We start from the raw sequence: 461,373 nt of genomic DNA, 5'->3' as shown, positions 1-461,373 counted from the left end.
CTATTCCAAATGGCGCAATCATTAAGTAATCATGCTTTAAATTAGGAGGATAATCATGTTAATTGATACACATGTACATTTAAACGATGAGCAATATGATGAAGATTTAAATGACGTCATCACTCGTGCAAGAGAAGATGGTGTTGATCGTATGTTTGTAGTTGGTTTTGATACACCAACAATTGAACGTACAATGGAATTAATTGATAAATATGATTTTGTTTATGGTATCATCGGTTGGCACCCTGTAGATGCCATCGATTGTACTGAAGAAAGATTAGAATGGATAGAAAATTTATCAAAACATCCAAAAATTATTGGCATCGGTGAAATGGGATTAGATTATCACTGGGATAAGTCACCTGCCGATGTTCAAAAAGAAGTCTTTAGAAAGCAAATTGCTTTAGCTAAACGTGTACAATTACCAATTATTATTCACAATCGTGAAGCAACACAAGACTGTATAGATATTCTGATGGAAGAGCATGCTGAAGAAGTTGGAGGCATTATGCATAGCTTTAGTGCATCTCCAGAAATCGCTGATGTTGTCATCAATAAGCTAAACTTTTACGTTTCTTTAGGTGGCCCAGTCACATTTAAAAATGCGAAACAACCCAAAGAGGTTGCTAAACATGTACCGATGGATCGATTATTAGTCGAAACAGATGCGCCTTATCTATCACCACATCCATTTAGAGGTAAGCGTAATGAACCCCAACGTGTAACATTAGTAGCACAACAAATCGCTGAATTACGTGATATGAGTTATGAAGAAGTATGTCGTCAGACAACAGAAAATGCAGAGAGATTATTTAATTTAAATCAAGCATAATTACTATATTGAGAAAGGTATCATTTATTGGATATCTTTCTCATTTTTTATTAAATTAAGACTGAAGGCAGTGTTATTAATGAAATTTTGTTAGAATAAGATGAATCAAGATTTTCATTAAAATGAAGAAGGAATTAAAAATATGAAAATAAATGAATTTATAGTCGTAGAAGGTAGAGATGATACACAACGAGTTAAATCTGCGGTTGAATGCGATACAATAGAAACGAATGGTAGTGCTGTTGATGATGATGTGATAGCTGTTATTAAACAGGCACAAGAGACACGTGGTGTTATTATCTTAACCGACCCAGATTTTCCAGGCGACAAAATAAGAAATACGATAAAAGACCGTGTACCTGGTGTAAAACATGCATATATAGACAGAGAAAAAGCTAAAAACAAAAGAGGGAAAATAGGTGTTGAGCATGCACATGTAGATGATATAAAAGAAGCACTCATGCATGTTAGTTCTCCTTTTGAAGAAGCTGAAGAATCCATTGATAAAAATGTATTAATCGAATTAGGACTCATTATAGGACATGATGCTCGTAGACGGCGAGAAATTCTAGGTCGAAAATTACATATTGGACATTCTAACGGTAAACAACTTTTGAAAAAATTGAATGCCTTTGGATACACAGAAGAAGATGTACGACGTGCATTAAACGAAGATAAGGGAAGTGAGTAAAGATATGGAACATAAAGATATAGCTACACCATCGCGTACAAGAGCATTATTAGACCAATATGGATTTGATTTCAAAAAAAGTTTGGGACAAAACTTCCTAGTAGACGTTAACATTATTAATAAGATCATCGATGCTAGTGATATTGATGAAACTACAGGCATAATAGAAGTAGGACCAGGTATGGGTTCATTAACTGAACAATTAGCAAAACATGCTAAAAAAGTAATGTCATTTGAAATTGATCATCGATTAATACCAGTATTGAAAGATACTTTGGCACCATACGATAATGTCACAATTATCAACGAAGATATTTTAAAGGCTGATATCGCTACAGCAGTAACTGAACATTTAAAAGACTGCGATAAAATTATGGTTGTGGCTAATTTACCATATTATATAACTACACCTATATTACTTAATTTAATGCAACAAGACATACCGATAGATGGTTATGTTGTGATGATGCAAAAAGAAGTTGGAGAGCGTTTAAATGCAGAGGTAGGTACGAAAGCTTATGGCTCGTTATCGATTGTGACGCAGTATTATACTGAAACAAGTAAAGTCCTAACAGTGCCTAAAACTGTATTTATGCCACCACCTAATGTAGATTCCATAGTGGTTAAATTAATGCAAAGATCAACACCGTTAGTAGATATCGATGATGAAGAAGCATTCTTTAAATTAGCAAAAGCTGCATTTGCACAACGACGAAAGACGATTAATAACAATTATCAAAATTTCTTTAAAGAGGGAAAACAACATAAAGAAAGTATATTGAGTTGGTTAGAAAAAGCGAATATTGATCCTAGACGAAGAGGTGAAACACTGTCAATTCAAGATTTCGCTCAACTTTACAAAGAATTAAATAATTTCCCTGAATTAATAAATTAAATTGTTGACAAACCCCAATTACCTTGATAAAATTCTAGTTTTATTTGACAAAATCGCTATAAACATGGTAATATAACACTTGTAGCGAGGTGGAGCAATATGCCAAAATCAATTTTGGACATCAAAAATTCTATTGATTGTCATTTAGGAAATCGTATTGTACTTAAAGCCAATGGTGGTCGTAAGAAAACAATCGAACGTTCTGGTGTTTTAAAAGAAACATACCCATCAGTATTTGTCGTTGAACTTGACCAAGACAAGCATAACTTCGAAAGAGTATCTTATACATACACTGATGTGTTAACTGAGAACGTACAAGTTTCATTTGAAGAAGATAATCATCAAGAAGCAATTGCACACTAATAAGACATATGGCATAGATGTAGATATATCTACTCTATCAATTTAAGTTTTATATCATATTAAGGTGAGTATTGAGCAACATGTTCAATACTCTTTTTTTGTACTTTTAAGTGAAAACACATTTTAGAGCTATAGGAAAAAATACATTAATAACTAACATACTGTAATTTAATAGTTTTTTATTATATTTCAATAATGAATGATATAATTATTTGTGAAAAAAATGAACATTATCTATCAAATCTTTTATCCCTTTATGTTAAAATCATCTTATTAAGATTACGAAGAGAGGGCGGAAAAATGATATATGAAACGGCACCTGCCAAAATAAATTTTACGCTCGATACACTTTTTAAAAGAGACGATGGATATCACGAGATTGAAATGATAATGACTACCGTAGATTTAAACGATCGATTATCTTTTCAAAAAAGAGATGATAGGAAGATCGTTGTTGAAATCGAACACAACTTTGTAACTGACGATCATAAAAATTTAGCATATAAAGCTGCTGAATTAATGACGAAGACATATGATTTGAAACAAGGTGTAACGATTACAATTGATAAAGATATTCCAGTATCGGCTGGTTTAGCAGGTGGCTCAGCAGATGCGGCAGCTACGATGAGAGGTATGAATCGCTTATTTAATTTAAATTTATCTTTAGATGAATTATGTGCACTTGGTAGTCAAATTGGAACAGATGTTTCATTTTGTATATACAATAAGACTGCCTATTGTACAGGACGTGGTGAAAAAGTGAAGTTTTTGAATAAACCTCCTTCTGCTTGGGTTGTTTTAGCTAAGCCTAATTTAGGTATCTCATCACCGGACGTATTTAAAGCCTTGGATTTAAATTTCACGCATAAAGTATTTACTCAAAACTGTATAGAAGCTTTAAAAAAATCAGATTATAAGAAGTTATGTACAAGTTTATCTAATAGATTAGAACCGATTTCTATGGAGATGCATCCAGAAATCAAAAAGATTAAGGAAAACATGATCCAATGTGGCGCAGATGGTGCATTGATGAGTGGAAGTGGCCCAACAGTTTATGGATTAGCACAAAAAGAAAGTCAGGCTAAAAATATTTATAACGCAGTGAATGGTTGTTGTAATGAAGTATATTTAGTTAGATTATTAGGATAGAAGGGTTGAAAATAATGAGGTATAAAAGAAGTGAACGGATTGTGTTTATGACACAGTATTTGATGAATCACCCAAACAAACTGATTCCTTTAACATTCTTTGTAGATAAATTTCAACAAGCGAAATCGTCAATCAGCGAAGATGTTCAAATTATTAAAAGTACTTTCCAAAAAGAAGCATTAGGTACGGTCATTACTACTGCTGGCGCAAGCGGTGGGGTAACGTACAAACCGATGATGAGTAAAGAAGAAGCAACAGAAGTGGTTAACGAAGTTATCTCCCTATTAGATGAAAAGGATAGACTTCTGCCTGGTGGCTATTTATTCTTATCTGACTTGGTTGGTAATCCTACACTATTAAACAAAGTAGGTAAAATGATAGCAAGTATATATATGGATGAACAATTAGATGCAGTTGTAACGATTGCTACTAAAGGTATATCGCTTGCCAATGCAGTTGCAAACGTATTAAATTTACCTGTAGTGGTTATTAGAAAAGACAATAAAGTAACTGAAGGATCTACGGTTTCTATTAATTATGTTTCAGGTTCATCTCGAAAAATAGAAACGATGGTATTATCCAAGCGCACATTAGCTGAGAATTCTAATGTTCTCGTTGTTGATGATTTTATGAGAGCAGGTGGCTCAATCAACGGTGTTATGAATTTAATGAATGAGTTTAAAGCACATGTAAAAGGGGTATCAGTACTTGTAGAATCGAAAGAAGTAAAGCAAAGATTAATAGAAGATTATACTTCCTTGGTAAGACTATCAGATGTCGATGAATATAATCAGAAATTTAAAGTAGAGCCAGGCAACAGCTTGTCTAAATTTTCTTAAAGGAGCGAATCACATCATGGAAATTATTAACACAAACAAAGCACCGGAAGCATTAGGACCTTATTCACATGCTACAGTAGTAAATGGTCTAGTATACACATCAGGTCAAATTCCACTTAATTTAGAAGGGGAAATTGTAAGCGATGATGTAAAAGATCAAACTAAACAAGTTTTAGAAAATTTATCTGTGGTACTTAAAGAAGCAGGTTCAGATTTAGAAAATGTTGTTAAAGCAACTATTTTTATTTCTGATATGAATGATTTTCAATATATAAATGAGGTATATGGAAATTATTTTGATAAACATCAACCAGCACGTAGTTGTGTCGAAGTAGCGCGACTACCTAAAGATGTTAAAGTAGAAATTGAATTGATTAGTAAAGTTAAATAAAGGATATAATTTTTCTTTTAAGCAATTGTCAAGCTTCTAATAAAACAAAGATATACTAGGGGGGCTCACTACATGAAAGTGACAGATGTAAGACTTAGAAAAATAGATACAGATGGTAGAATGAAAGCACTTGTTTCTATCACGCTAGACGAGGCATTCGTAATCCACGATTTACGTGTGATTGAAGGAAATTCAGGTCTATTCGTCGCAATGCCAAGTAAACGTACACCAGATGGTGAATTCCGCGATATCGCGCATCCAATCAACTCAGACATGAGACAAGAGATTCAAGATGCAGTGATGAAAGTATATGATGAAACTGATGAAGTGATTCCAGATAAAAATGCTACATCAGGCGAGTCTGACGAATCTAACGAAGCTTAAATATAAAAATTACATTGCAGAGTCGACATAACAGTATGTGTTGACTCTGTTTTTACATTTTCGTCATCTTTTAAATGAGCCCCTAATCCCCCTTTTCTCATTAAGTTGAATTGATTTCTCCAATTTTGAACGCGATTTGTCAAAAGTAATAAATATGAATTTAAATAAATCGAGTCATCCTGCATATAATAAAAATATTAAATAGTCATATGATTGGGTGATTAAGACTTGGTAGGTTATATGTTGAAAGAGTGATAGCGGTTAAATTATAATAATAACGAAGTGTATATTTAATGGAGGGTTAGCATTCATGCAAAGACATGCAATAATATTGGCAGCGGGTAAGGGCACTAGGATGAAATCAAAAAAATACAAGGTGCTACATGAAATCGCTGGCAAAACTATGATAGAACATGTGGTTGAAAATGTTCAACAATCAGGTGTGAACCAATTAATTACAATTGTTGGTCACGGTGCTGAAAGTGTAAAAGACACATTGGGTGATCAATCACTATATAGTTTTCAAGAAGAGCAACTTGGGACGGCACATGCAGTAAAAATGGCACAATCTCATTTGATAAATAATGAGGGAACAACACTAGTTGTGTGTGGCGATACACCACTTATTACATCAGAAACACTTACATCTTTAATCGAGAGACATGAAGCATCTCAGTCTCATGCAACAGTTCTAACTGCCACAGCAATCCATCCAACAGGTTATGGCAGAATTGTCAAAGATAGCGAAGGACATTTATTACGAATTGTAGAAGAAAAAGATGCTAACACAGAAGAAAAGGCAATTACTGAAATAAGTTCCGGAATCTTTGCGTTCGATAACAAAACTTTATTTGAAAAGTTAGAACAAGTTAATAATGATAATGCACAAGGAGAATATTATTTACCAGATGTCATTTCTTTAATTATTAATGAAAATGGTAGAGCAAGTACATATCACACTGATGATTTCGAAGAGATTATGGGTGTGAATGATAGAGTAATGTTAAGCCGAGCTGAAAAGGCATTACAGAAACGTATCAATCTATTTCATATGAGAAATGGTGTGACAATCATTGATCCAGATAGCACATTTATTGGACCAGATGTAAAAATTGGTATGGATACAATCATTGAACCTGGCGTAAGAATTAATGGTTCGACTGTAATTGGAGAAGAAGTTACAGTTGGACAGTATTCAGAAATTAATAATAGTGTGATTGCATCACATGCACATATTAAACAATCAGTAATCAACGATTCGGAAGTGGGCGAGCACACGAATGTTGGTCCATTTGCACAGTTAAGACCAGGGTCTCAACTAGGTGCAGAGGTTAAAGTAGGCAACTTTGTAGAAGTGAAAAAAGCTGAACTTAAAGACGGAGCTAAAGTATCACATTTAAGTTATATTGGCGATGCGGTTATTGGCGAACGTACAAATATTGGTTGTGGCTCTATTACTGTTAACTATGATGGTGTGAATAAGTTCAAAACTGTGATTGGTAAAGATGCGTTTATTGGATGTAATACAAACTTAATTGCACCGGTAACAGTTGGAGATCATTCGCTTATAGCAGCAGGATCAACAATCACTGATGATATCCCAAATGAAAGTTTAGCACTGGCACGAGCAAGACAAGTTAATAAAGATGGTTATTTAAGCAACAAAAATAAATAGCTGAAATGAATATGTAAAATTAGTATTTAGACTTTGGCATAGTAATCAAGTTTAATTTTCTATATAATAGTAGTTGTGTAAGTAAATAATTGGAGGACTATAAATGTTAAATAATGAATATAAGAATTCATCGCTAAAGATCTTTTCACTCAAAGGTAATGAACCTTTAGCACAGGAAGTTGCAGATCATGTAGGGATTGAATTAGGTAAGTGTTCTGTTAAGCGTTTCAGTGATGGAGAAATTCAAATCAATATCGAAGAAAGTATTCGTGGTTGCGATGTTTTTATTATCCAACCTACTTCATACCCAGTTAATCTACATCTAATGGAATTACTTATTATGATTGACGCTTGTAAACGTGCATCAGCGGCAAATATTAACATCGTAGTACCTTATTATGGGTATGCTCGTCAAGACAGAAAAGCACGTAGTCGTGAACCGATTACTGCTAAGTTAGTAGCTAATTTAATTGAAACTGCAGGGGCTAATCGCATGATTGCTTTAGATTTACATGCACCTCAAATCCAAGGTTTCTTTGATATTCCAATTGATCATTTAATGGGCGTACCTATTTTAGCGCAACATTTCCAAAATGATCCTGCCATTAATCCAGAAGAATGTGTTGTTGTTTCTCCTGACCATGGTGGTGTAACAAGAGCACGTAAATTGGCAGACATTTTAAAAACTCCAATTGCAATTATTGATAAACGTCGTCCTAAACCAAACGTAGCTGAAGTAATGAATATTGTGGGCGATATTGAGGGCAGAACAGCCATTATTATTGATGATATTATTGATACAGCTGGAACTATTACATTAGCAGCACAAGCATTAAAAGATAAAGGTGCTAAAGAAGTATATGCATGTTGTACACACCCTGTATTATCAGGTCCAGCTAAAGAACGTATAGAGAATTCAGCTATTAAAGAACTTATCGTAACAAATTCAATTCAATTAGAAGAAAGTCGCAAACCTACAAATACTAAAGAACTTTCAGTTGCTGGTTTAATTGGTAAAGCCATTATCCGAGTATACGAAAGAGAATCAGTAAGTGTATTATTCGACTAAAATTGTTAAATGAGTTTGACGAAAGCAATATAAGCGTGTATAATACATTCGTTCGTGATTATACGAATAAATAAACACTTGCAAGCAACGAATGATGTTGATGGGTAAGTGAGGAGCTCGTAAAAGAGCGAAAAATGAAAGGTGGAAATAGAATGACTTCATTAAAGTCAATCATCCGTCAAGGTAAACAAACACGTTCTGACCTTAAACAATTAAGAAACGCTGGTAAAGTACCTGCAGTTGTATATGGTTACGGAACAAAAAATACTTCAGTTAAAGTTGATGAAGTTGAATTTATCAAAGTTATCCGTGAAGTAGGACGTAACGGTGTTATCGAATTAGGTGTTGGTTCTAAATCAATCAAAGTAATGGTATCAGATTATCAATATGATCCATTGAAAAACCAAATCACTCATATCGATTTCTTAGCTATCAACATGACTGAAGAACGTACTGTAGAAGTACCAGTTCAATTAGTTGGTGAAGCAGTAGGCGCTAAAGAAGGCGGCGTAGTTGAACAACCATTATTCAACTTAGAAGTTACTGCAACTCCAGATAATATCCCAGAAGTAATTGAAGTTGATATCACTGAATTAAATATCAACGATAGCTATTCAGTTGCTGATATTAAAGTATCTGGTGACTTCACTATTGAAAACGAACCAGAAGATTCTATCGTAACTGTAGTACCTCCAACAGATGAGCCTACTGAAGAAGAAGTAGAAGCTATGGAAGGCGAAGCAGCTACTGAAGAACCTGAACGTGTTGGTGAAGAAAACGACGACGAAGAAGAAGAAAATAAAGAAGAAGAATAAGATTTTATTTTAACGAATAAGGTTTTATAAAGTTTCTTAACTTTCTTAACGGGCACTATGCTTATACTAATAAGCATAGTGCTTTTTGTGTTATTATAGGGGATGATTATAAATTTGTGGCTAAGATATTAGGAGATAAAGCATACGTAAAATGACAGATAAATGAAATGATTGAGTATGTAAATTAAAGAAGTCACTTAATAAATAAAGAATAAACATGGAGGTAACGACATATGAAATGTATTGTAGGTCTTGGGAATATTGGTAAACGATTTGAATTAACAAGACACAATATTGGCTTCGAAGTCATTGACTATATACTAGAACGACATAATTTCACCTTGGATAAACAAAAATTCAAAGGTGCATATACAATTGAAAGGATGAATGGTGACAAAGTTCTGCTTATTGAACCTATGACAATGATGAACTTGTCTGGTGAAGCTGTAGCACCATTGATGGATTACTACAATATTGACGTAGACGATTTAATTGTATTATATGACGATTTAGACTTAGAACAAGGACAAGTACGTTTACGTCAAAAAGGTAGTGCAGGCGGTCATAATGGTATGAAATCAATTATCAAAATGCTTGGCACTGACCAATTTAAGAGAATTCGTATTGGTGTTGGTCGACCAACGAATGGTATGTCTGTTCCTGATTATGTACTTCAACGTTTTTCTAAAGAAGAAATGACTACAATGGAGAAAGTTATTGAACATTCAGCTAATGCTGTAGAAGCATTCATTGAAACATCTCGATTTGACAATGTGATGAATGAATATAATGGTGAAGTGAATTGAGACAAGTTATTTCTAATTATGTAAAAGAAGATAAACGTTTTCAGGAATTAGACCAGGTTTTTGGCCAAGATAATATTTTAGTTACGGGTCTATCACCTTCAGCAAAAGCAACCATTATTGCTGAAAAATATTTAGCTGATCAAAAACAAATGTTGTTAGTAACTAATAATCTGTATCAAGCAGATAAAATCGAAGCGGATATATTACAATATGTCAGTGGTGAAGAAATTTATAAATACCCAGTTCAAGATATCATGACCGAAGAATTTTCTACACAAAGCCCTCAACTTATGAGTGAGCGTGTTAGAACGCTAACCGCTCTTGCTCATGGGGAAAAAGGGTTATTTATTGTTCCGTTAAATGGATTGAAAAAGTGGTTAACACCAGTAGAAATGTGGCGCAATCATCAAATGACGTTAAATGTTGGTGATGATATGGATGTTGACGATTTTCTGAATAAATTAGTCAATATGGGATATCGTAGAGAAAGTGTTGTTTCTCACATTGGTGAATTCTCACTTAGAGGTGGCATTATAGATATTTATCCTTTAATTGGAGCCCCTGTTAGAATTGAATTATTTGATACAGAAATAGATTCAATTCGTGATTTCGATGTGGAAACACAACGCTCTAACGATAACTTAGAATCAGTAGAAATTACTACGGCAAGTGACTATATTATTACTGATGAAGTGATTAATCATCTACAAACACAATTAAAGACCGCTTATGAAGATACAAGACCAAAAATTGAAAAATCTGTGAGAAATGACTTAAAAGAGACATATGAAAGTTTCAAACTTTTTGAATCTACGTTCTTTGATCATCAATTATTACGACGATTAGTGGCATTTATGTATGACCAACCATCAACGATTATTGATTATTTTGCGAATGATGTTGTGATAGCTGTTGATGAATATAATCGTATTAAAGAAACAGAAGAAACGTTAACGACTGAAGTTGATGATTTTATTAATAACTTAATTGAAAGTGGTAATGGATTTATTGGTCAAAGTTTTATGCAATATGATGGCTTTGAAACTTTATTAGAAGAACGACCTGTGGCTTATTTTACACTTTTCACTTCTTCAATGCCTGTTGAATTAGATCATATTATTAAATTCTCATGTAAACCAGTACAGCAGTTCTATGGTCAATACGACATTATGCGTTCAGAGTTCCAAAGATTTATCCATAATGACTATGCGATTGTAGTATTGGTCGAAACAGAGACGAAGGTTGAACGTATACAATCAATGCTTAATGAAATGCATATACCAGTCGTAACACATATTGATCAGGCTTCAACAAGTGGCCAAGCAGTTGTTGTAGAAGGCAGTCTGTCTGAAGGTTTTGAATTACCCTATATGCAGTTAGTGGTTATTACAGAAAGGGAATTATTTAAGACCAAGCAGAAAAAGCAACGTAAACGTACTAAAACAATGTCGAATGCAGAAAAAATTAAGTCATACCAAGATTTAAATGTTGGAGATTATGTTGTTCACGTTCATCACGGTGTAGGACGATATTTAGGTGTAGAAACTTTAGAAGTTGGAGAACAACATAGGGACTATATCAAGTTACAGTACAAAGGTACAGACCAATTGTTCGTTCCGGTTGATCAAATGGATCAAGTTCAAAAATATGTTGCTTCCGAAGACAAATCACCTCGCTTAAATAAACTAGGTGGAACTGAATGGAAAAAGACGAAAGCTAAAGTTCAACAAAGTGTTGAAGACATAGCAGATGAATTAATCGATTTATATAAACAAAGAGAAATGTCAGTTGGCTATCAATTTGGTCCAGACACTGAAGAACAGTCTACGTTTGAATTAGACTTCCCATATGAGCTAACACCAGACCAAAGTAAATCTATTGATGAAATAAAAGGGGACATGGAACGTGAACGTCCAATGGATCGCTTATTATGTGGTGATGTAGGTTATGGTAAGACTGAGGTTGCTGTTCGTGCCGCTTTCAAAGCTGTCATGGAAGGTAAACAGGTCGCATTCCTTGTACCTACGACGATATTAGCTCAACAACATTACGAAACATTAATTGAACGTATGCAAGATTTTCCAGTTGAAATTCAATTGATTAGTAGATTCCGCTCAACTAAAGAAGTGAAAGAAACTAAAGAAGGACTCAAATCTGGTTATGTAGATATTGTTGTAGGTACACATAAGTTATTAGGTAAGGATATCCATTACAAAGATTTAGGCTTACTCATTGTCGATGAAGAACAACGTTTTGGTGTGCGTCATAAAGAAAGAATTAAGACGCTGAAAAATAATGTAGATGTGTTAACGTTAACAGCTACGCCGATACCAAGAACATTGCATATGAGTATGCTTGGTGTGCGTGATTTATCAGTCATCGAAACACCACCTGAAAATCGTTTCCCAGTGCAAACTTATGTTTTAGAACAAAATACCAACTTTATTAAAGAAGCATTAGAACGAGAACTATCTCGTGATGGTCAAGTATTCTATTTATATAATAAAGTTCAGTCCATCTATGAAAAGAGAGAGCAACTTCAAATGTTAATGCCAGATGCCAACATAGCTGTCGCACATGGACAAATGACTGAACGAGATTTAGAGGAAACAATGCTCAGTTTCATCAATCATGAATACGATATCTTAGTGACTACGACAATCATTGAAACTGGTGTCGATGTACCAAATGCGAATACATTGATTATTGAAGAAGCGGATCGCTTCGGTTTAAGTCAATTGTACCAATTACGTGGACGTGTAGGTCGTTCAAGTAGAATAGGGTATGCTTATTTCCTTCATCCTGCAAATAAGGTATTAAATGAAACAGCTGAGGAAAGACTACAAGCCATTAAAGAATTTACCGAATTAGGTTCAGGATTTAAAATAGCGATGCGCGACTTGAATATTAGAGGGGCAGGTAATTTACTTGGGAAACAACAACATGGATTTATAGATTCAGTTGGTTTCGACTTATACTCTCAAATGCTTGAAGAAGCGGTCAATGAAAAACGGGGTATCAAAGAGGAAGCGCCAGATGTTCCTGATGTAGAAGTCGAACTGAATTTAGATGCCTATTTACCGGCGGAATATATTCAAAATGAACAAGCTAAAATTGAAATTTATAAAAAACTACGCAAAGTGGAAACAGAAGATCAACTCATGGATATTAAAGATGAACTCATCGATCGCTTCAACGATTATCCAACTGAAGTTGAACGTTTATTAGATATTGTAGAAATCAAAACGCATGCACTTCATGCAGGTATTACAAAAATTAAAGATATGGGTAAACAAATTCAAATATTCTTATCTGAGAAATCAACTGCTGATATTGACGGAGAGGCATTATTTAAAAATACACAACCGCTTGGAAGAACGATGAAGGTCGGCGTAGAGAATGGTGCAATGAAAGTGACACTCACTAAATCTAAACAATGGCTAGACAACTTAAAATTCTTAGTGAAATGTATTGAAGAAAGTATGAGCATTAAAGATGAAGCATAAAGCGGCATTTAATGGTGTAGTGATATTAACGCTTGCGTTAGTCATCGTTAAAGTATTAAGTGCGATATATAGAGTACCCTATCAAAATATACTTGGTGATGAAGGATTGTATGCTTATCAACAAGTTTATCCTATTGTTGCTTTAGGTATGATTTTATCTATGAATGCTATTCCAAGTGCAGTGACGCAAAACTTAGGTTTGGACCACCGTTCACAATACTATTCTAAAGTGCTACTTATTATACAAAGTGTAGGTATTGGTATATGTTTAGTTGTATTTGCGAGTGCAGGCATTATTTCCCGCTTAATGGGTGATGGACATTTAGCACCTATGATTAGAATGGCTAGTTTTAGTTTCGCATTTGTTGGTGTGTTAGGTGTATTAAGAGGATATTTTCAATCTAGACAAGAAATGAATGTGCCAGCTATTTCCCAGGTTATAGAACAATTCATTCGAGTGGGATTTATTATGGTAGCTATTTTCCTATTTTTGACACAACATTGGACGATATACCAAGCTGGCTCGTTATCAATCATTGCTTCTTCAATCGGATTTTTAGGTTCAACACTTTATCTAGTATCTAAACGACCGTTTAAGTTGAAATTAGCTTCTAAAGGAACCAAAATTCAATGGACCCAGTTACTTATTGCTATTCTTATTTTTGCTTTGAGTCAGTTAATTGTTATTTTGTGGCAAGTCGCAGATAGTTTTACTGTCATCCATACTTTGAAAATGACAGGCCTGCCATTTGAAGAGGCTATTAAACAAAAAGGTGTATATGATAGAGGGGCTTCTTTTATTCAAATAGGCTTAATTGTAACAACAACGTTTAGTTTTGTCCTAATTCCTTTATTAACCGAAGCCATTCAAAATAAGCAATCGATTCAAATGTATAGATATGCGAACGCCTCATTAAAAATTACAATATTGATTAGTTCGGCAGCAGGCATTGGTTTGATGAATGTCTTACCGCTTATGAATAAAGTGTTTTTCAAGACAGATAGCGAGACAGTAACGTTATGCGTTTATATGTTGACGGTTATTGGTGTATCATTGATTATGATGGATATTGCATTATTACAAGTACTCAATCAAATCAAACCGATAGTGATTGGCTTTACATTAGGTTTATTATCTAAAGCTATATTCAATATAGTTTTCATATATCAACTTCACATTTTAGGCGCTAGTATAAGTACAGTATTATCGTTGATTATTTTTGCGAGTATACTTCACCGCGCCGTCTTGAAATCTTATCATTTTAATCAAATGAACAAATTTATTATAAAATTAGTAGGCGGGTTGTTTATAATGTCAGTTATTGTCCAACTGATGATGACTATCTTACCTTCTAGCGGACGTTTAATTGGATTAATATCTTTATTAATCAGTGCCATAGTTGGTGTAGGTGTATTTATGATATACGTCGGTATTTTTAATGTCCTAAGTTATAGGGAATTGAAATTTTTACCTTTAGGAGACAAGTTATATCACTTTAAGAAAGGAAGACGTTCATGACGCATACGATTACGATTATTGGTTTAGGGAACTATGACATCGATGATTTGCCTTTAGGTATATATCGATTTATTCAAAAGCAAGATAAAATATATGCACGCACTCTTGAACACCCTGTAATTAAGTCACTTAAAAATGAAATTGATTTTGAGGGCTTTGATGATATATACGAAGCAAATGATCAGTTTGAAGCTGTTTACGATCATATTGTAGAACAGTTGATTAATAAAGCACACCAATCGGATATTGTATACGCTGTGCCTGGACATCCTCGTGTTGCTGAAACGACGACTGCTAAGTTAATGGCGTATCATAATCAGAATGAGGATATAGAAGTGAAGGTATTAGGTGGAAAAAGCTTCATTGATGATGTATTCGAAGCGGTTGCAGTTGAACCTAATGATGGGTTTACCTTACTAGATGGTACCGCACTAGAAGAAGCGAAACTAAATGTTCGCACTAATACTTTGATAACTCAAGTATATAGCGCAATGGTAGCAGCAGATATCAAGTTGACGTTGATGGAACGTTATCCCGATGATCATATTGTAAAAATTGTTACAGGTGCACGTAGTGGTGAAGCACAAGTAACTGAATGTGCTTTATTTGAGCTAGATCATTTTGACACTGCTTTTAATAATTTAACAAGTGTCTTTGTGCCTAAAATAGTAGCAAATGAATCACTATATAATGATTTTAATTTTGCTGAACAAACGATTGATTTACTTGTTGATGATGAAAAAGGTTGTCCTTGGGATAAAGTTCAAACACATCAATCATTAAAACGTTATCTGTTAGAAGAGACGTTTGAACTATTTGAGGCTATTGATAATGAAGACGACTGGCACATGGTGGAAGAATTAGGAGATATACTATTACAGGTATTATTGCATACAAGTATCGGTAAAAAAGAAGGTTATTTTGATTTAAAAGAAGTAGTCGCAAGTTTAAATGCTAAAATGATTCGTCGTCACCCACATATATTTAGTGATGAATCTGCTGAATCCATAGAGGATTTAAAAACGATATGGGCAACTGCTAAATCTAATGAAGGTAAAAAACCACGTGTGAAATTCGAGAAAGTATTTGCAGACCATTTCATGTCATTGTATGATAAAACAAAAAATAAAGATTTTGACGAAGTGGCTCTTAAACAATTTTTAGAGCAAGGAGAGACTCATCAATGAGATTAGATAAATTTTTAAAAGTGTCTAGATTAATTAAACGTCGTACATTAGCTAAGGAAATTAGTGACCAAGGACGTATTACGATTAATGGTAATGTAGCAAAAGCAGGTACAGATGTTAAAGTTGGAGATGAACTCGTTATTCGTTTCGGCCAAAAACTTGTAACCGTCAATGTAACCGGATTAAATGAACATGCATCTAAAGAAAATGCTAAAGGTATGTATGAATTAGTAAAAGAAGAGCGTATTAATGAATCTGAATAGACAAAGTGAGGTGACAAGCTATGAATAATAAAGTTGAAAATATCGGTAATCAATATACATCTAAAGAGAACCAAAAAAAGCAACGACAACGTAAAAAGATGCGTGTAGTACGTCGAAGAATCGCGTTGTTTGGTGGTATCATGCTAGCGATTATCATTTTATTATGCATTATGCTTGTCTTCCAAAAACACAGTAACGAAAAAGATGCAGTCGAAAGAAAACATAAAGAAGAGCAATTTCAAAAGCAACAAGATGAAGAAATCGCATTGAAAGAAAAACTAAATAATTTGAATGATAAAGATTATATCGAAAAAGTGGCGCGAGATGATTATTATTTAAGTAATAAAGGCGAAGTGATTTTTAGATTGCCAAATGATAATAAATCCTCTAAGGCTAAATCTTCAGATGAGAATAATTAATTAAAGAGAAATAAAATAATCGCATTATAGCATTGTGAAATTGCTTCAACAGGAATATAATAAAGTTAAAATCGAATGAAATCGGGAGGATTTATTTAGAATATGTCAATCGAAGTAGGAAATAAGCTTAAAGGTAAAGTCACTGGTATTAAAAAATTCGGTGCATTCGTTGAGTTACCTGAAGGAAAAAGTGGCTTAGTCCATATTAGTGAAGTGGCTGACAACTATGTTGAAAATGTGGAAGATCATTTATCTTTAGGTGATGAAGTAGAAGTTAAAGTACTTTCAATCGCGGATGATGGCAAAATTAGTCTTTCAATTAAAAAAGCGAAAGATCGTCCACAACGTAAACCACAGCACAATAATAAATCACATCAAAGTAAACCAGCTCCAAAAGGCGAAGACTTTGAAAAGAAATTAAGTAACTTCTTAAAAGATAGTGAAGATAAATTAACTTCTATTAAACGTCAAACTGAATCTAGACGTGGTGGTAAAGGTTCAAGACGTTAATTTCATAAACCAAGTCTGTTGTAATAACTTAACATAGCTTTTGTATTGCTAATTACTTTGAATAACAGACAATCTAAGACTGTTTCTTGATGAAGGAGCAGTCTATTTTTATTGTAACAATGTATTGATGATAGGTTATTTAAATGCTTGGAGGTGAAAGGTATGATGGAACTTGATGCTACAGGGTGGTCCAAACAGGATCATATTGTATTAGCCGTATCAACAGGTATAGATAGTATGTGTTTACTACATCTTTTATTAAATGAATATCAACATACATATAGCAAACTGACATGTATTCATGTAAATCACGGGTTAAGACAAGCATCCATAGAAGAAGAGGCATTTTTTAAAACGTATTGTGAAGAACATCAAATCGAGTATTTTATCAAACGATTAGATTTATCAGAAACAGTTGAAGCGGGGAACAGTATTCAAAATGTATCTCGCCAATACAGGTATGATTGGTTTGATAGTATCATGAAACAACTTGGGGCCAATGTGTTACTAACTGCACATCATCAAGATGATCAAATCGAAACTATCTTTTATAGATTGTTTACTGGTAGATTTACACGTAGTCATTTAGGTATTGCCTATACTTCTCAACGTAGTAGTTACCAACTTATTCGTCCGATGCTAGACATCTCAAAAGCTACTATCAAATCTTATCAAAATCAATATAACATTCCGTTTTTTGAGGATGTATCTAATCATAAAAATGTATACGTCAGAAATGATATAAGAAATCGTATCATACCAGCAGTAATGGATAATCAACAACTAGACGTAGCGCACTTATTAAAATTAAAATCTTGGCATGACCAAGAGTTAGCTACACTTAGAAAATCGGCACATCACTTTATCAATGAAGCAGTACAAGTATCTGAGAATCAAGATAAAATAGTGATTCCTAGAGGACGATTTAATCGATTGACAGATAATTTGAAAGTACATGTGCTAGATCAATTATTTGAAAAGACAACACTGTCTAAAACGATATCTGATAAAATGTATCAAACATGGTTTAATCAAATTTCAAATCAAAAATCACAATTCACAATTGATATAACAGATAAATGGATAATTCAAATTGCATATGATACATTAATAATAATGGCTAATACAGAAATGAACGACGTGAATTCAACACAAGTCATCGAAGTACCTCATACATATCGTTTTGGTGATTATGAGATTGAAATACAACCTGACTTTCCATTAAATCAGTTCCCATTAACAATAAGACAACGTCAAAATGGCGATCGTTTTTTATTAAATGGATATACTGGCAAACATAAAAAAGTAAGTCGATTGTTAATAGATAAAAAAATCGATGCTATTGAACGAAATCGTTTACCAGTTGTTATCAATGCAGAAGGTAAAATAATTGCTGTAGGTCAATTGTTTATGAACAAAGACTATAAACATTATATAAATATTAGAAATATTGGAGATGAATAACAAATGCACGAGGATATAAAAAGTAATGTATTAAGTGAAGAAGATATTCAAACGATTTGCAAGGATTTAGGACAACAGTTAACTAAAGATTACCAAGATAAGCCCCTTGTTTGTGTGGGTATCTTAAAAGGGTCAGTTATGTTTATGGCAGACTTAATTAAGCGAATTGATACACACTTATCAATCGACTTTATGGATGTTTCAAGTTACCACGGGGGTACTGAATCTACAGGTGAAGTTCAAATTATCAAAGATTTAGGTTCATCAATTGAAAATAAAGATGTACTCATTATCGAAGATATTTTAGAAACTGGTACTACATTAAAATCCATCACTGAATTATTAGAATCACGTAAAGTCAACTCATTAGAAATTGTTACTCTATTAGATAAACCAAATCGTAGAAAAGCTGATATTGAAGCTAAATACGTCGGCAAAAAAATCCCAGATGAATTCGTAGTCGGATATGGATTGGATTATGGTGAGCATTACAGAAACTTACCTTATATTGGTACTTTAAAACCTGAAGTTTATTCATAAGATATAGATTAGATTAAATCGAAACGTTGGACACGATGTTTTTTTGCTATGATTCAACATCAATATAGTGTAGACTCGATTTAAATCGTAAAAATATAATTAAATTAGATATTTTGCAATCACGATATTATGAAAAATAAAAATCTCTATAGTGGAAATTGACTAAAATTGATAAACCAATACTAAAGTTGAAATAGTAGCCTGCTAAAGATGTATTGTGTTACAATTTTTGTTAGTTTTATTATTGGAAGTAGGAGGAAATGTCACATGCAGAAAGCGTTTCGCAATGTGCTAGTTATCGCAATTATAGGCGTTATCATATTTGGCCTGTTTTCTTTCTTAAATGGTAATGGAAATATGCCAAAACAGCTTACATATACGCAGTTTGTTAATAAATTGGATAAAGGTGATTTAAAATCATTAGAAATCCAACCTGAGCAAAATGTATACATGGTAAGTGGTAAAACAAAAAATGGTGAAGATTATTCATCAACAATATTATTTAATAATGAAAAAGATTTACAAAAAATCACTGATACAGCGAAAAAACAAGATGGATTGAAATTTACAGTTAAAGAAGAAGAAGAACAAAGTGTATTTGTTAGTATCTTAACAACATTGATTCCAGTTTTAATCATTGCTTTATTATTTATTTTCTTCCTTAGCCAAGCCCAAGGTGGGGGCGGCGGTGGTCGTATGATGAACTTTGGTAAATCCAAAGCGAAAATGTACGATAGTAGTAAACGCCGTGTTCGTTTCTCAGATGTTGCAGGCGCAGATGAAGAGAAACAAGAACTTGTTGAAATAGTAGATTTCTTAAAAGACAACAAGAAATTCAAACAAATGGGATCTAGAATTCCGAAAGGTGTTTTACTTGTAGGTCCTCCAGGTACTGGTAAAACATTACTTGCACGTGCAGTTGCAGGTGAAGCTGGTGCACCATTCTTCTCAATTAGTGGTTCAGACTTTGTTGAGATGTTTGTTGGTGTTGGTGCTAGCCGTGTGCGTGATTTATTTGAAAATGCGAAGAAAAATGCACCATGTATTATTTTCATAGATGAAATTGATGCAGTAGGTCGTCAACGTGGTGCTGGTGTTGGTGGTGGACACGATGAACGTGAACAAACATTGAACCAATTATTAGTCGAAATGGATGGCTTTGGTGAAAATGAAGGTATTATTATGATTGCTGCAACAAACCGTCCTGATATTTTAGACCCAGCGTTATTACGTCCAGGTCGTTTCGATAGACAAATTCAAGTAGGTCGTCCAGATGTTAAAGGTCGTGAAGCCATTTTACATGTTCATGCGAAAAACAAACCACTTGATGAAACTGTTGATTTAAAAGCTATTTCTCAAAGAACACCAGGATTCTCTGGTGCGGATTTAGAAAACTTATTAAATGAAGCATCGTTAATCGCTGCTCGTGAAGGTAAGAACAAAATTGATATGCGTGATATCGAGGAAGCAACAGACCGAGTTATTGCTGGTCCTGCTAAAAAATCACGTGTCATCTCTGATAAAGAACGAAACATTGTTGCGCACCATGAAGCAGGTCATACAATTATCGGTATGGTGCTTGATGAAGCAGAAGTTGTACACAAAGTAACAATTGTTCCAAGAGGACAAGCTGGCGGTTATGCAATGATGCTACCTAAACAAGATCGTTTCTTAATGACTGAACCAGAACTATTAGACAAAATCTGTGGTTTATTAGGTGGTCGAGTTTCAGAAGATATTAACTTTGGTGAAGTATCAACTGGAGCTTCTAACGACTTTGAAAGAGCAACTCAAATTGCACGTTCTATGGTTACTGAATATGGTATGAGTAAAAAGCTTGGACCATTACAATTCTCTAGTAGCGGTGGCGGTCAAGTATTCTTAGGTAAAGACATGCAAGGTGAACCTAACTATTCTGGCCAAATCGCTTACGAAATTGATAAAGAAGTACAACGTATCGTTAAAGAACAATATGAGCGTTGTAAAGAAATCTTATTAGAGCATCAAGAACAATTAAAACTTATTGCTAAAACTTTACTTACAGAAGAAACATTGGTTGCTGAACAAATCCAATCATTATTCCACGAAGGTAAATTACCTGAGGTTGACTACGATTCAGCTGAAGTCGTTAAAGAAACTAATTCAGAATTTGATGAAGGTAAATATGGCAAATCATACGAAGATGTTCGTAAAGAGCAATCGTTAGATCATAAAGGTGAAGACAATCATAATGAAGATGAGTCAGAAGATGAACCAACTGGTCATGAACAATCACCGAATATAGACAAACCATATAATCCTAACGATCCAAATCATAGACAGTAAAGAAGCACATAGTTTAATCTCCCTACTATCACACATATAGTAGGGAGATATTTTTGTATAAATAAAGCAATGTGTATTTTTGTAAATAATGTTTGTATAAACAAACAACCAAATTTATCTAAAAACAAATCATTTCATGAAAGTAAACAACAGATGTATAATAGTTATTCGAAAATGATATTAATTAAAAGAAACGAAGCATCGTAAAGATATATAAAAGGAGTAATTAAATAATGACACATGACTATATTGTTAAAGCACTAGCGTTTGATGGTGAAATTAGAGCATATGCAACATTAACAACAGAATCAGTACAGGAAGCTCAAACAAGACACTATACGTGGCCAACAGCTTCAGCTGCAATGGGAAGAACGATGACTGCTACTGTAATGATGGGAGCAATGCTAAAAGGAGACCAGAAATTAACTGTAACGGTTGATGGTCGTGGTCCTATTGGCAGAATTATTGCAGATGCAGATGCTAAAGGTAATGTACGCGCTTATGTGGATCATCCACAAACACATTTTCCATTAAACGAACAAGGAAAATTAGATGTTAGACGAGCAGTAGGGACAGAAGGTTCTATACAAGTAGTTAAGGATGTAGGAATGAAAGATTATTTTTCCGGTTCAAGTCCAATAGTTTCTGGTGAACTAGGAGAAGATTTTACGTACTATTATGCGACAAGTGAACAAACACCATCTTCTGTTGGTTTAGGAGTACTTGTTAATCCAGATAATACGATTAAAGCAGCAGGCGGATTCATTATCCAAGTGATGCCTGGTGCCAAAGAAGAAACAATCAGTAAATTAGAAGAAGCAATTAATCAAATGACACCAGTATCTAAACTCATTGAGCAAGGATTAACACCGGAAGGAATTTTAAATGAAATTCTTGGAGAAGAACATGTCCAAATTTTAGAAACATCACCTGCACAATTTGAATGTAATTGTAGTCATGAAAAATTCTTGAATGCTATTAAAGGTTTAGGGGAAGCAGAAATCACAGATATGATTAAAGAAGATCATGGTGCGGAAGCAGTTTGTCACTTCTGTGGAAATAAATATAATTATAGTGAAGCTGAGCTTAACCAATTATTAGAATCAATGGCATAAATTCAACAGAAGTTTATTACAAATTAAATTAGGGAATTTATTAAATGTATGTCGATAAATATGCACAAGATTTTGTAGGATATATTTGTTTTTTTAGAAAATTCTGATAGAATATAAATATCCGATAAAAAGACTAAGTTTTATTAATTCTATCTATAAGGAGTGTTTGGAATGGCACAAAAACCAGTAGAAAACATTACACAAATTATTGGAAACACACCAGTAGTTAAATTGAGAAATGTTGTTGATGAAGATGCGGCAGATATTTACGTTAAATTAGAATATCAAAATCCAGGAGGTTCAGTTAAAGACCGTATAGCTTTAGCTATGATTGAAAAAGCTGAAAAAGAAGGTAAAATCAAACCTGGAGATACTATTGTGGAGCCGACAAGTGGTAACACAGGCATTGGTTTAGCATTTGTATGTGCAGCCAAAGGATACAAAGCAGTGTTCACTATGCCTGAAACAATGAGTCAAGAACGTCGTAACTTATTAAAAGCATATGGTGCAGAATTAGTATTAACACCTGGATCAGAAGCAATGAAGGGTGCAATTAAAAAAGCCAAAGAACTTAAAGAAGAGCATGGTTACTTTGAACCCCAACAATTCGAAAACCCAGCAAACCCTGAAGTTCATGAACTTACAACTGGTCCAGAATTAGTTGACCAGTTTGAAGGTAAAACAATCGATGCATTCTTAGCTGGCGTAGGTACTGGTGGCACATTATCTGGTGTCGGTAAAGTTTTAAGACAACAATACCCTGATATTGAAATAGTTGCTATCGAACCAGAAGCATCACCAGTTCTAAGTGGTGGAGAACCAGGGCCACATAAATTACAAGGTTTAGGTGCTGGATTTGTTCCGGATACGTTAAATACAGACATTTACGATAGTATTATTAAAGTAGGCAATGAAACTGCTATGGAAATGGCACGTCGTGTTGCAAAAGAAGAAGGTATTTTATCAGGAATTTCTTCTGGTGCCGCTATTCATGCAGCTATTCAAAAAGCTAAAGAATTAGGTAAAGGTAAAACAGTAGTAACAGTATTACCAAGTAATGGTGAACGTTACTTATCTACACCTTTATACTCATTTGATGACTAATTATATAAGCTACCAAAGCGAAGTCGTATAAATCGACTTCGCTTTTTTATTGGTTACATACGTATGAGTATAGCCAATTCATTTTTACTATTATTTAGAGTAGTTTATTTAATTTTTACCACTGAAATTATGTTGAAAGTAGTGATATCATTATAAGTGATATGAAAAAGCATGAAATATTTCAAAATAGAAAAGGTGATTAAATGTCAAAAACTAAAATTATGAGCATACTTAACGTGACGCCAGATTCATTTTCAGATGGTGGGAAATATAATTCTGTTGAAAAAGCAGTTTCACGAGCGAAAGAAATGATTGATGAAGGTGTTGATATAGTTGATGTAGGTGGTGTTTCAACTCGGCCTGGATATCAAGAAGTTACTCTAGAAGAAGAGTTGGATAGAGTTATACCAGTTGTTGAAGCATTGATAGGGCTTAATATACAAATATCAATTGATACATATAGAAGTGAAGTAGCAGAAGCTTGTTTGAAGTTAGGCGCTACAATGATTAATGATCAATGGGCTGGTTTGTACGATCCTAAAATATTGAAAGTTGTTGCTCAATATGATGCAGAAATTGTTCTAATGCATAATGGGGATGGTAAAAGAGATAAGCCAGTTGTAGATGAAATGCTTGTTACCTTATTAGCACAAGCTAATAAAGCTGAAATGGCAGGCATCCCACATTCTAAAATTTGGCTAGATCCTGGTATAGGGTTTGCTAAAACTAGAGATGAAGAAAACGAAGTGATGGCTCGACTTGATGAGTTAGTTGCAACAGATTATCCGATTTTATTGGCTACTAGTCGTAAAAGATTCATTAAAGAAATGATGGGTGGAGATTCAAAAGCCATTGAAAGGGACGAAGCTACAGCAGCAACAACTGCTTATGGTATAATGAAGGGCGTTCAAGCTGTGAGAGTACACAATGTTAAACTTAATTCACGTATTGCACAAAGCATGGATTTTCTAAAGGAGAATGAAAATGAACGACATCATATTTCTTAATGGAATGCGATTTTATGGTTATCACGGTGCATTGCCGGCAGAAAATGAAATAGGTCAAATATTCATAGTAGATATTACTTTGAAAGTAGATTTACATGATGCTGGTCAATCAGACGATGTGAAAGATACGGTACATTATGGAGAAGTCTTTGAAGATGTTAAAGAGATTGTTGAAGGAGAACCCTCTAATTTACTAGAACATCTAGCAGAACGTATTGCCAAACGTATAAATTCACACTATAATCGTGTAATGGAAACGAAAGTTAGAATAACTAAAGAAAATCCTCCAATACCAGGACATTACGATGGGGTAGGTATAGAAATAGTGAGGGAGCGTAATTAAATGGTTAAAGCATATTTAGGCTTAGGAAGTAATATAGGTGATAGAGCACATCAATTACAACAAGCCATCCGAATTATTGACCAATACCAATACATTGATGTTACCTCTATATCTCCTATCTATGAAACAGAGCCAGTTGGTTACACTGATCAACCACAGTTTCTTAATTTATGTATAGAAATAGAGACAACATTAAATCCTCAGGAATTATTAAAGAGATGTTTAGAAACGGAAGAAGCACTTCACCGTGTAAGGAAGATTCGATGGGGGCCTAGAACACTAGATGTAGATATTTTACTGTATGGAAATGAAATCATTGAAGAAGATAATTTAATCATTCCTCACCCGAGAATGACAGAACGCGCTTTTGTGCTTATTCCATTGAATGATATCGCATCGAAACACATTGAACCCCGTTCCCAAAAATTGATTGAAAACTTAGTAATAGCAGATAGTACTGTTAAAAGATATATGTCTTAATGAGTAACGAAGAGATTGATGATGTGAGACACTACATAGTGACTTAAATTATTTAATTCTAGTTGTTTTTGAAAATTGATTAAGTTTTAACAGTTAAAGATAAAGTAGTAAATACTTTATTAGAACATTACCGTTTAGTAAAATGATATGGTGAGAAGATAGATGTTATGAAAAGATTTAGCACGCTTCTTGGCATCGCTATATTTAGAGTAGATAAAAGTGACTCTAAGATAACAAAGAGAAATGATTGATATACCTAAACATTTCTAACAAAATGTATAAAATAAATAATTGAAAAACAAGAAGCAAAAGGAGAGAAAGTTATGTCAGAAGAAATGAACGACCAAATGCAGGTACGCCGACAAAAACTACAAGAATTAAGAGATTTAGGAATTGATCCATTTGGTCAACGATACGATCGTTCTGCTTCAGCAGCTGAATTAAAAGCGGCTTGGGACGAATTCTCAAAAGAAGAATTACATGAAAAAGAAGAAGAAAGTCATGTTGCGATAGCAGGTCGTATTATGACTAAACGTGGAAAGGGTAAAGCAGGATTTGCACATGTGCAAGATCTTTCAGGACAAATTCAAATTTATGTTAGAAAAGATCAAATTGGAGAAGAACAATTTGATTTGTGGAAACATGCCGACCTAGGAGATATTGTCGGTGTTGAAGGTGTAATGTTTAAAACTAATACTGGTGAATTATCAGTTAAAGCAAAATCATTTACACTATTAACTAAAGCTTTAAGACCATTACCAGATAAATTCCACGGATTACAAGATATAGAACAACGTTATCGTCAACGTTATTTAGACTTAATCACAAATCAAGATAGTACACGAACATTTATTAATCGTAGTAAAATCATTCAAGAAATGCGTAATTATCTAAATCAAAAAGGTTTCTTAGAAGTAGAAACACCAATGATGCATCAAATTGCTGGAGGAGCTGCTGCTAGACCATTTGTGACACACCATAATGCACTAGACGCTACTTTGTATATGCGTATAGCTATCGAATTGCATTTAAAACGTTTAATCGTAGGCGGATTAGAAAAAGTATATGAAATTGGTCGCGTATTCCGTAATGAAGGTGTATCTACACGACATAACCCTGAATTTACAATGATTGAATTGTATGAAGCTTATGCAGATTACCATGATATTATGGACTTAACAGAATCAATGGTTAGACATATTGCTCAAGAAGTACTTGGATCAGCTAAGGTTCAATATAACGGAACTGAGATTGATTTAGAATCATCATGGAAAAGATTGCACATTGTTGATGCTGTGAAAGAAGCTACAGGTGTAGATTTCTATAATGTGAAATCTGATGAAGAAGCCAAAGCACTAGCGAAAGAACATGGAATTGAAATCACTGACAATATGAAATATGGTCATATTTTAAATGAATTCTTTGAGCAAAAAGTAGAAGAGACATTAATCCAACCAACATTCATATACGGTCATCCAATTGATATATCACCATTAGCTAAGAAAAACCCAGAAGATCCTAGATTTACAGATAGATTTGAATTGTTTATCGTAGGAAGAGAACATGCTAATGCCTTTACTGAGCTTAATGATCCTATCGATCAAAAAGAACGTTTTGAAGCTCAATTAGTCGAAAAAGAGCAAGGTAATGACGAAGCGCATGAAATGGACGAAGATTATATCGAAGCATTAGAATATGGTATGCCTCCTACAGGTGGTCTAGGAATCGGAATTGATAGATTAGTTATGTTATTAACTGATTCACCATCAATTAGAGACGTATTATTATTCCCTTATATGAGACAAAAATAATTTATCGAGAAACACCAATCACAATTGTGATTGGTGTTTTTATGTAATCTAATTGTTGAAAAAGTGAGATGAAATTAATTTTCCTCTTAAATTAATGTTACTTTTGATAAATAAAAGTAACTTATTTACTGATAGAAAGTAATAATACCTATAGTTAAGGAAAATGATGTGTGGTAGAATAGATCAAGTGGAAAAGGCGAAGGAATTGAAATTACGTCTTTCGAAAAAAATCAAAACAAACTATTGACTTTCTTAAGTTAATGAAGTAATATATAAAAGTCGTCAAAAACACGTAGTTCAGTTAACAGAATGTAAAATTAATTTTAACAAAGTGTAAAATTAACTATTGAAAAGTCATTAACAAACGTGTATTATTAATAAAGTAAGTTAATTTGTCTGGTGGCAATAGCAAAGAGGTCACACCTGTTCCCATGCCGAACACAGAAGTTAAGCTCTTTAGCGCCGATGGTAGTCGGACTAACGTTCCGCTAGAGTAGGACGTTGCCAGGCAATAGATAACAGGAGAATTAGCTCAGCTGGGAGAGCATCTGCCTTACAAGCAGAGGGTCGGCGGTTCGAACCCGTCATTCTCCACCATTTAATAGCCGGCCTAGCTCAATTGGTAGAGCAACTGACTTGTAATCAGTAGGTTGGGGGTTCAAGTCCTCTGGCCGGCACCATCTTTTGAGCCATTAGCTCAGTTGGTAGAGCATCTGACTTTTAATCAGAGGGTCAGAGGTTCGAATCCTCTATGGCTCATTACGATTTTATTTAAATTTTCTAAGCGAAATAATGCAGAAGTAGTTCAGCGGTAGAATACGACCTTGCCAAGGTCGGGGTCGCGGGTTCGAATCCCGTCTTCTGCTCCATTATTTTGCCGGGGTGGCGGAACTGGCAGACGCACAGGACTTAAAATCCTGCGGTGAGAGATCACCGTACCGGTTCGATTCCGGTCCTCGGCACCATCTTTAATAAGCGCCCGTAGCTCAACTGGATAGAGCGTTTGACTACGGATCAAGAGGTTATGGGTTCGACTCCTATCGGGCGCGCCATTTTTAAAGAATATAACTACATACGGGAAGTAGCTCAGCTTGGTAGAGCACTTGGTTTGGGACCAAGGGGTCGCAGGTTCGAATCCTGTCTTCCCGACTTCTTAATAAATGGGGGCTTAGCTCAGCTGGGAGAGCGCCTGCTTTGCACGCAGGAGGTCAGCGGTTCGATCCCGCTAGTCTCCACCATTATTTATTTCATTAAATGAACATTGAAAACTGAATGACAATATGTCAACGTTAATTCCAATAATGTAACGAAAGTTACAATAATTAATTTAGTTTTATGAGCTAATCAAACATCATAATTTTTTATGGAGAGTTTGATCCTGGCTCAGGATGAACGCTGGCGGCGTGCCTAATACATGCAAGTCGAGCGAACAGATAAGGAGCTTGCTCCTTTGACGTTAGCGGCGGACGGGTGAGTAACACGTGGATAACCTACCTATAAGACTGGGATAACTTCGGGAAACCGGAGCTAATACCGGATAACATATTGAACCGCATGGTTCAATAGTGAAAGGCGGCTTTGCTGTCACTTATAGATGGATCCGCGCCGTATTAGCTAGTTGGTAAGGTAACGGCTTACCAAGGCAACGATACGTAGCCGACCTGAGAGGGTGATCGGCCACACTGGAACTGAGACACGGTCCAGACTCCTACGGGAGGCAGCAGTAGGGAATCTTCCGCAATGGGCGAAAGCCTGACGGAGCAACGCCGCGTGAGTGATGAAGGTCTTCGGATCGTAAAACTCTGTTATCAGGGAAGAACAAATGTGTAAGTAACTGTGCACATCTTGACGGTACCTGATCAGAAAGCCACGGCTAACTACGTGCCAGCAGCCGCGGTAATACGTAGGTGGCAAGCGTTATCCGGAATTATTGGGCGTAAAGCGCGCGTAGGCGGTTTTTTAAGTCTGATGTGAAAGCCCACGGCTCAACCGTGGAGGGTCATTGGAAACTGGAAAACTTGAGTGCAGAAGAGGAAAGTGGAATTCCATGTGTAGCGGTGAAATGCGCAGAGATATGGAGGAACACCAGTGGCGAAGGCGACTTTCTGGTCTGTAACTGACGCTGATGTGCGAAAGCGTGGGGATCAAACAGGATTAGATACCCTGGTAGTCCACGCCGTAAACGATGAGTGCTAAGTGTTAGGGGGTTTCCGCCCCTTAGTGCTGCAGCTAACGCATTAAGCACTCCGCCTGGGGAGTACGACCGCAAGGTTGAAACTCAAAGGAATTGACGGGGACCCGCACAAGCGGTGGAGCATGTGGTTTAATTCGAAGCAACGCGAAGAACCTTACCAAATCTTGACATCCTTTGACCGCTCTAGAGATAGAGTCTTCCCCTTCGGGGGACAAAGTGACAGGTGGTGCATGGTTGTCGTCAGCTCGTGTCGTGAGATGTTGGGTTAAGTCCCGCAACGAGCGCAACCCTTAAGCTTAGTTGCCATCATTAAGTTGGGCACTCTAAGTTGACTGCCGGTGACAAACCGGAGGAAGGTGGGGATGACGTCAAATCATCATGCCCCTTATGATTTGGGCTACACACGTGCTACAATGGACAATACAAAGGGCAGCTAAACCGCGAGGTCAAGCAAATCCCATAAAGTTGTTCTCAGTTCGGATTGTAGTCTGCAACTCGACTACATGAAGCTGGAATCGCTAGTAATCGTAGATCAGCATGCTACGGTGAATACGTTCCCGGGTCTTGTACACACCGCCCGTCACACCACGAGAGTTTGTAACACCCGAAGCCGGTGGAGTAACCATTTATGGAGCTAACCGTCGAAGGTGGGACAAATGATTGGGGTGAAGTCGTAACAAGGTAGCCGTATCGGAAGGTGCGGCTGGATCACCTCCTTTCTAAGGATATATTCGGAACATCTTCGTAGAAGATGAGGAATAACATTGACATATTGTATTCAGTTTTGAATGTTTATATAACATTCACATATCTTCTTTTTCAAAGAAAGCGATTCGTAGACAATGCGTTGAGTTACTTTAATTGGAGTTTACTAGAGTAAATGAGTATTTAAAGTAATGATAACAAAACAGTATGCAAACGCTTGACTGGAAATAGAACTTGTACATTGAAAACTAGATAAGTAAGTAAAATAGATTTTACCAAGCAAAACCGAGTGAATTAGAGTTTTAAAGCTTGAATTCATAAGAAATAATCGCTAGTGTTCGAAAGAACACTCACAAGATTAATAACGCGTTTCCTGTAGGATGGAAACATAGATTAAGTTATTAAGGGCGCACGGTGGATGCCTTGGCACTAGAAGCCGATGAAGGACGTTACTAACGACGATATGCTTTGGAGAGCTGTAAGTAAGCGTTGATCCAGAGATTTCCGAATGGGGAAACCCAGCATGAGTTATGTCATGTTATCGATATGTGAATACATAGCATATCAGAAGGCAGACCCGGAGAACTGAAACATCTTAGTACCCGGAGGAAGAGAAAGAAAAATCGATTCCCTGAGTAGCGGCGAGCGAAACGGGAAGAGCCCAAACCAACAAGCTTGCTTGTTGGGGTTGTAGGACACTCTATACGGAGTTACAAAAGTATATATTAGACGAATCATCTGGAAAGTTGAATCAAAGAAGGTAATAATCCTGTAGTCGAAAATATATACTCTCTTGAGTGGATCCTGAGTACGACGGAGCACGTGAAATTCCGTCGGAATCTGGGAGGACCATCTCCTAAGGCTAAATACTCTCTAGTGACCGATAGTGAACCAGTACCGTGAGGGAAAGGTGAAAAGTACCCCGGAAGGGGAGTGAAAGAGAACTTGAAACCGTGTGCTTACAAGTAGTCAGAGCCCGTTAATGGGTGATGGCGTGCCTTTTGTAGAATGAACCGGCGAGTTACGATTTGATGCAAGGTTAAGCAGCTAATGTGGAGCCGTAGCGAAAGCGAGTCTGAATAGGGCGTTTAGTATTTGGTCGTAGACCCGAAACCAGGTGATCTACCCTTGGTCAGGTTGAAGTTCAGGTAACACTGAATGGAGGACCGAACCGACTTACGTTGAAAAGTGAGCGGATGAACTGAGGGTAGCGGAGAAATTCCAATCGAACTTGGAGATAGCTGGTTCTCTCCGAAATAGCTTTAGGGCTAGCCTCAAGTGATGATTATTGGAGGTAGAGCACTGTTTGGACGAGGGGCCCTTCTCGGGTTACCGAATTCAGACAAACTCCGAATGCCAATTAATTTAACTTGGGAGTCAGAACATGGGTGATAAGGTCCGTGTTCGAAAGGGAAACAGCCCAGACCACCAGCTAAGGTCCCAAAATATATGTTAAGTGGAAAAGGATGTGGCGTTGCCCAGACAACTAGGATGTTGGCTTAGAAGCAGCCATCATTTAAAGAGTGCGTAATAGCTCACTAGTCGAGTGACACTGCGCCGAAAATGTACCGGGGCTAAACATATTACCGAAGCTGTGGATTGTCCGTAGGACAATGGTAGGAGAGCGTTCTAAGGGCGTCGAAGCATGATCGCAAGGACATGTGGAGCGCTTAGAAGTGAGAATGCCGGTGTGAGTAGCGAAAGACGGGTGAGAATCCCGTCCACCGATTGACTAAGGTTTCCAGAGGAAGGCTCGTCCGCTCTGGGTTAGTCGGGTCCTAAGCTGAGGCCGACAGGCGTAGGCGATGGATAACAGGTTGATATTCCTGTACCACCTAGTATCGTTTTAATCGATGGGGGGACGCAGTAGGATAGGCGAAGCGTGCTATTGGATTGCACGTCCAAGCAGTAAGACTGAGTGTTAGGCAAATCCGGCACTCATAAGGTCAAGCTGTGATGGGGAGAGGAAATTGTTTCCTCGAGTCGTTGATTTCACACTGCCAAGAAAAGCCTCTAGATAGATAACAGGTGCCCGTACCGCAAACCGACACAGGTAGTCAAGATGAGAATTCTAAGGTGAGCGAGCGAACTCTCGTTAAGGAACTCGGCAAAATGACCCCGTAACTTCGGGAGAAGGGGTGCTCTTTAGGGTTAACGCCCAGAAGAGCCGCAGTGAATAGGCCCAAGCGACTGTTTATCAAAAACACAGGTCTCTGCTAAACCGTAAGGTGATGTATAGGGGCTGACGCCTGCCCGGTGCTGGAAGGTTAAGAGGAGTAGTTAGCTTCTGCGAAGCTACGAATCGAAGCCCCAGTAAACGGCGGCCGTAACTATAACGGTCCTAAGGTAGCGAAATTCCTTGTCGGGTAAGTTCCGACCCGCACGAAAGGCGTAACGATTTGGGCACTGTCTCAACGAGAGACTCGGTGAAATCATAGTACCTGTGAAGATGCAGGTTACCCGCGACAGGACGGAAAGACCCCGTGGAGCTTTACTGTAGCCTGATATTGAAATTCGGCACAGCTTGTACAGGATAGGTAGGAGCCTTTGAAACGTGAGCGCTAGCTTACGTGGAGGCATTGGTGGGATACTACCCTAGCTGTGTTGGCTTTCTAACCCGCACCACTTATCGTGGTGGGAGACAGTGTCAGGTGGGCAGTTTGACTGGGGCGGTCGCCTCCTAAAAGGTAACGGAGGCGCTCAAAGGTTCCCTCAGAATGGTTGGAAATCATTCATAGAGTGTAAAGGCATAAGGGAGCTTGACTGCGAGACTTACAAGTCGAGCAGGGTCGAAAGACGGACTTAGTGATCCGGTGGTTCCGCATGGAAGGGCCATCGCTCAACGGATAAAAGCTACCCCGGGGATAACAGGCTTATCTCCCCCAAGAGTTCACATCGACGGGGAGGTTTGGCACCTCGATGTCGGCTCATCGCATCCTGGGGCTGTAGTCGGTCCCAAGGGTTGGGCTGTTCGCCCATTAAAGCGGTACGCGAGCTGGGTTCAGAACGTCGTGAGACAGTTCGGTCCCTATCCGTCGTGGGCGTAGGAAATTTGAGAGGAGCTGTCCTTAGTACGAGAGGACCGGGATGGACATACCTCTGGTGTACCAGTTGTCGTGCCAACGGCATAGCTGGGTAGCTATGTATGGACGGGATAAGTGCTGAAAGCATCTAAGCATGAAGCCCCCCTCAAGATGAGATTTCCCAACTTCGGTTATAAGATCCCTCAAAGATGATGAGGTTAATAGGTTCGAGGTGGAAGCGTGGTGACACGTGGAGCTGACGAATACTAATCGATCGAAGACTTAATCAAAATTTATGTTTTGCGACGCAAAATCATTTTACTTACTATCTAGTTTTGAATGTATAATACATTCCATTTGTCTGGTGACAATGGCAAGGAGGTCACACCTGTTCCCATGCCGAACACAGAAGTTAAGCTCCTTAGCGCCGATGGTAGTCGGACTAACGTTCCGCTAGAGTAGGACGTTGCCAGGCAATACCTATATTTGGCCGTGAGGTCATTTTTTTGTGAGGTATATACGATTAAAAATTATTTATAAAAAGTTATTGACTTTCGAGTTGATAAGGCGTATAATTAATTCTTGTCGGTAAAAGAAATGAACATTGAAAACTGAATGACAATATGTCAACGTTAATTCCAATAATGTAACGAAAGTTACAACAATTAATTTAGTTTTATGAGCTAATCAAACATCATAATTTTTTATGGAGAGTTTGATCCTGGCTCAGGATGAACGCTGGCGGCGTGCCTAATACATGCAAGTCGAGCGAACAGATAAGGAGCTTGCTCCTTTGACGTTAGCGGCGGACGGGTGAGTAACACGTGGATAACCTACCTATAAGACTGGGATAACTTCGGGAAACCGGAGCTAATACCGGATAACATATTGAACCGCATGGTTCAATAGTGAAAGGCGGCTTTGCTGTCACTTATAGATGGATCCGCGCCGTATTAGCTAGTTGGTAAGGTAACGGCTTACCAAGGCAACGATACGTAGCCGACCTGAGAGGGTGATCGGCCACACTGGAACTGAGACACGGTCCAGACTCCTACGGGAGGCAGCAGTAGGGAATCTTCCGCAATGGGCGAAAGCCTGACGGAGCAACGCCGCGTGAGTGATGAAGGTCTTCGGATCGTAAAACTCTGTTATCAGGGAAGAACAAATGTGTAAGTAACTGTGCACATCTTGACGGTACCTGATCAGAAAGCCACGGCTAACTACGTGCCAGCAGCCGCGGTAATACGTAGGTGGCAAGCGTTATCCGGAATTATTGGGCGTAAAGCGCGCGTAGGCGGTTTTTTAAGTCTGATGTGAAAGCCCACGGCTCAACCGTGGAGGGTCATTGGAAACTGGAAAACTTGAGTGCAGAAGAGGAAAGTGGAATTCCATGTGTAGCGGTGAAATGCGCAGAGATATGGAGGAACACCAGTGGCGAAGGCGACTTTCTGGTCTGTAACTGACGCTGATGTGCGAAAGCGTGGGGATCAAACAGGATTAGATACCCTGGTAGTCCACGCCGTAAACGATGAGTGCTAAGTGTTAGGGGGTTTCCGCCCCTTAGTGCTGCAGCTAACGCATTAAGCACTCCGCCTGGGGAGTACGACCGCAAGGTTGAAACTCAAAGGAATTGACGGGGACCCGCACAAGCGGTGGAGCATGTGGTTTAATTCGAAGCAACGCGAAGAACCTTACCAAATCTTGACATCCTTTGACCGCTCTAGAGATAGAGTCTTCCCCTTCGGGGGACAAAGTGACAGGTGGTGCATGGTTGTCGTCAGCTCGTGTCGTGAGATGTTGGGTTAAGTCCCGCAACGAGCGCAACCCTTAAGCTTAGTTGCCATCATTAAGTTGGGCACTCTAAGTTGACTGCCGGTGACAAACCGGAGGAAGGTGGGGATGACGTCAAATCATCATGCCCCTTATGATTTGGGCTACACACGTGCTACAATGGACAATACAAAGGGCAGCTAAACCGCGAGGTCAAGCAAATCCCATAAAGTTGTTCTCAGTTCGGATTGTAGTCTGCAACTCGACTACATGAAGCTGGAATCGCTAGTAATCGTAGATCAGCATGCTACGGTGAATACGTTCCCGGGTCTTGTACACACCGCCCGTCACACCACGAGAGTTTGTAACACCCGAAGCCGGTGGAGTAACCATTTATGGAGCTAGCCGTCGAAGGTGGGACAAATGATTGGGGTGAAGTCGTAACAAGGTAGCCGTATCGGAAGGTGCGGCTGGATCACCTCCTTTCTAAGGATATATTCGGAACATCTTCGTAGAAGATGAGGAATAACATTGACATATTGTATTCAGTTTTGAATGTTTATATAACATTCAACGTGATGGGCCTATAGCTCAGCTGGTTAGAGCGCACGCCTGATAAGCGTGAGGTCGGTGGTTCGAGTCCACTTAGGCCCACCATTCATTTATTTGTACATTGAAAACTAGATAAGTAAGTAAAATAGATTTTACCAAGCAAAACCGAGTGAATTAGAGTTTTAAAGCTTGAATTTATAAGAAATAATCGCTAGTGTTCGAAAGAACACTCACAAGATTAATAACGCGTTTCCTGTAGGATGGAAACATAGATTAAGTTATTAAGGGCGCACGGTGGATGCCTTGGCACTAGAAGCCGATGAAGGACGTTACTAACGACGATATGCTTTGGAGAGCTGTAAGTAAGCGTTGATCCAGAGATTTCCGAATGGGGAAACCCAGCATGAGTTATGTCATGTTATCGATATGTGAATACATAGCATATCAGAAGGCAGACCCGGAGAACTGAAACATCTTAGTACCCGGAGGAAGAGAAAGAAAAATCGATTCCCTGAGTAGCGGCGAGCGAAACGGGAAGAGCCCAAACCAACAAGCTTGCTTGTTGGGGTTGTAGGACACTCTATACGGAGTTACAAAAGTATATATTAGACGAATCATCTGGAAAGTTGAATCAAAGAAGGTAATAATCCTGTAGTCGAAAATATATACTCTCTTGAGTGGATCCTGAGTACGACGGAGCACGTGAAATTCCGTCGGAATCTGGGAGGACCATCTCCTAAGGCTAAATACTCTCTAGTGACCGATAGTGAACCAGTACCGTGAGGGAAAGGTGAAAAGTACCCCGGAAGGGGAGTGAAAGAGAACTTGAAACCGTGTGCTTACAAGTAGTCAGAGCCCGTTAATGGGTGATGGCGTGCCTTTTGTAGAATGAACCGGCGAGTTACGATTTGATGCAAGGTTAAGCAGCTAATGTGGAGCCGTAGCGAAAGCGAGTCTGAATAGGGCGTTTAGTATTTGGTCGTAGACCCGAAACCAGGTGATCTACCCTTGGTCAGGTTGAAGTTCAGGTAACACTGAATGGAGGACCGAACCGACTTACGTTGAAAAGTGAGCGGATGAACTGAGGGTAGCGGAGAAATTCCAATCGAACTTGGAGATAGCTGGTTCTCTCCGAAATAGCTTTAGGGCTAGCCTCAAGTGATGATTATTGGAGGTAGAGCACTGTTTGGACGAGGGGCCCTTCTCGGGTTACCGAATTCAGACAAACTCCGAATGCCAATTAATTTAACTTGGGAGTCAGAACATGGGTGATAAGGTCCGTGTTCGAAAGGGAAACAGCCCAGACCACCAGCTAAGGTCCCAAAATATATGTTAAGTGGAAAAGGATGTGGCGTTGCCCAGACAACTAGGATGTTGGCTTAGAAGCAGCCATCATTTAAAGAGTGCGTAATAGCTCACTAGTCGAGTGACACTGCGCCGAAAATGTACCGGGGCTAAACATATTACCGAAGCTGTGGATTGTCCGTAGGACAATGGTAGGAGAGCGTTCTAAGGGCGTCGAAGCATGATCGCAAGGACATGTGGAGCGCTTAGAAGTGAGAATGCCGGTGTGAGTAGCGAAAGACGGGTGAGAATCCCGTCCACCGATTGACTAAGGTTTCCAGAGGAAGGCTCGTCCGCTCTGGGTTAGTCGGGTCCTAAGCTGAGGCCGACAGGCGTAGGCGATGGATAACAGGTTGATATTCCTGTACCACCTAGTATCGTTTTAATCGATGGGGGGACGCAGTAGGATAGGCGAAGCGTGCTATTGGATTGCACGTCCAAGCAGTAAGACTGAGTGTTAGGCAAATCCGGCACTCATAAGGTCAAGCTGTGATGGGGAGAGGAAATTGTTTCCTCGAGTCGTTGATTTCACACTGCCAAGAAAAGCCTCTAGATAGATAACAGGTGCCCGTACCGCAAACCGACACAGGTAGTCAAGATGAGAATTCTAAGGTGAGCGAGCGAACTCTCGTTAAGGAACTCGGCAAAATGACCCCGTAACTTCGGGAGAAGGGGTGCTCTTTAGGGTTAACGCCCAGAAGAGCCGCAGTGAATAGGCCCAAGCGACTGTTTATCAAAAACACAGGTCTCTGCTAAACCGTAAGGTGATGTATAGGGGCTGACGCCTGCCCGGTGCTGGAAGGTTAAGAGGAGTAGTTAGCTTCTGCGAAGCTACGAATCGAAGCCCCAGTAAACGGCGGCCGTAACTATAACGGTCCTAAGGTAGCGAAATTCCTTGTCGGGTAAGTTCCGACCCGCACGAAAGGCGTAACGATTTGGGCACTGTCTCAACGAGAGACTCGGTGAAATCATAGTACCTGTGAAGATGCAGGTTACCCGCGACAGGACGGAAAGACCCCGTGGAGCTTTACTGTAGCCTGATATTGAAATTCGGCACAGCTTGTACAGGATAGGTAGGAGCCTTTGAAACGTGAGCGCTAGCTTACGTGGAGGCATTGGTGGGATACTACCCTAGCTGTGTTGGCTTTCTAACCCGCACCACTTATCGTGGTGGGAGACAGTGTCAGGTGGGCAGTTTGACTGGGGCGGTCGCCTCCTAAAAGGTAACGGAGGCGCTCAAAGGTTCCCTCAGAATGGTTGGAAATCATTCATAGAGTGTAAAGGCATAAGGGAGCTTGACTGCGAGACTTACAAGTCGAGCAGGGTCGAAAGACGGACTTAGTGATCCGGTGGTTCCGCATGGAAGGGCCATCGCTCAACGGATAAAAGCTACCCCGGGGATAACAGGCTTATCTCCCCCAAGAGTTCACATCGACGGGGAGGTTTGGCACCTCGATGTCGGCTCATCGCATCCTGGGGCTGTAGTCGGTCCCAAGGGTTGGGCTGTTCGCCCATTAAAGCGGTACGCGAGCTGGGTTCAGAACGTCGTGAGACAGTTCGGTCCCTATCCGTCGTGGGCGTAGGAAATTTGAGAGGAGCTGTCCTTAGTACGAGAGGACCGGGATGGACATACCTCTGGTGTACCAGTTGTCGTGCCAACGGCATAGCTGGGTAGCTATGTATGGACGGGATAAGTGCTGAAAGCATCTAAGCATGAAGCCCCCCTCAAGATGAGATTTCCCAACTTCGGTTATAAGATCCCTCAAAGATGATGAGGTTAATAGGTTCGAGGTGGAAGCGTGGTGACACGTGGAGCTGACGAATACTAATCGATCGAAGACTTAATCAAAATTTATGTTTTGCGACGCAAAATCATTTTACTTACTATCTAGTTTTGAATGTATAATACATTCCATTTGTCTGGTGACAATGGCAAGGAGGTCACACCTGTTCCCATGCCGAACACAGAAGTTAAGCTCCTTAGCGCCGATGGTAGTCGGACTAACGTTCCGCTAGAGTAGGACGTTGCCAGGCAAATAATAGGATGCGATGAGCCGCATTGAGACCGCAAGGTCTCTTTTTTTATGTTTAAAATAAGAAAGAGTCAGTTTATCCATTTATCTTTAATTATATTCCTCAAGTTAATTATAAATACAATAGACTAGCGTCAATTGCATAAGTAACACTAACTTTTTCAAAAGAAAAAGAAGTGTTACTTTATAATTAACGAATTGATGAGTGCTTCCGTATGAGAAGCTAATCGTTTTTTAGGAATACCACCGAAACCTATAATAAATTTTGGAGGATTCAAATTTGAGTTTTCTTCAAATTCATATGGATGTAATTTCAGTGAATGTTCTTTAGCGCGTTGTAAGCATTCTTCCATGTTTAATCCGTTTAAAACAGTTAGAGTAAAATGCATGCCCGTGAGTGCACCGTCAACTTTCAATTGATTTTCGTATGGTGACAAAGCATTTAAAATAAATTGCAATTTTTCTTTATAAATTTTTCTCATTTTATTTAAATGACGCTCAAAACTACCACTACTCATAAACTGTGCAATCATTCTTTGGATATGAACTGGAGCTGTATTGGCTTCTTTATAATGATAATGATGATATTGTTCTAACAATTTCGGTGGTAATACAATATATGCGATCCTACAACTTGGATAAATAGATTTTGAAAAGGTACTTAAATAAATGACTTTATCTTGGGAATCAAGACTCTGTAATGCAGGGATAGGTTTACCAAAATATCTAAATTCTGAATCATAGTCATCTTCGATAATGTATCTATTATCTTGTTGTTGAGCCCAATTGATGAGTTGGGTTCTTTTTTTTAGATTCATGACATGGCCAGTAGGAAACTGGTGTGAAGGTGTAATATAAATAATGTTATGTTCTGATGATAAAATAGGATGAGTTTGTATTCCATTTTTCTCGACTGGGACTTGTAAATAGTTGAATTTCTTTTTATCTAATACTTGTTTAATCGGAGGATAACTGGGTTTTTCTATAGCAAATGACGCATCTTCAAGTATATCAGTCAACATATTTAATAATTGCTCTGTTGAAGACCCTATTACGATTTGATCTGGATGAGATGTTACTCCTCTACTATTGAATAAGTAATGCGCAATTTGTTGTCTTAATTCAAATTCTCCTTGATTGTCTCCTCTTTGTAACAGATCAAACTGATTATCTTCAAATACATCTTTTGCATATTTTCTAAATAAATGTGTGGGAAAATATTCTGCATCGATTTCAGATAAGTTGAAAGAATAATTATAATTTGTTTTCTCTATCTCCGTATTGTCATTATTGATGTATGTAGTTGTGGGCAAAACATATTGTTTGGGAAGTACAGGTAATGATTCGATATCGGATACGTAATAACCTGATCGGGGTTTAGAGTAAATAAACCCTTCATCTAATAGCAATTGATAGGCATGCTCAATTGTTGTTTGGCTTAAAGATAAATGCTCACTTAATTGGCGTTTTGAAGGGAACCTGTCATTTGACTGATACTGACCTTCTATAATTTGCTTTTTTAATTTTTCGTATAAATCAATATAGAGTGATTGTGTCTCTCTCATTTATCTGACCCCCTTTATAATAAATAAATTGAACCTTTTTAAATATCAGTTTATCCTTTACAATAAATTTAATCAAGAAGTAAAGGGGTAGAATTTATGTCTAAAATAGTTGGATCTGAAAGAGTTAAACGAGGAATGGCTGAAATGCAAAAAGGCGGCGTTATTATGGATGTTGTCAATGCAGAACAAGCTAAAATTGCAGAAGAAGCTGGTGCTGTTGCAGTTATGGCATTAGAAAGAGTACCTTCTGACATCCGTGCAGCAGGTGGCGTTGCACGTAGTGCTAATCCTAAAATTGTTGAAGAGGTAATGAATGCTGTATCTATTCCAGTAATGGCTAAAGCACGAATTGGTCATATTACAGAAGCACGTGTATTAGAAGCAATGGGTGTGGATTATATTGATGAATCAGAAGTATTAACACCTGCTGATGAAGAATATCATTTACGCAAAGATCAATTCACTGTACCTTTTGTATGTGGTTGTCGTAATTTAGGTGAAGCTGCTCGTCGTATTGGCGAAGGTGCTGCTATGTTAAGAACTAAAGGCGAACCAGGAACAGGTAACATTGTCGAAGCAGTAAGACATATGAGAAGAGTTAATGCTGAAGTCAGTCGTTTGACTGTTATGAATGATGATGAAATTATGACATTTGCTAAAGATATTGGAGCACCATATGAAGTATTAAAACAAATCAAAGATAATGGTAGATTACCGGTTGTTAACTTTGCAGCAGGTGGCGTTGCAACACCTCAAGACGCTGCTTTAATGATGGAATTAGGTGCAGATGGCGTATTTGTTGGATCAGGTATTTTCAAATCTGAAGATCCAGAAAAATTTGCTAAAGCAATTGTGCAAGCTACAACACACTATCAAGATTATGAGCTAATTGGTAAATTAGCTGCAGAATTAGGAACTGCCATGAAAGGTTTAGATATTAATCAAATTTCATTAGAAGAGCGTATGCAAGAGCGTGGTTGGTAATATATGAAAATAGGTGTATTAGCGCTTCAAGGTGCAGTTCGTGAACATATTCGTCATATAGAATTAAGTGGCCATGAAGGTATCCCAATTAAAAAAGTAGAACAATTAGATGATATCGATGGTTTAATCTTACCTGGTGGCGAATCAACAACATTAAGAAGGTTAATGGATTTATATGGTTTTAAAGAAAAGTTACAGCAATCAGATTTACCTATGTTTGGTACTTGTGCAGGTTTAATCGTATTGGCTAGTGATGTTGAAGGTGAAGAAGGCTATTTAAATAAATTAGATATTACAGTTGAACGTAATTCGTTTGGTAGACAAGTCGATAGCTTTGAATCGGAATTAGATATCAAAGGCATAGCTAAGGATATAGAAGGTGTTTTTATTAGAGCACCTCATATTGCGAAGGTAGCTGACAATGTTGAAATATTAAGTAAAGTTGGCGATAAAATCGTTGCAGTTAAACAAGGTGAATATTTAGGTGTATCATTTCATCCAGAATTAACAGATGATTATCGTGTAACTGATTATTTTATAAACCATATGATTCAAAAATAAAAATAAGGCAATGTATGATTGAGTTTAAATGCTCTTTCATACATTGCCTTTGTTCATTAGATGAAGAATCCAGCAATTGCTGCTGAAATAAATGATACTAATGTCGCACCGAATAATAATTTTAATCCGAATCTTGCAACAACGTCACCTTTTTTATCATTTAATGATTTAATAGCACCAGAAATAATACCAATCGAGCTAAAGTTAGCAAATGATACTAAGAATACTGAAGTAACACCTTTAGCGTGTTCTGAAATGCCATTTAACTTACCTAATGCCTGCATTGCAACAAATTCATTTGATAATAATTTAGTTGCCATAACAGAACCTGATTGTACTGCGTCGTTCCATGGAACACCTGCTAAGAATGCAAATGGAGCAAATACAAATCCAATTAAAGTTTGGAAGTCCCATTTGATTGCGCCATGTGAAAGTAAACTGAAAGTACCACTTACTAAGCCATTTAGTAACGCGATAATTGCGATGTATCCGATAAGCATCGCACCTACAATGACTGCCACTTTAAATCCATCTAGAATATACTCCCCAAGCATTTCAAAGAAAGATTGATTTTTCGTTTCACTTTCGGCTACTAATAATTTATCATCCTCTTCATTAACTTGATAAGGGTTAATGATTGAAGCGATGATGAAACCACCGAATAAGTTTAATACAACAGCTGTTACAACGTATTTCGGTTCAATTAATGTGAAATAAGCACCTATAATTGAAGCAGATACTGTAGACATTGCAGATGCTGTTAAAGTATACAAACGTTGTTTAGGTATATAAGGAAGTTGTTGTTTTAAAGAAATAAACACTTCAGATTGACCTAAAATTGCTGCTGCTACTGCATTGTATGATTCCAAACGTCCCATACCATTGATTTTTGAAATAAGGAAACCTAATACGTTAATTATAAATGGTAAAATTTTAGTGTATTGTAGAATCCCAATTAATGCTGAAATAAATACAATTGGTAATAAAACGTTAAAGAAAAATGGTGGATTTTTAGGATCTACATATTTAAAACCACCGAAAACGAAGTTAACGCCTTCTGCTGCTTTAGATAGCAAATAACCAAAACCATTAGCAATACCACCAATGACTGTAATACCAATGTTTGTTTTTAATAAAATGAAGGCGAAAATTAATTGAATAACTAATAATAGTCCAACATATTGCCAACGAATATTCTTTCTATCTGAACTAAATAAGTACGCGAGTGCTAAGAAGAAAATAATTCCAATAATCCCAATGAGAATGTGCATGTTTTTTCATTCCTTTAATTTATTCTATTGTCTATCATACAATAAAAAATAAGCGCTAACATCATAAATTTTAAAAATTTAAAATCAAATTAATTGAAAATGGTCAAAGTTGGTCATATAATATAGTCAAAGAAGGTCAAAAAGAGGTGATAATCATGCATAATATGTCCGACATCATAGAACAGTACATTAAACATTTATTTGAAGAAACCAATGAAGATGTGGTGGAAATTCAAAGAGCAAATATTGCTCAACGTTTTGACTGCGTCCCTTCTCAATTAAACTATGTGATTAAAACTAGATTTACAAATGAGCATGGTTACGAAATAGAAAGTAAACGTGGTGGTGGAGGATACATCCGAATCACGAAAATTGAAAACAAAGATGAAACAGGTTATATTAATCATTTACTTCAATTAATAGGTCCTTCAATATCTCAACAACAAGCACTTTATTTAATAGATGGCTTGTTAGATAAAGGACTTGTGAATGAAAGAGAAGCAAAAATGATTATTGCTGCTATTGATCGAGAAACGTTAAAAATGGATATTGTTTCTCGAGATATTATTAGAGCAAATATTCTTAAACGAATTTTACCTGTCATAAATTATTACTAGAGGAATTGAGGTGTTGCTTTTTGCTTTGTGAAAATTGCCATTTAAATGAAGCTGAAGTTAAATTAACTGTTAAAAGTAAAGATGGTATGCAAGAAAAATGGGTGTGTAGTACTTGTGCGCAAGGTGATAACCCATGGACACACCAAGAGCAATCATCCTATCATCATCAAGATGATATAGAAGAAGCATTTGTTGTAAAGCAAATATTACAACATTTAGCAACTAAACATGGTATTAATTTTCAAGAAATGGCATTTCAGGAAGAAAAAAGATGTCCAACTTGTCATATGACGTTAAAAGACATAGCACATGTAGGCAAATTTGGTTGTTCTAATTGCTATGCCACATTTAAGGATGACATCCTAGACATAGTAAGACGTGTGCAAGGCGGTCAATATGAACATGTAGGAAAGGTACCTCAATCTTCTTATCATAAGCTTGCACTTAAAAAGAAAATCGAAGAGAAAAAGCAATATTTACAACAATTAATAGATGAACAAGATTTCGAACAGGCAGCTATTGTTCGAGACGAAATCAAATCGCTAAGTGAAGAGAGCGAGGTGCAACATGATGAGTGACTTAGAACCTAACATTAGTGAGTGGATGAAAACGAATAAAGAAGCACCAGTGGTCATTTCTTCAAGAATTCGCCTAGCAAGAAATCTTGAAAATCATGTTCACCCACTCATGTTTCCGACAGAACAAGATGGATTTAGAGTAATAAATGAAGTACAAGATGCATTACCTAGCATGACTTTAAAAAGACTAGATATGATGGACCAACAAAATAAAATGAAATTGGTAGCTAAACATTTGGTAAGTCCAGAGTTGATCAAACAACCAGCATCGGCTGTTCTACTAAATGATGATGAATCTATTAGTGTCATGATTAATGAAGAAGATCATATTAGAATTCAAGCGCTTGGTACAGATTTATCATTAGAAAGATTGTATAAAGAAGCGTCAGCACTAGATGATGAAATCGACCAACAACTTGATATTAGCTATGATGAACATTTAGGGTATTTAACCACATGTCCTACTAATATCGGAACTGGTATGAGAGCAAGTGTGATGTTGCATTTGCCTGGTCTTTCTATCATGAAAAGAATGTCAGGTATAGCACAGACCATTAACCGATTTGGTTTTACCATTCGAGGAATATATGGTGAAGGCTCACAAGTTTATGGCCACATTTACCAGGTTTCAAACCAATTAACATTGGGGAAAACAGAAGAAGAAATCATAGAGAATTTAACAGAAGTAATCAATCAAATTATAAATGAAGAACTTCAAATCCGATCAAGATTAGATAAACATAAACATATAGAAACATTAGATAGAGTCCATCGTTCATTAGGAATATTGCAAAATAGCAGACTTATCTCTATGGAAGAGGCATCTTATCGATTGAGTGAAGTTAAATTAGGCATAGATTTAAATTATATCGAACTTGATAATTTTAAATTCAATGAATTTATGGTTGGTATTCAAACACCATTTTTATTTGATGAAGAAGATGAAACACCAGTCAATGAAAAGAGAGCGAATGTTTTAAGAGAACATATAAAATAGGAGGTAACAAATCATATGCTATTTGGTAGATTAACTGAACGTGCGCAAAGAGTATTAGCTCATGCACAAGAAGAAGCAATTCGATTGAACCATTCAAATATTGGAACAGAACATCTTTTATTAGGTCTAATGAAAGAACCTGAAGGTATCGCAGCAAAAGTATTAGAAAGCTTTAATATTACAGAGGATAAAGTTATTGAAGAGGTTGAAAAACTTATCGGTCATGGTCAAGCTCCTATGGCAACATTACATTATACACCTAGAGCTAAAAAAGTGATTGAATTATCAATGGACGAAGCACGTAAACTACATCACAATTTTGTAGGAACAGAACATATTTTACTTGGCTTAATCCGTGAAAATGAAGGTGTAGCGGCGCGTGTATTTGCTAACCTTGATTTAAATATTACAAAAGCACGTGCACAAGTAGTTAAAGCATTAGGTAGCCCAGAAATGAGTAATAAAAATGCTCAAGCAAATAAATCTAATAACACACCAACATTAGATAGTTTAGCACGTGATTTAACAATTATTGCTAAAGATGGCACATTAGATCCAGTTGTGGGTCGAGACAAAGAAATTACACGAGTTATAGAAGTATTAAGTCGTCGTACTAAAAATAATCCTGTATTAATTGGTGAGCCAGGTGTAGGTAAAACAGCTATTGCGGAAGGTTTAGCTCAAGCTATAGTAAATAATGAAGTACCGGAAACACTTAAAAACAAACGTGTCATGTCACTAGATATGGGTACTGTTGTAGCTGGTACAAAATACCGTGGTGAATTTGAAGAACGATTGAAAAAAGTAATGGAAGAAATTCATCAAGCTGGCAATGTGATTCTATTTATTGATGAATTGCATACATTAGTAGGTGCAGGTGGTGCAGAAGGTGCAATAGATGCTTCAAATATCTTAAAACCAGCATTAGCACGTGGCGAATTACAATGTATTGGTGCAACAACGTTAGACGAATATCGTAAAAACATTGAAAAAGATGCTGCGTTAGAGCGTCGTTTCCAACCTATTCAAGTTGATGAGCCTACAGTTGAAGACACTGTATCAATTTTAAAAGGACTTCGTGATCGCTATGAAGCGCATCATCGCATCAATATTTCAGATGAAGCTTTAGAAGCGGCTGCTAAATTAAGCCATCGCTATGTGTCAGATCGATTTTTACCAGACAAAGCGATTGACCTTATCGATGAAGCAAGTTCAAAAGTAAGATTGAAAAGTCATACAACACCTAATAATTTAAAAGAAATTGAACAACAAATTGAAAAAGTAAAAAATGAAAAAGATGCAGCTGTCCATGCACAAGAATTTGAAAATGCAGCTAATCTTAGAGATAAACAAACAAAATTAGAAAAACAATATGAAGAAGCTAAAAATGAATGGAAAAACTCACAAGATGGGGTAAGTACATCATTATCAGAAGAAGATATTGCTGAGGTTATTGCAGGTTGGACAGGTATCCCATTAACTAGAATTAATGAAACAGAATCAGATCGTTTACTAAATCTTGAAGATACCCTACATGATAGAGTTATTGGTCAAAAAGATGCCGTGACATCTATCAGTAAAGCTGTTAGACGTGCAAGAGCAGGCTTAAAAGACCCTAAACGTCCAATTGGTAGCTTTATATTCTTAGGACCTACAGGTGTGGGTAAAACTGAATTAGCTCGTGCTTTAGCAGAATCAATGTTTGGTGAAGATGATGCTATGATTAGAGTTGATATGAGTGAGTTTATGGAAAAACATGCTGTCAGTCGTTTAGTCGGAGCCCCTCCAGGCTATGTTGGACATGATGATGGCGGTCAATTAACTGAAAAAGTAAGACGTAAACCATATTCAGTTATCCTATTTGATGAAATTGAAAAAGCACATCCAGATGTATTTAATATACTTTTACAAGTTTTAGATGATGGTCATTTAACGGATACCAAAGGACGTCAAGTTGACTTCCGAAATACAGTTATCATTATGACATCAAATGTTGGTGCTCAAGAATTACAAGATCAACGTTTCGCTGGTTTCGGTGGTGCAGATGATGGTCAAGACTATGAATCTATACGTAAAACAATGATGAAAGAGCTTAAAAATGCTTTCCGTCCTGAGTTCTTAAACCGTGTGGATGATATTATTGTATTCCACAAATTATCTAAAGAAGAACTTAAAGAAATCGTCACTATGATGGTGAATAAATTAACATTGCGTTTATCAGAACAAAATATTAATATCAAAGTTACTGAAAAAGCCAAAGAAAAAATTGCTGAAGAAGGATATGATCCAGAATATGGTGCAAGACCATTGATTCGTGCAATTCAAAAAACAGTTGAAGACAATCTAAGTGAATTGATCTTAGACGGAAATCAATTGGAAGGTAAAGAAGTAACAGTAGATCATGACGGTGAAGAGTTTAAATATGACATTCAAGATAGAAAAGAAGATAAAGCATCTACTGAAGCGTAAACCATCATAAACTTAATCATACAATAAGAGGTGGGAACCGAAATGTTCCTACCTCTTTATTTATATTTCAATAACCATTATTCTTTATTTCCAATGCTTCCTAAATTGAGTTGTGACATAATAGGAAATAACATTGTTAAAATAGTATTAATATATCGATAATTAAAGAAAAGCATTAATTAATAAAAAATAAAATTTACATATTAAGACGAAAAAATGACTTTATCGTATTGAATTATGAATACTTTTAAAAAATTAATTAAAGCATTAACATTTAATTTGTCATTATGAAATTGTCAGTTTAAAATAGATTTGTTCTTAAATATAACGGAGGTGCGAAATTGGCCAAGAAAAAGATAATATTTGAATGTATGGCATGTGGCTATCAATCTCCAAAATGGATGGGAAAGTGTCCTAATTGTGGTGCATGGAACCAGATGGAAGAAATAGTAGAAAAAGCTGCCAATCCTAAACATGGTGTTAAATCTAAAGAAACAGCAGGGAAAGTACAAACATTAGATAGTATCAAAAATGAATCTACACCACGCGTTCTTACAGAATCTAAAGAATTTAACCGTGTACTAGGGGGAGGAATAGTTAATGGATCATTAGTATTAATAGGCGGAGATCCAGGTATTGGTAAATCCACGTTACTACTACAAATTTGTGCCTCACTCTCACAATCTAAAAATGTTCTATATATCACAGGTGAGGAATCAATCAATCAAACAAAATTACGTGCAGATCGTTTGGAAGAAGACTCGAGTAAATTACAAGTATTAGCTGAAACGGATTTAGAAGTCATTTATCAAACAGTTAAAGACATTAATCCGGATTTACTAGTAGTTGACTCTATTCAAACAATATACCATCCAGAAATTAGCTCTGCACCAGGATCTGTGTCACAGGTTAGAGAAAGTACGCAAAGCTTAATGAATATAGCTAAACAAATGAACATAGCTACATTTATTGTTGGGCATGTTACAAAAGAAGGACAAATTGCAGGACCTAGATTACTTGAACACATGGTGGATACTGTATTGTATTTTGAAGGTGATGAGCATCATGCTTATCGAATACTACGAGCAGTTAAAAACCGTTTTGGTTCGACTAATGAGATGGGAATATTTGAAATGAAACAAAGTGGTCTAAAAGGTGTGCTAAATCCTTCAGAGATGTTTTTAGAAGAACGTTCAACTAATGTGCCAGGTTCAACAATTGTTTCAACTATGGAAGGTACAAGACCACTACTTATTGAAGTACAGGCGCTTGTAACACCGACAACATTTAATAATCCGCGTCGTATGGCTACCGGTATCGATCACAATCGTTTAAGCTTATTAATGGCTGTTTTAGAGAAAAAAGAAAATTATCTATTACAACAACAAGATGCTTATATTAAGGTTGCTGGCGGCGTGAAATTAACTGAACCTGCAGTTGATTTAAGTATCATTGTAGCTACAGCTTCAAGCTTTAAGGACAAAGCTGTAGACGGCTTAGACTGCTTTATTGGCGAGGTTGGTCTAACAGGAGAAGTAAGACGTGTAGCTAGAATAGAACAACGTGTTCAAGAAGCAGCAAAGTTAGGATTTAAGAGAGTTATTATTCCTCAAACTAATATAGGTGGTTGGACTTTCCCGGAAGATATAAAAGTAGTAGGTGTTTCATCAGTACATGAAGCATTAAAATACGCATTTAATTCATAAGTGATTTGAAGGAGAGGAGGTAAAAAATGAATCCATTAAGATTAATGGTTGTAGCCATTTATATGATTATAGGTGCTACTTTAGGAATTATTATTATCCCTGAAGTTGTAAATGATTTAGGATTTAGTCAATATCCCATTTTGACGAATCATTATATAGACGGACTCATTGGGATTATTGTATTTTTTATTATTTTTGGTTTCTTTATCAAACAAATTACATTTGCTTTTAAAGAGCTAGAACATACAATTATGAAACGTAGCGCTGTAGAAATATTATTTGCTACAATTGGCTTAATTATTGGACTACTCATCTCTGTAATGATTTCATTTATTTTAGAATTGATAGGAAATTCAGTTTTAAATCATTTTATTCCGATTATTATTACAATGATTTTATGTTATTTTGGTTTCCAATTTGGCCTAAAAAAGAGAGACGAGATGTTAATGTTTTTGCCAGAAAACATCTCACGTTCAATGTCGCAACATTCGTTTAAGGCAATCCCAAAAATTATCGATACAAGTGCCATCATTGATGGAAGAGTTATAGATATTATGAAATGTGGGTTTATGGACGGAGAAGTGCTTATTCCACAAGGTGTGATTAATGAATTACAAGTAATTGCTGATGCTAATGATAGTGTTAAACGTGAAAAAGGACAAAGAGGTTTAGATAAACTTAATCAAATATATGATTTAGATTATCCAACGCGTGTTATTCATCCCACAAAATCGCATAGTGATATAGATACTTTGTTGATTAAATTAGCAAAACAGTACCATGCACACATTATTACAACTGATTTTAATCTTAATAAAGTTTGTCATGTACATGGAATAAGTGCGTTAAACGTTAATGATTTATCAGAAGCTATTAAACCAAATGTACACCAAGGAGACCATTTAAATATCTTATTAACTAAAATGGGAAAAGAGCCAGGACAAGGTGTCGGTTATTTAGACGATGGTACTATGGTTGTTGTTGATAATGCTAAGAAATTAATAGGACAACATGTCGATTTAGAAGTGATTAGTTTATTACAAACGTCATCAGGACGTATTGTCTTTGCTAAAAATTTAAATGAAATAACAGAAGAATGATTATTGAATATGGCAAACCAGTTTCATGTGAAACGAGTTGAAAACTTATTGGTATGAATACACGAAAAATGAATGCTAGTAACTTATCAAAGTAGCGTAGAAGTGCTACAATTGTTTCTGACACAATTTGTATTAACAATGATTCATTTTTGGTAGATAGAAATAAAATTTATCATAGAGACTTAATCATGGATAATCATTCGTTACATATTCAATAAGGAAAGTTGAATAGATATTGTTACAAATTAAAAATATCAATAATTAAAAACTACAGGAGTGGATAAAATGAGTGAACGCGTAAGAGTAAGATACGCACCAAGTCCAACAGGATACTTGCATATCGGCAATGCACGTACGGCTTTGTTTAACTATTTATTTGCTAAACACTATGGCGGCGATTTTGTAGTACGTATTGAAGATACTGATAGCAAACGTAATTTAGAAGATGGCGAATCTTCACAATTCGATAACTTAAAATGGTTAGGATTAGAATGGGACGAATCAGTTGATAAAGATAAAGGTTATGGACCATATCGTCAATCTGAACGTGCAGATATCTATAACCCACTGATTAAGCAATTATTAGAAGAAGACAAAGCTTATAAATGTTATATGACTGAAGAAGAATTAGAAGCAGAACGTGAAGCTCAAATAGCACGTGGAGAAATGCCAAGATATGGTGGTCAACACGCTCATTTAACAGAAGAACAACGTCAACAATTCGAAGCGGAAGGTCGTCAACCATCAATTAGATTCCGTGTACCTAAAGATAAAACATATACTTTTAACGATATGGTTAAAGGTGAAATTTCGTTTGATTCAAATAATATGGGCGACTGGGTTATCGTGAAAAAAGACGGTGTGCCAACGTATAACTTTGCAGTAGCAATTGATGATCATTACATGGAAATCAGTGATGTTATTCGCGGTGATGACCATGTTTCAAATACGCCAAAACAATTAATGATTTATGAAGCATTTGGATGGGAAGCACCAAGATTTGCTCATATGTCACTTATTGTTAATGAAGAACGCAAGAAACTAAGTAAACGTGATGGGCAAATTTTACAATTTATCGAGCAATATCGTGATTTAGGTTATTTACCAGAAGCGTTATTTAACTTTATTACATTATTAGGTTGGTCACCTGAAGGTGAAGAAGAAATTTATTCTAAAGAAGAATTTATTAAAATCTTTGATGAAAAACGATTATCTAAATCACCTGCATTCTTTGATAAACAAAAATTAGCATGGGTCAATAACCAATATATGAAACAAAAAGATACTGAAACAGTATTTGAATTAGCACTACCACATTTAATTAAAGCTAACTTAATCCCAGAAAACCCTTCTGAAGAAGATTTAGATTGGGGACGTAAACTTGTAGCTTTATACCAAAAAGAAATGAGTTATGCTGGAGAAATCGTACCACTTTCAGAAATGTTCTTTAATGATATGCCTGAATTTGGAGAAGAAGAAAAAGAAGTAATCAATGGTGAACAAGTGCCAGAACTAATGACACATTTATATAGCAAATTAGAAGCACTTGAACCATTCGAAGCAGCGGAAATTAAAAAAGCGATTAAAGAAGTACAAAAAGAAACTGGCATTAAAGGTAAACAATTATTTATGCCAATTCGTGTTGCAGTTACAGGACAAATGCATGGCCCTGAATTACCAAATACAATTGAAGTGCTTGGTAAAGACAAAGTATTATCACGATTGAAAGAATATATTTAAGCATATAGAGAAAATCAAAAAAATTAAAATTCACACTTGAAAAATTACAATTTAACACATAATATTGAATGTAATAAGTGAATTAAAACAAAGGATTAGTAATTAAATAGTACATGATGCAGAGAGTGTGCGGTCGCTGCGAGCACAACATGGAAATTAATGAATGCACCTTTGATTGTTAAATTATATATGGATTAAATGAGAGTAAATCTATGTGATATAAACCTGTGAAATGATTTATATACAATAATTTACTGAACGAAGAGTGGAACCGTGCTTATGCGCCTCTAACAAAAGATGTTAGAGGCGCATTTTTTTAATTTTATTCAAATATACAAATTAAAGAACTAATATTAGTTGTAAAGCTAAGGGGGAGAATGTTTTGTTAAGAAGAATGAGAGACGATATAAAAATGGTGTTTGAACAGGATCCAGCGGCGCGCTCAACTATTGAAGTTGTTACAACATATGCAGGATTACATGCTGTATGGAGTCATTTGATCGCACATAAATTATATAATAATCAACGTTATGTAGCTGCTAGAGCTATTTCACAAATATCTAGATTTTTTACAGGTATTGAAATTCATCCTGGGGCTAAAATTGGGAAACGCTTATTTATCGACCATGGTATGGGCGTAGTTATTGGTGAAACGTGCACGATTGGAGATAACGTAACGATATATCAAGGTGTAACTTTAGGTGGGACTGGTAAAGAAAAAGGTAAAAGGCATCCAGATATCGGTGATAATGTCCTTATCGCAGCTGGATCAAAGGTTTTAGGTAATATTCAAATTAGTTCTAACGTAAATATAGGCGCGAATTCAGTAGTGCTACAATCAGTACCAAGTTATTCTACAGTTGTAGGTATACCAGGCCATATTGTAAAACAAGATGGTAAACGTATTGGTAAAACATTCGATCATCGTAATTTACCTGATCCATTATATGAACAAATTAAACACTTAGAAAGACAACTTGAAAAAACAAGAAACGGAGAGATTCAAGATGATTACATTATATAATACGTTAACACGTCAAAAAGAAACATTTGAACCAATAGAACCAGGTAAGGTGAAAATGTACGTTTGTGGTCCAACTGTTTATAACTATATCCATATTGGAAATGCAAGACCGGCGATAAATTATGACGTTGTACGTAGATATTTTGAATATAAAGGTTATGAAGTGATATATGTATCTAACTTTACAGATGTCGACGATAAATTAATCAAGCGTTCAAAAGAATTAAACGAAAGTGTTCCTGAAATTGCAGATAAATATATTAAGGCATTCTATGAAGACGTAGGTGCACTGAATGTTAAAAAAGCAACATCAAATCCGAGAGTTATGAATCATATGGATGAGATTATTGATTTTATCAAAAAATTAGTAGATGAAGGATATGCATATGAAAGTAATGGGGATGTCTATTTTAGAACACGTCAATTTAAAGACTACGGTAAGTTAAGTCATCAATCAATTGATGATTTAAAAGTAGGTGCACGTATCGAAGCAGGCGATCAGAAGGAAGATGCACTTGATTTCACTTTATGGAAAAAGGCTAAGCCAGGTGAAATTAGTTGGGAAAGTCCATTTGGAGAAGGTCGACCAGGCTGGCATATAGAATGTTCAGTAATGGCGTTTCATGAACTTGGTCCAACTATTGATATTCATGCAGGTGGATCAGATTTACAATTCCCTCACCATGAAAATGAAATTGCACAATCTGAAGCACATAACCATGCCCCATTTGCCAACTATTGGATGCATAATGGCTTTATCAATATTGATAATGAAAAAATGAGTAAGTCATTAGGCAACTTTATTTTAGTACATGATATTATCAAAGAAATTGACCCAGACGTATTACGATTCTTTATGATTAGTGTTCATTATCGTAGCCCAATCAACTATAATTTAGAACTTGTGAGTGCTGCTAAAAGTGGACTTGAACGTATTAGAAATAGCTATCAACTTATCGAAGAAAGAGAAGCTATTGCGACAGATATAGATAATCAAGAAGAATATATCAATCAAATTGATCAAATATTAGAGAACTTTGAAGCTGTAATGGATGATGATTTTAACACTGCTAATGCAGTGACTGCATGGTATGATTTAGCCAAATTAGCGAATAGATATGTTTTAGAAAATGTAACATCAACTAAAGTAATTGCTAAATTCAAAGAAGTATATCAAATATTCAGTGACGTCTTAGGTGTTCCGCTAAAAGGCAACCAACAAGATGATTTATTAGATGAAGAAATAGAGCAATTAATAGAAGAGCGAAATGAAGCTCGCAAAAATAAAGACTTCGCACGTGCTGATGAAATTAGAGACCATTTAAAAGAGCAAAATATTATATTAGAAGATACCCCTCAAGGTGTTAGATTTAAACGTGGATAATATGAATATTAAATTACTGAACCCGTTAACATTAGCTTATATGGGAGATGCCGTTTTAGATCAGCATGTTCGAAAATATATCGTACTCAAATTGCGAAGTAAACCCAATCGATTACATCAAATGTCTAAGTTATATGTCTCAGCTAAAAGCCAAGCGCAGACACTTGAAACACTTATTGAGGAAGCATGGTTTACTGAAGAAGAAATGGATATATTAAAGAGAGGGCGCAATGCTAAAAGTTATACTAAAGCTAAAAATACAGACGTTCAAACGTATCGTAAAAGTTCTGCATTAGAAGCGGTAATTGGCTTTTTGTATCTAGAACATAGAGAAGAAAGATTAAAGGTATTACTAGATAAAATCATAGAAATAGTTAACGAGAGGTCGTGAGTACGTGGAAGATATAGTCATCGTTGGTAGACATGCAGTAAAGGAAGCTATTATTTCAGGTCATTCTATAAATAAAATTTTGATTCAAGACGGTATAAAAAAACAACAAATTAACGACATTTTAAAAAATGCAAAAGATCAAAAACTAATTGTACAAACAGTACCAAAATCCAAATTAGATTTTTTATCAACTGCACCTCATCAGGGCGTAGCAGCATTAGTAGCACCATATGAATACGCAGATTTTGATCAGTTTTTGAAGCAACAACAAGAAAAAGATGGTTTATCTACCGTTATCATTCTAGATGGGTTAGAAGATCCACATAATCTTGGATCAATATTAAGAACGTCTGACGCATCAGGTGTGGATGGGGTGATTATCCCTAAACGTCGTTCTGTTTCATTAACTCAAACTGTTGCTAAAGCATCTACAGGTGCTATTCAACATGTGCCAGTGATTAGAGTGACAAATTTAGCCAAAACGATTGATGAATTAAAAAACAATGGTTTTTGGGTTGCAGGTACCGAAGCGAATAACGCAACGGATTATAGAGATTTAGAAGCTGATATGTCATTAGCAATTGTAATTGGTAGTGAAGGGCAAGGTATGAGTAGATTAGTAAGTGATAAATGTGATTTTTATATTAAAATTCCTATGGTCGGTCATGTGAATAGTTTAAATGCATCTGTTGCTGCTAGTTTAATGATGTATGAGGTATTCCGTAAAAGACACTCGAACGGAGATAAATAATGAAAGAACGTTATTTAATAATTGATGGGTATAACATGATTGGCCAATCACCAACATTAAGTAAAATCGCCAAAGAAAACTTAGAAGAGGCGAGAGAGCAACTCATTGATGCAATAGCAAACTATAATGCTGTTATTGCCGATGAAATTGTTTGTGTCTTTGATGCGTATGAACAATCTGGCATAGAAAGAGAATACATGTATCATGGCGTGAAAACTGTATTTACTAAAGAAAAGGAAACAGCAGATAGTTTTATTGAACGGTATGTATATGAATTATACGATAAACATACAACGCATATTACAGTTGTGACGAGTGATATGAGTGAACAACATGCTATTTTTGGTTCAGGTGCTTATCGCGTATCTTCGAGAGAAATGTGGAGAGATTTGAGAGAAAATCAAATAACGGTGAGTAAATCCCTCGAAGATATTACAGAAACTAAACCAAGAACTCGAATTCCGCTATCAGAAGATATACTTGCAGAATTTGAAAAAATAAGAAGAGGAAACCATAAAAAAGACTGATTTAGCAATATTGTTATTTAGATAGTGTTTCATATAGAATAGCCTTAAAATTTTGAAAGGCAACTAAGATATGACACATAAGAATAACAACTTGAAACAACAATTATTATTGTCAAAGTCACAACAATTAGATATAGAATTAAAAGCGATACTTCAACAATTCAATTCTTTTATTATGAGAAGAATTAATTATATTTCTCAAAATGATTTTGAAAAAGACGACCTTTATCAAGAAGTGCTCATCAAAATATATCTAGCGCTTGAGCGCCATCATTTTCAATATGATGATTCGTTTATAAAATATATATCGCGGCTCATCAAATCAGTTAAATGTGATTACTATCGACGGCATTACACTCAACAGAAGCGATATACGAATGTAGTTAATGATGCTGTGGTTGAATATCAAACGAACCTGCTTAATAGAGATCGAGTTGAAAGAGAAATATTAACATGTGAAGCAATCAAACTATTGAACGCGGCGTGTGAGAAATTAACTAAACAAGAACGAGAAGTATTTGAATTTTATAGTAAAGGTTATAAACCAAAAGAAATCGCACATTTACTAGGTATAAAAGACAAAGTAGTTTACAATGCGATACAACGTTGTAAAATGAAAATAAGACATCATTTAGAATATAAATTAAAATAATAGTGTAGTGCGACAACAGTCTATACCCACAAATACTTACTGTGATAGTCATTTATCAGTTTGACATTCATATTTAGATTTATGTATAGTAGACTGGTATATTAATGAGTAAAGGTGAATGAAAGTGAAAAAAGTACCCTTGAATTGTGAAGAGTGTGGCAATAGAAATTATCATGTACCCAAAAAAGAAGGTTCAGCAGTACGATTGACCCTTAAGAAATACTGTTCAAGATGCAATACTCATACAGTACATAAAGAATCAAAATAAACGATATTCAAATTTTAATGACTATTGTTGAAAGATTTGGAGGTTTTATTAGTGGCTAAAAAAGAAAGCTTTTTTCAAGGTGTAAAATCAGAAATGGAAAAGACGAGTTGGCCAACTAAAGAAGAATTGTTTAAATATACTGTTATTGTAGTATCAACAGTAATATTCTTCTTAGTCTTTTTCTATGCCTTAGATTTAGGAATTACAGCATTGAAAAATTTATTAATAGGTTAGGAGTGGCGACATGTCTGAAGAAGTAGGCGCAAAGCGTTGGTATGCAGTGCATACATACTCAGGATATGAAAATAAAGTTAAAAAGAATCTTGAAAAAAGAGTAGAATCAATGAATATGACAGAACAAATCTTTAGAGTTGTCATACCTGAAGAAGAAGAAACACAAGTTAAAGACGGTAAAGCAAAAAAACTTGTGAAGAAAACATTCCCTGGTTATGTACTAGTTGAACTTGTAATGACAGATGAGTCATGGTACGTAGTAAGAAATACACCAGGTGTGACTGGATTTGTCGGTTCAGCTGGAGCTGGTTCAAAACCTAACCCATTACTTCCAGAAGAAGTTCGCTTTATACTTAAACAAATGGGATTAAAAGAAAAAACAATCGATGTCGAGTTAGATGTTGGAGAGCAAGTACGTATTAAATCTGGACCATTCGCAAACCAAGTCGGAGAAGTTCAAGAGATTGAAGCGGAAAAATTCAAATTAACAGTATTAGTTGACATGTTTGGACGTGAAACACCAGTAGAAGTAGAATTCGATCAAATCGAAAAATTATAGTGAGATAAATTAACGTTTTTAAATGTAAAAGTTGAAATTTTACTATTGCTTTTTGAAATAAAAAAGTGTTAAAATAATGTGGTCGCGCTTTTAGAGCGTTCATTTCGTCACGAAATGTTAAGAGTGGGAGGGCAAAACTGAGCCCTGTGACCACATCACGATATCAAGGAGGTGCACATCGTGGCTAAAAAAGTAGAAAAAGTAGTTAAATTACAAATTCCTGCAGGTAAAGCAAATCCAGCACCACCAGTTGGTCCAGCATTAGGTCAAGCAGGTGTGAATATTATGGGATTCTGTAAAGAGTTCAATGCACGTACTCAAGAACAAGCAGGTTTAATCATTCCGGTAGAAATTAGTGTATATGAAGACCGTTCATTTACATTCATTACAAAAACTCCACCGGCTCCAGTACTACTTAAAAAAGCAGCTGGCGTTGAAAAAGGTTCAGGCGAACCTAACAAAAACAAAGTTGCTTCAGTAACTAAAGATCAAGTACGTGAAATTGCTAACAGCAAAATGCAAGACTTAAATGCTGCTGACGAAGAAGCAGCTATGCGTATTATCGAAGGTACTGCTCGTAGTATGGGTATCACTGTAGAATAATAAGCAATCAAATTTAATTTGAAATGAACTGATTTAGACGATAAAAGCAGGTAACAGAATAGGTAAACAATCCATATTGTCTATGACATCTTATTGTACTTTGGTCTCTATGACTGATTTGAATGAGAAACTATCTGTTATCTGCTCTTAACTTGTGGCTAACACAAGTAAATGTGGGAGGAAATTCCGCTAAAACCACTAAAGGAGGAACAATAAATGGCTAAAAAAGGTAAAAAGTATCAAGAAGCAGCTAATAAAGTTGACCGTACTCAATACTATAGTGTTGAAGAAGCAATCAAATTAGCTAAAGAAACAAGCATTGCTAACTTTGACGCATCAGTTGAAGTTGCATTCCGTTTAGGAATTGATACACGTAAAAATGACCAACAAATCCGTGGTGCAGTCGTGCTACCAAACGGAACTGGTAAATCACAACGTGTATTAGTATTCGCAAAAGGTGACAAAATCACTGAAGCTGAAGAAGCAGGCGCAGATTACGTAGGTGAATCTGATTACGTACAAAAAATCCAACAAGGTTGGTTCGACTTTGACGTAGTAGTTGCTACTCCAGACATGATGGGCGAAGTTGGTAAACTTGGTCGTGTATTAGGACCTAAAGGTTTAATGCCAAACCCTAAAACTGGTACTGTAACTATGGATGTTAAAAAAGCTGTTGAAGAAATCAAAGCTGGTAAAGTTGAATATCGTGCTGAAAAAGCTGGTATCGTACATGCTTCTATCGGTAAAGTTTCATTTAGCGATGAAAAATTAGTTGAAAACTTCAAAGCCTTACAAGATGTATTAGCAAAAGCTAAACCATCTTCATCTAAAGGTACTTACTTCAAATCTGTTGCTGTTACAACAACAATGGGTCCTGGAGTAAAAGTTGATACTGCTTCATTCAAACTATAATTTAAATATATTTAAATTACATTAAGCCTAGAACAGTTTATGTTCTAGGCTTGATTTTTGAAAAAAGATAATTGATAATTTTTATAAGCAGTGTAAAATAATTGTATTCGAGTTAATGCTATGCAGGAGATGCTAGAATTATTCCTAAAATCGACAAGCATTAAATTGCACTGAATTAAGGAGTGCCTGAGCATAGCTCATGCATAAGAAACTCTACGCATTAAAATGCATTGAATTAAGGAGCGCCTGAGCAAGGCTCATGCATAAGAAACTCTAAGCATTAAAATGCAAAGAGTTTCTAAAAATATATTGACATATTACAATTAAACGGTTATATTAATTATTGTGATTATTTTACCTAAGACAGTAGGAGTTATTTGATAACTTAAAAACCGATCCTGCCGAGGCTAAAATTGACTTGAACGTGACTATTAAACTTTCAAGCACTTTTTGCCGTGGGTAGAAAGTGCTTTTTTTATTAATCTTAAAAAAAGCACCGAAAAATACTAAATGGAGGTGTCTGAATGTCTGCTATCATTGAAGCTAAAAAACAATTAGTTGATACTATTGCTGATCAACTTAAAAACTCAGTTTCAACAGTGATCGTTGACTACCGTGGATTAACAGTAGCTGAAGTTACTGAATTACGTAAACAATTACGTGAAGCTGGTGTTGAGTATAAAGTATACAAAAACACAATGGTACGTCGCGCAGCTGAAAAAGCTGGAATCGAAGGCTTAGATGAATTCTTAACAGGTCCAACTGCTATTGCAACTTCAACAGAAGATGTTGTAGCTCCAGCAAAAGTTATTGCAGGATTTGCTAAAGAACATGAAGCTTTAGAAGTTAAATCAGGCGTTATGGAAGGAAATGTTATTTCAGCAGAAGAAGTTAAAACTGTTGGTTCATTACCTTCACACGACGGTCTTGTATCTATGCTTTTATCTGTATTACAAGCTCCAGTACGCAACTTCGCTTATGCGGTTAAAGCTGTTGGAGAACAAAAAGAAGAAAGCGCTGAATAATTGCGCATAAAAAATTAAAAATAACGGAGGAATTATAAAATGGCTAATCAAGAACAAATCATTGAAGCAATTAAAGAAATGTCAGTTTTAGAATTAAACGATTTAGTAAAAGCAATTGAAGAAGAATTTGGTGTAACTGCAGCAGCTCCAGTAGCAGCAGCAGGTGCAGCTGGCGGCGGAGAAGCAGCAGCTGAAAAAACTGAATTTGATGTTGAATTAACTTCAGCTGGATCTTCAAAAATCAAAGTTGTTAAAGCTGTTAAAGAAGCAACTGGCTTAGGATTAAAAGATGCTAAAGAATTAGTAGACGGAGCTCCTAAAGTAATCAAAGAAGCTATGCCTAAAGAAGACGCTGAAAAACTTAAAGAACAATTAGAAGAAGTTGGAGCTACAGTAGAATTAAAATAGTTCTAGTTTCCTAACTAAATAATATGGTTATTGATTTTTAAATCGTAATCACATTCTTTGAGAAGTTAAAAACCCCGTTATCGCGATAACGGGGTTTTTAATTCATTTATAGCTAAATTTAGAATGATAGGAATGCAAAAGACTGATAGAGGTGAAGACATGAGTCATTACTACGACGAAAATCCGGAAGTAAAAAGTGATGAAAAACAAATTACTTATGAATGTTATCAACATTCTATTAATTTAACAACAGATAATGGTGTGTTTTCTAGAGATAAAGTGGATTTTGGATCTGATTTACTAATCCAAACATTCTTGAAAGCAAATCCTCCTGGACCGAGTAAAACAATTGCTGATGTAGGTTGTGGATATGGTCCAATTGGACTAATGATTGCTAAAGTATCACCACATCACCATATTACAATGTTAGACGTCAATCGTAGAGCATTAGAATTAGCTAAAAAGAATAAAAAGAAAAATCATATTGAAAATGCGGATATTTTCGAAAGTGATGGCATGACTCAGGTTGATAATAACCAATTTGATTTTGTGTTAACAAATCCGCCAATCAGGGCGGGCAAAACTGTCGTTCATCGTATTTTTGAAGAAGCGTATCAAAAATTGAAAAGTAATGGCGAATTATTTGTTGTTATTCAAAAAAAGCAAGGTATGCCTTCAGCTAAAAAGAAAATGGATGAATTATTTAACAATGTGGAAGTTGTGAATAAAAGCAAAGGATACTATATATTGAAAAGCGTAAAAGCTTGATTTACTAGTATTATTCTGATATAGTTATAAAATGTAAAAATTTATGTTCAATAAGTGTGTACTTTTACGCAAAAACAAATAAGTAAATCAAGATAAATATAGAATAGAAAATGGTGTCATCTGAAGTGTTGCCGTTTTCTTTTTGTCTTTAAATCTTGTGGCACTCTTTGTTTTATTAGTAAAAGCAACCCACACAATTTTTGAGGGGTGAATCTGTTTGGCAGGTCAAGTTGTCCAATATGGAAGACATCGTAAACGTAGAAACTACGCGAGAATTTCAGAAGTATTAGAATTACCGAACTTAATAGAAATTCAAACAAAATCTTACGATTGGTTCCTTAAAGAAGGTTTATTAGAAATGTTTAGAGACATTTCTCCGATTGAAGATTTCACAGGAAACCTATCTTTAGAATTTGTAGATTATAGATTAGGTGAACCAAAATACGACTTAGAAGAATCAAAAAACCGTGACGCTACTTATGCTGCACCTCTTCGTGTAAAAGTACGTCTTATTATTAAAGAAACTGGCGAAGTGAAAGAGCAAGAAGTATTTATGGGTGATTTCCCATTAATGACTGATACAGGTACATTTGTAATTAATGGTGCAGAACGTGTTATCGTATCACAATTAGTACGTTCACCATCCGTATATTTCAATGAAAAACTTGATAAAAACGGACGTGAAAACTACGATGCAACTATCATTCCTAACCGTGGTGCATGGTTAGAATATGAAACTGATGCTAAAGATGTAGTTTATGTACGTATTGATAGAACTCGTAAATTACCATTAACTGTATTGTTAAGAGCATTAGGTTTCTCTAGTGACCAAGAAATCGTTGATTTACTTGGCGACAGTGAATACTTACGCAATACGCTTGAAAAAGATGGTACTGAAAATACTGAACAAGCATTATTAGAAATTTATGAGCGTTTACGCCCTGGCGAACCACCAACAGTTGAAAATGCTAAAAGTTTATTATATTCACGTTTCTTCGATCCAAAACGTTATGACTTAGCAAGCGTTGGTCGTTATAAAGCTAATAAAAAACTTCACTTAAAACACCGTTTATTCAATCAAAAATTAGCAGAACCAATTGTTAATAGTGAAACGGGTGAAATTGTTGTTGAAGAAGGTACAGTTCTTGATCGTCGTAAGTTAGACGAGATCATGGATGTATTAGAAGCAAATGCTAATAGTGAAGTGTTCGAACTAGAAGGAACAGTGATTGATGAACCAGTTGAAATTCAATCAATTAAAGTATATGTTCCAAATGATGATGAAGGTCGTACAACTACAGTGATCGGTAATGCGTTACCGGATTCTGAAGTTAAATGTATTACACCAGCTGACATCATTGCTTCAATGAGTTACTTCTTTAACTTATTAAGTGGTATTGGTTATACAGACGATATTGACCATTTAGGTAATCGTCGTTTACGTTCAGTAGGCGAACTATTACAAAACCAATTCCGTATTGGTTTATCAAGAATGGAGCGTGTGGTACGTGAAAGAATGTCTATTCAAGACACTGATTCAATCACACCACAACAATTAATCAATATTCGCCCAGTTATTGCATCAATAAAAGAATTCTTTGGTAGTTCTCAATTATCACAATTCATGGACCAAGCTAACCCATTAGCAGAGTTGACACATAAACGTCGTTTATCTGCTTTAGGACCTGGTGGTTTAACACGTGAACGTGCACAAATGGAGGTACGTGACGTACACTATTCTCACTATGGTCGTATGTGTCCAATTGAAACGCCAGAGGGTCCAAACATTGGATTAATCAACTCATTATCTAGTTATGCACGTGTAAACGAATTTGGTTTCATTGAAACACCATATCGTAAAGTGGATTTAGACACTAATGCGATTACAGACCAAATTGATTATTTAACTGCTGACGAAGAAGATAGTTATGTTGTTGCCCAAGCGAATTCACGTTTAGATGAAAACGGACGTTTCATAGATGACGAAGTAGTTTGTCGTTTCCGTGGTAATAACACAGTAATGGCTAAAGAAAAAATGGATTACATGGACGTTTCACCTAAGCAGGTTGTTTCAGCCGCTACAGCTTGTATTCCATTCTTAGAAAACGATGACTCTAACCGTGCATTAATGGGTGCGAACATGCAACGTCAAGCAGTACCATTGATGAATCCTGAAGCACCATTCGTTGGTACAGGTATGGAGCATGTTGCTGCGCGTGACTCTGGTGCGGCAATTACAGCTAACCACAGAGGTCGTGTTGAACATGTTGAGTCTAATGAAATCTTAGTACGTCGATTAGTAGAACAAGACGGTCAAGAGTATGAAGGTGAATTAGATCGCTATCCATTAGCGAAATTCAAACGTTCAAACTCAGGTACATGTTACAACCAACGCCCAATTGTTGCTGCAGGTGACATTGTTGAATACAACGAAATCTTAGCCGATGGTCCTTCAATGGAATTAGGTGAAATGGCCTTAGGTCGTAACGTAGTTGTAGGATTCATGACATGGGATGGTTACAACTATGAGGATGCTGTTATCATGAGTGAGCGTCTAGTTAAAGATGACGTATACACTTCTATCCATATTGAAGAATATGAATCAGAAGCACGTGATACTAAACTAGGACCTGAAGAAATTACTCGTGATATTCCTAACGTTTCTGAAAGTGCACTTAAAAACTTAGACGAACGTGGTATTGTATATGTCGGTGCTGAAGTTAAAGATGGAGATATCTTAGTAGGTAAAGTAACGCCTAAAGGGGTTACAGAGCTTACAGCTGAAGAAAGATTATTACATGCTATCTTTGGTGAAAAAGCACGTGAAGTACGTGATACATCATTACGTGTACCACACGGTGCTGGCGGTATCGTATTAGATGTTAAAGTCTTCAATCGTGAAGAAGGAGACGACACATTATCACCAGGTGTTAACCAATTAGTACGTGTTTACATCGTTCAAAAACGTAAAATTCACGTCGGAGATAAAATGTGTGGTCGTCATGGTAATAAAGGTGTCATCTCAAAAATCGTTCCAGAAGAAGATATGCCATATTTACCAGACGGACGTCCAATTGACATCATGTTAAACCCACTAGGTGTACCATCACGTATGAACATCGGACAAGTTCTTGAATTACATTTAGGTATGGCTGCTAAAAACTTAGGCATCCATGTTGCATCTCCAGTATTCGATGGTGCTAATGATGATGACGTATGGTCAACTATCGAAGAAGCTGGCATGGCACGTGACGGTAAAACTGTATTATACGATGGTCGAACTGGTGAACCATTCGACAACCGTATTTCAGTAGGTGTTATGTACATGCTTAAACTTGCACACATGGTTGACGATAAATTACATGCGCGTTCAACTGGTCCATACTCATTAGTAACGCAACAACCACTAGGTGGTAAAGCACAATTTGGTGGACAACGTTTCGGTGAGATGGAGGTATGGGCACTTGAAGCATATGGTGCTGCATACACATTACAAGAAATCTTGACTTATAAATCAGATGATACAGTAGGTCGTGTTAAAACATATGAATCTATTGTTAAAGGCGAAAATATCTCTAGACCAAGTGTTCCTGAATCATTCCGAGTATTGATGAAAGAATTACAAAGTTTAGGATTAGACGTCAAAGTGATGGATGAGCAAGATAACGAAATCGAAATGGCCGACATTGAAGATGAAGATGTAACAGAACGCAAAGTAGATTTACAACAAAAAGATGCGCCAGAATCACAAAAAGAAACTACTGATTAATATGCACTTAAGATAATTAGAATGATAGAGGTGGAGCGATTTTAAATGTCGCTCCTACCTTTCTCAAATTCTATATACTATAAATGTAAATCAATCAAATAGCACAGCTAATCTAAATTGAAGGAGGTAGGCTCCTTGATTGATGTAAATAATTTCCATTATATGAAAATAGGATTAGCTTCACCTGAAAAGATTCGTTCATGGTCTTATGGTGAAGTTAAGAAGCCTGAAACAATTAACTATCGTACGTTAAAACCTGAAAAAGACGGTCTTTTCTGTGAAAGAATATTTGGACCAACTAAAGACTGGGAATGTAGTTGCGGTAAATACAAACGTGTACGCTATAAAGGTATGGTTTGTGATAGATGTGGTGTTGAAGTAACGAAGTCTAAAGTACGTCGTGAAAGAATGGGACACATCGAATTAGCAGCACCAGTATCACACATTTGGTACTTCAAAGGTATTCCAAGCCGTATGGGTCTTTTATTAGATATGTCTCCAAGAGCATTAGAAGAAGTTATTTATTTTGCTTCTTATGTTGTTGTTGATCCAGGCCCAACAGGTTTAGAAAAGAAAACTTTATTATCTGAAGCAGAATTCAGAGATTATTATGATAAATATCCAGGTCAATTTGTAGCTAAAATGGGTGCTGAAGGTATCAGAGACTTATTATCTGAAATTGACTTAGATGAAGAATTAAAAATCTTACGTGATGAATTAGAATCTGCAACAGGACAAAGACTTACTCGTGCTATTAAACGTTTAGAAGTTGTTGAATCATTCCGTAACTCTGGTAATGATCCAGCATGGATGATTTTAGATGTACTTCCTATCATTCCACCTGAAATCCGTCCAATGGTTCAATTAGACGGTGGACGTTTTGCTACAAGTGACTTAAACGATTTATATAGACGTGTTATTAACCGTAATAACCGTTTGAAACGTTTATTAGATCTTGGTGCACCTGGAATCATTGTTCAAAACGAAAAACGTATGTTACAAGAAGCTGTTGATGCTTTAATCGATAATGGTCGTCGTGGCCGTCCTGTAACTGGACCAGGTAACCGTCCATTAAAATCATTGTCACATATGTTAAAAGGTAAACAAGGTCGTTTCCGTCAAAACTTACTTGGTAAACGTGTTGACTATTCAGGTCGTTCCGTTATCGCAGTAGGTCCAAGTCTGAAAATGTATCAATGTGGATTACCTAAAGAAATGGCGCTTGAATTATTTAAACCTTTCGTTATGAAAGAGTTAGTTCAACGTGAAATTGCAACAAATATCAAAAATGCTAAAAGTAAAATTGAACGCATGGATGACGAAGTTTGGGACGTTTTAGAAGAAGTTATCGTAGAACACCCAGTACTACTTAACCGTGCGCCTACGCTTCACAGATTAGGTATCCAAGCATTCGAACCAACATTGGTAGAAGGTCGTGCAATCCGTCTACACCCACTTGTTACTACAGCATATAACGCTGACTTTGATGGTGACCAAATGGCGGTTCACGTTCCATTATCTAAAGAAGCGCAAGCTGAAGCACGTATGTTAATGTTAGCTGCTCAAAATATCTTAAACCCTAAAGATGGTAAACCAGTTGTTACACCATCTCAGGATATGGTATTAGGTAACTACTACTTAACACTTGAACGTACAGACGCAGTTAATACTGGTACTATCTATAATGATACAAACGAAGTATTAAAAGCTTATGCAAATGGATATGTTCACTTACACACTAGAATTGGTGTTCATGCAAGTTCATTCAATAATCCGACATTCACTGAGGAGCAAAATAAGAAAATCTTAGCTACATCAGTAGGTAAAATTATCTTTAATGAAATCATACCTGATTCATTTGCTTATATTAACGAGCCAACTCAAACTAACCTTGAGGGAACAACACCGGATAAATACTTTGTTGACCCAACAGAGTTAGGTGAAGGCGGATTAAAAGAATTCTTTGAAACTAAAGAATTAATTGAACCATTCAATAAAAAATTCTTAGGTAATATCATCGCTGAAGTATTCAACAGATTCAGTATTACTGATACATCTATGATGCTTGACCGTATGAAAGACTTAGGATTCAAGTTCTCATCTAAAGCGGGTATTACTGTTGGTGTATCTGATATCGTGGTATTACCAGATAAAAAAGATATCCTAGATGAACATGAAAAATTAGTTGAACGTGTGACTAAACAATTCAATCGTGGTTTAATCACTGAAGAAGAAAGATACAATGCTGTCGTTGAAATTTGGACAGATGCTAAAGATCAAATTCAAGGTGAATTAATGCAATCACTTGAAAAAACAAACCCAATCTTCATGATGAGTGACTCTGGTGCCCGTGGTAACGCATCTAACTTTACTCAGTTAGCTGGTATGCGTGGATTAATGGCTGCACCATCAGGAAAAATCATTGAATTACCAATCACTTCATCATTCCGTGAAGGTTTAACAGTGTTAGAGTACTTCATCTCTACTCATGGTGCGCGTAAAGGTCTTGCCGATACAGCACTTAAAACAGCTGACTCAGGTTACCTTACTCGTCGTCTTGTTGACGTTGCGCAAGATGTTATTGTACGTGAAGAAGATTGTGGTACTGACCGTGGCTTACTTGTTTCTGACATCAAAGAAGGTACAGAAATGATTGAACCATTCATTGAACGTATCGAAGGGCGTTATTCAAAAGAAACAATTCGTCACCCTGAAACAGATGAAGTTATTATTCGCCCAGACGAATTAATTACTGCGGAAATCGCTAAGAAAATTACTGATGCTGGTATCGAACAAATGTACATCCGTTCAGCATTCACTTGTAATACACGTCATGGTGTATGTGAAAAATGTTATGGTAAAAACCTTGCAACAGGTGAAAAAGTTGAAGTTGGTGAAGCAGTTGGTACAATCGCTGCCCAATCAATCGGTGAACCAGGTACACAGCTTACAATGCGTACCTTCCATACAGGTGGGGTAGCCGGAAGCGATATCACTCAAGGTCTTCCACGTATCCAAGAGATCTTTGAAGCCCGTAACCCTAAAGGTCAAGCGGTAATCACTGAAATCGAAGGTGTAGTAGAAGATATTAAATTAGCGAAAGACCGTCAACAAGAAATTGTTGTTAAAGGTGAAAATGAAACTAGATCTTATCTAGCTTCAGGTACTTCTAGACTTAAAGTGGAAGTAGGACAATCAGTTGAACGTGGTGAAGTATTAACAGAAGGTTCAATCGAACCGAAAAACTACTTATCAGTTGCTGGTTTAAATGCTACAGAAAGCTACTTATTAAAAGAAGTACAAAAAGTTTACCGTATGCAAGGTGTTGAAATTGATGATAAACACGTTGAGGTTATGGTTAGACAAATGTTACGTAAAGTACGTATCATCGAAGCAGGAGATACTAAGTTATTACCTGGTTCATTAGTTGATATTCACAACTTTACTGACGCTAACAGAGATGCATTTAAAGAACGTAAACGCCCTGCAACTGCTAAGCCAGTATTGCTTGGTATTACAAAAGCTTCTCTTGAAACAGAAAGCTTCTTATCTGCAGCTTCATTCCAAGAAACAACTCGTGTTCTTACTGATGCAGCTATTAAAGGTAAACGCGATGACTTACTTGGTCTTAAAGAAAATGTTATTATTGGTAAACTTATCCCAGCTGGTACAGGTATGAGACGTTATAGTGACGTTCAATACGATAAAAATGTAGCGCCAGTTGCTAGTTCTGAAGAAGAAGTAGAAGTTACTGAATAATTGATATAACGATCAAGAGGTTAGACTTAGTTCTAACCTCTTGATTCTTATTTATTTCATAAAAACACGAATAAATATTGACTATTGTACTGTAACAATGTTAATATATTATAGGTTGATGCAAGCAGAACTTTGGAGGATATTGAACATGTCTAATGAAAAAGTTGCACGCTTTAACAAACAACAATATGTAGTTGGTCTTAAGGAAACGCTCAAAGCGTTGAATAAAGATCAAGTTACATCATTGATTATTGCTCGAGACGTAGAAGTTCATCTAATGACTCGCGTGTTAAGCCAAATCAATCAAAAAAATATACCATATACACTTTTCTCATCTAAGAAAGAATTAGGAGAATATGTAGGTATCAATGTAAATGCAACAATCGTTGCTATATTGAATGAGAATTAGTAAGTGTCTGCTTACTAAATTTTATTTAACCTTAAAATGAACCACCTGGATGTGTGGGATTAAAAAATGAAGAGAGGAGGACATATTCAATGCCAACTATTAACCAATTAGTACGTAAACCAAGACAAAGCAAATCAAAAAAATCTGATTCACCAGCTTTAAACAGAGGTTTTAACAGTAAGAAGAAACAATTCACTGAATTGAATTCTCCACAAAAACGTGGCGTATGTACTCGTGTGGGTACTATGACACCTAAAAAACCTAACTCAGCGTTACGTAAATATGCACGTGTGCGTTTATCAAACAATATTGAAATCAACGCATACATTCCTGGTATCGGCCATAACTTACAAGAACACAGTGTTGTACTTGTACGTGGTGGACGTGTAAAAGACTTACCTGGTGTGCGTTACCATATTGTACGTGGTGCACTTGATACTTCAGGTGTAGATGGACGTAGACAAGGTCGTTCATTATACGGAACTAAAAAACCTAAAAATTAATTTTTAAGATTACGTAAATTTTAAAAATAATTAATCACAATATACTATAATAGGAAGGGAGGATTTACATTATGCCTCGTAAAGGATCAGTACCTAAAAGAGACGTATTACCAGATCCAATTCATAACTCAAAATTAGTTACAAAATTAATTAACAAAATTATGTTAGATGGTAAACGCGGAACAGCTCAAAGAATTCTTTATTCAGCATTCGACCTAGTTGAAGAACGTAGTGGTCGTCAAGCTATTGAAGTATTCGAAGAAGCAATTGAAAACATTATGCCAGTATTAGAAGTTAAAGCTCGTCGTGTGGGTGGTTCAAACTACCAAGTACCTGTTGAGGTACGCCCAGAACGTCGTTCTACTTTAGGATTACGTTGGTTAGTTAACTATGCGCGTCTTCGTGGTGAAAAAACTATGGAAGAACGTTTAGCTAACGAAATCTTAGATGCAGCAAATAATACAGGTGGTGCAGTTAAGAAACGTGAGGACACTCACAAAATGGCTGAAGCTAACAAAGCATTTGCTCACTACCGTTGGTAAGATTAAAGCTTTTACCCTGAGCGTGTTCCGTAACATTGGTTTACCAATAATGGCTCATGCTTAGGGCATCGCCATATCTAAAGTACTTATTCAGTAATAACTGGAAGGAGAAAAAATACATGGCAAGAGAATTTTCTTTGAAAAATACTCGTAATATCGGTATCATGGCTCACATTGATGCTGGTAAAACTACTACGACAGAACGTATTCTTTATTACACAGGTCGTATCCACAAAATTGGTGAAACACACGAAGGTGCTTCACAAATGGACTGGATGGAACAAGAGCAAGACCGTGGTATTACTATCACATCTGCAGCAACAACTGCAGCTTGGGACGGCCACCGTGTAAATATCATCGATACACCAGGACACGTAGACTTCACAGTTGAGGTTGAACGTTCATTACGTGTACTTGACGGTGCGGTTACAGTACTTGATGCTCAATCAGGTGTTGAACCACAAACTGAAACAGTTTGGCGTCAGGCTACAACATACGGGGTACCTCGTATCGTTTTCATCAACAAAATGGATAAATTAGGTGCAAACTTTGAATACTCTGTAAGCACATTACATGATCGTTTACAAGCTAATGCTGCACCTATCCAATTACCTATCGGTGCTGAAGATGAATTCGAAGCTATCATTGACTTAGTTGAAATGAAATGCTTCAAATACACTAATGACTTAGGTACAGAAATTGATGAAATTGAAATTCCTGAAGATCACAAAGAAAGAGCTGAAGAAGCTCGTTCAACATTAATTGAAGCAGTAGCTGAAACTAATGATGAATTAATGGAAAAATATCTTGGTGATGAAGAAATTTCAGTAGAAGAATTAAAAAATGCAATCCGTCAAGCTACAACTGACGTAGAATTCTACCCAGTTCTTTGCGGTACTGCATTCAAAAACAAAGGTGTTCAATTAATGCTTAACGCTGTAATTGATTACCTACCATCTCCTTTAGATGTTAAACCAATCGTTGGTCACCGTGCTAATGATCCTGAAGAAGAAGTAATTGCTAAACCAGACGATTCAGCTGAATTCGCTGCATTAGCATTCAAAGTTATGACTGACCCTTATGTTGGTAAATTAACTTTCTTCCGTGTTTACTCAGGTACTTTAAGCTCAGGTTCTTACGTGAAGAACTCATCTAAAGACAAACGTGAACGTGTAGGTCGTTTATTACAAATGCACGCTAACTCACGTCAAGAGATTGACACTGTTTACTCAGGCGATATCGCTGCTGCTGTAGGTCTTAAAGAAACAGGTACTGGTGATACTTTATGTGGAGAGAAAAATGACATTATCTTGGAATCAATGGAATTCCCAGAGCCAGTTATCCACTTATCAGTTGAACCAAAATCTAAAGCTGACCAAGATAAAATGACTCAAGCTTTAGTTAAATTACAAGAAGAAGACCCAACTTTCCATGCACATACTGACGAAGAAACTGGACAAGTTATCATCGGTGGTATGGGTGAATTACACTTAGACATCTTAGTTGACCGTATGAAGAAAGAATTCAACGTTGAATGTAATGTTGGTGCGCCAATGGTTTCATATCGTGAAACATTTAAACAATCAGCACAAGTTCAAGGTAAATTCTCTCGTCAATCTGGTGGTCGTGGTCAATACGGTGATGTTCACATTGAATTCACACCTAACGAAACAGGTGGCGGTTTCGAATTCGAAAACGCTATCGTCGGTGGTGTAGTTCCTCGTGAATACATTCCATCAGTTGAAGCTGGTCTTAAAGATGCAATGGAAAACGGTGTATTAGCTGGTTATCCTTTAATCGATGTTAAAGCTAAATTATTTGATGGTTCATACCATGATGTCGATTCATCTGAAATGGCCTTCAAAATTGCTGCATCATTAGCACTTAAAGAAGCTGCTAAAAAATGTGATCCAGTTATCTTAGAACCAATGATGAAAGTAACAATCGAAATGCCTGAAGAATACATGGGTGATATCATGGGTGACGTAACTGCTCGTCGTGGACGTGTAGACGGTATGGAACCTCGTGGTAATGCACAAGTTGTAAATGCTTATGTACCACTTTCAGAAATGTTCGGTTATGCTACATCATTACGTTCAAACACTCAAGGTCGCGGTACTTACACTATGTACTTTGACCACTATGCAGAAGTTCCAAAATCAATTTCTGAAGAAATCATTAAGAAAAATAAAGGCGAATAATATAACTTGTCATTACTAGCTATGCTAGGTTAAAATACAGGTTGAGCTTAGTTATAGGCTAATCGTTTTTATGAATTGATTTTTGTGGGTAAATGCATTATAAAGGAAATATGAATTAAGTAGTATTTCTTTTAGACTCAACTTAATCAAACATCTTCTCATGATGGTGAGAAACTATCATGAGAGATAAATTTGAAAATAACTTTTATTAAGAATAGGAGAGATTTAATAATGGCAAAAGAAAAATTTGATCGCTCAAAAGAACATGCCAATATTGGTACTATCGGTCACGTTGACCATGGTAAAACAACTTTAACAGCTGCTATCGCAACTGTATTAGCTAAGAATGGTGACACTGTTGCACAATCATACGACATGATTGACAACGCACCAGAAGAAAAAGAACGTGGTATTACAATCAATACTGCACACATCGAATATCAAACTGACAAACGTCACTATGCTCACGTTGACTGCCCAGGACACGCTGACTATGTTAAAAACATGATCACTGGTGCTGCGCAAATGGACGGCGGTATCTTAGTTGTATCTGCAGCTGATGGTCCAATGCCACAAACTCGTGAACACATTCTTTTATCACGTAACGTTGGTGTACCAGCTTTAGTTGTATTCTTAAACAAAGTTGATATGGTAGACGACGAAGAATTATTAGAATTAGTAGAAATGGAAGTTCGTGACTTATTATCTGAATATGACTTCCCAGGTGACGACGTACCTGTAATCGCTGGTTCAGCATTAAAAGCTTTAGAAGGCGACGAAAAATACGAAGAAAAAATCTTAGAATTAATGCAAGCAGTTGATGACTACATTCCAACTCCAGAACGTGATTCTGACAAACCATTCATGATGCCAGTTGAGGACGTATTCTCAATCACTGGTCGTGGTACTGTTGCTACAGGCCGTGTTGAACGTGGTCAAATCAAAGTTGGTGAAGAAGTTGAAATCATCGGTTTACATGACACTTCTAAAACAACTGTTACTGGTGTAGAAATGTTCCGTAAGTTATTAGACTACGCTGAAGCTGGTGACAACATCGGTGCTTTATTACGTGGTGTTGCTCGTGAAGACGTACAACGTGGTCAAGTATTAGCTGCTCCTGGTTCAATTACACCACATACAAAATTCAAAGCGGAAGTTTACGTTTTATCTAAAGACGAAGGTGGACGTCACACTCCATTCTTCAGTAACTACCGCCCACAATTCTATTTCCGTACTACTGACGTAACTGGCGTTGTTCAATTACCAGAAGGTACTGAAATGGTTATGCCTGGTGATAACGTTGAAATGACAGTAGAATTAATCGCTCCTATCGCGATTGAAGACGGTACTCGTTTCTCAATCCGTGAAGGTGGACGTACTGTAGGATCAGGCGTTGTAACTGAAATCCACGAATAATTTTATTATTCGATATATCAAAGACCCCATTACGGGGTCTTTTTTTATTTCTATAAATACATAACCTTACCGTCGATTTGTTTACCATTAAAAAATCCACTTTTTACCTTTGATTTAGGTAATAAGTGGATGACTTGTGTGATAAATGTTAAATATTTACAAGGTTATATTTTAAAATACATTTTCAAGTTCTAAAACTTTTAAAAATTCACTGGCAGCATATTTAAATGATGATTCATCGATATCGAAATAAGGATTATGATGAGGTGCAGTAATATTTTTATCTTGATTACCACATCCTGTTAAGAAAAATGCGCCTGGTCTGACTTTTAAATAGTGAGAGAAGTCTTCTCCAATCATCATTAAATCAGATTCATTAAAGCGTAAATGCATATCATTGGCTGCTTGTTTAACAACTTCATATGCTTGTTGATGATTATGAAGTGGTAAATAACCTTTAATGTAATTAAAATCATAAGTGATATCGTTAGCTACCGCTAAACCTTGTAATAATTTGTCCATCTTAGTTTTGATATGGTTTTGTAAATTAGTGTCGAAGGTACGTACTGTTCCTTTGCAAAACGTACTATCAGGTATCACACTATCTGAAGAGCCTGCTTGAACCATACCAAACGTTAATACCGCTTGTTTTACTGGATCGATGGTACGAGAAACTATCTTCTGAGCACTTAAAATAAATTCAGCCATAATGACAATAGGATCAATGGTTTCTTGAGGTTTAGCACCATGACCGCCTCTGCCTTGTATCGTGATACTAAATTCGTCAGGTGAGGCCATAATGGGTCCTGGACGAGAATAAATAGTACCTGTTGGATAACCGCTCCATAGATGTGTGCCATAAATCTTATCAACGTCTTGTAAGCATCCATCATTAATCATTTCTTGTGAACCACCGGGCATAATTTCTTCACCGTATTGGAATATGAAAACAACATTACCTTTTAATAAGTGACGATGTTCATTTACGATTTCTGCAACGCCTAATAATATAGCTGTATGTCCATCGTGTCCACATGCATGCATGCAACCATCATTTTTAGATTTATAAGGTACATCGTTTAATTCTTGAACAGGTAGTGCATCAAAGTCTGCTCTAAAGGCGATGGTTGGCCCTTCACCTTTTCCTTTAAAAGTAGCTTTAATACCGTTTCTACCTACTGGCGTTTGAATGTCACATGACAATTGGCTAAGTTGGTTAACTATATAGTCATGTGTTTGCTTTTCTTCAAAAGAAAGTTCAGGATATTGGTGTAAATAACGTCTTAATTGAATCATTCTCTTTTCTTTTTTACTAGCCAATTGAAACCAATCAAACAAAACTATCACTTCTTCCGTATTATTATGATAATTAGTATATCATTATCTAATAAGACAAAATAGTTCAAAATGAATATTTAGTATTAAAAATACAATAAGTGATAAGGCTTTCATGAATGGCGAAATTAAGGTATTATAAAGGTAAATAGAGATACAAGGGGGATATGGTTGTGGTTCAATCATTACATGATTTTTTAAATGAAAATATTAACTACTTGAAAGAGAATGGATTGTACAATGAAATCGATTCAATTGAAGGTGCAAATGGTCCAGAAATTAAAATTGATGGTAAAACTTACGTTAACTTGTCATCAAATAACTATTTGGGATTAGCAACAAATGAAGATTTAAAAGAAGCTGCTAAAGCTGCCATTGATTCACATGGTGTTGGTGCAGGGGCTGTTCGTTCAATTAATGGTACATTAGATTTACATGATGAATTAGAAGAAACACTAGCGAAATTTAAAGGTACAGAAGCAGCAATTGCTTATCAATCTGGTTTCAATTGTAATATGGCTGCGATTTCAGCAGTAATGAATAAAAACGATGCTATTCTATCTGATGAACTAAATCATGCTTCTATTATAGATGGTTGTCGTTTATCGAAAGCTAAAATCATTCGTGTTAACCACTCAGATATGGATGATTTAAGAGCTAAAGCTAAAGAAGCAGTAGAATCAGGTCAATATAACAAAGTAATGTATATTACTGATGGCGTATTTAGTATGGATGGCGATGTTGCCAAATTACCAGAAATTGTTAAAATCGCAGAAGAATTTGGTTTATTAACTTATGTTGATGATGCACATGGTTCTGGAGTAATGGGCAAAGGCGCTGGTACAGTTAAACACTTTGGTTTACAAGATAAAATCGATTTCCAAATTGGTACATTATCTAAAGCAATTGGTGTTGTAGGTGGCTATGTAGCGGGTACTAAAGAACTTATTGATTGGTTAAAAGCACAATCTCGTCCATTCTTATTCTCAACTTCATTAGCACCTGGAGATACTAAAGCAATTACAGAAGCAGTTAAAAAATTAATGGCTTCTACTGAGTTACATGATCAATTATGGGAAAATGCGCAATATCTTAAAGATGGCTTAGCTAAGTTAGGATTTAACACTGGTGAGTCTGAAACACCAATTACTCCTGTGATTATCGGTGATGAAAAAGATACTCAAGTATTCAGTAAACGCCTTAAAGAAGAAGGTATTTATGTTAAGTCTATCGTATTCCCTACAGTGCCAAAAGGTACAGGTAGAGTTAGAAATATGCCTACTGCAGCACATACAAAAGAAATGTTAGATAAAGCTATAGAAGCATATGAAAAAGTTGGTAAAGAACTTAACATTATTTAATCGATTTATTCAACAAATTAAGCACTCGTATTTTGCGGGTGCTTTTTAATTTTATTGGAGTGGAAACAATGGGTGAAATTCGACAACTTACATATGATGATGAATCACAATTTCTAAAGTATATTAATGAATGGTATGAAAATGAAGAAAAAATTGTCCCTGGTAATATAGATTTTAAAAAATATACAGGCTTTAAAGAAATGGTAGATCATATTAATAAGCCTAAGCCTAGAGAAGATTGGGTGGAAACAAGTACAATGTTTTACTTTAAAGATGAAGCGATTGTAGGCGCGGTTAATATTCGCTATCAACTAAATGAATCGTTAACTCGGATAGGCGGACATGTAGGCTATGGTGTAGCATCATCACAACGCGGTAAAGGCTATGCAAAAGAAATGTTGGGTCATGCTTTAGATATATTGAAAACAAAACAAGTTAAATATGTATTAATGACATGTAATCCTAAGAATTTCAGCTCTCAAAAAGTGATCTTGTATTATGGTGGCTATGAAATAGAACCATATATCAAAAAGAATGGTGCACCTGTAAAACGGTACCATATTCCAATCAATTAATTATATGCAAAAAAACATTCCCCAAAATAAGAGAATGTGTGTCGTCAAAAGTTAAATTAAATAGTTTTGTTTAAATAAACAAAATCGCAGAGATGGTAAAGACATTTGTCTAACTATCTCTTTATTTATGTTTTTAAGAATAGCATGAATATGCGTGCAGAACAATATAAACTTTAAATTACCGACATTTTTCATTAAAATATCGGGTAAAGATGAGTATAAATGTATGAAGATACGATAATTATGTAAGATGGAGGACAGAATATGTTATATTTAACTGAAAATGATCAACAGCAATTACTCAATATGCGTGAAGTGATAGATGAAGTAGCAGAATCACTCAAAGCCTTTTCTGAAGGTAAAACTGAAACGCCATTACGCTATTCGATTCCGTTTAATGAGGATAATAGATATTTAGTCATGCCTGCGCTATCTGATGCGCTAAAAATTGTTGGATTAAAGACAGTGACCTTTGCACCTAAAAACCCGGAAAAAGGTAAATCGACCATAAGTGGCTCAGTTATTTTAAGTGATTATGAAACAGGGGAAACTTTGTCTGTTTTAGATGGTGGATATTTAACTAAAATAAGAACGGGTGCCATATCTGGTGTTGCAACAAAATATTTATCTAGAGAAGATGCAAGTGCTTTATGTGTAATTGGTGCCGGCGAACAAGCTGAAGGACTAATTGCGGCTGTTTTAGCAGTTAGAAAAATTAATACGATTCATTTTGCTAGTAGAACGACGGAGAAAGCAGAAAGATTAGCAAAACAAACAAAAGATTTATATGATGTTAATGTTGAAGTATTTGAAGATGCAAATCAGGCAATTGAAGGGACAGATATCGTTGTCACTGCTACTAATTCATCAACTCCGGTTTTCGATAGAACATTAGATCCAGGTGTTCATTTAAATGCGGTAGGTTCTTTTAAACCTGACATGCAAGAGTTACCAACAGAATCTATGATGGTTGCGAATAAAATTGTCGTAGAATCAACAGAAGCAGCAATGGAAGAAACAGGAGATTTAAAAATTCCCGAACAAGAAGGCGTATTAACACAAGATATGTTACACGCAGAGCTCGGGGATATTGTGGCAGGTCGTAAACAAGGTAGAACAGATGAGAAAGAAGTCACGCTATTTAAATCAGTGGGACTAGCAATTGTAGATATTGTCGTAGCTAATTACTTTTATAAAAAAGCACAGAAATAAAAGAAATCAGGCTAGGATATAAATATATATTTCAATTTACATTCATATTTAGGTCGTAGTTGACTTACACATGAGTATTGACTCATGTGTTCAAATTAAGCTTTAGAGGTATACATGAACTAAAGTTCATGCATAAAACCGTCTAAGTAATAAATTACAAAGACGGTCTAATGTACCAAGATTTTTTATTTCTAGTCAACCTTGCCGGGGGGCGGGGACGGGCCCCCAAACATAGAGAATTTCGAAAAGAAAATCTACAGACAATGCAAGTTGGGGATGGACAACGATAAATAAATACTTTTCTTTAGAAATTAGTATCTCTTATGCATGAGTTTCACTCATGTATTTCTATTTTAAAGTACACATTAGCTATGGCTAATGCGTAAGAACCACTACATAATATATGATTAGTGGTTCTTTATTTTTTCTGTCCCACTCTTATTATCTTTATCATTATTTTCGATTTAATAAGGTCTGCGTTTATAATTATGGATGAATGACTTTATATTAATCATTAAAAAGACAATAAATATAATTAAAGATCCACCGGCTAATGCCAAAGGCAACCATTCATCTTTACTTAATATCGTACGTATGTCTGAAATGATAAATAACATAAATATTATACTAGTAATTATTACAGTCGTTTGCTTTGATTTGTATGTTTGCAAAGGCTTTTGATTATTCATAGCATCACCCTCATTCAATAAAAATATGACTAAGTAAGACTATCCGCAGTATCCTCGCAGACAAACAGAAGACTTACCATTTAAAGTGTATAAATGTGAAAGTGCTTACTTTCTTTATAACATTGATTAATGGTACTTTCAATATAATGAAAGACTCATTTATTGATAATCTTTAGGGTCGATAGCAATCACATTTGGAATGGTCTTCTTATACTCATGTAAGTCTTCGTGATGATCTGTGATTAAAGCAGTAATTTTATGAATAGGACATACTTGGTAAAAAGCAATTTTATTCAATTTAGAACTGTCTGTAAGCATATATACTTCTTTTGATTGATTTACCATTTGACGTTTAGCATCTACAAATTCCTCACTATAGTGAGTCACACCTTTGATCGCATCTATAGCAGGAGTAGCTAAAAAAGCTTTCATCGAGTTAAATGATTGAAGTGTTTGTGTCGTAATTAAACCATTTAGTACATAATTGTTATGATATAGAGTACCGCCAGTTACGATGACTTTATGGTTAGAAGAACGAAGTATCGAAGCGATATGAATATCATTTGTAATAATGGTTAAATGTTGCTTATGCAGTAAAGCTTTAGCAAATAATAATGTGGTTGAACCTGAGTCGATAATAAGTGTATCTCCATCTTCAACGAACTCAGCAGCTTTGTATCCAATACCTAGCTTTTCGTAATAATATTCTGTTTGTCTTTCATCGAAATTTAGCTCACTATATACATTTTCATTATTTAACACCACACCACCATGTGTACGTCTAATTTGGTTATATTGCTCGAGTTTAACAAGATCGCGACGAATTGTGGCATCGTGTACATTAAATTCTTTAGCTAATGTGTGAACTGAGGCAGTTTTGTATTTAGTTAAATAGGATATAATTTTTTGTTCTCTTTCGGCAGGTAACATATTCACCGTCTCCATCTAGTAATTTTGTTCAAATTATATAAATAATCCATGATTTATGTATGTTTATTATAGTATATCAAATACATAATAAAGGCTGTAGATGAAAGTATGACAATGAAATGACCATCTTATACTTAGCCTACAGCCTCTATATTATTGAGTTTTATTCTGTTTCACCGTATTGTTGACTTTTCGGCATTTTAATGAAGTAAGTTAGTATTGTACTAATGAAGTATAATACGCCTAAAATCCAAATAACACCTAAGTCACCAAAAGGTTCTAAGAAAATTCTTACAATCATTGGTCCTACGAATACTGGTAAACCAGCACCTAAGTTTAAAATTGAAAGGGTAGCACCTTTATCCTTCTTCACTAATGAAGGAATTAAAGCAGTTAAAGGTACATATGCTGCGATAAAGATACCCCAAGCAACACCAACAATTGTAAGTAAAATGATATTTCCGTGTGACCAGATTGGTACATAGCCCATTAATAGACATGAGATACCACTACCGATACCACCGAAAATCATAACAGTATTACGCCAACCAATTTTATCTCCGATAATACCCCAAATAAGGTTAAAGACGATATTTCCGAAGAAAATCGCTGACCAAACAGCTAACCATTTAGAAGTTGGGATACCGTAAGATTCTAAGTAAAGTGGTAAGAAGATTGGGAAAGCGAATTGTGCAGTGGTATTAATAACACGTACAATACCACCTACTAATACTTTTGGCTCTTCAACAACGATTGTGAATCCTTTTAACATTTCAGCTAATTTTGCTTTTGCATTGCTTTTATCAGTAGGCAATTTATCTTTATTTAGGACGATAGCTAAGAATCCACCTAAAACTACCCAGAATAATGAACTCCACAATGTTCCAATATGACCTAAGTATTTAATCGCAAAGATAGAGTAAAATGCACCTAACACATTTAATCCACCAGTAAATACGAGCCAGAACCAACCTACAGCTGCACCTAACGTACGTTGTTCAGAACGATATGAAATCCAAACTAAGAATGAATAAGCAAATAAAGGATAACCTAAACCTCTTAATGCATAAGCAGGATACATAATTGCTAAATTCTCAGAAGGTAGTGCCACACCAACAAAGAATATTGTTCCAATAATGTACAATACTAAACCGATAAACATTGTACGTTTACCGCCTAATGCTTCAGCTAAAACGCCACTGAACCAACTTGCAATTGCAACTGTAATACCATAGCACCCAAATAACCAACTTACTTCATTTGAGCTAAATCCATTGTGTTGTAAATAGGGGCTTAGCCAACCAATTTCTAGGCCGTCTCCCATCATAAATATTAATATCCCAATGTAACCCCATACGATTTGTTTGGGCATACCTAAAAACGTTGTCTTGTTCATCATTATGTTATCTCCCCTTAGATATCACGGTTTATGACCAGTGATATCTTAAATATGTTTTTTTCCAACCTTTATGTGCTGCAGTATCATCCATCGCCTTTTTAAGATCCTCTGTACTATAGATATCATAGTAATCATCAGGGATTAATTTTTTAAGTGCTTGTTGATAATCTTCGTTTTCGAATGAAGCAATGAGTTGTTCAAATTCATGTTTTGTACTTCTTGAACTACCTGAAAGTGTTAAACCTTTTTCTAATACGTCACGTGTATTAATACCAACTAGGTCTTCAGTAACACCCATTAAAACAATTTGACCTTGTCTATCGATTAAATCAATCGCTTGGTTAATTGCAGATTCAGAGAATTTACCACCACAACATTCAAATACAGTATGAACACCTTTATGACTGTTGAAATCATAATCAAATACAAGATGTGTTGTAGCAAAGTTTTCGAATGATTGAAGTTTTTCTTCGATAGCACCGAAAACAATTAAATTTTCTTTTTCAATACCATATATATAATGAAGTGCAGTTGCTGCTAAATAACCAACTGGACCATCGCCGAATACTGCAACTTGTGGAGAAGATTTAGTAGTGATCTCTTTAAGTTGATTGATTGGGAATAATGACACTGAACATAATTCAGCTAATAAAGCGACGTCTTCATCTAATGTGTCTGGAATTTTCACGATGTTATCTCCAGGTACCACCATTCTATCTTGGCAAATACCATCATAGCCGCTACCCATAAATACGGCATTTTCATCGTAATTATCTAATAAATCCGTTTCTTCGAATTCACCAGCTCTTAAACGAGAAGGGATATTCGGAACGATAACTACTTTGTCTTCTTTTTGATAATCAGGATGTTTAGAATCTTAAATAGTACCGATACCTTCATGGAATAAAGCCATAGGTAATTTTTTGTCTAATGCTTCTTTTCTTCTATTACCTGTGTAATATCTTAAATCAGCATGACAAACACTTGCTTTTGAAGGATTAACAATAACATCACCATCTCTAAACTCATGATAAATTGTTGTATATTCAAATTCGCCTGGTTGAATTAGGCGATAAGCTTTTGACTCAATGCTCATTTTTGTTCACATCCCTTTAATACTTGTTCACTTTTATTTATGTAAACAATAGTAAACGCTTACAGTTGCTTGTGTCAATGATTTTTTGTACGAAAATGTTCATTTTGGTTCTTTTTGAACTTTTATGATTGATTTATTGTTCATTTATGCGTATTATTTAGGAAAACGCTTACTTAAAGAGATGTAGATAAAGTATGGGGGTATAACTATGAGTTATAGCATTGGAGTAGATTACGGAACAGGCTCAGGAAGAGCTTTTTTAGTTGATACAAGAAATGGAAAAATAATAGATAAATATATAAAGCCATATACACATGGCACAATTGAAAAGAATTTAAATGGAGTTAAGTTACCACATAGCTTCTCACTTCAAAATGGAAATGATTATATGGAAGTTTTAGAAGAGGGTGTGCCATATTTAATTGAATCTTCAGGTGTAAACCCAGAAGAAATTGTAGGTATTGGTATTGATTTTACTTCTTCTACAGTTATGTTTACAGATGAACATTTAGAACCTATTCATAATTTACCAGGATTTGAAAATAATCCACATGCATATGTAAAACTATGGAATTATCATGGTGCTCAAGCAGAAGCGGATCAACTTTTCCAAACGGCATTAGATAATAAGAGTAGATGGTTAGGCTACTATGGATTTAATGTTAGTAGTGAATGGATGATTCCTAAAATTATGGAAGTAATGAACAAGGCACCAGAAGTGTTAGAAAAAACAGCTAATATCATGGAAGCTGGAGATTGGATTGTTAATAAATTAACAGGACAAAATGTTCGCTCTAATTGTGGTTTAGGTTTTAAATCATTTTGGGAAGAAAATGAAGGATTCCATTATGATTTGTTTGATAAAGTAGATGATCAATTATCAGATGTTGTACGTGAAAAGGTGGACGCACCAATTGTTAAAATAGGCGAAACAGTTGGCCAAATTTCTGAAGAGATGGCAGAGAAATTGGGTCTTTCTACCAAAACAAAAGTAAGTCCGTTTATCATAGATGCACATTCTAGTTTATTAGGTATTGGTTCACAACAAGACAAGCAAATGACAATGGTAATTGGAACAAGTACATGTCATCTTATGTTAAATGAACAACAACATCAAGTGCCTGGTATTTCAGGTTCTGTTAAAGGTGCAATTATTCCAGATTTATATGCTTATGAAGCGGGACAATCAGCAGTAGGTGATCTTTTTGAATATATTGCAAATCAATCACCGAAAGCATATGTCGATGAAGCGAATGAAAGAGATATTTCAATTTTTGAATTATTAAATGAGAAAGTAAAAGATCAAATGCCTGGCGAAAGTGGTCTGATTGTATTAGATTGGCATAACGGTAACCGAAGTGTGTTAAGTGATAGTAACTTAAAAGGGTGTGTATTTGGCATGTCGTTACAAACGACACATGAAGAACTTTACCGTGCATACTTAGAAGCTACAGCATTTGGTACTAAAATGATTATGCAACAATACCAAAGTTGGAATATGGATGTTGAAGATGTCTTTGCTTGTGGTGGTATTCCTAAGAAAAATCCACTAATGATGGACATTTATGCAAATGTACTAAATAAAAAAGTAACCATAATAGATAGTGAATATGCACCTGCTATTGGTGCAGCAATTCTTGGTTCAGTTTGTGGTGGTGCACATCAAACGTTAAATGAAGCAATTGAGTCTATGAAAGAACCTGTTTTATATGAAGTAACGCCAGATCCTGAAAAAGTGAAACGCTATAAGAAACTATTTAGCGCGTATAAAGAATTGCATGATATTCATGGTTATAAAAAAGCGAGAATCATGCGTAATGTGGGTAAATTAATGGAAGTATAAAAATAGATTTTAGCACTTAGTGAATTGGAGAAGTTGAATTCACTAAGTGTTTTTTGTATCAATAAGTTTATTTATGTGGTTAGAAGTATTAGTCTTAAATAAAGGAGCTGACTGAAATGAATATAATGTTAACAGGTGCTACAGGAAATTTAGGTCATCATATTACTAGCCAAGCCATCGAACATGGTATTGACCGATTTTATATAGGGGTAAGAAATTAAGAGAAAGTTCCAGAACAATGGAGAGATAATGTTTCTGTAAGGCAATTAGATTATTTTGATGAAAAAAGTATGATTACAGCATTTCAAGATATGGATACGGTCATTTTTATACCAAGTATCATACATCCATCTATTAAAAGAATTCCAGAAGTAGAGAATCTAATTAGTGCAGCAAAGCAAAGCGGTGTTAGTCATATAATTTATATTGGATATTATGCTGATCAACATAATAATCCTTTCCATATGAGTCCTTACTTTGGATATGCTGAACGTCTTCTTGCTTCAAGCGGTATTGATTATACATATGTCAGAATGGCAATGTATATGGATCCATTGAAACCGTATCTTCCAGAATTAATGGATATGCATAAGTTGATATATCCAGTAGGTGAAGGACGAATTAATTATATAACTAGACATGATATTGCAAGAGGTATCATTGCCATCATAGAAAATCCTGATACATGGGGAGAACGTTACTTATTATCAGGATATAGTTATGATATGTATGAGCTTGCAGATATTTTATCAGATGTATCTCAAACAGAAATTAAATATGAACCTGTTTCATTAGAGACGTTTGCAAATATGTATGATGAACCAAAAGGATTTGGAGCACTTTTAGCATCCATGTATGAAGCGGGTGCAAGGGGATTACTGGATCAACAATCTAACGATTTTGAAAACTTAGTTAACGATAAACCACAAACATTTAAAGATTTTTTAATGGAATAAAGATTGTAATAAGAAGGTCATGAGACATGCAATACTGTCTCATGACCTTCTTTATATTATGCAGATTTTTTACGTGAATATAATAAAGTGATACCAGTTATCGCTATTAATAGCGCGATAACATCAGAATGATTACTATCTCCTGTATTAGGAAGTACAGTTGAAATTGTATGTTTCGATTGTTGAGAAGGCTCTCCATTATACATGTTTTGTATATCTTTAGTGTTAGATTTTACGATATCTAAATTTGATTGAGTGTATGATGTTGCGTGTCTCAGATAAGCTGATTGTGTATTAAACATATTAGTTTTGTTTTGTTCATAGCTTTGATTTGATGCTTCAATCTGCTTTTTATTTAATGGCTTATTATTCTGATGCGTATTGTTTTGAGTCGCTGCAGTTATTTTACTGCTAGGTTGATAGGTACCGATACGACTAACCGGATTGCGTGACGACTTATCTGAGTGGTTTCTTTGATGTGATGAGATTGTCGCTACATTATTTCCAGGGTAATAAGTCGTTTTAATGTCTTTTGTTTTTGGAAGTGGAACGACTTTGTCATTATGTTTATTATTTTGAGACAGTTGACCATTGATGATTCTTTCAGGTTTGTTGGTATCATATTTAGATAAATCAGCATTTTTAATGTATTGAGCAACTACTTCATCTAAAGAAACACCTTCTTCTCGTTTACCGCCAAACATGTCATAGCCATCACCTTTATTAGCGGTGAAATCATTTGTTGCTACATAATATGTTTTATTTGGGTCTAACTTTTCGAATTTTCCAGTATCATGATTAAGAATTTGAATATCCGTAACTCTATTGCCTGACTTTTTAGTAATATCGAATCCAATACGAATAGATTTAGATACTTGTAAGAAGCCGCCATTTGCCGTTAATTGTGATTTGCCATCTTTTGATTCTGTAGGCGCACTTAGACTATGTTCAAAAGCTTTTTTAACATCGGAACCTTTTACTTTTATTTGAGATATTAAGTTTCCGAAAGGTAAAACAGTAATAATATCATTTTGTGTTACTTTGACTTTATCGATAGATGCTCTAATGCCTCCACCATTTGTAATAGCAAAATCAGGGCGATGGCTAAATTTCTTAGAAGCATAATCCTCCATTGCATCAGTAATTAAATTACCTAAATTTGTTTCTTGTGTACGGGCAACATTGCGTTCACCATTAAGTTTCACTTTGTTATTAGGAATAATGACTGTTGATGTCGCTTTTAAGAAGTCATCATTCGCTTTGTTTACTTGTTTTTCAATTTTAGTGTCAGGTTTAATATTTTTTGTGTCAGCGACGTTGATTAAATCCGCTTTAAGATTTTTGGTTTGATTATTCTCTCTATTGAATCGGATGCGTCCGACATTTTCTAAGGCAGTTCCAGTTTGAGCTAATACATTTTTACCATAAGATTTACCGTTTTCAATGACAGTATGAGAGTGTCCATCTAATACAATGATAGATTGTTTAAATGATTTATCTTTCGATAATTGATCTGCTAAATAGTCGCCACGCCATTCTTTTTTAGTATTAGGATCTACACCTAAATGAGATAAAATGACAAAAACATCTACTTGATCTTTAATGTCATTCATAGCATGTTTTACACTTGTCAGTGGATCTTTAAATTCAACACCTTTAACAGCCGATGGTGAAGTTTTAGTTTTAGTCTCTGGTGTTGTTACTCCAACAATGCCATAACGGACGCCATTTTTTTTGACAATTGTTGATGGTTTGAAGTCACTCTTACCATTTTTATAAACATTTGAAGTAATCATTGGAAAGTTAAGTTGCTTTTTTAATTTAAGTAGTTGGTCATATCCAAAATCAAATTCATGATTGCCTAGGGTCATGGCATCATAGCCGGCACTATTCATAGCCTTTGCCATTTCTTCGCCTTTAGAGTTATTAGAGACAGGTAAGCCTTGGAAAGCATCACCAGAATCTAATAACAAATCGGGCTTTTCTTTATTTTTAAGACCTTTAACCTTAGGCATGCCAATAACTTTTCCATCATCTTCAACAAAGCGGCCATGGATATCGTTAGTATGTAAAATTGTATGTTCATTTTTGTTAGTACTTTCTGTTTTCGAGCTGTCATGATGTTTAGCTTTTTCTTGTTTTTGTGTAGAAGTTATATATAGTTGCTTGTTCTGATCAGCCTGCTGTTGATGATTTTTATCATTGTTACTTTGATTTTTAGTTGAAGATTGCTGTTCTTTTAACTGTTGCTTTGGTGCATTTGAATTCTTGTTAATATTTACTACTTGTTCCTTGGTATTTGAATTTGGTTGTTCGTGTTGTGTATTTGAATGATAAGAAGTTATGTTTGTAGTATTTTTATTACTCTTAACTGTTGAATTGTTGTCATCTCTATGAGTATTTGTATCAATTGCTTTATTTTGATACTTAGCTAGTTCTTCATTATGTACAGAAATATTTTGCTGATTTTCATGGTTATTATTAGAAGACGTTTTATTAGTTTTATCTTCAGGTAACGATGTCGTAGTATCATCTTTTGAAGGTTGCTGTTCTGTGGTGGCTTTTGGCCTTGATTCTTGGCTACTTGTATTTATTTGTTGAGTTGATGTGGTATTACTCTTTTGATTGTCACTTTGATTTTCAGCTGCTTGTACAGGATGATTGATAAATCCTAAACAAATCAACGTGATTAAAATAAATGAAAAAAATAGACGCTTCATATTGGCCTCCTTAATAATCAAAAATATAACAAGTCAATTTTAGCATATAAAATTTAAATAAAAATATTGCATAAACATAATTTACTGTAATTTTAAGGTTTATTAATATTTGATTAACGTATATGACATTGTACCTAAAAAATTTAAATTTATAACTAGATATTGGTTTAATATCAAAAATTAGAAATTCTAACTTTGTACTCACTATATATACAAGAAAACGCTTTTATATTATAATATAGATGTAAATCGAGAATTTGTTCACACGAGAAAGACAACGAATTTTCTATAAACACAAGGGGAGATTTATAATGAAAAAAATTATGATAACAGGTGCTTTAGGACAAATAGGTACAGAATTAGTAGTTAAATGTAGAGAAATTTATGGTACAGATAATGTACTAGCTACGGATATTAGAGAACCAGAAGCTGATTCGCCAGTAAAAGATGGACCATTTGAAATTCTAGATGTAACAGATCGTGACAAAATGTTTGAATTAGTTAAAAATTTCGAAGCTGATACGTTAATGCATATGGCTGCTTTATTATCAGCTACAGCAGAGAAGAACCCTATGTTTGCTTGGGATTTAAATATGGGTGGATTAATGAATGCTTTAGAAGCAGCACGTACATACGATTTACATTTCTTCACGCCAAGTTCAATCGGCGCATTTGGTGATTCAACACCTAAAGTGAATACGCCACAAGTAACGATTCAACAACCTACAACAATGTATGGTGTCAATAAAGTTGCTGGAGAATTATTATGCCAGTACTACTTTACTAAATTTGGTGTAGACACACGTAGTGTAAGATTCCCAGGATTAATTTCACATGTTAAAGAACCAGGCGGCGGTACTACAGACTATGCTGTAGAAATATACTTTAAAGCAGTTAGAGAAAATCATTATACAAGCTATATTGATAAAGGTACATTTATGGATATGATGTACATGGACGATGCAATTGAAGCTATTATTCAATTAATGGAAGCTGATGGTGCTAAATTAGAAACTAGAAATGGTTATAATTTAAGTGCTATGAGTATTGATCCAGAAATGGTTAAAGAAGCTATTCAAGAACATTATCCAGACTTTACGTTAGACTATGATGTGGATCCTGTACGAGAAGGTATTGCTAAAAGTTGGCCAGATAGTATCGATACAAGTTGTGCACGTGGAGAATGGGGCTTCAATCCTAAATATGATTTAGAAAGTATGACTAAATTAATGTTAGATGCTATTGAAGCTAAAGAAAAAGCAACAAAATAATCTGCTTATTAAATATAACGTAGTAAATGTTAGTTTTACTCCTTCTAATTATTTTTACATTAGAAGGAGTGATTTTTTATCTTCGAGCAGTTACTTGACTTGTAAGATAAAAGCGATAGTGTTTTACTTAAGATATATTATACATATTAGTATTTAGTTTGAATTTTCGGAAAATTTATTGAATAGTATATATACGATTGCTATAATCTAGTATAACTATTTATATTGGTAGCAATATTAGGAGGCCGTTATCATGACAGAACAAGTTAAATTTGAGAAACGAGATACTTTAAAAGAAAAACCAGATAATTCGAATTTAGGATTTGGTCAATACTTTACAGATTATATGTTGAGTTATGATTATGATGCTGATAAGGGTTGGCATGATTTAAAAATAGTGCCTTATGCACCATTTGAAATTTCACCAGCTGCTCAAGGTTTACATTATGGTCAAGCTGTATTTGAAGGTTTGAAAGCATATAAATATAATGATGAAGTTGTTTTATTCCGCCCAGATGAAAACTTTAAACGAATTAATAATTCTTTAGCACGTTTGGAAATGCCAGAAGTGGATGAAGATGTCTTATTGGAAGGTTTGAAACAATTAGTAGATGTTGAACGTGATTGGATCCCAGAAGGTGAAGGCCAATCATTATATATCCGTCCTTTTGTATTTGCGACTGAAGGTATTCTTGGCGTAAGAGCATCTCATTCGTATAAATTATTAATTATCTTATCCCCATCAGGTGCTTATTATGGTGGTGACACATTAAAATCCACTAAAATTTATGTAGAAGACGAATATGTACGTGCCGTACGTGGCGGTGTAGGATTTGCTAAAGTAGCAGGTAACTATGCTGCGAGCTTATTAGCACAAACGAACGCTAACAAATTAGGTTACGACCAAGTGCTTTGGTTAGATGGTGTTGAACAAAAATATGTTGAAGAAGTAGGTAGTATGAACATCTTCTTTGTTGAAAATGGAAAAATTGTTACACCAGCATTAAATGGTAGTATTTTACCAGGTATTACACGTAAATCTATTATCGAGTTAGCGCAAGATTTAGGATATGAAGTTGAAGAACGTCGAGTTTCTATTGACGAATTATTTGAAGCGTACGACAAAGGTGAGTTAACAGAAGTATTTGGTACTGGTACAGCAGCAGTGATTTCACCAGTAGGTACTTTACGTTATGAAGATAGAGAAATTGTTATTAACAACAATGAACCAGGTGAAATTACGACAAAACTTTATAATGAATATACAGGTATTCAAAATGGTTCGCTAGAAGATCGTCACGGTTGGCGTTTTGTAGTGCCTAGATACTAAAATTTTAAATTATTGCTAGGAGCCTTTATTAAAGGTTTCTAGCTTTTTTAATAAACAATAATACAGCGATTATATGCGTTAAAGTTATAATATTATTCGTATAGTTAAAATAATTATTTTTAATCCAAGAAGCGACTTAAAAGTAACTTTCCTACATTTTTAACTATGGTTGTACTACAATAATACGTATTGAAACAAAAATAAAATATGGAGTGTAGTGATATCAATGGAATGGATACTGTTTGATAAAGATGGCACGTTAATAGAGTTTGATAAGAGTTGGGAAAAAATTGGTATACGTCTTGTTGATAAATTGTTAGATACATTTCCTGTTCATGATAAAGAAGTAGCGCACAGACAATTAGGCATACTAGATGATAAGATTGTTCCAGATTCTGTAATGGGTTCAGGGTCGCTAGGCGAAATGATTAAATCCTTTGATGATGTTACTGGTCAAGATACTTCTGAATGGACAAGAAATACGAGCCAAGAGTTAGTAGACTCAAGAGAGCCAGAAAATCATTGGATAGATGGTGTTTATGATACGATTGTAGCCTTACGTCAAGATGGCTATAAAATAGGTATTGTAACAAGTGATACCAACAAAGGAGTTACTCAATTTTTAGAAGCAACCCAATCAAAAGATTTATTCGATTTAGTTATTTCAACAGAAACACATGCTGAAGAAAAACCGAGTCCCAAAGTATTAGACCCATTATTCGAAGCTTATGATGTTAAACCAGAACAAGTAGTGATTGTAGGAGATACCGCAAATGACATGAAGACTGCAATTAATGCACATTTAGGATTGAGTATTGGTGTGTTATCGGGTATCGCTAAAAGAGAAGAACTTCACGAAGCGGATGTCATCATTGAAAGTGCTAAAGAAGTTAAACAAGTGCTTGATAAACAATAATGTTAGTATTTATTAAATAAAAAAAAGCTCCCGACTTTGTGGCCACTATAGATGTGGTTACTAATGTTGGGAGCTTATCTATTTGGTTTTTGGTTATCTTGGGTCAAATTGACGATACGTATCGATAACATGTGCAATTTTATCGATAATAGGATTTAGTGTGTCGGGGTCGTTATGAATATCATATTCATTGATATTCACGCGAACGACTGGACAAGCATTAAAGTTATTAATCCAATGATCGTAACGGTCAAATAATTTTTGCCAATATTCAGGGTTGGTATCAATTTCTATTTCACGACCACGTTGTTTGATACGTTCAATGACTTCATCATAATCACATTCCAAATAAATAAGAACATCTGGTTTTGGAAAATAAGGTGTCATGACCATGGCATTAAATAGTTCTGAATAAGTTCTGAAATCATCTTTACTCATAGTTCCTTGTTCTTCATGCATTTTGGCAAAGATACCTACATCTTCATATATAGAACGGTCTTGTACAAACCCGCCGCCATACTCAAACATACGTTTTTGCTCTTTAAAACGTTCTGCTAAAAAGTAGATTTGTAAATGAAAGCTCCAACGCTCAAAATCTTGATAGAATTTATCCAAATAGGGATTATGATCTACGTTTTCAAATGAGGTTTTAAAATTTAACTTATTTGCTAAAGCTTGAGTGAGGGTAGACTTACCGACACCAACTGTACCTGCAATTGTGATTATGGCGTCTTGTGGTATGTTAAATGAATTCATTTTATTTATCTCCAATCATTGATTTTACCTGAGTAAGTATCTCTTGATAATCTTTGTCATTAGTGACAAAATCCATATTTGACGTGTTGATGTGTAATACTTGAACATCACTATCTTTTAAAGAACTATAAAAAGTATGATAGTCACGTTTCAAAGCAAGTAAATAATCATCTTCGATTTGATGTTCGAAACTACGATTTCTTTTAGCAATTCTGTGTTTTAATACATCTAATTCTGCATCTAAAAAGATTATTGTATTTGGCATTGTTAAATCTTCGGTTAAAATGTCATATATACGTGAGAATTTATTGAATTCATGACGGTCTAATGTATTTTTAGCAAAGATTTTATTTTTATAAATGTGATAATCACTTACTATACCTTTGTGAATTGACTCGATATCTTTAAACTGTTTATATCTATTACATAAAAAGAACATTTCTGTTTGGAAACTCCATTTTGAAATGTCATCATAAAAGTCAGATAAAAATGGATTTTCATCGACAATTTCTTTTTCTTCATAAAAATCTAAGGATTGACTTAATTTGTGAGCAAGAGAAGATTTTCCAACACCGATTGGACCTTCAATTGCGATAAATGGTTTATTCATATTCACTTCTCCAAATGTTAAGATAGACAGTGAGTATTGTAACACAAGTGAGGTGTCTGGACACGAATGGAAACTGATGAATATTATATGAAAATTGCAATCAAAGAAGCTAAAAAGGCCGAACTACTAGAAGAAGTTCCTATAGGTGCAATTATAGTTAAGAATAATCATGTTATAGCAAGAGCGCATAATATGAGAGAAACGTTGCAACAACCTACAGCCCACGCTGAACATTTAGCTATTGAACGAGCAGCAAAAGTATTAGGTAGTTGGCGTCTTGAAGATTGTACTTTATATGTCACACTAGAACCTTGTGTGATGTGTGCAGGCACTATTGTGATGAGTAGAATTCCATATATTAAATATGGCGCAGCAGATCCTAAAGGGGGATGTTCGGGAAGTTTAATGAATTTATTGAATCAACCGGATTTTAATCATAGAGCACAAGTGGAAAGTGGATTGTTAGAAGAACAATGTGGTGATTTACTAAGAAACTTCTTTAGAAAGTTAAGAGAAAAGAAAAAATCCGACAAACGGGCTATACTAAATCATGAATCGGATTTGTTAGAATAGAGTAGTAAGGTAAGTCATTGTCAATCCACGAATCTTTAATATAATGAATACTATATAGTATGAAACGAGGTTAACGAATGATTAAGTTAATAGCAACAGACATGGATGGTACGTTATTAAACGCGGCACACGAAATTTCAGAAGAAAATCAGCAAGCAATTCGATATGCCCAAGAACAAGGTATTACTGTAGTCATAGCGACAGGAAGAGCATTTTATGAAGCTAACACACCAGTAGCTGAAACAGATTTGAAAGTGCCTTATATTTGCTTGAATGGGGCAGAGGTTCGAGATGAAACATTCAATATAATGAGTACCTCTCATTTGAATCATGAATTAGTACACAAAGTTACTTCAAAATTAAAAGAAGAAGGTATTTATTACCAAATCTATACTAATAGAGGTATTTATACTGAAGATCCACAACGTGATTTGGATATTTATATTGATATTGCTGAGAGAGCAGGTCAAAAAGCAGATGTTGAAAAAATTAAAAATGGTATTCAAAAACGTATTGATAATGGAACTTTAAAAGTTGTTGATAGCTATGATGCGATAGAGGACATCCCTGGTGAGTTAATAATGAAAGTGTTAGCCTTTAATCCTGATTTAGGAAAAATGGATCGTGTTGGGCAAGAACTTGCAACGTCACCTAACTTAGCTATATCGTCTTCTTCAAGAGGGAATTTGGAGATTACCCACTCAGATGCACAAAAAGGTATTGCGTTAGAAACAATCGCAGAACGTTTAGGTGTGAAAATGGAAAACGTGATGGCGCTCGGTGACAATTTGAATGATATGTCTATGTTAGAACGTGTTGGCTATCCTGTTGCAATGGAAAATGCTGCACCGGAAGTGAAAGCAATTGCAACATACACTACTGACACTAATGAAAATAGCGGTGTTGGTAAAGCTATAATGAAATTGATTGATCAGAAAAAATAATATAATCGACAAAGGAGATATAGATAATGAAAGGACTAGCAATTATCGGCAGTGCACAATTAGGATCTCATACACACGCATTGTCCCAATATTTACAAGGTCAATTCGAAGAACATGGTGTAGAGTTGGAGATTTTTGAATTAGCGAAAAATCCTATACATCAACTTGATTTTGCAGGGACAACACAAGCGACTGAAGAGATTAAAAATAATGTTGATTTACTACAAAGTAAGGCTATGGAAGCGGATTTCTTCATATTAGGAACACCTAATTACCACGGTTCATTTTCAGGTATTTTAAAAAATGCATTAGACCACTTGAATATGGATTACTTTAAAATGAAACCTGTTGGATTGATTGGAAATAGTGGTGGTATTGTAAGTTCTGAACCACTATCACATTTAAGAATTATCGTGAGAAGTTTATTAGGCATAGCTGTACCTACACAAATTGCTACGCATGATAGTGATTACGCTAAATTAGATGATGGCACATTATATTTAGAAGATGATGAATTCCAGTTACGTGCCAGATTATTTGTAGATCAAATTGTTTCTTTCGTAAATAATAGTCCATATGACCATTTAAAATAAAAGCACAACTAAAATAGAAAATGATTAAAAGCAACTCAAACAAGTATTAAATAGATATTAAAGATTAGGTGGAAAATATACTAATTTCTAAATATCTACATTATATAAAACTTGTTTGAGTTTTTTGTTGTTTATAAGAATTGATAATTTTTATTTGTTAAATGCAATATTTCAAAACCTTAAGTATAAACGATATTATAAAATATAGTTTTAAATAATTTCAAATACAAAAAATACAAAAAACTCAAAATTTATTATAATATTTACAAAATAATATATATTGCAAAACATTGATTGGTATATTATCATGTTGTGTAATAAACATAAGAATAAAATGTTTATTACATATAAATATATATACTTTGGAGGGAAGTAAATGAATAAAAGAATGGATTTTTTACCAAACAAACTTAACAAATATTCAATTAGACGTTTTACAGTGGGGACGGCATCAATATTAGTCGGTGCCACATTAGTATTCGGTATTGGTAATAATGAAGCACATGCTTCTGAGAAGACAAGTACTGAAGAATCTACTCAATCTAACGAAGATACAGCCTCTCAAGATAGTGTTAAACAAAAAGGTGGCGTCCAAACAAATGAACAAGCAACTAACAATAATGTCAACCCTGAACAAGTTGATGTAACAAATGAAGCAATTACTTCAGAAGCGTTAACAACAGCAGAAGAACCAAAAGCTGAGAAAACAAAAGAAGCGCCAGCAACAGCAGAAGAACCAAAAGCTGAGAAAACAAAAGAAGCGCCAGCAACAGCAGAAGAACCAAAAGTTGATACAACAAAAGAAGCGCCAGCAACTGCGGAAAAACCAAAAGCCGACACGACTAAAGAAGAAGAAACAACCAAAGAAGCACCAACAACAGAAGAAGAACCAAAAGCTGAGAAAACAAAAGAAGCATCAACATCTAAAATAATTACAGATCAAGCTCCAGAATCGAACCAAACTTATTCTCAAGAAACGACTACAAAACAAGTATCTCAACATACAACTCAATCTCAAAAATCATTAGAAACAAATACAACACAAGATTTTGATACAGTAGTAAATGATATTCAAAAGGCATCAACAACTCAAGATAAACAAGAAGCGTTAACAAACTATATTGCTAATGTAAATAATACAAGTCAAGAAGAAACAAAGGCACAAGTTGAAAAATTAGACTTAGATTATAATAATCTAGACGAAGACACATTAGTAAGTGCTTTAGCACAAGATTATTCCAATAAAAAGGAATCAGAAAATACTTATGTCACAACACGTTCAATTGAAGGTACTTCAAAACCAAATAATAGAATAGAAATGAAAAGATTGACAGCTGAAACTAGTGGAACAAATGTAAATAATAAAGTGAGTGTTGATCAATTCAATTTCGATAATAAGACAATTGATCCAAATCATAGTGGAAATACTAAGTTGAACACTTCCTTCAACATAGAAGATAGCGTTAAATCTGGAGACTATTTTACCTTTAAAATACCAAAAAACATAACTATAGATGGAGACATCGATTATAGTAATGCAAATAATACTATGAAGTTACCTGACTTAAAGAATGCAAATGGAGATATTGTTGCTACTGGAACTTACGATACTTTAAATAAAGAAGGAAAATATATATTTACTGATTTTGTAAATAATAAACAAAATGTAAAAGGTAGATTTGAGCTACCAATTTGGACAGATAGAAAAAATACACCTTTTAGTGGGGAATATCCTTTAAATTTTGAAATTGCAGGAGAAAATTATGAATCAAGTATAAATATTGAATATAGTTCTCCAGTTCAAGGACAGAATGACGTGCAGGGTGCAAATATAAGTTCATTCATCACTAAGATCGATAAAACATCAGGTTTGAATGAGTATAAACAAACTATCTATGTTAATCCAATGGAACATAATCTTAGAAATATGAATGTAAATATTCAGGGACATACTGATAATATTGATGAAAGTAGTGCTAAAGTAAACATAGAAAACACAAATATTAAAGTTTACGAAGTTAAAGATGTCTCTAAATTAGCAGAGAGTTACTATGTTAACCCTCAAGATACCAATTTAGTAGATGTTACTAGTGATTTTGATGGGTGGATTTCAGATACTGGAAATAATTCAATAAATGTTAAATTTGGAGATACAAATAAAGCATACATTATAATAGTAGATGGACATTATGATGAAAGTAATAATAATGTTAAAACACGAGTAACCGAAACGAATTATGATAATAATAATAATTTCAGATCTTATTACTGGGATAATGAAAATATAATGAAACATGGAAACGGTTCTGCTGATGGTGATGACAGCGACGCTGATGCCGACGCCGATGCAGATTCTGATGCGGACGCCGATGCAGATGCAGATGCAGATGCTGATTCTGATGCGGATGCCGATGCTGATTCTGATGCGGATGCCGACGCGGATGCAGATTCTGACGCCGACGCGGATGCCGATGCGGATGCAGATGCCGACGCCGATGCGGATGCAGATGCCGACGCAGATGCGGATGCTGACGCAGATGCCGACTCTGACGCAGATGCCGATGCTGACGCCGATGCGGATGCAGATGCCGATGCAGATTCTGATGCGGATGCTGACGCAGATGCGGATGCTGACGCAGCTGCGGATGCTGACGCCGACTCTGACGCCGATGCAGATGCCGATGCAGATTCTGATGCGGATGCTGACGCCGATGCCGACTCTGACGCCGATGCCGACTCTGATGCGGATGCTGATGCAGATTCTGATGCGGATGCCGATGCAGATTCTGATGCGGATGCCGATGCCGATTCTGATGCGGATGCCGATGCAGACGCCGATGCGGATGCAGATGCTGACTCTGATGCGGATGCCGATGCCGATTCTGATGCGGATGCCGATGCCGATTCTGATGCGGATGCCGATGCCGATTCTGATGCGGATGCCGATGCCGATTCTGATGCGGATGCCGATGCCGATTCTGATGCGGATGCAGATGCCGATGCCGATTCTGATGCGGATGCAGATGCCGATGCCGATTCTGATGCGGATGCCGATGCAGACGCCGATGCGGATGCAGATGCTGACTCTGATGCGGATGCCGATGCCGATTCTGATGCGGATGCAGATGCAGACGCAGATGCGGATGCTGACGCAGATGCAGATGCCGATGCCGATGCAGATGCAGACTCTGATGCAGATGCAGATGCCGATGCGGATGCAGACTCTGATGCAGATGCAGATGCCGATGCGGATGCAGACTCTGATGCTGATGCGGATGCTGACGCCGACGCCGATGCAGATGCCGATGCGGATGCAGACTCTGATGCAGATGCGGATAAAGATAATGCGGATGATGAAGCATTACCGGAAACTGGTGAAAATTCAAATCAAAATAGTGCTACTTTATTCGGTTCATTATTCGCTGGATTAGGATCATTATTCTTATTCGGTAGACGCCGTAAAAAAGATGTAGACAACAAATAATAATTAATATTATTCAACATATAAAATGTTGATAAAGCCAGGTCTATTAGACCTGGCTTTATTTAAAATTTTAATAAAGAACTATATAATTAAGTTATAGTTGTTATAATGAATAATACATACATAAATGTTGAAAATGGAGGTAAATATGGGAATTGAGAATAATATTAAAAATTTAATAGAAGAAATTAATAGTAAAGAAAGTATTGAAGGTTATGTGTTTATAAGCTTGGGGAAACCATCTATTAAAGCACAGGTAAAACTTTTGAAAAAAACTAATTATTTGGAACGCGAAATTAATAAGCTATGTCAAAAATTCAAGAAAAAAGCAGGTGAGTTACCAACTTGGATTAAAGTGGATATAGTAACAAATTATGAATATATACCATTTGACATATTAAAAAAAGAATTGGTTAATACTAGACGTAATTATATTGACTTTGGTATTGCTCTAGATCAAAACTGGAACATTGCATTTTTACCAGAAGAAATAAATGTAAATGCTTTTGTTAGACCAAATAAAAAATCGAAAGAATTATTTTTATCCGAAGACAATATTAACAATTACATGAGAAAATACACAAATTACAAACGTGTGTATTCACATGAATTATATGATTCTAAAACTGTAATTAAATTTTTTACTAAATCATACTTTTTAGATGATGGAAAAGTTTATGAGTTACATTCAAAAGGTTATAAAAAGGGATTAAGAAAAGTAGATAATTTAAGTGAAGAAATTGATGGAATGATAGAGAGTAGTGCACACTTTTTAGAAAATATGATGGAAGATAGTGGAAAATTTAATTACGGGTATTTCCCTCATTTTGATAAAGAAATAGGCTTTTACAATATTTTACGTCATTCGTCATCCACTTATGCGTTAATTGAAGGATTAAACTATCTAGGAGAGCCATTAAATTCCACAGAAAAAGCTATTAATTACGTTATTGAAAATCATATTTATGAAAGTAATGGCAATGCGTATGTCTTTGATGATACAAAAAATGTAAATGAGATTAAATTAGGACAAAATGCATCATTTATATTTGCAGTATGTGAATATTTGAAAAACCACAATAATGAAAGATTCCTTGAAGCAGCACAAAAGGTAGCAAATGGTATCTTAGCAATGATAGATGAAAACACATGGGATACTACGCATGTATTAAATTATCCTGATTTATCTGTTAAAGAAAAGTTCAGAATTGTTTATTATGACGGTGAGGCAGCTTTAGCTTTGATGCGATTGTATCAACAAGATCACAATGAAAAATGGTTGAATACAGTTAAAAGCTTAGTTGATCAATTTATTGCTAAAGATTATTGGAAGTACCATGACCATTGGTTAGGTTATTGTACAAATGAATTGGTACAAATTAACCCAGAAGCTAAATACTTTGAATTTGGAATTAAAAATGTAAGTACAGAACTAGATTATATAAAAAATCGTGAAACAACCTTCCCTACATTTTTAGAAATGCTCATGGCAACATATAGATTGATACAAAAAGCTAAGTCCGAAGGGTATAGAGAGCTAGTTGAATCATTGATTGATGAACAGAAATTGATTGAAATTATCCATATTAGAGCAGATTATCAAAGAACAGGCTTTTTCTATCCAGAATTAGCTATGTATTTTAAAAATCCAGCTAGAATATTAGGTAGTTTCTTTATAAAACATCACGGTTATAGAGTTAGAATTGATGATATAGAACATTATGTCTCTGGTTATGTTCAATATCAAAATATATTTAAATAATAGTTGGTAGTTTTATAGACAGATAGAACAATACTATAAATCCGAATGAAAAATAATATTCATTCGGATTTATAGTTAATTTAATTAATTTTATTATTATTTTCGTCTAAAGTGAATTGCCCACTTGAATTTAGACCATTAGTATTAAGGACTTGAGTGAATCCTTGCTTATCATTAACAAAGTTATTATCAAGATATTTTAAATATTCTTCTAATGTAGTAGCTTTACTCTCTTTCATTGTTATATACAATAAGCCATCTGATAATTTTTCGAGGTCTTGATTAGAGTAATTTCTTTTATCTCCAAAAACATCTTTAGCTACATTATATTTATCTTCTTTTCCTTCTATATTATTATCTAAGTCATACAAATCTCTTATAACATGATATACGGTAGAGTTAGTTGATTTGCCAAACAGTTGATCTTTTTTTCCATATTGAGGATCTTGAATTTTATCCTTCTGAACCATGGTATCCAATTTTACATTCATATTATATCCCCATGTATATCTATTCGCTTGAAAGACGCCCCATCCCTCTTTATAACTAATACGTTCATCACTATTAAAACTATTATGGCTTTGATAATTAGTACTTGGCATTCCTTCTCGTCCTATTACTTGAAACATATTCCAATGTGCCCATTCATGAGCTAAATTAATTTTTATATCTTCAAGCTGCTTAGAAAATTGATAATTATTTGAAATAGGTGGATTATTAATTAGTAAATATCGTTCATCTTTCTCAAGTATTCCCTTTTTATCCTCATTATTCTTAGTTAGAGCTCCACTTGGTTTTTCAGAATTTTTATACATTATTTTTATTGGATTTGAAGAAAAAGGTGTATATATTTTGTCTTTATATTTATTGAGTTCATTAACAGTGAAATTTATGTTATTTTCCTCTTTAGTTTTTAAAGTTTGAAATGCGTTCCAAGTTTGTACGTATGTAAAACTTTGGTTAGCTTTATCTTTGCCACCAAATAAGTAATTAGTCTTTCCATTTATTACATTATTATTAGGAATACTTATACTAGAAATTAAACTTTTCTGTTTGCCATTTTCATCTATGACACTGTTCTGCGATTTATCTATTAAATTGTGGTTAAAGTACAATCGTTTAATATTTTCAGGAACAGTTATGGAAATATTATTAATTTCGCCATTATCATCACTATAGGTTTCATTTAAATCAATTTTCTTTCCATTTTCATCATAATAAAATAAGTTGGTTTTACTATTAGGTAAAATACTATGCCCCGTATTATCAGAGGTAGTAGCGTTAACTGTGTAATTGGTTATTTTAATTTCTTTGTTTTTTGCGTGGACTTGATTAGTAATACAAATACTCAAAACACTAAAGAATAAAAATAAAGTTGTTAATTTTTTATACATTATTAATCTCCTATTAAATTAGTGTGTGTTATTTTAAAGATAATTATACAATATATATTACATTTAAAACATAAAATCTTTAAAATTATTTTAAAATTCTAACTATTTATGGTAGCGCTTCCAATTATAACTGTGCTACACTACTAACGAGTGTAAAAGTTCATGAAGGGGTGGGACATAATGAAGCGTTATCGCTATTTTATTATTACGATGATTGTCATCATGACAATGATTAATTATATTGATAGGGGTGCTATTTCATACGCTCAAGAGGATATTATCAAAGAATTTGGTTTTGATACGATTGCTTGGGGCTCTATTCTAGGGTATTTTGGTTATGGTTATATGTTTGGTTCGCTGTTAGGGGGTATTACAGCGGATAAAAAAGGACCGAAATTTGTATGGATTGTAGCAGGAACTGCTTGGTCATTAGTAGAAATTGCTATGGCATTTGCCGGTGAACTAGGTATAGCCGTATTTGGAGGTTCTGCTTTAGCAGGATTCGGCATGTTGCGTGTCATGTTTGGCGTGGCTGAGGGGCCTATTTTTTCTACAATTAGTAAAACCAATGCCAATTGGGCTGCACCTAAAGAAAGAGGTTTATTATCGGCATTAGGATTAATTGGGGTGCCATTAGGTGCATTAATTACAGCACCCATTGTTTCAGGTTTTTTAACAATTTCTAACTGGCAATTACTATTTATCTTGCTAGGTATATTAGGCCTGATTTGGGTAGTTGTTTGGTCTATGGTATTTACAGATTATCCTGAAGATAATAAAAGAATTTCTGAAGAAGAATTACGATCTATTCGCTCTACTGAAGATAGTTTAAATGTCGAAAAGACAGTTGATACAGAACAATCTAAAGAAAAATGGTATCATTTTTTTACAAGTACAACGTTAATTTGTAATATGTTAGGTTACTTTGGTTTCCAATATGTTAACTTTCTTATTTTAACTTGGACGCCTAAATATTTACAGGATGAATATCATTTTGAAATCCATTCATTATGGTATTTAGGTATGATTCCATGGATTGGGGCAGTTTTCACAGCGTACTTCGGTGGTCAATTATCAGATTGGCTTAGAAAAAAGACAGGAAGTCTACGTATTGCGAGATCTGGCCTTTCAATAGCAGGTATGATTTGTGCTGCTACATGCTTTTTAATCATTCCATTTACACATAGTATTGTAGCGGTCATGATTTTAATGATGATTGGAAACGCATTTATTTTCTTACCTAATGCCGTATATTGGGCTGTAATCATTGATACAACACCTAACAATACAGGTACATACGGTGGTATTACACATTTCTTTGTTAATACTGCAACGGTCATTGCGCCAACATTAACAGGCTATTTAGTAGCATCTTATGGCTACTCTTCAATGTTTGTATCTGCAGTGGTTGCATCATTAATTAGTATCATTGCAATGTGCTTTGTTAGACCAGGTGAAAAGAAAATGCATATGACAAAATAAAAAATGCAGTACTTCCAAAATTGATATATTTGGAAGTACTGCATTTCTTTTATTATTTTCTATATTTTAAACGTGCAAAAGCATCATGTTGATGTATGGATTCTTCGTTACGACATTCGATATCAAAGCCTTCAATCCAATCAAATTCAACTAAATCAGCTGCTATTAATCGGATTAAGTCTTCAACAAAACGTGGATTTTCATAAGCACGTTCCGTGACACGTTTTTCGTCAGGTCGTTTTAAAATTGGATAAAGTACGGAGCTTGCATTTGCCTCCATCGCATCTAAAATTTTATCTTTATAATCATCAATGACAATGTCATCTTTATTTAAATAAGTTTTCACTGTAACGATACCACGTTGATTATGTGCTGAGTATTCACTGATTTCTTTTGAACATGGACATAACGTCGTAACGGCAGCTTGAATCGTTAATTCTTTGCGCGTTACGTTAGTACCTTCAATTGCTAAACCATAAGTGACATCAGCATTTCCAATGGCTTTAATTTGGGTTACCGGACTAAAGCGGTCAAAGAACCATTTGCCACTAACATCCACACCTGCTGCGTTTTGGTTCATCTTTTCTTGTAATGTTCTCAATACTTGATAGAGCGTATTAAATTCTAATTCAATACCATTGTTATAATGCTTTTCAACACTTTCTAAAATACGGCTCATATTAATGCCTTTTTCATCTTTATTTAAACTTGTTGAAAAGCTAAATGTACCTGCTGTTTGAAATTGATCAATCAATACAGGATAGGTTAAATTTTTAATACCTACTTCTTCTATTTCAAATAAGAAGTTTTTGTGTGTGCTTTGTAGATCAGTCATTTCATTTTTGGTAGTTGGTTTCGTACCTTCGATAGGGTCAACAGAACCAAAATGTTTCCATCGGCCTTCTCGTGTAGATAAATCAAATTCTGTCATTGTTAACCTCCATTAAGATTCGAAATGATATGTCCAAAATGGTTCGATTTCTAAAAAGCTATGAACTTGTCCATCTACTTGTGGACTCGCTAATTCTTTTAAGAAAGGCCCAGTTTGTGATGCATGTGCTTCAAAAGCTTTGATTTTTATATCTTTATATTTAGAAATATCGTTTTGGATGTCTGGTTCGCCTAAAATATCTGGGGCATCATTACTGAATGCAACTAAAGTCAATCTTGGACGTTCATTTTCAGGCATGCGTCCAACGGTTCTTACTACAGCTTCGCCAGTTGCTTCGTGATCAGGGTGAACAGCGAATTTAGGATAGAACGAAATAATTAATGAAGGATTAGTTTCATCAATTAAATTTTTAATCATGTCATCCATTTGATCATGTGGTTCAAATTCTACTGTTTTATCTCGCAATCCCATTTTACGTAAATCTGTAATTCCAATAGCCTTAGCAGCATTTTCTAATTCTTTTTCGCGAAAATCAGGTAATGATTCTCTTGTGGCAAATGGGGGATTACCTAAATTTCTGCCCATTTGACCGAGTGTTAAACAAGCGTAAGTTACAGGAATGCCTGCTTCAATATAGCTTGCAATGGTTCCCGCAGATGAGAAGGTTTCATCATCTGGATGAGGGAATATCACGAGTACATGTCTTTCATCTGTCATGATTTTGACCTCCTCTATATAGTAAATGGCTTTTCGCTAATTTCTAATGTAGCAGCCAATTGCCCTTCATAATTAAATCCTGCTATGAGACATTCGTTATCTTGGTTGACTTCGTAATGTGTTAGTCCCTGAACATAAACCCAACCGCCATCGCGAAGTTTTAAACCGATACGGTATGGATCTTTATCTCCGCCTTTTAGTTGTGCGTGTTCATAAGTCACTTGTATATTTCTTAAAAAAGTACCTGCATTAAATACACGTTCATCAAAATGGTTAGCATATGCACCATTTGTCGTCTCAACATGTAGGTAAACGGGTTTATTTTCATAAGATGTGAGTAATTTCATCACTTCTTCATATTTGATAGGTTCCAACACGTTCACTCCTTACACCATTCAATGTGTTTATCAGTCTATTTTACTAAAAACAACGCAATAAATGTACATCTCTGCTCAATTTCTTTTATGAAATTTAAAATTATTTCTATATATTAGTATTTTAAAGATGGCATATCACTTTAGTACTAAATAAATGTTGTATCGTGTTATAATCCAAATGTAATTAAGGGGTTTGTTTTTATGTTGGTTGATAGCAAATTTTTGAGGTGATTAATTATGAAAATTATTAATTTAGGTTCTAAAAAATTAGCATCATTTTATGTTGCCTGTGAGTTATTTAAACAAATGGACTATAGCCCAGATAGTAAATTAGGTTTAGCTACAGGAGGCACTATGACAGATGTCTATCAAAGTCTAGTTACACTATTAAAGAAAAATCAAATAGATGTCTCACAAGTGACTACGTTCAATTTAGATGAATATGTTGGTTTAGAACCTGAGCATGAACAAAGTTATCATTATTATATGGATGACATATTATTTAATCAATATCCATATTTTAATCGCCAACGGATTCATATCCCTAATGGAGACGCGGTTGATTTTGAACAAGAAGCAAGACGCTATAATCAATTAATTGAATCTGAAGGGCCAATCGATATTCAATTGTTAGGCATTGGCGAAAATGGACATATCGGATTTAATGAGCCAGGAACATCTTTGGAAAGTGAAACACATGTCGTGGATTTAACAGAAAGTACAATTAAAGCAAATAGTAGATATTTTAACGATGAGTCAGAAGTACCTAAGCAAGCCATATCAATGGGTCTTCAATCAATTATTAAAGCTAAAAGAATCATTTTATTAGCGTTTGGAGAGAAAAAGAAACAAGCGATAAATGACTTGTTGAATCAACCGGTAAGCAAAGATATCCCATCTACAATATTAAAGACACATCCAAATGTAGAAATCTATGTTGATGACGCGGCTGCACCAGACTTAAAGAATAGCTAAGCTATTTTGAAAATTATATTTCGTTTAAAATAAAAGTGTACAGGGTAATTCATTCAATGAGATAGATAAATACAGATAAATTTGAAAGGATGAATTATAGTGGAATTACAATTAGCTATTGATTTATTAAATAAAGAAGAAGCAGCAGAATTAGCGAAAAAAGTAGAAGAATATGTTGATATTGTAGAAATTGGTACACCAATTGTGATTAACGAAGGTTTACCTGCCGTTCAACATTTAAATGAAAATATAAGCAATGCTAAAGTATTAGCAGACTTAAAAATCATGGATGCAGCAGACTATGAAGTAAGCCAAGCTGTTAAATTCGGCGCTGATGTTGTAACAATTTTAGGTGTAGCTGAAGATGCGTCAATTAAAGCAGCAGTTGAAGAAGCGCATAAAAATGACAAACAATTATTAGTAGATATGATTGCTGTTCAAGATTTAGAAAAACGTGCGAAAGAATTAGATGAAATGGGTGCTGACTATATTGCAGTGCACACTGGTTATGATTTACAAGCTGAAGGACAATCTCCATTAGATAGCTTACGTAAAGTTAAATCAGTAATTAAAAATTCTAAAGTCGCAGTTGCTGGTGGTATTAAACCAGATACAATTAAAGAAATTGTTGCAGAAGAACCTGACTTAGTAATTGTTGGTGGCGGTATCGCAAATGCTGATGACCCTGTAGAAGCAGCTAAACAATGTCGTGACGCTATTGAAGGTAAATAATGATGGCAACTTTTAATCATTATCAATTAATTTTAGATGAGTTAAAGGGTACTTTATCTCATGTTAAAGATGAAGAGTTTGATGGATTTGCATCAGAAGTAACTGAATCATCACGCATATTTGTTGCAGGTAAGGGTCGTTCTGGATTCGTTGCAAATAGTTTTGCAATGAGACTCAATCAATTAGGCAAGCAAGCATTTGTTATTGGCGAATCAACAACACCATCAATTCAAAAAGGTGATTTATTTATTGTGATTTCCGGTTCGGGTTCAACAGAACACCTTCGCTTATTAGCAGATAAAGCGAAATCAGTTGAAGCAGAAGTGGTATTACTAACAACTAAACTAGATTCTGCAATTGGTGAAATTGCAGACACAGTAGTTGAATTACCAGCAGGTACAAAACACGATGCCACTGGGTCTGATCAACCGTTAGGTAGTTTGTTTGAACAATCATCACAAATCTTTTTAGATAGTGTAGTTATTGGATTAATGGCACAATTAGACGTCGATGAAACGACAATGCAAAATAATCATGCCAATTTAGAATAAATCATAAAAAGTAACTCTCATGAATTGAGAGTTACTTTTTTGTTGGAATGATCAAAAGAGATTCTAGATATTTTTTTAAACTAGAAATTATTATTAAATTTAACTGTAATTAATACTTTTCTAAAAAATAGATATATATTGACAAGAAAAACATCTATTCCCTTAACACTCAATGTAAAATTAAGAAATTAAATAAAAAATGAATGAAAAAAGTGTTGTAAATCTATATAATGAAAGATATCAACATAAGGTTAATCATAAACATATAAAATTAATTAAAGTAAAATAACTAATTAAAAGGTGTTAAATGTTTAAAATATAATAAAGGGGAATTTTATGAATTATAATAAAAAGACAATAGAACAAGCTCTGGAAGGTTATTGGTATCGTGAACCTTCTGAAGACTGGTACGCAAATAATATTGACATTAATAAGCAAAGTACAAAGCGTTTTAGTCAACAAGGCTATAAAGTTCTCTTCATTGCTATGGATACTGAAACGTGGGATAGAGGAACTCAAAATATTGGAAGTTTTGGGATTTGGCAAGATACACATAAGAATTTACACGACTTCCAACCATACATAAGTGGTGTGATTGCAGCTCGGCCAATCGAATATTTGGATGACAGCATCCCACAATTTATAGTAGAAAATTCATATAATGCAATCAAATATTTAGCGAAATTTTCATATGATCATTTTGAAGGTAAAATGATTGGGATTACTGGTTCAGCAGGAAAATCTACAACTAAAAGTATGCTGCAAAGCTTATTAAGTATTGATCATGAAGTTACTGCGACAAAAGGAAATCATAATTCACGCACAGGCGTACCTATAACTGTTGCTTGTGGTATTACTAATCCTGATTATATGGTTGTAGAGGCTGCTATTTCTAGCTTATGGATGAAAGCTGGGGGCGTGATGAAAACGTATGTACCTGATATAGCCATGATTACTTCTATCGGATCAACACATCAAAGAGATATTCATCAAACTGCAATACTAAAATCAAGAATTGCTGAAGGTATGAATAATCAAGGAACTGTCGTCTTAAATAGAGATATGAATGAATTTGAAACAGTTTATCAAACGGTAAGCCAATATAATAAAAATATTATTATTTATGGTTTTCATGAAGAGTCGCATAGTTTTATTAAATCATTTGAAGAAACACGTGATTCATCTAGGATCACTGCTAATATCCTAGGGGAAGAGATTAAAGTAACGACACAACTATCTGGTAAAGCGATGGCACAAAATGTGGTTGGTGTTTAACGATTGTTAAATTGTTGGACATACCATTAAGTAGTGTCTTAGAAAAATTAAAATCTTACCAACCTAATAAAGGCGTGCAAAATATTAAATCTCATCAAACACATAAAGGCACAAACTATACAGTGATTAATGATTCATGGAATGCTGTTGGTATTTCTATGATTGAAGGAATAGAAACTTTAAATTATAAGTCACAATTTTATAAAGGCAGAAAAATTGCTGTGTTAGGTCGTTTAATGGATTTGAAAAAAGAAGAGATTAAACCGCAACATGAAGCTATAGCTAAAGTACTTATAGATAATAATATTGATTTAGTATTTGGATACGGTGAAGAAATTAAATATACTTTAAAACAACTTCCTAAACAAATGGTGGCAGGTTATTATGATGATCATGAGGAATTAGCTAAAGAAGTATCTAATATTATTGAAGAAGATGATTTGATATTATTAAAAGGTTCTACTAGTGGAGGAAAATTCCCAAAAGTGAATGACCGATTAGTATATTATTCACAAAACTTTATTAAACCAACGCGTAGTAGTAATCCAATTCCCAGTGACGGCTATGGTGTAGCAACATTTAAAGTTTCGACAGGGGAAAAAGTATCTTCTATTGGTAGACAAGATGTTGTACAAAATCAGGGTGTGGGTAGTTTATTACTAATTAATAGAATTTTAAATATGACTTTTGCCAAAAAAGTACAACTAAGTGATTTGTTTGAAGCAGATAATCAATCGATTAAAGAAAGTAAGAATCCACGGTCAATACCATTGAATTCAGGAGATAAACTTAAGTTAGATACTATTTTATCAGCTGCTATAGTTACTGCTTCACCTAATGCGATATTAATGTTAGCGAATAAGGTTGTTGGTTCGAATAAAGATAGTATGAATCAAATTAAAAATGAAGTTAAATCTTTAGGAATGAAGCCAGAAACTGCCTTAAATATTACAAGTCGTCGTATTAGTCATGTAAAACAAGAATTAACATTAGATGACTTATTTAAAGTAAGTCAAATTTTGTTTAATAAATATCCATTTATCAAAGATTTATTAGGACGTACATCTTATAGTTTTAAAGATCAATACTATAAAACAGAATCGAATTTATTTTCTTACGGCTTGATTTCTCATGGATTATTTTATGGACAAGGTAATTCGATTGGTACCGTCTTGTCTAAAATTGATGGTGAAGAATACATTACAGTAGTTCTAGGTGCTAAAGATGCGTTTCATAGAGATGCATTAATAGCAAATAGTATTAAAAAAATAAATGAAAAAGATGAATATAAAGAAGAAATAGAAGAGTATAAAATTAATAATAATGGTAACCCAGTGAAAATAAATATTATTGGTGATACTTATTTTGGAGAATTTTATACCAATATTAGAAAGAGACAAGGGAAAGATGATGCATTAGCTACAGAAGGAAGAAATTACAGTTTTGACAAAATACGACCATTGATTTCTGAAGGGGACTTTAATATTTGTAATTTTGAAGCGGCTATTTCCAATGATGATAATCAATATTTAAAACAAAGAAAGCCGTTTGTATTGCATGCATCCGAAGAACACACAGTTCATGCGTTGAAGCAAGAAGGAATTCAATTAGTAACATTAGCTAATAATCATTTAATGGATTGTGGTATAAAAGGTTTGAAAAATACAGTTAAATCGTTTAATGATGCACTAATTTCTACAATTGGAGCAGATACAAATCAAGAAAAAGCTGAAAGACCATTTATTATAAATAAAGATGGTGAAAAGATAGCTATTTTTAATGCCTATTGGTATAGAAGACCGATGTATCGTGAATTTGATTTTTATGCAATCGGTGATGAACCGGGTGTTGCATGTATTAATCCTATGATGTTCGAAAAAATTAAAGAATGCAAAGAAAAATATGCTATGAAAGTAATTGTTATTTGTCATTGGGGGGTTGATTTTCAACGTACATCTACAAAGCAACGTGAATATGCACGCTCAATATCTGAAGCAGGTGCGGATTTAATCATTGGTCATGGTGCACATTTAATGCAGAGTATTGAAAGAATTGGCACAACTACAGTAGTTTATAGTATTGGTAATGGTGTATTTAATAGTAATGGAGAATATGATAAAAGATTCGTTCCACCATATAGTTTTATTGCCCAACTAGAACTACATTATAATAATAATTCGAAACTTAAACTATATCCTATTTATGGTAATAACTTAGAAACATATTGGCAACCTCGTTTTTTAACTGAAAATGAAGCTAATCATTGTCATGCACAGTTAAAACAAATGGGAGCAATTTCCAAAATGACATTAAAAAAAGATGATCAATATTATTTTGAACTTCCAGTTAATATCTAATTGAAATAGTATTGCAAGGTATATTATCATTAAACGTGTAATATGTACTTTAGAGGTGATCATCATGAATTTTGACAACTATATTTTTGACTTTGATGGAACATTAGCGAATTCTAAGCAGTGTTCGATTGAAGCAACTAAAGAAGCTTTTGCACAATTTGGGTTATCTGAACCAAGTGATGCAGATATTGTACATTATATGGGTATTCCTATTGAAAAGTCATTTATAGAAATGAGTGACCGTTTTTTAACAGAAGATGCATTAAATCAATTGTTAGAATTATTTAGGGAACAGTATCGTCAATTAGAAACAACATATTTATGCTCGGTAATCGGTATATTTGAAACATTAGAACAATTATTACGAAAAAAGAAGCAGGTGTTTGTGGTTTCTAGTAAAAAAACAGATGTGTTGTTGAGAAATTTAGACCATTTAGGCCTTGGTAGATTTATTCAAGAAGCTATTGGTTCTGATAAAGTAACACGTTATAAACCAGATCCAGATGGTATCAACTATATTATTCAGAATCATCATCTTAATCCGGCACGCAGTATATATATTGGCGATGCTATTCATGATATTCAAATGGCTAAAGCAGCTGGTATTAAGTCTTGTGGCGTGACGTGGGGCGCTTTTGACGCAAAGGCATTATTAAGAGAAAATCCAGATTATATTTTAAATGAAGCGGATGAAATCAATACCATACTATAAATAGATTATCTTAATGCCAGTGAAGTGTTATTACTTTGCTGGCATTTAGAATGTTCAAAGTAAATTTGAAACTATTAAAGAAATACAAAAAGGGCAAGATTTATTTTGCTTCTACATAAACTAAATCATTATTTTAAAATTATAGAATTAATATACCAATAATAATAAATTTGTTACATAGATTATTTAAAAAGCGATTTTACGGGAAATTTTGAGAAAAAGAGAGGCAAAAAACATCGAAATTTAGCAATGATTCTAAATTAATAAAAATAACTGAAGATGTATATATATTTAAAATGTATTTTTTGTCCAATTGATTATGAAAATGAAGCTATGGTGAAATCAAGAAGCATTATTATGAAATGACACCGATATCAAATTAAAAGAAATTTTAATTTGATAAAGTGAATGGTGGCGCTATTTATTGAAGATAGTACAAGTTTGTTGCCTTAAAACCATTGATATCATTAATGATTGACAAATATGTTTATTTTAAACGGTTTGGATCAAGAAAGAGAGGGTAAAACTACCTATATTTAAAAATAGATAAAAAAATAATCATTTCAAAATATTATTTGCATAACGCTTAGTTAATCCTATCGGGTTCAAATGTTAAATAAAATATTCTGTAAATTGAATAAACTTGTATTTTTGAAAAGAATTTATTTTGAATTAATTTGACATTGATATTTAACTGAGTATAATTATGTAACATATAAAAGGGAGTGTTTAAATTCATGGATTTCGAAAAAGAAAATATTAACATGGTCAACGCTCAAAAAGCGAAAAAAACCGTTGTCGCAACCGGTATTGGTAATGCCATGGAATGGTTTGACTTTGGTGTTTATGCTTATACGACTGCATACATAGGAGCAAATTTCTTTTCTCCAGTGCAAAATCCTCAAATACAACAAATCTTTACATTTGCTGCACTAGCTATTGCATTTTTACTTAGACCTATTGGTGGAATAGTATTTGGTATTATTGGAGATAAATATGGACGTAAAGTTGTATTAACAACGACTATTATTTTAATGGCCCTTTCAACATTAACAATCGGATTACTACCGAACTACGATACGATTGGAATATGGGCGCCTGTCCTCTTACTATTGGCACGTATCTTGCAAGGTTTCTCAACTGGTGGGGAATATGCAGGTGCTATGACTTATGTGGCTGAATCGTCTCCGGATAAAAAACGTAACAGTTTAGGTAGTGGACTTGAAATTGGTACGTTATCAGGTTACATTGCAGCATCAATTATGATTGCGTTATTAAGTTTCTTCTTAACACATGATCAAATGCAATCTTGGGGTTGGAGAATTCCATTTATTTTAGGATTATTCTTAGGATTATTTGGATTATACTTACGTCGTAAATTGGAAGAATCACCAGTTTATGAAAATGATGTAGCAACAACACCGAAACGCGATACAATCGGTTTCTTTGGTATTATTCGCTATTATTATAAAGATATTTTAGTTTGCTTTGTTGCTGTAGTATTCTTCAACGTTACAAACTATATGGTAACAGCTTACTTACCAACCTACTTAGGTCAAGTAGCGAAAGTAGACGAAACAACGACAAGCGTTATTATCACTTGTGTGATGGCTATTATGATTCCTTTAGCATTAGGATTTGGTAAAATGGCCGACAAAATCGGAGAGAAAAAAGTATTCTTAATCGGTACTGGTGGACTTACATTATTAAGTATCGTTGCATTCTCATTATTAGCAACTAAATCTTTACCGTTTATTATTATTGGTGTACTTATCCTAGGTTTCTTCTTATCAACATACGAAGCAACAATGCCTGGATCATTACCAACAATTTTCTATACACACATTAGATATCGTACGTTATCAATCACATTCAACATCTCAGTATCAATTTTTGGTGGTACAACACCATTAATCGCATCATGGTTAGTTGAATCTACTGGTAATGTATTAGCACCAGCGTACTATTTAACAGCTATTAGTGTGATAGGTTTCTTAGTAATTTTATTACTTCATGTCACTACAGCTGGTAAGTCACTTAAAGGGTCTTATCCAAACGTAGATAACGAAGAAGATAGAGCATATTATGAAGCACACCCTAAAGAAGCATTATGGTGGGTTAAAGAAAGACAAGATAAAGAAAACTTTTAATTTAAAATGGTGACTATTTTAGCTCGTCATTGCTAGTTCCATTTTAAAGTAAAATAGAGTAGTCATACTCATTAAAGAAAGGCTAAAAGGTGAATTTTGAATTTCATCTTTTAGCCTTTTTGTGTTTCTATGAAAGAGTTACCTTAAATTGATTATCTTTCGAATATCATTTTAGGTGAAGCGCCAATAGCATTGATATTTATTAAATTGAAAATGATTTTATTTGGATTGATAATGCATATTTCAATCACAATAGATAAAGTGGATTTTTCAGTTAGTACAATGGTCCGTTGATTAGTATCTAATTTGGTACAGTAATAACTGGGTTGCATTGTTTCATTAAATACGAATTTAAGAGGTGCTGTATCAAAATTTTTAGGAAACCAATTACCCTCTAAAACGTTAAGGAATGAACTATTTGGAGAGTAGGGATTTACATCTATAATATTAATTATTTCGAATTGAGTCATATATTCCCACTAACTTTCACTTTATTAGTAACCATAAATGGAAGCATTCCATCTAAAATGTGTACCATCAGACACAGGTATCACATTACTGTCAGCTGATTGCGTAGTTAAACCATTATCCTACGGATTCCAAATGAGAATAACACGTTGGTTATTATTTAATACAGCATTACCAGCAACGGCCATAGCATGACCTGCATGAATACCGTTTCTAGGTTCTACACTAGAACTGATTAAAGCAATACCTTTATTTTGTTTAGTTAATCTATCGACTTCATTAAATTGAGGTATTCTATTTAAATAATTGACATTTCTACCTTGAGATTGCCCATATCTCATCATTTCTTGAGGTGTTAACCCTGTGAATTGGAAGGCTTGGCCACTTAGATTTGGATGTAATGCTCTCATAATCATCTCAGCATTATAATGTCCAGTATTATACGTAGCATTTAATAAAAATGCCATAGTGTAACCTGCACACCATCCATTTTGTCCTTGAGTTTCTCTAATTTGCATATTTTTAAGGGTATTAACATATTGGGGTTGTTGATTAATAGCTGTTTGATACTTAGTAATTGGATTTGCGATATGGCTTGTTTGATTAAATGCTTTACTATATCTAACGGCTGATTCTTTGGTCAGATTTCTATCTGATTTAGCATCTTGTCGAGGTGTTTTTAATACTAAGTGAGGTGCTTTATCTTCACCCATTATAAAGTATCCTTTTTTACTAGTGAAGATAGTTACCTTTTGATTTTTATAGTTATTTAATGCTTTTGAAATGAAAGGGGAAACGTTAAGTGAATATTTTGATTTGTTAGAAGGATTAGGAGAAATGGCAACGATATATTTTACATCGCCACTTTTATTAATGACGGGATAATAGAAGTTGCCATCACTTTGTTTATTGAGTTTGTAAATTTTGAAGGGCTCACCTAAAGTATAAGCACTTTTTGTAGTGTGGGATGCTTGATCTAGCAAACTAACATGCGATAGGAAATTTTTCTTCGCTAAACGGTCAACGTCTTTAGGTATGTCCTTATTTTCTACTTTAACTTGAGTACCATTGGATTGTGCAGTTGCTTGATTTACATTTGAGTTTGCTTGTGCTTGATTGAGAAAACTAAAGATACTTAATCCCATTAAAAACAGTAGTATCAAAGTTATGACATTGCGACATTTGGTTATCATATAAACACTCCTTTTCTATTTATTTAAAGGTAACTCTTTCATAAATTAATATAACATTATATTTTATATTTAATTCATAAAAATCTAGAGTGATATAAATACATACAAAATCGTTAATTAAATTAATGAAATTATAGATCACTTTGCTTGAATCATGGATTTTTATGCTTATATGTAAAATGGTTCAACAAAGAAAAGCACTATTGTTAGCATAGCTCAAAGTTTCTCTCTGAGCGCCAAAGGGGACAACTTTGGCTAACAATAGTGCTTTCTATCAATATTAAGATGAGTATTTTAGGGATGTGGCATTTAAAGTATACATTAGTTAGGGGACAAGTAACTTTAAAACCATCATTTTGGGACAGTTATACAATATGGAATGCTTAATGTCTTAATGTTCAAACGCAAATGATGAATCTCTTCTTGGTGTTGAAAATAACACTCATGTTTGTCTGAATTGCATAGTGTCTATGTCATTTTCTAGTAGAGAGAGCAAGCGATAGATATCATTGTCATTTAAAGTTTCATCAAATTTAACTGTGATTGTCTTGAACTTTTTCGTGATGATTTCATACATAGGGACACCGTTTTGTATATCTTGTTTATGAATAATCATGTTGTATTGCCTCCTTTGTCTCTCTACACTTTATATAGTACATCTCTTTTAGCTAAAAAACATGAGGCTCTAGTATCAATTTTGTATCGGTCGAACATTGGAGTCCAAACTACGACTTTAAGCGTAGTCAGTATTCAAAATGTATGTCGATATAAAAAGCCCAAAATGAACGTTAATGTTCATTTTGAGCTTAAAAGCAATAATATATTCTATACTTCAGTAACTTGTACGTCGATTTGTTCAACTCGACGATTAGCACCGTGATCAACGGGTCCTACAAAATCGTTCATTTTCCAACCATTTTTAATAGCTGAAGCAACGAAAGCTTTGGCTGCAATGACAGCTTCTTTTGGTGATTTACCGTTTGTAAGGTAAGCTGTAGTAGCTGCTGCAAATGTACAACCAGCACCATGATTGTAACTTTGTTGGAACATATCAGTTGTTAATTGATAGAATGTTTGACCATCGTAGTATAAATCGTATGATTTATCTTGGTCTAATGCTTTACCACCTTTAATAATGACATGTTTAGCCCCTTTATCAAAAATGATTTGAGCTGCTTTTTTCATGTCCTCGATAGAAGTAAGTTTACCTAGGCCAGATAATTGTCCAGCTTCAAATAAGTTAGGTGTCACAACCGTTGCTTTAGGTAATAAATATTGAATCATTGCATCAGTATTTCCTGGGTTAAGTACTTCATCTTCCCCTTTACATACCATGACAGGATCAACAACGAAATAGTCTGCACCGGATTGTTCGTAAACCTCGCCAGCACGTTTAATAATTTCTTCAGTACCTAACATTCCTGTTTTAATTGCATCTGGACCAATTGAAATTGCAGTTTCAAGTTGTTTTTCAAATACGTCCATAGGTAGTGGTGTCACATCATGAGACCATGTTGCTTTATCCATTGTAACGATAGCTGTTAAAGCGACCATACCATAGACATCTAACTCTTGAAATGTTTTTAAATCTGCTTGCATTCCTGCACCTGCGCTAGTATCTGAACCAGCAATTGTTAATACTTTTTTTAATGCCATTTTGTATTCACTCCCAATGTTTTCTAATACACGTACCATCATATCACGATTCAAGTATGATAAAAATAAAATTGTGCTATGGTTGGCTTGGCTAATTGTTTTAATTCAATTGTGTAATGGTCAACTGATGATTAACATCTATAAAAGTCATGTCTTCTTTAGTAAGCAAATGTTCATCTAAGTGTATTTTAAATATTTGGTTGGTGAAATAGGGTTTGATGTAGTACGCACAGTCCTTACTATCCATTACTAATTGATATTGTGTATAATGCGTTTCTTCAGCATCAACGACTGCACCTTGAGGGATACTCACTGAGTCTAACACTTTAAAGCAATTCATTAAATTTACACTTTCATCATTTGATTGAGGCAAATGATGTCTTAAATAAGTTGCTCTAACAAAGCGTTCAGTAGATGTATAGCCGCCTGGTAAACCGTTGGTACCTGCTTCACAACCCATAGAACGCACAAGAACTTTACCAACTAATTGATTGGTAGACTTCTCAGGTGATAAAAAGGCATAATTTCTTAAGTTTTCAACATGCCATTCTAATTTCGGGGCATTGGTAAGTACCTTTACATGATTATCTTTAACAATAAGCAGGCCGTTATGTGGTTCGACTGATACGGTATGTCCTTCACGGTCAGTGATAATAAAATGAAGGGGAGGTACAATATTTAGCGTTTCATTTTTCTCGTTCATAATATTAACTTTTTTAACTTTTTGCTTTAAGTCTTGGATGCTTTTAGTGAAACCTAGAACCCAAATAATAAATTCTTCGGGAGCCATATTGAAATAGCCATATCTCTTATGTTTACTGTAGGATGCTTCACCGGTGAAATAGTGATTTGAAATCGCTACACCGCATTCATTAATACCATCTCCGAATCGATAGCGGCCCACCTTTAAATTGGTTCCTACAAAACCATAGGTCAATTTCATTGAAGGTTCTAAATCGAATTGATACTCAAATTTTCTAGGTATAACAGTTGGTACGCCGTTAAATTCAAATGCAAAGTCCATCGTTCTAGCTAAATAATGATGATGTTGTTGAGTGAAAAAAGAAAATCCTGTACACATATACGTCGCTCCAAACTTAATTCATCTTAATATGCACTATATACAAAATAAATAATTTTGTAAACTTAATAATTGATATAGTTTACATTTAAGAGGCGATATAATTTATAGAGATAGTTATGTTAAAATACCATTGAGGTGAATAGGATGGAATGGTCTGAAGTATTTCACAATATAACAACAAAACATGATTTTAAAGCAATGCATGACTTTCTTGAAAAGGAATATACAACACAAGTCGTATATCCAGATAGAGAAAATATCTATCAAGCTTTTGATTTAACACCATTTGAAGATATCAAGGTAGTAATTTTAGGACAAGATCCTTATCACGGCCCTAATCAAGCGCATGGTTTAGCTTTTTCAGTTCAACCAAACGCGAAATTCCCACCGTCGTTAAGAAATATGTATCAAGAATTGGAAGACGATATCGGTTGTCGACGTCAATCACCTCATTTACAAGATTGGGCAAGAGAAGGTGTCTTACTTTTAAATACGGTCTTAACGGTAAGACAAGGAGAAGCGCATTCTCATAAAGATATTGGATGGGAAGTATTTACAGATGAAGTGATTCGTACAATTTCCGAAGAACGTGAAGACGTCGTCTTTATTTTATGGGGCAAACCAGCCCAACAAAAAATAAAGTTAATAGATACCTCTAAACATTTTATTATAAAATCACCACATCCAAGCCCATTATCAGCCTATAGAGGTTTCTTTGGCTCCAAACCTTATTCTAAAGCAAACGCATATTTAGAATCCAAAGGGCGAACACCAATTCAATGGTGTGAAAGAGAGGATACAACACATGGATAAAGAGAAAATTATTCAATTAATTGAGCGTGAATTAGTTCAAGCTGATGAATCATCATCACAACATGAATTTGAGAAACATATGTATGCCATACATACGATTACATCTCTGTACACGTCATCTACGCAAAACAATATGAATTCGCAAAGTTTACAACATAATGATTTTACACATACAGATATTGATACACAGAATAAGTTGATGAAGACAACAAATCAGCAAAAGTCGTATGATGATGTAACACCAGAAGAAATTCAAGCAATGGGTGGAAAGGTGACGCATACAAATCATTCTAATAAAGGTCAATCATCCTCAACGTTATCTAATTCTAATTTAATGACAACAGATGATGAAATTGGTAACGGTGAATCGATATTTGATTTTTAATAATAAAGGAGAACGTAAATTATGATGAAATTATTTATTATTTTAGGTGCCTTAAATACTATGATGGCAGTAGGTACTGGTGCATTTGGGGCACACGGATTAGAAGGTAAACTGTCAGACAAATACATGTCTGTTTGGGAAAAAGCAACAATGTATCAAATGTATCATGGCTTAGCATTACTTGTCATTGGTGTGATTAGTGGTACAACGTCTATTAATGTGAATTGGGCAGGTTGGCTCATCTTCTTCGGTATCGTATTCTTTAGTGGGTCATTATATGTTTTAGCGTTGACTCAAATTCGTATTTTAGGTGCCATTACACCAATTGGAGGCGTCTTGTTTATCGTAGGTTGGTTAATGCTTATTATTGCTACATTTAAATTCTCAGCATAATGTTTGATGATTTTACAAATTACATGTAAATTTGATAACAATAATTTAATAATTAAGTTACATGACTCACCTTTTCGGGTATATGAATATCTCGAGGTGAGTTTTTAATTATGGAAAATGACAAAAATAAACAGGTAGATAGAGGCGACCTCAAACAAAACTTATCAGAGAAGTTTGTTTGGGCGATTGCATACGGTTCGTGTATTGGTTGGGGCGCATTTATTCTTCCAGGTGACTGGATAGGACAATCAGGTCCCATTGCAGCATCCATCGGTATAGTAATAGGTGCCTTACTTATGATTTTAATAGCAGTAAGTTATGGCGCTTTAGTAGAAAAATTCCCTGTATCAGGTGGGGCGTTTGCATTTAGTTTTTTAAGTTTTGGTAGATATGTGAGTTTCTTTTCTTCATGGTTCTTAACCTTCGGGTATGTCTGTGTAGTAGCTTTAAATGCTACCGCATTTAGTCTATTGATTAAATTCCTATTACCCAATGTATTGAATAATGGGAAATTATATACTGTCGCAGGTTGGGATGTCTACATAACAGAAATCATTATAGCCACAGTATTATTACTTGTATTTATGTTTGTAGCTATTAGAGGTGCAAGCGTATCAGGATCATTACAATATTATTTCTGTGTAGCGATGGTTGTTGTCGTATTACTCATGTTCTTTGGTTCATTCTTTGGTAATAATTTTGCTTTAGATAATTTACAACCATTGGCAAATTCAGATCAAGGTTGGTTTATCTCAATTATTACGATTGTATCGATTGCGCCATGGGCTTATGTAGGATTTGATAATATTCCACAAACCGCTGAAGAATTTAACTTTGCGCCAAACAAGACATTTAAATTAATCGTATATAGTTTACTTGCAGCATCAATGACTTATGTAGTGATGTTGTTATATACAGGATGGTTAAGTACGAACCAGAAAAGTTTAAATGGCCAACTATGGTTAACTGGTGCTGAAACACAATCAGCATTTGGTTATGTTGGACTAGCCGTTTTAGCCATTGCCATTATGATGGGTATCTTTACTGGATTAAATGGTTTCTTAATGAGTGCTAGCAGATTGCTTTTCTCAATGGGACGTTCTGGCATTATGCCACGCGTATTCAGTCGTATTCACAGTAAATATAAAACACCTTATGTAGCAATTATTTTCTTAGTAGGTGTATCATTAATTGCGCCATGGTTAGGACGTACAGCGTTAACATGGATAGTTGATATGTCATCAACAGGTGTTTCTGTTGCATACTTTGTAACATGTTTATCAGCTACTAAATTATTTAGTTATAATAAACAAAGTAATACGTACGCACCTATATACAAAACATTTGGTATTATCGGTTCAGTCGTATCGTTTATCTTCTTATGTTTATTATTAATACCAGGAACTAAAGCTTCATTATCATTACCATCATACATTGCATTAGGCGTATGGTTAGTATTAGGATTAATCTTCTTTGCGATTCGCTATCCTAAACTTAAAAAAATGGATAATGATGAATTAAGTAGATTAATTTTAAATAGAAGTGAAGACGAAGTAGAAAGTATGGTTGAAGAACCAGCAAATCAAAAATCATAAAAAATAGTCATGGTGAGTGAAGAGAGAAACTCTTATACTCATCATGACTTTTTTACTTATATAAAACTTATAAGATTTATAATTTCTTTCTCGTTCTATCGAAGCCAGAGATAATAATTTTTGAAATCTGATCTGCGAAAAGTAATCCAAGCGCAATTGCACCTGCGATTAATGTCACCTCTAGCATCGTATTAATAGCTTTATTGAAATGTAAAAGGACTAAACTCTTTGTAGCATCATAGGCAAGGCCTCCAGGTACTAATGGAATGATGCCAGTGACCATAAAGATAATCGCTGGTTCTTTCTTATAACGCGCCATATAGTGACTCAATAATCCTAACGCAAGACTTCCAAAGAAACTTGAATATATGGTATGTACATGTAAGCCATTATAGAAGAGAATATATATCATCCATCCACAAGCACCTACAACACCACAAGAAAGATATAATTTTCTAGGAGCATCAAATATCACGCAGAAGAACAGCGATGCTAAAAAACTAAATATAAAATTTAATATCCAAAACATATAACAGCTCTCCTAGACTAAAATTAAAATTGAACTAACACCAGCACCGATACCAAAGGCAGTGACGAGTGCTTCTAATGATTTAGTGGTAAACATGAGCATATGGCCACCAAATAAATCTTGAATGGCATTTGTGATTAATACCCCAGGTACAATAGGCATGACTGAAGCAATAATAATTGTTGCAAGATCACCGTGAGGTATGAGCGTATGTCCAGCAACAGCTATAATGGCTATTACGACAGATCCTATAAATTCAGGGATGAATTGTGCATGTAACTTTCTATCTAGTATTTCAACGACTAGATAACCAAGACTTCCTGCAAGTAAGGCAGTCAAAATATCTATAAGCGAACCACCTTGTAAATATAAAAAGCTAATAGCAATCATTGCTGCTGCAAATCCCTTGAAGGGGAGACTACTATCTCGTTTAGCAACATATATTTTCTCTAATTTTTCTTTAGCTTCTTCTAACGTGATAGCGCCTTTAGTGATCAAACGAGAAATTTCATTTGCTTGGGAAATCTTAATTAAATTTGTATCTCGCGCATTAATTCTGAACATGCGAGGTGTTGATTCGTTATGTAAATGGAATTGAATTACTGTATTTGTAACAAAGCTATTACTCTCTTGATAGCCTAATTTTTTGGCGATGCGATTCATTGTATCTTCGACTCTTGTACCTTCAGCACCAGATTCTAGTAAAATGCGCGCTGCCAACATGACAACATCTTTAATAAGACGTTCATGATCGTTTTCATTCACTACTTTTGTCATCTAATCACCAATTTTTTAAAATTTTGAATTTAGATTTATTATAGAGGATGTATTGAGAAAAAACCATTATATAAAGTTAACGGTGTCTTAATAAAAATTGAAATGCGATATAAATAAGACAGGAAAGAGGATATATTATAGTTGTCTAAATATATAATGTAGATTGATTTTATGTTGGACGGTATTTGATAAATTTTGGAAAATGTAGGTTTTACAGGTTGAATTGTCAACTTATATAAACTTATTACATCTTTTATATAAATAAACACTAAAGTTATGTTTCAAATATTTCAAAATGGTTAAAATAATATTAGTTAACTATTACAGAATATATTGGGTAGCGACAATATATTTTTTGTAGTTAACTTATACGTAGTAGTGATTAAAGTTCTCCCAAGGATACTACTCGTCGGAAGTACACTTTGCATGCAAAGTGTACTTTTTTATTGCAATTAAAAAAGATGAATCCCTATTTAATAAGGATTCATCGATAAGGCTTATATTTAAATTTTGAAAAATTGATTAAAGTCTTCTGATTTTAAGATATGGCCAACATAGAAACTTCCGAATTCGCCGTAACGTGCAGTCGTTTCATCAAAACGCATTTCATAAACAATTTTTTTGAATTGAAGAATGTCATCAGAGAATAATGTGACACCCCATTCAAAATCATCAAAACCGACAGAACCTGTAATAAATTGTTTGATTTTACCAGCATATTTACGACCAATCATACCATGGTTATACATCAATGATTTTCTTTCTTCCATTGGTAACATGTACCAGTTATATGTTTCGTTTCTACGTTTATCCATTGGATAGAAACAAATATATTCTGCATGAGGTAATTCTGGATATAATCTAGCTTTTACATGAGGATTTTCATAAGGATCCTCATCAGATTTACCTGCTAAATAATTACTTAATTCGACTACAGACACATATGAGTATGTTGGAATAAAGAAATCTGCAATACGTAGTTTATTAAGCTCGTTTTCAATAGCATTGAGTTCTTTCATTTCAGGACGTAAGAACCATAATAATAAATCTGCTTTTTGACCAGTAATATTATAAACTGCTTGATCGCCAGTATGTGTTGTTCTTGCCTCAGATTGAGTGTTCACGAAATTTTTAAATTCAGTAATCATAGTTTCGCGTTCTTCTTCTGGCACTAATCTGAATGTTACCCAATCAATTGCGTAAAATAAATGTAAACTGTACCAACCGTCTAGTGTTTCGGCTGCTTCACTCATGTTTATCGCTCCTTTAAAACTATATGTTCAATTCATACTAAATTTTATCATAAACAAATAGCTAACTACTAAGTAAATGATTACAAAAGAGTGAAATGGCATTCTATTTTAAAATGACGTATAATTAGTTTTGTAAACGTTATTATGAAAAGAATTTCAAGGAGGACATTATGGCTAATCTATTAAACGTATTAGAAGACAAATTAGCAGGGAAAAATGTAAATATTGTATTACCTGAAGGGGAAGATGAACGTGTGTTAACTGCAGCAACGCAATTACAAGCGACTGATTATGTAACACCAATCGTTTTAGGTAATAAAGATAAGATTCAATCTTTAGCAAATGACAAAGGATTAGACCTTGCCAATATAGAAGTCATCGATCCTTCAACAAGTGAATTGAAATCAGAGTTGGTAGACGCATTTGTTGAACGTCGTAACGGTAAAGCGACAAAAGAGCAAGCTGAAGAATTATTAGACAATGTTAATTACTTTGGAACTATGCTTGTATATACTGGTAAAGCTGCAGGATTAGTAAGTGGTGCAGCACATTCTACTGGAGATACAGTACGTCCAGCATTACAAGTTATCAAGACTAAACCAGGTGTTTCTAAAACATCAGGGATTTTCTTTATGATGAAAGGTGAAGAACAATATATCTTTGGTGATTGTGCAATTAATCCAGAATTAGATGCACAAGGTTTAGCTGAAATTGCAGTAGAAAGTGCAAAATCTGCACAAAGTTTCGGCATGGAACCCAAAGTTGCTATGTTAAGTTTTTCAACTAAAGGTTCTGCTAAATCAGACGATGTGACTAAGGTTCAAGATGCATTGAAATTAGCACAAGATAAAGTAGCTGAAGAACAATTAGATAATGTTGTTATTGACGGTGAATTCCAATTTGATGCGGCAATTGTACCAAGTGTAGCTGAGAAAAAAGCACCAGGTGCAAAAATTCAAGGCGATGCAAATGTATTTATTTTCCCAAGTTTAGAAGCGGGTAATATTGGCTATAAAATTGCACAAAGATTAGGCGGCTATGACGCTGTTGGTCCGGTTCTTCAAGGACTTAATTCTCCTGTAAATGATTTATCCCGTGGATGCTCTATCGAAGATGTCTATAATTTATCAATTATTACTGCTGCACAGTCATTACAATAATGGATTTAGGTAACAAATATTTTAATGATATTGAATGGCGCTATGTAGATCATTCTAGTGGCTTAGAACCTATGCAATCATTTGCTTTTGATGATACGTTTTGCGAAAGTGTAGGCAAAGATATGTCACCTAATGTAGTGAGAACATGGGTTCACCAACATACAGTGATTCTAGGCATTCATGATTCACGATTACCATTTTTAAAGGATGGTATTGCCTTTTTAACAGATGAAAAAGGTTATAATGCAATCGTCCGTAATTCGGGAGGTCTAGGGGTTGTCTTAGACCAAGGTGTACTCAATATTTCATTGATGTTCAAAGGACAGACAGAGACAACAATAGATGAGGCATTTACAGTCATGTACTTATTGATTGCTAAAATGTTTGAAGATGAAGATGTGGACATCGATACACATGAAATTGAACGTTCATACTGCCCTGGTAAATTCGATTTAAGTATTGATGGTAAGAAATTTGCCGGTATTTCTCAACGACGCGTGCGTGGCGGAATTGCTGTACAGGTATATCTGTGTGTAGAAGGCTCTGGTTCTGAACGTGCTTTAATGATGAAAGATTTTTATGAGCACGCACTTAAAGGTGAAACAACAAAATTCACTTACCCAGACATTGAACCCAATTGTATGGCTTCACTTGAGACGCTACTAAATCGAAAAATTACAGTACAAGATGTCATGTTTTTACTATTGTATGCTATCAAAGATTTAGGTGGACGCTTAAATATGGACCCGATCACTGATGAAGAATGGCAACGCTATGAAGGTTATTTCGATAAGATGATTGATCGTAATGCGAAAATGATTACAAAAATGAATGAAAAGTAGTATAAATTAGATATTAAAGACAACAAAATAGTAATAACCGTCTTATTCAGACATCTTTTGTCATCATAACTATGTGCTTTAGACTAACGACTCAGTCTTAGCTTATGATGCATTTTGAATAAGACGGTTTTTTACGCGTTAATTATTCACGAAACCTAAATTTTATGTATTAAACTTGCTATATTATATATAAATCTGTGTATTCCAAGAAATATTTGTAGTATTATAGTTGAGGTGGAAAAATTTAAGAATAAATAGCAAACGGTTTATATATTATTTGAAAAATGTTTACAAAATCTTATTTAAAGGTAAATATATGCATGATTTTGAACAAAATTATAAAATAATGCGTTGGCTATTAATGATAATCTTAATAGTACTAATAAAAGAACGGGCATTAATATTACGAAACAGATTAGTGAAGGTATATTAAAAGGTGATAATAACATGACGAAAAAAGGATACGGGGAGTCTACCGGTAAAATTATTTTGATAGGTGAACACGCAGTAACTTTTGGTCAACCTGCTATAGCTATTCCATTTAATTCCGGTAAGATTAAGGTTTTAATTGAAAGTCTTGAAAAAGGGAATTATTCAGCTATCGAAAGTGATGTTTATGATGGACTATTGTATGATGCACCAGAGCATTTAAAGTCTATGGTAACGCGCTTTATTGAGAATACAGGTGTAGAAGAGCCATTATTAGTTAAAATACAAACGAATTTGCCGCCTTCTAGAGGCTTAGGCTCAAGTGCTGCTATAGCAGTAGCATTTACGAGAGCGAGTTATGATTTCTTAGGCAAATCGTTAAGTGACGCAGAATTAATTGAAGAGGCCAATTGGGCTGAGAAAATTGCTCATGGTAAACCAAGTGGTATTGATACACAAACTATTGTCTCTAGCAAACCTGTTTGGTTCCAAAAAGGACATGCAGAAACGTTAAAAACATTACAATTAAATGGTTATATGGTTGTCATTGATACAGGTGTAAAAGGTTCTACAAAACAAGCAGTCGAAGACGTTCACCAATTATGCGAATCACCAGAATATATGAAACATATTGAACATATTGGGAATTTAGTATATCAAGCAAGCCAGGCAATAGAACATCACGATTTTAATCAGATTGCCCGTATTTTCAATGAATGCCAGCAAGATTTAAGAAATTTAACAGTGAGTCATGATAAAATAGAAGAGTTGTTAGAAATCGGTAAAGCACACGGTGCCATTGCAGGTAAATTAACTGGTGGAGGCCGAGGTGGCAGTATGTTATTACTTACTGAAGATTTAAAAACAGCTAAAAACATTGTAGCTGCAGTTGAAAAGGCTGGGGCAGCACACACATGGATTGAGAATTTAGGAGGTTAACCCATTGGCAAAGAGTGGTAAAGCACGCGCACATACAAATATCGCATTGATTAAATATTGGGGTAAAGCTGATGAAAAATTGATAATACCTATGAACAACAGTTTATCAGTATCATTAGATAAGTTTTATACGGAGACGGAAGTCACATTCGATAGCGATTACCCTGCTGATCAATTGATTTTAAATGGTAAAGTAGCCAATGAGAAAGAAACTAAAAAGATTCAATCATATATGGATATTGTTAGAGAAATCGCAGGTACAGATTTACATGCACGAATTGATAGCCAAAACTTTGTACCAACAGCAGCTGGTCTAGCGTCATCTGCAAGTGCTTATGCAGCATTAGCGACTGCATGTAATGAAGCGTTACAACTTAATCTATCAGATAAAGATTTATCACGTTTAGCACGACGTGGTTCTGGCTCAGCTTCACGCAGTATTTTTGGTGGATTTGCGGAATGGGAAAAAGGTCATGATGATGAAACATCTTATGCACATCCTATAGATGCAGATCACTGGGAAGATGAACTTTCAATGATATTTGTGGTCATTAATAATCAATCGAAAAAAGTATCAAGTCGATCTGGGATGTCATTGACACGTGATACGTCACGTTTTTATCAATATTGGTTAGATCATGTCGATGAAGACATTAAAGAGGCTAAACAAGCAATTGAAGCTAAAGACTTTCAACAATTAGGTGAAGTGATAGAGGCCAATGGTCTACGTATGCATGCAACGAACCTAGGTTCTCAACCACCGTTTACATATTTGGTTCAAGAAAGTTATGATGCGATGGCTATCGTTCATGAATGTCGTGAGATGGGAGTGCCTTGCTATTTCACTATGGATGCAGGCCCTAATGTAAAAGTCCTTGTTGAAAAGAAAAATAAACAATTAGTCATCAATCAATTTTTAAAACATTTTGAAGCATCACAAATTATTGCGAGTGATATTATCGCTACAGGCGTTGAAATAATTAAGTAAGGAAATGATAGAATGATTCAGGTCAAAGCACCCGGTAAACTTTATATAGCTGGTGAATATGCAGTTACAGAACCAGGGTATAAGTCTGTCTTAATTGCACTAAACCGCTTTGTTACAGCTACTATTGAACCTTCTACACAAGTTGAAGGTACGATACACTCAAAGACATTACATCATGAACCGGTCACTTTTTATAGAGATGAGGACAGTATTGTCATTTCTGATCCTCAAGCAGCCAAACAACTTAACTATGTAGTTACAGCAATAGAGGTATTTGAACAATATGCTAAAAGTTGTGACATTCCGTTAAAACACTTTCATTTGACGATAGACAGTAACTTAGATGATGCGAATGGTAACAAATACGGACTTGGATCGAGTGCAGCAGTATTAGTTTCAGTAGTTAAAGTATTGAATGAATTTTATGAACTAGAACTATCCAATCTTTATATTTATAAATTAGCTGTTATTTCTAATATGAAATTACAAAGTTTAAGTTCTTGTGGCGATATCGCAGTAAGTGTTTATAGTGGTTGGCTAGCGTATAGTACATTTGATCATGATTGGGTGAAACAACAAATAGAAACGACATCGGTCAATACAGTTTTAGAGAAAAACTGGCCTGGGTTGCATATCGAGCCGTTGCAAGCACCAGAAAACATGGAAGTTCTGATTGGATGGACGGGATCACCTGCATCGTCTCCGCATTTAGTAAGCGAAGTTAAACGACTCAAATCCGATCCGGCTTTTTATGGTGAGTTCTTAGATCATTCACATCAATGTGTCGAATATTTAATTCATGCATTTAAGACGAATAACATTAAAGGCGTTCAAAAAATGATTCGTCAAAATCGTGCTATTATTCGTAAGATGGATGATCAAGCATCAGTTGATATTGAAACAGATAAATTAAAATCATTATGTGATATTGCAGAAAAGCACGGTGGTGCTGCTAAAACCTCAGGTGCTGGTGGTGGCGATTGCGGTATAACGATTATTCATCAAAATGTAAATAAGCAAAAGATTTACGATGAATGGTTAAAGAATGATATCAAACCATTACAATTTAAAATCTATCACGGACAATAATCAAACAACCTTAACAATGATTACTAATGATCATCTATCTTATCGTTCAGATGGTCATTGAGCTTTTCATTTAAAAAAGGTTGTTTTTTTATGTTCTAATATCGTGTTGAATAAAATTGACCTTGAATTTTTAAATAAAAAGAGTAAAATAATTAGAGTTGATAATTAATAGAAACGATTGGTACAAAAGTGATAGAAGAACGTTGAACACTAGCTCATGTGTTCTTAATAAGGAACATAATAGTAATGTGTATACATAAGAAATACTAATATTTAATGAAAAATTAGTATTTTAAAAGCCATTATTGGCCGAACATAATGAGATAATCAGGCTAGGACATAAATATTATTTCTGTCCCTCTCCCAGACAAAATAATTGGACGTTAAATAGTAGTGTAGGAATAAAGCAAATGAGCAGAAAGGTGGGAAGCAATATGAAGAATAAATTTTTAATATGTGATGAATGTCAGGCTGTAAATATTAAAACATTAAAAAAGAAATTAGAGAAACTTGATCCTGAAGCAGAAATAGAAATTGGTTGTCAGTCATATTGTGGTCCTGGTAGACGAAAAACCTTTGCATTTGTGAATAATCGTCCACTTGCCGCTTTGACTGAAGAAGAATTAATGGAAAAGGTTACGAAACAACTTAAAAAACCTAGAGATCCTGAAGAAGAAGAGCGACTAAGAAAGCGAAATGAAGAACGTAAACGTCGTAAAGAAGAACAAGATCGTAAATTAAAAGAAAAGCTAGCTAAGAAAAAAGCAATTAAATAATATAAAATGAATGAAGAGGTCGGGACAAAATCTTGTTTTTGGAATACCCTTAAAGGGGGTTCAAATGAACAAAACGTTTGTCAGATCTCTTTTTTGTTTGTGAAATAAAAGCGATTTCCTTATGAATGATTAGATTTAATTTAGGGTAAATATATAATCACTAAAGGAGAGATGTCTAGTATGGCTAAAGAAGTCACTTTAGGTAAATCAGATGTTAAAGTTTTCCCTATTGCATTAGGTACAAATGCAGTTGGTGGGCACAACTTATATCCAAATTTAGATGAAGAACAAGGTAAAGAAGTGGTAAGAAAAGCAATTGATCATGGTATTACTTTACTTGATACAGCCTATATATATGGGCCAGAACGTTCTGAAGAATTAGTTGGAGAAGTAGTCAAAGAATATCCAAGAGAACAGGTTAAAATTGCTACAAAAGGATCTCATTATTTCGATGAAGAAGATAATGTACAACAAAATAATGACCCTGAATTTATTAAGCAACAAGTTGAAAACAGTTTAAAGCGTCTACAAACTGACTATATTGACTTGTATTATATTCATTTCCCAGATGATAATACGCCAAAAGACAAAGCTGTCGCTGCTTTACAAGAGTTGAAAGAAGAAGGGAAAATCAAAGCTATTGGTGTATCTAACTTTACATTAGACCAATTGAAAGAGGCCAATAAAGATGGTTATGTAGATGTTGTACAATTAGAATACAATTTATTGCATAGAGAAAATGAAGATGTAATGCAATATGCAGCAGAAAATCAAATTACATTTGTACCATACTTCCCATTAGCATCTGGTATTCTTGCAGGTAAATATGATGAAGATACAACATTTGATGATCACCGTGCGACTAGAAGAGACTTTAAACCAGAAGTGTTTAAAGATAACGTCCGTCGCGTTAATCAACTTAAAGATATCGCTGAAACACATCAAACTTCTATTGCTAATATTGTTTTAGCATTTTATTTAACTCGTCCTGCATTAGACGTTGTTATCCCTGGAGCTAAACGTGCAGAACAAGTGATAGAAAATATTGATGCAGCTAATGTCGAATTATCTCAAGATGAAATTAATCAAATTGATGCATTATTCCCGATTAATAAATAATATTGAAAGTCATGAAATCATTTGAGTCACTAACTTTTTTAGAATATGCCCGTAAAGGAACTAGCACATAGTTTTTTACGGGTATTTTTTTAATGGAAAAATTATCTTTGGATAATAACAGTATTTTGCTCAATACATACATAAAACTTTTATAAACGGGTAAGGAAAGATATTGAATAAATGAAAGCGTTTCAAACTGAAATGATATAGGAGGAATAATGAATGATTACGGTATTATTTGGTGGTAGTCGTCCAGAAGGCAATACTGCACAACTCACAAAATATGTTCTAGAAAATGTTGAACACCAGTGGTTAGATCTTACTAAATATCAATTGAATCCAGTAAGAGATGTGCGTCATGATAATAAAAATATTGAGACATATTCTGATGACTACGAACAACTCATACAAACTGTATTAGATAGCGATGTCGTTATCTTTGCGTCACCGGTTTATTGGTACAGTGTATCAGCTTCAATGAAAGCTTTTATTGATCATTGGTCTGAATCGATGGTAGATCCAAGATATTCAGATTTTAAAGAAGTGATGTCTAAAAAAGAATTTAGATTAATTTTAGTGGGTGGCGATTGTCCGAAAGTTAAAGCCAAGCCATGTATTGCTCAAATGAAATATACATTAGAATTTATTGGTGGCGAATTAGCAGGCTATATTGTTGGCACGGCCGAAAGACCTGGAGACATTATGAAAGACACCTACGCTTTAGAAAGAGCTAAAGAATGGAATAACAAATTTAGTCAAAGCAATTCTTAAGATTGTTTAAATAGGTAATGACTTAATACACCCCCTTTACTATAACTTAATGTATCGGGGGGTCTTAATATTTTATGAGTCGTTTCAACAGTAGAGGCATCATTAAAAAAACGATTTATAAAAATGATAGATGTTTTCATAAATACTTTTAAAAAATATATAAGTACAAAACGTTTAATTCACTCTATTAAATGAATAGGATATATATGTGATATAATACATTTATTAATAACTTGGAATTGTTAGGGGAGACATACATGTATAGAGTTAGAGAAGCAACAAGTGCCGATGCGGTAGCAATTAGAGATGTCGCAACAAAGGCTTGGTACAATACGTATTTAAATATTTATGCTGCAAGTACGATCAATGAATTATTAGCAGCTTCATATAATGAAGAACATTTGAAGAAACGCATGCAAGAACAACTATTTTTAGTTGCCGAAGAAGATGAAGAAATTGTTGGCTTTGCCAATTTTATTTATGGAGAAGAATTATATTTATCAGCACATTATGTACATCCTGAATCACAACATAAAGGATATGGGACACATTTATTAGAAAAAGGGTTAGAGGCATTTAAAGGAAAATATGATACGGTTTATTTAGAAGTAGATAATCAAAATAATGAAGGCATTCACTTCTATAATGAACAAGGATTTGAAACGGTTCGCTCATATCAACCTGAAATGTATGGCGAAGTTATGAATTTGGCTTTAATGAAAAAGACGTTCTAAGACATTTGTCATAAATATATATCAAAGACAGAGACATTGATGAAAGTCTCACATAAAAAGGAGGTATTACATGACACAATCATCGTATACAACGAGTAAATTAGCAGAGGAAAAGGTATTTAAAGATCCTATACATAGGTATATCCACGTTAAAGACCAGTTGATTTGGGATTTAGTTAAGACAAAAGAATTTCAACGATTACGTAGAATTAAGCAACTTGGCACATTATATCTTTCCTTTCATACAGCTGAACATAGTCGTTTTGGTCACTCTTTAGGCGTTTATGAAATTGTTCGCCGCATGATAGATGAAACGTTTGAAGGTCGTGACGCGTGGGATAACAATGATCGTCCTCTTGCTTTATGTGCTGCATTGTTACATGATTTGGGTCATGGACCTTTTTCTCATAGCTTTGAAAAGATTTTCAATACCGATCACGAAGCATTTACTCAGGCAATTATCACCGAGGATACTGAAGTAAATGAAGTGCTAAGTCGTGTGTCAGATACATTTCCTCAAGAAGTGGCAGATGTGATTAATAAAACACATCACAATAAACTAGTTATTTCTATGATATCATCTCAAATTGATGCTGATAGAATGGACTATTTACAACGAGATGCGTATTTTACAGGCGTGTCTTATGGTGCGTTTGATATGGAACGTATATTACGATTAATGCGCCCATCAAAAGACGAAGTGTTAATAAAAGAAAGCGGCATGCATGCCGTTGAAAATTTTATCATGAGTCGTTATCAAATGTATTGGCAAATTTATTTCCATCCAGTTAGTCGTGGTGGAGAAGTATTGCTTAATAATTGTTTAAAAAGAGCAAAGCAATTATATAATGAAGGTTATCAATTTAAAAAGTCACCTGAAGATTTTATTCCATTCTTTGAAGGTACAATGACGATTCAACAATATGTAGATTTAGACGAAGCGGTTGTCTTATATTATTTGAAAAAGTGGATTGATGAAGATGACGAGATTTTAAGTGATTTATCACGTCGTTTTATTAATCGTGATTTATTTAAATATATTCCATTTGATGGTTCAATTATTACCATTTCTGAACTTCAAGAACTATTTGAATCGGGTGGCATTAATCCAGATTATTATTTTGTAAGCGAATCATTTTCAGACTTGCCTTATGATTATGATAGACCGGGTTCCAATCGTAAACCGATTCATTTATTGAGACGAGATGGTACGATAAGAGAAATAAGTAATCAATCACTAGTGATAAATAGTATTACAGGTATTAATAGAGAAGACTATAAATTGTACTATCCAAAAGAATTAGTTTTAAATATTGAAGATGACATGATTAAAGGCTCTATTATTAATCTATTAAATGAATTAAATTAATGATTTGATAGAATGTGATCGCTCATTTAATATAGTAATCAGTTGAAAATTGTATGAGGAGGTACCGATGGTGACTGAGAAAAAAGGATTTAATTTTAACATCATAAAAAATGACCCATTAGATGGCCATAAAGGTACAAATATCGGTTCAATCAGTCTAGATAATATTGCGCCTGTCTTTATAGATGTTGAAAATCAAGAAGCCTTTGTTGATATTGGTGGTATGCATGCCCGTGCTAAAGTTGAAAAAGGTGTAAAATGGATAACAGATAAATCAGAAGTAGAAGGCGAAGAAGCTAAAGAATACTGGCTATGTTGGGTTACAACTGAAAGAGGCGAAAATGGCCCTTACTATGCAGGTGTAACAGCATGTTACTTATTAGTAAACAAAAGTATAAGACGTGGTTATAAGAGCATGCCAGAACACGTTAATATGATGGATAAATCAATGAAACATCAAATTATTATAGACCATATTGGTGAAGACAATAAAAAAGTATTAAAAACATTTTTACAAAATCATAATGAAGAAATGTGGAATAACTCTACCGAAGCATTGTTTAAGGCATTGGGATAAACCCAATTGTAAATGTAAATGAATTTTATCTAAACAATTAGAGCTTTAACTTAGTATTAATTTGATATTATAGGTTACTTTTCCTTATAAAAAATATAGGAAGAAGTAACCTTATTTTTATAAGGGTATTAATATTTAAAGTATTATTTTTGAAATATATTAATAAAATGTTTGAAAGTATTAACAAATTCATCAAAAAAATGTATATTTAAATTAAATAAAAAAATAAGGAGGTATTATATGTCTGAACAACAAAAAGATAACAATGCGTTAGTTTTTATAATCCTTGGATGGGTCTTTTCTGGGTTATCACTAATTATACTGCCAATTATATTTGGTCCAGCAGGTGTTGTTTTTGGTGCTTTAACAATTAGTAAAGGTAAAAAAGTACATGGTATAGTTATTATCATTGCTGCAATTGTTTTTGCATTAATTGGATTTACATTAGGCTATATTATTGCTTCGCAAGCAGGTCTTTAAATTTTATAAATAATTACATAAAACTATAAATAAGCTACTCATTTCTATATAGAAATGAGTAGCCAGTTTTTTAAAGTAATCATTATCGATATACAATCAAAAAGAGAATAGGGGATGGGTTTATGCAATTCAAATTAAAAGAAGAGGAACTGATTGATTTTTTAGAGTTGAAATTTCCGGAACATAGCTTTGTTAAAGGTAGGCTTTTAGTGGGGCAGCATAAGCAAGAAGATTTGCATGTCTATTATTTAGGGGAAGAAACGTTGGCGTGTTTAACCATTGCATTTAAAACATTTGAAATTAAAGATGCTGATATTTTAGATTATGAGCCATTAAAAGAAATTCGTCTTAAAGATGGTTTGCTGTTTAGAAAAATGCAAATCATTACTGACGGTGGCATATTAAAATATGGTACATCTAAAGCGTTGTTAACTGACTTCCAAAATGACAATTACAATCAATTTATTGGTGGTAATAAGGAAAAAGTGATCTATAAAGACGGCGCCTTTCAATAATTAATAAGCGTGGATAAATCGTGTTTACTCATAGTTGTGATAATGATAATATAAAAAAAGAAATAAATATCATTATAGAATATGAGGTAAAAAAATGAATAAATTAATATTCATGACAGCATTGATTTTTGGCAGCGTATATTTCTATAAGTATCAACTTGAAAAACGCAAATATCAAAACCATATTGTTGACATAGAATCATTAGAAGATGTTATTGAGGCTAGATAGGATAAAATGAGTGGATAAGCTATTTTTGGCTTATCCACTCATTTTATATTTATTAATAAATTCAATTGTCCAATACTACAAGCAATAGGGCAATTATGCTATAATATCATGTATTATTGTGTAGGATAAGGGAGTAGTAAATTGGAAAATAATGTTAAAATCCAAACGAAACAGATAATTAAACAAAATGGCGAAAAAGAGAAGTTTGATTTTACTACTGAAGGATCATGGCACAAACGTCAATCTCACATCATTAGATATACTGAACATATAGATGATGCCAACGTGAACGTAACCATTAAAATAGAAGAAGATGGCGTGAAATTGATTCGAAAAGGCGATATTAATATGAACTTTCATTTTGTAGAAGGTGCTGAAACAACTACATTTTATGATATACCTGCAGGCCGTATTCCGTTAAATGTTAAAACGTTAAGTATTCTACATTTTGTTACCCCAGATGGTGGTAAACTGAAAGTACATTACGAATTATTTCAAAATGAAGAGAAAATGGGTTCATACCAATACGAAATAAATTACAAGGAGTTAGGCTAATGAACATAATAGAACAAGTCAAACAGACGCTAGTTGAAGAAATTGAAGCAAGTATTAAAAAAGCTAAATTAGCAAATGACATTCCAGAAATTAAAATAGAGATTCCTAAAGATGTAAAAAATGGCGACTATTCAACGAATATTGCAATGGTACTTACTAAAATAGCTAAACGTAATCCACGTGAGATTGCACAAGCTATCGTGGATCATTTAGATGCTAGTAAAGCGCATGTTAAAAAGGTTGATATCGCTGGGCCAGGATTTATCAATTTTTATTTAGATAACCAATATTTAACAGATATTATTCCAGAGGCTATTCAAAAAGGCGATCAGTTCGGTAAAGCAGAAGAATCTAAAAATAAAAATATTTTACTTGAATATGTATCAGCTAATCCAACAGGAGACTTGCACATTGGTCATGCACGTAATGCGGCAGTTGGTGATACATTAGCTAACATTTTAATAGCAGCAGGTTATCATGTGACACGTGAATATTATATTAATGATGCTGGTAACCAAATTTCAAATCTTGCACGTTCAATTGAAACACGTTTCTTTGAAGCATTAGGTGATGACAGTCATGAAATGCCAGAAGATGGCTATAATGGTAAAGATATCGTTGAAATCGGTAAAGATTTAGCGGACAAACATCCGGAAATTAAAGACTATAGTGATGATGAACGTCTGAAGACATTTAGACAGCTTGGTGTAGATTATGAAATGTCTAAATTGAAGAAAGATTTATCAGACTTCAATACGCATTTTGATAATTGGTTTAGTGAAACGTCTCTATATGAAAAAGGCGAAATTAAAGAAGTGTTAGCTAAAATGAATGAATTAGGTTACACATATGAAGCGGATGGTGCAACTTGGTTGCGTACATCAGATTTTAAAGATGACAAAGACAGAGTACTAATCAAAAAAGATGGCAATTACACTTATTTCTTACCAGACATCGCTTATCATTTTGATAAAGTACAACGTGGTAATGATATTTTAATCGATTTAATGGGTGCTGACCATCACGGTTATATCAACCGTTTGAAAGCGTCACTTGAAACATTTGGTGTAGATAGTGATCGTTTAGAAATTCAAATTATGCAAATGGTACGTCTAATGCAAAATGGCGAAGAAGTAAAAATGAGTAAACGTACAGGTAATGCCATTACATTACGTGAAATTATGGATGAAGTCGGTGTCGATGCGGCACGTTATTTCTTAACAATGCGTAGTCCTGATACACACTTTGATTTTGATATGGAATTAGCGAAAGAACAATCGCAAGATAACCCAGTTTATTATGCACAATATGGTCATGCACGTATTTGTTCTATCTTAAAACAAGCTAAAGAACAAGGTATAGACATTAGTACGGACGTTGATTTTTCAAAAATCACTAATGAAAAAGCAATTGAATTATTGAAAAAAGTGGCAGAGTTTGAACCAACAATTGAAAGTGCAGCAGACTCAAGAGCACCACATCGTATGACAAATTATATTCAAGATTTAGCGTCACACTTCCATAAATTCTATAATGCTGAAAAAGTATTAACAGATGATATTGAAAAAACAAAAGCTCACATTGCGCTTGTAGAAGCAGTAAGAATTACTTTAAACAATGCATTAGCATTAGTTGGCGTATCTGCTCCAGAGTCAATGTAATTTAAAATGTGATTAAACCCTTATAGCTACTACAGTTATAAGGGTGTTTTTATGACTATGTAAATGGGGGATATTTTGTTACAAACAGAAGAATTATATAACATTTTATATCAAAACATGGGACCCCAACATTGGTGGCCTGCAGACAGTAATATTGAAATGATGTTAGGAGCAATCCTTGTTCAAAATACCAATTGGAGAAATGCTGATTTAGCTTTACAATCATTAAAAGAAGCAACGGATTTTAACCCAAAATATATATTAAATATGCCATTAGAAAACTTACAAATGGTGATTAAATCAAGTGGTTTCTATAAAAATAAGGCTAAAGCGATTCTTGCATTATTCTCATGGTTAGATCAACATCATTTTGATTATGACCGTATTGTTACACAATATAGGGATGATCTTAGAAAAGAATTATTAAGTATACGAGGCATTGGTAGTGAAACAGCGGATGTATTGATCGTGTATATTTTTGGTGGGGTAGAGTTTATCCCAGATAGTTACACGAGACGATTATATGCCAAACTCGGTTATGCGAATACGGATAGTTACGATAAATTTAAAAAAGAAATACAATTACCTTCAACATTTACCAATCAAGATGCGAATGAATTCCACGCATTGTTAGATAACTTCGGTAAAAATTACTTTAATATTAAGAATGGTACACATTATACATTTTTAGATACTTATTTTGAATCATCTGTAAATGATTAGACGACCAAAATGTATTGGTTCTTTTAAAGTAAATTTGTTTTTTAATTAATTGAAAAATTCTAGTCATATTGAATGATAATTGATAAATTATATAATAGATATTGAAATAAATTTTTGTGAAAGGGGTAGAAAATGTTAAGGTCTTATAAAGCGTTTTGGCAAAATGCATTGATATTAGAAGGTAGGACACGAAGAAAAGATTTTTGGTGGCCGGTTTTAATTAACATGATTTGTTTATTAATGATTGCGATTATTGCATCGTTAATATTAGTACCACTTCAACATGGGAAAATCATTTATGACATAGTCTTTTATATCGTGTATCTCATTTTTACAGTACCGATGTTTACAATTTCGGTAAGACGATTTCATGATATTGGAAAAGGTAAAACGATACCCGTCATCTATTTAGTATTAACCCTTTTAAATCCGATAAATCAAATGGCAAATGACTATGGATGGTTTTCTCAACTAGAGCATTTAAATATTGTTGTCATCATTGTATTAGCAATTATGGCAATTATATTTGCCATTGGAAGTATTGTTATTTCAATTATGGCATTAGTGTATTGTATTCAAGACAGTGAAAAAGGTACGAACCAATATGGACCAAATCCTAAAGAACACATGTATGAAGCATAAAAGATATCAAATGAACTTCAATCTACTGCATTACAAGTTTGTCTACTTGTAGTGCAGTTTTTTATTTTGTATGGCTTAATTTCTCATATGGGTTAAATTGACATGATATATGGGAATAGATATCATAAATGAATTGATATATGAAAAGTTACAAATACAAAGGGGTTGTCTGAATGCCGAGTAAACAACGTGATTTTACACATGGCAATATATTCAAAGGTTTGGTTTTGTTCTCAGGTCCCATCATGTTAACCAATCTACTTCAAACCTCGTTTCAAATTATAGATAGTTTATGGGTTGGGAATTTATTAGGGGCTCACGCGCTAGGCGCTGTGGCGATTTCTACTACTATTTTAATAACGATACTTTCATTTATTTTAGGTTTAAATAATGCAGTTTTAACGATATTATCTCAATATTACGGTAAAAAGGATTATAGGGGGCTTAAGCAATATTTAAATGCATTTGTTGTTGTAATGACGTCGATGGCATTGATATTTGGTGTGATTGGATTCATATTTTCAAAACACTTACTATTATTAATCGGTACGCCAGCTACTTTATTAGGACAAGCAACGACATATTTACAAATTAGTTTTTTAGGTATTTTATTCTTATTTGGTTATAACTTTGTAAATACGGTATCTCGCGCACTTGGAGATAGTAAGACACCCATGCGTATTGTATTTTTAGCAGTAGTACTTAATGCTATTTTAGCGCCATTATTTATTGGTGTTTTTCAATTAGGTATGGTTGGTGCCGCATTATCGACAGTCGTATCACAAGGCCTAGCTTTTCTGTATAGTTTATATCATTCACTTAAGCATCAACTTATTCCTTTTACAGTCCCTAAACTGCCTCAAAAAGATGAAGTCATCTTAATTTTGAAATTAGGTATACCCGCAGGCTTACAGATGGCAGTCATTCAAGGTGGCAATGCTGCTATACTTAGTGTGGTTACCCAATTTGGTGGTGATACAGTAGCAGGATTTAGTGCTTCTCAAAGGTTAGACAGTTTAATTATGTTACCGGCAATGGCACTTGGAACTGCAGTGAATAGTATGGCAGGTCAGAATATAGGTTTCGGTAATTGGAAGAGAGTTCGTCAAATAGCTAAAGTATCAGCATTATATAATTTTGCTATTATGATTAGCATTGCTTTAGTTGTAATGGTAGTAGCTGAATTTGCTATTAAATTCTTTATTCAGGATCAACAAGCTGTTGATTTCGGTAGTCACTATTTACGTATTGTAGCGCTTTGTTATCCATTTTTAGGATTGAATTTTGTATTAAATGGTATCGTAAGGGCATCTGGAGCAATGTACCAAGTGTTAGTGTTAAATATTATTTCATTTTGGATACTACGTTTTCCATTAACAGAGGTATTCTCAAAAATGTTTGGTCAAACAGGTATTGGTATGGGCATGGGTATAGGTTTTATCATAAGTAGTTTATTTGCATTTGCCTATTATCAATTTGGGAAATGGGACCAAAAAATTATACTTGAAGATCATGATTAGAAAAGGTTAAAAAATAACATTAAAATATCAATTATCATACTTGGAATATCCTATTACTATAAAGCATAGTGATGGGATATTTTTATTAAAAAATTTAAAATGATTAAAAAGCTAATGAAAAATATGTGGAATTTGATATGATAAAATGAAGTAATATACATATTAAAATAAAAATGAATGGAATGAGTAAACATGAAACGTAATTTCTGGTTAATTATTATATCATTAGTAATCATTCTTGCAGGATGCAGCCAAAATGATCAGCATCAATCAGACAAAGGTTCTAAAAATCAATCTAATACAGGTAAAACGCCGTATCACCGTATTGTTTCATTGATGCCAAGTAATACTGAAATTTTATATGAACTTGGACTTGGAAATCGTATTGTGGGTGTGTCTACCGTCGATGACTATCCTAAAAGTGTTAAAAAAGGGAAAAAGCAATTTGATGCGATGAATTTGAATAAAGAAGCCTTGTTAAAGGCAAAACCTGATTTAATATTAGCACACGAATCTCAAAAATCATCTTCGGGCAAGGTTTTAGATGCTTTGAAAAAAGAGGGTGTTAAAGTCGTTTACGTTAAAGATGCACAATCACTGAAAGAAACATATGAAACGTTTAAATCAATTGGGAAGTTAACCCATCGTGAAAAGCAAGCCAATCAATTAGTAAAAGAAACTAAAGATAATGTCGACAAAGTGGTTCAATCAATTCCGAAACATCATAAGCAACCAAAAGTATTTATGGAAGTATCATCTCAACCAGAAATATACACTGCCGGTAAACATACATTCTTTGATGATATGTTAAAACAATTAGATGCTAAAAATAGCTTTGAAGATATTGATGGTTGGAAATCAGTCAGTAAAGAAAGCATCGTCAAACACAATCCAGATATTTTGATATCTACGGAAGGAAAGTCACAGGCTGAATATGAAAAAATCATTGCAAAACGTGGTGGTTTTGATAAAACGAATGCTGTGAAACATCATCGTATTACAACAGTTAATGGTGATGAAATATCACGTCCTGGACCAAGAATAGACGATGGTTTAAAAGAACTAAGAGATGCTATTTATAAAAAATAATGATTTCTAAAAGTACTAGTACACATGATGCAGATCTAAAATGAACGATGTCAGTTAGCTATGTCAATGTGAGACTAGTACTTTTTTGATTTAAAGTTTGTTATGATGGGCACAATAACGAAAAAGTAATTAGAAAAGAGCGTATTATGAAAAAGATAAAGGTTATTTTAATTTGGACATTGATTTTAATTGGCACCATATTAATGAGTTTAATGTGGCAAATTGGTGATCTGTCTGATCCATTTAACCAAACGATTTTATTGAAAGTAAGACTATCTAGGGTGTTAGAAGCATTGCTTACCGGAGCGACATTAACATTGGCTGGGCAAATGTTTCAGACGGTACTCAATAATCCACTTGCAGATAGTTTTACATTGGGTTTAGCCAGTGGTGCTACGTTTGGCTCAGGATTAGCCTTATTTTTAGGGTTGAGTTTTTTATGGATCCCATTCTTTTCTATAGGGTTTAGCCTCATAACGCTAATTATTGTATTAAGTCTAACAATGACGTTATCTACAGGTTATCCTGTCCGTGTATTGATTCTACTTGGGTTAATGATAGGGGCATTATTTAATGCTTTATTATATATATTGATATTGATAAAACCGCAGAAGTTAAATACAGTGGCGAATTATTTATTTGGCGGCTTTGCTTCTGCAGAAATTGAAAATGATATCATCATAGCCATTGTATTGGCATTGTCAGTTATGGGGCTAGGATTATTATTACGTCCAATTAAATTATTGCAACTAGGAGAGTTGAAAGGTCAATCGTTAGGTTTAAATGTACAACGTATGACCTTTATGGTACTTACCATAGCCTCTGTTGTCACAGCTGTTGTAGTCGCTTATGTAGGCATTATTGGCTTCATTGGCATGATTGTGCCTCAATTGATTCGACGTTATTATTGGCGTTTTGAGCTCGGAATGCAAATGGTTTTAAATATCATCATTGGTGCAATAGTGATGGCGTTAGCTGATTTTATAGGTAGTATTTTGATACATCCAATACAAGTGCCGGCTAGTATTATTATGGCGTTATTAGGTATTCCGGTATTATGTTATATTTTATTATCGCAATCTAAAGTATTACGCTAATGTCATTCATTTGCTAAAATAAGAATTAATAAACGATGAAGAGGTTAAAAAGATGGATTTGAGTCATATAAAAGCAATTGTATTCGATTTAGAAGGCACATTGCTAGATAGAGTAAAATCACGTGAGAAATTTATTGAAGAACAATATGAAAGATTTCATGATTATTTTGTACATGTACAATTAGCTGATTTTAAGAATAAGTTCATTGAGTTAGATGATGATGAAGACAATGACAAGCCAGATTTATATAAAGCTATTATTAAACAATTTCATATCGATCGTTTAACCTGGAAAGACCTATTTAATGATTTTGAGATGCATTTTTATCGTTATGTATTTCCATATTATGACACGTTATATACACTAGAACGATTATCTAAAGCAGATTATCTTATTGGGGTCATTGCAAATGGTAAATCTAAAATTAAACAATTTAGACTACACTCATTAGGTATCATGCATGTCATTAATTATTTATCGACATCTGAAACTGTAGGGTTTCGTAAACCACACCCAAAGATATTTGAGGATATGATTGATCAATTAGATGTCAAAGCAGATGAAATTATGTATGTTGGAGACGATGCTTTAAACGATGTTGCACCAGCACGTGCAATGGGAATGGTAAGTGTTTGGTTCAAACAAGAAGATGCAGAAATAGAACCGCTTGAAGAGGAAGTTGATTTTACCATTACCACGATTGAAGAATTACTGGATATTTTGCCGAAGAATTTTAATTTAGAAGGAGAACGATCTAATGGATTTATTTACTAGAAATGATGGTACAACACTACATTACAATAAATTAGGTGAAGGATACCCAGTTGTGTTGATTCACACTGCTTACGATAATTATACGGTATTTAATGACGTAGCTAAAAAGTTAGCGAAGTCATTCCAAGTGGTACTGATTGATTTAAGAGGTCATGGGTATTCTGACAAACCGAGACATATCGCATTCCAAGAATTTGCGGATGATATTATCGCATTACTAGACTTTATATATATCGATCAAGCCGCTTTTATTGGACACGAAATGGCTGCCATGATTATTGCAGATTTATCAGTAAGATATCCTGGCTATGTATCTTCATTAACATTTGTTAATCCAACGTCAGTTGAAGGAGAGCTACCAGAAGAGCGTTTGTTTAGAAAATATGCCCATACCATTCGTAACTGGGATGATGAAAAGCAATCGAAATTCTTAAATGATAAAAAATATTACAAACCACGTAAAATGAACAAGTTTTTAAAACATGTCGAAGACACAAATTCAATTTCAACTAAAGAAGAAATTCAAGCAATAGAAGATGTATTTAAATCAACAGGTATTTCCGATGTTTTTTCAAAAGTAGCGGCGCCTACATTAATTATTGCAGGAGAATACGGCGAAAGAACGACAACACTTGAAGCTAAAGAAGTTGTAGATTTAATCGAACATGGTGACTTTTTAGTATATAATACTTCAAGTTTATATCCATTTGTAGAAGAAGAACAACGATTTATTGAGGATGTAACGCAATTTATTACTGACCATTGCCCAATTAGAAAAAATCATAATTAATGATTGAGGTTTGATAGATAACTACGACTTAAGTATTAAAATTTGTAACATTTTTGTAATGATGTTGTCATATTAGTAATATTTGTAGTATACTGTGATTAAGCACAAGAAAGAGATATTGATATAAAGGAGAGAGTGCTTATGAAAAAGTTAATGGCATCATTACTTGTTTCAGGTCTAGTTGTCACAGGAGTAAACGTTAATCACGTTGAAGCAGCAACTGGTAATTCAATTCAAACAGTTCAACAAATCACACAAGGTGATCAATCATTAGAAAATGTAAAATTAGGCGAATCAATGCAAAGCGTCTTAGGTAAATATAGCAATCCTATTTATTCTTATAATGAAAATGGTTCAGAACATTACTATGAATTTAGAACAAATAAAGGTGTATTATTAGTAACAGCAGATGGGAAAAAAGATAGAGGTCATGTGACACGTGTATCTATGACTTATAATAAAGCTAATGGGCCAACATATAATGCAGTTAAACGTAGTGTAAGTCCAAATGCTTCAAGTCGTGTCCACTATAATCATGTCACTGGTAATTTTGGATATATCAAAGATAAAAATGCTAGCTATCAATTTAGTTCAAATTCACCTAAAGATAAAAATGTTAAACTTTATAGAGTAGATTTAGGTAAATAATAAGTCATCAATCATTTTTAAATATGAATAGCCGACAAACTGATGTTGAGTTACTTTTTTAAGTCTCTCAAAATGTTTGTCGGTTATTTTGTGTGTAAATGATTGATTTCAAGATTAAATCATTTTATAGGATAAAGGTTCTTTTTTTGATATAAAATAAAATGAAGGTTAAAGAAATAGCAATTCAATTATGTTACAATGCTATATTGATAGAAAGAAAAAGTAATTATGATGGATTTCGAAAGTAAAATACGGATAGAAAATGAACGCCGTAGTTGAAGTTAAGATAACAAAGCATCTAGAAAGCGTAATTAAAGGAGCTTAACATGAGGACAAATGATAAAGTACTACTCGAAAATATTAATGACTACTTTAGTCATAAGGGAATGTCGCCAAACCTTATAGATGATATTAAAGAAAAGTTTCGTATAGATATTCAAAAGTCTGAAGCAAAAGATCAAGATTACATAGAGTATAGAGAAAAATCGCCAGCACAAATTATTTTAATCATACAGCGTAATCTATTTGCACTCGAACTAAATCCTATCATCTTTTTTATTATTAATTTTATATTGATTTCATATTTATATGACAAGCAATATGTGCAATTTCAAGCGATTACAGGTATTAGTTTGTTTTACTGCATAGTGATTTTTCCAATATCCATTTTGATTTATCATCGAATCAATAAAAAGAATTATTTGTATAGTAACCGATACGAAATGATAGGCGGTTTTGTTATCGCCGCAATAGCGTTGATACTTATTATTATGCAAGGATTCTATTTCAATTGGTCGATTATACCAATATCCATGTATGGTCATCAATTTGTTTTCTTTGTCGGTATTATTTTATGTATTGCAGGAATCTATTTAAAAAAATTAGAGTTTACTGGATTAGGATTGTTAGTTTGTCAAAAAACGATTGATGCAATGGTATCCAATCCAGATATCGCTCAAATATTCTCATTAGTTATTTGGATTTTATTAGTGATATTAATTATTTACTGTACGATTAAATTATCAGAGAGAACAAAAAGTTAATAAAGCGGGGTGAAGGTCTTCATTTGTTTTCAAATGGAGACTTTTTATATTGTAAAATCATTCTCTTTCTTTAGAAATTAGAAATTTCAGAGTTACACCCTAAGAAGTTCTAAGCAATTTCTTGCAATAAGGTAGGAACGCCTGAGCTGAAGCTCATGACACACAGTAGATGACTGATATCAATGGACGTTACACTAATTGATATCTAGTCATCCTTGCGGGGGTAACACTAAGAATTTAGAAATTTCAGAGTTACACCCTAAGAAGTTCTAAGCAATTTCTTGCAATAAGGTAGGAACGCCTGAGCTGAAGCTCATGACACGCAGTAGATGACTGATATCAATGGACGTTACACTAATTGATATCTAGTCATCCTTGCGGGGGTAACACTAAGAAATTAGAAATTTCAGAGTTACGCCCTAAGAAGTTCTAAGCAATTTCTTGCTAAGAACTTCTAAATATTGGCGTAAAGTTATTTTCAAGTGGGTATAGTACATACTAAAGGGAGGTGCCACTATGGACAAAATTCTATTAGGCAATGGTATTGAAATTGCTTATCGTGATGTAGGGCAAGGCATTCCCATCGTATTAATTCATGGATTAGATGGCAACTTAGCAGCATTTAAACAATTATCACAACAGTTAAGTGATCGCTATAGAGTCATAACTTATGATGTACGTGGTCATGGGAAATCATCGAGATGTGAGGCTTTTGATTTAGAAGATCATATCGAAGATTTATATATATTAATGGAGAGATTAAATATAAGTTCTGCACATATTTTAGGACATGATATGGGTGGATTAATCGGTAAAAGATTTACTGAAAAATATCCATTTAAGACCATTTCATTAACTGCAGTCGCTTCAAAAAGAGAGGATATTACCCACGGATTCACTAAATTAATGGTAGAACACCAAGATTTAGTTGCAGGATTTAATAAATCCGAGGCAGTTCTATTACTATTTCCTATTTTATTTAAAGAACAAGATAATACTATGAAATGGTTTCAAGATCAAAGAATGTATTATAGGCAAACATCAGAGGAAAGTGCTATTGCTATAAGAGCACTAATCTCTTATAATGCACAGGAACAAGAAGAACGTCCTTTAGTCAATGTACCAACATTAATCATTAATGGATTTTATGATCCTCTGATTAAGGATAAAAATAATTATTGTGTAGACGATCATTTTGAAAATATTACTAAAATGGTATTTAATGACTCAGGTCATGCACCACATATCGAAGAACCAGAAAAATTTGTAAAAGTATATACGGACTTTATTAGTTCAATTGAACATTGGATTGAAAGATAACGACTTATTCAAAAAAGGGATTTTATCACACGTGCAAATGGCACGAGGATGAAATCCCTTTTAATTTCAGACACGTTATATTTTTTTTCAAATCTAGTCATCATTAAAAAATACCTATCTTTTAAAAGATAGGTATGAGATGGGTAGATATTTACATTCAAATCTATTAAGTTGTTAGCTTAACTGTTTATATCTATCTCGTTTAAAATATCCTCACTTACTTTAAAGCTTATACTTCGTTTTCGTCGTTAGCTTCAGTGATTCGTTTGTTAACACGTTTTAATAATTCATCGATTTTTTTACGTTGTTTAGTATTAACTAAAATTAATACTGTTCTTTCGTCATGTTCATTACGTTTTTTATCGAAATAATCTTCTTGTGATAAGTTTTTAACAGCTTTTACAACTTGTGGTTGTTTGTAGTTTAAGTGGTTGATAATATCTTTAAGATAGTATTCCTCTTCTTTGTGTTCACTAATATAAGTTAAAACTGCGAATTCCTCAAAACTAATTGAGAATTCTTTTTTAATAATACTTTTTAATTTGTCAGCATAAGTGACCATTGCTAGTAATTCGAAGCAATCATTTATTTTTGAAATAGCCATTACTGAAACCTCCCTATTATATACACTTACATATACTTCTATAAGTGCTTTTACCCGATTTTATCTATTTATATCTTTTTTTGAAAAATACGAAGTGTCTGTCATAATTTAGTATTAAATTAATTTAAAGAATTATATTTAATGCTATATTATTTAGTTAATTATAACTAAATAAAATTAAGAAGTAAACAAATAAGTGTTTATAAAACAAATTATTGATTGTGATATATCTTTTTTTCTTAAAAATAGCATTTTTCTAATTCAAATTTATCATAACAAATTCAAATTTTCTGTAATTTAATAAAAAAACAACTAAAAAGTAAAGTTTTTGAAATGATTATTACAAATAACTTATTTGAAAGACTTTTTTAAAGTCATCGAAGGTGCGACAATAACGTCTTCATTTAACATTAACCCTTGTGTAACATTTATATACCCATTTTGTTTGGCTATATTGTATTTAACCTCACGTTTAACTATTTTATTTTTGAGTTTAACGAGGACATATTTGTTATCTATTAATGTACTTTTAGAGATACGTATATCATTGGAAAAAAGTTTGATTTTGAAGTGGGTGCCGATAACATAATGTGGTCGAGTCGATATTTCAATTTGATACATAGATGTTTGCTTATTAATCTGTTTTGGGACATTTGAAATATATTTTATTTTTCCAATGAAACGATTTTTATCATTAGAATAGATTGAAATATTTTGATTTATTTTTAATAAATCCTTTTCGGATTCTGATATAGTAGCACGAATAATACGTTCTTTGCTATTGATTTGCATTATGGGTTGATTATTTTTAGAAGGAGATTTATTTAGTATATGTACATAACCGCTAATAGGGGCGTAAGCTTGTGTATGAATTTCTGATTTATCTTTAAAGAATTGTGATTGGTGAAGTGTTCTATCAGTGAGCTGTTGTTGATGTGAAGATGATAATTTAGGGAAGGTTTGCTGAATTTGTTTGAACGTCAGTTGTTGATCATCAAGTTGTGTTGCCTTCGATGGATTGAAATATTCTAAAAGTGGGGAATTCTTTTTAGCGTAAGTAAGAGGTTTAACGAAGAATTGATGAATATAGCCATACTGTTTGTCGTAATAAAGAGTAAAATTTTCGACAGCTTCTTGTGTGCCAATAGTGGAAAGTAAGGTTTCATGTTTTGTCTTAATCGTTTTAACATGGTTAAGTTGATTGGGAGAATGAGAAGAACGATAAAGATAAAAACCGAATCCTGGGGAAATGATTATGAATAGGAGTATTAAAGGAAATAAAATCGCTTTGTTGAAGTTCAATATGTTCACCTCTGGGGATAAGATGGCATTATTATACTACACAATAAGAACGATAAAAATATTAAAACGAAATATTATTGAAATAGATGTTGTTACTATTAGGTAGTGTTGCAGAATATGAAAAATACACAACAAGAATGATAAAAAACTGAGTTCCTAAAATAAGAACTCAGTAGCAATTTAAACGTTAAAATAAACGTAATAATATAATGCCTATAGCAATACAACTCAAACCAATACATTTTCGAAGTGTGATTCTGTTTTTAGGTGTACCTAGTAAACCAAAGTGATCGATTATTACGCCCATTAACATTTGACCGAGCATACCTACAATCGTAGTTAAAGCAGCACCTAGAAATGGCATTAGTATGACATTAGAGGTAACAAAAGCCATACCTAAGATACCTCCCACAAAGTATATTGGTTTGATATGACCAAAATCTGGATGTGTTTGGTGAATTTTTAAGCTTCTATGGAAGATTAATGTCAAAATGAGTAAAGCGATTGTACCTATCGTAAACGACACTAATGAAGCAAAGAATGATGAATGGACTTCTTTTGCCAATGCACTATTGATTGTCGTTTGGATAGGGGGTGCACATCCGAAAATAAAGCCAATGATTAACCATATATATAAATTCGAATGAGATTGATGTAAAAGTTTGTCTTTAGGAATTTGATTCATCAGTAAAATACCTATAAGTAAAAGAACAATGCCCACTGCTTTGAAAAAAGTGAACGGTTGTTGACTTGCACCAAACAAGCCTAATGTATCAATGACAACACCCATCATAATTTGACCAGCTACTGTAATGACAACGGTAAGTGCTGCACCTAATCTAGGTAGTAATAATAAGTTGCCTGTTAAGAAACATACGCCTAATAAGCCACCTACAAACCAGTGATAATTAAAGGTTTGTTCAGTAAAAAAATGAGGAGTGAGCATATGAGGGTTGATTATTAAATTCAGGATGATTAAACATACGGTTCCCACACCGAAAGATACTGTTGAAGCATAAAAAGATGATCGGGTATATTGACTTAGTCTTGAGTTTACGGATGTCTGTATAGGAATTAACATACCAACAAAGATACCTAAAAAATATAGTAAAGCCATAATTAATGTCACTCTTTTCTCGTCATAGTGAATCAATTATATCGAAAATGACACTATTATAAAATAGTAGATTAGACTTGAATAAAATGTCTTAAATATATTTATTCAAATAGAAAGACCCTATACCCAATGTGATAAATATCAGAGGGTATAGGGCGTCAATCAATTATTTATTTTCAAAAAGGATTTGGGTATTTTTGGATACAATATAGGCAGCGTAGACTTTGTTGATTGAACCAACGGTTGATTTTAAAATATCTAATTTTAATAATTGATTCATACTTTCTTTTACGACTTGTTCGGTTAGTGCGCTATCATTTTCGGGTATTTGTAACTTTATTGGTTTGTCTAAGTCACTTTTAAAAACAAGGTCTAATGTAGTTTTCATATGCATTCTCCTAAACTATTGATTGTGTTCTAATGGCTTCAACTTTATCAAATGATTCGCCAGTCAAGCGTTCAATAATAGTTGAAAATGTTTTGATTTGTTCGTCAGTGGTAGCGGGTTTTAAATTTGAAAAACGGCGTTTATGTTGGATTGCTTTACCTTCTGAATCATAAGTAATACGAGTTAAAACAACCACCAGTTGATTTACTTCATTCATTGTTATAACCTCCTTTCACTATATATATCGAAATAAAAATTAAAAAGGGTCACAATTTAATAAATAAATTTAAGCAGATTGCTTTAATGTTACTTAAACATGATTTATCATTAAATAAGAAACTTAATAAGGAGGACGTATGAATCAAGTAGAGCCGATTAGAAGAACAGAAGATATACAAAAAATGTATAGTGTGTTGCGATCTCGTTCTCAAAGAGATTATTTATTATTTAAATTTGCAATACATACTGGAATAAAGTTATCAGAATTGTTAAATATGAGTGTTCAACGACTGAAATCAATTGAAAGTGGGAATATAAAAACAACTTGGATTGATGACGGAGAACTAACGATTCAAATTTTATTACCACCAGATTTAAGAAATGAGTTGCAAGACTATATTGACTATTATGAGATTAAGGAAAATGATCTTGTATTTCAGTCAATACGGACGGGGAAAGGATTATCAAGACAACAAGCATATCGTATTATTAATAAAGCAGCTGAAGAGTTAGACATACCACATATCGGATTAACTACATTGAGAAAAACCTTTGCATATCATGCATACCAATCGGGAATATCAATTTCAATAATCCAGAAGTATTTAGGGCATCAAACAACGCATGAAACAATGAAATTTATCGGTATTAAAGATAAAATGCATAATCGTACTGTCATTGCGTTAAATCTATAAAATATATAAAAGGAGGCTTTTGATGGTCTTGATATACCTAATGGTTATACTGTTAGCCATTATGGGCTTGGTGCTAGTAACCATGTCACATCGCAAATTAAATGCATGGTCTGGTTATGTTGCACTAAGTGCCCCCATAATTACATCAATTTATTTTATCTCGAAGATTCCACAAATTGTGCAACAACAATTTATAGCAGTTCAAATACCTTGGATGACTTCGCTAGATATTAATGTTGACTTGAGGCTAGACGGGCTTAGTTTAATGTTTGCTTTAATTATTTCACTAATTGGTGTAGCAGTATTTTTCTATGCTACACAATACTTATCACCTCAAACAGATAACCTACCTAGATTTTTCTTCTATTTACTATTATTCATGTTCAGTATGTTAGGTATTGTTCTTTCCAATAATACAATTTTAATGTATGTCTTTTGGGAATTAACTAGTGTGTCATCGTTTTTACTTATTTCATATTGGTACGATAACGGTAATAGTCAATTAGGTGCTATTCAATCGTTTATGATAACGGTATTTGGTGGATTGGCATTACTAACAGGATTTATTATGTTGTTTTTGATGACAGGTACAAACAGGATTACGGATATTATAGATCAACGTCATCATTTGATTAACCATACTTTATTCATACCAATGATGTTGATGATTTTATTAGGCGCTTTTACGAAATCAGCACAATTTCCATTTCATGTATGGTTGCCTAAAGCGATGGCTGCACCGACACCAGTTAGTGCATATTTACATTCAGCTACGATGGTCAAAGCAGGTATTTTCTTATTATTCCGCTTCACGCCAGTCTTAGGTTTAAGTGATGCTTATATTTACATCGTCACTTTTGTAGGATTAATCACAATGCTATTTGGTTCGTTAACCGCATTAAGACAATACGATTTAAAAGGTATTTTAGCTTATTCTACAATCAGTCAATTAGGTATGATGATGTCAATGGTAGGTATTGGTGGCGGTTATGCGCAACATCCATCTGATTCATTAACAGAGTTTTATGTTTTAGTTTTATTTGCTGGTTTATTTCATTTAATGAATCATGCCATTTTTAAATGTGCTTTATTTATGGGTGTAGGTATTATTGACCATGAAGCGGGAACAAGAGATATTCGTTATTTAAATGGAATGCGAAAGCTTTTCCCTAAAATGCATATAGCTATGTTGATTGCAGCGCTATCTATGGCGGGTGTGCCATTTTTAAATGGATTTCTAAGTAAAGAAATGTTCTTCGACTCATTAGTGAAGGCGAGTCACTTAGATCAATTTGGCATCACGCTAACAGTAATTGTGGTCACAATAGGCGTAATCGCAAGTATCTTTACTTTCACGTATGCACTTTACATGGTAAAAGAAACATTTTGGGGCAAATTTAATACGTCTTATTTTACGAAAAAAGATATTCATGAACCTTGGATGTTTAGTTTACCTTCATTAGTTTTAATCATACTTATACCAATCATATTCTTTATTCCGAATCTTTTCGGTCAAAATATGATTTTACCAGCTCTTAGATCAGTTACAGACGCAGGTTCGAAAATAGATACGATAGCACCACATATTTCGCAATGGCATGGGGTTAATTTACCGCTTATTCTAAGCGTGACTGTCATTGTTGTAGGCATTGTGTTGGCCTTATCAATAGATTGGAAGTCATTGACACATCGAATCATTAAACATGCTTCGATAACGAATTCGTATCAACAAGTTTATCGACAGTTCGAGTCATATTCTGGATATAGTATTAGAATGTTGATGAAAAATAAACTCAATCACTATATCATCATTACATTGCTGATCTTTGTAGCCATCATTGTCTATGGTTACATTAGTGTCGGCTTTCCACATGTACATCAATTGCATGTGTCTCAATTTGGACCGTTAGAAGTTATTTTATCTATAGTGACATTAATTATCGGAATTGTACTCATCTTTATTCGTCAACGTCTTACAATGGTAGTGCTTAATGGTGTGATTGGCTTTGCAGTAACATTATTCTTTATTGCAATGAAAGCGCCCGATTTAGCATTAACACAACTTGTGGTTGAAACGATAACGACCATTTTATTTATTGTGAGTTTCTCTAGATTACCTAACGTTCCAAGATCTAAGCCAAATATGAAAAAAGAAGTTGTGAAAATTGTTGTGTCACTGATTACTGCAATTACAGTGGTCTCACTGATATTTATTACCCAACAAGCAGACGGTATGCCAACGATTTCTAAATTCTATGAAAATGCGGATAAATTAACAGGCGGTAAGAATATCGTTAATGCCATTTTAGGTGATTTTAGAGCATTAGATACATTGTTTGAAGGCCTTGTACTCATTATTGCAGGTCTTGGTATTTATACATTATTAACTTATAAAGATCGGAGGGGACAAGATGAAAGAGAATGATGTCGTATTACGAACTGTAACTAAAGTCGTTGTGTTTATACTATTAACGTTTGGATTCTATGTTTTCTTTGCAGGACATAATAATCCGGGCGGTGGCTTTATCGGTGGTTTGATTTTTAGTTCTGCTTTTATTCTGATGTTCCTTGCATTTGATGTTAAGCAAGTGCTTATCAGTTTGCCGATCGATTTTAAAAAGTTAATGATCATAGGTTCTTTGATTTCTTTAGCCACAGCTATTGTCCCTACATTTTTTGGTAAACCGTTTTTATATCAAACTGAAGCCAATATCGCGTTTCCCTTATTAGGTCATGTACATGTCACAACGGTTACACTCTTTGAATTAGGTGTGTTATTAGCCGTTGTGGGTGTCATCGTTACAGTGATGTTGTCGATAAGTGGGGGTAAATCATGAATCTTATATTATTACTAGTGATTGGCTTTTTAGTATTTATAGGTACGTATATGATTCTATCTGTTAATTTAATTCGTATCGTCATTGGTATCTCGATTTATACTCATGCAGGTAACCTTATCATCATGAGTATGGGTCATTATGGTGGACATATGACAGAGCCATTAATTACAGGAGGGAAGGCTTACTTTGTTGATCCTTTATTACAAGCCATTGTTTTAACAGCTATTGTCATTGGATTTGGTATGACTGCCTTCTTACTTGTATTAATTTATAGAACATATCGAGTAACTAAAGAAGATGAAATTAACGTATTAAGGGGTGAAGATGATGATGAGTAATTTATTGATTCTACCTATGTTACTTCCATTTCTTTGCGCTTTAATACTTGTCTTTATCAAAGATAAAAGTAAAGTATCTAAATTCTTATGTATTGGCACAATGTTGGTAACAACACTGATATCGTTGTCATTATTAATTTATGTTATGAATGAAAAACCAATTACATTAGATTTCGGTGGATGGAAGTCACCATTTGGTATTCAATTTTTAGGAGATTCATTGAGTTTACTAATGGTAACTGTTTCATCATTTGTCATTACGTTGATTATGGCTTATGGATTTGGGCGTGGAGAGCAACGTGTCAATCGTTTTCATCTTCCATCATTCATTCTATTTTTATCTGTAGGTGTCATTGGTTCGTTTCTAACTTCAGATTTGTTTAATTTATATGTCATGTTTGAAATAATGCTACTTGCTTCGTTTGTACTAGTGACATTAGGACAATCTGTTGAACAATTACGTGCAGCAATTATCTATGTCGTATTGAACATTATCGGATCATGGTTTTTACTTTTCGCGATTGGTTTATTATATAAATCGGTAGGAACACTTAATTTTTCTCATATTGCATTAAGATTAAATAACATGGAAGATAATCAAACCGTGACGATGATTTCACTTATATTCTTGGTGGCATTTAGTTCGAAAGCAGCGTTAGTCATCTTTATGTGGCTACCTAAAGCATATGCGGTTTTAAATACAGAATTGGCCGCACTTTTTGCAGCACTAATGACGAAGGTCGGTGCATATGCATTAATCCGCTTCTTCACTTTATTATTTGACTCTCATGAAGGAGTCACACATCCATTGCTTATTTTTATGTCATGTCTAACAATGATTATTGGTGCTTTTGGTGTTCTAGCATACAAAGATATTAAGAAAATTGCTGCCTATCAAGTCATATTGTCGATTGGTTTTGTCATTCTTGGTTTAGGTACACACACATTTTCAGGTGTTAATGGTGCGATTTTCTATCTAGCTAACGATATTGTTGTTAAAACATTATTATTCTTTATTGTAGGTAGCTTAGTGTATATTTCGGGTTATCGTCAGTACCATTATTTAAGTGGACTAGCCAAGCGCGAACCATTCTTCGGTATAGCATTTATTATTATGATTTTTGCGATTGGTGGTGTACCACCATTTAGTGGATTCCCAGGTAAAGTATTGATATTTAAAGGTGCCATTGAAAATGGAAACTATATTGGTCTAGGATTAATGATTGTAACGAGTCTTATTGCGATGTATAGCTTATTTAGAATACTATTTTTAATGTACTTTGGTGACCAAGACGGTGAAGAGGTTGAATTTAAAAAAATACCTAAACATCGTAAAGGAATTCTAGGTATTCTTGTAGTAGTCATATTATTAATGGGAATCGGTGCACCAGAAGTATTAAATGTCACTGAAAATGCGACTAAGATGAATATGGATGAGCATCAGTTCCATCAAATTGTGAATACGCATTTGAAGGAGGGAGATAATTAGATGAATCAAGTCGTTCTGAATATTGTGATCGCGTTTTTATGGGTTTTATTTCAAGATGAGGACGAGTTTAAATTCACGACCTTCTTCTCTGGGTATTTAATTGGTGTGATCGTCATCTATATTTTACATCGTTTCTTTGGACAAGAGTTTTATTTGAGAAAAATATGGGTTGCCGTTAAGTTTTTAGTTGTTTACTTATATCAATTAATTACATCTAGTATTAGTACAATTAATTATATTTTGTTTAAAACGAAAGACATGAATCCTGGATTGTTAACGTATGAGACCAATTTAACTAATGATTGGGCAATTACCTTCTTAACGATATTAATTATCATAACGCCAGGTTCAACTGTGATTCGTATATCTAAAGGAACAAATAAATTTTTAATTCATAGTATTGATGTAACGGATAAGGATAAGAAAAATTTATTGCGAAATATTAAACAGTATGAAGATTTAATCTTGGAGGTGACACGATGATACAAGCTATGACACAATTTTTTATTATTGCAGCTTTGGTTATTTTTGGTATTGCATTACTAGTATGTCTTTTGAGGTTAATTAAAGGACCTACTACTGCTGACAGAGTCGTGTCATTTGATGCAACGAGTGCCGTTGTCATGTGTATTGTTGGGGTCATGAGTGTGATTATGGGCACCGTTTCATTCCTAGATTCAATCATGTTAATAGCCATCATCTCATTTGTAAGTTCGGTGTCTATTTCTAGATTTATTGGAGGGGGGCGCGTTTTCAATGGAAGTAGTAAAAGAAATCGTTAGTCTCATCTCTGCAATATTCATCTTTCTAGGTAGTGTGATTGCATTAATCAGTGCGATCGGCATCGTGAAATTCCAAGATGTCTTTTTGAGAAGTCATGCTTCCACGAAAAGTGCCACGTTATCAGTATTACTAACGATTGTTGGCGTATTAATCTATTTTGTTGTGAATACAGGTTTTTTCAGTGTTAGATTACTATTATCACTGATCTTTATTAATTTGACATCACCTGTAGGCATGCATTTAGTTGCACGTGCAGCATATCGAAATGGTGCATACATGTATAGAAAAGATGATGTACCAAGACAGTCTTCTATATTGTTAAGTCAAAATGAATTTAATTCACCCGAAGAATTAAAAACACGTGCAAAACTACGTGAACAACGAAGAGAAAAATTGTATTATAAAGAGAATCAAAAGCTAAATAAATAATACCTAAGATTAAAATAAAGCTATCGTGTATCCATAAAAATGGGTGTGCGGTAGCTTTTAATTTATATTAGAAAAAGTTATTGGTTTAAGGTGCGATTTATTTAAGTAATACTCAAAATAGTGATAAAATATTGTACAAGGAAAATTATGAATTTAAGTAGTAAATTTATTGAAAAGGGATAAAAAGATATTTTATGTGTTTGGAACTTTAAAGTATAACTTTGGGATAATGAGTACTGCGTAGTTAATAATGTATTACGTTACTTTAACATTCCAAAACCATAAAATGTGATGGTACTAGGTAACTTTTCAATTCATGTTCAAATGATTGATGTATGGATAACCTAACATTATGATAACTGAGTTGAGCCCTCCTCATAACATCTATATTAATAAATTCAATTGTCATTTAACAATTTGATAAAGCTTATTATTTAATGATTGCTTCTATATTAATTAACCTCTAAAGTACATCAATTCCAATACGTGTTACTTAATTTTCATTCCAAAACAATTCATTAAAGAGGTGAAAGTTTGGAAATATTTGAAACATTACTCATATTTATCGGCGTCGTTATTATTAGTTCATTCGTTCACACGTTTATGCCGAAAGTACCACTAGCGTTTATTCAAATCGCTTTAGGTATGCTGTTATTTATTACTCCTATTCCTGTTGAGTTTAATTTTGATTCCGAATTATTTATGGTTGCCTTAATCGCACCACTTCTATTTGTAGAAGGCGTTAATGTCTCACGGGTGCACTTAAGAAAATATATTAAACCTGTGATGATGATGGCATTAGGCCTAGTCATTACAACTGTCATTGGTGTAGGCTTTTTCATTCATTGGATTTGGCCTGAACTACCTACGGGCGCAGCTTTTGCGATTGCTGCTATTCTATGTCCAACTGATGCAGTAGCGGTACAAGCAATTACGAATGGTAAAGTATTGCCAAAAGGTGCAATGACTATTTTAGAGGGCGAGTCATTGTTAAATGATGCGGCAGGTATCATTTCATTTAAAATAGCGGTTGGTGCATTAGTAACAGGCACATTTTCTATTATGGAATCCGTCGAACAGTTTTTAGTTGCTTCATTAGGTGGGGCCATCGTAGGTTTGCTCATTGGTATGGCGTTAGTTCGATTTAGATTAACGTTAATGCGTCGAGGCATTGAAAACATTAATATGTTTACATTTATACAATTATTGACGCCATTTGTTACATACTTAGTTGCAGAGTTATTTCATGCATCAGGTATTATTGCAGCAGTAGTGGCTGGACTTGTTCATGGATTTGAACGTGATAGAATCGCACAGACACGTACAAGATTGCAAATGAGTTATAACCATACATGGAATATATTAGGTTATGTATTAAATGGATTTGTTTTTTCTATATTAGGATTTTTAGTACCTGAAGTTGTGATTAACATCATCAAAACTGAACCACATAATTTACTGTTTTTAGTGGTGATTACTGTACTAGTAGCATTGGCCGTGTACCTATTTAGATTCTTATGGGTATACGTATTATATCCTTATTTCTATTTAGCTGTCAGTCCATTCCAGAAAATGATTAGCCAAGATGACGACGGCAATAATACAACGGAGAAACCACCTAAACGAAGTCTGTATGCACTTATAATGACGTTATGTGGTGTTCACGGAACGATTTCGTTAGCTATCGCATTAACGTTGCCTTATTATTTAGCCGATCATCATGCATTTGATTATCGTAATGACTTGTTATTTATTGCATCAGGTATGGTGATTATCAGTTTAGTTGCGGCACAATTATTACTACCATTTGTTACTGCCAATGCACCTGAAGTAAAAGTGGGTAGCATGAACTTTAAAGAAGCTAGAATTTACATTTTGGAACATGTCATTGATTATTTAAATCAGAAATCAACGTTCGAAACCAGTTATCGTTATGGCAATGTTATTAAAGAATATCATGACAAATTAACATTCTTGAAAACGGTAGAGAAAGATGATGAAAACTCTAAAGAACTTGAAAGACTTCAAAAGATTGCGTTTAATGTGGAAACGAAAACGCTCGAACAGTTAGTAGATGACGGTAGTATCACAAATAGTATACTTGAGAACTATATGCGATATGCTGAACGTACACAGGTATATAAACAAGCATCATTAATTCGTCGTTTGATTGTATTATTTAGAGGTGCACTATTAAAACGACGGGTGAAGACAACTATTAACTCTGCATCATCTTTAAGCGTGACAGATAACTTGTTAGAATTAGTTAAAATCAATAAAATCGTTCACTATAATGTAGTAAGACGATTAGGACAAGAAGCTAACAATGATAACAAGTTAGAGGTAGGTATGATATGTGATGGCTATCTTATGCGTATAGATAACTTAACGCCAAATAATTTCTTTAATTCTCCTAGTGAAGATACATTGACTCGTATTAAACTAAACGCACTACGTGAACAACGTCGTATTTTAAGAGAGTTAATTGAAGATGAAGAAATTACAGAAGGTACGGCTTTAAAACTTAGAGAATCAATTAATTATGATGAAATGGTTATCGTAGATAGTATGACATAATTATATTAAACAATAGGAAAGCTCGTGAGGTAAGACCTCACGAGCTTTTTCCTGTATATAAAGCAGACACTCGTAAAACTCATCGGGTGAAATATAAGTTCTACGACCTACATTTATGGAGAGAATAGGCCATAAATGTTGAATCATTTGAGATTGAACCATCAGTGCATGGATTCTATACAACCTGTTCAACAGCGTCCTATAGTGAAATCCAATTCAATCTCAATGTTATAGGGATGATTTTATAACTTTGACAGATATATAAATGGATGAAAAGGAAACGTAATTCATGCCATTTTTATTATATTCTGTCAGTTTGAAACGATTTGGTAAAGGGGGATGAAATGATACCTTTACCACTGGGGAGTTAAGATAATGTATAAGCCCACTACATAAATGAGATGAGATAGACTAACACCACCATACCGTGCGTGAGAGAACGATTTTATATTTTAGGAGGATAATATAAAAATTCACGCACGATATGAGACTATTAGCTATATCATAGAGACTTAATAGGGAGGCTGAGTGTGATTCAAGTTATATCTTAATCACTCAGCCAATGGTTCTATTAAGTTATGTTGTCAGTTGTGCGATGAGCATTATTTCATACTACCATGTATTGTATCGATATTTGATTTCATCATTTTATAATAAGAATCACCTTTTGAGCCTTTTTTACCAATTGAATCAGTAAATACCTCTCCGTATATATTTTTATGTGTTTCTTCAGATAAGCTTTCCATCGCTTTTTTATCTACACTTGTTTCGACTAATAGATGCTTAATGTGATTTTCTTTTACAAATTGAATAGCATGTCGCATTTGTGAAGGTGTACCTTGTTTTTCTGTGTTGATTTCCCAAATATAGCCAGGTTTCACATCATATTGCTTAGCAAAGTATTTAAATGCACCTTCACTAGTAATCATGGCTCGTCGTTCTTTTGGAATGTCATTAAATTTGTCTTTACTTTCTTTATTAAGTTTTTCTAATTTAGATAGGTATTGATTACCTTGATGTTTATAATCTTTTTGATTTGATGAATCATATTTGATTAAACTATCTTGTATCGTTTTGACATATTTAATACCATTTTCAATACTTAACCATGCATGAGGGTCTAATTTATCTTTGTTACCTTCTTCTCCATTTAGATAGATAGGTTTAACATCTTTAGAAACAGCGATAACTTTTTTATCATCCATCGATTTACCAGCTTGATCTAACGCTTTCTTGAACCAGCCATTACCAGTTTCTAAATTTAAACCATTATAGAAAATAACATCTGCATCGGTTAACTTTTTAATATCCTTAGGTTTAACTTCATATTCATGTGGGTCTTGTCCAACTGGAACAATGCTATGGACGTCAACGTGATCACCACCTACATTTTTTACCATGTCATAAAGAATAGAGTTTGTTGTGACAACTTTTAATTTATGACCATCAGCATGTTGTTTGTCTCCATTAGATTGACTGCAGCCAACCAAGACGATAAAAATGGCTAACAATAAGGGAATGATTTTCTTCATTTAAATTACGCCTCTTCTCTGTTTATTTTTTAATGTTGTGATACCTAAAGTGACAACGTAAATCGCAAATGTACAAAGTACAATAGCTGCGCCACTAGGTACGTTATATATGTAACTAAAATAAAGTCCTATAATTGAACTGATTACACCAATTAAGCTTGCGACTGCCATCATGCCATATAAATTCTTGCATATAAGAAAGGCAGTGGAAGCGGGTGTGACTAATAGTGCGACGACTAAAATAATGCCTACGGTTTGGATACTCGCAACAGTTACTAATGCAAGGAGTAACATGACAAAATAATGTATTAGCTTAGTATTTAAACCATTCATTCTACTAAATGTATTATCAAACGTAGAAATCATTAACGGTCGATAGAATATAATGATGAGACTTAATACAAATAGTCCGATGATTACGGTAGTCCAAAACGTTGTATGCGTAATGGCGAGTAAATTACCAAATAAAATATGGTATAAGTCCGTCGTGCTATTGATAATACTAATTAAAATGACACCTAATGCGAGGAATGCTGTGAAACTAATGCCTATAGCTGCATCTGGTTTTGTTTTACTTTTAGAAGTAATAAATCCGATTAACATACTTGCAATCATTCCAGTTATTAACGCACCAACAAACATGGGTATGCCGAATAAGAATGATAATGCCACACCAGGTAATACAGCATGACTCATCGCATCACCCATTAGTGATAATCCTCTTAATACAATTAAGCTTCCGACAGTGCCACAAACAACACCAACAATCATTGAAGTGATCAGTGCTCTATTTAAAAATTGATAATTTAAAAGATGTGTGAAAAAGTCATTCATATCTAGGCACTTCCTTTCGATGAAACATCGACATGACTGTTCTGTGACATAAAGGTATCGTTTAACAACGTGTCGCTATTCATTGCCTCTTCTGCATTGCCAAAATAGCGTAATGTTTGATTGAGTAACATAATCCGATCAAAGTACTGGGAAGCCTTAGTTAAGTCATGATGAACAATAAGAATCAACTTACCTTGTGCTTTTAGTTGTCTAATTTTATTCATTATGAGTTGCTCACTTTTAAAATCAATACCGACAAAAGGTTCGTCGAATAAATAAAGTTTACTTTTAGACATGAGTGCTCGAGCAACAAGTACACGTTGCAGTTGACCACCACTTAAGGCAGAAATCTGCTTTCGTTTTAATGATTTTAAGTCTAAATCATCTAATAATTGATTCAATTGTATTTTAGTCTCATGTATAGGTTTGCTAAACCAACCGATGTCGCCATAACATCCTGAGAGAATCACTTTTTCCACATTTATTGGAAAATCCAAATCAATATTTGATTTTTGAGGTATGTATGTCATGTATTTCAATTGAGTATGTATCGGACGTTGATAAAGTAATTGAGTGCCAGTTGCTTGGAAATCTCCTATTAATGACTTCAGTAAAGATGACTTTCCAGCACCATTCGGACCCATAATACCTATCATTTCACCGGCAATAGGAATTTTAAAATCAATATCTTTTAAAATATGCTTATTACCTAAAAAAAGATTTAAATTACTAACTTCTAACAAATATTAATACCTCCTAATTAAAAGTTTAGGTTAACCTAATTTATTTTATAATAAACCGAGAAGTTTTAACATGTCAAGTAGATTCGTGATACAATAAAGTGAATATGTGTGAGGTGAAATGATGTTAACTGAAGAAAAAGAGGATTATCTCAAAGCAATATTAACGAATGACGGCGATGTATCCTTCGTATCAAATAAAAAATTATCTCAATTTTTAAATATAAAACCACCATCAGTTAGTGAAATGGTTGGGAGATTAGAAAAATCGGGCTATGTAGAAACAAAGCCGTATAAAGGTGTTAAATTAACAGAAGAAGGTTTAAATCACACTTTAGATATCATTAAAAGGCATCGATTACTCGAATTATTTTTAATAGAAATTTTGAAATATAATTGGGAAGAAGTGCATCAAGAGGCTGAAATTTTGGAGCATAGAATTTCAGATTTATTTGTCGAACGTCTAGATAATATTTTAAATTACCCAGAGACGTGTCCACATGGTGGCGTGATTCCAAGAGATCATCGTTACAAGGAAAAATATACAAAGACAATACTAGAATTTGAACCTGCGGATGTTGTCACAATTAAACGTGTTAGAGACAAGACAGAGTTGTTAGTTTATCTTTCAAGTAAGGATATATCTATTGGCAATGAGGTTGAAATTGTTTCCAAAGATGACACTAATAAAGTTGTCATTATTAAGCGCAATGATGTGGTTACCATTTTAAGTTATGAAAATGCTATGAATATTTTTGCCGAAAAATAATACTACATCAACTTGAGCCCTAAACTGAATCGTGTGGTGGTTAAGATAAAATGTCTTAACACCATATTGATCAGAAGGGCTCAAGTTTTTGTTTATTATAATCTTTGATAAAGATAGGTTAACCTTTTAAGTTTTAGAACAATAGTAATTTGATTAATATATACACAGTATATAGATTAATCGCAATCCAAATAGAGCTATAGATGACTGTTGGCATTTTACTGATATCAGTTAAGGTACTACCGTCCCAACTTTGTTTAGGTCTTTGGAATGTCAGTCTGAAAATTGTCCAAGACGACTGAAGCACTTCGCCAAGTAATACGCCTAAAATCAAATGGTAACTAAAACTTACAATTTGATGAATAACGAGTAGATCATCGCTTTGGAATAGGAAATACAAGAGTAAAGACATAGCGATAATAATGAGTATAGGTGATAATTTACGTGACGTTAAAATGAGAAAATAAATAAAAATTCCTAAGTAAATGAGAATGAAAAAGCTTGGATGATTATAAAAGACTGTAATGATACCTATCCATAACATAATTGGTGGCATGATATAGCCACCTAATGTAGTGAACCATTGTCCAAGATAACTCTTAGATTGCGTAATTGCATAACCTTGTTGTAAGGTAGCTTCTCTTTCAGACGGTCGTGTCACAATAACTAAATCTTTAGCATGGCCACCGGATAATTTATTAAAAAGAACATGTCCAAATTCATGAGTTAATACTGGGATATAGTTAAGTATAATTGCAAAGTATCGATAGTAAGATTTATAGCGATTTTGATGGACGAAAATGTAGATGATACTTATGATTAATATGATATAAATATTTAAATGGATATGAGTAGTTAAGAATGATTTGAATTGTGTCATATTAAAGCTCCGTATTTAGAATTAATCAATTGACGCACGGTCAGACTGATTTTGTAAGTTAACATCTATTATACGTTAATATCTAGAAATTATCCTTTAGACTAAAGGCGTAAATTGTATGAGAGATGAAGGTTTTGCGAATAATAATATCTAGATGATTATTGATGTGTTAAAATAAGCGTACATTTTGGTTAAAATTAAAACAATGACAATATATGATTTAACTTGATATATCAGTTGAAATAACTGATCAAGTAGGATAGGAGATTTATTTTATGACATTAAAAGGTCAGCATAATAATAAAGTTGATATATTAGGCGTGAATTTTGACCATACTACGATGTTACAAATGGTTGAAAATATTAAAACATTTTTTATGTCATCTACGACAGATAATTTATTTATAGTTACAGCTAATCCTGAAATTGTAGACTATGCATCAGAAAATCATGACTATCAACAACTCATCAATAGTGCTGATTATGTCATCGCTGATGGTACAGGTATCGTGAAAGCATCGAAACGATTGAAACAACCGTTACCACAAAGAATTCCAGGAATAGAATTATTAGAAGAATGTCTAAAAATTGCACACGTGAATCAACAAAAAGTTTTTATTTTAGGTTCAAAGAATGAAATTATTGAAAAGGCAGAGCAACAATTAAAAGCTAAATATCCACGAGTGACATTTGCACATCACCATGGTTACATTAATTTAAAAGATGAAACAGTGATTAAGCGTATAGAGACATTTAATCCAGATTATATATTCGTTGGTATGGGTTACCCTAAACAAGAAAAGTGGATTGCACGCCATAGTAAAGCTTTTCAACATACAGTGATGATGGGTGTTGGTGGTTCGTTTGAAGTGTTTAGTGGTGCTAAAAAAAGAGCGCCCAAATTCTTTAGAAAGTTAAATATTGAATGGGTTTATCGCTTGTTAATTGATTGGAAACGTTTAGGACGATTGAAGAGTATCCCTAAATTTATGTTTAAAATTGCCAGACAAAAAAGACAACGTTAAAAATATGAACATAAGAAAAGGCAATCATGTGTTATGTAATTAACACAGTGATTGCCTTTTTATTGGTGTTTTAAGTTGATTATTTAACGACAAAGCGAGACGCATCTAAATCTCTTCTAAACGCCTTTTGATCATTTTTAGATTTTTTCTTAAATTCTTTCAAGAATTTTTCATAATTTGGTAAAACATCATCTAATTCGCCAAACTCTTTAAGTTTACCGCCTTCAATCCATGCGATTTTCGTACAGAATTCTTTAACTTGACGGATGTTATGGCTTACGAAAAAGATGGTTTTATTCGCTTCTTTAAATTCATAAATTTTATCTAAACATTTCTGAGTGAAGGTTTGGTCACCAACTGATAATGCTTCGTCAATAACTAAAATATCAGGGTTAACTGTTATGTTAATAGAGAAACCAAGTTTGGCACGCATACCACTAGAATATTTTTTTACAGGTTGATATATAAATTCACCTAATTCACTAAATTCGATTACTTGAGGCATTAATTCTTTAATTTCTTTACGTTTGAATCCCATACACAACATTTTGAATTCAATATTTTCAACGCCTGTTAATTGACCATTTAATCCAGCATTGATTGCAATAACACTCACATCACCTTTGCGATCGATTTTACCTGATGTAGGGGACAGAGAGCCGCCAATCATATTGCTTAATGTAGATTTCCCTGATCCGTTAATACCAACAAGACCAATCACATCTCCTTCATGCGCTTGAAGAGAAACATCATCTAATGCGAAGAATGTTTTGTTTTTATTTTTAGGTATTAAGGCATCTTTAATACGGTCTTTATTCGTTCTATATATACGATATTCTTTAGTTACATGTTCTATATTTACCGATACGCTCATAATTAGTCCTTCCTTAATTACATTTATATAGATTATAATATACTACTCATCAGTTGTTAAATTTATTAACCTAGTGTAAAGTGAGTAGAAGATTTTGTTTAAAATTGAGTAAAAGTTAATTTAACACGATAGACTATGTCTAATTATAGACAATCAATGACATTATTGTCTTTTTAAGGTACTTTATTATGTTTAATAACTTAAATGATTGTATAATAAGATGAGAATTTAATAAACTAATATCTTTTACTATGTTATATAGTTTGGTATATTTTATTCAATTAAAACAAATTTACATATTAAAAAACAATGAGTTTGAGATATGATTATCATCATTTCTGAAGTATTTGTTTAACTTAATTTACACCGTTGATATCATATATAGTGTGGATTGAAAGAAACATAGTACGCCAAATGACAGGTTGTATCTCATTATCAATTGTATATACATTAAATGTTTGAAAGTGTGGTTTAATTCAATGTCAGCAGTAGTTACTGTATTTAAAGAACACATCAAAAACTTTTATTTAATCCAAAGACTGGCACAATTCCAAATTAAAATTTCGAACCATAGTAACTATTTAGGTATGGCTTGGGAACTATTGAATCCAGCGCTACAAATTATGGTTTATTGGTTAGTGTTTGGTCTAGGAATCAGAAGTAACCATCCGGTACATGGTATTCCATTTGTATTTTGGTTACTCGTAGGTATCAGTATGTGGTTCTTTATTAACCAAGGTGTACTCGAAGGTACAAAATCTATTTCCCAAAAATTTAATCAAGTCGCTAAGATGAATTTTCCATTGTCTATTATTCCAACATATATTGTAACAAGCAGATTTTATGGACATATTGGATTACTTGCCATCATTATCATAGCGTGTATGTTTAGAGGTATTTACCCATCTATTCATATTATACAATTATTGATTTATGTGCCGTTTGCCTTTTTATTAACGGCGTCAGTAGCATTATTTACATCAACGTTAGGTATTTTAGTAAGAGATACTCAGATGGCGATGCAGGCATTAATGAGAATATTATTCTATATGTCACCCATTTTATGGATACCTAAAAACCATGGCGTAAGTGGCATTGTGCACCATATTATGTTATTTAATCCAGTATACTTCATTGCTGAATCATATCGTGCAGCAATATTGTTCCATCAATGGTATTTCATTGATCACTGGAAATTAGCCTTGTATAATGTCATGATCATTGTCATATTCTTTGTTTTGGGTTCTATTCTTCATAAAAAATATAGAGATCACTTTGCTGATTTCTTATAAGAATAAAGTGCGTCAAAAGACACATACTAGTAGACCGACGATATAATGTTGGTCTACTTTTTTATTTTATGGACAATAAGTAGAGAGAGAATTATTTTCTATCAATCTTGGAATCGTATATAATTTATGAATAAAGATAAAACGAAATAAAGACGGTGAATGAAATGAGAGTTTTAATCAAAAAAATATATATGATCGTCATTACGATATTTAATGTCATTTTTAGAGGACTAAAAGTTAAAAATAGCAATATTGTTGTTATGATGACATTTCCTAAAGATGTATTGCCGATAATCGAACAATTAAGGACTAAAGGATACAAATTAACGGTTATCACGACAGACAAGCATGCGCATCATATTCAACATTTATCAAATGTGACATATATTAAAGCAGGAAATAAAAATGTTATTCAACATATTAAAGCGCTAAGCACAGCAAAAGTAATTCTCATAGATACTTATTATTTAATTATGGGTGCATACCATAAAAAAGCGCAACAAACTGTTATTCAAACATGGCATGCTGCTGGTGCTTTAAAAGATTTTGGGTTAACAGATCATCAAGTGGATTCGAATAATCAAGCAATGGTGAATCAATATCAACGAGTATATTCAGCTACAGATTTATATTTAGTAGGTGGAGAAGAAATGGGGCATTGTTTTAACGAATCATTTGATGCACACCCTTCACAAATGTTACGTTCTGGACTTCCTAGATTAGTTGAATATTTAAATATTGATATTAAAGAAGAACAACAACGATTAAAAGAGCAATATGGTATCCAAGGAAAATTAGCAGTCTATATGCCAACCTATAGGGAAAATCATCAAGCTAACAGACAAATTAATAAAACTCTATTTGAAAAGGCATTGCCTGAATACACATTGCTTAGTCATTTTCATCCGTCTATCAAAAAAGATAAAGAAGAGCACGACTTAGATTCAACATCATTACTTATCATGGCAGATTTAATTATTAGTGATTATAGTTCAATACCAATTGAAGCGAGTTTACTTAATAAACCAACGCTCTTTTATGTGTATGACGAAAAGGAATATGAAAAGGTAAGAGGACTTAACCAATATTATTATGATATTCCTAATACGTATAAAGTGACGACGGAAGAAGCACTTATTGAAAAAATTAAGCAAGATGATAAGCAATTCAAGTCATTATTTAATCACTGGCATAAATACACTACACAAGAAACATTGAATCAAGTAACAAACTATATAGATAAGTTGGTGAAATCATGAAATTAGCGATTATAATGCCTGTATATAACGGACAAGATACAGTAAGAAGAGCGGTCACGTCGATTGATACTAAAGTAGAATTTGAAATTATTTGTATAAATGATGGTTCGACAGATAATACAAAGCATGAATTAACTGAATTACAAAAAGAATTTCCTAATATTAAAGTCATTCATCAAGAGAATCAAGGTGCTGCTAGAAGTCGTAATGTTGGATTAGCAGCTATGGATGACGATACGGATGCATTTATGTTTTTAGATGCAGATGATCAATATTTACCAAGTCGTATAGATGCAATGATACAAACATATGAGAATCACGAGGAAACCGACATTGTGATAGGCCAAATTGGTCGCGACGTTCATGGCGAATGGAAAGTATTTCCTACACATGAGGAAATTAAGAGAGATGAAGTTGTAACACTCGAAAGAAACCCAGAAATACTTCAATCTATAGGTCCTGGTGGCAAGTTGTTTAGTGCAAAATTTGTTTCTTTAAGGTTTGATGAAGATGTTGTATTTTGTGAAGAGCATACATTTATGGTACGTGCTTTTTCTAAAGCACGAGATATTAACCTTATGTCAATCATTGCATATGGCTATAATGAACGAGAAGGCTCGGTGACAGATAGACGTGCAGATACGTTCTTACCATATATGGAAGATGCTATGAAAGTGCGACAACGCGTAATGGAATTATTACTATTAATGAATGAAAAAATTTATTACAGCTATCGTATGGATAATCTTATTGTAAGTTATTTAATCCAAGCACATTTATTAAAAAATAGTGCGATTACGCCATCATTTATAGACAGTGTGACAAAGTATATTAATTTGATGCAAGAGACAAATTATTCAGGTGATGCAATGTTTAGAATTATAGAAGCGGTTGAACAGGGCGGAACACAATGGACTAAAGATCTCTATCAACCATGGAGGCGTACATTGGCAAATGTAGGTATTGGAAGACCAGGATATGTTCGATTTTTAGCACAGACTTTTCCTAAAAAATCAGCATTTTCTGGAAAGCAAAAGTTAAAAAAAGTATTAAAGAAATAATGGTCAATCATCGTATAGATTTTAAAGAGTGACATGATGTTTTAATGAATTAATGGTAAGCCTATACAATTTATGCTACATTAAGAATATAAATTTTTATTAAATATTTAGTTAAGGAGAATCACGTATCATGAAACGAGTAATTACTTATGGTACATATGATTTATTACATTATGGACACATTGAATTATTAAGAAGAGCACGTGAAATGGGAGATTATCTCATCGTTGCGTTATCTACTGATGAATTCAACCAAGTGAAAAATAAAAAATCATATTATGACTATAATCAACGTAAAATGATGTTAGAATCAATTCGTTATGTAGACTTAGTAATCCCTGAAGATGGTTGGGGTCAAAAAGAATTAGATGTTGAACGTTTCGATGTCGATGTTTTCGTAATGGGACACGACTGGGAAGGCGAATTTGATTTCTTAAAAGATAAATGTGAAGTGATTTATCTTAACCGTACAGAAGGTATTTCTACTACGAAAATCAAACAAGAATTATACGGGAAAGACGCTAAATAATAGCGTATTTATAATAAAGGACAAAGCCAAGACGAGATGTCTGTGCTTTGTCCTTTTATTGTTTTGATTGCATGTGGCCTATTTTCTGCGAAAAGCTTGAATGAATAGATGAATTATAATAGATAATACGATTACTAAACCTATAGCGAAGATAATAGCTATAGTAGGATGAGTTTGCCATATACTTTTAGCAACGGTTGTCGCATGATGGAATATGGGTTTATGTACTGTAACCGAAGGTGGTCCATCTTGTTTAGTGATGAATTCACGTTTGTAATCTGCATGTACTTTGCCTTTATCAATGACTAATTGAAAGTCCTTTTTAGTGAAATCTTTAGGTAGGACGTCGTATAAATCTTGTTCTACATAATATGTTTTACCATTAATTTGATGTTTTCCTTTTGATAGGATTTTTTCATATTTATATTGATTAAATGAACGTTCCATTAACGCATTGCCCATCATGTTGCGTTGTTTTTCTCCGCCGATATGTTTATAATCTCCAGCACCTAATATGACTTGGTTGATTCTAAACCCGTTTCGTTTTGTAGTAATCGTATGGTTGTAATCTGCAGTGTCACTAGAACCAGTTTTTAAACCATCTGTACCCGGTAAACTCATGTCGGCACCATCTAATGAATGGTTGAATGTATAATACGTTACACCATGTGTTGTTGGTGCGAGTTGTTTGGTAAAATCTAATATTTTAGGCGTTTCATTAATCACATGTTGGTCTAAAATGGCATAGTCGCGTGCTGAAGTTGTTGTGTTTTCAGTCTTTTTATATTTAGAAGGAGCAAAGCTCTTGAGACGAGTGTTTTCAGCACCTGAAGGATTCACATAATGTGTATCTTTCATACCGAGTTCCTTGGCTTTTTTATTCATTAAATCTGTGAAGTCATTGACATTACCAGATACTTGCTCGCCCAGTATTAGTGCAGCGGCATTACTAGAATTAGAAACGGTAATTTGAAGTAAATCTGAAATGGTCCACTTCTGTCCTGGATAAAGTTTAGTATTACTCAATTCAGGAAGTGTAGACATTTGATATTCACGATCAGTCATTTTGACTTCATCATTTAAGGATAGCTTTTTATCTTTGACAGCTTCTAAAGTAAGATACATTGTCATGAGTTTGGTCATTGATGCTGGATACCATACCTTATCTTTATTGTATTCATAGAGTATTTGGCCGTCTTGACTCACGTTAATGGCACTTTCAGGTTGATACGCTTCAGTTACTTTACTATAACCATTATCGATAGCAACTTGAACTGGGGTAACATCACCATTCTCTGCATTAGCAAAAGGTGTTATAATATTTAATACGAAGAACATCGTTATGATGAGTATAAAGATTCTTTTCATTATTTCTTTCCTTTAACTATAATTTTCAACTAATATATTTTATCATATACATTATTTGTTACATATATGTAAGATGTTGAATTTTTGAAATTTTATTATAGTTGGGAAAGACTTAAATATTTGGGATGCACGAACTTTTATAGTAAGATTGAGCAAAATTTAAAATATGAATATTAATAGAAGAGGTATTATTATGAAACAAACTAACCCTTTATTCTTTTTATTTAAAAGGCTCTCTTGGCCAATTGGGTTAATCATTGCTGCGGTCATTATTACTTCTTTAGGAAGTTTGAGTGGATTATTAGTACCTCTATTTACTGGGAGATTAGTAGATAAATTCTCAGTAAGTACTATGAACTGGAATCTTGTAGCCATATTTGGTGGTATATTCCTACTTAATGCTATTTTAAGTGGTATTGGATTATATTTACTAAGTAAAATTGGTGAAAAAATGATTTATGATATCCGTTCATTATTATGGGAACATATCATTCAATTAAAAATGCCGTTCTTTGATAAAAACGAAAGTGGTCAATTGATGAGTCGTTTGACAGACGACACAAAGGTAATCAATGAATTTATTTCTCAAAAATTACCTAATTTATTACCTTCAGCATTAACGTTAGTTGGATCTCTCGTTATGCTATTTATCATGGATTGGAAAATGACGTTATTAACGTTTATTACCATTCCTATTTTTGTACTTATCATGATTCCATTAGGTCGTGTGATGCAAAAGATCTCAACGAGTACACAAACAGAAATTGCTAATTTTAGTGGTTTACTTGGGCGTGTACTGACAGAAATGAGATTGGTTAAAGTTTCTAATACAGAAAGATTAGAACTTGATAATGCACATACTAATTTAAAAGAAATTTATCGCTTAGGTTTAAAGCAAGCTAAAATTTCAGCGGTAGTACAACCTATTTCGGGCGTGGTGATGTTACTAACTATCGCTATCATCCTAGGTTTCGGTGCTTTAGAAATCGCAACAGGCGCTATCACTGCAGGTACATTGATCGCAATGATTTTCTATGTGATTCAAATGTCTATGCCGTTGATTAATCTATCAACATTGATAACAGATTATAAAAAAGCTGTTGGGGCAAGTCATCGAATATATGAAATCATGCAAGAACCTATTGAACCTACAGAAGCACTTGAAGAGTCAAAAGATGTTGAGGTACAAGATGGTGAACTTGTATTTGATCATGTGAACTTCAAATATGATGTTAAGTCTATATTGAATGATGTGTCATTTAATATACCTCAAGGACAGGTTAGTGCATTTGTCGGTCCTTCTGGTTCTGGTAAGAGTACGATATTCAATTTAATTGAACGTATGTATGATATTGAAAGTGGCGACATTACGTATAATGGTACAAGTATTTTTGATATTCCATTATCTAAATGGCGTACTAAGATTGGTTATGTGATGCAATCAAACTCTATGATGAGTGGTACGATTAGAGATAATATCTTGTACGGTGTTAATCGTTCAGTATCGGATGAAGAACTTATTAAATACGCTAAATTAGCTAATTGTCATGATTTTATTATGCAATTTGATGAGGGTTACGATACATTAGTTGGTGAACGTGGTCTGAAACTTTCTGGTGGTCAAAGACAACGAATAGATATTGCACGTAGCTTTGTTAAAAATCCAGATATTTTATTATTAGATGAAGCTACCGCTAACTTAGATAGTGAAAGTGAATTGAAAATTCAAGAAGCTCTAGAAACATTGATGGAAGGCCGTACAACGATTGTTATTGCACATAGACTTTCTACAATTAAAAAAGCAGGTCAAATTATCTTTATAGATAAAGGACAAGTGACTGGTAAAGGTACACATAGTGAGTTAATGACAACACATGAGAAATATAAACACTTTGTAACATCCCAAAAGCTTGCTGACTAAAATTTTATAATATAAAGCACATACGCTTGGATGAGTGTATGTGCTTTTTTGTATAATTTAAAGATTTAATGAAAAACGTTATTTTAAGTCATTTTTACAAATGGTATAATTAAGCCAATGAGATGGGCTCTGCTTTTGGGGATGGATTTTATCCATGTTATAGAGTCTTATATCTATACATAAGTTACTTTTGTACAACGCGTTGTTAGAAAATTAAATAAATAGGTGGGTGCCAAATGTTTTTATTGATTAATATCATTGGGTTAATTGTTTTCCTAGGTATTGCAGTATTATTTTCGAGAGCACGAAAAGATATACAATGGAAATCGATTATTATTTTAGTCGTTTTAAACTTATTTTTAGCGTGGTTCTTCATTTACTTCCCATGGGGGAAATCAGGAATTAAAGCAGCTGCAAATGGTATTTCCTGGGTAATTGAATCAGCAAATGCAGGTACAGGATTTGCGTTTAATAGCTTTGTTTCTAATAAGCAGATGGATATGGCTGTTAGCGCACTATTTCCAATTTTATTAGTAGTACCGTTATTTGATATTTTAATGTACTTTAATATTCTGCCGAAATTAATTGGTGCGATTGGTTGGGTTTTAGCAAAAATTACACGCCAACCTAAATTTGAGTCATTCTTTGGTATTGAAATGATGTTCTTAGGTAACACAGAAGCACTAGCTGTTTCTAACGAACAATTGAAACGCATGAATGAAATGCGTGTGTTAACAGTAGCGATGATGTCTATGAGTTCTGTTTCAGGTGCGATTGTTGGTGCCTATGTTCAAATGATTCCAGGTGAATTAGTATTAACTGCGATTCCTTTAAATATCGTGAATGCCATTATTGTCGCGTCAATTTTGAATCCAGTTAGAGTAGAAGATAAAGAAGATATTATTTATAGTATTAAAGATCAAGATATAGAGCGTCAGCCATTCTTTTCTTTCTTAGGTGATTCTGTATTAGCTGCAGGTAAATTAGTATTAATTATCATAGCATTTGTGATTAGTTTCGTAGCATTAGCAGATTTAGCAGATCGTTTGATTAACTTAATTACAGGTGGTATTGGTCACTTGATGGGTCTTAAAGGTAGCTTCGGATTAGACCAAATTTTAGGTGTGTTTATGTATCCATTTGCATTATTACTTGGTCTACCTTGGGATGAAGCTTGGTTAGTTGCACAACAAATGGCGAAAAAAATCGTTACCAACGAATTTGTCGTAATGGGTGAAGTATCGAAGACGATTAATACACTTTCACCTCACCATAAAGCAGTGATATCAACATTCTTAGTATCTTTTGCTAATTTTTCTACTATTGGTATGATTATCGGTACGTTAAAAGGTATCGTAGATAAGAAGACAGCAGATTTTGTTTCTAAGTACGTGCCAATGATGTTGTTAGCAGGGATTTTAGTTTCATTATTAACAGCTGCATTTGTAGGCTTATTCGCATGGTAAATTAAAAATTGATGTACACCTCCTATTGCTAAAATCTTTTTCTAGCAATAGGAGGTGTTTTTAATGATGAAAGATTAAGCATAATAAAAACCAAGTATAGTAAGTGAGGAGACACTTGTTATACTTGGCTTTTATGGGAAATGAATATTAATGTACTTGTAACGGTAAGGACTAGGTACAGTTACAGTACTTCGAGCAAAATTTGTTTTGTTACTATAAACAACACAAAGGAGATAACTTCTTTTGTTAAGAAGTTAACATTATTATAGCAAACCGAAAGCTATAAGTAAATTAAAAATTCTGAAAATTTAAAATTATTTTATCCTTCTTATGTTAAACCTACTATTGCATTAGAGATGATTCATTGATTAGTTGAATAACGGGTAATCAAAATATTTCAAAAATATGAATTATTTACTCTAGCGGTGTTGTGGGGGTCTACATGCGTGTGCTAACATTTTGTTAATCATAAAAAATAAATAAAGGGATGTGGTTGCTTGAACAGATTAATACGAGATTTAATATTAGTCATTATTGGTTCGTTTATTTTTTCAGCGGGTGTTAATGCATTCATTATTTCAGGTAATTTAGGTGAAGGTGGGGTAACAGGTCTAGCTATTGTATTGTACTATGCCTTTCACTTATCACCAGCTATTACTAACTTTGTAGTCAATGCTGTTTTAATTGCAGTAGGATATAAATTTTTAAGTAAGCGTAGTATGTATTTAACCATTGTAGCAACTGTCCTTATTTCAGTATTTTTAAGTTTGACAGAATCTTGGCATGTTGAAACAGGAAATGTCATTGTTAATGCAGTATTTGGCGGAACAAGTGTAGGGTTAGGTATTGGTGTCATTGTATTAGCAGGTGGTACTACTGCAGGAACTACCATTTTAGCTAGAATTGCACATAAGTATTTAGATGTGAGTACACCTTATGCACTTCTCTTCTTCGATTTGATTGTTGTAGTGATTTCATTAACTGTGATTTCATTAGATCGTGCATTAGTTACCGTCATTTCATTATATATAGGAACGAAAGTGATGGAATTTGTAATCGAAGGTTTAAATACAAAGAAAGCGATGACAATTATTTCAAGTAAACCAGATGAAGTGGCTAAAGCCATAGATGAACAAGTAGGGCGCGGATTAACCATATTGAATGGACATGGCTATTATACTAGAGAAGAAAAAGATGTCCTTTATGTCGTAATTACGAAGACGCAAGTGTCACGAGCTAAAAAGATTATTAGAAATATTGATAATCAAGCATTTCTAGTCATTCATGATGTGAGAGATGTTTATGGAAATGGATTCCTTATAGATGAATAAATGATGTTATCCATATGCCGTTTTAAGTAGCAAATTTGTTAACTTAGAACGGCTATTTTAATGCTTTAAAAATGAGAAAATGAATGAAATTTATTAGTCAATATATGTGAAAGATGTTATAATGACTCCTGTGATAATGATTATCAATTACAATGATAAATTTAATAAATAACATATTTAATTACAGTTATGTTTTCGATATAGATATAGTAAATAAGAAAGTAGGGGAATTATGAGTCGTTTAAACGGTGAACAAGTAACAATAGGTTATGGTGATACGACGATTATTAATCATTTAGATGTGGAAATTCCAGATGGCAAAGTAACTTCAATTATTGGACCCAATGGGTGCGGTAAGTCTACCTTACTTAAAGCATTGTCTCGTTTGTTATCTGTAAAAGATGGTACGATTAATTTAGACGGAGAGAGTATCCACACACAATCTACGAAAGAAATTGCTAAGAAAATTGCGATTTTACCACAGTCCCCAGAAGTGGCTGATGGTTTAACTGTTGGTGAATTAGTATCTTATGGCCGATTTCCTCATCAAAAAGGATTTGGGCGTTTATCAGATGAAGATAAAAAAGAAATTAATTGGGCGCTAGAAGTGACAGGTACGTTTGAATTTAGACACCGTTCAATCAACGATTTAAGTGGTGGTCAAAGACAACGTGTCTGGATTGCAATGGCATTGGCTCAACGTACAGATATTATCTTTTTAGATGAACCAACCACATATTTAGATATATGCCATCAATTAGAAATCTTAGAATTAGTACAAAAATTAAATCAAGAACAAGGTTGTACGATTATTATGGTATTACATGATATCAATCAAGCTATTCGATTCTCAGATCATCTAATTGCTATGAAAGATGGTGACATTGTAGCAAATGGTGAAACAAATGAAGTGTTAACACAAGATATTTTAGAACGTGTATTTAATATAGATGTTGTGTTAAGTGAAGATCCTAGAACTGGTAAACCTTTATTAGTGACTTATGATTTATGTCAAAAGGCATATTCTTCATAAATTGTATGATTATTTAAAATATATAGAAAAGGTAAAGATATCATGTCAAAACCAAGGCAAAGCGGTTATATGAAATTTGTGTCTTATTTGATAGGTGGAATAATAGTGCTAGCAATAGCACTATTTTTATCTATTTTATTTGGAGATGCAAAAATAGATATACCCACTATTATAGATGCAATTTTCAATTATAATCCAAAAAATCAACAGCATAATGTGATTAGTGAAATTAGAATTCCTAGAGATTTAGGTGCTATTTTAGTAGGCATGGCATTATCAGTTGCTGGTGCGGTTATTCAAGGTGTCACGAAAAATAGTTTGGCGGATCCAAGTTTAATTGGACTCAATTCTGGTGCGTCATTTGGTTTGGCCATAACCTATGCTTTTTATCCAGAGGCACCTTTTACATTACTTATGGTAGCTGGATTTCTCGGTGCATTGTTAGGCGGTTCGATTGTGTTAATGATTGGTCGCTCAAGAAAAGATGGTTTCAATCCGATGCGTATTATTTTAGCCGGAGCAGCTGTTAGTGCCATGTTAACGGCATTAAGCCAAGGTGTTGCGCTTATCTTTAGATTAAATCAATCTTTAACATTTTGGAGTGCTGGTGGTGTATCAGGAACAACTTGGCCTCAAATTATTTGGACTGGACCAATCATTATTGTGACATTGGTGGTTATTCTCGCAATGAGTAGACAATTAACCATATTGAATTTAGGTGAATCTTTAGCCAAAGGGCTAGGACAGAATGTTACCATGATTAGAGTTGTCATATTAGTCTTAGCAATGGTGCTAGCTGGGGTAGCAGTATCGATGGTAGGTCAAATTGCATTCGTTGGATTAATGGTGCCACATATTGTTCGATTTATCATAGGAACGGATTATTCAAAAGTGTTACCTCTAACAGCCATTTTAGGTGGAATATTAATGTTAGTAGCTGATATGTTGGCTAGATATTTAGGAGACGCGCCAGTGGGTGCGATTATTTCATTTATTGGCGTTCCTTACTTTTTATACTTAGTTAAAAAAGGAGGACGCTCAATATGATAGATAGTAAATTACGACGTAAACAAATCATTACATTTGTGATATTTGCAGTGCTCGTCTTCTTAGCGTGTACATGGAGTATCGCTTCTGGTGAATATAACATCCCTGTAAGTCGATTTTTCCAAATTTTGACCGGTCAGGGTGATTATACAGACACACTAATTTTAGTCGACTTTAGATTACCACGTATGCTAATCACTATTCTTGCTGGTGCAGCATTAAGTATGAGTGGTGCGATTGTACAAAGTGTTACTAAAAACCCAATTGCAGAACCAGGCATACTAGGTATTAACGCTGGTGGTGGTTTCGCAATAGCATTATTCATCACAATTGGTCAGATTAAACCAGATAATTTTGTTTACGTTTTACCAATCATTAGCGTCATTGGTGGTGTAGCGACAGCTTTAATTATTTTTATGTTTAGTGTCAATCAAAGACATGGTGTTACACCATCTAGTATGGTCTTAATAGGTGTAGGTATGCAGACTGCTTTATATGGTGGTTCAATAACATTAATGTCTAAATTCGACAAAGATCAATCGGAATTTATAGCAACATGGTTTGCAGGTAATATCTGGGGAGATGAATGGATATTTGTGATTGCATTTTTACCATGGATCATCATCATACTGCCATATTTATTTTATAAATCTAATGAATTGAACATTATCAATACACATGAGCATGTAGCTAAAGGTTTAGGTGTTAAGGTCGGTAAAGAACGCATGGTATTATTCTTTGTAGCAGTAGTACTATCGTCAGTAGCAGTTGCAGTAGCAGGTTCAATTTCCTTTATAGGATTGATGGGGCCGCATATTGCTAAACGTATTGTGGGGCCACGCCATCAGTTGTTTTTACCAATAGCAGTGCTTGTTGGGGCATTTTTATTAGTGTTCTCAGATACATTAGGCAAGGTAATTTTAGAACCTACAGGCGTACCAGCAGGTATCATCGTTGCAATTATTGGTGCCCCTTACTTCCTATATCTCATGTACAAAACCAAAAATGTATAAAATATGTAAATAAAGTGGCATGTGCGTTACATGTCACTTTAATTATATATATAATTGTTAACGCTTTCTTATGTCGATGCTTTATAATGAAAGTGGATAAATAAGGAGGGCTAACTATGAAAAAACTAATTAAAGATAAACAACAATTTTTAAATGATATGCTCGAAGGTATAAAAATTGCTCATCCAGAATTAGAAGTTATCAATGACACTGTCGTTGTAAAAAAAGATAAAAAAACAACTGGTGTAGCTTTAGTATCAGGTGGTGGGAGTGGTCATGAACCAGCTCATGCAGGCTATGTTGCTCAGGGTATGTTAGATGCTGCAGTTTGTGGTGAAGTATTTACCTCACCAACTCCCGATAAAATTTTAGAGGCCATTAAAGCTGTAGACAATGGTGAAGGCGTACTACTCATCGTTAAAAATTATGCTGGAGACGTCATGAATTTTGAAATGGCACAAGAAATGGCAGAAATGGAAGGTATCAATGCTGCTATGGTAGTAGTGAAAGATGATGTTGCCGTTTCTGATATTGAACAAAGACGTGGTGTAGCCGGAACAGTTTTCGTTCATAAGTTTGCCGGATTTTTAGCCGATAAAGGTCTATCTTTAACAGAAATTCAATCTAAAGTAGAAGAGATTTTACCTACAATTAAAAGTATTGGTATGGCATTAACACCACCTATGGTACCTACAACTGGAAAGTATGGCTTTGATATTGATGAAAATGATATTGAAATTGGTATTGGTATTCATGGTGAAAAAGGATTACAGCGTCAACAAATGGAACCAATAGATCAGATAGTGACACGATTAGGCGATACATTATTACAAGAAGTTAATAGTAAAGAAATACTCGTGATGGTAAATGGTATGGGTGGTACACCTTTATCAGAGCTTACAATTGCCACGTCTTATATTAAACAATATTTTGATGCGCATGATATCACTGTCAAACATTGGTATGTAGGCGATTTTATGACATCATTAGACATGCAAGGATTTTCAATTACAGTCATACCGTATTCAGAAATACTTCTAAAAGCATTACTAGCGCCAACGACGAGTAGATATTTTAATATTTAATGAATAAATATACATGAAAGGAGAATCATAATGGATATCCAAAAGATGAAACAACAATTATTGGATTTAGAGACTACATTTAAAGAACAAGAAGATTCATTAACTGAACTTGATAGAGCTATTGGAGATGGCGATCATGGTGTTAACATGTTAAGAGGTTTTGAGAGTTTAAAAGATAAAATAGATGATAGTTCAATGCAAAGTGTATTTAAATCGACAGGTATGTGTCTGATGTCAAACATTGGAGGTGCTTCAGGACCATTATATGGTTTTAGCTTTGTGAAAATGGCTGAAGTTGTAAAAGATGACATTGATCATAATAATTTAGTAGAGTTACTTGAAACATTTGCAGAGGCAATTGCTAAACGTGGTAAGGTAGAACTTAATGAAAAGACCATGTATGATGTTATTGCCCGTGCTTATGAAGCGGTCAAAAAAGGTGAACAAGTTGATTTAAATCGTCTACAAAGCTTTGCAGAAGAAACTGTAGATATGGTAGCAACGAAAGGGCGTGCATCATACTTTAAAGAAGCGTCTAAAGGTTATATGGATCCAGGCGCACAAAGTATGGTTTATGTATTACATGCACTTATAGGAGATGAGGCTTAATGACAACACTTGTAATTATCAGTCATAGTGAACAAATAGCAAATGGTACGAAAGCATTATTACAGCAAATGGCACCGGATGTTAATGTCGTTGCTAACGGCGGTGTGAATGGTGATATTGGTACATCGTTTGAGACAGTTCAACAGTTAATCAATGATTTAGAAGATGATGCCATGTGTTTTTATGATATAGGTTCATCCGAAATGAATATTGATATGGCTATTGATATGTATGACGGGAATTATAAAATCGTTAAAGTGGATGCACCTATTGTAGAAGGTAGTTTTACAGCCGCAGTTAAATTATCAATAGGTGGCAATTTGGCGGACGCTATAGAAGAAGTTAAACAAACAACTTTTAATAATAAATGATTAATTAAGCTTAAATTGATTTTTTGAAATGAAAGTTAAGGATATCTGTGATATGATTAATATTAAATGTACGATAAAATCTGGCTAATAGGAGGACATTGCCATGCAACATCTTATAAAGAAACATGTATTGAATGGCGAGTTTGATTTAGTAAGACAATTGATGTCCGAAACAGATTTTATGGAATTTGAAGAAGCATATATTTCAAGTGCTCATGAAGTAGAAAGTATGATGTTTTATACTTGTATTTTAGACATGATGAAAGTGGAAGAGACAGCAGAATTGCATGACTTAGCATTCTTATTACTTGTTTATCCACTAAGTGACTATGAAGGTGCTTTACATTCTGCGTATTATCATGCAGATTCATCCATAAAAATAACTGACGGAAATGAAGTTAAAAGCTTATTACAAATGCTATTACTACATGCAATTCCAGAGCCTGTTATCTCTGATAAAAAGGCCTTTGATATTGCAAAACGTATTCTTAAATTAGATCCTAATAACAACGTGGCTCGTAATGTATTGAAAGATACAGCGAAACGTATGGATAATGTTGTTGTTGATATAAATGAACTCAATCAACATCGTAACGCACGTTAAAAAATGAATATTAATTTTGATTAATAAAAGTCATTGAGATGAGTCTGATCGTTTCAATGACTTTTTATTGTGAAATTATAAATTATTTTGCATTAAAATAAATGTGATTTTAATAAATAAATTATTGTAGAATTGTTAGAAAAGTATGAATTTTATATTTTGTAGATTAGTGAAAACAGTTGGTATATAAGTCTAAATCACGGATTTAGGCTTTTTTAACATGCATTGAGTTGGGTTGAAATTAAATAACAGTACGTTATAATTCAAAATATGCGAAACGAAGGAGGTAAACTTTTCATGGGGCTCAATAAAGAAGCTATAAAAATTGGTTTCGCCTATGTCGGCATCGTTGTCGGTGCAGGTTTTTCAACCGGACAAGAAGTGATGCAATTCTTTACACCTTATGGCTTATGGTCATACATTGGTGTCCTTTTATCAGGTTTAATTTTAGGGTTTATAGGTAGACAAGTAGCCAAAATAGGAACAGCTTTTGAAGCAACTAATCATGAATCTACATTGCAATATGTCTTCGGCGATAAATTTAGTAAGATTTTCGATTACATTCTTGTATTCTTTTTATTTGGTATCGCCGTTACGATGATTGCGGGTGCTGGATCAGCCTTCCAAGAAAGTTTTAATGTACCCATTTGGTTAGGTGCTCTAATTATGACTGTAGTTATTTATGGCACATTACTATTAGATTTCAATAAAATAGTAAGAGCTTTGGGTATTGTGACACCATTTTTAATTGTGATGGTTGTATTAATTGCAGTGTACTATTTGTTTAATGGATCTATACCATTGAATAAAGTTAATGATACTGTAGATAAGCCAAACATCATTTTAGGTATTCTTAAAGGTATTCAATATGGTGGTCTTGCATTTGCAGTAGGTTTTAGTACAGTTGTGGCAATTGGTGGAGATGCATCTAAGCGAAAAGTTTCAGGTGCAGGTGCGTTATTTGGTGGTATTGTTTATACTATTCTATTAGCGCTAATTAACTTTGCATTACAAGCAGAATACCCACAAATTAAAGATGCAGCTATTCCTACACTGAATTTAGCAAATGAAATCAATCCATGGATTGGATTAGTTTTAACAATTATTATGTTGGCAGTAATGTATAACACTATATTAGGGTTATGTTACTCATTTGCAGCACGTTTCACTGAACCATATAGTAAAAAATATCATGTGTTCATTATTATAATGATGATTGCGGCCTACATTTTAAGTTTCGTAGGATTTGCTGATTTAATTAACTATTTATATAATATTATGGGTGTAGTCGGTTTATTTATAGTTGTTGCCGTACTAATCAAATATTATAAACGTAAGAGTGATGACAAAAAACATATTGCATAATGATATGTAATTTGATGTACTTTACAATTAAAAGCGATTGATTTAATCTTAAAAGCAATTCATCTTTTTAAATAGAAGGTGAATTGCTTTTTTAATGTAATTATTATGCCAATTAATAATATAAGTGAGCATTGATGAGAGGATTATCCGTCATGAAGGCAAAACATAAATGGTTGTTGATAACTGTCGTTGTTATTTTAATAGTAGGTACTAGTACTGGTCTGTTATTGAAAAAACATTATGATCATGAACACCGACAACAACAAAATAAAGAAAAAGTCCAAATAAATAATAAAAACGTGAAAGTCTTACAGAATATTTCTTATGGTCAAGGCATACCTAATAGTAAATTAGATATTATTATGCCATCTGATATGAATAAAGATAGTAAGTTACCAGTCATCTTTTGGATGCATGGTGGTGGTTTTATTGCTGGTGATAAACAGTATAAAAATCCTTTACTATCCAAAATAGCTGAGCAAGGTTACATTGTGGTAAACGTCAACTATGCGTTAGCGCCTCAATATAAGTATCCTACACCTATTGAACAAATGAACAAAGCTGTCAAATTTATAAAAACGAATGAACATGATTTGCCTATTGATTTTGATCAAGTCATTATAGGTGGTGATTCTGCTGGCGCACAATTAACCAGTCAATATGTTGCTATGCAAACAAATCAATCGTTACGTGATGAAATGAAATTTGAACCCGAATTTAAACCTTCTCAAATTAAAGCAGCGATATTCTTTGGTGGTTTCTATGATATGAAGACAGTTAAAGCTACAGAGTTTCCTAGGATCCAATTATTTATGAGAAGTTATACAGGTACAACAAATTGGGAGAGTAATTTTAAAAACTTATCTCAAATGTCTACGATAAATCAAATAACTAAAGATTATCCGCCTACATTTTTATCAGTGGGTGATGCGGATCCATTTTATAGTCAGAACATAGATTTTTATAAAAAATTAAAAGAAAAAGATGTGCCAGCTGAAACATTATTTTATGATGGTTCACATCACTTACACCATCAATATCAATTTCATTTAAATAAACCAGAATCCAAAGAGAATATTAAACGGGTACTCTTATTCTTAAGTAGAAACACATCTTCTTCAGGTGTTGAACGAAACAATCAATCTAATCACAATGAAAACAATAATTTGAATAAAGATGTACAATTAGACCCATTTAGTGAATAAATGAAGCAAAACACCGTAAAACGACAACAATAGTCGCTTTACGGTGTTTTTATACATGATATATCGTTATCAACTTATTTCATCTAATTATATGATAAAATTCAATATGTAATTATCATAAATAATTAATTTAAAATTTTAGCCATCACGTATTCATTATAATATTTGTTGTTAATATACAACTTATCTTTTAGTTCGCCTTCAATTTGGAATCCAGCGCTCTTAAATAAGTTAACAGCTCCATCATTTTCAGGTACTACTGTTGCTTCAATTCGACGGATATTATGATTGAGGGACCAGGCTTCTATCGCATTAATTAAAGTTTGTCCGACGCCGTCTTTTTGGTACAGTTTTTTTACACCTAGATAAACAATCGCTTCATGACGTGTACGTTCATATGTTTCAGTACCTACAAAACCGTATCCTACAAGTTGATCATTACTTTCGACAACGAAAATCGCCTTAGAAGAAGAGGTAATATAATCTTCTAAGCGTTTAATCACTTCGTTAGTACTAGGTGCATATTCACCAGGATTGTAAAATGTGAATTCTGATTCATCATAGATTTTAGTAAGTAAGTCTATAAAATTGTCTACGTCTTTTATACTAATTTCACGAATAGCGTGAGGCATGAAAACACTCCTATATTCATTTAAGTTTCTGCTACTTCTATATTATAATATAAATAAGTTAAGTTTGCTTTGAATCGTGTAATTGCACACGATGGAGTGTTCATTATACACAAGGGAGTTTAAAATATGAAACCAAAAGTACTTTTAGCAGGTGGCACAGGCTATATTGGAAAACATTTAAGTTCAGTCATTGAAAATGATGCCGATTTATATGTATTGTCCAAGTATCCTAAACCAGAACATGTTAATGCAACCGATATGACATGGTTACAGAGCGATATTTTTAATTATCAAGATGTTGTTGAAGCAATGAAAGAGATAGATATAGCTATTTTTTATTTAGATCCAACGAAAAATTCAGCAAAATTAACGCAAGCAACAGCGCGAGATCTTAATTTAATTGCTGCTGACAACTTTGGTAGGGCAGCGGCAGTGAATCATGTTAAAAAGTTAGTATATATTCCGGGAAGTCGAAATGATAATCAAACGATGGAACGTTTAGGCGCTTATGGTGTACCTGTAGAGCGTACGAAACTGGAAATTAAACGTCCACATATCAATGTCGAATTGCAAGTATCTAAGTACGATGATGTTAGAACAGCTATGAAAATGGTTTTGCCTAAAAAATGGACACTTAATCAAGTTGTAGAATACTTTTTTAATTGGTTAGATAAAACCAAAGGAACGATTGTTAAGACGTATCATAGTGATGACCATTATTATATATATTTAAAAAGTAAAAACAAACCATTGGCTATTTTTAAGAAAGTGTTAACAGAGGAAAATCTTATCACTTTATATTTAGTTGGAGGTAAGTTAGTAAAATCCAATGCGAAAAAGCAAGGTAAATTAGAGTTTCGATTGTTAAAAAATAATGCAATCGTTATAGTTCATCTATATGATTACATTCCTAAAATGTTTTGGCCTGTATATTATTTTGTTCAAGCGCCACTACAAGGTATTATGATGCGTGGATTTGAAGTAGATTGTCGCATCAAACATTTTCAAGGACGAGTTCAATCTGGAGAAAAAATTAAATACACAAAATAATAAGGTGATATGAATGCAAATATTATTAGTAGAAGATGATAATACATTGTTCCAAGAACTAAAAAAAGAGTTAGAACAATGGGATTTTAATGTGGTTGGTATAGATGATTTTGGAAATGTTATGGATACATTTGAAGCATTTAATCCAGAAATTGTTATTCTAGACGTGCAATTGCCAAAATATGATGGCTTTTATTGGTGTAGAAAAATGAGACAAGTGTCTAATGTACCTATTTTATTCTTATCATCCCGAGATAATCCAATGGATCAAGTCATGAGCATGGAGTTAGGTGCTGATGATTATATTCAAAAACCATTTTATACCAATGTTTTAATAGCTAAACTCCAGGCGGTTTATCGCAGAGTATACGAATTTGGTGTTGAAGAAAAACGTACATTGAACTGGCAAGATGCTGTAGTAGATCTATCAAAGGATAGTATTCAAAAAGGTGATCAAGCTATCTTTTTATCTAAAACAGAAATGATCATTTTAGAAATGTTAGTCAATAAAAGAAATCAAATTGTCTCACGTGATACGCTAATCACCGCATTATGGGATGATGAAGCTTTTGTAAGTGATAATACCTTGACTGTCAATGTCAATCGCTTGAGAAAGAAACTATCTGAAATAGGTATGGACAGTGCGATAGAAACTAAGGTTGGTAAAGGATATATGGCACATGAATAATTTAAAGTGGTTTTGGTTATTCGTTAAATCGCGATTAAATTGGATCTTATGGATTGTATTTATCAATCTAGTTATGATCGGAATTTCGTATATAGATTATGATATTGCAGCAGATAGTGTTTGGTATATCGTAGTTTTGAACTTAGGTATGAGTGTATTATTCATTATTTTTACGTTTTTCAAAGAATCTAGGTTGTCTAAGCACTTTTATAAAAATAAAGAAATAGAAGAAATTAAACATAAAGATTTAGCTGAAACACCATTTCAACAACAAATCGTAGACTATTTATATCGAAATATAACATCGCAAAAAGATAAGGTATTAGCGCAACAGGTACAAATCAAAAACCATGAACAAAGTATTACAGAATTTGTTCATGGTATTAAAACACCAGTAACAGCAATGAAGTTATTAATTGATCAAGAGCAAGATTATAAACGTAAACAAGCATTGTTATATGAATGGTCGCGTATTAATGAAATGTTAGATAAACAATTATATTTAACAAGGTTAGAAACTCAAAATAAAGATATGTACTTTGACTATGTATCTTTAAAACGAATGGTTATAGATGAAATTCAGTTGACGCGTCATATTAGTCAGGCTAAAGGTATTGGATTTGAATTGAATTTTACGGATGATTTTAAAGTTTATACAGATTTAAAATGGTGCCGTATGATGATCAGACAAATATTATCTAATTCATTAAAATATAGTGAAGATAATATGATCGAAATGAATGGTAAATGCACAGATCAGCATATCGTATTAGAAATAAAGGATTATGGACGGGGTATAAGTAAGAAAGATATGCCAAGAATTTTTGAAAGAGGTTACACGTCAACAGCTAATAGAAATGAAACGACGTCCTCAGGTATGGGTTTGTATTTGGTTGATAGTGTTAAATCACAATTAGGAATTGAAATTAAAGTGGAATCTAGCGTAGGAAAAGGAACTACTTTTAGTCTCATATTCCCACAACAAAATGAAGTGATTGAACGCATGTCTGAAGTGACAACATTGTCATTTTAAACATGCGTTTTGTTACACAGAATTAGCGCATTTGTTATATACAATCGTTATAATAATATTGAATAGTTATGCGTTTCATTATATCTACAAATGATGTGGCATCAACGATAAACAGTTGATAATCATAGGAGTGTTAAAGTGGCAATATTAGAAGTAAAACAATTAACAAAAATATATGGGAATCAATATTCACCGCAAGAAGTGTTACACGATATCAATTTATCAGTTGAAAAAGGTGAATTTATCTCGATTATGGGGCCATCTGGTTCAGGAAAAACAACCTTATTGAATGTACTCAGTTCCATAGATTATGCAACGCGAGGATCGATTAAATTAAATGGTCAATCATTAGATAAATTATCAAACAAAGCTTTATCAAATATTCGTAAAAAAGACATTGGGTTTATTTTCCAAGATTATAATGTCTTGCATACCTTAACTGTAAAAGAAAATATTATGCTACCATTATCGGTGAAGAAAATAGATAAACAAGAAATGAAACAGCGATATGATCGAATCGTGGAGGCATTAAATATTAGTGATATCAGTGATAAGTATCCATCTGAATTGTCAGGAGGACAAATCCAAAGAACGTCTGCCGCTAGAGCCTTTATTACTAACCCGTCAATTATCTTTGCTGATGAACCAACAGGAGCATTAGACTCTAAAAGTACACAAGCCTTATTAAAACGACTGTGCAAAATGAATGAGAAATTTGATACTACAATTATAATGGTTACACATGATCCAGTAGCTGCCAGTTATTCAAATCGAGTAGTTATGTTAAAAGATGGAAGAATATTTACAGAAATTTTCCAAGGTGAAGATGATAAACAAACCTTTTATAATGAAATTATTAGAACACAAAGTGTACTTGGTGGCGTGAATTATGACCTTTAAAGAAATTATTTTTAAAAACTTCCAACAAAAGTTTTCGCATTATGCCATATATTTATTTTCTTTAGTGATTAGTGTAGTACTGTATTTTAGTTTTATTACTTTAAAATATGCACATCATTTACATGGCAACCAGAATTATCCAATCATTAAAGAAGGCTCTCAAATAGGTAGTTATTTTCTATTTATCATTATTATCGTATTTATTTTGTACGCGAATTTGTTATTTTTAAAACGGAGAGGTCGTGAATTTGCCTTATTGCAAACAATCGGTCTTTCAAGATTCAATATTTTACAAATGATTATGATTGAACAGTTACTTATTTTTATAGCGACTTCTATTTTAGGTATTATCATCGGTATTTTTGGATCTAAGATACTATTAATGATTGTTCTAAGATTACTCGGTATTAACATTACTGTTTCAATCATTTTCAGTGTGTCTGCTATTTTACAAGCAATTTTATTAATTGTTGTGGCATATATTTTAACCATAGGTCAAAGCTATTTTTATATAAGGAGACGTTCGATTATAGAATTAGCCTCTAATATGACTAAGAGAGAAATCAACCATAATCGTTTTACAATTGGTGAATTAATTTTAGGTGTATTAGGCGTTCTTATGATTCTGACAGGTTACTATTTATCGACTACAGTTGTTCAACATTTTAATAGTATTTTTCAACCGTTTGTCATTTTAATATGTACTGTGATTGGAGCATATTTCTTTTTTAGAAGTACTGTTTCTTTAATTTTTAAAGCAATTAAAAAAGTGAGACAAGATACAGTAAGCGTCAACGATGTGATGTTTACTGCACCAATTATGTATCGTATAAAGAAAAATGCATTTTCTTTAACTGTTATGACAATTATTTCTGCTATTACTGTATCAGTATTGTGTTTTGCAGCGATTAGTCGTGGGACGTTAACCAATGAAGTTCTATTGAATTCGCCACATGATGTGACATTAAAAGATAAAGAAAAGGCAAATGAATTAGCATATGAATTAAACAATAAAAATATTGAGCATTTTTATAATTATAAAGAAGTTGTTTATAGTAAGCTGTTTAAAGATAAATTATTTGAAAAAGGCATTGCTAAACCATATGAAGTATCTGTAACAAGTGACAAGTATATCCCTAATGTTGAAGTGTCGAAGGGTTACACAGATATTATTGTACCTGAAGGTAAAGTGAGTGATGTCATGAAATATAAGAAACACGGTGCAACACAATTAGGTACACATCAACACGCCATCAAGGTTAAATTAAATAAAGAAATAAACCAAGTTTATTTTATGAGCGATGTTGATTTAGGAGGGCCTACTTTAGTATTAAATGATAAAGATTACCAATACTTGAGAAATCATGCTAAAGCTAAAGATATTGTGTCTCAATATGGATTTGATATTAAGCATAAAAAGGATATGCCGGAATTGCAAAGCGCGGTAAAAAATGTAGATAAAAATATTGAAACAAGAAGTGAAGCGGCAAGTGAAATTTCTAGTTTAACGGGTGTATTACTATTTGTTACATCATTTTTAGGGATCACATTTTTAATTGCTGCAGGCTGTATCATATATATTAAGCAAATCGATGAAACAGAAGATGAAATAGAAAATTATTCTATATTGCGTAAATTAGGATTTTCACATCGAGATATGGCAAAAGGTTTGAAATTAAAGGTTCTATTTAACTTTGCATTACCATTAATCATTGCTTTATTACATGCTTATTTTGCTTCATTAGCATTTATGTCATTATTAGGTGCGACCAATCAAATCCCTATATTTATTGTTATGGCAGTGTACACAGACATCTATGCTGTATTTGCTCTAACAGCGTATAACCACTCTAAAAGAACAATTAGACATTCAATTTAAGATTAATAAAAAAGGATTTCATTGTGATTATAAAATGTACAATGAAATCCTTTAACTATATGATTTGAATGATTATTGCGGGATTTGTTCACTCACAATAGTTTGTTGTTTTAAATCAATATATGAACAAGTACCAGCATTGATATCGATATACCATTTATAGATACCAGCTTGAGCCATTTCTTCACAAAATGTAGGGAAATCAGTCTGCCCTGCTTGATGTCGTTTAAGAATGTCTTTTACCTCATCTGTATTTGAAGTATCCGCGATAGGATGTGATACTTTAACACCTTCAGCGGTAATCGTTTGTTCGTTAGTATTTGTATAAACAGATGTACCATGCTGAATATTCACTTCATTACTGACCATTCCCATGTCTTTAAATGCTTTAAATAGTTTGGGGAAATCAGGACCTGTATATTTTTCATGTGCTTCTTGAATCGATTTTAATGTAAATTCCATAGTTATCTCCTTTAGTATAGTAATGCTAGTATAAAGTGGAACAGGTAAGATAGCAAAATTTATGTTTTATACTTACTACATGGGAAATTGATTGAAAGACATCATTTAAAACGTTAAATTATAAAGTGGATTGGTCATTATACTCCTTTTGTGCATAATAGGAAAGGGTATGTAAATTTTTAATTGCGTATTTGTTAAGAATTTGTAAATTGAATTGTAGTTATGTAAATTTTGTGATATTTTCAAGTAGGAACAAATCGCAATTTATATGAATGCAATCATCATTGCTTATAACTATGATTTACATAATATTTACAAAATGAAAAAGTGAATCTCCTTTTTTCTGAAAATTGTAAATGTGTTCCTTATAATAGGTTTTATGGAGTAAAAATTTATGAATGTGATTGGCAACAATCGCTCAAATGGAGGATTTTGAATGTTTAGTAAGAAAAAAGATAAGTTCATGGTTCAGTTAGAAGAAATGGTTTTTAATCTTGATCGTGCAGCAATTGAGTTCGGTAAAATGGATTTCAATACACACTTAGATTTAAAAGCATATTCTGATAATATCAAAACTTATGAATCTCATGGTGATGAATTAATGCATCAAGTGATTACTGATTTAAATCAGACTTTTATCACACCAATTGAACGTGAAGATATCTTATCTTTATGTAATGCAATTGATGATGTATTAGATGCTATGGAAGAAACGTCAGCAATGTTTGAAATGTATTCTATCGAATATACAGACGAATACATGGCTGAATTTGTTGAAAATATTCAAAAGGCAGTTGCAGAAATGAAACTAGCTGTAGGTTTATTAGTAGATAAAAAATTATCTCACATGCGTATTCACTCAATTAATATTAAAGAGTTTGAAACGAACTGTGACGGTATTTTAAGACAATCTATGAAACATATCTTCAACAGTGAAACAGATCCAATCACATTAATTAAAATAAAAGATATTTATCAAAGCATGGAAGAAATTGCAGATAAATGCCAAACAGTCGCAAATAATTTTGAAACTATAATCATGAAAAATAGCTAAAGGGAGTCCTCACTTATGGAATATATTTTAATCGTCACGATAGCTATAGTTATATTTTCATTAATATTTGACTTTATCAATGGTTTCCATGATACAGCCAATGCTGTAGCTACAGCCGTATCTACGAGAGCATTAACTCCAAGAACAGCCATTTTATTAGCAGCAGTTATGAACTTTATTGGTGCTTTAGCATTTACTGGAGTCGCTGGTACGATAACAAAAGACATTGTAGATCCATTTAAATTACAACATGGATTGGTTGTAGTTTTAGCAGCAATTATCGCTGCGATTGCATGGAACTTAATCACTTGGTTATATGGTATTCCAAGTTCATCATCACATGCTTTAATTGGTTCAATCGCAGGTGCAGCTATTGCTTCAGAAGGATCATTTGGAGTTTTACATTATCAAGGTTTCACTAAAATTATTATCGTATTAATCGTATCTCCAATTGTTGCTTTCTGCGTTGGTTTTATTATGTATTCAATTGTTAAAGTCGTATTTAAAAATGCTAACTTAACACGTGCTAATCGTAACTTTAGATTCCTACAAATCTTCACTGCAGCGTTACAATCATTCTCACATGGTACTAACGATGCGCAAAAATCAATGGGGATCATTACTTTAGCTTTAATCGTTGCTAATATTCAAAATGGTTCAAACGTAGAACCAGCATTATGGGTTAAAATTGCATGTGCTACTGCTATGGGTCTTGGTACAGCAGTCGGTGGTTGGAAAATCATCAAAACTGTTGGTGGTAATATTATGAAAATCAGACCAGCGAATGGTGCTGCAGCTGACTTGTCATCTGCGTTAACTATTTTCGTAGCATCATCATTACATTTCCCACTTTCAACTACACACGTTGTATCTTCATCAATTTTAGGTGTTGGTGCTTCTAACCGTGCGAAAGGTGTTAGATGGAGTACAGCACAACGTATGTTAATTACTTGGGTAATTACATTACCTATTTCAGCAGTATTAGCAGCACTTGTATACTTTATCATGCATTTCTTCTTAAAATAATATATAACATAGCGATTTAAATAGTCAGGTTGAGCGGGTAAGAAACTCGCTCAACCTTTTTTATACATTAAATGTTACAAATTAAGAGAGTATAATAGGGGGAAGAGAAATGAAGAATGAACGCGCACTTGTTTTAGGTGGTGGCGGAATTACAGGCATCGCATGGGAGTCAGGTGTATTAGCAGCACTTATTGAAAATGGCATGAACATAAGTCAAATTGGCAAAATTTTTGGGACTTCTGCAGGAGCCTTTGTTGGCGCAGTATTATCAAATAATCAAGACATGAAAGCATATTACCACTATCTGAATGAAAATAAGGACCCTAATGAGCAGACTAAGCTAAAAAAAGAAGTTTATGAGATGTGGAGACAGGCTTATATTCAGGGTGGAAATAACCAAGAAAATATTGGACGATTACTTGGAGAGATGATCGACCAAGTTCAACCTGTTATTTCAATGAAGGAAAGAAAAAAGGCGATAGCTAAAAGATTAAACGGTTCAAAATGGACGTCGCAATTAGTGATAACGGCTATCAATGCTCGGACTGGACAATTGGAAACGATTAATCAACAAATTGGAATGGATTTGATCGATTCTGTAGCAGCAAGTGGAGCAGTTCCAGGATTATGGCCTCATGTGACGATGAATGGAAAAGAGTATATTGATGGGGGAATGGTTTCATCAACAAATGCATGTTTAGCTAAAGATTTTAAGCAAATTTTGATTATCGCCCCGTTAACACAGAAAATAGGGAAATTACCTAATGTGTTTGATGATGAAATAACTTTATCCAACACAAGTGATGTCTATACTATCACTCCAGATGAATTTAGCAAAAGCATAATAGGTGATAATATTTATGATGCGAGTGTTATTATTGAGGTTGGTAATGCTGGATATGAACAAGGAAAGCGTATCGCTAAGGAAATCAAAGCACTTATGCCAGAATGGTTGTCTTAGTATTAGATTAATTACGATGATAAATAAAAGGGAAAGTTTCATTTAAATAGAGATCATCAGTTAAGATAATAAAAAAACACCAACAAAGTGATGTGCTTTGTTGGTGTTTATATATATTGATGAAAAGTATAATTAATTTTATAGTATCTCACTTTGTTAGTGGATGAATGCGTAACTTGACACTTCAGAAGCTGGAATTGTTCTGTAGTTTGTGTTGTAAGGTCCATTAGTATAGTTCATTTCTGAAATTAAGATACTTCCGTCGCCATTAACACGTTCAACGTATGCAACGTGACCATAAGGACCTGGGACACTTTGCATAATTGCACCTACTTCAGGTGAATGGTCTACTTGGTAACCGTCATTCGCAGCACCAGTAGCCCAATATTTAGCATCTGACCAATATGTGCTAATTGGTTTACCAGCTTGAGCACGACGGTCAAATACGTACCATGTACATTGTCCTTCAGTATATAAATTTTGATGGTTAAATGATGGTGATTGTGTGCTTGTATTACCTTGTGTAGCTGTTGCACCACCAGAACCAGCGCCTGCGCCTGCACCAGAACCGCCGTTAGGAATTTTTAAAGTTTGGTTTGGTGTGATTAAATAACCGTTTAAATTATTTGCTGACATTAACTCGTTAACTGATACACCGTATTTATTTGCAATAATATTTAATGACTCACCTGATTGTACAGTATGTGTTGAAGGTGATCCTGATTGTGAAGAAGTGTTTGAACTTGAGCTTTGAGAAGCACTTCCACCTACTGTAATGACTTGTCCAGGGAATACCATATTATTATCTAGATTATTATTTTGTTTAATACTATCTACTGACGTATTATATTTCTGAGCGATAGTCCATAATGATTCACCTGACTGAACTTTATGTTGAGTAGAAGCTTCGGCATCGTGATGAGAAAGTGCTGCGGCTGCGCCAGAAGCGGCAGTTACTGCAAAGGCTAACTTTTTCAAAGTGACTCCTCCTTAAATTTGCTTTAATATTTTTTATAGAATTATGATTAACGATGTATCATCGCGTTCTCGTTTTTTACTACGCTATCCATACTAACAAAAATATGAGTCTCTGTGTGGTTTGTTATTATCTTGTAATATTGTTAACAATTGGGAATAGAAATATTTCATTTGTAAAAATGCTGATATGACAGTTATGAAGTGGGTTTTCGATTGAAAAATTCAATAAAAAAGTTTTATAAATTGTAACAAAGTGTATAGTATATATAGAAATACCTACTAAGTATATCATTTTTCATTATTATTACTTTTTTTAATTAATATATTATTGTAAAATCGTACCATTAGATTAACAAATCATGAATGAAGGAGCAGAATATATGTCACATGCTACACAACATACAAATGAAACAAAAGATAAACATCGTTCACATGCTTATGCTAAAGTTTGGCTATTCTTCATGTATTATTGGATTATTTTTGGGATTGGGTGTTATTTTGGTCAATTTTTACCAATGGAATGGAGAAGACCTTTATCTCTTGCATTAATGGTCTTAGTATTAATTACCTTAGTATTTCAACGTGCACGTAAGTATGGCTTAGTTATTTCACATATTTATGCCATTATATTGGGTCTTTTGTCATATGCTATGTTTACTAGCTATTTACAAAATTTAGGACCGGAAGTTTTTTATAAGAATATTATACTAGCCATTGGTGCTTTTATTGCTTTTGGTATTGTAGGATTCTTTTTAATCAACGATGCATCAAGTATGGGAAGATATTTATTCGTTACTTTATTAGCATTAATTATTGCAAGTATTATTGGAATATTTATCCATAACCCTATTTTCCATACTATTATTACAGTCGTAAGCTTATTATTATTCTTGTTATATACGCTTTATGATTTTAATAGGATGAAGCGAGGGCAATTTTCTCCAAGAGAAATGGGCTTTAATCTATTTATCAATCTGTTAAACATCATTAAAGATATACTTCGATTGGCAAATCGATTTAGATAAATAAAATAACGATTGTTAAAATACAAAGATGTTGGCGTGAAATTAACTGTTTGATGTAAAATATTTTCTTAATGTCTTTAACTAAAGCATTAAGAAGTTAACGCCGCATCTTTTTTTATTCAAAATATTTATGTTGTTTTATAACTTAATTTTTTATAGATATATAAACAAGTATATTTTTTTGGTACGTGTTATAATTGCGTTAAATTATTTCAAGTATGCATTTAGAATGATGATTATGTTTAGAAGCTATATTGGGTTTATTAGAAAAGAGAGGGAGAAATATGCCGAATTCGTATTTGCGTATACTATCTAATGTTGAATATCCAACAACTAGGTGCCAAGATGGTATCATCTTATTTTGGCCATTAGAGAGTGATATGCATGTTCAAAAATTTCGTAAACAAATGACGATTAATAACGACATCTATATCATCAACAATGCTGATGTATTTAGTGTAGACACAAAAGGTAGAATGATCATGCTATATCTAACAAGTGATTGGTTTACTGAGCAAGGTTTTTCATTTTTTGAATTCCAATATACATCCAATCTGATTAAATCTTCTAATCTACTTAAAGACTTGATTTTACAGTTAGCACTTAAAAGAATTAACCACGATAATCAAGAAATGCTAGATCAACTTACAAGGGAAATTGTTCAAATCATTGGTACAGAAGCAGTTGTAGATAAAGATATTGCAGTTAATCAATATAACTATACATATTACAATGATTTAAAAGAGGAATTAGAATATATCGATAATCATATTGAAACGAGATTGACGTTGAAAGATATATCAACAGATCTTTTTATATCAAAATCAAATATTTCTTCCCAATTCCATCAATTAATAGGTATGGGCTTTAAGAGATATGTAGATACTTTAAAAATTAATAAATCAATAGAAATGCTTCTAACAACTAATGACACAATTAGTCATATTAGTGACGCATTAGGTTTTAGTAATATGTCTACATTTTCTAAAATGTTTAAAGGCTATTTGGGTGTGACGCCCAATGATTATCGTAAATTGTCTAAATATGATAAGAATGTGATGTTTAAAGTAAATATTGAAGCTGATGAAGATATTGAAGCTTTCAAAACTTATGTTGAAAATTTAGTAGAACAACATAATATTGAAAAATACGAAGATATTCAACTAGATGTTGGAACGGCTAATAAAGTTAAGCCGTTTCATAGCATTATTCAAATCCAGACAATAGAAGAAATTCGATATCTATTTTTATATGATAAGTTTGAAAAATATGACTTTTCTCGTACTGATGTTATTTTCTATATTGTGCCAACACTCACAGAAATTTGTGATGTCATGACTTATGACGACAAACGAAAAATTGCAGAGGTTATTATAGAAAGAGGTTTAAGGGTTGCTTTTAATATTGATAATTATAGAGTTATTGATCATTTAGGAATTTGCTTTAATGATGCAGTGTTAAAATTGAAAAATGCTATGAAGTCAATTCCTCATCAATATGAAGTGATTTCGGTATTCAGTTTAGATGAAAAGGAAATACGTGAAGTTTATAGAGATATTATTAAGTTTCAAGATTTGCATATTAATCATGTTATCGGTTTAGATATAACATGTTTGTTAGATGATCCTGTACTATTAAAATCTATAGAATCACAAATTAAGCGATTGAAATTCGAATATTTATTTATAGATAATGCCAAATTAAAAACATCCTATTTAATAGATGAAAATGAGCATTTATTATTAAAAAATGAGATTCAATTAAAGAATTTAAAAGCAATATTGAATGAAATTGACTTTGTAAAAGAGAAGATGATTTTACTAAATGTAGAAAACCATCAACTCATCAATGATAAAGATAATGATTTGAGCAATAGTGCACCCCTTATCATTGAAACGATATCCGCTTTAAGAGAAACGTTTGCCGGATTAGGTTTTAATTTATATGATCATACACAGCTTTTTAATACATTACACTTATTTGATAAGAACGGTTTTAAAACAACATTCGGCTTAATATTTAATGAGTTAACTTGGTTATTTAATCAAGAATATGTTGATGCAAGTTACTACAAAAAAGTAGAACTGGAAGACAGGTACGTATTATGTTTATTTGATTGGAGAATTATTGAAAACGAAGCTACAAATGAGAACTATGAAGATAGTCATGTGTATGTAAGTTTTGATCAAACGCCTCCCAATAAGAGCTACTTTATTTTTATAGGAAAAATAAATAGTTATAGTGGAAACCTAAATCATTTAATAGCCAAAGATTTAAGAAATAAATATGACTGGACAAGTGAATTTCTAGATACTATAGATTATTACTTTAAACCTATGGTAGAAGTGATTGAACATGATTTTACAGAAAAATCGCTAGACATTAATCTCAGTTATAATTCCTTTTATATGATTACTATATTTAAAAATGAATCTAAAATCAAAAGAGCGTGGCACAACTCAATTTAAATTTATCGGTAATTTTGACAATAGATTAAAAACAAACAGGAAAGACAAATTTTCAGATATTTAGGATAATGTTATTATACGTTGTCTGTTTATATTTGGGGGTGCAAGTCTTTTGAATAAAGAGAAGTTAGATAAGTTATTAGAATTTTACAAACAATATAAAGCATTATCTGAATATATAGATCAAAAATATAAGTTAACATTAAATGATTTAGCTGTTTTAGACTTGGCAGAAAAGAATTGTCAAGAAGAACAAATGTTAATGCAAACATTTTTAAAAATTGCTATTTCAGAATTAGAATTGAGCAGAACTAAATTATTAGTTTCTATTCGTAGACTGATTGAAAAAGATAAATTAAGTAAAGTAAGATCTAAAGAAGACGAAAGAAAAATTTATCTATATATGAATCAAGACAACATGAAAGAATTTAATGCTTTATTCAATGATGTTGAAGAATATTTAAATATTTAAATATCTACATATAAGTTAGTTCCTAATTTTAGGAGCTAATTTTTTTATGTTTAATGATATATCATCTAACTGTATACTATAGTGAGTTCAAACGTTATCAAAGAGATAGGTTACTAGTGGTATATAATCGATGCAAAATCATGTATAATATAGAATGTTAATTATAGAGAATGAAAGCGAGATGACCATAATGGGACGTAAGTGGAATAATATTAAAGAGAAAAAGGCTCAAAAAGATAAAAATACAAGTAGAATTTATGCTAAATTTGGTAAAGAAATATACGTAGCAGCAAAATCAGGTGAACCGAATCCTGAATCTAACCAAGCCTTACGATTAGTATTAGAACGTGCAAAAACATATTCCGTACCAAACCATATTATTGATAAAGCAATCGATAAAGCTAAAGGTGCTGGAGAAGAAAACTATGACCACTTAAGATATGAAGGTTTTGGTCCTAGTGGTTCAATGTTAATCGTTGATGCACTTACAAATAATGTGAATAGAACAGCGTCTGATGTTCGTGCGGCTTTCGGTAAAAATGGTGGTAACATGGGCGTTTCAGGTTCAGTTGCTTACATGTTTGATCATACGGCTACGTTTGGTATTGAAGGTAAGTCTGCTGATGATGTATTAGAAGAGTTGATGGAACAAGATGTAGATGTTAGAGATGTGATTGATGCTGAAGGTTTAACAATTGTTTATGCAGAGCCAGATCAATTTGCACAAGTTCAAGATGCACTAAGACAAGCAGGCGTTGAAGACTTCAAAGTAGCAGAGTTTGAAATGTTACCTCAAACAGATATTGAGTTATCACCTGAAGATCAAGAGACTTTTGAAAAATTAGTAGATGCATTAGAAGATCTTGAAGATGTTCAAAATGTATTCCATAATGTGGATTTAAAATAATGACTAACGCACAATATTGGATTGATCAACTACAAATGACACCTCATCCAGAAGGTGGGTATTTTAAGGAAAGTATACGTCAAGGCTCTTCGAATTCAATAAGAGCTGCATTCAGTAGTATATATTTTCTATTAACACCAAATGATATTTCACATTTTCATCGAATTGATGCTGACGAAGTGTGGTACTATCATGCTGGCCAATCTTTAACTATTCATATGATTATGCCTGATGGTAAATACGAAGCGGTACAATTAGGTACTAATATTGAAGCGGGAGAAGTTTTGCAGTATGTTGTACCTAAAGATACTATTTTTGCATCTTCTTTTGAACATAATGAAGGGTTCTGTTTAGTAGGTTGTATGTGTCAACCTGCGTTTGAATATAAGCATTTTGAATTATTTAAAGCACATGAATTATTAGCATTATATCCAGAACATCAAACAGTTATAGATAAATATGCCCTAAAAGATAAATAGCTGATTTTTGGCATACCTATGAGAGCAACTTACCTCGTAGGTATGCTTTTTTATGTTAATGTTTAACTGAGTTTTAATATATATTGTAGTGTCTATTAATGTTTTAAAATGATTAGAATTTAAATTAAATAAATTCATAGTAATTTAGTCGTTTTAAAGTAAAATGTCTTGATATGTAGTAGAATATAGATAAATCCATTTTACGACAATATATAACTAGGTTCGGCATATGATGACATTACAGAACCATTTTTATATAATGAGAACAAGGAGTTGGTGACTGTGAAAGTAAAATATATAGACAAACGTCACTGGCGTCGCCTGATTGAAAGAGAATATACAGAGGTTAAAGTTAATAATAATAGATTTAAAGGTATTATAGGCTTGGTCACGATGAAGAAAGTACGTGAACCTTTAGAGGTGACGGTAGTTGGTCAAAATATTATAGTCGCAGATGATAATTATAAATGGTTACAAATATTACCTGAAAAAAAGAGATATAGTTTGACCGTTATGTTTGATGATAAGGGGAATCCACTAGAATATTATTTTGATATTAATATTAAAAATATCACTCAAAAAGGGAATGCACGTACTTTAGATTTATGTTTAGACGTTTTAGTATTGCCCGACGGATCGTATGAATTAGTTGATGAAGATGATTTGTTATTCGCATTACAAAATGGGCAAATTAGCCAAAAGCAATATCACGAGGCATATATTATTGCGCATCAGTTAATGATTGAAATTGTAGAAAATTTTGATGATATACAGAGCAAAGTGATGAAATGTTATCATAAAATCAATCAAAAATATAAGAAAAATAAACACAATCATCCATTTAAAAGTAAAAAAGTGCATCGAGTAAAATCGTCTGATAAAAAATAATGCATATGACACTTGTATAAAAAATAGAAATGACAATATATAGAAGCATTTAAAAGAAACGTTACATTCTAGGGGGACACTATGAAAATAGATGATTATCGTTTATTAATTACATTAGACGAAACGAAAACATTAAGAAAGGCAGCAGAAATATTATATATTTCGCAACCAGCTGTCACACAACGGTTAAAAGCTATTGAAAGTGCTTTTGGAGTAGATGTTTTTATAAGAACGAAAAAGCAACTTATCACAACAACTGAAGGTGCAATGATTATCGAACATGCACGTGATATGTTGAAAAGAGAGCGTTTGTTTTTTGATAAAATGCAGGCACATATAGGGGAGGTCAATGGAACAATCTCTATTGGTTGTTCTTCTTTGATAGGCCAAACACTACTACCTGAAGTATTAAGTTTATATAATACTCAATTTCCTAATGTTGAAATTCAAGTACAAGTAGGTTCTACAGAACAGATTAAGGCAAATCATAGAGATTATCATGTCATGATTACTAGAGGAAATAAGGTCATGAATTTATCTAACACGCATTTGTTTAATGACGATCACTATTTTATCTATCCTAAAGATAGACGTGATGAAGTTACAAAACTACCATTTATTGAATTCCAAGCTGATCCCATTTATATTAATCAAATTAAGCAATGGTATAACGATAATTTAGAACAAGATTATCATGCGACGATAACTGTTGACCAAGTTGCTACATGTAAAGAAATGTTAATTAGTGGTGTAGGGGTAACGATTTTACCTGAAATTATGATGAAAAACATAGATAAGAATATGTTTGAATTTGAAAAAGTGACTATAGATAATGATCCACTTATTCGTTCAACTTATATGAGCTATGATCAAAGTATGTTACAACTACCTCAAGTAGACTCATTTGTTAATTTAATGTTGAATTTTATTCGTTAGATACAGTAAACAGATTCGCTTAATGAATAGAGGTTATTCTTATGTTTAAAGAATTGTTATATATCAAAAATTACAAGTTATTTGTTGTGAATATGTTGCTATTAGGTATGGGTATTGCAGTAACGGTACCCTACCTTGTTTTATTTGCAACGAAAGATTTAGGCATGACGACGAAACAATATGGCCTATTATTAGCTTTAGCAGCTATCAGTCAATTCACAGTTAATTCAATTATTGCTAGGTTTTCTGATACACATAATATTAATAGAAAATTTTTAATTATAACGGCGCTGTTTATGGGTGCGATTAGTTTTTCTATTTATTTTTTTGTGAAAGACATTTTATTATTTATTATCCTTTACGCCCTTTTTCAAGGATTGTTTGCGCCTGCAATGCCTCAACTTTATGCATCCGCTAGAGAATCGATTAATGTTTCAAGCTCTCGTGAAAATGCCAAATTTGCCAATACAGTTTTAAGATCAATGTTCTCGCTAGGTTTTTTATTTGGGCCATTTATCGGTTCGCAATTGATTGAACTGAATGGTTATTCGGGATTATTTGGTGGAACGGTTTCAATTATTTTATTTACTCTGATATTACAAGTCTTCTTCTATCAAAATTTAAATGTGAAGCAACCCATTTCACAACAACAACATGTTGAAAAGGTAGCGCCTAATATGTTTAAGGATAAGACGTTACTTATTCCATTTTTAGCGTTTATCTTATTACATATTGGACAATGGATGTACACAATGAATATGCCATTATTTGTTACAGATTATCTTCATGAAAAGGAAGGCCATGTAGGCTATTTAGCAAGTTTATGTGCTGGATTAGAAGTACCATTCATGGTGATTTTAGGTATCTTATCTAGGAAATTACCAACACGAACTTTACTTATCTACGGTGGTATATTTGGCGGGGCATTTTACTTTAGTATTAGCTTATTTAAAAATTTCTATATGATGTTACTCGGTCAATTATTTTTAGCCTTTTTCTTAGCAATATTATTAGGGATAGGTATTAGTTATTTCCAAGATATATTACCTGATTTCCCGGGTTATGCATCAACATTATTTGCCAATGCAATGGTAATTGGTCAACTATGTGGTAATTTATTAGGTGGAATGATGAGTGGATGGGTTGGTTTGGAAAATGTATTCTATGTTTCAGCTGGCTCATTGTTTTTAGGAATTATATTAATTTTCTTAACCAAAGATCAAAAAATTACAAAATTAGATGTGGAGTAGTTTAAAATGACAGTGATATTATGGTGTTTAATTATAATAATGTTCATATTAGCATTTGTAGGATTAGTTAAGCCTGTAATTCCTTCCGTTTTAGTGATGTGGGTAGGATTTTTAATCTATCAATTTGGATTTCACAATGGGAAATTATCTTGGATATTCTATTTATCAATGATTGTTTTAACCATATTAATCTTTTTAGCTGATTTTCTAATGAATAAATATTTCGTAGGGAAATATGGTGGTTCTAAATTTGGAGAGTATGGTGCTATTATTGGTGTGATTATAGGTTGTTTTGTATTACCTCCATTTGGAATTGTCGTAATACCTTTCATACTTGTGCTTGTTATCGAATTAATACAAGGTTATGATTTTAAACGAGCTATTAAAGTGGGGTGTGCTTCTATAGTCGCATTTTTAGCAAGCACGATTGCACAAGCTATCATTATGATTATTATGGTTATTTGGTTTATGCTGGACATCTTTTTATTTAATTAGATACGAATAGGAAATTGAAAAAGCCCTAAATGAATGTTGAACTTCATTTAGGGCTTTACTTATGCGCTTGATAAATCAAGCTGTTATAAGGTTGTATAAACATTTTGAGTAGCATACAATGCGAGATGATTTGAATTTTTACATGATTGTATTTGCATCTTTATTGAAATAATGATGATCAATATAAAATGAAATCGGAGTAATAATGATAGAAATTATAATAAATGACCAATTACTTACATTAATATATGGTCCGAATGCTAGAAAAGATTGCGGTATGAAAAAGACGTAAAACAACGCAACGATTAACAGTGCAATCACTGCATAGGTTAAGAGCCAGACCCAATTTGAATTGTTAAAACACTGCAATTGAATCGTTTTAAATATCATCCAAATAAACAAGAAGATAATAAATAAGCCAATAATGACAGTGATTGGAAATGTGTATAGGTAAAGATAGTTACTATCTCCACCAATAAAGAATCCGATAAATCCTTTTAAAAAACAAAAGATGCCTATTAATAATACAAAATGTTGATAGATATATTTAAATATATTTTTTACTGTTTCGTTTGGCAGCTCTTTTAATTGTTTTTTAGCGTGCATTTTAGGATTGTGGTTAAAGAATTCCATTGCCAACATACCTTTATCTTCAGCACTAATTAAATGCTTTAATATTCGATTCAACATAACTTCTGAATCATGTGGATTCACACTTAAATCAGAGCGAATATAGGTCATATAATTTTCAAATATTTCTCTATCTGTATTATTTAAACGTAGTGATTTTACATTATTTTCTTTAGCTAATTGGGCAGTAGACTTCATGAGTGCTTAAGCGCTCCTTTAAAATAGTTTAAGTAGTATGAAAAGTGAGATATATCTCTCATTGATGTGAGAAATGTACTACCTTGTTTTTAGACATCGAATATAAATAGTGTACACATTTTAACCATAGTTTAGCTATACACTAAGGAAATTGTGTGTCATTGTTAGTCAGTTATTACCAATATAGGTGTTAATTCACAGAGATGCAAGGGTATGTCAATATTATATTACGCTTAATCATACCATAGAAATTGGTTAATTATCATATCAAGTGTAGGAGTTAAATATGAGAAAGTTAACATTAAATCATCAAACAACGATTAATGAGGTAGCAACCATACATGAACATTTATTGGAAAATCAAGAAGTCAATTACAAAGCAACTCAGACATCTATCGCATTAAGATATGAAATGATTAATGCAAGATTGCGTCACACAAATGATACTATATTACTTCTAGAGCATAATCAGGAGATAAAAGGTTTTATCTGGGGACATTATGAGTTACAAACTAAAACTGTAATCATTGAATTATTATATGTATATCCAGATTATCGTCGTCAAGGACTCGCCAAACAACTCAAAATGGCGATAGAACAATGGGCTAAAGACATAGGGGCAGTATCGATTCAGAGTACAATTCATATCAAAAATGAAGCAATGCTTAATTTGAATCGTCAGTTAGGTTATGATGATACGCATATTAGGATGCGAAAAGATTTAATGTAGAAAAATGAATAATTTATTATTTCATGATAAAATGAATTATATTTATAACTGTTTTTAAAGGAGTTTAACATGAAAAAGTGGATTATATTGTTTTTATCTGCAACATTGATGTTGTCTGCATGTGGTAAAAGTGAGGAAAAAGCTTCTTTAGAAAAGAGTGTAGACAAACTAGAAAAAGAAAATAAATCATTGAAAGCACAAAAGAAAAAGTTAACTAAACAAAAAGATGATTTAAAAGACCAACAAGATAAATTACAAAAAGAGGTAGATAGCACTGCCTCAAGTGAAGCAAGTAGTACTGATTCAAATGACAAAGATAGTGAAAAGCAAAGTAATGAAGACAAGTCATCATCTAAATCAAGTTTACAACAGAACGATCAACAATCAACTGAAGAAAAAGATGCAAGTAAACAAACTCAAAACCAGTCTTCCACGACAACTCAGTCTAAGAATAACCCAAATCAAACATCTCAACAGAATAGCAATAATAAGGCTAGTACAAATCAATCTAACCAAAAGCAATCCTCTTCAACACAATAGAATATGATATGATGGGATTACTATCATATCATTGGCAATATAATCAGGTTTGATTGATAAAAATTTAGGGTATTTTAGTTGATAAATGTATATACTATAGAACAAACCAATGTCATAAATATAACATTTGTCATTTAGAACAATGATGTAAAGAGGAGAGAAGCGCCATGCATGAACAAGATTTTAGTATTTTAGAAGGTAAAGCATTAACATTACCTGAATTAGGTAGAGAACTAGAAAATATTACAGGTAGACAGTTAATTGATTCTACAGGTGAAATTAAACGCGTGATTGCACACTTACCAAACTTTGAATCTGATACAGATACATTTGTAGCAACTTATCGTTTAAATCATCAAAATGATTTTATTGATGCAACATTTACTGCACCTAAAAATCAACGCGATCATTTAAAAGAAATCCCTGTGAATATTGAATTAATTAGTTATATCACTAAAAGTTAATATTTAAAATAAACTATCTAATATAATAGCGCGATATGAATCATAAACGTTTCATAGCGCGTTAATTTTATATTAAAATAAATGTGAAGATGTATTTATGGAGTAATGGAGTGTTAAAAAATGGTTGTTTATATTGAGACGGAGCGTTTAAAGCTACGAGATTGGGAAGAAAGTGATTTACTACCTTTTCAAAAGATGAATGCCAATCCACAGGTACGAAGATATTTTCCAAGTTTACTAAGTTATCGTCGTTCAGAACTTGATTTGAAGAAAATGGATCAAATTATTAAAGATTACGGTATAGGTTTATTTTCAGTGGAACTTAAAGAAACAAATGAGTGGCTTGGATTTATAGGATTAAATTACATTCCAGAGGATAGCGAGTATCCATTTAAAGAACTACCACTATATGAAATAGGTTGGCGCCTGATTCCTGAAGTTTGGGGAAATGGTATTGCGACAGAAGGTGCCGAAGCGGTGCTCCGATTTGCTAAAGAAAAAGGTATATCTAAAGTTTATAGTTTTACTGCTGAAACTAATTTACCATCAAGAAAAGTAATGGAAAAAATAGGGATGACATTCTTAGACCATTTTGAATTCCCAAATCTAAGTAAATATCATCCTTTGAAAAGACATGTGAGATATGAGATTGATTTATAAAATATAAAACAAAACGTCAAGAAGTAGAATGGTTAAATATATGACTGCCATTCTACTTCTTGGCGTTTTTCAGTTGGAAAAATGTGAAATTTTGCATTAACTTAAGCAAAGGTATTGCAATTATTCTTCTATAGATATAAAATATCCATAGATATTAAAATTCTACGAAAAAAGAAAGAAGGATAAAGTGATGAAAGCAATTATTTTAGGTGGTAATGGATTAGTTGGTAGAGAACTCACAAGACAATGGTTAAAAAGAGATCAAGACATAGAAATATATGTTGTATCAAGAAGTGGAAATAATGTTATTTCTCATAAAAATGTGCATAATATTAAAGGTGATATACAACATGTTGAACAAATTAAATCACAGTTACCTAATCAAGTTGACTATGTAGTTGATTTGATTGGTGGACCAGAAAAAGATGAACAAAAATTAAAAGCGTTGAACTTAGTACCAGCAGAAGTAACAATAAAACTTGCCGATGATCTACACGCTGAGTATATTGGTTTTTTAGGAGCATCATTAGGTCCTAAAGATTTCATTAATATTAAAAAAGATATTATCTCAAAATTAAAAGCAACCAATAAAAAGGTTAGTGTCGTAAGTCCTACAATTATTTATGGAGACGAAAGACAGGATACACTTGGTAAATTAATACCGTTATTTAAAGTTTTAGGTAAAGTATCTAAAAATATGAAACCTGTACATGTGACTGATGTAGCGCTAGCATTGTTAAAACAACTTATGAAATAGGAGGAATCAACATGAAAATAAGTAAACATTTTGAACAAGGTATTTATGTGTTACTTATTTTGGCAACTCAAGAAGGTCAAGGCGCCGTTAAGAGTCAAACATTAAGTGAAAAATTGGAAGTATCAGATTCTTCATTGAAGAAGATTTTGAGAAAATTAGTTGTTGCAGATTTAATCACATCAAATGCTAGTAAAGATGGTGGATTTCAACTTAATCGATCAATTGAAGATATTACTTTAAAAGATGTCATAGAGGCTATAAGTAATGGAGATGTCATTGAATATGAAATTTCTCATTTATCAAGAAGGATATTTTTTAATGATCAGCATATAAAAGATAGTGAGATGAAAGTGAAACAACAACTTAATTACGCTATTCAAGCATTTAACGAAAAATTAAATGAATTGCCTCTTGTGGAATTATTAGAAGATGAATATTTTAAACATAAACTTGTAGATTGGAATGATAATGATCGTACAGAACAATAATATCAATCAAATTAAAGTACATTTCATCAGAACTGGTTCAGTGTTGGTTGATGAAACATTAACAGGCCAAGGTGATTCTAGAAATCCTATTGCATTTACAGGGTTATTTAGATCTAGTAACTATCGAGTAGAAGTTCCAGTAAGTTGTTATTTAATAGAACACCCTAAAGGACTGGTTCTGATTGATACGGGCATGGGTAAAGAAGCTGAAGGTAAAGTAACGCCATTACCTGGTTTAGTTAGAAAGAACAAAGTGGCAATACCGAATGTGAAAGTCGGGGAACTGATAGATGACCAAATTAAAGAATTAGGATTTAATGTGTCAGATATTGATTATGTCATCTTAAGCCATTTAGATGGCGACCATGCTGGAGGTCTTCAATTATTAAAAGAAGCAAAGACTATGATTACAAGTAATGAAGAGTATCAAAAGGCAAATCAAAAGCATTCTATTAGATATAATACAGCTTTATGGCAAGGGACATCTTTACAACCATTCTATTTCAAAGATACACATATTGGCCCTCAAAAAAATCGTTTGATTTATTTGGTGACGGCACCATTACTTTAGTTCATACACCTGGCCATTCAGTAGGGTTAACGAGTTTCATAATTAAATCATTGCGAAATGATGATTATATTTTATTAGCTTCAGATGTAGGATATTACCCAGGAAATTGGAGAGAACTTAGATTGCCTGGCATTTTAAGTAGTAAAAAACAAGAAAAGCGTTCACTACAATGGGTACAAAATATTGAAAAAGATAGACACTGTTTAGGTATTTATGCAAATCATGATCCGAATGTAACCATCGATGAATTATCAATATAATTAATTAGAAATAAAAAAAAGCCAGAAAATGTAATTTAATTATTACATTTTCTGGCTTTTTTATAGTTAAAAGATTAATCATATGTACGAACGTCTAAAGGTTGATAGTTAAGTAAACCTTCAAGTAACGATTCTTTAGTATCAAATAGTGGTGCTAATTCGCGATATTTTTCATCAATAAACCCTTCAGCAATCATATGATTGATAAGGGATTGTAACGGTTCGAAGAAACCATTAATGTTATATACACCGATTGGCTTTTGATGAATACCGATTTGTGCCCAACTATACATTTCAAAGAATTCTTCTAATGAACCGGCACCACCTGGCGCCATAACAAATGCATCTGCAAGTTCTGTCATTTTATGTTTACGTTCGTGCATCGAATCTACAAGAATGAGTTCACTGACTTTTTGACTCGTTATTTCTTTTTCATCAAGCATTTTTGGCATAACACCAATAGCTTTACCACCATGGTCTAATACACCATCCTGAATTGCGCCCATAATGCCTACAGAGCCAGCACCAAAGACCAATTCATAACCTTTTTCAGCCATATATTTTCCTAATTCATAGGCTTCTTTAACGTATATATCATTGTTACCTTTACTTGCACCACAATAAACTGCAATTTTCTTCATCATAATCCTCCACTATTATTATTGTTGTATAAGTAATTTAAATTGATGTTCTAAATGTTGTCTGTCTTGCCTTGTAAAAGGAGGAGGGCCTTTATGTCTTCCGCCTTGCTTTCGGATTTGAGCATTGATATAACGTTGATCTAACAACTGTTGAATATTATTATCATTAAACAAGAATCCTTTGTGATGCATAACAAATTTAACTTTATTTAGTAATAAACTTGCTAAACCGTAATCTTGAGTAATTACAATATCTTCAGAAGAGGCAAGTTGGACAACTTTATAATCTACAGATTCTGGCCCATCATCGACATAAACAGTTCGAACATGTTCAGGGTCGATTTGTGTTGAGAAGTGACTAAAACTACGTATAATTGTAACAAAAATGCCTGTCTCTTGTGTTAATTCAATAACTGAACTAACAACAGGACAAGCATCTCCGTCAATAATAATTTGTGTCATTAATGATTAAGCCTCTTGGTCGGCTTCTTTGTTTTGTTTAACAACACTTTTAGCTGTGTAATCTTTATATTTTTTGAATTCTTTTTTTCTAGCTTTTTCGGCTTCATCACGTAGTTTGTCTTCTTCTTTATGACGTTTCTCAATATTTTTTTGAAGCTTTTTGTCCATTTTTTTTGCTTCTTTACGATTTTCTTTTTCTAGCTTTTCACCTTTTTTCTCAGTTTTTTCATCGAGTTTACCAGGTGTTAAGCCAACTTTTTCTTCGTATTTCTGAGTTTTTTTCATATCTTTAATACGCTGTTTTTGGTTTTCTTCACGTAGTTTGTCTTCTTCTTTATGACGTTTTTCGATATTTTTTTGAAGCTTTTTATCCATTTTTTCAGCTTCTTTACGGTTTTGCTTAGCTAATTTTTCACCCTTTTTCTCAATGTAAGCAGGATCGTTTTCTTTTGCGAATTTTTTCAATTCGCGTTTATTATCGAATTCTTGTTTTTTGTCTCCAACATAGGCTTTTACGTCTGATGACTTATTAGAAATAGCAGATGTTGTTTTAGATGCAGCTCTTGAAGTTGCATCAGTCGCTTTTTTAACATCGGGATGTTCTTTTATCTTTTTACGTTCTACGACTAAAGGAACGATAATAATTGGTAAAACATTAATTGCTGTTTTGATGAGTTTCTTTTTGTCCATACTCGTTGCCTCCATTAAATTTACTATTTTTATCCATACCCTATGATACATGATAATAAACTAGAGATGCTAACAATAAAGAAGACTATTTTGGTAGTTTAATGAAATGATATTTTTCATTATTAACCATGGTATAAAAAAAGCCATCAAGTGATGTTGTGTCACTTAATGGCTAAATGTTTAATTTTAAATACCTTTACCGATTCCGAAACCGAAGTAAAGAATTGCAATAATAACTACTAAAATGATTCGATAAATGGCAAATGGTACTAATTTTACTTTATTAATTAAGTGTAAGAAAGTCTTGATAGCAATTAGTCCTACAATAAATGCTGCTAAGAATCCTAATAAATAGAATGGTATGTGTGCTAAGTGAATATATTCATAATGTTTTAATAATGATAAACCACTTGCTGCAAGCATAATTGGAACAGACATAATAAATGTAAAATCAGATGCTGCTTTGTGATTCATTTTCATTAAGACACCTGTTGAAATCGTTGATCCAGAACGACTAAAACCAGGCCACATTGCAATGGCTTGCGAAATACCGATTACAAATGCTTGGAAATAGTTAATTTGATCCACTGTTTGAGGATTGGTAACTTTTTCAGAATATTTATCAGCGATAATCATATAAATAGCACCTAGGAAAAGGCCAATCATAACTGTTGGAACACTGAATAAATATTTTTCTATTACATCGTCAAATAAGAAACCTAAAATACCTGCAGGAATCATACCAACTAATACATGTAATAAGTTTAGACGTTGAGGTTTAGAACGGCGTCCTGCTGTAGCATGTTGTTCAGGTTTATGTTTACCGATATGTAATAATTCAAAGAAACGTTCTCTAAACACCCATGCTGCTGCGAAAACTGAACCTAACTGAATCACGACTTTAAAAGTAAATGCAGATTGTTCACCTAAGAACTTTGTGGATTTCAACCACATATCGTCGACAAGAATCATATGACCTGTAGAAGAAACAGGTGCAAATTCGGTAAGGCCTTCCACAATACCTAAAATAAGACCCTTGATCAATTCAAGTAATAACATATTGTACCTACTTTCATTTATAAATGTTTTTTGATTACTATAAATTCACCATATTATCATAGCACACTCATTTCAACCCATGCTACTGTTAGTAATAACACTAGACCAAAGTATGAGAAAATCAAACGTCATAATATTGTCAAATGCACTATCGTTGTGCATATAACTACTAGACTTTATTATTGAGTCTATAACGAAATTTAGGTGATTAAATTGTGAAAAAATTAATGCAACTAGTATATAAATATAAAAGATATCCAGTTTTAATGCTTTTAGTATGTGCTACATTAGCTGTAACTGTGGTCGTACAAAATGTAGCAATAGCAGAATTCTTAAATAGTATGTTATTTAAAACTAAGCAATCGATTGGTTTTATTCTTACTATGATTATAATCGTACTTATGTTACGTGCGACTTTAAATTTTAGCAATCAATTATTAGGTGATCATCTCTCAAGTCATGTTAAACATGACTTGCGTCAACGTATGGTTCATATAGAATCAGAACGTCCTGTGGGTGAGCAGATGACATTAATAACAGAAACAATCGATGGAATTTCTCCGTTTTATCAAAGCTATTTACCGCAAGTATTTAAATCCATCATGATTCCTATGGCAATTATCATTGCTATGTTTTGGGTTCATCTGAATACAGCGTTAATTATGTTGGTAACAGCGCCATTTATTCCATTGTTTTATATCATTTTTGGTTTGAAAACACGTGATGAATCTAAAAATCAAATGACTTATTTAAATCAGTTTGGACAACGATTCCTTAATCTGACACAAGGTTTAATTACGTTGAAGTTATTTAATCGTACAAAGCATACGGAAAAACAAATCTATGAAGATAGCACTCATTTTAGAGATTTGACGATGAAAATATTAAGAAGTGCATTTTTATCGGGACTAATGCTAGAGTTTATTAGTTTGTTAGGTGTAGGTCTTGTTGCGTTAGAAGCAGCATTAAGCCTTGTTGTATTTCATACAATAGATTTTAAAACCGCGGCTATTGCCATTATTTTAGCACCAGAATTTTACAATGCGATTAAAGACTTGGGCCAAGCATTCCATACTGGTAAACAAAGTGAAGGGGCAAGTGATGTGGTATTTGAATTTCTAGATCAGCCATCAAAGAATAAGCAATATGATTATAGCTATCAACAAGATCAAATACCGTTTATTCGGATAGATAACGTTTCATTTAAATATAATAATGAAATGGGACATGGATTTGCTATGAAACCTACTAATTTAGATATTTACGAACGTGAACATATCGTTCTAGTGGGGCCAAGTGGTGCTGGTAAAACGACATTATCTAAAATTATCACACGTACATTGGTACCTACGAATGGAGAAATAACATTTAAACATCAACATATGCGTATGGGGATATTAAGTCAAAAACCATATATTTTTACTGCATCAATTAAAGATAATATTTCGATGTTTAATGATATTGATGATGAAGTAATCGTTGATGTATTAGAAAAAGTACAGTTAAAAGAAAAAGTAATGTCATTACGAAATGGTATCCATACATTGATAGGTGATGGTGGAGAAACATTATCTGGTGGACAGATGAGAAGGATAGAATTATGTCGCTTGCTTGTGATGCAACCAGATTTAGTTGTACTTGATGAGCCGGCCACTGGATTAGATATTGAAACAGAACAAGTCATCCAAAGTGTGCTTGATGATTATTTCAAAGACACAACTCAATTAATTATAGCCCATCGAGATGCAACAATTAGAAAGGCAACGCGACGATTATATATGCAAGATGGTTGCATTATTAAAGATGATCAATTGATTTCAGTGAATAAAGAAGAAAATGGTGACGAATCATGAAATCACAAATACGATTTACAATAGATAAAGATTTAGTGATTGCAATTATAATAGGTATCATAGGAAGTTTAGTCGCCTTAGCGATGTTCTTTTTAAGTGGTTATATGGTGACACAAAGTGCATTAGGCGCTCCATTATATGCGTTGATGGTATTAGTCGTTTCTGTTAAATTATTTGGTTTTTTACGTGCCATTGCTAGATATTATGAAAGACTATATTCTCATCGAACGACATTCACTATGTTGAGAAACGTAAGAGTACAATTTTTTCAAGGTCTAGTTAAAGTAATACCAGACGTATATCGTAAGTTTAACTCGAGTGATTTAATTTCACGAATGGTAAGTAGAGTAGAAGCATTACAAAATATTTATTTACGAGTGTATTATCCACCGATAGTAATAGGAATGACAGCAATAATAGCAATGTGTGTTTACATCTTTCTATCACCTGCGCATGCAGCGTTAATTGCTGTGAGTATGATAATGACATTATGGGTCGTTCCTTTATTAAGTAGTAAAAGAGCACGAAAATTAAAACAAATTGTTAAAATTCAACAAAGCCAATTTTTAACTCGATTTTACGATTATCGCCAAGGTTATCAAGAATTACAACGATTTAATAAAGAAACGTCATTTAAAAATGATGTATTAGAACAATTGCAAACATTTGATCATTTACAAAAAAAGGAACAACGATTTTTAACTATATATGATTACATTCTCAATATTATTGCAATGGTGTCGATATTTAGCACGTTATACTTAGGTGCGATACAAATACAATCACAAACATTAGATGTGGTTTATTTAACAAGTATCGTACTAATGGTACTTACTTTATTTGAACAAGCTGTTCCTATGAGTAATGTTGCATATTATAAAGCAGATACAGACCAATCATTATATGATATTAATGAAGTGATTCAATACGACGATATAAAAAAAGTGAAAAATAGTCATGTAAATGACGAATCAGCACCTTTATTTGAATTGAACAATGTCACATTTAAGTATGAAAATCAAGAAACACCTGTATTAAATCGAATATCATTCAATGTGTATCAAGGTGAGAGAATAGCCATTATAGGTCCATCTGGAAGCGGCAAGAGTACACTGCTACAAGTCATGTTAGGATTATATCAAGTTCAAGAAGGGAGCGTTATTTATAACCAGTCTGATATCTTTCGAATAGAAGATGAATCTAAATACAGTGATATTAATGCATTGTTACAGTCCCAACAATTATTTGATGGCACTATAAAGGATAATTTACTAACAGATTGTAATGAGGATAAGATACAACATGTACTAAATTCGTTAGACTTATCTCATTTATCGTTGGAAGAATATATAACGATGGATGGAGAGACGTTATCAGGTGGGGAAATTCAACGATTAAGTATAGCTCGCTTATTGCTAAAAACAAAGGCTAAGATTTGGATGTTAGACGAACCAACGACTGGTCTAGATATTGAACATACAGTACAAATGATGCATTTACTACTTAAACAAGTTGAAACAATGATTGTATCTACACATGATTTACGTCTATTACCAGATTTTGATAGAATCATTGTCATGATAGATGGAGAAATCAAAGAACAAGGTAGCTATGAAACGTTAATTCAAAATAGAGGCTATTTATATCAAATGGAACAGTTGAATCAGTAACATAGGCATGACATGGTGTAGCAGAATACAAAAATGCTCTAAAATACTAAGAAGTACTTTAGAGCATTTTTATACTTTAAAAGTGTTAAAATCTAAACTTTAACTTTAAATTACCATGACAAAAGCTTAATTAATTATCTTTAGCTTCATTAAATGCATCGATGACTTTACCTAATAATCGGTTAAGTTCATCCACTTCTTCAAGTGATAATGATGATGCAGTTGCAACTTTTTCAGAAGCAGTGCTAAGTTCGGGTCTAATTTTTTCGCTTTTATCAGTCAAGTGAATAAATACTTCACGTTGATCGACTTCGGAACGTTCACGTTTGATTAAATCAACTTGTTCCATTCTTTTTAATAGTGGGGATACTGTACCAGTATCAAGTGCTAGTTCAGTCACAACCTTCTTAACGTTTACAGGTGACTCGTCCCATAAAATAGTTAATACAAGGAATTGTGGGTAAGTTAGATTGTACTTTTTAAAGACTTTGTTTGAGTAGTAGCGATTTACTTGTCTTTGAGCATTGTACAAACTAAAGCATAGTTGCTCTTTTAAATTATGTTGATCAGACATTAAAGTTCTCCTCCAGACATTCTATCCGTTTTTTTCTCTCTATTCGGATTGGAATCCGTCTATGTTGTGCGGAATATAATTCACAACACACTGTGATTCAATGTCATGCTAAAATTAAAGTATGTTTAAAGTTTAGAAGATATCTATCGTTAAATCAAGCAAAAAGATAATTTAATATTTATGTTATCATTTTTAAAAATACTTGTAATAGAAAAGGAATTTTACAATGAAAAATAATAATTTTAGAAAAATATCAATTTCTATCATTAGTGGTTTCCTAGGTAGTGGGAAAACCACGCTACTGACACATTATATTAGCGAATTATTAAAAATTGATGAGAAAATCAAAGTGATTATGAATGAATTTGGTTCATTTGATATCGATAGTCAAAATATAGACGCAAATATCGAAGTGCGATCAATCATCAATGGTTGTGTATGCTGCGACTTAAAGACAGATTTAATCACTCAAATTCAATCATTAATACAACAGGGTGATTGTAATCATATCATTATTGAGGCAACAGGAATTGCTAATCCTATAGAAATGATTGCCGCATGTCAAGATCCGACTATTATCGAATATATAAATATGCCTCAAATCATTAGTTTAGTGGATGCTGAACGATTTTTAAATAGGAATGATTACACTACATCTACTCAAACACTTATGGAAGAACAACTTGAAATAAGTGATTTATTAGTCGTTAATAAAACAGACTGCGTTGATTCTGAGAAATTACATAAAATTGAAGAAGAGTTGGTTCAAATTAATCCGCATGCGCCATATGTTTTAACAACATATGGACAATTTGATATCAAGTTATTAAATAATCCAACCATCGATAAAACTGTAAATCATAAACACCACCATCACCATGGTATTAAAAGCATGAAATATACATTTACAAGTCCCATTGATCGTCAGTTATTTTATCAATTTATAATGCAATTACCGAAAAACGTGATGAGACTTAAAGGCTATGTACAATTTAGAGATCAACCCAATGAAACCATTGAATTTCAATTGTCTTATGGATTGCCTGATTTCGGCCCAATCAATCAAGAATTGCCTTTAACAATTGTCATTATCGGAGAGCATATCGATATTAATCAACTCAGAAATAAATTGGATATGTTACAATTTACTTGATTTTAAATTCAACTGCTTCTAAATATACAGGATGAAATTACTAAATAATAAGGTCGTGATGATAATGGATAGAATAAAGATTAACCAGTACGTTGATTTTTCAAAAATGATTCAAGGATTTTGGAGAGCAAATGAATGGCAATATTCTGATCAAGAATTAAATCGTTTTATAAATCAACTTGTTGAACGTGGTATCACAACGATGGATCATGCCGATATTTATGGAGATTATCAATGTGAGTCTAGATTTGGTAGAGCATTACAGTTATCACCTAACTTACGTGATCAAATTCAAGTGGTATCTAAATGTGGCATTGTCTTACCTTCTGAAACTCAAACGTTTACTGATGGTCATCGTTATGACCATAGTCGTCAACATATTATTCAATCAGTCAATCATTCATTACAACGTTTGAATGTGGATTATTTAGATAGCTTATTAATTCATAGACCTTCACCATTAATGAATCCTGATGAAATTACGGATGCTGTAAAAGAACTTGTCGATGAAGGTAAAATCAAATCATTTGGTGTATCCAATTTTAATGAAACTCAGTATGATTTATTAAAACATAGCTTGAATCATGATAAATTGCATATTAGCATTAACCAACTAGAAGTGTCCCCATATCAAACAGACATTTTAAACAATGGTGTGATGGACAAAATGTATGAAAATCAAGTAAAAGTAATGGCTTGGAGTCCACTGGCAGGCGGTAAATTGTTTGATCCATCCGATGACAAAGCGAGCCGTGTGCGTACCATTATTGAACCTTTAGCACAAAAATACGAGGTTGATGACACGGCTATTATGATAGCTTGGTTGAATAAACATCCCAATGATATCATGCCGGTGTTAGGTACGCATAAAATTGAAAGAATTGATGCAGCTTTACCAGGATTATCTATTAATTTAACTGACCAAGAGTGGTTTGACATATACACTGCTGCAATGGGTCATGACATTTTATAAATAAAATGTTAGAAAGGATTTTATTAAATGAATAATGAAGATAGACATCAGAAACAACTTAAATTTGAACGCAATTTGATTATGATTCCTTATTTAATCTTTGCGATCATCGTACTCTTATGTAATATTTTTTACCCTGAGATAAAAGCAACAATGACGTTATTTGGATTGCTCTTTGCCTATAATTTAGGCTTACTATTTATCGCATTCATTCGTCATTTTAAACGTACGCTTATTTTAACTTTAGTATTAACAATATTAAGTGGTGCTGCTTTCTTTACACTATTATATGTGTTTGGAATCAACCATGAAATTTTTGGACAAATTAAAAAGTAAAATACCAATATTTAATGAAAAACTCTGTTATTTCAATGTTATAATTAATTTGAAATAGCGGAGTTTTTGTTTTTTATCAATTTATAAATGGGGAGTGTATCTGATGAATAAACGTAAAAAGATTTCTATTATCGGTGCTGGACAAACAGGTGCAACATTAGCTTTTATTTTAGCGAAAAATGAAAGCGCTGACATTGTTGTTGTAGATCGTCCACAATCTGAAAGTACAGTAAAAGGAAAAGCGTTAGACATTCAAGAAAGCGGGCCTATATTCAACTTTAATGTTGAAATTAAAGGTACTGCCGATTATTCAGAAACGAAAGACTCAGATATTGTAGTGATAACAGCAGGAATTGCTAGAAAACCAGGTATGAGTAGAGATGATTTAATACAAACAAACGAAGAAATTGTTCATTATAGTGCACAACAAATCGCCCAATATGCGCCCAATGCCATCATTATTGTATTAACTAATCCCGTTGATGCGATGACTTATTCAGCCTTAGTCGCATCTGGCTTCCCTAAACATAGAGTTTTGGGGCAATCAGGTGTATTAGATAGTGCCAGATATAAAACATTCATTGCTCAAGAGCTAGGAATTTCTGTTGAAGATGTACAAGGTTTAGTATTAGGTGGTCATGGAGATACAATGGTTCCATTAGTCAACTCAACTCAAATTAATGGAATTCCTTTAAAAGAACTACTTGATCAGCAAGTCATTGATCAAATTCTTGATAGAACACGAAAAGGTGGAGCTGAAATCGTTCAACTGTTAGGAAATGGTTCAGCATATTATGCGCCTGCTGCTGCGATATATGAGATGATTGATGCTATTTTGAAAGACAAATGTCGTGTATTGGCAGCAATTACTTATCTTGAAGGCGAGTATGGCTATCGAGATATCTGCTTAGGGGTACCAATTAAACTAGGGCAAAATGGTGTAGAAGAAATATTAGAATTGAATTTAAGCCAAGAAGAGCAAAAGCAATTAGATACTTCAGCATTATCAGTTAAAAGTGTTAAAGAAGCACTTAATTATGGTTTTGAATAAAGCATTTAAGTCAAAAGATAAAACCTATCGTTTGCAATAAATTGAGTATATCTTTTTTAAATGATTTATTATTTAAAAGTGAGAATTATATGACTTTTGTAAGTAAATCGCATAGATAAAGCGCTTTCTTGATATAATTAGGGTGTAAGGTCAAGATAAAAAGGAGTCGGTGAATATGTCTAAAGGGAATCAAACTTCACAGGTAGTCAATAATCAAACTACCAAAAAAGAGAAAAAGGGGTATAAACCACTTTGGATTATCATTAGTTTTATCGTATTGATAGCCATATTGCTTTTACCTACACCCGCAGGCTTACCAGTGATGGCTAAAATGACTCTAGCGATACTAGCATTTGCTGTCATAATGTGGGTTACTGAAGCAGTGTCATACCCTGTTTCAGCAACATTGATTTTAGGACTGATAATTTTATTATTAGGATTCAGTCCAGTTCAAAATTTATCTGAGCAACTTGGTAATCCTAAAAATGGGGATGCCATTATTAAAGGCAGTGAAATATTAGGAACAAACAATGCTTTAACACTTGCGTTCAGTGGTTTTTCTACTTCAGCGGTAGCTTTAGTTGCAGCTGCATTATTTTTAGCAGCAGCGATGCAAGAGACTAACTTACACAAACGATTAGCATTATTAGTGTTATCTGTCGTGGGAAATAAAACTAAAAATATTGTCATAGGTGCAATACTCGTTTCAATTGTGCTTGCATTTTTTGTACCTTCTTCTACAGCTAGAGCGGGTGCAGTCGTACCAATATTATTAGGTATGATTGCAGCATTCAAAGTTTCTAAAGAGAGTAAGTTAGCATCATTATTAATTATAACGTCAGTACAAGCAGTTTCTATTTGGAATATTGGTATTAAAACAGCGGCAGCACAAAATATCGTTGCGATTAATTTTATCAATCAGAATTTAGGCCATGATGTATCATGGGGTGAATGGTTCATGTACGCCGCGCCATGGTCAGTTTTAATGTCTATCGCACTTTATTTTATTATGATCAAAGTGATGCCACCCGAACGTGAATCTATTGAAGGCGGAAAAGCATTAATTAAAAAAGAGTTAAACGATTTAGGACCAGTGAAACCGAGTGAATGGCGTTTAATCGTTATCTCTCTATTATTATTGGTATTTTGGTCAACTGAAAAAGTGTTACATCCAATTGATTCTGCATCAATTACATTAATTGCTTTAGGTATCATGCTCTTACCTAAAATTGGCGTTATTACCTGGAAAGGTGTAGAAAATAAAATCCCTTGGGGCACAATCATTGTATTTGGTGTTGGTATTTCACTAGGAAATGTATTATTAAAAACAGGAGCAGCACAATGGTTGAGTGATCAAACATTTGGTTTAATGGGGCTTAAAGGATTGCCGATTATTGCAACCATAGCACTGATTACTTTATTTAATATTTTAATTCATCTAGGATTTGCAAGTGCTACAAGCTTATCATCTGCACTTATTCCTGTCTTTATTTCATTAACATCAACATTACATCTTGGCGATCAATCTATCGGATTTGTTTTAATCCAACAATTTGTAATTAGCTTTGGATTCTTATTACCAGTAAGTGCACCACAAAACATGTTAGCGTATGGTACAGACACATTTACAGTTAAAGATTTCTTGAAATCTGGTATACCATTAACGATAGTTGGCTATATATTAGTCATTATATTTAGTTTAACGTATTGGAAATGGTTAGGTTTAGTATAAATAATGAAAGTTAAATAGCTTGGCGGTCAAGGTGACCGTCGAGCTTTTTTTATGAATGAAATAGACGTTTTTAAATAAGAATTATGAACGATTTAGGTTAGATATTTATTTTTTTAGGATAAGGGTATAATTCAACAAAACAATGAATGTTAGGTGATTAAACAATGAAAGTTGGCGTGATATTAAATAGAGTATTTAGAATTCATCATAATCCGTTACTCGCTTATATTTGCAATCAATTAGGTAGTACAGATACATGTGTATTGATTATACCTAAAGAAAAGTTTGGTGATGAGGCACAATTAAAAGCATCATTTTATCATGGTACACTCAACGCTTTTATCAACACATTAAATCATTATCAAATTCAAACGAATGTAATGGATTATAATCATTTAATAGCGTTTTGTAAAAATCAACAATTAGACAAAGTTGTTATGGCAAGTGACATCATGAGTTATCATCATGAATCATATGACTATCCTCATCAAAAACAACGATTTCAAGAAGCTGGAATCAAAGTTGAAGCGCTTCGTGTACAACATTATTTTAGTCCACGTAAAACGTTTAACAATCAAGGGGAACCATATAAAGTGTTTACAAGTTTTTATAAAAAATGGCGACCATATGTAATAGAAAGACATAGAGCACATTATGAACTAAGTGATATTTCGAAAATAGTCGAGCTGGCATACGCCCCAACGCAAATTAATGATAGCCATAGTGGATTAACTGAAAAAGAAGTACAACAACAATGGCAAAGTTTTTTGAATAATGATATTCAAAATTATGAGTCAAATAGAGAGTATTTACCTGAAGTATTAACGAGTCAACTCAGTATTGCACTAGCTTACGGATTGATTGATATATTGCAAGTATTTAATGATTTATTACATGGTTATGAAAGCAACGAATCTAATTATGAAGCATTTATCAGAGAATTAATTTTTAGAGAATTCTATTATGTACTGATGACGCAATATCCAGAAACAGCCCATCAATCATTTAAAGAGAAGTATCGAAACATTGAATGGGTCAATGACAAGCAACAATTTGATCAATGGAAAAATGGTAAAACTGGATATCCTATTGTAGATGCAGCTATGCAAGAGCTAAATCAAACTGGATATATGCATAATCGAATGAGAATGGTGACATCACAATTTTTAACGAAAGATTTATTGATAGACTGGACATGGGGAGAAACTTATTTCAAAGATAAATTGATTGATTATGATAATGCGTCAAATGTGCATGGGTGGCAGTGGTCTGCTTCGACTGGGACAGATGCTGTTCCATATTTTAGAATGTTTAACCCTATTAAACAAAGTGAGCGATTTGATCCCAATGCACTATATATAAAACAATGGCTATCCACACTCAATCATGTAGATAGCCATCTATTACACGATACCCAAAAGCACATGCAATTATTGAAACAACAAGGTATTCAATTAGGTGTTGATTATCCTGAACCAATGGTTAACCACCAATACAGTCGTCAACGTGTGATGTCATTATTTAAAAGTTTGTGATAGATATGTAGTGCTAATGGAGGTTATTTGAATTGAGTTGTCTCAAAACGAATGACATATTTACTATTTAAGCCAAAACATGCAAACATATACAGCAACATATTCAAAAAAGGTTAAAATATACATATATTTTAATCGCAACTTAACACCAAGTGGGACGTCCCAATTTGGATATTTTCTTTCGAAATAAAAAGCTTGTAAAATAAACAAACCTATACCTAATGGTAAAAACATAAGACCGATACTTTTAGCATAGCTAAAACCGATATCATGCATAAAGTGACCTACAATGAGTTGTAGAGTAATAATGATTGCTAATAAAATGATCAGATTTAACATCATTTTTGTAATCGAACTCCTTTTACAAATAAAATGATTGCTGACTGCATTAATACCATTAATAACACAAAGATAAATGTTTTTAGGTTAAATACACCTAGGACTTCATGGAATATTTTTAATGGTTCATTAATTAAATATACCGTATGAAGTCGTAAGAAGCGGCCCATATAAATACCTAAACCGTTTAAAAACATAAGAATAATAACTAATAGGCGATTAAGCCAGATGTGTTTGGTAAAATGTAGAATTTCCATAAAAATTAAGATCATGACATACATGGCTAAAAAGACGCCTAACATTAAATAAGTAAAGAATATCCATTCCTTTATATTCAATCCTACTAAGAAGTTGAATTGAAATTGATTTAAATGAATCAAATCAGTAATCATATAGAAGGTATTAGGTACAAGTAATAAAAAAATCATGCCAAATACAATAAATAAAGGCCATTCGAATTTTTTGATAGGTTTAAATAATTTTAATAATAAGCATAGTTCGAATGGTATATAAGCTAAAAATAAATTTAACGTCATAAAATTGAAAATCGTGGTTTCAAATAAAGATATAATAAACAGAATAATAAAATATATTCTAGCTATATAGCGAGGTTGCATCATTAACACTACTTTCATAACATACTTTGGTTGTCATTTGATTTAATACTTTCATCCGTTAAAATAAAATTGGACAACTGAGTTTTAATAATATCGTTCTGAGCAATAGTAATCAACCAAAAAAGTAAAAGCGGTAATAATTATCGTTTTAAATCATCTTTATATTTTATAGTAGAAATATTAATACGTCCGACTGTTAATTTGTTTTTAAATATATTACAATATATTGACTTTTAACGTATTGATGTAGTGAAAAGGTATGATGATATAGATACCAATATATGATAAATAAAGATATGTAAAATATAAGAGAGGGGGACATCGTTATGAGAAAACAATTATTTACACTCTACTTTAATATTTTCCTGATATTTCTAGGGATTGGACTGGTTATACCTGTGCTACCGGTTTATCTTAAAGATTTGGGCTTAAAAGGTAGTGATTTAGGTATACTAGTAGCTTCATTTGCATTAGCGCAAATGATTATTTCACCATTTGGTGGTGGGCTAGCTGATAAACTAGGTAAAAAATTAATAATATGTATTGGTCTTGTTTTATTTTCAATATCTGAGTTTATGTTTGCAGTAGGCCACTCATTTACAATTTTGGTTATTTCGCGTGTGTTAGGTGGATTTAGTGCTGGTATGGTTATGCCAGGTGTAACAGGACTAATAGCTGATATCTCTCCGTCACAAGATAAAGCGAAGAACTTTGGTTACATGTCAGCAATCATTAATTCTGGTTTTATTTTAGGACCTGGTTTTGGCGGATTTTTAGCTGAGGTTTCCCATAGATTACCTTTCTATTTTGCAGGAGGGCTGGGGATTATTGCTTTTATTATGTCATTAATTGTGATTCACAATCCTAAGAAAATGACAACAGCAGGTTTCCCTCAATACGACCCAGAGCTCTTAACTAAAATTAATTGGAAGGTATTCTTAACACCGGTTATTTTGACTTTAGTGTTAGCATTTGGTTTGTCTGCATTTGAAACACTATTTTCACTATATACATCCGATAAAGCTGGCTATACGCCTAAAGATATTTCAATTGCTATCACAGGCGGGGGCATTTTTGGTGCCTTATTCCAAGTATTTTTCTTCGATAAATTCATGAAATTTACAACTGAATTGAATTTTATTGCATGGTCATTATTATATTCAGCAATTGTTTTAGTGATGTTGATTATCGCACAAGGTTATTGGACTATAATGCTCATTAGCTTTATCGTCTTTATTGGTTTCGACATGATTAGACCGGCGATTACTAACTATTTTTCTAATATTGCAGGTAATCGACAAGGCTTTGCAGGAGGACTAAACTCAACATTCACAAGTATGGGTAATTTTATGGGACCTCTAGTTGCTGGTACACTTTTTGATGTGAATATCGAGTTCCCATTGTATATGGCTATAGCGGTATCATTAAGTGGGATTGTCATTATATTTATTGAAAAAATGATAAGAACGCAATTAAATCGAAATTCAAAATGATAATAGACGCCATTCAGCGAAAACGTTGAATGGTTTTTATTTATTTTAAATATGAATACTTTGAAAAAGTACTAATATAACGTGACAAAACCCTTTAAATTTTTAATATTGTTTTCGAACGATTTTGAATGATTATGATACTTTTTCACTTAAAAAATTAGTTTAATGTATTAATTGAAGATAATTATTTCGTTTTTTAATGCTTTTATGTAACAAAAATAACAACTTCAGTAATATTACTGTTACAAATATTACAATCTATTTAAATTGTGACCCACATATCTAAAATTAAAAATTATTATGTTAAGATAGACAAAAATCGATTGAGAAATGTGGGTAAGGAGATGAATTTGAAAAACTTATTATTAAGTATCTTTGCAGTTATTTTGACAATATGTTTAATAGGTCTAATATTTTTAGCTACTAATCAAAATGCATTAGCTAAAGTACATCAGACTATTTGTACATTTTCAAAAGCAAATAAAGTATCTGCATTAGAGAAAACAATTAATTTTACTGATTTTAAAATAGCGAATGCTTCAGAAAAAAATGAAGACAATAATAATGACAAGCAACAAAAGACTACATATTTAAAAAAAGACAATCATAGATCATCAGAAAATCATTTTACGCCAAGAGAATGTAAAGTGATTGCATTAAATTATGCGAACAATCATTTAAATGAAAATTATGATTTAAAACAAGTTGATTATCAAAATCAATCATCAAATTATCAATATGTGAATCAACAAAATCAACAACAATCCAATATAGTAGTGAATGACAGCGGTCAAGTTGGGGAAAATCATTCACATATGAGATAGCACATGCTTACTAATGGGAGCATGTGCTTTTTTTGTGATTACTATATAAAGAACTAGTGTTAAAATATAGAGGATTAAGTTAAGTAATACCAGAGGTGAGAATATGGGTAAAACCAAAAAAACAAATGCAATGCGCATGTTAGATAGAGCAAAGGTAGCTTATCAAACTAACGTATTTGAAGTAACCGAAGAACACCAAACAGGTGAACAAATAGCAGCACTTGTGCATGCCAATGTTGAAGATGTTTATAAAACACTTGTATTAGAAAATGCTAACCATGATCATTTCGTGTTTGTTATACCAGTGAATGCAACGTTAGATATGAAAAAAGCTGCACATGAAGCAGGAGAGAAAAAATTAAATTTAATGCCTTTAGATCAGCTCAAACAAGTGACAGGATATATTAGAGGTGGATGTTCACCTATCGGTATGAAGCATTTATTCCAAACTGTTATTGACCAGTCTGCGCTACAAAGAGAACAGATATATATCAGTGGTGGCCAAAGAGGTATGCAAATCATTATCGCTGTCAAAGATTTGGTAGCAATGACAAACGCTAAAGTGACTTCGGTAATTCATGACTAAAGCACTAGCAGTAAAATAATAATAAAAAACACGGAAATACATGAACACAACTAGTCCATTTGATAGTGAATGTATTTTCGTGTTATTTTTGTCACAAAATGAATGTTTTTGATTGTTTTTGACAATTTTTGATTGAATTTTGTAAGCGTGCTCATTATAATGGTAATTGAGATGGGGTGGTTATATTGATATCTGAAAAACGACACGATTTAATTTTACAAGAACTTATAAAAAAGGATTTTCTGACACTCCAGGAATTAATGGATAGAACCGGTTGTAGTGCCTCTACCATTCGACGTGATTTATCTAAGCTGCAATTAGCTGGTAAATTACAACGTATTCATGGTGGTGCGACACTTAACCATAATCGAATGGTCGAACCAAGATTAACAGAGAAATTGACACAAAATTCACGAGAAAAGAAAGAAATTGCCAAACGAGCAGCTCGACAAATTAGAGATAATGAGTGTGTTTTTTTAGACGCTGGCTCAACAACATTAGAGATGATACCTTACATAGATGCAAAAGATATTATTGTTGTAACTAATGGTTTGACTCATGTTGAACAACTACTTAAAAAAGGGATTAAAACCTTAATGTTAGGTGGTCAAGTTAAAGAAAATACATTCGCTACAGTAGGTTCGAGTGCCTTAGAAACATTGAAGCGATATTGTTTTGATAAATCATTTATTGGAATGAACGGTATAGACGTAAAGTATGGTTTAACCACACCTGATGAACAAGAGGCGTTAATTAAAGATAATGCAATGCGACTTTCTAATGAAAGCTTTGTTGTTGTAGACGAAACGAAATTTAATCAAGTGTACTTTGCTAGAGTACCTGTGCAAGATAATACTCGAATCATTACCTCTAAACAGGGATTACAACATGTGAATGAAGCGTTTGCGGGACAATATGAATTTTTAGGAGGGACAATATGATATATACAGTTACTTTTAATCCATCCATTGACTATGTCATGTTTGTAGATGACTTTAAGATAGATGGTTTAAATCGCGCTCAAGATACAAATAAATTTGCCGGTGGTAAAGGTATTAATGTTTCTAGAGTGCTAAAGACTTTGGGTGTTGATTCTACAGCATTAGGATTTGCTGGTGGATTCCCAGGAGATTTTATAGCTCAAACATTAAAAGATAGTGATATTCACACAGATTTTGTGCAAGTAGATGAAGATACGCGTATCAATGTTAAATTGAAAACAGGTCAAGAAACAGAAGTGAATGCACAAGGTCCTAATGTGACTGATGCACAATTTCAATCATTATTAAATCAAATTAAAGAAACGACAGACAATGATACTGTTATCGTCGCTGGTAGTGTACCAAAGAGTATTCCGAGTGATGCTTATGCGCAGATTGCTAAGATTACAAAACAAACAGGTGCGCAATTAGTCGTTGATGCTGAAAAAGATTTAGTTGAATCAGTGTTAGAATATCAGCCACTATTTATTAAACCTAATAAAGATGAATTAGAAGTTATGTTTAATACATCAGTTAAAAGTGATGAAGATGTTATTAAATATGCTAAACAAATCTTAGATAAAGGTGCACAATCAGTCATTGTGTCATTAGGTGGAGATGGTGCAATTTATGTGGATCGTCAACAAAGTATTAAAGCTGTAAATCCAAAAGGCAAAGTGATTAATACAGTTGGCTCAGGTGATAGTACGGTAGCAGGTATGGTCGCAGGGTTAGCTACTGGTTTATCTGTGCAAGATGCATTTAAACAAGCAGTAGCATCAGGAACTGCTACTGCATTTGATGCAGATTTAGCGACAAAAGATGCAATAGAAAATATCAAATCACAAGTTACGATTTCTGTACTTGATGGGGAGTGAATAATATGAGAATAACAGAATTATTAACCAAAGATACGATAGCAATGGATTTATCTTCATCAGACAAAAATGGTGTTATCGATGAGTTAGTGCATCAACTTGACAAAGCAGGTAAATTAAGTGATGTACCATCGTTTAAAGAAGCAATTCATAACCGAGAATCACAAAGTACAACAGGTATCGGTGAAGGTATTGCGATTCCACATGCAAAAGTGAGTGCTGTTAAATCTCCAGCGATTGCATTTGGTAAATCAAAAGCTGGAGTAGATTATCAAAGTTTAGATATGCAACCAGCACATTTATTCTTTATGATTGCTGCACCAGAAGGTGGCGCTCAAACGCATTTAGATGCATTAGCAAAGTTATCAGGCATTTTAATGGATGAAAATGTACGTGAAAAATTAATAAATGCATCATCACCAGAAGAAGTATTACAAATTATTGATGCGGCAGATGATGAAGCAACAAAAGAAGAAGAAGCAGAAGCACAACAAAATGAAGCGGATGCAGCAGCTGCTTCAACAGGTGCAAGCGCAGAAGATAACGAACCGTACGTTTTAGCTGTCACAGCTTGTCCTACAGGTATCGCACATACGTATATGGCACGCGACGCTTTGAAAAAGCAAGCTGAAAAAATGGGTGTCAAAATCAAAGTAGAAACAAACGGTTCAAGTGGGATTAAAAACCATTTAACAGAACATGATATTGAAAAAGCATCTGGTATTATTGTTGCAGCAGATGTGCATGTTGAGACAGATCGTTTTGATGGTAAGAATGTTGTCGAAGTACCAGTAGCTGATGGTATTAAACGACCAGAAGAATTAATTAATACTGCGTTAGATACAAGTCGTAGACCATTTGTCGCTAGAGGCGATCGATCAGGTAGTAATAAGGAAGAGAATGAAGAGAAATTAAGTCCAGGAAAAGCATTTTATAAACACTTAATGAATGGTGTTTCTAATATGTTACCACTTGTTATTGCTGGTGGTATCTTAATGGCAATCGTGTTCATTATAGGACCCAATTCATTTGATCCTAAGAGTGCTGAACACAATGCTTTCGCAGAGCAACTATGGAATATTGGTAAAAACAGTGCCTTTGCATTAATCATTCCAGTATTAGCAGGTTTCATTGCTCGTAGTATTGCAGATAAACCAGGATTTGCAGCCGGTTTAGTTGGCGGTATGTTAGCCATTTCAGGTGACTCAGGATTTATTGGCGGTATCATTGCTGGTTTCTTAGCTGGTTATTTAACACAAGGTATTAAATATATGACACGTAAGTTACCTCAGTCATTAGAAGGTTTAAAACCAACATTAATCTATCCATTATTATCAGTAGCAATTACTGGTTTATTAATGATTTACGTATTTAACCCACCTGCTTCATGGTTAAATCACCTATTGTTAAATGGATTAAATGGACTTTCAGGTTCAAATATTATGTTACTTGGTTTAGTTATTGGTGCGATGATGGCAATCGATATGGGTGGACCATTTAACAAAGCTGCTTACGTTTTCGCAACAGCAGCACTTACAGAAGGTAATGCAGCGCCAATCACTGCTGCAATGGTTGGAGGTATGATTCCACCATTAGCAATTGCAACAGCAATGCTTATCTTCAGAAAGAAATTCACAAAAGAACAAAGAGGTTCAATTGTACCTAACTATGTGATGGGTGCATCATTCATTACTGAAGGTGCGATTCCGTTTGCAGCAGCTGACCCAATTCGTGTGATTCCATCAATGATGATTGGTTCAGGTGTTGGTGGTGCGATTGCATTAGCATTAGGTTCAAGAATCAATGCGCCACACGGTGGTATCTTTGTTATCGCAACAACTGACTTTAGCCATATTTTACAAACATTATTAGCTTTAGTTGTAGGTACTTTAGTTTCTGCCTTAATATATGGTTTCTTAAAACCAAAATTAACTGAAAATGAAATTGAAGCATCTAAAGCAATGGATGAATAATAGACTTTTAGCCCTTGTCGTTTAACCGACAAGGGTATTTTTATTTTTACGAAATTAAATATTGAATTGTATGATATGAATAAAATGAAAGGTTGTAGTAAAATAACAATCGAATCATTAGTATTAGAAAAGAAGGTATTGATATTGAAAGAATATTTACTTATAAACGGTCAGATTTATACAGAAAGTCAAAAAATAGAACATGGTTTTATACATATTAAAGATAGCAAAATAATGGAAATAGGTTCTGATAAAGATAGATTGAACACTTTAAGTAAATCGTATCCTACGGTAGATGCACAAGGTCATCATGTTATTCCAGGATTTATAGATATACATATCCACGGTGGTTACGGCGAAGATGCGATGGATGCCTCAATGGATGGTCTTAAACATTTATCTGAACAACTATTATCTGAAGGAACAACATCATTTTTAGCAACAACGATGACACAATCAGATGATAGTATTCATCGAGCACTCCAAAATATTGCAAATTATTATCAAATTCAAAATAGGCATGATGCTGCAGAAATTGTAGGTATTCATCTCGAAGGTCCATTTATTTCAGAACATAAGGTAGGCGCGCAACATCCTAAATATGTTCAAAGACCGTCTATTGAAAAGATTAAGACATTTCAAAAGACTGCCAATCAATTGATTAAAATTATTACTTTTGCACCTGAAGTTGATGGTGCAACTGATACATTAAAAGCTTTAAATAACGACATCATATTTTCAATGGGACATACAGTAGCTACATATGATGAAGCAAATGAAGCTGTTGATAATGGTGCTAAACATATTACACACTTATATAATGCAGCAACAGGCTTTGGACATCGAGAACCCGGTGTTTTTGGAGCGGCATGGTTAAATCAAAACCTAAATACAGAAATTATAGTTGATGGTGTGCATTCACATCCAGCGGCCGTAGCAATGGCTTACCAAAATAAAGGCAATGAACATATGTATCTCATTACAGATGCGATGCGTGCAAAAGGGATGCCAGAAGGTGAATATGATCTAGGTGGACAAAACGTTATTGTGAAGAATGAAGAAGCACGATTAGATTCAGGTGCATTAGCTGGTAGTATCTTAAAAATGAATGATGGTTTGCGTCATTTAATCACTTATACAGGTGCTTCAATTAAAGACTTGTGGCGTGTGACAAGTTGGAACCAAGCGATAGCGTTAGGTATCGATCAAACAAAAGGTAGTATTAAGGTAGGGAAAGATGCTGATATTGTGATTGTTGATGATACGATTTCAGTCCTTATGACGATTAAGAATGGTTATATTCATACATTTTAGATTTGAGGAATAACTTGACTAAATCGGGGTATTAGTTTTAAATGTTATGTTGTAATTCTATAAACATAAATCAACCAAATGAAATATTTTTATGATAGAATAAAATCAATTACATTTTTTTAGGGGGTGTCGCAATGGGAAGGTCTTAGCATGTAAATATCATTTAAGCCAATTCGAAAATTTTAATTACGTGTTAACCATGTGTGACACAGATAATATGGAGGTGAATCCCTAGAAATAGGGAATTAATTGGAAACTTCGACCATAATTAGTTTAATTGTATTTTTTCTTTTAATTGCATTAACAACAGTATTTGTCGGATCTGAATTTGCGCTTGTCAAAGTAAGATCTACGCGTATCGAACAATTAGCAGATGAAGGTAACAGTGGTGCTAAAATCGTTAAGAAAATGATTGCTAACCTTGATTACTACTTATCTGCATGCCAACTTGGTATAACAGTAACTTCATTAGGTTTAGGTTGGTTAGGTGAACCGACATTTGATAAATTACTACATCCATTATTCGAACTAATGCATTTACCAAGTGCATTAACAACAACAGTTTCATTTGTCATTGCGTTTATTGTAGTAACCTATTTACATGTCGTATTAGGTGAACTTGCACCTAAATCATTCGCTATTCAACATACAGAGAAAATGGCGTTACTATATGCTAGACCGTTATATTACTTTGGTAATGTCATGAAACCTTTAATTTGGTTAATGAACGGTTCGGCTCGTGTAATTCTTAGAGTGTTTGGTGTAGATCCAGATGCACAATCGGATGCAATGTCAGAAGAAGAAATCAAAATCATTATTAATAATAGTTATAATGGTGGCGAAATCAACCAAACTGAGCTTGCATATATGCAAAATATCTTTTCTTTTGATGAAAGACAAGCTAAAGATATTATGGTTCCCCGAACTCAAATGATTACGTTGAACGAGCCTTTTAATGTTGATGAACTATTAGAAACGATTAAAGAATACCAATTCACTCGATATCCTATCACTGAAGATGGTGATAAGGACCACGTTAAAGGATTTATAAATGTTAAAGAATTCTTAACTGAGTATGCATCTGGTAAAACAATCAAAATTGCTAACTATATACATGAGCTACCGATGATTTCAGAGACAACACGTATTAGTGATGCCCTTGTTAGAATGCAACGTGAACATGTTCATATCAGTTTGATTATTGATGAATATGGTGGTACAGCAGGTATTTTAACAATGGAAGATATTTTAGAAGAAATTGTCGGTGAAATCAGAGATGAATTTGACGATGACGAAGTGAACGACATCGTTAAATTAGAGGACAACAAATATCAAATTAATGGTCGAGTGTTATTAGACGACTTAAATGAACAATTTGGTATTGAATTCGAAGACTCAGAAGATATTGATACAATCGGTGGATGGTTACAATCTGAAAATACAAATCTTCAGAAAGACGATTTTGTAGATACAGATTACGATCGTTGGATCATATCAGAAATTGAAAATCACCAAATTATTTGGGTAACTTTAAATTATGAATTTAACCAAGAACGCCCAACATATGAAGTTAATTCAGATGAGGAACAAACGGATTAACAATGATATATGATGAAAAGACGCTTAAGCTATAATGTTTAAGCGTCTTTAATTACGTGTATTATAGTATGGTACACATTTGCTTACGTATTTCAACAACGAAGACATATGAAAGAGAGTGGTAAGAATGAATATTAATGATACACAATATTTAAATAATGGTTATCCTATGCCATCGATTGGCTTAGGTGTTTATAAAATAACAGATGATGAAATGAATGAAGTGATTAATACCGCTATTGAAGCAGGTTATCGTGCATTTGATACGGCATATTTCTATGGTAACGAACAGTCCTTAGGGCAAGCGTTAAAGCAAACAAACGTTGATAGAGAAGATTTATTTATTACATCTAAATTATGGAATGATTATCAAGGATATGACAGTACAATTCAATATTTCAATCAATCTTTAGAAAATTTAGGTCTTGAGTACCTAGACTTGTTTTTAATTCATTGGCCTTGTGAAGAAAATGGCTTATTTATCGAAAGTTATAAGGCATTAGAAACGCTTTATCATGAAGGTAAAGTCAAAGCCATAGGCGTTTGTAATTTTAAACAACATCATCTAGAGAAACTAATGCAAGAAACAGAAATAGTTCCTCAAATTAATCAAATAGAGTTACATCCATACTTTAATCAACAAGAATTACAAGATTATTGTGATCATCATGATATTAAAGTCACTGCATGGATGCCATTAATGAGAAATAAAGGGTTATTAGATGACCCAGTTATTACGGACATGGCTAAACGATATCATAAAACGGCAGCACAAATTGTTTTACGTTGGCATTTAGCACATAATCGTATTATTATTCCTAAATCTAAAACACCTAGTCGAATTCACGAAAACTATAATATTTTAGATTTCAATCTTGAACTTACAGATGTAGCACAAATTGACAGTTTAAATCGAAATGATAGACAAGGTAAAGATCCAGATGAAGTAGCGATAGGCGATTTGAAATAAATGAGTTGAAGTAATGCGACACAATACTAATCATTGTATGAGTGAAAAAGTCCATTAATCTTATTTTTGAGTTCATTTAAATTTACAAAAGTAGTGATTTTCAATAAATATTGTGATAAACATTAATGTAATATTAAGATTTTGTAAATACAAAGGCTCTAAGTAGAATACACTATTAAGTAATTGATAAAATAATATTAAACCAATTACTAGAAAAGGATATCATTGAATGAATATAAGAGTCATCATTCCTTGTTATAATGAAGGGGAAGTCGTATTAAAAACATATGAAAAGCTGACTGAGATATTAAAGCAAGATAGCATCAATAAACAATATGAATACGATTTACTATTCATAGATGATGGCAGTAAAGATTCAACTATTGATCATCTACAAAATTTAGCATTAGCTGACCACCACGTCAAATACATCTCATTTAGTAGAAATTTTGGTAAAGAGGCTGCTATGGTGGCAGGCTATCAACATAGTGAACATTGTGACGCTGTAGTTATGATAGATGCTGATTTACAACATCCGCCAGAATTTATTCCGCAAATGGTTGAAGGATATAATGAAGGTTATGATCAAGTGATAGCAAAACGTGATCGTAAAGGAGAAAATGTCGCTAGAAAATCGATGACACGTGCTTATTATAAATTGATTAATGCCTTTGTGGAAGATGTACAATTTGAAGATGGCGTAGGTGACTTTAGATTACTAAGCAAGCGTGCCGTACAAGCACTGACATCTATGGATGAATATAACCGATTTTCAAAAGGATTATTTGAATGGATAGGTTATAATACGAAAGTATTCACCTATGAAAATGTAGAACGTGAAGCAGGAGAATCGAAATGGTCATTTGCCAAATTATTAAATTATGGTATTGATGGCTTAATTTCGTTTAATAATAAACCATTAAGAATGATGATTTATCTAGGTATGTTTACATTTTCGCTCAGTGTACTATATCTCGTATATCTTTTAATTAATATCATGATCTCAGGTGTGAACATTCCTGGTTACTTCACAACAATAGCTGCGATTACACTTTTAGGTGGTATTCAGTTAATGTCCATAGGAGTCATTGGTGAGTATATTGGTCGTATCTATTATGAAGTGAAAAAGCGTCCTAAATATATTGTTCAGGCCACAAATATTGAACCCGAACAAACATCTGAAATATCACAGGAGTCAAAAGACTCAGACAAGGCACAATCTAGAAAAAATCAATCTGAACACTATCATCAAATTAGAAGATTTGATGCACATAGACATCAACCGACATATCAAGCAACACAAAATAATGATGAATATAAAGAACATGTTCATTAAACAAAAAGCTTACAGGCTATGGATCAGTCCATGAGCTGTAAGCTTTTTATAATTTGATTTACCGACAACGAAAAAAACAGGCTGGGACATAAATATATATTTCAAGTTACATTCATATTTAGGCAGTAGTTGACTGTAAAGTCATTCTTTTTCTTAAAGAAATTAGAATGACTTACACATGAGTATTAACTCATGTGTTCAGATTAAGTTTAAGAGGTATACATGAACTTAAAAGTTCATGCATAAAACCGTCTAAGTAATGAATTACAAAGACGGTCTAATGTACCAAGCTTTTTCATTTCTAGTCAACTTTGCCGGGGTGGGACAACGATAAAGAAATACTTTTTCTTTAGAAATTAGTATTTCTTATGCATGAGTTTCACTCATGTATTCCTATTTTAAAGTACACATTAGCTGTGGCTAATGCGTAAGAACCACTTCATATTCAATGATTAGTGGTTCTTTATTATTTCTGTCCCACTCCCTTAAATATACGTTGCCATATGATAAATAATATGAATAGTACATAGATGATAGTAAATACATACCAAAAAGGTGTGAGTATCATCATAGCTATAAATGCGATGATAATTAATATCGTACCAATTAGCATAGGATGCTTGATTGTTTTTAAAATAGGTAGATGATCAAGCTCCGATACATTAAATGTACCTACAAATAATAATACTGCACCGATAATGAAAATAGCTGGAGCTAAGTATGGTAACGACATATAGACAGATTGTTCACTGGAAATATCAGTTATAAACTGCGTTAAACTGATGACAATGGCAAATATCACTGCAATGAACTTTTGGTCTTTTATCATGAAAGGGTTAATTTTTTTATTTAAATAGAGTTGTAATAATGCCCATACAATAAATAAAATCATCGTATAGATTGAAATGAAATTATATTTTGCGACTACAATTAAATCGATAATAGCATTTAATGAAATAGCTATTAGTATTGAACTAAATCGAAGTTGTTTAAATTGGTGCAAATATAAATCTATTCCTACAATGAGCAATACTACGGCAATATTAATTAATATATATAGAATCATGGTGTACTCCTATCCGTAATACTTCATTCAATTATTATATCAATTAACATAAACTTAATCATTATATAACACTCGAAATTGTTAAAGTTATATTAAATGAGTTTAAACACCCTTCATATTACTCCATAACAATGTGTGTAATTGTGGCAATACATATACATTATTCATATCGCTACTAGTCATAACACGTTCGACTAATTGTTCATAACGTTGTAATAGTTTAGAAGTATGGTTGTCGACCTCTTCATCTAAATAAGGATTACCCACTTGTAAATAAAATGGTATAGATGGATAACGATGATGAATCATTTTAGCAAATTCGAAGTCATCCTCATCAAAAATGACGACTTTTAAATTAAGTGATTCAGGTACACACTGTTCAATAACACTATCTAAAATATCCAAATTAGGTTTCATATTTGAGCTTGGCGGTTTAGGACTAATTGTTAAGTCATCGATTTGAGTCATCCATGGTTGGAATTTACTACCTTGTGTTTCAAGGGCAGTTTGAATATGATGTTCTTCAAATAAATCTACTAAATCTTGGATACCTTTAATAAGTGCTGGGTTTCCACCAGAAATTGTGACGTGATTAAAATTGTCACCACCTACTTCACGCAATTTGTTATAGATTTCTTCTGCAGACATTAATTGAATATCTTCTTTAGCACTACCATCCCATGTAAAGGCAGAATCACACCAACTACAGCGATAATCACAACCTGCAGTTCTAACAAACATTGTTTTTCTACCAATGACGCGTCCTTCGCCTTGAATCGTTGGACCAAATACTTCTAATACAGGTATTTTAGCCATTATTGATCACCCTTAGGACGATATACGACATAGCTTGTAGGTGTTTCACGTAAATAAACTTGGACACATTTTGGTTGATTCTTTTGATCTTTAAGATATGATTGCACCATTTGATAAATAGTTTGAGCAACAATTTCTGTAGAAGGACTTTTACCTTTGAATTGAACTAAGTCATTTAATAAATAATGATCAAATTGGTCATGAATGAGTTTTTTTAAATCACTAAAATTTACTAAAAAACCATTGTGATCTAATTCATCTCCAGCTATGGTAATATTTACGAAATAAGTGTGTCCGTGAGTACGCATACATTTTCCAGCGTCTTCACTTGGGATATAATGTGCTGCTGAAAAGTTAAAGTCTTTATTAAGTTCGAATTGATAGGGATGATTGACAGTAGGATAGATTTGTTGAATCATCTTATTGTACTCCTTTCTTCGCAAGATATTGGTCGAGTCCGCGCGATCTTAATTGGCAAGCAGGGCATTCACCACAACCATCTCCAATAATACCGTTATAACAAGTTAGCGTATTTTCACGAATATAGTTTAATACCCCAAGATTATCAGCTAGTTCCCATGTTTGTGCTTTATCTAACCACATTAATGGCGTGTGAATCACAAAATCTCTGTCCATAGACAAGTTTAATGTTACATTCATTGATTTAATGAAACTATCACGACAGTCTGGATAACCTGAGAAGTCAGTTTCACAAACCCCGGTAATGATATGTTTAGCTTTAATTTGATAAGCTAATGCACCAGCGAATGATAAGAACAGTAGATTACGTGCAGGTACGAATGTATTTGGAATACCATCTTCTGTATCTTCAATTTTTAGATCATGTTGTGTTAATGCATTAGGTGTCAGTTGCGATAACAACGACATATCTAATATGTGATGTTCAACGTTTTGTTCTTGAGCAATTTTTTTAGCTACTTCAATTTCAGCATCATGTCTTTGTCCATAATTAAAGGTAACGAGAATAACATCTTTAAAATGCTTTTTAGCATAAAACAAACATGTTGTACTGTCTTGGCCTCCGCTAAAGACGACTATGGCTTTGTTTTGATCTAGAGTGTGTTGTACCATGATTTTTCCTCCTATATATCATGAGTCACTAAAACAGAAAATTAAGGCATAAAAAAAGCCTATCTCTATAAAAAAGATAGACGACAGATTGTAAATACACATATAATTTTAAAGAACGTATTAAAATGATATGTCTATTTACAAACAGAAATTGAATTCAGTGTCTAGTTTTTTATAGAGGGTTTCGGCTAGGAACCTCTGATAAATATATATTTTGTACGCAACATAGAATAAACCAATTCATATGTAAAATCAAGTAAATTTTTGTGATAATAGTGTTAAGGACATATCGAATAACGAATATTAATGTAATGGAGCGTAATCATGATAGTAGTGATAGATAATAAAGATTCATTTACTTATAATTTAATTAATTATTTTAAAATGGCTACACGAGATATGGTAAACGTCATTGATGTAGAGGAGATTAATATCGAGGAATTAAAGGCGCTAAAGCCTAAAGCTATCGTTATTTCGCCGGGTCCTGGGCGACCTAGTGATTATCCTATTTTATTTAAAGTGATGGATGACTTTTATCAGCACATACCTATTTTGGGGGTCTGTTTAGGATTTCAAATGATTTGCCAATATTTTGGAGGAATAATTATACATAGAGATAGACCAATACATGGTCATACGACATTATTAAGCCACTATGGTGAAGGGATGTTTCAAGGACTGCCAGAGAAATTTAATGTAATGTTATATCATTCTTTACAAGTAGATGAAAATAGCATTCCAAGCGAATTGAATATTACGGCTAAGGGAGAAGATGATGTCATTATGGGATTACAGCACGATAAATATCCTATATACGGATTACAGTATCACCCAGAATCCATTTTAAGCGAACAAGGCCAAAACCAGATTCAAAACTTTATAGATATTGTAGGTGAAAATAGTGACTATCAAATTTAACTATCGCTATTACTTAGACGACAATCAATTCGAAATCTATCATCTTGAATTAGATCAATTGATTGAAAAAAAGATAGCTAAACATATGGATGAAGTGGGGCATGTGATACGTTTTGCAGAATTACAACAACAACAAGGTCGTTATGTCGCGTTATATGTAACATATGAAGCGGCTCGTTATTTCAACCCACAAATGGATGTGTGCCATGTAGAAGAAGGTGGTGTCTTAGCAATTGCATATAGCTTTAAAGTTGCCAATCACATAAATGAATCTACAAAATTGAATGATGTATCATATAATTCGAAACATCATTTTAAATTTATAGAATCCAATCAACAAATGAAAGAAAAAATCAAAAGCATTCAACATGCAATTGTCGAAGGAGACACCTATCAAGTGAACTATACTACCCGATTAACTGATAACATCTATTTTCCCATTCATCAGTTATATCGACAATTAACTACTGTAGCGAATGGTAATTACACGGCCTTATTAGATACAGATGAGGTCAAAGTTGCATCTATTTCTCCTGAATTATTTTTTCAGAAAGGAATATTTAATGGTGAAACGAACGTATTAGTTAGTAAGCCAATGAAGGGTACAATGCCGAGAGGTGAAACGAACGAAGAAGATCTACAAAACTACCATCAGCTTCAACAGTCTGAGAAAGATAAAGCTGAAAATGTAATGATTGTAGATTTATTGCGTAATGATATTTCTAGAATAGCAATGACAGGGAGTATTATTGTTTATAAATTATTTTTTATAGAAACGTATCATACGGTTCATCAAATGACGAGTATGGTCACAGGGAAATTACCGTCAGAAGTGACCCTTGAAATGATTTTAAGTGCTATTTTCCCGTGTGGTTCTATTACTGGTGCACCAAAGATAAATACTATGAAATTAATTCATTCTTTAGAACAAGTTCCAAGATACATATATTGTGGAACGATTGGATTATTAGTGCCTAACGGTAAGATGATATTTAATATACCTATACGTACGATTGAGTATCGACATCAGCAAGCGATTTATGGTGTTGGTGCTGGGATTACGATTAACTCTAACCCAGATAATGAAGTCCAAGAATTTTATGATAAGACGAGGATACTGGAGAGGTTATAATGTACTTATTTGAAACAATGAAATTAGAGAATGGTCATATTGCACGACTTGCTTATCACAAACAACGAATAAGTCAATCTAGTAACAAATTGAATATGACTTTTAATGAGTTAGACTGGGAACGTCTTATTCACTCGATTCAATCTGAATATCAAGAAGGTAGTTATCGTTTGAAAGTGATGTTACAAGAAGAAGGCCATTTCGACTATTTAGTAGCACCACTAACATCTAAATCATATTTTACTGCGTCTTTAGTACGTGAACATTCTAATACATCTCATCTAACAATAATTAATAAAACATCGAATAGAGACCATGTATCTTATGATTTAGATACTGATTTAGCACTCATATTTGATAAGAATGGCAAGATTTTAGAATTTAATATTGGGAACGTTATGTTTAAAGAAAACGGATATTATTATACACCTCATTATAATGAAGATTTTTTATTAGGATGCATGCGGCAATCATTAATAGATGAAGGTTGTTTGCAAGAAAAAAACTATTATGTTGATGAATTAATAGAGAAATTGAATACTAATAAAGTAGAGGTATTTTTATTAAATAGTTTGCGAGAGGTTGCCGACGTTACAATTTACCTATAAAATTAACATGAAAGTAGCGCGAAATATTATCAAATGGAGTAGATAATGACATTATTATGGATAGGATTATTAATTGTTGTAGCAGTTGTAAATAAAGTTATCGTTAATCGATTATTACAAAAGAGAGCACAAGTATTCGCACGTATCGTTGCAACAGTTACTACCATATGTGCCATTATATTAGTATATTTATTGATTAAATCACTGATGCCTTTTGTAATAGAGCGTATGAACGTATTTTATCATCATTAAAGACTTTTGAGGTGAAGGTATGAAAATATATAGTCAAGGAGACCAAGCCATCGTAATATCAATAGAGAAAAAGGTATCAAAAGATCTTACTGAAGATTTATTAGCCTTGCGATCATATTTAAATGAAAAAAATTACTCGTTCATCATAGAAATAGTACCTACTGAATCGGACATGATGATTATTTATGATGCACGAGATATGATTAAACATCATCATATACAATCACCATTCTTATATATGAAAGCGCTCATTGAATCAATTAAGTTGGAAATAAAACATGATAATAAAACGCAATCACCATTCCAAATTCCTATTGTGTATGGAGATGAATATGGGCCGGACTTAGAATCATTATTAAAACATTTAAAAATGGATGAATCACAATTTAAAGCACTTCATACAGGAAGTGATTACTTTGTATCAATGATGGGATATTCACCAGGATTTCCATATTTAACAGGAATGCATAAAAAATTATTTGTGAATCATACAAGTAAAGAAAAGAAATTTATTCCGGCAGGTTCAGTCGTCATTGAAGGTAAGAAATGTGGTATCGTTACGACTGACACATATAATGATTGGTTGGTCATTGGATATACACCAACACAACTTTTCTTTCCAAACAAAGATGATTTTTCACTCTTAAAACTAGGCGATAACGTACAATTTATTGCTAAAGATAAAAACGAATTGGATTTAGGAGACTTTAAAACATGTCAATCATAATAGAAAATAGCGGTTTGTTTAGTAGTTTTCATGATTTTGGGAGACACGGATATGAACACAATGGTGTGATACCAAGTGGTGCACTTGATAGTTTGTCACACGAAATTGCTAATCGATTAGTAGCTAATGATAAAAATGAAGCCACACTCGAAATGACCCATAAAATGCCAACGATTCGTTTTACGGAACCAACATTAATCGCATTAGCAGGTGGTAATTTTAAAGCAGAGACACAAACAATGAAGGTCTTTCCATATAAGTTATATTTAATGAAAAAAGATGATGTGTTAAAGTTTGAAGAAACGAACAGAACATCACGTGTCTATTTAGCTGTCGGTGGAGGCTTTAATCTAGAAGAATGGTTAGGTTCTACATCAACAGATTTTAATGTTAAATTGGGTGGCTTTGAAGGTCGACAATTACAAAATGGTGATGAAATAGAAATGAAACGCCTATATAGTGAACGACATCAAAAATTATTTGAAAATTTAGCAGAATCTCGTCAAACCGATTGGGGTGTAGATGGCTACGCGTTATCATTTAATTATATGTCTGACGTCTTTCATGTCATTAAAAATAAAGGTTCAGAAGACTTTAAAGAAAATGTCTTACAACGTTTTACAACACACAATTATAAAGTAACCAGTAAAGCAAATAGAATGGGAATGGTTTTAGAAGGGGAAAAAGTGAAAGCGTATTATGATGATATGCCTGCACATCAATCGGTTAAACGTGGCACAATCCAAGTTAAAAGAGATGGTACACCAATCATCTTATTAAATGATCACTATACATTAGGTAGTTATCCTCAGATAGGTACGATAGCAAGTTATCATTTAACAAAGTTAGCTCAGAAACCAACCGGATCAAAATTAAAATTCCAATTTATAGATATTGAAACAGCCGAGAAAAATCTAATTAAATATAGTAATTGGTTAAATCAATTATTCCATGGTATTGAGTATCGTATGCAGTTAGAGATGTTGAAATAGGCACTATTAATGCAAGGTGGAAGCTCGTACTTAAGACGGATGGCTTAATCAATATAAGTCTATATAATATATAGATACATTAAAGAAGGTATAACTTTAAATCATAGTTTATATGTTGAAAAGTGTGTTTTTACTTGATATTTAAGGTTGCTTCCTTTATATTAATATATTGAACTATGTATTTTGTTACAATATGATTACATTCATCATATTTTCTTAATAAAAAATTAACATCAACAATACATTAGCTAGTTATTGGACCAATCTACTAGCTATTTTTAACGTCAAAATGAAATGTTTAGTGAATTTTAAAAATTATATATTGTGTTAAATCATGCAGACCAACATTGGAATGGATTAAAATAAAAATGGAAATAACTTGTTTTATTTCGACGTAGTAAAGTAAGCAATGCGTTTATATGTTAAACGTAGTTATTGTTAAAGAGGAATAAAGCTTACTGGTGTTGTTTTAAGACAAATTACTATTGCCTAATTACGTTTAATTCGTTATTGATAAGGTTCTTGTGGTTTATTAACAATAAACGGAGGAAACAAACATGAGTTCTCACAAAAAGAAGATAAGTCTTTTTGCGTTTTTCCTGATGACCGTATTTACGATCACGCTAAAGACATATTTTTCATATTATGTTGATTTTTCTTTAGGTGTTAAAGGATTAGTACAAAACTTAATATTACTGATGAATCCATACAGTTTAATCGCACTAGTACTAAGTGTGTTCCTATTCTTCAAAGGTAAAAAGGCTTTCTGGTTCATTTTTGTTGGAGGATTCTTATTAACATTTTTACTGTATGCCAACGTTGTATACTTCAGATTCTTCTCTGATTTTTTAACGTTTAGTACTTTGAATCAAGCAGGGAATGTAGAATCTATGGGTGGCGCATTAGGTGCTTCATTTAAGTGGTACGACTTTGTGTACTTTATCGATACGATTATCTACCTGTTTATTCTAATCTTTAAACGTCAGTGGTTAAGTACAAAAGCATTTAGTAAGAAATTTGTTCCAGTCGTCATGGCTGTATCAGTTGCGTTATTCTTCTTAAACTTAGCTTTTGCTGAAACTGACCGTCCAGAGTTATTAACTCGTACATTCGACCATAAATACTTAGTTAAATATTTAGGACCATTTAACTTTACAGTATATGATGGTGTAAAAACGATCGAAAACAATCAACAAAAGGCTTTAGCATCAGAAGATGACTTAACTAAAGTACTTAATTATACAAAACAAAAGCGTACTGAACCTAACCCAGAATATTATGGTGCGGCTAAGAAGAAAAATATTATTAAAATCCATTTAGAGAGTTTCCAAACTTTCTTAATTAACAAGAAAGTTAATGGTAAGGAAGTAACACCATTCTTGAACAAACTATCAAGTGGTAAAGAAGATTACACTTACTTCCCTAACTTCTTCCATCAAACTGGTCAAGGTAAGACATCAGATGCCGAATTGACAATGGATAACAGTATATATGGATTACCACAAGGTTCTGCATATTCATTAAAAGGTGACAACACATATGAATCACTACCTGCAATTTTAGACCAAAAGCAAGGTTATAATTCAAATGTCATGCATGGTGACTATAAAACGTTCTGGAACAGAGACCAAATTTATAAACACTTTGGTATAGATAAGTTCTATGATGCTACGTATTATGATATGTCAGATGATAATGTAGTTAACTTAGGATTAAAAGATAAAATATTCTTCAAAGATTCAGCGGACTATCAAGCTAAAATGAAGAAACCGTTCTATTCTCACCTTATTACATTGACTAACCATTATCCATTCACTTTAGATGAGAAGGATGCATCAATTGATAAGCCAAACACAGGTGACTCTACAGTTGACGGATACATTCAAACAGCACATTATTTAGACCAAGCGCTTGAAGAATATGTTACTGACCTTAAGAAAAAAGGTTTATATGATGATTCTGTTATCATGATTTATGGTGACCACTATGGTATCTCTGAAAACCATAATAATGCGATGGAAAAATTATTAGGTGAAAAGATCACGCCAGCGAAATTCACTGATTTAAACCGTACTGGTTTCTGGATTAAAATACCAGGCAAATCAGGTGGCATAAATAAAGAGTACGCTGGACAAATGGATGTTATGCCAACGATTTTACATTTAGTTGGTATCGATACTAAAAACTATATCATGTTTGGTACTGATTTATTCTCTAAACAACATAACGATGTAGTACCATTTAGAAATGGTGACTTTATCACTAAAGACTACAAATATGTTAACGGTAAGTTATATTCTAATAAAGATAATGAATTACTAACTAAAAAACCAAAAGACTTCGAGAAAAATCAAAAACAAGTTGAAAAAGATTTAGAAATGAATGATAGTTTACTTAACGGTGACTTATTCAGATTCTATAAAAATCCTGATTTCAAAAAAGTAGATCCATCGAAGTATGAATATAAAACAGGACCAAAAGGTAACGAGAAAAAATAATTCAATAAAACCGAATTGAGCATGAGCGCTCAATTCGGTTTTGATTTGTCTTTTTAATACGATATATAAAAGGAGTGGGGGTTCTATTGAACGCCCACTCCTCTTTATTATTCTATCTGCCTTTGTAGTCAAACTTTAATTTTAGGAAATTATATGGAAATTACATCTTAATAAAAATACTAGATTAACCTAATGCAACGTCTAATACCATCATAATAGCAAAACCAAGCATTAAGCTTAGCGTAGCTAAGTCTGTATTATTACCTGATTGAGAATCTGGAATCAACTCTTCTACTACTACAAATATCATTGCACCTGCAGCAAAGGCAAGCGCGTACGGTAACATCGGTGTAATAACTAGTACTGCACCTGCACCAAGCATAGCAAATATGGGTTCTACAATAGCTGAAGCCTGTCCATAGTTAAAAGCTTTCCAACTAGATGCACCGGCTGCTTTTATTGGCATAGATAATGCTGCACCTTCTGGAATGTTTTGAATACCTATACCGATTGCTAAACCAATTGCCCCTAAAAATGTGGCAGTACCATTGCCTGATACAACGCCGCCAAAGGCAACACCAATTGATAAACCTTCTGGTATATTATGCAATGTAATCGCAAGAACAAGTAAAGCATTTTTACTTAGAGATGTGTCAATGCCTTCTTGTTGTTGATTTTCATCTTTCGCATTTCGGTGCATATGTGGTATAACAAAATCTAGTCCGCGAATAAAGAAACCACCAAATAAGAATCCGATCGCAGCTGGTAACCAAGGCATTGCTGAATCTTTACTAAATTCAATTGAGGGTTGTAACAGAGACCAGAAACTTGCGGCAATCATAATACCTGCAGCAAACCCTTGCATCGAGTTCAACACTTTATCATTAACAGATTTAAAAATAAAGACAGAAGCTGCACCAAGTGCTGTTAATAACCATGTAATGATTCCTGCAATTAAAGCTTGAAAATGAGGAGGCAAATTTTCGAAGAATTCTGCCATAACTAGGTCTCCTTGTATCATTTAAGCTTAAAAAGGTGTATAATATATAGAACTGATTTAAGCTTAACAAAATTATATAGAAAATTCGATAGTAAAAGGAAGATAAGCATGGAAGCATATAAAATTGAACATTTAAATAAATCCTATGCAGATAAAGTGATATTCGATGACTTAAATTTATCTATATCTGAACACGAAAAAATTGGGCTAGTAGGGATTAATGGTACAGGTAAGAGTACATTGCTGAAAGTCATAGGTAATATAGACGAAGACTTCACGGCTGATATCACACATCCAAATAATTATCGAATACGTTATTCATCGCAGAAACATGATCTTGATGGAGATATGACAGTGTTTGAGGCAGTACTTAGTTCTGATACACCTACATTAAAGGTGATTAAAGATTATGAACAAGCTGTAAATCAATATGCTATCAATCAAAGCGACAAGCAATTTCAAATTATGATGGAAGCTCAAGAAATGATGGATCGTAAAGAGGCATGGGATTATAATGCCGAAATCAAGACCATACTTTCTAAATTAGGCATTAATGATACAAATAAATTAGTGAAGGCATTATCAGGTGGTCAACAAAAGCGTGTTGTTTTAGCGAAGACATTAATAGAACAACCCGATTTATTATTGTTAGACGAGCCGACAAACCATTTAGATTTTGAGTCGATAAACTGGTTAATTAATTACGTAAAGCAATATCCTTATACTGTTTTATTTGTAACACATGACCGTTACTTTTTAAACGAAGTATCTTCAAGAATTATTGAATTAGATAGAGGTAAGTTAAAAACATATCCTGGTAATTATGAAGATTACATAGCTATGCGTGCTGAAAATGAACAAATCGAACAGAAGCAACAACAAAAGCAAAAGGCACTATATAAGCAAGAATTAGCTTGGATGAGAGCTGGCGCAAAAGCTAGAACAACTAAACAACAGGCACGTATTAATCGCTTTAGCGACTTAGAATCTGAAGTTAAACAACAAACGAAACAAGATAAAGCACAGTTGAATTTAGCTCACTCAAGACTAGGTAAACAAGTGTACGAATTAGATCATTTATCAAAATCAATCAATGACAAAGTACTATTTGAAAATATTACTGAGATTATACAAAGTGGTCAAAAAATAGGTATAGTAGGTCCTAATGGAGCGGGTAAAACAACATTATTAAATATATTAGCATCTGAAGATCAATCGTTTGAAGGCCAATTAAAAGTAGGGCAGACCGTTAAAGTGGCATACTTTAAACAAACTGAAGAAACATTAGATAGAGATATCCGAGTCATTGATTATCTGCGAGAAGAAAGTGAAGTTGCTATGGAAAAAGATGGTACTTCTGTATCTGTAACACAATTGCTCGAGCGCTTTCTATTTCCAAGTTCAACGCATGGTAAAAAAGTGTATAAATTGTCAGGTGGCGAACAAAAGCGTCTATATCTTTTACGCTTATTAGTACATAAGCCGAATGTATTATTATTAGACGAACCTACAAATGACTTAGATACCGAAACACTAACCATTTTAGAAGATTATATTGATGAATTTGGTGGTTCAGTGATTACGGTTAGCCATGATAGATATTTTCTTAACAAAGTGGCACAAGAGTATTGGTATATTCATGATGGCAAAATGGAAAAAATCATTGGCTCATTTGAAGACTATGAAGCCTATAAAAAAGCTCAAGACAAACAATTTGCTATGGATAAACAGAGTGCTAATCAAACCAAACATAAACCACAATCTCGAAAAAAATCGGGACTATCATACAAGGAAAAGCGGGAATATGAAGCGCTTCTTGAACGTATTGATCAAACTGAAACAAGATTAGTTGAAATTGACGAAGAAATGGTAGAAGCCAGTGCAGATTACGCAAAAATCAAAGCACTGAATGAAGAAAAAGAACAACTTGAGGCAACATATGATACTGACATCACAAGATGGAGTGAACTCGAAGAATTAAAAGAACAATAAGGGGAATTTAATCATGCAAGAAACTTTATCGCATTATTTTGGCTACGATACGTTTCGTCCAGGTCAGGAAGAAATCATTTCAAAAATTATAGATCATCGAAATGTACTAGGTGTGTTACCAACAGGTGGCGGTAAATCGATATGTTATCAAGTACCTGGATTGATGTTAGGTGGAACGACAATTGTTATTAGTCCATTAATATCTTTAATGAAAGACCAAGTAGACCAATTGAAAGCAATGGGGATTAATGCTGCATTTATTAATAGTAGCTTAACTCAAAAACAACAAAAAGAGATTGAGCAAGATTTAATTAGCGGCCATATTCAGTTCTTATATGTAGCACCTGAACGTTTTGAAAATCAATATTTTTTAAGTCAATTAAGAAAAGTAAATATACGATTAGTTGCATTTGATGAAGCACATTGTATTTCAAAATGGGGACATGATTTCAGACCAAGTTATCAAAATGTGATTCAAAAAGTTTTCACTCTGCCACAAGATTTTGCGATTGTGGCATTAACAGCAACAGCAACAGCAGAAGTACAACAAGATATTATGGACAAGTTAAATATTGAGGCCAACGATGAAGTGAAAACGAGCACGAAGCGTCGAAATTTAATATTTAAAGTTAATCCAACATATCAACGTCAAAAATTTGTCGTAGACTATGTCACTGAACATGATGAAGAAGCGGGTATTATTTATTGTTCGACACGTAAACAAGTTGAAGAGCTACAAGAGGTACTTGAAAGTCATAAGGTTAAATGTACGATTTATCATGCTGGATTAACAAATAAGGAAAGAGAAGCTGCTCAAAACGATTTTCTATACGATCGTGTGAATGTCGTTATTGCGACGAATGCCTTCGGTATGGGAATAGATAAATCCAATGTCAGATTTGTTATACATTACAATATGCCGGGTGATTTAGAATCATATTATCAAGAAGCTGGACGTGCAGGTCGTGATGGCTTGAAAAGTGAATGTATCTTATTATTCAGTGAACGTGATAGAGGACTTCATGAATATTTTATATCAGTATCTCAAGCAGACGATGATTATAAAGAAAAAATGGGCGAAAAACTAACTAAAATGCTCCAATATACTAAAACTAAAAAATGTCTTGAAGCAACGATAGTCCATTATTTTGAACCTAATGAAAAATTAGAAGAATGTAAACAGTGTAGTAATTGTATACAAGAGAATAAAACTTACGATATGACGAGAGAAGCTAAGATGATTATTAGTTGTGTCGCACGTATGAGACAACAAGAAAGCTATAGCGTCATTATTCAAGTATTACGCGGTGAAACAACAGATTACATTAAATATAATGATTACGACCAATTGACTACTCATGGCATTATGAAATCATATACCACTTCAGAATTAAGTCATTTAATTGATGAGTTAAGATTTAAAGGCTTTTTAAATGAAAATGATGAAATACTTATATGTGATAAGTCAGTGAAAAAATTATTAAATGATGATACAAAAGTATTTACTACGCCATTTAAACAAAAATCAAAAGAAAAAGTGTTTATCAATACAGTAGAAGGTGTAGACAGAGCCTTATTTAGCGAATTGGTTAAAGTGAGAAAACAATTGAGTGATAAACTGGGTATTGCACCAGTAAGTATTTTTTCTGATTACACATTAGAAGAATTTGCTAAGCGGAAACCAGAATCTAAACAAGACATGATAAATATTGATGGTGTGGGAAGTTATAAATTAAAACATTATTGCCCACAATTCTTAGAAAGAATACAGTCATATAAGACAAGTATTTAAAGAGCAACATTAATAAAATGAATTGAGATATCAACTCGATGTATGTCACATGATGAATGTGTCATACATCGAGTTTTTCATTTTAAAAAGGACATCAATTTAGCAATTAGAAAGTACACTTTGCAACAAATATTAAAAAATCCAAAGATTTATTTAATTTGATTTGTGATTAGAACATAAAACAGGGTATAGTAGATGAAAATGTCTATTTGATTAGAGTGAATGAAGGTGAAGTTGTGATTGAATTTAAGAATGTGACGAAACGGTATGGTAATCATGTTGCAGTAGACGATGTTAGTTTCAACATCAAAGAAGGAGAGTTTTTCGTATTAATAGGCCCTTCAGGTTGTGGGAAAACGACAACTTTAAAAATGATAAACCGATTAATTCCACTAAGTGAGGGATATATTTATTTTAATAATAAGCCAATCAGTGATTATCCAGTTTATGAAATGAGATGGGATATTGGGTATGTACTACAACAAATCGCATTATTTCCACATATGACGATTAAAGAAAATATAGCGCAAGTGCCACAAATGAAGAAATGGAAAGATAAGGATATTGATGCAAGAGTTGATGAATTATTAGAGATGGTCGGATTGGAGCCTGAGACTTATAAAAATAGGTTGCCAGAAGAACTATCTGGAGGACAACGACAACGTGTTGGGGTAGTGCGTGCGTTAGCAGCAGATCCACCAGTCATTATTATGGATGAACCATTTAGTGCATTAGATCCAATAAGTAGAGAAAAACTTCAAGATGATTTGATTGATTTACAAACAAAGATTAAAAAAACCATCGTATTTGTGACACATGATATACAAGAGGCAATGAAGTTGGGAGATCGAATATGCTTATTGAATGAAGGACATGTCGAACAAATTGATACACCATCAGGTTTTCAACAACATCCTCAAAGTGATTTTGTGAAACAATTTATGGGTAATCACATACAGAAATCAGAATCTAGAGTGATGTTGAAAGACTTAAATATTGAACGTCAATTAGATGAGGTTGCAGCTACGAAAAATTATCCAGAAATAAGTAATGAGCGATATATAGATGATATTTATCAAACATTTATCAATCATGACGCTATCATAATGATTGATGAACAATCACAACATAAGACATTAATTAGAAGAGAAGATGTATTTAAATATTTGTCAGGCATAAAGGGGGATAACACCCATGCATGAATTTTGGCAAACGCTAGCAGAACGTAAGGGACAGTTACTCTCAACGATTATAGAGCATATACAGATATCATTTATTGCTTTATTAATAGCAACAATCATTGCAGTACCACTTGGTATTTTATTAACCAAAACGAAGAAAATATCTGAAATTGTCATGAATATTGCTGCAATACTGCAAACGATTCCCTCATTAGCATTACTTGGATTAATGATCCCATTATTTGGTATAGGACGATTACCAGCAATCATTGCACTCGTTGTATACGCACTTTTACCTATATTACGTAATACATATACAGGTGTAAAAGAGGTAGATCCATCACTAGTCGAAGCGGCAAAAGGTATTGGTATGAAACCCATACGTCGATTAACTAAAGTAGAATTACCTATAGCCATGCCTGTAATTATGGCAGGTATTAGAACTGCTATGGTACTCATTATAGGTACTGCAACTTTAGCAGCATTAATTGGTGCTGGTGGACTGGGGGATTTAATTTTACTAGGGATTGATCGTAATGACGCGTCATTAATTCTAATTGGTGCAATTCCAGCAGCATTATTAGCAATATTATTTGATATTGTACTAAGATTTATGGAGAAATTATCATATAAAAAGTTATTAATCGTGTTAGGAACAATGGTAATCATCATTATGATTGCTATTATCGTTCCATTATTTGCCCAAAAAGGGGATAAAATTACGTTGGCAGGTAAATTAGGTTCAGAACCATCTGTCATTACCAATATGTATAAAATCTTAATTGAACAAGATACAGATGATACTGTTGAAGTTAAAGATGGAATGGGTAAGACTGCCTTCTTATTTAATGCACTCAAATCTGACGATATCGATGGTTATTTAGAATTCACAGGTACGGTTTTAGGAGAGTTAACAAAAGAAGATTTAAAATCTAAGCAAGAACCTCAAGTATATCAACAAGCTAAACAAAGTTTAGAGAAAAAATATAATATGACCATGTTAAAACCAATGAAATATAATAATACTTATGCATTAGCAGTTAAACGTGATTTTGCTAAGAAAAATCATATTAAAACCATTGGTGATTTGTCTAAAGTAGAAGATAAATTGAAACCAGGGTTTACATTGGAATTCAATGATCGACCAGACGGTTTTAAAGCAGTTAAAAAGGCTTATGGTCTAAATATTTCAAATGCGAAAACCATGGAACCTAAACTCCGCTATACAGCAGTTGAAAAAGGGGACATCAATTTAATTGATGCGTATTCTACAGATGCAGAATTAAAGCAATATGATATGGTAGTATTAAAAGATGATAAACATGTATTCCCACCTTATCAAGGTGCACCAATGTTTAAAGAAAAATTCATCAAGGATCATCCAGAAGTGAAGAAACCTCTCAATAAACTAGCTGGCAAGATTTCAGATGAAGAAATGCAAGAAATGAATTATAAAGTTACAGTAAAGAAACAAGACCCTTATCAAGTAGCTAAAGATTACTTAGAAAAAGAAGGTCTGTTGAAATAAAATAGTTTCTTAGACATAGTCTCAATGCGCATGGAACATAATGAAATGTTTCATTCTCATTGAGGCTTTTTTGAATCTTTAGATAGCCACTTTAACTATTACATTTCATATTTGATTTGAAGATGGATTGATTTATGTAATAGTAAGTGTTTATAATTAATATTAAGTTTTTGAAATTTCTGTCAATTTGAGGGGGCAACGATTATTATGAAAAAACAACTCGAACAATTATCTGCATATCAACCAGGACTATCACCTAGAGCACTCAAAGAAGCATATGGAATTGAAGAAGAGTTATATAAATTAGCATCGAATGAAAACTTATATGGTCCTTCTCCTAAAGCTAAAGAAGCAATAACGAATCATTTAGATGAATTATATTATTATCCTGAAACAGGGTCGCCATTACTTAGAGAGGCGATTAGTCAACATTTAGGTGTGGACGCATCTCGAATTTTATTTGGTGCAGGCTTGGATGAAGTTATCTTAATGATTTCAAGAGCAGTATTAACACCAGGAGATAAAATCGTAACGAGTGAAGCAACGTTTGGACAGTATTATCATAATGCTATTGTAGAGTCTGCTCATGTTGTTCAAGTACCATTAAAGAATGGTGGATTTGATTTAGAAGGTATTTTAAATGAAGTTGATGACGATACTTCACTAGTGTGGTTATGTAATCCTAATAATCCTACTGGTACCTATTTTAATCATGATGAACTTAAAGGATTTTTAGAACGTGTACCAAGTCACGTACCAGTACTCATTGATGAAGCGTACTTTGAATTTGTTACTGCAGACGATTACCCTGATACGTTAAAGTTACAAGAAACATTTGACAATGCATTTTTACTAAGAACTTTTTCAAAAGCTTATGGATTAGCAGGATTACGCGTAGGTTATGTGGTTGCCACTAATGAAGCTATTGAAAAATGGAATATTATTAGACCACCATTCAATGTTACACGTTTATCTGAATATGCTGCAGTAGCTGCATTGGAAGATCAAGACTACTTAAAAGAGATTACTGCAAAAAATGCTAAAGAACGTGCAAAGTTTTATCAAATACCTCAAAGTAAACATTTCTTACCTAGCCAAACTAACTTTGTATTTGTACAAACAAATAAAAGTAAAGAACTGTATGAGGCACTCTTGAAAGTAGGTTGTATTACACGACCATTTCCTACAGGTGTTAGGATTACGGTGGGCTTTCCAGAACAAAATAATAAGATGATTGACGTATTACAACATTTTGAATTTTAAAGTGATATATTAGGTAAGTTAAATCTTTTGTCTGAATCGTCCTTTTGCTATACTTTAGAAATACATTACATTTGAGGAGTAGATTTAATGTCTCGTAAGAAAATTGCTATAGATATGGATGAAGTACTCGCTGATACACTAGGCGCAATAATTGATGGTGTAAATGAAAGAGCTAATTTAGGAATCACAGTAGAATCGCTAAATGGACAAAAATTAAAGCATGTTATTCCAGAACATGACGGATTAGTCACTGAAATACTTAGAGAGCCTGGGTTCTTTAGACATTTAAAGGTTATGCCAAATGCACAAGAAGTTGTAGAGAAGTTAAATGAACATTATGATGTTTATATAGCAACAGCTGCAATGGATGTACCAACATCATTCCATGATAAGTATGAATGGTTGTTAGAACATTTTCCATTTTTAGATCCACAACATTTTGTTTTTTGTGGTCGCAAAAATATTATTAATGCGGACTATTTAATTGATGACAATCCACGTCAACTTGCTATTTTCGAAGGTGAATCTATTATGTATACTGCTGTTCATAATATGAATCATCATGAGTATAAACGTGTAAATGGTTGGAAAGATGTAGAAGCATTATTCCTAAATGATAAATAAAAACAGGAGCTAGCCCTTATCCTAAAATTGTCGTATGGATGAGTGGTTGAGCTCCTGTTTTTACGAGTTCGCTTATTGTTATTATTGGTTATTATTTTGATCAGGGAATGTGAGTAATTTGATGGCATTTGGTAATACTTCAACATTTATAGGTGTCTCTAAAGCAATTTCACCATCAATATCAATTTTCATGTTAGGTTCAGTAGTGAGCCTAATTTGTTTACCAGAGATGTGATCAATGCCTTGTGTAATTTCATTCCAATTCATACTGTCACGCTTTTTAAAGATATCATTTAGGATACTGAAACTTTGATCATCAAAGATAAAAGTATTTAATTGACCATCTTGTGGAGATAAATCAGTTAAAGGAATTCTACTGCCACCAATATTAGGACCATTTGCGATAAGTATCATAGATGTATTACCGGATTTTTCTTCGCCATCAATTGATAGTGTGAAATCAAACTTGCTAGGGTCCATTAATGTTTTAACAGTGGAACCAATATAGCTCAGTTTACCAAAGATGTCTTTAGAACCGTCTTGTACATTTTCAGCATTTTGTACTATTAGGCCTAATCCCACGAAATTAAGTGCATACATATCATTAATTTTCATTACATCATATGTTTGTATATGTGAAGATAATAATTGCTGACTAGCTAATGTATGATTTGGATTGAGGTTTAATGTTTTAGTAAAGTCATTGAATGTGCCACCTGGAATAATGCCAATAGGTAAATCTAAGTCATTCTCCATTACGCCATTGATCAATTCATTAACGGTACCATCGCCACCTAATATGAATAACACGTCTATATCGTCTCCGTATTGTCCATTTTTAATAGATTGGCAATAGCCTTTGATATCCCCTTCATTTTCACTTAATTGAATGGAAAAGTGTTTACACATAGAACTTAGAGACTTTGTCACTTCACCTAGCCCTTGGTAGATATCTTTTAAGCCACTGTGTTCATGATAGAATAACACACCATGATTATATTTTTTTGTCATCGTCTATACCTACTTTCCTTAAGTTCTTGTTTAATATATTTCAATACCCACTTTTATAGGTAATCAATGAAATTTTAGAGTGATTTTTATTATAAACTAAAAAAGCAGTAAGCCGAATTATTTCGACTTACCGCTTACATTGTCATCTATTATCTTATACCTCTCATTGCTTTCACAATTTTTGGTGAGAAGGCTAAAATGACTAATGTAATGACAATTACTGTAGTACCTAAGAATATAAAGTAATTCGTTTGACCTAATGGATCGATTAATTTAACTAATGTACCGTTAAATGCTTGAGCTGATGCATTAGTTAATAACCATAAACTCATCATTTGAGCGTTAAAAGCTTTTGGTGCTAACTTAACTGCAGCACTATTACCAGTAGGTGATAAACATAACTCACCAACAACACAAATGATGTATGAAAGAATAACCCAGTTTACTGAGAAATGAGCACTTCCATAAATGTTACCGATTAATCCCATTAAGATATAAGAGATACCAGCCAAACCGGCACCAATGACGAATTTAATAGGTAAACTTGGTTGACGTTTGCCTAATTTTTGCCAAATTAATGAAACAACAGGTGCAAATAATAGGATGAAAAGTGGGTTGATAGATTGGAAAATTGTTTCACCGAAATTCGTTTTCCATCCTAATAGATTTAATTTCATATCTGAATGTTCAATACCATAAATGTTAAGTACATTTGAACCTTGTTCTTGAATAGCCCAGAACACCATACCTAAAATAAATAATGGAATAAAGGCTTTAACTCTTGAACGTTCTACATCCGTAACATCTTTACTTCTAATCATAATTGTAAAGTATGAAACTGGTAATACGATACCAAGTACTAAAACAGTATTACTTACTAAGTTAAATGATAATGTATTCGTTAAGTATGTAACGATAAGTACAACGATAATAATGGCTACAATACCACTAACAATTGCAGTGTATTTTTTCTTTTCATCGGGTGATAGTGGGTTTGTTGGTGTCATACCAACACGACCTAAATTTTTACGGTTAAATAATACGTACCAAACTAAACCTAATGCCATACCAATAGCTGCAATTAAGAATCCGCCATGGAAGTTTTTGACATTTAAAAATTGTTGCAGAATGATAGGTGAAATTAATGCACCAAAGTTTACTGACATATAGAAAATAACGAAACCTGCATCCATACGTGTATCATCTTTAGTATATAATCTACCAACAATATTAGAAATGTTTGGTTTCATCATCCCAGAGCCAATAATAATAAAGAACATTGATGCGAACAATCCAACCATTGCGAACGGCAAACTTAGACAAATATGTCCAATAATGATGAGCACTGCACCAATTAAAGTGGCGCCTCTTGTACCTGTAATTCTGTCAGCAATCCAACCACCTGGAATACATGACATATAGATTAATGCTCCATATACTGACATGATTGACATTGCCGTTGTTCTATCAATACCTAATCCATGATTTGCAATGGAATAGTACATATAGAATAACAACATTGCACGCATGCCATAATAACTGAACCTCTCCCAAAATTCTACGAAGAATAAAACACCTAAACCTCTAGGATGTCCAAAAAATCCTGTTTGTGGAATTTCTTGAACTGCCTGTTCATGGGAATTATTTGCTTTCATATAATCATCCCAACCTTTCTGTTCCCTTAACACTAACGTTATATTGTTTTTTAAAAATTGTACTATTGAAATTAAAAAGTTGCAATAATATTCTAAAAATTATAAATAAGAAAATTCTGTCAATTCCTTCGAATTAATTATATGAAATATTCATATAAAATTGAGACTCATTAATTTAATGAACTATAGTACTAATACATATAAAAATACGCTTTAACTTAATAAAGTGCAAGAGTTTTTTGAAAATTAAATAAAAAACTTTAGCACAATTTGAAATTATCTTTGTAAGATGTTTTCAATGTACTAAAGTTTATAATTGATAATCACTGTAAAATTAGCGATTGTCTATATTTTCAGGATACATATCATGATTCATCATTCTATGCTCCGCCATTTTTTCATATTTTGAATTTGGGCGGCCATAATTTGTATAAGGATCAATGGAGATACCGCCACGTGGTGTGAATTTACCCCATACTTCAATGTAATGAGGATCCATTAAGTCAATTAAATCATTCATAATGATATTCATACAATCCTCATGAAAGTCACCATGGTTTCTAAAGCTAAATAAATATAATTTTAATGATTTAGATTCAACCATTTTAATGTTAGGGATGTATGAAATATAAATTGTTGCGAAATCCGGTTGTCCTGTAATAGGGCATAGTGATGTGAACTCTGGACAATTAAACTTCACAAAGTAATCTCTACCTTGATGTTTATTATCAAATGTTTCTAAAACATCTGGTCTGTAATCGAAGTTATAAGTATTATTTTGGTTACCTAGTAATGTTATATCTTGTAATTCATCATTTTGACGTCCTTGTGCCAAATGAATCACTCCTTATCATATGATTAATTTTGTTGAGTATTAGACTCGCGTCGTGCTTTTTCAAACATATAGTAACTTGCACTAATAATGACAACATATCCGATTGTTGATAATAAATCTGGTGTTTCGCCAAATAATATGAAGCCGAATATTGCTGTAAATATAATAGAAGCATAAGTAAAGATAGAAATATCTTTTGCTGCTGCGAAACTATAGGCTAGTGTAATTCCAATTTGACCCACTGCCGCTGATAAACCTGCGCCAAATAAATATAAAACTTGTAATTTGCTCATAGGTTCAAAAGTAACGATTGAAAATGGTATAAGTACAATTACTGAGAATAATGAAAAATAAAATACGATGGTATAAGGTGCTTCTCTAGTACTTAAAGCACGGACACATGTATATGCTGATGCAGCAAATATACCTGAAAGTAGCCCAATTAATGCTGGTATAAACGAAGAAGAAAATTCTGGTTTTACAATAAGTAACATACCTAGTATCGCAACGATCATTGCTGAAATTTGATATTTCCGTACTTTTTCATGTAAAAAGATAAAACATAATAATATGGTCCAGAAGGGGTTTAACTTCATTAATGTATCAGCATCACTCAATACCATATGATCAAGTGCATATATATTGAGTAATACACCTATTAACCCGAGTGTAGACCTTGAGATAAGTAATGGTTGGCTACTTAATTTACCAAACATAGGTTGCTTATATTTAAATATGAAGAATAACGGTATGAACATTGCAACTAAATTTCTTGCTAGAGACTTTTGAAATACAGGTAAATCGCCTGATAATCTGAAGAAGACAGACATAAAGCTAAAGCCTATCGCAGATATTAATATTGCAATTATACCTTTGATTTTAGGATTCAATACTATCGCCTCATTCATAAAAGTTTAACGTTATTATAGTAGCATAAATGATGTTGATATGCATAAATGACTTGAAAAAACGTAGGGGGAAATATATAATAAAAATACGAACACATGTTCTATTAAGCGAGGTTATTCTCTAGTTCCAAATCATTTGTGAGATTTAAAATAATTGTATATAACTGAAAACGATTGCAGTTTAATTTTGATTTTCTATTGATTGTATCCTTTATTTTGACGGGGTTGAGCTAGAATCACGAGCTTACGCTTAATGTATATTTTTTTATAAAAAGCAAGTAATTTTAACTGAAAAATTTTTTTATTTTTATTGATGTAAGACTAAAGGTGTAGTGGTGCATGTTTAGAAGAAAAGACGAACATTTGACATAAAACTTTAACTTTAAATAAGTTTAGGTATTATGTATAATGAAACACAGAATATAGTATCGGTATTGATAAACAGACACAATATATTGTGTCTGCAGCAGATACTAATAAAAGGAATAATCTTAATTTAAATGCAAAATGACACTAGTAATAATAGAATAATCTCTCGTTTACGGTGTTTCCGCACAAAATGTTTACTTATACTATATAGATCTACATTTCAAATCAACCACAATATCTTGTGGTTCAAAATAAAATCTAATATCAAGATAAGGTCATATAGTTTTTATAAACTTTTCTTTTAGTGACTCATTTCATTCTACAACACTATATTTTGTAGGAAGCTTTCCTGTTATGATGGGAGAACTTCTTTTTTAATTGTTTAAAGATTGGTGAAAGAAGGCGATCCAATGAAAGTAGTATATTTCTCATTTTCAGGTAATGTACGCAGATTTATTAAACGTGCTGAAATCGAAAATGTAATGGAAATTACATCAGATAATTGTACGGATCCTATTAATGAACCATATATTTTAGTTACTGGAACAATAGGTTTTGGTGAAGTACCACAACAAGTACAATCATTTCTAGATGTAAATCATTCATATCTTAGAGCGGTAGCTGCCAGTGGTAATAGAAACTGGGGTCAAAATTTTGCTAAAGCAGGGCGCTCTATTTCTGAAGACTATAATGTACCGTTGTTAATGAAGTTTGAAGTGCAAGGCACTAATAAAGACGTTATCGAATTTAAAAACAAGGTGGGTAATTTTAATGAAAACTATGGACGAGAAGAAGTACAATCACATTGAATTAAATAATGAAGTTACAAAACGAAAAGATAATGGTTTTTTCAATTTAGAAAAAGACCAAGAAGCGCTCAAAGTATATTTGGAAGAAATCCACGACAAAACGATTTATTTCGATAGCGAAATTGAACGTTTACACTATCTTGTAGACAATAACTTCTACTTCAATGTATTTGCAAAATATAGTGATTCAGACTTAGTAGAAATCACAGAATATGCCAAGTCAATAAACTTCCAATTTGCTAGTTATATGTCTGCAAGTAAATTTTATAAAGACTATGCACTTAAAACGAATGATAAACAACAATATTTAGAAGATTATAATCAACACGTTGCCATCGTTTCAATGTACTTAGCTAATGGCGACAAAGATCAAGCGAAACAATTTATTTCAGCCATGGTAGAACAACGTTACCAACCTGCAACACCGACATTTTTAAATGCCGGAAGAGCAAGACGTGGTGAACTAGTTTCATGCTTCTTATTAGAAGTAGATGATAGTTTAAATTCTATCAACTTTATTGATTCAACCGCGAAACAATTAAGTAAAATTGGTGGCGGCGTAGCAATTAATTTATCTAAATTACGTGCACGTGGTGAAGCAATTAAAGGTATTAAAGGTGTAGCTAAAGGTGTACTACCTGTTGCTAAATCACTCGAAGGTGGATTTAGTTATGCAGATCAATTAGGCCAAAGACCTGGTGCAGGTGCTGTATATTTAAATATTTTCCACTATGATGTTGAAGAGTTTTTAGATACTAAAAAAGTAAATGCAGATGAAGATTTACGTTTATCAACTATTTCAACTGGATTAATCGTGCCTTCTAAATTCTTTGACCTAGCAAAAGAAGGTAAAGACTTCTACATGTTTGCACCACACACAGTAAAACAAGAGTACGGTGTGACTTTAGATGATATTGATTTAGAAAAATATTATGATGACATGGTTGCAAACCCTAATGTAGAGAAAAAGAAAAAAGATGCACGTGAAATGTTAAATACCATTGCTCAAACACAATTACAATCTGGTTATCCATATTTAATGTTCAAAGATAATGCGAATAAAGTTCATGCTAATTCAGATATTGGTCAAATTAAAATGAGTAATTTATGTACTGAAATTTTCCAATTACAAGAAACATCTATTATAAATGACTATGGTACAGAAGATGAAATTAAACGAGATATTTCATGTAACTTGGGATCATTGAATATTGTGAATGTCATGGAATCTCAAAAATTTAGAGATTCAGTTCATACAGGTATGGATGCATTAACCGTTGTTAGTGATGAAGCGAATATTCAAAACGCACCTGGTGTAAAAAAAGCTAATAGTGAGTTACATTCTGTAGGACTTGGTGTAATGAATTTACATGGTTATTTAGCCAAAAATAAAATTGGTTATGAGTCAGAAGAAGCTAAAGATTTCGCTAATATTTTCTTTATGATGATGAACTATTATTCAATTGAACGTTCAATGCAAATTGCTAAAGAACGTGGAGAAAAATACCTTGATTTTGATAAATCAGATTATGCAAATGGAAAATATTTCGAATTCTATACTTCACAAGAATTTGAACCACAATTTGAAAAAGTACGCGAATTATTCAAAGGTTTTGAAATTCCAACAGCAGAAGATTGGAAAGCATTACAAAAAGATGTAGAGCAATATGGACTATACCATGCATATCGTTTAGCAATTGCACCAACACAAAGTATTTCTTATGTGCAAAATGCAACAAGCTCAGTAATGCCTATCGTTGATCAAATTGAGCGCCGTACTTATGGTAATGCTGAAACATTTTATCCAATGCCATTTTTATCACCTGAAACAATGTGGTATTATAAATCAGCATTTAATACAGACCAAATGAAATTAATTGATTTAGTTTCAACAATTCAAACGCATGTTGACCAAGGTATTTCAACAATTTTATATGTCAATTCAGAAATTTCTACACGTGAACTTTCTCGATTATATGTATATGCACATCATAAAGGTTTAAAATCTTTATATTACACACGTAATAAATTATTAAGTGTAGAAGAATGTACAAGTTGTGCAATTTAAAACGATAAATAAACATGATACATTAGATATTAAGTATTATTTTTGAAGTGGATTATAGAATATTAATATATAGAAAAGGTTGGGACACTACGTTGACTAGAGTGAGGATAATTAGTTTTCATCAAAGTATTCAACGTAGATGTTCTAACCTTGAAATACATAACCTTAATAAGGATTTTGGTAGTTTAATTAATTATCTATGGCTATCTATCATCTTAATTAAAGGATAGGAGGATTATTATTCATGAAGGCCGTCAATTGGAATACCCAAGAAGATATGACAAATATGTTTTGGCGTCAAAATATCTCTCAAATGTGGGTAGAAACAGAATTTAAAGTATCAAAAGATATAGCAAGTTGGAAAACTTTATCTGAAGCCGAAAAAAATACATTTAAAAAGGCATTAGCTGGTTTAACAGGTTTAGATACGCATCAAGCAGATGATGGTATGCCATTAATCATGCTTCACACAACTGATTTAAGAAAAAAAGCCGTTTATTCGTTTATGGCAATGATGGAACAAATTCATGCTAAAAGTTATTCTCATATTTTTACTACATTATTACCATCTAGTGAAACGAACTATTTATTAGATACATGGGTAATTGAAGAGCCTCATTTAAAATACAAATCAGACAAAATTATCGAAAACTACCATAAATTATGGGGTAAAGAAGCCTCAATTTTTGACCAGTATATTGCTAGAGTATCAAGTGTTTTCTTAGAAACATTCTTATTCTATTCTGGATTCTATTATCCTCTTTATTTAGCTGGTCAAGGCAAGATGACGACATCTGGCGAAATTATTCGTAAAATATTATTAGATGAATCAATACATGGTGTGTTTACAGGTCTAGATGCACAAAGTTTAAGAAATGAACTTTCGGAAAGTGAAAAACAACGTGCGGATCAAGAAATGTATAAATTGTTAAAAGAACTTTATGATAACGAAGTTTCATATACACATCTTTTATACGATGATATTGGTTTAGCTGAAGATGTGCTTAATTATGTTAAATACAATGGCAATAAAGCATTATCAAATCTTGGCTTTGAGCCATATTTTGAAGAACGTGAATTCAATCCAATTATTGAAAATGCTTTAGATACAACAACTAAAAACCATGATTTCTTCTCTGTAAAAGGTGATGGTTATACATTAGCTTTAAATGTTGAAGCATTACGAGATGAAGATTTCATATTTGATGATGAAAAATAATATAGATTTAGCCCTAATTTTACTTTATTTGTGTAGACACAATTAAAGCGAAATTAGGGTTTTTTTTATGTCAGATGAATTTAAAACATAAAAATAATCTTATTTATAACAATATTTATAGATAACCTATTGAAAATGACAAGGAAATTCTGTAACATTTTAATTGATAACGATTATCATTATCGTAAAATCGTTACCAAGGATAACTATTCAAGGAGAAAGTGTTATGAAGTTTTTATTAAAGGGATATGTTTTACTCATCTTTCTCGTTGTGTTTACGATTCTCTCTCTATTTGTCGGTGTTAGCCAAATATCTATTTCCGATATTTTCCATCTTACCGATGATCAATTAAATATCATTTTATCGAGTCGTATTCCTCGAACAGTTAGTATTCTCATATCAGGTAGTACGCTGGCAATAGCCGGTTTAATCATGCAACAAATGATGCAAAATAAATTTGTGAGTCCAACAACAGCTGGCACAATGGAATGGGCTAAGTTGGGGATTCTTTTATCACTCATATTATTCCCCAAAGGCCACATACTTATTAAATTAATATTTGCTGTTATTTGTAGCATTGGAGGTACATATTTCTTCGTGAAATTAGTACAACTAATTAAAGTGAAAGATGTCATTTTCATACCGTTATTAGGTATTATGCTTGGAGGTATTGTTTCAAGTTTTACAACATTTATCGCATTGAGAACTAATGCAGTACAAAGTATTGGAAATTGGCTAAATGGAAATTTTGCTATTATTACAAGTGGTCGTTATGAAGTTCTATATTTAAGCATACCGTTTTTATTAATTATATATATATTTGCTAATCATTTTACGATTGCTGGAATGGGCAAAGATTTTAGCCATAACTTAGGTGTGAATTATGAAAAAATTATTAATATCGCATTGTTTATAACTGCAACTATCACTGCACTTGTGGTCGTTACTGTTGGGACTTTACCATTCCTAGGACTCATTGTTCCTAATATCATCTCAATATACCGTGGAGACCATTTAAAACATGCCTTGCCGCATACGATGATGTTAGGCGCTATATTTGTGCTTATTTCAGATATTGTAGGACGTTTAATTGTTTATCCATATGAAATTAACATAGGTCTAACTATAGGTGTGTTTGGAACAATTATATTCCTTATCTTATTGATGAAAGGTAGGGAGAATTATGCTAACTAATCTTAATAAAAAACTCTTTTTACTAGGGTTAATTACATTAATGATAGCGATTTTGTACTTAATTTTAGGCATTGATTTTGAAATATTTGATTATCAAATTCAAAGTCGTTTAAGAAAATTTATCTTAATTATTTTAGTGGGTGGTGCAATCGGTACGTCGGTTGTTATTTTTCAATCGATTACAACTAATCGCTTATTAACGCCTTCCATTATCGGTTTAGATTCAGTCTATTTATTTGTAAAAATATTACCAGTTTTTTTATTAGGTACACAATCTACAATCGTTAATAACGTGTACATTAATTTTATGATTACGTTAATCACGATGGTGTTATTTGCTTTAATTCTATTTCAAGTTTTATTTAAAATGGGTCATTTTTCAGTCTATTTCATCTTATTGGTTGGTGTAATACTTGGTACATTTTTTAGAAGTATTACGGGTTTTATCCAATTAGTGATGGATCCAGAGTCATTTTTAGCTGTTCAAAATACCATGTTCGCTAATTTTGATGCTTCTAATTCTAAACTTGTTGGATTTTCATCTATTTTATTAACCATTTTAATAGTCATAACTTTTGCACTATTACCGTATTTGGATGTGTTATTGCTAGGAAGAGCACAAGCCATCAATTTAGGTGTGAATTATGAAAAAATAACGAGATTAATGCTTATTCTTGTCGCTATTTTAGTGTCTATTTCGACAGCATTAGTTGGTCCAATTACATTTTTAGGATTACTTACTGTCAATTTAGCTCATGAATTCATGAAAACGTATGAACATAAATATATTTTACCTGCCACAATATGTTTTAGCTGGATATGTTTATTTATTGCTCAATGGTTGGTTGAACATCTTTTTGAAGCGACTACAGAAGTAAGTATTATCATTGATCTCATAGGTGGTAGTTACTTTATTTACTTATTAGTTAAAGGGAGAAATGTAAATTGATCCAAATACAAAATTTAAATAAATCAATTCAAAAGAAGTCAATATTAAAAGATATTAATGTCAACATTGAAAAAGGGAAAATAACCTCTTTGATAGGGCCTAATGGTGCAGGAAAAAGTACTTTGCTATCTGCAATTACAAAATTAATGAGTATTGATAGTGGTACAGTCAAAATTGAAGATAAAGACATGTTGCTTTATAAGACGGATGAACTTGCTCAAAAGATTTCAATATTAAAACAAACTAATCATACTGATATGAATATTACAGTAGAGCAATTAGTGAATTTTGGACGATTTCCATATTGTAAAGGCCATCTTAAAAAAGAAGATAAAGCGCAAGTTAGATATGCTTTAGATTTATTACAGTTAAATGAAATTAAAGATAGGAATATTAAAACATTGTCCGGTGGTCAACGTCAGAGAGCATATATCGCTATGACAATTGCACAAAATACAGAATACATTTTGTTAGATGAGCCATTAAATAATTTAGACATGAAGCATTCAGTTCAAATCATGCAGACATTACGTTCATTAGCTCAGAAATTAAATAAAACAATCGTTATTGTATTACACGATATTAATTTTGCGTCATGTTATTCAGATTACATTATTGCATTAAAACATGGCGAACTAGTACGTGCAGGAAAAAATGTGGACGTATTACAAACTGAGGTATTAAGAGAATTATATGAAATGGATGTCAAAGTAGAATCGGTTAATGGACAACGTATATGTTTATATTACGATGAACAAATACTTTCATAAAGTGAACGTTACAACCATTAAGGGAGTGATGCTTATCGTGAATGAATAATTGAGAAATAAGTACCCGTTACTCAGTCAATCGTGAAAATTTACAAAAGGAGTTACTACATAATGAAAAAATCAATTTTAGTCTTAATATTATCTATAGTTTTTATATTAGCAGCATGTGGTAATCAATCTAATAATAGTCAATCAGATTCCAAATCAGAGAAAAATGAATCAAAAGATACTGTTAAAATAGAAAATAACTATGAAGCACAGGGTAAAGAAAAAGATGGCAGTGATGCTAAAAAGGTTAAAGAAACGGTCGAAGTTCCTAAAAACCCTAAAAATGCTGTCGTTTTAGATTATGGTGTATTAAATGATATGAAAGAAATGGGTCTTTCAAGTAAAGTTAAAGCATTACCAAAAGGCGAAGGTGGAAAATCCCTACCGGATTTCTTAGAAGATTTTAAATCAGATAAATATATAAACACTGGTAATTTAAAACAAGTTAATTTTGATAAAGTGGCTAAAGCAAAACCAGAAGTGATTTTCATTTCAGGTAGAACAGCTAATCAGAAAAATTTAGATGAATTTAAAAAAGCTGCACCAAAAGCAAAAATCGTATATATGGGTGCGGATAATAAAAATGTTATCAATTCTATGAAAGACAATACTGAAAAATTAGGTAAAATCTACGACAAGGAAGACAAAGCTAAAGATTTAACTAAAAAATTAGATAACAAAGTAGAAGCAATGAAAGATAAAACTTCTAAATTTGATCAGAAAGCCATGTATCTATTAGTCAATGAAGGTGAATTATCTACATTTGGTCCAGGTTCAAGATTTGGTGGATTAGTATTTGATACATTAGGATTTAAACCGGTTGATAAAGATGTAAGTAAAGGGCCACATGGTCAGAATGTTAATAATGAATATATTAACAAGAATAACCCTGATGTGATTTTAGCTATGGATAGAGGGCAAATTGTGGCAAATAATGCAACAGCTAAGAAGACATTAAACAATAAAGTATTGAAAAATGTTAAAGCTGTAAAAGACCATAAAATTTATGAACTTGATCCAAAACTTTGGTATTTCTCATCTGGTTCAACAACTACAACAATGAAACAAATTGATGAATTAGAAAAAGTAGTAAAATAAATAAAGAAAGCGCTAAAGGCATTAAATCATATGCTTTTAGCGCTTTTACTTTATATATTAAATTTCAAAATATAGATGGTAATGAAATTTGCATCTATGATTGAAGTGTGATTGACATCTTGGACAAGATTCTACCATCATGTATTCATTGATTGACATCTGATGTTTACAAACACCGCACATAACGACTCGTTGGTCGAATTCATCTACACTCCAACGTTGAATAGGGTGTGCTTCATGTTCATTATGACACTGATAACAAGGATAATATTTATCACAACATTTAAATTTAATAGCGATAATATCTAAAAAGGAGTGATAATGTATGCACCTTGTTTCATTATCAATCATTGAACCATAGACCTTAGTCATTGAAACAAACCTCCGATATTAATCATTAATCAGCGTCTGGATGTTCGCCAATGATACGTACTTCAGTGTTTAACTCTACATCAAATTTATCTTTAACTGTTTGTTGTACAAAATGGATTAAGTCTTCATAGTCTGTCGCAGTACCATTATCCACGTTGACCATAAATCCAGCATGTTTAGTAGAAACTTCTACACCACCAATACGATGGCCTTGTAGATCAGAATCTTGAATCAATTTACCCGCGAAGTGACCTGGTGGTCTTTGGAAAACACTACCGCATGAAGGATACTCAAGAGGTTGCTTAGATTCACGACGTTCAGTTAAGTCATCCATTTTCGCTTGAATCTCTTTTAAATTGCCTGGTTCTAGTGTGAAGGCTGCTTCTAAAACGACCAGATGTTTTTTCTGTACAATACTATTTCTATAATCTAGTTCTAATTCTTGCGTAGTTAATTTGATTAAATCTCCATTTTCATTAACGCATAACGCATAATCAATACAATCCTTAACTTCACCACCATAAGCACCGGCGTTCATGAATACGGCACCACCGATAGATCCAGGAATACCACATGCAAATTCTAATCCTGTGAGTGCATAATCTCTTGCAACACGTGAGACATCAATAATAGCTGCACCACTGCCAGCAATAATGGCATCATCTGACACTTCGATATGTTTAAGTGATAACAAGCTTAATACGATACCTCTAATACCGCCTTCCCGGATAATAATATTCGAACCATTTCCTAGATATGTGACAGGAATATTATGTTGGTTTGCATATTTTACAATGGCTTGTACTTCTTCATTTTTAGTAGGTGATAGGTAAAAATCTGCTTTACCACCAGTTTCAGTATAAGTATATTTTTTTAGGGGTTCATCTACTTCGATAATGTCGTTTGGAATAATTTCTTGCAAACCTTTTAAAATGTCGTTTTTATTCACTATCCGTACGTCCTTTCTATAATCAATGCTAACAATTTTATTATATCAATTTTAGTTGTTATTTGCGAAATATGAAGATATTTAACACTAAGATAATTGATTCCTGATGTATATAATGCATTGTTCTTTTAATTCTAAATATATGTTATATAATTAGAATGCATAATTCATTTAATTTCGATTTACAACGTAGAGATTGATACTAGAACTAACTTTATTAATGTCTTTATACATATTTATCCTTGGTGACTATATTGTTTATAAATTTTTTCGAAAATAGATTGTTTTTGATTTTCGTATTGTCTTATTGAATCAATATGCTGCAATAGTTGTCCTTTTTTAGTGGCAAATTGATTAGCGATATCCTGATGATGACTTAATATGTCATCGACTTTTTGATATTGTTCAAATAAAGGTGTATCTAACTGAATGATATGTAAGCGTACTTCTTGCTTTAAGTCTTTAAGATTATTAAACTTAGCCATCATGACTTTCTTTTTATAAGAATGATGTAGACGATAAAATCCAGCATAATTTAATCGTTTTTCGTCTAGAGCCGTAATATCATGTAAATTATCTACGCCTATAAGTATGTCAAGAATAGGTTCTGTATCATAATTGAAATGTCGAGTACCACCAATATGTTGCGTATATTTAACCGGTGAATCTAGTAAGTTGAATAATAATGTACGCGTTTCTTGATACAGCGTGTCGAAATAGTCATTATTTTGATATTTAATAAGGGGTTGAACATGACCGTACATAGTTTTTCTCCTTTATGTTGAATTAATAAGGTATAAAGTCTGAGATACTATAACATAATTCATTTTCTTAATAAATACGTTTTTATATAATGTTCTATGGTAAGGGGTGCAAATATGAAAAAAATAGTAATTATCCCAATGATATTTTTACTTATTGTTGCTTTAACAGCATGTAGTAATAAAACAGATTCTGATTTAAGCCATTTCGAAAGTAAATTAGATGAAGTTAATAATAAACAAGATAAGCTTGAAAAAATGATGGATGAGATCAATCTAAAAGAATTGGATCATTTAAGTAAGACAGATACAACTGATAAAAATAGAAAGGAATTTATTCAACTTCAAGATGATATAAATAAACAATTGATCCCTGCATTTAAAGAATATGAAAAATCAGCGAAGCAATTACCTGCTGAAACACATGATGTAAAAGTGTTAAAAGCAAAATACCTTAAAACAGTAAAAACAAAGAAAAAGTCGATATATGATGTGAAAAAATTTGTGGATTTATGTAACGATTCAATCAAAGATAATGAAGATATTTTAGATTACACAAAGTTATTTGAAAAAAATCGTTCACAAGTTGAAAAGAAAATCAAAAATGCATCGAACCAAGAAGATGCTAATCAGTTAACTTCAAAATTGGAAAGTAATAATAAAGATTTAAAAGAGACAGCTCAAAAGCATCTAGATACATCATCAAGTAATGCGAAATCAGCGAAGAAAGCAATCAAAAATTATATTTCTCCATTAATTGAAAAACAAATTAAAGATATCAATCAAACGAATATATCAGATAAAAATGTTAATGATGCACGTAAAAATGCGATTGAGATGTACTATAGTTTGCAAAATTACTATGACACTCGTATCGATACAATAGAAGTTGGCGAAAAAATTTCTAAAATTAATGTCGATAAGTTACCAAAAGAGGGTAAAGATATAGATAGGAAAGATAAGGCGTTTAATTCGGAATTAAAAAAGGTTAAACAAAAAAACGATTAATTTTGATTAGAATTAAATAAATTAAAAAACCATGGTTAACATTGCTAAGTAAAATGTGTATAATTGTACCCACTGATATAATTTTCGGGATATGAATATCACGCATATGCTCAGAAAATGTGATAAATACTTTTAGAGGTGAATAGAATGGCTATAAAGCTGAGTTCGATTGACCAGTTTGAACAAGTGTTAGAAGAAAATAAATATGTTTTTGTTTTAAAACATAGCGAAACTTGTCCAATTTCTGCAAATGCGTATGATCAGTTTAATAAATTTTTATATGAACGCGATATGGACGGTTACTATTTAATAGTACAACAGGAGCGCAAATTATCGCACTACATTGCTGAAAAGACAAATGTCAAACATGAATCACCACAAGCATTTTACTTTATAGATGGTGAAATGAAATGGAATGCGTCACACAGTGACATCAATGTTTCGTCATTAGCGCAAGCAGAAGAATAATGAATAACTAACAAATGAATAAAGAACATAAATGTTATATCACTTATTTTATGTTCAATTAAATGAGGAAAGTCATTTTATTACGCTATTCGTAATAAAATGGCTTTTTTAATAGTGATTGTAAAAAGGAGAAGTTAATCGTTTATGCTTTAATTGAGAATAGTATATAATAGACCAATATTCATATTACTCATAGTTTAATAAAGATTATGATAGTGTTTATCATGAAATCATGCACATTCACATGTATAATATGTTAGTGTACAACACAAATAGATTATTGAATATGTAAAAAATGTAAGATTAATAATAAAAGTTAAATTGTATTGAAAGCACAATATTATATAAAAACAAGGTGGTTAAGACAATGAAAGTTTTAGTAGCCATGGACGAATTTAATGGCATTATTTCAAGCTATCAAGCAAATAGATATGTCGAAGAAGCGGTTGCTAGTCAAATTGAAAAGGCCGATATTGTTCAAGTTCCATTATTTAATGGACGACATGAATTAATGGATTCAGTCTTTTTATGGCAGTCGGGAAGTAAGTATCGAGTTGCTGCCCATGATGCAGACATGAATGAAGTAGAAGCAATTTATGGTCAAACAGATAGTGGTATGACCATTATTGAAGGTAATTTATTCTTAAATGGACAAAAACCTATCCAAGAAAGAACGAGTTATGGTTTAGGCGAAATACTACATGCTGCGTTAGATAATGATGCTAAACATATTATCATCTCCCTTGGTGGTATCGGAAGTTTCGATGGCGGTGCAGGAATGCTTCAAGCCTTAGGTGCAAAGTTCTATGATGATGAGGCAAATCTTGTTGATGTGACTAAGGGTGCGCATGTTATTAAATATATTCGACGTTTAGATTTTTCTGGTATCCATCCGAAGTTAGCTGAAGCAAATATTCAAGTAATGTCAGATTTTTCAAGTCGTTTATATGGTAAACAAAGTGAAATCATGCAAATGTATCCAATGTTAGGTATGACACAAAATGAAGCGGCAGAAATTGACAATTTAGTTTGGTACTTTAGTGAATTATTCAAGAGTGAATTACGAGTAACGATTGGTCCTATCGAGCGTGGTGGTGCTGGTGGCGGAATAGCTGCAGTTTTAAAAGGTTTATATCAAGCGGAAATCTTAACAAGTCATGAACTTGTGGATCAAATTACACACCTGGAAGATTTAGTTCAACAAGCAGATTTAATTATATTTGGTGAAGGTTTAAATGAACGTGATCAATTATTAGAAACGACGACATTGCGTATTGCAGATTTAACAGAAAAACACCATAAGACATCTATAGCGATTTGTGCTACAGATGATAAATTCGATTTGTTTGAAGGTAAGGGCGTAACGGCTATGTTCAATACATTCATAGATATGCCTGAATCATATACAGACTTTAAAATGGGTCTACAAATCAGACATTATACAGTTCAAGCATTAAAATTATTGAAAACACAATTCGATGTGAATAAATAATGATAGAATAATAAAAATAACACCCCTAAGTGTCTTAGATTAGACACTTAGGGGTGTTGATATATTATTGATTTGATTTTGCAACTTCTTCAGTGATACCCACCATAACTTGTACGGCTTTTTCCATAACATCGATTGAGGCATACTCAAAAGGACCATGGAAATTGCCACAACCAGTAAAGATATTAGGTGTAGGTAATCCCATAAATGATAGTTGTGATCCATCAGTTCCACCACGAATAGGTTCCGTATTAGGCTCGATACCTAAACGATTAAATACTTTTGTAGGGATATCTATAATATGCTGATGAGGTTTGATTTTTTCAGCCATATTATAATATTGGTCTTCAACGTCGACTTTGACTGGATAATCTTCAAAATGTGAATTGATATCATCACGTATTTCCATAAAACGTTTTTTACGTAAATCAAATTGCTTTTTATCATGGTCTCTAATGATATATTGTAATGTAGCTTTTTCAACATTACCTTCAAAATTCATTAAATGATAAAAACCTTCATAACCTTCTGTACGTTCAGGAACTTCACTAGGAGGTAATAAACTATTAAATTGTTGTCCAAGTGAAATGGCATTAATCATCGCATTTTTAGCTGATCCAGGATGTACATTAACACCATGACATGTTACTTTTGCTGCAGCAGCATTAAAGCTTTCAAATTGTAATTCGCCTAATTGGCTACCATCCATAGTATAAGCGAAATCAGCATTGAAACGTTTAACATCAAATTTGTGAGGTCCTCTTCCTATTTCTTCGTCTGGCGTAAAGCCTACACGAATTTTACCATGTTTAATTTCAGGATGTTCAAGTAAGTAGTTAAGCCCTTCCATAATTTCTACTACACCTGCTTTGTCATCAGCGCCTAGTAATGAAGTACCATCAGTAATCATCAATGTATCGCCAATGACTTGTTTAAGCTCAGGAAAGACTTTAGGATCTAGAATTCTATCTGTTTTACCTAACTTAAGTGGATTACCGTCATATTTTTCAATGATTTGTGGGTTAACATTAGTAGCATTAAAATCAGGTGATGTATCAACATGAGCTAAGAAACCAACCGTTGGCACGTCATATTCCACATTACTGTCTAATGTAGCAAAAAGGTAACCATTGATATCCATATCTGTTTCGAGTCCTAATGCTTTAAGCTCACTTTCTAATAGGTTTAATAAATCCCATTGTTTTGTCGTAGATGGTGTCGTATTTGAATTTGGATCTGATTGTGTATCTATTTTGACGTATCTCGTTAATCTATCGATAATTTGTTCTTTCATGTTAGACATCCCCTTAAACTCGATTATTCATATTATAAGATTTTCTATATGATTTACCTTTAATTTTACCATAATACTGCTTGATACGTGTGTAGAGATAATAGATGATTTCTGCTACAAGAATACCAAAAGATATCGCGCCAGATATTAAGGTAACCTCTAAAAAAGTATTTACAGCACTAGTATAGTTATTTGATACTAAAAAGCGTGTTGCTTCATACGCAGCACCACCTGGTACAAGTGGAATGATTCCAGGTACGATAAATATAATAACAGGTCTTTTATAGCGTCTACTCATCGTATGACTGAGTAAGCCTAAAATTAAACTTCCCAAAAATGTAGCGCCAACTTTTCCAAATTGCATATCAACGGTAAATTGATAAATTGTCCACGCAACTGCACCGACAAAACCACACGCTAATAATAATCGACGGGGTGCGTTAAATATGATGGAGAAAAGGACTGTGGAAATGAAACTTATTGTGAAGTGAAATAAATAAAATAACAATATGAACAGCCTCTCTTAAAAAATTAGTAATACTATAGCAACGCCAGCGCCAATAGCAAATGCAGTTAGCGCCGCTTCTACACCTCTAGACATACCTGCTAATAACTCTCCAGCTAGTAAATCACGAATCGCATTGGTAATTAAAATACCAGGTACAAGAGGCATTACGCTCGCAATGGTAATAATGTTCTGATTTGTTGCCAATCCAAGTTTCGAACAGGCAGCAGCTATTGTGATTACGACTGCAGCAGCAACAAATTCTGAGAAAAATTTAATTTGAATATATCGTTGAACAAGGCTAAACGTTAAAAACGCTGATCCTCCAGCTAGTATGGCAATCCAACAATCTGATGCTACGCCACCAAACATAAATAGGAAAAAACCACATGCAATCGCTGCTGCAAATAAATTAATTAAAAATGAATATTGCAACGATGCACTTCTAAGGTGGATTAATTCAGATTTTGCTTCATCAATAGTAAGTTGATTGCTAGAAATTTTACGAGACAAACTGTTGGTTAAAGCTATTTTTTCTAAATCTGTCGTACGTTCTCTAATACGAATTAATCGAGTACTAGTACGATCATTAAGAGAGAAGATAATAGCGGTTGAAGTTACAAAACTATATGTATCATGTAAGCCATAGCTATGTGCAATTCTATTCATGGTATCTTCAACACGATATGTTTCAGCACCAGCTTCTAGTAAAATCCTACCAGCAATCAACACGACATCAATCACTTTATTCTCATCAATGATAGTGATTGAATCTGACATGAATAACCACCTCCTAATTAATTTAATGATATGAATAATTGAAGTTTACAACTTGAGCTAACAACTTTCAATAGAGTAAGTCATATTGAAAAGATTATGTAATGAAGGAGATAGGTGAAAACGGTGGTAAACATTTATTTTAAATCTAAAATAAATAAGGCTATGGTGGATAAGAAATGCGTTTATAAAATAAAAAAGGAAGAGACGTGAAAGATTCAAACGTCGATAAATAAATTAACGAAATTACAAATCCTTTTGTCTCTACCTCTGATAGTGTATTCAATATTTGATTATAGTTTAATAATAGGATTAAACATGACTTTATTTCTACCTTCGCTTTTAGCCACATGTACCATATCATCTGCATCTTTAAAGACGCGTCTTTGTGATTTGCGATCATCTTGTGTTAAATAACCGACACCTATAGACACTGAAAGTTTTATGACTTCCTTATTAGGTAGATGGAATGATGACTTCTCTACACCTTGACGAATATTTTCGGCAAGTTTGACACTTTGATCCAATGTATAGTCATTAATTACAACAGAGAACTCTTCGCCACCATTTCTAAAAATAAGAAATTGTTTAGGGACATAATTTTTAAGTAATTGAGACATTTGTTTTAATACAGCATCTCCTGCTTGGTGCGTATATGTATCATTTACATCTTTAAAGCCATCAATGTCAATAAGTAACAAGCCTAAGCTTTCATTATGTGTCTCAGTATATTTAGATAACTGATTCAAATGTCTATCGAATTCTTTAACATTCCCAAGACCAGTTAAATAATCATATTTATCTTCATTTTCATAGCGATTAACGAGTGAGAAGAAATGCCAAATATCTACAAATGTAATTGCAGAGGCAATTGTGATAATGAATGACACAGGAATTAAAATTGCAATTTCAATTAAATCATAGATTGGGCTCACTAATGCAAGTATAAATAAAATGATAATACTGATTGTATTTAATATAAGTAACGATATAATATCGTTTTGTTTTAAAAACGGACCTACTGCACTGACCACACCCGCTATAACGACTAAAGTGATACCGTATATAATAGAGTTGTTAAAAATAAGTATGTCAACTAATGATACGACGACAGCTGAAGCTAATGTGTAAACCATGTTGGTGTAACGTCCTAAGAATAATAAAGGTACAAACGTTAAATGAACTAAGTATTCTAAACGGAAGGGAATGGGATATGCTGCTAATAAAAGTGCAACAAGCGTCATTAAAACAGTGACGTATCCTTTAGAAAAGACCATTCTTTTATTTTCAGAGTATTGCAGTCTATGAAACAAATATATGCCTGCAACCATGACTGAAATATTATATATAATTGCTTCAAACATAGTTTTACCGACTCCTTTATTGACCATTAGCTATTGTAAGTGAAAACTTACAATTTGTCATTAGTTAGACTAAAAAATTTATCACATAAAATAGTGATTAATGTTAAAATGTTAACTTAAGTGATATGATGAAAAAAAGTTTCGTCATGTGAGAGTATAAAAATCGATGTAGATATATATGAAGAAAGAATGTTGTTATAAATTTGGGATATCTTATTTTAGATTAACTACTATTATACAGTTGATTTAATAATAAGGAAAGATGATAGCAACTGATGTTATTGCGATAGAATTGAAGATTGATAGTAGTCGTTATTAAAGAGGAAAATCATACAAAATAACCGACGCACGTTTAAATATTAACTATAAATATAGGAAGAGAAATAGTTGGATTTCTTAAAACTTACCCTTTAAATGATAGAAACTAACTTAATTTTGATGAAGGTGAACTGATGTATACATTATTACTCATTGCATTTACTATGATAGTCAGTTTAATAATAACACCCATTATTATTGCGATGTCTAAAAAATTAAATTTAGTAGATAAACCCAATTTTCGTAAGGTGCATACAAAGCCGATTTCAGTCATGGGTGGCACAGTTATTTTATTCTCATTTTTAATTGGAATGTGGTTAGGCCATCCTATTGAAAGGGAAGTGAAACCATTAGTTATCGGAGCAATATTGATGTATGCCGTTGGTTTAATCGATGATATATTTGATCTTAAACCATATATCAAATTAGCTGGGCAAATCGTAGCAGCTTTAGTGGTCGCATTTTATGGTATTACCATTGATTTTATTTCATTACCAATGGGACCAACGATACATTTTGGAATTTTAAGTATTCCAATTACAGTGATTTGGATTGTAGCTATTACAAATGCTATTAATTTAATTGATGGATTAGATGGCTTAGCATCTGGTGTATCTGCGATTGCATTAATGACAATTGCATTTATCGCTATCTTACAAGCGAATATCTTTATTATAATGATTTGTTGTGTGTTAATCGGATCTTTATTAGGATTTTTATTCTATAACTCACACCCAGCTAAAATATTTCTTGGTGATAGTGGAGCCCTAATGATTGGTTTTATTATTGGATTTGTTTCATTGCTAGGTTTTAAAAACATTACATTTATTGCATTATTTTTCCCTATTGTTATTTTAGCAGTACCATTTATTGATACTATTTTTGCAATGATTCGACGAATGAAAAAAGGGCAACATATTATGCAAGCGGATAAATCTCATTTACATCATAAGTTATTAGAACTTGGTTATACACATAGACAAACCGTCTTACTCATATATTCCATTGCTATCTTATTCAGTCTATCTAGTATTATTCTGTATCTATCTCAACCTCTAGGTGCATTAATGATGTTCATTTTAATTATTTTAACGATTGAACTCATTGTTGAATTTACAGGATTAATTGACGATAATTATAGACCGATTTTAAACCTAATTACAAAAAAAGGTGATCATCCACATCCTCAACATCAATATGAAGAGGAAGACAATCACTAAACATCATAAAAGCTATCTAAAACAGAGTCCCGATTTCATCGTTATTTAGACTCTAACTTTAGATAGCTTATTTTTTAATCTGTTGTAATATCGAAGGGTAACATTTTAATTTCTTCAGTATTTAGCTCATAATTGCCAGCTGTCGTTCTATTTAAAAACTCGATAAAATCATCGTACTCAGTTTCAACTACATCTATTTGGTAGCTAACTTTGTCAGTATAGAATTGATTTCTAAGCATAAAGCTAGTGGAACCTAATTCATATTCAAATTTGCCAGTTTGATCATAATTCAAGGTAACGGTGGTTGGAATAGCAGCTCTTAACTCCACACGTCCAATATCATAAATAACATCACGTACTGCACCACTATATGCTCTTATGAGGCCGCCACCACCTAATTTGATACCGCCAAAATAGCGTGTAACAACGACGCACACATCATGTAGTTCTAACTTTTTTAATATTTCCAACATAGGGACGCCAGCAGTACCACTTGGTTCTCCATCGTCATTTGCTTTTTGAATATTCATTTCTGGCCCTACAGTGTATGCAGAACAGTTGTGTGTTGCATCTTTATGTTGTGATTTCACCTCATTTATGAATGCCTTTGCTTCATCCTCTGAAGCTACAGGTTTAATATGTGAAATAAAACGCGATTTATTGATTGTATTTTCAATAGTATGTTCTTCTTTAATAGTAATGATTGGTTTTGTCATTTTTTCACCTTCATCTTCGCTCTGTTTTCATATTTGTATTATACACTCTGTAAATACTTAAAATAAATTGTTTAATTAAGATTTTCTTTTTTAATAAAATATTGTATTATTACTATGAGTATAATTGAGGAGGACTACTATGAAGATTGCTGTAATGACTGATTCTACTAGCTATCTATCTCAAGATTTAATTGATAAATATAATATCCCAGTTGCACCGTTAAGTGTAACTTTTGATGATGGTGTAAGCTATACTGAAGATGTAAATGTTGATATTGACCATTTTTATAATAAAATGGCTTCTTCAGCAACGATACCTACGACAAGTCAACCGGCTGTAGGTGAATGGATTCAAAGATACGAAAAATTAAGAGAAGATGGTTACACAGATGTGATAGTTGTATTCTTATCTAGTGGAATTAGTGGGAGTTATCAATCTGGGAAGCAAGCTGGAGAGTTAGTTGAAGGCATTAATGTCTATGCATTTGATAGTAAGCTTGCGGCTATGATGGAAGGTTGTTACGTATTACGTGCAATAGAAATGGTAGAACAAGGTTATAAACCAGATGATATCATAGCAGAGTTAACTGATATGAGAGAACATACAGGTGCTTATTTAATTGTAGATGACTTAAAAAATTTACAAAAAAGCGGACGTATTACAGGTGCTCAAGCTTGGGTAGGTACATTGTTAAAAATGAAACCAGTACTTAAATTTGATGATGGTAAAATAGTACCAGAAGAAAAAGTACGTACTAAGAAGAGAGCGCTAAAAGCACTAGAAGATAAAGTCTTAAATCAAGTTAAAGATTATAATGATGTGACAATTTACGTGATTAATGGCGATAAAACAGAGGATGGTAAAGCCTTATTAGAATCTGTCAAAGCCAATGCGTCATCACATTACCAAGTAGCATATTCTGAATTCGGACCAGTGATTGCCGCGCACTTAGGATCTGGTGGGTTAGGTTTAGGCTACACTGCACGACAAATTAGACTTAATTAGAAGATTTAGAGGACATATGGAATTGTTGAATGACAATTCGGTATGTCTTTTTTTATTGGAGGGAACATCAATATTACATTTTGGAAAGTTAATTCATTCAGAAATGAATATCACTACGGAACAAGTGGCACATGTTACTAAAGGCGTTGTATTTAAAAATAACCGTTGGCATTGTGTTCAATGTGAAACAGACGATGCTAAATATTTTCATCGCTATTTTTCAAATTTTATAAATAAAGACATTATATATTGTAGAAAATGTATACAACTTGGTCGTATGGATCATTTGACTGATTATAGAATAACTAAGAGTCATCAAAAGGCTACGCTATGTGAATATCACCTTGAATTTGCGCTTTCAGACCAACAAAGGTATGCCTCTCAACAAATTGTAAATGCAATTAAGGCACGACGAAAATTATTGTTATATGCAGTTACTGGGGCTGGTAAGACTGAAATGATTTTCGAAGGCATTAAGTTTGCTAGAAATCAAGGCGACAATATTGCGATTGTATCACCACGTGTTGATGTTGTAGTAGAAATTAGCCAACGGATTAAAAATGCATTTTTTCAGGAAGATATAGATGTATTGCATCAAAGTAGTAAACAAGAGTTCAACGGACACTTTATCATTTCAACGATTCATCAGCTATATCGATATAAAAACCACTTTGATGCTATTATTATTGATGAAGTAGATGCATTTCCATTATCAATGGATGACGACTTATTTAAAGTGATTCAAACAGCTTCCAAACAGAGTGCATGTCATATTTATATGACAGCTACGCCGCCGAAGAAACTATTATCGACGATAAGTAAAGATAATGTGATTAAATTACCTGCACGATTCCACCGACAACCACTTCCGGTACCCAATTTTCAATATTTAAAGTTTAATCCTAAGAAAGTTCAATATAAATTATTAAATTTTTTATCCCAACAAATACAACGTCAACGATATACTTTAGTATTTTTTAATCACATTGATTGCATGATTAAAGCTTTTAAGACGTATCAAGCTCAAATACCGAATTTAATATATATTCACAGTGAAGATGAGCAACGCTTTGAAAAAGTACAATCTTTAAGGGCAGGTAATCATGTTGTTGTTTTTACCACTACTATTCTTGAACGAGGTTTTACTATGGAAAAGTTGGATGTCGTAGTAATTGATGCTGACCAGTTTTCTAAAGAAGCATTAATACAGATTGCAGGTCGTGTAGGGAGAAAGAAGCAAGCGCCAAACGGGCATGTGATTTATTATCATAATGGTGTGTCACTATCGATGATGTTAGCAAGAAAAGATATTAAAAAAATGAATCAACTTGGGAAACAAAAAGGATGGTTAGACATATAATGGAAAGATGTCTACAATGCTTGAATCCTATAAATGAACCTTTTACTATCATTAATTTTTATAGAAACCCTAATGTTTTATGTGAGACTTGCGTCGGAAAATGGAATCAAGTAAAAATCCATGATGCTATAAAGCGTTGTAAAAAGTGTTTGAAAGTAATGACACAAGATGAACAAATTTGTGAAGATTGTCAATTTTTGAATGAGCGATTTAACATTCAATATCAATTAAAATGTGATTTTATTTATGAAGGTATTATGAAAGAAACGATTCATCAATATAAATTTTTGAAAGATCATTATTTATGCAAAATTCTTGCTGAGGTAATCAATATACCAGAAGGTAAATTTGACTACGTAATCCCTATACCATCCCCAGATGAACGTAATATTGAAAGAACATTTAATCCAGTTGAAGAAGTTTTAAAGATGAAAGGTGTTGATTATAAAAATGTATTAGGTACAGAATTTAGACCGAAACAAGCAGGTTTAAATAAAATTAAACGAATAAAAGAGACAAATCCCTTTTTTATAAGGAAAAATATTGAGTTAGATGGTAAGGAAATATTACTTGTTGATGATATTTATACAACGGGGTTAACGATTAATCGTGCAATGTGTAAATTATCCACATTAAATGTCAGAAAATTCAATGTGTTTGCGTTTGCAAGATAAGGATGACGTGGTAAAATATAATTAAGCATTACCAATATAAGAGGTTAAAGGAGAGATTACTATGATTAGATTTGAAATTCATGGAGATAACCTCACTATCACAGATGCAATTCGCAACTATATTGAGGAAAAAATTGGTAAGTTAGAACGTTACTTTAATAATGTACCGAATGCGGTTGCACACGTTAAAGTTAAAACTTATTCAAATTCAACTACAAAAGTTGAAGTAACAATTCCTCTTAAAGATGTCACTTTAAGAGCAGAAGAAAGACATGATGATTTATATGCTGGTGTTGATTTAATTACTAATAAACTTGAACGTCAAGTTAGAAAGTATAAAACACGTGTAAATCGTAAGCAACGTGACCGTGGTGATCAAGAAGTGTTTGTAGCAGAAGTTCAAGAAGCACCACCAGAAGAAATTAGCGGTGCAGAAGAAAATAATGATAATGATATCGAAATTATTCGTTCTAAACAATTCAGTTTAAAACCTATGGATTCTGAAGAAGCGGTATTACAAATGAATCTTTTAGGACATGACTTCTTTATCTTTACAGATCGTGAAACTGACGGTACTAGTATCGTTTATCGTCGTAAAGATGGAAAATATGGTTTAATTGAAACAACTGAACAATAAGGGTCAATGTGAACCATAAATATATGTAAGAAATGAATTCAGTTTAATAATTGAATAGGGTTAATTTGGGAGTGAGATGATTGTTATTCGTATGTGAATACTTCATCTTGCTCCCTTTTTATATATAATATTAAGGGGTTATTCTTAATAATGAGTTGAGTAAAGGGATTTAAAAGAATGATGTATGGATGTTTGAATTCGTAGACGCAATGATTATACTGTGCTAATCTTAATTGAAAATAACGGAAAAGAAATACTGTATAATAAATTTCGCAATTTATGCGAAGTTTATTTATTTGAGACGAGAAATAATACATTGTATCATGTTAGAATTAACTTGTTGACAATTCATTAGATTTAATTATGTTATAGATTGGAAAGACACAAAGGCATTTTGATTGAATTACCATGTAAAATAACTTAAAGTGTGTAAGCTATGATTGCCAATATGTTTATATTATGGACAAAGGGAATAACGTATACTAATGAGTATTTAAGTATGATTCTAAAGGTATAAATGGTAAGATTAATTGTTGAAAGCCAAGCAGTTTTTAGCTAAAGGAGCGAACAGAATGGGATTTTTATCAAAAATTGTTGACGGCAATAAAAAAGAAACGAAAAAGTTAGGTAAGTTAGCTGATAAAGTACTCGCATTAGAGGAAGATACAGCACTTTTAACTGATGAAGAAATTCGAAATAAAACTAAGAAATTTCAAGAAGAACTTGCTGAAATTGAAGATGTTAAAAAACAAAATGATTACTTAGATAAAATTTTACCTGAAGCGTATGCACTTGTACGTGAAGGTTCTAAACGCGTTTTTAATATGATTCCATATAAAGTACAAGTTATGGGTGGTATCGCTATTCATCATGGTGATATCGCTGAAATGAGAACAGGTGAAGGTAAAACGTTAACAGCAACAATGCCTACATATTTAAATGCATTAGCAGGGCGAGGCGTTCACGTTATTACAGTCAATGAATATTTATCTAGTGTTCAAAGTGAAGAAATGGCAGAACTATACGAATTTCTAGGTTTATCTGTAGGTCTAAACTTAAATAGTAAAACCACAACTGAAAAACGTGAAGCGTATGCACAAGATATCACATATAGTACGAATAACGAACTAGGATTCGACTATTTGAGAGATAACATGGTGAACTATGCAGAAGAGCGTGTTATGAGACCATTACATTTTGCCATTATTGATGAGGTAGACTCTATTTTAATTGATGAAGCAAGAACACCGCTTATTATTTCAGGTGAAGCAGAAAAATCTACATCACTTTATACACAAGCTAATGTTTTCGCTAAAATGCTAAAATTAGATGATGATTATAAATACGATGAAAAAACAAAATCTGTGAACTTAACAGAACAAGGTGCAGATAAAGCAGAGCGCATGTTTAAGATTGATAATCTTTATGATGTTCAAAACGTAGAAATTATTAGTCATATCAATACGGCATTAAGAGCGCATGTGACTTTACAACGAGATGTTGACTACATGGTTGTAGATGGCGAAGTACTTATCGTTGACCAATTTACTGGTCGTACAATGCCTGGTAGACGTTTCTCTGAAGGTTTACACCAAGCGATCGAAGCTAAAGAAGGCGTACAAATTCAAAATGAATCTAAAACAATGGCTTCTATCACCTTCCAAAACTATTTCAGAATGTACAATAAGTTAGCAGGTATGACAGGTACTGCTAAAACAGAGGAAGAAGAGTTCCGAAATATTTATAATATGACAGTAACTCAAATCCCGACTAATAAACCTGTACAACGTGTTGATAAATCTGACTTAATTTACATTAGTCAAAAAGGGAAATTTGATGCCGTTGTTGAAGATGTAGTTGAAAAGCATAAAAAAGGACAACCTGTATTATTAGGTACAGTAGCCGTAGAAACATCTGAATATATTTCTAATTTATTAAAAAAACGTGGCGTAAGACATGATGTATTAAACGCTAAAAACCATGAACGAGAAGCGGAAATTGTTGCAAATGCTGGTCAAAAAGGATCAGTTACCATTGCTACAAACATGGCTGGTCGTGGTACAGATATCAAATTAGGTGAAGGCGTTGAAGAAATCGGTGGTTTAGCTGTTATTGGTACAGAACGTCATGAATCACGTCGTATTGATGACCAATTACGTGGTCGTTCAGGTCGTCAAGGTGATAATGGGGATAGTCGCTTCTATTTATCATTACAAGATGAATTAATGGTACGTTTCGGTTCAGAAAGACTACAAAAAATGATGGGCCGATTAGGTATGGATGATTCTACACCAATTGAATCTAAAATGGTTTCAAGAGCAGTAGAATCAGCGCAAAAACGTGTTGAAGGTAACAACTTTGATGCACGTAAACGTATCTTAGAATATGACGAAGTACTACGTAAACAACGTGAAATTATCTATAATGAACGTAACGATATCATTGATAACGATGATAGTTCACAAGTTGTAGATGCCATGTTACGTTCAACATTACAACGTGGAATCAATTATCATATCAATGAAGAGGATGATAACTTAGATTATCAACCATTCATCAACTATATAAATGATGTCTTCTTACAAGAAGGAGAATTGAAAGAGTCAGAAATTAAAGGTAAAGATTCAGAAGATATCTTTGAAGTAGTATGGTCTAAAATTGAAAAAGCTTATGCTAAACAAAAAGAAACGCTTGGCGATCAAATGAATGAATTCGAAAGAATGATTTTATTACGTTCTATTGATAGTCATTGGACAGATCATATAGATACAATGGATCAATTACGTCAAGGTATCCATTTACGTTCATATGCACAACAAAATCCATTACGTGATTATCAAAATGAAGGTCACGAGTTATTTGATATGATGATGCAAAATATCGAAGAAGATACTTGTAAGTTTATATTAAAATCAGTGGTACAAGTTGAAGATGATATTGAACGTGAAAAAACAACAGACTTCGGTGAAGCAAAACATGTATCAGCCGAAGATGGCAAAGAAAAAGTGAAACCACAACCGATTGTTAAAGGTGAAGACATCGGTCGTAATGATCCATGTCCTTGCGGTAGCGGTAAGAAATATAAAAACTGTCATGGACAAGCATAGTTGCACCTAAATAAGTAATATATAGTTGAAGCCTGAGACAAAGTTGTCTTGGGCTTCTTTATTGTATATTTGATTGATTGAGAAAATAATTCAACAGCAATAATTAAGTTATGAGGCTTTAATTTTAATACAACAATCGTACTTATACTGTCATTCAGTTTGTTTATGATAGAATATAAACATATAATATGATGAATGTAGTGTAGTAATATTTAAGAATTTGATAAAGTAAATCAAATTGAAATAAAATCATAGATAAACAAATGAAATAGGAGAGACATTATGGAATTATCAGAAATTAAAAGAAATATAGATGCGTACAAAGACAATTTAAATCAAATTAGGGGGTCTCTTTGACTTAGAAAATAAAGAGACTAACATCCAAGAGTATGAAGAAATGATGACAGAGCCCAATTTTTGGGATGATCAAAATAGAGCACAAGATATCATCGATAAAAATAATGCTTTAAAGTCAATGGTAAATGGTTATTATGAATTAGAAGAAACCGTGGAAGATATGTCTGCAACAGTTGAATTGTTGCAAGAAGAATTTGACGAAGATATGAAGCAAGAGTTAGAAAATAATGTCATTGAATTTAAATCAGAGATTGACCACTTTGAATTACAATTATTATTAGATGGTCCTTACGATGCGAATAATGCGATTTTAGAATTACATCCTGGTGCAGGCGGTACTGAATCACAGGATTGGGTAAGTATGTTATTAAGAATGTATCAACGATATTGTGAACAAAGTGGATTTAAAGTTGAAACCGTGGATTATTTACCTGGCGATGAAGCGGGTGTTAAAAGTGTGACATTATTAATCAAAGGGCATAATGCATATGGTTATTTAAAAGCGGAAAAAGGTGTGCATCGATTAGTTCGAATTTCACCATTTGATTCATCTGGCCGTCGCCATACATCATTTGCGTCTTGTGATGTTATTCCTGATTTTGATAATGATGAGATTGAAATTGAAATCAATTCTGATGATATTACAGTTGATACCTTCAGAGCATCTGGCGCTGGTGGACAACATATTAATAAAACGGAATCAGCAATCAGAATTACGCATCATCCTACAGGTATTGTAGTTAATAACCAAAATGAACGTTCACAAATTAAAAACCGTGAAGCAGCAATGAAAATGTTGAAATCTAAATTGTACCAACTTAAATTAGAAGAACAAGAACGTGAAATGGCAGAAATACGTGGTGAGCAAAAAGAAATAGGTTGGGGAAGTCAAATTAGATCTTACGTATTCCATCCTTATTCAATGGTTAAAGATCATAGAACAAATGAAGAAACCGGTAAAGTGGATGCAGTAATGGATGGTGACATAGGTCCGTTTATTGAAGCGTATTTAAGACATCAAATGGATAAATAAATTGAAGAATAAGAGAAGGAGCGTTTGAGGCATATAATTGTCTCAAGTGCTTCTTTTTTATTAGCTGTAGTAGTTTCAAAGTACTACCATTTAAATAAAAATAAGAATGAATTATTTTGAAAATTTTAAAGTCAACAAAATCAATGTAAAAAATCTCTTGTAATATTACTCAGTTGATCATTATGACAAAGTCAAACTAACAATGAATCGCTCTAAAGTAGCTGATATATATGTATTTGTGATGATATATAAGATGACGCTTGAAATGATTGTGTATAAAAAATATATTACATCAATTTAACATTAACCTTTATAAAATAATATTGTGTTATATTAAATTCAACAAATTAGAATACACAACAAAGGAATGACATATTTAATGAAGAAGACGTTTTTATTATCATTATCATCAGTAGCAGCGTGTATCGCATTCAGCAATGTTGCAGATGCTCAAGAAGAAACTGCTGTATCTAATGTGAATACATCTGAAAACATAGCATCAGTTGAAACTGAAAATGCTAGTCAATATATCGTCAAACCTGGTGACACATTATACCAAATCGCTTTAAATCATAATATTACTTTAGATGAATTATATAGCCTTAATCCTGGGGTTACACCTTTAATTTTTCCGGGGGATATCATTACTGTTTCTCCATATGAAACACAATATCAAGTCAACAATACCACTTATAATTCAAGCAATTATAATGTTGGAGAACCAACATCAGCAGCAAGTCAACAATATGTAGATGTTACAAGTGAAACGGCATCACAACCATCTGTTACAACGAATCAATCATATAGTAATGAGGCTGGTGCTAGTTTGTATTCTGTAAGTAATTCTGGCAATTTATATAATTATGGCAACTGCACATATTATGCATTCAATCGTCGTGCAGAGTTAGGTAAACCAATTGGAAGTTTATGGGGGGATGCTGGTAGTTGGGCAGTAAATGCTAGAAATGCTGGTTTCACAGTGAATAATATTCCAGTTGCAGGTGCAGTTTTCCAATCTAATCCTGGTACAAATGGTTCGGGTGGCTATGGCCATGTAGGCGTCGTTGAAAGCGTAAATAGTAATGGTACAGTTACAGTTTCTGAAATGAACTGGAACGGTGGATTTAATGTAAAATCTTACAGAACAATTACAAATCCAGGTAGCTATAACTACATTCATTAAATTTGAATACACACTAAAGTTATATATAGCAGTAACGTAATTTATATTATTACGTTGCTGCTTATTTAATATTAATCAACTAAGTTGAAATCGCCATTAAGATATTACTTTTAATCATGATTTTGATTGGTATAATGAAACTAAGTATCATCTATGATTAAATAAGAAGGAGGCATCACGGAATGGGCATACATCAATATTACAAAAGACTCTCTGACATGGAAAAGCTTATTAGGTTGCCTGGTAAATTTAAATATTTTGAGCATAATGTGGCTGCACACTCGTTTAAGGTAACAAAAATTGCTCAGTATCTTGGCACTGTTGAAGAATATAATGGAAATGTTATAGATTGGAAGAGCTTATATGAAAAAGCACTAAACCACGATTTTGCAGAGGTATTTACAGGTGATATTAAAACGCCAGTAAAGTATGCAAGTAGAGAATTGAAAATGCTTTTTTCACAAGTTGAAGAAGAAATGGTAGAAAATTTTATTAAAGAAGAAATCCCTGAGCAATACCGTGACATATATAGACAAAGGCTACAAGAAGGTAAAGATGATTCATTAGAAGGACAAGTACTTGCTGTTGCGGATAAAATTGATTTACTATATGAAACATTTGGTGAAATCCAAAAACGTAACCCAGAACCTTTGTTTTTTGAAATATATGAAATGAGTTTAGAAACAATTATGCAATTCGATCATTTAGCTTCTGTTCAAGATTTTATTGATAATGTAATTCCTGAAATGCTAACTGAAAACTTCATTCCTAGAACAGAATTACGAGAAACTACGATGACAATACTTAATAAAAGAAACAGGTGAAATAAATGATTTGGTATGCATGTGCTGCATTTTTTCCTTGTATTTTAATAGTACTTTTTAGTGTCGTAACTAAAAACAAATGGATTGGTACCTCTGTTACTTTAATATTAATTGCGACCTCAATATATAAAGGCTTTTTCCATAGTGAATGGATTATATTTATTGATGTTGTATCATTATTAGCGGGTTATTTAATCATAGATCAAATAGAATTCCATAAGAGAGAAGAATAAAACTCAATTAATAAACAAACGGATTGAAAATAAAGTGTATAAAACAAGCATAGTTTGCTAAGCTATGTTTGTTTTTATTTATCTTATAATATAAAAATGTTAGCGAACAAATGTTTGTATTTTATGTTCGAGATTTGTTAAAATAGAAAATAAATTCAGTGCTAATATTTACGTTAACGATATCATCAAAATGATGTATGACAAGAGGTAAACTAGGGAAAGTAATAAGTAAATAACGTATTTAGTGACGATATTCTTTAGAAAAAAATGAGTTCACTAATCTCGAGTGATAGAAGTTGAGTTGTAAACAATGCAGGAGGCGTATGTAGTAATGGTTGAACATTATCCATTCAAATTAAATTCAGAGTTCGATCCTCAAGGTGATCAACCTGAAGCAATAAAGAAAATTGTTAAAGGTGTTAAAGAAGGTAAGAGACACCAAACACTACTTGGTGCAACCGGAACAGGTAAAACATTTACGATGAGTAATGTAATACAACAAGTAGGTAAACCAACCTTGATTATTGCACATAACAAAACATTGGCTGGACAATTATATAGTGAATTTAAAGAATTTTTCCCGGAAAATAGAGTGGAATATTTCGTGAGTTACTACGATTACTATCAGCCAGAAGCTTACGTACCATCGACAGATACATTTATTGAAAAAGATGCGTCTATTAATGATGAAATTGACCAATTAAGACACTCAGCAACGAGCGCATTGTTTGAGAGAGATGATGTTATTATCATAGCAAGTGTGAGTTGTATTTATGGTTTGGGTAATCCAGAAGAATATAAAGATTTGGTTGTCAGTGTGCGTGTGGGCATGGAAATGGAACGTAGCGAATTACTAAGAAAACTAGTTGATGTGCAATATACTAGAAATGATATAGACTTCCAACGTGGTACATTTAGAGTACGAGGCGATGTGGTTGAAATATTCCCTGCTTCAAGAGAAGAAATGTGTATTCGAGTAGAATTTTTCGGTGATGAAGTCGATCGTATTAGAGAAGTGAATTATTTAACAGGCGAAGTTATAAGAGAACGTGAACATTTTGCAATTTTCCCAGCATCCCACTTCGTTACGCGTGAAGAAAAGATGAAAGTTGCAATCGAGAGAATTGAAAAAGAATTAGAAGAACGTTTAAAAGAGTTAAGAGATGAAAATAAACTTTTAGAAGCACAGAGATTAGAACAAAGAACTAATTATGACTTAGAAATGATGCGTGAGATGGGGTTCTGCTCAGGTATTGAAAACTACTCTGTACATTTAACGTTAAGACCACTAGGTTCTACCCCATATACATTGCTTGATTACTTTGGCGATGATTGGTTAATCATGATTGATGAATCACACGTGACACTACCTCAAGTAAGGGGGATGTATAACGGTGATAGAGCACGTAAGCAAGTTTTAGTTGATCATGGATTCAGATTGCCAAGTGCTTTAGACAACAGACCTTTAAAATTTGAAGAGTTTGAAGAAAAAACAAATCAATTAGTCTATGTATCTGCCACACCAGGACCTTATGAAATAGAACATACCGATGAAATGGTAGAGCAGATTATTCGACCTACTGGATTGTTAGATCCAAAAATTGATGTACGTCCAACAGAAAATCAAATTGATGACTTGTTGAGTGAAATTCAAGATAGAATTGATAAAAATGAAAGAGTACTGGTTACTACTTTAACTAAAAAAATGAGTGAAGATTTAACAACATATATGAAAGAAGCAGGAATTAAAGTTAATTATCTTCATTCGGAAATCAAAACTCTCGAGAGAATAGAAATCATAAGAGACTTACGTATGGGTACCTATGATGCAATTGTTGGAATTAACTTGTTAAGAGAGGGGATAGATATTCCCGAAGTTTCATTGGTTGTTATCTTAGATGCAGATAAAGAAGGATTTTTACGTTCCAATCGTTCTTTAATTCAAACAATTGGACGTGCAGCACGAAATGATCGTGGTGAAGTTATTATGTACGCTGATAAGATTACAGATTCAATGAGATATGCCATTGATGAAACGCAGAGACGTCGTGATATACAAATGGCTCATAATGAAAAACACGGTATTACACCTCAAACAATTAATAAGAAAATTCATGATGTCATCAGTGCAACCGTCGAAAGTGATGATACAAATGAAAATAAACAAATAGAAGTTCCTAAGAAAATGACGAAGAAAGAACGTCAAAAAACGATAGAAAACATAGAAAAAGAAATGAAAAAAGCAGCTAAAGATTTAGACTTTGAGAAAGCAACAGAGTTAAGAGATATGTTATTCGAATTAAAATCAGAAGGGTGACATTTAAATGAGAGAACCATCCATAGTAGTGAAAGGTGCAAGAGCACATAATTTAAAAGGTGTTGATATAGAATTACCTAAAGACAAGTTGATAGTGATGACAGGACTTTCTGGTTCAGGTAAATCCTCTTTAGCTTTTGATACCATTTATGCCGAAGGTCAAAGAAGATATGTAGAATCATTAAGTGCTTATGCACGTCAATTTTTAGGTCAAATGGATAAACCGGATGTTGACACAATTGAAGGCTTATCACCAGCGATTTCAATTGATCAAAAAACAACAAGTAAGAACCCACGTTCTACAGTTGCCACAGTGACTGAAATATATGACTATATTAGGTTGCTATATGCACGTGTAGGAAAACCATATTGTCCTAATCATCATATTGAGATAGAATCACAGACTGTTCAACAAATGGTGGATAGAATTTTAGAATTAGAAACTCGAACTAAAATTCAATTGTTAGCACCAGTTGTTTCCCACCGTAAAGGTAGTCATGAAAAATTAATTGAAGATATAAGTAAAAAAGGGTATGTTCGCTTGCGAGTTGACGGTGAAATTGTTGATGTGAACGAAGTACCGGAATTAGATAAAAATAAAAACCACACTATTGAAGTTGTTGTTGATAGATTAGTCGTTAAAGATGGTATTGAAACAAGATTAGCAGATTCTATAGAAACGGCACTTGAACTTGCAGAAGGAAGTTTAACGGTAGATATAATTGATGGGGAAGAATTAAAATTCTCTGAAAATCATGCATGTCCAATTTGTGGATTTTCCATAGGTGAATTAGAACCACGTATGTTTAGTTTTAATAGTCCTTTTGGAGCGTGTCCTACATGTGATGGTTTAGGGCAACGATTAACAGTTGATATGGACTTAGTTATTCCTGACCCCAATAAAACCCTAAATGAAGGCGCAATTGAACCGTGGGAGCCTACAAGTTCAGATTTTTATCCAACATTATTAAAACGTGTATGTGAAGTCTATAAAATTAATATGGATAAACCATATAAAAAACTTACCGATAGACAAAAGAATATATTAATGCACGGCTCAGGAGATAAGGAAATTGAATTTACATTTAATCAACGATTCGGCGGCGGACAAAGAAAACGAAAAATGATATTTGAAGGTGTAGTTAACAACATCAATCGTCGTTATCATGAATCCCCATCTGAGTATACGAGAGAGATGATGAGCCGATATATGACTGAGTTGCCATGTGAGACATGTCATGGTCAGCGTTTAAGTAAAGAGGCACTTTCAGTTTATGTTGCGGGATTAAATATTGGTGAAGTTGTTGAATACTCAATTAAAGAAGCTTTAAATTATTATCAAAATATCGAACTTTCAGAACAAGACAAAGCGATTGCGAACCAAATTCTTAAGGAAATCATTTCACGTTTAACATTCTTATATAATGTAGGGCTAGAATATCTGACATTGAACCGTGCGTCTGGTACATTATCTGGAGGTGAAGCACAACGTATTCGTTTAGCAACTCAAATTGGTTCTCGTCTAACTGGCGTTCTTTATGTACTTGACGAACCATCTATAGGTTTACATCAACGTGATAATGATCGCTTGATTAATACACTTAAAGAGATGAGAGACTTAGGCAATACGCTTATTGTTGTAGAACATGATGATGATACTATGCGCGCAGCTGATTATTTAGTAGATGTCGGACCTGGCGCAGGTAACCATGGTGGCGAAATTGTCGCTCAAGGTACACCTAAACAAGTAATGAAAAATAAGCACTCCCTAACAGGACAGTATTTAAGTGGTAAAAAGAAAATTGATGTTCCAGAGCACAGACGTGAAGTGACTAATAAAAAAATTAGCATCAAGGGTGCTAAAAGCAATAACTTGAAAAACGTGGATGTAGATATTCCACTTTCACTAATGACTGTAGTGACGGGTGTTTCAGGATCTGGTAAAAGTTCATTAGTGAACGAAGTATTATATAAATCTCTAGCACAAAAAATCAACAAATCTAAAGTAAAGCCAGGAGACTATGAGTCAATTAAAGGTATTGACCAATTAGATAAAATTATAGATATTGACCAATCACCAATTGGTAGAACACCTCGTTCAAATCCAGCAACATATACAGGGGTATTTGATGACATACGTGATGTGTTTGCTCAAACCAATGAAGCTAAGATTCGAGGCTATCAAAAAGGACGTTTCAGTTTTAACGTTAAAGGTGGTCGTTGTGAAGCATGTAAAGGCGATGGCATTATTAAAATAGAAATGCATTTCTTACCTGATGTTTATGTCCCTTGCGAAGTTTGTGATGGCAAACGTTATAACAGAGAAACACTAGAAGTTACTTATAAAGGTAAAAATATTGCTGATGTACTAGAAATGACAGCAGAAGATGCGACCCATTTCTTTGAAAATATACCTAAGATTAAACGTAAACTTCAAACATTGGTAGATGTCGGATTAGGTTATGTTACTTTAGGACAACAAGCTACTACTTTATCCGGTGGTGAAGCGCAACGTGTGAAACTGGCTTCTGAATTGCATAAACGTTCAACAGGACGTTCAATTTATATTCTGGATGAACCAACAACGGGTTTACATGTTGATGATATTAGTCGATTATTAAAAGTTTTAAACCGACTTGTCGAAAATGGGGACACAGTTGTCATTATTGAACATAATTTAGATGTTATTAAAACAGCTGATCACATTATTGATTTAGGTCCAGAAGGTGGCGATGGTGGCGGTACAATTGTTGCTACAGGAACGCCTGAAGATATTGCCAATGTCGATAGTTCATACACAGGTCAATATTTGAAAACAGTTTTAGAACGAGATAGAAATGAAGATGAATCATAATAAAATGATGTTATAATTTATATTAAGGTGATTTCAGAGTATACTGGAATCATCTTTTTTAAAAGATTTTTTCATACAATACATATCTAAATAAAATGTAGATACCGCTTTATTGATTATAAGCGATAAACAAACAAAGATCTAACGTTGATTTTGCATTTGTAAAACATGACTATTTTCTAAACATTGAGTTAATATAACTTTTTAATATAGATAGTAGTTTGATTTTTGATATGATTAAAGAAAGTGAATTTGTAGTAACAATTCAATATAGAGGTGAACGCATGTTAACAACTGAAAGATTAGTTGAAGTATTAAATTTAGAATTAATAGCTGGTGAAGAAGGGTTGAATAAACCCATTAAGAATACAGATATCTCTCGTCCTGGTTTAGAGATGGCCGGATATTTTTCTCATTATGCTTCAGATCGAATTCAATTATTAGGCACTACCGAGTTATCATTTTACAATTTATTACCTGATGATGAGCGACAAGGTAGAATGAGAAAGTTATGTCGACCAGACACACCTGCGATTATTGTAACGCGAGGTTTAGAACCACCTAATGAACTTGTTGAAGCTGCAAAAGAGCTTAACACGCCACTCATTGTTGCTAAAGATGCTACGACAAGCCTAATGAGTCGTTTAACAACGTTTTTAGAACATGAACTAGCAAAGACAACATCATTACATGGCGTACTTGTTGATGTTTATGGTGTAGGTGTACTTATCACAGGTGATTCAGGTATTGGTAAAAGTGAAACAGCTTTAGAATTAGTTAAAAGAGGGCACAGACTTGTTGCAGATGACAATGTTGAAATTAGAGAAATTACAAAAGATGAATTAATTGGTAAACCTCCAAAATTGATTGAGCATTTATTAGAGATTCGTGGTCTAGGTATTATTAATGTAATGACATTATTTGGTGCTGGTTCAATTTTGACTGAAAAGCAAATCCGCTTGAATATTAATCTGGAGAATTGGAATAAAGAAAAATTGTATGACCGTGTGGGTCTAAATGAAGAAACATTACGTATCTTAGATACAGAAATCACTAAAAAAACTATTCCAGTAAGACCTGGACGAAATGTTGCAGTGATTATCGAAGTTGCCGCAATGAACTATCGTTTAAATATCATGGGTATCAATACAGCAGAAGAATTTAGCGAACGCCTGAATGACGAAATTGTTCGCAACAGTCATAAAGGTGAGGAGTAGTTAGATGATGAATTTAACGTTAAGTTATATTGATCCTATTGCATTTCATTTGGGCCCATTACAAATAAGATGGTACGGCATTATAATTGCTTGTGGCATTTTATTAGGTTATTTTGTAGCACAAGAAGCATTAAAGAGAGTAGGGTTACATAAGGATACACTAGTAGATGTTATCTTCTACTGTGCAATATTTGGTTTCATAGTGGCACGTATTTATTTCGTTATCTTCCAATGGCCTTACTACATGCAGAATCCAGGTGAAATACCAAAAATTTGGCATGGTGGTATAGCCATTCATGGTGGATTAATTGGTGGTTTTATAACTGGTATTATAGTTTGTAAAATGAAAAATTTAAATCCATTTCAAATTGGAGATATTGTTGCACCAAGTATTATTTTGGCTCAAGGTATAGGCCGTTGGGGTAACTTTATGAATCATGAGGCGCACGGTGGGATAGTATCAAAATCGTTCTTAGAACAGTTGCACTTACCTCAATTTATTATTGATAATATGTATATTGATGGTCATTATTATCATCCAACATTTTTATATGAGTCAGTGTGGGACGTTTTAGGATTTATTATTTTAGTTACAGTTAGAAAGCATTTAAAATTAGGCGAAACATTTTTCTTATATTTAATTTGGTATTCGATTGGTCGTTTCTTTGTAGAGGGGCTTAGAACTGATAGTTTAATGCTAACAAGTCATATTAGAGTGGCTCAGTTAGTATCTGTGATTTTAATTATTATCAGTGTGGCAATAATGTTATATAGACGCTTCAAATACCAACCACCCACATACAAGAATGCTGGACCATTAAGTTGGCCTAAATAGAAGGTGTAATTAAAATATGAGAAAATTAAAACCTCATCGTGAATATCAAATAACTCATACGAATCCATTGTGGCATATTTATCGTTTAGTCAAATTTCCTAAAGTATTAAGACAAACGATTATTATCGAGGTTTGTCGGTACATGCCAAACTTAAAATTGAAAAGTAATATGTATCGTCAATTATTAGGGATGAACATTGGAAAGCATTCTGTATTCGCGTTTAAAGTAGTGCCAGATTTGTTTTATCCAGAGCTAATAACAGTTGGCAACAATAGTGTGATTGGTTATAATACTACAATATTAACGCATGAAATTTTAGTAGATGAATTTAAATATGGAAAGGTAACGATTGGCAGTCATACATTAATTGGTGCCAATGTCACTATACTTCCAGGTGTCACTATTGGAGATCATGTAAAAATTGGTGCAGGAACAGTTGTATCTAAAGATGTACCGAGTAATTCGATCGCTTTTGGTAACCCTATACAAATAAAATGAATATGGAGGTGACAATCTTTGGCAGATAAAAATAATAAAATTATTTCAATGGCTTTTGATGAACCGTTTTATCGCAAAATGGCAGCACAAAAGTGGAAGCAACAAGACTTTAAAAAAGCAGCTGATTATTATAGTAAAGTGCTAGAATTGTCACCTGAAGATTTTGATATTCAATTAAACTATGCTCAATGTTTAGTTAAACTAGGTTTTGGTAGTCGTGCGGAACATTTATTTTATGAAAATATTATTAATGATAGACGCGTGGCTGATAGTTTTTATGAATTGAGTCAGTTGAACATTGAATTGAATGAACCAAACAAGGCATTCTTGTTTGGTATTAATTATGTATTAATTACAGATGATCAAGACTTTCGTGATGAACTAGAAGAAACGTTCGATGTATCGTATTCTAATGAACATCAAATAGAAGTAGAGGCACAACTTTTTGCAGTACAATTATTGTTCCAATTTTTATTTTCACAAGGTCGTTTAGAGCAAGCAAAATCATATATATTAAATCAAGAAGAAGCAATACAAAATCATCGCGTCATTAAAAATTTATTAGCAATGTGTTATTTATATCTAAGTAAATATGATATTGCTAAGGAAATGTTTGAAGACCTATTAAATGAAGATAATTCAGATGTCCATGCACTTTGTCATTATACTTTATTACTTTATAATACGAACGAAAGAGACAAGTATAAACGTTATTTGAATATATTAAGTAAAGTTGTACCAATGAACGATGATGAAAGCTTTAAATTAGGCATTGTATTAAGTTATTTGAAACAATATCATGCCTCGCAAAAGCTACTGCTTCCACTGTATAAAAAAGGGAAGTTTGCTTCGATACAAATGTTTAATGCCTTAAGTTATAATTATTATTACCTAGGAAATAAAGATGAGAGTATCCAATTTTGGAATAAACTATTACAAATTTCTAAAGTAGATGTAGGATTTCCCCCTTGGGTTATAGAGGAAAGCAAACATGTCTTTGATCAACGAATCTTACCATTATTAATGGATGATGATAGTCACTATAGATTGTATGGTATCTTCCTTTTAAATCAATTGAATGGTAAAGAAATATTGATAACAGAAGATATATGGGCCGTATTAGAAACATTAAATGATTATGAAAAATTATATTTAACATATTTAGTTCAAGGTTTAACGCTGAATAAATTGGACTTCATTCATCGTGGTATGCAAAAACTGTATCAATTCGACCAATTTCGAAATGATACATCATTATTTGTTCAATGGATAGATCAAGCTGAATCAATTATTGCTGATCAAGCAGATTTAACTGAAGTTGAAAGATATTTAGGTGCATATTTATATTTGTATTACCAACAAACAAATCAGAAGTTGACTAAGAAGCAAATCAAAGAATGGTTTGATATTAGTCATTACAAATTAGATAAAACGATAACTTATATTTTGAGCATATAAATTTATGAAATACTTATTTTGATATATAATGCGTTTAATGATTATTTAGTAGGAGGGCAAGTAAATGACTGAAGTAGATTTTGATGTAGCAATTATAGGTGCAGGCCCTGCTGGTATGACGGCTGCAGTTTATGCATCACGTGCCAATTTAAACACAGTTATGATTGAACGTGGTATGCCAGGTGGCCAAATGGCAAATACAGAAGAAGTAGAGAATTTTCCAGGATTTGAAATGATTACTGGACCAGACTTATCTACTAAAATGTTTGAACATGCCAAAAAATTCGGTGCTACGTATCAATATGGTGATATTAAATCAATCGAAGATAAAGGCGATTATAAAGTCGTTAACTTAGGAAATAAAGAAATTACAGCACACGCAGTGATTATTTCAACTGGAGCCGAATATAAAAAAATCGGCGTACCAGGAGAACAAGAATTAGGTGGACGTGGTGTAAGTTATTGTGCTGTATGTGACGGTGCATTCTTTAAAAACAAACGTTTATTTGTTATTGGTGGCGGTGACTCAGCTGTTGAAGAAGGTACATTCTTAACAAAATTTGCTGACAAAGTCACTATTGTTCATAGAAGAGATCAATTACGTGCACAAAGTATTTTACAAGACCGTGCATTTAAAAATGATAAAATTGATTTTATTTGGAGTCATACTTTAAAGACAATCAATGACAAAGACGGCAAGGTAGGATCAGTTACTTTGGAATCAACGAAAGATGGTTCTGAAGTCACTTATGATGCAGATGGTGTATTCATTTATATCGGTATGAAACCACTAACAGCACCATTTACTGATTTAGGTATTACAAATGAAAATGGTTATATTGTAACTGAAGCAGATATGAGTACAAACGTACCAGGTATCTATGCTGCTGGTGACGTAAGAGATAAAGGATTACGTCAAATTGTTACAGCAACAGGCGACGGAAGTATTGCAGCTCAAAGTGCAGCAGATTATATTGAAGCTATCAAAGATAAATTAGAAGCATAAATTAAATACCATTTATCACAACAGTAATTTAAGCTAGAGCAATAGGAGGATTATAATGCTAATAATCCGTTTGTTGTTCTAGCTTTTTTCTAAGTCTTAGTAACGTTCCTTTGTGAATTTGAGTGTGGTATGATGAAGCTATTAATGTACAAATTTCAAATAACTGGCGGTGACCAATGAAATGATGAATTCTGAAAAAGAAATGGGAAAAAGTGAACTATTAGTAGTGACTGGTTTGTCAGGTGCTGGTAAGTCTCTAGTCATTCAAAGTTTAGAAGATATAGGCTATTTCTGTGTAGATAATTTACCACCTGTGTTATTGCCTAAATTCGTTGAATTAATGGAGCAAGGTAACCCTTCATTACAAAAAGTGGCAATTGCTATAGATTTAAGAGGCAAAGAATTATTTAAATCACTTGTGAAAGAAATAGATTTAATCAAAAGTAGAAATGACGTTATTGTAGATGTCATGTTTTTAGAAGCAACTACAGAAAAACTAATTTCAAGATATAAAGAATCACGACGTGCGCATCCATTAAATGAAAAAGGACAACGTTCATTAATAGAAGCCATTAATGAAGAACGTGGACAGCTTTCACAAATTAGAAGTATCGCTAATTATGTGATTGATACGAGCCAACTTAAACCTAAAGCATTAAAAGAACGAATTGTTAATTATTATAAGAATGATGATTTTGAAACATTTACGATTAACGTAACGAGCTTTGGATTTAAACATGGTATTCAAATGGATGCTGACTTAGTATTTGATGTGCGATTTTTACCTAATCCTTATTATGTAGAAGAGTTGCGACCATTAACTGGATTAAATGAAGAAGTGTATACCTATGTAATGAAATGGAGAGAAACTGAAATTTTCTTTGATAAATTAACGGATTTATTAAAATTCATGATTCCTGGTTACAAAAAAGAAGGTAAATCTCAATTAGTCATAGCTATTGGATGTACTGGTGGCCAACATCGTTCAGTAGCTTTAAGTAAACGTTTGGGTGAATATCTAAACGAGGTTTTTGATTATAACGTTTATGTTCATCACAGAGATGCACATATCGAAAGTGGCGAGCATCAATGAGAAGAATGAAAGTAGTATTAATCGGCGGAGGAACTGGTTTATCAGTATTAGCTAGAGGTTTAAGAGAATTTCCAATTGATATTACCGCTATTGTCACGGTCGCAGACGATGGTGGTAGTACAGGTAAAATTCGAAATGAAATGGATATTCCAGCTCCCGGAGATATTAGAAATGTTATTGCAGCGCTTAGTGACTCGGAATCAGTATTAACACAATTATTCCAATATCGATTTGAAGAAAATCAAATCAGTGGACATTCATTAGGTAATTTATTAATCGCTGGTATGACCAACATTACGAATGATTTTGGACATGCAATTAAAGAATTAAGTAAAGTATTAAATATTAAAGGTAAAGTAATCCCATCAACCAATTCAAGTGTGCAATTAAATGCCATTATGGAAGATGGAGACATTGTTTACGGTGAATCTAAAATACCTAAAATGCAGAAAAAGATAGACAAAGTCTTTTTAGAACCGGATGATGTTGAACCAATGGAAGAAGCAGTGGAAGCGTTAGAAGAAGCAGACTTAATCGTTTTAGGCCCAGGTTCGTTATATACGAGTGTCATTTCTAACTTATGTGTGAAAGGTATATCACATGCACTATTAAATTCATCTGCGCCTAAACTATATGTATCTAATGTAATGACACAGCCAGGTGAAACTGATGGTTATGATGTGAAAGAACATATTAATGCATTACATCGACAAGCAGGACAATCATTTGTCGATTACGTCATTTGCTGTACTGATCAATTTAATGATAATGTTTTACAAAAATATAGAGAAAAACATTCAGAACCGGTTGACGTTAACGTTGATGAATTAAAACAGGACGGTATTAAAGTGATTACTGCATCTAATCTAGTTGAAATATCAGATGAACATTTAGTAAGACACAATACCAAAGTATTATCTACTTTGATATATGAAGTCGCACTTGAATTAATTAGTACAATTCAATTTGATCCTAACAGCAAACGTCAGCAGTAGTCATGATGAGAGGATATGAGAGTTAGAATTTATTTAAGTCTGTAAATTCAATGAATGAAAAATAATTTAAATGAGATTAATTTAGAAAAAAGTCATTGCGAAAGAATCATGTAGGCGATGATAGGAAGGAATGAGTGTTCTATGAGCTTTGCATCAGATATGAAAAATGAATTAACTCGTATAGATGTAGATGAAGCTAATGCGAAAGCAGAGCTCAGTGCATTAATTCGTATGAATGGGGCACTTAGTTTGTCCAATCAACAGTTTGTGATAAATGTTCAAACTGAAAATGCCACAACTGCTAGAAGAATCTATTCACTGATTAAGCGTATCTTTAATGTTGAAGTAGAAATATTAGTACGTAAAAAAATGAAATTGAAGAAAAATAATATTTACATTTGTCGTACAAAGATGAAAGCACGAGAGATTCTTGATGAATTAGGAATTTTAAAAGAAGGCGTATTTACACATGAAATTGATCCAGAGATGATTCAAGATGATGAAATGAGACGAAGTTACTTGCGTGGCGCATTTTTAGCAGGGGGTTCTGTCAATAACCCTGAAACATCTTCATATCATTTAGAAATCTTTTCTCAATTTGAGAATCATTCTGAAGGATTAACTAAGTTGATGAATAGTTACGAATTAAATGCAAAACATCTTGAACGTAAAAAGGGTAGTATCGTTTATTTAAAAGAAGCGGAAAAAATATCTGACTTTTTAAGTTTAATTGGTGGATATCAAGCACTACTCAAATTTGAAGACGTACGTATTGTACGTGATATGAGAAATTCCGTTAATCGATTAGTAAACTGTGAAACAGCCAATTTAAATAAAACTGTGAGCGCAGCTATGAAACAAGTTGAAAGTATTCAATTAATTGACCAAGAAATTGGTTTAGATAATTTGCCAGATCGTTTACGTGAAGTCGCGAAATTACGTGTTGAACATCAAGAAATTTCTTTAAAAGAATTAGGTGAAATGATTTCCACAGGACCTATTTCTAAATCAGGTATGAACCATCGATTAAGAAAATTAAACGAATTAGCAGATAAAATCCGAAACGGCGAGAAGATTGAATTATAAAAAACTATCCCAATGGTATGAGATTCAGAAAAATATATCATATTGAAATGATAAAATAAAAGCCATGTCTCATTGATAGAACACATTGTGTAATCATGTATTCTAAATTTGAAGATCATGGCTTTCTTCTGTTAATTTGAATCACTACATAAGCAGTCTTTGTATTTAACCATATATGAGCCCCCTCGAAGGGAATCGAACCCCTATTCTAAGAACCGGAATCTTATGTGTTATCCATTACACTACAAGGGGAAAATAGATAAAGCTTATTTCTGTACTAAATGATATAAAATCAGTACAATCAAAAATAGTTATTTCTAGTGTACAAAAGTAATTCACTTAACGTCAATTAGCAATTAAACTAAAAGAACTTTATTTTTGACCATTTTTGACTTTTAGGTTAAAATATGAAGTAACAGTTATTACAAGGAGGAAATATAGATGAATTTAATTCCTACAGTTATTGAAACAACAAATCGTGGTGAACGTGCGTATGACATTTATTCACGATTATTAAAAGACCGTATTATTATGTTAGGTTCACAAATTGATGATAACGTTGCTAACTCAATTGTATCTCAATTATTATTCTTACAAGCCCAAGACTCTGAAAAAGATATTTACTTATATATCAATTCACCAGGGGGAAGCGTGACAGCTGGCTTTGCTATCTATGATACAATTCAACATATCAAACCAGATGTTCAAACAATTTGTATTGGTATGGCTGCGTCAATGGGTTCATTCTTATTAGCAGCAGGTGCAAAAGGTAAACGTTATGCTTTACCAAACGCTGAAGTAATGATTCACCAACCATTAGGTGGTGCACAAGGTCAAGCAACTGAAATCGAGATTGCTGCCAACCATATTTTAAAAACTCGTGAAAAATTAAATCGTATTTTTTCTGAAAGAACAGGTCAATCTATTGAAAAAATCCAACAAGATACTGATCGTGACAATTTCTTAACAGCTGAAGAAGCTAAAGCATATGGTTTAGTTGATGAAGTTATGGAACCAGAAGGTAAACAATAATATTTCTATTTAATTAGACATATTAATCGAAGTTCAATAAAAAGAAGTCAGGACCGTCATTTAAGGTCCTGACTTCTTTTTTATTTAAATTGATTTGCTTGAAATTAACTATTTTAACTTATGTCTCAATCCATTAATTGAAATATACGAGACTATAAGACCAATAATGATAAATAGGACAGAGAGTAATATCATAATTATTGTTTGATCAAATACTAAGACACCATTCAAAATACAGATTAGGCCTGCTATTATCATTAAAATGTATGTGAGTTTGTCATTTTGATTGTTTTCCATTGTTGTTGTACCTCTTAATTTAATTTCTGATTAAATCATCTAGTGCATTTTTAAGATTATTATACATGAAATTAAATCCTAGTGCTTCGAGTTTATTTGGTAATACCTTTTGTGTATCTAAAACAACGGTAGACATTTCACCAAGTACTAGTCTCATTGCAAAGCTTGGAACCCATGTTTCATGAGGTTTATGCATTGCACGAGCTAACGTATAACCGAATAAATTCTGACGTTCAGGTATTGGTGCAGTTAAGTTAAATGGGCCTTTGGCTTTGTCATTACCAATTGTAAATAATATTGCACGTGTTAAATCATCAATGTGAATCCATGAATACCATTGGAAACCAGATCCTAATTTACCACCGACATAAAATTGATAAGGTAATTTCATTGTTTGTAATGCGCCACCATCATTAGATAAAATCATTCCAAAGCGACCTAAAACGACTCTTGTTCCAAATGCTTCGAATTGCTTAGCAAATCTTTCCCATTGATAAACAATATCTGATAAAAAGTCAAACGGTAATGTTTTAAAAAGTTCTGTATAACTATGATGATAATTAGGTGGGTAATATCCCATAGCACTAGCATTAAATAATACTTCTGGCTTCTTTTCTCTTTCTTTAAATAATTCAAAAAGGGCTTGTGTAGATTGAATTCTGCTTAACATTAATGTTTGTTTGTAGTCTTTAGTCCAACGTTTATTAAGTGTTGCACCAGCTAGATTAATAACGATATCGATATCAGGCACTTTACTTTCCCAACCGTGTTTAGACCAATTCACATATGAAATCTGAGAATCGTTCGATTGTTCATCATGTCGAGTCAAAATAGTAATATGAGCGTTTGATTTCTTAATTTCATTCACTAAGTGTGAACCTACCATGCCAGTTCCACCAGTAATTAAATATTGTTTCATTATCTCACCTCAATAAAAAATTCTAACCTTATTAATAGTTAGTAGTGATTCTTATTATTCAAAATTTATCCAATTTTTAGCCAACAATATGTCAAATACTTTTTTATATTCGTATTTAAAAAAATTTCTGTTAAGTTATAATTGACTTGTACCTTCGGAAATTAATTAAACATCTCTTAATTAGTATGAGTATACCCCATAATATACTAGCGAAGGTAAATTTTGACTCCCTTTAGTAGTGGGCCCATGCGAGCAACGTATGGGTCTTTTTTTCTCTCTTTATTATTATTTTAAATGATTTTTACATCTTTTTACAGAAATAAACTTAATAAAAAATTGTGTGCATATTTATAATAGAAAAAATCATTTAATTGTTAAATGTTATTTTAAAGAAAAAACCAAATGAAAGTGAAAAGTATCAAAAAAACGATGATATAAAACCAGCTATTACTTAAGATGGGAGATTTATTTTGATGTTGATCATTACTTATCAACATCTTTTTTAATGTAATTTTGTGGTTATCATTAGTATGACTCTCTAAGTGATCTTCAATCATTTTCTTCATTATTATCACAAACCGTTCCTATTAAATTTATATTAAAAAAGTTTAAAATGGATGTTTCTTCTTCATTATGATGTTATCATAAATGAGATGAGATTAAGTAAATAGTAATTTGCTAATTCTATCGAAATTCTAAATATAAATTTTTGATGAATAAAACATAACGACAACTTAAGATATAAATTTATTTATAATAATATGATATTCCATGTTTAAAGTGAGGGAGAATATGTCAAAGCAAGATTTTAATGAGTACGACAATCAAGGTAAAAAAGGTATGAGTGGCATTGCGAAAATTATTAGTATCATTATCGTATTATTGCTACTAGGTGGTTTAACATTTGCTATATTTTCATTTGTAGATCATTCAAAGAAAGCTAATGAACGATTAAATAATGAGACGAAGCAAGAACAAAAAGATAAAAAAGACAAAGACGACAAAGATAAAAAAGAAAAATCGTCTGACAAAAAGTCTAATGAAAAGCAAAATACACAACAGCAACCATCACAACAACAGACGAGACAACAACCAACAACACAGCAACAACCTTCTACGCAACAACCCAAATCACAACAGCCTAAGACACAACAAAAACCAAAAGTAGATAATAAAACTAAAGAAGCACCAACTAAAGAAAAACCAAGTAAGCAAGAAAAGCCAAGCACTCAAGAGAAACCAAGTACCCAAGAAAAACCAAGCACGCAAGAGAAACCTAGCACACAACAAAAGCCAAGTACTCAAGAGAAACCAAGTTCACAACCTAAACCAAGTACTCAAGAAAAGCCAAGTGCCCAACAATCAACACAGAATAACTCAAATAATAATACGCAACGTAGTGCATCACAACAATCCAACAATAGTCAAAGTTCACAAAGTCAAAATAGTTCGTCTAACAATAAATCTGATGAATAAAAAATAAAAGGCCGATAAGGTATTTCGTACAATTGCGATTTGCAAGTTAATGTACTGACCTTATCGGCTTTTCTATTTTTAAAAGTAAGTAAATTCAGTACTGTGCCTCAAATACCATTTAAAATAACCAATAAATGAACATTGTGATTATAAGAGAAATGAGCATTAGTGTAGAGCAACCAATAGAACATCCACATCCCGTGTGTGTACATCCATATGTATAAACTTGATGATTGGATTTGTTATCGTCATAGCGATTTTGATGAAAATGTTCATCATCTTTATAACGTGGATCAGTTGGATCAATAACTTCTATTTTATTTTCCTCATCAGTACTCAAAATAAATTAAACCTTCTTTCAAAAAGAGTTGTCCTTATATTGATTATAAATGAAAAGCACAATGTTATAAAAGAATTGTTGCTTTATAAAGAGATGGTTAACTCGTAACATAAAGGGTAATATTATCAATGTGTAGAATAATATTTATCAATTTAATAGCGTACAACTAAAAGTTGATGAATAGCTTAAAATATCATGAATAAGTGATTGAATTCACGTAACCATACCTAAAGTAAATGAAATCGCTTTACACAATATTTGGAAAATTTTGAGCGGATTTACTTGCATTTTAATTCGCATAATAGTACTATTGCAATTGTAAAGAGGTTAGATTCTGTCCCACGTGGGACTTCAAACGTCAATCCTCTATGATTCAAGCAATATTGACTCATCCTTTAGAAATATACAAGGAGGAAAGAGTAGTGAAAGATTTGATCGAAATTCAACAACAACTTATTCCAGATTTGGTCGAAAAGATGTATCGTCGTTTTTCAATCTTAGCTACTATTTCTCAAAATGAGCCAGTTGGACGACGTAGTTTAAGTGAACATATGGATTTGACGGAAAGAGTTCTACGTTCTGAAACAGATTTGTTAAAAAAACAAGAACTAATCAAAGTTAAATCAACAGGAATGGAAATCACTGAAAAGGGTAAAGAGGTAATCAATCAATTAAATGATTATTTCAATCATTATTCAGATGATCACAAAATGGCTAACGCTATTAAAGAAAAGTACAACATAAAAGAAGTTCATGTTGTCCCTGGTGATTCAGACGAGAAACAATCAGTTAAAAGAGAAATGGGCAGACAGGCTGGCCAGTTATTAGAAAGTAGTTTATACGAAGATGCAATTGTGTCAGTAACTGGTGGTTCAACAATGGCTTATGTAAGTGAATCTATTCATTTACTACCATTTAATGTGTTTTTCGTACCTGCTCGTGGTGGTCTTGGTGAAAATATGGTATATCAAGCAAATACGATTGCATCAAGTATGGCACAACAAGCGGGTGGTTATTACACAACATTATATGTGCCTGATAACGTAAGTGAATCTACATATAATACATTAATGTTAGAACCTTCAGTCAGTCATACATTGGATAAAATTAAACAAGCGAATGTAACGATACATGGTATTGGTGATGCGCTGAAGATGGCGCATCGACGACAGTCACATAAAGATGTGATTGATAAGCTTCAACATCACCAAGCCGTGGGTGAAGCATTTGGTTATTATTTTGATGCTCAAGGTCATGTCGTCCACAAAGTAAAGACAATAGGATTACAATTAGAAGATCTTGAGTCCAAAGACTTTATCTATGCAGTGGCAGGTGGACAATCTAAGGGTGAAGCAATTAAAGCTTACTTAACCATTGCCCCTGACAACACAGTGTTAATCACTGATGAAGCTGCGGCGAAAGTAATATTAAATTAGGAATAAAAAGTTCAAAGCTTTTTAAATATCATTATTAAAGGAGGCCATTATAATGGCAGTAAAAGTAGCAATTAATGGTTTTGGTAGAATTGGTCGTTTAGCATTTAGAAGAATTCAAGACGTAGAAGGTTTAGAAGTAGTTGCAGTAAACGACTTAACTGATGACGATATGTTAGCACACTTATTAAAATATGACACTATGCAAGGTCGCTTCACTGGTGAAGTAGAAGTTATCGACGGTGGATTCCGTGTTAACGGTAAAGAAGTTAAATCATTCGATGAACCAGATGCAAGCAAATTACCTTGGAAAGACTTAGATATCGACGTAGTATTAGAATGTACTGGTTTCTATACTGACAAAGATAAAGCACAAGCTCATGTTGACGCAGGTGCTAAAAAAGTATTAATCTCAGCTCCAGCAACTGGTGACTTAAAAACAATCGTTTACAACACTAACCACGATGAATTAGATGGTTCTGAAACAGTAGTATCAGGTGCATCATGTACTACTAACTCATTAGCTCCTGTAGCTAAAGTGTTAAGTGATGAGTTCGGTTTAGTTGAAGGTTTAATGACAACTATCCACGCTTACACTGGTGACCAAAATACTCAAGATGCTCCACACAGAAAAGGCGACAAACGTCGTGCTCGTGCTGCAGCAGAAAACATCATCCCTAACTCAACTGGTGCTGCTAAAGCAATCGGTAAAGTAATTCCTGAAATCGACGGAAAATTAGACGGTGGTGCACAACGTGTTCCAGTTGCAACTGGTTCATTAACTGAATTAACAGTAGTATTAGAAAAAGACGTAACAGTTGAACAAGTTAACGAAGCAATGAAACAAGCTTCTGACGAATCATTCGGTTACACTGAAGACGAAATCGTATCTTCTGATGTAGTTGGTATGACTTACGGTTCATTATTCGATGCAACTCAAACTCGTGTAATGGCTGTTGGTGGTCGTCAATTAGTTAAAGTAGCTGCTTGGTACGACAATGAAATGTCATACACTGCTCAATTAGTACGTACTTTAAACAAATTAGCTGAGTTATCTAAATAATTAAAGCATAGTTAATTTAACTAGTGCTCTTAACTGTTAAATTTTATAATAAAGCTTATGAGTAAGCGGGGAGCACAAACGCTTCTCCGCTTATTTTTTAATATATGTTTTCCTAATTAAAGGAGGAAATGAAAATGGCTAAAAAAATAGTTTCTGATTTAGAACTTAAAGACAAAACGGTATTAGTTCGTGCGGACTTCAACGTACCATTAAAAGACGGTGAAATCACAAACGATAACCGTATTGTTCAAGCATTACCAACAATCAAATACATCATCGAACAAGGTGGTAAAGTTGTCTTATTCTCACACTTAGGTAAAGTGAAAGAAGAAAGCGACAAAGAATCATTAACTTTAAAACCTGTTGCAGATGACTTATCTAAAAAATTGGATAAAGACGTTGTATTTGTACCTGAAACTCGTGGCGAAAAATTAGAATCTGCAATCAAAGATCTTAAAGCTGGTGATGTATTATTAGTACAAAATACTCGTTTTGAAGATTTAGATGGTAAAAAAGAATCTAAAAATGACCCAGAATTAGGTAAATACTGGGCTTCATTAGGTGACGTATTTGTAAATGATGCATTCGGTACTGCTCACCGTGAACATGCTTCTAACGTAGGTATTTCTACTCATTTAGAAACTGCAGCTGGTTTCTTAATGGAAAAAGAAATTAAATTCATTGGTGGCGTAGTAAATGATCCACACAAACCAGTGGTAGCAATCCTTGGTGGTGCTAAAGTTTCTGATAAAATCGGTGTAATCAAAAACTTATTAAACATTGCTGATAAAATCCTTATCGGTGGTGGAATGGCTTATACATTCCTTAAAGCACAAGGTAAAGAAATTGGATTATCTTTATTAGAAGAAGACAAAATTGACTTTGCTAAAGAATTACTAGAAAGCAATGGAGACCAAATTGTATTACCTGTTGACGCTAAAGTAGCAAAAGAATTCTCAAATGATGCAGAAATCACTGAAGTATCAATTGATGATATTCCAAAAGACCAAGAAGCAATGGATGTTGGTCCTAAAACTGTTGAATTATTTAACAAAGAATTACAAGGTGCGCATACATTAGTATGGAATGGACCTATGGGTGTATTCGAATTTAGTAACTTTGCTCAAGGTACTATCGGTGTATGTGAGTCAATCGCTAACTTAAAAGATGCCGTGACAATTATCGGTGGTGGTGATTCTGCAGCAGCAGCAATCTCACTAGGATTCGAAGATAACTTCACTCACATTTCTACTGGTGGCGGTGCATCATTAGAATACTTAGAAGGTAAAGAATTACCTGGTATTAAAGCAATCAACAATAAATAATATCTATAAAATGTTGTGTTTTTCTCAGATATATTCGGGAAAACGAATGTTGAAAGATATATAGTATACCAATAAACATTAAAATATTAAGGAGTGTATTGAATGAGAACACCAATTATCGCAGGTAACTGGAAAATGAACAAAACAGTTCAAGAAGCTAAAGATTTCGTTAATGAATTATCAACATTACCTGATCCTAAAGAAGTTGAATCAGTAATTTGTGCACCAACAATTCAATTAGATGCATTAATCACAGCAGTTAAAGATGGTAAAGCTAAAGGCTTACAAATCGGTGCTCAAAATGCATATTTTGAAGATAATGGTGCTTTCACAGGAGAAACTTCTCCAGTAGCATTAGCTGATTTAGGCGTGAAATATGTTGTCATCGGACACTCTGAACGTCGTGACTTATTCCACGAAACAGACGAAGAAGTTAATAAAAAAGCGCACGCTATCTTCAATCACGGCATGACACCAATCATTTGTGTTGGTGAATCAGATGAAGAACGTGAAAGTGGTAAAGCTAATGAAGTTGTAGGTAACCAAGTTAAGAAAGCTGTTGAAGGTTTATCAAATGACCAACTTAAACAAGTTGTGATTGCATATGAACCAATTTGGGCTATCGGTACTGGTAAATCATCTACATCTGAAGATGCTAATGAAATGTGTGCACATGTTCGTAAAACAATTGCAGACTTATCAAGCCAAGATGTAGCTGATGCAACTCGTATTCAATATGGTGGTAGTGTTAAACCTAACAACATCAAAGAATATATGGCTCAATCAGATATCGACGGCGCATTAGTAGGCGGCGCTTCATTAAAAGTAGAAGATTTTGAACAATTGTTAGAAGGTGCAAAATAATTATGGCAAAACAACCAACTGCCTTAATCATTTTAGATGGTTTTGCAAATCGTGAAAGTGAACACGGTAACGCTGTAAAATTAGCAAACAAACCTAATTTTGATCGTTACTACAATAAATATCCAACTACTCAAATAGAGGCAAGTGGATTAGATGTTGGTCTTCCTGAAGGCCAAATGGGTAACTCTGAAGTAGGACACATGAATATTGGTGCTGGACGTATTGTTTATCAAAGTTTAACTCGTATTAACAAATCAATCGAAGACGGAGACTTCTTCGAAAATGATGTGTTAAATAACGCAGTAAAACATGTGAAAGACAACAATTCTGCATTACATGTATTCGGTTTACTATCAGATGGCGGTGTTCACAGTCATTATAAACACTTATTTGCTATTTTAGAATTAGCTAAAAAGCAAGGTGTTGAAAAAGTATATGTACATGCATTTTTAGATGGACGTGACGTTGATCAAAAATCTGCAATTAAATATATCGAAGAAACAGAAGCTAAATTTAAAGAATTAGGTGTAGGCCAATTTGCTTCAGTATCTGGACGTTATTATGCAATGGACCGTGATAAACGTTGGGATCGTGAAGAAAAAGCTTACAACGCAATTCGTAATTTTGAAGGTCCTACATTCGCTACTGCTAAAGAAGGTGTAGAAGCGAACTATGATAAAGATTTAACAGATGAGTTTGTTGAACCATTTATCGTTGAAGGACAAAATGATGGCGTTAATGACGGAGATGCAGTTATTTTCTATAACTTCCGTCCAGACAGAGCTGCACAATTATCAGAAGTATTCACTAATAAAGCATTTGAAGGTTTCAAAGTAGAACGAGTTAATGACTTATTCTATGCTACATTTACAAAATACAACGATGACGTTGATGCTGAAGTTGTATTTGAAAAAGTAGATCTTAAAAATACAATTGGTGAAGTTGCTCAAGATAATAATCTTACACAATTACGTATTGCTGAGACTGAAAAATTCCCTCATGTCACTTACTTCATGAGTGGTGGTCGTAATGCTGAATTTGAAGGTGAACGTAGACGTTTAATCGATTCACCTAAAGTTGCAACTTATGACTTAAAACCAGAAATGAGCGCATATGAAGTAAAAGATGCCTTATTAGAAGAATTAGACAAAGGTGATTTAGATTTAATCTTATTAAACTTTGCTAATCCTGACATGGTTGGTCACAGTGGTATGTTAGAGCCAACAATCAAAGCTATCGAAGCTGTTGATGAATGTTTAGGTGAAGTTGTAGATAAAATTATCGATATGGGTGGTCATGCGATTATCACTGCAGACCATGGTAACTCTGACCAAGTCTTAACAGATGATGATCAACCAATGACTACACATACAACTAACCCAGTTCCAGTTATTGTTACAAAAGAAGGCGTAACTTTAAGAGAAACTGGTCGCTTAGGTGACTTAGCACCAACATTATTAGATTTATTAAATGTTCAACAACCTGAAGATATGACAGGTGAATCTTTAATTAATCATTAATTTATAGAAAATGTGTTTCAAATAAGGAATTAAGTTCCCTTGTTTGTTAACTTTTCGTTAACAACATGTATTATCATTTTATTAATTAAATAAATAAAGCTATAATAGCTTTAAATCATATATTTAAAGGAGAAATTAAACATGCCAATTATTACAGATGTTTACGCTCGCGAAGTCTTAGACTCACGTGGTAACCCAACAGTTGAGGTAGAAGTATTAACTGAAAGTGGCGCTTTCGGCCGTGCATTAGTACCATCAGGTGCTTCTACAGGTGAACACGAAGCAGTAGAATTACGTGACGGTGACAAATCACGTTACTTAGGTAAAGGTGTTACTAAAGCTGTTGAAAACGTAAATGAAATCATCGCACCAGAAATCGTTGAAGGTGAATTCTCAGTATTAGATCAAGTATCTATCGACAAAATGATGATTCAATTAGACGGTACTTCAAATAAAGGTAAATTAGGTGCTAACGCTATTTTAGGTGTATCAATTGCCGTAGCTAGAGCAGCAGCTGACTTATTAGGTCAACCTTTATACAAATACTTAGGTGGATTTAACGGTAAACAATTACCAGTTCCAATGATGAACATCGTTAACGGTGGTTCTCACTCAGATGCGCCAATCGCATTCCAAGAGTTCATGATTTTACCAGTAGGTGCTGAATCATTCAAAGAATCATTACGTTGGGGCGCTGAAATCTTCCATAACTTAAAATCAATTTTAAGTAAACGTGGATTAGAAACTGCAGTAGGTGACGAAGGTGGTTTCGCTCCTAAATTTGAAGGTACAGAAGATGCTGTAGAAACAATTATCCAAGCTATCGAAGCTGCTGGTTACAAACCAGGTGAAGAAGTATTCTTAGGATTTGACTGTGCTTCATCAGAATTCTACGAAAATGGTGTTTATGACTACACTAAATTCGAAGGTGAACATGGTGCTAAACGTAGCGCAGCTGAACAAGTTGACTACTTAGAACAATTAATTAACAAATACCCAATCATCACTATTGAAGACGGTATGGACGAAAACGACTGGGAAGGTTGGAAACAACTTACAGAACGTATCGGTGATAAAGTACAATTAGTTGGTGACGATTTATTCGTAACTAACACTGAAATCTTATCTAAAGGTATCGAACAAGGTATTGGTAACTCAATCTTAATCAAAGTTAACCAAATCGGTACTTTAACTGAAACATTCGATGCAATCGAAATGGCTCAAAAAGCTGGTTACACAGCAGTAGTTTCTCACCGTTCAGGTGAAACAGAAGATACAACAATTTCTGATATCGCTGTTGCTACAAACGCTGGTCAAATCAAAACTGGTTCATTATCAAGAACTGACCGTATTGCTAAATACAATCAATTATTACGTATTGAAGATGAATTATACGAAACTGCTAAATTTGATGGTATTAAATCATTCTACAATTTAGACAAATAAGTTTTGTTTTATCTTTAAAATTATTGAGTTCACGCTAAAAGTCTAGGATGTGCATCCTAGAAATATAACCCGTTACAGAGTTGAGGCTGTAACGGGTTTTTTATATGTTCATGCTATTGTGTCTAATCAATAAAATGTATATCAATAAGTATGATTTAACTTATATATACAAACTGGTATAATAATGTAAGTATTCAATTATAAAAGGAGAACGACAATGGCTGAAACAACAAAAAGAGAAGTCGTTACAGGTAATGTAATAGCTATCAGTTCACTTATATTTTTCATATTGTTAATCATTCATAATTTTATCGTGTTAGATGCTACAACTGTCAAAACACTGTTATCACTAGCAGGTCAAAAGACAACGACTAATTCAGTAAATCAAGTATTAAACAGTTTTAGATTTGACGGTGTCATGTATTTATTAGCTTATTTATCAGGTGTCATTGCATATTGGAATCGCCATCCTTATTTATGGTGGTTTATGTTTGCAGTATATATTTCGAATGCTTTCTTTACACTCGTCAATTTATACATGGTTGTACAAGCGATACTAGATGTTAAAAGTGTGATTGCCATATTACCAATTTTAATTGTAGTGATTGGTTCACTTATTTTAGCAGCTTATATGTTAGTCGTATCAATTAAGCGTAAAAGTACGTTCAATCGATAGAAGATTGATAAACAATACGAATGTGTGTTATAATTCGATTCGTATATAATGAATGGAGGACAATTTTTATGCATACATTTTTCGTCGTATTATTAATTATAGATTGTATTGCATTAGTGACTGTTGTATTACTCCAAGAAGGAAAAAGTAATGGACTTTCAGGTGCTATCAGTGGCGGCGCAGAACAGTTATTTGGTAAACAAAAACAACGTGGCGTCGATTTATTCTTGCATAGATTAACAATAATTTTATCTGTAATATTCTTTTTACTTATGATTGGCATAAGTTATCTTGGTTTATAAGGTCCGACGATGTTCATGTCGGGCTTTTTTATTTATAATAAAGAGAAAATGAATGGTAGAGATATTGACTAATAAAGGGAAGTCGTTTGATATAAAAATGGTTTATGAATACTTTTGGAAGAGGGATGAACATCATGCAAATTAAACTACCTAAGCCTTTCTTTTTCGAAGAGGGCAAGCGTGCAGTATTGTTATTACATGGATTTACAGGTAATTCTTCAGATGTAAGACAATTAGGCCGTTTCTTACAGAAAAAGGGCTATACATCTTATGCGCCACAATATGAGGGACATGCTGCACCACCTGAAGAGATATTAAAATCAAGTCCATACGTATGGTTTAAAGATGTCTTAGATGGCTATCAATATTTAGTTGATCAAGGATATGATGAAATCGCAGTTGCGGGATTATCATTAGGTGGCGTTTTTGCTCTAAAATTAAGCTTAAACAGAGATGTTAAGGGTATTATAACTATGTGCGCTCCTATGGATGATAAGTCATCGAGCACAATTTACGACGGGTTTTTAGAATATGCTAGAAATTTCAAGAAATATGAGGGTAAAGATCAAGCGACCATTGATCAAGAAATGGAACATTTCCATCCAACTGAAACACTTGAAGAATTAAGTGCTACAATGAAAGGCGTTAAAGATCAAGTGGATGAAGTGATGGACCCAATATTAGTTGTTCAAGCAGAACAAGATAAAATGATTGATCCTCAATCAGCAAATTATATATATGAAACTGTAGAATCTGATGATAAAGATATTAAATGGTATGCGAACTCAGGACATGTAATCACAATCGATAAAGAAAAAGAACAAGTCTTTGAGGATATATACGAATTTTTAGAATCATTAGATTGGTCAGAATAAAAATAAACAAGATAATTAGAAAGGAGGGGCATAATGAATTTAAAACAATCCATCGAAGAAATGATTAAACAACCTGACTACGAACCCATGTCAGTATCAGATTTTCAAGATGCGTTAGGTTTAAATAGTGCCGACTCATTCAGAGATTTAATAAAGGTGCTTGTTGAACTAGAACAAACTGGTTTGATTGAACGTACGAAGACAGATAGATATCAACGAAAGCAATCTAGTAAGTCAAATTCGAAATTAGTAAGAGGAACGTTAAGTCAGAATAAAAAAGGATTTGCGTTCTTAAGACCAGAAGAAGAGGGTGTAGATGACATCTTCATCCCGCCAACAAAAATCAATAGAGCCTTAGATGGAGATACCGTCATTGTAGAAGTTCACAAAGGTAGAGGCGACTTTAAAGGCAAGACAGAAGGGGAAGTCAAATCCATCGAAAAACACTCTGTCACTCAAGTAGTAGGTACTTATAGTGAAGCGAAACATTTCGGGTTTGTCATTCCAGATGATAAACGTATTATGCAGGATATCTTTATTCCTAAGGGTCAAAGCTTAGGTGCAGTAGATGGTCATAAAGTATTAGTGCAAATCACTAAATATGCTGATGGTACAGATAACCCGGAAGGCCACATTTCAGCAATACTAGGCCATAAAAACGATCCTGGTGTAGATATTTTATCTATCATTTATCAACATGGTATTGAAATAGAATTCCCAGATAATGTACTTAAAGAAGCTGAAGATGTTCCTGATGAAATTGAACCTTCTGAAATCGAAGGACGTCATGATTTAAGAGACGAATTAACGATTACAATTGATGGCGCAGATGCTAAAGACTTAGATGACGCCATTAGCGTTAAAAAATTAAAAAATGGTAATACGGAATTAACTGTAAGTATTGCAGATGTTAGTTATTATGTAACTGAAGATTCAGCTTTAGATAAAGAGGCTTATGATAGAGCTACAAGCGTGTACTTAGTAGACAGAGTTATTCCAATGATTCCGCATAGATTAAGTAATGGTATTTGTTCATTAAATCCTGAAGTTGATCGTTTAACGTTAAGTTGTCGTATGGAAATCAATGCACGTGGTGAAGTAGTGAACCATGACATTTTTGATAGTGTCATCCATTCAAACTACAGAATGACTTATGATGCGGTTAACCAAATTATTACTGAACAAAATCCAGATGTGCGTCGTCAATATAGTGAAGTCACACCAATGCTTGACTTGGCACAAGATTTATCTAACCTTTTAGTAAATATGAGAAAACGTCGTGGTGAAATTGATTTCGACATTAACGAAGCGAAAGTACTTGTTAATGAAGATGGCATTCCAACAGATGTACAAGTGCGCGAACGTGGTGAAGGTGAACGTTTAATTGAGTCATTCATGTTAGCGGCTAATGAAACCGTAGCTGAACACTTTAATAAACTAGAAGTACCATTTATCTATCGTGTCCACGAACAACCTAAATCAGAACGTTTGAGACAGTTCTTTGACTTTATTACGAACTTTGGCATTATGATTAAAGGTACAGGCGAAGATATTCATCCGACAACGCTTCAAAATATTCAAGAAGAGGTTGAAGGACGACCAGAACAAATGGTTATCTCAACGATGATGTTACGTTCAATGCAACAAGCACATTATGATGATGTGAACTTAGGTCACTTTGGTCTATCTGCAGAGTATTACACACATTTCACATCACCTATACGTCGTTATCCGGATTTAACGGTACATCGTTTAATTCGTAAATACCTTATTGAACATTCAATGGATAAAAAGGAACAACATAAATGGGAAGATAAACTACCAGAACTAGCTGAACACACATCTCAACGTGAACGACGTGCGATTGAAGCAGAACGTGATACAGATGAGTTGAAGAAAGCTGAATATATGATTCAACACATTGGTGACGAATTCGAAGGTATCATTAGTTCTGTAGCTAATTTTGGTATGTTCATTGAATTACCAAATACTATTGAAGGTATGGTCCATATTTCAAATATGACCGATGATTATTATCAATTTGATGAACGTCAAATGGCATTAATTGGTGAACGCCAAGCCAAAGTGTTCCGTATCGGTGACGCTGTCAAAGTCAAAGTGACACATGTCGATGTGGATGAACGCATGATTGATTTCCAAATCGTAGGAATGCCATTACCTAAGAATGATAGAAGCCAACGACCAGCGCGTGGTAAGACCATTCAAGCAAAAACACGTGGTAAATCATTAGATAAATCAAAATCTGATGATAAAGGAAACGGTAAAAACAAACGTAAACAACGTAAAGGTAAAAATGCACGCCAACAAGATAAAAAAGGCAACACGAAGCATAAACCATTCTATAAAGATAAAAGCGTTAAGAAAAAATCACGTAAAAAGAAAAAATAAGCAGCAAAGAGGTGAGACAGAATGGCTAAGAAAAAATCACCAGGCACATTAGCTGAAAACCGTAAAGCAAGACATGATTATAATATAGAAGATACGATTGAAGCGGGGATTGTGTTACAAGGTACAGAAATTAAATCTATACGTAGAGGTAGCGCCAATCTTAAAGATAGCTATGCTCAAGTAAAACGTGGTGAAATCTATTTAAATAATATGCATATTGCGCCTTATGAAGAAGGTAACCGATTTAACCATGATCCATTGCGATCACGTAAGTTGCTCCTTCATAAAAGAGAAATTATTAAATTAGGTGACCGCACACGAGAAATTGGGTATTCTATTATTCCGCTAAAATTGTACTTAAAGCATGGTCAATGCAAAGTATTATTAGGTATTGCACGCGGTAAGAAAAAATATGACAAACGACAAGCTTTAAAAGAAAAAGCAGTCAAACGTGATATGGATCGCGCAGTAAAAGCCCGTTATTAAGCAATACTATTGCTTACACGGGCTACATTTGATATATTAATAAGTGCTTTGTTAGAAAAGTGGTCAAGTAAGAACATCTTATTTTAGGTGACTCAGGCGTTGTTCATCAAGTGCGAGTGACAATGATATTAATGATATGTTTGATTTCTACAAAGTACATTTTATTACGGGGACGTTTATGGATTCGACAGGGGTCCCCAGAGCTTATTAAGCGTGTCGGAGGGTTGTCTCCGTCACTAACACACTCAGTTTATAATAACTGGCAAATCAAACAATAATTTCGCAGTAGCTGCGTAATAGCACTCTGCATCGCCTAACAGCATCTCCTATGTGCTGTTAACGCGATTCAACCTAAGTAGGATATGCTAAACACTGCCGTTTGAAGTCTGTTTAGATGAAAACCAATCAAACTAGCATAATGTTGGTTGTTTATCACCTCTCATTATGCGAAACTCAATGATAAACTACACACGTAGAAAGATATGTATCAGGACCTCTGGACGCGGGTTCAAATCCCGCCGTCTCCATTATATAGCCTGCAACCCATGTGGTTGTGGGCTTTTTATTTTCGTTGCCACAGTATTGCCCCAGCACATAAAAACACTACCAATTTAATAAGCTATAGATATATATTGGGAATAATATAAAAACATTTTCGTTGAATTCATATTAAAATGGATCATGCGGAAGTGTTTTTTATTCTGAATCTTTAGGGACTGCACCATCTTTAGGCAGTCCAGTTTCAGGGTCTAATTGGTCGTTAGAATAAGATTTTTCGGAAGTAGGAACGCCTCCCATATCTCCATTAGGTATACCTGTATAGCCATTTTGTTTAGCAACTTTTGCATTAGCTTCCATTTGTTGTTTAGTTAAAGCCCTATTATTGTCTTGAGTCTGAACGTTTTGTTGTTGTGTCTGTTGATTAGTTTGTTCAGTAGATTGTTGTTGATTAGTATTCTGTTCAACAGATTGGTTTAGTGCTTCTTCTTTAGATTGCATTTTATGTTCTTTCTTCTTATCCTTCTTACTTTGTTTATCTTTCTTTGGATCATTAGATTTTTTATCAGACTTAGTTTCTGATTTTTTATTTTCGTCTTTCATTGCTTTGTCATTATTTTGACCACATGCAGTTAGTAAAACTGTTGCTGATAATAATGCAGCTCCTAATAATTTAAAATTCATGCTATTAATATCCTTTCATATGTTATATTTAATTTAATATTACAATTTAATTCCAAAATATTTAATTAAGTAAATGTTATTAAAGGTAATAATAAATATTGATTCTAAAGTAATTGTTGACAAAAAGCTAAGCTGAACGGATTTTATAAAAGTTGGATAAGCATTAATCGAATACTGATTTTCATGTTTGGGATGTATATTAAATTAGAGAAATACAAGGAAGTCCAATATCGATCGTAGAGGGCTTGTTATTTTAGGTTAGTAGATCAAATATAAATTTAGATAAATAATTCTCGAAAAAAGCTGCTATTACAAATAAAGGTAAGGCTATAAATACATATATTTTCAATAAGTTGATTATAGATAATTTTAGAGATAAATTCTCTTTTTTGTTTTTTCTAAATAAGTTGGTGATTTTTCTAATAATAGCTTGGTTAACTTTGACGAGACCGCTAGCAACAAAGCAAAAAGCTAATATTTCTACGAAGAAGTGAGGGATTGAAGATATAGTCACCATAGTCCCTTTATAAATGTCATAATTAATTACGAAACCTAGAGCTATAGCAGGAGGAATCGCTGTAGAGATAATGTTTAAATAATATAAAAAAGGGATTGGAATGATAGCTAATATTAGCATTTGAAAAGGAACTTTAAACCCATTATTTAGTATATATTCCCAAACTTTTTCTAACCCTACTGCATTGGCAACGTTACTGGGTATACCTTTAGATAGATTTTTTATGGTTTCAGTAGAAGGGCTAAATATAATTGCTAAAATAAAGGTGACTAAGAAAATTATTAATATTGTAACTAAAAATTTTATCGTTCTTCTAATATATGTCTCATCATGAATTTTAAACATAACTGCCTCCATTTTTAATTAATTGCCAATATTTGTTGATAGTAAAGGCCAAAATGAAAATGAGTTAAGTTTGAGGAATGAATAAAGTAAAGAGGTATATAAGCGTTTTTGATTTTTTGATACAGGCTATATTTATAATTCAGGTTTTGAAATAAACTGATTATGATATCATTAAAAGTAGGTAACTTATTATAATTACAAAAGGAGTTATACATATGAATAATCAAAATAAAATTTATATTCATCCAATTTTAAGTATATTAGGTTTCACTGTATTATTCAGTTTTATAATGGGGTTTCCTTTTGGAACATTTATTGGTTTAGCAATAGGCTTAGTTATTAGCAAACGAAATAAAGGTTTAGAGAATTATTAAATATGTTTACTATCTAATCAGTATGTTCTTTACTCTTAGAAACGTACTATGTCGATTACTACCTAATAGAATGAATTGTTCACTGAAGCATATAAAATAGCTCATAATTAAAGATAAATATTTGTAGATACTGAGTGCATTAAATTAATATCATTCTTGGTAATATAATTAAAAGTCTATGGAGGGCATCTATTTGGAGTTAATATTCAATATTATTGGTAGTATTTTATACGTGATCGTAGATTTTATAATTCATGGAAAATCTGATGAGGAATTTAGAGAAAGTAAGAAAAAACAAAGTAATTCATAAAAAAAGCATTATTTTGAAGTGAAGAGCAAGAGTGTGAATATTAATTTAATCAAACCTAATAGATACATAAAGCTCTTGTAATTTTTCAATTTTACACGCAACTGAAAAGACATCTTAAACATTACTACGACAAAAATTATAGCAATTTTTATGTGAAAAGATAAACGCATTAATGAACTCCAGCCGTATCCATTATATAGCCTGCGACCCATGTGGTTGTGGGCTTTTATTGTATGTGATGTGGTTAGTAGTAAATATTTGATGTAGCTCGAATAAAAGAACTAAAATATATGTCATTTGAGAGAGACGTAGTGATTATTAGGACGAATAAACAAGTAGAAAAGAGAGTTTTGTGAATGAGTAATTTTTATGATACTTAACGTTACTCAAAGCATTATAAATGCCGGTTATAGCTCAAATAGCGCATATGTAACAGGTAGCAGACTTTTGCGCAATGAGAAAGTAAAAGACTATATTCAAAGCAAGAAAGATGAGATTATAGACGATACCATTTTAACTGCGAAAAAAACACTATACTTGCTATCACGTTCAGCAGTGGGTGAGGAAACTGAAGTGAAAGAAGTTGTAGTTAAGAAAAGTTCATTTGAAAAGAACCCCGACACAGGACACATGAACCTCGTAAACAACGAACATGTGAAGTGCCCATTAAAGCGAATGATCGTTTAAAAGCTTGTGACCTTATTCGACATTAACACATTATATTTACTGATAAAGTGGATATAAATGTGGCAACACCAATATTTATTGATAGTCTTGTTCAAGACGATGAGAAGAATGAGCGAGATTTAATAGAATAGGAAAAGCAATATCCAAATACTGATTTTCATATTGATGATATTGGGAGATTTGAGGAATAAAGGAAGTTATATAAATATATGTGAGGGTATCGTTTAAGTAAAGGAGGGACGATAATATGTCTATTGGGTTATGGGTAAGTGTCATTTTTGCTGTACTTATAGGTGGTGGTGGCGTTTTATATGCCTATATCAAAGGAGAAAATAAGAAATGATTATATAATTAGTACTAGGTGCTAAAATATTGTATAATGGTATTGTGTAGTTGCAACTAATGTCATTCCCCGATATTAGTTGCTTTTTTCATATATAATCTTTTTATTTTGTAGATTTAAATATATAATGTATAAAACTACACACGAAAGAGGTTAAGGGGAAATGAATACGATTACAAAAAAATATGATTTCTTTGTTTTAACTTATGAATTTAAAGGTAAGGTTGACAAAAATTATGAAAGAATGAATGAATATTTAAAAGAATCTTTGGAAGAATTTGAAAAAAATAAAGATTTTAATTTTATTAAATGTAAAAAATCAACTTATATCGGATTTAACTATATTGAAAAATATAAGTACATAAATAATGAAGTTTGGGTTTTTTGTTTATCTAAAACGGTTACTACAAAAATTGCAGTTATAAATGAAATTAAAAAAACAGTAAAAGATGGTAGATCTGAATATGGCGATGAACCGGAGCAAGGCTTAACAGTTGATACTGTAGTGTTATTTTGCCCTAGATATGGAGTAGTGATTATTCCATCAAATAGAGGAGGGATTTCTCAATCAGATTTTAAAAGTTTTTTTTATAGAACAGTTAAGAAAAAAGGTGCCAAATTGAACGTTGCTATAAATAACACAAAAATTGATAATTTAAAACACATTGATGATCTAAAAGAAATTGAGTTTAATATTTCTAGAATTGTAGATGTAGATAAAATAAAGAATAAAAATCAGTCAACGCAAAGAGATAAAAAAATGATTGATAAACTAAATGCAGATTCTATGAAGGTAAAGTATACATCAAAAGCTTTAGATATTTCAGAGTCATTAAAACAAATAAAAAATATTTTAGCGAAAGATGAGACAAAAGAAGTCAAAAAAATGGTTATTAGAGGGGAGAATGATGGCCATGAACAAATTATTGATCTTATCGCTAACAGATTAATATATATAGATGATGATGTAGAATTAAACAACAATAATAAAATAACTATTAATTCTATGATTAAATCGATAAAAAAAGCTTATAGAGATAATTTAAAGATTATTGAAAAAGATATTCTTTAACAATTTGATAAAGGGTTGTGATTTTGTGTTTAAAAGAAACATAGATGTTGTTTTGTTTTTTATAATCCTAATTATTGTGTTCTTGTGTTTGAATGTTCAATATTCTGTTATTCAGAATAAAGAACAATATAGTGATTTTTTGGAAACAGTAATATCTTTTTCTTCTTTAACAACAGCATTTTTGTTTTTTTCTGTTACTCTTATACCACTTTTAAACGATAGAGCAAAATTGTTTGAGAAGTTAGACACAGAAAAGAAATTGATTGAAAATATTATGCTAAATACAGAGATGTTCTTATTGTTATCTATTTATACATTGGTTTTGTACTGTTTTAAATTATATGATATTGAAATTGATAACATTTATTTTGTTATTTGGTATTCAATTATATGTGCTTCTATTTTTAAACTAATAAGAACTTTCTATTTTTTGACAATCAATATTGCTAAGACCATTAAATGAAGATTAATATATATTAAAACACTTATATAAGGAATAATAAATAATGTATGACACATGATTTTAGAAAGATCTTTGTTCTAATAGTGGTGTTATCCATTCTGAGAAATGTCCTGTGTAGCAGTGAGGAATGAGTTTGTGTAACTATATAGGTAAAATATCTATTGTAACTAAATGGTATTTATTACGTAATAAATATTAATAATATGATAAAAATGAGGTAGGATTATGAACAATATTTTATTTAAAATACCCAATGACATAACTAAACAAGAGGTTATTAATAAGATGAATTACTTTAAGGAAAAGTCGCAAGAAATTAGCGAGGTATTCGAAGATGATGTTACTAATGGGAGAGATTTAGCTAGAGAGTTAAGGAAAGAGTTAGAATTAGAGTATAAAAATAATAATTTAATTAGAACTCAAAAATATTATGTTAATAATATTTATTTTAAAACTTTTAAGGTAGCTGTTAGAGATTCTTATGTTAATGTAATAGGTCAACTAGATAAAGGGCGTAAAACAAGAAGTTTTCTATATGATGTACAAGATTATATGACATATTACGAAAATGACTTTAAATGATTTAAGGGCGAAAAAGGGCATAATTTTGAAATAAAGAGCAAGAGTATGAACAGTAGTATAATCAGACCTATTCATTGCCCCAAATATCTTGTGTTTTTCAAATTTAACATTTTACACACAACTGAATAGACAATGTAAACTTTGCTATGACAATACTTATAGCGATTTTTATACAAATATATACGCATTAATGAACTCCCACCGTCTCCATTATATAGCCTGTAACCCATGTGGTTGTGGGCTTTTTTGATTTGGTTCTAAAATGGTGTATTGCACCAATCAATTTCAATTTAGTTATACGCGTATTTCGAGATAAAGTTTCTCGGCGTATGGCAGTAGTTCGGGAATATAGTTACGTGCATAGCCTTCAATAAATCTTAATGTTTGAGAATCCGTAAGGTCATCATATTTTTCAATAAACTGAATTAATATCTTTTTAAAATCATTTATTTCCATTTCTTCTGTATTTTTACTATGTGCTAATTTTAAGAATGCTATCAGTACTTTTTGATATTCTTCGAGTGTTATACCTAAATCCAAACATAAAAGGCTAATTGATTTTGTGTTGTAAGGATGGTGACCTATGATTTCAGCTAGTTCTGAAATAGCTTGATAAAGTAATGTAATATCATCTTTATTTTCGAACACGATTATTCACTCCTAAATATATAGTTTTATCTTGCAATTGGACTATATTTTCAGTTTAGAGTAATTCATATAGAGTTGTTTTGGATTTCTTAAGTGTCCAATTCTAATACATAAGTGTTAAAAAGAGAACATTTATATTAATGGTTATGAAATATTAAAAGCATCATTGAATAATTTAACTTCATCACTTTAATGACGAAATAACTAAAGTTTGTTAATGTTTTTATAAAAGAAGGTGCGAATATGGCAAAGTATTTTACTTCAATAAAATTAGGTATGTTTCTATTATTGTTAATCATATTGCAACCAATTGTTTTTAATTTATTAAATTTGAATCAATCTAAAATTTTTAGTGTAATAGGACATTTGATGTTTATATTGATTGGTATTTTATTAATTTATATTCATGCTCAATTTAATAAAAATAATTGAATTCGTAGAGCATTGAGCTAAACAATTCATTATTATGACTCTGTTATAACGCTTATTAAAGGATGATTAGATGCTACCTCATATATTAATGTGGGCTGTTACCATATTAGGAATAATATATATTGTATATAATTTTATATTAGCTAAATCCATAATTAATATTTTTTTTGCTATTTTATTTCAATCAATTTTGTTATTCTTAATTCGTTTCTTTTGGTTAGATCATTCATTTGGCGATGCATTTATACATTCGTTTGACTTGCTTACGATTATTGTTGTTGTGGTATATGTTATATATCAATTAATGGGCGATTCATCTGAAGATTAATACTTTGTATAAGAAGGGAATTTTATGAAAGATTCATTATTTTGGAAAAAAACTTTTATTCCTGTTTACTTTATTATCGCGTTATTATCATTTATACTGTTTAAATTTTATATCAAGACGGATAATATGGCTGTTTATTTGATGATTTTCTTTTTATTTTGTTTAGGAATAGCGTCTATTATTATTAACGCCAAGCAAAATAGGTGAACTCTTATATTGTTTATTGAATGTAATATCACTTCATAATATAAAGGATGATTAATATTAGTATATATGTAGCAATAATTTTAGGATTATTATTTATATTAATATATGCAACGTTTTGGACATTTTTATATCAATTAAATTATAAGCGTATGAATAGGGGACAGAGCTTGAATAAAACGCAAATTAAAATTAATATGTTTGGACATGGTGTAATTGCATTAGTATTAGTGGTAATAGCAATATATTTATCATATTTAAAATAGAACTTATATTATTATTGAAAAGTTACCTTCAATGGTAGCTTTTTTATTGTTTTATAGAAAACTTTTATGAAAACACATAGATAGACATATCTTATAATCTGCAAAAGGATAGACGAATTTAACAAGGTGGTGCTTGTATTACTAAATGGTAGACGGTATCATACAAATAGATATCAGACGATTATAAAAAGGAAAGTACTTGAATAAATGAAATACGATACAAATAAAAAGATGACTAAGTTTGCAGAACGAACATTAAAAGAATTTGCTAAAATACTCTTTTGGACATTGAAAACTAAACCATTGGAGAAAATTACCATTAATGAGTTGTGTGAGAAAGCCAACTATCCAAGAGCAACCTTTTATAATTATTTTGATGATATTAATGATCTTTTAAATTATTGTTGGCAAAGAATAGCTAGTGATATGGTCGTTGACAATTATGATTCACTTACGCCAGAAAAAAGACCTTATATACTATTTGAGCGATGTTACGACTATTTAAATGGATACAGAGATAATATTGCAAAAATTATGACGCATAATACTAATGATGGCCGATTTGCTGAATCGTTAAGAAAATATATTAGGCAACAGATTTATACTATTCTAGTAACTTGTCCACCTTCTAAAAAGTATCAATTATCATATGATCAGATGTCAGAACATTATGCCAACACCATTCATATGATTTTGGACTGGAGTTTTATTCGCAAAAATCAGATGGATAAAGAAGAGGCAATGGAGGCACTACGTTATTTAATAGGTGGGATACAGTAGTTATAAATCAGTTGTTTGGTGAAATGAAGAATACCATTTAGTTGAAAAATTAGTGACAGATTCTTTCTCTCTATCAATGCGACATTGAAATATAGCATTAATGCAAAGAAAATACAGAAATGAAACGAGACAAATCAAGGAGGAAGATATTTATGGTATTACAAGAAAAATATACACTAAATAACCAATTAGAAGTGCCAAAAATTGCTTTTGGAACATGGCAAATTTCTAATGAAAATGTGATATTAGCAGTGAAAGAGGCGCTTGAAATAGGCTATCGTCATATTGATACTGCTATTCATTATGAAAATGAAGAAGGTGTAGGTGAGGCAATTCGTGAATCTAGTATTCTAAGAGAAGATATTTTTGTCACTACAAAGATTCCGCCAGAGGTAAAAACCTATGAAGGCGCTAAAGCTTGTATTGAGAATTCTATTGAAAGATTGGGTATTGGAGTAATTGATCAAGTATTAATTCATTCGCCGAAACCTTGGAGAGAACTTCTTGTAGGTAGTCCTAAGCCATATTTTGATGAAAATCTTGCAGTATGGAAAGCAATGGAAGAAGCTGTAGAAGAAGGTAAGATTCGTTCTATTGGTGTTTCTAACTTTGAAATAGCAGACTTAGAAAATATTCTGAAGAACGGGAAGATTAAACCTGCAGTTAATCAAGTTGAAGTACATATTGGACTTACACCTAGGGATATTATGGAATACTGTGAAAAGCATGATATTTTGATTATGGCTTATTCACCTAATGCCACAGGCAAACTGATAAACGATCCGGTTGTTAAACGCGTTGCTGATAAATATGGCGTATCTGTACCACAATTATCTATTCGATATGACTTGCAAATTGGTGTTTTACCACTTCCAAGAAGTACCAATCCTGTTCATATGAAAGAAAATGCAAATCTTGATTTTGTTATCTTAGAGGAAGATATGATTACTTTAAGTAAGGTGAAAGAAAGACATAATTTGTGGTGGCGTCGGGTAAGTAAAGTAATAAGAAATATTCGAAGTTTTGGTAAAAAGTAAAAAATAAGGTGTCCTTTGAAAATGAAAGGACACCTTATTTAATATTGCATAATGATATGTAATTTCGTTTGAAAGATAAAAGAACAATACATATAAGTTATATGTTAGAGATTTTTTAATATTAGAATAGGATTGTTTTATGTTACATTACTATTATTTCGTGGTAATTATTATTAAAAGCCTATGGAGGTCATATGTATGGATTTGATAGGTAAAATGATTGCATTTATCATGGCAACGATTTCTAATTGGTTAGGATCTAGTGGTTTAATCAGAGATGTTAAAAGAGGTTTTAAATCATTAAAGAAGTAAAGACTTGTCGATAATAAAATTAGAATTTAAGCGGATGACTTAACCTGCAATTCCTAGAATTGTGGGTTATTTTCACACTAATATTTATATTTTTGGAAAATCAAAAATCCCACTCCTAATATGTTAGGAAAGCGGGACTTGAATCATAGTTTCAATATTATATAGTTAGTTCGGATTACTATGTTTTAACTATAGTTAATTTGAAGCGGGCATTGTGTTCTGACCACTAGATTGTGGTTGTTGTGTATTCTGTCCAGTGGATTGTTGAGGTTGTTGAGATTGCGATTGTTGTTGATTTTGGCCATTAGACTGTTGCGGTTGCTGATATTGTGATTGTTGTTGATTTTGACCATTAGACTGTTGGGATTGGCTTCCTTGTTGTGCATTTTGCCCGTTATTTTGAGTAGATGATTGTTTATTATGTTTAGGTTTACTTTGAGATGAAGATTGTTTTTTAGCTTTATCTTTCTTTTTATCCTTATCTTTTTTTGACTCTTTCTTCTCTTCGTCATAATCTTTGATATTATCTTTCTTAGGATCGTTTGAACGTTTGTTTTTAGACTTCTCTTTGTCTTTTTTAGAGTCATTTGACTTTTTATGTTCAATTTTTTTATGTTCTTCTTTATGTTCAGAATCATGGTTGCCACAAGCGCCTAAAATTAAACAACTTGATAATAAAATAAAAAAGGGTTTCTTCATTTCTCAATCTCCTTCATTTATATTATTTGGCTACAATGTAATTAGTGACATTGTGGTGTCATTCTAACGTATAGCGATATCAAATTTAAAGCAATATCATATCAAGGTAATATTTCAAAATATAAAAATGCCACTCCGAATATGAGTGGCAATGAAATGATACGTATTTATCTTTTAATGAGATGACAATGTTAATATTTTATTCTGACTTTGAACTACTGTCACTAGGTGCACTCGAAGGCGCACTATTTGATGAAGTGTTATTAGATGGTTTTGGTGTATTTTCACTATTTGGTATAGCTGATTTTGACTCTTGAGGTTCACTTTCTTTAGGTGCAGAAGATGATGAATCTTCTTTAGATGGTGTTGCTTTTGACGAACTACTACTAGCGTCTTGATGACTGCCAGTGTTTGATGAAGGTGATGCAGATGATGAAGTTGAATTACCGGTATTACTTGATGAAGTGTCATCCGATGAACCTGATGTGGTAGATGAAGTACTTTCGTCGTTAGTAGCATCATCATCTTTTTTATCTTTAGTAGATGTTTTAGCGTCTGATAGATCCACAGTTATACTTTTAGTGCTGAATAAGCTAGATGTGATTTCTAGTTTTTTATCTTTAGTATTAGCAACTTTTTCGGAAACATCGAATACAACTTTTCCTTCGGCCGTACTGTCAGGATTAATTTGTTCTAAGAAAAATGAATTGGTGATACTTCCGTCATCACTTTGGTTAGCTGATACTGAACCAGTGGCATCTGCTTCAAATGATTTATCTCCAGATTTTAATTTAAACATTTGACTATCGATTGTTAATGCTTTGTCTCCCTTATTTTTAATTGAAACATCTGCAACAACAAATGTATCTTTCGCATTAGTAGGTGCAATTGAAGGACCAACGGCTTTAGTATTTTCAATTGATTTAACTTTAACTTCTAAATCACCGTTTTTAATTGTATCACCGATTTTATAATTTTTTGTACCGGTGGCATGATGCTTAAATCCACCATTCATACTAAAGGTCAATGCAACAATGCCAATAATAATTAAAATAAAGAAAACGAGACAACCTACACCAACCCAAATCCATGGTTTCTTAGATTTAGACTTTACATACTTTTGCTTTTCTTGTTGTCTTTGAAATTCTTGAAATTGTTCCCATTGTTTTCTTTGCTGTTCTTCATTATAGTTTTCTTCCATTCAACATAGCTCCTTTATTTGTTATTTACATATATATTAATAATACTGTTATGACAGGTTTTTTAGTAATCACTTTTAGTTATAAAGGTTGATAACTTAAATTACTTTTTATCAATTTTAAAATGATAATAGATTGTATAGATACTAATTTGTTATATAAGTCAATTTTATCTGATATAAAAATAGAAACTATAAATTGATTCGTGTCATTTTGAATTGATATAGAACAATTGGTACTATAAAGTTGAAAGAATGAAAAAATAATTTTAATGAGTTGCATTCTAGTAAAAGGAGAATTGATATGACTTTTTTCATTATCTTCTTCCCAGTATTTGTTTTTATAATACTGAACCTATATAGCCAAAATAAGAAGGGAAGAAATAAAGATTAAAAATATAACTTAAGAAACTGTATATGATTGATGTGTTTCTAACAAAGGAGACTATCTATGAATAATCAAACAAAATATTTTCATCATGTTGAACATCGTAAATTTCAAAATAGTTCTAAGACGACATTATGGTTATCTTTAATTATCACGCTCTTTTTTACAATAGTAGAGTTTGTAGGAGGGATCGTATCTAATTCGCTTGCCTTACTATCAGATTCATTTCATATGTTGAGTGATGTGCTTGCTTTAGCGCTATCTATGGTAGCAATATATTTCGCAAGTAAAGCACCCACTAAGAATTATACTTATGGTTTTATGAGGTTAGAAATTATAGTTGCCTTTTTAAATGGTTTGGCGCTTATAGTGATTTCACTAGGTATTATGTATGAAGGAATTATGAGGATTATTCATCCAAAACCTGTAGAAAGTGGTCTTATGGTTGTCATAGCTGTCATAGGATTAGTCGTTAATGTTGTTTTGACATTAATTTTAGTAGCGTCTTTAAAGAAAGAAGATAATATTAATATCCAAAGTGCATTATGGCATTTCTTTGGTGATTTATTAAATTCTATAGGTGTTATCGTAGCAGTAGTGATCATTTATTTCACAGGGTGGAATATTATTGATCCAATCATTAGTATTATTATTTCTTTAATTATATTTAATGGTGGGTTTAAAATTATTAAAAATGCATGGAAAGTATTGATGGAACGCGTGCCTGATGGTTTTAACACAGATATCATTATGGCAGACATGAAATCAGTAGAAGGGGTCATTGATATACATGAATTTCATCTATGGAGTATTACAACTAATCATAGGTCTTTAAGTGCTCACGTTGTACTAAGTGATGAATATATTAAGTCTCCTTATGAAACAATAAATAAAGTTTCTAAATTACTTAAAGATAAATATGGATTAAGACATGTCACATTGCAAATAGAGAATATACATCTCAATCATTTAGATGAAGCATATTTTAAACAATACGAAGAAGTATAGATATTAAAAATCTTTGCTCAGAATTATAAAAACATGACAATAAATGAGTAGGTGGAAATCTAATGGATAAAAATAAAGAGTTCCGCTTTTTAAAGGGAAATATGACAAGTCTTTATATGAAACTTACGAATCTATATGAAATATTACTTAAAAATTCGTCGTGCAATGTCAATGATGAGAAAATGATTTTATTGAATGAGGTGGATCATTTATTAGTAAATCTCAGTTTTTATTGTCATATTCATGATGGTTATAGTAAGTTAAATATTGAATTTATTGCTACTATGAGAACGTTTTATTTATTAGCTAGGGAGTACCTAATTAGTGAAAACGTAAATAAGGATGATATACACCTATATGTATATGAAATGGAATCAGTATATGATCAAGGTATTAATATATTAAACGAGATGTTCAATGAAAAGTAATCAAATTCAACATAGTTTAAATTAAGAAATATTGTCCGAAAAATATTTTGCTTATAAAATAAATAGCATTTATAAGTTCTAAGTATTAGATTAATTTAAAGCTGATTTTAATACAAATAGAAGTTCACAATTTTTGAAAATAAAATAAATTTAAAAGAATTTAGTAAAAAGGCTTTACTTTTCTCAAAATAAGCGTATAGTTGTAATTAAGTAATCAAGTACGTGAAGTTAATTGAGAGTTATTTATAAGAATACACTCCTTTTGATTCAATGAAATTTGTTACAAATATTTAGTGCAAAAGCACGCGGAGGTATTCTATATGAATAACGGTACAGTTAAATGGTTTAATTCAGAAAAAGGTTTTGGTTTCATCGAAAGAGAAGATGGAAGCGAAGTATTCGTACATTTCTCAGCAATCGCTGAAGAAGGATACAAATCATTAGAACAAGGACAAAAAGTTGAATTCGACATCGTTGAAGGCGATCGTGGAGAACAAGCAGCTAATGTCGTAAAAATATAATAACATTTTTAAAGCAACCGTCATGGTTGCTTTTTTTTATGCCATTATTTAATTAGAATTATTTAAATATGAAAAACACTCCCAGTTCATTAATGAAATTGGGAGTGTTTAGTATAAATATAATATATAAAACAAAAAACTATCAATCAATGTTAATACTTAATAGATTTTAATTTAAAATTTTGCGTTATGCATAACATTAAGATTAAAAATTTTAGTTTGTCCACAGTTTTCGCAATAAGTAGCGAAAGCTTCGATGCCGTTAGATTGATTTGCTGCTGTAGGAATAAAGAAGACATCTTCTGAAAATGTAAGTTTTGGGTTTGAACAACAAACTGTTCGTCTTCTTGAATTATAGAAACGTTGAATTGTTTCTAGTTCTTCCGGACTAAATTTTGTGTCTCTCATGTTAATCACATCCTTTCCTCAGTTATGTATGTGAATAAGGATTACTATCATAAAGATGTTACAACATGGTTTACGCAAAAATATCAATTGACTATCTATTAAAGTACAAAATTGATATTAAATAGAGTTTAATACAATTAAATACAATTTTGTTGGTTTTTGCTTAAGTGTTTGAAAAAACAGCTTAAATGTAATTAACATTTAAGCTGATATTTTTTAGTACGATGATTAATTTGTTTTATCACCATCAACGCGCTCTTTATTTCCTTTGTCATCTTGTGATTTAGGATTATCTTTCTTTTTAGCACTATCCTTCACTTTTTTGACTGTATCATCATTACTAGTCTTAGAGTCTTTTTTATCTTTTTGAGTTGATTTCTTTTCATCATGTTTTGAATCATGATCACTTTGACTACATGCACCTAAAACTAAAAAACTACATAAAACCAACCAAAATACCTTTTTCATATAATCCTCCTAAGATTCTTAATTATCTTAAGTTTACTACATATTATTGTTATTTTACATCTTTTTCTTTTTCAAAATTGTGAATATTTTTATTAATTTGTATAAATAAATGTAATAATAGTTCAAAGTAATTTATTATAATTAAAAAAGCGCCAACGTAAACTTTAATAATGACGAAAATTAAAGTTAAGTTGACGCTAACAAGAAGTAATGTTAAACACTCACAAAGTTTAACAAATTAAGATTACCATAAATATAAGCGTTTTACCACTTTATTATATTGATAATTAGAAAAGGAAAATTAAACTTCAAGTTATATAATTTATATAGTTGAATGAAACTTAAATATACAAAAAAATTAAAATTGAAAATGATAAAAGTATTAGAAATAATGCGGGGTCAAAAATATTGTGTATTGTTCAATTCATTCTATCAAGCATGTCGCCTTTATACTCAGTCAATGTTTATGAATGATCAAAGATATTTAATTCTTCATTATTAGTATCAGCTGACACATATAATAGGGGATCATATACATTGGTGATTTGATTATATGTGTCGATTTCAGCTAATATTTTAAAACTTCCATTGCTTTGTGGTTCAACAATAGAGATTTCATGATCATTTCGTTGAATTGCAAATTGTCTTTTTGAATGATTGTTAATTTTCCATTCTGCCACGTTTAATATACCTCCCATAAAGAAAATTCATTACAAACAAATCATACATAAGTTGACTTGATTTTGTACTAATCGTATTAGCCAAAACTTTTTTCAATATCCGTAAATGCTTTTGTTGTCATTTTGATATCATTGATTTGGTTATCTTCAATATGACCATCAATATAACCGTGTTTAATTAGAACTTTTAAATTTTCTACGAAGTCATCATAATTTCGATCACAAAAATAATCATCTTGAGTCGTTATGGAATCTTTAAAATCATTGGCTTCTTTTTCAGTTTGTCCTTCATTAGAGCGTTCCATATATAATTTGTAAAATTTTGCGATGGTATATTTTTGTTCTTTAGTTAGTTCGTCCATTTTTACTTTCCTCCCCAATATTGCACTACATATGTTTTACCCTATATTTTCAATTTACAAAACGAATTATCAGATCAATTACTGACAAAATTATGACTCTTTAGCTTTTTTGACACCATCTTGAACGGCATTAGCAAATTGATAGAACGTTTTTGTATAATTATCAGGATTAGAACGAACTTGTCTACTTAGCTTATGATTTTTGAAAAACTGTTCTCTTTGTTTTGTGGTTAATTCTAATTGTACACCTGAGTCATTTTCATTCTCATTGACAAAGTTTTTAGACGATTTGGCATCAATCTCGTTTGGGCTTTCTTTAACAGTAAATCCTTTATGTCGAAGTGATTTGGCTATAGATTTGGCCATTTTTTTATCTTTGCCACCAACAAAAACGATTGGGTCATCTCCTGAAAAACCGTGTATTGAAACGGTTTGCTCAGCATTTTTTAACATATCATGTAATTTAGGTTCGTCATAATTCGTAGATGTAATATGAAGTTGATCATTATTTTTCTTACGTAATCCTTCAAATGAATAAAAATCATAATGACCTACATTAGAAATACGACGCGCAAGTTCAGTTGTCCCTGGTTCAATACCGCCACCATGTATGGCAGTGACTAATATATCGTGATGTTTACGCTCTTTAGTGACAATTCTCCAATCCTTATGCTCTTTGGTATTTGTTTTAAGTTCTTGAAAATTATTGTATCGATCTAAATTCGATTGATTCATGTTTTTTCGTGTATTATAAAATATTAAAGCGACAATCAAGATTGCGATGACTATTAATATGATTGATAAATAATATAATTTAGTATAAAGACTCGTGTTCCTTTTCATACTCTCTCCTTAATTATCAATTTTTTGATTTATAAATCATATCAATTTTTTAATACGTTTAACAAGTAATTTGACTATAACTACATATTAATTATATTAATTAAAATATTTCTCAAAACCTAAAAATATGAAATAATAATAACTTCAATTATATCAAGGCGTACACTATAAAATTCTTTTTATTTAGTTAATGTAAAATAACGCTAAATATTAACAATCTCTTAATGTTAACGTGGTAATATGTAAATAAAGGGATGTGATGATATGGATAAAGAATTATTAAGACGATACTTAAATGACGATGGTTTCAAAGCAGTTGCGGTAGTATTTGGGAATAAGCGTGTCATTTTAGAAAACGATATCCACGTTGATTATGAACATGAGGTCATTATTTATCCTATGAAGAATTGCACAAGAATTATTCCATTCGGTGCGATATCTTATCTTGATTTATTAGAGAAAAATGACCAGTTTGTTAATTATTTTAAAGAAGTCTAATCGCATGAATAAACGCCTTACTCATCATTTGTAAAATGACTTAAATAGAGTAGGGCGTTTTAATATGTTTTCACTAATTTTAAATGGTATTCGTCTGTAAAGTTATCTTTAAGTGCATAAGGTGAAATGATATACATACCGTGGTCGGTTACTGCATTTTGACTTACACCTTCTTTATAGGCTTGATAGATAATTTTTGTACAGTAAGTGAAATGTTTACTTTTAAGATTTAATGTTACTAAGTATCTATGATTAGTATTTTCATAGTTCTCCTTAGTCCATCGAGCAGCTTTTTTACCGGCACCAGGCTTAGCGCAACGATATATTTTAATCCAGTCATCTTTACCTTCACCAAATCTTGACTTAAATGATTCAAATGACTCAGTGATAGGTTTGTCACCAGGGCCTTCAATTTGTAAAACCGTATCATGATCAATGGCGATACTTGAATGACCAAAAAAGCCGAATAAGACAGGACCTTTAGTTATAATGATATCTCCAGGTTGAAGTTGGAAGTCTTGTTTTGATTTCGACATAGAAGAATCTTCGGCATTAGCAATATTGATATGAAAAGGTGATAAGGTCAAGCATATATTGAAGATGATAGTGAAAAGTAATATATATGCAAACTTTTTATACAATGGTTAGAGACTCCTTTATAAATGTAAAATACATAAAAATTAATAAAGTATTAAAATAAAACGTTCAGCTACAACGGCAACTGAACGTATTTGTTTTGGACTAGAGTCCGAATAACAATGTATATATCAACATAGCTAATCCAAAAATGAAGAATACAATGGTGAAACCAAGATAAGATTCTTTCTTAGATTCTTTTTTAGTTTTAAGCATGATAGCTAGAATAATCGCACCAGCTACGATAAATATAAGTGAAAGCCAAAAAAGAATTGTAAAATGCAAGCTCATTTTTTAACCTCCTATCTCTTTAAAGAAAATCATAAAAAATTGGATAAATGTAGTACAGTGTAAGAATAATATTAATAAAGAAAAGAACTTCACTTAACAAGTCCTTTTTAGTTATAGCAATAGCAAAACTAATCATCATAATCAAACCGCATACAATTAATCCAGGCACTAACCATAAGGTATCGTCTAGGTTTGCATTATAAGTAATAATTACATTAAAAATAATAAATAATATCGTTAAAATAATATTGATTGCATGTATAATGTATAGTTTCATAGGTGCTTCACCTCTGGAAAATGCATCTTTGATTTCAAAATCCTTATTCTTATCATATCATTAATTGAGATTTGGTAAATATAGAAATGCTGTAACTATCAATTAAATGTGAATAAATAATGAGAAATTAATGAAAAAATGAATTTCAAACTGAAAAAGGAGCAATTAATTGAATAAATATTACAAATTAATAAAAAATGTGCAAAATTGAATTTTGCACATTTACAATCTCGAGTTTTCTGATAAGATTAAATACAAATCAACTATTGATTAAGATAAGGGGGTATGTGATTATGACATTTTATGATTTTATTATAGGTTTTATTAATGATGATACACCATTTGGAAGTTTAGCTAACTATATTAATAAAGATCACAAATTCCCAAAAGATGAAAAAAATAAGCATGTTATTCGATCATATGTGCTGTCTAATTATAAGGACCCTCAACTTATTGAAAGCACCAATAGAGCGATTAGTTTATATCAACTAACTTAAGTAATACCAGTTTTGTTGGTTTAAAGCATGCCAAACGTCTTTCGTTTTAAAATTGATATCATTGTTTTTGATACTAAATGGCTTTATGATGTCGTTATCTAACCAGGTGTTAATGAGCTCATTTGGTACGCCGTCTAATAACATATCACTTTTACTTACTATAAAACATTCCCAATCAAGTGATACATTTTGCGGGTTCACATAATTGTAATCATGAGACTCCATTTTATTTAACACTCCTTTAACAAATATAAATCTAGTGTTAAGTTATACCCTTTTTAAGGGTAGTCAAACCCTATCAGACAGTTAATTTATCAATAAATTGTTGATTTACTAACGACTTTAGTAGTGATTTAATGGTATTAGATAAGTAACTCGTTATCATTTAGTGTATAGCGAATTGTGAATAGTAGTTTAGTAGAGGTGTGAAAAATTGACGAAGATTTTATATTTAATGAGACATGGTCAAACTGTTTTTAATTTAAAGGGTAAAATCCAAGGGGCAAGTGATTCACCATTAACAAACCATGGTATTGAACAAGCTCAAGCCGCTGCACGTTATTTTGAGAATAATCATATTGAATTTGATACCTTGTTTTCATCTTCTCAGGAACGAGCGTGTGATACACTTGAGAATGCTGTACCTAACCATCAACATAAATATGTTCGGTCAAAAGGTTTAAAAGAATGGCATTTTGGTGTTTTTGAGGGTGAAAGTATTGAATTGCTTAAGAAAATCAAACAGCCTACAACGCTTTATGGAGATTATGTCGTTCCTTTCGGTGGAGAGTCGCGTTTACAAGTAGAACAACGTATGACAGATACATTAACTGAAATTATGGAACATCATTGTGATAAAACAACATTAGCTGTAAGTCATGGTAGTACTATAGGTCTTTTTATTAGAAAGTGCTTGGGTTATGAAGAGGGTAGTTCATTTGATATAGGAAATTGTCATATTTTAAAATTTGAATATCAAGATGGTCAATTTAAATTTATTGAATTGATTGATCCTACATTATAAAAATAAGCTCGACGTTGCAAATAAGGCAATGTTGAGCTTTTAATATATTTTATCATCTTAATTTGTTTAAATCTTTGAATGCATAATTAGAATATGGCCCACATATATCCTTAATTTAATCAAAGACATATATTAGCTTTTTCTTAAATCATAAGATAGCCAATGTTCATCAAAATATTCGTCACCAATTTTACTAGCATTTTTCTCAAAACCAAGATTTTCAAATCCTAGAGAACTAAAAAATACTTTAGCGCTGATATTACTAGATGTCACTGAAGTAAGTATTGTTTCTAAGTTCTTTTGTTCAGCAAAATGAAGTATATAATTGATTAATTCTCTGTTAATCACTTCATCATTGTCTTTTACAAAGTTATTTAGGATAACTGCTTTATGTTGTTTACCTACATATTTGCTTTGTCTCAATGTTGCAGTTGCAACTAGGACATCATCTTCAAAAGCACCAAAAACATTGATATGAGCTGTTTCTGAAGATAAAATTTTTGTCAAAGCTTCATCGGATACATGATCCAAATAATAGCGATCCCATGAATATGTGTGATGTTCCCCTGATAAAAGTGATTTGTATGAAGCTAAATCATCTAGGTTTAATGTACGTATGTTGTTCATAGTGACCTCCTGATTCAAATAGTTGATTAATTTGAAGTGGCTAGTTAATTACATAATAAAATATTTAATTAAAACTTTCAATAATAATTTAAAAATAGACAAAAACACTTTCGAAAATTTTGATAAAATAATTATTTAATTACATGGTTATGTATATTATATATTCAGTATACCAGAGTTATCGTCAGGATGGGGAAAATTACTTAAGGAGATTATATGAAAAAAAGACACGTTCTTATAAGAACGTGTCTTTTTATTTAATCTTTTAAACTATTATTTAGTCTTCTACTTTAACATTTAAATTGACATCGATATTACCGCGTGTCGCTTTAGAATATGGACAGAAGTCATGTGCATCTTGAAGATATTTTTCAGCATCTTCTTGAGATAATACATTTTTCACTTTCGCGTCAATATCTACGCTTAATTTTGGACTTTCAGCATCTGGATCATCTTCTAATCTTACTGTAAGTGTTACTTCTGGCTCTGCATCACGTACTTTATTTTGTTTTAAGATTAAATCAAACGCGCCATTAAAACATGATGCATAACCTGCGGCAAATAATTGCTCAGGGTTTGTTGCTTTACCATCTGCTTGTTGTGGTGGTAATACATCTACATTTATCGCATTATCATCAGTTTGAACGTGTCCTTTACGTCCACCAACGTTTGTTGCTTTAGTTTCATATTGAACTGCCATATATGATTACCTCCTATATTTTGTATATATTTTTCTATACCCGTAAATATTCATCTCAATCATGTGTGAATTTTTTTTAAGATATGTTACTGCAAAGCACTTTATGGCGGTTTGATGTAATTTAGTTTAGAATAATAATCAATTAATGATGTATTGAATGAAATGAGGGATTGATATGCAAAAGGTAGATATAGCCGTAACGATTGCGCCTAAAGAAGCAACGATAACTGACTTGTTTAAAGACTTAGAGTTCTTTCAAGACAGTATTGATATTATTGAATTACGAATAGATCAATGGGCAGATATTACAGGAGTTAATCAGGTTGTCGATGAGTTAAATGAATTGCCTTTTGAATTTAAAGTATTAATCACATATAGATCTAACTCCCAAGGAGGTAAGGGTTATGTGAATGAAGTTGAATATCAAAGTGTAATTCAAAACCTCATTGATGAATCAAATTATGACATGTTAGACATTGAATGGGATGACCAAAAAGACAAAAATACTTATTTAACTCTTATAAATAAGGCACATCAAAAAGGCATTCAAGTGGTACTATCACATCATAATTTTAATGAAACACCATCATTAGAAGAATTAAAATTCACTTATTATAAAATGCACCAATTCGAAGCAGACTATTTAAAAGTGGCAGTTATGCCTAATGATGAAAAGGATGTATTACATCTATTGGAGGCAGTCAAAGACTCGGCTGATGCTTTAAATCAGCACATTGTTGGTATAGCAATGTCGGATATAGGCTTAGTTAGTCGTACGGCACAGGGCGTATTTGGTGGTACTGTATCTTATGGTTGCTTAAATGAACCGCATGCTCCAGGACAAATTCATGTAGAAGAATTGAAAAAACAAATAGATTTCTATAATAAGTAAGTCGACGATTTGAACATTACCTTAATATATTTTATAATTGATAAAGATTATCAATGAACGAAGAAGGAGCGATATGATTGGAACTACAAGATGCAATATCAAACAGAAGAAGCGTCAAGAAGTTTAAACACGATATGACTATCGATGATAATGCTTTATATGAGGCTATAGAAAAGGCTACCGATGCTCCTAACCATGGTATGAGAGAGCCGTGGAGAGTTGTACATGTTGCTAAAGATAGATTAGGAAACATGAGTGAAGATATCACACGCTTTGCTTTCCCCGATAGTCCGGAAAAGCGAGCTGATCATTATGATAAAGTGACAAAACTAGGCGGCATGTTGTTGTTGATTATGAAAGCAGATCCAAGACAACGTCAAAATAGAGAAAATTACTTTGCATTCGGTGCATTTGCCCAAAATTTAATGTTGTTACTTTATGAAGCAGGTATTGGTACTTGTTGGAAATCACCTGCATATATTTTTGAACCTAAAATCCGTAAAGCATTAAATATTGAAGATGATGAAATATTAGCAGGATTCTTATATCTTACTGATTTAGAAGAACCAATGACAAAAGCTAAACGTAAGAATAGAGACCTAATTTCAGAGTATTAAAAGTGATGATGTAGAGCAATATAATAAAATAAGGTCGAGACGTTAACTAAGTCATAAACCAATAAGTTGGTACTATGATACTTAATCAATGTCTCGACCATTTTTTGTATATTATTTATTGAATGTTTCGTCTAAGAATGATTCTACTTGTTCAGGAGATTTAGCATTTGCTGAGTGTAAATGAGCTAACTTTTCACCATTTTTAAATACTAAAATACTAGGAATACCCATAACATCATTTTCAGCAGTTACATCTTCCAATTCATCACGATTTACAGTATACCATTCATAATCCTTATATTTTTCAACGATAGGGTCTATCCACATATCCATTGCTTTACAATCAGGGCACCAACCTGCTTCGAATTTGACGATAACAGGTTGATCGTTTTGGACAGTGTCGTTAAATTGTTCAGTTGTTTTAATACTTTCCATTTATAAAAGCTCCTTTGAAAAAATTTAGTAAATTTATTATAACGGATGAAAATACTTAAATAAAAAAATAAGCTTAAAAAGTAGAGCGTTTTCTAAAATAACATGATATATTGGATTTAAGAGATAAAGGAGGCAAAGCGATGATTAAATTTTACCAATATGCAAATTGTACAACTTGCAAAAAAGCAGCAAAATTTTTAGATGAATACGGTGTGAGTTATGAACCAATTGATATTGTTCAACATACACCAACGAAAAATGAATTTAAAGAAATTGTTGATAAAACTGGTGTAGACACTAAAAAATTATTTAATACACACGGTGCCAAATATCGTGAATTAGATTTAAAAAATAAATTAGATGATTTATCAGACGAAGAACGTTTTGAATTACTTGCTTCAGATGGCATGTTAGTGAAAAGACCTTTAGCTATATTAGGTGATAAAATCACATTAGGTTTTAAAGAAGAAGAGTATAAAAATACTTGGTTATAATTGGATACCATTTCAAAATATAAAAAGTGAACTTTCATTTTAATAAAGTCATAAAAATACCAATTTACATCTTAAATCCGAATATTTAAAGGTTTAAAATTTTTAGATAATAGTTGATTGATAATTGTGGGTATGGCATCATTAAAATGTACTTAAAATTAGGAGGGGATTTATCGTGGCAGTACCAAACGAATTTAAATACTCTAAAGAACATGAATGGGTTAAAGTTGAAGGAAATGTAGCGACAATTGGTATTACTGAATATGCTCAAAACGAGTTAGGTGATATCGTATTCGTTGAATTACCTGAAACTGATGATGAATTAAACGAAGGCGACACTTTCGGTAGTGTTGAATCTGTAAAAACTGTATCTGAATTATATGCACCAATTACTGGTAAAGTAGTTGAAGTTAATGAAGAATTAGAAGATAGTCCTGAATTTGTAAACGAATCACCATACGAAAAAGCATGGATGGTTAAAGTAGAAATTAGTGACGAAAGCCAAATTGACGAATTATTATCAGCAGAACAATATTCAGAAATGATTGGCGAATAATATTTGCAAACTCCTCGATCTCGTATCAAGGAGTTTTTTTTTAGTGTTTCTTAAATCTTTAGATTTTAGAAACACTTATGCCATTGCGAAAGCAGAGGCGAACCGAAGGAAGAATTTTATAGGCATGCGTACATATAATCTGATGAACTTAGATTTAAAAAGACATTGATGCTATTTGTAAAAAAGATATTAACAGTGTAATGAAATGGTTAATTCATTTTAAGTTTTTGTAGTATATGTTTTATAAATAGCATCTTCGTGGAATTAAATAGTGATAGCTAATTTTCGATTTTTAAAGGGTGAATACTTATGACTATTGTGAATAAAGTAATCATTGTTGAAGGTAAATCTGATAAAAAACGAGTGCAGCAAGTCATTGCAGAACCAGTAAGTATTATTTGTACGCATGGTACTATGAGTATAGATAAGATAGATGATATGATAGAATCACTTTATGGTAAACAAGTTTTCGTCTTAGCTGATTCAGATGACGAAGGGGATCGAATTAGAAAATGGTTCAAACGGTATTTAAGTGAGTCTGAACATATTTTTGTAGATAAAACATTTTGCGAAGTGGCCAATTGTCCTAAAAATTATTTAGCGCATGTACTTACCAAACATGGATTTAATTGCAAAAAAGAGAAATCCCTTATACCTAATTTAAAAACTGAAAGGTTAGTTTTAGTGAATGAGTAAATCAATCGAAATAGACGATGTGACTGAAAACTTTGGTGAAGATAAACATCTCATTTTCGGATATACGCCTACATGCGGTACATGTAAAGTGTCTGAAAGAATGTTGGATATTGCAAATGAAATTTTGAAACTTCCGGTTAAGAAAATTGATATGAACTTTCATCCAAAGTTTAGTGAAACACATCAAATTATGTCAGTACCAGTATTAATGTTAATGAATAAGGATAAAGAAGTAAAAAGATTGTATGCGTTTAGGTCTGTTCCTTATTTGTTAGAAAATTTAAAATAATTATTGACGAATCTCTACCGTGATGGTAGGATTAAATAAAATTAAATCATGCAAACACTCTTATCGAGAGAGGTGGAGGGATGTGCCCTACGAAGCCCGGCAACCGTCTTATATAGAAATGGTGCCAATTCACATAAAGGTAAACTTTAGAAGATGAGAGAAAGATATTTTAAAATGCTTTCTCAAACAGTCTAAAGTTTTGAGGAAGCATTTTTTAATTTGTATTAGTTATAAACAAGGAGGCATTAACGTGATTGAGTTAAAACAAATCGTGAAACGATATCATACGAAAAATAAAGACGTACTCGCTGTAGATCACGTTGATTTAAACATTCAATCCGGTTCCATTTTTGGGGTGATTGGTTTTTCTGGAGCAGGTAAGAGTACCTTAATTAGAATGTTTAATAATTTAGAAGCACCCACTTCTGGAGAAGTTATTATTGATGGAGATAGCATAAGTCAATTATCGAAGTCAGATTTACGTAAGAAGCGCCAAAAAGTAAGTATGATTTTCCAACATTTTAATTTACTATGGTCGAGAACTGTACTTAAAAATATTACATTCCCACTAGAAATTGCAGGATTATCTAGAGGAGAAGCAAAACGTAAGGCAAATGAATTAATAGAACTTGTAGGCTTGAAGGGACGAGAAAATGCTTATCCATCTGAGTTGTCTGGTGGACAGAAACAAAGAGTTGGTATTGCCAGAGCATTAGCCAATGATCCGACAGTATTGCTTTGTGATGAAGCTACAAGTGCACTTGATCCTCAAACTACAGATGAAATTTTAGACTTATTATTAAAAATACGTGAGCAACAAAATTTAACAATCGTGTTAATCACACATGAAATGCAAGTGATTCGCCGAATTTGTGATGAAGTCGCAGTTATGGAAAACGGACGCGTGATAGAACAAGGTCAAGTTAGCCAAGTATTTGAAAATCCACAACACGAAGTAACGAGACGATTTGTAAAAGATGATTTAAATGAGGATTTTGAGGAATCATTAGATGCGTTAGAACCATTAGATAACAATGCTTACATAGTTAGATTGAATTTTAACGGTGAAAATACGACTCAACCAATTGTATCGTACATTACAAAAACGCATCAGATTGACGTTAATATTTTAGAAGCTGACATTAAAAATACAAGAAATGGTACATTAGGATTTTTAGTTATCCATATACCTTTTATAAGTTCTGAAAATTTCGAAGATTTCAAATCTAATCTTAATGAGAAACATGTGAATGTGGAGGTGTTAAGACATGGGTAAGTCAGTTGGAGAAATACTCCAAGAAATGATTACAATGCCGAACGTCCAATGGCCAGAAGTTTGGCAAGCCATTGTTGAAACACTTTATATGACTGTCGTATCAACAATATTTGCTTTTATATTTGGATTGATTTTAGGTGTTTTATTATTTTTATCGGCTAAGAGTCATTCAAAAGTGGCAAGAATATTTTATTCAATCGTTTCATTTATCGTGAACCTATTTAGAGCGATACCGTTCATCATTTTAATCTTGTTATTAATACCATTTACAAGTGTCGTTTTAGGCACAATAAGTGGTCCAACAGGTGCACTACCTGCATTAATCATAGGTGCAGCGCCATTCTATGCTAGATTAGTAGAAATTGCTTTCAAAGAGATAGATAAAGGGGTAATTGAGGCAGCGTGGTCTATGGGTGCTAATACTTGGACTGTAGTAAGAAAAGTATTACTACCTGAAGCAATGCCGGCGTTAGTATCAGGTTTAACAGTAACAGCAATTGCATTAGTGGGATCTACAGCAATTGCCGGAGTTATCGGTGCTGGTGGTTTAGGTAACTTAGCTTACTTAACAGGTTTCACTCGAAATCAAAAAGACGTTATTTTAGTTTCAACAGTTTTCATCTTAATCATTGTATTCATCATCCAATTTATTGGTGACTGGGTTACAAACAAAATTGATAAACGCTAAAGAAAAGGGGACAAATCAATGAAGAAAATTTTAGGTATTTTATTATTATTATCTTTAACTGTAGCATTAGCAGCATGTGGAGGTAAGGATGACGACAAGACAATTAAAGTAGGTGCTTCACCTGCACCTCACGCAGAAATTTTAGAAAAAGCAAAACCATTATTAGAGAAAAAAGGTTATAAATTAGATATTCAAACAATCAACGACTATACAACACCTAACAAATTATTAGATAAAGGTGAATTAGATGCCAACTTCTTCCAACATACACCTTATTTAAAAACTGAAAGTAAAGAAAAAGGATACAAAATTGAATCAGCTGGTGACGTAGAATTAGAACCAATGGCTGTCTACTCTAAAAAGTATAAAAGCTTAAAAGATTTACCTAAAGGTGCAACAGTATACGTTTCTAACAATCCTGCAGAACAAGGTCGTTTCCTTAAATTCTTCGTGGATGAAGGATTAATTAAAATTAAAAAAGGCGTTAAAATTGAAGACGCAAAATTCAGTGACATCACTGAAAACAAAAAAGACATCAAATTTAACAACAAACAATCAGCAGAATTCTTACCAAAAATCTATCAAAAACAAGATGCAGATGCAGTTATCATTAACTCAAATTATGCTATTGATCAAAAATTAAATCCTAAAAAAGACTCAATCGCTTATGAAAAAGCTAAAGATAATCCATATGCTAACTTAATCGCAGTTAAAGATGGACATAAAGACGATAAGAAAATTAAAGAATTAATGAAAGTTTTACGTTCAAAAGAAATTAAAGACTACATTAATAAAAAATATGATGGTGCTGTAGTGCCAGCAGAATAATTATAGAAATAGTAAAATCCTCAAGACAAAAGTGCTTGAGGATTTTTTATATTTATATCATTTGTATAATTTTTTTAATATCTAATAAGCTCATTTAAATAGGTTATAAAGTAACAAAATTAATGAAGCAATAAGTAGAAGTGTAGAAGGTAACATAGCATTATTATCAGGCTTAGTAAATTGATTTTTAATAATTAAAATCAAGGATATGAGTATTAATAATATTGCTACTATATGGACAATTATTGTAAACATTTAACCATCCCTTTTTTATAAGCGTAATATATTTGAAAGGCATTATTTTCATATTAGACCATCAATTAATATTAATTTTTTGAAAATAAATGTTTATATAGTATGAATAGTGGTATAAATTAAGCATAATAACTTACTAAATAAATACTAGGAGGAATTCATCATGGCTGAAGATAAATTCGAACAAGCAAAAGGTAATGTAAAAGAAACTGTAGGTAACGTAACTGATAACGAAAACCTTGAAAAAGAAGGTAAAGAAGATAAAGCTTCTGGTAAAGTAAAAGAAGCAGTAAATAATGTTATCGATAAAGTTAAAGGTAACAAAGAATAATTATTAAATAATCAAAAGGCTCTCATCCACATTAGTGTTTGAGAGCCTTATTTTTATATTTGTTCTTCATTTTTAGCAGTTATTTGTCCTAAGACATAGCTAACAATAAAGCCAACAATTAAAGTGACAATAGAAATGATCCATGTCAAAGCGGATTTAGGTAAGCCTGGATAAACAGCAAATATGGATCCAATAACAAAGCCTATAATTAATGCGAATGTCATGGTTGTATGATGATGTAACAAGTATTGGATTAATTTACTTGACACTAAGAATCCAGTTAGGATACCTAAACCTACTATTAAAAGTATAGGTAAAGCATTGAAATTAAATTTTACTAATTGAGATATAGCATACATTACAGTACCATAAGCACCAAATATAAGTAACATAAATGAACCTGAAATACCTGGTAAGAGCATTGCACTAGAAGCACATATACCTGCAATATAATATTTAATAATAAGACTAGTAGATAAAGATAATGTTTCTCCTGTGTGCTTGTCTCCACCATTAAGTAGGGTCATGATCACCAATATTGCGATGCCAACCAAAACTACAATGTAATGCTTTGCTTTAAAAGTTGCTTTAAAATGTGACACTTTAAGAAGGTAAGGAATAATTCCAATGATTAACCCGGTGAAAAAGAACATTGTTGGAATTTCATGTGTACTAAGCAAATAGTTAAATAGATTGCTTAATATACCGATTGCTAAAAGCATACCTATTATAATAGGTAATAAAAATTTCAAACTAGGCCAAAACCTTCTTGAAAATAAGCCACTAATGGAACTAATAAAACCATCATAAATTCCAAGTAAAAGTGCTATAGTGCCACCACTGACACCAGGTACTAAATCACTTGTACCCATACCAAAACCTTTTAATACATTAATCCATTTAAAGTTTTTCATTAATGTCTCCTTTCTTAACCCTAAAAGGTTAAAGTGTATAATAACATAATTCGTTGGCTTGAGTTAAATAAAACAACTATTTGTCTAAAAAGTGTCTATTGAGAAAGATGCATATTTCGTTATCATTTGAAATAACTAAAAACAATAGATGAAAATCGTTTTTTGAAAAGAATTACTCTAATTTACGGTTTTAAAAAGTTTATATTATCCAGTAAGTACGTTATAATGAACAGGATTGAAAATTCCAAAGGCTTTTTGACTACAGATTAAAATTATTATAAACTAGTTAAGAAAACTTTATATTTTATGGAGGGAATATAAATGTCATCAACATTAGAAATTAAAGACCTACACGTGTCTATTGACGATAAAGAAATTTTAAAAGGTGTTAATTTAACAATTAATACTGGGGAAATTCATGCCATTATGGGACCAAATGGTACTGGTAAATCAACATTATCATCTGCAATTATGGGTCATCCAAGCTATGAAGTAACACAAGGTGAAGTATTACTTGATGGTGTTAACATTTTAGAATTAGAAGTTGATGAAAGAGCTAAAGCAGGATTATTCTTAGCAATGCAATATCCTTCAGAGATAACAGGTGTTACTAACGCTGATTTCATGCGTTCAGCAATCAATGCTAAACGTGAAGAAGGACAAGAAATCAACTTAATGCAATTTATTAAAAAATTAGATAAAGAAATGGATTTCTTAGATATTGACCAAGATATGGCACAACGTTATCTAAATGAAGGTTTCTCAGGCGGAGAGAAAAAACGTAACGAAATCCTACAATTAATGATGTTAGAACCTAAGTTTGCAATTTTAGATGAAATTGACTCAGGTTTAGATATTGATGCGTTAAAAGTAGTATCTAAAGGTATTAATCAAATGCGTGGAGAAGATTTCGGTGCATTAATGATTACTCACTATCAACGTTTATTAAACTATATTACACCTGACAAAGTACATGTTATGTATGGTGGTAAAGTAGTTAAATCTGGAGGACCAGAGTTAGCGAAACGTCTTGAAGAAGAAGGTTACGAATGGGTTAAAGAAGAATTTGGTGCAGCTGAATAATCGATATTGATTCATCGATTGTAAGCTCGTTGAGATGTTCGTATAAATGATGAAACTGAACATTGACTTATTAATACTATTTCATCAAGTGGGAGGATAAGAGTTATGACAACTGAAACTTTGAACATTTCTGAAGAACAACTTGTTGATTATTCAAAAGCGCACAATGAACCTTCTTGGATGACAGAATTACGTAATAAAGCGTTGAAATTAACAGAAACTTTAGAAATGCCAAAACCTGATAAAACAAAATTAAGAAAATGGGACTTTGATAGTTTTAAACAACATCACACTGAAGGCAGTGTATATCAAAGTTTAGAAGAACTACCTGAATCTGTTAAGAAAATTATCGATGTTGAAAATACTGAAAACTTAGTTATTCAACATAATAATGACTTAGCTTACACACAAGTTTCTGAGCAAGCTAAAAATGATGGTGTCATTATTGAAGGTTTATCAGAAGCGCTTGTTAATCATAGTGATTTAGTTCAAAAATATTATATGACAGATGCTGTAAATGTTGATGAACACCGTTTAACTGCTTTACACACTGCTTTAATGAATGGTGGCGTATTCGTTTACGTACCTAAAAATGTAGTAGTTGAGCATCCAGTACAATATGTTGTGTTACATGATGATGAAAATACAAGTTTTTATAATCACGTCATCATCGTTACTGAGCAAAGTGCAGAAGTAACTTATGTCGAAAACTATTTATCTAATGCAAGCGGTGAAGGAAATCAAATTAATATTGTTTCTGAAGTTATCGCAGGTGCAAATTCTAATATTACGTATGGTTCAGTAGACTATTTAGATAAAGGATTTACTGGACATATCATTAGAAGAGGTACTACAGAAGCGGATGCATCAATTAATTGGGCTTTAGGATTAATGAATGAAGGAAGTCAAATTATTGATAATACTACAAACTTAATGGGTGACCGTTCAACAAGTGAACTTAAATCTGTTGTAGTCGGTACTGGTGACCAAAAAATTAATTTAACTTCTAAAATTGTTCAATATGGTAAAGAGACAGATGGCTATATCTTAAAACATGGTGTAATGAAAGAAAATGCATCTTCTGTATTTAACGGTATTGGTTACATCAAACATGGTGGTACTAAATCAATCGCAAACCAAGAATCACGTGTGTTAATGCTTTCTGAAAATGCACGAGGAGATGCTAACCCTATCTTATTAATCGATGAAGATGATGTAGAAGCGGGACACGCAGCGTCTGTAGGTCGTGTAGATCCAGAACAACTATACTACTTAATGAGCCGTGGTATTTCTAGAAGAGAAGCTGAACGCCTAGTTATTCATGGATTCTTAGACCCAGTTGTTAGAGAATTGCCAATTGAAGACGTAAAACGTCAATTAAGAGAAGTTATTGAGCTTAAAGTATCTAAATAAACTACAAATAAGAGATTTTTAATTAAAGAAAGGTCGTGAATAAAGTGGCCGAACAATCATTTGACGTTAATGAAGTTATTAAAGATTTTCCGATTTTAGAGCAACAAGTTAATGGCAAACGTTTAGCTTATCTTGATTCAACTGCGACAAGCCAAACACCAGTTCAAGTATTAAATGTATTAGATGATTATTATAAGCGTTATAACTCTAATGTACACAGAGGAGTTCACACATTAGGTTCTTTAGCTACAGATGGATATGAGAGTGCTCGTGAAACGGTAAGACGTTTCATCAATGCAAAATATTTTGAAGAAATCATCTTTACAAGAGGAACAACAGCGTCCATTAACATTGTTGCACATAGCTATGGTGATGCTAATGTTGAAGAAGGCGATGAAATTGTAGTTACTGAAATGGAGCATCACGCTAATATTGTGCCATGGCAACAACTTGCCAAACGTAAAAAAGCATCATTAAAATTCATTCCAATGACAGACCAAGGCGAACTAAATATTGATGACATTAAAGCGACAATTAATGATAATACTAAGATTGTTGCTATCGCACATGTTTCTAATGTTTTAGGGACAATTAATGATGTGAAAACAATAGCAGAAATTGCGCATCAACATGGTGCTATTATTAGTGTTGATGGTGCACAAGCAGCACCACATATGGCATTAGATATGCAAGATATTGATGCAGACTTTTACAGTTTTAGTGGACATAAAATGTTAGGTCCTACAGGTATCGGTGTGTTGTACGGTAAGCGTGAACTACTTAAAGACATGGAGCCTGTTGAATTTGGTGGCGATATGATTGACTTTGTAAGTAAATATGATGCTACTTGGGCAGATTTACCAACTAAATTCGAAGCAGGCACACCTTTAATTGCACAAGCAATCGGTTTAGCTGAAGCAATCCGTTATATTGAAAAATTAGGATTCGATGCTATTCATCAACATGAAAAAGAATTAACAGAGTATGCATATGAACAACTATCAGAAATTGAAGGTTTAGACATTTACGGTCCGCCTAAAGATAGACGTGCAGGTGTGATTACCTTTAATTTAGCTGATATTCATCCGCATGATGTTGCAACTGCTGTTGATACAGAAGGTGTTGCGGTCAGAGCAGGACATCATTGTGCACAACCATTAATGAAATGGTTAGGCGTATCTTCAACTGCTAGAGCAAGCTTTTATGTATACAATAATAAGCAAGACATCGATCAATTTGTATATGCATTGAAACAAACGAAGGAGTTTTTCTCTTATGAATTTTAATAATTTAGATCAACTTTATCGATCTGTAATTATGGATCATTATAAAAATCCTAGAAACAAGGGCGTATTAGACAATGGTTCGATGACAGTTGATATGAATAATCCAACATGTGGTGACCGTATTCGACTAACCTTTGACATAGAAGATGGCGTTATTAATGATGCCAAATTCGAAGGTGAAGGCTGTTCAATCTCTATGTCCAGTGCCTCAATGATGACCGAAGCAGTAAAAGGTCACACATTAGCTGAAGCGATGCAAATGAGTCAAGAATTCACAAAAATGATGTTAGGTGAAGACTACGAAATAACTGAAGAAATGGGAGACATTGAAGCATTACAAGGTGTTTCTCAGTTCCCTGCACGTATTAAATGTGCCACTTTAGCTTGGAAAGCGCTCGAAAAAGGAACAGTTGAAAAAGAAGGTAAATCAGAAGGGACTACCGAAGAATAAGACTGGAGATGTTTCTATCTGACATAACGGGTAAACATGAACTAGATAATGAATTTTATCATTCATGTTGGCTTTTTACTTTCCTTAATCGTTGTTATAATATGATAACAATTTAAAACTTGTAATTAAAAATCTCACGCATGACGTTTAAATATATATAAGGAGTGATTGAAATGGCTAAAAAAGCACCTGATGTTGGGGATTACAAATATGGTTTCCACGACGAAGATGTTTCCATTTTCAGATCAGAACGAGGTCTAACTGAAAATATAGTTAGAGAAATTTCAAAAATGAAAGATGAACCTGAATGGATGCTTGATTTCCGTTTGAAAGCTTTAAAACTATTCTATAAAATGCCAATGCCTCAATGGGGTGGCGACTTATCAGAATTAGACTTTGATGACATTACTTACTATGTAAAACCATCAGAACATACTGAACGTTCATGGGATGAAGTACCTGAAGAAATCAAACGTACATTTGATAAATTAGGTATTCCTGAAGCTGAACAAAAATATTTAGCAGGTGTATCTGCTCAATATGAATCCGAAGTTGTTTATCACAACATGGAAAAAGAATTAGAAGAAAAAGGTATCATCTTCAAAGACACAGATAGTGCATTACGTGAGAATGAAGATTTATTCCGTGAATATTTCGCTACAGTTATTCCAGCTGCTGACAACAAATTTGCGGCATTAAACTCAGCTGTTTGGTCAGGTGGATCATTCATTTATGTACCTAAAAACGTTAAATTAGATACACCATTACAAGCATATTTCCGTATTAACTCTGAAAATATGGGACAATTTGAACGTACATTAATCATTGCTGATGAAGGCGCTTCTGTAAACTATGTAGAAGGTTGTACTGCACCAGTTTATACAACAAGCTCACTACACTCAGCAGTAGTTGAAATTATTGTTCATAAAGATGCACATGTGCGTTACACTACAATTCAAAACTGGGCAAATAATGTTTATAACTTAGTTACTAAACGTACATTTGTTCATGAGAATGGTAATATGGAATGGGTTGACGGTAACTTAGGTTCTAAGCTAACGATGAAATACCCTAACTGTGTATTATTAGGCGAAGGTGCAAAAGGTAGCACATTATCAATTGCATTTGCAGGTAAAGGACAAGTTCAAGACGCAGGTGCTAAAATGATTCATAAAGCGCCGAATACGTCTTCGACTATTGTCTCTAAATCTATTTCTAAAAATGGTGGTAAAGTTATCTATCGTGGTATTGTTCATTTTGGACGTAAAGCAAAAGGTGCACGTTCAAATATCGAATGTGACACATTAATTTTAGATAATGAATCAACTTCAGATACTATTCCATATAATGAAGTATTTAACGATAATATTTCATTGGAACACGAAGCAAAAGTTTCTAAAGTATCAGAAGAACAATTATTCTATTTAATGAGTCGTGGTATCTCTGAAGAAGAAGCGACTGAAATGATTGTTATGGGCTTCATTGAACCATTTACAAAAGAATTACCAATGGAATATGCAGTAGAAATGAATAGATTAATCAAATTTGAAATGGAAGGATCTATTGGTTAAACATAACTTATAGATGAACATTGTTTAATATAATTTGAGATATCAATCTCAGTCATTGCTAGCCAATGGATTTAATAATCCATTGGCTAGTTTTTATTTGGGTAGTTTTAATTAAAAATGATTTATAAGATAACGCTAGGAACTGAATAGTTTATAAAAGTATATTCAAGGGAATGTTTTAATTATTATTAAAGAAAATTTGTATGACTAAGGGGTATGCTTCATGATAATAGCTATCATATTCTTATTATTAGTATCATTCTTTTTTTCACTTAGTGAAACAGCATTAACGGCAGCAAACAAAAGTAAATTTCAGACTGAAGCGAAAAATGGTAATCAAAGATCACAAAAACTTTCTCAATTATTAGATAAACCAAGTGAGTTTATAACTACAATATTAATCATAAAAAATATAAGTAATATCATATTACCAGTGCTTGTAACACTCTTTGCTATTAAAATGCAATTTAATGTATTAGTTGCAATTATTATCATGATCATAATCATTGTATTAGTATCTGAAGTGATACCCAAAGCAATTGCAGCAGCGAATCCTGATAAAACTTCACGTATTGTATATCCAATCATTCGGACATTTGTTATCATTCTTAAACCAATTACAAAAATGTTGAATACTATTACAAGTAAAATTAGTAAATCATTTTCAAATGACAAATCTGATGATAATCAGTACTCTAAAGAAGAAATACGTACAATGTTGATTGTTGCAGGACGTGAGGGTGCATTTAATGAAACAGAACAGAATCGATTAAAAGGCGTATTAGATTTTGAAAATCTTAAAATAAAGGATGTAGATACAACGCCTCGTGTCAATGTTGTAGCATTTCCAAAAGATATTTCATTTGATGAAGCATATGACACAGTAATGAATGAACCATATACACGTTATCCAATTTATGATGAGGATATAGATCATGTCGTAGGTGTATTCCATTCTAAATATCTATTAGCATGGAGTAAGAAAAAATACGAATCAATAACTAATTTCTCATCAGACCCCTTATTTGTAAATGAACATAATAGGGCTGAATGGGTACTTAGAAAAATGACGGTTTCTAGAAAACATTTAGCAATCGTACTAGACGAATTTGGAGGGACAGACGCAATTGTTTCACATGAAGATTTAATAGAAGAGTTGCTAGGAATGGAAATCGAAGACGAATTAGATAAAGAAGAAGAGGAAAAATTAGAAAAGCAAACCTATCTCAATAAAACAAAGCGTAATAATTAGAAAAGGTGAGTAAAATGTGGAATGACAATAAGTTAACACGTTTATTAGGCATTCAATATCCCATTATACAAGCAGGTATGGCTGGTAGTACTACTGCATCTTTAGTTGCTACTGTCAGTGAAAAAGGTGGACTTGGTACTATAGGAGCTGGATATTTTAGTATTGATAAGTTGGAAAGTGAAATTAAAGCAGTAAAAGAAAAGTCCTCTCAACCGTTTGGTGTCAATTTATTTGTACCTAATCAAAATGCCACTGTAAATCCACTACAGGTCGATCAAATGAATGAATGGTTAAAACCGTATAGAAGAGCTTTTCATTTAGAGGAACCAGTGGTTAACATTGACGAAACTCAAAAGTTTAATGAAGCTGTAAACATGATTATTAAGTATAAAGTACCAATCTGTAGTTTTACATTCGGTATCCCTGATGCGCTAACTATTAAAAAGTTAAAAGAACATCAAGTGATATTGATTGGTACAGCTACAACAGTAGAAGAAGCTATAGAAAATGAAAAGGCAGGAATAGATATCGTCGTAGCACAAGGAAGTGAAGCGGGAGGGCATAGAGGAGCGTTCTTACAAATTGGTCATAGTACTGAACCAATGGTTGGCACAATGTCTTTAGTACCTCAAATTGTCGACCATGTATCTATACCTGTTGTCGCAGCTGGTGGTATTATGGATGAAAGAGGTTTACTTGCCAGTCTAATGTTAGGAGCACAAGGAGTGCAAATGGGAACTGCATTCTTAACTTCTCATGAAAGTGGAGCAAACGAGTTACTTAAAGACACTATATTAAAAAGTAAAGAGACTGATACAGTGGTCACTAATGTATTTAGTGGCAAAAATGCTCGTGGTATTAATAACCAATTCGTTAAAGAAATGAACGAATATCAAGGGGATATACCAGATTACCCGATACAAAATCAGTTAACTGCTCAAATTAGAAAGGCTGCTGTACAACAAGGTGAAAGTGAACTAACCCATATATGGAGTGGTCAATCACCAAGATTAGCTGAAAAACAAAAAGCTGCAGATTTAATAGAACGTATGGTCAGTCGTATCAATGATATGTCAAATTTATAAATCTTAAATCAAACTCTCTCTTAAAATAATTAAGGGAGAGCTTTTTAATTATTAGATTCATAATCTGTTAGTTGATAATGGATTACTAAGAATCTGTAAATTTGAAATAGATAAAGTGAATCGTTGTTTTATTCTGTGGTATCATTAATTTGGTGATATAAATGATAAATATAGGTCTAACTGGTTGGGGAGATCATGATACATTATATGAAGATCTAGCTAGAAAATCAGATAAATTAAAAACATATTCAAGTCATTTTCCTATTGTAGAACTTGATGCATCATACTACGCGATTCAACCAGAACGTAATATCAAGAAATGGATTAATGAAACGCCAGAGAGGTTTCAATTTGTAGTTAAAATACATCAAGCTTTGACGCTACATGCAGATTTTAGAGATTTTTCAGAAACACGCCAAGAACTCTTTGATGCATTTAAAGAAATGTTGGCGCCATTACAAGAAAGTCAAAAACTAGCAATGGTTTTAGTACAATTTCCACCATGGTTTGATTGTTCAAGTCAAAATATTAAGTATATTTTATATGTTAAACAACAATTGCAAGACTATCCAATGTGTGTTGAATTCAGACACCAGTCTTGGTTTAACGATCAATTTAAAGAGGAAACGTTGTCCTTTTTAACTGAACATCAAATTATACATGCGGTTGTAGATGAACCCCAAGTCAAAGATGCAAGTATTCCACTTGTTAATAGAATAACTAGTGATATTGCTTTTGTTAGATATCATGGAAGAAATGTACATGGTTGGACAAAAAAAGATATGACCGATCAAGAATGGCGAGATGTAAGATATCTATACAATTATAATAAAACAGAATTACTGGATTTAGCACAGAAGGTTAAAATTTTAGAACAAAAAGCTAAAAAAGTATACGTTGTTTTTAATAATAACTCTGGTGGTCATGCAGCTCAAAATGCTAAAACATATCAAAATATTCTCGGTATTGACTATGAAGGACTCGCACCACAACAACTAAAATTATTCTAAGAGGCGAAAGTAAATGTTATTAACAATTTTATTATTAATTATCATTGGTGGATTGTCAGCGATTATAGGTTCAATAGTAGGTATTGGCGGTGGCATCATTATTGTACCTACATTAGTCTATCTCGGAGTAGATCATAGTATTTTACATGGTATTACTACTCAAATCGCAATAGGGACATCCTCTGTCATTCTCATTGTGACTGGGTTGTCGTCCTCATTAGGCTATTTAAAAACGAAACAAGTTGACATTAAAAACGGTTCTATTTTCTTATTTGGATTATTACCCGGGTCATTAATTGGTTCTTTTTTAAGTCAGTATTTAACATTAAAGTCATTTAATCTCTACTTTGGGATATTTATGATATTTGTAGCCATATTGTTAATGGTAAGACATAAAATTAAACCATTTAAAATATTTAACAAACCAAAATATGAGAAAACATATATAGATGCAGAAGGAAAAACTTATCATTATAGCGTTCCACCATTAGTTGCTTTTGTTGCTACCTTATTGATTGGTATTCTTACAGGACTTTTTGGTATTGGTGGTGGAGCATTAATGACACCGTTAATGCTAATTGTTTTTAGATTTCCACCTCATGTGGCAGTTGGAACGAGTATGATGATGATTTTCTTTTCAAGTGTGATGAGTTCCATTGGTCATATCATTCAAGGTCATGTGGCTTGGGATTATTCAATTGTACTTATTATTTCAAGTTATATAGGCGCTAAAATTGGTGTTAAGGTCAATCATTCTATTAAGTCTGATACAGTTGTAATGTTGTTACGTACTGTAATGTTGCTAATAGGTGCATATTTAATTATTAAATCTATTATTTAAAATGTTAAAAGTACATATATCTATTTATTTTTACGATACATGTTACATTATATAATGGCTTAACAAAACAACTTAAAAAGGGGGAAGCATTTTGAAGTTAACAATATACCATACTAATGATATTCATAGTCATTTAAACGAATATACACGTATTCAATCATATATGACAGAACATCGCTCAAAACTTCAACATCCCTCACTATATTTGGATATAGGTGATCATGTTGATTTATCAGCACCGATTACGCAAGCAACCCTAGGAAAGAAAAATATAGAATTATTAAATGAAGCTAAATGTGATATTGCAACAATAGGTAATAATGAAGGTATGACAATTTCGCATGAGGCATTACAAAATTTATATACAAATGCACAATTTGAAGTGATTTGTGCCAATGTATTTGATGAAGAGGGACATCTGCCTAACCGTATAGCATCATCATATATAAAAGAAATAGATGGTGTCCGCATATTATTTGTAGCTGCAACAGCACCATTCACACCATTTTATAGAGCTTTGGATTGGGTTGTTACAGATCCACTTGAATCCATCAAAGATGAAATAAAGGCTAACGACGGACATTATGATGTGTTAATTGTAATGAGTCATGTAGGCGTGTTTTTTGATGAGAAATTATGCCAAGAAATTCCTGAAATTGATTTAATTCTTGGTAGTCATACACATCATCATTTTGATCACGGTCAAATGAATAATGGTGTATTAATGGCAGCAGCTGGTAAATATGGACACTATTTGGGAGAAGTGAACTTAACAATTGAAGATAATAAGGTCACAAGTAAGACTGCGTGTTTGCATCCATTAGAAACCTTACCAGAAGTAAATACCAATTTTGATGAGGAAGGTAAGTCGATGATGAGTACGCCAGTTGTGAATCACCCGCTTAAGTTAGATAATAAAACAGATGTGATCACAAAAACGTCGTATTTATTAGCAGAAAGTGTCTATGAATTCACAAATGCGGATTGTACAATTATAAATGCAGGGTTAATTGTCAAAGGCATTGATGCGGATGAAATCACGGAATTCGATATTCATCGTATGTTACCTCATCCTATCAATGTTGTAAGAGTAAAATTGACTGGAGAAGAACTTAAAAAAGTTATTGTTAAAAGTCAAAAGCAAGAATATCTGCATGAGCATGCACAAGGTCTTGGTTTCCGAGGAGACATTTTTGGTGGATATATTTTATATCGATTAGGCTTTATAGAATCAGAAGGACGTTATTTTGTTGATGGAAAAGAAATACAAAATGATGAATATTATATTCTAGGAACAGTAGATATGTATACATTTGGTAGATATTTCCCATCGTTAAAAGGACTTCCAACAGAATATATCATGCCCGAATTTTTACGGGATATATTTAAACAAAAGTTACTAGAATTTTAAAATAACAATAGATTAGATTTTAATTTATGGTTAATTTCGTTATAATAAAATAGAGAGAGATTAAACAGGAGGGTATGCGTTGTTATGGCTACAAAAAATGAGGAAATACTACGAAAACCAGATTGGTTGAAAATAAAGCTGAACACGAACGAAAACTATACTGGCCTTAAGAAAATGATGCGTGAAAAGAATTTACACACTGTTTGCGAAGAAGCAAAGTGTCCAAATATACATGAGTGTTGGGGAGAAAGACGTACTGCTACATTTATGATTTTAGGAGCTGTATGTACACGTGCTTGTCGTTTCTGTGCTGTTAAAACTGGTTTGCCTAACGAATTAGACTTAAATGAACCAGAACGTGTTGCAGAATCAGTAGAATTAATGAACTTAAAACATGTTGTTATTACTGCGGTAGCGCGTGATGATTTACGTGATGCAGGTTCAAATGTGTATGCTGAAACAGTAAGAAAAGTTAGAGCAAGAAACCCATTCACTACAATTGAGATTTTACCGTCAGACATGGGCGGTGACTACGACGCGTTAGAAACGTTAATGGCTTCTAAACCAGATATCTTAAATCACAATATCGAAACAGTTCGTCGTTTGACACCTAGAGTTCGTGCTCGTGCAACATATGATCGTACATTAGAATTCTTACGTCGTTCTAAAGAATTACAACCAGATATTCCTACAAAATCAAGTTTAATGGTTGGCTTAGGGGAAACAATGGAAGAAATTTATGAAACAATGGATGATTTACGTGCCAATGATGTAGATATTTTAACTATAGGTCAATATTTACAACCTTCACGTAAACATTTAAAAGTTGAAAAATATTATACACCATTAGAATTTGGTAAAATGAGAAAAGTAGCTATGGAAAAAGGATTTAAACATTGTCAAGCAGGACCATTAGTACGTAGTTCTTATCATGCAGACGAACAAGTTAATGAAGCTGCAAAAGAAAAACAACGTCAAGGTGAAGAACAATTAAATAGCTAATCATAGTAATGACATTCATTAAATGAAGTTGAATGTTTTGATAGAACCACTTTTTTATGAGAATAAATGAAGTGGTTCTTGTTTTTTAATACTATCTATGCAGTATATGAAAGTGAGTAAAATTGAATATTATAGGTCAAAATTGTTAAAATAGAGACATAATCATTCGAGAAGTGGATTAGGTGAAAAAATGATAAAAGTAGAACAACAATATTTTGAATTAATAGAAGATTATAGAGCGTGTTTCGATGAAGAGATATTTGCCAATAGATATTCAGATATATTAGATAAATATGATTATGTCGTTGGAGACTTTGGATACGATCAATTACGTTTAAAAGGTTTCTATAAAGATACAAATAAAAAAGCTGAAATCAGTAAACGCTTCTCAAGTATTCAGGACTACTTATTGGAATATTGTAATTTTGGGTGTCCTTATTTTGTGGTTAAGCATTTATCTAATATCGAAGTAAAACAACGAATAGATGACCCGGCAATTATAGATCAAGAAGACAAATTACATGATGTCAAAATACAACCAACAATCCAAGATACTGAAAAATAATAATATAACTATAATCAAATTAATGATCTCCCTCTAAATACTCTAACGTAAGCAGAGGGAGATTTACTTTATTTTTATTGAATAACTTCATTAAGATATTCTATGATTTCATCGCCTTCTTCAGATGATACGCCAAGAATATGAGCGATATAACCTTCTTCTTCAATATCATCTGATCCTATGATACCAAATTTATTAGTCTGCATATTTAAGACAAGTGTTTTTCCATAATGACGATCTGTTTGTACTAACATCAAATCGTATCGACTATGTTCTCCAACAAAGCCCACAAATTGAACTTGGCTTTGTTCTTCATCATCATATAAGTACATATCAATCATTTTTTAAGACCCCTTTAATACGAAATTTACTAAAGTTAGTATAACGACAAATGAAGTGTACTGCAAAGTTGTGATATGATTAAGATAATAAGAGGTGACTAAGGAATGTATTTTGTAGACAAAGATAAACTTTCAGAAAAACTGAATTACTTACAACAATTAACGAATGATTATGAAACAAATAAAAAAAATCAATATGCATTTGAAAGAATTGCACAGATGTTAATCGAATCTTCAGTCGATATTGGCAATATGATTATTGATGGATTTATTTTAAGAGATCCAGGTAATTATAAAGATGTCATCGATATTTTAGAATTAGAAAACGTCATTTCAAAAGAGACACAAGAGCATATTAATCAAACTGTTGATGTTAGAAAGCAATTTGCACACAACTACATTCAACTAGATACTAAGGAAATTGAACCATTATTTGATCATGCATTACCATTTTATAAACAATTTATCGATGAGGTCGTGCAATTTTTAAATAATGAAAATGTTCCAATTACTGCATTTGGTAAAGGAGAGAATTAAGCGTGAAGCATTACAAGGCATATTTAATTGATTTAGATGGAACGATGTATAAAGGTACTGATGAAATTGATGGTGCAAGTCAATTTATTGATTATTTAAATCAAAATCAAATCCCTCATTTATATGTAACAAATAACTCAACAAAAACACCTGAACAGGTCGCAGCAAAATTACATGAAATGAACATTAATGCAACTGCAAATGAGGTGGTTACGTCTGCATTAGCAACTGCAGATTATATCTCAGAAAAATCACCAGGTGCTTCTGTATACATGTTAGGTGGAGAAGGTTTACATACTGCTCTAACTGAAGCTGGTCTTGTAGTTAAAGAAGATGAAAATGTAGATTATGTTGTCATTGGTTTAGATGAAAATGTAACATATGAAAAGCTTGCGATTGCAACACTTGCAGTAAGAAAAGGTGCAACATTTATTTCAACTAATCCAGATGTTTCAATACCAAAAGAACGTGGCTTTTTACCTGGTAATGGTGCGATAACAAGTGTTGTAACAGTTTCTACTGGTGTTCAACCACAATTCATCGGTAAACCGGAAACAATTATCATGGAAAAATCATTAGATATATTACAACTTGATAAACAGGATGTAGCCATGGTTGGTGATTTATATGACACGGATATTATGTCAGGTATCAATGTTGGTATTGATACGATACATGTACAAACAGGTGTAACAACATTTGATGAAATTCAAACAAAAGATGTGCCACCAACATATTCATTTAAAGATTTAAATGAAACTATTAGTGCATTAGAAAAATAAATTTATATAGAGGAGATTTTATATTGAATAAAATTGTCGTATCTCGTCAAATTCCTCAAAAATTCATAACACAATTAGAAGACATTGCAGAGGTAGTTGTCTGGAATGAATCATTAATACCTATGCCGAGAGATCAATTTTTAGCAGAATTACAAGATGCTGTAGCATGCTTTATAACATTAAGTGAAACAATAGATGAAACGTGTCTAGCGAATGCGCCACATTTAAAAATAATTGCAAATATGGCGGTAGGATATGATAATATTGACGTTAATTTAGCTAATCAAAAAGGTATCACAGTTACTAATACGCCGGAAGTACTTACTGAGACAACTGCAGAACTAGGTTTCACATTAATGTTGGCAACTGCACGTCGTATCGTTGAAGCTGAGAAATATGTTCAAGAAGGTCAATGGAAAAGTTGGGGACCATATTTATTATCAGGTAAAGATGTATATGGTTCAACAGTTGGTATATTCGGAATGGGAGACATTGGAAAAGCATTTGCCAAACGTTTAAAAGGATTCGATACTAACGTCCTTTATCATAATCGTTCGAGACATGAAGATGCAGAGCGTGATTATAATGCAACATTTGTATTCTTTGAAGAACTATTATAGAAAAGTGATTTTGTTGTTTGTACTGCGCCATTGACGGACGAAACTAAATATAAATTCAATGCCGAAGCTTTTGCAAAAATGAAAGCAGATGCCATTTTTATCAATATCGGTAGAGGTGCAATTGTGAATGAAAATGATTTAGTACATGCATTGAATACTGGGCAAATCTTGGCATGTGGATTAGATGTGTTAGAGCAAGAGCCAATTGAAGAGCAACACCCACTACTTAAAATGCCTAATGTAGTGATTGTCCCACATATTGGAAGTGCGTCAGAATATACGCGAGACCGCATGGTACAATTGTGTGTAGATAATATTAAAGCGGTTCTTAATAACGAACCAGCCATAACGCCTGTATCAAGTTAAATAACTTAGAACAAAGCTTGTTTACTAATTACGTAAAGTAAATAAGCTTTTTTGATTGAATTTTTGTTAATCTAACAATTTTGTTATATGGTCTGTAATTGTTTAATTCACGCTTAAGATTTAGAATAATAATATTCAGTAAATAATTACTCATGCATAAGAGGTATATCAAGACATTGGTATAAACAGATAAGCGTTCAATGTTTAAAAATTGTTTTGAATTTCAGCCGAAGAATGAGTATAATGAATTATAAAAATAAAATATAAATAATTAATTATATATCAGAGCTATTTAAAGAGACTATGGATACTTAATAGCTTGAAATAAAGATATTTAAATTTTAGGAGAGGTGCCAAATGAAATCTAAAGGTAAGGAACCTACGAATAAGTATTACCTAGCAATGAAGCCGTACCTTTTAACATTGTTATATTTAGCAATATTTATCGCACTATATTTAATTTATGGAAGCGGAGATACACAGAATAACTTCATTTATAATGAATTTTAATGAGGGAGAAAACTATGACAGATATTATTAATATTCTCAGTCAATTAAGTAAACAACAACCAGAAGCAATTGCAGTAAGACATACGACTGATGAAATCACTTATAAACAACTAGATGAATTTTCTAGTAAACTTGCACATCAACTACAAGGCAGTCGACAACCTATGATTCTATTTGGACATATGTCACCATTCATGATTGTAGGTATGATTGGTGCAATTAAAGCAGGATGTGGATATGTACCTATCGATACGTCAGTGCCAGAAGAACGTGTGAAGATGATTATCGATAAAGTACAACCTGAATATATCTTTAATACGACTGATTACACATTAGATCAACATAACGCTCAAGTTATCACAATTGAAAACGTTGAGAATTCACAAGATCCTGTAATTTTTGATAGCCAAATGAAGGCGAATGACGTTGTATATACAATCTTTACATCAGGTTCTACAGGCGAACCTAAAGGTGTACAAATTGAATATGCAAGTTTAGTTGAATTTGCAGAATGGATGGATTCATTGAATAAATCTGGCAATGGCCAGGAGTGGTTAAACCAAGCACCATTTTCATTTGATTTATCAGTAATGGCTATTTATCCATGTTTAGTTTCAGGTGGTACATTAAACCTAGTTGATAAAGATATGATTAATAAACCTAAATTATTAAATGATATGTTACAAGCGACACCGATTAACATTTGGGTTTCTACACCATCATTTATTGAAATGTGTTTATTATTACCGACTTTAAATGAGGAACAATATGGTAGTTTGAATCATTTCTTCTTCTGTGGAGAAATTTTAGGACATAGAACTGCTAAAGCATTAGTAGACCGTTTCCCTAATGGAACGATTTATAATACGTATGGGCCTACAGAAGCTACAGTTGCAGTGACTAGTATTCAAATTACACCAGAGGTACTAGAACAATATAATCCACTTCCAGTAGGTGTGGCTAGACCAGGTACTAAATTGACGACAACTGAAGATGGCGAATTAGTTATTCAAGGTCAAAGCGTCAGTGTTGGTTATTTAAAAAACGAAGAAAAAACAGTGGCTGTGTTTAATTTTGAGGACAGAGTAAGAACTTACCATACAGGTGATAAAGCAAAAGAAGAAAATGGTTTATGGTTCATACAAGGTCGTATCGACTTCCAAATCAAATTAAACGGTTATCGCATGGAATTAGAAGAAATAGAGTCACAATTACGTGATTCTGACTTAATCCGAGAAGCGATTGTAGTGCCAGTTTATAAAAATGATAAAGTTATTCATTTAATTGGTGCTGTCGTATCAACAGAAGAAGTTGAAGATGAGAGACAAATGACTAAAGCTATTAAAGACGAATTGAAATCGCGCTTACCAGAGTACATGATTCCGAGAAAGTTTGTTTGGATGGAGCAGTTACCACTGACATCTAATGGTAAACTTGACCGTAAGAAGATTGCTGAGGTAGTTAACGGATGATACCTTATGGCACATTTACATTCTTCCTAATATCATTTATCGTACTTATTCCTGTTATTATTCTTGGCTTTTTAGGTAAGCGAAGCTATATATATAACGGTATTAGTACAGCAATTATGATTGTACTTATCTTTTCTTCAGATAAGCATAATTTGTTTGGACAAAAGTACCTAAGCGTACAGTTAATAAGTTTTATCATATATATTATTTGGCAAGTTGGCCTAATCATGTTTTATTATAAATCTAGACAGAAAAATAACACATTTGCAAAATTTGTAACTATCATGATTCTGTCTATATTACCTTTAGCATTAGTTAAAGTATTACAAAGTACATGGCTAGGTGGCCACCAAATTCATTTCCATGAAAGTAAATTAATTGAGTTTGTAGGATTCCTTGGAATATCTTATGTTACATTTAAAAGTGTTCAATTAATTATGGAAATTCGTGATGGGTCTATTAAAGAGATTAAAGTGGGTAAATTAATCCAGTTTATTTCATTCTTCCCAACTATTTCTTCTGGACCAATTGACAGATATAAACGATTTGTTAAAGATGATAAAAAGGTTCCAACTGGTGGGGAATATAGAGAATTAGTATTAAAAGCAATCCACATGATTATGATAGGCTTTTTATATAAATATATTATTGCCTATTTCATTCAAGTATATGCAATTAATCCATTACAAATGAATTTACATGGATTCACACATATGTGGTTATATATGTATGCATATAGCTTTTATCTATTCTTTGACTTTGCAGGTTATAGTTTATTTGCTATAGCGCTTAGTTATTTATATGGAATTAAAACACCACCTAACTTTAATAAACCATTCCAATCCAAAAATATTAAAGACTTCTGGAATAGATGGCACATGACATTATCATTCTGGTTTAGAGACTGTATTTATATGAGATCTTTATTTTATATGTCTCGTAAAAAGATGTTTAAGAGTCAATTAGCAATGTCCAATATTGCATTCTTCCTTAATTTCTTTATTATGGGGATTTGGCACGGTTTAGAAGTTTACTATATTGTATATGGTTTATACCATGCAGCACTATTTATAGGTTATGGTTATTATGAAAAATGGAGAAAACAACATCCTCCACGTTGGCAAAATAAATGGACTACAGCATTAAGTGTTGTGATTACTTTCCATTTTGTTGCGTTTGGCTTTTTAATTTTCTCAGGTAAATTTATTTAATAAAGGAGTAATTAATTATGGAATTTAGAGATCAAGTATTAGATTTATTAGCAGAGGTTGCAGAAAACGATATCGTAAAAGAGAACCCTGATGTAGAAATTTTCGAAGAAGGTATTATTGATTCTTTCCAAACTGTAGGTTTATTATTAGAAATTCAAAATAAATTAGATATCGAAGTATCAATTATGGACTTTGACCGTGATGAGTGGGCTACACCAAATAAAATTGTGGAAGCATTAGAAGAACTACGATGAAATTAAAACCTTTTTTACCAATTCTAATTAGTGGCGTTATTTTTATCATATTCGTCCTGTTACCAGCACAGTTGTTTACAGGATTAATATCTGATAAAACGCTTGCTAATAATAGAATTTCATTAACAGATCAAGTATTAAAAGGCACGCTCATTCAAAATCAACTTTATAAGTCAGATAAATACTATCCTATTTATGGTTCTAGTGAATTAGGTAAAGATGATCCATTCAATCCAGCAATTGCATTGAATAAACATAATTCTGACAAAAATGTATTTCTATTAGGTACTGGTGGATCAACAGATTTGATTAATGCAGTGGAACTTGCGTCTCAATATGATAATTTAAAAGGTAAAAAATTAACTTTTATTATCTCACCACAATGGTTTACTAATCATGGATTAACTAACCAAAACTTTGATGTACGTATGTCACAAACACAAATTAACCAAATGTTTAATCAAAAGGATATGCCGGAAGATTTGAAACAACGTTTTGCTAAACGTTTGTTACAATTCCCACATGTTCATAATAAAGATTATTTAAAACAAGTTGCGAAAGATCCGAATCATGTATCTGGGAATTACATCTCAGCATTTAAAGAAAATCAATTAATTAAGATTGAAGCAATTAAATCATTATTCTCTTTCACTAAACCACCATTGTCTCATGTTGATCCTGTAACAGATGAAAAAGCATCATGGAGTCAAATGAGAAATAAAGCAGAAGAAATCGGTAAAGATAATACGAAATCTAATCAATATCATATTAGAGATCCATATTGGAAATTAATCAAAGAAAATAAACGTAAAATCAAACGTGATTATGAATTTAACGTTAACTCTCCTGAGTTCCAAGACTTAAAATTACTCGTTCAAACAATGAATAAAGCTGGCGCAGATGTGCAGTATGTAAGCATTCCTTCGAATGGTAAATGGTACGATCATATTGGTATTGATAGTGATAGACGTCAAGCAGTCTATAAAAAAATACATTCTACTGTCGTTGATAATGGCGGTAAAATATATGATATGTCAGATAAAGACTATGAAAAATATGTTATTAGCGATGCTGTTCATATAGGATGGAAAGGTTGGGTCTATGTTGACCAACAAATTGCCAAACATATGAACGATGACAAACAACCTAAAGTTGATCACAAAGATAAACATAAGCATCAAGAAGATAACAAATAATAATAAACGCCTTTCAAGTATCAATGATGATAAATATCATCATAAATATCTTGAAAGGCGTTTTTTAGAATAAGTTTTGAGTGACAAAGTAACTTATGATCGATAAGCAAATAGATACGATAATAATAATGAATAAGGGTTTTAATGCTCTAGATTTTAAATCTTTAAAAGAAACATTTAATCCAAGTGCTACCATCGCCATTAGTAAGAAGATATTGGTTATGATTTCTAATACTTTTATTAGAATTGATGGAAGTGGAATATATGTATTAATTAATGCCATTACAATAAAACCAATTAAAAAATAAGGGAAATCGATACGATGTGATTGTTCGCTATCCTTATTTTTATATTTAACGCACAGTATAAAAATGATAATCACAGGTATTAGTAGAAATACCCGTCCTAATTTAGCTAATAAAGCAATTTTTAATGAATCAATACCAGCATAATTTCCGGCTAAAACAACTTGAGCAATTTCATGTAAACTTGTACCAGACCAAATACCAAAATGGATAGATGACATATGAACAATTGAATAGATTAAAGTATAAAATAATGAAAAGACAGTGCCGACTAATGCGATAATACCAACACTAATGGCAATATCTTTATCCTTAGATTTTATTACAGGTGCAATAGCCGCTATAGCTGCTGCCCCACAAATACCAGTACCGACACCTAATAGAGTAGTAATTGACGTCTCAGCTTTAAACAAACGACTTAAGGCATATGTCATAACAATGCTAAAGATGATTATTCCTGCATCCATTATTAACAGTGGGCCACTATGTCCTAAGATTTCATCGATATTCAACTTGAGACCGTAAAAGACGATAGCAATTTTCAATAGGCGTTTAGATGAAAATGTTATACCAACTTTGTATTGATCTGGATAACCTTTAAAGTGGCGGTATAATATTGCAATAAGTATTGCAATAGATAAGCTACCGACATGTGTGAGTATAGGTAATTTAGATAAAGCAAGACTTAACATCGCAATGCCAAATGTAAATAAGATACCCATGATAAAATTTTTATGCTTCTGTTGAATCATATGACGTTCCTCCCATACGAGAAAGTTTAGCATTGCAATGTTATAACGTTAAATAAATCTTTGATATAGTATATATAACGAAAACGATATGATGAAAATGGAATTTTAAAAGGGGAATATCTATGGATCCATATAAAGTATTAATAGAAGTTGTTAAGACATCGAATTTTACAAAGGCAGCAGAGCGTCTGTACACCTCACAGCCATCTATTAGCCGTGACATTAAACGACTTGAAACTATGTATAATGTTAAAATTTTTGAATTTACTAGACCATCTATCCGCCTAACATCAGATGGAGAGAAGATTTTAAAATATGCACTGCAACGTGAAAATATAGAGCAGGAACTTTGGCAAAATTTAAAGAATGATAGAAAAGAAGTAGCGGGTGAACTATCTTTAGGCAGTAGTTATACATATGGTGAGCAATATTTATCACAAAAATTAATAGAAATGGCTAACCAATATCCAGAATTACATGTAAATGCTTATTTAACCAATTCAGATACGGTATTAAATAATGTTAAACACAACGTTGTAGACATTGGAATTGTAGAAAGAGAAATTCAAGACAATACCATTGATTTAGCATGCATAGCACAAGATGAAATGGTGTTAATTTACAATCAAAAAGTAGGCTTTAATGAGAAACAAATTTGCTTTGTTCGAGAACAAGGATCAGGTACAAGAATTTATCAAGAAATTGGGCTAACTAACTTATCATTACATCCATATTTAGTGGAAATTAATAGTAATCAAGTTATCGTTGATATGGTAAAAGCTGGAAAGGGATTTACTGTGATTTCTAAATCTGTATTAGACGAAGAACATCATAATGTTTTAGGTGCTGTTAAGTTAGACGTCTTTCGAAATTTTTATCTCATAAAGCATAAAGATAAATATCAAGATAATAATTTAAATGCTTTGATTGAATTATTTCAATGTCGATATGAAGAATAAACAATGCAAAATAATACAAAAATACCCATCAATGGATTAATCATCCGTTGATGGGATAAAACGAAATCAATCATTTTATATTATATCTTTATATTTCACTAACGAAAAACATTAGAATACTTGTTCAACTTCGATAACGCCAGGTACTTCTTCGTGTAACGCACGTTCAATACCAGCTTTTAATGTTATTGTTGAGCTCGGGCAAGTACCACAAGCACCATGTAATTGTAATTTAACGATGCCGTCTTCAACATCAACTAACGTACAGTCGCCACCATCACGTAATAAAAATGGACGTAAACGTTCTATTACTTCAGCTACTTGATCAAACATTGTCGCATTCTCAGTAGGCATGAGATATGTCTCCTTTCAAGTAAATTATTTCATTATCATTATTAGTACATTATAATAGATTAAGAAAGAAAAATCTATAAATCAAAACGAGGGATTTCAATGACTAAAGTAAGTGTTGTTGTTTATGGGGCAGATGTGGTATGTGCGAGTTGTGTGAATGCACCGACATCAAAAGATACATTTGAATGGATACAACCATTATTAAAAAGAAAATTTCCACAACATCATTTTGAATTTACTTATATTGATATTGAAAAGGATACAGAAAATTTAACAGATCACGATCAACAATTTATTGAACGTATTCAAGAAGATGAATTATTTTATCCTTTGATCACAATGAACGATGAATATGTAGCAGATGGTTATATTCAAACGAAGAAGATTACTCAATTTGTAGATCAACATTTTTAAATATGGAAAGATATCATAGGATATTAAAAATAGGGACGGTGAAACCAATTGAAATGATTTCACTGTCCCTTGTGTTTATTTTAGCCATTATGATATTTATATAACCACAGGACACCTGATTTTAAGATAGAAGCGAGACGTCCCGTAACAGTTCTATCCATAATATATGCAAATCCTTGTTTATCACCTAGAGAGCCTAAGAAACCTTGTACTTTAAGTTCTGGCATTTTTTCAGGTAATGGTTCATTATTCCATTGCTTTTTCATGACGTCAGCGATTTGTTCACCTTGTAATTCTGCTAATTGAGCACTAGGCGCATGTGGTAAATCTGCACAGTCTCCAACAACATAAACATTTGGATAAGTAGGAATTTGGTGATACTGATTTAAAATGACACGGCCGTTATTGTTGATATCTATAGGTAAGTTTCTTACTACTTCAACTGGTTGAATACCAGCAGTCCAAACGACTAAATCGACATTTTCAGGAACACCATTATTAAAGATTTGTCCAGGTTCAACTTTATCAATGACTGAGTTTGGCACTACAGTAACATCGTGTTTAGAGAACCATTTTGAAATATAGTTACTAAGTTTTTCCGGGAAATTTCGTAATATTCGTGGGCCACGATCGTATAGTAATATTTCTAAATCTGCACGACTTTCACGTAATTCACTAGCTAATTCAATACCACTCAACCCAGCACCAACAATAGCAACTTTAGCACCTTTAGGTAATTCACTAATACTATGAAAAGTATCACGTGCCTTCGAAAGGGTTTGAATACTGTGTGTATGCGTATCTGCACCTGGAACGTTATGATATTTATCTTCACAACCTAAGCCGATAACTAACTCATCATAATCCACTTTTGAATTGCCAACTGAGATGATTTGCTCATCTAAATTAATATCATTAATTTCCCCATAAACTGTATTGATATTAGCATCATTTGGAAATGACATACGTACATCTTTATCTGATTTTGTACCAGCAGCTAGTGCATAAAATTCTGGTTTTAAACCATGGAATGGCATACGGTCAATAAGAGTTAACCTGTATCCTTCTGGTAATGCATTAGGCAATATACGAGACATAATACGCATATTACCGTAACCCCCGCCTAATAAAACAATGTTTTTCATTTTAGTATACCCCTTTATCCTAAAAAATCATGTTATAAATAAGAGCATTAATTTCAATATTGCCCTTCAGACTAATGTCATATTAAGCATTTTTGCCCAAAAAAATGATGGAAATGAACAAAACTTTAACCATCTTATCTTATATGACTATGTATTTATATGATTATTATATCGGTTTTTCAAATTGACTACAAATATATATCGAATTAAATAGAATAAATTGTTTTATTAGCAAATTTTTCTATTTTTAACATTTTAAGCTCAATGATAGTCATATTAACTTGTTGTTTGTTATAATATTATAACTATTGTAATAGAGAGGGTGTCGTATGTTTCCGTTAGTTGAATTCTGCATTTCCAATATGGCTAAAGGTGGAGATGTAGTTTATGAAAAGTTAGAAAATGATCCCGATGTAGATGTATTAGAATACGGATGCTTACAAAATTGTGGTATATGCTCCGACGGCTTGTATGCACTGGTCGATGGTGATATTGTTGAAGGAGATACACCGGACGATTTGTTAAATAATATATATAAACATATAGAAGAAAATGATTTTACGAATTTATTATAGGAGGTTATGGCAATGCAAACAGTTATTTTAACTGAAGCGGCAGCATATGAAGTAAAAGATATGTTAGAAAGTAATGATATGCCTGATGGTTATCTTAAAATTAAAGTCAATGGTGGTGGATGCACAGGATTGACTTATGGTATGTCAGCAGAAGCTGAACCATGTGAAAACGATGAAGTATTAGAATTCTTTGGTTTGAAAGTATTAGTAGATAAACATGATGCCCCAGTGTTAAACGGTACTACAATCGATTTTAAACAATCACTAATGGGTGGCGGATTCCAAATTGATAATCCAAATGCTATTGCTTCATGTGGTTGCGGTAGTTCATTTAGAACTGCAAAAGTTGCAGGTAATCCAGAAGATTGCTAGGCGATATGACGGTTTTAATCCAATAAATTAAATTTTTCACAAAGTAGACTATTGTCGCTTGAAAATATTGTGTAAAAGCTATAGAATTAAACTTGGATTAAATATTGTCTTTTCTGTGAACTTCACGAGATATAGCTTAAAGAAAAAAGACGTAATAATTACTGTGTTGACGTGGTTAAAAAGCAAGACTTTAATTAAAGTTCGTGTATTTTTAAGTATGTTACACTGGAGTTAAAATATTATGAAAGCTTAGGTGAAAACAATGGCTCAAGAACGTAAAAAAGTATTAGTTTTAGGTGCGGGTTATGCAGGTTTACAAACTGTTACTAAATTACAAAAAGAACTTTCTGCAGAAGAAGCGGAAATCACTCTAATTAACAAAAATGATTATCATTACGAAGCAACTTGGTTACATGAAGCTTCAGCAGGTACAATTAATTATGAAGATTTATTATACCCAGTTGAAAGTGTATTGAAAAAAGACAAAGTGAACTTCGTAACTGCGGAAGTTACTAAAATCGACCGTAATGCTAAAAAAGTAGAAACTGACAAAGGCATCTATGATTTCGATATCTTAGTTGTAGCATTAGGATTTGTTAGTGAAACATTTGGTATTGACGGAATGAAAGATCACGCTTTCCAAATTGAAAATGTTTTAACTACGCGTCAATTATCTCGTCATATCGAAGATAAATTCGCTAATTATGCAGCTTCTAAAGAGAAAGACGACAAAGATTTATCAATCTTAGTTGGTGGTGCTGGATTTACTGGTATCGAATTCTTAGGTGAATTAACTGATCGAATTCCTGAATTATGTAGCAAATATGGTATTGACCAAAACAAAGTGAAAATCACTTGTGTTGAAGCAGCACCTAAAATGTTACCAATGTTCTCAGATGACTTAGTTAACCATGCTGTAAACTACCTAGAAAACCGTGGCGTAGAATTTAAAATTGCTACACCAATCGTTGCTTGTAACGAAAAAGGTTTCGTAGTAGAAGTAAATGGTGAAAAACAACAATTAGAAGCAGGTACATCAGTATGGACTGCAGGTGTACGTGGTAGCCACTTAATGGAAGAATCATTTGAAGGCGTTAAACGTGGCCGTATTGTAACTAATCAAGACCTTACTATTGCAGGTCATGATGATATCTTTGTTATCGGTGATGTTTCTGCATTCATCCCAGCTGGTGAAGAACGTCCATTACCAACAACAGCTCAAATCGCAATGCAACAAGGTGAACATGTTGCTAAAAACATCAAACATATCTTAAATGGCGAAGCTAAAGAAGAATTTGAATATGTTGATCGTGGTACAGTATGTTCATTAGGTTCTCATGATGGTGTAGGTATTGTTTACGGTAAAGATATTACTGGTAAAAAAGCTGCATTCATGAAGAAAGTTATCGACACTCGTGCCGTATTTAAAATCGGTGGCGTAGGTCTTGCATTCAAAAAAGGTAAATTCTAACTTTTTATGATAAATGAAGCCTCCTTACTTAAAAGTTTGGAGGCTTTTTTGTATGCTTATATATAAATAATAGTTTTTACGACTATATAAAGAGTGGCTTTAAAGAGTATCACTTATAAAGGTAGTTGATTTGAATTAGTTATCAAAAGGAGATCGTATTATGAATATACATATTAATTCTACTAATCAAGATGACATGCAAACATTAATTATTGGTGTTCCTGAACATATGAATCAATTAAAAGATATTGTGTATCATGAACAATCATTAATAGATGACTTAAATGTATTAAAGAAAAATCATATTATACAGGGGGCAATTGGAAAACTAGCGACGTCAATAATCTATATTCAACAACAACCTAAACGTCTTGTTACTGTTGGATTAGGTAATGTTAAAGAATTAACTTATGCTGATTATTTAATCATTTGGGGAAATGTGTTTCAGTTTTTAAAACAAGAACATATCACAGAAGCAGAATTGTTACTAACCTCATTTTTAAGTCCACATATAGAAGAGGATGTAGTGACTAAAACGCTAGGTTTACAAAGTGAACAAGCCATTTATCAGTTTGACAATTATAAATCTGATAAGCGTGCACCTTATCAACCTGATTTATACGTAAATGTTGACCGTGACCTTGAGAAAATTGAAACTAACATACAAGAAGGTAGAACGATAGGAGAAGCAATTAATTTAGCGCGTGAATTTAGTCAAATACCTCCTAATCTATTAACACCACAATATTTTGCTGAGCTTGTCTTACAACGTTTTAAAGACTCATCTGTGAAGGTAGATATTAAAGATGGTCAGTCAATACAATCAGAAGGATTTGGATTGATACATGCAGTAGGAAAAGGATCAATGCACGAACCTAGAGTTATAACGATGCGATATGAAGGTGGTCGTAATAATGAGAAGCCAATTGTTTTAGTAGGAAAAGGTATTACCTATGACTCAGGTGGTTACAGTATTAAAAGTAAAACAGGAATGCAAACGATGAAATTTGATATGTGTGGCGCTGCAAATGTTGTTGCAATGATTGAGGTTGCTCGTCAATTAGCGTTACCCATTAATATTATAGGTATCATAGCTTCTGCTGAAAATATGATTAATGACAAGGCAATGAAGCCAGATGACGTTTATACCGCTTTAAGTGGTGAAACAGTTGAAGTACTCAATACAGATGCTGAAGGTCGTTTAGTATTAGGTGATGCTGTTGCATATGCAACTCAATTTCAGCCTCAAGTTATTTTAGATTTTGCTACATTAACAGGTGCAGCAATTGTAGCTCTGGGTGAAGATAAGGCAGCAGCGTTCGAATCAAATGCCAGAGAACAATTAAATACAATTTTAACCATTTCTAAAACTGTTGATGAACAAGTGTTTGAACTACCTATCACTAATACAGAAAGACAGTTAATTAAAAATAGTGATGTCGCCGACTTAGTCAACCATACAAATGGACAAGGTAAAGCCTTATTTGCCGCTTCATTTATTAGTCATTTTAGTGGTTCAGTGCCTCATTTGCACTTTGATATTGCAGGTCCGGCAACGACAAATAAAATGTCACATAAAGGTCCGAAAGGCCCAACAGGATATATGATTCCAACGATTGTTGAATGGTTAAAATCACTATAGTTATTAAAGGAAGCGCCTTAGCGCTTCCTTTTTTATTTTTTGAAAGGGTTATTTAAACCAGATTTCAATTTCGTATTGACTTTATAATATTGAGTTGCTATGATATTATGCATAAATACTTTAGTTCGATAGAGTAGTAAAGGATGGTTTTGCGTATGATTAATGCAGTAGTGATTGCTGTTATTTTAATGATTATTTTATGTTTATGTAGGTTGAATGTTGTCATTAGTTTATTTATCAGTGCTTTAGTTGGTGGTATGCTATCAGGCATGAGCCTTGAAAAAGTCATTAATATATTTGGTAAAAATATAGTTGATGGTGCTGAAGTCGCACTGAGTTATGCATTATTAGGGGGATTTGCTGCTTTAATTTCCTATAGTGGTATTACCGATTACTTAGTTGGTAAAATTATTAAGGCCATTCACTCTGAAAATAGTCGACTTTCAAGAATTAAAGTGAAAGTGATTATTATCATTGCGCTTTTAGCAATGAGTATTATGAGTCAGAACTTGATACCTGTACATATAGCATTTATTCCAATTGTAATACCGCCATTATTAAGTCTATTCAATGATTTAAATATGGATAGACGTTTGATTGGTTTAGTTATTGGATTTGGTTTATGTTGGCCATATGTATTACTACCATATGGATTTGGTCAAATATTCCACCAAATTATTCAAAGTGGGTTCCAAAAGGCGCACCATCCTATCGAATTTAATATGATTTGGAAAGCAATGCTTATTCCTTCAATGGGCTATATTGTAGGTCTGATTTTAGGACTAATATACTATCGTAAGCCTAGAAAGTATGAAGAAAGAAATATTAATGATAGAGCAACTGTTACTGAACTAAAACCATATATATTAGTCGTAACTGTCATTGCCATTTTAGCGACATTTATAGTACAAACATTAACAGATTCAATGATTTTTGGTGCCTTAGCAGGTGTACTTGTTTTCTTCGTATCACGTGCATATAGTTGGTATGAATTAGACGAGCAATTTGTCGATGGTATTAAAATCATGGCCTATATTGGAGTGGTTATTTTAACGGCCAATGGTTTTGCTGGTGTTATGAATGCTACTGGAGATATTGATAGTTTAGTTAAAAGTTTAACTAGTATCACTGGAGACCACAAGTTAATTAGTATTGTAGTGATGTACATTATCGGATTGATTGTGACGTTAGGCATAGGTTCTTCATTTGCAACTATACCGATTATCGCCTCATTGTTTATTCCATTTGGTGCATCTATTGGTTTAGATACAATGGCATTAATAGCGTTAATTGGTACAGCTAGTGCCTTAGGTGATTCAGGTTCACCTGCAAGTGATTCTACATTAGGACCTACGGCAGGATTAAATATGGATGGTCAACACGATCATATTAGAGATACTTGTATCCCAAACTTTTTATTCTACAATATCCCATTAATTATTTTTGGTACGATTGCAGCCATGGTATTATAGTATAAAAAGAGGAGTGTTAGGTTGACCAATTTATTAGAAACATTTGAAATGAATGTTGAAATTGAAGAAGAAGGTAAAGTTGTCATTTCAATGCCAGTAACAGATAAAGTGAAACAACCATTTGGTTATCTACATGGTGGCGCAAGTTTAGCTTTAGGTGAAACTGCATGCTCGTTAGCTGCAGCAAACTTAATTGATACTTCTAAATATATTCCATTAGGTTTAGAGATGAATGCCAATCATATTCATTCTGTTAAAGAAGGTAAAGTCATTGCAATTGCCACCATTATTCATCAAGGCAAATCAACACAAGTATGGAATATTGAAATTAAAGATGACAATAATCAGTTAATCAGTATAATGCGAGGAACAATGGCTATTAAAGCCTTGAAATAAATAAAAGCTACCGTTTCGTTTTGAAGCGGTAGCTTTTATTTATTTTATGATGCGAGTTGTTTTTGTAGACGAATAAATGCTTGGTAAATTCTTTCTGATGCCTCTCTACCACCCATAATGTTTCTACCAAAAGGCCCTAGTTCTAAATCAGCTAAGCCTCCTGCTACGAATAAATGAGGTAACCATTCTAGTTCATGTGTTATGTCTGGAAAACCACATTGCGTAATCGGGGCGTTGCATTGTAAAACTAAATCTTGAATCATAGGTTGTGACATTACAGTATTTTCAAAACCTGTAGCCAACAAGATATGATCATAATACATATTGCCATTTGACGTAATGATATGATGATTTTTAATATCTTCAATCTCATTTTTATGAATGATTAAACGACCTTGGCTCATCTTTTTCTTTAATCGTAGGTATAATTCATGAGGCATCGAACCTTTATGACGTTCTGTTTGTATAATACGCATTCGTTCTTCAGAAGAATCAATATTTAAGAATGTGTTCATATTCTTGGGACCTAACCATCCTGGATCAGCGTCAAAGTCATGAATTTCAATATCTTTATTAAGCCATAAATGTATTGTTTTACTGTCATCATTATTAATTAATTTTAGTACTAAATGCGCAGCAGATATACCACTACCTACAACATGAGATGTTTGTTGTTCTTTAATTTGTGATTCTTCTTCATCAAAAATATGTTGAATATCAGGTTGCTGTTGAAACATTTCTGGAATGTAGGCACGATGATTACAACCATGAGCAATAATTAAATACTGCGTTGACATTATTCGACCATCATTTAATTCTAATTCCCATTGTTGTTGATGATTGCGATGTATATGCTTTACTGAACCTCGTATATGACTTTCATTCAAGCGATATTGATGGATGAGTTCATGGGCATGATGCATGAACATATCGCGTTGAGGACGTTTATAAGGTCCATAAGTAGCACCTGTATACTGATTTAATTTAGCATATTGTTTTAAATGAAATGGTTTTGGGTGTATATGGTGTACAAAAGGTGATCTTAAAAAAGGCATACTAATACGATGTGTATAACTATTAAATTGTTCGCACAATGTACGATAAGGATCAATAATCGTTAAATCTTTAGCGTCTAAACCAGCCTGTCTTAATTTTAAAGCTATCGTTGTCCCTTGAATGCCACCACCAATAATTGTCCAATGCATACTATCAACTCTTTCCTAATTGTTATAAAACGTAATTATTTCGATTTATAAAATTGTAGCATATTCTCAGTATGAATACAATTTTCAAATAAAAGTGGTGTATGCCTCATTAAACTAAATGTAAACTTTAAATTGTGAAAAGTTTACATTATACTAAAATAAGTTGATGATTTTAGATATATTAAATGATTACTTTTTGTAGGAGGGGGATTTCTGATGACATTATCAGAACGAATTTTAAACAATGAGCATCTTTCTAAAGAAGAGTGGATACATATATTTGAAGATGAACATTTTGATACATTTGATTTATTACATGAAGCGTATAACATTAGAAAGCATTACTATGGGAAACGTGTTAAATTAAATATGATATTAAATGCTAAAAGTGGTATTTGTCCTGAAGACTGTGGCTATTGTGGTCAATCTAGAGAAATAAAGCAAAAACAAAGATATCGTTTGGTTGATAAAGAACAGATAAAAGATGGTGCCAATGTAGCGCAAGAACATCAAATTGGAACATATTGCATTGTGATGAGTGGCCGTGGTCCAAGTGATAAAGAAGTTACACATATTTGTGATACAGTAGAAGAAATTAAAAGTATCCATCCTCAATTAAAAATTTGTGCGTGTCTAGGATTAACAAATGAAGAACAAGCTGAACGGTTAAAAAATGCTGGTGTCGATCGTTATAATCATAACCTTAATACGAGCGAACGATACCACGACAATGTAGTGACAACGCATACGTATAGAGATCGTGTTAATACAGTTGAGATTATGAAACGACATCATATATCACCTTGTTCAGGTGTAATATGTGGTATGGGAGAATCAAATGAAGATATCATTGATATGGCCTTAGCATTAAAAAAGATTGATGCTGATAGTATACCTATTAATTTTTTACACCCGATTAAAGGTACTAAATTTGGAGATATGGATGAGTTAAATCCAATCAAGTGTTTAAGAATTATTGCGATGTTTAGATTAATCAATCCGTCTAAGGAAATAAGAATAGCAGGTGGACGAGAGGTGAATTTAAGGTCACTACAGCCCTTAGCCTTACAAGCTGCTAATTCAATTTTTGTTGGAGACTATTTAATTACTGGGGGACAACCCAATCAATTGGATTACGACATGTTAGAAGATTTAGGATTTGAAATAGATATAGTCAATAACGATAACTCATAAATTGATTACTAATAAAAAAGCCAACCGGTTGATGCATAACATCTCGGTTGGCTTTTTGTTTCTATAATTTTTTATCTTTTAAATCGTCTTTGATTTCATCTAGTTTAGTATTTTTACTGTACGGTGTTTTAATATTGTAGGCTGCTTTCATAATCATATGACTTGAAAGTGGACCAGTGATAAGAACAAAGATAATACCTATAATCAACTGCATATTTGTATAACCATCTTTGACAATAAAGTATAAAAAGGCCCCAAATAACAAACTCATTGCACCTAAAGTAGATGCTTTTCCTGCGGCATGTGCACGTGAATAAACATCTTCAAGTCTCAATAATCCAATAGCTGCTACTGCACTAATGAGTGCACCAATCATAATTAAGATAATTGAAATACTAATGATGATGGTTTCGATCATGTTCAATCACCTTACCTTTATCCATGAATTTTGAAAATACAGCAGTACCTAAAAAGGCTAAAATACCAACTAGTAGGATAACCACAATCATATATTTGATATCCATTAAAATACTAAAAAGAGCAATGACTGCCATCAACTGTAGTCCCATTGCATCTAAGGCAACCACTCTGTCGGCTAGAGAGGGGCCTAAAATAACTCTAACTAACATTGCTAGCATCGATAATACGACAATGACTAATGCAATAATTATTAATGTTTTGGTAATCATTATTGTTCGCCCACCTCTCTAACTACTTTTTCTAATGAAGATTTGATACCTTCTGTTTCTTCTTCAGTAGTACTAAAGTCAATGGCATGGATATAAATTTTCGTACGGTCATCGCTAATGCCAAGTACGACAGTACCTGGTGTTAGTGTAATGAGATTAGAAAGTAGTACTATTTGCCAATCCGTTTTCAAATCTGTGTGATAGACAAAAAATCCAGGTTTATTTGAAATATGTGGTTTTAAAATAATTTTCAACACATCTAAATTTGCCTTAATCAATTCTAATAAGAAAATGAAAACTAATTTAATCATTCTATAAATACGTACTAGATAAAACTTACCAGGCATCACACGGTGGAGTAGGTAAACTAAAATGAGACCAAATAGATAGCCTAATACGAAATTGTTAAGTGTATAACTATCAGAAATTAGTAACCAAATGATTGAGACTAATAAATTGATAACAATTTGGACTGCCATTATGATTTACCCCCCAATACGCTATTGATATAAACAGTTGGATCGTAGAATGTTGTTGCGCCTTCTTTAATGATAGGGTATAACACATCTGCTGATAAACCGAATATCACAGTAATAATCACAGCTACAATAGATACGGTAGTCATACCAAACGTATTTGCTTTAGTTGTGATGTCATACCCTTTCGGTTCTCCGAAAAATCCTTTTAAGAAAATTCTTATGACTGAATATAAGACAACTAAACTTGATAATAAGACAACGATACCAGTGATGTAAAAGCCTTTTTCAAATGTAGCTTGTACAATATATAGCTTTCCATAAAAACCACTTAAAGGTGGAATTCCGGCAAGACTTAAAGCAGCAATGAAAAAGGTCCAACCTAGTACTGGATATTGTTTAATTAAACCACCAAACTGACGTAAATCAGTAGTTTTAGTGATTTTATACATGACTCCAATGAGTAAGAATAGTGATGCTTTTACCAACATATCATGAATAGTGTAATAAATAGCACCTATCATACCTGCTTCATTCATCATAGCTACGCCAACTAAAATAACGCCAACAGCAATCATAATATTGTATAGAATGATTTTCTTCGTATCGTAGTATGCTATTGCGCCTACACAACCAAATATAATCGTCATAATAGCTAGGAATAAAATGACATAGTGAGAAAAACTTACTGTATTGTTAAAGAATAAGCTTAAAGTTCTAGCAATTGCATAAACACCGACTTTCGTTAATAACGCACCGAAGAATGCAATAATAGCGAAAGGTGGAGCATAGTATGCGCCTGGTAACCAAACATACATAGGGAAGACACCAGCTTTTGTAGCAAAGACAAATATAAATAATATAAATACAATGTTTACTAAGCCACTTTCATGTGTTGATAAATCATTTAAACGTTGACTAATATGCGCTAAATTTAATGTGCCTACTACAGAGTATAGTATTGCTACACCCATAACAAAGAATGATGACGATACAACATTGACTAGAATATACTTAATCGTTTCTTGTAATTGAATCTTTGTCGTACCAATAACTAATAAACAGTAGGATGACATTAAGAATACTTCAAAGAATACGAATAAGTTAAAAATATCACCTGTTGTAAATGCACCGATGATACCAATAAGCATAAACATAATAGAAAAATAATAATAAAACGTTTCTCTTTCAACACCAATAGATTGATATGAATATAAAATAATGAGTGCGGTAATGATAATACTCGTAATAATCAATAGGGCACTAAAAATATCTAATACAAAAACGATACTATATGGTGCTTTCCATGAACCTAATTCTAATTTAATAGGTCCGTCTTGTAAGACATTTTTTAAATTAAGTATTGCAATAATTAATGTAATCATTGTACCTGCTAATGCGACATAACGTTTGATATGCGGTCTTTTTCCAATGAAGACGAGTAATATTGCCGTCAGAATTGGTACAACTAAAGTTAGAGCTAACATATTACTCTCTGACATCTTCTGGAACTCCTTTCATACTTTCAACGTTATCTGTACCAAGTTCTTTATAAGTTCTAAATGCTAAAACTAAAAAGAAAGCAGTAGTAGCAAAAGCGATAACGATGGCTGTTAATATCAGTGCTTGTGGAATTGGATCAACATAGCTTTGCGTACCTTTTTCATAAATAGGTGCTTTGCCATGTTTTAATCCGCCCATAGTTATTAGAAATAAATTTGCTGCGTGTGTTAGTAGTGTCGTCCCCATAATGATTCGTATCAAACTCTTAGACAAAACGAGATAGACGCTGATTGCTGTGAGGATACCACTAACAAATATCATTATAATTTCCACTATTCGTTCTCTCCAATCGATAAAATAATAGTCATTACAGTTCCAACTACGGCACATAAGACACCGAAATCAAAGAATACAGCGGTAGTCATATGCATGGGCGCTAGCATTGGAATAGGTATGTCAAATGTGACATGTGTAAAAAAGTTGTTGGACATAAACCAACTTGCCATTGGAGTACCAACGCAAAATAATAATCCGATACCAATTAATATTTTAAAATCTATTGGAAAAATACGTCTCATTGTCTTGATATCAAAAGCAATAGCAATCACAACCAAGGCGCTTGAGAATAATAAACCTCCAACGAAACCGCCACCTGGTGTATAGTGACCTGCTAGAAATAGTGAAAAACCGAACATCATAACCATGAAGAAAATGATGACTGCTGTATATTGGAACATCAAATCATTTTTCTGTCTGTTCATGACGTTTCACCTCACTTGTTTCTGAACGATGTTGATGTTTCATACGTAATTTAATCATTGTATAAATACCTAAACCTGCGATACCTAATACTGATGATTCGAATAAAGTATCCATGCCACGGAAATCCACTAAAATAACATTAACCATGTTTTTACCTGAAGCAAGATCGTAAACATGATTTTGATAATAGTGAGTGATTGATTCGAAATGTCTATTACCATACGCAATTAGCCCTAAGATTGTAACAACAAGACCAACTCCAGCAGAAATTAAAGCATTTGTAACTTTAAATGATCGTGTTTCGTTGTAACGGTTAAGGTTAGGCAAGAAATAGAAACATAGTAAAAATAACGCGGTAGAAATTGATTCTACGACAAATTGTGTTAACGCTAGGTCAGGTGCCTTAAAGAATATAAACAACACTGAAACAGAATAACCGACAGCACTTAACATAATAATGCTAAATAAACGAGATTTAGCAAAGATAATTAAGAACGAGGCAATGACAAGCAATACAATAATACCTACTTCAAATATTCTAATGTGACTGACATCTTTAAAATTAATTGTGAATGGCACGCTTAATAAAATAACTGTAGTTAATAAAATTAATAAACCAAAGATAATCACAAGATTATTTCGAGAAGATTCAGTTACATAGCTATTTGTCATATTTTTAGAATACGTTGGCATTATTTTACCAGTACGATCGTACCAATAATTAAGTGTCAGTTGATTAGGTTGTGACTGTAATAATTTAATCCAATAAGCAAACGTTATGATGAGTATAATACCGACGATATAGATACCAATTGTAGTCATAAATGCAGGTGTTATACCGTGGAATAAATGGAACTCGGCATTTACTTGAGTCGTTTGACTCATTGATGTTGTCGCTGGTTCAATAATAGATTGTGTCAATATTCCTGGGAATAAACCCAAAATAATAACTAATATAGCTAATATTGATGGTGAAATAAGCATTAATATAGAAGCTTCATGAGCTTGTTGTGGTAATTGATTAGGTTTATATTCTCCAAAGAATATATGCATTATAAATTTAATTGAATAGACAAATGTAAAAATACTTCCGACAATTGCAAGTATTGGGAAGATGACGCCTAATGTATTAAGACTCATCACATGTGCGTGTGTTAACTCAATGACTGCTTCTAAGAATTTCTCTTTAGATAGAAAGCCATTAAAAGGTGGTACGCCTGCCATACTTAATGAAGTAATAACGGTGATTGTGAACGATATAGGCATAATAGTTAATAAACCACCTAATTTCTTAATATCACGTGTTCCGGTACTATGGTCAACAGCACCAGTAATCATGAATAACGCACCTTTAAACGTGGCATGATTAATTAAGTGAAACGCAGCTGCAGTAAAGGCGGCAACATAAAGTTGACTATCTTGACCTTCAAAATGATAGCTAACTGCGCCCATACCTAACATAGACATAATCATTCCAAGTTGTGACACAGTTGAAAAGGCTAGTATGCCTTTTAAATCTTGTTGTTTTGTAGCGTTTAAAGAGGCCCAAAATAAAGTGATTAGCCCAACTAATGTCACTGTCCAAATCCAACCTTGTGATACGGCAAAAATGGGTGTCATTCTTGCTATTAAATATAAACCAGCTTTAACCATTGTTGCTGAATGTAAATAAGCACTAACAGGCGTTGGTGCTTCCATTGCATCCGGTAACCATATGTAAAAAGGTACTTGAGCTGATTTAGTAAAAGCACCAATTAAAATGAATATCATAGCTAGGATAAAGAACGGACTGTTTTGTATTTCTGCTACATGTTGAATAATATAATGTAAACTAAATGAATCTGATGCAACAGAAAGTAAAATGATACCTCCTAAAAGGCTAAGTCCTCCAAAAACTGTGATGATTAACGACTTTTGAGCCCCATAAAGGGAAGCCTGTTTCTCTCTCCAAAATGAGATAAGTAAAAAACTTGAAAACGAAGTTAACTCCCAGAATAAATATAAGATAATAAGATTATCTGAAAGAACAACGCCTAACATTGCACCCATGAAAAGTAATAAATAACAGTAAAAATTCCCTAATTGTTCTGATTGGTTTAAATAACCAATGGAGTATAAGACAACTAAACTGCCGACACCAGTAATCAGTAAACTGAATAACAACCCTAAACCATCAACATAAAGGTTAAAATTCATACCGATATGTGGCATCCACTTAAAAGTTTTCATTACGGTATTACCTGACATAGTAGTCGTAATAAAAGATAAGAAATATATAAATAAGACGACGGGGACAGGTAATACAAACCAACCTATGTGAATTCTTTTGAAGAAGCGATATAGGATTGGAATAATGAGTGCAAATATTAACGGTAATAGTACCGCAATATGTAACAAACTCATTAAATTGTCCTCCTTTAAAAATGTTTATGATATTCATTATACATGAATCATATCATTCTGAAAACGTCTGAACGCTTGAAATCAGTGAATTTCTATTACTGTTAAATAAGAAGAAACACGTCATTTTTTAATGAAATTTTTGTTTATATTGAATAGAATAATCATCTTTAAGCTGGTCTAAATTTTGTAATGAACGAGTTGCATGTGCGTCATTTTTTTCTTTTAATTGCGCCTCTAAATTTGTGATGGCTTGTTGAAGAGAATCTTCATATGACATTTTTTCGACATTAAAATCACGTAATTGTGAACGCTTAGCGTATCGTTTTTCATAATGGCTTAATGCTTTGCGTTCATGGAAAAATACACCTGTCGATTCATTAGGATTGTGTAAATCTCCTTGTTTAGGGTGTTTGATCACTTGTTCTACTTGAACTAAAACGTCGTCACCGTTATCTTCTTTAATTGATACACCGTAGCTTCCAGTCTTATGAGAAAATCGATATAACATGCTATATTACTTCCTTTCAAATGTGTTAATATATACGTATATCATAACATGAATGGAGAATTTTAATGACGAACTATCCGCAGTTAAATAAAGAGATACAAGAAGATGAAATTAAAGTTGTAATACATACAAATAAAGGTGACATGACATTTAAGTTATTCCCTAACATTGCACCTAAAACAGTTGAAAACTTTGTTACACATGCTAAAAATGGTTACTATGATGGTGTAACTTTCCACCGCGTCATCAATGACTTTATGGTGCAAGGTGGCGATCCAACTGCAACTGGTATGGGTGGTGAAAGTATTTATGGTGGTGCATTCGAAGATGAATTTTCATTAGAAGCATTTAATTTATACGGTGCACTATCTATGGCTAATGCTGGTCCAAATACAAACGGTTCACAATTTTTTATTGTTCAAATGAAAGAAGTACCACAAAATATGCTAAGTCAATTAGCTGATGGTGGTTGGCCAGAACCAATCGTCAAAGCATATGGCGAAAACGGAGGTACGCCTTGGTTAGATCAAAAACATACTGTATTTGGTCAAATTGTTGAAGGTGAAACAACATTAGAAGACATTGCAAATACGAAAGTTGGACCTCAAGATAAACCTGTACATGATGTAGTAATCGAATCTATTGATGTTACCGAATAAGGTGACTGTTAGCATTTCACGATTCGTCAAATGTAATTATGATAATTTCAATTAAAACTAGATTAGAAACTTCACGTTAAAGTAAAATCACACTTTAATTGTGAAGTTTTTGTATGTTTGACATCATAGAAGTGTGCAACAGTTTATCAAAAATTTATTATAATCATCATAAGGATGAAAATTGTTTCAGAGAGTCTATTTCAAAATAATTCAAAAAATTCAACGTTATAGTTAGTCCATTAATTTATTTTATGCTATGATAATAGTGTTAAGAAAAACGAAATAAGGGGTTATCAAGTTGAATAATCACTACAAAGAAGGTCAACATATTAAGGTACGTGTGACTGGTATTCAACCGTATGGCGCATTTGTTGAGGCCCCTGACCATACTGAAGGACTTATCCATATTTCTGAAATCATGGATGATTATGTCCATAACTTGAAGAAATTTCTATCTGAAGGACAAGTGGTAAAAGCTAAGATTTTATCGATTGATGAAGAAGGTAAACTCAACTTGTCTTTAAAAGATAATGATTACTTTAAAAATTATGAACGTAAGAAAGAAAAACAGTCGGTGCTAGATGAAATAAAAGAAACAGAAAAGTATGGGTTTCAAACACTTGAAGAACGCTTGCCGGTCTGGATCAAACGGTCTAAACGTACTATACGTCAAGAATAAAGTGACGTAATTATATTCGTTATATTTATACAAAGAATATAGGGATGATTTAAAACGATAGTATCTATTTTGTGATGGATATTATCGTTTTTATTTTGATAAAATTTAACAAATATACATCTTATAGAAAACATATTAATAAGTTTAATCATCATTCATTTAAAAACATGTATAAGCAAATTAATAGAGCATAAGATTTTTTCGTGTTATAGTCTCCATTATTATTAATCTGGAGGTAGAGTTATGAATAACAAATATAATTCATTATTTGACAGTGTGACATTGCCAAACGGCGTTGAATTAAAAAATAGGTTTGTTTTAGCACCTTTAACACACATTTCATCTAATGATGATGGCACAATTTCAGATGTCGAATTAACATATATAGAAAAACGTGCGAAAGATGTTGGATTAGCGATTAATGCAGCAAGTAATGTGAGCGATCTTGGTAAGGCATTTCCTGGACAGCCATCTGTAGCGCATGATTCAGACATGGAAGGACTTAAAAAACTTGCACAATCAATGAAGAAAAATGGTGCCAAAGCACTAGTTCAAATTCATCATGGTGGGGCTCAAGCATTACCTGAATTGACTCCCAATGGTGATGTAGCTGCTCCAAGTCCCATTTCATTAAAAAGTTTCGGTCAAAAACAAGAACATGATGCAAGAGAAATGACGTCAGAAGAAATTGAACAAACGATTAAAGATTTCGGTGAGGCAACACGACGCGTTATAGAAGCAGGGTTTGATGGTGTTGAAATTCATGGTGCTAACCATTATTTAATCCATCAATTTGTTTCACCATATTATAATAGAAGAAACGATGTATGGGCTGAGAATTTGAAATTCCCAATGGCAGTCATTGATGAAGTACTTAAAGCGAAAAAAGAATTTGCATCTGATGATTTCATTGTTGGATATCGTTTATCTCCAGAAGAAGCGGAATCTCCAGGTATTACGATGGATATAACTGAAGAATTGGTTAATGCAATTACTAAAAAAGATATAGATTATATTCATGTATCAATTATGGATATTTATTCTAAAACACGTGAAGGACAGTATGAAGGACAAAATAGATTAGAACTGATTCATAAATGGATTAACGGGCGTATGCCATTAATCGGTATAGGCTCAGTATTTACTGCAGATGATGCATTAAATGCAGTTGAAGATGTTGGCGTAGAATTAGTGGCTTTAGGGCGCGAGATACTACTAGATTATGATTTTGTCGGTAAGATAAAAGAAGGTAGAGAATCTGAAATTATAAGTTATTTTGATCCAGAACGTGAAGATAATCATGATTTACCGCCTAAATTATGGCAACAATTTAATAATGGTTTTTATCCTTTACCTAGAAAAGATCAATAATATAATTAAAGCTAGAAAATATCAGTTACCGATGATTATTTTCTAGCTTTTTACATAGGCTTTTATAGAATTTTTGATGAATTTTAAAATTAATAATGGCTGTCATTATAAGGTTTTTGAAGTACCAAAAGATATATTATGACGAATTTTTAAACTTTTACTTGTACAACATAGTGGGCATGTGTCATTATATTTGTAAGGGCTTTCAAAACATAGAATTTTAAGTAATAGGTGTTGTAATAAGAGATAGAAAAATTGCAATTTTAATAAAATTAGAAAATTTAGAAATATATTAATGTAATTTGTTTGAGAGCCACTAGAAATCAGTTATGATATTGGTAACTAGCTTTAGTATTTATTCAACAAAGGGGAGATATTATGACTAAGTCAGAACAAATTATTGAATTAACAAATCACTATGGAGCACATAACTATGTACCGCTTCCAATTGTCATTGCAGAAGCAAAAGGTGTATGGGTGACTGATCCGGAAGGTAATAAATACATGGATATGTTATCTGCATATTCAGCAGTAAACCAAGGCCATAGACATCCTAAAATTATTCAAGCACTTAAAGAACAAGCAGAAAAAGTAACTTTAGTATCACGTGCTTTCCATAGCGATAATTTAGGTGAATGGTACAAGAAGATTTGTGAATTATCTGGAAAAGATAAAGCATTACCAATGAATACTGGTGCAGAAGCTGTTGAAACAGCATTAAAAGCAGCACGTCGTTGGGCTTATGATGTGAAAGGTATCGAACCGAATAAAGCAGAAATCATTGCTTTCAATGGTAACTTCCATGGTCGTACAATGGCGCCAGTGTCATTATCATCTGAAGCCGAATATCAAAGAGGATACGGTCCATTATTAGATGGTTTCCGTAAAATTGATTTTGGTGATGTAGAAAAATTAAAAGCAGCCATTACTGATAATACTGCAGCTATCTTAGTGGAACCCATTCAAGGTGAGGCTGGTATTAATGTGCCACCAGAAGGTTATTTGAAAGCAATTAGAGAATTATGTGATGAACATAATATTTTATTTATAGCTGATGAAATACAAGCAGGGTTAGGCCGTTCAGGTAAGTTATTCGCGACTGATTGGGATAATGTTAAACCAGATGTATACATTTTAGGTAAAGCACTTGGCGGTGGCGTACTGCCAATTTCAGTTGTCTTAGCTGATAAAGAAGTTTTAGATGTATTTACACCGGGTTCACATGGTTCTACATTTGGCGGTAATCCATTAGCTTGTGCAGTATCATTAGCTGCTCTAGATGTTATTGTAGATGAAGACTTACCTGGTCGTTCATTAGAATTAGGTGAATACTTCAAATCTGAATTACAAAAAATTGAACATCCTTCTATTAAAGAAGTACGTGGTCGTGGCTTATTCATCGGAATTGAATTGACTGAAAATGCAAGACCATACTGTGAATCATTAAAAGAATTAGGTTTATTATGTAAAGAAACACATGATACAGTAATTCGATTCGCACCACCACTAGTCATTACTAAAGAAGAATTAGACCTTGCAATTGAAAAAATTAAACAAGTATTTAAATAAGTTCAAAAAGTTGTAACAATCATTTTGCAACCCCTTTAAAAAGGATAAAGTTGTGTTACAATAATAAATGAAAGCGAAATCATTAGTTAAAAAGAGGCGAAAAGGATCATGACTGAGAATAATAATTTAGTGACTTCTACTCAAGGAATTATTAAAGAAGCTTTGCATAAATTGGGCTTTGATGATGGTATGTACGACCTAATCAAAGAACCACTAAGATTTTTACAAGTACGTATTCCAGTGCGTATGGATGATGGTACAGTTCAAACATTCACTGGCTATCGTGCACAGCATAATGATGCAGTAGGTCCAACAAAAGGGGGCGTGCGTTTCCACCCAGATGTTGACGAAGAAGAAGTTAAAGCATTATCAATGTGGATGACATTAAAATGCGGCATTGTCAATTTACCATACGGTGGTGGTAAAGGTGGTATCGTTTGTGACCCTCGTCAAATGAGTATCCATGAAGTAGAACGTTTATCTCGTGGATATGTTAGAGCGATTTCACAATTCGTAGGACCTAACAAAGATATTCCAGCACCAGACGTATTTACTAACTCACAAATCATGGCTTGGATGATGGATGAATACAGTGCATTAGATAAATTCAATTCTCCAGGATTTATCACTGGTAAACCAATTGTACTTGGTGGATCACAAGGACGTGACCGTTCAACTGCACTAGGTGTTGTTATTGCAATTGAACAAGCAGCTAAACGTAAAGGCATGGATCTTAAAGATGCTAAAGTTGTTATCCAAGGATTTGGTAACGCAGGTAGTTTCTTAGCTAAATTCTTATATGATTTAGGTGCTAAAGTAGTTGGTATTTCAGATGCTTACGGTGCTTTACATGACCCTAATGGTTTAGATATTGACTATTTATTAGATAGAAGAGATAGCTTTGGTACTGTAACAAACTTATTCGAAGAGACAATCTCAAATAAAGAATTATTTGAATTAGACTGTGATATCTTAGTTCCAGCGGCGATTTCAAACCAAATTACTGAAGAAAATGCTAATGATATCAAAGCAAGTATTGTGGTAGAAGCTGCAAACGGACCAACTACACCAGAAGCAACACGTATTTTAACTGAACGTGGCATCTTATTAGTACCCGATGTTTTAGCTAGTGCAGGAGGCGTAACAGTATCATACTTCGAATGGGTTCAAAACAATCAAGGTTATTACTGGACTGAAGAAGAAGTTAATGAAAAACTACGCGAAAAATTAATTACTGCTTTTGATACTATTTATGAATTATCACAAAACAGAAAAATCGATATGCGTTTAGCAGCATATATTGTTGGTATTAAACGTACAGCAGAAGCAGCTAGATATCGTGGATGGGCATAATAACCTTTATAAATATTGGTTAAACCCATTTATATATATAAGAAAAACATTCACTCAATAATTATTGAGTGAATGTTTTTTGTCGTTTAATTTAAATCATTTTTTACTTGCTTTACGACTTTTAATATAGTTTCACTATCTTCAATATTTGGATAGTGAATCATTTGCTTGGCATTGGGATAAGGAGAAATCACTTTACAATCTTTCAATATTTCTGATGAGGAAGGTGTAGATTTAATCAATAGACGATTGTCGTATAAGCCACCAACCACAGTTTTATCAAAGTAAATGATATATTCTCCCATCATTTTACGAGTCGTAATATGGTCATCGTCAATGTATTTCATAAAACGATTGAGTGTATCTTCGGATGTTGCCATTTTTTTTCACAATCCTTAAATTAAATATAAATCTATCGTTAGTATACACAATGATTTATAATTATTGCTATTTTTGGTTTAAATTTTTGTACTTATCTGCGTAGTTAGTGAATACACCATCAACACCATAGTTATTTAAACGTTGCATATCTGCTTCTTCATTAACAGTAAATGGATGTATAAGGAATCCTAAATCTTTTAAATGCTTAGTATTTTTTTCATTTAAATCTGTATATTCAGGACCTACACCAACTGCATAAGACTTAATACGTTTTAAGTCTGATTCACTTTGGAATGGCAACTCGCCTTTATCTAATAAACGGATTAAAGGAATATTAGGATTTAATTGTTTCATTTTTTGTAAACTAGGTTCAGAAAAGGATTGAACAATGACATGACCATTTTTGAGTGATTGATTTGTCAACATACCGTGTTTGTTTAAACTTTGAATTAATTGATTTTCCATACCTGGATAAACATCAGGAGATTTTGTTTCGATATAATAATTAGCATTTTTACCGTAACGACTTAAGATCTCATCCAAAGTAGGGACCTTTGCATTGTTATATTCAGATTGAGCTAGGTCTGGATGTTGCTTATTAAACCAACTACCGGCATCGAGTTTCTTTAATTCTGCTAAGGTATAATCTTCTACTCGTCCATGACCATTAGTAGTACGATTAACGGTTTCATCGTGCATAGCAACGAGGTGACCATCTTTCGTTCTTTGTAAATCAATTTCTATGTATGATGCACCTAATTCATTATGACTTTTATCATAGGCATTAAATGTATGTTCAGGCGCATAACCACTCGCTCCTCTATGAGCAATAGTCGTGTGAGCTTCACCAGTTAAATTTTTCTGCCATTGTGAATGACTTTGATTAGTATGATTAGGTGTTTGAGCTTGAGTTTGATTTTGAGATGAATCTGAAGTTTGAGTAGATTGACCATCTCCGCTTGCAAGTGCTGGTGTACTGACACTTAGCATAGATAAAGTGATTGTTGCAACTCCGACAGATACCCATTTATTTAATTTCAAAGTAATAACATCCTTTCAATTTGAGTGTTACTACTATCATGGCAATATTTTTAAATATGAGAAATAGAATTTACTGAATAATTAAATAACTCTCAAAGACTTAATATTCAATTCAAAATATATTAATAATTAACAAACTTTTTACATAGTTGAAGTTTTAAAAATATTAATAGTTTTGCTATGAAGTTTGAAATTAGCTTAATGCGATATATGTTTATATTTATCTGCATAGTTGGTGAAGACTCCGTCAATACCATAACGATTTAATCGTTTCATGTCGGAGATTTTATTAACAGTGAAAGGATGTATAATAAAACCTAAATCTTTTAAATAAACAGTGTTAGATTCATTTAGATCAGTATATTCTGGACTAATACATGTTGCGTAACTTCGGATATATTTTAAATCTTTATCTGTCAATTGTTCTAATTGGTGTTTTTTTAATAATCTAACTAATGGAATATGCTTATTTTGGTGATGCACTTTTAACAGACTATCTTCAGAAAAGGATTGAATCATAATATGACCATTGTTTAATGAGCTCTTATTTAATAAACCGTGCTTTTGAAGTGTTTGTAAAAGTTGTTCCTCCATTCCTGGGTAAACATTAGGTGATTTCGTTTCGATATAATAATTAGCTTGTTTACCATATCTTGATAGAATTTCATCTAAGGTTGGTACTTTGGCATTTTGATACTCTGGTTTAGCCATTTTAGGATGTAATTGATTAAACCGTGCACCGGCGTTAAGACCTTTAATTTGTGCAAGTGTTAAATCTTTGACTTTGCCATGTCCGTTAGTTGTTCGGTCAACAGAATCATCATGCATCGCTATGAGTTGACCATCTTTCGTTCTTTGCAGATCAATTTCAATGTATGAGGCGCCTATATCATAATGACTTTTATCATAGGCATTAAATGTATGTTCAGGCGCATAACCACTCGCGCCTCTATGCGCAATTGTTACAAATTTCTCATGTGTGGGATTGGTATGCCAATTTGAATGTTGACTAGTTTTGTTATTGAACTGTTCGGATTTAACACGGCTGTTTTGGAAGTGAGTATAAATAAACAGACTAATGAAAGACATAAATATCAAAAATAATGATAATAAAGTAATTTTAGGATGTTTAAACATAGATTGCCCTTTCTAATAATTTTTGAATACTTGATTATTATACTATAAGTTGATAGGCAATATAATTATAATTTAAAACAGTTGTCTTGATGTTTATGTTGGAAGATGTGAGGATTGGAGACTAAAACAAGGAGAGACAGTTTGTCTCTCCTTGTAAAATATATTATGAATTCATTAATTGTTGTGCAACTGATAGTTGGTGTTTAACTGCATCTTGACCTGTTGAACCATAACTCTTACGACGTTTTAAACAATTTTCAGGTTTTAAAAAGTCATAAATATCAGCTTCGATACTTTCATGATGTGATTGATAATCTTCTAAAGGTACATCGAGTAAATAAACACCCTTATTAATACAATCTAAGACGATTTTTCCAACAATTTCATGTGCTGTTCTAAATGGAACGTTCTTACTTACTAGATAATCCGCTAATTCAGTAGCATTTGAAAAATCTTTAGTAACTGTTTCATTTAAACGATTGGTATTTACCGTCATAGTATCTAGCATACCTTCAAATATTTTTAATGAACCTTTAATGGTATGAATCGCATCAAATAAGCCTTCTTTATCTTCTTGCATATCCTTATTATAAGCTAATGGCAACCCTTTGAGTGTTACTAACATACTCATTAAATGTCCTGTGGTACGTCCAACTTTACCTCTAATCAATTCAGCCATATCTGGATTTTTCTTTTGAGGCATGATGGAAGAGCCTGTAGAAAAGGCATCAGATAAAGTAATGAATTTAGCTTCATCTGTAGACCAAAAGATAATTTCTTCAGAAAATCTTGATAAATGAACCATAGTTAATGAGATATTATGCAAAGTTTCAACAATATAGTCACGGTCACTTACTGCGTCCAAACTATTTTCATAAACTGCACTAAAATTGAGTAATTTTTGTGTTTCATGACGATCAATAGGATGTGTTGTCCCACTTAATGCTGCTGCACCAAGAGGGGAGATATCGATTCTTTTCATACTATCTTGGAAACGTGATTTATCACGTTCTAACATCCAAAAGTAAGTCATAATGTGATGTGCAAATGAAATAGGTTGTGCACGTTGCAAGTGTGTATAACCAGGCATAATCGTATCGACATGTTGGTTAGCAATTGACAGTATTGTTTGTTGTAATGATTTAATTAATTCAATAATGCCATTTACTTCTTCTTTAGTATATAAATGCATATCTGTAGCTACTTGGTCATTTCTACTTCTTCCTGTGTGAAGTTTACCTCCAGCTTCGCCAACACGTTGAATCAGTTCATGTTCAATATTTAAATGAATATCTTCTAATGACGCTTTGAATGCTATTTTATTTTGATGTACGTCTTTTTGAATTGCTTTTAGCCCTTCGATAATTGTACGGGCTTCATCTTGACTGATAATATTTTGATTAGCGAGCATTGTAGCATGTGCTATACTGCCTTGTACATCTTGATCGATTAGATTTTGGTCGAAATCAATTGAAGCATTAAATTCATCAACCCATTCTTCTGGTTGTGCTTCAAATCTGCCTCCCCAAGCTTTATTACTCATTACTATAGCCTCCATGTAACATAGCATTGACTTGTGTTGGTAAACCATAAATATCGATAAATCCTACTGCAGCTTCTTGATTAAAGGCATCTTCTTTAGTGTAAGTCGCAAGTTTTTCATCATATAGTGTATATGGTGATTTTCTTCCATTTACAATCGCATTGCCTTTGAATAATTTAACTCTCACGTCACCTTCAACATATTGTTGTGTACTGTCAATAAATTGTTTAAGACTATCAGTCAATGGAGAGAACCATAGACCATTGTACACTTGTTCAGAAAATTGCTTTTCAATGACTGGTTTGAAGTGTGCCACGTCTTTAGTTAGGGTAATTGTTTCTAATGCTTTATGTGCTTTTAAGATAACTTCCGCACCTGGTGTTTCATAGATTTCTCTTGATTTAATACCTACTAATCTGTTTTCAACATGGTCAATTCTACCAATACCATGTTTACCAGCTAATTGATTTAAATAAAGGATTAAGTCATCTAAATTATAATCTTTACCATCGACTTGAACAGGTACACCATTTTTAAATGAAAGGATAATTTCATCAGCTTCATCAGGTGTATCTTCTAGTGCATTAGTTAAATCGAAGGCATCTTCAGGGGGAGCAGCATATGGATCTTCTAAAATACCGCATTCGTTAGCTCTACCCCATAAATTTTGATCGATGGAATAAGGTGAATCATAGTTAATAGAAACTGGAATATTATGTTTGATAGCATAATCAATTTCTTCTTCACGACTCCATGCCCATTCTCTTACTGGTGCAAATGCTTTTAAGTTAGGATTAAGTGCTTTAATAGCAACTTCGAAACGTACTTGGTCATTACCTTTACCTGTACATCCGTGAGCAATACCTACTGAATTTGTTTTTTCAGCAATTTCAACTAACTTTTTAGAGATTAGGGGACGAGATAATGCAGATACTAATGGATATGCATTTTCATACATTAAATTCCCTTTAATAGCATAGCTAACATAATCATCACTAAATTCTTTTGTTGCATCAATGATGTGACATTCTACAGCACCCATTTTTAATGCTTTGTCATGAACAAGGTCTAAATCTTTACCTTCTCCTACATCTAAGCAACAAGCGACTACGTCGTATCCTTTGTCAATTAACCATTGTACTGCAACGCTTGTATCTAATCCTCCGGAATATGCTAAAACGATTTTCTCTTTCATATTTACACCTCAAATTATTTTCAGAATTTTAATATAAATTCATCATAGCAAATTCTTGATGAAAAATAAACCATAAAACTACATAAATATACATTTTAGGTAAAACTTTTTAGAATAGAAATACATGTAATAGTTGGTATGCAGGCATTTTAATTAATTAATAATTTTTAGAAAATTGTATAAAGAAGGAAGGTTGTTTAAATGATTTAAGAAGATGACACTGAAAATTCACTTTTTGAATATAAAATAGAGACTTGTGAATTGAATAGCATATACAAACTTAGTAGAATTAAAGTAGTAAAACATAGGAGGCTTTTTAGATGACTCATATTCAATTAGATTATGGTAAGACTTTAGAATTTTTTGGAGAACATGAATTAGAACAACAAAAAGATATCGTGAAGACATTACACAAAACGATACATGAAGGAACTGGTGCAGGAAATGATTTCTTGGGTTGGGTAGACCTTCCAGTTGATTATGATAAAGAAGAGTTTTCAAGAATTGTAGAAGCTTCTAAACGTATTAAAGCAAATTCTGACGTGTTAGTTGTTATTGGTATTGGTGGCTCATACCTTGGTGCACGTGCTGCTATTGAAATGCTAACATCTTCATTTAGAACAAATAATGACTATCCTGAAATTGTTTTTGTAGGTAATCATTTATCATCAAGCTATACAAAAGAATTAGTAGATTATTTAGCTGACAAAGATTTCTCTGTAAACGTCATTTCTAAATCTGGTACAACTACAGAACCAGCAGTTGCATTCCGTTTGTTCAAACAATTAGTTGAGAATAAATATGGCAAAGAAGAAGCTAAAAAACGTATCTTTGCTACAACAGATAAACAAAAAGGTGCATTAAAACAATTAGCTACAAATGAAGGTTATGAAACATTTGTAGTCCCTGATGATGTAGGTGGCCGTTATTCAGTGTTAACTGCTGTAGGTTTATTACCAATCGCAGCTGCAGGTATTAATATTGAAGCGATGATGATTGGTGCAGCAAAAGCACGTAAAGAATTATCTTCTGACAAATTAGAAGAAAATATTGCTTATCAATATGCAACAATCCGTAACCTTCTATATAGCAAAGGTTATACAACTGAAATGCTTATCAACTATGAACCGTCAATGCAATATTTCAATGAATGGTGGAAACAATTATTTGGTGAATCAGAAGGTAAAGACTTTAAAGGTATTTATCCTTCAAGTGCTAACTACACTACTGATTTACATTCATTAGGACAATACGTTCAAGAAGGTCGTCGTTTCTTATTTGAAACAGTTGTTAAAGTGAATCATCCAAAACATGATCTTACTATTGAAGAAGATAGTGACGATTTAGATGGATTAAATTATCTTGCTGGTAAAACAATTGATGAAGTTAATACAAAAGCGTTTGAAGGTACATTATTAGCACATACTGATGGTGGCGTACCTAATATCGTTGTTAACATTCCACAATTAGATGAAGAAACATTTGGCTATGTCGTGTACTTCTTCGAACTTGCATGTGCTATGAGTGGTTATCAATTAGGTGTAAATCCATTCAATCAACCTGGTGTAGAAGCGTATAAACAAAATATGTTTGCTTTACTTGGTAAACCAGGATTTGAAGATATGAAAAAAGATCTTGAAGCAAGATTATAAGTCATCAATTACAAAGAAAAATAATCATTTTAAATGATTTAAATATAATTGAAATAATACCGATGGAACATAATGTGTTTCATCGGTATTTATATTGATATAGAGAATCATCTACGCCTAAAGATGTATTTATTGAATTTAAAAAGATAGTTGTTTCAAAAAGCTATAATTACAACTATAATAAATATAGTAATGTTTACCGAAGAAAGGATTTGGGATTTTGTCGTTTGAACAGTTAGAAGAATGGTTTGATTTATTTCGGCAATTTGGATATATTCCAGGCTTTGTGCTCATTTATTTTCGTGCAATTATTCCAATATTACCGCTAACGTTATATGTCATATTAATTATGCATACATATGGTGCTATAGTAGGTATTATCATATGTTGGCTAGGTATCGTTTCCGGTACTTTTACTATGTTTTTAATTTTTAAACGATTAGTCAACACAAAAAAGATGAAGCAATTTAAAACTAAACGATCTGTACAACGATTAATTAGTTTTATTGATAGACAAGGTTTAATACCATTATTTATATTATTATGCTTTCCATTTACACCAAATACATTGATTAATGTAGTGGCAAGCCTTTCACATATTAAAACAAAGTATTATTTTATTGTATTAACTTTATCTAAATTGATTTCTATCACTGTATTAGGGATAATGGGACGAGAAGTAACGACTATTTTCACTAATCCGATAAGAGCAATTGTGACTATACTTTTTTTCATCATACTTTGGTTTATTAGTAAAAGGGTAGAAAAGTATTTTATGGGCTCTACTAAGGAGTGAAAAAGTGAAAACTGTTATTAAATATTTGATTTCCTTAATATTTGCGATTATTATTGTACTGTTCATTCAAACATTCGTTATTAGAGGAGCCGTCGTTTCCGAAGACAATATGTCACCTACAATAATTAAAGGTGATAGATTAATTGTTAATAAAATTAAAGTTACATTTAATTTATTAGATACTGGTGATATTATCATGTATAAAAATGATGGGCATACTCATTTTGGTAGGATTATAGGTAAACCAGGTCAATCTATTGAAATAAGGAATAATAAAATTTATCGTGACGATAGAGAAATTAAAGATAAATTTGCGGAAAATAGACAATTAAACAACTTTTCATTAAGAGATATGAAATATTCTGATGGCGATATCATTTCACCTAAACATTATTTTGTGTTAAATGATAATGATCATAATCAATCAGACTCAAGACGCTATGGTTTAATTGATAAACAGAATATTATTGGAGATATAAGTATTAAATATTATCCGTTTGAAGCATTTACGACAGATTTTAAATGAATATAAGAGGTGTCTAATTTGAAAAAAGAAATTATGGAGTGGGTTATTGCCATAGCGGTGGCTTTAGCATTAGTATTTTTAATAGGAAAATTTGTTGGTCAACCGTATACAATTAAAGGTGATTCAATGGATCCAACATTAAAAGATGGTGAACGCGTAGTTGTTAATATTATGGGCTATAAAATAGGTGATGTGAAAAAAGGTAACGTCATCGTTTTCCATGCTAACAAGAAAGATGATTACGTAAAACGTGTGATTGGTGTACCTGGTGATAAAGTACAATATAAAAAAGACCAATTATACATTAACGGTAAGAAACAAGATGAACCTTATTTAAATTATAATGAGAAACGTAAGCAAATTGAATATATTACTGGTACTTTCCAAGTGAAAGACTTAGCTAATGCAAATCCTAAATCTAACGTGATACCTAAAGGTAAGTACTTAGTATTAGGTGACAATCGTGAAGTAAGTAAAGACAGTCGTTCATTCGGCTTAATCGATAAGGATCAAATTGTTGGTAAAGTATCATTTAGATTCTGGCCATTAAATGAATTTAAATTTAACTTTAATCCAGATAATACTAAAAATTAATACGATTTAAAGTGGTAGATGTTGTAATGATGTCTACCGCTTTTTTCATTTTACGCTACTTTGCCAGGGGAGTGGGGCCCCAAACATAGAGAATTTCAAAAAGAAATTCTACAAGCAATGCAAGTTGGGGTTACGACGAAATCTCAATATTAATTTAAATTAAAGGTTCACCCTAGCTAAAGCTAGTGCGCAAGAAACACTAACATTTTATAAAAATGTAGTGTTTCTATGTGTTAAAATGTTGTCAAAGGAGTGAGGGTTATAATGGAATTAAATGCATATATTGGGAGAGCTGGTACTGGTAAATCCACAGCAATGGTTGATGAAATTAAAGATAAAATGAAACGTGACCCACTTGGGGATCCAATTATTTTAATCGCTCCAACACAAAGTACATTTCAATTTGAACAAGCATTTGTTAATGACAATTCACTGAATGGTAGTTTAAGAACAGAAGTACTTCATTTTGAAAGATTAAGTCATAGAGTATTCCAAGAAGTTGGGGGCTTCAAGGAACAACGTTTATCTAAGGCTGCGACAGAAATGATGATTTATCATCTAGTACAACAATTTCAAGATGATATGAAATTATATCGTTCGCAAGCTAAATATTTTGGATTTAGTGAAAAGTTAGCAGAACAAATTCAAGATTTTAAAAAGTATTCTGTTTTGCCAGAGCAAATTGATGAATTTTTAAATACGCATCATGTTCAAACGAGAACAAAGCATAAATTAGAAGATATATCTTTAATATATAAGCAATTTGAATCGAGAATGCATGGACAATTTATTACAGTAGAGGATTCATTGCGTCAATTTATTACACAAATGGATCAATCTGAGTGGTTGAAACGATCAGAAATATACATAGATGGCTTCCACAACTTTTCAACTTTAGAATATGAAATGATACAAGCATTAGTAAAGAATGCTAAAAAAGTAACGGTATTACTCACTACTGACGGGAATAAAGATGCTTTTAGTTTATTTAGAAAGCCCTCAGAAGTACTCACGCATCTCGAAGATATAGCACAAGACTTGCATATCCAATTAAATAAAAACTTCTTTACAGATATTTATCGATTTGAAAATAATGACTTAAAATCATTAGAGTCACAATTCGATGCATTACAAATCATACCTCAAAAATCAGAAGGATTTATAGATATTTTTGAATCATCAAGTATGAGAGAAGAAATAAATGAAATAGCACGTCAAATACTTAAAGACACACGTGATAATCAATTACGTTTTCAAGATATTGCAATCCTTTATAGAGATGCATCTTATGCGGATTTATTTGAATCAATTTTACCGTTATATCAAATTCCATTTAACATCGATACAAAGCGTTCAATGACACATCATCCTATTATGGAAATGATTCGTTCATTAATCGAAGTCATCCAATCTAATTGGCATATCAATGCCATGATGCGTTTATTGAAAACCAATGTACTCACAGATCAATTTAAAAATAGTACCCATCTTATAGATTTATTGGAAAACTTTGCGATAGAACGCGGAATATATGGAAAAAGATGGTTAGATGATGAGTTATTTAACATAGAAAACTTTAGAAAAATGGGGCGCAAAGAACATCAACTGACTCAAGAAGAAAGAGACACATTTGAACAAGTAGTCAAATTAAAAACAGATGTCATCGATAAAATTTTACATTTTGAACAAGCCATGAATGAAGGAAAAACAGTACGAGATTTTGCGACGGCATTTTATGAGAGTATGGAATATTTTGAATTACCGAATCATTTGATGACTGAGAGAGATATGCTAGATAATGATGGTTATCATGAACAAGCTGAAGAAATTGATCAAATTTGGAACGGATTAATACAGATTTTAGATGACTTGGTGACAGTCTTTGAAAATGAAAATATGTCATTATCTCGTTTCTTAGAAGTGTTTGATATAGGATTAGAACAATTAGAATTTGTTATGATTCCACAAACACTAGATCAAGTAAGTATTGGTACCATGGATTTAGCAAAAGTAGATAATAAAAAGCATATCTATCTTGTAGGTATGAATGATGGTTCAATGCCACAACCCATTTCTTCTTCTAGTTTAATTAGTGACGATGAAAAGAAAATATTTGAAGAAAATGCTCAAATCGAATTAAGTCCTACGGCAGATATTTTACAAATGGATGAAGCATTTGTATGTTATATCGCTATGACTAGAGCAACTTCTAAAGTGACATTTTCATATAGTTTAATGGGGGCATCAGGTGATGAAAAAGAAATGAGTCCATTTCTCGCTCAAATTAAAGATATTTATCAAGACTTGGATGCAGTTAATATCCATCAGATGCATCAAGCGTACCCAATGTCTTTAATTGAAAATGTGCATCAAACTAAAATTAATTTGTTTGAAGCGCTGAGAGCGTGGTTAGACGAAGAAATTGTAGCAGAGACATGGATAGATGCGTACCAAGTTATGCGAGATGACGAGCGTTTAAATAAAGACCTAGATTATTTAATGACTTCATTAACTTACGATAATGAAACTACACAACTTAATGAAACACTGGCGCAAGATTTATATGGTAAAACCATCAATGCAAGTGTATCGAGATTTGAAGGGTATCAACAGTGTCCATTTAAACACTACGCTTCACATGGCTTACGATTAAATGAACGCACAAAATATGAACTACAGAATTTTGATTTAGGTGATATCTTCCATTCTGTATTGAAATACATTTCGGATCGTATCAATGGCGATTTTAAACATTTAGATCAAAAGAAAATCAAGGCATTAACTACTGAAGCATTAGAAACTATTCTACCTAAAGTACAATTTAATTTACTAAATTCGTCTGCTTATTATCGATATTTATCACGAAGAATAGGTGCCATTGTAGAGACGACACTTAATGCACTAAAATATCAAGGCGATTATACAAAATTCAAACCACAACAATTTGAAACAGGTTTCCGTAAAAAGCCTAAATCTGATGATGAGTTAATTGCACAATCATTAACAACTAAACAAGGTGTACCCATTAATATCAGAGGTCAAATTGATCGTATTGATACGTATACTAAAGATAATCAAAGCTATGTTAATATTATCGATTATAAATCGTCAGAAAGCAGTGCCACACTTGATTTAACCAAAGTGTATTATGGCTTACAAATGCAGATGATGACGTATATGGACATTGTGCTACAAAATCAAGATAGATTAGGATTAACAGATATAGTTAAGCCAGGAGGATTACTATATTTCCATGTTCATGAGCCAAGATTAAAATTGAAAAACTGGTCGGAAATTGATCAAGAGAAAATAGAAAAAGATTATATTAAATCATTTAAAATGAGTGGATTAGTTAATAGTGACGAAGATGTTTTAGATGCATTAGATATCCGTTTAGAACCTAAATTCAAATCTGATATTGTGCCAGTAGGGTTAACGGCTAAAGGTGCTATTAGTAAATCTGGTAGTCAAGTTGCTGATGAAAAAACAATTTATAAATTTATAGAACATAATAAAAATAACTTTATTGATACAGCAACACATATTATGGATGGTCACACAGAAGTATCACCACTTAAATATAAACAAACATTGCCGTGCCAATTTTGTAGTTATCAATCAGTATGTCATGTGGATGGTATGATTGATAGTAAACGATATCGCACAGTTGATGAATCGATTAATCCAATAGAAGCAATACAACAAATGGAAGAAAATGGAGGTGAAAATGAATGATACCTACAAAACCTAAAGATGTTATTTGGACAGATGCACAATGGCGTAGTATTTATGCGAAAGGTCAAGATACTTTAGTAGCGGCTGCTGCAGGATCCGGGAAAACGGCTGTCCTTGTAGAAAGAATTATTCAACGAATTTTAAGGGATGAAATTGATGTTGACCGCTTATTAGTTGTAACATTTACGAATTTAAGTGCTAGAGAGATGAAACATCGTGTGAATCAACGTATACAACAGGCTTCCATAGAAGATCCAAATAACGAACATTTAAAAAATCAACGTATCAAAATACATCAAGCACAGATATCCACTTTGCATAGTTTTTGTTTAAAATTAATTCAACAACATTATGATGTATTGGATATCGATCCGAATTTTAGAACGAGTAGTGAAGCGGAGAATATTCTACTTTTAGAACAAACGATTGATGAAGTATTAGAACAACATTATGATAAGTTAAATCCTGATTTTATTGATTTAACAGAGCAATTATCAAATGATCGTAGTGATACACAATTTAGAAATATGATTAAACAGTTATATTTCTTTAGTATTGCTAACCCTGATCCATTCGAATGGTTAAATCAACTATCTGCACCATACCACGATGAAACACAACAAGATGATTTATTAAAATTATTAAACGATTTAGCAATGATCTTTATTAATGCTGGTTATGAATCGCTTGAAAAAAGTTATGAATTATTTTCAATGATGGAAGGTGTTGAGAAACAATTAGAAGTTATTGAAAAAGAACGTCGATTTATGCGTGATTTATATAATAATGATCAACTACAGGTGGATGTACTTGTTAATCACCAATTTGTAAGTCGATTTCCTAGTATTAGCGCTAAAATTAAAGAAGAAAATGCGATGATGCTCGACGCTTTAGAAGACGCGAAAGCCTCATATGATAAATATAAAGACATGATTAATAAAGTGAAAAATGATTATTTTTCAAGAACTCCAGAAGAATTAAAACGTGATATGCAATTACTTGCGCCACGTGTGAACTATCTTTCAGAAATTGTGAAAGATGTTATCCATGATTTTAGTAAGCATAAGAGAAGTCGAAATGTATTAGATTTTGCTGATTACGAACATTTTGCACTTCAAATTTTAACCAATGAAGATGGCACACCGTCTGCCATTGCTGAAATGTATCGTCAACATTTTTCTGAAATATTAGTAGATGAGTACCAAGACACAAACCGAGTACAAGAGAAAATTTTATCTTGTATTAAAACGGGTGATGAATCGAATGGTAATTTATTTATGGTTGGTGATGTAAAACAATCCATTTATAAATTTAGACAAGCAGATCCTAGCTTATTTATTGAAAAATATAATCGATTTAATGTTGATGGATATGAGGCAGGAATGCGTATTGATTTATCACAGAATTTCCGTTCTCGTAAAGAAGTGTTATCTACTACTAATTATTTATTTAAGCATATGATGGATGAAGCGGTAGGAGAAATCACTTATGATGACGCAGCTCAATTATATTATGGTGCACCTTTTGATGAAGTTAATCATAATGTAGAATTACGTACATTAGTTGAAGCTAGCTCGGAAAATAGTAAATTAACGGGTACTGAGCAAGAAGCTAATTATATCGTTGAACAAGTAAAAGATATTTTAGAACATCGAAAAGTCTATGATATGAAAACAAATACGTATCGACCAGCAACGTATAAAGATATCGTTATTCTAGAACGAAGTTATGGCCAAGCACGTAATTTACAGCAAGCATTTAAAGATAATGATATCCCATTCCATGTCAATAGTAGGGAAGGATATTTTGAACAAACAGAAGTACGTTTAATATTATCGTTTCTTCGTACAGTTGATAATCCATTACAAGATATTTATTTAGTCGGGTTAATGCGTTCAGTGATTTATCAATTTACAGAAGATGAATTAGCTAATATTCGCGTATTTAGTCCGAATGATGATTATTTTTATCAATCGATTCAACAATATATAAAAAATGATATGGCTAATAAAAAATTAGTAACTAAGTTAAAACGATTTTTAGCTGATATTCAACATTATCAAGACTATAGTCAGCGCTATCCTGTTTATCAATTAATTGATAAATTCTATAATGACCATTATGTGATTCAATATTTTAGTGGTCTTATCGGTGGTAGAGGTCGTCGAGCAAATCTTTATGGTTTATTTAATAAAGCGATTGAATTTGAGAATTCAAGTTTCCGAGGTTTATATCAATTCATTAGATTTATTGACGAGTTGATTGATAGAGGTAAGGATTTCGGTGAAGAAAATATTGTTGGTCCAAATGATAATGTGGTTAGAATGATGACCATTCATAGTAGTAAGGGCTTGGAATTTCCATTTGTCATTTATTCAGGACTATCTAAAAGATTTAATAAAAATGATCTGAGTAGACAAGTTGTATTGAATCAAAAATATGGTTTAGGTATGGATTATTTCGATGTTAATGAAGATATCGCGTATCCTTCATTATCTTCAGTGGCTTATAAGGCAATTAATGAGAAGGAAATGATCTCTGAGGAAATGCGTTTAATTTATGTTGCATTAACTCGTGCCAAAGAGCAATTGATTCTGATAGGTAGGGTGAAAGATGAAAAAGAATTAGGTAAATTAGAAAGATTGCCAATTTCGGGAAACCATCTTGCAGTTAACGAACGTTTAACTGCACCAACGCCATTTACTATGATTTATAGTATTTTAGCTAAATATCAATCTTCAAGTATTACAAATGATCAAAAATTTGAATCAAACATAGAACAATTAGATAGCAATGTTAAACCAAGAGTGAATCTATATGTAGACAACTTCGAAGATATATCAACAGAGACTCTAGTATCAGAAAGTGAACTAAGAACTGTAGAAGATATTGAAAATGATCAAAGCGGTAATGATGACATCAAAGCTAAAATTAAGGAAAAACTAATATTTGAATATCCATACCAAAAGGATATTGAAAAACCATCTAAACAATCTGTATCTGAATTGAAGCGTCAATTGGAAACAGAGGAAAGTGGTACAAATTATGATCGAGTGCGTCAATACCGTATTGGTGTGTCAACATACGAAAGACCAAAGTTTTTAAGTCAACAAGGTAAACGTAAGGCTAATGAAGTGGGGACATTAATGCACACAGTAATGCAGCATTTGCCGTTTAAAATGAGTAGATTGACTGAAACAGAGTTAGATGAATATATCGATCGTCTAATAGAAACTAATATTATTGAATCTGACGCTAAAGAGGATATTAGATTTAAAGAAATTATGTCATTCATTCAGAGTGATTTATACATGAATATTGCCAATGCAGATCAAGTTTACCGAGAGTTACCATTTGTAGTGAATCAATCGAAAGTTGATCAGATAGAGTTGGAAGATGAGGGTGTATCGATTATTCAAGGTATGATTGACTTGATTTACGTGAGTGAAGGTCAATATTACTTTGTAGACTATAAGACAGATGCATTCAATCGACGAAAAGGGCTAACAGATGAGGAAATCGGACAGCAATTGAAAGATAAATATCAAATTCAGATGAAATATTATCGCAATACATTAGAAACGATTCTTCAAACAAAAGTTAAAGGTTATCTATACTTCTTTAAGTTTGGCATGTTAGAAATAGATGATCATGAATGATTTCTAGCCATCCTAATAAAGTATGATAACCAATCTGTAGAAACTTTCTTAATTTTCTTACTTATATATTTGTTATTTCATGCTTATTATAGTTATAATATGTATTAAGATATAGATGAGGAGTTGATTATGAATGAAATTTTTATCATTCAAGCATAATGACAGAACTTCATACGGTGTTAAAGTTAAACGTGAAGATGCTGTTTGGGATTTAACATTAGTATTTGCTGATTTTGCGGAAAGTGATTTTCATCCAAAAACATTATTAGCAGGTTTACAACAAAACCAAACGTTAGATTTCCAAGAACAAGTACGTAAAGCAGTTGTTGCTGCAGAAGATAGTGGTAAAGCTGAAGATTATAAAATTTCATTTAATGATATTGAGTTTTTACCACCAGTTACCCCACCGAATAACGTTATTGCATTCGGTCGTAACTATGAAGACCATGCAAGTGAATTGAACCATGAAGTACAACGTTTATACGTATTTACTAAAGCTGCGTCATCATTAACAGGTGATAGTGCTACAATTCCAAATCATAAAGATATTACAGATCAATTAGACTATGAAGGGGAATTAGGTATTGTCATTGGTAAATCTGGTGAGAAAATTCCTAAAGCGCTAGCATTAGACTATGTTTATGGTTATACAATTATTAATGATATTACAGACCGTAACGCCCAAAATAATCATGACCAAGCATTTTTATCTAAAAGTTTAACTGGCGGTTGCCCAATGGGACCATATATCGTTACGAAGGATGAACTTCCTACTCCTGAAAATGTTAACATTGTAACAAAAGTTAATAATGAAATTCGTCAAGATGGTAATTCTGGTGAAATGATCTTAAAAATTGACGAATTAATCGAAGAAATTTCTAAATATGTTGCTTTACATCCTGGTGATATTATTGCGACTGGTACGCCAGCTGGTGTGGGTGCAGGTATGCAACCACCACAATTCTTACAACCAGGTGACGAAGTAAAAGTAACAATTGATAATATTGGTACTTTAACAACTTATATTTCAAAATAATTGATGAAATTGTATTATTTTAAATAACAAGGTAGCTATCTTGAAGTAATTAAACTTCAATGATAGCTACCACTTTTATGTTATGATAATTAAAGTAAATATATTAGTGGGGGGGACATTGTCTTGTTACATGTTCATATTTTAAGTTGGGTATTAGCAATTATTTTATTTATTGCTACATACTTAAACATTTCAAAAGTACAAGGAGCATCACCATATTTTAAACCTTTACAAATGTTGCTAAGATTATTTATGGTATTAGCGCTTATTTCTGGATTCTGGGAATTAATTAAAGAATTCGCAGCAGCAAGCCATGGTGAAGGTGGCAATCATATGCTACTTACATTGAAAATGCTTTGTGGCTTGGGTGTATTAGCATTGATGGAAGTTTCGATTGCTAAGAGAAAGAAACATGAAAATAGTGATAAATTATTCTGGATGACAATTGCATTAATTATCGTAACAATTGCAATCGGTATCATTCTTCCTTGGGGACCAATTAGTAAGATGTTCGGTTTAGGATAATAAGGTATAAACCATGTTTATGTAAGAAAATAAAGCAAGTCGATTCAATCTAATCATTGAATCGACTTGCTTTTTACTTTATTTATTGTGCTTTGTAACCAATCATATTGATTAAATCTTTAGGATGACTATATGGTGGAGCGTAGGCAACTTCGAATTCTGTTAATTCATCAACTGTTATATTATTTTGCATCGCCATTGATAAAACATCAATTCGTTTATCTACGCCTTCTTGACCAACTGCAGCTGCACGTATGATTACTCTTGTTTCTTCATCATAATAAACTCTTAAATGTAAGGGTGTATTACCTGGGTAATAACCTGCATGTGCACCTTGCTTCGTTTCAACCATTTTATAATTAAAGTGAGATAACTCATCAGGTTTGACGCCAACACTAGCAAATGTATAATTAAAGAATTTTACAATATTTGCGCCAAGATAACCTTTAAATTTGATATTGCTTTTTCCAACAAGTTGTTCTGCGATTATACTGGCAGCACGATGAGCACCCCAAGCAAGAGGTACATTAGCTTTTAAGTCAACATGTCTATAATGGGATGAGATTACATCGCCTAATGCATAGATATTATGAATATTTGTTTGGAAATAATCATTAACCGGTATAAAACCCTTGTCATCAATTTGGATATTAGATGACTTAATAAATTCAGAATTAGGTTTTGTACCGATACCTTCAATGATGATATCGAACTGTTCTTTCTTACCAGATTTGAATGAAACGTCATGACCATTGATATCAGTGATTTCTTCATTTAAACGATACTCAATATGTTTTTCTTCTAGTTCTTCAAAGATAGGTTGATTCATATCTTGATCCATTAATTTATTTACTTGTTCGGAGCGATGAATAAGTGTGATATCTAATCCACGTTGATATAAATTTTCAAGTACTTCAAGCGAAATATAGCCGGCACCTACAATAAGTGCTTTATGAACGTCATGAGTATCAATATATTCATTAATTGCATCAGTATCTTCTAAATTTCTTAAAGTAAAGGCCATGTCAGTATTAAAGTTAAGTCGATTGGCACTGCAACCAGGACTAAGTATTAAATAATCATAGTGTTCTTCAAATGTTTCGTCACTAGTTCTATTTTTCACAGTAACAGTTTGACGCGTATCATTAACTGCTATGACTTCATGATATGTTTTTACATTAATTTGCTTTTTATCATAAAAGGATTCAGGTGTATATGCTAAAACTTTCTCTCTTTCAGTGATTGTATCGCTCAAATAATAAGGTAAAGCACAATTTGCAAAGCTCATATCTCTATCTTTTTCAAATACAGTAATCTCACTACTTTGATCTAAACGTCTAATTTGGCTAGCACAAGTAGCACCACCTGCTACAGCACCAACTACAACAATTTTACTCATTTGACAACCTCCTTATATCATAAAAATGCTGAGATAGTATCGTGTCACCATCTCAGATTGATTTAACATCTCGTTCTATGAATAATAACGGATATTTAAATTAAAGAAGTCATTTAAATATCTACCAATACCATCATCGTTGTTACTAAATGTAGTTTCATTTGCTATATCTTTTAGTTCTTGTAAACCATTATCCATAGCAACACCATGTTGTGCGTATTTAATCATTTCAATATCATTATCTTCGTCACCGAAAGCAATAATATGTTGTGGATCAATATTTAAAAACTGTCTGACTTGTTCAATACCACGCGCTTTATTAATGCCACGTTTAACGATTTCTATCACTGGGAAAGGCGCGCCCCAACGACGATGTTCTATATTTTCAGCATAAAAATGAGTTAATTTATCTTTTATTTCTGGAATTTTACTTTCTTCTGCTTCTACTAAAAGTGATGTAGGTGCTTCATTAAGTTGTTCAAGTAAGTTACCAGTTTGTATTCTCGGATTCCCCATAGAGAACCCTTCAAATAAGCGTGGATCATGATTATTGATAAAAACATAATCTTTTACTTCTGCAATGATATTAGTCACTTGAAATTGTTGTAACTTTTCAATGATATTTTTTGACATATCAATGTCTAATACTTCATGTATTGTTTTGAATTCATCAGATTTAGGATGATGTACATAAGCACCATTAAAATTCACAACCGGTGTATCCATGTTTAACTCATGATAATATATTTGGCTCGCTCGATAAGGACGTCCAGTCGCTATCATAATGGAGTGACCACGTTGTTGTAATTCAGTTAACACTTGTTTCGTATAATTCGAAATTTCTTTATTATCATTTAATAATGTTCCATCTAAGTCTAAGCAAATTAAATAAGGTTGCATAAATATCTCCTTATGTCGTTTTAATATATTGTAGTTGTATCATAGCATTTTATTGGCGTTTTGTCGGATATTTGATATATTAGTATAAAGATAAATATAGAGAGGTGATACTAATGGAAGAGGCGTTAAAAGATAGTATCCTAGGGGCTCTAGAAATGGTAATCGACCCTGAATTAGGCATTGATATTGTTAATTTAGGTTTAGTATATAAAGTTGATGTGGATGATGAAGGACTTTGTACTGTTGAGATGACATTAACTTCTATGGGTTGTCCTTTAGGACCGCAAATTATCGAACAAATTAAAACTGTTTTAGCAGAGATTCCAGAAATTCAAGATACTGAAGTAAACATTGTATGGAGTCCACCATGGAATAAAGACATGATGTCTAGATATGCAAAAATTGCACTAGGCGTTGGATAATCTTTATGACAAAGAATAAGAATGGTCATGTAGTTTAATGCACGAATCGTGTATAGGATACTATGTGCCATTCTTTTTTATTTTTGAGACGTATGGCCATTCATATATAAGTCAAAATCTAACGTATTATTCCTAAATATAAAAAAATTCTTTGGAAAATTATCAGAAAAACAAATCGTCATTAAAAATATAGTATTCATTTAGTATTTAAATTGAATTTATATTACGATTGTATTACAATATTTAAGACTGATTGTAACTAGAACACAATAAATTTAAGTTGTGAATAAATTGTCAGAAGAGTAATCTTAGTCAATCTTTACAGATTATTAAAGTTAAATCTGTTTTGAAAATATTGATTTATACATTTTGTTAGACATACATATCTCTTTTAACTTAAGACTCGAATGACGTATTTATACAGATTAATCATATTATTAATAAATCTGTTTTAAACGAAATTCGAAATGACTCTATGGGGAAGAAAGTGAAATATGGAAAAGGAATATAAAAGAACTAAAACTAGGGGTAAGCGATTAAGATATATGCCTGGTTTAGATGGATTAAGGACGATAGCCGTTATCGGCATTATCATTTACCATCTAAATAAGCAATGGTTGACAGGCGGCTTTTTGGGTGTAGATACATTTTTTGTAATTTCAGGTTATTTAATCACAAGTTTATTATTAAAAGAGTATGAAGAAACGGGTATCATTAATTTAAAGAATTTCTGGTTACGTCGATTAAAGCGTCTAGTACCAGCAGTATTAGTTTTATTATTAGTAGTAGGTATAGCCACATTACTATTCAAATCTGAAGATATAGTTAGAGTGAAACATGATATTATAGCTGCTATATTCTATGTATCAAATTGGTGGTATATAGCTAAAGATGTTAACTACTTTGAACAGTTCTCATTCATGCCATTAAAACATCTTTGGTCGTTAGCGATAGAGGAACAATTTTATTTATTTTTCCCTGTCGTTTTAATTACATTATTGCTAACTATAAAGAAATATCGCAATATTACATTAATTTTTTGGATTATTTCATTATTATCACTCATGCTAATGATTGTGATTTCACAACCACATCTTAATCATTCTAGAGTGTATTTTGGAACTGATACGAGACTACAAACATTATTATTAGGTGTGATTTTAGCTTTCTTATGGCCACCATTTAAGCTAAAGGCTGAACCACCTAAAGTGTTACAGCGAGCGATAGACGGCGTAGGATTATTTGGACTGGCCTTTTTAATCTTATTGTTCTTTACAGTTCAAGATGAAAGCGACTGGATATATGATGGTGGATTTTATATTATTTCTGCTATGACGTTGTTGATAATCGCAAGTGTTGTTCATCCATCTACATTAGTATCGAAGTTATTAGGTAATCCATTATTTGTTTATATCGGTAAACGTTCATATAGTTTATATTTATGGCATTTCCCTATTATTAGCTTTGTACATAGTCATTTTATTGCAGGTCAAATTCCATTCTATGTTTACATTGTGGATATTATTTTAACAGTATTATGTGCTGAAGCTTCTTATAGATATATCGAAACACCATTTAGAAAAGAAGGTTTAAAGGCATTTACGTTGAAACGTAAATACAAACCTGCACTTATAAGAACGATTGCAATTATGATATGTATCATTCCATTTGCATTTATTATGGGTGGTGCGTTTGATGGTTTAGGAAAAGATAAAATCGATCAAAAATCAAATTCATTTAATACTGATTTAGAAGATAAATATTTAATAAGAATGATTCCAATAGATAAAATTGGCCAAAAAAATAGTAAGGACACAGATGTGTATACTGATATTAGTCCATTGTTAATCGGTGATTCGGTAATGGTAGATATTGGTGAGAACTTTAAAGATAGGGTACCTAAAGCTAAAATTGATGGTAAGGTTGGTCGTAATTTGTATCAAGCTATTCCACTAGTAGAAGCTAATTATAAACAATATAATAAAAAAACAGACCAAGTTATTTTAGAATTAGGTACTAATGGAGATTTTAATAAAAAGCAACTTGATGATTTAATTAATAAATTTGGAGATGCGCAAGTATATTTGGTCAATACTAGAGTACCAAGAGGGTACGAGGATCATGTCAATAAACTAATGGCAGATGCAGCTAAAGAAAAAAGTAATGTAACATTAATCGATTGGTATAAAAGATCAGAAGGACATACAGAATACTTTGCGCCAGATGGCATACATTTAGAACATAGTGGTGTAGAAGCCTTAACAGATGAAATTTTAAGTAAGATTAAAAAGAAATAATCATCCAACAAATTAATAAATCAAACTAATCATACGTGTTTGACTTTACTAAAATATATTGAATGGTGAATAAATTTATAAAGAAAGCCCGAGATAAATAGATATCTCGGGTTATTTTCTATTATTTAACGAAACAGTTAAATATAGTTATTAATGCTTTGTTTGTTGTTTGAATTATTGGGAAATAGAATAATAAAAGGTTTGATTCATCACATTTGATATTAAAAATAAACCTAAAAAATATTACAAAAAACAAGCTTAAGTTGTTGATAATTTATTAGAAGGGGACTATAATATAGTTAAGGTCAAAGAAAGTCAAAGTCAAATCGAAATTTTTTTACCTTTGACCGACTCTAAAATAATAGAGGTGAAAACAATTGGATATCAATAAAATGACATATGCTATACAAGGTTCATTACAAAGAGCCATTGAGTATAGTAAAGAATTTGAATTACAAAATATCGAAATTGAAGCAATTTTAAAAGCGACATTAAATGAAAGTGAAAGTTTAATTAAGAGTGTTCTAGAACGTGCAAATATTGATGTAGAAGAACTAGAAAAAGCTTATGATAATAAATTAAAAGCTTATCCAACTGTACAAGGAGATAATGTACAGTATGGTCAATATATAAGTGCAAAAGCGAATGAATTGATGAATAAATCTGAAACATATATGAATGAATATGATGATGAATTTATTTCAATGGAACATGTACTTCGTGCAGCAATGGACATTGATCAAACTACACAAAACTTTATAGGTAATAAAACTGAAGTGGTTAAAGAAATTATTAATAAAATAAGAGGGGGAAATCATGTGACTAGTCAGAACCCAGAAGTAAATTATGAAGCATTAGAAAAATATGGACGTGACTTAGTAGAAGAGGTACGTCAAGGTAAAATGGATCCGGTCATTGGCCGTGATGAAGAAATTCGTAACACAATTCGTATATTAAGTCGTAAAACAAAAAACAATCCAGTGCTAATTGGTGAACCAGGTGTTGGTAAAACAGCGATTGTCGAAGGATTAGCACAACGTATTGTTAAAAAGGACGTACCGGAATCATTATTAGATAAAACCATTTTCGAACTTGATTTAAGTGCATTGGTTGCAGGTGCCAAATTTAGAGGTGAATTCGAAGAGCGCTTAAAAGCAGTACTTAAAGAAGTTAAGGAATCTGATGGTAGAATTATATTATTTATAGATGAAATTCATATGTTAGTAGGTGCTGGTAAAACAGATGGCGCAATGGATGCCGGAAATATGTTGAAACCAATGTTAGCACGTGGTGAATTACATTGTATTGGTGCTACAACATTAAATGAATATAGAGAATATATCGAAAAAGATTCAGCTTTAGAACGTCGTTTCCAAAAAGTGGGTGTCAGTGAACCTGATGTAGAAGATACAATATCTATTCTACGTGGCTTGAAAGAGCGCTATGAAGTGTATCATGGTGTACGTATTCAAGACCGTGCATTAGTTGCAGCAGCAGAACTTTCCGACAGATATATTACTGATAGATTTTTACCTGATAAAGCCATTGACTTGGTTGACCAAGCATGTGCCACTATACGTACTGAAATGGGTTCAAATCCAACTGAATTAGACCAAGTTAATCGACGTGTAATGCAATTAGAAATTGAAGAAAGTGCATTGAAAAATGAATCTGACAACGCTAGTAAACAACGTTTAGAAGAACTTCAAGAAGAATTATCAAATGAAAAAGAAAAACAAGCGTCATTACAATCACGTGTAGAACAAGAAAAAGAAAAAATTGCGAAACTACAAGAAAAACGTGCAGAATTAGATGAAAGTAGAAAAGCTTTAGAAGACGCACAAACTAATAATAATCTAGAAAAAGCAGCAGAATTACAATATGGTAAAATACCTCAATTAGAAAAAGAATTAAAAGAATTAGAAGACGTTTTCCAAGATGAACAAGGCGAAGATAATGATAGAATGATTCGTGAAATTGTATCTGATGAAGAAATTGGTGATATCGTTAGTCAATGGACTGGTATCCCAGTTTCTAAATTAGTTGAAACAGAAAGAGAAAAATTACTTCACTTAGGTGACATTCTTCATAAACGTGTGGTTGGACAAGATAAAGCTGTAGACTTAGTATCAGACGCAGTTGTACGTGCAAGAGCAGGTATTAAAGATCCGAATAGACCTATCGGTAGTTTCCTATTCTTAGGACCTACAGGTGTAGGTAAAACAGAATTAGCTAAATCATTAGCAGCGTCATTATTTGATTCTGAAAAACATATGATACGCATTGACATGAGTGAGTACATGGAGAAACATGCAGTGTCTAGATTAATTGGTGCCCCTCCAGGCTATGTAGGTCATGATGAAGGTGGTCAATTAACTGAAGCAGTTAGAAGAAATCCTTATTCAGTCATCTTACTTGATGAAGTAGAGAAAGCGCATAGCGATGTGTTCAATGTGTTACTTCAAATATTAGATGAAGGTCGATTGACTGATTCTAAAGGTAGAAGTGTGGACTTTAAAAATACAATTATTATCATGACTAGTAATATCGGTTCACAAGTCCTATTAGAACAAGTTTCAGAAACAGGAGATATAAGTGAATCAACTGAAAAAGCGGTCATGGATAGTTTGCATGCTTACTTCAAACCTGAAATTTTAAACCGTATGGATGATATTGTGTTATTCAAACCATTATCAGTAAACGATATGAGTATGATTGTCGATAAAATATTAGGTCAATTGAATATGAGATTAGTTGATCAAAGAATTACCATTGAAGTAACTGACGAAGCGAAAAAATGGTTAGGTGAAGAAGCTTATGAACCTCAATTTGGTGCACGTCCATTGAAACGATTTGTACAAAGACAAATTGAGACACCATTAGCTCGTATGATGATTAAAGAAAACTTACCAGAAGGTACTAAAATAAATGTAGATCTTAATAATGATAACGAATTAACATTTGACGTGACTAAACCAGAATAATCGTGTTAATTCACAACAAACAACAGGCTAGAAGAGCAATTCTAGCCTGTTGTTTTGTTTGTATTGGAAGATAAACAAAACAAAGCTGGTAGCGACTATTTTAAAGTGCGCTACCAGCTTTTTGTAATTAATAACAAATGCCTCATTGTTACTAGAAATGACCATTTGTTTAATATTTATTATTCGTATTGTTCTGACGTGCTTTTTGGACTTATAGTAGCAGCTAAGATAGCAACTGCTACAGTAAAGATAACAGCCATGATGATTGGTGATACGACGTTTAACGCACCGCCACCATTTAAACTATTCAATACGAAATTGACCATTTGTAACAAGACTAATGCCCAAATAAATGTCATGAGGTATTTCATTGTATGTGACCTCCAATATAATATATACCTTTATTTTAATAGAAAAATACATGTTTGTATAGAGTGAATCAGAATGTAGTATGATATATAATCACTTTAACGATATATGATATCATTAATAAAATAATTATTGATTTCAGAGATATGGTTTGATTAGTATTAAGCAAATGCAAATATAGGTTATCATAATAGAATCAATACTTTACTTTGTTTATCGATTAAATGATAAATAAAAGTGATATGCTTGAGTTTAAAAACAGTAATATGTTAAATTAATACCTGGTATTAAAAATTTATTAAGAAGGTGTACAACCATGGATGTGGGTATTAAAGGTTTCGGAGCTTATGCTCCAGAAAATATTGTAGACAATGCCTATTTTGAACAATTTTTAGAAACATCAGATGAATGGATTTCTAAAATGACAGGAATCAAAGAAAGACATTGGGCAAATGAAGATCAAGATACTTCAGATTTAGCTTATGAAGCAAGTATAAAAGCAATTAAAGATGCTGGTATTCAACCAGAAGATATAGATATGATTATTGTTGCGACAGCTACTGGAGATATGCCTTTTCCAAGTGTAGCGAATATATTACAAGAACGTTTAGGTACAGGTAAAGTGCCTACAATGGATCAACTTGCAGCATGTTCTGGATTTATGTATTCAATGATTACAGCTAAACAATATATTCAATCTGGAGATTATCACAATATTTTAGTTGTCGGTGCTGATAAATTATCTAAAATCACTGACTTAACAGATCGATCTACGGCTGTTTTATTCGGTGACGGTGCTGGAGCAGTTGTCATTGGCGAAGTATCAGAAGGTCGTGGTATTATTAGTTACGAAATGGGATCTGATGGAAGCGGTGGCAAATACTTATATTTAGATAAAGAAACTGGTAAATTAAAAATGAATGGACGAGAAGTATTTAAATTTGCAGTTAGAATTATGGGCGATGCGTCAACACGTGTTGTTGAAAAAGCAGGTTTAACTTCTGACGATATCGATTTATTTGTTCCTCATCAAGCTAATATAAGAATTATGGAATCAGCTCGTTTACGCTTAGGTATTGAACCAGAAAAAATGAGCGTATCTGTAAATAAATACGGTAATACATCTGCTGCATCAATACCATTAAGTATCAATCAAGAGCTTGAAAACGGTAAAATTAAAGATGACGATACTCTTGTCTTAGTAGGTTTCGGCGGAGGCCTGACTTGGGGTGCAATCGTTATCAAATGGGGAAAATAGGAGGATAACTAATGAGTGAAAATAATAGAGTTGTTATTACAGGTATCGGAGCCTTATCTCCAATCGGTAACGATGCTGAAACAACATGGCAGAATGCATTAAAAGGAGTTAATGGTATCGATACTATCACACGAATTGATACTGAAAATTATAATGTGCATCTGGCTGGTGAATTAAAAGATTTTAATATCGAAGACCACATTGATAAAAAAGAAGCACGTCGTATGGATAGATTTACTCAATATGCTGTGGTAGCGGCTAGAGAAGCGGTCAAAGATTCTCAATTAGATATCAAAGCTAATGCTAACCGTATTGGTGTATGGATTGGTTCTGGTATTGGCGGTATGGAAACATTTGAAACGGCGCATACACAATTGGTAGAACGTGGACCAAGACGTGTCAGCCCATTCTTTGTACCAATGTTAATTCCTGATATGGCTACAGGCCAAGTATCTATTGATTTAGGTGCTAAAGGACCAAGTGGTTCAACTGTTACAGCATGTGCAACAGGTACTAACTCAATTGGTGAAGCATTTAAGATTATCCAACGTGGTGATGCAGATGCAATGATTACTGGTGGTACTGAAGCACCGATTTCTCATATGGCTATTGCAGGATTTAGTGCAAGCCGTGCATTATCTACAAATAATGACAAAGAGACGGCATGTCGTCCATTCCAAGAAGGTAGAGATGGATTTGTTATGGGTGAAGGTGCAGGTATTGTGGTTGTAGAATCACTAGAATCTGCAAAAGCACGTGGTGCCAAAATTTATGCTGAAATTGTTGGTTACGGTACAACAGGCGATGCTTATCACATTACTGCACCAGCACCTGAAGGTGAAGGTGGTTCTAGAGCAATGCAAGCTGCATTAGATGATGCAGGTATTGAAGCAAAAGATATTCAATATTTAAATGCTCACGGTACAAGTACACCAGTAGGTGATTTATATGAAGTACAAGCCATTAAGAATACATTTGGCGATGCAGTCAATAATTTAAAAGTAAGTTCTACTAAATCAATGACTGGTCATTTATTAGGTGCTACTGGTGGTATTGAGGCAATCTTCTCTGCACTTTCAATTAGAGATTCAAAAATTGCACCAACGATTCACGCTGAAACACCAGACCCAGAATGTGATATAGATTATGTTCCGAATGAAGCACAAGACTTAGACATTACTCATGCAATGAGTAATAGTTTAGGATTCGGCGGACATAATGCAGTATTGATATTCAAAAAATTTGAAGATTAATAAATATAAAGCGCAAGTGTGAATTACATCGCACTTGCGCTTTTTTACATATTGAACGAAATAATTATTGTGATTAACACTAAAACTAAATGTATAAGCAGGTTAGGGAACACCCATGAGGAAATCATGTAGTGTTCTTTTTTGACGTGTTGAGGATTTAAAAAGCTATCATCTTCCATGCTACGTTTTCTTGAAGTAGAGGACATTTGATATTTTAAACGTCTAAATCCATAGCTTGTTACATCGAAGATACCTTCTTGAACTAATAAAATAATAAATAATATGATGAAAATCACTAATGAAACATAAAATAAGACATTGATGTACTCGACCCATGTATGTTTGGTCCATAACCAAAAAATAAAAGAAATAAATAGAGTTATTAGTAATGGATAGAGATAAAATTTAATTAATTTCAATAACATCACTCCGTATCGTATTGGTTTTAGTTTACAATAATCAACTTATTCTGAAAACAAAAAAATTCTATTTTATAAAATGATTGCTTTATTGCATTAACGCAAAACTATATTGATTTTGCATGTAAGTTATATATATAATACTAATAAAGTATTCTGAATATTTTGAAGGGATTGTCAATTGTGAAAAATAAATGGGGGGATTAGATGGGAAAATACATCCTTAAAAGATTAGGTTATATGTTTTTATCATTATTCATCATTATTACAATCACATTTTTCTTGATGAAAATGATGCCAGGTTCACCATTTAATGATGCAAAATTAAATGCTGATCAAAAAGCGATATTAAATGAGAAATATGGGTTAAATGACCCCGTCGCAGTACAGTACGTACATTATCTAAAAAATGTTGTGACAGGCGATTTTGGTTATTCATTCCAATACCATAATCAACCGGTATGGGAATTGATTAAGCCAAGATTAATACCATCATTTGAAATGGGATTAACGGCAATGATTATTGGTATTATCGTTGGACTCATTTTAGGAATTGCTGCAGCTACGAAACAAAATACCTGGGTAGATTACACAACGACTGTAATTTCAGTTATTGCAGTGTCTGTACCATCATTCGTATTAGCAGTTTTATTACAATATGTGTTTGCAGTACGTTTAAGATGGTTCCCAGTTGCAGGATGGGAAGGATTTTCTACAGCAGTGTTACCTTCACTCGCTTTATCTGCAGTAGTATTAGCAACAGTAGCCCGATACATACGAGCTGAAATGATTGAAGTATTAAGTTCAGATTATATTTTATTAGCACGAGCAAAAGGTAATTCAACGATGAGAGTGTTGTTCGGTCATGCGTTAAGAAACGCTTTGATACCCATCATTACGATATTAGTGCCAATGTTAGCAGGTATTTTAACTGGGACACTTACCATTGAGAATATCTTCGGAGTACCTGGATTAGGGGATCAATTCGTACGTTCGATTACTACAAACGATTTCTCAGTCATCATGGCGACAACGATTTTATTTAGTACATTATTTATCGTATCTATTTTTATCGTAGATATCTTATACGGCATTATAGATCCTAGAATTCGTGTTCAAGGAGGTAAAAAGTAATGACAGATAAAAGAAAGGATAAAGATTACTCAAATGCAACAATGTCACATACCTCTGAAGGGGCAATTTCTACGGATTTTGTATTAAGAGAATTAGATTTAAATCAAGAGCCAGAGCTACAACGTGAAAGTAAAAACTTCTGGCAAGATGCGTGGGCGCAATTAAAAAGTAATAAACTAGCTGTTGTTGGTATGATTGGACTCATTTTAATTGTGTTATTCGCATTTATTGGACCTTTAATGAATAACAGAGATTATGCAGAGCAAAATGTTGAACATCGAAATTTACCAGCTAAAATACCAGTGTTAGATAAAGTACCATTTTTACCATTTGATGGTAAGGGAACGGATGGTAAAGATGCATATAAAGAAGCACACGCCAAGGAAAACTATTGGTTTGGTACTGATCAATTAGGTCGTGACTTGTGGACAAGAACATGGAAAGGAACACAGATTTCACTATTCATTGGTATCGTTGCAGCGATATTAGATATTTTTATTGGTGTGACTTATGGTGCTATTTCAGGTTTCTTTGGTGGTCGAATTGATAATGTCATGCAAAGAATCCTAGAAGTTATTGCTTCAATTCCTAATCTAATTGTCGTTATTCTCTTTGTATTAATTTTTGAACCTTCGATTTGGACTATTATTATAGCGATGTCCATCACAGGTTGGTTAGGTATGAGTCGTGTTGTTAGAGGTGAATTCTTAAAATTAAAGAACCAAGAATTTGTACTCGCTTCTCAAACTTTAGGTGCATCAAAATTCAAACTTATATTCAAACATATTTTGCCTAATACATTAGGTGCAATTGTTTTTACATCTATGTTTACAGTACCAAGTGCTATTTTCTTTGAAGCATTTTTAAGTTTTATTGGTATTGGTGTACCAGCACCACAAACATCTTTAGGATCACTCGTCAACGATGGACGTGCAATGTTATTAATTCATCCACATGAATTATTTATACCAGCAATCATTTTAAGTTTATTAATCTTATTTTTCTATCTATTCAGTGATGGATTACGTGATGCATTCGATCCGAAGATGCGTAAATAAAGGAGGGGCATGTATATGACAGAGAGAATTTTAGAAGTCAACGACTTGCATGTTTCATTTGATATTTCTGCAGGTGAAGTTCAAGCTGTCCGAGGCGTAGACTTTTACCTGAATAAAGGAGAAACATTAGCAATTGTTGGAGAATCAGGTTCAGGTAAATCAGTTACGACTAAGGCAATCACAAAGTTATTCCAAGGGGATGCAGGTCGTATTAAACAGGGAGAAATTAACTTTTTAGGGGAAAATCTTGCGAATAAAAGTGAAAAAGAATTAATTAAATTACGAGGTAGAGATATCTCAATGATATTTCAAGATCCAATGACATCTTTAAACCCAACGATGCAAATTGGCAAACAAGTTATGGAACCATTAATTAAACATAAAAATCTAAGTAAATCTGAAGCTAAACAACGCGCATTAGAAATTTTAAATCTAGTTGGATTGCCAAACGCTGAAAAGCGTTTTAAAGCATACCCACATCAATTTTCAGGTGGTCAAAGACAAAGAATTGTTATCGCAACAGCACTAGCATGTGAACCCAAAGTATTAATCGCTGACGAACCGACGACAGCACTTGATGTAACAATGCAAGCTCAAATATTAGATTTGATGAAGGAACTTCAACAGAAAATTAATACTTCAATTATTTTTATTACACATGATTTAGGTGTCGTAGCAAATATTGCTGATAGAGTAGCCGTTATGTATGGCGGACAAATGATTGAAACAGGTAATGTTGATGAAATATTTTATGGTCCGAAACATCCTTATACTTGGGGATTATTATCATCCATGCCAGATTTAACTACGAGTAATGATACAGACTTAATTGCAATTCCTGGAACACCACCAGATTTATTACATCCACCGGTAGGAGATGCATTTGCTAGACGAAGTCAGTATGCATTAGATATTGATTTTAAAGAAGAAGCACCGTGGTTTAAAGTATCGCCTACTCATTTTGTTAAGTCATGGTTATTAGATGAAAGAGCACCCAAAGTTGAACCACCATTAGCAGTTCAAAAGCGCTTTAAAACATTACCTAACCAATATGAACAACCCATCAAAGTAGAGAGGGTGGCGTTTAATGATTAACCAAAAAAAGAAATTAGTAGAAGTGAAACATTTAAAACAATATTTTAACCAAGGTAAAAAGAACGAAGTTAGAGCAATTGAAGATATTTCGTTTGATATTTATAAAGGTGAAACTTTAGGTTTAGTTGGAGAATCAGGTTGTGGTAAATCAACTACAGGTAAAGCTATCATTAAATTAAATGATATTACTAGTGGAGAAATTATTTATGATGGTACGGATATACATAATATTCGTAAACGCCAAGATATGTTGAAATTCAACAAGAAGATTCAAATGATCTTTCAAGATCCCTATGCGTCTTTAAACCCACGTCTAAAAGTGATGGACATTGTTGGAGAAGGCATAGATATTCATCATTTAGCCACTGATAAACGTAATCGTAAGAAGCGTGTATATGATGCATTAGAAACAGTAGGGTTAAGTAAGGAACATGCGAACCGTTATCCTCATGAATTTTCAGGTGGACAACGTCAACGTATAGGTATAGCAAGGGCATTAGCAGTAGAACCAGAATTTATTATTGCTGATGAGCCGATTTCAGCATTAGACGTTTCCATACAAGCACAAGTCGTCAATATAATGTTACGACTACAAAGAGAAAAAGGGATTACGTTCTTATTTATTGCACATGATTTATCAATGGTTAAATATATTTCAGACAGAATAGCTGTGATGCATTTTGGAAAAATTGTTGAACTCGGACCTGCAGATGATATATATAATCATCCTTTACATGACTATACGAAGTCATTATTATCAGCGATTCCTCAACCTGATCCAGACGTTGAAAGACAAAGAAAACGGATTACATATGAAGCAAGCAATGCAGATGATCAAAATAGACAATTGCACGAGATTCGACCAGAACACTTTGTCTTTGCAACTGAAGCGGAAGCAGAAAAATTAAAACAGCATGTTAATACAGCAGGATAATCAAAGGGAGGGGGATACGTATGAGAAAATGGATAACACTGATTGCGATTTTTATCATTTCATTAAGCACCTTATCAGGTTGCAGTAACAGTAAAAGTTTATATTCAGATGAAGGTCAAGTATTTAGAAAAGTTATACCACAAGATATGACGACTTTAGATACGACATTGATTACTGAAGCTGTATCAGGTGATATTGCGGGTCAAGCATTTGAAGGGCTATATACAATGGATAAACATGATAAAGCAGAGCCAGCTGTTGCAACATCATTACCTAAGAAAAGTAATGATGGAAAAACACTAACTATTAATTTAAGAAAAGACGCAAAATGGAGTAATGGAGATCCAGTTACTGCGAATGACTTTGTTTTTGCTTGGAGAAAAGTAGTAGACCCTAAAACAGGTTCAGAATTTGCGTATATTATGAGCGATATTAAAAATGCCGATCAAGTTAATGCTGGTAAAAAGCCGGTTAAGGATTTAGGTATCAAAGCACTAAATAAATATAAACTACAAGTTAAATTGGAAAGACCGGTGCCATATATCAATGAGTTGTTGGCATTAAATACATTTGATCCTCAAAATGAAAAAGTGGCTAAAAAATATGGCAAAGCATATGGTACTACTGCTGATAAAGCAGTTTACAATGGACCATTCAAAGTAGTGAACTGGCAAGTTGAAGATAAAATCCAATTAGTAAAGAATAAAGATTACTGGGATAAAAAACATGTAAAACTAGATAAGGTTCAATATAAAGTGTTAAAAGATGGACAGGCAGGTACGTCCCTTTACGAAACTAATTCAGTTGACGATACCTTAGTTTCTTCAGAACAAGCGGATAAATATAAAGATTCTCCATCTTTTAATAAGCGTTTAACAGCAGGAACATTTTTCATTAAAATGAATCAAAAAAATAAGCCGGAATTTAAAAATAAGAATTTGAGAAAGGCTATTGCAAAATCTATTGATAAGGAAACTTATGTAAATTCAACACTTAATAATGGCTCTACGGTATCTAATAAATTTACTGCAACTGGGACAGCTAAGACGCCTGAGGGTAAAGATTTTGCTAGTACAGTGAAATCACCATTAAATTTTGACAAAAAAGATGCAAAAAATAATTGGAAAAAAGCGCAAAAAGAATTAGGTAAGAAAAATGTAACATTTACTTTAAATGTAGAAGATACGCCGGGAGCAAAAATTTCTGCTGAATATATAAAATCTCAAATTGAAAATAATTTGCCTGGCGTAGAAATGAAAGTCAAACAAATGCCTTTCAAACAAAAAACCAACCTAGAACTTGCAGGTGACTTTGAGGCAACATATTCAGGTTGGGTACCAGATTATCCAGATCCAACGGCTTTTTTACAAATAATGACTACAGGAAATCCGCAAAACAACACTGACTGGAGTAACAAAGAATACGATAAGCTAATAAAAGATGCCAATGGTAAATTGCTTCAAAATGAAGATGAAAGAAATGCAACACTTCAAAAAGCAGAAGAAATTTTACTAAATGATGCACCTGTTGCACCAATTTATCAAAAAGGAGAGGCGCATCTAACAAATCCTCAAGTAAAAGGATTGGTATACCATAAGGTAGGTCCAGATACTACATTAAAAGATGTATATATCGATAAATCGATTGATAGAGAAACTGGTAAAAAGAAAAAATAATATAATAAAAAAGCACTGAGGTTGTGTAACCTCAGTGCTTTTTCGTATAGTGAATCGATTATCTTTTACGGCCAAGACCCATAGCTTTTTCCATTTTTTTCAATGTTTTAAATGAGGCTTGATGTGCCTTTTCTCTACCTTTATCTAAAATATCATCTAGTTCATCAGAGTTATAAAATGCGTCGTATTTTTCTTGGAAGTCAACTAGGAATGATTTAACTATTTCAGCTAAATCACCTTTGAATTTTCCGTAACCTTCTCCCTCATATTTCGCTTCGATATCTTTAATAGGTTCGTTAGTTAAACCAGAATAGATTGAAAGTAAATTAGAAACCCCTGGTTTATTATCACGGTCAAACTTAATAATACCATCTGAATCAGTAACAGCACTTTTAATTTTTTTAGCTGCTACATTTGGTTCGTCTAATAATGAAATGAAGTTCTTTTGATTATCATCACTTTTACTCATCTTTTTAGTAGGGTCTTGTAAACTCATCACACGACCACCTACTTTTGGCATACGGATTTCTGGTTTAATTAATACGTCATTATAACGACTATTAAATCTATCTACCAAATTACGTGTCAATTCCATATGTTGTTTTTGATCTTCACCAACAGGAACAATATTAGTATTATAAATAACTATATCAGCTGCCATTAATGGTGGATAAGTAAGTAATCCAGCTGGGACGCCATCAGTTCGTTTTTGAGCTTTATCTTTAAATTGTGTCATACGTTCTAATTCACCAATTGAAGCTATTGTAGTGAGCATCCATCCTGCTTGAACATGTGCAGGGACTTCAGACTGAATGAATAGGGTAGATTTGTCAGGATCAATACCTGAAGCTAGATATATTGCTGCGAGTTGTCTAATTTGTTTGCGTAATTTCAAACGGTCTTGAGGTACAGTGATTGCATGTTGATCAACAATACAGAAGAAACAATCATAATCATTTTGTATTTCTTCAAATTGTTTTAATGCACCTATATAGTTACCAATTGTTGGTATACCGCTTGGTTGAATGCCTGAAAATAATGTTTCCATATTAGATGCCTACTTTCTCAAATATTATTTATCTCTCATTATAACAGTATTTCTTTAAATTGTAAGTTGTGTTAAAATGAATGTATATCTAAGTATTAAATAGTTTGTGAGATAATTTTGAATAATTTCAAGATTTCTCAGAAAAATTAGGATTTTCTCATTTAATTTTAATGTTAGATGGTTATAATATATATTGTAAGGTTAAGAAAGCAAATAACAATCATTTCTTTAATCTATAACTAATTTAAAATTAATGAATGAATCCATTTATAGGAGAGTGAGATGTATGGTAACATTATTTACTTCACCAAGTTGCACATCTTGCCGTAAAGCGAAAGCATGGTTACAAGAACATGACATTCCATATACGGAGCGTAACATTTTTTCTGAACATTTAACAATCGATGAAATTAAATTAATATTAAAAATGACTGAAGACGGAACTGATGAAATTATTTCTACTCGTTCTAAAACATACCAAAAATTGAATGTTGATATTGATTCTTTACCATTACAAGATTTATATTCAATTATTCAAGATAATCCAGGTTTATTACGTCGCCCAATCATTTTAGACGATAAACGTTTACAAGTAGGTTATAACGAGGATGAAATCAGACGTTTCTTACCAAGAAAAGTCCGTACGTTCCAATTACAAGAAGCTCAACGTTTGGTTGACTAATAACTTTAATAACTATGTGATTTTATCACTTTACTAAAAGATATTAAGACAACACTATTGTTAAATGGTGTTGTCTTTTGTGTATTTTTTAAAATAAATCATGAACAAATGCGCTGTTTTTTAGCATTAAAATAGGGAATATGTTAATATAAGAAGCCATCTTAAGAATAGTTAAATTTAATCAAACAAATAGATTGTAATTTGAGTCACGTTCTAATACAATATGGTTACTATTCATCGACTGTAAGGAGTGAGATGATATGAGAATAGAACGCGTTGATGATACAACAGTTAAATTGTTTATAACATATAGCGACATAGAAGCTCGTGGTTTTAGTCGTGAAGATTTATGGACTAACCGCAAACGCGGTGAAGAATTCTTCTGGTCAATGATGGATGAAATTAATGAAGAAGAAGATTTTGTCGTTGAAGGACCACTATGGATTCAAGTACATGCCTTTGAAAAGGGCGTGGAAGTGACTATTTCTAAGTCTAAAAATGAAGATGCCATGAATATGGCTGAAGATGGTAATTTTGATCAATTTGATGACCAAGTAAATGAACTTCTAGCTCAAACGCTTGAAAGCGAAGATAATATCGAAAATATATTTGAACAACGTAATCAACAAAAGAAAGCGCAACAAGAACAATCTCAAAGACAACGCAAACAAGCCAATATTCGTACAGTGATTGTAAAATTTGAGGATTTAGAACAAGTCATTAATTATGCATATCACAATAATCAAAGTGCTGATGAGTTTGAAGATTTACTTTATATGATTGACTCACAATATTACTATGCTATTCATTTTGATGACACGGTCGATCAAGAGACAATTAATGATAGTTATAGTCAATTATTAGAATTTGCATACCCAACTGATAAAACAGAAGTATATTTAAATGATTATGGTAAGATTATAATGAGCCATAACGTTACTTCACAAGTGCGTCGTTACTTTACTGACGCAACTGAATAAATTTAATAGATTGATAAACGAGACATGTGGATGTCTCGTTTTTTTATGGTTAATGCAAGGGTCAAGTTACACAAGTAAATTGAAAGTTTGCTTCGTTGAAATATATGAGGTGAACCGATGTTAGTAGCTATAAATGAAAATCATGAATGTGTGTTAGCAAAGCAAGCAATAAAGAATCAGAATTATTTCTGTCCACATTGTAAATCAAAAGTGATTTTAAAAATTGGAACGAAAGTAATAGCACATTTTGCACATGTGAATCCTTGTAAGATATGGCGTTCAAAAGGGGAAAGTGCTTTGCATTATCAAACAAAATACAAAATTGCCTCCATGTTAAAAAGGTTGAATTTTAAAGTTGAAGTTGAACCATATTATGAGAATATACAACAGTTTCCTGATATTGTTGTTAATTCATCATTTGCGATTGAGGTACAATTTTCTAACATTCCGTTGTCTGAAATTCAAAAGCGTACCGCAGGGCTAATGAGTGTCGGACTTAGACCATTTTGGATTATCGAAGATATCAAATACAGAAACGGTAAATTGACATTAAATGATCATCAAGCCAGTTTTATAAATGCGACCCATAGGTCTTTGTATACATGGCAAGAAAAGTTTTGCCAATTAATCAGATATTCAAATATCCAGCATCTAGGAGGGCGGCAATTTCTTGCAAAAAGAGACATAGTTGAAGATATGACAATATTACTGACAGAAAAAAGACATAAAAACATGGTATGTTATAAATTAGGCGAAAGCCTTATAAATAGATATATCCAACATTGCCGTCGTAAGAATTCTGTATTAGAACCAACTCTAAGCGCTATGTATCAATTGCAACTCAATGACAAGCAAGTCATTCAACAGTTTGGCATTATTATCCCACTACAAATTTATATCAAACCCCATCCAATTGAATGGCAGCTACAACTTCGACTTTTAGAAATTCATGACGAATTGACGATTGCGAATATAGGGGCAGTGATTAAGTTGCGAGATTTTGCATATCATCATTACAGCAAATCAAAACTGTTAAATAAAATAATAGAACAGTATCAAAATGCACGAAAATTGAATTGTAATGACGTGCAAATTATCTATTAAAATGAGAAAATTAAGTTATTGATTATTTCGAGGAGGTTTACATGATGAGTCAACAATTATCTAGAGAAGAACAGGAACGTAAATATCCTGAATATACATGGGATTTAACAACGATATTCCCAAGTGATGATGCATTTGAAGCGGCATTTAAAGATGTCGAAAACGACATCGGTAAAGAAGAACAGTTTAAAGGTCACCTAGGAGATAGTGCAGATACTTTATATCAAGCCTTAGCATTAGAAGATGAAATAGGCACCAAATTAGAAAAGGTATATGTCTATGCCCACTTAAAACAAGACCAAGATACTGCCAATGATCAGTATACAGGCATGGAAGCACGTGCACATCAATTAATTATTAAATTTAGTTCAGCATGGAGTTTTTTAGTACCAGAAATTTTACAACTTGATGAAGAGACAATTCAAACATTTATTCAATCAAACGATAAATTAAAACAATATGAATTTGATCTACAACTCATCAATGAAAAGCGCCCACATATATTAGATGCTGATACTGAAAAATTATTGACTGAAGCACAAGATGCTTTATCTACGCCGTCTAACGTATATGGTATGTTCAGTAATGCGGATTTAGAATTTGAAGATGCTATTGATAAAGATGGTAAAGCACATCCGTTAACGCAAGGTACATTTATTAAATATCTAGAGTCAGATGATCGTGTTTTAAGAGAATCTGCATTTAGAAACGTATATAAAGCTTATGGATCTCATAACAATACTTTAGGAGCAACATTAGCAGGTGAAGTGAAGAAAAATGTGTTTAATGCGCGTACGCATCACTATAAATCTGCCCGTGAAAAAGCTTTAAGTAATAACCATATTCCAGAAGAAGTATATGATAATTTAGTTAAAACGGTTCACAAATACTTACCATTACTTCATAGATATACGCGTTTAAGACAAGAGTTATTAGGCATCGATGACTTAAAAATGTATGATTTATATACACCATTGGTGAAAGACGTTAAATTTGAAATGCCTTATGAAGAAGCTAAATCATGGATGTTAAAAGCACTTGAACCAATGGGAGAAGAATATTTAAACGTGGTTAAAGAAGGATTGGACAACCGTTGGGTTGATGTTTATGAAAACAAAGGTAAACGATCTGGTGGATATTCATCTGGTGCACATTTAACCAACCCATTCATCTTATTAAACTGGTCAGATACAGTTTCAGATTTATATACTTTAGTTCATGAATTTGGTCATTCAGCACATAGTTATTTCAGTCGTCAAAATCAACCATCCAATTTAAGTGACTATACAATATTTGTAGCTGAAGTAGCATCAACATGTAATGAAGCTTTATTAAGCGACTATATGGATAAGCATTTAGATGACGACAAACGTTTATTATTGTTGAATCAAGAACTTGAACGCTTTAGAGCAACTTTATTCCGTCAAACTATGTTTGCAGAATTTGAACATAAAATTCATCAAATTGAAGAAGCAGGGGAACCATTGACGCCGAATCGCATGAATGAAGAGTATGCCAAACTTAATAAACAATACTTTGGTGATGCAGTTGAAACAGATGAAGACATTAGTAAAGAATGGTCACGAATTCCTCACTTCTATATGAATTATTATGTATATCAATACGCAACTGGTTATAGTGCTGCACAAAGTTTAAGCCACCAAATCTTAACAGAGGGCCAACCAGCTGTTGAAAGATATATTAATGAATTCTTGAAAAAAGGTAGCTCAAATTATCCAATTGAAATCTTAAAAAATGCAGGTGTAGATATGACATCACCTGAACCAATTGAACAAGCATGTGAAGTCTTCGAACAGAAATTAGATGCTTTTGAAAAACTAATGAAAGCTTAATATGATTGAATTCGCTTACATTATGAACAGATTGTGACAATTTAAATTTAATCAAACACAAAGGTTGAAATGGGATATACGTCGTGTTATATTATGAACATGAAATTAATCACATAACAAACATACCCCTTTGTTTGAAGTGAAAAATTTCTCCCATCCCCTTTGTTTAGCGTCGTGTAATCAGACACGGCGTTTTTTTATTTGCTGTAAAATATGCAGTAAACAATATACATAAATTATACAAATTATGAATAAACAAAAAATAAGCGCAACAGATCATTTGATATCTGTTGCGCTTATTTTTAAATATTGAACCACAGTAAGTTTTCAACATTTAGGCATTTTAGATTTCCAAAACTTGCCATCAGGATAATTTAATTTTTCCACTTTCTGTTGTAGCATGAGTTTTTTCAATTCTTTATTTAATAATTTTTCAGGCCACTCATAAATCGTGAGTAACTCTTCCATTGTCACAAGTTGTTTCTGTTGTATATAAGTTTCTAACTTCGGAGGCAAATTCTTTTCAATTGGTGTCCCCATAAGTTCATTGATGATGTATGTGTATATGTGATATGGATAAAGACCTTCAACTTTTAATCCTTCTTCATGCACGTCTTCACTGAAGAATACGAGGGATGGAGATTGTTCTATTTCCATTTCACGTGCTATATGCAAATCAACTTTTAAACTTTCTGTTAGTTTGCTTTTCTGTAAGTCTTCTTTAAACACATCATAATCAATTCCAGCATTTTTTACACAATCACATATCATTTCTTCGGTGATAATATCGCGTTTTGGTATAATTTCATTTTGCATTAAATGAATAAATCGCTCTGCTCTTAAACGACCTTGTAATTCAGCTGCTTTGTAAGCTAATGCAATATTATCGAAATCAGAGGTGCTTTGTGCTTGGCATTTTGTTAAAACTTTTAATGAAGGATTAAGAATATGTCTTACACGTATATATTGATTATATTCAATTCTTAGTTTTGATAAGATTGCCGAAATTTTGAAACAATCTTTACTAAAGGGATCGAAAAAAGAGTAAATTTCTATTTTGCATACAGGTGATAGATCAGTATTTGCATCTTCACGACTCTTATTCTCCATTACTCTTAACTCTTCAGCCATGTCTTTTCACCTACAATTATTTTTCGGAATTCACTATATGATTAGCTGTTAGTCGCAATCTTTCAAATAAATAGTCACCAACCCCAGCAGGGAAGTTAGCATGATTAATTGCTATAGACATATTTTCTAACCAAGCATCGCGCTCATATTCAGTAATCGTAAATTCCATATGTCGTCTTTTCAACATGGGGTGTCCATGTTCCTGCGTATATAAATCAGGGCCTCCTAAAAACTGAGTTAAAAATTGCTTTTGTTTTCGACTCGTTTCTATAAAATCACCAGGGAATAAATGATTAATTCTATCGTCTTTTTCAACTAAATCATAAAAATGATCAATCATTTGATATAGTGCATCTTGCCCTATGATGTCATATGGTGTTTTAGGCATAATATCACCGTATTTCATTAATATATATCTAATATAACATGAATTTTTACATTTGAAAGTAATTTGCATTATGGCTTCCATTGTTGTTGTTAGGCTAAATTAGCTTTTCTGTTAAAGAAACGTTGGACTTTGTTTAATGGTTTTTCATGAGTCATATGAAATGATTTCAGTAAGTCATTAAACTTTTGTAAGCCCTCGTCATAATCATGTACTTCGAATTCTAGCTCGCAATCTTCTGTGCCAAGATACTCACTTTTATCTAACACAAGAAGTTCATTTTGATAGGAGGTTTCCATTCTATACGTAGTTAAAGCACCTAATATCAATAATGTGCCATCTTTAACGTCAAAGTCCTCCATTAGTATTTGTCTAATCTCATCTGGCAATTGGTCGTGATAAATTGTTTTGTCAATTTCAGGCTCAAGCGTGACATTGAAATTATATTCAGTTAAACCTACCTCTGCAGGTACTTTGAGTGTCATCTCATAAGTATTATTTTTAACGCGAATTCTTAATGCAGAATAGTGATCCTTAAGTTTAAAGTCTGCAGTATCTATATAGTAATTTGTTTGTTTGAAAGGTGATGTTTCTTTGAAATATTGATTTTTAATATCATTATATGCTGATTCACTAAGTATTTGTTTGAATTCAATTTCATTATTTGTTGTCATTCATTGTTACTCCTCTACAACGTTGTTTGTTTTATTAATAGTATGACTGAAATGGTTCTTGTTTTAAAGTGAGACAATGTTTTGAAAATAGAATCATTATAAAAAAATGAAATTAGAATAATAAGTCATATTAAAAAATTCAAATACATATAATAAAGTGACAATATTCGGCTACATACGTGTGATGTAAGCATAAATTATGTTAAACTAATATGGAATAAGGAGGGGCAAGCATGCGTATATATATAAATGAAATCAAAGTGAAAGACGATACAATTTACTGTTATTCAGAAGATTCAATCGAAGGATTAGAAGAAGTAGGACAAATGCTTGTTGACAGTGATAATTATGGATTTGCATACATCTTAGATGATGGTCAATCCTATTCGTATTTAATCTTTGTAGAAGAAACATGGTCGATGTTACATGAAAACAAAGGTAAGAAACTTATTGTAAACGATGAGTTAGAACTTAAACATTTCCAAGAGGAATTAGATTACATATTAGACAATATTGAAGGCAATAATAACTATGGTAAGGAGTTTGTTTCTGCTGTTGAAAAAACTTTTGAACTAGAATGAAGCGGAGTGAAGTAATATGAACCAGTGGGATCAATTTTTAACACCGTATAAACAGGCTGTTAATGAATTAAAAGTTAAATTAAAAGGATTACGTAAACAATATGAGATTAGTGAACACAGTTCTCCCATTGAATTCGTAACAGGCCGCGTTAAACCTATTTCAAGTATTATAGATAAAGCAAACAAAAGGGAAATTCCATTTGATAGATTAAGAGAAGAAATGTATGACATAGCTGGACTCAGAATTATGTGCCAATTTGTGGATGATATAGATGTCGTAGTTAATATATTACGTCAACGTAAGGATTTTAGTGTTGTTGAAGAAAGGGACTATATTCGCAATACCAAACCAAGTGGATATCGCTCTTACCACGTAATTATTGAATATCCTATTGAAACATTAAATGGACAAAAATCTATTTTAGCTGAAATTCAGATTAGAACGTTGGCTATGAATTTCTGGTCAACCATAGAACATACATTACGATATAAATATGATGGAGATTATCCAGATGAGATACAGCATCGTTTAGAAAGGGCGGCAGAAGCGGCTTACTTATTAGATGAAGAAATGTCCGAGATTAAAGATGAAATTCAAGAAGCACAGAAATATTATACTCAAAAGCGTGCAAAAAAACATGAAAATGACTAATGAGGTGTAAACATGCGTTATACAATCCTAACTAAAGGTGATTCGAAATCTAATGCGTTAAAGCATAAAATGATTAACTATATGAAAGATTTTCAAATGGTTGAAGATAATGAAAACCCAGAAATAGTCATTTCAGTCGGTGGGGATGGCACTTTATTACAAGCCTTTCATCAATATAGTCATATGCTTTCGAAAGTGGCGTTTGTTGGTGTGCACACCGGACATTTAGGGTTTTATGCTGACTGGTTACCTCATGAAGTCGAGAAATTGATTATTGAAATCAATAATTCAGAATTTCAAGTTATTGAATATCCATTATTGGAAATCATTGTTCGATATAATAATAATGGTTATGAAACAAGGTATTTAGCATTGAATGAAGCTACAATGAAAACTGAAAATGGATCAACATTAGTTGTGGATGTTAATATTCGTGGTAAACATTTTGAGCGTTTTAGAGGAGATGGGCTATGTATATCTACGCCATCTGGATCAACAGCATACAATAAAGCATTAGGTGGCGCATTAATTCATCCATCTTTAGAAGCAATGCAAATTGCAGAAATTGCTTCAATCAACAATCGTGTGTTTAGAACAGTGGGGTCGCCATTAGTACTTCCTAAACATCACACGTGTTTGATAACACCGGTCAATCATGACACAATAAGAACTACGATTGATCACGTGAGTATTAAGCATAAAAATGTAAATGCAATCCAGTATAGAGTAGCAAATGAAAAGGTAAGATTTGCACGCTTCAGACCATTCCCATTTTGGAAGAGGGTACACGATTCATTTATTTCAAGTGATGATGAAGTATGATTTTCAGATATACGATTACACAGCAAGAAACGCTTAAATCATTTTTACAACGACATGACTTTTCGAAGAAGACAATTAGCGCCATTAAAACTAATGGCGCTTTACTTGTCAATCAGAGACATGTCACTGTGAGATATCAATTGAATTTTGGTGATCAGCTAGAAGTTCAACTACCTATAGAAGTACCCAGTGCCAATTTAACACCTTATATGAAGCCACTAGATATATTATTCGAAGATGACTATATCATTATTGTATCTAAACCTAATGGACAAAACTGTGCACCGTCACGTGAACATCCACATGAAAGCTTAGTTGAACAAGTATTAGGTTATTTACATCATAAAGGTGAACGAACCAATCCTCATATAGTAACCCGTTTAGACCGCAATACTACTGGGATTGTACTTTTTGCGAAATATGGATATATACATCATTTATTTTCAAAAGCCAAAATGGACAAAGTTTATACGTGTTTAGCATACGGTATGACTGAACCTAGTGGCATGATTGAAGCTCCTATTGCAAGAAGCGATGAAAGTATTATAGAAAGATGTGTATCTGAGAACGGGAAATATGCCAAAACAGTGTTTCGTACTTTAAAACAAAAAGAGAATGTTAGTTGCTGTGAAGTACAACTCTGTACGGGTCGAACTCATCAAATTAGAGTGCATTTTCAATATATCGGTCACCCTTTAATAGGTGATACATTGTATGGTGGAAAACATGGTAAAATAGAGGGGCAGTGCTTACATTGTTCAAAACTCATTTTTGAACATCCAGTTAATAAAAATATGATACATATCGAAATTGATCATAAACAACTCAATCAATGGTATGACTTAATATAAAAAATTGTTTTGGAGGTGTTTAATTTGTCTAACGACACAGAATTAAAAGAGAAAGAAAATGTGAACGAAGACGTTTATGATAAAGATTTATTAGATCAATTATTACAAGATGGCGATATTGATGCATTTAGAGAAGAATTTTTATCAATGCATAATTACGAACAAAGTGAGTACTTTGAAGATACCGATGAAGAAAAACGGCAAAAGATATTCGAATTCTTATCTCCTAGTGAAGTTGCTGATTTCTTCGACCATTTAGATATAGATGATGAAGAATATGAGGAGCTATTCGATAATATCAATGCAAACTATGCGAGTCATATTTTAGAAGAGATGTCTTACGATAATGCGGTAGATATTTTAAACGAATTATCCAAACCGAAAGTTGCTAGTTTACTCACATTAATGAATAACGAAGATGCAAATGAAATCAAAGCATTGTTACATTATGAAGAAGATACTGCCGGCGGTATTATGACGACGGAATATCTTTCTTTAAAATCAACAACGCCTGTGAAAGAAGCATTGATGCATGTTAAAGAGCAAGCGCCTAATGCAGAAACCATATATGTCATTTTTGCTGTGAATGAAGATGATCAACTAGTAGGTGTTTTATCATTAAGGGATTTAATCACCGCTGAAAACGATGCTTATATTGAAGATGTCATGAGCGAACGTGTCATTAGCGTTGACGTTGCAACAGACCAAGAAGACGTTGCACAAATCATGAGAGACTATGATTTTATTGCGGTACCAGTAGTAGATTATCAAAATCATTTGCTAGGTATCATTACAATCGATGACATTCTAGATGTAATGGACGAAGAAGCTAGTGAAGACTACTCTCGTTTAGCCGGGGTTTCTGATATTGATTCTACGAATGACTCTGTGATTAAAACAGCGATGAAACGTTTACCGTGGTTAATCATTTTAACGTTTTTAGGCATGATTACTGCGACGATTCTAGGTAGTTTTGAGGATACATTATCTAAAGTTGCACTATTAGCAGCATTCATTCCTATTATTAGCGGGATGTCAGGTAATTCTGGTACACAATCATTAGCCGTTTCTGTACGTAATATCTCAACAGGAGATATTGATGAACAAAGCAAGTTTAAAGTAGCTTTAAGAGAAGCGGGAAGCGGATTATTATCTGGAATTGTCTGTTCAATTATTTTAATCATTATTATCATTTCAATCTATCGACAACCTTTATTAGCAGTCATCGTAGGTGGTAGTTTGACATGTGCTATGACAGTAGGAACATTAGTAGGTTCAATGATTCCATTACTTATGAATAAATTAAAAATTGATCCAGCAGTAGCAAGCGGTCCATTTATTACTACAATTAATGATATTGTTAGTATGTTAATTTATTTTGGCTTAGCAACATCATTTATGTCTTATTTAACTTAAGGAGGAACGAATGGAGTTCTTATCACTTGTGATTGTAGTCGTTGCTGCATTTTTAACACCTATTATCGTTAATAGGTTAAATATCAACTTTTTGCCAGTGGTTGTCGCTGAAATCTTAATGGGAATTATCATAGGAAATTCATTTTTAAATCTCGTAACAAAAGATTCTATGCTTAATATTCTTTCAACATTAGGATTTATCTTTTTAATGTTTTTAAGTGGTTTGGAAATTGATTTTAATGCGTTTAAAAAGGATTCACGCCCACGACAAGGTGAAAGTAAAGAAGAAAAGAAAGTGCCTGGGCATTTAAATCTAGCTATGTTAGTTTTCGGTTTAATCATGATTGTATCAATCATTTTAGCTTTTGCATTTAAATGGTTTGGTTTAATCGACGATGTATTATTAATGGTTATTATCATTTCAACAATTTCTTTAGGCGTCGTAGTACCGACATTAAAAGAAATGAACATTATGAGAACTACGATTGGACAATTTATCCTATTAGTAGCGGTATTAGCTGATTTAGTCACAATGATATTATTAACTATATATGGTGCGGTGAACGGCCATGGTGGTAGTACGATTTGGCTAACAGGTATATTAGTTGTATTTACAATCGTATTTTATGTTATCGGTGTACTATTTAAGCGTATGTCGTTTTTACAAAAGTTAATGGGTGGTACAACTCAAATTGGTATTCGTGCCGTCTTTGCGCTTATTATATTGCTTGTAGCTTTGGCTGAAGGCGTAGGGGCAGAATACATACTCGGTGCATTTTTAGCCGGTGTTGTAGTGTCATTATTAAATCCTGACGAAGAAATGGTTGAAAAGTTAGATTCCTTTGGTTATGGATTCTTTATTCCAATTTTCTTCATTATGGTAGGAGTCGATTTAAATATTCCGTCACTTGTTAAAGAACCATCATTACTGATTATTATTCCAATATTAATCTTGGCATTTATTGTATCTAAGTTGATACCAGTATTCTTAATCAAACGTTGGTTTGATTTGAAAACCACGATTGCCTCTGGTTTTTTATTAACATCGACGTTATCGCTTGTGATTGCAGCAGCTAAAATTGCTGAACAACTTAAGACGATCTCACCTGAAACATCAGGGTTACTGATATTAAGTGCTGTAATTACATGTGTATTTGTACCAGTCATCTTTAAAAAATTATTCCCTGTGCCAAATGAAATGAATCGTCGTATAGAAGTTAGTTTAATTGGTAAAAACCAACTTACTATTCCAATTGCTCAGAATTTAACGTCACAACTATACGATATTTCACTCTATTATCGTAAGGATTTAAGTGACAGTCGAAAATTATCCGATGAAATTACAATGATTGAAATAGCTGACTATGAACAAGAGATATTAGAAAGATTAGGTCTATTTGATCGTGATATTGTTGTTTGTGCGACGAATGATGATGAAATAAATAGAAAAGTGGCTTTAATGGCTAAAGAACATGGTGTTGAACGTGTTATTTGTAGATTAGAAAGTACTAATGAAGATATGGAAATGAAATCATTAGGTATTGAAATTTTCAGTAACTACTTAAGTAATAAGATTTTACTTAAAGGATTAATAGAAACACCAAATATGCTTAACTTATTAAGTAACGTAGAAACGTCTCTATATGAAATTCAAATGTTGAATCACCAATATGAAAATATGCAATTACGTAACTTCCCATTCGGTGGAGATATAATCTTCGTGAGAATTGTCCGTAACAATGATTCTATCGTTCCACACGGTGACACACAATTGCGCTATAAAGATAGATTGATTGTTACAGGTTCAAAAGAATATGTTGACGAATTAAAACAAGAATTAGAATTTTATTATTAATATATAATAGCAATCGTCTGTAAGTATAAGGAATACTTACAGGCGATTTGTTATTGATGAAGAAAGTCTAAATTGATGATTGAAGTTATACCAATCTAAAATACTTTATTATCTGGTACTAAAAGTGTTAGAATATGATGAGTGAATAAAGAAGGAAACGTTTGAAATAAACTAACATATATCTAAATTAAAGGAGTTATTTGCATGTTAAATCTAGAAAATAAAACTTACGTCATTATGGGAATTGCTAATAAACGTAGTATTGGTTTTGGTGTTGCAAAAGTATTGGACCAATTAGGTGCAAAATTAGTATTTACATATCGTAAAGAACGTAGCCGTAAAGAATTAGAAAAATTATTAGATCAATTAAATCAACCTGAAGCACGTTTATATCAAATTGATGTTCAAAGTGATGAAGATGTTATCAATGGATTTGCGAAAATTGGTGAAGAAGTAGGTAATATAGACGGTGTTTACCACTCAATCGCATTTGCAAATATGGAAGATTTAAGAGGACGTTTCTCTGAAACTTCAAGAGATGGTTTCTTATTAGCACAAGATATTAGTTCATATTCTTTAACAATTGTTGCACACGAAGCTAAAAAATTAATGCCTGAAGGCGGTAGCATAGTTGCAACTACTTATTTAGGTGGCGAATTTGCAGTACAAAACTATAATGTTATGGGTGTTGCCAAAGCAAGTTTAGAAGCCAATGTTAAATATTTAGCATTAGACTTAGGTGAAGATAATATCCGTGTTAATGCAATTTCAGCAGGTCCTATCCGTACGCTAAGTGCAAAAGGTGTTGGTGGTTTCAATACTATTCTTAAAGAAATTGAAGAACGTTCACCATTAAAACGTAATGTGGATCAAGAAGAAGTAGGTAAAACTGCTGCATACTTATTAAGTGACTTATCAAGTGGTGTTACAGGTGAAAATATTCATGTAGATGGTGGATTCCACGCAATTAAATAATTGAGTTATTAACTATTTATGTATATTACTTATAACATAATAAAAGACCAAGTGATTAATAAAATAATCACTTGGTCTTTTTGTTTTATAAATAAGATTAATCTTTGACATTGCTATTTGCTTTATCGATAATACGCTGACGATATTTAAAGATATTGCTAATAACTGTTTTTAACACTGCGTATAAAGGTACGGCAATCAGAATGAGAGTGAAACCACCTAAATCACCTGCAGCTAATATGACAACAATAATTGTTAATGGATGCATGCTAAGTGATTTACCCATTACATTTGGCGTGATGACATTACCTTCTAATTGTTGAGCAATTAACGTAATGACACATACCCAAATGAAAGTTGAAGGTCCATCGATAATACCTAAAATAGCTGCTGGCGTGAAAGATAGCCATGGGCCTAAGAATGGTATTAAGTTGGCAACACCAGCGAATAAAACAAGTAACGGTGTATAGGGTAAGCCGATTATTGTATAACCAATATACAAAATGATACCTAAAATAACACTCACCGTCACTTGACCTTGGATGTAAGATTTTAATGTATAGTTTAAGTCTTTTAATAAATCTACGACAAATACTTTACGTTCACCTTTGAAAAATTTAGCTACAGCAGGAATAAATTTTTCATGATCTTTCAACATGTAAATAAGGAAGAACGGTACCATGAATAATAAAAAGATAGTAGAAATTAATGATGTGATATATGAAATTGAGTTAGATAACACATCAGTCACGCCATCTCCCATTGATTTAACCATGTTATTAATTCGATGTGTGACATCACTTGGTAATTTATCAATTTGTGTTAGTGAGAAATTGATTAAACGCTCAGTTTCTCTTTGTAAGGCAGGTGTTTGTTTAATTAGGTTATTAATATTTGAAATAATGATAGGTGCGATAAATGCTACAACAATAGCGATAATTGCAATTAATACTACAAATATAGTTAAAATACTTGCCCATCTTGGGAATCCCCATTTTTCTAATAATGTTTGAAATGGTAAACATATGTAGAATAAAAATCCACTAATTAAAAAAGGAAGAAAAACAGAACCGATGATAGTTACAACTGGTGTAAATACTTCATGCACTTGCATAAATAGCTTGATGAGTATGAACAACATAATTAGAGCTATGCCGGTTCTAAACCAAACTTTGTTTAACATATATATAGATCCTCCTGAAAATTTTCATTTTTTATAGTCTTATATAGTATATCTCAAATTGAAAAGCTACAAAAGAGTCATGATTGATAAAGTGTCATATTGAGTAAGTTAAAAATACATATTATTTAATGAAAATTCTGAAAATATATTGTAAAGTGTAAATGTACATTGTATAATTTTTTTAATCGATAATAATTAAGGGGGTATACGATGATTGAAAAAATCGTTACATTTTTAAATGATCTCGTCTGGAGTAAACCATTAGTATACGGACTATTATTAACAGGGATTTTATTTAGTTTGAGAATGCGTTTTTTCCAAGTGAGACATTTTAAAGAGATGATACGTTTAATGTTCCAAGGGGAAAAGTCACCAAGTGGTATTACAAGTTTTCAAGCTATAGCAATGTCATTAGCAGGGCGTGTAGGGACAGGTAACATTGTAGGTGTGTCGACTGCTATATTTATTGGAGGACCAGGCGCTGTATTCTGGATGTGGATTAGCGCCTTTCTAGGTGCGAGTAGTGCATTTATTGAATCCACTTTAGGACAAATTTTTAAACGTGAAGATAAGGGAGAATATCGAGGTGGACCAGCATACTATATTGAATATGGGATAGGTGGAAAATTCGGGAAAATATATGGTTTAGTATTCGCGATTGTTACAGTCATTTCAGTAGGTCTACTCTTACCCGGTGTACAATCAAATGCAATTGCAAGCTCTATGCATAATGCTTTTAATGTTCCGAATTGGATAGTAGCTATTATAGTTGTCATTATTTTAGCATTAATTATTTTTGGTGGATTACGTTCAATTGCTAATGTTGCTACAGCAGTTGTACCGTTTATGGCAGTCATATATATATTAATGGCAATAGTCATTATTATTATTAATATCCAACATGTTCCAGCTTTATTTGCACTTATTTTCAAATCTGCGTTTGGGTTACAGTCAGCGTTTGGTGGTATAGTCGGTGCCATGATTGAGATAGGTGTAAAAAGAGGGTTATATTCTAATGAAGCAGGACAAGGGACAGGACCGCATGCCGCATCTGCTGCAGAAGTTTCTCACCCAACAAAACAAGGACTCGTTCAATCATTCTCAGTTTATGTAGATACATTATTTGTATGTACAGCAACAGCACTCATTATTTTACTTTCAGGTACATATAACGTAACAGATGGTCAGACTAATTCGAATGGCACACCACATTTAATCAAAGATGGAGGAATATTTGTAGAAAATGCAGATGGCAGTAAAGATTATTCAGGTACTGCAATGTATGCTCAAGCAGGTATAGATAAAGCTTTCCATGGAAGTGGTTACCATTTTGATCCCCATTTTTCTGGTATTGGTTCATACTTTATTGCCATTGCTTTATTCTTCTTTGCCTTTACGACGATATTGGCTTATTACTATATCGCAGAGACTAATGTAGCATATTTAACTAGACATCAAAGTAAAAGTACTACACACATCTTCTTTATCATAGCAAGATTAGCTTTATTATTTGCAACTTTTTATGGTTCAATTAAAACAGCCGATGTCGCATGGGCTTTAGGGGATTTAGGTGTTGGATTAATGGCATGGTTGAATATTATAGCAATTTGGATATTGCATAAACCTGCGTTAGAAGCCCTCAAAGATTATGAACGACAAAAGGCACATTTGGGTTCTGGCTACCATGCGGTTTACAAGCCTGATGCAAAGAAAATTCCTAATGCAATATTTTGGTTGAAAACTTATCCAGAAAGATTGAAAAATGAAAAATAAATAATGAGTTTATTATTTAAAGAATTAGAGTAATTAGTTATCATTTGTAAGTCATTATTAGATTAAGTACAACAAATTAACATATTGCTGATTTAATTTTGCAGTGTTTATCAAAGTTCATAACGCACATAATTTAAAAATATAACGTCTCTTGGTACAATATAAATAATACTACTAGGGGGCGTTTTAACATGTCTGAATTTAAACCAGGTAAAATTAACAAACATATATTTTATAGTGACATATTAGAAAGAGATGTTACTATTTCTATTTACTTGCCTGAAGAATATACTGATTTATTTAAATACCAAGTGATTATATGCTTCGACGGTTTGGATTTTTTAAGGTTTGGACGAATCCAACGAGAATATGAAAAGCTACGTAAAGATAATGAAATTCAAAGAGCGATTATTGTTGGTTTTCATTATGAAGATGTAGAAAAACGTCGTGAAGAGTTTCATCCAAAAGGTAGCCGATCACATTTAACTGTCCAAGCAGTTGGTAAAGAACTATTACCATTTATAGATGCGACTTTTCCTACTTATAAAGTGGGGAATGCTCGACTATTGATGGGTGATAGTTTAGCTGGAAGTATAGCATTACTTACAGCCCTAACCTATCCAACGATATTTAGCCAAGTAGCAATGTTAAGTCCACAATACGATGAAGTGGTTAAAGAAAAGGTTGAGGGGTGTGACACGAAATCACAACTTTCTATTTGGCATGGAATCGGTTTAGAAGAGGAAGACTTCACATTACCTACGAATGGCAAGAGAGCTAACTTCTTAACACCTAATCGCGAGTTGAATGCACTTATTAATCAATTTGATGTTCGTTATCACTATCAAGAATTTGAAGGTGGTCATAATTGGAAATCATGGAAACCTTTATTAGGGGATATTTTAAAATACTTTTTAGATGAGGAATTACCAGAGTAAATTATACTTATTAATGATCAAGTTCAATCGTTATTCAAATTAATAACGTACAAATATTATTATGTATATTGTTTAAAATAGAAAAAATATTTTTAAGTTTAAAGTAACGGTTTTCATAGAATTTTGATATAATGGAAATAGGTTAAACAAAGGAGGAATTCAAATGATTTTAGGATTAGCTTTAATCCCATCAAAGTCATTTCAAGAAGAGGTAAATGCATATCGTAAGCGTTATGATACACATTATGCGCAAATTATGCCACATATTACTGTGAAATCTCAATTTGAAATTAACGATGCGGATTTAGATTCAGTTAAAAAAGAAATTGAAACTCGAATTAAAGGTATTTCATCAATTGATATTCATGCAACTAAAGCATCTAGCTTTAAACCAGTAAATAATGTCATTTACTTTAAAGTTGCTAAGAATGATGAACTTGAAGAAATTTTCGATCGTTTTAATACAGATGATTTCTATGGTAAGGCCGAACATCAATTTGTACCTCATTTTACAATTGCTCAAGGTCTTTCAAGCCAAGAATTTGAAGATATTTATGGTCAAGTAGAGTTAGCAGGGGTAGATCATAAAGAGACAATCGATGAATTATCATTACTACAATTTAGCACTGAAGAAGATAAATGGAAAGTTATCGATACATTTAAGTTAAATTAAAAATTATAAATAGTTATAAAAAATGGAGTGAGATAGTGGAATCTATGATACATAGATCTTTATCTCACTCCATTTTTATTTAATTAGCACGTTTTCTATTTATAAAGTAATAGCCATAAAATAAGGCTAAAACTAAGAAAATAAGTGCAGAAAAATAGAAAGTATTATTTAAATTATTAGTAAACTGTGTAATTAAGCCACCTAATAAAGGACCAATCATAGACCCAAAACCTTGCACACTATTAAATACACCCCAAGTTTCTTCTTGCTCTTTTGGATTGATGTGTCCAGCCATAAAAGTATTCCATGCGGGTAATAAGATACCGTACATGAGACCAATGAATAACGCGATTCCCCACACAATATATATATTTGTGATTAATGATAATCCAAATATCATAAGTGTGTATAAGATGAACCCGCCAAATATAATACTATACATAAAGCCTCTACTATTTTTATCAATTATTTTTGAAAGAAATAGCATTGATATAGCACAACCAATTCCACCTATCATGATTGCGATTGTATATTCAATCGTTGAGACATGTACTATTTTTGTAGCATATGTGGGTAGAATAGGTATTAAAGCTGAAATTGCTGCACCTTGGAGTAATATACCTGGGAATAAAATAATATGTCGCTTAGTTACATCTACAATCTGTAATAATTGTTCTTTTACAGGTTTAGTATTGTAATTAGTCAATTGAATATTAACAAAGTAGTATAATATCCATGCGATTAATACGACTAAAGACATCATAAATACAAAATGTAATGGGTGTATCTTAATTAAGAAGTTCATTACTACCCAACCGACTAATAAACCTAACAACCACGCAAAATATACGTAACCCATCTGCTTACCACGTTTATCTTCTTGAACGCTTGATAGCATGATAACCCAAATAGGACTAACGGCTATACCAAGCATGATTGCGCTAATTATGATGACTATTGGTGATGATGGGAACCAAATAACTAAGAATAAACTTAGAAATGCTAGTAAAAACCCAGAAGTTAATACTAATTTAGCGCCAAACTTCTTTAATAAAAAGCCAATCACAAAATTTGTAGCTGCATCTGCTATAAAATGTATAGAAAATGCTAAAGATGTCACTGCAACTGCAATAGAAGTGACAGTAGGTAGGTAGTTAATATAACTTAATATGTACATACCTCTAGCAAATTCCATAAGAAATAAAATGACAAGCATAATTATAAAGTTTTTATTATTAGAATAGTTATTTAACGAAGAATCTTGCATACAAAGGCACCTTTCCATAAATCTCTTCTGGTTGCGAAGAATGGCCTAATAGTTCTAATAGGTCTTTGCATAATTTTTGAGTGGCATACTCAATTTTAGATTCTCTCATGTTTGAAGTCATTTTATTTAATATTGATTCATTATTTGTAAGATGCGTAACGATATCTATAGCCTCTTCAGGTGTATTGGCAATTTTACCAAACGTCATATCCTCAAAATAATTCGCATTTTCTAATTCTTGTCCTGGAGCTGGATTTAAGAAAATCATTGGAATACAACGAGTAAGCCCTTCTGAAATTGTAATACCACCAGGTTTTGTAACCATTAATTGACTTGATGCCATCCATTCATTCATATGTTTTGTAAAACCTAGAATGAGAACATCAGGATGATCTTTGAATTGAGCTTGTAAAGAGCGTTTTAATTCTTTACTACGACCACAAATCATAACAACTTGTGAATGTTTACTTTTCTCTAAAATTTCATTAATCATTTGGTCGAATCCTTTTGAAACACCAAAAGCACCTGCAGACATTAATATTGTAGGTCTATCAGGATCTAAGTGATGTTTACTCAACCAAGCTCTTTGATCAATATGTTCTTCGAATTTATCTGAAATGGGGATTCCCGTGACTTTAATTTGAGAGGCAGGTACGCCTGCTTCGATAAAATCTTTCTTGGTATCTTCAGTGGCTACATAATAGCGATCAGATTCTGGTGTAATCCAGTTTTTATGCATTCTGTAATCAGTCATCACTGTAGCAACTGGAATATTGATATTAAATTGTTCTGTTAAAACAGACATAACTGGTGTAGGGAATGTTAATAAAATTAAATCTGGTTTTTCATTAATGAGTATATTAATCAATTTATTTAGACCATAATATTTATAAAAACATTTATCTAGTTGATCAGGGCGGCTATAATAAAAGTTTTTATACATATTTCTGAAATATCTAAAGCTATTGATATACCATTTTTTACATATAGAAGTTAAAATAGGATGCGCTTCCATAAATAGGTCGTGTTGAATCACACTTAAATGGTCCAAATTCATTTCATTTAATTGGTTTACGATGCTTTGAGTAACTTGCATATGACCGTTACCGAAAGAACCAGTAATAATCAATATCTTTTTATTTTGAGTAACCATTAAAAGCCACCCTCCGTTAATTTTTAAAATTTATAATAAGTGTAACGTATTTTAATACATTATAAAAGGAATATCGTGATTACGTGTACATGAAATACCATTGATTTGTAGCAATTTAGTCTTAATTACAATTTAAAAGGGTAATATGACATTGCTTGAAAAATTGTATTTATGCATTATACCACAACTATCTTAAAAATAAATTTGAAAGAACTTAATACAAGTGATGGATTTTCTTTATAATTACTTTATATAAGGTTGATAATCTATTTATAATGTTAGCATGGTTTAACAAATATGTATTATTAAAATCTATCAAATAACAAGAATTTTAGTTTTATTTAATAGTAGATTAATATATAAGGTATAAATTTACATTTTCAAAGTTTTGAATAAGCTAAATTAATATTCCTCTTGAACATACAAAGGAATAACGCGACTTAATCGCTATAGAATCAATAAACTAATATTATAAGAAATTGGCATAAAATAAGTCAGTTAAAATTGTTTAGGATTAACTGGTATTTATATAGAAAGAATAAATTTATCATAGTCACCAAAACGTGTATAATAGACTTATTGTAAAAAAAGGAGCGATTCATTTTGAATGCGAGTGTATTGTTCGAAAAAATTCGAGTAAAACAAGTAATAGGAACATTAGATAAAGAAGTCGTAGATATCACTACTGATTCAAGAACGGCTAAAGAAGGCAGTATTTTTGTCGCATCAAAAGGTTATACAGTTGATAGCCATAAGTTTTGTCAAAATGTAGTAGATCAAGGATGTAGCATCATTGTGGTCAATAGAGAGCAAGACTTAAATGGCGATGTGACTCAAATTATAGTACCCGACACTTTAAGAGTGGCGAGTTTATTAGCACATGAATTGTTTGACTTTCCAAGTCATCAATTAGTTACATATGGCGTAACAGGAACAAATGGTAAAACGTCTATAGCAACTATGATTCATTTAATTTATAGAAAGTTAAATAAAAATAGTGCTTATTTAGGAACAAATGGATTCCAAATAAACGAAACAAAAACAAAAGGTGCGAATACAACCCCGGAAACAGTATCTCTAACTAAAAAAATTAAAGAAGCTGTTGATGAAGGTGCTGAAGCAATGACAATGGAAGTATCTAGTCATGGATTATCATTAGGTCGTTTAAGAGGCGTTGAATTTGATGTTGCCATTTTTTCTAATTTAACTCAAGATCATTTAGATTTTCACGGCACAATGGAAGCATATGGACATGCTAAATCGCTGTTATTTAGTCAATTAGGTGAAGACCTCGCTAAAGAAAAATATGTTGTATTAAACAATGATGATGATTTTTCAGAATATCTAGCTTCCGTAACGCCGTATGAGGTATTTACGTATGGCATAGATAATGATGCACAGTTTAGAGCAATTAATGTAGAAGAATCTTTACAAGGTGTTAAATTTGAATTTGACACGCCATTTGGTAGTTATCAAGTTGAAAGTCCATATGTAGGTAAATTCAATATTTCAAACATTATGGCAGCGATGATAGCGGTTTGGAGTAAAGGAGCTACATTTGAAGAAATCATTGAAGCGGTCAAATCACTTGAACCAGTAGAGGGGCGTTTAGAAGTATTAGACCCTAGTTTGCCTATAGATTTAATTATAGATTATGCCCATACTGCAGACGGAATGAATAAACTTATTGATGCAGTCAAGCCATTTGTGAAACAAAAACTTATCTTCTTAGTAGGTATGGCTGGTGAAAGAGACATGACCAAAACGCCTGAAATGGGTAGTGTAGCTTGTCGTGCTGATTACGTTATTTTCACGCCTGATAATCCTGCCAATGATGATCCTAAAATGCTTACAGCTGAATTAGCTAAGGGTGCCACTCACTCAAATTATGTTGAATTTGAAGATAGAGCAGAAGGCATTAAACATGCAATTGATGTTGCAGAACCTGGTGATACTGTAGTACTAGCTTCAAAAGGTAGAGAACCTTATCAAATTATGCCCGGGCATGTAAAGGTACCACACCGTGATGACTTAATTGGTTTAGAAGCGGCGTATAAAAAATTTGGTGGTGGACCTGTTGAAGATTAGAGAATATACAGGGGGCACTTCCCCATTTCAAGTATATTTTCATAGGTTGAATGAAACAGTACTTATTGCTATACCTGATCAATTTTGGTCAGTTGAAGTTGCAATTGATTTAACTCGAGCAGAAATTAACGATACGTTATTGATGCAATTTTTCACATTTAATGATGAAGAAGAAGCCCAGAAATTAGCAAGTACAGTAACTAATTGGATTGAAACAATACTAAAGGAGAATGATTAATGAATATAAAGGAAGAAGTAGAGTCAAGAAAGACTTTTGCGATTATTTCCCATCCAGATGCTGGGAAAACAACATTAACTGAAAAACTATTATTCTTCAGTGGTGCTATTCGTGAAGCGGGTACTGTTAAAGGTAAAAAAACAGGTAAATTCGCTACAAGTGACTGGATGAAAGTAGAGCAAGAACGTGGTATTTCAGTAACGAGTTCTGTAATGCAATTTGATTATGATGATTATAAGATTAATATTTTAGATACACCCGGGCACGAAGACTTTTCTGAAGACACGTATCGTACTTTAATGGCAGTAGATAGTGCTGTGATGGTGATTGACTGTGCAAAAGGTATAGAGCCTCAGACATTAAAACTATTTAAAGTTTGTAAGATGCGTGGTATTCCTATCTTCACTTTTATTAACAAGTTAGACCGTGTCGGTAAGGAACCATTTGAATTATTGGATGAAATTGAAGAAACATTAAATATTGATACATATCCAATGAATTGGCCAGTAGGTATGGGCCAAAACTTCTTTGGTATTATTGATAGAAAATCTAAATCTATTGAACCATTTAGAGATGAAGAGAATATCTTACACCTAAATGATGATTTTGAATTAGAAGAAGATCATGCAATTAAAAATGATAGTGCATTCGAACAAGCAATAGAAGAGTTAATGTTAGTTGAAGAAGCAGGCGAAAATTTTGATAACGAGGCATTATTAAATGGTGAATTGACACCAGTATTCTTCGGCTCAGCTTTAGCTAATTTCGGAGTTCAAAACTTTTTAAATGCTTACGTTGATCATGCTCCAATGCCAAATGCACGTCAAACTAAAGAAGATGTTGAAGTAAGTCCTTTTGATACAGATTTTTCAGGTTTTATATTTAAAATTCAAGCAAACATGGACCCTAAACATAGAGATAGAATTGCATTTATGAGAGTAGTTAGTGGTGCATTTGAACGTGGTATGGATGTAACCTTACAACGTACGAATAAAAAACAAAAGATCACACGATCAACATCATTTATGGCCGATGATAAAGAAACAGTTAATCATGCAGTTGCAGGAGATATAATAGGTTTATACGATACAGGAAATTACCAAATCGGAGATACATTAGTTGGCGGAAAACAAGACTTTAGTTTCCAAGATTTACCACAATTCACTCCAGAAATATTTATGAAAGTATCAGCGAAAAATGTCATGAAACAAAAGCATTTTCATAAAGGTATCGAACAATTAGTACAAGAGGGTGCGATTCAATACTATAAAACATTGCATACGAATCAAATTATTTTAGGTGCAGTTGGACAGCTACAATTTGAAGTTTTCGAACATCGTATGAACAATGAATACAATGTAGATGTAGTGATGGAACCAGTAGGTCGTAAAATTGCAAGATGGATTGAAAATGAAGATGATATTAAAGATAATATGAATACATCTCGTTCAATACTTGTACACGATCGTTATGATAATTATGTATTTTTATTTGAAAACGAGTTTGCAACACGTTGGTTTGAAGAAAAGTTCCCAGACATTAAATTATATAGTTTATTATAATATGTTTGTCTATATACTAGTGCGGGTATCAGTTGTTATATAATGGTGATGTTATAAAATTATAAATTGTCATTATATCAATTAGCTTGTATAATAAGTATATTCACAAATAAATACCTATGACACTCATGTCAGAGGGGAGTAACTTGATAGTCACTGAATAAATTTGAGTGATTTTACACTTTATCGTCATTACGAAGTATTCACTTCCGGTAAAGTGGGCAATAGTATTTGCTAAGTGAGACCTTTGCTATTATTTAGCATAGGTCTCTTTATTTGTATTAAATTTAAAGGAGTTGTCCACTATGGATCCGAGTTTGTTATTATCCTATGCATGGGTATTACTAGTCTTAGTATTTTTAGAGGGTCTTTTAGCTGCTGATAATGCAATAGTAATGGCAGTTATGGTAAAGCATTTACCACCTGAGCAAAGAAAGAAAGCACTATTTTATGGTTTATTAGGTGCATTTGTATTTAGATTTTTAGCATTATTCTTAATTAGTATCATTGCTAATTTCTGGTTTATACAAGCAGCAGGAGCTGTATATTTAATCTATATGTCAATTAAGAATTTATGGGAGTTCTTCCATAAAAAAGATGACAAGAATCATGAAAATGTCGGAGATGATCATCACTTTGACGAAGATGGTCAAGAAAAGAAAGTTGGTCCAAAAGCATTCTGGGGCACAGTATTTAAAGTAGAATTTGCAGATATTGCATTTGCTATTGATTCCATGTTAGCAGCATTAGCAATCGCTGTGACTCTACCAAAAGTAGGTATACATTTTGGTGGAATGGACTTAGGTCAATTTTCAGTAATGTTCTTAGGCGGTATGATAGGTGTTATTCTAATGCGTTTCGCAGCAACTTGGTTTGTTGAATTATTAAATAAATATCCTGGTTTAGAAGGCGCAGCTTTCGCAATTGTAGGTTGGGTCGGTATTAAATTAGTCGTATTAGTATTAGCACATAAAGACGTAGGTATTTTACCAGAAGAATTCCCACATACAGTTTTATGGCAATCTATTTTCTGGGCTGTCCTAATATTACTTGTTGTTATTGGTTGGTTAACATCAGCTGTAAATAATAAAAAGAATAAGAAATAATGAACTAAGGCTTCGTATATTATTACGAAGTCTTATTTAATGCTTGTTTAACATTGCAGTTTTAATAATAAAATATTAAAATTTATATATACATAATACTATTTATTAGGGTAATACATATCATTGTGAAAAATGTTACCTTAAACCCATTGAGTATGTCATAATAAAAGTAATTGATTGAAATGATAGGAGTGGCTATCTGTGGATAAAAATAAAAAACAAGTAATTCCTCGTAAAAGCTATCGACGTCAACGTCGTGAATTTTTTCATAACGAAGAAAGAGAGGAAAGAGTAGAAAAACAAAGACAAGAAGAAAGAATTCAAGCTAAAAAGGATGAATACCAAGCTAAAGTTAATGAAGAAAGAGTTAAAGATAACTTAAGAAAAGCAAGAATAGAAAAGTTAACTAAAGAAGAAATCCAACAACAACAAAATCAAGTATCAAATCATAATGATAAATCAAATAAAACGCAACAAGCTCATGAAAATAGTAAGTCGAAATTAACATTACCAGAGGAACAGCAACTTAAACGAGATCAAAATCACAAAAATCAATCATCACAAGATAACAATCAAGATGATAATGAAAGTTCCACTCTCGTGCAGAATCAAAGTGATAAATTAGCGTCTAAAACATTTCAAGAAGATCATCTAAAAAGTGGTGGTGAATTTGAAACTAAAAAGAACAACAGTAAAGCAGAATCTAGTAGTAATTTAAATAAACAAGCAACTTATGTTAAAAAACATGATTTTGAATCTGAAAATAAACATCCGTATCAAAGCAATCAAAATGCTAAACAAAATCAATTTGAAACAAAGAAAGATAATGCAACTTCAACTCGTGATAAAACAGAAAATAAAACTGATTATCTAGATATTATCAAGTCATTCTTTATGGAACATTGGCCTAAAATAGCTATTATTATTGGAGTGATATTATTAATTATTATACTTAACGCTATTTTTACTAATGTTAATAAAAATGATCATACAAATGACAGTGCTTTAACACCTACGAATAAACATTATACTGACACAATGAAAAGTGCGAATAGTACAGTAAAATCTGTAGTAACAGTGGAGAACGAAGGGTCAAAAAATACTTCAGTTCCAAATAATACATCTAAAGCAGATAATGAAATTGGTTCAGGTGTCGTCTACAAGAAAGTGGGCGACTCTCTTTTTATTATGACAAATGCGCATGTAGTTGGTAATAAAGATAAGCAAAAGATAACATTTGGTAATAATAAGTCGGTTCAAGGAAAAGTGATCGGTACGGATAAATGGTCAGATATAGCAGTCATTAAAGCTAAAAGTGCAGATGATTCTGTAAAAGCCATCACTACTGGTAATTCTAATCATCTTGTTTTAGGAGAGCCTATAATTGTAGTTGGTAACCCATTAGGTGTAGATTTCAAAGAAAGTGTATCTGATGGTATAGTCTCTGGTTTAGATAGACATGTACCAGTAGATATTGATAAAGATGATAGCTACGATGTACTAATGAAAGCATTTCAAATAAATGCGCCGGTTAATCCCGGAAATTCTGGTGGCGCAGTTGTTGATAGAGATGGTAAACTAATAGGTATTGTTTCTCTGAAAATTGATATGAATAATGTGGAAGGTATGGGATTTGCAATACCAATTAATGATGCTCAAAAAATAGCTAATCAATTAGAAAAAGAGGGAAAAGTTGAATATCCTAATACTGGAATTAAAATTAAAAATGTAGCTGATATTGATGATGACGAACGCCAATCAATCAAATTACCTAATAGTGTTAAAAATGGTATTATTGTTGGCGAAGTAAAACCCAATGCTCCTGGCGATAAATCAGGGTTGAAAAAAGATGATGTCATAGTAGAATTAGATGGGAAAAGAATTGAAGATAATTTAAGATATAGACAAATTATATTTAGTCATAGAGAAGACAAAAGTACATTAAAGGCTAAAGTGTATAGAGATGGAAAAGTCATTAATATAGATATAAAACTAAAATAATGTTGAGGTGAATTGAATGTCGATATTTGGTCAACTATTAAAAAGATCCAGTCCTCAACAAGGGATAGTTCTATACTATTTAGCAGCAATTGTTGTCGCGTTTTTATTGTTAAATTTGCCATATGTTCATAAATCTGGTGTCGACGTTAACCCAATAGATACATTATTTGTAGCAGTATCTGGAATAAGCGTTACAGGATTAACACCAATTAGTATTGTTGACACGTATTCTACGTTTGGTCAAATTATTATACTAGTCATTCTAAATATTGGCGGTATTGGTGTGATGGCCATTGGAACATTATTATGGGTTGTACTAGGTAAACATATAGGTATTCGTGAACGTCAGTTAATCATGCTTGATAACAATAAAGATACAATGAGTGGGACAGTCAAATTAATCTTAGAAATAGTTAGAACGATTATTGTAATAGAATTTATTGGTGCACTTTTACTGGCATTTTATTTTTATCGAGATAATCCCGATTTAAAATATGCTATAATGCAGGGAATATTTGTTTCAATATCAGCGACAACTAATGGTGGTCTGGATATTACAGGTGATTCACTTGTTCCATATGCCAAAGATTATTTTGTGCAAACGATTGTGATGTTCCTTATCGTTCTAGGTTCTATTGGATTTCCAGTATTACTTGAAGTCAAAGCCTATATTAAAAATAGAGTAACAAATTTTAGATTTTCATTATTTACTAAAATCACAACATCAACATATTTATTTTTATTTGTTTTTGGTGTCATGATTATTTTCTTATTAGAACATAATCATGCATTCAAAGGGATGAGTTGGCATCAGTCACTGTTTTATTCTCTATTTCAATCAGCAACAACTAGGAGTGCAGGATTGCAAACCATTGATGTATCCCATTTTAGTGATGCAACCAATATCATTATGAGTATTTTGATGTTTATAGGTTCATCTCCTAGTTCCGT

General features: G+C 32.8%; 436 protein-coding genes, 10 tRNA genes, 7 rRNA genes, 1 other RNA gene, 6 pseudogenes, 2 riboswitches and 1 other annotated feature (2 of these 463 running past the window's edge). Of the genes and pseudogenes, 348 read left to right on the top strand and 112 right to left on the bottom strand.

The annotated features are described in order from the left end of the window. The 44 genes from metG to rrf (EL082_RS10810) all read left to right on the top strand — a co-directional run. Positions 1-29, top strand: partial view of a methionine--tRNA ligase gene (gene metG / locus EL082_RS11025; RefSeq protein ID WP_002465697.1) — the end only. 1,942 nt of this gene lie to the left of the window's left edge; 29 of the gene's 1,971 nt are visible here — the last part of the coding sequence; the start codon falls outside the window, past its left edge; its stop codon occupies positions 27-29. 26 nt (positions 30-55) lie between these two features. Then, entirely contained in the window at positions 56-832 is a 777-nt protein-coding gene (locus tag EL082_RS11020) for a TatD family hydrolase (protein ID WP_049416090.1), read from the top strand. A 142-nt stretch (positions 833-974) separates the two neighbouring features. Beyond that, entirely contained in the window at positions 975-1,523 is a 549-nt protein-coding gene (gene rnmV, locus EL082_RS11015; RefSeq protein WP_023374609.1) for a ribonuclease M5, read from the top strand. Between the two features lie 4 nt (positions 1,524-1,527). Next, on the top strand, positions 1,528-2,418 hold the full coding sequence (gene rsmA / locus EL082_RS11010; protein WP_002465706.1) for a 16S rRNA (adenine(1518)-N(6)/adenine(1519)-N(6))-dimethyltransferase RsmA: 891 nt from the start codon (positions 1,528-1,530) through the stop codon (positions 2,416-2,418). A gap of 99 nt (positions 2,419-2,517) precedes the next feature. After that, the gene (gene veg, locus EL082_RS11005; protein ID WP_002451728.1) at positions 2,518-2,781 is read left to right on the top strand and encodes a biofilm formation stimulator Veg; all 264 of its coding nucleotides are present in this window, start codon (positions 2,518-2,520) and stop codon (positions 2,779-2,781) included. Positions 2,782-3,081: 300 nt separating this feature from the next. Then, positions 3,082-3,930 carry a 4-(cytidine 5'-diphospho)-2-C-methyl-D-erythritol kinase gene (ispE, locus tag EL082_RS11000; RefSeq protein WP_002465703.1) on the top strand — a complete coding sequence of 283 codons (849 nt, stop codon included), beginning with the start codon at positions 3,082-3,084 and terminating at the stop codon, positions 3,928-3,930. A 14-nt stretch (positions 3,931-3,944) separates the two neighbouring features. Next, positions 3,945-4,769 carry a pur operon repressor gene (gene purR, locus EL082_RS10995; RefSeq protein WP_002451730.1) on the top strand — a complete coding sequence of 275 codons (825 nt, stop codon included), beginning with the start codon at positions 3,945-3,947 and terminating at the stop codon, positions 4,767-4,769. A 16-nt stretch (positions 4,770-4,785) separates the two neighbouring features. Beyond that, a complete protein-coding gene (locus EL082_RS10990) occupies positions 4,786-5,160 on the top strand; it encodes a RidA family protein (RefSeq protein ID WP_002451731.1) in 375 nt (124 codons plus the stop codon). 72 nt (positions 5,161-5,232) lie between these two features. Further along, on the top strand, positions 5,233-5,544 hold the full coding sequence (gene spoVG, locus EL082_RS10985) for a septation regulator SpoVG (RefSeq protein WP_002465704.1): 312 nt from the start codon (positions 5,233-5,235) through the stop codon (positions 5,542-5,544). A 310-nt stretch (positions 5,545-5,854) separates the two neighbouring features. Continuing rightward, on the top strand, positions 5,855-7,219 hold the full coding sequence (gene glmU, locus EL082_RS10980) for a bifunctional UDP-N-acetylglucosamine diphosphorylase/glucosamine-1-phosphate N-acetyltransferase GlmU (protein ID WP_049416080.1): 1,365 nt from the start codon (positions 5,855-5,857) through the stop codon (positions 7,217-7,219). 103 nt (positions 7,220-7,322) lie between these two features. Further along, positions 7,323-8,288: a ribose-phosphate diphosphokinase gene (locus EL082_RS10975; protein WP_002451734.1), complete on the top strand. Its 966-nt coding sequence runs from the start codon at positions 7,323-7,325 to the stop codon at positions 8,286-8,288. A 152-nt stretch (positions 8,289-8,440) separates the two neighbouring features. Then, positions 8,441-9,103 (top strand): 50S ribosomal protein L25/general stress protein Ctc, encoded by a 663-nt coding sequence (locus EL082_RS10970; protein WP_002465710.1) that lies wholly within the window; start codon positions 8,441-8,443, stop codon positions 9,101-9,103. A gap of 233 nt (positions 9,104-9,336) precedes the next feature. Further along, complete coding sequence (gene pth, locus EL082_RS10965) at positions 9,337-9,909, top strand: aminoacyl-tRNA hydrolase (protein WP_002465692.1); 573 nt, start codon at positions 9,337-9,339, stop codon at positions 9,907-9,909. Next, positions 9,906-13,415: a transcription-repair coupling factor gene (gene mfd / locus EL082_RS10960; RefSeq protein ID WP_015365365.1), complete on the top strand. Its 3,510-nt coding sequence runs from the start codon at positions 9,906-9,908 to the stop codon at positions 13,413-13,415. The genes pth and mfd overlap by 4 nt, the downstream gene beginning before the upstream one ends. Continuing rightward, a complete protein-coding gene (locus EL082_RS10955) occupies positions 13,405-14,934 on the top strand; it encodes a polysaccharide biosynthesis protein (protein ID WP_049416077.1) in 1,530 nt (509 codons plus the stop codon). Before mfd ends, EL082_RS10955 begins: the two co-directional genes overlap by 11 nt. After that, the gene (locus EL082_RS10950) at positions 14,931-16,121 is read left to right on the top strand and encodes a MazG nucleotide pyrophosphohydrolase domain-containing protein (RefSeq protein ID WP_002465717.1); all 1,191 of its coding nucleotides are present in this window, start codon (positions 14,931-14,933) and stop codon (positions 16,119-16,121) included. Before EL082_RS10955 ends, EL082_RS10950 begins: the two co-directional genes overlap by 4 nt. Further along, on the top strand, positions 16,118-16,384 hold the full coding sequence (locus tag EL082_RS10945; protein ID WP_002451740.1) for an RNA-binding S4 domain-containing protein: 267 nt from the start codon (positions 16,118-16,120) through the stop codon (positions 16,382-16,384). Before EL082_RS10950 ends, EL082_RS10945 begins: the two co-directional genes overlap by 4 nt. A gap of 20 nt (positions 16,385-16,404) precedes the next feature. Beyond that, the gene (divIC, locus tag EL082_RS10940) at positions 16,405-16,803 is read left to right on the top strand and encodes a cell division protein DivIC (RefSeq protein ID WP_023374619.1); all 399 of its coding nucleotides are present in this window, start codon (positions 16,405-16,407) and stop codon (positions 16,801-16,803) included. A 102-nt stretch (positions 16,804-16,905) separates the two neighbouring features. Beyond that, positions 16,906-17,313 (top strand): S1 domain-containing RNA-binding protein, encoded by a 408-nt coding sequence (locus EL082_RS10935; protein WP_002451742.1) that lies wholly within the window; start codon positions 16,906-16,908, stop codon positions 17,311-17,313. 165 nt (positions 17,314-17,478) lie between these two features. Next, positions 17,479-18,777 (top strand): tRNA lysidine(34) synthetase TilS, encoded by a 1,299-nt coding sequence (gene tilS, locus EL082_RS10930; protein WP_049416103.1) that lies wholly within the window; start codon positions 17,479-17,481, stop codon positions 18,775-18,777. Between the two features lie 3 nt (positions 18,778-18,780). Then, on the top strand, positions 18,781-19,317 hold the full coding sequence (gene hpt / locus EL082_RS10925) for a hypoxanthine phosphoribosyltransferase (protein WP_049416074.1): 537 nt from the start codon (positions 18,781-18,783) through the stop codon (positions 19,315-19,317). A 267-nt stretch (positions 19,318-19,584) separates the two neighbouring features. Next, positions 19,585-21,642, top strand: a complete 2,058-nt coding sequence (gene ftsH, locus EL082_RS10920) for an ATP-dependent zinc metalloprotease FtsH (protein ID WP_049416070.1) — start codon at positions 19,585-19,587, stop codon at positions 21,640-21,642. 233 nt (positions 21,643-21,875) lie between these two features. Continuing rightward, complete coding sequence (gene hslO / locus EL082_RS10915) at positions 21,876-22,757, top strand: Hsp33 family molecular chaperone HslO (protein WP_002465687.1); 882 nt, start codon at positions 21,876-21,878, stop codon at positions 22,755-22,757. 171 nt (positions 22,758-22,928) lie between these two features. After that, entirely contained in the window at positions 22,929-23,861 is a 933-nt protein-coding gene (cysK, locus tag EL082_RS10910; protein ID WP_049416067.1) for a cysteine synthase A, read from the top strand. Between the two features lie 203 nt (positions 23,862-24,064). Further along, complete coding sequence (folP, locus tag EL082_RS10905) at positions 24,065-24,868, top strand: dihydropteroate synthase (protein ID WP_049416066.1); 804 nt, start codon at positions 24,065-24,067, stop codon at positions 24,866-24,868. Continuing rightward, complete coding sequence (folB, locus tag EL082_RS10900; RefSeq protein WP_002465711.1) at positions 24,846-25,211, top strand: dihydroneopterin aldolase; 366 nt, start codon at positions 24,846-24,848, stop codon at positions 25,209-25,211. The genes folP and folB overlap by 23 nt, the downstream gene beginning before the upstream one ends. Continuing rightward, positions 25,212-25,691, top strand: a complete 480-nt coding sequence (gene folK / locus EL082_RS10895) for a 2-amino-4-hydroxy-6-hydroxymethyldihydropteridine diphosphokinase (RefSeq protein ID WP_002465702.1) — start codon at positions 25,212-25,214, stop codon at positions 25,689-25,691. Positions 25,692-26,014: 323 nt separating this feature from the next. Then, positions 26,015-27,502, top strand: a complete 1,488-nt coding sequence (gene lysS, locus EL082_RS10890) for a lysine--tRNA ligase (protein WP_002465701.1) — start codon at positions 26,015-26,017, stop codon at positions 27,500-27,502. 395 nt (positions 27,503-27,897) lie between these two features. Continuing rightward, positions 27,898-28,012 (top strand): 5S ribosomal RNA (gene rrf, locus EL082_RS10885). Between the two features lie 11 nt (positions 28,013-28,023). Continuing rightward, positions 28,024-28,099 (top strand) — tRNA-Val (locus EL082_RS10880). Positions 28,100-28,106: 7 nt separating this feature from the next. Next, positions 28,107-28,182: transfer RNA gene (locus EL082_RS10875), tRNA-Thr, on the top strand. Positions 28,183-28,188: 6 nt separating this feature from the next. Next, positions 28,189-28,261: transfer RNA gene (locus EL082_RS10870), tRNA-Lys, on the top strand. A gap of 35 nt (positions 28,262-28,296) precedes the next feature. Then, positions 28,297-28,371, top strand: a tRNA-Gly gene (locus EL082_RS10865). Positions 28,372-28,378: 7 nt separating this feature from the next. Then, a tRNA-Leu gene (locus EL082_RS10860) sits at positions 28,379-28,467 on the top strand. Between the two features lie 10 nt (positions 28,468-28,477). Beyond that, positions 28,478-28,554: transfer RNA gene (locus EL082_RS10855), tRNA-Arg, on the top strand. A gap of 23 nt (positions 28,555-28,577) precedes the next feature. Beyond that, positions 28,578-28,651 (top strand) — tRNA-Pro (locus EL082_RS10850). A 13-nt stretch (positions 28,652-28,664) separates the two neighbouring features. Further along, a tRNA-Ala gene (locus EL082_RS10845) sits at positions 28,665-28,740 on the top strand. A 122-nt stretch (positions 28,741-28,862) separates the two neighbouring features. Next, positions 28,863-30,415: ribosomal RNA gene (locus tag EL082_RS10840) — 16S ribosomal RNA — on the top strand. A gap of 377 nt (positions 30,416-30,792) precedes the next feature. Further along, positions 30,793-33,714: ribosomal RNA gene (locus EL082_RS10835) — 23S ribosomal RNA — on the top strand. A 70-nt stretch (positions 33,715-33,784) separates the two neighbouring features. Further along, positions 33,785-33,899 (top strand): 5S ribosomal RNA (gene rrf, locus EL082_RS10830). 228 nt (positions 33,900-34,127) lie between these two features. Further along, positions 34,128-35,680: ribosomal RNA gene (locus tag EL082_RS10825) — 16S ribosomal RNA — on the top strand. A gap of 94 nt (positions 35,681-35,774) precedes the next feature. Then, a tRNA-Ile gene (locus EL082_RS10820) sits at positions 35,775-35,851 on the top strand. A 166-nt stretch (positions 35,852-36,017) separates the two neighbouring features. Continuing rightward, positions 36,018-38,939: ribosomal RNA gene (locus EL082_RS10815) — 23S ribosomal RNA — on the top strand. Between the two features lie 70 nt (positions 38,940-39,009). Beyond that, positions 39,010-39,124: ribosomal RNA gene (gene rrf, locus EL082_RS10810) — 5S ribosomal RNA — on the top strand. Together the 16S, 23S and 5S rRNA genes with 9 tRNA genes alongside form the textbook arrangement of a ribosomal RNA operon. Before the next feature lie 178 nt (positions 39,125-39,302). Here rrf (EL082_RS10810) and pdxR read toward each other — a convergent pair. Beyond that, positions 39,303-40,688: a MocR-like pyridoxine biosynthesis transcription factor PdxR gene (gene pdxR / locus EL082_RS10805; protein ID WP_002465559.1), complete on the bottom strand. Its 1,386-nt coding sequence runs from the start codon at positions 40,686-40,688 to the stop codon at positions 39,303-39,305. 96 nt (positions 40,689-40,784) lie between these two features. Between pdxR and pdxS the strand changes: the two genes are divergently transcribed. Further along, positions 40,785-41,672, top strand: a complete 888-nt coding sequence (gene pdxS, locus EL082_RS10800; RefSeq protein ID WP_002451194.1) for a pyridoxal 5'-phosphate synthase lyase subunit PdxS — start codon at positions 40,785-40,787, stop codon at positions 41,670-41,672. A gap of 3 nt (positions 41,673-41,675) precedes the next feature. Further along, positions 41,676-42,233, top strand: a complete 558-nt coding sequence (gene pdxT / locus EL082_RS10795) for a pyridoxal 5'-phosphate synthase glutaminase subunit PdxT (protein ID WP_015365361.1) — start codon at positions 41,676-41,678, stop codon at positions 42,231-42,233. 56 nt (positions 42,234-42,289) lie between these two features. Here the strand turns inward: pdxT and EL082_RS10790 are convergent, their stop codons facing one another. Next, positions 42,290-43,504, bottom strand: coding sequence for a NupC/NupG family nucleoside CNT transporter (locus tag EL082_RS10790; protein ID WP_002465580.1), 1,215 nt, complete (start codon positions 43,502-43,504; stop codon positions 42,290-42,292). A 155-nt stretch (positions 43,505-43,659) separates the two neighbouring features. On the opposite strand from EL082_RS10790, the gene EL082_RS10785 reads away from it, so the two are divergent. The 28 genes from EL082_RS10785 to tuf all read left to right on the top strand — a co-directional run bounded on the left by EL082_RS10785 (position 43,660) and on the right by tuf (position 74,816). Further along, positions 43,660-44,121 carry a CtsR family transcriptional regulator gene (locus EL082_RS10785; protein ID WP_002451197.1) on the top strand — a complete coding sequence of 154 codons (462 nt, stop codon included), beginning with the start codon at positions 43,660-43,662 and terminating at the stop codon, positions 44,119-44,121. Positions 44,122-44,141: 20 nt separating this feature from the next. Further along, on the top strand, positions 44,142-44,699 hold the full coding sequence (locus EL082_RS10780; protein ID WP_049415263.1) for a UvrB/UvrC motif-containing protein: 558 nt from the start codon (positions 44,142-44,144) through the stop codon (positions 44,697-44,699). Continuing rightward, positions 44,692-45,696, top strand: a complete 1,005-nt coding sequence (locus EL082_RS10775) for a protein arginine kinase (protein ID WP_049415266.1) — start codon at positions 44,692-44,694, stop codon at positions 45,694-45,696. The genes EL082_RS10780 and EL082_RS10775 overlap by 8 nt, the downstream gene beginning before the upstream one ends. A gap of 15 nt (positions 45,697-45,711) precedes the next feature. After that, positions 45,712-48,165, top strand: a complete 2,454-nt coding sequence (locus EL082_RS10770) for an ATP-dependent Clp protease ATP-binding subunit (RefSeq protein ID WP_002465575.1) — start codon at positions 45,712-45,714, stop codon at positions 48,163-48,165. A gap of 341 nt (positions 48,166-48,506) precedes the next feature. After that, entirely contained in the window at positions 48,507-49,871 is a 1,365-nt protein-coding gene (radA, locus tag EL082_RS10765) for a DNA repair protein RadA (protein WP_002465557.1), read from the top strand. A gap of 26 nt (positions 49,872-49,897) precedes the next feature. Continuing rightward, positions 49,898-50,971, top strand: a complete 1,074-nt coding sequence (locus EL082_RS10760) for a PIN/TRAM domain-containing protein (RefSeq protein WP_049415268.1) — start codon at positions 49,898-49,900, stop codon at positions 50,969-50,971. 285 nt (positions 50,972-51,256) lie between these two features. Then, a complete protein-coding gene (gltX, locus tag EL082_RS10755) occupies positions 51,257-52,711 on the top strand; it encodes a glutamate--tRNA ligase (RefSeq protein ID WP_049415271.1) in 1,455 nt (484 codons plus the stop codon). A 394-nt stretch (positions 52,712-53,105) separates the two neighbouring features. Next, on the top strand, positions 53,106-53,735 hold the full coding sequence (cysE, locus tag EL082_RS10750) for a serine O-acetyltransferase (protein WP_171001928.1): 630 nt from the start codon (positions 53,106-53,108) through the stop codon (positions 53,733-53,735). After that, positions 53,719-55,119, top strand: a complete 1,401-nt coding sequence (gene cysS, locus EL082_RS10745) for a cysteine--tRNA ligase (protein WP_049415273.1) — start codon at positions 53,719-53,721, stop codon at positions 55,117-55,119. Before cysE ends, cysS begins: the two co-directional genes overlap by 17 nt. 1 nt (position 55,120) lies before the next feature. Further along, positions 55,121-55,510: a Mini-ribonuclease 3 gene (locus tag EL082_RS10740; protein WP_049415292.1), complete on the top strand. Its 390-nt coding sequence runs from the start codon at positions 55,121-55,123 to the stop codon at positions 55,508-55,510. Between the two features lie 4 nt (positions 55,511-55,514). Further along, positions 55,515-56,261 (top strand): 23S rRNA (guanosine(2251)-2'-O)-methyltransferase RlmB, encoded by a 747-nt coding sequence (gene rlmB, locus EL082_RS10735; protein ID WP_103286246.1) that lies wholly within the window; start codon positions 55,515-55,517, stop codon positions 56,259-56,261. After that, complete coding sequence (locus tag EL082_RS10730) at positions 56,261-56,788, top strand: NYN domain-containing protein (RefSeq protein ID WP_002465578.1); 528 nt, start codon at positions 56,261-56,263, stop codon at positions 56,786-56,788. Before rlmB ends, EL082_RS10730 begins: the two co-directional genes overlap by 1 nt. Before the next feature lie 70 nt (positions 56,789-56,858). Beyond that, positions 56,859-57,440, top strand: coding sequence for a sigma-70 family RNA polymerase sigma factor (locus EL082_RS10725; protein ID WP_049415277.1), 582 nt, complete (start codon positions 56,859-56,861; stop codon positions 57,438-57,440). Positions 57,441-57,564: 124 nt separating this feature from the next. After that, positions 57,565-57,708, top strand: a complete 144-nt coding sequence (gene rpmG, locus EL082_RS10720) for a 50S ribosomal protein L33 (protein ID WP_080983261.1) — start codon at positions 57,565-57,567, stop codon at positions 57,706-57,708. A 51-nt stretch (positions 57,709-57,759) separates the two neighbouring features. Next, complete coding sequence (secE, locus tag EL082_RS10715; protein ID WP_002451212.1) at positions 57,760-57,942, top strand: preprotein translocase subunit SecE; 183 nt, start codon at positions 57,760-57,762, stop codon at positions 57,940-57,942. Positions 57,943-57,952: 10 nt separating this feature from the next. Further along, a complete protein-coding gene (gene nusG / locus EL082_RS10710; RefSeq protein WP_002451213.1) occupies positions 57,953-58,501 on the top strand; it encodes a transcription termination/antitermination protein NusG in 549 nt (182 codons plus the stop codon). Positions 58,502-58,681: 180 nt separating this feature from the next. Further along, on the top strand, positions 58,682-59,104 hold the full coding sequence (gene rplK / locus EL082_RS10705; protein WP_002451214.1) for a 50S ribosomal protein L11: 423 nt from the start codon (positions 58,682-58,684) through the stop codon (positions 59,102-59,104). 216 nt (positions 59,105-59,320) lie between these two features. Continuing rightward, positions 59,321-60,016, top strand: a complete 696-nt coding sequence (rplA, locus tag EL082_RS10700; RefSeq protein ID WP_002451215.1) for a 50S ribosomal protein L1 — start codon at positions 59,321-59,323, stop codon at positions 60,014-60,016. 339 nt (positions 60,017-60,355) lie between these two features. After that, positions 60,356-60,501: a sequence feature (ribosomal protein L10 leader region), on the top strand. Between the two features lie 39 nt (positions 60,502-60,540). Next, a complete protein-coding gene (gene rplJ, locus EL082_RS10690; protein WP_002451216.1) occupies positions 60,541-61,041 on the top strand; it encodes a 50S ribosomal protein L10 in 501 nt (166 codons plus the stop codon). Positions 61,042-61,080: 39 nt separating this feature from the next. Next, positions 61,081-61,449, top strand: coding sequence for a 50S ribosomal protein L7/L12 (rplL, locus tag EL082_RS10685; protein ID WP_002451217.1), 369 nt, complete (start codon positions 61,081-61,083; stop codon positions 61,447-61,449). Between the two features lie 159 nt (positions 61,450-61,608). Beyond that, a complete protein-coding gene (locus tag EL082_RS10680) occupies positions 61,609-62,217 on the top strand; it encodes a class I SAM-dependent methyltransferase (protein ID WP_049415296.1) in 609 nt (202 codons plus the stop codon). A gap of 217 nt (positions 62,218-62,434) precedes the next feature. After that, the gene (gene rpoB / locus EL082_RS10675) at positions 62,435-65,986 is read left to right on the top strand and encodes a DNA-directed RNA polymerase subunit beta (RefSeq protein WP_019235790.1); all 3,552 of its coding nucleotides are present in this window, start codon (positions 62,435-62,437) and stop codon (positions 65,984-65,986) included. A gap of 162 nt (positions 65,987-66,148) precedes the next feature. After that, entirely contained in the window at positions 66,149-69,745 is a 3,597-nt protein-coding gene (gene rpoC / locus EL082_RS10670; protein ID WP_161767509.1) for a DNA-directed RNA polymerase subunit beta', read from the top strand. Positions 69,746-69,893: 148 nt separating this feature from the next. After that, on the top strand, positions 69,894-70,154 hold the full coding sequence (locus tag EL082_RS10665; protein ID WP_002451221.1) for a ribosomal L7Ae/L30e/S12e/Gadd45 family protein: 261 nt from the start codon (positions 69,894-69,896) through the stop codon (positions 70,152-70,154). Between the two features lie 89 nt (positions 70,155-70,243). Further along, entirely contained in the window at positions 70,244-70,657 is a 414-nt protein-coding gene (gene rpsL / locus EL082_RS10660; RefSeq protein ID WP_002451222.1) for a 30S ribosomal protein S12, read from the top strand. 71 nt (positions 70,658-70,728) lie between these two features. Further along, complete coding sequence (gene rpsG, locus EL082_RS10655) at positions 70,729-71,199, top strand: 30S ribosomal protein S7 (protein ID WP_002451223.1); 471 nt, start codon at positions 70,729-70,731, stop codon at positions 71,197-71,199. A gap of 119 nt (positions 71,200-71,318) precedes the next feature. Then, entirely contained in the window at positions 71,319-73,400 is a 2,082-nt protein-coding gene (fusA, locus tag EL082_RS10650) for an elongation factor G (RefSeq protein ID WP_002465568.1), read from the top strand. A gap of 231 nt (positions 73,401-73,631) precedes the next feature. Then, positions 73,632-74,816, top strand: coding sequence for an elongation factor Tu (tuf, locus tag EL082_RS10645; protein WP_002451225.1), 1,185 nt, complete (start codon positions 73,632-73,634; stop codon positions 74,814-74,816). A 171-nt stretch (positions 74,817-74,987) separates the two neighbouring features. Here the strand turns inward: tuf and EL082_RS10640 are convergent, their stop codons facing one another. Continuing rightward, positions 74,988-76,154, bottom strand: a complete 1,167-nt coding sequence (locus EL082_RS10640) for a M20 family metallopeptidase (RefSeq protein ID WP_049415287.1) — start codon at positions 76,152-76,154, stop codon at positions 74,988-74,990. 170 nt (positions 76,155-76,324) lie between these two features. On the opposite strand from EL082_RS10640, the gene EL082_RS10635 reads away from it, so the two are divergent. The 3 genes from EL082_RS10635 to EL082_RS10625 all read left to right on the top strand — a co-directional run bounded on the left by EL082_RS10635 (position 76,325) and on the right by EL082_RS10625 (position 79,299). Beyond that, positions 76,325-77,512, top strand: coding sequence for a glycine C-acetyltransferase (locus EL082_RS10635; RefSeq protein ID WP_002465576.1), 1,188 nt, complete (start codon positions 76,325-76,327; stop codon positions 77,510-77,512). A gap of 68 nt (positions 77,513-77,580) precedes the next feature. Further along, on the top strand, positions 77,581-78,087 hold the full coding sequence (locus EL082_RS10630; RefSeq protein WP_002465582.1) for a GNAT family N-acetyltransferase: 507 nt from the start codon (positions 77,581-77,583) through the stop codon (positions 78,085-78,087). Between the two features lie 264 nt (positions 78,088-78,351). Then, positions 78,352-79,299, top strand: a complete 948-nt coding sequence (locus EL082_RS10625; RefSeq protein WP_002465545.1) for an ornithine cyclodeaminase family protein — start codon at positions 78,352-78,354, stop codon at positions 79,297-79,299. Positions 79,300-79,763: 464 nt separating this feature from the next. Here EL082_RS10625 and EL082_RS10620 read toward each other — a convergent pair whose 3' ends face one another. The 4 genes and pseudogenes from EL082_RS10620 to EL082_RS10605 all read right to left on the bottom strand — a co-directional run bounded on the left by EL082_RS10620 (position 79,764) and on the right by EL082_RS10605 (position 83,413). Then, entirely contained in the window at positions 79,764-79,988 is a 225-nt protein-coding gene (locus EL082_RS10620; protein WP_002452002.1) for a hypothetical protein, read from the bottom strand. 159 nt (positions 79,989-80,147) lie between these two features. Continuing rightward, positions 80,148-80,918, bottom strand: a complete 771-nt coding sequence (locus tag EL082_RS10615) for a DeoR/GlpR family DNA-binding transcription regulator (protein WP_002465566.1) — start codon at positions 80,916-80,918, stop codon at positions 80,148-80,150. 163 nt (positions 80,919-81,081) lie between these two features. Next, entirely contained in the window at positions 81,082-82,317 is a 1,236-nt protein-coding gene (locus tag EL082_RS10610; RefSeq protein WP_002465577.1) for an MFS transporter, read from the bottom strand. A 28-nt stretch (positions 82,318-82,345) separates the two neighbouring features. After that, positions 82,346-83,413: pseudogene (locus EL082_RS10605) on the bottom strand (zinc-binding dehydrogenase). Positions 83,414-83,621: 208 nt separating this feature from the next. Between EL082_RS10605 and EL082_RS10600 the strand changes: the two are divergent. Together EL082_RS10600 and EL082_RS10595 are read left to right on the top strand one after the other, a co-directional pair. Further along, a complete protein-coding gene (locus tag EL082_RS10600) occupies positions 83,622-85,256 on the top strand; it encodes a ribulokinase (protein ID WP_103286247.1) in 1,635 nt (544 codons plus the stop codon). Positions 85,257-85,372: 116 nt separating this feature from the next. Beyond that, positions 85,373-86,212: pseudogene (locus EL082_RS10595) on the top strand (SDR family oxidoreductase). A gap of 56 nt (positions 86,213-86,268) precedes the next feature. On the opposite strand, the gene EL082_RS10590 reads toward EL082_RS10595, so the two are convergent. Beyond that, positions 86,269-88,932, bottom strand: coding sequence for a 5'-nucleotidase C-terminal domain-containing protein (locus tag EL082_RS10590; protein ID WP_049414898.1), 2,664 nt, complete (start codon positions 88,930-88,932; stop codon positions 86,269-86,271). A 311-nt stretch (positions 88,933-89,243) separates the two neighbouring features. Between EL082_RS10590 and EL082_RS10585 the strand changes: the two genes are divergently transcribed. From EL082_RS10585 to EL082_RS10575, 3 genes are all read left to right on the top strand, one after another. Next, positions 89,244-90,203 carry an NAD-dependent epimerase/dehydratase family protein gene (locus EL082_RS10585; protein WP_049414901.1) on the top strand — a complete coding sequence of 320 codons (960 nt, stop codon included), beginning with the start codon at positions 89,244-89,246 and terminating at the stop codon, positions 90,201-90,203. Between the two features lie 253 nt (positions 90,204-90,456). Continuing rightward, positions 90,457-91,533 carry a branched-chain amino acid aminotransferase gene (locus EL082_RS10580; protein WP_015365347.1) on the top strand — a complete coding sequence of 359 codons (1,077 nt, stop codon included), beginning with the start codon at positions 90,457-90,459 and terminating at the stop codon, positions 91,531-91,533. A 226-nt stretch (positions 91,534-91,759) separates the two neighbouring features. Then, complete coding sequence (locus EL082_RS10575; protein ID WP_049414906.1) at positions 91,760-92,449, top strand: HAD family hydrolase; 690 nt, start codon at positions 91,760-91,762, stop codon at positions 92,447-92,449. A gap of 93 nt (positions 92,450-92,542) precedes the next feature. Here the strand turns inward: EL082_RS10575 and EL082_RS10570 are convergent, their stop codons facing one another. Together EL082_RS10570 and EL082_RS10565 are read right to left on the bottom strand one after the other, a co-directional pair. After that, positions 92,543-93,205, bottom strand: a complete 663-nt coding sequence (locus EL082_RS10570; RefSeq protein ID WP_049414908.1) for a deoxynucleoside kinase — start codon at positions 93,203-93,205, stop codon at positions 92,543-92,545. 1 nt (position 93,206) lies between these two features. Next, complete coding sequence (locus tag EL082_RS10565; protein WP_049414911.1) at positions 93,207-93,815, bottom strand: deoxynucleoside kinase; 609 nt, start codon at positions 93,813-93,815, stop codon at positions 93,207-93,209. 66 nt (positions 93,816-93,881) lie between these two features. Here EL082_RS10565 and tadA point away from each other — a divergent pair, with 66 nt between their 5' ends. The 6 genes and pseudogenes from tadA (at position 93,882) to EL082_RS10540 (ending at position 101,171) form a co-directional block, all read left to right on the top strand. Then, entirely contained in the window at positions 93,882-94,388 is a 507-nt protein-coding gene (gene tadA / locus EL082_RS10560) for a tRNA adenosine(34) deaminase TadA (protein ID WP_049414913.1), read from the top strand. 77 nt (positions 94,389-94,465) lie between these two features. Beyond that, complete coding sequence (locus tag EL082_RS10555; RefSeq protein WP_002451989.1) at positions 94,466-95,332, top strand: Cof-type HAD-IIB family hydrolase; 867 nt, start codon at positions 94,466-94,468, stop codon at positions 95,330-95,332. 26 nt (positions 95,333-95,358) lie between these two features. After that, on the top strand, positions 95,359-95,925 hold the full coding sequence (locus EL082_RS10550; protein WP_049414917.1) for an NADPH-dependent FMN reductase: 567 nt from the start codon (positions 95,359-95,361) through the stop codon (positions 95,923-95,925). Positions 95,926-96,301: 376 nt separating this feature from the next. Beyond that, positions 96,302-96,392 (top strand): annotated as a pseudogene (locus EL082_RS12200) (YSIRK-type signal peptide-containing protein); the annotation flags it as partial. An 851-nt stretch (positions 96,393-97,243) separates the two neighbouring features. Next, positions 97,244-99,409: a fibrinogen-binding adhesin SdrG C-terminal domain-containing protein gene (locus EL082_RS12125; RefSeq protein ID WP_415239129.1), complete on the top strand. Its 2,166-nt coding sequence runs from the start codon at positions 97,244-97,246 to the stop codon at positions 99,407-99,409. A 148-nt stretch (positions 99,410-99,557) separates the two neighbouring features. Beyond that, positions 99,558-101,171, top strand: a complete 1,614-nt coding sequence (locus tag EL082_RS10540) for a poly(glycerol-phosphate) alpha-glucosyltransferase (protein WP_049415577.1) — start codon at positions 99,558-99,560, stop codon at positions 101,169-101,171. Between the two features lie 80 nt (positions 101,172-101,251). Here EL082_RS10540 and EL082_RS10535 read toward each other — a convergent pair whose 3' ends face one another. Continuing rightward, a complete protein-coding gene (locus EL082_RS10535; protein WP_049415578.1) occupies positions 101,252-102,565 on the bottom strand; it encodes a hypothetical protein in 1,314 nt (437 codons plus the stop codon). Between the two features lie 180 nt (positions 102,566-102,745). Between EL082_RS10535 and EL082_RS10530 the strand changes: the two genes are divergently transcribed. Then, entirely contained in the window at positions 102,746-104,047 is a 1,302-nt protein-coding gene (locus EL082_RS10530; RefSeq protein WP_049415580.1) for an MFS transporter, read from the top strand. 52 nt (positions 104,048-104,099) lie between these two features. Here EL082_RS10530 and folE2 read toward each other — a convergent pair whose 3' ends face one another. The 3 genes from folE2 to EL082_RS10515 are packed head-to-tail and all read right to left on the bottom strand — an operon-like array spanning position 104,100 to position 106,033. Continuing rightward, positions 104,100-104,978 (bottom strand): GTP cyclohydrolase FolE2, encoded by an 879-nt coding sequence (gene folE2 / locus EL082_RS10525; protein WP_023374666.1) that lies wholly within the window; start codon positions 104,976-104,978, stop codon positions 104,100-104,102. A 12-nt stretch (positions 104,979-104,990) separates the two neighbouring features. Next, positions 104,991-105,656 (bottom strand): bacillithiol biosynthesis deacetylase BshB2, encoded by a 666-nt coding sequence (gene bshB2, locus EL082_RS10520; RefSeq protein ID WP_002465886.1) that lies wholly within the window; start codon positions 105,654-105,656, stop codon positions 104,991-104,993. Between the two features lie 14 nt (positions 105,657-105,670). Continuing rightward, positions 105,671-106,033 carry a YojF family protein gene (locus tag EL082_RS10515; RefSeq protein WP_172852425.1) on the bottom strand — a complete coding sequence of 121 codons (363 nt, stop codon included), beginning with the start codon at positions 106,031-106,033 and terminating at the stop codon, positions 105,671-105,673. A 237-nt stretch (positions 106,034-106,270) separates the two neighbouring features. Between EL082_RS10515 and nagB the strand changes: the two genes are divergently transcribed. The 7 genes from nagB to EL082_RS10485 all read left to right on the top strand — a co-directional run bounded on the left by nagB (position 106,271) and on the right by EL082_RS10485 (position 114,785). Then, a complete protein-coding gene (nagB, locus tag EL082_RS10510) occupies positions 106,271-107,008 on the top strand; it encodes a glucosamine-6-phosphate deaminase (protein ID WP_049415585.1) in 738 nt (245 codons plus the stop codon). 99 nt (positions 107,009-107,107) lie between these two features. Further along, positions 107,108-107,740 carry a 3-hexulose-6-phosphate synthase gene (hxlA, locus tag EL082_RS10505; RefSeq protein WP_002449613.1) on the top strand — a complete coding sequence of 211 codons (633 nt, stop codon included), beginning with the start codon at positions 107,108-107,110 and terminating at the stop codon, positions 107,738-107,740. Positions 107,741-107,742: 2 nt separating this feature from the next. Continuing rightward, positions 107,743-108,291 (top strand): 6-phospho-3-hexuloisomerase, encoded by a 549-nt coding sequence (hxlB, locus tag EL082_RS10500; RefSeq protein WP_180991093.1) that lies wholly within the window; start codon positions 107,743-107,745, stop codon positions 108,289-108,291. A gap of 336 nt (positions 108,292-108,627) precedes the next feature. Next, complete coding sequence (locus EL082_RS12070) at positions 108,628-109,566, top strand: Mur ligase family protein (protein ID WP_232012185.1); 939 nt, start codon at positions 108,628-108,630, stop codon at positions 109,564-109,566. A 14-nt stretch (positions 109,567-109,580) separates the two neighbouring features. Further along, complete coding sequence (locus tag EL082_RS10495) at positions 109,581-111,923, top strand: CapA family protein (RefSeq protein WP_232012184.1); 2,343 nt, start codon at positions 109,581-109,583, stop codon at positions 111,921-111,923. Positions 111,924-111,987: 64 nt separating this feature from the next. After that, complete coding sequence (locus tag EL082_RS10490; protein ID WP_049415593.1) at positions 111,988-112,635, top strand: HAD family hydrolase; 648 nt, start codon at positions 111,988-111,990, stop codon at positions 112,633-112,635. 737 nt (positions 112,636-113,372) lie between these two features. Then, on the top strand, positions 113,373-114,785 hold the full coding sequence (locus EL082_RS10485; RefSeq protein WP_002465884.1) for an MFS transporter: 1,413 nt from the start codon (positions 113,373-113,375) through the stop codon (positions 114,783-114,785). Positions 114,786-114,937: 152 nt separating this feature from the next. Here EL082_RS10485 and EL082_RS10480 read toward each other — a convergent pair whose 3' ends face one another. From EL082_RS10480 to EL082_RS10465, 5 genes and pseudogenes are all read right to left on the bottom strand, one after another. Then, positions 114,938-115,255 carry a staphostatin A gene (locus EL082_RS10480; RefSeq protein ID WP_015365340.1) on the bottom strand — a complete coding sequence of 106 codons (318 nt, stop codon included), beginning with the start codon at positions 115,253-115,255 and terminating at the stop codon, positions 114,938-114,940. A gap of 24 nt (positions 115,256-115,279) precedes the next feature. After that, positions 115,280-116,446, bottom strand: a pseudogene (locus EL082_RS10475) (C47 family peptidase). 442 nt (positions 116,447-116,888) lie between these two features. Further along, positions 116,889-117,062, bottom strand: coding sequence for a C1q-binding complement inhibitor VraX (vraX, locus tag EL082_RS11950; RefSeq protein ID WP_049415594.1), 174 nt, complete (start codon positions 117,060-117,062; stop codon positions 116,889-116,891). A 209-nt stretch (positions 117,063-117,271) separates the two neighbouring features. Next, entirely contained in the window at positions 117,272-118,102 is an 831-nt protein-coding gene (gene thiD, locus EL082_RS10470) for a bifunctional hydroxymethylpyrimidine kinase/phosphomethylpyrimidine kinase (RefSeq protein WP_049415595.1), read from the bottom strand. A gap of 100 nt (positions 118,103-118,202) precedes the next feature. Continuing rightward, positions 118,203-119,183, bottom strand: coding sequence for a choloylglycine hydrolase family protein (locus EL082_RS10465; protein WP_049415596.1), 981 nt, complete (start codon positions 119,181-119,183; stop codon positions 118,203-118,205). Positions 119,184-119,330: 147 nt separating this feature from the next. On the opposite strand from EL082_RS10465, the gene EL082_RS10460 reads away from it, so the two are divergent. The 4 genes from EL082_RS10460 to EL082_RS10445 all read left to right on the top strand — a co-directional run bounded on the left by EL082_RS10460 (position 119,331) and on the right by EL082_RS10445 (position 122,372). Further along, positions 119,331-119,999 (top strand): uracil-DNA glycosylase, encoded by a 669-nt coding sequence (locus tag EL082_RS10460; RefSeq protein ID WP_002465885.1) that lies wholly within the window; start codon positions 119,331-119,333, stop codon positions 119,997-119,999. After that, positions 119,992-120,384, top strand: a complete 393-nt coding sequence (locus EL082_RS10455; protein WP_002465874.1) for a DUF5327 family protein — start codon at positions 119,992-119,994, stop codon at positions 120,382-120,384. The genes EL082_RS10460 and EL082_RS10455 overlap by 8 nt, the downstream gene beginning before the upstream one ends. A 24-nt stretch (positions 120,385-120,408) precedes the next feature. Next, complete coding sequence (locus EL082_RS10450) at positions 120,409-120,777, top strand: DUF423 domain-containing protein (RefSeq protein ID WP_015365337.1); 369 nt, start codon at positions 120,409-120,411, stop codon at positions 120,775-120,777. Positions 120,778-120,887: 110 nt separating this feature from the next. Then, positions 120,888-122,372, top strand: coding sequence for an APC family permease (locus EL082_RS10445; protein WP_002465863.1), 1,485 nt, complete (start codon positions 120,888-120,890; stop codon positions 122,370-122,372). Between the two features lie 76 nt (positions 122,373-122,448). On the opposite strand, the gene EL082_RS10440 is transcribed toward EL082_RS10445, so the two are convergent. The 3 genes from EL082_RS10440 to hemQ all read right to left on the bottom strand — a co-directional run bounded on the left by EL082_RS10440 (position 122,449) and on the right by hemQ (position 124,931). Beyond that, entirely contained in the window at positions 122,449-122,901 is a 453-nt protein-coding gene (locus tag EL082_RS10440) for a threonine/serine exporter family protein (RefSeq protein WP_002465895.1), read from the bottom strand. A gap of 12 nt (positions 122,902-122,913) precedes the next feature. Beyond that, a complete protein-coding gene (locus EL082_RS10435; RefSeq protein ID WP_002451082.1) occupies positions 122,914-123,678 on the bottom strand; it encodes a threonine/serine exporter family protein in 765 nt (254 codons plus the stop codon). Between the two features lie 503 nt (positions 123,679-124,181). Continuing rightward, the gene (gene hemQ, locus EL082_RS10430; RefSeq protein ID WP_049415603.1) at positions 124,182-124,931 is read right to left on the bottom strand and encodes a hydrogen peroxide-dependent heme synthase; all 750 of its coding nucleotides are present in this window, start codon (positions 124,929-124,931) and stop codon (positions 124,182-124,184) included. Positions 124,932-125,101: 170 nt separating this feature from the next. On the opposite strand from hemQ, the gene pta reads away from it, so the two are divergent. The 25 genes from pta (at position 125,102) to EL082_RS10305 (ending at position 148,811) form a co-directional block, all read left to right on the top strand. Then, a complete protein-coding gene (gene pta / locus EL082_RS10425; RefSeq protein ID WP_002465891.1) occupies positions 125,102-126,091 on the top strand; it encodes a phosphate acetyltransferase in 990 nt (329 codons plus the stop codon). Further along, entirely contained in the window at positions 126,091-126,933 is an 843-nt protein-coding gene (locus tag EL082_RS10420; protein WP_002465912.1) for a lipoate--protein ligase family protein, read from the top strand. Before pta ends, EL082_RS10420 begins: the two co-directional genes overlap by 1 nt. Positions 126,934-127,380: 447 nt before the next feature. Beyond that, positions 127,381-128,301 (top strand): mevalonate kinase, encoded by a 921-nt coding sequence (gene mvk, locus EL082_RS10415; protein WP_002465887.1) that lies wholly within the window; start codon positions 127,381-127,383, stop codon positions 128,299-128,301. 4 nt (positions 128,302-128,305) lie between these two features. Beyond that, positions 128,306-129,289, top strand: coding sequence for a diphosphomevalonate decarboxylase (mvaD, locus tag EL082_RS10410; RefSeq protein ID WP_002465901.1), 984 nt, complete (start codon positions 128,306-128,308; stop codon positions 129,287-129,289). A gap of 12 nt (positions 129,290-129,301) precedes the next feature. Beyond that, complete coding sequence (locus EL082_RS10405) at positions 129,302-130,378, top strand: phosphomevalonate kinase (RefSeq protein WP_049415611.1); 1,077 nt, start codon at positions 129,302-129,304, stop codon at positions 130,376-130,378. Positions 130,379-130,812: 434 nt separating this feature from the next. Beyond that, entirely contained in the window at positions 130,813-131,154 is a 342-nt protein-coding gene (locus EL082_RS10400) for a YuzB family protein (RefSeq protein WP_002465900.1), read from the top strand. 180 nt (positions 131,155-131,334) lie between these two features. Then, positions 131,335-132,273, top strand: a complete 939-nt coding sequence (locus EL082_RS10395; RefSeq protein ID WP_002465883.1) for an aldo/keto reductase — start codon at positions 131,335-131,337, stop codon at positions 132,271-132,273. 222 nt (positions 132,274-132,495) lie between these two features. Continuing rightward, positions 132,496-133,044 (top strand): flavodoxin family protein, encoded by a 549-nt coding sequence (locus EL082_RS10390; protein ID WP_002465852.1) that lies wholly within the window; start codon positions 132,496-132,498, stop codon positions 133,042-133,044. A gap of 257 nt (positions 133,045-133,301) precedes the next feature. After that, positions 133,302-133,778, top strand: coding sequence for a GNAT family N-acetyltransferase (locus EL082_RS10385; RefSeq protein WP_015365332.1), 477 nt, complete (start codon positions 133,302-133,304; stop codon positions 133,776-133,778). Between the two features lie 70 nt (positions 133,779-133,848). Further along, entirely contained in the window at positions 133,849-135,147 is a 1,299-nt protein-coding gene (locus EL082_RS10380) for an HD domain-containing protein (protein ID WP_049415616.1), read from the top strand. Between the two features lie 67 nt (positions 135,148-135,214). Then, positions 135,215-135,724 (top strand): YwhD family protein, encoded by a 510-nt coding sequence (locus tag EL082_RS10375; RefSeq protein WP_002465872.1) that lies wholly within the window; start codon positions 135,215-135,217, stop codon positions 135,722-135,724. A 240-nt stretch (positions 135,725-135,964) separates the two neighbouring features. Then, on the top strand, positions 135,965-136,204 hold the full coding sequence (locus EL082_RS10370) for a hypothetical protein (RefSeq protein WP_002465897.1): 240 nt from the start codon (positions 135,965-135,967) through the stop codon (positions 136,202-136,204). A 122-nt stretch (positions 136,205-136,326) separates the two neighbouring features. Further along, positions 136,327-136,719, top strand: a complete 393-nt coding sequence (locus tag EL082_RS10365; RefSeq protein ID WP_002465907.1) for a hypothetical protein — start codon at positions 136,327-136,329, stop codon at positions 136,717-136,719. A 370-nt stretch (positions 136,720-137,089) separates the two neighbouring features. Further along, the gene (locus tag EL082_RS10360) at positions 137,090-137,503 is read left to right on the top strand and encodes a YwiB family protein (protein ID WP_002451067.1); all 414 of its coding nucleotides are present in this window, start codon (positions 137,090-137,092) and stop codon (positions 137,501-137,503) included. Then, positions 137,503-139,164: an arginine--tRNA ligase gene (gene argS, locus EL082_RS10355; protein WP_002465906.1), complete on the top strand. Its 1,662-nt coding sequence runs from the start codon at positions 137,503-137,505 to the stop codon at positions 139,162-139,164. The genes EL082_RS10360 and argS overlap by 1 nt, the downstream gene beginning before the upstream one ends. 75 nt (positions 139,165-139,239) lie before the next feature. After that, positions 139,240-139,887: an endonuclease III domain-containing protein gene (locus EL082_RS10350; RefSeq protein ID WP_002465896.1), complete on the top strand. Its 648-nt coding sequence runs from the start codon at positions 139,240-139,242 to the stop codon at positions 139,885-139,887. A 132-nt stretch (positions 139,888-140,019) separates the two neighbouring features. Next, positions 140,020-140,529 carry a DUF805 domain-containing protein gene (locus tag EL082_RS10345; RefSeq protein WP_002465867.1) on the top strand — a complete coding sequence of 170 codons (510 nt, stop codon included), beginning with the start codon at positions 140,020-140,022 and terminating at the stop codon, positions 140,527-140,529. A gap of 173 nt (positions 140,530-140,702) precedes the next feature. Next, on the top strand, positions 140,703-142,049 hold the full coding sequence (locus EL082_RS10340) for an MATE family efflux transporter (RefSeq protein ID WP_103286250.1): 1,347 nt from the start codon (positions 140,703-140,705) through the stop codon (positions 142,047-142,049). Positions 142,050-142,241: 192 nt separating this feature from the next. Further along, positions 142,242-143,138: an ABC transporter substrate-binding protein gene (locus tag EL082_RS10335; RefSeq protein ID WP_002465864.1), complete on the top strand. Its 897-nt coding sequence runs from the start codon at positions 142,242-142,244 to the stop codon at positions 143,136-143,138. Positions 143,139-143,284: 146 nt separating this feature from the next. Further along, positions 143,285-144,235: a FecCD family ABC transporter permease gene (locus EL082_RS10330; protein WP_002465860.1), complete on the top strand. Its 951-nt coding sequence runs from the start codon at positions 143,285-143,287 to the stop codon at positions 144,233-144,235. A gap of 52 nt (positions 144,236-144,287) precedes the next feature. Further along, positions 144,288-145,010 carry an HAD family hydrolase gene (locus EL082_RS10325; RefSeq protein WP_002451060.1) on the top strand — a complete coding sequence of 241 codons (723 nt, stop codon included), beginning with the start codon at positions 144,288-144,290 and terminating at the stop codon, positions 145,008-145,010. After that, entirely contained in the window at positions 144,994-145,800 is an 807-nt protein-coding gene (locus EL082_RS10320) for an alpha/beta fold hydrolase (protein ID WP_049415626.1), read from the top strand. Before EL082_RS10325 ends, EL082_RS10320 begins: the two co-directional genes overlap by 17 nt. 141 nt (positions 145,801-145,941) lie before the next feature. Further along, positions 145,942-146,448, top strand: coding sequence for an SA0570 family protein (locus tag EL082_RS10315; RefSeq protein WP_002465910.1), 507 nt, complete (start codon positions 145,942-145,944; stop codon positions 146,446-146,448). Between the two features lie 326 nt (positions 146,449-146,774). After that, the gene (locus tag EL082_RS10310) at positions 146,775-147,491 is read left to right on the top strand and encodes a hypothetical protein (protein WP_049415629.1); all 717 of its coding nucleotides are present in this window, start codon (positions 146,775-146,777) and stop codon (positions 147,489-147,491) included. Between the two features lie 516 nt (positions 147,492-148,007). After that, positions 148,008-148,811 carry an alpha/beta fold hydrolase gene (locus tag EL082_RS10305; RefSeq protein WP_002465857.1) on the top strand — a complete coding sequence of 268 codons (804 nt, stop codon included), beginning with the start codon at positions 148,008-148,010 and terminating at the stop codon, positions 148,809-148,811. Between the two features lie 229 nt (positions 148,812-149,040). Here EL082_RS10305 and sarA read toward each other — a convergent pair whose 3' ends face one another. The 5 genes from sarA to sroA form a co-directional block, all read right to left on the bottom strand. Continuing rightward, positions 149,041-149,415, bottom strand: a complete 375-nt coding sequence (gene sarA / locus EL082_RS10300; RefSeq protein ID WP_002451055.1) for a global transcriptional regulator SarA — start codon at positions 149,413-149,415, stop codon at positions 149,041-149,043. 351 nt (positions 149,416-149,766) lie between these two features. Then, entirely contained in the window at positions 149,767-150,726 is a 960-nt protein-coding gene (locus tag EL082_RS10295) for an efflux RND transporter periplasmic adaptor subunit (protein WP_232012183.1), read from the bottom strand. Between the two features lie 178 nt (positions 150,727-150,904). Next, a complete protein-coding gene (locus EL082_RS10290; RefSeq protein ID WP_002465868.1) occupies positions 150,905-151,834 on the bottom strand; it encodes a DMT family transporter in 930 nt (309 codons plus the stop codon). Positions 151,835-152,000: 166 nt separating this feature from the next. Continuing rightward, a complete protein-coding gene (locus EL082_RS10285; protein ID WP_002465859.1) occupies positions 152,001-152,222 on the bottom strand; it encodes a DUF2922 domain-containing protein in 222 nt (73 codons plus the stop codon). Between the two features lie 10 nt (positions 152,223-152,232). After that, a complete protein-coding gene (gene sroA, locus EL082_RS10280) occupies positions 152,233-152,439 on the bottom strand; it encodes a sigS mRNA-stabilizing protein SroA (protein ID WP_002465851.1) in 207 nt (68 codons plus the stop codon). 139 nt (positions 152,440-152,578) lie between these two features. On the opposite strand from sroA, the gene EL082_RS10275 reads away from it, so the two are divergent. From EL082_RS10275 to EL082_RS10235, 9 genes are all read left to right on the top strand, one after another. After that, positions 152,579-153,136: a tyrosine-type recombinase/integrase gene (locus EL082_RS10275; RefSeq protein ID WP_049416161.1), complete on the top strand. Its 558-nt coding sequence runs from the start codon at positions 152,579-152,581 to the stop codon at positions 153,134-153,136. A gap of 22 nt (positions 153,137-153,158) precedes the next feature. Continuing rightward, the gene (gene mnhA2 / locus EL082_RS10270) at positions 153,159-155,561 is read left to right on the top strand and encodes a Na+/H+ antiporter Mnh2 subunit A (protein ID WP_002465908.1); all 2,403 of its coding nucleotides are present in this window, start codon (positions 153,159-153,161) and stop codon (positions 155,559-155,561) included. Then, positions 155,548-155,973, top strand: a complete 426-nt coding sequence (gene mnhB2, locus EL082_RS10265; RefSeq protein ID WP_002465881.1) for a Na+/H+ antiporter Mnh2 subunit B — start codon at positions 155,548-155,550, stop codon at positions 155,971-155,973. Before mnhA2 ends, mnhB2 begins: the two co-directional genes overlap by 14 nt. Then, positions 155,970-156,314, top strand: a complete 345-nt coding sequence (gene mnhC2 / locus EL082_RS10260; protein WP_002465882.1) for a Na+/H+ antiporter Mnh2 subunit C — start codon at positions 155,970-155,972, stop codon at positions 156,312-156,314. Before mnhB2 ends, mnhC2 begins: the two co-directional genes overlap by 4 nt. Next, positions 156,304-157,803, top strand: a complete 1,500-nt coding sequence (gene mnhD2 / locus EL082_RS10255; RefSeq protein ID WP_103286251.1) for a Na+/H+ antiporter Mnh2 subunit D — start codon at positions 156,304-156,306, stop codon at positions 157,801-157,803. Before mnhC2 ends, mnhD2 begins: the two co-directional genes overlap by 11 nt. After that, on the top strand, positions 157,804-158,286 hold the full coding sequence (mnhE2, locus tag EL082_RS10250; protein ID WP_002451044.1) for a Na+/H+ antiporter Mnh2 subunit E: 483 nt from the start codon (positions 157,804-157,806) through the stop codon (positions 158,284-158,286). Then, complete coding sequence (gene mnhF2 / locus EL082_RS10245) at positions 158,283-158,585, top strand: Na+/H+ antiporter Mnh2 subunit F (protein ID WP_002465880.1); 303 nt, start codon at positions 158,283-158,285, stop codon at positions 158,583-158,585. Before mnhE2 ends, mnhF2 begins: the two co-directional genes overlap by 4 nt. Beyond that, positions 158,560-159,015 carry a Na+/H+ antiporter Mnh2 subunit G gene (mnhG2, locus tag EL082_RS10240; RefSeq protein WP_002465894.1) on the top strand — a complete coding sequence of 152 codons (456 nt, stop codon included), beginning with the start codon at positions 158,560-158,562 and terminating at the stop codon, positions 159,013-159,015. The genes mnhF2 and mnhG2 overlap by 26 nt, the downstream gene beginning before the upstream one ends. A 534-nt stretch (positions 159,016-159,549) precedes the next feature. Beyond that, on the top strand, positions 159,550-161,592 hold the full coding sequence (locus EL082_RS10235; protein ID WP_002465855.1) for a cation:proton antiporter: 2,043 nt from the start codon (positions 159,550-159,552) through the stop codon (positions 161,590-161,592). Positions 161,593-162,194: 602 nt separating this feature from the next. Here EL082_RS10235 and mntC read toward each other — a convergent pair. The 3 genes from mntC to EL082_RS10220 are packed head-to-tail and all read right to left on the bottom strand — an operon-like array spanning position 162,195 to position 164,701. Further along, entirely contained in the window at positions 162,195-163,124 is a 930-nt protein-coding gene (gene mntC / locus EL082_RS10230) for a manganese ABC transporter substrate-binding lipoprotein MntC (RefSeq protein WP_002465858.1), read from the bottom strand. Further along, positions 163,125-163,958 (bottom strand): metal ABC transporter permease, encoded by an 834-nt coding sequence (locus EL082_RS10225; protein ID WP_002465905.1) that lies wholly within the window; start codon positions 163,956-163,958, stop codon positions 163,125-163,127. A 2-nt stretch (positions 163,959-163,960) separates the two neighbouring features. After that, positions 163,961-164,701 carry a metal ABC transporter ATP-binding protein gene (locus EL082_RS10220; RefSeq protein WP_002465865.1) on the bottom strand — a complete coding sequence of 247 codons (741 nt, stop codon included), beginning with the start codon at positions 164,699-164,701 and terminating at the stop codon, positions 163,961-163,963. A 121-nt stretch (positions 164,702-164,822) separates the two neighbouring features. On the opposite strand from EL082_RS10220, the gene EL082_RS10215 reads away from it, so the two are divergent. Next, a complete protein-coding gene (locus tag EL082_RS10215) occupies positions 164,823-165,467 on the top strand; it encodes a metal-dependent transcriptional regulator (RefSeq protein WP_002465911.1) in 645 nt (214 codons plus the stop codon). Between the two features lie 133 nt (positions 165,468-165,600). Here the strand turns inward: EL082_RS10215 and EL082_RS10210 are convergent, their stop codons facing one another. Continuing rightward, positions 165,601-166,347, bottom strand: coding sequence for a M50 family metallopeptidase (locus tag EL082_RS10210; protein ID WP_002465871.1), 747 nt, complete (start codon positions 166,345-166,347; stop codon positions 165,601-165,603). A 275-nt stretch (positions 166,348-166,622) separates the two neighbouring features. Between EL082_RS10210 and tarA the strand changes: the two genes are divergently transcribed. Next, positions 166,623-167,372, top strand: a complete 750-nt coding sequence (gene tarA, locus EL082_RS10205; RefSeq protein WP_002465853.1) for an N-acetylglucosaminyldiphosphoundecaprenol N-acetyl-beta-D-mannosaminyltransferase TarA — start codon at positions 166,623-166,625, stop codon at positions 167,370-167,372. 79 nt (positions 167,373-167,451) lie between these two features. Here tarA and tagH read toward each other — a convergent pair whose 3' ends face one another. Then, complete coding sequence (gene tagH / locus EL082_RS10200; RefSeq protein ID WP_015365325.1) at positions 167,452-168,246, bottom strand: teichoic acids export ABC transporter ATP-binding subunit TagH; 795 nt, start codon at positions 168,244-168,246, stop codon at positions 167,452-167,454. 479 nt (positions 168,247-168,725) lie between these two features. Here tagH and tagG point away from each other — a divergent pair, with 479 nt between their 5' ends. The 4 genes from tagG to tagD all read left to right on the top strand — a co-directional run bounded on the left by tagG (position 168,726) and on the right by tagD (position 172,387). Continuing rightward, positions 168,726-169,538 carry a teichoic acids export ABC transporter permease subunit TagG gene (gene tagG / locus EL082_RS10195; protein ID WP_002465986.1) on the top strand — a complete coding sequence of 271 codons (813 nt, stop codon included), beginning with the start codon at positions 168,726-168,728 and terminating at the stop codon, positions 169,536-169,538. Between the two features lie 164 nt (positions 169,539-169,702). Next, positions 169,703-170,797, top strand: a complete 1,095-nt coding sequence (tarB, locus tag EL082_RS10190) for a teichoic acid glycerol-phosphate primase TarB (protein WP_002465963.1) — start codon at positions 169,703-169,705, stop codon at positions 170,795-170,797. Then, entirely contained in the window at positions 170,794-171,858 is a 1,065-nt protein-coding gene (locus EL082_RS10185) for a glycosyltransferase family 2 protein (protein ID WP_015365324.1), read from the top strand. Before tarB ends, EL082_RS10185 begins: the two co-directional genes overlap by 4 nt. A 130-nt stretch (positions 171,859-171,988) precedes the next feature. Then, the gene (gene tagD, locus EL082_RS10180; protein ID WP_002465978.1) at positions 171,989-172,387 is read left to right on the top strand and encodes a glycerol-3-phosphate cytidylyltransferase; all 399 of its coding nucleotides are present in this window, start codon (positions 171,989-171,991) and stop codon (positions 172,385-172,387) included. A 78-nt stretch (positions 172,388-172,465) separates the two neighbouring features. Here tagD and pbp4 read toward each other — a convergent pair whose 3' ends face one another. Continuing rightward, positions 172,466-173,755, bottom strand: a complete 1,290-nt coding sequence (gene pbp4, locus EL082_RS10175; protein ID WP_002465980.1) for a penicillin-binding protein PBP4 — start codon at positions 173,753-173,755, stop codon at positions 172,466-172,468. Positions 173,756-173,948: 193 nt separating this feature from the next. On the opposite strand from pbp4, the gene EL082_RS10170 reads away from it, so the two are divergent. The 12 genes from EL082_RS10170 (at position 173,949) to EL082_RS10115 (ending at position 186,805) form a co-directional block, all read left to right on the top strand. Further along, the gene (locus EL082_RS10170) at positions 173,949-175,676 is read left to right on the top strand and encodes an ABC transporter ATP-binding protein (protein ID WP_015365323.1); all 1,728 of its coding nucleotides are present in this window, start codon (positions 173,949-173,951) and stop codon (positions 175,674-175,676) included. Between the two features lie 236 nt (positions 175,677-175,912). Then, complete coding sequence (locus EL082_RS10165) at positions 175,913-177,142, top strand: NupC/NupG family nucleoside CNT transporter (RefSeq protein WP_002465985.1); 1,230 nt, start codon at positions 175,913-175,915, stop codon at positions 177,140-177,142. Between the two features lie 497 nt (positions 177,143-177,639). After that, entirely contained in the window at positions 177,640-178,473 is an 834-nt protein-coding gene (locus EL082_RS10160; RefSeq protein WP_002465988.1) for a YitT family protein, read from the top strand. Between the two features lie 232 nt (positions 178,474-178,705). Continuing rightward, the gene (locus EL082_RS10155; protein WP_002465971.1) at positions 178,706-179,506 is read left to right on the top strand and encodes an ABC transporter ATP-binding protein; all 801 of its coding nucleotides are present in this window, start codon (positions 178,706-178,708) and stop codon (positions 179,504-179,506) included. 69 nt (positions 179,507-179,575) lie between these two features. Next, positions 179,576-180,553 carry a FecCD family ABC transporter permease gene (locus tag EL082_RS10150; protein WP_308880599.1) on the top strand — a complete coding sequence of 326 codons (978 nt, stop codon included), beginning with the start codon at positions 179,576-179,578 and terminating at the stop codon, positions 180,551-180,553. Further along, positions 180,550-181,566, top strand: coding sequence for a FecCD family ABC transporter permease (locus EL082_RS10145; RefSeq protein ID WP_002465982.1), 1,017 nt, complete (start codon positions 180,550-180,552; stop codon positions 181,564-181,566). Before EL082_RS10150 ends, EL082_RS10145 begins: the two co-directional genes overlap by 4 nt. 116 nt (positions 181,567-181,682) lie before the next feature. Beyond that, positions 181,683-182,651: a dihydroxyacetone kinase subunit DhaK gene (dhaK, locus tag EL082_RS10140; protein WP_015365322.1), complete on the top strand. Its 969-nt coding sequence runs from the start codon at positions 181,683-181,685 to the stop codon at positions 182,649-182,651. Between the two features lie 30 nt (positions 182,652-182,681). After that, complete coding sequence (dhaL, locus tag EL082_RS10135; protein ID WP_002465959.1) at positions 182,682-183,260, top strand: dihydroxyacetone kinase subunit DhaL; 579 nt, start codon at positions 182,682-182,684, stop codon at positions 183,258-183,260. Next, positions 183,260-183,631 carry a dihydroxyacetone kinase phosphoryl donor subunit DhaM gene (gene dhaM / locus EL082_RS10130; protein ID WP_002465961.1) on the top strand — a complete coding sequence of 124 codons (372 nt, stop codon included), beginning with the start codon at positions 183,260-183,262 and terminating at the stop codon, positions 183,629-183,631. The genes dhaL and dhaM overlap by 1 nt, the downstream gene beginning before the upstream one ends. Before the next feature lie 103 nt (positions 183,632-183,734). Next, on the top strand, positions 183,735-184,235 hold the full coding sequence (locus EL082_RS10125; protein WP_002465974.1) for a hypothetical protein: 501 nt from the start codon (positions 183,735-183,737) through the stop codon (positions 184,233-184,235). Positions 184,236-184,532: 297 nt separating this feature from the next. After that, entirely contained in the window at positions 184,533-185,600 is a 1,068-nt protein-coding gene (locus tag EL082_RS10120) for a YkvI family membrane protein (protein WP_002465991.1), read from the top strand. A gap of 152 nt (positions 185,601-185,752) precedes the next feature. After that, a complete protein-coding gene (locus EL082_RS10115; RefSeq protein ID WP_015365321.1) occupies positions 185,753-186,805 on the top strand; it encodes an alpha/beta hydrolase in 1,053 nt (350 codons plus the stop codon). A 125-nt stretch (positions 186,806-186,930) separates the two neighbouring features. On the opposite strand, the gene EL082_RS10110 is transcribed toward EL082_RS10115, so the two are convergent. Further along, the gene (locus EL082_RS10110; protein WP_002465993.1) at positions 186,931-187,437 is read right to left on the bottom strand and encodes a GNAT family N-acetyltransferase; all 507 of its coding nucleotides are present in this window, start codon (positions 187,435-187,437) and stop codon (positions 186,931-186,933) included. 126 nt (positions 187,438-187,563) lie between these two features. On the opposite strand from EL082_RS10110, the gene EL082_RS10105 reads away from it, so the two are divergent. From EL082_RS10105 to EL082_RS10085, 5 genes are all read left to right on the top strand, one after another. Continuing rightward, on the top strand, positions 187,564-188,487 hold the full coding sequence (locus EL082_RS10105) for an NAD-dependent epimerase/dehydratase family protein (protein ID WP_015365320.1): 924 nt from the start codon (positions 187,564-187,566) through the stop codon (positions 188,485-188,487). A 13-nt stretch (positions 188,488-188,500) separates the two neighbouring features. Continuing rightward, on the top strand, positions 188,501-189,175 hold the full coding sequence (graR, locus tag EL082_RS10100) for a response regulator transcription factor GraR/ApsR (RefSeq protein ID WP_002451014.1): 675 nt from the start codon (positions 188,501-188,503) through the stop codon (positions 189,173-189,175). Next, entirely contained in the window at positions 189,168-190,208 is a 1,041-nt protein-coding gene (locus tag EL082_RS10095; RefSeq protein ID WP_049416140.1) for a sensor histidine kinase, read from the top strand. The genes graR and EL082_RS10095 overlap by 8 nt, the downstream gene beginning before the upstream one ends. 138 nt (positions 190,209-190,346) lie before the next feature. Beyond that, positions 190,347-191,108: an ABC transporter ATP-binding protein gene (locus tag EL082_RS10090; protein WP_049416139.1), complete on the top strand. Its 762-nt coding sequence runs from the start codon at positions 190,347-190,349 to the stop codon at positions 191,106-191,108. Next, a complete protein-coding gene (locus EL082_RS10085) occupies positions 191,098-192,987 on the top strand; it encodes an FtsX-like permease family protein (RefSeq protein ID WP_049416135.1) in 1,890 nt (629 codons plus the stop codon). The genes EL082_RS10090 and EL082_RS10085 overlap by 11 nt, the downstream gene beginning before the upstream one ends. A gap of 72 nt (positions 192,988-193,059) precedes the next feature. Here EL082_RS10085 and EL082_RS10080 read toward each other — a convergent pair whose 3' ends face one another. Next, positions 193,060-193,449, bottom strand: a complete 390-nt coding sequence (locus tag EL082_RS10080; RefSeq protein WP_002465992.1) for a DUF1398 domain-containing protein — start codon at positions 193,447-193,449, stop codon at positions 193,060-193,062. A gap of 436 nt (positions 193,450-193,885) precedes the next feature. Here EL082_RS10080 and EL082_RS10075 point away from each other — a divergent pair, with 436 nt between their 5' ends. The 3 genes from EL082_RS10075 (at position 193,886) to EL082_RS10065 (ending at position 196,490) form a co-directional block, all read left to right on the top strand. Further along, the gene (locus EL082_RS10075) at positions 193,886-194,503 is read left to right on the top strand and encodes a DUF47 domain-containing protein (protein WP_002433514.1); all 618 of its coding nucleotides are present in this window, start codon (positions 193,886-193,888) and stop codon (positions 194,501-194,503) included. A gap of 15 nt (positions 194,504-194,518) precedes the next feature. Continuing rightward, positions 194,519-195,529 (top strand): inorganic phosphate transporter, encoded by a 1,011-nt coding sequence (locus EL082_RS10070; protein ID WP_002465970.1) that lies wholly within the window; start codon positions 194,519-194,521, stop codon positions 195,527-195,529. Positions 195,530-195,638: 109 nt separating this feature from the next. Further along, entirely contained in the window at positions 195,639-196,490 is an 852-nt protein-coding gene (locus EL082_RS10065) for a patatin-like phospholipase family protein (RefSeq protein ID WP_049416133.1), read from the top strand. Between the two features lie 156 nt (positions 196,491-196,646). Here the strand turns inward: EL082_RS10065 and EL082_RS10060 are convergent, their stop codons facing one another. Then, positions 196,647-197,468, bottom strand: coding sequence for a LysM peptidoglycan-binding domain-containing protein (locus EL082_RS10060; protein WP_015365317.1), 822 nt, complete (start codon positions 197,466-197,468; stop codon positions 196,647-196,649). Between the two features lie 380 nt (positions 197,469-197,848). Here EL082_RS10060 and EL082_RS10055 point away from each other — a divergent pair, with 380 nt between their 5' ends. From EL082_RS10055 to EL082_RS10015, 9 genes are all read left to right on the top strand, one after another. Beyond that, complete coding sequence (locus tag EL082_RS10055; protein WP_103286252.1) at positions 197,849-198,493, top strand: Bax inhibitor-1/YccA family protein; 645 nt, start codon at positions 197,849-197,851, stop codon at positions 198,491-198,493. 284 nt (positions 198,494-198,777) lie between these two features. Next, positions 198,778-200,961 carry a helix-turn-helix domain-containing protein gene (locus EL082_RS10050; protein WP_047210666.1) on the top strand — a complete coding sequence of 728 codons (2,184 nt, stop codon included), beginning with the start codon at positions 198,778-198,780 and terminating at the stop codon, positions 200,959-200,961. A gap of 112 nt (positions 200,962-201,073) precedes the next feature. After that, a complete protein-coding gene (locus EL082_RS10045) occupies positions 201,074-201,433 on the top strand; it encodes a transcriptional regulator, SarA/Rot family (RefSeq protein ID WP_002451005.1) in 360 nt (119 codons plus the stop codon). Positions 201,434-201,623: 190 nt separating this feature from the next. After that, positions 201,624-202,340 carry a YebC/PmpR family DNA-binding transcriptional regulator gene (locus EL082_RS10040; protein ID WP_002465997.1) on the top strand — a complete coding sequence of 239 codons (717 nt, stop codon included), beginning with the start codon at positions 201,624-201,626 and terminating at the stop codon, positions 202,338-202,340. Continuing rightward, positions 202,340-202,819 (top strand): cupin domain-containing protein, encoded by a 480-nt coding sequence (locus tag EL082_RS10035; protein WP_002465994.1) that lies wholly within the window; start codon positions 202,340-202,342, stop codon positions 202,817-202,819. The genes EL082_RS10040 and EL082_RS10035 overlap by 1 nt, the downstream gene beginning before the upstream one ends. 282 nt (positions 202,820-203,101) lie before the next feature. Further along, positions 203,102-203,707, top strand: a complete 606-nt coding sequence (locus EL082_RS10030; protein WP_015365314.1) for a ribonuclease FAU-1 family protein — start codon at positions 203,102-203,104, stop codon at positions 203,705-203,707. Between the two features lie 81 nt (positions 203,708-203,788). After that, positions 203,789-204,643: a LysR family transcriptional regulator gene (locus tag EL082_RS10025; RefSeq protein WP_002451001.1), complete on the top strand. Its 855-nt coding sequence runs from the start codon at positions 203,789-203,791 to the stop codon at positions 204,641-204,643. A gap of 35 nt (positions 204,644-204,678) precedes the next feature. Then, on the top strand, positions 204,679-205,893 hold the full coding sequence (locus tag EL082_RS10020) for a sugar efflux transporter (protein WP_162832899.1): 1,215 nt from the start codon (positions 204,679-204,681) through the stop codon (positions 205,891-205,893). A gap of 6 nt (positions 205,894-205,899) precedes the next feature. Next, complete coding sequence (locus EL082_RS10015; RefSeq protein WP_002465956.1) at positions 205,900-206,388, top strand: DUF456 domain-containing protein; 489 nt, start codon at positions 205,900-205,902, stop codon at positions 206,386-206,388. Between the two features lie 138 nt (positions 206,389-206,526). On the opposite strand, the gene EL082_RS10010 is transcribed toward EL082_RS10015, so the two are convergent. Next, complete coding sequence (locus EL082_RS10010; RefSeq protein ID WP_002450998.1) at positions 206,527-207,216, bottom strand: DUF1129 family protein; 690 nt, start codon at positions 207,214-207,216, stop codon at positions 206,527-206,529. Positions 207,217-207,502: 286 nt separating this feature from the next. On the opposite strand from EL082_RS10010, the gene EL082_RS10005 reads away from it, so the two are divergent. From EL082_RS10005 to EL082_RS11945, 8 genes are all read left to right on the top strand, one after another. After that, positions 207,503-207,946 carry a GNAT family N-acetyltransferase gene (locus EL082_RS10005; RefSeq protein WP_002465979.1) on the top strand — a complete coding sequence of 148 codons (444 nt, stop codon included), beginning with the start codon at positions 207,503-207,505 and terminating at the stop codon, positions 207,944-207,946. Positions 207,947-208,015: 69 nt separating this feature from the next. Then, the gene (locus EL082_RS10000; RefSeq protein ID WP_002465957.1) at positions 208,016-208,486 is read left to right on the top strand and encodes an SA0632 family lipoprotein; all 471 of its coding nucleotides are present in this window, start codon (positions 208,016-208,018) and stop codon (positions 208,484-208,486) included. A gap of 167 nt (positions 208,487-208,653) precedes the next feature. Next, entirely contained in the window at positions 208,654-208,950 is a 297-nt protein-coding gene (locus tag EL082_RS09995) for a hypothetical protein (protein ID WP_002465973.1), read from the top strand. Between the two features lie 120 nt (positions 208,951-209,070). Then, positions 209,071-209,610: a GNAT family N-acetyltransferase gene (locus EL082_RS09990; protein WP_002465989.1), complete on the top strand. Its 540-nt coding sequence runs from the start codon at positions 209,071-209,073 to the stop codon at positions 209,608-209,610. Between the two features lie 190 nt (positions 209,611-209,800). After that, a complete protein-coding gene (locus EL082_RS09985) occupies positions 209,801-210,367 on the top strand; it encodes an NAD-dependent epimerase/dehydratase family protein (RefSeq protein ID WP_103286253.1) in 567 nt (188 codons plus the stop codon). Positions 210,368-210,378: 11 nt separating this feature from the next. Next, a complete protein-coding gene (locus EL082_RS09980; RefSeq protein WP_002465960.1) occupies positions 210,379-210,855 on the top strand; it encodes an RrF2 family transcriptional regulator in 477 nt (158 codons plus the stop codon). Continuing rightward, positions 210,836-211,426, top strand: a complete 591-nt coding sequence (locus EL082_RS09975; RefSeq protein WP_002465990.1) for an MBL fold metallo-hydrolase — start codon at positions 210,836-210,838, stop codon at positions 211,424-211,426. The genes EL082_RS09980 and EL082_RS09975 overlap by 20 nt, the downstream gene beginning before the upstream one ends. A gap of 122 nt (positions 211,427-211,548) precedes the next feature. Next, the gene (locus EL082_RS11945; RefSeq protein WP_002465965.1) at positions 211,549-211,686 is read left to right on the top strand and encodes a hypothetical protein; all 138 of its coding nucleotides are present in this window, start codon (positions 211,549-211,551) and stop codon (positions 211,684-211,686) included. Positions 211,687-211,760: 74 nt separating this feature from the next. On the opposite strand, the gene EL082_RS09970 is transcribed toward EL082_RS11945, so the two are convergent. The 4 genes from EL082_RS09970 to EL082_RS09955 all read right to left on the bottom strand — a co-directional run bounded on the left by EL082_RS09970 (position 211,761) and on the right by EL082_RS09955 (position 214,538). Further along, positions 211,761-212,327, bottom strand: a complete 567-nt coding sequence (locus EL082_RS09970; RefSeq protein WP_049416121.1) for an LOG family protein — start codon at positions 212,325-212,327, stop codon at positions 211,761-211,763. A gap of 18 nt (positions 212,328-212,345) precedes the next feature. Then, positions 212,346-212,789 (bottom strand): YaiI/YqxD family protein, encoded by a 444-nt coding sequence (locus EL082_RS09965; RefSeq protein WP_049416119.1) that lies wholly within the window; start codon positions 212,787-212,789, stop codon positions 212,346-212,348. Between the two features lie 6 nt (positions 212,790-212,795). Further along, on the bottom strand, positions 212,796-213,479 hold the full coding sequence (locus EL082_RS09960) for a hypothetical protein (protein WP_015365310.1): 684 nt from the start codon (positions 213,477-213,479) through the stop codon (positions 212,796-212,798). 186 nt (positions 213,480-213,665) lie between these two features. Continuing rightward, on the bottom strand, positions 213,666-214,538 hold the full coding sequence (locus EL082_RS09955; protein ID WP_002450985.1) for an undecaprenyl-diphosphate phosphatase: 873 nt from the start codon (positions 214,536-214,538) through the stop codon (positions 213,666-213,668). Between the two features lie 215 nt (positions 214,539-214,753). On the opposite strand from EL082_RS09955, the gene EL082_RS09950 reads away from it, so the two are divergent. Together EL082_RS09950 and cydC are read left to right on the top strand one after the other, a co-directional pair. After that, complete coding sequence (locus EL082_RS09950; protein WP_049416118.1) at positions 214,754-216,391, top strand: ABC transporter ATP-binding protein/permease; 1,638 nt, start codon at positions 214,754-214,756, stop codon at positions 216,389-216,391. Next, the gene (cydC, locus tag EL082_RS09945) at positions 216,388-218,061 is read left to right on the top strand and encodes a thiol reductant ABC exporter subunit CydC (protein ID WP_015365308.1); all 1,674 of its coding nucleotides are present in this window, start codon (positions 216,388-216,390) and stop codon (positions 218,059-218,061) included. Before EL082_RS09950 ends, cydC begins: the two co-directional genes overlap by 4 nt. Positions 218,062-218,191: 130 nt before the next feature. On the opposite strand, the gene mgrA is transcribed toward cydC, so the two are convergent. Beyond that, entirely contained in the window at positions 218,192-218,635 is a 444-nt protein-coding gene (gene mgrA / locus EL082_RS09940) for a global transcriptional regulator MgrA (RefSeq protein WP_002467156.1), read from the bottom strand. Between the two features lie 226 nt (positions 218,636-218,861). Between mgrA and EL082_RS09935 the strand changes: the two genes are divergently transcribed. The 6 genes from EL082_RS09935 (at position 218,862) to EL082_RS09910 (ending at position 225,415) form a co-directional block, all read left to right on the top strand. Next, complete coding sequence (locus tag EL082_RS09935; RefSeq protein WP_015365307.1) at positions 218,862-219,788, top strand: CobW family GTP-binding protein; 927 nt, start codon at positions 218,862-218,864, stop codon at positions 219,786-219,788. Between the two features lie 64 nt (positions 219,789-219,852). Beyond that, complete coding sequence (locus tag EL082_RS09930) at positions 219,853-220,761, top strand: aldo/keto reductase (RefSeq protein WP_002467157.1); 909 nt, start codon at positions 219,853-219,855, stop codon at positions 220,759-220,761. Positions 220,762-220,788: 27 nt separating this feature from the next. Beyond that, positions 220,789-221,097, top strand: a complete 309-nt coding sequence (locus EL082_RS09925) for a hypothetical protein (protein ID WP_103286254.1) — start codon at positions 220,789-220,791, stop codon at positions 221,095-221,097. Positions 221,098-221,200: 103 nt separating this feature from the next. Further along, entirely contained in the window at positions 221,201-222,148 is a 948-nt protein-coding gene (gene mdh / locus EL082_RS09920) for a malate dehydrogenase (protein ID WP_049416112.1), read from the top strand. A gap of 175 nt (positions 222,149-222,323) precedes the next feature. Beyond that, entirely contained in the window at positions 222,324-223,880 is a 1,557-nt protein-coding gene (locus tag EL082_RS09915) for an SLC13 family permease (protein ID WP_019235810.1), read from the top strand. A 164-nt stretch (positions 223,881-224,044) separates the two neighbouring features. Continuing rightward, positions 224,045-225,415, top strand: coding sequence for a cryptochrome/photolyase family protein (locus EL082_RS09910; RefSeq protein ID WP_103286255.1), 1,371 nt, complete (start codon positions 224,045-224,047; stop codon positions 225,413-225,415). A 63-nt stretch (positions 225,416-225,478) separates the two neighbouring features. Here the strand turns inward: EL082_RS09910 and EL082_RS09905 are convergent, their stop codons facing one another. Together EL082_RS09905 and EL082_RS09900 are read right to left on the bottom strand one after the other, a co-directional pair. Further along, entirely contained in the window at positions 225,479-225,757 is a 279-nt protein-coding gene (locus EL082_RS09905) for a hypothetical protein (RefSeq protein ID WP_049416110.1), read from the bottom strand. Beyond that, positions 225,754-226,371 carry a DUF1361 domain-containing protein gene (locus EL082_RS09900; RefSeq protein WP_015365302.1) on the bottom strand — a complete coding sequence of 206 codons (618 nt, stop codon included), beginning with the start codon at positions 226,369-226,371 and terminating at the stop codon, positions 225,754-225,756. The genes EL082_RS09905 and EL082_RS09900 overlap by 4 nt, the downstream gene beginning before the upstream one ends. Positions 226,372-226,697: 326 nt before the next feature. On the opposite strand from EL082_RS09900, the gene norA reads away from it, so the two are divergent. The 10 genes from norA (at position 226,698) to EL082_RS09850 (ending at position 238,324) form a co-directional block, all read left to right on the top strand. Then, the gene (gene norA, locus EL082_RS09895; protein ID WP_002467154.1) at positions 226,698-227,864 is read left to right on the top strand and encodes a multidrug efflux MFS transporter NorA; all 1,167 of its coding nucleotides are present in this window, start codon (positions 226,698-226,700) and stop codon (positions 227,862-227,864) included. A 344-nt stretch (positions 227,865-228,208) separates the two neighbouring features. Then, positions 228,209-228,688 carry a hypothetical protein gene (locus EL082_RS09890; protein WP_002467152.1) on the top strand — a complete coding sequence of 160 codons (480 nt, stop codon included), beginning with the start codon at positions 228,209-228,211 and terminating at the stop codon, positions 228,686-228,688. A gap of 103 nt (positions 228,689-228,791) precedes the next feature. Next, complete coding sequence (gene ybaK / locus EL082_RS09885; protein WP_019235811.1) at positions 228,792-229,274, top strand: Cys-tRNA(Pro) deacylase; 483 nt, start codon at positions 228,792-228,794, stop codon at positions 229,272-229,274. A 185-nt stretch (positions 229,275-229,459) separates the two neighbouring features. After that, positions 229,460-230,215: a DeoR/GlpR family DNA-binding transcription regulator gene (locus EL082_RS09880; protein ID WP_015365299.1), complete on the top strand. Its 756-nt coding sequence runs from the start codon at positions 229,460-229,462 to the stop codon at positions 230,213-230,215. Further along, entirely contained in the window at positions 230,212-231,132 is a 921-nt protein-coding gene (pfkB, locus tag EL082_RS09875) for a 1-phosphofructokinase (protein WP_002467150.1), read from the top strand. Before EL082_RS09880 ends, pfkB begins: the two co-directional genes overlap by 4 nt. A 5-nt stretch (positions 231,133-231,137) precedes the next feature. Further along, entirely contained in the window at positions 231,138-233,105 is a 1,968-nt protein-coding gene (locus EL082_RS09870) for a PTS fructose transporter subunit IIABC (RefSeq protein WP_015365298.1), read from the top strand. A gap of 144 nt (positions 233,106-233,249) precedes the next feature. Beyond that, positions 233,250-234,419 carry an N-acetylglucosamine-6-phosphate deacetylase gene (gene nagA, locus EL082_RS09865; RefSeq protein WP_015365297.1) on the top strand — a complete coding sequence of 390 codons (1,170 nt, stop codon included), beginning with the start codon at positions 233,250-233,252 and terminating at the stop codon, positions 234,417-234,419. Positions 234,420-234,668: 249 nt separating this feature from the next. After that, positions 234,669-236,018 (top strand): hemolysin family protein, encoded by a 1,350-nt coding sequence (locus EL082_RS09860; protein ID WP_002467170.1) that lies wholly within the window; start codon positions 234,669-234,671, stop codon positions 236,016-236,018. Positions 236,019-236,145: 127 nt separating this feature from the next. Beyond that, positions 236,146-236,988, top strand: coding sequence for an aldo/keto reductase (locus tag EL082_RS09855; protein WP_002467169.1), 843 nt, complete (start codon positions 236,146-236,148; stop codon positions 236,986-236,988). A gap of 229 nt (positions 236,989-237,217) precedes the next feature. Next, entirely contained in the window at positions 237,218-238,324 is a 1,107-nt protein-coding gene (locus tag EL082_RS09850; protein ID WP_015365296.1) for a glycosyltransferase family 2 protein, read from the top strand. 466 nt (positions 238,325-238,790) lie between these two features. On the opposite strand, the gene EL082_RS09845 is transcribed toward EL082_RS09850, so the two are convergent. The 4 genes from EL082_RS09845 to queC all read right to left on the bottom strand — a co-directional run bounded on the left by EL082_RS09845 (position 238,791) and on the right by queC (position 241,298). Then, positions 238,791-239,390: a hypothetical protein gene (locus tag EL082_RS09845; protein WP_015365295.1), complete on the bottom strand. Its 600-nt coding sequence runs from the start codon at positions 239,388-239,390 to the stop codon at positions 238,791-238,793. Between the two features lie 102 nt (positions 239,391-239,492). Beyond that, on the bottom strand, positions 239,493-240,206 hold the full coding sequence (gene queE, locus EL082_RS09840; protein WP_002466643.1) for a 7-carboxy-7-deazaguanine synthase QueE: 714 nt from the start codon (positions 240,204-240,206) through the stop codon (positions 239,493-239,495). Beyond that, positions 240,206-240,625, bottom strand: coding sequence for a 6-carboxytetrahydropterin synthase QueD (gene queD, locus EL082_RS09835; RefSeq protein ID WP_002466648.1), 420 nt, complete (start codon positions 240,623-240,625; stop codon positions 240,206-240,208). Before queD ends, queE begins: the two co-directional genes overlap by 1 nt. Before the next feature lies 1 nt (position 240,626). Further along, complete coding sequence (gene queC / locus EL082_RS09830) at positions 240,627-241,298, bottom strand: 7-cyano-7-deazaguanine synthase QueC (protein ID WP_015365294.1); 672 nt, start codon at positions 241,296-241,298, stop codon at positions 240,627-240,629. A 324-nt stretch (positions 241,299-241,622) separates the two neighbouring features. Between queC and EL082_RS09825 the strand changes: the two genes are divergently transcribed. The 7 genes from EL082_RS09825 (at position 241,623) to ltaS (ending at position 248,425) form a co-directional block, all read left to right on the top strand. Then, on the top strand, positions 241,623-242,216 hold the full coding sequence (locus tag EL082_RS09825) for an anthranilate synthase component II (RefSeq protein WP_002466647.1): 594 nt from the start codon (positions 241,623-241,625) through the stop codon (positions 242,214-242,216). Further along, positions 242,200-243,348, top strand: a complete 1,149-nt coding sequence (pabB, locus tag EL082_RS09820) for an aminodeoxychorismate synthase component I (protein WP_002466645.1) — start codon at positions 242,200-242,202, stop codon at positions 243,346-243,348. Before EL082_RS09825 ends, pabB begins: the two co-directional genes overlap by 17 nt. Then, positions 243,348-243,956 carry an aminotransferase class IV gene (locus EL082_RS09815; RefSeq protein ID WP_002466649.1) on the top strand — a complete coding sequence of 203 codons (609 nt, stop codon included), beginning with the start codon at positions 243,348-243,350 and terminating at the stop codon, positions 243,954-243,956. Before pabB ends, EL082_RS09815 begins: the two co-directional genes overlap by 1 nt. A 45-nt stretch (positions 243,957-244,001) precedes the next feature. After that, the gene (locus EL082_RS09810) at positions 244,002-244,208 is read left to right on the top strand and encodes a hypothetical protein (RefSeq protein WP_015365292.1); all 207 of its coding nucleotides are present in this window, start codon (positions 244,002-244,004) and stop codon (positions 244,206-244,208) included. Positions 244,209-244,227: 19 nt separating this feature from the next. Next, complete coding sequence (locus EL082_RS09805; protein ID WP_002465822.1) at positions 244,228-244,935, top strand: 5-oxoprolinase subunit B family protein; 708 nt, start codon at positions 244,228-244,230, stop codon at positions 244,933-244,935. After that, positions 244,923-245,927, top strand: a complete 1,005-nt coding sequence (locus EL082_RS09800) for a 5-oxoprolinase subunit C family protein (RefSeq protein ID WP_002465824.1) — start codon at positions 244,923-244,925, stop codon at positions 245,925-245,927. The genes EL082_RS09805 and EL082_RS09800 overlap by 13 nt, the downstream gene beginning before the upstream one ends. Positions 245,928-246,484: 557 nt before the next feature. After that, positions 246,485-248,425, top strand: coding sequence for a polyglycerol-phosphate lipoteichoic acid synthase LtaS (gene ltaS / locus EL082_RS09795; protein ID WP_002465826.1), 1,941 nt, complete (start codon positions 246,485-246,487; stop codon positions 248,423-248,425). A gap of 184 nt (positions 248,426-248,609) precedes the next feature. On the opposite strand, the gene EL082_RS09790 is transcribed toward ltaS, so the two are convergent. Then, on the bottom strand, positions 248,610-249,425 hold the full coding sequence (locus EL082_RS09790; RefSeq protein WP_002465827.1) for a ZIP family metal transporter: 816 nt from the start codon (positions 249,423-249,425) through the stop codon (positions 248,610-248,612). A gap of 102 nt (positions 249,426-249,527) precedes the next feature. On the opposite strand from EL082_RS09790, the gene EL082_RS09785 reads away from it, so the two are divergent. The 6 genes from EL082_RS09785 to EL082_RS09760 all read left to right on the top strand — a co-directional run bounded on the left by EL082_RS09785 (position 249,528) and on the right by EL082_RS09760 (position 257,805). After that, positions 249,528-251,417, top strand: a complete 1,890-nt coding sequence (locus EL082_RS09785; protein ID WP_171991401.1) for an ABC-F family ATP-binding cassette domain-containing protein — start codon at positions 249,528-249,530, stop codon at positions 251,415-251,417. A gap of 10 nt (positions 251,418-251,427) precedes the next feature. Then, a complete protein-coding gene (gene recQ / locus EL082_RS09780; RefSeq protein ID WP_031463909.1) occupies positions 251,428-253,209 on the top strand; it encodes a DNA helicase RecQ in 1,782 nt (593 codons plus the stop codon). A 236-nt stretch (positions 253,210-253,445) separates the two neighbouring features. Further along, positions 253,446-254,411 carry an ABC transporter ATP-binding protein gene (locus tag EL082_RS09775; protein WP_015365287.1) on the top strand — a complete coding sequence of 322 codons (966 nt, stop codon included), beginning with the start codon at positions 253,446-253,448 and terminating at the stop codon, positions 254,409-254,411. Continuing rightward, on the top strand, positions 254,404-255,918 hold the full coding sequence (locus EL082_RS09770) for an ABC transporter permease/substrate-binding protein (RefSeq protein WP_015365286.1): 1,515 nt from the start codon (positions 254,404-254,406) through the stop codon (positions 255,916-255,918). Before EL082_RS09775 ends, EL082_RS09770 begins: the two co-directional genes overlap by 8 nt. 207 nt (positions 255,919-256,125) lie before the next feature. Beyond that, positions 256,126-257,181 carry a histidinol-phosphate transaminase gene (gene hisC, locus EL082_RS09765; RefSeq protein WP_002465527.1) on the top strand — a complete coding sequence of 352 codons (1,056 nt, stop codon included), beginning with the start codon at positions 256,126-256,128 and terminating at the stop codon, positions 257,179-257,181. 87 nt (positions 257,182-257,268) lie between these two features. Beyond that, complete coding sequence (locus EL082_RS09760) at positions 257,269-257,805, top strand: 5' nucleotidase, NT5C type (protein WP_015365285.1); 537 nt, start codon at positions 257,269-257,271, stop codon at positions 257,803-257,805. Between the two features lie 81 nt (positions 257,806-257,886). Here the strand turns inward: EL082_RS09760 and EL082_RS09755 are convergent, their stop codons facing one another. The 4 genes from EL082_RS09755 to EL082_RS09740 all read right to left on the bottom strand — a co-directional run bounded on the left by EL082_RS09755 (position 257,887) and on the right by EL082_RS09740 (position 262,196). Continuing rightward, positions 257,887-258,816 carry a diacylglycerol/lipid kinase family protein gene (locus EL082_RS09755; RefSeq protein ID WP_002465526.1) on the bottom strand — a complete coding sequence of 310 codons (930 nt, stop codon included), beginning with the start codon at positions 258,814-258,816 and terminating at the stop codon, positions 257,887-257,889. Positions 258,817-258,965: 149 nt separating this feature from the next. Beyond that, complete coding sequence (locus EL082_RS09750) at positions 258,966-260,471, bottom strand: peptide MFS transporter (protein WP_019235815.1); 1,506 nt, start codon at positions 260,469-260,471, stop codon at positions 258,966-258,968. Positions 260,472-260,805: 334 nt separating this feature from the next. After that, the gene (gene queF, locus EL082_RS09745; protein ID WP_015365282.1) at positions 260,806-261,306 is read right to left on the bottom strand and encodes a preQ(1) synthase; all 501 of its coding nucleotides are present in this window, start codon (positions 261,304-261,306) and stop codon (positions 260,806-260,808) included. A 23-nt stretch (positions 261,307-261,329) separates the two neighbouring features. Continuing rightward, the gene (locus EL082_RS09740; RefSeq protein ID WP_026088895.1) at positions 261,330-262,196 is read right to left on the bottom strand and encodes a DMT family transporter; all 867 of its coding nucleotides are present in this window, start codon (positions 262,194-262,196) and stop codon (positions 261,330-261,332) included. 797 nt (positions 262,197-262,993) lie between these two features. Between EL082_RS09740 and nrdI the strand changes: the two genes are divergently transcribed. The 7 genes from nrdI (at position 262,994) to EL082_RS09705 (ending at position 270,739) form a co-directional block, all read left to right on the top strand. Then, the gene (gene nrdI / locus EL082_RS09735; RefSeq protein WP_002467572.1) at positions 262,994-263,392 is read left to right on the top strand and encodes a class Ib ribonucleoside-diphosphate reductase assembly flavoprotein NrdI; all 399 of its coding nucleotides are present in this window, start codon (positions 262,994-262,996) and stop codon (positions 263,390-263,392) included. Continuing rightward, positions 263,355-265,460: a class 1b ribonucleoside-diphosphate reductase subunit alpha gene (nrdE, locus tag EL082_RS09730; RefSeq protein WP_002467571.1), complete on the top strand. Its 2,106-nt coding sequence runs from the start codon at positions 263,355-263,357 to the stop codon at positions 265,458-265,460. The genes nrdI and nrdE overlap by 38 nt, the downstream gene beginning before the upstream one ends. Positions 265,461-265,704: 244 nt before the next feature. Then, on the top strand, positions 265,705-266,679 hold the full coding sequence (gene nrdF, locus EL082_RS09725; protein ID WP_002450939.1) for a class 1b ribonucleoside-diphosphate reductase subunit beta: 975 nt from the start codon (positions 265,705-265,707) through the stop codon (positions 266,677-266,679). 226 nt (positions 266,680-266,905) lie between these two features. Next, on the top strand, positions 266,906-267,874 hold the full coding sequence (locus tag EL082_RS09720) for an ABC transporter permease (RefSeq protein WP_002467010.1): 969 nt from the start codon (positions 266,906-266,908) through the stop codon (positions 267,872-267,874). Next, the gene (locus tag EL082_RS09715) at positions 267,864-268,823 is read left to right on the top strand and encodes an iron chelate uptake ABC transporter family permease subunit (protein WP_002467015.1); all 960 of its coding nucleotides are present in this window, start codon (positions 267,864-267,866) and stop codon (positions 268,821-268,823) included. The genes EL082_RS09720 and EL082_RS09715 overlap by 11 nt, the downstream gene beginning before the upstream one ends. After that, on the top strand, positions 268,820-269,593 hold the full coding sequence (locus tag EL082_RS09710; protein ID WP_002467009.1) for an iron ABC transporter ATP-binding protein: 774 nt from the start codon (positions 268,820-268,822) through the stop codon (positions 269,591-269,593). Before EL082_RS09715 ends, EL082_RS09710 begins: the two co-directional genes overlap by 4 nt. 111 nt (positions 269,594-269,704) lie before the next feature. Continuing rightward, positions 269,705-270,739 (top strand): ferrated catecholamine ABC transporter substrate-binding lipoprotein SstD, encoded by a 1,035-nt coding sequence (locus EL082_RS09705; RefSeq protein ID WP_002467006.1) that lies wholly within the window; start codon positions 269,705-269,707, stop codon positions 270,737-270,739. 57 nt (positions 270,740-270,796) lie between these two features. On the opposite strand, the gene EL082_RS09700 is transcribed toward EL082_RS09705, so the two are convergent. From EL082_RS09700 to EL082_RS09690, 3 genes are all read right to left on the bottom strand, one after another. Further along, positions 270,797-271,111 (bottom strand): CHY zinc finger protein, encoded by a 315-nt coding sequence (locus EL082_RS09700; protein ID WP_015365279.1) that lies wholly within the window; start codon positions 271,109-271,111, stop codon positions 270,797-270,799. A gap of 25 nt (positions 271,112-271,136) precedes the next feature. Continuing rightward, positions 271,137-272,063, bottom strand: coding sequence for a UDP-N-acetylmuramate dehydrogenase (murB, locus tag EL082_RS09695; protein ID WP_026088896.1), 927 nt, complete (start codon positions 272,061-272,063; stop codon positions 271,137-271,139). A gap of 233 nt (positions 272,064-272,296) precedes the next feature. Continuing rightward, positions 272,297-272,824 (bottom strand): GrpB family protein, encoded by a 528-nt coding sequence (locus EL082_RS09690; RefSeq protein ID WP_002467004.1) that lies wholly within the window; start codon positions 272,822-272,824, stop codon positions 272,297-272,299. 114 nt (positions 272,825-272,938) lie between these two features. Here EL082_RS09690 and EL082_RS09685 point away from each other — a divergent pair, with 114 nt between their 5' ends. The 3 genes from EL082_RS09685 (at position 272,939) to EL082_RS09675 (ending at position 275,789) form a co-directional block, all read left to right on the top strand. Then, positions 272,939-273,829, top strand: a complete 891-nt coding sequence (locus tag EL082_RS09685) for an EMYY motif lipoprotein (protein ID WP_103286256.1) — start codon at positions 272,939-272,941, stop codon at positions 273,827-273,829. 147 nt (positions 273,830-273,976) lie between these two features. Continuing rightward, a complete protein-coding gene (ytxJ, locus tag EL082_RS09680) occupies positions 273,977-274,297 on the top strand; it encodes a bacillithiol system redox-active protein YtxJ (RefSeq protein WP_049414986.1) in 321 nt (106 codons plus the stop codon). 367 nt (positions 274,298-274,664) lie between these two features. Then, the gene (locus EL082_RS09675) at positions 274,665-275,789 is read left to right on the top strand and encodes a glycerate kinase (protein ID WP_002467013.1); all 1,125 of its coding nucleotides are present in this window, start codon (positions 274,665-274,667) and stop codon (positions 275,787-275,789) included. Between the two features lie 64 nt (positions 275,790-275,853). Here EL082_RS09675 and pepT read toward each other — a convergent pair whose 3' ends face one another. The 4 genes from pepT to gdpS all read right to left on the bottom strand — a co-directional run bounded on the left by pepT (position 275,854) and on the right by gdpS (position 279,729). Then, entirely contained in the window at positions 275,854-277,083 is a 1,230-nt protein-coding gene (pepT, locus tag EL082_RS09670; RefSeq protein WP_049414980.1) for a peptidase T, read from the bottom strand. Between the two features lie 13 nt (positions 277,084-277,096). Beyond that, the gene (locus tag EL082_RS09665; RefSeq protein WP_002450928.1) at positions 277,097-277,591 is read right to left on the bottom strand and encodes a threonine/serine exporter family protein; all 495 of its coding nucleotides are present in this window, start codon (positions 277,589-277,591) and stop codon (positions 277,097-277,099) included. Between the two features lie 15 nt (positions 277,592-277,606). Beyond that, positions 277,607-278,368, bottom strand: a complete 762-nt coding sequence (locus EL082_RS09660; RefSeq protein ID WP_002467012.1) for a threonine/serine exporter family protein — start codon at positions 278,366-278,368, stop codon at positions 277,607-277,609. A 290-nt stretch (positions 278,369-278,658) separates the two neighbouring features. Continuing rightward, complete coding sequence (gene gdpS / locus EL082_RS09655) at positions 278,659-279,729, bottom strand: GGDEF domain-containing protein GdpS (protein WP_002467014.1); 1,071 nt, start codon at positions 279,727-279,729, stop codon at positions 278,659-278,661. Between the two features lie 452 nt (positions 279,730-280,181). Here gdpS and EL082_RS09650 point away from each other — a divergent pair, with 452 nt between their 5' ends. Continuing rightward, positions 280,182-281,267, top strand: a complete 1,086-nt coding sequence (locus EL082_RS09650) for a glycosyltransferase family 4 protein (RefSeq protein WP_002467467.1) — start codon at positions 280,182-280,184, stop codon at positions 281,265-281,267. Between the two features lie 74 nt (positions 281,268-281,341). Here the strand turns inward: EL082_RS09650 and EL082_RS09645 are convergent, their stop codons facing one another. Then, positions 281,342-281,983, bottom strand: a complete 642-nt coding sequence (locus tag EL082_RS09645) for a YigZ family protein (protein ID WP_002467465.1) — start codon at positions 281,981-281,983, stop codon at positions 281,342-281,344. Between the two features lie 139 nt (positions 281,984-282,122). Between EL082_RS09645 and fakB1 the strand changes: the two genes are divergently transcribed. The 19 genes from fakB1 (at position 282,123) to whiA (ending at position 305,757) form a co-directional block, all read left to right on the top strand. Next, on the top strand, positions 282,123-282,989 hold the full coding sequence (gene fakB1 / locus EL082_RS09640; RefSeq protein WP_002467468.1) for a fatty acid kinase binding subunit FakB1: 867 nt from the start codon (positions 282,123-282,125) through the stop codon (positions 282,987-282,989). A gap of 16 nt (positions 282,990-283,005) precedes the next feature. Next, positions 283,006-284,349: a DEAD/DEAH box helicase family protein gene (locus EL082_RS09635; protein WP_019235820.1), complete on the top strand. Its 1,344-nt coding sequence runs from the start codon at positions 283,006-283,008 to the stop codon at positions 284,347-284,349. After that, a complete protein-coding gene (locus EL082_RS09630) occupies positions 284,349-285,023 on the top strand; it encodes a ComF family protein (RefSeq protein ID WP_015365273.1) in 675 nt (224 codons plus the stop codon). The genes EL082_RS09635 and EL082_RS09630 overlap by 1 nt, the downstream gene beginning before the upstream one ends. 61 nt (positions 285,024-285,084) lie before the next feature. Then, the gene (gene hpf, locus EL082_RS09625; RefSeq protein WP_049414975.1) at positions 285,085-285,660 is read left to right on the top strand and encodes a ribosome hibernation-promoting factor, HPF/YfiA family; all 576 of its coding nucleotides are present in this window, start codon (positions 285,085-285,087) and stop codon (positions 285,658-285,660) included. A 572-nt stretch (positions 285,661-286,232) separates the two neighbouring features. Further along, positions 286,233-288,767: a preprotein translocase subunit SecA gene (gene secA, locus EL082_RS09620; protein WP_015365272.1), complete on the top strand. Its 2,535-nt coding sequence runs from the start codon at positions 286,233-286,235 to the stop codon at positions 288,765-288,767. A gap of 282 nt (positions 288,768-289,049) precedes the next feature. Next, a protein-coding gene (gene prfB / locus EL082_RS09615; protein ID WP_102949347.1) for a peptide chain release factor 2 occupies positions 289,050-290,157 on the top strand; the annotation gives its coding sequence in 2 pieces (ribosomal slippage) (positions 289,050-289,121 and positions 289,123-290,157; 1,107 coding nt in all). Between the two features lie 379 nt (positions 290,158-290,536). Next, on the top strand, positions 290,537-291,340 hold the full coding sequence (locus EL082_RS09610) for a COG3942 and LysM peptidoglycan-binding domain-containing protein (RefSeq protein ID WP_002465360.1): 804 nt from the start codon (positions 290,537-290,539) through the stop codon (positions 291,338-291,340). A 182-nt stretch (positions 291,341-291,522) separates the two neighbouring features. Continuing rightward, positions 291,523-292,164, top strand: a complete 642-nt coding sequence (locus EL082_RS09605) for a YfbR-like 5'-deoxynucleotidase (protein WP_002465357.1) — start codon at positions 291,523-291,525, stop codon at positions 292,162-292,164. A 5-nt stretch (positions 292,165-292,169) separates the two neighbouring features. Next, the gene (locus EL082_RS09600) at positions 292,170-292,397 is read left to right on the top strand and encodes a CsbA family protein (protein ID WP_049414957.1); all 228 of its coding nucleotides are present in this window, start codon (positions 292,170-292,172) and stop codon (positions 292,395-292,397) included. A 331-nt stretch (positions 292,398-292,728) separates the two neighbouring features. Next, entirely contained in the window at positions 292,729-294,714 is a 1,986-nt protein-coding gene (uvrB, locus tag EL082_RS09595; RefSeq protein WP_002465354.1) for an excinuclease ABC subunit UvrB, read from the top strand. Positions 294,715-294,721: 7 nt separating this feature from the next. Further along, positions 294,722-297,568 (top strand): excinuclease ABC subunit UvrA, encoded by a 2,847-nt coding sequence (uvrA, locus tag EL082_RS09590; protein ID WP_002465361.1) that lies wholly within the window; start codon positions 294,722-294,724, stop codon positions 297,566-297,568. Positions 297,569-297,852: 284 nt separating this feature from the next. After that, the gene (gene hprK, locus EL082_RS09585; protein ID WP_015365270.1) at positions 297,853-298,785 is read left to right on the top strand and encodes an HPr(Ser) kinase/phosphatase; all 933 of its coding nucleotides are present in this window, start codon (positions 297,853-297,855) and stop codon (positions 298,783-298,785) included. Between the two features lie 7 nt (positions 298,786-298,792). After that, complete coding sequence (gene lgt / locus EL082_RS09580) at positions 298,793-299,620, top strand: prolipoprotein diacylglyceryl transferase (RefSeq protein WP_015365269.1); 828 nt, start codon at positions 298,793-298,795, stop codon at positions 299,618-299,620. A gap of 16 nt (positions 299,621-299,636) precedes the next feature. Further along, complete coding sequence (locus EL082_RS09575; RefSeq protein WP_103286257.1) at positions 299,637-300,119, top strand: acyltransferase; 483 nt, start codon at positions 299,637-299,639, stop codon at positions 300,117-300,119. Between the two features lie 18 nt (positions 300,120-300,137). Beyond that, complete coding sequence (locus tag EL082_RS09570; protein WP_015365268.1) at positions 300,138-301,577, top strand: tetratricopeptide repeat protein; 1,440 nt, start codon at positions 300,138-300,140, stop codon at positions 301,575-301,577. A 64-nt stretch (positions 301,578-301,641) separates the two neighbouring features. Further along, on the top strand, positions 301,642-302,583 hold the full coding sequence (trxB, locus tag EL082_RS09565) for a thioredoxin-disulfide reductase (protein WP_002450908.1): 942 nt from the start codon (positions 301,642-301,644) through the stop codon (positions 302,581-302,583). 181 nt (positions 302,584-302,764) lie between these two features. Further along, on the top strand, positions 302,765-303,676 hold the full coding sequence (rapZ, locus tag EL082_RS09560) for an RNase adapter RapZ (protein WP_002466712.1): 912 nt from the start codon (positions 302,765-302,767) through the stop codon (positions 303,674-303,676). Beyond that, on the top strand, positions 303,673-304,671 hold the full coding sequence (locus tag EL082_RS09555) for a gluconeogenesis factor YvcK family protein (protein ID WP_002466714.1): 999 nt from the start codon (positions 303,673-303,675) through the stop codon (positions 304,669-304,671). Before rapZ ends, EL082_RS09555 begins: the two co-directional genes overlap by 4 nt. Positions 304,672-304,812: 141 nt before the next feature. Further along, positions 304,813-305,757 (top strand): DNA-binding protein WhiA, encoded by a 945-nt coding sequence (whiA, locus tag EL082_RS09550; protein ID WP_002466716.1) that lies wholly within the window; start codon positions 304,813-304,815, stop codon positions 305,755-305,757. A gap of 180 nt (positions 305,758-305,937) precedes the next feature. On the opposite strand, the gene EL082_RS09545 is transcribed toward whiA, so the two are convergent. Beyond that, positions 305,938-306,009 (bottom strand) — tRNA-Arg (locus EL082_RS09545). 189 nt (positions 306,010-306,198) lie between these two features. On the opposite strand from EL082_RS09545, the gene clpP reads away from it, so the two are divergent. Further along, on the top strand, positions 306,199-306,789 hold the full coding sequence (gene clpP, locus EL082_RS09540) for an ATP-dependent Clp endopeptidase proteolytic subunit ClpP (protein ID WP_002466718.1): 591 nt from the start codon (positions 306,199-306,201) through the stop codon (positions 306,787-306,789). Between the two features lie 108 nt (positions 306,790-306,897). On the opposite strand, the gene EL082_RS12065 is transcribed toward clpP, so the two are convergent. Together EL082_RS12065 and EL082_RS09530 are read right to left on the bottom strand one after the other, a co-directional pair. Beyond that, complete coding sequence (locus tag EL082_RS12065) at positions 306,898-307,086, bottom strand: hypothetical protein (protein WP_015365266.1); 189 nt, start codon at positions 307,084-307,086, stop codon at positions 306,898-306,900. A gap of 19 nt (positions 307,087-307,105) precedes the next feature. Beyond that, positions 307,106-308,005: a TIGR01777 family oxidoreductase gene (locus EL082_RS09530; RefSeq protein ID WP_002466713.1), complete on the bottom strand. Its 900-nt coding sequence runs from the start codon at positions 308,003-308,005 to the stop codon at positions 307,106-307,108. A 792-nt stretch (positions 308,006-308,797) separates the two neighbouring features. On the opposite strand from EL082_RS09530, the gene EL082_RS09525 reads away from it, so the two are divergent. Then, complete coding sequence (locus EL082_RS09525) at positions 308,798-309,481, top strand: DUF4887 domain-containing protein (protein ID WP_002466709.1); 684 nt, start codon at positions 308,798-308,800, stop codon at positions 309,479-309,481. A gap of 118 nt (positions 309,482-309,599) precedes the next feature. Here the strand turns inward: EL082_RS09525 and EL082_RS09520 are convergent, their stop codons facing one another. Further along, entirely contained in the window at positions 309,600-309,821 is a 222-nt protein-coding gene (locus EL082_RS09520) for a hypothetical protein (protein ID WP_002466717.1), read from the bottom strand. A 422-nt stretch (positions 309,822-310,243) separates the two neighbouring features. On the opposite strand from EL082_RS09520, the gene EL082_RS09515 reads away from it, so the two are divergent. The 12 genes from EL082_RS09515 to ssrA all read left to right on the top strand — a co-directional run bounded on the left by EL082_RS09515 (position 310,244) and on the right by ssrA (position 322,750). Then, the gene (locus EL082_RS09515) at positions 310,244-311,257 is read left to right on the top strand and encodes a sugar-binding transcriptional regulator (RefSeq protein ID WP_002466710.1); all 1,014 of its coding nucleotides are present in this window, start codon (positions 310,244-310,246) and stop codon (positions 311,255-311,257) included. Positions 311,258-311,309: 52 nt separating this feature from the next. Next, positions 311,310-312,317, top strand: a complete 1,008-nt coding sequence (gap, locus tag EL082_RS09510; protein ID WP_002450898.1) for a type I glyceraldehyde-3-phosphate dehydrogenase — start codon at positions 311,310-311,312, stop codon at positions 312,315-312,317. Between the two features lie 134 nt (positions 312,318-312,451). Further along, positions 312,452-313,642, top strand: a complete 1,191-nt coding sequence (locus EL082_RS09505) for a phosphoglycerate kinase (protein WP_031463920.1) — start codon at positions 312,452-312,454, stop codon at positions 313,640-313,642. 102 nt (positions 313,643-313,744) lie between these two features. Beyond that, a complete protein-coding gene (gene tpiA / locus EL082_RS09500) occupies positions 313,745-314,506 on the top strand; it encodes a triose-phosphate isomerase (RefSeq protein ID WP_015365264.1) in 762 nt (253 codons plus the stop codon). 2 nt (positions 314,507-314,508) lie between these two features. Beyond that, positions 314,509-316,026: a 2,3-bisphosphoglycerate-independent phosphoglycerate mutase gene (gene gpmI / locus EL082_RS09495; RefSeq protein WP_002465365.1), complete on the top strand. Its 1,518-nt coding sequence runs from the start codon at positions 314,509-314,511 to the stop codon at positions 316,024-316,026. A gap of 141 nt (positions 316,027-316,167) precedes the next feature. Beyond that, complete coding sequence (gene eno, locus EL082_RS09490) at positions 316,168-317,472, top strand: surface-displayed alpha-enolase (protein ID WP_002450894.1); 1,305 nt, start codon at positions 316,168-316,170, stop codon at positions 317,470-317,472. A 217-nt stretch (positions 317,473-317,689) separates the two neighbouring features. Further along, entirely contained in the window at positions 317,690-318,148 is a 459-nt protein-coding gene (locus EL082_RS09485; RefSeq protein WP_002450893.1) for a hypothetical protein, read from the top strand. Between the two features lie 68 nt (positions 318,149-318,216). Further along, entirely contained in the window at positions 318,217-318,450 is a 234-nt protein-coding gene (secG, locus tag EL082_RS09480) for a preprotein translocase subunit SecG (RefSeq protein WP_002450892.1), read from the top strand. 134 nt (positions 318,451-318,584) lie between these two features. Further along, positions 318,585-319,325, top strand: a complete 741-nt coding sequence (locus EL082_RS09475; protein ID WP_015365262.1) for an alpha/beta hydrolase — start codon at positions 318,585-318,587, stop codon at positions 319,323-319,325. Positions 319,326-319,358: 33 nt separating this feature from the next. Further along, a complete protein-coding gene (gene rnr, locus EL082_RS09470) occupies positions 319,359-321,734 on the top strand; it encodes a ribonuclease R (RefSeq protein WP_019235829.1) in 2,376 nt (791 codons plus the stop codon). A 21-nt stretch (positions 321,735-321,755) separates the two neighbouring features. After that, positions 321,756-322,220 carry an SsrA-binding protein SmpB gene (gene smpB, locus EL082_RS09465; RefSeq protein ID WP_002466079.1) on the top strand — a complete coding sequence of 155 codons (465 nt, stop codon included), beginning with the start codon at positions 321,756-321,758 and terminating at the stop codon, positions 322,218-322,220. Positions 322,221-322,388: 168 nt separating this feature from the next. Then, positions 322,389-322,750, top strand: a transfer-messenger RNA (tmRNA) gene (gene ssrA, locus EL082_RS09460). Between the two features lie 166 nt (positions 322,751-322,916). Here the strand turns inward: ssrA and EL082_RS09455 are convergent. Both EL082_RS09455 and EL082_RS09450 read right to left on the bottom strand, forming a co-directional pair. Further along, complete coding sequence (locus EL082_RS09455) at positions 322,917-323,402, bottom strand: hypothetical protein (RefSeq protein WP_015365260.1); 486 nt, start codon at positions 323,400-323,402, stop codon at positions 322,917-322,919. Positions 323,403-323,655: 253 nt separating this feature from the next. Next, positions 323,656-324,264 carry a stage II sporulation protein M gene (locus EL082_RS09450; protein WP_002466069.1) on the bottom strand — a complete coding sequence of 203 codons (609 nt, stop codon included), beginning with the start codon at positions 324,262-324,264 and terminating at the stop codon, positions 323,656-323,658. Between the two features lie 215 nt (positions 324,265-324,479). Here EL082_RS09450 and EL082_RS11940 point away from each other — a divergent pair, with 215 nt between their 5' ends. From EL082_RS11940 to EL082_RS09430, 4 genes and pseudogenes are all read left to right on the top strand, one after another. Next, positions 324,480-324,638 carry a hypothetical protein gene (locus EL082_RS11940; RefSeq protein ID WP_019235831.1) on the top strand — a complete coding sequence of 53 codons (159 nt, stop codon included), beginning with the start codon at positions 324,480-324,482 and terminating at the stop codon, positions 324,636-324,638. A gap of 662 nt (positions 324,639-325,300) precedes the next feature. After that, a pseudogene (locus tag EL082_RS09445) lies at positions 325,301-325,766 on the top strand (terminase small subunit). A gap of 375 nt (positions 325,767-326,141) precedes the next feature. Next, a complete protein-coding gene (locus EL082_RS09440) occupies positions 326,142-327,050 on the top strand; it encodes a hypothetical protein (RefSeq protein WP_015365257.1) in 909 nt (302 codons plus the stop codon). Between the two features lie 688 nt (positions 327,051-327,738). After that, the gene (locus tag EL082_RS09430) at positions 327,739-328,095 is read left to right on the top strand and encodes a hypothetical protein (RefSeq protein WP_015365255.1); all 357 of its coding nucleotides are present in this window, start codon (positions 327,739-327,741) and stop codon (positions 328,093-328,095) included. A gap of 294 nt (positions 328,096-328,389) precedes the next feature. On the opposite strand, the gene EL082_RS09425 is transcribed toward EL082_RS09430, so the two are convergent. Then, positions 328,390-328,743: a hypothetical protein gene (locus tag EL082_RS09425; protein WP_002466078.1), complete on the bottom strand. Its 354-nt coding sequence runs from the start codon at positions 328,741-328,743 to the stop codon at positions 328,390-328,392. Positions 328,744-329,245: 502 nt separating this feature from the next. Between EL082_RS09425 and EL082_RS09415 the strand changes: the two genes are divergently transcribed. The 4 genes from EL082_RS09415 (at position 329,246) to EL082_RS09395 (ending at position 331,790) form a co-directional block, all read left to right on the top strand. Then, positions 329,246-329,503 (top strand): hypothetical protein, encoded by a 258-nt coding sequence (locus EL082_RS09415; RefSeq protein ID WP_002466073.1) that lies wholly within the window; start codon positions 329,246-329,248, stop codon positions 329,501-329,503. A 24-nt stretch (positions 329,504-329,527) separates the two neighbouring features. Continuing rightward, positions 329,528-329,710: a hypothetical protein gene (locus EL082_RS12060; RefSeq protein ID WP_015365254.1), complete on the top strand. Its 183-nt coding sequence runs from the start codon at positions 329,528-329,530 to the stop codon at positions 329,708-329,710. A gap of 470 nt (positions 329,711-330,180) precedes the next feature. After that, entirely contained in the window at positions 330,181-330,753 is a 573-nt protein-coding gene (locus EL082_RS09400; protein WP_015365253.1) for a TetR/AcrR family transcriptional regulator, read from the top strand. A gap of 152 nt (positions 330,754-330,905) precedes the next feature. Next, a complete protein-coding gene (locus tag EL082_RS09395) occupies positions 330,906-331,790 on the top strand; it encodes an aldo/keto reductase family protein (RefSeq protein ID WP_002466282.1) in 885 nt (294 codons plus the stop codon). 507 nt (positions 331,791-332,297) lie between these two features. On the opposite strand, the gene EL082_RS09390 is transcribed toward EL082_RS09395, so the two are convergent. After that, a complete protein-coding gene (locus tag EL082_RS09390; protein WP_002466281.1) occupies positions 332,298-332,801 on the bottom strand; it encodes a hypothetical protein in 504 nt (167 codons plus the stop codon). A 199-nt stretch (positions 332,802-333,000) separates the two neighbouring features. Then, complete coding sequence (locus EL082_RS09385) at positions 333,001-334,002, bottom strand: DUF4352 domain-containing protein (RefSeq protein WP_002466284.1); 1,002 nt, start codon at positions 334,000-334,002, stop codon at positions 333,001-333,003. Between the two features lie 448 nt (positions 334,003-334,450). Here EL082_RS09385 and EL082_RS09380 point away from each other — a divergent pair, with 448 nt between their 5' ends. From EL082_RS09380 to EL082_RS09370, 3 genes are all read left to right on the top strand, one after another. Further along, positions 334,451-335,395, top strand: a complete 945-nt coding sequence (locus EL082_RS09380; RefSeq protein WP_002466283.1) for a cation diffusion facilitator family transporter — start codon at positions 334,451-334,453, stop codon at positions 335,393-335,395. 62 nt (positions 335,396-335,457) lie between these two features. Further along, complete coding sequence (locus tag EL082_RS09375) at positions 335,458-335,823, top strand: hypothetical protein (RefSeq protein WP_002466279.1); 366 nt, start codon at positions 335,458-335,460, stop codon at positions 335,821-335,823. A 320-nt stretch (positions 335,824-336,143) separates the two neighbouring features. Then, positions 336,144-336,344, top strand: a complete 201-nt coding sequence (locus EL082_RS09370; RefSeq protein ID WP_103286258.1) for a cold-shock protein — start codon at positions 336,144-336,146, stop codon at positions 336,342-336,344. Between the two features lie 174 nt (positions 336,345-336,518). Here the strand turns inward: EL082_RS09370 and EL082_RS09365 are convergent, their stop codons facing one another. The 5 genes from EL082_RS09365 to EL082_RS09345 all read right to left on the bottom strand — a co-directional run bounded on the left by EL082_RS09365 (position 336,519) and on the right by EL082_RS09345 (position 339,105). Then, positions 336,519-336,752, bottom strand: a complete 234-nt coding sequence (locus EL082_RS09365; protein ID WP_015365252.1) for a hypothetical protein — start codon at positions 336,750-336,752, stop codon at positions 336,519-336,521. A gap of 228 nt (positions 336,753-336,980) precedes the next feature. After that, positions 336,981-337,220, bottom strand: a complete 240-nt coding sequence (locus EL082_RS09360) for a hypothetical protein (RefSeq protein ID WP_002465943.1) — start codon at positions 337,218-337,220, stop codon at positions 336,981-336,983. 464 nt (positions 337,221-337,684) lie between these two features. Further along, positions 337,685-337,900 carry a hypothetical protein gene (locus EL082_RS09355; protein ID WP_002465949.1) on the bottom strand — a complete coding sequence of 72 codons (216 nt, stop codon included), beginning with the start codon at positions 337,898-337,900 and terminating at the stop codon, positions 337,685-337,687. Positions 337,901-337,977: 77 nt separating this feature from the next. Continuing rightward, the gene (locus EL082_RS09350) at positions 337,978-338,262 is read right to left on the bottom strand and encodes a hypothetical protein (protein WP_002465939.1); all 285 of its coding nucleotides are present in this window, start codon (positions 338,260-338,262) and stop codon (positions 337,978-337,980) included. A 90-nt stretch (positions 338,263-338,352) separates the two neighbouring features. Next, positions 338,353-339,105 carry a poly-gamma-glutamate hydrolase family protein gene (locus tag EL082_RS09345; protein WP_002465946.1) on the bottom strand — a complete coding sequence of 251 codons (753 nt, stop codon included), beginning with the start codon at positions 339,103-339,105 and terminating at the stop codon, positions 338,353-338,355. A 264-nt stretch (positions 339,106-339,369) separates the two neighbouring features. Between EL082_RS09345 and EL082_RS09340 the strand changes: the two genes are divergently transcribed. Next, positions 339,370-339,603 (top strand): hypothetical protein, encoded by a 234-nt coding sequence (locus EL082_RS09340; protein ID WP_002450870.1) that lies wholly within the window; start codon positions 339,370-339,372, stop codon positions 339,601-339,603. Between the two features lie 59 nt (positions 339,604-339,662). Here EL082_RS09340 and lnsA read toward each other — a convergent pair whose 3' ends face one another. The 3 genes from lnsA to tsaA form a co-directional block, all read right to left on the bottom strand. Then, a complete protein-coding gene (gene lnsA / locus EL082_RS09335) occupies positions 339,663-340,244 on the bottom strand; it encodes a lipoprotein N-acylation protein LnsA (protein WP_015365251.1) in 582 nt (193 codons plus the stop codon). 100 nt (positions 340,245-340,344) lie between these two features. Continuing rightward, positions 340,345-340,530, bottom strand: coding sequence for a type II toxin-antitoxin system toxin TsaT (gene tsaT / locus EL082_RS09330; RefSeq protein WP_002465948.1), 186 nt, complete (start codon positions 340,528-340,530; stop codon positions 340,345-340,347). Positions 340,531-340,549: 19 nt separating this feature from the next. Then, positions 340,550-340,807: a type II toxin-antitoxin system antitoxin TsaA gene (gene tsaA / locus EL082_RS09325; protein WP_015365250.1), complete on the bottom strand. Its 258-nt coding sequence runs from the start codon at positions 340,805-340,807 to the stop codon at positions 340,550-340,552. Between the two features lie 293 nt (positions 340,808-341,100). Between tsaA and EL082_RS09320 the strand changes: the two genes are divergently transcribed. Continuing rightward, entirely contained in the window at positions 341,101-341,304 is a 204-nt protein-coding gene (locus EL082_RS09320) for a sterile alpha motif-like domain-containing protein (protein ID WP_015365249.1), read from the top strand. Here the strand turns inward: EL082_RS09320 and EL082_RS09315 are convergent. Beyond that, entirely contained in the window at positions 341,296-341,529 is a 234-nt protein-coding gene (locus EL082_RS09315; protein WP_002450865.1) for a hypothetical protein, read from the bottom strand. The genes EL082_RS09320 and EL082_RS09315 overlap by 9 nt on opposite strands. Before the next feature lie 208 nt (positions 341,530-341,737). On the opposite strand from EL082_RS09315, the gene EL082_RS09310 reads away from it, so the two are divergent. Then, a complete protein-coding gene (locus EL082_RS09310) occupies positions 341,738-342,328 on the top strand; it encodes a histidine phosphatase family protein (protein ID WP_002465945.1) in 591 nt (196 codons plus the stop codon). A 132-nt stretch (positions 342,329-342,460) separates the two neighbouring features. Here the strand turns inward: EL082_RS09310 and EL082_RS09305 are convergent, their stop codons facing one another. After that, on the bottom strand, positions 342,461-342,955 hold the full coding sequence (locus EL082_RS09305; protein WP_002465942.1) for a GNAT family N-acetyltransferase: 495 nt from the start codon (positions 342,953-342,955) through the stop codon (positions 342,461-342,463). Positions 342,956-343,232: 277 nt separating this feature from the next. Then, complete coding sequence (locus EL082_RS09300) at positions 343,233-343,655, bottom strand: organic hydroperoxide resistance protein (RefSeq protein WP_002450862.1); 423 nt, start codon at positions 343,653-343,655, stop codon at positions 343,233-343,235. 175 nt (positions 343,656-343,830) lie between these two features. On the opposite strand from EL082_RS09300, the gene aroD reads away from it, so the two are divergent. Together aroD and EL082_RS09290 are read left to right on the top strand one after the other, a co-directional pair. Then, positions 343,831-344,547 carry a type I 3-dehydroquinate dehydratase gene (aroD, locus tag EL082_RS09295; protein WP_002465941.1) on the top strand — a complete coding sequence of 239 codons (717 nt, stop codon included), beginning with the start codon at positions 343,831-343,833 and terminating at the stop codon, positions 344,545-344,547. Between the two features lie 77 nt (positions 344,548-344,624). Next, positions 344,625-345,164: a nitroreductase family protein gene (locus EL082_RS09290; RefSeq protein WP_002465937.1), complete on the top strand. Its 540-nt coding sequence runs from the start codon at positions 344,625-344,627 to the stop codon at positions 345,162-345,164. Positions 345,165-345,275: 111 nt separating this feature from the next. On the opposite strand, the gene EL082_RS09285 is transcribed toward EL082_RS09290, so the two are convergent. Continuing rightward, positions 345,276-345,599, bottom strand: a complete 324-nt coding sequence (locus EL082_RS09285) for a thioredoxin family protein (RefSeq protein WP_015365247.1) — start codon at positions 345,597-345,599, stop codon at positions 345,276-345,278. A 140-nt stretch (positions 345,600-345,739) separates the two neighbouring features. On the opposite strand from EL082_RS09285, the gene EL082_RS09280 reads away from it, so the two are divergent. The 8 genes from EL082_RS09280 (at position 345,740) to EL082_RS09245 (ending at position 351,012) form a co-directional block, all read left to right on the top strand. Continuing rightward, entirely contained in the window at positions 345,740-346,093 is a 354-nt protein-coding gene (locus tag EL082_RS09280) for an arsenate reductase family protein (protein WP_002465944.1), read from the top strand. Positions 346,094-346,268: 175 nt separating this feature from the next. Further along, positions 346,269-346,649: a glycine cleavage system protein GcvH gene (gene gcvH, locus EL082_RS09275; protein ID WP_002465947.1), complete on the top strand. Its 381-nt coding sequence runs from the start codon at positions 346,269-346,271 to the stop codon at positions 346,647-346,649. A 309-nt stretch (positions 346,650-346,958) separates the two neighbouring features. Further along, complete coding sequence (locus EL082_RS09270; RefSeq protein ID WP_002450856.1) at positions 346,959-347,345, top strand: toprim domain-containing protein; 387 nt, start codon at positions 346,959-346,961, stop codon at positions 347,343-347,345. After that, a complete protein-coding gene (locus EL082_RS09265; protein ID WP_002467441.1) occupies positions 347,338-347,634 on the top strand; it encodes a thioredoxin family protein in 297 nt (98 codons plus the stop codon). The genes EL082_RS09270 and EL082_RS09265 overlap by 8 nt, the downstream gene beginning before the upstream one ends. 57 nt (positions 347,635-347,691) lie before the next feature. Then, positions 347,692-347,794, top strand: a riboswitch (SAM riboswitch). A 90-nt stretch (positions 347,795-347,884) separates the two neighbouring features. Further along, a complete protein-coding gene (locus EL082_RS09260) occupies positions 347,885-348,910 on the top strand; it encodes a methionine ABC transporter ATP-binding protein (RefSeq protein WP_002467437.1) in 1,026 nt (341 codons plus the stop codon). Beyond that, entirely contained in the window at positions 348,903-349,598 is a 696-nt protein-coding gene (locus tag EL082_RS09255) for a methionine ABC transporter permease (protein ID WP_002467436.1), read from the top strand. The genes EL082_RS09260 and EL082_RS09255 overlap by 8 nt, the downstream gene beginning before the upstream one ends. A gap of 18 nt (positions 349,599-349,616) precedes the next feature. Further along, positions 349,617-350,426, top strand: coding sequence for a MetQ/NlpA family ABC transporter substrate-binding protein (locus tag EL082_RS09250; RefSeq protein WP_002467439.1), 810 nt, complete (start codon positions 349,617-349,619; stop codon positions 350,424-350,426). A gap of 415 nt (positions 350,427-350,841) precedes the next feature. After that, entirely contained in the window at positions 350,842-351,012 is a 171-nt protein-coding gene (locus tag EL082_RS09245; RefSeq protein ID WP_171001918.1) for a CsbD family protein, read from the top strand. A 53-nt stretch (positions 351,013-351,065) separates the two neighbouring features. Here EL082_RS09245 and popT read toward each other — a convergent pair whose 3' ends face one another. Continuing rightward, positions 351,066-351,926 (bottom strand): polyprenyl-phosphate transporter PopT, encoded by an 861-nt coding sequence (popT, locus tag EL082_RS09240; RefSeq protein WP_103286259.1) that lies wholly within the window; start codon positions 351,924-351,926, stop codon positions 351,066-351,068. Between the two features lie 321 nt (positions 351,927-352,247). Here popT and sufC point away from each other — a divergent pair, with 321 nt between their 5' ends. From sufC to EL082_RS09180, 12 genes are all read left to right on the top strand, one after another. After that, on the top strand, positions 352,248-353,009 hold the full coding sequence (sufC, locus tag EL082_RS09235; RefSeq protein ID WP_002450848.1) for a Fe-S cluster assembly ATPase SufC: 762 nt from the start codon (positions 352,248-352,250) through the stop codon (positions 353,007-353,009). Positions 353,010-353,114: 105 nt separating this feature from the next. Next, positions 353,115-354,422, top strand: a complete 1,308-nt coding sequence (sufD, locus tag EL082_RS09230) for a Fe-S cluster assembly protein SufD (protein WP_015365245.1) — start codon at positions 353,115-353,117, stop codon at positions 354,420-354,422. Between the two features lie 35 nt (positions 354,423-354,457). Beyond that, the gene (locus EL082_RS09225; RefSeq protein WP_171001917.1) at positions 354,458-355,708 is read left to right on the top strand and encodes a cysteine desulfurase; all 1,251 of its coding nucleotides are present in this window, start codon (positions 354,458-354,460) and stop codon (positions 355,706-355,708) included. Then, positions 355,698-356,159 (top strand): Fe-S cluster assembly sulfur transfer protein SufU, encoded by a 462-nt coding sequence (gene sufU / locus EL082_RS09220; protein ID WP_002450845.1) that lies wholly within the window; start codon positions 355,698-355,700, stop codon positions 356,157-356,159. Before EL082_RS09225 ends, sufU begins: the two co-directional genes overlap by 11 nt. Positions 356,160-356,332: 173 nt before the next feature. Continuing rightward, positions 356,333-357,730, top strand: coding sequence for a Fe-S cluster assembly protein SufB (sufB, locus tag EL082_RS09215; protein ID WP_002450844.1), 1,398 nt, complete (start codon positions 356,333-356,335; stop codon positions 357,728-357,730). Positions 357,731-357,953: 223 nt separating this feature from the next. Next, entirely contained in the window at positions 357,954-358,982 is a 1,029-nt protein-coding gene (locus EL082_RS09210; protein ID WP_002466682.1) for a hemolysin family protein, read from the top strand. Between the two features lie 14 nt (positions 358,983-358,996). After that, complete coding sequence (locus tag EL082_RS09205) at positions 358,997-360,067, top strand: NAD(P)H-dependent flavin oxidoreductase (RefSeq protein ID WP_002466686.1); 1,071 nt, start codon at positions 358,997-358,999, stop codon at positions 360,065-360,067. A 161-nt stretch (positions 360,068-360,228) separates the two neighbouring features. Then, a complete protein-coding gene (locus tag EL082_RS09200; RefSeq protein WP_002466678.1) occupies positions 360,229-361,077 on the top strand; it encodes a DUF72 domain-containing protein in 849 nt (282 codons plus the stop codon). Between the two features lie 13 nt (positions 361,078-361,090). Further along, positions 361,091-361,918 (top strand): sulfite exporter TauE/SafE family protein, encoded by an 828-nt coding sequence (locus EL082_RS09195; RefSeq protein WP_002466672.1) that lies wholly within the window; start codon positions 361,091-361,093, stop codon positions 361,916-361,918. A 91-nt stretch (positions 361,919-362,009) separates the two neighbouring features. Beyond that, entirely contained in the window at positions 362,010-363,329 is a 1,320-nt protein-coding gene (locus EL082_RS09190; RefSeq protein WP_002466666.1) for a bifunctional metallophosphatase/5'-nucleotidase, read from the top strand. An 84-nt stretch (positions 363,330-363,413) separates the two neighbouring features. Further along, positions 363,414-364,331, top strand: coding sequence for a lipoyl synthase (lipA, locus tag EL082_RS09185; protein WP_002466676.1), 918 nt, complete (start codon positions 363,414-363,416; stop codon positions 364,329-364,331). A gap of 190 nt (positions 364,332-364,521) precedes the next feature. Continuing rightward, positions 364,522-364,896, top strand: coding sequence for a YutD family protein (locus EL082_RS09180; protein WP_002466674.1), 375 nt, complete (start codon positions 364,522-364,524; stop codon positions 364,894-364,896). Between the two features lie 74 nt (positions 364,897-364,970). On the opposite strand, the gene EL082_RS09175 is transcribed toward EL082_RS09180, so the two are convergent. After that, the gene (locus EL082_RS09175; RefSeq protein ID WP_002466670.1) at positions 364,971-365,237 is read right to left on the bottom strand and encodes a DUF3055 domain-containing protein; all 267 of its coding nucleotides are present in this window, start codon (positions 365,235-365,237) and stop codon (positions 364,971-364,973) included. 105 nt (positions 365,238-365,342) lie between these two features. On the opposite strand from EL082_RS09175, the gene EL082_RS09170 reads away from it, so the two are divergent. The 8 genes and pseudogenes from EL082_RS09170 (at position 365,343) to dltD (ending at position 372,185) form a co-directional block, all read left to right on the top strand. Further along, positions 365,343-365,774, top strand: coding sequence for a DUF86 domain-containing protein (locus EL082_RS09170; protein WP_002466677.1), 432 nt, complete (start codon positions 365,343-365,345; stop codon positions 365,772-365,774). Between the two features lie 2 nt (positions 365,775-365,776). Next, positions 365,777-366,556 (top strand): TIGR01457 family HAD-type hydrolase, encoded by a 780-nt coding sequence (locus EL082_RS09165; RefSeq protein WP_015365240.1) that lies wholly within the window; start codon positions 365,777-365,779, stop codon positions 366,554-366,556. 23 nt (positions 366,557-366,579) lie between these two features. Further along, positions 366,580-367,542 (top strand): annotated as a pseudogene (locus EL082_RS09160) (2-hydroxyacid dehydrogenase). 357 nt (positions 367,543-367,899) lie between these two features. Beyond that, the gene (locus EL082_RS09155; RefSeq protein WP_002466673.1) at positions 367,900-368,052 is read left to right on the top strand and encodes a teichoic acid D-Ala incorporation-associated protein DltX; all 153 of its coding nucleotides are present in this window, start codon (positions 367,900-367,902) and stop codon (positions 368,050-368,052) included. Positions 368,053-368,066: 14 nt separating this feature from the next. Further along, the gene (gene dltA / locus EL082_RS09150; RefSeq protein ID WP_002466683.1) at positions 368,067-369,524 is read left to right on the top strand and encodes a D-alanine--poly(phosphoribitol) ligase subunit DltA; all 1,458 of its coding nucleotides are present in this window, start codon (positions 368,067-368,069) and stop codon (positions 369,522-369,524) included. Then, positions 369,521-370,735, top strand: a complete 1,215-nt coding sequence (dltB, locus tag EL082_RS09145) for a D-alanyl-lipoteichoic acid biosynthesis protein DltB (protein WP_002466671.1) — start codon at positions 369,521-369,523, stop codon at positions 370,733-370,735. The genes dltA and dltB overlap by 4 nt, the downstream gene beginning before the upstream one ends. A gap of 17 nt (positions 370,736-370,752) precedes the next feature. After that, the gene (gene dltC, locus EL082_RS09140) at positions 370,753-370,989 is read left to right on the top strand and encodes a D-alanine--poly(phosphoribitol) ligase subunit 2 (RefSeq protein ID WP_002433359.1); all 237 of its coding nucleotides are present in this window, start codon (positions 370,753-370,755) and stop codon (positions 370,987-370,989) included. Continuing rightward, entirely contained in the window at positions 370,986-372,185 is a 1,200-nt protein-coding gene (dltD, locus tag EL082_RS09135) for a D-alanyl-lipoteichoic acid biosynthesis protein DltD (RefSeq protein ID WP_049415337.1), read from the top strand. Before dltC ends, dltD begins: the two co-directional genes overlap by 4 nt. A 64-nt stretch (positions 372,186-372,249) precedes the next feature. Here the strand turns inward: dltD and EL082_RS09130 are convergent, their stop codons facing one another. Then, positions 372,250-373,242: a YeiH family protein gene (locus EL082_RS09130; protein ID WP_002466669.1), complete on the bottom strand. Its 993-nt coding sequence runs from the start codon at positions 373,240-373,242 to the stop codon at positions 372,250-372,252. A gap of 122 nt (positions 373,243-373,364) precedes the next feature. Here EL082_RS09130 and EL082_RS09125 point away from each other — a divergent pair, with 122 nt between their 5' ends. Further along, complete coding sequence (locus EL082_RS09125; protein ID WP_002466684.1) at positions 373,365-374,201, top strand: LysR family transcriptional regulator; 837 nt, start codon at positions 373,365-373,367, stop codon at positions 374,199-374,201. A 111-nt stretch (positions 374,202-374,312) separates the two neighbouring features. On the opposite strand, the gene EL082_RS09120 is transcribed toward EL082_RS09125, so the two are convergent. Beyond that, positions 374,313-374,555 (bottom strand): NifU family protein, encoded by a 243-nt coding sequence (locus EL082_RS09120; protein WP_002433501.1) that lies wholly within the window; start codon positions 374,553-374,555, stop codon positions 374,313-374,315. Positions 374,556-374,654: 99 nt separating this feature from the next. Here EL082_RS09120 and EL082_RS09115 point away from each other — a divergent pair, with 99 nt between their 5' ends. Next, the gene (locus tag EL082_RS09115) at positions 374,655-374,969 is read left to right on the top strand and encodes a YuzD family protein (RefSeq protein WP_002466665.1); all 315 of its coding nucleotides are present in this window, start codon (positions 374,655-374,657) and stop codon (positions 374,967-374,969) included. 80 nt (positions 374,970-375,049) lie between these two features. Here the strand turns inward: EL082_RS09115 and EL082_RS09110 are convergent, their stop codons facing one another. Continuing rightward, positions 375,050-376,114: an NAD(P)/FAD-dependent oxidoreductase gene (locus EL082_RS09110; protein WP_015365237.1), complete on the bottom strand. Its 1,065-nt coding sequence runs from the start codon at positions 376,112-376,114 to the stop codon at positions 375,050-375,052. Between the two features lie 329 nt (positions 376,115-376,443). Here EL082_RS09110 and EL082_RS09105 point away from each other — a divergent pair, with 329 nt between their 5' ends. From EL082_RS09105 to EL082_RS09080, 6 genes are all read left to right on the top strand, one after another. Further along, complete coding sequence (locus EL082_RS09105) at positions 376,444-376,689, top strand: YuzB family protein (RefSeq protein ID WP_002466668.1); 246 nt, start codon at positions 376,444-376,446, stop codon at positions 376,687-376,689. A gap of 12 nt (positions 376,690-376,701) precedes the next feature. Continuing rightward, positions 376,702-377,061 carry a HesB/IscA family protein gene (locus tag EL082_RS09100; protein ID WP_049415342.1) on the top strand — a complete coding sequence of 120 codons (360 nt, stop codon included), beginning with the start codon at positions 376,702-376,704 and terminating at the stop codon, positions 377,059-377,061. Positions 377,062-377,323: 262 nt separating this feature from the next. Beyond that, complete coding sequence (locus EL082_RS09095; RefSeq protein ID WP_002450823.1) at positions 377,324-378,532, top strand: NAD(P)/FAD-dependent oxidoreductase; 1,209 nt, start codon at positions 377,324-377,326, stop codon at positions 378,530-378,532. A gap of 160 nt (positions 378,533-378,692) precedes the next feature. Then, positions 378,693-380,174, top strand: a complete 1,482-nt coding sequence (locus EL082_RS09090) for a leucyl aminopeptidase family protein (protein WP_002467046.1) — start codon at positions 378,693-378,695, stop codon at positions 380,172-380,174. Positions 380,175-380,329: 155 nt separating this feature from the next. After that, positions 380,330-381,646: a Na+/H+ antiporter family protein gene (locus EL082_RS09085; protein WP_002467043.1), complete on the top strand. Its 1,317-nt coding sequence runs from the start codon at positions 380,330-380,332 to the stop codon at positions 381,644-381,646. Positions 381,647-381,667: 21 nt separating this feature from the next. Further along, positions 381,668-382,042 carry a PaaI family thioesterase gene (locus tag EL082_RS09080; protein ID WP_049415345.1) on the top strand — a complete coding sequence of 125 codons (375 nt, stop codon included), beginning with the start codon at positions 381,668-381,670 and terminating at the stop codon, positions 382,040-382,042. Between the two features lie 44 nt (positions 382,043-382,086). Here the strand turns inward: EL082_RS09080 and EL082_RS09075 are convergent, their stop codons facing one another. Continuing rightward, on the bottom strand, positions 382,087-383,247 hold the full coding sequence (locus EL082_RS09075; protein WP_103286260.1) for an NAD(P)-binding domain-containing protein: 1,161 nt from the start codon (positions 383,245-383,247) through the stop codon (positions 382,087-382,089). 216 nt (positions 383,248-383,463) lie between these two features. Between EL082_RS09075 and bioB the strand changes: the two genes are divergently transcribed. Then, positions 383,464-384,441 (top strand): biotin synthase BioB, encoded by a 978-nt coding sequence (bioB, locus tag EL082_RS09070; RefSeq protein ID WP_015365234.1) that lies wholly within the window; start codon positions 383,464-383,466, stop codon positions 384,439-384,441. Positions 384,442-384,502: 61 nt separating this feature from the next. On the opposite strand, the gene mnhG1 is transcribed toward bioB, so the two are convergent. From mnhG1 to kapB, 8 genes are all read right to left on the bottom strand, one after another. Further along, complete coding sequence (gene mnhG1 / locus EL082_RS09065; protein ID WP_002467261.1) at positions 384,503-384,859, bottom strand: Na+/H+ antiporter Mnh1 subunit G; 357 nt, start codon at positions 384,857-384,859, stop codon at positions 384,503-384,505. Beyond that, positions 384,837-385,130 (bottom strand): Na+/H+ antiporter Mnh1 subunit F, encoded by a 294-nt coding sequence (gene mnhF1 / locus EL082_RS09060; RefSeq protein WP_002450815.1) that lies wholly within the window; start codon positions 385,128-385,130, stop codon positions 384,837-384,839. The genes mnhG1 and mnhF1 overlap by 23 nt, the downstream gene beginning before the upstream one ends. Beyond that, the gene (mnhE1, locus tag EL082_RS09055) at positions 385,130-385,609 is read right to left on the bottom strand and encodes a Na+/H+ antiporter Mnh1 subunit E (protein ID WP_002467260.1); all 480 of its coding nucleotides are present in this window, start codon (positions 385,607-385,609) and stop codon (positions 385,130-385,132) included. The genes mnhF1 and mnhE1 overlap by 1 nt, the downstream gene beginning before the upstream one ends. Next, positions 385,609-387,108, bottom strand: coding sequence for a Na+/H+ antiporter Mnh1 subunit D (gene mnhD1 / locus EL082_RS09050; protein WP_002467256.1), 1,500 nt, complete (start codon positions 387,106-387,108; stop codon positions 385,609-385,611). Before mnhD1 ends, mnhE1 begins: the two co-directional genes overlap by 1 nt. Next, positions 387,095-387,442, bottom strand: coding sequence for a Na+/H+ antiporter Mnh1 subunit C (mnhC1, locus tag EL082_RS09045; protein ID WP_002450812.1), 348 nt, complete (start codon positions 387,440-387,442; stop codon positions 387,095-387,097). Before mnhC1 ends, mnhD1 begins: the two co-directional genes overlap by 14 nt. After that, complete coding sequence (mnhB1, locus tag EL082_RS09040; protein WP_002467267.1) at positions 387,442-387,870, bottom strand: Na+/H+ antiporter Mnh1 subunit B; 429 nt, start codon at positions 387,868-387,870, stop codon at positions 387,442-387,444. The genes mnhC1 and mnhB1 overlap by 1 nt, the downstream gene beginning before the upstream one ends. Next, complete coding sequence (locus EL082_RS09035; RefSeq protein WP_002467257.1) at positions 387,851-390,274, bottom strand: Na+/H+ antiporter subunit A; 2,424 nt, start codon at positions 390,272-390,274, stop codon at positions 387,851-387,853. Before EL082_RS09035 ends, mnhB1 begins: the two co-directional genes overlap by 20 nt. 127 nt (positions 390,275-390,401) lie before the next feature. Continuing rightward, on the bottom strand, positions 390,402-390,782 hold the full coding sequence (gene kapB / locus EL082_RS09030) for a sporulation phosphorelay system protein KapB (RefSeq protein ID WP_002467262.1): 381 nt from the start codon (positions 390,780-390,782) through the stop codon (positions 390,402-390,404). Between the two features lie 65 nt (positions 390,783-390,847). On the opposite strand from kapB, the gene EL082_RS09025 reads away from it, so the two are divergent. The 5 genes from EL082_RS09025 to EL082_RS09005 all read left to right on the top strand — a co-directional run bounded on the left by EL082_RS09025 (position 390,848) and on the right by EL082_RS09005 (position 396,413). Beyond that, a complete protein-coding gene (locus EL082_RS09025) occupies positions 390,848-391,441 on the top strand; it encodes a peptidylprolyl isomerase (protein WP_049415349.1) in 594 nt (197 codons plus the stop codon). A gap of 298 nt (positions 391,442-391,739) precedes the next feature. Further along, the gene (gene ygs, locus EL082_RS09020; RefSeq protein WP_015365232.1) at positions 391,740-392,120 is read left to right on the top strand and encodes a S1 domain-containing post-transcriptional regulator Ygs; all 381 of its coding nucleotides are present in this window, start codon (positions 391,740-391,742) and stop codon (positions 392,118-392,120) included. A 243-nt stretch (positions 392,121-392,363) separates the two neighbouring features. Continuing rightward, positions 392,364-393,491 carry an NADH-dependent flavin oxidoreductase gene (locus tag EL082_RS09015; protein WP_015365231.1) on the top strand — a complete coding sequence of 376 codons (1,128 nt, stop codon included), beginning with the start codon at positions 392,364-392,366 and terminating at the stop codon, positions 393,489-393,491. Positions 393,492-393,869: 378 nt separating this feature from the next. Beyond that, positions 393,870-395,060, top strand: coding sequence for an ornithine--oxo-acid transaminase (locus EL082_RS09010; RefSeq protein ID WP_015365230.1), 1,191 nt, complete (start codon positions 393,870-393,872; stop codon positions 395,058-395,060). Between the two features lie 108 nt (positions 395,061-395,168). Further along, positions 395,169-396,413 carry a Glu/Leu/Phe/Val family dehydrogenase gene (locus tag EL082_RS09005; RefSeq protein ID WP_002450804.1) on the top strand — a complete coding sequence of 415 codons (1,245 nt, stop codon included), beginning with the start codon at positions 395,169-395,171 and terminating at the stop codon, positions 396,411-396,413. An 86-nt stretch (positions 396,414-396,499) separates the two neighbouring features. Here EL082_RS09005 and EL082_RS09000 read toward each other — a convergent pair whose 3' ends face one another. The 5 genes from EL082_RS09000 to EL082_RS08980 all read right to left on the bottom strand — a co-directional run bounded on the left by EL082_RS09000 (position 396,500) and on the right by EL082_RS08980 (position 401,710). Beyond that, entirely contained in the window at positions 396,500-396,793 is a 294-nt protein-coding gene (locus EL082_RS09000) for a TfoX/Sxy family protein (protein ID WP_002467131.1), read from the bottom strand. Between the two features lie 67 nt (positions 396,794-396,860). Continuing rightward, a complete protein-coding gene (locus EL082_RS08995) occupies positions 396,861-397,784 on the bottom strand; it encodes a glycerophosphodiester phosphodiesterase (protein ID WP_171001919.1) in 924 nt (307 codons plus the stop codon). Between the two features lie 249 nt (positions 397,785-398,033). Further along, positions 398,034-398,972, bottom strand: coding sequence for a glycerophosphodiester phosphodiesterase (locus tag EL082_RS08990; RefSeq protein WP_019235844.1), 939 nt, complete (start codon positions 398,970-398,972; stop codon positions 398,034-398,036). A 163-nt stretch (positions 398,973-399,135) separates the two neighbouring features. Then, a complete protein-coding gene (gene argH, locus EL082_RS08985; protein WP_049415355.1) occupies positions 399,136-400,515 on the bottom strand; it encodes an argininosuccinate lyase in 1,380 nt (459 codons plus the stop codon). Beyond that, positions 400,508-401,710 (bottom strand): argininosuccinate synthase, encoded by a 1,203-nt coding sequence (locus tag EL082_RS08980; RefSeq protein WP_002465521.1) that lies wholly within the window; start codon positions 401,708-401,710, stop codon positions 400,508-400,510. Before EL082_RS08980 ends, argH begins: the two co-directional genes overlap by 8 nt. A gap of 320 nt (positions 401,711-402,030) precedes the next feature. On the opposite strand from EL082_RS08980, the gene EL082_RS08975 reads away from it, so the two are divergent. The 8 genes from EL082_RS08975 (at position 402,031) to EL082_RS08940 (ending at position 414,233) form a co-directional block, all read left to right on the top strand. Continuing rightward, a complete protein-coding gene (locus EL082_RS08975) occupies positions 402,031-403,362 on the top strand; it encodes a glucose-6-phosphate isomerase (protein WP_002450798.1) in 1,332 nt (443 codons plus the stop codon). 220 nt (positions 403,363-403,582) lie between these two features. Beyond that, the gene (locus EL082_RS08970) at positions 403,583-404,158 is read left to right on the top strand and encodes a TVP38/TMEM64 family protein (RefSeq protein WP_049415358.1); all 576 of its coding nucleotides are present in this window, start codon (positions 403,583-403,585) and stop codon (positions 404,156-404,158) included. Positions 404,159-404,162: 4 nt separating this feature from the next. Continuing rightward, positions 404,163-404,684 carry a signal peptidase I gene (gene lepB / locus EL082_RS08965; RefSeq protein WP_002465524.1) on the top strand — a complete coding sequence of 174 codons (522 nt, stop codon included), beginning with the start codon at positions 404,163-404,165 and terminating at the stop codon, positions 404,682-404,684. Between the two features lie 18 nt (positions 404,685-404,702). Next, the gene (gene lepB, locus EL082_RS08960) at positions 404,703-405,278 is read left to right on the top strand and encodes a signal peptidase I (protein ID WP_002465522.1); all 576 of its coding nucleotides are present in this window, start codon (positions 404,703-404,705) and stop codon (positions 405,276-405,278) included. 264 nt (positions 405,279-405,542) lie between these two features. Further along, entirely contained in the window at positions 405,543-409,013 is a 3,471-nt protein-coding gene (gene addB, locus EL082_RS08955) for a helicase-exonuclease AddAB subunit AddB (protein WP_019235846.1), read from the top strand. Further along, complete coding sequence (gene addA / locus EL082_RS08950) at positions 409,010-412,672, top strand: helicase-exonuclease AddAB subunit AddA (protein WP_002467065.1); 3,663 nt, start codon at positions 409,010-409,012, stop codon at positions 412,670-412,672. The genes addB and addA overlap by 4 nt, the downstream gene beginning before the upstream one ends. A 133-nt stretch (positions 412,673-412,805) precedes the next feature. Further along, positions 412,806-413,708, top strand: coding sequence for a fumarylacetoacetate hydrolase family protein (locus EL082_RS08945; RefSeq protein ID WP_002450792.1), 903 nt, complete (start codon positions 412,806-412,808; stop codon positions 413,706-413,708). Between the two features lie 123 nt (positions 413,709-413,831). Further along, positions 413,832-414,233 carry a YisL family protein gene (locus EL082_RS08940; RefSeq protein WP_002467064.1) on the top strand — a complete coding sequence of 134 codons (402 nt, stop codon included), beginning with the start codon at positions 413,832-413,834 and terminating at the stop codon, positions 414,231-414,233. Positions 414,234-414,315: 82 nt separating this feature from the next. On the opposite strand, the gene EL082_RS08935 is transcribed toward EL082_RS08940, so the two are convergent. Together EL082_RS08935 and EL082_RS08930 are read right to left on the bottom strand one after the other, a co-directional pair. Beyond that, positions 414,316-415,632, bottom strand: coding sequence for a CoA-disulfide reductase (locus tag EL082_RS08935; RefSeq protein WP_002467063.1), 1,317 nt, complete (start codon positions 415,630-415,632; stop codon positions 414,316-414,318). 75 nt (positions 415,633-415,707) lie between these two features. Beyond that, positions 415,708-416,532: a Cof-type HAD-IIB family hydrolase gene (locus tag EL082_RS08930; RefSeq protein ID WP_015365222.1), complete on the bottom strand. Its 825-nt coding sequence runs from the start codon at positions 416,530-416,532 to the stop codon at positions 415,708-415,710. Positions 416,533-416,645: 113 nt separating this feature from the next. Between EL082_RS08930 and EL082_RS08925 the strand changes: the two genes are divergently transcribed. The 3 genes from EL082_RS08925 (at position 416,646) to clpB (ending at position 422,235) form a co-directional block, all read left to right on the top strand. Next, complete coding sequence (locus tag EL082_RS08925; protein WP_002450788.1) at positions 416,646-416,954, top strand: metal-sulfur cluster assembly factor; 309 nt, start codon at positions 416,646-416,648, stop codon at positions 416,952-416,954. 494 nt (positions 416,955-417,448) lie between these two features. Continuing rightward, positions 417,449-419,251 (top strand): acyltransferase family protein, encoded by a 1,803-nt coding sequence (locus EL082_RS08920; protein WP_103286261.1) that lies wholly within the window; start codon positions 417,449-417,451, stop codon positions 419,249-419,251. Positions 419,252-419,628: 377 nt separating this feature from the next. Next, a complete protein-coding gene (clpB, locus tag EL082_RS08915; RefSeq protein WP_019235848.1) occupies positions 419,629-422,235 on the top strand; it encodes an ATP-dependent chaperone ClpB in 2,607 nt (868 codons plus the stop codon). A 179-nt stretch (positions 422,236-422,414) separates the two neighbouring features. On the opposite strand, the gene EL082_RS08910 is transcribed toward clpB, so the two are convergent. After that, positions 422,415-422,606 carry a YjzD family protein gene (locus EL082_RS08910; protein WP_002450785.1) on the bottom strand — a complete coding sequence of 64 codons (192 nt, stop codon included), beginning with the start codon at positions 422,604-422,606 and terminating at the stop codon, positions 422,415-422,417. A gap of 314 nt (positions 422,607-422,920) precedes the next feature. Between EL082_RS08910 and EL082_RS08905 the strand changes: the two genes are divergently transcribed. Continuing rightward, positions 422,921-423,862 carry a beta-ketoacyl-ACP synthase III gene (locus EL082_RS08905; protein ID WP_103286262.1) on the top strand — a complete coding sequence of 314 codons (942 nt, stop codon included), beginning with the start codon at positions 422,921-422,923 and terminating at the stop codon, positions 423,860-423,862. A gap of 11 nt (positions 423,863-423,873) precedes the next feature. Continuing rightward, positions 423,874-425,115, top strand: a complete 1,242-nt coding sequence (fabF, locus tag EL082_RS08900; RefSeq protein WP_002450783.1) for a beta-ketoacyl-ACP synthase II — start codon at positions 423,874-423,876, stop codon at positions 425,113-425,115. A gap of 44 nt (positions 425,116-425,159) precedes the next feature. Here the strand turns inward: fabF and EL082_RS08895 are convergent, their stop codons facing one another. Continuing rightward, positions 425,160-425,540, bottom strand: a complete 381-nt coding sequence (locus EL082_RS08895; protein WP_031463933.1) for a DUF3899 domain-containing protein — start codon at positions 425,538-425,540, stop codon at positions 425,160-425,162. A gap of 201 nt (positions 425,541-425,741) precedes the next feature. Here EL082_RS08895 and opp3b point away from each other — a divergent pair, with 201 nt between their 5' ends. The 5 genes from opp3b to EL082_RS08870 are packed head-to-tail and all read left to right on the top strand — an operon-like array spanning position 425,742 to position 431,431. Further along, the gene (opp3b, locus tag EL082_RS08890; protein ID WP_002467196.1) at positions 425,742-426,668 is read left to right on the top strand and encodes an oligopeptide ABC transporter permease; all 927 of its coding nucleotides are present in this window, start codon (positions 425,742-425,744) and stop codon (positions 426,666-426,668) included. Continuing rightward, entirely contained in the window at positions 426,668-427,726 is a 1,059-nt protein-coding gene (gene opp3C / locus EL082_RS08885) for an oligopeptide ABC transporter permease (RefSeq protein ID WP_103286263.1), read from the top strand. The genes opp3b and opp3C overlap by 1 nt, the downstream gene beginning before the upstream one ends. A 15-nt stretch (positions 427,727-427,741) precedes the next feature. Next, positions 427,742-428,821, top strand: coding sequence for an ABC transporter ATP-binding protein (locus EL082_RS08880; protein ID WP_002467197.1), 1,080 nt, complete (start codon positions 427,742-427,744; stop codon positions 428,819-428,821). Then, complete coding sequence (locus tag EL082_RS08875; RefSeq protein ID WP_015365219.1) at positions 428,814-429,755, top strand: ABC transporter ATP-binding protein; 942 nt, start codon at positions 428,814-428,816, stop codon at positions 429,753-429,755. The genes EL082_RS08880 and EL082_RS08875 overlap by 8 nt, the downstream gene beginning before the upstream one ends. A 20-nt stretch (positions 429,756-429,775) precedes the next feature. Next, positions 429,776-431,431 carry a peptide ABC transporter substrate-binding protein gene (locus EL082_RS08870; protein ID WP_002465602.1) on the top strand — a complete coding sequence of 552 codons (1,656 nt, stop codon included), beginning with the start codon at positions 429,776-429,778 and terminating at the stop codon, positions 431,429-431,431. 58 nt (positions 431,432-431,489) lie between these two features. On the opposite strand, the gene trpS is transcribed toward EL082_RS08870, so the two are convergent. Next, positions 431,490-432,479: a tryptophan--tRNA ligase gene (gene trpS / locus EL082_RS08865; RefSeq protein ID WP_002465641.1), complete on the bottom strand. Its 990-nt coding sequence runs from the start codon at positions 432,477-432,479 to the stop codon at positions 431,490-431,492. Between the two features lie 286 nt (positions 432,480-432,765). Between trpS and spxA the strand changes: the two genes are divergently transcribed. The 4 genes from spxA to pepF all read left to right on the top strand — a co-directional run bounded on the left by spxA (position 432,766) and on the right by pepF (position 437,098). After that, a complete protein-coding gene (gene spxA, locus EL082_RS08860; protein ID WP_002450775.1) occupies positions 432,766-433,161 on the top strand; it encodes a transcriptional regulator SpxA in 396 nt (131 codons plus the stop codon). A 260-nt stretch (positions 433,162-433,421) separates the two neighbouring features. Next, positions 433,422-434,141 carry an adaptor protein MecA gene (mecA, locus tag EL082_RS08855; RefSeq protein ID WP_002465643.1) on the top strand — a complete coding sequence of 240 codons (720 nt, stop codon included), beginning with the start codon at positions 433,422-433,424 and terminating at the stop codon, positions 434,139-434,141. A 117-nt stretch (positions 434,142-434,258) separates the two neighbouring features. Then, positions 434,259-435,245, top strand: a complete 987-nt coding sequence (locus tag EL082_RS08850; protein ID WP_002465630.1) for a competence protein CoiA — start codon at positions 434,259-434,261, stop codon at positions 435,243-435,245. 44 nt (positions 435,246-435,289) lie between these two features. Further along, complete coding sequence (pepF, locus tag EL082_RS08845) at positions 435,290-437,098, top strand: oligoendopeptidase F (RefSeq protein WP_019235850.1); 1,809 nt, start codon at positions 435,290-435,292, stop codon at positions 437,096-437,098. Between the two features lie 327 nt (positions 437,099-437,425). On the opposite strand, the gene yjbH is transcribed toward pepF, so the two are convergent. From yjbH to EL082_RS08830, 3 genes are all read right to left on the bottom strand, one after another. Then, positions 437,426-438,229: a protease adaptor protein YjbH gene (yjbH, locus tag EL082_RS08840; RefSeq protein WP_002465634.1), complete on the bottom strand. Its 804-nt coding sequence runs from the start codon at positions 438,227-438,229 to the stop codon at positions 437,426-437,428. Between the two features lie 16 nt (positions 438,230-438,245). Continuing rightward, a complete protein-coding gene (locus tag EL082_RS08835) occupies positions 438,246-438,617 on the bottom strand; it encodes a truncated hemoglobin YjbI (protein WP_103286278.1) in 372 nt (123 codons plus the stop codon). An 89-nt stretch (positions 438,618-438,706) separates the two neighbouring features. Next, on the bottom strand, positions 438,707-439,288 hold the full coding sequence (locus tag EL082_RS08830) for a CYTH domain-containing protein (RefSeq protein WP_002465631.1): 582 nt from the start codon (positions 439,286-439,288) through the stop codon (positions 438,707-438,709). Between the two features lie 233 nt (positions 439,289-439,521). Here EL082_RS08830 and EL082_RS08825 point away from each other — a divergent pair, with 233 nt between their 5' ends. The 7 genes from EL082_RS08825 (at position 439,522) to fabI (ending at position 446,440) form a co-directional block, all read left to right on the top strand. Then, positions 439,522-439,869 (top strand): UPF0738 family protein, encoded by a 348-nt coding sequence (locus tag EL082_RS08825; protein ID WP_002450768.1) that lies wholly within the window; start codon positions 439,522-439,524, stop codon positions 439,867-439,869. Positions 439,870-439,885: 16 nt separating this feature from the next. Then, complete coding sequence (locus EL082_RS08820) at positions 439,886-440,521, top strand: GTP diphosphokinase (RefSeq protein ID WP_002450767.1); 636 nt, start codon at positions 439,886-439,888, stop codon at positions 440,519-440,521. A 12-nt stretch (positions 440,522-440,533) separates the two neighbouring features. Next, positions 440,534-441,343, top strand: a complete 810-nt coding sequence (locus EL082_RS08815; protein WP_002450766.1) for an NAD kinase — start codon at positions 440,534-440,536, stop codon at positions 441,341-441,343. Continuing rightward, entirely contained in the window at positions 441,340-442,194 is an 855-nt protein-coding gene (locus EL082_RS08810; RefSeq protein WP_002465618.1) for an RluA family pseudouridine synthase, read from the top strand. Before EL082_RS08815 ends, EL082_RS08810 begins: the two co-directional genes overlap by 4 nt. A gap of 24 nt (positions 442,195-442,218) precedes the next feature. Beyond that, positions 442,219-443,610 (top strand): magnesium transporter, encoded by a 1,392-nt coding sequence (gene mgtE, locus EL082_RS08805; RefSeq protein ID WP_002465623.1) that lies wholly within the window; start codon positions 442,219-442,221, stop codon positions 443,608-443,610. A gap of 10 nt (positions 443,611-443,620) precedes the next feature. Beyond that, a complete protein-coding gene (locus tag EL082_RS08800) occupies positions 443,621-445,465 on the top strand; it encodes a monovalent cation:proton antiporter family protein (protein WP_002465616.1) in 1,845 nt (614 codons plus the stop codon). A 204-nt stretch (positions 445,466-445,669) separates the two neighbouring features. Further along, positions 445,670-446,440, top strand: a complete 771-nt coding sequence (fabI, locus tag EL082_RS08795; protein WP_019235856.1) for an enoyl-ACP reductase FabI — start codon at positions 445,670-445,672, stop codon at positions 446,438-446,440. A gap of 97 nt (positions 446,441-446,537) precedes the next feature. Here the strand turns inward: fabI and cozEa are convergent, their stop codons facing one another. Next, positions 446,538-447,623: a lipoteichoic acid biosynthesis protein CozEa gene (cozEa, locus tag EL082_RS08790; protein WP_103286264.1), complete on the bottom strand. Its 1,086-nt coding sequence runs from the start codon at positions 447,621-447,623 to the stop codon at positions 446,538-446,540. 210 nt (positions 447,624-447,833) lie between these two features. Between cozEa and EL082_RS08785 the strand changes: the two genes are divergently transcribed. The 3 genes from EL082_RS08785 (at position 447,834) to EL082_RS08775 (ending at position 451,007) form a co-directional block, all read left to right on the top strand. Next, complete coding sequence (locus EL082_RS08785) at positions 447,834-449,396, top strand: alanine/glycine:cation symporter family protein (protein ID WP_002465639.1); 1,563 nt, start codon at positions 447,834-447,836, stop codon at positions 449,394-449,396. Positions 449,397-449,587: 191 nt separating this feature from the next. Next, positions 449,588-450,334: an esterase family protein gene (locus EL082_RS08780; RefSeq protein ID WP_002465611.1), complete on the top strand. Its 747-nt coding sequence runs from the start codon at positions 449,588-449,590 to the stop codon at positions 450,332-450,334. Positions 450,335-450,497: 163 nt separating this feature from the next. Next, the gene (locus EL082_RS08775; RefSeq protein ID WP_002465632.1) at positions 450,498-451,007 is read left to right on the top strand and encodes a YjcG family protein; all 510 of its coding nucleotides are present in this window, start codon (positions 450,498-450,500) and stop codon (positions 451,005-451,007) included. Positions 451,008-451,086: 79 nt separating this feature from the next. On the opposite strand, the gene ltaA is transcribed toward EL082_RS08775, so the two are convergent. Together ltaA and EL082_RS08765 are read right to left on the bottom strand one after the other, a co-directional pair. After that, complete coding sequence (gene ltaA / locus EL082_RS08770) at positions 451,087-452,274, bottom strand: lipoteichoic acid biosynthesis MFS flippase LtaA (RefSeq protein ID WP_015365213.1); 1,188 nt, start codon at positions 452,272-452,274, stop codon at positions 451,087-451,089. Next, positions 452,252-453,427, bottom strand: coding sequence for a diglucosyl diacylglycerol synthase (locus tag EL082_RS08765; protein WP_002465636.1), 1,176 nt, complete (start codon positions 453,425-453,427; stop codon positions 452,252-452,254). The genes ltaA and EL082_RS08765 overlap by 23 nt, the downstream gene beginning before the upstream one ends. A gap of 603 nt (positions 453,428-454,030) precedes the next feature. On the opposite strand from EL082_RS08765, the gene EL082_RS08760 reads away from it, so the two are divergent. From EL082_RS08760 to EL082_RS08735, 6 genes are all read left to right on the top strand, one after another. Beyond that, the gene (locus EL082_RS08760) at positions 454,031-455,515 is read left to right on the top strand and encodes a UDP-N-acetylmuramoyl-L-alanyl-D-glutamate--L-lysine ligase (RefSeq protein ID WP_002465615.1); all 1,485 of its coding nucleotides are present in this window, start codon (positions 454,031-454,033) and stop codon (positions 455,513-455,515) included. Next, complete coding sequence (locus EL082_RS08755; RefSeq protein WP_015365212.1) at positions 455,505-455,753, top strand: YueH family protein; 249 nt, start codon at positions 455,505-455,507, stop codon at positions 455,751-455,753. The genes EL082_RS08760 and EL082_RS08755 overlap by 11 nt, the downstream gene beginning before the upstream one ends. Further along, complete coding sequence (locus EL082_RS08750) at positions 455,753-457,315, top strand: peptide chain release factor 3 (protein ID WP_002465627.1); 1,563 nt, start codon at positions 455,753-455,755, stop codon at positions 457,313-457,315. Before EL082_RS08755 ends, EL082_RS08750 begins: the two co-directional genes overlap by 1 nt. A gap of 124 nt (positions 457,316-457,439) precedes the next feature. Continuing rightward, a riboswitch (yybP-ykoY riboswitch) is annotated at positions 457,440-457,551 on the top strand. Positions 457,552-457,620: 69 nt separating this feature from the next. Next, a complete protein-coding gene (locus EL082_RS08745; RefSeq protein WP_002465607.1) occupies positions 457,621-458,421 on the top strand; it encodes a TerC family protein in 801 nt (266 codons plus the stop codon). A 201-nt stretch (positions 458,422-458,622) separates the two neighbouring features. Then, positions 458,623-460,422 carry a trypsin-like peptidase domain-containing protein gene (locus tag EL082_RS08740; RefSeq protein ID WP_103286265.1) on the top strand — a complete coding sequence of 600 codons (1,800 nt, stop codon included), beginning with the start codon at positions 458,623-458,625 and terminating at the stop codon, positions 460,420-460,422. Positions 460,423-460,438: 16 nt separating this feature from the next. Then, positions 460,439-461,373 carry the 5' portion of a TrkH family potassium uptake protein gene (locus tag EL082_RS08735; protein WP_002465610.1) on the top strand. Its footprint extends 424 nt past the window's final position, so 935 of the gene's 1,359 nt are visible here — the first part of the coding sequence; the start codon lies at positions 460,439-460,441; its stop codon lies off the right edge, out of view.

Source organism: Staphylococcus warneri (genome assembly GCF_900636385.1).
In the GTDB taxonomy this organism is placed as follows: Bacteria; Bacillota; Bacilli; order Staphylococcales; family Staphylococcaceae; genus Staphylococcus; species Staphylococcus warneri.
Note: the sequence above shows the minus strand (reverse complement) of the source record. Positions and strands in the feature narration are given on the sequence as shown.

Bases quoted from the DNA above. Each gene is read 5' to 3' on its own strand.
- EL082_RS11020 (WP_049416090.1), top strand. From the start codon at position 56: ATGTTAATTGATACACATGTACATTTAAACGATGAGCAATATGATGAA.
- rnmV (WP_023374609.1), top strand. From the start codon at position 975: ATGAAAATAAATGAATTTATAGTCGTAGAAGGTAGAGATGATACACAA.
- rsmA (WP_002465706.1), top strand. From the start codon at position 1,528: ATGGAACATAAAGATATAGCTACACCATCGCGTACAAGAGCATTATTA.
- veg (WP_002451728.1), top strand. From the start codon at position 2,518: ATGCCAAAATCAATTTTGGACATCAAAAATTCTATTGATTGTCATTTA.
- ispE (WP_002465703.1), top strand. From the start codon at position 3,082: ATGATATATGAAACGGCACCTGCCAAAATAAATTTTACGCTCGATACA.
- purR (WP_002451730.1), top strand. From the start codon at position 3,945: ATGAGGTATAAAAGAAGTGAACGGATTGTGTTTATGACACAGTATTTG.
- EL082_RS10990 (WP_002451731.1), top strand. From the start codon at position 4,786: ATGGAAATTATTAACACAAACAAAGCACCGGAAGCATTAGGACCTTAT.
- spoVG (WP_002465704.1), top strand. From the start codon at position 5,233: ATGAAAGTGACAGATGTAAGACTTAGAAAAATAGATACAGATGGTAGA.
- glmU (WP_049416080.1), top strand. From the start codon at position 5,855: ATGCAAAGACATGCAATAATATTGGCAGCGGGTAAGGGCACTAGGATG.
- EL082_RS10975 (WP_002451734.1), top strand. From the start codon at position 7,323: ATGTTAAATAATGAATATAAGAATTCATCGCTAAAGATCTTTTCACTC.
- EL082_RS10970 (WP_002465710.1), top strand. From the start codon at position 8,441: ATGACTTCATTAAAGTCAATCATCCGTCAAGGTAAACAAACACGTTCT.
- pth (WP_002465692.1), top strand. From the start codon at position 9,337: ATGAAATGTATTGTAGGTCTTGGGAATATTGGTAAACGATTTGAATTA.
- EL082_RS10955 (WP_049416077.1), top strand. From the start codon at position 13,405: ATGAAGCATAAAGCGGCATTTAATGGTGTAGTGATATTAACGCTTGCG.
- EL082_RS10950 (WP_002465717.1), top strand. From the start codon at position 14,931: ATGACGCATACGATTACGATTATTGGTTTAGGGAACTATGACATCGAT.
- EL082_RS10945 (WP_002451740.1), top strand. From the start codon at position 16,118: ATGAGATTAGATAAATTTTTAAAAGTGTCTAGATTAATTAAACGTCGT.
- divIC (WP_023374619.1), top strand. From the start codon at position 16,405: ATGAATAATAAAGTTGAAAATATCGGTAATCAATATACATCTAAAGAG.
- EL082_RS10935 (WP_002451742.1), top strand. From the start codon at position 16,906: ATGTCAATCGAAGTAGGAAATAAGCTTAAAGGTAAAGTCACTGGTATT.
- tilS (WP_049416103.1), top strand. From the start codon at position 17,479: ATGGAACTTGATGCTACAGGGTGGTCCAAACAGGATCATATTGTATTA.
- hpt (WP_049416074.1), top strand. From the start codon at position 18,781: ATGCACGAGGATATAAAAAGTAATGTATTAAGTGAAGAAGATATTCAA.
- ftsH (WP_049416070.1), top strand. From the start codon at position 19,585: ATGCAGAAAGCGTTTCGCAATGTGCTAGTTATCGCAATTATAGGCGTT.
- hslO (WP_002465687.1), top strand. From the start codon at position 21,876: ATGACACATGACTATATTGTTAAAGCACTAGCGTTTGATGGTGAAATT.
- cysK (WP_049416067.1), top strand. From the start codon at position 22,929: ATGGCACAAAAACCAGTAGAAAACATTACACAAATTATTGGAAACACA.
- folP (WP_049416066.1), top strand. From the start codon at position 24,065: ATGTCAAAAACTAAAATTATGAGCATACTTAACGTGACGCCAGATTCA.
- folB (WP_002465711.1), top strand. From the start codon at position 24,846: ATGAACGACATCATATTTCTTAATGGAATGCGATTTTATGGTTATCAC.
- folK (WP_002465702.1), top strand. From the start codon at position 25,212: ATGGTTAAAGCATATTTAGGCTTAGGAAGTAATATAGGTGATAGAGCA.
- lysS (WP_002465701.1), top strand. From the start codon at position 26,015: ATGTCAGAAGAAATGAACGACCAAATGCAGGTACGCCGACAAAAACTA.
- pdxR (WP_002465559.1), bottom strand. From the start codon at position 40,688: ATGAGAGAGACACAATCACTCTATATTGATTTATACGAAAAATTAAAA.
- pdxS (WP_002451194.1), top strand. From the start codon at position 40,785: ATGTCTAAAATAGTTGGATCTGAAAGAGTTAAACGAGGAATGGCTGAA.
- pdxT (WP_015365361.1), top strand. From the start codon at position 41,676: ATGAAAATAGGTGTATTAGCGCTTCAAGGTGCAGTTCGTGAACATATT.
- EL082_RS10790 (WP_002465580.1), bottom strand. From the start codon at position 43,504: ATGCACATTCTCATTGGGATTATTGGAATTATTTTCTTCTTAGCACTC.
- EL082_RS10785 (WP_002451197.1), top strand. From the start codon at position 43,660: ATGCATAATATGTCCGACATCATAGAACAGTACATTAAACATTTATTT.
- EL082_RS10775 (WP_049415266.1), top strand. From the start codon at position 44,692: ATGAGTGACTTAGAACCTAACATTAGTGAGTGGATGAAAACGAATAAA.
- EL082_RS10770 (WP_002465575.1), top strand. From the start codon at position 45,712: ATGCTATTTGGTAGATTAACTGAACGTGCGCAAAGAGTATTAGCTCAT.
- EL082_RS10760 (WP_049415268.1), top strand. From the start codon at position 49,898: ATGAATCCATTAAGATTAATGGTTGTAGCCATTTATATGATTATAGGT.
- gltX (WP_049415271.1), top strand. From the start codon at position 51,257: ATGAGTGAACGCGTAAGAGTAAGATACGCACCAAGTCCAACAGGATAC.
- cysE (WP_171001928.1), top strand. From the start codon at position 53,106: ATGAGAGACGATATAAAAATGGTGTTTGAACAGGATCCAGCGGCGCGC.
- cysS (WP_049415273.1), top strand. From the start codon at position 53,719: ATGATTACATTATATAATACGTTAACACGTCAAAAAGAAACATTTGAA.
- EL082_RS10740 (WP_049415292.1), top strand. From the start codon at position 55,121: ATGAATATTAAATTACTGAACCCGTTAACATTAGCTTATATGGGAGAT.
- EL082_RS10730 (WP_002465578.1), top strand. From the start codon at position 56,261: ATGAAAGAACGTTATTTAATAATTGATGGGTATAACATGATTGGCCAA.
- EL082_RS10725 (WP_049415277.1), top strand. From the start codon at position 56,859: ATGACACATAAGAATAACAACTTGAAACAACAATTATTATTGTCAAAG.
- nusG (WP_002451213.1), top strand. From the start codon at position 57,953: ATGTCTGAAGAAGTAGGCGCAAAGCGTTGGTATGCAGTGCATACATAC.
- rplA (WP_002451215.1), top strand. From the start codon at position 59,321: ATGGCTAAAAAAGGTAAAAAGTATCAAGAAGCAGCTAATAAAGTTGAC.
- rplJ (WP_002451216.1), top strand. From the start codon at position 60,541: ATGTCTGCTATCATTGAAGCTAAAAAACAATTAGTTGATACTATTGCT.
- rplL (WP_002451217.1), top strand. From the start codon at position 61,081: ATGGCTAATCAAGAACAAATCATTGAAGCAATTAAAGAAATGTCAGTT.
- EL082_RS10680 (WP_049415296.1), top strand. From the start codon at position 61,609: ATGAGTCATTACTACGACGAAAATCCGGAAGTAAAAAGTGATGAAAAA.
- rpoC (WP_161767509.1), top strand. From the start codon at position 66,149: ATGAAAATAGGATTAGCTTCACCTGAAAAGATTCGTTCATGGTCTTAT.
- EL082_RS10665 (WP_002451221.1), top strand. From the start codon at position 69,894: ATGTCTAATGAAAAAGTTGCACGCTTTAACAAACAACAATATGTAGTT.
- rpsL (WP_002451222.1), top strand. From the start codon at position 70,244: ATGCCAACTATTAACCAATTAGTACGTAAACCAAGACAAAGCAAATCA.
- rpsG (WP_002451223.1), top strand. From the start codon at position 70,729: ATGCCTCGTAAAGGATCAGTACCTAAAAGAGACGTATTACCAGATCCA.
- fusA (WP_002465568.1), top strand. From the start codon at position 71,319: ATGGCAAGAGAATTTTCTTTGAAAAATACTCGTAATATCGGTATCATG.
- tuf (WP_002451225.1), top strand. From the start codon at position 73,632: ATGGCAAAAGAAAAATTTGATCGCTCAAAAGAACATGCCAATATTGGT.
- EL082_RS10630 (WP_002465582.1), top strand. From the start codon at position 77,581: ATGGGTGAAATTCGACAACTTACATATGATGATGAATCACAATTTCTA.
- EL082_RS10625 (WP_002465545.1), top strand. From the start codon at position 78,352: ATGTTATATTTAACTGAAAATGATCAACAGCAATTACTCAATATGCGT.
- EL082_RS10620 (WP_002452002.1), bottom strand. From the start codon at position 79,988: ATGAATAATCAAAAGCCTTTGCAAACATACAAATCAAAGCAAACGACT.
- EL082_RS10615 (WP_002465566.1), bottom strand. From the start codon at position 80,918: ATGTTACCTGCCGAAAGAGAACAAAAAATTATATCCTATTTAACTAAA.
- EL082_RS10610 (WP_002465577.1), bottom strand. From the start codon at position 82,317: ATGATGAACAAGACAACGTTTTTAGGTATGCCCAAACAAATCGTATGG.
- EL082_RS10600 (WP_103286247.1), top strand. From the start codon at position 83,622: ATGAGTTATAGCATTGGAGTAGATTACGGAACAGGCTCAGGAAGAGCT.
- EL082_RS10590 (WP_049414898.1), bottom strand. From the start codon at position 88,932: ATGAAGCGTCTATTTTTTTCATTTATTTTAATCACGTTGATTTGTTTA.
- EL082_RS10585 (WP_049414901.1), top strand. From the start codon at position 89,244: ATGAAAAAAATTATGATAACAGGTGCTTTAGGACAAATAGGTACAGAA.
- EL082_RS10580 (WP_015365347.1), top strand. From the start codon at position 90,457: ATGACAGAACAAGTTAAATTTGAGAAACGAGATACTTTAAAAGAAAAA.
- EL082_RS10575 (WP_049414906.1), top strand. From the start codon at position 91,760: ATGGAATGGATACTGTTTGATAAAGATGGCACGTTAATAGAGTTTGAT.
- EL082_RS10570 (WP_049414908.1), bottom strand. From the start codon at position 93,205: ATGAATTCATTTAACATACCACAAGACGCCATAATCACAATTGCAGGT.
- EL082_RS10565 (WP_049414911.1), bottom strand. From the start codon at position 93,815: ATGAATAAACCATTTATCGCAATTGAAGGTCCAATCGGTGTTGGAAAA.
- tadA (WP_049414913.1), top strand. From the start codon at position 93,882: ATGGAAACTGATGAATATTATATGAAAATTGCAATCAAAGAAGCTAAA.
- EL082_RS10555 (WP_002451989.1), top strand. From the start codon at position 94,466: ATGATTAAGTTAATAGCAACAGACATGGATGGTACGTTATTAAACGCG.
- EL082_RS10550 (WP_049414917.1), top strand. From the start codon at position 95,359: ATGAAAGGACTAGCAATTATCGGCAGTGCACAATTAGGATCTCATACA.
- EL082_RS12125 (WP_415239129.1), top strand. From the start codon at position 97,244: ATGAAAAGATTGACAGCTGAAACTAGTGGAACAAATGTAAATAATAAA.
- EL082_RS10540 (WP_049415577.1), top strand. From the start codon at position 99,558: ATGGGAATTGAGAATAATATTAAAAATTTAATAGAAGAAATTAATAGT.
- EL082_RS10535 (WP_049415578.1), bottom strand. From the start codon at position 102,565: ATGTATAAAAAATTAACAACTTTATTTTTATTCTTTAGTGTTTTGAGT.
- EL082_RS10530 (WP_049415580.1), top strand. From the start codon at position 102,746: ATGAAGCGTTATCGCTATTTTATTATTACGATGATTGTCATCATGACA.
- folE2 (WP_023374666.1), bottom strand. From the start codon at position 104,978: ATGACAGAATTTGATTTATCTACACGAGAAGGCCGATGGAAACATTTT.
- bshB2 (WP_002465886.1), bottom strand. From the start codon at position 105,656: ATGACAGATGAAAGACATGTACTCGTGATATTCCCTCATCCAGATGAT.
- nagB (WP_049415585.1), top strand. From the start codon at position 106,271: ATGAAAATTATTAATTTAGGTTCTAAAAAATTAGCATCATTTTATGTT.
- hxlB (WP_180991093.1), top strand. From the start codon at position 107,743: ATGGCAACTTTTAATCATTATCAATTAATTTTAGATGAGTTAAAGGGT.
- EL082_RS12070 (WP_232012185.1), top strand. From the start codon at position 108,628: ATGAATTATAATAAAAAGACAATAGAACAAGCTCTGGAAGGTTATTGG.
- EL082_RS10490 (WP_049415593.1), top strand. From the start codon at position 111,988: ATGAATTTTGACAACTATATTTTTGACTTTGATGGAACATTAGCGAAT.
- EL082_RS10485 (WP_002465884.1), top strand. From the start codon at position 113,373: ATGGATTTCGAAAAAGAAAATATTAACATGGTCAACGCTCAAAAAGCG.
- EL082_RS10480 (WP_015365340.1), bottom strand. From the start codon at position 115,255: ATGACTCAATTCGAAATAATTAATATTATAGATGTAAATCCCTACTCT.
- vraX (WP_049415594.1), bottom strand. From the start codon at position 117,062: ATGATTATTCATAAACAAGATATACAAAACGGTGTCCCTATGTATGAA.
- thiD (WP_049415595.1), bottom strand. From the start codon at position 118,102: ATGGCATTAAAAAAAGTATTAACAATTGCTGGTTCAGATACTAGCGCA.
- EL082_RS10465 (WP_049415596.1), bottom strand. From the start codon at position 119,183: ATGTGTACAGGATTTTCTTTTTTCACTCAACAACATCATCATTATTTA.
- EL082_RS10460 (WP_002465885.1), top strand. From the start codon at position 119,331: ATGGAATGGTCTGAAGTATTTCACAATATAACAACAAAACATGATTTT.
- EL082_RS10455 (WP_002465874.1), top strand. From the start codon at position 119,992: ATGGATAAAGAGAAAATTATTCAATTAATTGAGCGTGAATTAGTTCAA.
- EL082_RS10450 (WP_015365337.1), top strand. From the start codon at position 120,409: ATGAAATTATTTATTATTTTAGGTGCCTTAAATACTATGATGGCAGTA.
- EL082_RS10445 (WP_002465863.1), top strand. From the start codon at position 120,888: ATGGAAAATGACAAAAATAAACAGGTAGATAGAGGCGACCTCAAACAA.
- EL082_RS10440 (WP_002465895.1), bottom strand. From the start codon at position 122,901: ATGTTTTGGATATTAAATTTTATATTTAGTTTTTTAGCATCGCTGTTC.
- EL082_RS10435 (WP_002451082.1), bottom strand. From the start codon at position 123,678: ATGACAAAAGTAGTGAATGAAAACGATCATGAACGTCTTATTAAAGAT.
- hemQ (WP_049415603.1), bottom strand. From the start codon at position 124,931: ATGAGTGAAGCAGCCGAAACACTAGACGGTTGGTACAGTTTACATTTA.
- pta (WP_002465891.1), top strand. From the start codon at position 125,102: ATGGCTAATCTATTAAACGTATTAGAAGACAAATTAGCAGGGAAAAAT.
- EL082_RS10420 (WP_002465912.1), top strand. From the start codon at position 126,091: ATGGATTTAGGTAACAAATATTTTAATGATATTGAATGGCGCTATGTA.
- mvk (WP_002465887.1), top strand. From the start codon at position 127,381: ATGACGAAAAAAGGATACGGGGAGTCTACCGGTAAAATTATTTTGATA.
- EL082_RS10405 (WP_049415611.1), top strand. From the start codon at position 129,302: ATGATTCAGGTCAAAGCACCCGGTAAACTTTATATAGCTGGTGAATAT.
- EL082_RS10400 (WP_002465900.1), top strand. From the start codon at position 130,813: ATGAAGAATAAATTTTTAATATGTGATGAATGTCAGGCTGTAAATATT.
- EL082_RS10395 (WP_002465883.1), top strand. From the start codon at position 131,335: ATGGCTAAAGAAGTCACTTTAGGTAAATCAGATGTTAAAGTTTTCCCT.
- EL082_RS10390 (WP_002465852.1), top strand. From the start codon at position 132,496: ATGATTACGGTATTATTTGGTGGTAGTCGTCCAGAAGGCAATACTGCA.
- EL082_RS10385 (WP_015365332.1), top strand. From the start codon at position 133,302: ATGTATAGAGTTAGAGAAGCAACAAGTGCCGATGCGGTAGCAATTAGA.
- EL082_RS10380 (WP_049415616.1), top strand. From the start codon at position 133,849: ATGACACAATCATCGTATACAACGAGTAAATTAGCAGAGGAAAAGGTA.
- EL082_RS10375 (WP_002465872.1), top strand. From the start codon at position 135,215: ATGGTGACTGAGAAAAAAGGATTTAATTTTAACATCATAAAAAATGAC.
- EL082_RS10370 (WP_002465897.1), top strand. From the start codon at position 135,965: ATGTCTGAACAACAAAAAGATAACAATGCGTTAGTTTTTATAATCCTT.
- EL082_RS10365 (WP_002465907.1), top strand. From the start codon at position 136,327: ATGCAATTCAAATTAAAAGAAGAGGAACTGATTGATTTTTTAGAGTTG.
- argS (WP_002465906.1), top strand. From the start codon at position 137,503: ATGAACATAATAGAACAAGTCAAACAGACGCTAGTTGAAGAAATTGAA.
- EL082_RS10345 (WP_002465867.1), top strand. From the start codon at position 140,020: ATGTTAAGGTCTTATAAAGCGTTTTGGCAAAATGCATTGATATTAGAA.
- EL082_RS10340 (WP_103286250.1), top strand. From the start codon at position 140,703: ATGCCGAGTAAACAACGTGATTTTACACATGGCAATATATTCAAAGGT.
- EL082_RS10335 (WP_002465864.1), top strand. From the start codon at position 142,242: ATGAAACGTAATTTCTGGTTAATTATTATATCATTAGTAATCATTCTT.
- EL082_RS10330 (WP_002465860.1), top strand. From the start codon at position 143,285: ATGAAAAAGATAAAGGTTATTTTAATTTGGACATTGATTTTAATTGGC.
- EL082_RS10325 (WP_002451060.1), top strand. From the start codon at position 144,288: ATGGATTTGAGTCATATAAAAGCAATTGTATTCGATTTAGAAGGCACA.
- EL082_RS10320 (WP_049415626.1), top strand. From the start codon at position 144,994: ATGGATTTATTTACTAGAAATGATGGTACAACACTACATTACAATAAA.
- EL082_RS10315 (WP_002465910.1), top strand. From the start codon at position 145,942: ATGAAAAAGTTAATGGCATCATTACTTGTTTCAGGTCTAGTTGTCACA.
- EL082_RS10310 (WP_049415629.1), top strand. From the start codon at position 146,775: ATGAGGACAAATGATAAAGTACTACTCGAAAATATTAATGACTACTTT.
- EL082_RS10305 (WP_002465857.1), top strand. From the start codon at position 148,008: ATGGACAAAATTCTATTAGGCAATGGTATTGAAATTGCTTATCGTGAT.
- sarA (WP_002451055.1), bottom strand. From the start codon at position 149,415: ATGGCTATTTCAAAAATAAATGATTGCTTCGAATTACTAGCAATGGTC.
- EL082_RS10290 (WP_002465868.1), bottom strand. From the start codon at position 151,834: ATGGCTTTACTATATTTTTTAGGTATCTTTGTTGGTATGTTAATTCCT.
- EL082_RS10285 (WP_002465859.1), bottom strand. From the start codon at position 152,222: ATGAAAACTACATTAGACCTTGTTTTTAAAAGTGACTTAGACAAACCA.
- sroA (WP_002465851.1), bottom strand. From the start codon at position 152,439: ATGAATGAAGTAAATCAACTGGTGGTTGTTTTAACTCGTATTACTTAT.
- EL082_RS10275 (WP_049416161.1), top strand. From the start codon at position 152,579: ATGAATCAAGTAGAGCCGATTAGAAGAACAGAAGATATACAAAAAATG.
- mnhA2 (WP_002465908.1), top strand. From the start codon at position 153,159: ATGGTCTTGATATACCTAATGGTTATACTGTTAGCCATTATGGGCTTG.
- mnhB2 (WP_002465881.1), top strand. From the start codon at position 155,548: ATGAAAGAGAATGATGTCGTATTACGAACTGTAACTAAAGTCGTTGTG.
- mnhC2 (WP_002465882.1), top strand. From the start codon at position 155,970: ATGAATCTTATATTATTACTAGTGATTGGCTTTTTAGTATTTATAGGT.
- mnhD2 (WP_103286251.1), top strand. From the start codon at position 156,304: ATGATGAGTAATTTATTGATTCTACCTATGTTACTTCCATTTCTTTGC.
- mnhE2 (WP_002451044.1), top strand. From the start codon at position 157,804: ATGAATCAAGTCGTTCTGAATATTGTGATCGCGTTTTTATGGGTTTTA.
- mnhF2 (WP_002465880.1), top strand. From the start codon at position 158,283: ATGATACAAGCTATGACACAATTTTTTATTATTGCAGCTTTGGTTATT.
- mnhG2 (WP_002465894.1), top strand. From the start codon at position 158,560: ATGGAAGTAGTAAAAGAAATCGTTAGTCTCATCTCTGCAATATTCATC.
- mntC (WP_002465858.1), bottom strand. From the start codon at position 163,124: ATGAAGAAAATCATTCCCTTATTGTTAGCCATTTTTATCGTCTTGGTT.
- EL082_RS10225 (WP_002465905.1), bottom strand. From the start codon at position 163,958: ATGAATGACTTTTTCACACATCTTTTAAATTATCAATTTTTAAATAGA.
- EL082_RS10215 (WP_002465911.1), top strand. From the start codon at position 164,823: ATGTTAACTGAAGAAAAAGAGGATTATCTCAAAGCAATATTAACGAAT.
- EL082_RS10210 (WP_002465871.1), bottom strand. From the start codon at position 166,347: ATGACACAATTCAAATCATTCTTAACTACTCATATCCATTTAAATATT.
- tarA (WP_002465853.1), top strand. From the start codon at position 166,623: ATGACATTAAAAGGTCAGCATAATAATAAAGTTGATATATTAGGCGTG.
- tagH (WP_015365325.1), bottom strand. From the start codon at position 168,246: ATGAGCGTATCGGTAAATATAGAACATGTAACTAAAGAATATCGTATA.
- tagG (WP_002465986.1), top strand. From the start codon at position 168,726: ATGTCAGCAGTAGTTACTGTATTTAAAGAACACATCAAAAACTTTTAT.
- tarB (WP_002465963.1), top strand. From the start codon at position 169,703: ATGAGAGTTTTAATCAAAAAAATATATATGATCGTCATTACGATATTT.
- EL082_RS10185 (WP_015365324.1), top strand. From the start codon at position 170,794: ATGAAATTAGCGATTATAATGCCTGTATATAACGGACAAGATACAGTA.
- tagD (WP_002465978.1), top strand. From the start codon at position 171,989: ATGAAACGAGTAATTACTTATGGTACATATGATTTATTACATTATGGA.
- pbp4 (WP_002465980.1), bottom strand. From the start codon at position 173,755: ATGAAAAGAATCTTTATACTCATCATAACGATGTTCTTCGTATTAAAT.
- EL082_RS10170 (WP_015365323.1), top strand. From the start codon at position 173,949: ATGAAACAAACTAACCCTTTATTCTTTTTATTTAAAAGGCTCTCTTGG.
- EL082_RS10165 (WP_002465985.1), top strand. From the start codon at position 175,913: ATGTTTTTATTGATTAATATCATTGGGTTAATTGTTTTCCTAGGTATT.
- EL082_RS10155 (WP_002465971.1), top strand. From the start codon at position 178,706: ATGAGTCGTTTAAACGGTGAACAAGTAACAATAGGTTATGGTGATACG.
- EL082_RS10150 (WP_308880599.1), top strand. From the start codon at position 179,576: ATGAAATTTGTGTCTTATTTGATAGGTGGAATAATAGTGCTAGCAATA.
- EL082_RS10145 (WP_002465982.1), top strand. From the start codon at position 180,550: ATGATAGATAGTAAATTACGACGTAAACAAATCATTACATTTGTGATA.
- dhaK (WP_015365322.1), top strand. From the start codon at position 181,683: ATGAAAAAACTAATTAAAGATAAACAACAATTTTTAAATGATATGCTC.
- dhaL (WP_002465959.1), top strand. From the start codon at position 182,682: ATGGATATCCAAAAGATGAAACAACAATTATTGGATTTAGAGACTACA.
- dhaM (WP_002465961.1), top strand. From the start codon at position 183,260: ATGACAACACTTGTAATTATCAGTCATAGTGAACAAATAGCAAATGGT.
- EL082_RS10125 (WP_002465974.1), top strand. From the start codon at position 183,735: ATGCAACATCTTATAAAGAAACATGTATTGAATGGCGAGTTTGATTTA.
- EL082_RS10120 (WP_002465991.1), top strand. From the start codon at position 184,533: ATGGGGCTCAATAAAGAAGCTATAAAAATTGGTTTCGCCTATGTCGGC.
- EL082_RS10115 (WP_015365321.1), top strand. From the start codon at position 185,753: ATGAAGGCAAAACATAAATGGTTGTTGATAACTGTCGTTGTTATTTTA.
- EL082_RS10110 (WP_002465993.1), bottom strand. From the start codon at position 187,437: ATGCCTCACGCTATTCGTGAAATTAGTATAAAAGACGTAGACAATTTT.
- EL082_RS10105 (WP_015365320.1), top strand. From the start codon at position 187,564: ATGAAACCAAAAGTACTTTTAGCAGGTGGCACAGGCTATATTGGAAAA.
- graR (WP_002451014.1), top strand. From the start codon at position 188,501: ATGCAAATATTATTAGTAGAAGATGATAATACATTGTTCCAAGAACTA.
- EL082_RS10095 (WP_049416140.1), top strand. From the start codon at position 189,168: ATGAATAATTTAAAGTGGTTTTGGTTATTCGTTAAATCGCGATTAAAT.
- EL082_RS10085 (WP_049416135.1), top strand. From the start codon at position 191,098: ATGACCTTTAAAGAAATTATTTTTAAAAACTTCCAACAAAAGTTTTCG.
- EL082_RS10080 (WP_002465992.1), bottom strand. From the start codon at position 193,449: ATGGAATTTACATTAAAATCGATTCAAGAAGCACATGAAAAATATACA.
- EL082_RS10075 (WP_002433514.1), top strand. From the start codon at position 193,886: ATGTTTAGTAAGAAAAAAGATAAGTTCATGGTTCAGTTAGAAGAAATG.
- EL082_RS10070 (WP_002465970.1), top strand. From the start codon at position 194,519: ATGGAATATATTTTAATCGTCACGATAGCTATAGTTATATTTTCATTA.
- EL082_RS10065 (WP_049416133.1), top strand. From the start codon at position 195,639: ATGAAGAATGAACGCGCACTTGTTTTAGGTGGTGGCGGAATTACAGGC.
- EL082_RS10055 (WP_103286252.1), top strand. From the start codon at position 197,849: ATGTCACATGCTACACAACATACAAATGAAACAAAAGATAAACATCGT.
- EL082_RS10050 (WP_047210666.1), top strand. From the start codon at position 198,778: ATGCCGAATTCGTATTTGCGTATACTATCTAATGTTGAATATCCAACA.
- EL082_RS10040 (WP_002465997.1), top strand. From the start codon at position 201,624: ATGGGACGTAAGTGGAATAATATTAAAGAGAAAAAGGCTCAAAAAGAT.
- EL082_RS10035 (WP_002465994.1), top strand. From the start codon at position 202,340: ATGACTAACGCACAATATTGGATTGATCAACTACAAATGACACCTCAT.
- EL082_RS10025 (WP_002451001.1), top strand. From the start codon at position 203,789: ATGAAAATAGATGATTATCGTTTATTAATTACATTAGACGAAACGAAA.
- EL082_RS10015 (WP_002465956.1), top strand. From the start codon at position 205,900: ATGACAGTGATATTATGGTGTTTAATTATAATAATGTTCATATTAGCA.
- EL082_RS10010 (WP_002450998.1), bottom strand. From the start codon at position 207,216: ATGAAGTCTACTGCCCAATTAGCTAAAGAAAATAATGTAAAATCACTA.
- EL082_RS10005 (WP_002465979.1), top strand. From the start codon at position 207,503: ATGAGAAAGTTAACATTAAATCATCAAACAACGATTAATGAGGTAGCA.
- EL082_RS10000 (WP_002465957.1), top strand. From the start codon at position 208,016: ATGAAAAAGTGGATTATATTGTTTTTATCTGCAACATTGATGTTGTCT.
- EL082_RS09995 (WP_002465973.1), top strand. From the start codon at position 208,654: ATGCATGAACAAGATTTTAGTATTTTAGAAGGTAAAGCATTAACATTA.
- EL082_RS09990 (WP_002465989.1), top strand. From the start codon at position 209,071: ATGGTTGTTTATATTGAGACGGAGCGTTTAAAGCTACGAGATTGGGAA.
- EL082_RS09985 (WP_103286253.1), top strand. From the start codon at position 209,801: ATGAAAGCAATTATTTTAGGTGGTAATGGATTAGTTGGTAGAGAACTC.
- EL082_RS09980 (WP_002465960.1), top strand. From the start codon at position 210,379: ATGAAAATAAGTAAACATTTTGAACAAGGTATTTATGTGTTACTTATT.
- EL082_RS09975 (WP_002465990.1), top strand. From the start codon at position 210,836: ATGATCGTACAGAACAATAATATCAATCAAATTAAAGTACATTTCATC.
- EL082_RS09970 (WP_049416121.1), bottom strand. From the start codon at position 212,327: ATGAAGAAAATTGCAGTTTATTGTGGTGCAAGTAAAGGTAACAATGAT.
- EL082_RS09965 (WP_049416119.1), bottom strand. From the start codon at position 212,789: ATGACACAAATTATTATTGACGGAGATGCTTGTCCTGTTGTTAGTTCA.
- EL082_RS09960 (WP_015365310.1), bottom strand. From the start codon at position 213,479: ATGGACAAAAAGAAACTCATCAAAACAGCAATTAATGTTTTACCAATT.
- EL082_RS09955 (WP_002450985.1), bottom strand. From the start codon at position 214,538: ATGTTATTACTTGAATTGATCAAGGGTCTTATTTTAGGTATTGTGGAA.
- cydC (WP_015365308.1), top strand. From the start codon at position 216,388: ATGAAATCACAAATACGATTTACAATAGATAAAGATTTAGTGATTGCA.
- mgrA (WP_002467156.1), bottom strand. From the start codon at position 218,635: ATGTCTGATCAACATAATTTAAAAGAGCAACTATGCTTTAGTTTGTAC.
- EL082_RS09935 (WP_015365307.1), top strand. From the start codon at position 218,862: ATGAAAAATAATAATTTTAGAAAAATATCAATTTCTATCATTAGTGGT.
- EL082_RS09930 (WP_002467157.1), top strand. From the start codon at position 219,853: ATGGATAGAATAAAGATTAACCAGTACGTTGATTTTTCAAAAATGATT.
- EL082_RS09925 (WP_103286254.1), top strand. From the start codon at position 220,789: ATGAATAATGAAGATAGACATCAGAAACAACTTAAATTTGAACGCAAT.
- mdh (WP_049416112.1), top strand. From the start codon at position 221,201: ATGAATAAACGTAAAAAGATTTCTATTATCGGTGCTGGACAAACAGGT.
- EL082_RS09915 (WP_019235810.1), top strand. From the start codon at position 222,324: ATGTCTAAAGGGAATCAAACTTCACAGGTAGTCAATAATCAAACTACC.
- EL082_RS09910 (WP_103286255.1), top strand. From the start codon at position 224,045: ATGAAAGTTGGCGTGATATTAAATAGAGTATTTAGAATTCATCATAAT.
- EL082_RS09905 (WP_049416110.1), bottom strand. From the start codon at position 225,757: ATGATGTTAAATCTGATCATTTTATTAGCAATCATTATTACTCTACAA.
- EL082_RS09900 (WP_015365302.1), bottom strand. From the start codon at position 226,371: ATGCAACCTCGCTATATAGCTAGAATATATTTTATTATTCTGTTTATT.
- norA (WP_002467154.1), top strand. From the start codon at position 226,698: ATGAGAAAACAATTATTTACACTCTACTTTAATATTTTCCTGATATTT.
- EL082_RS09890 (WP_002467152.1), top strand. From the start codon at position 228,209: ATGAATTTGAAAAACTTATTATTAAGTATCTTTGCAGTTATTTTGACA.
- ybaK (WP_019235811.1), top strand. From the start codon at position 228,792: ATGGGTAAAACCAAAAAAACAAATGCAATGCGCATGTTAGATAGAGCA.
- pfkB (WP_002467150.1), top strand. From the start codon at position 230,212: ATGATATATACAGTTACTTTTAATCCATCCATTGACTATGTCATGTTT.
- EL082_RS09870 (WP_015365298.1), top strand. From the start codon at position 231,138: ATGAGAATAACAGAATTATTAACCAAAGATACGATAGCAATGGATTTA.
- EL082_RS09855 (WP_002467169.1), top strand. From the start codon at position 236,146: ATGAATATTAATGATACACAATATTTAAATAATGGTTATCCTATGCCA.
- EL082_RS09850 (WP_015365296.1), top strand. From the start codon at position 237,218: ATGAATATAAGAGTCATCATTCCTTGTTATAATGAAGGGGAAGTCGTA.
- EL082_RS09845 (WP_015365295.1), bottom strand. From the start codon at position 239,390: ATGATTCTATATATATTAATTAATATTGCCGTAGTATTGCTCATTGTA.
- queE (WP_002466643.1), bottom strand. From the start codon at position 240,206: ATGGCTAAAATACCTGTATTAGAAGTATTTGGTCCAACGATTCAAGGC.
- queD (WP_002466648.1), bottom strand. From the start codon at position 240,625: ATGATTCAACAAATCTATCCTACTGTCAATCATCCCTATCAATTCGAA.
- queC (WP_015365294.1), bottom strand. From the start codon at position 241,298: ATGGTACAACACACTCTAGATCAAAACAAAGCCATAGTCGTCTTTAGC.
- EL082_RS09825 (WP_002466647.1), top strand. From the start codon at position 241,623: ATGATAGTAGTGATAGATAATAAAGATTCATTTACTTATAATTTAATT.
- EL082_RS09815 (WP_002466649.1), top strand. From the start codon at position 243,348: ATGTACTTATTTGAAACAATGAAATTAGAGAATGGTCATATTGCACGA.
- EL082_RS09810 (WP_015365292.1), top strand. From the start codon at position 244,002: ATGACATTATTATGGATAGGATTATTAATTGTTGTAGCAGTTGTAAAT.
- EL082_RS09805 (WP_002465822.1), top strand. From the start codon at position 244,228: ATGAAAATATATAGTCAAGGAGACCAAGCCATCGTAATATCAATAGAG.
- EL082_RS09800 (WP_002465824.1), top strand. From the start codon at position 244,923: ATGTCAATCATAATAGAAAATAGCGGTTTGTTTAGTAGTTTTCATGAT.
- ltaS (WP_002465826.1), top strand. From the start codon at position 246,485: ATGAGTTCTCACAAAAAGAAGATAAGTCTTTTTGCGTTTTTCCTGATG.
- EL082_RS09790 (WP_002465827.1), bottom strand. From the start codon at position 249,425: ATGGCAGAATTCTTCGAAAATTTGCCTCCTCATTTTCAAGCTTTAATT.
- EL082_RS09770 (WP_015365286.1), top strand. From the start codon at position 254,404: ATGCATGAATTTTGGCAAACGCTAGCAGAACGTAAGGGACAGTTACTC.
- hisC (WP_002465527.1), top strand. From the start codon at position 256,126: ATGAAAAAACAACTCGAACAATTATCTGCATATCAACCAGGACTATCA.
- EL082_RS09760 (WP_015365285.1), top strand. From the start codon at position 257,269: ATGTCTCGTAAGAAAATTGCTATAGATATGGATGAAGTACTCGCTGAT.
- EL082_RS09755 (WP_002465526.1), bottom strand. From the start codon at position 258,816: ATGACAAAAAAATATAATCATGGTGTGTTATTCTATCATGAACACAGT.
- EL082_RS09750 (WP_019235815.1), bottom strand. From the start codon at position 260,471: ATGAAAGCAAATAATTCCCATGAACAGGCAGTTCAAGAAATTCCACAA.
- nrdI (WP_002467572.1), top strand. From the start codon at position 262,994: ATGAAAGTAGTATATTTCTCATTTTCAGGTAATGTACGCAGATTTATT.
- nrdE (WP_002467571.1), top strand. From the start codon at position 263,355: ATGAAAACTATGGACGAGAAGAAGTACAATCACATTGAATTAAATAAT.
- nrdF (WP_002450939.1), top strand. From the start codon at position 265,705: ATGAAGGCCGTCAATTGGAATACCCAAGAAGATATGACAAATATGTTT.
- EL082_RS09720 (WP_002467010.1), top strand. From the start codon at position 266,906: ATGAAGTTTTTATTAAAGGGATATGTTTTACTCATCTTTCTCGTTGTG.
- EL082_RS09715 (WP_002467015.1), top strand. From the start codon at position 267,864: ATGCTAACTAATCTTAATAAAAAACTCTTTTTACTAGGGTTAATTACA.
- EL082_RS09705 (WP_002467006.1), top strand. From the start codon at position 269,705: ATGAAAAAATCAATTTTAGTCTTAATATTATCTATAGTTTTTATATTA.
- EL082_RS09700 (WP_015365279.1), bottom strand. From the start codon at position 271,111: ATGACTAAGGTCTATGGTTCAATGATTGATAATGAAACAAGGTGCATA.
- EL082_RS09690 (WP_002467004.1), bottom strand. From the start codon at position 272,824: ATGTACGGTCATGTTCAACCCCTTATTAAATATCAAAATAATGACTAT.
- EL082_RS09685 (WP_103286256.1), top strand. From the start codon at position 272,939: ATGAAAAAAATAGTAATTATCCCAATGATATTTTTACTTATTGTTGCT.
- ytxJ (WP_049414986.1), top strand. From the start codon at position 273,977: ATGGCTATAAAGCTGAGTTCGATTGACCAGTTTGAACAAGTGTTAGAA.
- EL082_RS09675 (WP_002467013.1), top strand. From the start codon at position 274,665: ATGAAAGTTTTAGTAGCCATGGACGAATTTAATGGCATTATTTCAAGC.
- pepT (WP_049414980.1), bottom strand. From the start codon at position 277,083: ATGAAAGAACAAATTATCGATAGATTAACGAGATACGTCAAAATAGAT.
- EL082_RS09660 (WP_002467012.1), bottom strand. From the start codon at position 278,368: ATGTCAGATTCAATCACTATCATTGATGAGAATAAAGTGATTGATGTC.
- gdpS (WP_002467014.1), bottom strand. From the start codon at position 279,729: ATGTTTGAAGCAATTATATATAATATTTCAGTCATGGTTGCAGGCATA.
- EL082_RS09650 (WP_002467467.1), top strand. From the start codon at position 280,182: ATGTATACATTATTACTCATTGCATTTACTATGATAGTCAGTTTAATA.
- EL082_RS09645 (WP_002467465.1), bottom strand. From the start codon at position 281,983: ATGACAAAACCAATCATTACTATTAAAGAAGAACATACTATTGAAAAT.
- fakB1 (WP_002467468.1), top strand. From the start codon at position 282,123: ATGAAGATTGCTGTAATGACTGATTCTACTAGCTATCTATCTCAAGAT.
- EL082_RS09635 (WP_019235820.1), top strand. From the start codon at position 283,006: ATGGAATTGTTGAATGACAATTCGGTATGTCTTTTTTTATTGGAGGGA.
- EL082_RS09630 (WP_015365273.1), top strand. From the start codon at position 284,349: ATGGAAAGATGTCTACAATGCTTGAATCCTATAAATGAACCTTTTACT.
- hpf (WP_049414975.1), top strand. From the start codon at position 285,085: ATGATTAGATTTGAAATTCATGGAGATAACCTCACTATCACAGATGCA.
- secA (WP_015365272.1), top strand. From the start codon at position 286,233: ATGGGATTTTTATCAAAAATTGTTGACGGCAATAAAAAAGAAACGAAA.
- EL082_RS09610 (WP_002465360.1), top strand. From the start codon at position 290,537: ATGAAGAAGACGTTTTTATTATCATTATCATCAGTAGCAGCGTGTATC.
- EL082_RS09605 (WP_002465357.1), top strand. From the start codon at position 291,523: ATGGGCATACATCAATATTACAAAAGACTCTCTGACATGGAAAAGCTT.
- EL082_RS09600 (WP_049414957.1), top strand. From the start codon at position 292,170: ATGATTTGGTATGCATGTGCTGCATTTTTTCCTTGTATTTTAATAGTA.
- uvrB (WP_002465354.1), top strand. From the start codon at position 292,729: ATGGTTGAACATTATCCATTCAAATTAAATTCAGAGTTCGATCCTCAA.
- uvrA (WP_002465361.1), top strand. From the start codon at position 294,722: ATGAGAGAACCATCCATAGTAGTGAAAGGTGCAAGAGCACATAATTTA.
- hprK (WP_015365270.1), top strand. From the start codon at position 297,853: ATGTTAACAACTGAAAGATTAGTTGAAGTATTAAATTTAGAATTAATA.
- lgt (WP_015365269.1), top strand. From the start codon at position 298,793: ATGAATTTAACGTTAAGTTATATTGATCCTATTGCATTTCATTTGGGC.
- EL082_RS09575 (WP_103286257.1), top strand. From the start codon at position 299,637: ATGAGAAAATTAAAACCTCATCGTGAATATCAAATAACTCATACGAAT.
- trxB (WP_002450908.1), top strand. From the start codon at position 301,642: ATGACTGAAGTAGATTTTGATGTAGCAATTATAGGTGCAGGCCCTGCT.
- rapZ (WP_002466712.1), top strand. From the start codon at position 302,765: ATGATGAATTCTGAAAAAGAAATGGGAAAAAGTGAACTATTAGTAGTG.
- EL082_RS09555 (WP_002466714.1), top strand. From the start codon at position 303,673: ATGAGAAGAATGAAAGTAGTATTAATCGGCGGAGGAACTGGTTTATCA.
- whiA (WP_002466716.1), top strand. From the start codon at position 304,813: ATGAGCTTTGCATCAGATATGAAAAATGAATTAACTCGTATAGATGTA.
- clpP (WP_002466718.1), top strand. From the start codon at position 306,199: ATGAATTTAATTCCTACAGTTATTGAAACAACAAATCGTGGTGAACGT.
- EL082_RS12065 (WP_015365266.1), bottom strand. From the start codon at position 307,086: ATGGAAAACAATCAAAATGACAAACTCACATACATTTTAATGATAATA.
- EL082_RS09530 (WP_002466713.1), bottom strand. From the start codon at position 308,005: ATGAAACAATATTTAATTACTGGTGGAACTGGCATGGTAGGTTCACAC.
- EL082_RS09525 (WP_002466709.1), top strand. From the start codon at position 308,798: ATGTCAAAGCAAGATTTTAATGAGTACGACAATCAAGGTAAAAAAGGT.
- gap (WP_002450898.1), top strand. From the start codon at position 311,310: ATGGCAGTAAAAGTAGCAATTAATGGTTTTGGTAGAATTGGTCGTTTA.
- EL082_RS09505 (WP_031463920.1), top strand. From the start codon at position 312,452: ATGGCTAAAAAAATAGTTTCTGATTTAGAACTTAAAGACAAAACGGTA.
- tpiA (WP_015365264.1), top strand. From the start codon at position 313,745: ATGAGAACACCAATTATCGCAGGTAACTGGAAAATGAACAAAACAGTT.
- gpmI (WP_002465365.1), top strand. From the start codon at position 314,509: ATGGCAAAACAACCAACTGCCTTAATCATTTTAGATGGTTTTGCAAAT.
- eno (WP_002450894.1), top strand. From the start codon at position 316,168: ATGCCAATTATTACAGATGTTTACGCTCGCGAAGTCTTAGACTCACGT.
- EL082_RS09485 (WP_002450893.1), top strand. From the start codon at position 317,690: ATGGCTGAAACAACAAAAAGAGAAGTCGTTACAGGTAATGTAATAGCT.
- secG (WP_002450892.1), top strand. From the start codon at position 318,217: ATGCATACATTTTTCGTCGTATTATTAATTATAGATTGTATTGCATTA.
- EL082_RS09475 (WP_015365262.1), top strand. From the start codon at position 318,585: ATGCAAATTAAACTACCTAAGCCTTTCTTTTTCGAAGAGGGCAAGCGT.
- rnr (WP_019235829.1), top strand. From the start codon at position 319,359: ATGAATTTAAAACAATCCATCGAAGAAATGATTAAACAACCTGACTAC.
- smpB (WP_002466079.1), top strand. From the start codon at position 321,756: ATGGCTAAGAAAAAATCACCAGGCACATTAGCTGAAAACCGTAAAGCA.
- EL082_RS09455 (WP_015365260.1), bottom strand. From the start codon at position 323,402: ATGAATTTTAAATTATTAGGAGCTGCATTATTATCAGCAACAGTTTTA.
- EL082_RS09450 (WP_002466069.1), bottom strand. From the start codon at position 324,264: ATGTTTAAAATTCATGATGAGACATATATTAGAAGAACGATAAAATTT.
- EL082_RS11940 (WP_019235831.1), top strand. From the start codon at position 324,480: ATGAATAATCAAAATAAAATTTATATTCATCCAATTTTAAGTATATTA.
- EL082_RS09440 (WP_015365257.1), top strand. From the start codon at position 326,142: ATGAATACGATTACAAAAAAATATGATTTCTTTGTTTTAACTTATGAA.
- EL082_RS09430 (WP_015365255.1), top strand. From the start codon at position 327,739: ATGAACAATATTTTATTTAAAATACCCAATGACATAACTAAACAAGAG.
- EL082_RS09415 (WP_002466073.1), top strand. From the start codon at position 329,246: ATGCTACCTCATATATTAATGTGGGCTGTTACCATATTAGGAATAATA.
- EL082_RS12060 (WP_015365254.1), top strand. From the start codon at position 329,528: ATGAAAGATTCATTATTTTGGAAAAAAACTTTTATTCCTGTTTACTTT.
- EL082_RS09400 (WP_015365253.1), top strand. From the start codon at position 330,181: ATGAAATACGATACAAATAAAAAGATGACTAAGTTTGCAGAACGAACA.
- EL082_RS09395 (WP_002466282.1), top strand. From the start codon at position 330,906: ATGGTATTACAAGAAAAATATACACTAAATAACCAATTAGAAGTGCCA.
- EL082_RS09390 (WP_002466281.1), bottom strand. From the start codon at position 332,801: ATGAAGAAACCCTTTTTTATTTTATTATCAAGTTGTTTAATTTTAGGC.
- EL082_RS09385 (WP_002466284.1), bottom strand. From the start codon at position 334,002: ATGGAAGAAAACTATAATGAAGAACAGCAAAGAAAACAATGGGAACAA.
- EL082_RS09380 (WP_002466283.1), top strand. From the start codon at position 334,451: ATGAATAATCAAACAAAATATTTTCATCATGTTGAACATCGTAAATTT.
- EL082_RS09375 (WP_002466279.1), top strand. From the start codon at position 335,458: ATGGATAAAAATAAAGAGTTCCGCTTTTTAAAGGGAAATATGACAAGT.
- EL082_RS09370 (WP_103286258.1), top strand. From the start codon at position 336,144: ATGAATAACGGTACAGTTAAATGGTTTAATTCAGAAAAAGGTTTTGGT.
- EL082_RS09365 (WP_015365252.1), bottom strand. From the start codon at position 336,752: ATGAGAGACACAAAATTTAGTCCGGAAGAACTAGAAACAATTCAACGT.
- EL082_RS09360 (WP_002465943.1), bottom strand. From the start codon at position 337,220: ATGAAAAAGGTATTTTGGTTGGTTTTATGTAGTTTTTTAGTTTTAGGT.
- EL082_RS09350 (WP_002465939.1), bottom strand. From the start codon at position 338,262: ATGGACGAACTAACTAAAGAACAAAAATATACCATCGCAAAATTTTAC.
- EL082_RS09345 (WP_002465946.1), bottom strand. From the start codon at position 339,105: ATGAAAAGGAACACGAGTCTTTATACTAAATTATATTATTTATCAATC.
- EL082_RS09340 (WP_002450870.1), top strand. From the start codon at position 339,370: ATGGATAAAGAATTATTAAGACGATACTTAAATGACGATGGTTTCAAA.
- tsaT (WP_002465948.1), bottom strand. From the start codon at position 340,530: ATGAGCTTGCATTTTACAATTCTTTTTTGGCTTTCACTTATATTTATC.
- tsaA (WP_015365250.1), bottom strand. From the start codon at position 340,807: ATGAAACTATACATTATACATGCAATCAATATTATTTTAACGATATTA.
- EL082_RS09320 (WP_015365249.1), top strand. From the start codon at position 341,101: ATGACATTTTATGATTTTATTATAGGTTTTATTAATGATGATACACCA.
- EL082_RS09315 (WP_002450865.1), bottom strand. From the start codon at position 341,529: ATGGAGTCTCATGATTACAATTATGTGAACCCGCAAAATGTATCACTT.
- EL082_RS09305 (WP_002465942.1), bottom strand. From the start codon at position 342,955: ATGAACAACATACGTACATTAAACCTAGATGATTTAGCTTCATACAAA.
- EL082_RS09300 (WP_002450862.1), bottom strand. From the start codon at position 343,655: ATGGCAGTTCAATATGAAACTAAAGCAACAAACGTTGGTGGACGTAAA.
- aroD (WP_002465941.1), top strand. From the start codon at position 343,831: ATGCAAAAGGTAGATATAGCCGTAACGATTGCGCCTAAAGAAGCAACG.
- EL082_RS09285 (WP_015365247.1), bottom strand. From the start codon at position 345,599: ATGGAAAGTATTAAAACAACTGAACAATTTAACGACACTGTCCAAAAC.
- EL082_RS09280 (WP_002465944.1), top strand. From the start codon at position 345,740: ATGATTAAATTTTACCAATATGCAAATTGTACAACTTGCAAAAAAGCA.
- EL082_RS09270 (WP_002450856.1), top strand. From the start codon at position 346,959: ATGACTATTGTGAATAAAGTAATCATTGTTGAAGGTAAATCTGATAAA.
- EL082_RS09265 (WP_002467441.1), top strand. From the start codon at position 347,338: ATGAGTAAATCAATCGAAATAGACGATGTGACTGAAAACTTTGGTGAA.
- EL082_RS09255 (WP_002467436.1), top strand. From the start codon at position 348,903: ATGGGTAAGTCAGTTGGAGAAATACTCCAAGAAATGATTACAATGCCG.
- EL082_RS09250 (WP_002467439.1), top strand. From the start codon at position 349,617: ATGAAGAAAATTTTAGGTATTTTATTATTATTATCTTTAACTGTAGCA.
- popT (WP_103286259.1), bottom strand. From the start codon at position 351,926: ATGAAAAACTTTAAATGGATTAATGTATTAAAAGGTTTTGGTATGGGT.
- sufC (WP_002450848.1), top strand. From the start codon at position 352,248: ATGTCATCAACATTAGAAATTAAAGACCTACACGTGTCTATTGACGAT.
- sufD (WP_015365245.1), top strand. From the start codon at position 353,115: ATGACAACTGAAACTTTGAACATTTCTGAAGAACAACTTGTTGATTAT.
- sufU (WP_002450845.1), top strand. From the start codon at position 355,698: ATGAATTTTAATAATTTAGATCAACTTTATCGATCTGTAATTATGGAT.
- sufB (WP_002450844.1), top strand. From the start codon at position 356,333: ATGGCTAAAAAAGCACCTGATGTTGGGGATTACAAATATGGTTTCCAC.
- EL082_RS09210 (WP_002466682.1), top strand. From the start codon at position 357,954: ATGATAATAGCTATCATATTCTTATTATTAGTATCATTCTTTTTTTCA.
- EL082_RS09205 (WP_002466686.1), top strand. From the start codon at position 358,997: ATGTGGAATGACAATAAGTTAACACGTTTATTAGGCATTCAATATCCC.
- EL082_RS09200 (WP_002466678.1), top strand. From the start codon at position 360,229: ATGATAAATATAGGTCTAACTGGTTGGGGAGATCATGATACATTATAT.
- EL082_RS09195 (WP_002466672.1), top strand. From the start codon at position 361,091: ATGTTATTAACAATTTTATTATTAATTATCATTGGTGGATTGTCAGCG.
- lipA (WP_002466676.1), top strand. From the start codon at position 363,414: ATGGCTACAAAAAATGAGGAAATACTACGAAAACCAGATTGGTTGAAA.
- EL082_RS09180 (WP_002466674.1), top strand. From the start codon at position 364,522: ATGATAAAAGTAGAACAACAATATTTTGAATTAATAGAAGATTATAGA.
- EL082_RS09175 (WP_002466670.1), bottom strand. From the start codon at position 365,237: ATGATTGATATGTACTTATATGATGATGAAGAACAAAGCCAAGTTCAA.
- EL082_RS09170 (WP_002466677.1), top strand. From the start codon at position 365,343: ATGTATTTTGTAGACAAAGATAAACTTTCAGAAAAACTGAATTACTTA.
- EL082_RS09155 (WP_002466673.1), top strand. From the start codon at position 367,900: ATGAAATCTAAAGGTAAGGAACCTACGAATAAGTATTACCTAGCAATG.
- dltA (WP_002466683.1), top strand. From the start codon at position 368,067: ATGACAGATATTATTAATATTCTCAGTCAATTAAGTAAACAACAACCA.
- dltB (WP_002466671.1), top strand. From the start codon at position 369,521: ATGATACCTTATGGCACATTTACATTCTTCCTAATATCATTTATCGTA.
- dltC (WP_002433359.1), top strand. From the start codon at position 370,753: ATGGAATTTAGAGATCAAGTATTAGATTTATTAGCAGAGGTTGCAGAA.
- dltD (WP_049415337.1), top strand. From the start codon at position 370,986: ATGAAATTAAAACCTTTTTTACCAATTCTAATTAGTGGCGTTATTTTT.
- EL082_RS09130 (WP_002466669.1), bottom strand. From the start codon at position 373,242: ATGATTCAACAGAAGCATAAAAATTTTATCATGGGTATCTTATTTACA.
- EL082_RS09125 (WP_002466684.1), top strand. From the start codon at position 373,365: ATGGATCCATATAAAGTATTAATAGAAGTTGTTAAGACATCGAATTTT.
- EL082_RS09120 (WP_002433501.1), bottom strand. From the start codon at position 374,555: ATGCCTACTGAGAATGCGACAATGTTTGATCAAGTAGCTGAAGTAATA.
- EL082_RS09115 (WP_002466665.1), top strand. From the start codon at position 374,655: ATGACTAAAGTAAGTGTTGTTGTTTATGGGGCAGATGTGGTATGTGCG.
- EL082_RS09110 (WP_015365237.1), bottom strand. From the start codon at position 376,114: ATGAAAAACATTGTTTTATTAGGCGGGGGTTACGGTAATATGCGTATT.
- EL082_RS09105 (WP_002466668.1), top strand. From the start codon at position 376,444: ATGTTTCCGTTAGTTGAATTCTGCATTTCCAATATGGCTAAAGGTGGA.
- EL082_RS09100 (WP_049415342.1), top strand. From the start codon at position 376,702: ATGCAAACAGTTATTTTAACTGAAGCGGCAGCATATGAAGTAAAAGAT.
- EL082_RS09095 (WP_002450823.1), top strand. From the start codon at position 377,324: ATGGCTCAAGAACGTAAAAAAGTATTAGTTTTAGGTGCGGGTTATGCA.
- EL082_RS09090 (WP_002467046.1), top strand. From the start codon at position 378,693: ATGAATATACATATTAATTCTACTAATCAAGATGACATGCAAACATTA.
- EL082_RS09085 (WP_002467043.1), top strand. From the start codon at position 380,330: ATGATTAATGCAGTAGTGATTGCTGTTATTTTAATGATTATTTTATGT.
- EL082_RS09075 (WP_103286260.1), bottom strand. From the start codon at position 383,247: ATGCATTGGACAATTATTGGTGGTGGCATTCAAGGGACAACGATAGCT.
- bioB (WP_015365234.1), top strand. From the start codon at position 383,464: ATGACATTATCAGAACGAATTTTAAACAATGAGCATCTTTCTAAAGAA.
- mnhG1 (WP_002467261.1), bottom strand. From the start codon at position 384,859: ATGATCGAAACCATCATCATTAGTATTTCAATTATCTTAATTATGATT.
- mnhF1 (WP_002450815.1), bottom strand. From the start codon at position 385,130: ATGATTACCAAAACATTAATAATTATTGCATTAGTCATTGTCGTATTA.
- mnhE1 (WP_002467260.1), bottom strand. From the start codon at position 385,609: ATGGCAGTCCAAATTGTTATCAATTTATTAGTCTCAATCATTTGGTTA.
- mnhD1 (WP_002467256.1), bottom strand. From the start codon at position 387,108: ATGTCAGAGAGTAATATGTTAGCTCTAACTTTAGTTGTACCAATTCTG.
- mnhB1 (WP_002467267.1), bottom strand. From the start codon at position 387,870: ATGAACAGACAGAAAAATGATTTGATGTTCCAATATACAGCAGTCATC.
- EL082_RS09035 (WP_002467257.1), bottom strand. From the start codon at position 390,274: ATGAGTTTGTTACATATTGCGGTACTATTACCGTTAATATTTGCACTC.
- kapB (WP_002467262.1), bottom strand. From the start codon at position 390,782: ATGTTATATCGATTTTCTCATAAGACTGGAAGCTACGGTGTATCAATT.
- EL082_RS09025 (WP_049415349.1), top strand. From the start codon at position 390,848: ATGACGAACTATCCGCAGTTAAATAAAGAGATACAAGAAGATGAAATT.
- EL082_RS09015 (WP_015365231.1), top strand. From the start codon at position 392,364: ATGAATAACAAATATAATTCATTATTTGACAGTGTGACATTGCCAAAC.
- EL082_RS09010 (WP_015365230.1), top strand. From the start codon at position 393,870: ATGACTAAGTCAGAACAAATTATTGAATTAACAAATCACTATGGAGCA.
- EL082_RS09005 (WP_002450804.1), top strand. From the start codon at position 395,169: ATGACTGAGAATAATAATTTAGTGACTTCTACTCAAGGAATTATTAAA.
- EL082_RS09000 (WP_002467131.1), bottom strand. From the start codon at position 396,793: ATGGCAACATCCGAAGATACACTCAATCGTTTTATGAAATACATTGAC.
- EL082_RS08995 (WP_171001919.1), bottom strand. From the start codon at position 397,784: ATGCTAAGTGTCAGTACACCAGCACTTGCAAGCGGAGATGGTCAATCT.
- EL082_RS08990 (WP_019235844.1), bottom strand. From the start codon at position 398,972: ATGTTTAAACATCCTAAAATTACTTTATTATCATTATTTTTGATATTT.
- argH (WP_049415355.1), bottom strand. From the start codon at position 400,515: ATGAGTAATAAAGCTTGGGGAGGCAGATTTGAAGCACAACCAGAAGAA.
- EL082_RS08980 (WP_002465521.1), bottom strand. From the start codon at position 401,710: ATGAAAGAGAAAATCGTTTTAGCATATTCCGGAGGATTAGATACAAGC.
- EL082_RS08975 (WP_002450798.1), top strand. From the start codon at position 402,031: ATGACTCATATTCAATTAGATTATGGTAAGACTTTAGAATTTTTTGGA.
- addB (WP_019235846.1), top strand. From the start codon at position 405,543: ATGGAATTAAATGCATATATTGGGAGAGCTGGTACTGGTAAATCCACA.
- addA (WP_002467065.1), top strand. From the start codon at position 409,010: ATGATACCTACAAAACCTAAAGATGTTATTTGGACAGATGCACAATGG.
- EL082_RS08945 (WP_002450792.1), top strand. From the start codon at position 412,806: ATGAAATTTTTATCATTCAAGCATAATGACAGAACTTCATACGGTGTT.
- EL082_RS08935 (WP_002467063.1), bottom strand. From the start codon at position 415,632: ATGAGTAAAATTGTTGTAGTTGGTGCTGTAGCAGGTGGTGCTACTTGT.
- EL082_RS08930 (WP_015365222.1), bottom strand. From the start codon at position 416,532: ATGCAACCTTATTTAATTTGCTTAGACTTAGATGGAACATTATTAAAT.
- EL082_RS08925 (WP_002450788.1), top strand. From the start codon at position 416,646: ATGGAAGAGGCGTTAAAAGATAGTATCCTAGGGGCTCTAGAAATGGTA.
- EL082_RS08920 (WP_103286261.1), top strand. From the start codon at position 417,449: ATGGAAAAGGAATATAAAAGAACTAAAACTAGGGGTAAGCGATTAAGA.
- EL082_RS08910 (WP_002450785.1), bottom strand. From the start codon at position 422,606: ATGAAATACCTCATGACATTTATTTGGGCATTAGTCTTGTTACAAATG.
- EL082_RS08905 (WP_103286262.1), top strand. From the start codon at position 422,921: ATGGATGTGGGTATTAAAGGTTTCGGAGCTTATGCTCCAGAAAATATT.
- fabF (WP_002450783.1), top strand. From the start codon at position 423,874: ATGAGTGAAAATAATAGAGTTGTTATTACAGGTATCGGAGCCTTATCT.
- EL082_RS08895 (WP_031463933.1), bottom strand. From the start codon at position 425,540: ATGTTATTGAAATTAATTAAATTTTATCTCTATCCATTACTAATAACT.
- opp3b (WP_002467196.1), top strand. From the start codon at position 425,742: ATGGGAAAATACATCCTTAAAAGATTAGGTTATATGTTTTTATCATTA.
- opp3C (WP_103286263.1), top strand. From the start codon at position 426,668: ATGACAGATAAAAGAAAGGATAAAGATTACTCAAATGCAACAATGTCA.
- EL082_RS08880 (WP_002467197.1), top strand. From the start codon at position 427,742: ATGACAGAGAGAATTTTAGAAGTCAACGACTTGCATGTTTCATTTGAT.
- EL082_RS08875 (WP_015365219.1), top strand. From the start codon at position 428,814: ATGATTAACCAAAAAAAGAAATTAGTAGAAGTGAAACATTTAAAACAA.
- EL082_RS08870 (WP_002465602.1), top strand. From the start codon at position 429,776: ATGAGAAAATGGATAACACTGATTGCGATTTTTATCATTTCATTAAGC.
- trpS (WP_002465641.1), bottom strand. From the start codon at position 432,479: ATGGAAACATTATTTTCAGGCATTCAACCAAGCGGTATACCAACAATT.
- spxA (WP_002450775.1), top strand. From the start codon at position 432,766: ATGGTAACATTATTTACTTCACCAAGTTGCACATCTTGCCGTAAAGCG.
- mecA (WP_002465643.1), top strand. From the start codon at position 433,422: ATGAGAATAGAACGCGTTGATGATACAACAGTTAAATTGTTTATAACA.
- EL082_RS08850 (WP_002465630.1), top strand. From the start codon at position 434,259: ATGTTAGTAGCTATAAATGAAAATCATGAATGTGTGTTAGCAAAGCAA.
- pepF (WP_019235850.1), top strand. From the start codon at position 435,290: ATGAGTCAACAATTATCTAGAGAAGAACAGGAACGTAAATATCCTGAA.
- yjbH (WP_002465634.1), bottom strand. From the start codon at position 438,229: ATGGCTGAAGAGTTAAGAGTAATGGAGAATAAGAGTCGTGAAGATGCA.
- EL082_RS08835 (WP_103286278.1), bottom strand. From the start codon at position 438,617: ATGCCTAAAACACCATATGACATCATAGGGCAAGATGCACTATATCAA.
- EL082_RS08830 (WP_002465631.1), bottom strand. From the start codon at position 439,288: ATGACAACAAATAATGAAATTGAATTCAAACAAATACTTAGTGAATCA.
- EL082_RS08825 (WP_002450768.1), top strand. From the start codon at position 439,522: ATGCGTATATATATAAATGAAATCAAAGTGAAAGACGATACAATTTAC.
- EL082_RS08820 (WP_002450767.1), top strand. From the start codon at position 439,886: ATGAACCAGTGGGATCAATTTTTAACACCGTATAAACAGGCTGTTAAT.
- EL082_RS08815 (WP_002450766.1), top strand. From the start codon at position 440,534: ATGCGTTATACAATCCTAACTAAAGGTGATTCGAAATCTAATGCGTTA.
- EL082_RS08810 (WP_002465618.1), top strand. From the start codon at position 441,340: ATGATTTTCAGATATACGATTACACAGCAAGAAACGCTTAAATCATTT.
- EL082_RS08800 (WP_002465616.1), top strand. From the start codon at position 443,621: ATGGAGTTCTTATCACTTGTGATTGTAGTCGTTGCTGCATTTTTAACA.
- fabI (WP_019235856.1), top strand. From the start codon at position 445,670: ATGTTAAATCTAGAAAATAAAACTTACGTCATTATGGGAATTGCTAAT.
- cozEa (WP_103286264.1), bottom strand. From the start codon at position 447,623: ATGTTAAACAAAGTTTGGTTTAGAACCGGCATAGCTCTAATTATGTTG.
- EL082_RS08785 (WP_002465639.1), top strand. From the start codon at position 447,834: ATGATTGAAAAAATCGTTACATTTTTAAATGATCTCGTCTGGAGTAAA.
- EL082_RS08780 (WP_002465611.1), top strand. From the start codon at position 449,588: ATGTCTGAATTTAAACCAGGTAAAATTAACAAACATATATTTTATAGT.
- EL082_RS08775 (WP_002465632.1), top strand. From the start codon at position 450,498: ATGATTTTAGGATTAGCTTTAATCCCATCAAAGTCATTTCAAGAAGAG.
- ltaA (WP_015365213.1), bottom strand. From the start codon at position 452,274: ATGCAAGATTCTTCGTTAAATAACTATTCTAATAATAAAAACTTTATA.
- EL082_RS08765 (WP_002465636.1), bottom strand. From the start codon at position 453,427: ATGGTTACTCAAAATAAAAAGATATTGATTATTACTGGTTCTTTCGGT.
- EL082_RS08750 (WP_002465627.1), top strand. From the start codon at position 455,753: ATGAATATAAAGGAAGAAGTAGAGTCAAGAAAGACTTTTGCGATTATT.
- EL082_RS08745 (WP_002465607.1), top strand. From the start codon at position 457,621: ATGGATCCGAGTTTGTTATTATCCTATGCATGGGTATTACTAGTCTTA.